General features: G+C 68.8%; 395 protein-coding genes, 2 tRNA genes, 2 pseudogenes and 1 riboswitch (2 of these 400 cut by a window edge). Of the genes and pseudogenes, 177 read left to right on the top strand and 222 right to left on the bottom strand.

What is annotated here, in order from left to right; translation table 11 throughout:
• A protein-coding gene (locus tag POL67_RS30285; protein WP_271923409.1) for a DUF262 domain-containing protein crosses the window boundary here: on the bottom strand, positions 1-570 show its 5' end (the start). It extends 708 nt beyond the left edge of the window; only the first 570 of its 1278 coding nucleotides appear in the window; it begins with the start codon at positions 568-570; its stop codon lies beyond the left edge, outside the window.
• 457 nt (positions 571-1027) lie between these two features.
• Between POL67_RS30285 and POL67_RS30280 the strand changes: the two genes are divergently transcribed.
• Both POL67_RS30280 and POL67_RS30275 read left to right on the top strand, forming a co-directional pair.
• Positions 1028-2440, top strand: a complete 1413-nt coding sequence (locus tag POL67_RS30280; protein ID WP_271923407.1) for a sigma 54-interacting transcriptional regulator — start codon at positions 1028-1030, stop codon at positions 2438-2440.
• 12 nt (positions 2441-2452) lie between these two features.
• Complete coding sequence (locus tag POL67_RS30275; RefSeq protein WP_271923405.1) at positions 2453-3130, top strand: hypothetical protein; 678 nt, start codon at positions 2453-2455, stop codon at positions 3128-3130.
• On the opposite strand, the gene POL67_RS30270 is transcribed toward POL67_RS30275, so the two are convergent.
• Positions 3108-4430: a tetratricopeptide repeat protein gene (locus tag POL67_RS30270; protein ID WP_271923403.1), complete on the bottom strand. Its 1323-nt coding sequence runs from the start codon at positions 4428-4430 to the stop codon at positions 3108-3110. The genes POL67_RS30275 and POL67_RS30270 overlap by 23 nt on opposite strands.
• Before the next feature lie 41 nt (positions 4431-4471).
• Positions 4472-7249: an nSTAND1 domain-containing NTPase gene (locus tag POL67_RS30265; protein WP_271923401.1), complete on the bottom strand. Its 2778-nt coding sequence runs from the start codon at positions 7247-7249 to the stop codon at positions 4472-4474.
• 154 nt (positions 7250-7403) lie between these two features.
• On the opposite strand from POL67_RS30265, the gene POL67_RS30260 reads away from it, so the two are divergent.
• On the top strand, positions 7404-8039 hold the full coding sequence (locus POL67_RS30260; protein ID WP_271923399.1) for a hypothetical protein: 636 nt from the start codon (positions 7404-7406) through the stop codon (positions 8037-8039).
• Here the strand turns inward: POL67_RS30260 and POL67_RS30255 are convergent.
• Positions 8036-8287, bottom strand: coding sequence for a hypothetical protein (locus POL67_RS30255; protein ID WP_271923397.1), 252 nt, complete (start codon positions 8285-8287; stop codon positions 8036-8038). The genes POL67_RS30260 and POL67_RS30255 overlap by 4 nt on opposite strands.
• A gap of 121 nt (positions 8288-8408) precedes the next feature.
• Complete coding sequence (locus POL67_RS30250) at positions 8409-10238, bottom strand: glycosyltransferase family 39 protein (RefSeq protein ID WP_271923394.1); 1830 nt, start codon at positions 10236-10238, stop codon at positions 8409-8411.
• Between the two features lie 124 nt (positions 10239-10362).
• Between POL67_RS30250 and POL67_RS30245 the strand changes: the two genes are divergently transcribed.
• The 6 genes from POL67_RS30245 (at position 10363) to mtnC (ending at position 16839) form a co-directional block, all read left to right on the top strand.
• Positions 10363-10977 carry a methylthioribulose 1-phosphate dehydratase gene (locus POL67_RS30245; RefSeq protein WP_271923392.1) on the top strand — a complete coding sequence of 205 codons (615 nt, stop codon included), beginning with the start codon at positions 10363-10365 and terminating at the stop codon, positions 10975-10977.
• A 33-nt stretch (positions 10978-11010) separates the two neighbouring features.
• Positions 11011-13458 carry a hypothetical protein gene (locus POL67_RS30240; RefSeq protein ID WP_271923390.1) on the top strand — a complete coding sequence of 816 codons (2448 nt, stop codon included), beginning with the start codon at positions 11011-11013 and terminating at the stop codon, positions 13456-13458.
• Complete coding sequence (locus POL67_RS30235) at positions 13455-14030, top strand: hypothetical protein (protein ID WP_271923388.1); 576 nt, start codon at positions 13455-13457, stop codon at positions 14028-14030. The genes POL67_RS30240 and POL67_RS30235 overlap by 4 nt, the downstream gene beginning before the upstream one ends.
• A 192-nt stretch (positions 14031-14222) precedes the next feature.
• Entirely contained in the window at positions 14223-15512 is a 1290-nt protein-coding gene (locus POL67_RS30230; RefSeq protein WP_271923386.1) for a porin, read from the top strand.
• Positions 15513-15562: 50 nt separating this feature from the next.
• Positions 15563-16147 (top strand): 1,2-dihydroxy-3-keto-5-methylthiopentene dioxygenase, encoded by a 585-nt coding sequence (locus tag POL67_RS30225; protein ID WP_271923384.1) that lies wholly within the window; start codon positions 15563-15565, stop codon positions 16145-16147.
• On the top strand, positions 16141-16839 hold the full coding sequence (gene mtnC / locus POL67_RS30220; RefSeq protein ID WP_271923382.1) for an acireductone synthase: 699 nt from the start codon (positions 16141-16143) through the stop codon (positions 16837-16839). The genes POL67_RS30225 and mtnC overlap by 7 nt, the downstream gene beginning before the upstream one ends.
• Here mtnC and POL67_RS30215 read toward each other — a convergent pair whose 3' ends face one another.
• On the bottom strand, positions 16840-17775 hold the full coding sequence (locus tag POL67_RS30215; protein ID WP_271923380.1) for an alpha/beta fold hydrolase: 936 nt from the start codon (positions 17773-17775) through the stop codon (positions 16840-16842).
• Between the two features lie 213 nt (positions 17776-17988).
• Here POL67_RS30215 and POL67_RS30210 point away from each other — a divergent pair, with 213 nt between their 5' ends.
• Entirely contained in the window at positions 17989-18528 is a 540-nt protein-coding gene (locus POL67_RS30210) for a hypothetical protein (protein ID WP_271923378.1), read from the top strand.
• 6 nt (positions 18529-18534) lie between these two features.
• On the opposite strand, the gene POL67_RS30205 is transcribed toward POL67_RS30210, so the two are convergent.
• The 4 genes from POL67_RS30205 to POL67_RS30190 form a co-directional block, all read right to left on the bottom strand.
• A complete protein-coding gene (locus tag POL67_RS30205; protein ID WP_271923376.1) occupies positions 18535-19956 on the bottom strand; it encodes a proteinase inhibitor in 1422 nt (473 codons plus the stop codon).
• A gap of 230 nt (positions 19957-20186) precedes the next feature.
• The gene (locus tag POL67_RS30200) at positions 20187-21626 is read right to left on the bottom strand and encodes a cytochrome P450 (RefSeq protein ID WP_271923374.1); all 1440 of its coding nucleotides are present in this window, start codon (positions 21624-21626) and stop codon (positions 20187-20189) included.
• A 58-nt stretch (positions 21627-21684) separates the two neighbouring features.
• The gene (locus POL67_RS30195) at positions 21685-22437 is read right to left on the bottom strand and encodes an SDR family oxidoreductase (protein WP_271923372.1); all 753 of its coding nucleotides are present in this window, start codon (positions 22435-22437) and stop codon (positions 21685-21687) included.
• Between the two features lie 9 nt (positions 22438-22446).
• Entirely contained in the window at positions 22447-22884 is a 438-nt protein-coding gene (locus tag POL67_RS30190) for a 6-pyruvoyl trahydropterin synthase family protein (protein WP_271923370.1), read from the bottom strand.
• 79 nt (positions 22885-22963) lie between these two features.
• Here POL67_RS30190 and POL67_RS30185 point away from each other — a divergent pair, with 79 nt between their 5' ends.
• The 3 genes from POL67_RS30185 to POL67_RS30175 all read left to right on the top strand — a co-directional run bounded on the left by POL67_RS30185 (position 22964) and on the right by POL67_RS30175 (position 27702).
• Complete coding sequence (locus POL67_RS30185) at positions 22964-23602, top strand: MarC family protein (protein WP_271923368.1); 639 nt, start codon at positions 22964-22966, stop codon at positions 23600-23602.
• 58 nt (positions 23603-23660) lie between these two features.
• Complete coding sequence (locus POL67_RS30180; RefSeq protein ID WP_271923366.1) at positions 23661-25628, top strand: hypothetical protein; 1968 nt, start codon at positions 23661-23663, stop codon at positions 25626-25628.
• A 127-nt stretch (positions 25629-25755) separates the two neighbouring features.
• Positions 25756-27702, top strand: coding sequence for a hypothetical protein (locus POL67_RS30175; protein ID WP_271923364.1), 1947 nt, complete (start codon positions 25756-25758; stop codon positions 27700-27702).
• A 52-nt stretch (positions 27703-27754) separates the two neighbouring features.
• Here POL67_RS30175 and POL67_RS30170 read toward each other — a convergent pair whose 3' ends face one another.
• The 7 genes from POL67_RS30170 to POL67_RS30140 all read right to left on the bottom strand — a co-directional run bounded on the left by POL67_RS30170 (position 27755) and on the right by POL67_RS30140 (position 35143).
• Entirely contained in the window at positions 27755-29104 is a 1350-nt protein-coding gene (locus tag POL67_RS30170; RefSeq protein ID WP_276076058.1) for a pyruvate dehydrogenase complex dihydrolipoamide acetyltransferase, read from the bottom strand.
• A gap of 45 nt (positions 29105-29149) precedes the next feature.
• Positions 29150-30136: a pyruvate dehydrogenase complex E1 component subunit beta gene (locus POL67_RS30165; RefSeq protein WP_136930007.1), complete on the bottom strand. Its 987-nt coding sequence runs from the start codon at positions 30134-30136 to the stop codon at positions 29150-29152.
• Complete coding sequence (pdhA, locus tag POL67_RS30160) at positions 30133-31113, bottom strand: pyruvate dehydrogenase (acetyl-transferring) E1 component subunit alpha (protein WP_271923359.1); 981 nt, start codon at positions 31111-31113, stop codon at positions 30133-30135. The genes POL67_RS30165 and pdhA overlap by 4 nt, the downstream gene beginning before the upstream one ends.
• A 79-nt stretch (positions 31114-31192) precedes the next feature.
• Positions 31193-31684, bottom strand: coding sequence for a hypothetical protein (locus POL67_RS30155; protein WP_271923357.1), 492 nt, complete (start codon positions 31682-31684; stop codon positions 31193-31195).
• Positions 31681-32967 carry a putative metal-binding motif-containing protein gene (locus tag POL67_RS30150; RefSeq protein WP_271923355.1) on the bottom strand — a complete coding sequence of 429 codons (1287 nt, stop codon included), beginning with the start codon at positions 32965-32967 and terminating at the stop codon, positions 31681-31683. Before POL67_RS30150 ends, POL67_RS30155 begins: the two co-directional genes overlap by 4 nt.
• A 12-nt stretch (positions 32968-32979) precedes the next feature.
• Positions 32980-34395, bottom strand: coding sequence for a serine/threonine-protein kinase (locus tag POL67_RS30145; protein WP_271923351.1), 1416 nt, complete (start codon positions 34393-34395; stop codon positions 32980-32982).
• Positions 34396-34408: 13 nt separating this feature from the next.
• Entirely contained in the window at positions 34409-35143 is a 735-nt protein-coding gene (locus POL67_RS30140) for a CPBP family intramembrane glutamic endopeptidase (protein ID WP_271923349.1), read from the bottom strand.
• 24 nt (positions 35144-35167) lie between these two features.
• Between POL67_RS30140 and POL67_RS30135 the strand changes: the two genes are divergently transcribed.
• Positions 35168-35950, top strand: coding sequence for a prolipoprotein diacylglyceryl transferase family protein (locus POL67_RS30135; RefSeq protein ID WP_271923347.1), 783 nt, complete (start codon positions 35168-35170; stop codon positions 35948-35950).
• Here POL67_RS30135 and POL67_RS30130 read toward each other — a convergent pair.
• Genes POL67_RS30130 through POL67_RS30120 form a run of 3 tightly spaced genes read right to left on the bottom strand, consistent with a single transcriptional unit; the run spans position 35856 to position 37558 of the window.
• Complete coding sequence (locus POL67_RS30130) at positions 35856-36251, bottom strand: hypothetical protein (RefSeq protein WP_271923345.1); 396 nt, start codon at positions 36249-36251, stop codon at positions 35856-35858. The genes POL67_RS30135 and POL67_RS30130 overlap by 95 nt on opposite strands.
• 5 nt (positions 36252-36256) lie before the next feature.
• Positions 36257-37339: a hypothetical protein gene (locus tag POL67_RS30125; protein ID WP_271923343.1), complete on the bottom strand. Its 1083-nt coding sequence runs from the start codon at positions 37337-37339 to the stop codon at positions 36257-36259.
• Between the two features lie 18 nt (positions 37340-37357).
• Positions 37358-37558, bottom strand: a complete 201-nt coding sequence (locus POL67_RS30120) for a hypothetical protein (protein ID WP_271923340.1) — start codon at positions 37556-37558, stop codon at positions 37358-37360.
• Between the two features lie 305 nt (positions 37559-37863).
• Between POL67_RS30120 and POL67_RS30115 the strand changes: the two genes are divergently transcribed.
• Complete coding sequence (locus POL67_RS30115) at positions 37864-39264, top strand: serine/threonine-protein kinase (RefSeq protein WP_271923338.1); 1401 nt, start codon at positions 37864-37866, stop codon at positions 39262-39264.
• Positions 39265-39672: 408 nt separating this feature from the next.
• On the opposite strand, the gene POL67_RS30110 is transcribed toward POL67_RS30115, so the two are convergent.
• Positions 39673-40242, bottom strand: a complete 570-nt coding sequence (locus POL67_RS30110) for a hypothetical protein (protein WP_271923336.1) — start codon at positions 40240-40242, stop codon at positions 39673-39675.
• Between the two features lie 88 nt (positions 40243-40330).
• Positions 40331-41071 carry a hypothetical protein gene (locus POL67_RS30105; RefSeq protein ID WP_271923334.1) on the bottom strand — a complete coding sequence of 247 codons (741 nt, stop codon included), beginning with the start codon at positions 41069-41071 and terminating at the stop codon, positions 40331-40333.
• A gap of 68 nt (positions 41072-41139) precedes the next feature.
• Here POL67_RS30105 and POL67_RS30100 point away from each other — a divergent pair, with 68 nt between their 5' ends.
• Positions 41140-42015 carry a hypothetical protein gene (locus tag POL67_RS30100; RefSeq protein WP_271923332.1) on the top strand — a complete coding sequence of 292 codons (876 nt, stop codon included), beginning with the start codon at positions 41140-41142 and terminating at the stop codon, positions 42013-42015.
• A 7-nt stretch (positions 42016-42022) separates the two neighbouring features.
• Here POL67_RS30100 and POL67_RS30095 read toward each other — a convergent pair whose 3' ends face one another.
• A complete protein-coding gene (locus POL67_RS30095; RefSeq protein WP_271923329.1) occupies positions 42023-42607 on the bottom strand; it encodes a nucleotidyl transferase AbiEii/AbiGii toxin family protein in 585 nt (194 codons plus the stop codon).
• An 11-nt stretch (positions 42608-42618) separates the two neighbouring features.
• On the opposite strand from POL67_RS30095, the gene POL67_RS30090 reads away from it, so the two are divergent.
• Positions 42619-44283 carry a hypothetical protein gene (locus tag POL67_RS30090; protein WP_271923327.1) on the top strand — a complete coding sequence of 555 codons (1665 nt, stop codon included), beginning with the start codon at positions 42619-42621 and terminating at the stop codon, positions 44281-44283.
• 429 nt (positions 44284-44712) lie between these two features.
• On the opposite strand, the gene POL67_RS30085 is transcribed toward POL67_RS30090, so the two are convergent.
• A complete protein-coding gene (locus POL67_RS30085) occupies positions 44713-46953 on the bottom strand; it encodes a prolyl oligopeptidase family serine peptidase (RefSeq protein WP_271923325.1) in 2241 nt (746 codons plus the stop codon).
• A gap of 74 nt (positions 46954-47027) precedes the next feature.
• On the opposite strand from POL67_RS30085, the gene POL67_RS30080 reads away from it, so the two are divergent.
• Complete coding sequence (locus POL67_RS30080) at positions 47028-47726, top strand: glutathione S-transferase N-terminal domain-containing protein (RefSeq protein ID WP_271923323.1); 699 nt, start codon at positions 47028-47030, stop codon at positions 47724-47726.
• A 166-nt stretch (positions 47727-47892) separates the two neighbouring features.
• On the top strand, positions 47893-49374 hold the full coding sequence (locus POL67_RS30075; RefSeq protein ID WP_271923321.1) for a hypothetical protein: 1482 nt from the start codon (positions 47893-47895) through the stop codon (positions 49372-49374).
• Between the two features lie 3 nt (positions 49375-49377).
• On the opposite strand, the gene POL67_RS30070 is transcribed toward POL67_RS30075, so the two are convergent.
• Complete coding sequence (locus POL67_RS30070; RefSeq protein WP_271923319.1) at positions 49378-50049, bottom strand: phosphoribosylanthranilate isomerase; 672 nt, start codon at positions 50047-50049, stop codon at positions 49378-49380.
• A gap of 237 nt (positions 50050-50286) precedes the next feature.
• On the opposite strand from POL67_RS30070, the gene POL67_RS30065 reads away from it, so the two are divergent.
• Positions 50287-51234 (top strand): M15 family metallopeptidase, encoded by a 948-nt coding sequence (locus POL67_RS30065; protein WP_271923317.1) that lies wholly within the window; start codon positions 50287-50289, stop codon positions 51232-51234.
• A gap of 69 nt (positions 51235-51303) precedes the next feature.
• On the opposite strand, the gene POL67_RS30060 is transcribed toward POL67_RS30065, so the two are convergent.
• The gene (locus POL67_RS30060) at positions 51304-52089 is read right to left on the bottom strand and encodes a hypothetical protein (protein WP_271923316.1); all 786 of its coding nucleotides are present in this window, start codon (positions 52087-52089) and stop codon (positions 51304-51306) included.
• A gap of 383 nt (positions 52090-52472) precedes the next feature.
• Between POL67_RS30060 and POL67_RS30055 the strand changes: the two genes are divergently transcribed.
• Positions 52473-53144 (top strand): hypothetical protein, encoded by a 672-nt coding sequence (locus tag POL67_RS30055; RefSeq protein ID WP_271923314.1) that lies wholly within the window; start codon positions 52473-52475, stop codon positions 53142-53144.
• A gap of 199 nt (positions 53145-53343) precedes the next feature.
• On the top strand, positions 53344-54582 hold the full coding sequence (locus POL67_RS30050; RefSeq protein ID WP_271923311.1) for a M48 family metalloprotease: 1239 nt from the start codon (positions 53344-53346) through the stop codon (positions 54580-54582).
• 6 nt (positions 54583-54588) lie between these two features.
• Here the strand turns inward: POL67_RS30050 and POL67_RS30045 are convergent, their stop codons facing one another.
• Both POL67_RS30045 and POL67_RS30040 read right to left on the bottom strand, forming a co-directional pair.
• Positions 54589-55731: a S8 family serine peptidase gene (locus tag POL67_RS30045; protein ID WP_271923309.1), complete on the bottom strand. Its 1143-nt coding sequence runs from the start codon at positions 55729-55731 to the stop codon at positions 54589-54591.
• A complete protein-coding gene (locus tag POL67_RS30040; RefSeq protein ID WP_271923306.1) occupies positions 55731-56885 on the bottom strand; it encodes a Stp1/IreP family PP2C-type Ser/Thr phosphatase in 1155 nt (384 codons plus the stop codon). Before POL67_RS30040 ends, POL67_RS30045 begins: the two co-directional genes overlap by 1 nt.
• A 184-nt stretch (positions 56886-57069) precedes the next feature.
• Here POL67_RS30040 and POL67_RS30035 point away from each other — a divergent pair, with 184 nt between their 5' ends.
• Together POL67_RS30035 and POL67_RS30030 are read left to right on the top strand one after the other, a co-directional pair.
• Positions 57070-57822, top strand: a complete 753-nt coding sequence (locus POL67_RS30035; RefSeq protein WP_271923304.1) for a hypothetical protein — start codon at positions 57070-57072, stop codon at positions 57820-57822.
• Between the two features lie 55 nt (positions 57823-57877).
• Complete coding sequence (locus POL67_RS30030; RefSeq protein WP_271923302.1) at positions 57878-59182, top strand: FHA and sigma-54 interaction domain-containing protein; 1305 nt, start codon at positions 57878-57880, stop codon at positions 59180-59182.
• On the opposite strand, the gene POL67_RS30025 is transcribed toward POL67_RS30030, so the two are convergent.
• The 3 genes from POL67_RS30025 to POL67_RS30015 all read right to left on the bottom strand — a co-directional run bounded on the left by POL67_RS30025 (position 59152) and on the right by POL67_RS30015 (position 62336).
• Positions 59152-60474, bottom strand: coding sequence for a PEGA domain-containing protein (locus POL67_RS30025; RefSeq protein ID WP_271923300.1), 1323 nt, complete (start codon positions 60472-60474; stop codon positions 59152-59154). The genes POL67_RS30030 and POL67_RS30025 overlap by 31 nt on opposite strands.
• A 95-nt stretch (positions 60475-60569) precedes the next feature.
• Positions 60570-61742, bottom strand: coding sequence for a hypothetical protein (locus tag POL67_RS30020; RefSeq protein WP_271923298.1), 1173 nt, complete (start codon positions 61740-61742; stop codon positions 60570-60572).
• Between the two features lie 78 nt (positions 61743-61820).
• Entirely contained in the window at positions 61821-62336 is a 516-nt protein-coding gene (locus tag POL67_RS30015) for a YbjN domain-containing protein (RefSeq protein ID WP_271923296.1), read from the bottom strand.
• On the opposite strand from POL67_RS30015, the gene POL67_RS30010 reads away from it, so the two are divergent.
• Complete coding sequence (locus tag POL67_RS30010) at positions 62323-64263, top strand: N-acetylmuramoyl-L-alanine amidase (protein WP_271923294.1); 1941 nt, start codon at positions 62323-62325, stop codon at positions 64261-64263. The two genes, POL67_RS30015 and POL67_RS30010, sit on opposite strands and share 14 nt — an antisense overlap.
• A gap of 10 nt (positions 64264-64273) precedes the next feature.
• Here the strand turns inward: POL67_RS30010 and POL67_RS30005 are convergent, their stop codons facing one another.
• Positions 64274-64885: a response regulator gene (locus POL67_RS30005; RefSeq protein ID WP_271923292.1), complete on the bottom strand. Its 612-nt coding sequence runs from the start codon at positions 64883-64885 to the stop codon at positions 64274-64276.
• Between the two features lie 58 nt (positions 64886-64943).
• A complete protein-coding gene (locus POL67_RS30000; RefSeq protein WP_271923289.1) occupies positions 64944-65897 on the bottom strand; it encodes an NUDIX hydrolase in 954 nt (317 codons plus the stop codon).
• Between the two features lie 226 nt (positions 65898-66123).
• Here POL67_RS30000 and POL67_RS29995 point away from each other — a divergent pair, with 226 nt between their 5' ends.
• Positions 66124-66486 carry a TraR/DksA family transcriptional regulator gene (locus POL67_RS29995; protein WP_136929978.1) on the top strand — a complete coding sequence of 121 codons (363 nt, stop codon included), beginning with the start codon at positions 66124-66126 and terminating at the stop codon, positions 66484-66486.
• 162 nt (positions 66487-66648) lie between these two features.
• Here the strand turns inward: POL67_RS29995 and uvrA are convergent, their stop codons facing one another.
• A complete protein-coding gene (gene uvrA, locus POL67_RS29990) occupies positions 66649-69537 on the bottom strand; it encodes an excinuclease ABC subunit UvrA (protein WP_271923286.1) in 2889 nt (962 codons plus the stop codon).
• A 248-nt stretch (positions 69538-69785) separates the two neighbouring features.
• Between uvrA and POL67_RS29985 the strand changes: the two genes are divergently transcribed.
• The 10 genes from POL67_RS29985 to POL67_RS29940 all read left to right on the top strand — a co-directional run bounded on the left by POL67_RS29985 (position 69786) and on the right by POL67_RS29940 (position 79523).
• Positions 69786-70760 carry a formylglycine-generating enzyme family protein gene (locus POL67_RS29985; RefSeq protein WP_271923284.1) on the top strand — a complete coding sequence of 325 codons (975 nt, stop codon included), beginning with the start codon at positions 69786-69788 and terminating at the stop codon, positions 70758-70760.
• Positions 70757-71767: a formylglycine-generating enzyme family protein gene (locus POL67_RS53765; RefSeq protein ID WP_271923282.1), complete on the top strand. Its 1011-nt coding sequence runs from the start codon at positions 70757-70759 to the stop codon at positions 71765-71767. The genes POL67_RS29985 and POL67_RS53765 overlap by 4 nt, the downstream gene beginning before the upstream one ends.
• Before the next feature lie 166 nt (positions 71768-71933).
• A tRNA-Ile gene (locus POL67_RS29975) sits at positions 71934-72007 on the top strand.
• Between the two features lie 29 nt (positions 72008-72036).
• The gene (locus POL67_RS29970) at positions 72037-72807 is read left to right on the top strand and encodes a zinc ribbon domain-containing protein (protein WP_271923280.1); all 771 of its coding nucleotides are present in this window, start codon (positions 72037-72039) and stop codon (positions 72805-72807) included.
• A 40-nt stretch (positions 72808-72847) separates the two neighbouring features.
• Positions 72848-74089 (top strand): serine/threonine-protein kinase, encoded by a 1242-nt coding sequence (locus POL67_RS29965; protein ID WP_271923278.1) that lies wholly within the window; start codon positions 72848-72850, stop codon positions 74087-74089.
• A gap of 116 nt (positions 74090-74205) precedes the next feature.
• Complete coding sequence (locus tag POL67_RS29960) at positions 74206-74718, top strand: hypothetical protein (RefSeq protein ID WP_271923276.1); 513 nt, start codon at positions 74206-74208, stop codon at positions 74716-74718.
• Positions 74719-74739: 21 nt separating this feature from the next.
• Positions 74740-77094 carry a PrkA family serine protein kinase gene (locus POL67_RS29955; RefSeq protein ID WP_271923274.1) on the top strand — a complete coding sequence of 785 codons (2355 nt, stop codon included), beginning with the start codon at positions 74740-74742 and terminating at the stop codon, positions 77092-77094.
• A gap of 25 nt (positions 77095-77119) precedes the next feature.
• Positions 77120-77893: a TatD family hydrolase gene (locus POL67_RS29950; protein WP_271923272.1), complete on the top strand. Its 774-nt coding sequence runs from the start codon at positions 77120-77122 to the stop codon at positions 77891-77893.
• A 39-nt stretch (positions 77894-77932) separates the two neighbouring features.
• A complete protein-coding gene (locus POL67_RS53760; RefSeq protein WP_271923270.1) occupies positions 77933-79255 on the top strand; it encodes an energy transducer TonB in 1323 nt (440 codons plus the stop codon).
• A 191-nt stretch (positions 79256-79446) separates the two neighbouring features.
• Positions 79447-79523: transfer RNA gene (locus POL67_RS29940), tRNA-Met, on the top strand.
• A gap of 3 nt (positions 79524-79526) precedes the next feature.
• On the opposite strand, the gene POL67_RS29935 is transcribed toward POL67_RS29940, so the two are convergent.
• The 5 genes from POL67_RS29935 to murJ form a co-directional block, all read right to left on the bottom strand.
• Positions 79527-79952: a hypothetical protein gene (locus POL67_RS29935; protein ID WP_271923268.1), complete on the bottom strand. Its 426-nt coding sequence runs from the start codon at positions 79950-79952 to the stop codon at positions 79527-79529.
• Positions 79953-80410: 458 nt separating this feature from the next.
• A complete protein-coding gene (locus tag POL67_RS29930; protein WP_271923266.1) occupies positions 80411-82000 on the bottom strand; it encodes a L,D-transpeptidase in 1590 nt (529 codons plus the stop codon).
• A 375-nt stretch (positions 82001-82375) separates the two neighbouring features.
• Positions 82376-82798, bottom strand: a complete 423-nt coding sequence (locus POL67_RS29925; RefSeq protein ID WP_271923264.1) for a DUF2231 domain-containing protein — start codon at positions 82796-82798, stop codon at positions 82376-82378.
• Between the two features lie 126 nt (positions 82799-82924).
• Positions 82925-83527, bottom strand: coding sequence for a protein-tyrosine phosphatase family protein (locus POL67_RS29920; protein WP_271923262.1), 603 nt, complete (start codon positions 83525-83527; stop codon positions 82925-82927).
• Between the two features lie 36 nt (positions 83528-83563).
• Positions 83564-85165 (bottom strand): murein biosynthesis integral membrane protein MurJ, encoded by a 1602-nt coding sequence (gene murJ, locus POL67_RS29915; protein WP_271923260.1) that lies wholly within the window; start codon positions 85163-85165, stop codon positions 83564-83566.
• 43 nt (positions 85166-85208) lie between these two features.
• On the opposite strand from murJ, the gene POL67_RS29910 reads away from it, so the two are divergent.
• From POL67_RS29910 to POL67_RS29895, 4 genes are all read left to right on the top strand, one after another.
• Positions 85209-86966 carry a zinc metalloprotease gene (locus POL67_RS29910; protein WP_271923258.1) on the top strand — a complete coding sequence of 586 codons (1758 nt, stop codon included), beginning with the start codon at positions 85209-85211 and terminating at the stop codon, positions 86964-86966.
• 126 nt (positions 86967-87092) lie between these two features.
• Positions 87093-88040: a type 1 glutamine amidotransferase family protein gene (locus tag POL67_RS29905; protein ID WP_271923256.1), complete on the top strand. Its 948-nt coding sequence runs from the start codon at positions 87093-87095 to the stop codon at positions 88038-88040.
• Positions 88041-88436: 396 nt separating this feature from the next.
• Positions 88437-90437 carry a transketolase gene (gene tkt / locus POL67_RS29900; protein WP_271923254.1) on the top strand — a complete coding sequence of 667 codons (2001 nt, stop codon included), beginning with the start codon at positions 88437-88439 and terminating at the stop codon, positions 90435-90437.
• Positions 90438-90875: 438 nt separating this feature from the next.
• Positions 90876-93050 carry a molybdopterin-dependent oxidoreductase gene (locus POL67_RS29895; protein ID WP_271923252.1) on the top strand — a complete coding sequence of 725 codons (2175 nt, stop codon included), beginning with the start codon at positions 90876-90878 and terminating at the stop codon, positions 93048-93050.
• A gap of 110 nt (positions 93051-93160) precedes the next feature.
• On the opposite strand, the gene POL67_RS29890 is transcribed toward POL67_RS29895, so the two are convergent.
• Together POL67_RS29890 and POL67_RS29885 are read right to left on the bottom strand one after the other, a co-directional pair.
• On the bottom strand, positions 93161-93952 hold the full coding sequence (locus POL67_RS29890; RefSeq protein ID WP_271923250.1) for a class I SAM-dependent methyltransferase: 792 nt from the start codon (positions 93950-93952) through the stop codon (positions 93161-93163).
• A gap of 92 nt (positions 93953-94044) precedes the next feature.
• Entirely contained in the window at positions 94045-94902 is an 858-nt protein-coding gene (locus POL67_RS29885; RefSeq protein ID WP_271923248.1) for a hypothetical protein, read from the bottom strand.
• Between the two features lie 149 nt (positions 94903-95051).
• Here POL67_RS29885 and POL67_RS29880 point away from each other — a divergent pair, with 149 nt between their 5' ends.
• Positions 95052-96506, top strand: a complete 1455-nt coding sequence (locus POL67_RS29880; RefSeq protein ID WP_271923246.1) for a serine/threonine-protein kinase — start codon at positions 95052-95054, stop codon at positions 96504-96506.
• A 48-nt stretch (positions 96507-96554) separates the two neighbouring features.
• Here POL67_RS29880 and POL67_RS29875 read toward each other — a convergent pair whose 3' ends face one another.
• Positions 96555-97349, bottom strand: coding sequence for a VOC family protein (locus POL67_RS29875; RefSeq protein WP_271923244.1), 795 nt, complete (start codon positions 97347-97349; stop codon positions 96555-96557).
• A gap of 221 nt (positions 97350-97570) precedes the next feature.
• On the opposite strand from POL67_RS29875, the gene POL67_RS29870 reads away from it, so the two are divergent.
• Complete coding sequence (locus POL67_RS29870; RefSeq protein ID WP_271923242.1) at positions 97571-98500, top strand: MBL fold metallo-hydrolase; 930 nt, start codon at positions 97571-97573, stop codon at positions 98498-98500.
• 3 nt (positions 98501-98503) lie between these two features.
• On the opposite strand, the gene POL67_RS29865 is transcribed toward POL67_RS29870, so the two are convergent.
• Genes POL67_RS29865 through POL67_RS29845 form a run of 5 tightly spaced genes read right to left on the bottom strand, consistent with a single transcriptional unit; the run spans position 98504 to position 101592 of the window.
• On the bottom strand, positions 98504-98947 hold the full coding sequence (locus POL67_RS29865) for an AtaL-like protein (protein ID WP_271923240.1): 444 nt from the start codon (positions 98945-98947) through the stop codon (positions 98504-98506).
• Between the two features lie 16 nt (positions 98948-98963).
• Positions 98964-99581 carry a thiamine phosphate synthase gene (locus POL67_RS29860; RefSeq protein ID WP_271923239.1) on the bottom strand — a complete coding sequence of 206 codons (618 nt, stop codon included), beginning with the start codon at positions 99579-99581 and terminating at the stop codon, positions 98964-98966.
• A 16-nt stretch (positions 99582-99597) separates the two neighbouring features.
• A complete protein-coding gene (locus POL67_RS29855; RefSeq protein ID WP_271923237.1) occupies positions 99598-100383 on the bottom strand; it encodes a thiazole synthase in 786 nt (261 codons plus the stop codon).
• 2 nt (positions 100384-100385) lie between these two features.
• A complete protein-coding gene (gene thiS / locus POL67_RS29850) occupies positions 100386-100583 on the bottom strand; it encodes a sulfur carrier protein ThiS (RefSeq protein WP_271923235.1) in 198 nt (65 codons plus the stop codon).
• On the bottom strand, positions 100561-101592 hold the full coding sequence (locus POL67_RS29845) for an FAD-dependent oxidoreductase (protein WP_271923233.1): 1032 nt from the start codon (positions 101590-101592) through the stop codon (positions 100561-100563). The genes thiS and POL67_RS29845 overlap by 23 nt, the downstream gene beginning before the upstream one ends.
• 105 nt (positions 101593-101697) lie before the next feature.
• Here POL67_RS29845 and POL67_RS29840 point away from each other — a divergent pair, with 105 nt between their 5' ends.
• Complete coding sequence (locus POL67_RS29840; protein WP_271923231.1) at positions 101698-102597, top strand: penicillin-binding transpeptidase domain-containing protein; 900 nt, start codon at positions 101698-101700, stop codon at positions 102595-102597.
• Between the two features lie 9 nt (positions 102598-102606).
• Here the strand turns inward: POL67_RS29840 and POL67_RS29835 are convergent, their stop codons facing one another.
• A complete protein-coding gene (locus POL67_RS29835) occupies positions 102607-103872 on the bottom strand; it encodes a cytochrome P450 (RefSeq protein WP_271923229.1) in 1266 nt (421 codons plus the stop codon).
• Positions 103873-104005: 133 nt separating this feature from the next.
• Here POL67_RS29835 and POL67_RS29830 point away from each other — a divergent pair, with 133 nt between their 5' ends.
• Positions 104006-105625 carry a right-handed parallel beta-helix repeat-containing protein gene (locus tag POL67_RS29830; RefSeq protein ID WP_271923227.1) on the top strand — a complete coding sequence of 540 codons (1620 nt, stop codon included), beginning with the start codon at positions 104006-104008 and terminating at the stop codon, positions 105623-105625.
• Here POL67_RS29830 and POL67_RS29825 read toward each other — a convergent pair whose 3' ends face one another.
• The 4 genes and pseudogenes from POL67_RS29825 to POL67_RS29810 form a co-directional block, all read right to left on the bottom strand.
• Complete coding sequence (locus tag POL67_RS29825) at positions 105626-106831, bottom strand: metallophosphoesterase family protein (protein ID WP_271923225.1); 1206 nt, start codon at positions 106829-106831, stop codon at positions 105626-105628.
• A 956-nt stretch (positions 106832-107787) separates the two neighbouring features.
• Positions 107788-110580 (bottom strand): annotated as a pseudogene (locus tag POL67_RS54325) (metallophosphoesterase); the annotation flags it as partial.
• A 689-nt stretch (positions 110581-111269) separates the two neighbouring features.
• Entirely contained in the window at positions 111270-111896 is a 627-nt protein-coding gene (locus POL67_RS29815; RefSeq protein ID WP_271923223.1) for a serine/threonine-protein kinase, read from the bottom strand.
• Positions 111887-112699, bottom strand: coding sequence for a serine/threonine-protein kinase (locus tag POL67_RS29810; RefSeq protein ID WP_271923221.1), 813 nt, complete (start codon positions 112697-112699; stop codon positions 111887-111889). Before POL67_RS29810 ends, POL67_RS29815 begins: the two co-directional genes overlap by 10 nt.
• 319 nt (positions 112700-113018) lie before the next feature.
• Here POL67_RS29810 and POL67_RS29805 point away from each other — a divergent pair, with 319 nt between their 5' ends.
• The 4 genes from POL67_RS29805 (at position 113019) to POL67_RS29790 (ending at position 120432) form a co-directional block, all read left to right on the top strand.
• Positions 113019-113861, top strand: a complete 843-nt coding sequence (locus tag POL67_RS29805; protein WP_271923218.1) for a hypothetical protein — start codon at positions 113019-113021, stop codon at positions 113859-113861.
• A gap of 89 nt (positions 113862-113950) precedes the next feature.
• Complete coding sequence (locus POL67_RS29800) at positions 113951-118024, top strand: serine/threonine-protein kinase (protein ID WP_271923216.1); 4074 nt, start codon at positions 113951-113953, stop codon at positions 118022-118024.
• Between the two features lie 115 nt (positions 118025-118139).
• Positions 118140-119417 carry a protein phosphatase 2C domain-containing protein gene (locus POL67_RS29795; protein ID WP_271923214.1) on the top strand — a complete coding sequence of 426 codons (1278 nt, stop codon included), beginning with the start codon at positions 118140-118142 and terminating at the stop codon, positions 119415-119417.
• Entirely contained in the window at positions 119386-120432 is a 1047-nt protein-coding gene (locus tag POL67_RS29790) for a hypothetical protein (protein WP_271923213.1), read from the top strand. The genes POL67_RS29795 and POL67_RS29790 overlap by 32 nt, the downstream gene beginning before the upstream one ends.
• On the opposite strand, the gene POL67_RS29785 is transcribed toward POL67_RS29790, so the two are convergent.
• Positions 120429-121937, bottom strand: a complete 1509-nt coding sequence (locus tag POL67_RS29785; protein ID WP_271923211.1) for a phytoene desaturase family protein — start codon at positions 121935-121937, stop codon at positions 120429-120431. The genes POL67_RS29790 and POL67_RS29785 overlap by 4 nt on opposite strands.
• A gap of 92 nt (positions 121938-122029) precedes the next feature.
• Between POL67_RS29785 and POL67_RS29780 the strand changes: the two genes are divergently transcribed.
• A complete protein-coding gene (locus POL67_RS29780; RefSeq protein ID WP_271923209.1) occupies positions 122030-123322 on the top strand; it encodes an MFS transporter in 1293 nt (430 codons plus the stop codon).
• Position 123323: 1 nt separating this feature from the next.
• On the opposite strand, the gene POL67_RS29775 is transcribed toward POL67_RS29780, so the two are convergent.
• On the bottom strand, positions 123324-123587 hold the full coding sequence (locus POL67_RS29775; protein ID WP_271923207.1) for a hypothetical protein: 264 nt from the start codon (positions 123585-123587) through the stop codon (positions 123324-123326).
• Positions 123584-125059: a vWA domain-containing protein gene (locus POL67_RS29770; protein ID WP_271923204.1), complete on the bottom strand. Its 1476-nt coding sequence runs from the start codon at positions 125057-125059 to the stop codon at positions 123584-123586. Before POL67_RS29770 ends, POL67_RS29775 begins: the two co-directional genes overlap by 4 nt.
• Before the next feature lie 162 nt (positions 125060-125221).
• Here POL67_RS29770 and POL67_RS29765 point away from each other — a divergent pair, with 162 nt between their 5' ends.
• Both POL67_RS29765 and POL67_RS29760 read left to right on the top strand, forming a co-directional pair.
• The gene (locus POL67_RS29765) at positions 125222-126526 is read left to right on the top strand and encodes a hypothetical protein (RefSeq protein WP_271923202.1); all 1305 of its coding nucleotides are present in this window, start codon (positions 125222-125224) and stop codon (positions 126524-126526) included.
• A 138-nt stretch (positions 126527-126664) separates the two neighbouring features.
• Positions 126665-127855 carry a ferritin-like domain-containing protein gene (locus tag POL67_RS29760; protein WP_271923200.1) on the top strand — a complete coding sequence of 397 codons (1191 nt, stop codon included), beginning with the start codon at positions 126665-126667 and terminating at the stop codon, positions 127853-127855.
• Between the two features lie 641 nt (positions 127856-128496).
• Here POL67_RS29760 and POL67_RS29755 read toward each other — a convergent pair.
• From POL67_RS29755 to POL67_RS29730, 6 genes are read right to left on the bottom strand one after another with little or no spacing between them, the layout of a single operon-like run.
• Positions 128497-128826: an isoaspartyl peptidase/L-asparaginase gene (locus tag POL67_RS29755; RefSeq protein WP_271923198.1), complete on the bottom strand. Its 330-nt coding sequence runs from the start codon at positions 128824-128826 to the stop codon at positions 128497-128499.
• Between the two features lie 29 nt (positions 128827-128855).
• Positions 128856-129434, bottom strand: coding sequence for a hypothetical protein (locus tag POL67_RS29750; RefSeq protein WP_271923196.1), 579 nt, complete (start codon positions 129432-129434; stop codon positions 128856-128858).
• Positions 129412-130557: an AAA family ATPase gene (locus POL67_RS29745; RefSeq protein ID WP_271923194.1), complete on the bottom strand. Its 1146-nt coding sequence runs from the start codon at positions 130555-130557 to the stop codon at positions 129412-129414. The genes POL67_RS29750 and POL67_RS29745 overlap by 23 nt, the downstream gene beginning before the upstream one ends.
• A 26-nt stretch (positions 130558-130583) precedes the next feature.
• Complete coding sequence (locus POL67_RS29740; RefSeq protein WP_271923192.1) at positions 130584-131474, bottom strand: isoaspartyl peptidase/L-asparaginase; 891 nt, start codon at positions 131472-131474, stop codon at positions 130584-130586.
• Between the two features lie 2 nt (positions 131475-131476).
• On the bottom strand, positions 131477-134146 hold the full coding sequence (gene cphA, locus POL67_RS29735) for a cyanophycin synthetase (protein WP_271923190.1): 2670 nt from the start codon (positions 134144-134146) through the stop codon (positions 131477-131479).
• Positions 134143-135018, bottom strand: coding sequence for a cyanophycinase (locus tag POL67_RS29730; RefSeq protein ID WP_271923188.1), 876 nt, complete (start codon positions 135016-135018; stop codon positions 134143-134145). The genes cphA and POL67_RS29730 overlap by 4 nt, the downstream gene beginning before the upstream one ends.
• Before the next feature lie 118 nt (positions 135019-135136).
• Between POL67_RS29730 and proS the strand changes: the two genes are divergently transcribed.
• Positions 135137-136699 carry a proline--tRNA ligase gene (gene proS / locus POL67_RS29725; protein ID WP_271923186.1) on the top strand — a complete coding sequence of 521 codons (1563 nt, stop codon included), beginning with the start codon at positions 135137-135139 and terminating at the stop codon, positions 136697-136699.
• A 45-nt stretch (positions 136700-136744) separates the two neighbouring features.
• Positions 136745-137392 carry a hypothetical protein gene (locus tag POL67_RS29720; protein WP_271923183.1) on the top strand — a complete coding sequence of 216 codons (648 nt, stop codon included), beginning with the start codon at positions 136745-136747 and terminating at the stop codon, positions 137390-137392.
• Positions 137393-137437: 45 nt separating this feature from the next.
• Here POL67_RS29720 and lnt read toward each other — a convergent pair whose 3' ends face one another.
• Entirely contained in the window at positions 137438-139141 is a 1704-nt protein-coding gene (gene lnt / locus POL67_RS29715; RefSeq protein WP_271923181.1) for an apolipoprotein N-acyltransferase, read from the bottom strand.
• Between the two features lie 2 nt (positions 139142-139143).
• Entirely contained in the window at positions 139144-139662 is a 519-nt protein-coding gene (locus POL67_RS29710; RefSeq protein WP_271923180.1) for a peptidylprolyl isomerase, read from the bottom strand.
• A gap of 90 nt (positions 139663-139752) precedes the next feature.
• Here POL67_RS29710 and POL67_RS29705 point away from each other — a divergent pair, with 90 nt between their 5' ends.
• Positions 139753-140994 (top strand): hybrid sensor histidine kinase/response regulator, encoded by a 1242-nt coding sequence (locus tag POL67_RS29705; RefSeq protein WP_136971971.1) that lies wholly within the window; start codon positions 139753-139755, stop codon positions 140992-140994.
• Positions 140991-142160: a cysteine desulfurase family protein gene (locus POL67_RS29700; protein WP_271923176.1), complete on the top strand. Its 1170-nt coding sequence runs from the start codon at positions 140991-140993 to the stop codon at positions 142158-142160. Before POL67_RS29705 ends, POL67_RS29700 begins: the two co-directional genes overlap by 4 nt.
• A 332-nt stretch (positions 142161-142492) precedes the next feature.
• Here the strand turns inward: POL67_RS29700 and POL67_RS29695 are convergent, their stop codons facing one another.
• The 4 genes from POL67_RS29695 to POL67_RS29680 form a co-directional block, all read right to left on the bottom strand.
• Positions 142493-143632 (bottom strand): hypothetical protein, encoded by a 1140-nt coding sequence (locus POL67_RS29695; RefSeq protein WP_271923174.1) that lies wholly within the window; start codon positions 143630-143632, stop codon positions 142493-142495.
• A gap of 41 nt (positions 143633-143673) precedes the next feature.
• A complete protein-coding gene (gene rlmB, locus POL67_RS29690) occupies positions 143674-144399 on the bottom strand; it encodes a 23S rRNA (guanosine(2251)-2'-O)-methyltransferase RlmB (RefSeq protein ID WP_271923172.1) in 726 nt (241 codons plus the stop codon).
• The gene (gene pyrF, locus POL67_RS29685; RefSeq protein WP_271923170.1) at positions 144396-145202 is read right to left on the bottom strand and encodes an orotidine-5'-phosphate decarboxylase; all 807 of its coding nucleotides are present in this window, start codon (positions 145200-145202) and stop codon (positions 144396-144398) included. The genes rlmB and pyrF overlap by 4 nt, the downstream gene beginning before the upstream one ends.
• 65 nt (positions 145203-145267) lie before the next feature.
• On the bottom strand, positions 145268-146020 hold the full coding sequence (locus POL67_RS29680) for a hypothetical protein (protein WP_271923168.1): 753 nt from the start codon (positions 146018-146020) through the stop codon (positions 145268-145270).
• A gap of 371 nt (positions 146021-146391) precedes the next feature.
• On the opposite strand from POL67_RS29680, the gene POL67_RS29675 reads away from it, so the two are divergent.
• Complete coding sequence (locus POL67_RS29675; protein WP_271923166.1) at positions 146392-146607, top strand: acyl-CoA carboxylase biotin carboxyl carrier protein subunit; 216 nt, start codon at positions 146392-146394, stop codon at positions 146605-146607.
• A gap of 26 nt (positions 146608-146633) precedes the next feature.
• Here POL67_RS29675 and POL67_RS29670 read toward each other — a convergent pair whose 3' ends face one another.
• The gene (locus tag POL67_RS29670; protein WP_271923164.1) at positions 146634-147659 is read right to left on the bottom strand and encodes an MlaD family protein; all 1026 of its coding nucleotides are present in this window, start codon (positions 147657-147659) and stop codon (positions 146634-146636) included.
• 71 nt (positions 147660-147730) lie between these two features.
• Here POL67_RS29670 and POL67_RS29665 point away from each other — a divergent pair, with 71 nt between their 5' ends.
• Entirely contained in the window at positions 147731-148471 is a 741-nt protein-coding gene (locus tag POL67_RS29665; protein WP_271923162.1) for an ABC transporter ATP-binding protein, read from the top strand.
• Here POL67_RS29665 and mutM read toward each other — a convergent pair.
• The 5 genes from mutM to POL67_RS29640 form a co-directional block, all read right to left on the bottom strand.
• Positions 148437-149285 carry a DNA-formamidopyrimidine glycosylase gene (mutM, locus tag POL67_RS29660; RefSeq protein ID WP_271923160.1) on the bottom strand — a complete coding sequence of 283 codons (849 nt, stop codon included), beginning with the start codon at positions 149283-149285 and terminating at the stop codon, positions 148437-148439. The genes POL67_RS29665 and mutM overlap by 35 nt on opposite strands.
• 25 nt (positions 149286-149310) lie before the next feature.
• Complete coding sequence (locus tag POL67_RS29655) at positions 149311-150162, bottom strand: MlaE family ABC transporter permease (RefSeq protein ID WP_271923157.1); 852 nt, start codon at positions 150160-150162, stop codon at positions 149311-149313.
• Between the two features lie 6 nt (positions 150163-150168).
• Positions 150169-150939, bottom strand: a complete 771-nt coding sequence (locus POL67_RS29650) for an MlaE family ABC transporter permease (protein ID WP_271923155.1) — start codon at positions 150937-150939, stop codon at positions 150169-150171.
• 87 nt (positions 150940-151026) lie between these two features.
• Entirely contained in the window at positions 151027-152916 is a 1890-nt protein-coding gene (locus tag POL67_RS29645; RefSeq protein ID WP_271923153.1) for a DUF4091 domain-containing protein, read from the bottom strand.
• Entirely contained in the window at positions 152913-154151 is a 1239-nt protein-coding gene (locus tag POL67_RS29640) for a glycosyltransferase family 4 protein (RefSeq protein WP_271923151.1), read from the bottom strand. The genes POL67_RS29645 and POL67_RS29640 overlap by 4 nt, the downstream gene beginning before the upstream one ends.
• A gap of 198 nt (positions 154152-154349) precedes the next feature.
• Here POL67_RS29640 and POL67_RS29635 point away from each other — a divergent pair, with 198 nt between their 5' ends.
• Together POL67_RS29635 and POL67_RS29630 are read left to right on the top strand one after the other, a co-directional pair.
• Positions 154350-155426 (top strand): glycosyltransferase family 2 protein, encoded by a 1077-nt coding sequence (locus POL67_RS29635; protein ID WP_271923149.1) that lies wholly within the window; start codon positions 154350-154352, stop codon positions 155424-155426.
• A gap of 32 nt (positions 155427-155458) precedes the next feature.
• Positions 155459-156856: a hypothetical protein gene (locus POL67_RS29630; RefSeq protein ID WP_271923147.1), complete on the top strand. Its 1398-nt coding sequence runs from the start codon at positions 155459-155461 to the stop codon at positions 156854-156856.
• A 447-nt stretch (positions 156857-157303) separates the two neighbouring features.
• Here POL67_RS29630 and POL67_RS29625 read toward each other — a convergent pair whose 3' ends face one another.
• The 3 genes from POL67_RS29625 to POL67_RS29615 form a co-directional block, all read right to left on the bottom strand.
• Positions 157304-158674, bottom strand: a complete 1371-nt coding sequence (locus POL67_RS29625; protein WP_271923146.1) for a TIGR03013 family XrtA/PEP-CTERM system glycosyltransferase — start codon at positions 158672-158674, stop codon at positions 157304-157306.
• Positions 158675-158998: 324 nt separating this feature from the next.
• A complete protein-coding gene (gene gyrA / locus POL67_RS29620; protein WP_271923144.1) occupies positions 158999-161608 on the bottom strand; it encodes a DNA gyrase subunit A in 2610 nt (869 codons plus the stop codon).
• 188 nt (positions 161609-161796) lie between these two features.
• Entirely contained in the window at positions 161797-162963 is a 1167-nt protein-coding gene (locus tag POL67_RS29615) for a hypothetical protein (protein ID WP_271923142.1), read from the bottom strand.
• Positions 162964-163215: 252 nt separating this feature from the next.
• Between POL67_RS29615 and POL67_RS29610 the strand changes: the two genes are divergently transcribed.
• Complete coding sequence (locus POL67_RS29610) at positions 163216-164262, top strand: hypothetical protein (protein WP_271923141.1); 1047 nt, start codon at positions 163216-163218, stop codon at positions 164260-164262.
• A 12-nt stretch (positions 164263-164274) separates the two neighbouring features.
• Here the strand turns inward: POL67_RS29610 and POL67_RS29605 are convergent, their stop codons facing one another.
• The 4 genes from POL67_RS29605 to POL67_RS29590 all read right to left on the bottom strand — a co-directional run bounded on the left by POL67_RS29605 (position 164275) and on the right by POL67_RS29590 (position 168964).
• Positions 164275-165483, bottom strand: coding sequence for an alanyl-tRNA editing protein (locus POL67_RS29605; protein WP_271923138.1), 1209 nt, complete (start codon positions 165481-165483; stop codon positions 164275-164277).
• Positions 165484-165496: 13 nt separating this feature from the next.
• The gene (locus POL67_RS29600) at positions 165497-166531 is read right to left on the bottom strand and encodes a hypothetical protein (protein ID WP_271923136.1); all 1035 of its coding nucleotides are present in this window, start codon (positions 166529-166531) and stop codon (positions 165497-165499) included.
• Positions 166498-168132 (bottom strand): serine/threonine-protein kinase, encoded by a 1635-nt coding sequence (locus POL67_RS29595; RefSeq protein ID WP_271923134.1) that lies wholly within the window; start codon positions 168130-168132, stop codon positions 166498-166500. Before POL67_RS29595 ends, POL67_RS29600 begins: the two co-directional genes overlap by 34 nt.
• A gap of 178 nt (positions 168133-168310) precedes the next feature.
• Entirely contained in the window at positions 168311-168964 is a 654-nt protein-coding gene (locus tag POL67_RS29590) for a hypothetical protein (RefSeq protein WP_271923131.1), read from the bottom strand.
• Positions 168965-169106: 142 nt separating this feature from the next.
• Between POL67_RS29590 and POL67_RS29585 the strand changes: the two genes are divergently transcribed.
• Positions 169107-170213 (top strand): hypothetical protein, encoded by a 1107-nt coding sequence (locus tag POL67_RS29585; RefSeq protein WP_271923129.1) that lies wholly within the window; start codon positions 169107-169109, stop codon positions 170211-170213.
• Positions 170214-170247: 34 nt separating this feature from the next.
• On the opposite strand, the gene POL67_RS29580 is transcribed toward POL67_RS29585, so the two are convergent.
• The 5 genes from POL67_RS29580 to POL67_RS29560 all read right to left on the bottom strand — a co-directional run bounded on the left by POL67_RS29580 (position 170248) and on the right by POL67_RS29560 (position 175496).
• The gene (locus POL67_RS29580) at positions 170248-172611 is read right to left on the bottom strand and encodes a hybrid sensor histidine kinase/response regulator (RefSeq protein ID WP_271923127.1); all 2364 of its coding nucleotides are present in this window, start codon (positions 172609-172611) and stop codon (positions 170248-170250) included.
• A gap of 228 nt (positions 172612-172839) precedes the next feature.
• Positions 172840-173010 carry a hypothetical protein gene (locus POL67_RS29575; RefSeq protein WP_271923125.1) on the bottom strand — a complete coding sequence of 57 codons (171 nt, stop codon included), beginning with the start codon at positions 173008-173010 and terminating at the stop codon, positions 172840-172842.
• Between the two features lie 75 nt (positions 173011-173085).
• Complete coding sequence (locus POL67_RS29570) at positions 173086-173403, bottom strand: PEGA domain-containing protein (RefSeq protein ID WP_271923123.1); 318 nt, start codon at positions 173401-173403, stop codon at positions 173086-173088.
• Complete coding sequence (guaA, locus tag POL67_RS29565) at positions 173400-174956, bottom strand: glutamine-hydrolyzing GMP synthase (protein WP_271923121.1); 1557 nt, start codon at positions 174954-174956, stop codon at positions 173400-173402. Before guaA ends, POL67_RS29570 begins: the two co-directional genes overlap by 4 nt.
• Positions 174957-175013: 57 nt before the next feature.
• Positions 175014-175496, bottom strand: a complete 483-nt coding sequence (locus POL67_RS29560; protein WP_271923119.1) for a hypothetical protein — start codon at positions 175494-175496, stop codon at positions 175014-175016.
• 844 nt (positions 175497-176340) lie between these two features.
• Between POL67_RS29560 and POL67_RS29555 the strand changes: the two genes are divergently transcribed.
• Positions 176341-177108 carry an SDR family NAD(P)-dependent oxidoreductase gene (locus POL67_RS29555; protein WP_271930910.1) on the top strand — a complete coding sequence of 256 codons (768 nt, stop codon included), beginning with the start codon at positions 176341-176343 and terminating at the stop codon, positions 177106-177108.
• A gap of 10 nt (positions 177109-177118) precedes the next feature.
• Here the strand turns inward: POL67_RS29555 and POL67_RS29550 are convergent, their stop codons facing one another.
• The gene (locus tag POL67_RS29550; RefSeq protein WP_271923118.1) at positions 177119-177511 is read right to left on the bottom strand and encodes a hypothetical protein; all 393 of its coding nucleotides are present in this window, start codon (positions 177509-177511) and stop codon (positions 177119-177121) included.
• A gap of 111 nt (positions 177512-177622) precedes the next feature.
• Here POL67_RS29550 and POL67_RS29545 point away from each other — a divergent pair, with 111 nt between their 5' ends.
• Positions 177623-178420: a class II glutamine amidotransferase gene (locus POL67_RS29545; RefSeq protein WP_271923116.1), complete on the top strand. Its 798-nt coding sequence runs from the start codon at positions 177623-177625 to the stop codon at positions 178418-178420.
• Between the two features lie 122 nt (positions 178421-178542).
• On the opposite strand, the gene POL67_RS29540 is transcribed toward POL67_RS29545, so the two are convergent.
• Entirely contained in the window at positions 178543-178740 is a 198-nt protein-coding gene (locus POL67_RS29540) for a hypothetical protein (RefSeq protein WP_271923114.1), read from the bottom strand.
• Complete coding sequence (locus POL67_RS29535) at positions 178737-179084, bottom strand: hypothetical protein (protein ID WP_271923112.1); 348 nt, start codon at positions 179082-179084, stop codon at positions 178737-178739. The genes POL67_RS29540 and POL67_RS29535 overlap by 4 nt, the downstream gene beginning before the upstream one ends.
• Before the next feature lie 58 nt (positions 179085-179142).
• On the opposite strand from POL67_RS29535, the gene POL67_RS29530 reads away from it, so the two are divergent.
• The 3 genes from POL67_RS29530 to POL67_RS29520 are packed head-to-tail and all read left to right on the top strand — an operon-like array spanning position 179143 to position 181764.
• Positions 179143-180414 carry a glutamate-5-semialdehyde dehydrogenase gene (locus tag POL67_RS29530; RefSeq protein WP_271923110.1) on the top strand — a complete coding sequence of 424 codons (1272 nt, stop codon included), beginning with the start codon at positions 179143-179145 and terminating at the stop codon, positions 180412-180414.
• A gap of 34 nt (positions 180415-180448) precedes the next feature.
• On the top strand, positions 180449-181315 hold the full coding sequence (gene rsfS, locus POL67_RS29525; RefSeq protein WP_271923108.1) for a ribosome silencing factor: 867 nt from the start codon (positions 180449-180451) through the stop codon (positions 181313-181315).
• Positions 181316-181326: 11 nt separating this feature from the next.
• Positions 181327-181764 carry a 23S rRNA (pseudouridine(1915)-N(3))-methyltransferase RlmH gene (locus tag POL67_RS29520; RefSeq protein ID WP_271923106.1) on the top strand — a complete coding sequence of 146 codons (438 nt, stop codon included), beginning with the start codon at positions 181327-181329 and terminating at the stop codon, positions 181762-181764.
• 14 nt (positions 181765-181778) lie between these two features.
• Here POL67_RS29520 and tatC read toward each other — a convergent pair whose 3' ends face one another.
• The 3 genes from tatC to rlmN are packed head-to-tail and all read right to left on the bottom strand — an operon-like array spanning position 181779 to position 184385.
• Complete coding sequence (tatC, locus tag POL67_RS29515; RefSeq protein WP_271923104.1) at positions 181779-182645, bottom strand: twin-arginine translocase subunit TatC; 867 nt, start codon at positions 182643-182645, stop codon at positions 181779-181781.
• Positions 182642-183190, bottom strand: a complete 549-nt coding sequence (tatB, locus tag POL67_RS29510; protein ID WP_271923102.1) for a Sec-independent protein translocase protein TatB — start codon at positions 183188-183190, stop codon at positions 182642-182644. The genes tatC and tatB overlap by 4 nt, the downstream gene beginning before the upstream one ends.
• Positions 183191-183248: 58 nt before the next feature.
• The gene (rlmN, locus tag POL67_RS29505; protein ID WP_271923099.1) at positions 183249-184385 is read right to left on the bottom strand and encodes a 23S rRNA (adenine(2503)-C(2))-methyltransferase RlmN; all 1137 of its coding nucleotides are present in this window, start codon (positions 184383-184385) and stop codon (positions 183249-183251) included.
• Positions 184386-184471: 86 nt separating this feature from the next.
• On the opposite strand from rlmN, the gene POL67_RS29500 reads away from it, so the two are divergent.
• The 5 genes from POL67_RS29500 (at position 184472) to POL67_RS29480 (ending at position 190577) form a co-directional block, all read left to right on the top strand.
• On the top strand, positions 184472-185377 hold the full coding sequence (locus POL67_RS29500; RefSeq protein WP_271923097.1) for a PDDEXK family nuclease: 906 nt from the start codon (positions 184472-184474) through the stop codon (positions 185375-185377).
• An 87-nt stretch (positions 185378-185464) separates the two neighbouring features.
• On the top strand, positions 185465-186766 hold the full coding sequence (locus tag POL67_RS29495; protein WP_271923095.1) for an OmpP1/FadL family transporter: 1302 nt from the start codon (positions 185465-185467) through the stop codon (positions 186764-186766).
• The gene (locus tag POL67_RS29490; RefSeq protein WP_271923093.1) at positions 186766-188145 is read left to right on the top strand and encodes an OmpP1/FadL family transporter; all 1380 of its coding nucleotides are present in this window, start codon (positions 186766-186768) and stop codon (positions 188143-188145) included. Before POL67_RS29495 ends, POL67_RS29490 begins: the two co-directional genes overlap by 1 nt.
• Before the next feature lie 10 nt (positions 188146-188155).
• Positions 188156-189247, top strand: a complete 1092-nt coding sequence (locus tag POL67_RS29485; RefSeq protein WP_271923091.1) for a glycoside hydrolase family protein — start codon at positions 188156-188158, stop codon at positions 189245-189247.
• 127 nt (positions 189248-189374) lie between these two features.
• Entirely contained in the window at positions 189375-190577 is a 1203-nt protein-coding gene (locus POL67_RS29480; protein ID WP_271923089.1) for a serine/threonine-protein kinase, read from the top strand.
• An 18-nt stretch (positions 190578-190595) separates the two neighbouring features.
• Here the strand turns inward: POL67_RS29480 and POL67_RS29475 are convergent, their stop codons facing one another.
• The 7 genes from POL67_RS29475 to POL67_RS29445 form a co-directional block, all read right to left on the bottom strand.
• The gene (locus POL67_RS29475; protein WP_271923087.1) at positions 190596-192077 is read right to left on the bottom strand and encodes a methyltransferase domain-containing protein; all 1482 of its coding nucleotides are present in this window, start codon (positions 192075-192077) and stop codon (positions 190596-190598) included.
• 7 nt (positions 192078-192084) lie between these two features.
• On the bottom strand, positions 192085-192735 hold the full coding sequence (locus POL67_RS29470) for a transaldolase family protein (protein ID WP_271923085.1): 651 nt from the start codon (positions 192733-192735) through the stop codon (positions 192085-192087).
• 51 nt (positions 192736-192786) lie between these two features.
• The gene (locus POL67_RS29465) at positions 192787-193425 is read right to left on the bottom strand and encodes a D-glycero-alpha-D-manno-heptose-1,7-bisphosphate 7-phosphatase (RefSeq protein ID WP_373372373.1); all 639 of its coding nucleotides are present in this window, start codon (positions 193423-193425) and stop codon (positions 192787-192789) included.
• Positions 193422-194039: a D-sedoheptulose-7-phosphate isomerase gene (locus tag POL67_RS29460; RefSeq protein WP_271923083.1), complete on the bottom strand. Its 618-nt coding sequence runs from the start codon at positions 194037-194039 to the stop codon at positions 193422-193424. The genes POL67_RS29465 and POL67_RS29460 overlap by 4 nt, the downstream gene beginning before the upstream one ends.
• A 170-nt stretch (positions 194040-194209) precedes the next feature.
• Positions 194210-196114 (bottom strand): potassium transporter Kup, encoded by a 1905-nt coding sequence (locus POL67_RS29455; RefSeq protein ID WP_271923081.1) that lies wholly within the window; start codon positions 196112-196114, stop codon positions 194210-194212.
• Positions 196115-197215: 1101 nt separating this feature from the next.
• On the bottom strand, positions 197216-198298 hold the full coding sequence (locus POL67_RS29450) for a glycoside hydrolase family 5 protein (protein WP_271923079.1): 1083 nt from the start codon (positions 198296-198298) through the stop codon (positions 197216-197218).
• Positions 198295-198735, bottom strand: coding sequence for a cellulose binding domain-containing protein (locus POL67_RS29445; protein ID WP_271923077.1), 441 nt, complete (start codon positions 198733-198735; stop codon positions 198295-198297). Before POL67_RS29445 ends, POL67_RS29450 begins: the two co-directional genes overlap by 4 nt.
• On the opposite strand from POL67_RS29445, the gene POL67_RS29440 reads away from it, so the two are divergent.
• The 7 genes from POL67_RS29440 to POL67_RS29410 all read left to right on the top strand — a co-directional run bounded on the left by POL67_RS29440 (position 198725) and on the right by POL67_RS29410 (position 206211).
• Complete coding sequence (locus POL67_RS29440; protein ID WP_271923075.1) at positions 198725-198994, top strand: hypothetical protein; 270 nt, start codon at positions 198725-198727, stop codon at positions 198992-198994. The two genes, POL67_RS29445 and POL67_RS29440, sit on opposite strands and share 11 nt — an antisense overlap.
• A gap of 264 nt (positions 198995-199258) precedes the next feature.
• A complete protein-coding gene (locus POL67_RS29435) occupies positions 199259-200938 on the top strand; it encodes an ABC transporter substrate-binding protein (protein WP_271923073.1) in 1680 nt (559 codons plus the stop codon).
• Positions 200939-200965: 27 nt separating this feature from the next.
• A complete protein-coding gene (locus tag POL67_RS29430) occupies positions 200966-201943 on the top strand; it encodes an ABC transporter permease (RefSeq protein ID WP_271923071.1) in 978 nt (325 codons plus the stop codon).
• A gap of 17 nt (positions 201944-201960) precedes the next feature.
• Positions 201961-202860, top strand: a complete 900-nt coding sequence (locus POL67_RS29425) for an ABC transporter permease (RefSeq protein WP_271923069.1) — start codon at positions 201961-201963, stop codon at positions 202858-202860.
• Positions 202853-203818 carry an ABC transporter ATP-binding protein gene (locus POL67_RS29420; RefSeq protein ID WP_271923040.1) on the top strand — a complete coding sequence of 322 codons (966 nt, stop codon included), beginning with the start codon at positions 202853-202855 and terminating at the stop codon, positions 203816-203818. Before POL67_RS29425 ends, POL67_RS29420 begins: the two co-directional genes overlap by 8 nt.
• Positions 203815-204822: an ABC transporter ATP-binding protein gene (locus POL67_RS29415; RefSeq protein ID WP_271923038.1), complete on the top strand. Its 1008-nt coding sequence runs from the start codon at positions 203815-203817 to the stop codon at positions 204820-204822. Before POL67_RS29420 ends, POL67_RS29415 begins: the two co-directional genes overlap by 4 nt.
• Before the next feature lie 15 nt (positions 204823-204837).
• A complete protein-coding gene (locus POL67_RS29410) occupies positions 204838-206211 on the top strand; it encodes a GH1 family beta-glucosidase (protein ID WP_271923036.1) in 1374 nt (457 codons plus the stop codon).
• Here the strand turns inward: POL67_RS29410 and POL67_RS29405 are convergent, their stop codons facing one another.
• Positions 206212-207012 carry a hypothetical protein gene (locus tag POL67_RS29405; protein WP_271923034.1) on the bottom strand — a complete coding sequence of 267 codons (801 nt, stop codon included), beginning with the start codon at positions 207010-207012 and terminating at the stop codon, positions 206212-206214.
• 190 nt (positions 207013-207202) lie between these two features.
• On the opposite strand from POL67_RS29405, the gene POL67_RS29400 reads away from it, so the two are divergent.
• Positions 207203-208012 (top strand): methyltransferase domain-containing protein, encoded by an 810-nt coding sequence (locus POL67_RS29400; RefSeq protein WP_271923033.1) that lies wholly within the window; start codon positions 207203-207205, stop codon positions 208010-208012.
• A 17-nt stretch (positions 208013-208029) separates the two neighbouring features.
• Here the strand turns inward: POL67_RS29400 and POL67_RS29395 are convergent, their stop codons facing one another.
• From POL67_RS29395 to POL67_RS29365, 7 genes are all read right to left on the bottom strand, one after another.
• The gene (locus POL67_RS29395; protein WP_271923030.1) at positions 208030-209220 is read right to left on the bottom strand and encodes a glycoside hydrolase family 5 protein; all 1191 of its coding nucleotides are present in this window, start codon (positions 209218-209220) and stop codon (positions 208030-208032) included.
• Positions 209221-209228: 8 nt separating this feature from the next.
• Positions 209229-210017 (bottom strand): CIA30 family protein, encoded by a 789-nt coding sequence (locus POL67_RS29390; protein WP_271923028.1) that lies wholly within the window; start codon positions 210015-210017, stop codon positions 209229-209231.
• 132 nt (positions 210018-210149) lie between these two features.
• Positions 210150-212513, bottom strand: a complete 2364-nt coding sequence (locus POL67_RS29385) for a glycoside hydrolase family 9 protein (RefSeq protein WP_271923026.1) — start codon at positions 212511-212513, stop codon at positions 210150-210152.
• A 26-nt stretch (positions 212514-212539) separates the two neighbouring features.
• Positions 212540-213313: a CIA30 family protein gene (locus POL67_RS29380; protein ID WP_271923024.1), complete on the bottom strand. Its 774-nt coding sequence runs from the start codon at positions 213311-213313 to the stop codon at positions 212540-212542.
• Positions 213307-215001 (bottom strand): hypothetical protein, encoded by a 1695-nt coding sequence (locus tag POL67_RS29375; protein ID WP_271923022.1) that lies wholly within the window; start codon positions 214999-215001, stop codon positions 213307-213309. Before POL67_RS29375 ends, POL67_RS29380 begins: the two co-directional genes overlap by 7 nt.
• 49 nt (positions 215002-215050) lie before the next feature.
• Complete coding sequence (locus tag POL67_RS29370; protein WP_271923020.1) at positions 215051-216628, bottom strand: hypothetical protein; 1578 nt, start codon at positions 216626-216628, stop codon at positions 215051-215053.
• Between the two features lie 173 nt (positions 216629-216801).
• The gene (locus POL67_RS29365; protein WP_271923018.1) at positions 216802-218742 is read right to left on the bottom strand and encodes a hypothetical protein; all 1941 of its coding nucleotides are present in this window, start codon (positions 218740-218742) and stop codon (positions 216802-216804) included.
• A gap of 224 nt (positions 218743-218966) precedes the next feature.
• Between POL67_RS29365 and POL67_RS29360 the strand changes: the two genes are divergently transcribed.
• The 4 genes from POL67_RS29360 (at position 218967) to POL67_RS29345 (ending at position 224018) form a co-directional block, all read left to right on the top strand.
• Complete coding sequence (locus tag POL67_RS29360; protein WP_271923016.1) at positions 218967-219974, top strand: glycoside hydrolase family 6 protein; 1008 nt, start codon at positions 218967-218969, stop codon at positions 219972-219974.
• A 49-nt stretch (positions 219975-220023) separates the two neighbouring features.
• On the top strand, positions 220024-221367 hold the full coding sequence (locus POL67_RS29355) for an MFS transporter (RefSeq protein ID WP_271923014.1): 1344 nt from the start codon (positions 220024-220026) through the stop codon (positions 221365-221367).
• A 46-nt stretch (positions 221368-221413) separates the two neighbouring features.
• On the top strand, positions 221414-223195 hold the full coding sequence (locus POL67_RS29350) for a GAF domain-containing hybrid sensor histidine kinase/response regulator (protein WP_271923010.1): 1782 nt from the start codon (positions 221414-221416) through the stop codon (positions 223193-223195).
• Positions 223196-223670: 475 nt separating this feature from the next.
• On the top strand, positions 223671-224018 hold the full coding sequence (locus POL67_RS29345; protein ID WP_271923008.1) for a hypothetical protein: 348 nt from the start codon (positions 223671-223673) through the stop codon (positions 224016-224018).
• A 93-nt stretch (positions 224019-224111) separates the two neighbouring features.
• On the opposite strand, the gene POL67_RS29340 is transcribed toward POL67_RS29345, so the two are convergent.
• The gene (locus POL67_RS29340) at positions 224112-224522 is read right to left on the bottom strand and encodes a hypothetical protein (protein WP_271923006.1); all 411 of its coding nucleotides are present in this window, start codon (positions 224520-224522) and stop codon (positions 224112-224114) included.
• A gap of 709 nt (positions 224523-225231) precedes the next feature.
• On the opposite strand from POL67_RS29340, the gene POL67_RS29335 reads away from it, so the two are divergent.
• Positions 225232-226347, top strand: coding sequence for a hypothetical protein (locus tag POL67_RS29335; protein WP_271923004.1), 1116 nt, complete (start codon positions 225232-225234; stop codon positions 226345-226347).
• A 19-nt stretch (positions 226348-226366) separates the two neighbouring features.
• On the opposite strand, the gene POL67_RS29330 is transcribed toward POL67_RS29335, so the two are convergent.
• From POL67_RS29330 to POL67_RS29310, 5 genes are all read right to left on the bottom strand, one after another.
• Positions 226367-226504, bottom strand: a complete 138-nt coding sequence (locus POL67_RS29330) for a hypothetical protein (RefSeq protein WP_271923002.1) — start codon at positions 226502-226504, stop codon at positions 226367-226369.
• A complete protein-coding gene (locus POL67_RS29325) occupies positions 226504-227604 on the bottom strand; it encodes a serine/threonine-protein kinase (protein ID WP_271923000.1) in 1101 nt (366 codons plus the stop codon). Before POL67_RS29325 ends, POL67_RS29330 begins: the two co-directional genes overlap by 1 nt.
• A 61-nt stretch (positions 227605-227665) precedes the next feature.
• A complete protein-coding gene (locus POL67_RS29320; RefSeq protein ID WP_271922998.1) occupies positions 227666-228094 on the bottom strand; it encodes a hypothetical protein in 429 nt (142 codons plus the stop codon).
• Between the two features lie 66 nt (positions 228095-228160).
• The gene (locus POL67_RS29315) at positions 228161-228517 is read right to left on the bottom strand and encodes a GlsB/YeaQ/YmgE family stress response membrane protein (protein WP_271922996.1); all 357 of its coding nucleotides are present in this window, start codon (positions 228515-228517) and stop codon (positions 228161-228163) included.
• A gap of 72 nt (positions 228518-228589) precedes the next feature.
• Complete coding sequence (locus POL67_RS29310) at positions 228590-229597, bottom strand: alpha/beta hydrolase (protein ID WP_271922994.1); 1008 nt, start codon at positions 229595-229597, stop codon at positions 228590-228592.
• 703 nt (positions 229598-230300) lie between these two features.
• Here POL67_RS29310 and POL67_RS29305 point away from each other — a divergent pair.
• Positions 230301-231149, top strand: a complete 849-nt coding sequence (locus POL67_RS29305; RefSeq protein WP_271922992.1) for a hypothetical protein — start codon at positions 230301-230303, stop codon at positions 231147-231149.
• Positions 231150-231180: 31 nt separating this feature from the next.
• On the opposite strand, the gene POL67_RS29300 is transcribed toward POL67_RS29305, so the two are convergent.
• Entirely contained in the window at positions 231181-232197 is a 1017-nt protein-coding gene (locus POL67_RS29300) for a hypothetical protein (RefSeq protein WP_271922991.1), read from the bottom strand.
• Between the two features lie 48 nt (positions 232198-232245).
• Here POL67_RS29300 and POL67_RS29295 point away from each other — a divergent pair, with 48 nt between their 5' ends.
• Positions 232246-232761 carry a DUF7691 family protein gene (locus tag POL67_RS29295; protein WP_271922989.1) on the top strand — a complete coding sequence of 172 codons (516 nt, stop codon included), beginning with the start codon at positions 232246-232248 and terminating at the stop codon, positions 232759-232761.
• On the opposite strand, the gene POL67_RS29290 is transcribed toward POL67_RS29295, so the two are convergent.
• Both POL67_RS29290 and POL67_RS29285 read right to left on the bottom strand, forming a co-directional pair.
• Positions 232755-234566 carry a response regulator gene (locus tag POL67_RS29290; RefSeq protein WP_271922987.1) on the bottom strand — a complete coding sequence of 604 codons (1812 nt, stop codon included), beginning with the start codon at positions 234564-234566 and terminating at the stop codon, positions 232755-232757. The two genes, POL67_RS29295 and POL67_RS29290, sit on opposite strands and share 7 nt — an antisense overlap.
• A gap of 51 nt (positions 234567-234617) precedes the next feature.
• Positions 234618-240530, bottom strand: a complete 5913-nt coding sequence (locus tag POL67_RS29285) for an AAA family ATPase (RefSeq protein ID WP_271922985.1) — start codon at positions 240528-240530, stop codon at positions 234618-234620.
• 298 nt (positions 240531-240828) lie between these two features.
• Between POL67_RS29285 and POL67_RS29280 the strand changes: the two genes are divergently transcribed.
• Together POL67_RS29280 and POL67_RS29275 are read left to right on the top strand one after the other, a co-directional pair.
• On the top strand, positions 240829-241455 hold the full coding sequence (locus tag POL67_RS29280; RefSeq protein ID WP_271922983.1) for a hypothetical protein: 627 nt from the start codon (positions 240829-240831) through the stop codon (positions 241453-241455).
• 126 nt (positions 241456-241581) lie between these two features.
• Positions 241582-242214 (top strand): suppressor of fused domain protein, encoded by a 633-nt coding sequence (locus POL67_RS29275; protein ID WP_271922981.1) that lies wholly within the window; start codon positions 241582-241584, stop codon positions 242212-242214.
• 281 nt (positions 242215-242495) lie between these two features.
• Here POL67_RS29275 and POL67_RS29270 read toward each other — a convergent pair whose 3' ends face one another.
• The 5 genes from POL67_RS29270 to POL67_RS29250 form a co-directional block, all read right to left on the bottom strand.
• The gene (locus tag POL67_RS29270; RefSeq protein WP_271922979.1) at positions 242496-242942 is read right to left on the bottom strand and encodes an arsenate reductase ArsC; all 447 of its coding nucleotides are present in this window, start codon (positions 242940-242942) and stop codon (positions 242496-242498) included.
• A gap of 5 nt (positions 242943-242947) precedes the next feature.
• On the bottom strand, positions 242948-244063 hold the full coding sequence (gene arsB, locus POL67_RS29265) for an ACR3 family arsenite efflux transporter (RefSeq protein ID WP_271922977.1): 1116 nt from the start codon (positions 244061-244063) through the stop codon (positions 242948-242950).
• Between the two features lie 107 nt (positions 244064-244170).
• Entirely contained in the window at positions 244171-244449 is a 279-nt protein-coding gene (locus tag POL67_RS29260) for an ArsR/SmtB family transcription factor (protein ID WP_271922975.1), read from the bottom strand.
• 124 nt (positions 244450-244573) lie between these two features.
• On the bottom strand, positions 244574-245065 hold the full coding sequence (locus POL67_RS29255) for an ArsI/CadI family heavy metal resistance metalloenzyme (protein WP_271922973.1): 492 nt from the start codon (positions 245063-245065) through the stop codon (positions 244574-244576).
• Positions 245066-245128: 63 nt separating this feature from the next.
• Complete coding sequence (locus POL67_RS29250; RefSeq protein ID WP_271922971.1) at positions 245129-245446, bottom strand: ArsR/SmtB family transcription factor; 318 nt, start codon at positions 245444-245446, stop codon at positions 245129-245131.
• Positions 245447-245616: 170 nt separating this feature from the next.
• Here POL67_RS29250 and POL67_RS29245 point away from each other — a divergent pair, with 170 nt between their 5' ends.
• From POL67_RS29245 to POL67_RS29235, 3 genes are read left to right on the top strand one after another with little or no spacing between them, the layout of a single operon-like run.
• Positions 245617-245760 carry a hypothetical protein gene (locus POL67_RS29245; protein ID WP_271922969.1) on the top strand — a complete coding sequence of 48 codons (144 nt, stop codon included), beginning with the start codon at positions 245617-245619 and terminating at the stop codon, positions 245758-245760.
• Between the two features lie 41 nt (positions 245761-245801).
• On the top strand, positions 245802-246344 hold the full coding sequence (locus POL67_RS29240; RefSeq protein ID WP_271922967.1) for an RNA polymerase sigma factor: 543 nt from the start codon (positions 245802-245804) through the stop codon (positions 246342-246344).
• Complete coding sequence (locus POL67_RS29235; RefSeq protein WP_271922965.1) at positions 246331-246885, top strand: hypothetical protein; 555 nt, start codon at positions 246331-246333, stop codon at positions 246883-246885. The genes POL67_RS29240 and POL67_RS29235 overlap by 14 nt, the downstream gene beginning before the upstream one ends.
• Here POL67_RS29235 and POL67_RS29230 read toward each other — a convergent pair.
• The 3 genes from POL67_RS29230 to POL67_RS29220 form a co-directional block, all read right to left on the bottom strand.
• Entirely contained in the window at positions 246850-248202 is a 1353-nt protein-coding gene (locus POL67_RS29230) for a chloride channel protein (protein WP_271922963.1), read from the bottom strand. The genes POL67_RS29235 and POL67_RS29230 overlap by 36 nt on opposite strands.
• Positions 248199-248450, bottom strand: a complete 252-nt coding sequence (locus POL67_RS29225) for a hypothetical protein (RefSeq protein WP_271922961.1) — start codon at positions 248448-248450, stop codon at positions 248199-248201. The genes POL67_RS29230 and POL67_RS29225 overlap by 4 nt, the downstream gene beginning before the upstream one ends.
• 70 nt (positions 248451-248520) lie before the next feature.
• A riboswitch (Fluoride riboswitch) is annotated at positions 248521-248587 on the bottom strand.
• Between the two features lie 213 nt (positions 248588-248800).
• Positions 248801-249133, bottom strand: a complete 333-nt coding sequence (locus tag POL67_RS29220) for a helix-turn-helix domain-containing protein (RefSeq protein ID WP_271922959.1) — start codon at positions 249131-249133, stop codon at positions 248801-248803.
• A gap of 662 nt (positions 249134-249795) precedes the next feature.
• On the opposite strand from POL67_RS29220, the gene POL67_RS29215 reads away from it, so the two are divergent.
• Positions 249796-249951 carry a hypothetical protein gene (locus POL67_RS29215; RefSeq protein WP_271922957.1) on the top strand — a complete coding sequence of 52 codons (156 nt, stop codon included), beginning with the start codon at positions 249796-249798 and terminating at the stop codon, positions 249949-249951.
• A gap of 282 nt (positions 249952-250233) precedes the next feature.
• Here the strand turns inward: POL67_RS29215 and POL67_RS29210 are convergent, their stop codons facing one another.
• Entirely contained in the window at positions 250234-252027 is a 1794-nt protein-coding gene (locus tag POL67_RS29210) for an NHL repeat-containing protein (protein WP_271922955.1), read from the bottom strand.
• A 360-nt stretch (positions 252028-252387) separates the two neighbouring features.
• Complete coding sequence (locus tag POL67_RS29205) at positions 252388-252906, bottom strand: GNAT family N-acetyltransferase (RefSeq protein ID WP_271922953.1); 519 nt, start codon at positions 252904-252906, stop codon at positions 252388-252390.
• Positions 252907-253100: 194 nt separating this feature from the next.
• Here POL67_RS29205 and POL67_RS29200 point away from each other — a divergent pair, with 194 nt between their 5' ends.
• From POL67_RS29200 to POL67_RS29180, 5 genes are all read left to right on the top strand, one after another.
• Positions 253101-253883 (top strand): SDR family NAD(P)-dependent oxidoreductase, encoded by a 783-nt coding sequence (locus POL67_RS29200; protein ID WP_271922951.1) that lies wholly within the window; start codon positions 253101-253103, stop codon positions 253881-253883.
• A 753-nt stretch (positions 253884-254636) separates the two neighbouring features.
• Positions 254637-255059, top strand: coding sequence for a protease inhibitor I42 family protein (locus POL67_RS29195; protein ID WP_271922949.1), 423 nt, complete (start codon positions 254637-254639; stop codon positions 255057-255059).
• A gap of 165 nt (positions 255060-255224) precedes the next feature.
• The gene (locus tag POL67_RS29190; RefSeq protein WP_271922947.1) at positions 255225-255578 is read left to right on the top strand and encodes a hypothetical protein; all 354 of its coding nucleotides are present in this window, start codon (positions 255225-255227) and stop codon (positions 255576-255578) included.
• Positions 255579-255614: 36 nt separating this feature from the next.
• Positions 255615-256154 (top strand): hypothetical protein, encoded by a 540-nt coding sequence (locus POL67_RS29185; protein ID WP_271922945.1) that lies wholly within the window; start codon positions 255615-255617, stop codon positions 256152-256154.
• Positions 256155-256161: 7 nt separating this feature from the next.
• Complete coding sequence (locus POL67_RS29180; RefSeq protein ID WP_271922943.1) at positions 256162-257232, top strand: RNA ligase family protein; 1071 nt, start codon at positions 256162-256164, stop codon at positions 257230-257232.
• Here POL67_RS29180 and POL67_RS29175 read toward each other — a convergent pair.
• Together POL67_RS29175 and POL67_RS29170 are read right to left on the bottom strand one after the other, a co-directional pair.
• Entirely contained in the window at positions 257208-257924 is a 717-nt protein-coding gene (locus POL67_RS29175) for an ankyrin repeat domain-containing protein (protein ID WP_271922941.1), read from the bottom strand. The genes POL67_RS29180 and POL67_RS29175 overlap by 25 nt on opposite strands.
• Positions 257921-259186, bottom strand: a complete 1266-nt coding sequence (locus POL67_RS29170; RefSeq protein WP_271922939.1) for a PAAR domain-containing protein — start codon at positions 259184-259186, stop codon at positions 257921-257923. The genes POL67_RS29175 and POL67_RS29170 overlap by 4 nt, the downstream gene beginning before the upstream one ends.
• Positions 259187-259324: 138 nt before the next feature.
• On the opposite strand from POL67_RS29170, the gene POL67_RS29165 reads away from it, so the two are divergent.
• Positions 259325-259861, top strand: a complete 537-nt coding sequence (locus POL67_RS29165; RefSeq protein WP_271922937.1) for a rhodanese-like domain-containing protein — start codon at positions 259325-259327, stop codon at positions 259859-259861.
• On the top strand, positions 259858-260298 hold the full coding sequence (locus POL67_RS29160) for a MauE/DoxX family redox-associated membrane protein (RefSeq protein ID WP_271922935.1): 441 nt from the start codon (positions 259858-259860) through the stop codon (positions 260296-260298). The genes POL67_RS29165 and POL67_RS29160 overlap by 4 nt, the downstream gene beginning before the upstream one ends.
• 389 nt (positions 260299-260687) lie before the next feature.
• Here POL67_RS29160 and POL67_RS29155 read toward each other — a convergent pair whose 3' ends face one another.
• The 5 genes from POL67_RS29155 to POL67_RS29135 all read right to left on the bottom strand — a co-directional run bounded on the left by POL67_RS29155 (position 260688) and on the right by POL67_RS29135 (position 266007).
• The gene (locus POL67_RS29155; RefSeq protein ID WP_271922933.1) at positions 260688-261407 is read right to left on the bottom strand and encodes a hypothetical protein; all 720 of its coding nucleotides are present in this window, start codon (positions 261405-261407) and stop codon (positions 260688-260690) included.
• A gap of 44 nt (positions 261408-261451) precedes the next feature.
• Positions 261452-262876 (bottom strand): M20 family metallopeptidase, encoded by a 1425-nt coding sequence (locus tag POL67_RS29150; protein WP_271922931.1) that lies wholly within the window; start codon positions 262874-262876, stop codon positions 261452-261454.
• A gap of 1502 nt (positions 262877-264378) precedes the next feature.
• The gene (locus POL67_RS29145) at positions 264379-264960 is read right to left on the bottom strand and encodes a DsbA family protein (RefSeq protein WP_271922928.1); all 582 of its coding nucleotides are present in this window, start codon (positions 264958-264960) and stop codon (positions 264379-264381) included.
• A gap of 17 nt (positions 264961-264977) precedes the next feature.
• Positions 264978-265550 (bottom strand): redoxin domain-containing protein, encoded by a 573-nt coding sequence (locus POL67_RS29140; protein WP_271922926.1) that lies wholly within the window; start codon positions 265548-265550, stop codon positions 264978-264980.
• A gap of 13 nt (positions 265551-265563) precedes the next feature.
• Complete coding sequence (locus POL67_RS29135; protein WP_271922924.1) at positions 265564-266007, bottom strand: SDR family NAD(P)-dependent oxidoreductase; 444 nt, start codon at positions 266005-266007, stop codon at positions 265564-265566.
• Between the two features lie 552 nt (positions 266008-266559).
• Between POL67_RS29135 and POL67_RS29130 the strand changes: the two genes are divergently transcribed.
• The 4 genes from POL67_RS29130 (at position 266560) to POL67_RS29115 (ending at position 269302) form a co-directional block, all read left to right on the top strand.
• Positions 266560-267702, top strand: a complete 1143-nt coding sequence (locus POL67_RS29130) for a zinc-dependent alcohol dehydrogenase (RefSeq protein ID WP_276076051.1) — start codon at positions 266560-266562, stop codon at positions 267700-267702.
• A 24-nt stretch (positions 267703-267726) separates the two neighbouring features.
• Positions 267727-268185, top strand: coding sequence for a hypothetical protein (locus tag POL67_RS29125; protein WP_271922920.1), 459 nt, complete (start codon positions 267727-267729; stop codon positions 268183-268185).
• Positions 268186-268472: 287 nt separating this feature from the next.
• Positions 268473-268847, top strand: coding sequence for a hypothetical protein (locus tag POL67_RS29120; protein ID WP_271922919.1), 375 nt, complete (start codon positions 268473-268475; stop codon positions 268845-268847).
• Between the two features lie 254 nt (positions 268848-269101).
• Positions 269102-269302 (top strand): four helix bundle protein, encoded by a 201-nt coding sequence (locus POL67_RS29115; RefSeq protein WP_271930905.1) that lies wholly within the window; start codon positions 269102-269104, stop codon positions 269300-269302.
• Between the two features lie 252 nt (positions 269303-269554).
• Here POL67_RS29115 and POL67_RS29110 read toward each other — a convergent pair whose 3' ends face one another.
• The 3 genes from POL67_RS29110 to POL67_RS29100 form a co-directional block, all read right to left on the bottom strand.
• On the bottom strand, positions 269555-270172 hold the full coding sequence (locus tag POL67_RS29110; protein ID WP_271922916.1) for a hypothetical protein: 618 nt from the start codon (positions 270170-270172) through the stop codon (positions 269555-269557).
• Positions 270173-270584: 412 nt separating this feature from the next.
• Complete coding sequence (locus POL67_RS29105; protein ID WP_271922914.1) at positions 270585-270986, bottom strand: response regulator; 402 nt, start codon at positions 270984-270986, stop codon at positions 270585-270587.
• A gap of 33 nt (positions 270987-271019) precedes the next feature.
• Complete coding sequence (locus POL67_RS29100) at positions 271020-272393, bottom strand: MEDS domain-containing protein (protein ID WP_271922912.1); 1374 nt, start codon at positions 272391-272393, stop codon at positions 271020-271022.
• Positions 272394-273156: 763 nt separating this feature from the next.
• Here POL67_RS29100 and POL67_RS29095 point away from each other — a divergent pair.
• The 5 genes from POL67_RS29095 to POL67_RS29075 all read left to right on the top strand — a co-directional run bounded on the left by POL67_RS29095 (position 273157) and on the right by POL67_RS29075 (position 277781).
• Positions 273157-274125 (top strand): YegS/Rv2252/BmrU family lipid kinase, encoded by a 969-nt coding sequence (locus POL67_RS29095; protein WP_271922910.1) that lies wholly within the window; start codon positions 273157-273159, stop codon positions 274123-274125.
• A 165-nt stretch (positions 274126-274290) separates the two neighbouring features.
• Positions 274291-274707: a hypothetical protein gene (locus tag POL67_RS29090; protein WP_271922908.1), complete on the top strand. Its 417-nt coding sequence runs from the start codon at positions 274291-274293 to the stop codon at positions 274705-274707.
• A gap of 95 nt (positions 274708-274802) precedes the next feature.
• Positions 274803-275108, top strand: a complete 306-nt coding sequence (locus tag POL67_RS29085) for a PadR family transcriptional regulator (RefSeq protein WP_271922906.1) — start codon at positions 274803-274805, stop codon at positions 275106-275108.
• On the top strand, positions 275105-276061 hold the full coding sequence (locus POL67_RS29080; protein ID WP_271922904.1) for a hypothetical protein: 957 nt from the start codon (positions 275105-275107) through the stop codon (positions 276059-276061). Before POL67_RS29085 ends, POL67_RS29080 begins: the two co-directional genes overlap by 4 nt.
• Before the next feature lie 157 nt (positions 276062-276218).
• Positions 276219-277781: a glycoside hydrolase family 30 protein gene (locus POL67_RS29075; RefSeq protein ID WP_271922901.1), complete on the top strand. Its 1563-nt coding sequence runs from the start codon at positions 276219-276221 to the stop codon at positions 277779-277781.
• A gap of 45 nt (positions 277782-277826) precedes the next feature.
• On the opposite strand, the gene POL67_RS29070 is transcribed toward POL67_RS29075, so the two are convergent.
• The 5 genes from POL67_RS29070 to POL67_RS29050 all read right to left on the bottom strand — a co-directional run bounded on the left by POL67_RS29070 (position 277827) and on the right by POL67_RS29050 (position 283321).
• Entirely contained in the window at positions 277827-279005 is a 1179-nt protein-coding gene (locus POL67_RS29070; protein WP_271922899.1) for a hypothetical protein, read from the bottom strand.
• A 123-nt stretch (positions 279006-279128) separates the two neighbouring features.
• Positions 279129-280355 carry a RelA/SpoT-related domain-containing protein gene (locus tag POL67_RS29065; protein ID WP_271922897.1) on the bottom strand — a complete coding sequence of 409 codons (1227 nt, stop codon included), beginning with the start codon at positions 280353-280355 and terminating at the stop codon, positions 279129-279131.
• Between the two features lie 37 nt (positions 280356-280392).
• A complete protein-coding gene (locus POL67_RS29060; protein WP_271922895.1) occupies positions 280393-281031 on the bottom strand; it encodes a peroxiredoxin in 639 nt (212 codons plus the stop codon).
• A gap of 331 nt (positions 281032-281362) precedes the next feature.
• The gene (locus tag POL67_RS29055) at positions 281363-281620 is read right to left on the bottom strand and encodes a hypothetical protein (RefSeq protein WP_271922893.1); all 258 of its coding nucleotides are present in this window, start codon (positions 281618-281620) and stop codon (positions 281363-281365) included.
• A 522-nt stretch (positions 281621-282142) separates the two neighbouring features.
• Entirely contained in the window at positions 282143-283321 is a 1179-nt protein-coding gene (locus POL67_RS29050) for a hypothetical protein (RefSeq protein WP_271922891.1), read from the bottom strand.
• A 221-nt stretch (positions 283322-283542) separates the two neighbouring features.
• Here POL67_RS29050 and POL67_RS29045 point away from each other — a divergent pair, with 221 nt between their 5' ends.
• Complete coding sequence (locus POL67_RS29045; protein WP_271922889.1) at positions 283543-284436, top strand: STAS domain-containing protein; 894 nt, start codon at positions 283543-283545, stop codon at positions 284434-284436.
• A gap of 12 nt (positions 284437-284448) precedes the next feature.
• On the opposite strand, the gene POL67_RS29040 is transcribed toward POL67_RS29045, so the two are convergent.
• From POL67_RS29040 to POL67_RS29025, 4 genes are all read right to left on the bottom strand, one after another.
• Positions 284449-285144 (bottom strand): hypothetical protein, encoded by a 696-nt coding sequence (locus POL67_RS29040; RefSeq protein ID WP_271922886.1) that lies wholly within the window; start codon positions 285142-285144, stop codon positions 284449-284451.
• Positions 285145-285166: 22 nt separating this feature from the next.
• The gene (locus POL67_RS29035) at positions 285167-286057 is read right to left on the bottom strand and encodes a hypothetical protein (protein ID WP_271922884.1); all 891 of its coding nucleotides are present in this window, start codon (positions 286055-286057) and stop codon (positions 285167-285169) included.
• 143 nt (positions 286058-286200) lie between these two features.
• The gene (locus POL67_RS29030) at positions 286201-286488 is read right to left on the bottom strand and encodes a hypothetical protein (RefSeq protein ID WP_271922882.1); all 288 of its coding nucleotides are present in this window, start codon (positions 286486-286488) and stop codon (positions 286201-286203) included.
• Between the two features lie 441 nt (positions 286489-286929).
• Positions 286930-287316 carry a DUF1801 domain-containing protein gene (locus POL67_RS29025; RefSeq protein WP_271922880.1) on the bottom strand — a complete coding sequence of 129 codons (387 nt, stop codon included), beginning with the start codon at positions 287314-287316 and terminating at the stop codon, positions 286930-286932.
• Positions 287317-287858: 542 nt separating this feature from the next.
• Here POL67_RS29025 and POL67_RS29020 point away from each other — a divergent pair.
• Entirely contained in the window at positions 287859-288806 is a 948-nt protein-coding gene (locus POL67_RS29020; RefSeq protein WP_271922878.1) for a reverse transcriptase family protein, read from the top strand.
• Positions 288807-288956: 150 nt separating this feature from the next.
• On the opposite strand, the gene POL67_RS29015 is transcribed toward POL67_RS29020, so the two are convergent.
• The 3 genes from POL67_RS29015 to POL67_RS29005 form a co-directional block, all read right to left on the bottom strand.
• On the bottom strand, positions 288957-290168 hold the full coding sequence (locus POL67_RS29015) for a glycerophosphodiester phosphodiesterase (RefSeq protein WP_271922875.1): 1212 nt from the start codon (positions 290166-290168) through the stop codon (positions 288957-288959).
• Positions 290169-290287: 119 nt separating this feature from the next.
• Positions 290288-290821, bottom strand: coding sequence for a hypothetical protein (locus POL67_RS29010; protein WP_271922873.1), 534 nt, complete (start codon positions 290819-290821; stop codon positions 290288-290290).
• Between the two features lie 42 nt (positions 290822-290863).
• Entirely contained in the window at positions 290864-291790 is a 927-nt protein-coding gene (locus POL67_RS29005) for a LysR family transcriptional regulator (RefSeq protein ID WP_271922871.1), read from the bottom strand.
• Between the two features lie 74 nt (positions 291791-291864).
• Between POL67_RS29005 and POL67_RS29000 the strand changes: the two genes are divergently transcribed.
• Both POL67_RS29000 and POL67_RS28995 read left to right on the top strand, forming a co-directional pair.
• Positions 291865-292863, top strand: coding sequence for an alpha/beta fold hydrolase (locus POL67_RS29000; RefSeq protein ID WP_271922869.1), 999 nt, complete (start codon positions 291865-291867; stop codon positions 292861-292863).
• Positions 292864-292940: 77 nt separating this feature from the next.
• A complete protein-coding gene (locus POL67_RS28995; protein ID WP_271922867.1) occupies positions 292941-294323 on the top strand; it encodes a hypothetical protein in 1383 nt (460 codons plus the stop codon).
• 31 nt (positions 294324-294354) lie between these two features.
• Here POL67_RS28995 and POL67_RS28990 read toward each other — a convergent pair whose 3' ends face one another.
• Positions 294355-295056, bottom strand: a complete 702-nt coding sequence (locus tag POL67_RS28990; RefSeq protein WP_271922865.1) for a TetR/AcrR family transcriptional regulator — start codon at positions 295054-295056, stop codon at positions 294355-294357.
• Positions 295057-295289: 233 nt separating this feature from the next.
• Between POL67_RS28990 and POL67_RS28985 the strand changes: the two genes are divergently transcribed.
• The 5 genes from POL67_RS28985 (at position 295290) to POL67_RS28965 (ending at position 301522) form a co-directional block, all read left to right on the top strand.
• Entirely contained in the window at positions 295290-297080 is a 1791-nt protein-coding gene (locus tag POL67_RS28985) for a PEP-utilizing enzyme (RefSeq protein WP_271922863.1), read from the top strand.
• Positions 297077-297883 (top strand): PEP/pyruvate-binding domain-containing protein, encoded by an 807-nt coding sequence (locus tag POL67_RS28980; protein ID WP_271922861.1) that lies wholly within the window; start codon positions 297077-297079, stop codon positions 297881-297883. Before POL67_RS28985 ends, POL67_RS28980 begins: the two co-directional genes overlap by 4 nt.
• Positions 297876-299255, top strand: a complete 1380-nt coding sequence (locus POL67_RS28975; protein ID WP_271922859.1) for an MFS transporter — start codon at positions 297876-297878, stop codon at positions 299253-299255. The genes POL67_RS28980 and POL67_RS28975 overlap by 8 nt, the downstream gene beginning before the upstream one ends.
• 180 nt (positions 299256-299435) lie before the next feature.
• Complete coding sequence (locus tag POL67_RS28970; protein ID WP_271922857.1) at positions 299436-300215, top strand: helix-turn-helix transcriptional regulator; 780 nt, start codon at positions 299436-299438, stop codon at positions 300213-300215.
• A gap of 125 nt (positions 300216-300340) precedes the next feature.
• Positions 300341-301522: an FAD-dependent monooxygenase gene (locus tag POL67_RS28965; protein ID WP_271922855.1), complete on the top strand. Its 1182-nt coding sequence runs from the start codon at positions 300341-300343 to the stop codon at positions 301520-301522.
• A gap of 2 nt (positions 301523-301524) precedes the next feature.
• Here POL67_RS28965 and POL67_RS28960 read toward each other — a convergent pair whose 3' ends face one another.
• The 3 genes from POL67_RS28960 to POL67_RS28950 form a co-directional block, all read right to left on the bottom strand.
• Positions 301525-305133 (bottom strand): ABC transporter permease/M1 family aminopeptidase, encoded by a 3609-nt coding sequence (locus POL67_RS28960; protein ID WP_271922853.1) that lies wholly within the window; start codon positions 305131-305133, stop codon positions 301525-301527.
• A 12-nt stretch (positions 305134-305145) separates the two neighbouring features.
• Positions 305146-306033 carry an ABC transporter ATP-binding protein gene (locus POL67_RS28955; protein WP_271922851.1) on the bottom strand — a complete coding sequence of 296 codons (888 nt, stop codon included), beginning with the start codon at positions 306031-306033 and terminating at the stop codon, positions 305146-305148.
• 163 nt (positions 306034-306196) lie between these two features.
• Positions 306197-307105: an adenylate/guanylate cyclase domain-containing protein gene (locus POL67_RS28950; protein WP_271922849.1), complete on the bottom strand. Its 909-nt coding sequence runs from the start codon at positions 307103-307105 to the stop codon at positions 306197-306199.
• 164 nt (positions 307106-307269) lie between these two features.
• On the opposite strand from POL67_RS28950, the gene POL67_RS28945 reads away from it, so the two are divergent.
• Positions 307270-310428: a metallophosphoesterase gene (locus POL67_RS28945; RefSeq protein ID WP_271922847.1), complete on the top strand. Its 3159-nt coding sequence runs from the start codon at positions 307270-307272 to the stop codon at positions 310426-310428.
• 421 nt (positions 310429-310849) lie between these two features.
• Positions 310850-311557 carry a hypothetical protein gene (locus tag POL67_RS28940; protein WP_271922845.1) on the top strand — a complete coding sequence of 236 codons (708 nt, stop codon included), beginning with the start codon at positions 310850-310852 and terminating at the stop codon, positions 311555-311557.
• 272 nt (positions 311558-311829) lie between these two features.
• Here POL67_RS28940 and POL67_RS28935 read toward each other — a convergent pair whose 3' ends face one another.
• Positions 311830-312663, bottom strand: coding sequence for an alpha/beta hydrolase (locus POL67_RS28935; RefSeq protein ID WP_271922843.1), 834 nt, complete (start codon positions 312661-312663; stop codon positions 311830-311832).
• A gap of 164 nt (positions 312664-312827) precedes the next feature.
• Here POL67_RS28935 and POL67_RS28930 point away from each other — a divergent pair, with 164 nt between their 5' ends.
• From POL67_RS28930 to POL67_RS28900, 7 genes are all read left to right on the top strand, one after another.
• Positions 312828-314846, top strand: a complete 2019-nt coding sequence (locus tag POL67_RS28930) for a PAS domain-containing protein (protein WP_271922840.1) — start codon at positions 312828-312830, stop codon at positions 314844-314846.
• Positions 314843-315487, top strand: coding sequence for a response regulator transcription factor (locus POL67_RS53755; protein ID WP_271922838.1), 645 nt, complete (start codon positions 314843-314845; stop codon positions 315485-315487). The genes POL67_RS28930 and POL67_RS53755 overlap by 4 nt, the downstream gene beginning before the upstream one ends.
• 213 nt (positions 315488-315700) lie before the next feature.
• Complete coding sequence (locus POL67_RS28920) at positions 315701-316294, top strand: protoglobin domain-containing protein (RefSeq protein WP_271922836.1); 594 nt, start codon at positions 315701-315703, stop codon at positions 316292-316294.
• Positions 316295-316403: 109 nt separating this feature from the next.
• Entirely contained in the window at positions 316404-317228 is an 825-nt protein-coding gene (locus POL67_RS28915) for an alpha/beta fold hydrolase (protein WP_271922834.1), read from the top strand.
• A gap of 23 nt (positions 317229-317251) precedes the next feature.
• Positions 317252-318109, top strand: coding sequence for an alpha/beta fold hydrolase (locus POL67_RS28910; RefSeq protein WP_271922832.1), 858 nt, complete (start codon positions 317252-317254; stop codon positions 318107-318109).
• A gap of 13 nt (positions 318110-318122) precedes the next feature.
• Positions 318123-318740, top strand: coding sequence for a cysteine hydrolase family protein (locus POL67_RS28905; RefSeq protein ID WP_271922830.1), 618 nt, complete (start codon positions 318123-318125; stop codon positions 318738-318740).
• Between the two features lie 153 nt (positions 318741-318893).
• Entirely contained in the window at positions 318894-319835 is a 942-nt protein-coding gene (locus POL67_RS28900; RefSeq protein ID WP_271922828.1) for a LysR family transcriptional regulator, read from the top strand.
• Here POL67_RS28900 and POL67_RS28895 read toward each other — a convergent pair.
• The 4 genes from POL67_RS28895 to POL67_RS28880 all read right to left on the bottom strand — a co-directional run bounded on the left by POL67_RS28895 (position 319814) and on the right by POL67_RS28880 (position 324811).
• Entirely contained in the window at positions 319814-320869 is a 1056-nt protein-coding gene (locus tag POL67_RS28895; protein WP_271922826.1) for an MBL fold metallo-hydrolase, read from the bottom strand. The two genes, POL67_RS28900 and POL67_RS28895, sit on opposite strands and share 22 nt — an antisense overlap.
• A gap of 157 nt (positions 320870-321026) precedes the next feature.
• Positions 321027-323660 (bottom strand): hypothetical protein, encoded by a 2634-nt coding sequence (locus POL67_RS28890; RefSeq protein WP_271922823.1) that lies wholly within the window; start codon positions 323658-323660, stop codon positions 321027-321029.
• Positions 323657-324148, bottom strand: coding sequence for a hypothetical protein (locus tag POL67_RS28885; RefSeq protein ID WP_271922821.1), 492 nt, complete (start codon positions 324146-324148; stop codon positions 323657-323659). The genes POL67_RS28890 and POL67_RS28885 overlap by 4 nt, the downstream gene beginning before the upstream one ends.
• Positions 324149-324169: 21 nt before the next feature.
• Positions 324170-324811, bottom strand: coding sequence for a peptidoglycan-binding protein (locus POL67_RS28880; RefSeq protein ID WP_271922818.1), 642 nt, complete (start codon positions 324809-324811; stop codon positions 324170-324172).
• Between the two features lie 210 nt (positions 324812-325021).
• Here POL67_RS28880 and POL67_RS28875 point away from each other — a divergent pair, with 210 nt between their 5' ends.
• The 8 genes from POL67_RS28875 to POL67_RS28840 all read left to right on the top strand — a co-directional run bounded on the left by POL67_RS28875 (position 325022) and on the right by POL67_RS28840 (position 336197).
• Positions 325022-326386 (top strand): serine/threonine-protein kinase, encoded by a 1365-nt coding sequence (locus POL67_RS28875; RefSeq protein WP_271922816.1) that lies wholly within the window; start codon positions 325022-325024, stop codon positions 326384-326386.
• An 8-nt stretch (positions 326387-326394) separates the two neighbouring features.
• Positions 326395-327417, top strand: coding sequence for a hypothetical protein (locus tag POL67_RS28870; RefSeq protein ID WP_271922814.1), 1023 nt, complete (start codon positions 326395-326397; stop codon positions 327415-327417).
• Positions 327417-329030 (top strand): hypothetical protein, encoded by a 1614-nt coding sequence (locus POL67_RS28865; protein WP_271922812.1) that lies wholly within the window; start codon positions 327417-327419, stop codon positions 329028-329030. The genes POL67_RS28870 and POL67_RS28865 overlap by 1 nt, the downstream gene beginning before the upstream one ends.
• Before the next feature lie 73 nt (positions 329031-329103).
• On the top strand, positions 329104-330690 hold the full coding sequence (locus POL67_RS28860) for a hypothetical protein (RefSeq protein WP_271922811.1): 1587 nt from the start codon (positions 329104-329106) through the stop codon (positions 330688-330690).
• A 117-nt stretch (positions 330691-330807) separates the two neighbouring features.
• On the top strand, positions 330808-331440 hold the full coding sequence (locus POL67_RS28855; protein WP_271922809.1) for a hypothetical protein: 633 nt from the start codon (positions 330808-330810) through the stop codon (positions 331438-331440).
• 115 nt (positions 331441-331555) lie between these two features.
• Entirely contained in the window at positions 331556-333115 is a 1560-nt protein-coding gene (locus tag POL67_RS28850) for a hypothetical protein (RefSeq protein ID WP_271922807.1), read from the top strand.
• 213 nt (positions 333116-333328) lie between these two features.
• Positions 333329-334354: a hypothetical protein gene (locus tag POL67_RS28845; RefSeq protein WP_271922805.1), complete on the top strand. Its 1026-nt coding sequence runs from the start codon at positions 333329-333331 to the stop codon at positions 334352-334354.
• Positions 334355-334547: 193 nt separating this feature from the next.
• Positions 334548-336197 (top strand): hypothetical protein, encoded by a 1650-nt coding sequence (locus tag POL67_RS28840; protein WP_271922803.1) that lies wholly within the window; start codon positions 334548-334550, stop codon positions 336195-336197.
• 82 nt (positions 336198-336279) lie between these two features.
• On the opposite strand, the gene POL67_RS28835 is transcribed toward POL67_RS28840, so the two are convergent.
• The 3 genes from POL67_RS28835 to POL67_RS28825 form a co-directional block, all read right to left on the bottom strand.
• Positions 336280-336834, bottom strand: coding sequence for an ExbD/TolR family protein (locus POL67_RS28835; RefSeq protein WP_271922801.1), 555 nt, complete (start codon positions 336832-336834; stop codon positions 336280-336282).
• 149 nt (positions 336835-336983) lie between these two features.
• A complete protein-coding gene (locus POL67_RS28830) occupies positions 336984-337979 on the bottom strand; it encodes a GHMP family kinase ATP-binding protein (RefSeq protein ID WP_136933446.1) in 996 nt (331 codons plus the stop codon).
• Complete coding sequence (locus POL67_RS28825; protein ID WP_271922797.1) at positions 337976-338740, bottom strand: sugar phosphate nucleotidyltransferase; 765 nt, start codon at positions 338738-338740, stop codon at positions 337976-337978. The genes POL67_RS28830 and POL67_RS28825 overlap by 4 nt, the downstream gene beginning before the upstream one ends.
• 245 nt (positions 338741-338985) lie before the next feature.
• Here POL67_RS28825 and POL67_RS28820 point away from each other — a divergent pair, with 245 nt between their 5' ends.
• The gene (locus POL67_RS28820; protein WP_271922795.1) at positions 338986-340458 is read left to right on the top strand and encodes a serine/threonine-protein kinase; all 1473 of its coding nucleotides are present in this window, start codon (positions 338986-338988) and stop codon (positions 340456-340458) included.
• A complete protein-coding gene (locus tag POL67_RS28815) occupies positions 340455-341411 on the top strand; it encodes a tetratricopeptide repeat protein (RefSeq protein WP_271922791.1) in 957 nt (318 codons plus the stop codon). Before POL67_RS28820 ends, POL67_RS28815 begins: the two co-directional genes overlap by 4 nt.
• A gap of 6 nt (positions 341412-341417) precedes the next feature.
• On the opposite strand, the gene POL67_RS28810 is transcribed toward POL67_RS28815, so the two are convergent.
• On the bottom strand, positions 341418-342770 hold the full coding sequence (locus POL67_RS28810) for a hypothetical protein (RefSeq protein ID WP_271922789.1): 1353 nt from the start codon (positions 342768-342770) through the stop codon (positions 341418-341420).
• A 74-nt stretch (positions 342771-342844) separates the two neighbouring features.
• A complete protein-coding gene (locus POL67_RS28805) occupies positions 342845-344218 on the bottom strand; it encodes an alpha/beta hydrolase family protein (RefSeq protein WP_271922787.1) in 1374 nt (457 codons plus the stop codon).
• A gap of 112 nt (positions 344219-344330) precedes the next feature.
• Between POL67_RS28805 and POL67_RS28800 the strand changes: the two genes are divergently transcribed.
• Complete coding sequence (locus POL67_RS28800) at positions 344331-344990, top strand: TetR/AcrR family transcriptional regulator (RefSeq protein ID WP_271922785.1); 660 nt, start codon at positions 344331-344333, stop codon at positions 344988-344990.
• Positions 344991-345035: 45 nt separating this feature from the next.
• Here POL67_RS28800 and POL67_RS28795 read toward each other — a convergent pair whose 3' ends face one another.
• From POL67_RS28795 to POL67_RS28780, 4 genes are all read right to left on the bottom strand, one after another.
• Complete coding sequence (locus POL67_RS28795; protein WP_271922783.1) at positions 345036-345449, bottom strand: VOC family protein; 414 nt, start codon at positions 345447-345449, stop codon at positions 345036-345038.
• A complete protein-coding gene (locus POL67_RS28790; RefSeq protein ID WP_271922781.1) occupies positions 345446-347794 on the bottom strand; it encodes an eCIS core domain-containing protein in 2349 nt (782 codons plus the stop codon). The genes POL67_RS28795 and POL67_RS28790 overlap by 4 nt, the downstream gene beginning before the upstream one ends.
• Before the next feature lie 267 nt (positions 347795-348061).
• Positions 348062-349012: a hypothetical protein gene (locus tag POL67_RS28785; protein ID WP_271922779.1), complete on the bottom strand. Its 951-nt coding sequence runs from the start codon at positions 349010-349012 to the stop codon at positions 348062-348064.
• Positions 349009-350097, bottom strand: a complete 1089-nt coding sequence (locus tag POL67_RS28780; protein ID WP_271922777.1) for an NHL repeat-containing protein — start codon at positions 350095-350097, stop codon at positions 349009-349011. Before POL67_RS28780 ends, POL67_RS28785 begins: the two co-directional genes overlap by 4 nt.
• A 287-nt stretch (positions 350098-350384) precedes the next feature.
• Here POL67_RS28780 and POL67_RS28775 point away from each other — a divergent pair, with 287 nt between their 5' ends.
• Positions 350385-351254, top strand: coding sequence for an SH3 domain-containing protein (locus POL67_RS28775; protein WP_271922775.1), 870 nt, complete (start codon positions 350385-350387; stop codon positions 351252-351254).
• Positions 351255-352068: 814 nt separating this feature from the next.
• Here POL67_RS28775 and POL67_RS28770 read toward each other — a convergent pair.
• The 3 genes from POL67_RS28770 to POL67_RS28760 form a co-directional block, all read right to left on the bottom strand.
• Entirely contained in the window at positions 352069-353397 is a 1329-nt protein-coding gene (locus POL67_RS28770) for a PAS domain-containing protein (protein ID WP_271922773.1), read from the bottom strand.
• A gap of 324 nt (positions 353398-353721) precedes the next feature.
• Complete coding sequence (locus tag POL67_RS28765) at positions 353722-354660, bottom strand: NAD-dependent epimerase/dehydratase family protein (RefSeq protein WP_271922771.1); 939 nt, start codon at positions 354658-354660, stop codon at positions 353722-353724.
• Positions 354657-355289 (bottom strand): methyltransferase domain-containing protein, encoded by a 633-nt coding sequence (locus tag POL67_RS28760; RefSeq protein WP_271922769.1) that lies wholly within the window; start codon positions 355287-355289, stop codon positions 354657-354659. Before POL67_RS28760 ends, POL67_RS28765 begins: the two co-directional genes overlap by 4 nt.
• Positions 355290-355347: 58 nt before the next feature.
• Here POL67_RS28760 and POL67_RS28755 point away from each other — a divergent pair, with 58 nt between their 5' ends.
• The 7 genes from POL67_RS28755 (at position 355348) to POL67_RS28725 (ending at position 361794) form a co-directional block, all read left to right on the top strand.
• The gene (locus POL67_RS28755) at positions 355348-357171 is read left to right on the top strand and encodes a putative glycosyltransferase family protein (protein ID WP_271922767.1); all 1824 of its coding nucleotides are present in this window, start codon (positions 355348-355350) and stop codon (positions 357169-357171) included.
• Between the two features lie 23 nt (positions 357172-357194).
• Complete coding sequence (locus POL67_RS28750) at positions 357195-358136, top strand: hypothetical protein (RefSeq protein WP_271922765.1); 942 nt, start codon at positions 357195-357197, stop codon at positions 358134-358136.
• Positions 358133-359818, top strand: a complete 1686-nt coding sequence (locus tag POL67_RS28745; protein ID WP_271922763.1) for a glycosyltransferase family 39 protein — start codon at positions 358133-358135, stop codon at positions 359816-359818. Before POL67_RS28750 ends, POL67_RS28745 begins: the two co-directional genes overlap by 4 nt.
• A gap of 467 nt (positions 359819-360285) precedes the next feature.
• Complete coding sequence (locus POL67_RS28740; RefSeq protein WP_271922761.1) at positions 360286-360618, top strand: transcriptional regulator; 333 nt, start codon at positions 360286-360288, stop codon at positions 360616-360618.
• Positions 360615-360938 carry a hypothetical protein gene (locus POL67_RS28735; RefSeq protein WP_271922758.1) on the top strand — a complete coding sequence of 108 codons (324 nt, stop codon included), beginning with the start codon at positions 360615-360617 and terminating at the stop codon, positions 360936-360938. Before POL67_RS28740 ends, POL67_RS28735 begins: the two co-directional genes overlap by 4 nt.
• Positions 360935-361204: a hypothetical protein gene (locus POL67_RS28730; RefSeq protein WP_271922755.1), complete on the top strand. Its 270-nt coding sequence runs from the start codon at positions 360935-360937 to the stop codon at positions 361202-361204. Before POL67_RS28735 ends, POL67_RS28730 begins: the two co-directional genes overlap by 4 nt.
• A complete protein-coding gene (locus tag POL67_RS28725) occupies positions 361201-361794 on the top strand; it encodes a sigma-70 family RNA polymerase sigma factor (protein WP_271922753.1) in 594 nt (197 codons plus the stop codon). Before POL67_RS28730 ends, POL67_RS28725 begins: the two co-directional genes overlap by 4 nt.
• Here POL67_RS28725 and POL67_RS28720 read toward each other — a convergent pair.
• The 6 genes from POL67_RS28720 to POL67_RS28695 form a co-directional block, all read right to left on the bottom strand.
• Positions 361791-362768: a hypothetical protein gene (locus tag POL67_RS28720; protein WP_271922751.1), complete on the bottom strand. Its 978-nt coding sequence runs from the start codon at positions 362766-362768 to the stop codon at positions 361791-361793. The genes POL67_RS28725 and POL67_RS28720 overlap by 4 nt on opposite strands.
• Positions 362737-363924, bottom strand: coding sequence for an IS1 family transposase (locus POL67_RS28715; RefSeq protein WP_308789554.1), 1188 nt, complete (start codon positions 363922-363924; stop codon positions 362737-362739). Before POL67_RS28715 ends, POL67_RS28720 begins: the two co-directional genes overlap by 32 nt.
• Positions 363925-364734: 810 nt before the next feature.
• A complete protein-coding gene (locus POL67_RS28710) occupies positions 364735-365301 on the bottom strand; it encodes a hypothetical protein (protein ID WP_271922749.1) in 567 nt (188 codons plus the stop codon).
• Positions 365302-365315: 14 nt separating this feature from the next.
• Positions 365316-366977: a carboxypeptidase-like regulatory domain-containing protein gene (locus tag POL67_RS28705; protein WP_271922747.1), complete on the bottom strand. Its 1662-nt coding sequence runs from the start codon at positions 366975-366977 to the stop codon at positions 365316-365318.
• 73 nt (positions 366978-367050) lie between these two features.
• A complete protein-coding gene (locus tag POL67_RS28700; protein ID WP_271922745.1) occupies positions 367051-369909 on the bottom strand; it encodes a hypothetical protein in 2859 nt (952 codons plus the stop codon).
• Positions 369910-370004: 95 nt separating this feature from the next.
• The gene (locus POL67_RS28695; protein ID WP_271922743.1) at positions 370005-371081 is read right to left on the bottom strand and encodes an AraC family transcriptional regulator; all 1077 of its coding nucleotides are present in this window, start codon (positions 371079-371081) and stop codon (positions 370005-370007) included.
• A 351-nt stretch (positions 371082-371432) separates the two neighbouring features.
• Here POL67_RS28695 and POL67_RS28690 point away from each other — a divergent pair, with 351 nt between their 5' ends.
• The gene (locus POL67_RS28690) at positions 371433-373283 is read left to right on the top strand and encodes a right-handed parallel beta-helix repeat-containing protein (protein WP_271922741.1); all 1851 of its coding nucleotides are present in this window, start codon (positions 371433-371435) and stop codon (positions 373281-373283) included.
• An 88-nt stretch (positions 373284-373371) separates the two neighbouring features.
• Here POL67_RS28690 and POL67_RS54550 read toward each other — a convergent pair whose 3' ends face one another.
• The 9 genes from POL67_RS54550 to POL67_RS28645 all read right to left on the bottom strand — a co-directional run bounded on the left by POL67_RS54550 (position 373372) and on the right by POL67_RS28645 (position 382928).
• Positions 373372-374856, bottom strand: a complete 1485-nt coding sequence (locus tag POL67_RS54550; protein WP_506333374.1) for a HAMP domain-containing methyl-accepting chemotaxis protein — start codon at positions 374854-374856, stop codon at positions 373372-373374.
• A 378-nt stretch (positions 374857-375234) separates the two neighbouring features.
• Positions 375235-376359 (bottom strand): M57 family metalloprotease, encoded by a 1125-nt coding sequence (locus tag POL67_RS28680; protein WP_271922737.1) that lies wholly within the window; start codon positions 376357-376359, stop codon positions 375235-375237.
• 381 nt (positions 376360-376740) lie between these two features.
• On the bottom strand, positions 376741-377154 hold the full coding sequence (locus POL67_RS28675) for a hypothetical protein (protein WP_271922735.1): 414 nt from the start codon (positions 377152-377154) through the stop codon (positions 376741-376743).
• A 1650-nt stretch (positions 377155-378804) separates the two neighbouring features.
• Positions 378805-379185, bottom strand: coding sequence for a hypothetical protein (locus POL67_RS28670; protein ID WP_271922733.1), 381 nt, complete (start codon positions 379183-379185; stop codon positions 378805-378807).
• Between the two features lie 785 nt (positions 379186-379970).
• Positions 379971-381248 carry a hypothetical protein gene (locus POL67_RS28665; protein WP_271922730.1) on the bottom strand — a complete coding sequence of 426 codons (1278 nt, stop codon included), beginning with the start codon at positions 381246-381248 and terminating at the stop codon, positions 379971-379973.
• Positions 381249-381696: 448 nt separating this feature from the next.
• Entirely contained in the window at positions 381697-381837 is a 141-nt protein-coding gene (locus POL67_RS28660) for a hypothetical protein (protein WP_271922728.1), read from the bottom strand.
• Between the two features lie 12 nt (positions 381838-381849).
• Positions 381850-382041 carry a hypothetical protein gene (locus POL67_RS28655; protein ID WP_271922725.1) on the bottom strand — a complete coding sequence of 64 codons (192 nt, stop codon included), beginning with the start codon at positions 382039-382041 and terminating at the stop codon, positions 381850-381852.
• Between the two features lie 222 nt (positions 382042-382263).
• The gene (locus POL67_RS28650; RefSeq protein ID WP_271922723.1) at positions 382264-382587 is read right to left on the bottom strand and encodes a hypothetical protein; all 324 of its coding nucleotides are present in this window, start codon (positions 382585-382587) and stop codon (positions 382264-382266) included.
• Positions 382581-382928, bottom strand: coding sequence for a hypothetical protein (locus POL67_RS28645; RefSeq protein WP_271922721.1), 348 nt, complete (start codon positions 382926-382928; stop codon positions 382581-382583). The genes POL67_RS28650 and POL67_RS28645 overlap by 7 nt, the downstream gene beginning before the upstream one ends.
• Positions 382929-384053: 1125 nt before the next feature.
• Between POL67_RS28645 and POL67_RS28640 the strand changes: the two genes are divergently transcribed.
• On the top strand, positions 384054-384821 hold the full coding sequence (locus POL67_RS28640) for an OB-fold protein (RefSeq protein ID WP_271922719.1): 768 nt from the start codon (positions 384054-384056) through the stop codon (positions 384819-384821).
• Between the two features lie 418 nt (positions 384822-385239).
• A complete protein-coding gene (locus POL67_RS28635) occupies positions 385240-386349 on the top strand; it encodes a HEPN domain-containing protein (RefSeq protein WP_271922717.1) in 1110 nt (369 codons plus the stop codon).
• Positions 386350-386576: 227 nt separating this feature from the next.
• On the opposite strand, the gene POL67_RS28630 is transcribed toward POL67_RS28635, so the two are convergent.
• Together POL67_RS28630 and POL67_RS28625 are read right to left on the bottom strand one after the other, a co-directional pair.
• A complete protein-coding gene (locus POL67_RS28630) occupies positions 386577-388430 on the bottom strand; it encodes a recombinase family protein (protein WP_271922715.1) in 1854 nt (617 codons plus the stop codon).
• 280 nt (positions 388431-388710) lie between these two features.
• Positions 388711-389718: a hypothetical protein gene (locus POL67_RS28625; RefSeq protein ID WP_271922713.1), complete on the bottom strand. Its 1008-nt coding sequence runs from the start codon at positions 389716-389718 to the stop codon at positions 388711-388713.
• 328 nt (positions 389719-390046) lie between these two features.
• Between POL67_RS28625 and POL67_RS28620 the strand changes: the two genes are divergently transcribed.
• A complete protein-coding gene (locus tag POL67_RS28620) occupies positions 390047-390436 on the top strand; it encodes a hypothetical protein (RefSeq protein WP_271922711.1) in 390 nt (129 codons plus the stop codon).
• A 198-nt stretch (positions 390437-390634) separates the two neighbouring features.
• Here the strand turns inward: POL67_RS28620 and POL67_RS28615 are convergent, their stop codons facing one another.
• From POL67_RS28615 to POL67_RS28590, 6 genes are all read right to left on the bottom strand, one after another.
• Positions 390635-391315 (bottom strand): hypothetical protein, encoded by a 681-nt coding sequence (locus tag POL67_RS28615; RefSeq protein ID WP_271922709.1) that lies wholly within the window; start codon positions 391313-391315, stop codon positions 390635-390637.
• 62 nt (positions 391316-391377) lie between these two features.
• Complete coding sequence (locus POL67_RS28610) at positions 391378-392880, bottom strand: hypothetical protein (protein ID WP_271922707.1); 1503 nt, start codon at positions 392878-392880, stop codon at positions 391378-391380.
• A 479-nt stretch (positions 392881-393359) separates the two neighbouring features.
• Positions 393360-395345, bottom strand: coding sequence for a PAN domain-containing protein (locus POL67_RS28605; protein ID WP_271922705.1), 1986 nt, complete (start codon positions 395343-395345; stop codon positions 393360-393362).
• A 146-nt stretch (positions 395346-395491) separates the two neighbouring features.
• Complete coding sequence (locus POL67_RS28600) at positions 395492-396493, bottom strand: tetratricopeptide repeat protein (RefSeq protein ID WP_271922703.1); 1002 nt, start codon at positions 396491-396493, stop codon at positions 395492-395494.
• Complete coding sequence (locus POL67_RS28595) at positions 396490-397110, bottom strand: RNA polymerase sigma factor (protein WP_271922701.1); 621 nt, start codon at positions 397108-397110, stop codon at positions 396490-396492. The genes POL67_RS28600 and POL67_RS28595 overlap by 4 nt, the downstream gene beginning before the upstream one ends.
• Positions 397111-397182: 72 nt before the next feature.
• The gene (locus POL67_RS28590; protein ID WP_271922699.1) at positions 397183-398478 is read right to left on the bottom strand and encodes a hypothetical protein; all 1296 of its coding nucleotides are present in this window, start codon (positions 398476-398478) and stop codon (positions 397183-397185) included.
• A 742-nt stretch (positions 398479-399220) separates the two neighbouring features.
• On the opposite strand from POL67_RS28590, the gene POL67_RS28585 reads away from it, so the two are divergent.
• Positions 399221-401539 (top strand): MYXO-CTERM sorting domain-containing protein, encoded by a 2319-nt coding sequence (locus POL67_RS28585; RefSeq protein WP_271922697.1) that lies wholly within the window; start codon positions 399221-399223, stop codon positions 401537-401539.
• Between the two features lie 137 nt (positions 401540-401676).
• On the opposite strand, the gene POL67_RS28580 is transcribed toward POL67_RS28585, so the two are convergent.
• The 5 genes from POL67_RS28580 to POL67_RS28560 form a co-directional block, all read right to left on the bottom strand.
• Entirely contained in the window at positions 401677-402075 is a 399-nt protein-coding gene (locus POL67_RS28580; RefSeq protein WP_271922695.1) for a hypothetical protein, read from the bottom strand.
• Positions 402076-402313: 238 nt separating this feature from the next.
• Positions 402314-402574, bottom strand: a complete 261-nt coding sequence (locus tag POL67_RS28575) for a hypothetical protein (protein WP_271922693.1) — start codon at positions 402572-402574, stop codon at positions 402314-402316.
• An 11-nt stretch (positions 402575-402585) separates the two neighbouring features.
• Positions 402586-403521: a hypothetical protein gene (locus POL67_RS28570; RefSeq protein ID WP_271922691.1), complete on the bottom strand. Its 936-nt coding sequence runs from the start codon at positions 403519-403521 to the stop codon at positions 402586-402588.
• A 7-nt stretch (positions 403522-403528) separates the two neighbouring features.
• Positions 403529-404140: a hypothetical protein gene (locus POL67_RS28565; RefSeq protein WP_271922689.1), complete on the bottom strand. Its 612-nt coding sequence runs from the start codon at positions 404138-404140 to the stop codon at positions 403529-403531.
• A 361-nt stretch (positions 404141-404501) separates the two neighbouring features.
• Positions 404502-404813 (bottom strand): PadR family transcriptional regulator, encoded by a 312-nt coding sequence (locus POL67_RS28560; RefSeq protein ID WP_271922687.1) that lies wholly within the window; start codon positions 404811-404813, stop codon positions 404502-404504.
• Positions 404814-405653: 840 nt separating this feature from the next.
• Here POL67_RS28560 and POL67_RS28555 point away from each other — a divergent pair.
• Positions 405654-405881, top strand: coding sequence for a hypothetical protein (locus POL67_RS28555; RefSeq protein WP_271922685.1), 228 nt, complete (start codon positions 405654-405656; stop codon positions 405879-405881).
• Between the two features lie 32 nt (positions 405882-405913).
• On the opposite strand, the gene POL67_RS28550 is transcribed toward POL67_RS28555, so the two are convergent.
• Together POL67_RS28550 and POL67_RS28545 are read right to left on the bottom strand one after the other, a co-directional pair.
• Positions 405914-407743 carry a DUF427 domain-containing protein gene (locus POL67_RS28550; protein ID WP_373372424.1) on the bottom strand — a complete coding sequence of 610 codons (1830 nt, stop codon included), beginning with the start codon at positions 407741-407743 and terminating at the stop codon, positions 405914-405916.
• Positions 407744-408540: 797 nt separating this feature from the next.
• Positions 408541-409710: a hypothetical protein gene (locus tag POL67_RS28545; protein ID WP_271922681.1), complete on the bottom strand. Its 1170-nt coding sequence runs from the start codon at positions 409708-409710 to the stop codon at positions 408541-408543.
• A 103-nt stretch (positions 409711-409813) separates the two neighbouring features.
• On the opposite strand from POL67_RS28545, the gene POL67_RS28540 reads away from it, so the two are divergent.
• Positions 409814-410686, top strand: coding sequence for a LysR family transcriptional regulator (locus POL67_RS28540; protein WP_271922679.1), 873 nt, complete (start codon positions 409814-409816; stop codon positions 410684-410686).
• 186 nt (positions 410687-410872) lie between these two features.
• Here POL67_RS28540 and POL67_RS28535 read toward each other — a convergent pair whose 3' ends face one another.
• The 5 genes from POL67_RS28535 to POL67_RS28515 form a co-directional block, all read right to left on the bottom strand.
• Positions 410873-411064 (bottom strand): hypothetical protein, encoded by a 192-nt coding sequence (locus tag POL67_RS28535; RefSeq protein WP_271922677.1) that lies wholly within the window; start codon positions 411062-411064, stop codon positions 410873-410875.
• Between the two features lie 270 nt (positions 411065-411334).
• Positions 411335-411802 (bottom strand): hypothetical protein, encoded by a 468-nt coding sequence (locus tag POL67_RS28530; protein ID WP_271922675.1) that lies wholly within the window; start codon positions 411800-411802, stop codon positions 411335-411337.
• A gap of 620 nt (positions 411803-412422) precedes the next feature.
• Complete coding sequence (locus POL67_RS28525; protein WP_271922673.1) at positions 412423-413724, bottom strand: hypothetical protein; 1302 nt, start codon at positions 413722-413724, stop codon at positions 412423-412425.
• Between the two features lie 126 nt (positions 413725-413850).
• A complete protein-coding gene (locus POL67_RS28520) occupies positions 413851-414063 on the bottom strand; it encodes a hypothetical protein (RefSeq protein ID WP_271922670.1) in 213 nt (70 codons plus the stop codon).
• A gap of 4 nt (positions 414064-414067) precedes the next feature.
• Positions 414068-415339: an FxLYD domain-containing protein gene (locus POL67_RS28515; RefSeq protein ID WP_271922668.1), complete on the bottom strand. Its 1272-nt coding sequence runs from the start codon at positions 415337-415339 to the stop codon at positions 414068-414070.
• Between the two features lie 152 nt (positions 415340-415491).
• On the opposite strand from POL67_RS28515, the gene POL67_RS28510 reads away from it, so the two are divergent.
• The gene (locus tag POL67_RS28510) at positions 415492-415851 is read left to right on the top strand and encodes a PEGA domain-containing protein (protein ID WP_271922666.1); all 360 of its coding nucleotides are present in this window, start codon (positions 415492-415494) and stop codon (positions 415849-415851) included.
• Between the two features lie 17 nt (positions 415852-415868).
• Here the strand turns inward: POL67_RS28510 and POL67_RS28505 are convergent, their stop codons facing one another.
• Together POL67_RS28505 and POL67_RS28500 are read right to left on the bottom strand one after the other, a co-directional pair.
• Positions 415869-416891: a tetratricopeptide repeat protein gene (locus POL67_RS28505; RefSeq protein WP_271922664.1), complete on the bottom strand. Its 1023-nt coding sequence runs from the start codon at positions 416889-416891 to the stop codon at positions 415869-415871.
• A gap of 36 nt (positions 416892-416927) precedes the next feature.
• On the bottom strand, positions 416928-417383 hold the full coding sequence (locus tag POL67_RS28500) for a hypothetical protein (RefSeq protein ID WP_271922661.1): 456 nt from the start codon (positions 417381-417383) through the stop codon (positions 416928-416930).
• A 172-nt stretch (positions 417384-417555) separates the two neighbouring features.
• Between POL67_RS28500 and POL67_RS28495 the strand changes: the two genes are divergently transcribed.
• A complete protein-coding gene (locus tag POL67_RS28495; RefSeq protein WP_271922660.1) occupies positions 417556-417879 on the top strand; it encodes a hypothetical protein in 324 nt (107 codons plus the stop codon).
• On the opposite strand, the gene moeB is transcribed toward POL67_RS28495, so the two are convergent.
• Together moeB and POL67_RS28485 are read right to left on the bottom strand one after the other, a co-directional pair.
• Positions 417880-419046 (bottom strand): molybdopterin-synthase adenylyltransferase MoeB, encoded by a 1167-nt coding sequence (moeB, locus tag POL67_RS28490; RefSeq protein WP_271922658.1) that lies wholly within the window; start codon positions 419044-419046, stop codon positions 417880-417882.
• 98 nt (positions 419047-419144) lie between these two features.
• A complete protein-coding gene (locus POL67_RS28485; protein WP_271922656.1) occupies positions 419145-420725 on the bottom strand; it encodes a hypothetical protein in 1581 nt (526 codons plus the stop codon).
• A 103-nt stretch (positions 420726-420828) separates the two neighbouring features.
• Between POL67_RS28485 and POL67_RS28480 the strand changes: the two genes are divergently transcribed.
• Positions 420829-421527, top strand: a complete 699-nt coding sequence (locus POL67_RS28480; RefSeq protein WP_271922653.1) for a cob(I)yrinic acid a,c-diamide adenosyltransferase — start codon at positions 420829-420831, stop codon at positions 421525-421527.
• Positions 421528-421571: 44 nt separating this feature from the next.
• Here the strand turns inward: POL67_RS28480 and POL67_RS28475 are convergent.
• From POL67_RS28475 to POL67_RS28465, 3 genes and pseudogenes are all read right to left on the bottom strand, one after another.
• Positions 421572-422261, bottom strand: a pseudogene (locus tag POL67_RS28475) (phosphatase PAP2 family protein); the annotation flags it as partial.
• A 167-nt stretch (positions 422262-422428) separates the two neighbouring features.
• Positions 422429-423319 (bottom strand): CDP-alcohol phosphatidyltransferase family protein, encoded by an 891-nt coding sequence (locus tag POL67_RS28470; RefSeq protein ID WP_271922651.1) that lies wholly within the window; start codon positions 423317-423319, stop codon positions 422429-422431.
• Positions 423320-423636: 317 nt separating this feature from the next.
• On the bottom strand, positions 423637-424800 hold the full coding sequence (locus tag POL67_RS28465) for a hypothetical protein (protein WP_271922649.1): 1164 nt from the start codon (positions 424798-424800) through the stop codon (positions 423637-423639).
• Between the two features lie 232 nt (positions 424801-425032).
• Here POL67_RS28465 and POL67_RS28460 point away from each other — a divergent pair, with 232 nt between their 5' ends.
• On the top strand, positions 425033-425647 hold the full coding sequence (locus tag POL67_RS28460; RefSeq protein ID WP_271922647.1) for an SRPBCC family protein: 615 nt from the start codon (positions 425033-425035) through the stop codon (positions 425645-425647).
• 15 nt (positions 425648-425662) lie between these two features.
• Here the strand turns inward: POL67_RS28460 and POL67_RS28455 are convergent, their stop codons facing one another.
• The gene (locus tag POL67_RS28455; RefSeq protein ID WP_271922645.1) at positions 425663-426049 is read right to left on the bottom strand and encodes a hypothetical protein; all 387 of its coding nucleotides are present in this window, start codon (positions 426047-426049) and stop codon (positions 425663-425665) included.
• Between the two features lie 5 nt (positions 426050-426054).
• On the bottom strand, positions 426055-426549 hold the full coding sequence (locus POL67_RS28450) for a MarR family winged helix-turn-helix transcriptional regulator (RefSeq protein ID WP_271922643.1): 495 nt from the start codon (positions 426547-426549) through the stop codon (positions 426055-426057).
• Between the two features lie 211 nt (positions 426550-426760).
• Here POL67_RS28450 and POL67_RS28445 point away from each other — a divergent pair, with 211 nt between their 5' ends.
• A complete protein-coding gene (locus tag POL67_RS28445) occupies positions 426761-428527 on the top strand; it encodes a glycoside hydrolase family 15 protein (RefSeq protein ID WP_271922640.1) in 1767 nt (588 codons plus the stop codon).
• Here the strand turns inward: POL67_RS28445 and POL67_RS28440 are convergent.
• A complete protein-coding gene (locus POL67_RS28440) occupies positions 428524-428796 on the bottom strand; it encodes a hypothetical protein (RefSeq protein WP_271922639.1) in 273 nt (90 codons plus the stop codon). The genes POL67_RS28445 and POL67_RS28440 overlap by 4 nt on opposite strands.
• Here POL67_RS28440 and POL67_RS28435 point away from each other — a divergent pair.
• From POL67_RS28435 to coaE, 5 genes are read left to right on the top strand one after another with little or no spacing between them, the layout of a single operon-like run.
• Positions 428780-429544 (top strand): cation:proton antiporter, encoded by a 765-nt coding sequence (locus POL67_RS28435; RefSeq protein ID WP_271922636.1) that lies wholly within the window; start codon positions 428780-428782, stop codon positions 429542-429544. The genes POL67_RS28440 and POL67_RS28435 overlap by 17 nt on opposite strands.
• Positions 429545-429576: 32 nt before the next feature.
• Positions 429577-430962 carry a nicotinate phosphoribosyltransferase gene (locus tag POL67_RS28430; protein ID WP_271922634.1) on the top strand — a complete coding sequence of 462 codons (1386 nt, stop codon included), beginning with the start codon at positions 429577-429579 and terminating at the stop codon, positions 430960-430962.
• A 10-nt stretch (positions 430963-430972) separates the two neighbouring features.
• Positions 430973-431623, top strand: a complete 651-nt coding sequence (locus POL67_RS28425) for a cysteine hydrolase family protein (protein ID WP_271922632.1) — start codon at positions 430973-430975, stop codon at positions 431621-431623.
• Positions 431620-432189 (top strand): NUDIX domain-containing protein, encoded by a 570-nt coding sequence (locus POL67_RS28420; RefSeq protein ID WP_271922630.1) that lies wholly within the window; start codon positions 431620-431622, stop codon positions 432187-432189. The genes POL67_RS28425 and POL67_RS28420 overlap by 4 nt, the downstream gene beginning before the upstream one ends.
• A 1-nt stretch (position 432190) precedes the next feature.
• Entirely contained in the window at positions 432191-432805 is a 615-nt protein-coding gene (gene coaE, locus POL67_RS28415) for a dephospho-CoA kinase (protein WP_271922628.1), read from the top strand.
• A gap of 376 nt (positions 432806-433181) precedes the next feature.
• Here the strand turns inward: coaE and POL67_RS28410 are convergent, their stop codons facing one another.
• Positions 433182-433688: a J domain-containing protein gene (locus POL67_RS28410; protein WP_271922626.1), complete on the bottom strand. Its 507-nt coding sequence runs from the start codon at positions 433686-433688 to the stop codon at positions 433182-433184.
• Between the two features lie 87 nt (positions 433689-433775).
• On the opposite strand from POL67_RS28410, the gene POL67_RS28405 reads away from it, so the two are divergent.
• From POL67_RS28405 to POL67_RS28375, 7 genes are all read left to right on the top strand, one after another.
• A complete protein-coding gene (locus tag POL67_RS28405; protein WP_271922624.1) occupies positions 433776-434618 on the top strand; it encodes a helix-turn-helix domain-containing protein in 843 nt (280 codons plus the stop codon).
• 19 nt (positions 434619-434637) lie between these two features.
• Positions 434638-435456 (top strand): SAM-dependent methyltransferase, encoded by an 819-nt coding sequence (locus tag POL67_RS28400; RefSeq protein ID WP_271922622.1) that lies wholly within the window; start codon positions 434638-434640, stop codon positions 435454-435456.
• A gap of 216 nt (positions 435457-435672) precedes the next feature.
• On the top strand, positions 435673-436440 hold the full coding sequence (locus POL67_RS28395; protein ID WP_271922620.1) for a hypothetical protein: 768 nt from the start codon (positions 435673-435675) through the stop codon (positions 436438-436440).
• A 403-nt stretch (positions 436441-436843) separates the two neighbouring features.
• Positions 436844-438145: a ribonuclease H-like domain-containing protein gene (locus POL67_RS28390; protein WP_271922618.1), complete on the top strand. Its 1302-nt coding sequence runs from the start codon at positions 436844-436846 to the stop codon at positions 438143-438145.
• Positions 438142-438657 carry a hypothetical protein gene (locus POL67_RS28385; RefSeq protein WP_271922616.1) on the top strand — a complete coding sequence of 172 codons (516 nt, stop codon included), beginning with the start codon at positions 438142-438144 and terminating at the stop codon, positions 438655-438657. The genes POL67_RS28390 and POL67_RS28385 overlap by 4 nt, the downstream gene beginning before the upstream one ends.
• Before the next feature lie 456 nt (positions 438658-439113).
• Entirely contained in the window at positions 439114-439767 is a 654-nt protein-coding gene (locus tag POL67_RS28380; RefSeq protein WP_136929637.1) for a DUF72 domain-containing protein, read from the top strand.
• An 82-nt stretch (positions 439768-439849) separates the two neighbouring features.
• Positions 439850-440962: a hypothetical protein gene (locus tag POL67_RS28375; RefSeq protein WP_271922613.1), complete on the top strand. Its 1113-nt coding sequence runs from the start codon at positions 439850-439852 to the stop codon at positions 440960-440962.
• Position 440963: 1 nt separating this feature from the next.
• Here POL67_RS28375 and POL67_RS28370 read toward each other — a convergent pair whose 3' ends face one another.
• Positions 440964-441470, bottom strand: coding sequence for a hypothetical protein (locus POL67_RS28370; protein WP_271922611.1), 507 nt, complete (start codon positions 441468-441470; stop codon positions 440964-440966).
• A 113-nt stretch (positions 441471-441583) separates the two neighbouring features.
• Between POL67_RS28370 and POL67_RS28365 the strand changes: the two genes are divergently transcribed.
• Positions 441584-442534 carry a nucleotidyltransferase family protein gene (locus POL67_RS28365; RefSeq protein WP_271922610.1) on the top strand — a complete coding sequence of 317 codons (951 nt, stop codon included), beginning with the start codon at positions 441584-441586 and terminating at the stop codon, positions 442532-442534.
• Here the strand turns inward: POL67_RS28365 and POL67_RS28360 are convergent.
• Positions 442496-443875: a hypothetical protein gene (locus POL67_RS28360; protein WP_271922607.1), complete on the bottom strand. Its 1380-nt coding sequence runs from the start codon at positions 443873-443875 to the stop codon at positions 442496-442498. The two genes, POL67_RS28365 and POL67_RS28360, sit on opposite strands and share 39 nt — an antisense overlap.
• Positions 443876-443956: 81 nt before the next feature.
• Here POL67_RS28360 and POL67_RS28355 point away from each other — a divergent pair, with 81 nt between their 5' ends.
• From POL67_RS28355 to POL67_RS28345, 3 genes are all read left to right on the top strand, one after another.
• The gene (locus tag POL67_RS28355) at positions 443957-445420 is read left to right on the top strand and encodes a chorismate-binding protein (RefSeq protein WP_271922605.1); all 1464 of its coding nucleotides are present in this window, start codon (positions 443957-443959) and stop codon (positions 445418-445420) included.
• 77 nt (positions 445421-445497) lie between these two features.
• Complete coding sequence (gene argS / locus POL67_RS28350) at positions 445498-447366, top strand: arginine--tRNA ligase (protein WP_271922603.1); 1869 nt, start codon at positions 445498-445500, stop codon at positions 447364-447366.
• Positions 447363-448193, top strand: a complete 831-nt coding sequence (locus tag POL67_RS28345) for an SPOR domain-containing protein (protein WP_271922601.1) — start codon at positions 447363-447365, stop codon at positions 448191-448193. The genes argS and POL67_RS28345 overlap by 4 nt, the downstream gene beginning before the upstream one ends.
• Before the next feature lie 4 nt (positions 448194-448197).
• Here POL67_RS28345 and POL67_RS28340 read toward each other — a convergent pair whose 3' ends face one another.
• Genes POL67_RS28340 through POL67_RS28330 form a run of 3 tightly spaced genes read right to left on the bottom strand, consistent with a single transcriptional unit; the run spans position 448198 to position 450529 of the window.
• Positions 448198-448917: an SDR family oxidoreductase gene (locus POL67_RS28340; RefSeq protein ID WP_271922599.1), complete on the bottom strand. Its 720-nt coding sequence runs from the start codon at positions 448915-448917 to the stop codon at positions 448198-448200.
• The gene (nikR, locus tag POL67_RS28335) at positions 448914-449390 is read right to left on the bottom strand and encodes a nickel-responsive transcriptional regulator NikR (RefSeq protein ID WP_271922596.1); all 477 of its coding nucleotides are present in this window, start codon (positions 449388-449390) and stop codon (positions 448914-448916) included. The genes POL67_RS28340 and nikR overlap by 4 nt, the downstream gene beginning before the upstream one ends.
• A gap of 20 nt (positions 449391-449410) precedes the next feature.
• Positions 449411-450529 (bottom strand): hypothetical protein, encoded by a 1119-nt coding sequence (locus POL67_RS28330; protein WP_271922594.1) that lies wholly within the window; start codon positions 450527-450529, stop codon positions 449411-449413.
• Between the two features lie 100 nt (positions 450530-450629).
• Here POL67_RS28330 and POL67_RS28325 point away from each other — a divergent pair, with 100 nt between their 5' ends.
• The 3 genes from POL67_RS28325 to POL67_RS28315 all read left to right on the top strand — a co-directional run bounded on the left by POL67_RS28325 (position 450630) and on the right by POL67_RS28315 (position 456428).
• Entirely contained in the window at positions 450630-451865 is a 1236-nt protein-coding gene (locus POL67_RS28325; protein ID WP_271922592.1) for an SPFH domain-containing protein, read from the top strand.
• 307 nt (positions 451866-452172) lie between these two features.
• Positions 452173-453738 (top strand): serine/threonine-protein kinase, encoded by a 1566-nt coding sequence (locus POL67_RS28320; protein WP_271922590.1) that lies wholly within the window; start codon positions 452173-452175, stop codon positions 453736-453738.
• A gap of 113 nt (positions 453739-453851) precedes the next feature.
• Entirely contained in the window at positions 453852-456428 is a 2577-nt protein-coding gene (locus POL67_RS28315; protein ID WP_271922588.1) for a response regulator, read from the top strand.
• Here POL67_RS28315 and POL67_RS28310 read toward each other — a convergent pair whose 3' ends face one another.
• The 3 genes from POL67_RS28310 to POL67_RS28300 are packed head-to-tail and all read right to left on the bottom strand — an operon-like array spanning position 456429 to position 460914.
• On the bottom strand, positions 456429-457457 hold the full coding sequence (locus tag POL67_RS28310; RefSeq protein WP_271930903.1) for an ABC transporter permease: 1029 nt from the start codon (positions 457455-457457) through the stop codon (positions 456429-456431).
• A complete protein-coding gene (locus tag POL67_RS53750; RefSeq protein WP_271922586.1) occupies positions 457454-460066 on the bottom strand; it encodes an ABC transporter substrate-binding protein in 2613 nt (870 codons plus the stop codon). Before POL67_RS53750 ends, POL67_RS28310 begins: the two co-directional genes overlap by 4 nt.
• A complete protein-coding gene (locus tag POL67_RS28300) occupies positions 460063-460914 on the bottom strand; it encodes an alpha/beta fold hydrolase (protein ID WP_136929649.1) in 852 nt (283 codons plus the stop codon). Before POL67_RS28300 ends, POL67_RS53750 begins: the two co-directional genes overlap by 4 nt.
• Positions 460915-461197: 283 nt before the next feature.
• Here POL67_RS28300 and POL67_RS28295 point away from each other — a divergent pair, with 283 nt between their 5' ends.
• A protein-coding gene (locus tag POL67_RS28295) for a MerR family transcriptional regulator (protein ID WP_271922583.1) crosses the window boundary here: on the top strand, positions 461198-461373 show its 5' portion. It continues 349 nt past the right edge of the window; only the first 176 of its 525 coding nucleotides appear in the window; the start codon lies at positions 461198-461200; the stop codon falls past the right edge of the window.

Below are 461373 nucleotides of genomic sequence, written 5' to 3'. Positions count from 1 at the left end.
GCCGCCCGTGTTGAGACGCTTGAAGATGTCGAATTTGACCTGGCTCGGGGTCTGCGGATCGATGACGTTGACGTTGATCTGTGTCTGCTGGATGCGGCGCTTCCAGTTGGCGTCCAGGTCGTCGAAACGAGCATCGACGACGCCCTCTTCGAGGTACTCGAGATCCTTGAGGGCAAACGCGCCCTTCTTATCCTCCCCACCCCGCACGAAATCGTAGACGGTGGAGAGCCGCTGAAGGCCGTCGACGACGCGCAAGCGACCATCCCCGTCCGCCGAGAAGTAAAAGGCGGGTAGAGGGATGCGCAAAAGAATTGATTCAATGAGACGGCTCTTCTCCCGGGCCTTCCAGACCTTATTTCGCTGGAAGTCCGGCGCGAGGTCGAGATCCCCATCGTCGATCATGTCGCAGATCTGGCGCAGCGAGAACGTCTTGGGATCGACCCGGATCTTGGTGGGATCGTAGGGTTTCGCGGAACCTGCGCCCTCGTCCTCCGCCTCGACGCCGGTCGCCTGGTTCTCCTCGTGCTCTTCAATGATCTTGTCTTCTTCGGGGGGATTCACGCGAGCCATGCAGCGCCTCGGTGCTGGGAGGAATCATCAACACGATCGAGGGATACCTCCATCGCGGGGTTGGTTTCCTACCATGCTTTCTTCGATGGAGGCCAGAGCCTTCACCCACGCCCGCGGCGCTTGCGTGGGGACCTCTTCAACCCGCCTCGTCGGTGCCATCCTGCGCAGGACCTCAGTCGGGAACGTCCAAACATGGACAAGACAGCGGAACGAGGGGAGCATCGAGGTGCCCGACGGGCTGCGGAGCGGGAGATTCGCCGCGCGCCGTCCGACCGAAACGGCACAACCCCATTGTCAAGCCCGGTGGCTTCGGATGAATCGCTTCTCCGAAGAGGACATGCGACACGCGAGGGCGCATGGTCTGGACTCGGGAGCGGGCCCGTCCGCACCCCCCCTGACGCATCGCTTCCTCCGGCCTTCGTTTTCCCGTACCCTCGACCTCGGAGATCACGACAGGATGGGTCAGGCGGATCGGGAGGAGCAACGAGGGGCACTCGAACTCGTGGTGTACGCCGCGGGAGACGAGGGTGCGGCCACCGTTCTGCCGGCTGCGGGCAGCGTCACCATCGGGCGCGGCGAGGGCAACGACGTGCGCATCGACGATGCGTCCGTCTCGCGCCGGCACGCCGTGCTCCACGTCGGGCCCGTGCTTCGCATCGAGGACAAGGGCAGCGCGAACGGGACGTTCGTGCGCACGAGCGAGGACAAAGGCAGCGCCGTCGAGACACGCCGGGTGCATCGCGCGCCGGGCGAGACGTTTGATGTCGAGCTCGGGGATTGTATCGTGCTCGGCTCGGTCATCGCCGTCGTCCGGCGCGCGCGGCACGAGGAAGGGCCGAAGGCGGCCGAGGAGGCGCGGAGGGGCGGCGCGGGGCGCATGATCGTGGAGGATCCCGGGATGCGCGCGCTGCACGAGGAGGCGCGCAGGGCCGCGGGATCCCCGTTCAACGTGCTTCTGCTCGGGGAGACGGGCGTGGGGAAGGAGATCCTCGCGCGGGCCATCCACGAGGCCTCGCCGCGGCGGGCCAAGCCGTTCGTGGCCGTGCACTGCGCCGCGCTCAGCGAGACGTTGCTGGAGAGCGAGCTGTTCGGGCACAAGAAGGGCTCGTTCACCGGCGCGACCGAGGACAAGAAGGGGCTTTTCGAAGCCGCCGATGGGGGGACCGTGCTGCTCGACGAGATCGGCGAGCTCTCGCCGTCGGTGCAGGTCAAGCTCCTGCGCGTGCTCGAAGATCGCGCGGTGCTGCGGATCGGCGCGGTCGCGCCCAAGCCCGTGGACGTGCGGTTCATCGCCGCCACGAACCGGGATCTGGAGGCCGAGGCCCTGCGCGGGGCGTTCCGGCAGGACCTCTTCTACCGGCTGAACGGGATCACGTTCGTCGTGCCGCCGCTGCGCGAGCGGAAGGCGGAGCTCGGGAAGCTCGCCGCGTTTTTTCTCGAAGACGCGTGGAAGAAGCTCGAGCGCAAGGGCACGCCGTCCATCGCGAAGGAGGCGCGGGAGCTGCTCGAACAGCACGCATTTCCGGGCAACGTGCGCGAGCTGAAGAACGCGATGGAGCGGGCCGCGGTGCTCTGCGCCGGGGATACCGTGCTGCCGGAGCATCTGCCGCCGCGGATCGCGCGCTCGTCGGGGCCGCCGCCCGCGCAGGCCGGGGCGCCGGCCACCGTGGTGTCGACGGCGACGCAGCCGATCTCGGAGGTCGACGTGCACGAGGCGCAGAAGCGGCTCGACGAGCGGCAGCGGATCCTCGACGCGCTGGAGAAGTGCGCCCACAACCAGACACGCGCGGCCGAGATGCTGGGGATCTCGCGGCGGACGCTCGTGTCCCGGCTCGAAGAGTACGATCTGCCGCGGCCCAGGAAGAGGTAGAGGGGGCGCGCGATGGCAGAACCGCGTCGTTTCTTCCATCGGGTGATCCTCGGGCTCTTCTGCATCGGCGCGCTGCTCGGCGCCTACGGGGATGGCACCGGCGGCCTCGACGAGCGGGCCTCCCTGCGGCCCGAGACGCCCCCGGCCGGCGGGGCGGGCGGCAGCGGCGGCCTCTGCGAGGGCGAGATCCGGCGCTGCACGAACAACCCGACGCAGCTCTGCGACTGCGGCTACATCTGCCCGGACAAGGAGTGCCTGCCGGCGCCGCCGCACTGCGAGAAGCACGCGGATTGCCCGAGCGCGGTGTGCCTGGGCGGCAAGTGCAAGTGCAGCCAGGTGCCCGGGGTCGACGAGTGCAACCCACGCCTGTCGGACGGGCATTCGTACGCATGCAGCGGCGAGGGCTTCTGCGTGCAGCTCCCCGATCAATGCCAGGGAGACGGGACGGCGTGCGGCATCGAAGGGGTTTGTCGCCGCTCGCAGTGCTACGAGCGGTGCACGTCGGACCGCGATTGCCCCGCGAGCCTCGTCTGCAAGAACGACCGCTTCTGCGGGGCGCCGCTCGTCGCGGACGGGCCGCCGCCGGAGTATTCGTGCAGGGCGCGCGGCGGGGAGGCGGAGGGCCGAGGGGCGTGGCTGTTCGTGCTCGTCGGGGTCGCCGCGGCGCTCAGGGCAAGAAGCCGAAGGTGAGCTGAGGGATCCAGAGCTGCATGAGGCCGTGCGCGGTCTGCAGGCCATACCCAGCCACGTCGGCCGTGGTCTCCGCCGCGCAGGCGACGGCGTCGTCGCCGGAGGGGGGGCACGGGGTCTGCGCGTCGAAGGCGCGGCCATTGAAGGCATTTCCCTGGGTCAGGAAAAGCACGTAGCCGAGGGACAAACCCACGCGGACGCCGCCGAGCTTCGCCTCGATGCCGAGCTCCGGCATGAGGAACGTCGGCGCCGAGCGGAGGACGGTGCTCGTGCCCGAGAACAGGAGCGGGGAGGTGTGGCCCCGATCGTCGCGGCCGATGCCGCTCACCGGATCGGACGATTGCGCGGCGACGAGGCCGAGCGAGCCGCGGAAGACGGCCGTCCACCGCGGCCCGAGGTCGAGCCGATACCCGACCGCCGGTCCCATGAAGGGGCCGCGCAGGGAGAGCCGATGCGAGAGGGTGTACGTGACGGTCGAGAGCCCGTCGCTGACCGGGACGTCCCGCGTGATGGTGCGCTCGAACGTCGATTCCACCGAAAAAAAGCCGGTGAAGAGCTCGACGGAGACGTTGTTCGCCGTGATGTAGCCGCCGCGCGCGCCCGTGAGGAAGCCACGCGCGAAGGGGCAATGGGCCGAGCAAGCGTTCTGCGCGTCGCGCTCGGCATTGCTATCCATGGAGCTGCCGAGCGCGGGGCCGCCGAAGGCCTGGGCAAACCAGCCCTCCGAGCGCGCAGGGATGGGGGGCGGCTGTTCGGTGCCGACGACGATGCGGAGGGATTCGCCGGCCGGCAGGTCGTGATCGAGGAGCACGGCCCGCCGGTTCACGCGCACGGTGTGGCGGCCGGCAGGCAAGTAGAGGGGGCAGGGGCGGGGCAGGGCGCCGATGTCTTTTCCGTCGACGAAGAGGGCGCCTTGCCCGTCGACGACGTGGAGCGTCGCGACGAGCTCGCGCAGCCGCCGGACGTCGTCGATGAGGGCCTTTTGCTCCTCGGGCGTGAGCTCGCTGCGGAATCGATCGAGCACCTCCTCGTAGAGGGGGATCGCCTCGGCGGCGCGGCCGAGCTTGTCGAGGCAAACGGCGGCGTTTTTCGTGTTCGATTTGCGGGGGAAGATGTCGCGGGAGGCGAGGTAGCGGGCGAGCGCGCGTTCGAGCTTGCCTTCGCCTTCGAGCGCGCGGCCCTCCTGGAAGAGCTTTTGCGCCTGGGCCTTGTCCGCGGGCGAGAGGACACGCGCCGGCGGGTAGGGGCCGCAGGCGGACGCCGGGCGCGCGAGGCCGATCGCAGCGGCAGAGGTGAGCACGGCGAGGCCAATTCCGAGGGCGTTTCGGGAGGCGCGTTTCACTAGAACTCGTCGTCCGGTTTCGTCACGGGGCCCTTCACGCCGGCCGGCGCCGTCGTCGAGGCCGCGGCGCCCGTCGGCGTCGGCGTGGCCGTCTCCGGCGGCTCGGGCGTGCTCGCCGGGACCGTGGTCGACGTAGGGGCCGCGGCCGCGTGGGATCCCGGCTTCGGGAACGGATGCGCGCCCGGCGCCACGATCGCGAGCACGGGTTGGGGCGCGCCGGGCGTCGGGGACACGGAGGCCGCGGCGGCAGGGTCGGGCTGCGTGGGGCCGGAGAGCGTTTTGCGGATGCGCTCTTCGAGGTCCTTGTTGAGCTCGGCCGTCGCGCGGACCTCCTCCAGGAGGTTTGCTTTCTCCTTGTCGTTTCGCTCGGCCTCGGCGCGTTCTTTCTGTTCGCGTTCGAGCTTCTCCTGGGCCGCGCGCTCCTCCGCGCGCACGGCCCGCACGTACCCGAGCCCGCCGACGACGACCGACGCCGCGACGATCGCCCCCGCGGTCGCCGCGAGCACCGTGCCGCGCCGGGAGACACGCGCGCTCGTCTGGATGAACCGCTCGGCCGCCGCCGACAAACGGACGGTGTTGGTCCGGAGGAGCTCCTTCGCGAACTCGAGGCGTCGTCCTCGCCAGAGCGTCACGCTTTCGGCGTCGCGGGCGAAGCGCGTGGCGTCGCGCTCGATTTCCTCGGCGAGCATGCGATCGCCCTTCGCCTCGGCGATCCACGACGCGAGCCGCCCCCAGCGCGAGAGCAGCGCCTCGTGGGCGAGCGTGACCGAAGCCCCGGGCCCTTCGGCCGGCACCACGAGCCGCGCCTTGCCGAGCACGGCGATCACGCGGCGCGTGTGCGGCCCCGCGATCGCCGCGAGCTCGTCCACGCTCATCACGCGGCGCGTCCCCTCGGCCGTCGTGAGCGCGAGGAGCACGGCGCGCGCGGCGTCGATCGAGCCTTCCTCGGCCTGCTCCATCGACGCGAGGACCGCCTCGGCGTGCCGTTCGAGCGCGCCCTCGACGCCGCCCACGGCCGTGAGCGCCGACCGCAAGAGCAGCTTCTTCGCCTTGTCGCGCGCGCCCCAGAGCTCGGTCAGCGCGAACTCGACGAGCGGCATCGCGCCCGCCGTGGCGTCGATCCCCGCGAAGAGCTCCTCGGCGAGCGCCGCGTCTTCGAGCGCGTAGCCGTACGACGCGAGTGCGCGCTCGACGCTCTCGCGCCAGTACGTTGGCGAGAGGGGCTCCACGCGGCAGAGGCCACGCGCCATCGTGTTGCCGAGATCCCCCATCGCCAGGAGCAGATGCAAGAGATCACTACGCGCCGCGACGATCACGCGCACGCCGGGCAAGGGCTGCGCGCCGATCCGCACGAGCAGGGCCGCTGCTTCCTCGCGGCTCTCGCCCGAGGAGGTGGTGACGAGCTCTTCGAGCTGATCGACGAAGAGCACGAGGCCCCGCTCTTCCTCGCTCGCGCGGCGGGCCATGGCCTCGCAGAGCGGGCCGGGCGCGAGCGTGGCGGCGTTGGGGATGAACGGCCCGAGCGCGGCGGCGATCGCAAAGCGTGGATCCCGGCCAGGCTCGGCGATGGCCGTGTCCCACACCTCGGGCCAGCCGACGATCCCGCCCTCGGCGAGCGCCGGCAGGAGGCCCGCGCGCGCGAGGCTGGATTTGCCGCTGCCCGAGGGGCCGACGAGCGCGACGAGGCCGCGGCCGCGGCAGAGCTCGATCGCCGCGGCGACCTCGGGCGTGCGGCCGAAGAAGACGTCGCGATCACGCGCTTCGAAGCGGCGCAGGCCCCGGAACGGGCCCTCGTCTTCGTCGGGCAGGACGCGCGCGCGGCCCGCGAGATCACGCCGGATCTGCTCGAAGTGGTGCGCGACCCACGAGGCCCGCGGTGGCCGATCCTCGGGGCGCGGCGCGAGCAGGTGATCGATGAGCGCAGCGAGCGCGCGGGGCACACCCTCGCTGCGCGCGGCGAGGGGCAGCGGCCGCGCGTACCCCGTGAGCACGCCGGGATCGAGCGCGCCGTCGCCGCCGAGGCGCTCGGCGGGAAGCGCGCCCGAGAGGCAGCGGTGGAGCGTGACCCCGAGCGCGTAGAGATCACTCGCGGCCGAGGGCAACGCGCCGGCGCCGAAGACCGCAGGATCGATGTAGCCGTACGTGCCCGTGATGCGGCCCGAGATCCGCGCGGTGGCGGCGAGCGCGCGGGGCGTGGCGCCGCCGTCGTCCGGCCCCGCGGGGATCACGTCTTCGACGGTCGATGGAGTCGAGGACGCCGACGCGATGCCGAAATCGATGAGCTTGTATGCGCCGCCGGCCTCCTCGACGATGTTGCTCGGCTTGACGTCGCGGTGCACGAGGCCTGCGCCGTGGACCGCGGCGAGCGCGGAGGCAATGGCCACGCCGACGCGCAGCGTCTCGTCGACGGAGAGTGTTCCTTCGGCGTCGAGCCGGTCCTCGAGCGATCGGCCGGCGACGTGCTCCATCGCGAGGCCCATGACGCCAGCGGCCTCGTCCACGGCGATCGCGTAGAAGCGCACCACGTTCGGGTGCTCGACGCGGCAAAGCGCGCGGGCTTCTTCGAGGATGCGGCTGCGGTCGTTCGCGTTGACGTCGAGCGAGAACAGCTTGACGGCCGCGGTGCGCAGCTCCGCCTTGCCGTAGGTCTCGCGCGCGAGCCAGACGGGCGCGTAGCCCCCCGCGCCGAGCTGCTCGACGAGGACGAACGGGCCGATGCGCCTCTGCTCCGGGGGGCGCGTGATCAGGCTCGAGAGGGCCGGGTCGAGGGTCTCCAAGGGGTGTTTCGAGGACGAGCTCCGGGGTGCATCCATGGAGCGCGGCGGCCCCGAGGATGCCCGACCCGCGTCGAGGCGTAAAGGGAAGGCCCGTGAGGGAGCCTGCACGAGGCCTTTCCTTGCATGCTCGGCGCGGGGTAGCATCGCGGAGCCCATGGCCTCGAAGCACCTCTCTGCGACTCTCCTTCGTCTCGTCGTGCCCTTCGCGGGGGCATTGTCGTTTGCCAGCGTCGGGTGTGTGGACAACACCGCGGGCGACATGGCGCTCGCCGAGGTGCAGAAGCTCCGGATGGAGGCGCGCGCGACGGAGGCGCGGCTCGCGGCGATCGAAGGGCGGCAGATGTACGCCGGGCAGCAGCTCTCCTACCTCGCCGGTGTCATCGGCGAGGTGGGGCGCGAGGCCGCGGCGCGGGCCGAATCGGTCTCGCGCAAGCAGGACGAAGTCGCGCAGAACATCGAGCGGATCGAGCGGGCGGCCGTCGTCGAGCGGGAGCGCGCGCGCGTGGTGGCCGAGTCGCCGCAGACGATCGCGGCGCGGGCGCAGGCGATGATCGACGCGGGGCAGATCAAGGCGACGGTGAAAAATGGGCGGACGAAGCTCGAAGCGGTGGAGGGGCCCGCTCCGGCTTCGCCGCCGGTCCCGTCACCTGTGTCCGCGTCGCCGCAGGCCCGGAGCGCGGATCTCGAAGACCCGTGGGCCGCGCAGCGCAAGCCGACGGCGCCGACAGCGCCCGCGTCGCCGCCGGTGAAGGCCACGGGGCGGCGGATGTCGGACGACCTTGGTTTTTAGGCACTCCCGCCAGACGACGTCCACATCGTCGGCGTGGCTTCGGGCGCCTCGGTGAGACCACGCAGCACACGCAGCGCGTGGGAGAGCGTGCCCCAGAGAGCCTCGTAGGCCGCGGGTTCGAGCCGGATCGACGTCGCGCCGAGGTGGATCGAGATCACGTTGCACTGTGGGCAGTGGTCGACGCGGGCGACGGGCCCACGCGAGAGCGTCACGGGGGCGCAGGGAGAAGCCTTCGCGGGACAGGACATGGTGCGTGCCTCCTGGGGGTTCGTGCTCGGGTGTCGCGATCGTTGATAATGAAAGTGATGTTCAATATCGATACAGGGTCGAGATGGACCTGTCAAGCGATCTCGTGCGGACGCTTGCGGATCAGTCCTCGTCGTCGGGGGAGGCGGCGCTCGGCGGGGGGATGAGGCGGATGCGGGGGCGGGGCGCGGGCGCGGTGGGGCGCTCGGGCGCGTCGAGGGCGTACACGAAGAGGCGTCCGTTCACGACGAGGAGCGGCGCCTTCGCGAAGAGCTCGGGGTGACAGTCGGGGCTGCGGGCGCGGGTGACGGCGTGGACGACGGCGACGCCGGGGCCGGGGCGCTCGCCGCAGCGAAAACGTTCGAATTCGATGCCGTTCGCTTCGAGCTCGCGCGCCATCATCCAGCCATACCGGTGGTAATACACGGGCCCGAGGTTTCGGGCTTTCAGGGCGGCGGCGACGTCGGCCATGTCCTGCCCCCAGTCCTCGCCGACGACGCTGACCGCGGGACCGAAGACAGGGCCGAGGGTCAGGGCATTAAAATACCCGACGGGGTGGCGAACCCAGGCGATCGCCGAGGCGAAGGTGCCAGCGCCGAGCAGGGCGAGGAGCGTCTGCGTCCGCCGTCGCCCTTCCTCCCATAGCCGCGCGGCGACGATCCCGGCCCCGACGACGAAGAAGGGCATCACGGGCAGGACGTGCCGGACGCCGATGTTGATCTTCGAGCCGATGGAGATCACGAGGAAGAGGCCACACGCGGCGAGGATCGTGCCGGCGACGCGATCCGGCGCGGCGCGGCGGCGGATCGATCGGGCGAGCCCGACGCCGAGCAAGACGAGCACGGCGAGCGGGGTCTTGATCGCGAGCATCACCGGGAAATATCCCGCCCAGCCGCCGCCCGCGCGCATGCCGAGGAAATACGTCGAATGCCCGTCGCGGCTCTGCACCGAGACCATCGACAGGCCAAAGACGTACGTATACGGCAGCGGTACCGGGAGCCAGCGCGGCAGGCGCGCGATCGGCGAGCGCTCCTCCAAAAGTCGCTGCGTCTCCCGCTTCGAGATGTAGCTCTGTGGCTCGGGCTCCGCGAGGATCCGCTCGACCGTCCAGCCGGTCCGCTGAAACCCGTACGCCGCATTGACGGCGAGGACCGTGGCGAGCGTGACGGCGCCGGCGTGCGCGGCGAAGCGCCCGAGCCTTCCGCGTCGGGTGGGCGCGTCTCCGTCGGCGCCGCCTCGCCAGGCGAAGAAAAACCCCAGCGACAGGAGCAGCGGGACCAGGAACGCCGCGCTGTATTTGATGCAGAATGCTGCCGCGATAGCGAGCGTCGTGGTGATCGCCGTGCGGAGGCGCGGCCGCTCGAAATGCTCGGCCGCCTCGCCCACGGCGATCGTCGTGGCCAGGGCGATCGGCAGATCCGTCGTGACGAGCCGGCCGTGCGCGAGCAAGGTCGGGTGCAGGCAATGGAGCCCGAGCGCGAAGAGGGCCGCGTGATCCCCGGCCCGCCGCCGCGCGAAGCGGAACACGTAAAGCCCGAGCAGGAACGAAAAAAACACGTTCACGTGCCGCGCGAGGACGAGCTCGGCCCGCGCCGCCGCCCAGTGCGCCGTGAAATACTGCTCGGCCAGCTTGCCCGTGTCGGCGTCGGCCCACGCTGGAAACGAGGTCAGATCCACGCGGGCGCCGAGCAGCGCGGCGGGCAGCGCGAGGAGCGCGTCCGCGAGCGGCGGATGCGCGTAGCCGAGCCGGGTATCCCCGAGCCACCAGTAGGACAGGCCCCGCACGAGGTGGACCGGCTCGTCCATCGTCGGCGAATCCAGGTGGACACCGACGAGGGAGGTCCCGAGGAGGATCCCGAGGAGCAGCGCGGCGAGCCACAGGATGCGACGTTTGGGGAGGGCTTCGAATGCGGACATCGGCAAAAGCGGCCGGCCGATCGGGGGCGGCCCCATTCCTGTGGAAATCTCCGTGTGGGGGCCGCGAGGCCAGCAAAGTCGGCCGGGATTGTCAAGCGAGGACCGCCCTGCCGGGCATGCCAGGGCTTGCTCGCGTTGCCCCGGCCGGGTAGGGTCGAGCGTGCAGGAACATCGCCTCCCCGAGACCGCCGCGGCCACCTTGCTCTCGCTCGCGAGCCGTTGCCACGCGCGAGGCTGGGCCCAGGCGACGAGCGGCAACTTCTCGGTTCGCCTCGACGCGCACCGCTTCGTCGTCACGAAGAGCGGCCTCGACAAAGGCGCGCTGCGGGCCGAGGACCTGCTTGTTGTCGACCTCGATGGAAACCCGCTGACCGAAGGCCGCCCCTCCGCGGAGACGCCGCTCCACGCACAGATTTACCGGCGTCGTCCGGGCATCACCGCCGTGGCGCACACCCACTCCGTCGCTGCCACGGTCCTGTCCCGCGCCCTCCTCGCCGAGGGGTACGTCGTGCTGTCCGGCTTCGAGATGCTCAAGGCCCTTGTCGGCATCAGCACGCACGAGACGTCGATCCGCCTGCCCATCTTCCCGAACGATCAGGACGTCCCGCGCCTCGCCGCGCAGGTCGACGCGGAGCTCGGCGGCGACGACTGCGTCTACGGCTACCTCCTCGCAGGGCACGGCCTCTATACGTGGGGCGAGAATGTGAACGAGGCGGCGCGGCACGTGGAGGCGATCGAGTTCCTCCTCGAGTGCGTGCTGCACGGCCGCCGTTGAACGAGGCGCCGGTTGCTGTAACGTGCCGGCCCTATGCGTTTTTTGTTTGCGTGGTCATTGACCTCATTCCTGTTGTTGGGCTGCTCGTCGGACAAGGACAGCGCTCGGACGGCCGAGCCTCCGCCGCCGGTGTTCCAGTGGAGCACGCCGGATACGTTCGTGGTCCAGAAGCTCGGCGAGCCCGTCACGTACACGTTGACCGTGACGACGCCCGATGGAAGCCCTTATCCGGCGGAGTATTCGAAGGACATCTCGTTTCCGCGCGGAAGCAACCCGCAGACGGTCATGAAAAAACCGTCGCCCGGCATTTATGAGATCACGGTGAGCCCGAGCCAAGTGGACGAGTACGTGCTCACCGTCCACGTCGGGATCTTCGCTCGTCCTGGCGAACCCGTGAGCGGTTTTGCGCGACTCGACGAATCGCCGCAGCTCTTCGTGGACGTGTGGGGCGGCGCGGCGCTGGATCTCTCGCCCGATGTGGGCAGCCTGGAGCTCGCTGTCGGCGAGCTGCGGCCCGTCGACGGCGTCGGCGTGGCGCCGCTCTCGGGCATTGATTTGTCCGAACAATCCGTCATCGCGGGCGACGACGTCGAGCTCGAGGTGGAGGACACCAGCATCGCCCGCCTCGGCGCGAAGAAGGTCCTCGAAGGGGTGGCGCCCGGGAGCACGGGGCTCTTGTTTCGCGCGGGCGAACGCGTGATTCGTGTGCCCGTCACCGTCACCTCGAAGGCGATGACGAGCGTGCCTCCCGAGAGCTTCGTGCGCTTCAACGACGAGCACACGAGCGAGCCGATGACCTCGATCGAGCCGGACAGCGGCGCCGCGGATGGCACGATCGGCCTGGACCCGAACGGAGCTCCCGTCTTCGCCGTGAAGCTGAAGTTGAGCGGCGTGCGCGCGCAACAAACGGTGTTCAAGGGCGGGCAGCGAGGCGCCGGCATCCGGACCTGGACAGGCACCGGCTACGGCATCGAGCGTATTTCCGCGCCCTGGGAGGACGTGACCAACACGCATGTCACCGTCGACGAGAAAGGCCACATCTACGCCGTGTTCGGCTCGACGACACGCGGCCGTTTCATCCTCGTCGATCGCCCCGGCGAGGGCCCCTTCCACGAATGGCGCCGCCGCGAGTTCGACTCCACGCTCGACGAAATGGCGGGTGTCGGCGACTCCAAGGCCTACCAGGAAGAGCTACGCCATACGCAGCCCGTCTTGATCCCGAAGCCCGGGGGCGGCGTGTACGTCAGTTATGCGGACACGTACGAGTTCCGCACGGCGCGTACCCTCCTCAGGGACGAGGCTGGCAACGGGATCGATTGCTCATGGCGGGTCAAGCTGGTCGAGGTCGACGGAGACGAGCTCAGGACCAAGCTCGTCGTTCGCGCCGATTATGATTATTCGCAGGCCAGTGATTGCGTCTTCGATTATCGGTTGCCGCTGATTCCGGACCCTGTGCGTCAGCTCGTCCTGCTGCCCGCCGCGTCGGGGGAGGAGGGCCCCACCGTCGTGGTCGCGGGGACGCCGCTGCACGCCGTGAACGGCGAATGGGTCGAGAACACAGCGCTCGACTTCCAGCCCAGCACGAACCCCGACGTGCCGCCGCCCGTTGCCTGGGCGCTCTCGGGCCCCGGGCCCGTGCCGAGCGCCACGGGTTGGTACAGCGCCGAGGTGCTCTTCGGACAGCAGGGGCTCACGTCGCCGAAGAACTACGCGAACTGCTTCATGGAGCTCACGCCCTTCGCGAACCCGATGTCGACGCGGGCGGGTGATTATTTGATCGGCGCCGGGCCGAAGCCCCGCGATTTCGACGTGGCGCGTGTAGGCTCCGAAGGCCGCTGCGTCTCGCTCATGTCGGTCTTCCGCCCCCAGGGGGGTTCGGTCGTGGACTTCCTCGACGCCGAATACCTGCGCGGCCTCCAGGGCTCGCCGAAGCGGCTGTACGGCCTCTTCGAGCACAGCGGCTCGCTCGCCATTGCGAGTATACCCGTGCCGCAGACGCCCGACGGGACCGGCGACCTGCCGAGCCGCATCGTGCGCCCCGAGCTGGGCCCGTGGGGAACCTCTCCGATCCACCGACGGACGCCGCCTTTTTGCTCGGTGGTGTCTTCTCGGCGTCGAGCCCCGCCGCTCCGTTCACGCATTCGGGGGAGCGACCGGGCTTCGAGAACAGCGAGGGGGCGCCGCTGCGCCTGCGCGTGCTGGGGAGCAACATCTACGCATTCGCGCACGACGTGGTGGGCTTGCGGGTTTCGAAGAGCTCCGACCTCGGCGCGAGCTGGTCCAGCGTGGCCCTGTTGCCTGCCGCGGGCGTTTTCAGCGGGCTCGAAGCCGAGGTGTTCGCCACCGGCGAAGCCTTCGCGGCGATCACCGTCGACGATGTCGCCAAGGTCTACTTGCAGCCGTCCGTCGCCGCGCCATCTGCCTTCACGGAGCTCTCCGCGGGAGCCGTGTCGTTTCAGGGCAAGCAGACCCGAGCGGTGAAGCTGATCCGGGACGGCGAGGAGCTGGTGCGCGTCGGCCTGGGCTCCGGGGTGACCGTCCATCGTTATTCCAAGACCGGAGAGCTCATCTCGGCGACGCAGCTCGTCCTGTCGGCGCCAGGCTTTTCCGTGTCGAGCGTGCTGCACGCCGTGCTGGACTCGCAAGGCCGCGTGGTGCTCCTCAATCGCAAGAATGAAGCCGAGACGGTGACGCTCCGCTTGTTGCGACCCGGCGCGTCGGACACGACGACGCTGGCCGTCTTCGAGGGCCTCGGCACGGACGGCTTCATGATGGAGAAGCTCGCCGACGGTCGCCTTGCGCTCGTGGCCCAACGAGCCGTCGACGCTGCGCACACGCGTGTCTTCGGCGCGATCTCGTCCGACGACGGCGCGACCTTCGGCGACGAGCTCCCCCTGCTCGTCGACCGCGGCCCCTACCAAGTCCCTCTCGGCGTCGCCCAGAACGGGACCGAGCTGTTGGTCCTGGCCAAAGACACCTGGCAAGCCGGCTTCCCCGCAGGGCTGTCGCACGGTGGGCGCTTCGATTTCCAGACGGTGCGCTGGTCGCCGTAGCATCCCGCGGGGAGCCCGGCGCCGGTCCTCCCGGCGCGCCGCCTCTTTCCGTCATGGAATCTTCGCGGTTTTGTAATAAAAGCAAACGAGTTGGTAACATCGCCGCGACGAAGTCGTAACGAATTCGTCACCGAAGTCGCCTAGCGTGGTGGGCCAGAAGAAGAAAGGCCGGGACGTCCCCGGAATCCTTCCATGTCGCTCGCACGTCTGGCCGCGCGCTCGGCCCTCGCCGCGGTTTTTGGTCTTCTTTTGTCTCCGCGTTCGGCCGCGGCGGATGTCCCCGCTGCGCCCCGATCGGAGATCGCGCTGGCCACGATTCCACCGGCGGAGCCCGCCGCGGTCAAACCTGCGCCGAAGCCCGCGACCAAGCCCCCCGCGCCGAAGCCCGGCGAGGGCGCGGGCAAGGCCTCGCAGCACTGGTACGACAAGATCAAGATCCGCGGCTACTCGCAGGTCCGTTACAACCAGCTCGGCGCGACGAACGAGCGGCTCGTCAACACCCAGGGCGACCGCTCGATCGGCAAGGACGGCGGCTTTTTGATCCGCCGCGCCCGCCTCATCGTCCAGGGCGACGTGCACGAGCGCGTCTTCGTGTACATCCAGCCCGATTTTGCGAGCGTCGTCTCCGATCAGTACCACGTCCCCACGCTGCGCGACTGGTATGCGGACATCGCCCTCGACAAGAAAAAAGAGTTCCGCTTCCGCGTCGGCCAGTCGAAGGTGCCGTACGGCTTCGAGAACATGCAATCGAGCCAGAACCGCGCGCCGCTCGATCGCTCGGATGCATTGAACAGCGCCGTCAAGGACGAGCGGGATCTCGGCATCTTTTTCTACTGGGCCCCGGAGCGCATTCGCAAGCGGTTCAAGGCGCTCGTCGACGACGGCCTCAAGGGCTCGGGGGATTACGGCGTCGTCGCGCTCGGCGTGTACAATGGCCAGACCGCGAACCAGAAGGAGCGGAACGACACGCCGCACGTCGTCGGTCGTATCACGTGGCCCTTCCAGATCGGACGTCAGATCGTGGAGATCGGCGGCGGCGGGTATGCCGGCAAGTTCGTCGTGAAGACCTCGGACGACATCACGGCCCCGGACGAGATCCGCGACGTCCGCGCCCACGCCTCGTTCGTCCTGTACCCGCAGCCGTTTGGCCTCCAGGCCGAATACAACATCGGCCGCGGGCCGGAGCTCGTGGGCGATCGTGTCGTCGAGCGGCCGCTCCACGGCGGGTACGTCATGGCCATGGCCAAGATCGGCAACTTCCTACCCTACGTACGCGGCGTGATGTACGACGGCGGGCGCAAATTCGAGACGAACGCGCCGCATTACAAGATCCGCGAGCTGGAGATGGGCGTCGAGTGGCAGCCCATCCCCGCCGTCGAGGCCACCGCGGCGTACGCGATCGCCGAGCGCACCTACCCGGAGCCGCCTTACCCGCAGGAGAGCGGGCGCCTCCTGCGCCTGCAGATTCAGGTCAATTACTGAGCGCGTGAACGTGCTTGCAGAAAGGATCGGTTTGGGTCGATCCTCCCTGCGTGAGCTCGATCCATGTCTTTCGGGAAAACGATCCCCGAGCGCCCGTTCGTGCCTCGCAAGACCACGCCGAGATCGCGGCGATCCTGCGTGAGGTCGGCGTTCGTTTCGAGGCCTGGGAGGCTTCCTTTTCGTTCACGCCTTCGGCCACCGCGGAGGAGATCCTCGCCGCATACCAGGAGCCGATTGAAAAGCTCTGCCGCGAGGGCGGGTATCCCTCGGTCGACGTCGCGCGCCTCTCGCCGGATCCGAGCGATCCCGCCTGGCCCGCGAAGGCCCAGGCCGCGCGCGAAAAATTCCTCGAAGAGCACACGCACGGCGAGGACGAGGTCCGCTTCTTCGTGCACGGCGCCGGCGTGTTTTACCTGCGCCTCGCCGGGCAGGTGCTCGCCGTGTGTTGCGCGCGAGGCGATCTCATCTCGGTTCCTGCCGGCACGCGGCACTGGTTCGACATGGGCACGCAGTCAGAGTTCTGCGCCATCCGATTCTTCGGCACGCCCGAGGGCTGGGTCGCCTCCTTCACGGGCGACGCCATCGCGCGGCGTTTCCCCGACGCCGACACCCTCACGCGAGGCGCGCCGTGGTGAAGCGCATCGTCACGGACATCGAGGGCACCACCACGTCCATCTCCTTCGTGACGGACACGCTCTTTGCCCATGCGCGGGCGTCGCTCGTGTCGTTCGTCCGGACGCACGCCGGCGAGGCGCGTGTGGTTTCGGCGCTCGACGCGGCGCGGACGGAGGCGGGCGATCCGAGCCTGTCCGATACGGCGGTGCTTACGCTCTGGCTCCGGTGGATCGACGAGGACCGCAAGGCGACGTCGCTCAAGGCGATCCAGGGCATGATCTGGGAGGAGGGTTATCACGCGGGGGCGTATCGATCCCACGTGTACGCGGACGTCCCCGGCGCGCTCGCGCGGTGGAAGGCGCGGGGGATCGGGCTCGCCGTGTTCTCGTCCGGATCGGTGCTCGCGCAACGGCTCCTCTTCGGGCACACGATCGAGGGGGATCTCGCGGGCCTCTTCGACGGGTGGTTCGACACGACGACCGGCAAGAAGGCCGATCCCGCGTCGTACGCGCGCATCGCGGCCGCGCTCGAGGTCGCGCCGCACGAGGTGCTTTTCCTGTCGGACGTGAAGGCCGAGCTCGACGCCGCGCGCGCGGCCGGGCTCCTGCGCGTCGGGCTCGCGCGGGACGGCGCTCCGCCCCTCGTGGATCACCCGACGGCGCGAAGCTTCGACGACATCGTGATCGAAGGGGATTCCGTGCTCGTGGGCTGATTAGCGCGCGAGCTTGCGGACGAGCCACTCCGAAGCTTCGCGGATCACCTCGTCCCGGTTCGTCTCGTTGAACAGCTCGTGGCGCGCGCCCGGGTAGACGCGGTACGTCACGTCGGAGAGGCCCGCCTTCGCGTACGCGTCGAGCAGCCCGCGCAGGTTCTTCGTCCGCTCGTGGACCGGGTCCTCGGAGCCGGCGACCACGCAGATCGGCAGGTCCTTCGGAAGACGAGCGAGCGCGTCCGGGCGCGCGAGCGTGCCCATCGCGCCGAGGAGCTGCACCCATAACGTCGTCGTGGCCGAGAAGCCGCATCGCGCGTCGGCGACGTACTTGTCGACCTCGGCCGCGTCGCGGGAAAGCCAGTCGTAGGGCGTGCGGTTCGGGCTGAAGGTCCGGTTCCACGCGTCGAACGACATCCCCTGGATCACCACGCTCTTGCCGCGCTCGCCGAGCCGCGCGCGCTCCGCCTTCGCCACGAGCACGCCCGCCCGCGCCATGAGGCTCGGCGGTCCGTTCGTCCCCGAAAGGAGCACGGCGCCGAGCTTGCCGCCCTCCGCGGGCAGCACGCCCTGCGCGATGAGCGAGCCCATCGAATGACCGAGGAGCGCCTGCTTGAGGCCCGGGTAGGCGGTGCGGGCGCGGGCGATCAGGCCGCGCAGGTCGGCGACGACGCGGCCGAAGCCGTCGCCGGGGCCGAAGTAGCCGAGCTCGTCGTCGGACTTCGCGGTGCTCCCGTGACCGCGGTGGTCGTGGGCCTCGACGACGAGGCCGCGCGTGGTGAGGGCCTCGGCGAGGCGCGTGTAGCGGGCGCCGTGCTCGCTCATGCCGTGCGACACGTGGACGACGCCGCGGACTTCCGTGCCTTCGTCGGGGGAGAAGACGTGCACGAAGATCGGCTTGCCGTCGTCGGCGATCCATTCGAACGAGGAGGTACGCATGCGGGCGGCGGCCGTTCTACACATGGTCTCGGGCGGATGGGAAGAACCTGTGTGTCCGAGGCGAGAACGTCACGTCCGCGAAAGAACACTTGCGGTGGTCAGGATTTCCCGGTAGAGGCACGCCCGCCCGATCTTCCGAGCTCGTCCCCGTGGGGTGCTTGCGCCCCGACCCCCGGGGGCTCGGATCGTGCAGAGGAGCAGGTAGACCCCGCGATGCGATCCAAAACAGCCGATCCGACCGATGGTCAACGCAGGCCCCGCCGTGGTCGTGAGAAGTGGGTACGGCGGTGGGGCCGGATCGAGCGGGACGACCTCGAGGCACTCGTGGCAGAGCTCGAAGGGGGCGACGAAGTGGACGAGATGGCGGCAGCCTCGGCAGCGTGGCTCGACGCGATCTCGAAGGTGTCGGGGGCGATTCTCTGTGGCGCGACGCTCGTCACGGAGACCTACCTCGTGGGGCCTCTGCCGACAGGCGAGGAGCTCGCGAAGTTCGGGTGCAAGAGCGTTCGTGACGGCCGGATGATCGAGGTGTTCCAGGCGTTCGACGAGGGCGGGCTCGATGAGCGTGGCCCCTACGCCGTGACGCATCGGGAGCGCGATTGGTCGGCGTTCGGCGCGGCGCGCGCCTTCGTGGATTCGGTCGGGCCGAAAAACGCGATGCTGGCGCTGCAAGCGCTGCACGAGGCGAAGACCGCGCAGCGCCCTGCGGCGCGGCCCCGGCCGCCGGTGGTCATCGAGGTTGTCCGGGCGTAACCCTGCTCAGAGCGGGGAATCGAACAGGCACCGCGTGATCGGGACGCCGACGTCCGCCCACACATACAGATAATATTTCGTGCCCGGGACGAGCTTCTCGGGGCTGCCGTCTGCGGGGTAGCTCTGCTTCGTATTCGGCAGAACCTCGCCGTAGGTGATACCGCTCTTCACAGGTGCGGCGTTCGAGGCCACGTCGAGGCGCCACATCGTCCCCTCGGGCAGGTCGAGGTTCGGCGGCACGCCCGGGTTCTTCGCGTCCGCCGATAAGACGTAAACGTAACGGGCGTCTCCGCCGGTCCAGGTGATCTTGCCGGCGGCGTCCACGCCCTGGCCGGCGTCGCAATCGCTCGGCACGTAAAGGCTCTGTTCATACAGCGGCCCGCCGAACGGGGTTTCGTTCGCAAAATCCTCCTTCTCGAATCCGCGGCGGAGAAGCTCGCCCTCGAAAAACGCGACCATCCTTGCCGGGTCCGTGGTCGGCAGGCCGGCGACGTCGCGGGAAAAACCGTTGTTCTGGTCCGGCGGATAGGCGCCGAGCGCGTCCGAGGAGACCCAGCCGGCCGCGAGCGCGAGGCCCGTCGGATAAAAGCTGTCGGTCCAGATCGGGCCGGCCTCGATGTACCAGTTCGACGGACCTTCGGCAGGCGCGGCCTTCTGCGAGTGGCAACAGACGCAGCCGCAGGCCTCGACTTGCTCGGTCACCCACGCGAGCTCGCCGAGCCATTGCGGGTCCGAAAGGCGCGGATCGCCCTCGGGCGTCTTGAAATCGGAGGGCGGGGCCGGCCAGTAAGGGCGTTGCGTGAGGACCTGCTCGCAGGACGCGTACTCCGCGAAGTTGCGGCCGGGCTCGGTGCAGCCCGAGATCGCGCCGAACGTGCAGACCTTGCCGCCGCTCTGGCCCGCGGGCTCGCCGGCTTTCGGGTCCACGCACACCTCGGTGGGCCATTGAAACACCGAACCCGCCGGATCGGGGTCGCCCGGGTCATCGACCACGCCCTCGCACGCGTCGGGCACGAACTTGCCGCCGCCGAAGAGCTCGCAGCCGCGCTGGGTCGAGGTGCATTGCGTCGTGTCTCCGCCGGGGAAGACGATGCTGGTTTCGTCGTCCGTCCCGCCGTCGAGCACGCACCGGCCGAGCGTCGTCGGATAGGTACAGCGCTCCGCTTTCGTGAAGGTCGACTTTCCCTGCGCCTTGCAATCGGCCTCCGCGGTCTCTGCGGACCAGCCTTTGCCGGTGTAATCGCGGCACTCTTCGGCCTGGGTGAAGGGGCTCGTGTAGACGCAACGACCCGGCGCCGCGGCGGCGGGCTCCGGGCCCGGCCCGGCCTTCTCCTCGGCCTTCTGACAGGCGCCGAGCCCTCCGAGGGACGAAACGAGCAGCGCTGCGCCCAGCATCACGTGCGGAGAACGGAGGAGCTCTTGTTTCACGGTCGGTACTCCTGAACCTGGCCTTCGAACGAAGGGTGGATGTGGTCTTGCTCGCTGTTTTGTGCAGCGAACGTTCTATGTAATATCGTTTGTTCATGGAGTGTGCAAACTTTGTCTAAACTTTTGTACACACGAAGTGATAAAGGACACGTTCGTGTCCAGGCGGCGGCACGGTGGAGGGGAGCTAGGAAGCTAGGGGGGCGGAGGCGAGGTGACGGGCGGGGAGGGCGTCAGGGCGCGCTGCGGCGGCGGACGCGGGCCCAGATTCCGCCTTTCGGGCGGAGCGTGGTGAACGTCTCGGGCTCGACGTCCTGAGGCTCGACCTCGAAGGACAAACCCCGCATCAGCGTGGCGAGCACGACGGGCCCTTCCATCAGGGCGAAATGGTTGCCGATGCACACGCGGGGCCCCACGCCGAACGGGATCCAGGCCGATTTGTGGCGCTTCGCCTCGTTCTCCGGGGAAAAACGGTCCGGATCGAACCGCTCGGGATCGGCGAAGAGGTCCTTACGGTGGTGCATGCCGTAGACGTTCACGAAAAGAATCGTCCGCTCGGGGAAGGTATGGCCGCCGAGCTCGACGCGCTCGAGCGAGCGCCGCGGCAGCACGATGACCGGCGGATAGAGGCGCAATGCCTCCTTGAAGACCCGCGTCGTGTAGGCGAGTTTTTCCGGGTCGTACGACGTGGGGCCCTCGGGGCCGAACGCATCGGCCTCGGCCTGCACCTTCGCCCGCGCGGCCGGGTCGCGCGAGAGCAGGTAAAACGACCAGGCGAGCGCGGTCGCCGTGGTCTCGTGCCCCGCGATGAAGAGCGTATTGGCCTCGTCGCGGACCTGCTTGTCGCTCATGCCCTCGCCGCCGAGATCGGCGTCGCGCGCATACAACAATCGCGTGAGCAGGTCTTTTCGGTCTGCGTGGCTCGCGCGCCGATCGTCGATCATCGCCTGAATACGTTTGTCGAGGACCTCGAGCGCCCGCACGACGGTGGGATCGCTCCGGCCGGGCATCAAGATCGGCGCGTCGAGCGCGGCGCGGGCGCGGGCGCGGACGTCCTCGAGCCACGGCGGGAGCTTTCCGTCGAGGAACTCGGTCATCTCCAGCGCCGAGACCTGCAGCGTCATGTACGGCGTCGCCATGCGGTCGTTCACCCAGCGGAGCGCGACTGTGAGCGCCTCGCCGAGCTCGTCGGCCTCGTCGAAGGTCCGCGCGTCGAAAAGGGCACGGCCGACGACGCTCATCGCGATCCGCGTCATCTCGGCGGCGAGGTCCGTGCGCTCTCCCTCCTTCAGCCGCTCGCGGGCGCGCAGGGCCTCGCCGTTCATCGCGCCCACGTAGGTCTGGAGCTGCGTCGGATGAAAGAGCGGCGAGAGCAAGCGACGCTGGCGCCGCCAGAGATCGCCCTCGCTCGTGAAGAGACCCTGGCCTGCGAGGTCGTGGAGCAGGATCCGGATCCCGGGAGATTTTTCGAAGCTCCGGGCCTTCTCCACGAGCATCTCGTGCGCGGCCTGGGGCCCGTTCACGAAATAGAAGCTGCGATGGAGCATCCGGGCCGCGACGATGTCACCCTGGTCGGTGACGCGCCGGAAGAAGGGCAATCGGTCGTCCTGGAAGAGATGGCCGTGCCCGAGCAGGTTGTCGCCGGGGGCCACGGGGATCGCCGTCGGGGTCATACCCCCCGATAACACATCCGCCGGCGCGACGGCAGCCGCAGCGCGGGGCCTCCGCCCCTCAATCGGGCATCGAATCCGGCGGCGTGGCCCAGCCGAGGTGCTGGCCGCCATCCACCGCGATCATCTGCCCCGTCACCGCGCGCGCCGAGAGCAGGTACCGCACGGCGTCACAAACGTCCTCGGGCGTCGCCCCGCGGCCGAGCGGTGTACCGGCGCATTGCGCGGCGAACTGCTCGGGCGTTTGCTGCGCGCTCGGCAGCGTCGGCCCCGGGCCCACCGCGTTCACCCGGATGCGCGGCGCGAGCGCGAGGGAGAGCGTCCGCGTGAGCGCCCAGAGCCCGGCCTTGCTCACGGTATACGTCGTGTAATGCGGGCTCAAATTCCACACGCGCTGATCGAGGACATTCACGACCGCGCCCTCCGCCCCTTCGGGCAGGCGCCGCGCGAATTGCTGCGTGAGCACGAAAGGCGCCCGGAGGTTCGCCTCCATGTGCAGGTCCCAGCTCTCGCGCGTGGCCGTCTCCGGCGTGTCGTACTCGAACGTCGAGGCGTTGTTCACGAGCGCCACGAGCGGACCCACGAGGCCCGCCGCGCGCTCCACGAGCGACGCCGTCTCCGCCTCGTCCGCGAGGTCCGCCGCGACCGCCGCCGCGCGCCCGCCCGCCGATTCGATCGCGGCGACGAGGCTCTCCGCTTCTTCCCGCGAACGGTGGTAATGAACCGCCACCGAAAAACCGTCCCGCGCGAGCATCATCGCAATCGCGCGGCCGATTCGCTTGCCGGCGCCGGTGACGAGGGCTGCCTTGCTCATCAAAACCTCTCAGCGCTCGTCGTACGTCGCGACGGCCGTATCCGTCTCATAGAACGACACGGCCGTGACGGGCACGCCGTGCGCGCGCAGGTGGTCGAAAATGAGCTTCGCGAAATTCTCGGCGCTCGGATTCACCGGCAGCGTGAGGAACGCCTCGCCCGCCTGCTTCAGGAAGGGAATGACGGGATCGTCCTCCCGCAGGATCAGGCGGTGGTCGAACTGCGCGAGGATCCACTCCTTGCCGGCCTTCTCGATGTCGAAGAAGTCCGCGACGAACCCTTTGCGGTCGAGCGTGGGCGCCGAGAGCTCGATCTCGACGCGGGCGTTGTGGCCGTGGATGCGGGCGCAAGGGCCCTCGTAGTCCAGCAGGCGGTGGCCATAACAAAACCGCACTTCTTCGGTCACGCGGAACATGCGGAAGGCGAGATACCGCGGCGTCCGCCCCACGTCAACCCACCTCGCCGGACCGATGTGCCTGGCTTCTCGCCCGTTCCGGGCTATAGCGAGCGCATCCGGGGATGCGCCCTTGACCGAGCTCGTGACGTTTTTCTTCGTCGCCCTTTCGGCGGTGTTTTTCGTGGTCGACCCGATCGGCGTCGTGCCGATTTTCCTCGCCATCACGTCGAACGATGCGCCCGATAAGATCCGGCAGATGGCGCGCCGCGCCTGCGTCACGGGGTACTTCATCCTGATGACGTTCGCGATCTTCGGTGGCGTCATTTTCAAGATCTTCGGCATCAGCCTCGGCGCCTTCCGCGTGGCGGGCGGGCTCCTGCTCATGCTCACCGCGCTGGACATGCTGCGCGCCAAGCGTGCGGGGACCCGCACCTCGCCCGAGGAGACCGAGGAGAGCGCCCGCAAGGAGGACGTGGCCCTCGTGCCCCTCGCCATGCCCCTGCTCGCTGGCCCGGGCTCCATCGCCAGCGTGATGGTGCTCATGTCCCAGGGCAACACGCGGAGCCTCCTCTTCGCCGTGCCCGTCCTGCTTGCCGTCACGATCACGTTTGTCGCGGCCTATTACATCCTGCGCGCGGCCTCGCTCGTGCAGCGTGTCCTCGGGCAGAGCGGCGTGGCGATCCTCGAGCGCGTGATGGGCCTCATCCTCGCCGCGATCGCCGTGCAATTCGTCGCCGACGGCGCGCGCGATTTGCTGCGCACCCCTTGACGATCGCCTCCCGGCCATGTCTCCTCGCGGAGTCCTTACCCTTACAAGGAGGCATGACATGATCGGTCGACGTGGGACGATGTTTGGATTCGGCCTGGTGGCGCTCTTCGCGCTCGCGGGGTGCCCCGACCAGGTGACTGGCGGCGGCAACGGTGGCACGGGCGGCACGGGCGGCACGGGCGGCACGGGCGGCGCGGGCGGCGGCACGGGCGGCAGCGGCAATGGGGGCAACGGCGGGAGCGGCGGCCAAGGCGGCGGCCCCGCGGCCTGCGTCGCGGCCGAGCGGCTCGACCTGCTCTTCGCGATCGACAATTCGCGCAGCATGGCCGACAAGCAGAACATCCTGGCCCGGGCGATCCCGGACATCGTGCAGGGCGTCGTGAATCCGCCGTGCATCGACGCGATGGGCGTGCCCGCGTCCATGCAGCCGAGCGGTCCGGAGGTGGCCTGTCCCAGCGGCACGCACCGCGCCTTCGAGCCGATGACGGACATCCACATCGGCGTCATCACCTCCAGCATCGGCGGCCACGGGTCCGATGCGTGTCCGGACGTGGATGCGAACAGCAAGGAGTGCTCGCCGAACCCGAACACGACGAACAACGACAAGGCCCACCTGCTCTCGCGCCTCGACCAATGTGGCGGCGTGAATGCGCCCACCTACCAGAACAAGAACTTCCTGGCCTGGGATCCCCAGCAGCAGCTCGAGCCGCCGGGCGAGGACCAGGTCGACGACGGGATGGGCGGCGGCCTCGTGCCGACGCTGCGCGACATGGTCATCGGCGTCGGGCAGATCGGCTGCGGCTACGAGTCGCAGCTCGAGAGCATCTACCGCTTCCTCGTCGATCCGGAGCCCCACGAGACCATCTCGGTCGTGGACAACAAGGCGACGCCGCAGGGCGTCGACACGGTGCTCTTGCAGCAACGCGCGGAGTTCCTGCGACCGGATTCGCTGCTCACCGTGCTCATGCTGACCGACGAGAACGATTGCTCGACGAAGGAGTACGGGCAGTTCTATTACGTGAACCAGCTCCGCGTCGGCGCGACGAACGTGCGCCTGCCGCGCGCGCGACAGGAATGCGCGGTCAATCCGAACGATCCTTGCTGCAAATCGTGCGGCCAGGATCCCGGGCAGTGCCCGGCCGATCCGACGTGTACCAATCCGCAGGGCGGGCCAGCGCTCTACACCGCCGACGAGGACAGCATCAACCTCCGCTGCTGGGAGCAGAAGCGCCGCTTCGGCATCGATTTCATGTACCCGATCGACCGGTACGCGCAGGCCTTCAGCCAGCCCGTGATCGCGAACCGGTTCGGCGAGCTCGTTCCGAACCCGCTCTTCTCCGACCTCGACCCGACCGACAACCTCACGGCCATTCGTGGGCCCGAGAAGGTCCTCATCACGGGCCTCGTGGGCGTGCCCTGGGAGGACATTGCGCGGGACAAGAACGACGCCTCGAAGGGCTTCAAGTCCGCGGCCGAGCTCGCGGCGCCCCTCGACGCGAGCGGCGCCACGACCTGGGACGTCATCCTCGGCGACCCCGCGGGCCAGGTGAAGCCGCTCGATCCGCTCATGATCGAGTCGATCCAGAAGCGCACCGGGACGAACCCGATCACGGGCGACGCCCTCGTGGACGCGTCGACGCCGAACGCGAACCCGATCAACGGGCACGAGTACACGATCAACAACGACGATCTCCAGTACGCGTGCATCCTGCCGCTCTTGCCGGGCGAGCAGCGCGACTGCACGAACACGAACCTCACGGCGTGCGATTGCTTCGAGCCGAACAACGACAACCCGCTCTGCGCGGCCGACCCCGCGAACGGCGGGCACACGCTCCAGGTCCGCGCGAAGGCGTACCCGGGCCTCCGGCCGCTCGCGTTGTTCCAGGCGCTCGGCGATCAGGCGGTCGTCGGCTCGGTTTGTCCGGCGAACCTGAGCGACATCGCGTCGCCGTCGTTCGGCTATCGGCCGATGGTGCGGTCCGTGGTCGAGTGGCTCACGCGCCGCAACTGCCCGAACAACCCGTGAGGGGATAGGTGCGAGGGTGCGCCCCGCGAACGGGGGCGCACCCTTTTTATTTGCTGCGCTCCCCTTGACGATCGCCTTGGGGGCCAGGTCTCCTCGCGAGGCCCTTATCCTTGCAGGGAGGCATGGCATGATCGGTCGACGTGGGACGAGCTTCGGATTCGGTCTGGTGGCGCTCCTCGCGCTCGTCGGGTGTCCTGATCAGGTGACGGGCGGCGGCACGGGCGGCGTGGGCGGCGCGGGCAGCGGCACGGGCGGCAGCGGCAACGGCGGCAGCGGCGGCACGGGCGGCGGCCCCGTGGGCTGCATCTCGGCCGAGCGGCTCGACCTGCTCTTCGCGATCGACAATTCGCGCAGCATGGCCGACAAGCAGAACATCCTGGCCCGGGCGATCCCGGACATCGTGCAGGGCGTCGTGAATCCGCCGTGCATCGACGAGATGGGCGTGCCCGCGCCCGTGGCCACGCAGCCGAGCGGTCCAGGCGTGGCCTGTCCCGCCGGCACGTTCCGCGCCTTCGAGCCGATGACGGACATCCACATCGGCGTCATCACCTCCAGCATCGGCGGCCACGGGTCCGATGCGTGTCCGGACGTGGATGCGAACAGCAAGGAGTGCTCGCCGAACCCGAACCCGACGAACAACGACAGGGGCCACCTGCTCTCGCGCCTCGACCCATGCGGCAGCGCGCAGGCGCCCACGTACCAGAACAAGAACTTCCTGGCCTGGGATCCCCAGCAGCAGCTCGAGCCGCCGGGCGAGGCCGAGGTCGACGACGGGATGGGCGGCGGCCTCGTGCCGACGCTGCGCGACATGGTCATCGGCGTCGGGCAGATCGGCTGCGGCTACGAGTCGCAGCTCGAGAGCATCTACCGCTTCCTCGTCGATCCGGAGCCCTACGAGACCATTTCGATCGTGAACAACAGGGCGACGCCGCAGGGCATCGATACGGTGCTCTTGCAGCAACGCGCGCAGTTCCTGCGGCCGGATTCGCTGCTCACCGTGCTCATGTTGACCGACGAAAACGATTGCTCGACGAAGGAGTACGGACAGTTCTATTACGTGAACCAGATCCGCGTCGGCGCAAGCAACGTACGGATGCCACGCGCGCGGCAGGAATGCGTGCTCTACTCGGACGATCCGTGCTGCAAATCGTGTGGCCAGGATCCGGGGGAGTGCGCGCCCGATCTGTCGTGCCAGAACCCGGACGGCCAGCCGGCGCTCTACGACGCCGAGGAGGACGACATCAACCTGCGCTGCTGGGATCAAAAGCGCCGCTTCGGCATCGATTTCCTCTATCCGATCGACCGGTACACGCAGGCCTTCACCAAGCACATGATCCCGAATCGCGCCGGTGATCTCGTGCCGAACCCGCTCTTCTCCGACCTCGACCCGACCGACGACCTCACGAACATCCGCGGGCCCGCGAAGGTCCTCGTCACCGGCCTCGTGGGCGTGCCCTGGCAGGACGTGGCGCGAGATAAGAACGACGCTTCGAAGGGCTTCAAGTCCGCGGCCGAGCTCGCAGCGCCGATCGGCGCGACCGACTTCTCGACCTGGGACGTCATCGTCGGCAGCAGCTTGACGAACTTCAAGTTCAAGCCGCTCGATCCGCTCATGATCGAGTCGGTCAAGAAGCGCGTCGGCACGAACCCGATCACCGGCGACCTCCTCGTGGACGCGGCGACGCCGAACGCGAACCCGATCAACGGGCACGAGTGGACCATCCCCAACAACGACCTCCAGTACGCGTGCATCCTGCCGCTCCCGCCGGGCGAGGCGCGCGACTGCACGGACCCGAACCTCACGGCCTGCGATTGCCGCACGCCGTCGAGCGACAACCCGCTCTGCGAGCCCGATCCCGCGAACAACCATGCGCGCACGCTCCAGGTCCGGGCGAAGGCGTACCCGGGCCTCCGGCCGCTCGCGTTGTTGCAGTCGCTCGGCGATCAGGCGGTCGTCGGCTCGGTTTGTCCGGCGAACCTGGACGACCTCGCGTCGCCGTCGTACGGCTATCGGCCGATGGTGCGGTCCGTGGTCGAGTGGCTCACGCGCCGCAACTGCCCGAACAACCCGTGAGGGGATAGGTGCGAGGGTGCGCCCCGCGAACGGGGGCGCACCCTTTTTCTCGTCAGGAGACGAGGATCTGCATCGGGCGCTCGAGCAGCGCCCGCAGCGCCTTCAGGAAGGCCGCGCCGACGGCGCCGTCGATGACGCGGTGATCGCAGGAGAGCGTCATCGCGAGGCGGCGACCGGGGACCACGGCGTCGCCCTTCACGACGGGCTCGCGCCGCACCTGGCCGACGGCCAGGATCGCGCCCTCGGGCGGGTTGATGACCGCGGAGAACTCGTCGATCCCGTACATGCCGAGGTTCGAGATGGAGAACGTGCCGTTCGCCATTTCCTCCGGCTTGAGCTTCTTCGCCTTCGCGCGGCCCGCGAGATCGCGGATCTCCGCGCCGATGGCGGTGATGCTCTTCTTGTCGGCGTCGCGCACGACGGGCGTGACGAGGCCCTCGGAGACGGCGACGGCGACCGAGATGTCGACGCGGCGGTGCACGAGAATGGCGTCGGGCGTATATTGCGCGTTGCACTCGGGGACGCGGCGCAAGGCAATGGCGCAGGCCTTGACGATCAGATCGTTGAGGGAGATCTTCGACGCGTCCTTGCCGGGCTCGGCCGCGGCGGCGAGCTCTGCGTTGATCTGCTCGCGCAGCGCATTCAACGGATCTGCGTCGACGTCGATCGTCAGATAGAAATGCGGGACCGTCTGCTTCGACTCGACGAGCCTCCGCGCGATGGCCTTGCGCATCATGCTGAGCGGGCGCACCTCGGGCGCGGCGAGCTCGCCCGGCGCGGCCGCGGGGGCCTGTGCCGGCGCGGGCGCGGCCGCGGGGGCCTCTGCCGGGGCGGGCGCGGCCTTCGGGAGCGCGTCGAGGTCCCGCGCGACGATACGGCCGCCCGGGCCCGAGCCCGTGACGCCCGCGAGGCTCAGGTCCCGCTCCCGGGCGAGCTTGCGGACGTACGGCGAGGCTTTGACCCGCCCAGGCTCGCCCGCGGGCGCGGGAGCGGGAGCGGGAGCGGCTGCGGGAGCGGGAGCAGGAGCGGCTGCGGGAGCGGGGGCAGCGGCCGCGGGAGCGGGGGCAGGCGCGGCTGCGGGGGCAGGCGCGGGCGCGGGCGCGGCTTCGGCCTTCGGGGCCGGCGCCGCGGTCGGCGCTTCGCCGCCGCCCACCTTCGCGACGAGGGCGGCGACGTCCTCGCCGGGCGCGCCGATGATCGCCACGGGTTGTCCGAGGCGCACGACGCTGCCTGCGGGCGTCAGGATCTTGAGGATCGTGCCCTTGTCGAAGGACCGATACTCCATCGTCGCCTTGTCGGTTTCCACCTCGGCGAGCAGATCGTCGACGCCGATCGTGTCCCCTTCCTTCTTGTGCCAGACGCTGATCTGTCCCTCCTCCATCGTGGGGGACAGCTTCGGCATATCGAGAACCTTGGCCATGTGACGTCTCCGATCGGCGTGTGACGTTCAGCCCTTCCGGTACAGCACCTCGCGGACCGCGTCGGCGATCCGATCGGGTTGCGGCAGGACGTACTGCTCGAGCTTCGCGTTGTACGGCATGGGTACGTCGCGGAACGTGACGCGCAGGATCGGCGCGTCGAGCTCGTCGAAGGCGAGGCGCTGGATGCGGTCGACGATCTCGCCGCCCACGCCGCCGTACGGCCAGCCCTCGTACGTGAGCACCGCGCGGTGCGTCTTCTGCACCGTCCGCACGAGCGCCTGCTCGTCGAGCGGCCGCAGCGACCGGAGGTCCACGACCTCCGCGTCGATGCCCTCCTTTTCGAGCTGCGCCGCCGCTTCGAGCGCGAGGTGCACGGGGCGACCGTACGCGATGATCGACACGTCCTTGCCCTCGCGCGCGATCCGCGCCTGGCCCATCGGCACGACGACATCCGGATCGTCCGGCACCTCGCCCTTCACGTTGTAGAGCGTCTCGCTCTCCATGAAGAGCACCGGATCGTCGTCACGGATCGCCGCCTTGAGCAGCCCCTTCGCGTCGGCGGGTGTCGCGGGCGCGAGCACCTTGAGCCCGGGCACGTGCGCGTAAAAATGCTCCATCGCGTGCGAGTGCTGCGAGCCCACCTGCCGCGCCGAGCCGTTCGGCGCGCGCAGCACGATGGGCACGTGGAGCTGGCCGCCCGACATCTGCCGGATCTTCGCCGCGTTGTTCAGGATCTGATCAAACGCGACGGCCGAGAAGTTCCACGTCATGTACTCGACGATCGGCCGGAGCCCGACCATCGCCGCGCCGATCGAGATGCCCGTGAAGCCGCTCTCCGTGATCGGGGCGTCGATCACGCGCTTCGGGCCGAAGCGCTCGAGCATGCCCTCGCTCACCTTGTACGCGCCCTGGTACGCGCCGACTTCCTCGCCGATGAGGTAGACGCGCTCGTCGCGCTCCATTTCCTCGATCATGGCGGCGCGAACCGCCTCCCTGTAGCGCATGACGCTCATCGCGCGAATGCTCCCTTGTAGGTGGTCGCCTCGAGCAGCTCGGGCCCCGGCTCGGGGCTCTCCTCGGCGAAACGAACGGCGTCCTCGATCTCGGCCTCGATCTCGGCCTCGATCTTCTGAAGCGCCTCTTGATGGCCTTTCCCTTCGAGCTCGCCGCGCGAGACCAGGAGCGGGTCCTTGCGCTTGCGCTCTTCGAGCTCGTCGGGCGTGCGGTACTTGCCCGGATCACTCATCGAGTGGCCGCGGAAGCGATACGTGCGCACCTCGACCAGCGTCGGCTCGCTCGTCGTCCGCGCGCGGTCGATCGCCTCGCCGATGCGGTCGTACACCTCGAGCACGTGGTGCGCGAAGAAGCGATCCCGCGCCATGCCGTAGCCCACCGCCTTCAGCGAGACGTCCTCGACCGAGAGCGTGCGCGCGAGCGACGTGCCCATCGCGTACTCGTTGTTCTCGACCACGATCACGATCGGCAGCTTCCAGAGCGCCGCGAGCGACATGCCCTCGTGGAAGTCGCCGATGCTCACCGCGCCCTCGCCGAGGAAGACGATCGCGACGCGCCCGTCCTCCCGGTACTTCGAGGCGAACGCGGTGCCGACGGCGAGCGGCACGTGGCCGCCCACGATGCCGTAGCCACCGAGCATGTTGTGCTCGGCGTCGAAGAAGTGCATCGAGCCGCCGAGGCCCTTCGAGCAACCCGTCACCTTGCCGAAGAGCTCGGCCATCGCCGCGCGCGAGGTCATCCCGCGGGCGAGGGCGAGGCCATGATCACGGTACGTGGTGATCGCGTAGTCCGTCGGCTGGAGCGCCGCCACGGCGCCGACGGCCACCGGCTCCTGGCCGATGTAGAGATGGAGAAATCCACCGATCTTGCCCTGCGCGTACGCGCGCGCCGCTTCTTCCTCGAAGCGGCGGATCTGGAACATCTTTCGATACAGAGCGAGGTGGAGCTCGTCGGAATGCTTTCGCGTCGTGGTCATGAGGTGATCGCAGCCTCCCGGCCCGTGTGCGTGTCCTCCGCGGGCGTGATTCTGTCAAGTCCCGGCTTTCCCGTCTGCATCATCCGCACGTCCCCCCGCAACTCGTGCGGATGCACCCGGCCAGGGATTCGAGGTCGGAGACGGCCTCGGCCGTCGCCTCCTTGGGACAGGCCTTGACGGCGCAGCCGTCGAAGTCCGCCTCCGTGGGGGAGAGACACCCGGCCGAACGCGCGCAGTCCCAGAGCGCGTCGCACGGCGTCCCGACGTCACACGTGACCGCCGCCGCGCAACACTGCCCGTAGACGCACGTGTCGCACGTGGTCGCGCCCATGCCCGGATCACACGCCGAGCCACCCCCCACGCCGCCCTGACCGCCTTCGCCGCCCTGGCCGCCTTCGCCGCCCGCTCCGCCGCTGCCCCCTGCGCCGCCCTCACCCCCGGTGCCGCTCGCGCTGGGGAAGAGCGGACCCTCTTCCTCGGAGCCGCAGCCGTAGGGCAGGGCGGCCGCGAGAGCCACGGAGAACAAGAGCCAGCTCGCCTTGCGCGTCACGCGCCTCGTCCCGTGTTTCATCGCGTCCTCTTCGCCCTTCGCGCGAGCAGCCCCGCGAGCGCGGCCGAGACCCCGAGGCCCGCGAGCGCGAAGCTTCCCTGGGTCGCCGGCGCGAGCGAGCAGCCGCCGCGGTACTCGACAGTCACGGGCGCCGCCGGCGCGTCGCCGCCGTCGGTCGTGCCCGCGTCGGGGTTCACCTCGGAGCCGCACTTGCCCGCCTTGCAGATCAGGCCCTGCGCGCAGTCCGTCTCGCCCTCGTCGATCTGGCCGTCGCAGTTGTCGTCCTTGTTGTTGCAGAGCTCGGGCAGGCCCGGCGCGACCTCTGCATCCGTGTCGTCGCAGTCGGTGTCGCCGCAGAGGACCGAGCGCGCGCCGTCGCCGTCGAGGTCGAAGCACTCGACGTTCTGATCGTCGAACTCGTTCGTCCCCTGATCCCCCGCGCCCGTGGAGCAGTCCATCGGCGACGGCCCGCCGCTCACGTCGATCACGCCCACCGGCGGCGCCGAGACGGTGCTCGCGTGGATGCGCACGATGCCGCCGCCGCCCGAGCCGCCGACGCCGATCGTGCCGATCCCGCCCGCGGCGCCCCTCGCCGTGATCTTCGCCTTCGGCCCCCAGTCGATGACGTACGCGTCGAGGATCACGTGGCCGCCCGCGCCGCCGCCCGCGCCGATGTTCGCGAGCACGTTGCCGTTCGCGCCGTTCGCCGCGATCGTCCCGTTGATCTCGATGCGCGCGGCTTGCAGCCAGACGCCGCCGCCGCCGTTGCCGCCGCTCGCGCCCATGCCGGGCGTCGCGCTGCCCGAGCCGCCCGCGCTGCCGAGGTCGAGCATCAAGGGGGTGCCGTACGACGAGCCGCCGAGGCCAAATGGCCCGCCGCACGCGGGCGCCTGGGTCGTCCCGTCGCCGCCGCCGCCGAAGTAGGCGCCGCCGCCGCCCGCGCTGTTGCCGTTCACCTGGCCGCCGCCCATGCCCTCGCCGGGCTGGCCCGCCTTGCCGGGATGACCCGATCCCGTGGCGTCGATCAGGGCGTCGGACTCGATGACGATGCGGTTGGCGCGGATGTGCAGCCGACCCGTCGAGGGCCCCGAGCCCTTGGCGAGCACGCGGAGCACGGCGCCGCTCTTGATGGTCAGGACGTTGAAGTCGTTCGTGACGTCGCCGGGCAACGTCGCCGGCTGGCCCGTGTTCCCCACGGTGAGCGACTGCGCCGCGTAGGCGGCGCTCGAGGTGCCGAGGAGCAGAGCCGCGGAGGCCGCGGCTCGGGCGAGAGAAGCAAGTGAACGGCGTGGGCGCATGATCATGGCGAAGGGCCTCTACGGTTTGGCCGGCGTGGGTGCGGCCTGGGAGGCGGCCGGCGGCGCCGGGGAAGAGGGAAGGGCGGACGGCGCGCTCGTGGGGCTCGCCGACGGGACGCTCATGGACGACGCCGAGGGCGCGGCCGACGCGGAAGGCGCAGGCGCGCTCGCGTCGAGGCCCGCGTCCATCTCGCTCGGCGGGCCCGCGTCGGCCTCCTCCGGAGGAGGATCGTCATCGTTCGCGGAGCTCGCCGGCTCGACGCGCGGGCGTGAAGTGCGCGGCTGCGGCGTGGACACGGTCGGGCGAGGTTTGTCCGCCGAGGCGGGCGGCGGGACGTCGGCCGACGTGCTCGCCGAGGGCAGGGCGCGACCGTCCGTGGACTCGCCTTCGTCGTGGAGCGCCAGGCGCACGAGCAAGAGGGCCGTGAGCGTGACGACGGCCATGCCGAGCAGCACTTGCCCGCGCTTGCGCTCGGACGGCAGCGCGTCGGCTGCGACGAGCGGCGCCTCGTGGTGGATGGACGCGGCCGTCGCGCGGCCGGGCCCGCTCGGCGCGGTCGCGCGCGGCGGCGGCAGCTCCACGGCGGGCGCGAGCGCCTCGGCGAGGGCCTCGCCGAACGCCGCGCAGCTCTCGAAGCGATCGTGCGGGGCCTTCGCCATCGCCACGGCGAACACGTCGTCCACGGCGGCGGGCAGGCCGCGGCGCGTGGCGAAGCGGTTCGGCGGATCCCGGGCGATTCGCCCCGCGACCTCGACGGCGTCATCGCCGGGGAAGGCGCGCTCGCCGCAGATCGCTTCGTACAGCGATGCCGCGAGCGAGAACTGATCACTCGCGGGGGAGAAATTTTTCCCGCCGAACGTCTCGGGCGCGCTGTAGGCGGGCGTCCCCATGAGGCCGCCTGCGTGCGTGAGCGTCGAGTCGGGGAGCTTGGCGATGCCGAAGTCGGCGATCTTTCCGCCGGTGCGCGAGAGGATGATGTTCTCGGGCTTGATGTCGCGGTGGAGGATGCCCTCGCCGTGGGCGAACGTCAGCGCGCTCCCGAGCTCGCGCGCGAGCCGCGACGCCTCGCCGGCTGGCATCGCGCCGGCCTTCAGGCGTTGCTTGAGCGTCGGCCCTTCGACGTACTCGAACACGAGGTAGAGCCCGAGCTGCCCGTCCTCGCCCATGTCGTGCAGCGTCACGAGGTTCGGGTGCGTGACGCGCGCGGCGGCGCGGGCCTCGTGCCGCATGCGGGCGAGCAGGCCCTCCCGCACGTCACGCGGGATCAGCAGATCGGAGCGCAGGAGCTTCACCGCGACGTCGCGGCCGAGCACCGGATCGTGGGCGCAGAGCACGCGGCCCATCGCGCCTTCGCCGACGAGGCGTAAGACCTCGTAACGCCCGATGATCCTGGGCAGCTCGAGATCGGGCTGGGAGGGTTGGGGCTCGGGCACGCGTTCGTCGGTTTTAGCCGCCAGAGGCGAGCGAGGGAAGGGCGGATACGCTTCGAGCGACGAACAGATCGAGGCTCGCGCCGAGCGCCCAGTGAAGCAGGAAGGGCCCGAGCATCGAGCGACCGCGGAAGGCGAGGGCGCCGAAGACGAGGCCCCCCGGAACGGTCAGGAGGACCTCCAGAGCGGGCTTGCCCACGTGGACGAGGGTGAAGGGCACGAGGTGCAGCACGACGGCGGCCGGCCCGCCGAGGTCTTGCGCGAGGCCCACGACGAGCAGGCCCCGGAAGAAGAACTCCCAGGCGAAAAACGCGGCGCCCCACAGGGCGATCCACCCGATCCACCCTCCGATCCCGGAGATCCCCGCGGTGTGGGCTCGGTAGTGCGCGGCGACCCCGGGCACGCGGGAGAGGATCGCGGCGCCGAGCACCACGAGGGGCAAAAGCCCGAGCGTGACCTTCCCCCAGCGCCGCGTGTCCCCGATCCCGAGCCCGAGGTGTTCAGGTTTCTGGGTGAGCCCGATCCGCGCGAGGACGAGCGGCACGGCGAAGAGCAGCACCACGTGGGAGAGGACCCAGCCGGCGTGCCTGTGCATCCGCGGATCGAGCAGCGGCGCGATCGGCCGGACGAGCACGCCGCCGATCGCCATGCCTTCGAACCGGAGGAGCGCGAGGAGCGCGCAGGCCACGGCGAAGACGAGGATCGCGCGCGGGATGGATGACACTCGCGAGCTCGTGCCATCGCCTTGCATGCCGTGGCATCGTAGCAGCCCCGCGTGATTCCCTGGTTCACGTTTCCCGCCTTGCCGTTCGGCCTCCACGCGTTCGGCCTCCTGCTCACGCTCTCGGTGATCGTGAACCACCTCGTCCTCGTGCGGCGCGCGCGTGCGCTCGCGCTTGGCTCGAAGGGGGCGATCGAGGCGCTGGCGATCGGCACGGTGGCGGCGGCGATCGGCGGCGCGTACGGCGTGGGGAGGCTCGTGGGCGGAGGCGGGACGCTCTCGTCGGCGGGCGGTTGCCTGGGCGCGATCGTGGGCCTCGTGGGCCTCGCGCGGGTGCTCCGGATGCCCGTGCTCGCCGCGGCGGACGCGACCACGTACGCCTTCCCGTTCGGGTGGATCTTTGCGCGCGCGGCCTGCGCCTTCGCGCACGATCATCCGGGCCGGCTCTCCTCGTCCGTCCTCGCCGTGCAGTACCCGGGCGGCGCGCGCTTCGACCTTGGCTTGCTCGAAGGGATGGCGACGCCGCTGCTCGTCGGGATCGTCGTGCTCGCTTCGCGCCGCGCGTCGCGGCCGGGGGTCGTGACGGGCGCGCTCGCGCTCGCTTACGGCGCCTTGCGTCTGGGCCTGGATTTCTTGCGCGCGGAGGACGGTCGCTTCTCGGATCCCCGGTGGCAAGGGCTCACCGCGGCGCAGGGGGTTTGCCTCGGGGTGCTGATCCCGGCCGGCATCACCTTGCTCCTGCTCAAGGCCACCCCGTCGCCGCCCGCAGCGCTTGCCCGAGGAGCGAGCTCACCGCATTCGCCGCGAGCGCCCACCCGAACGCCCTCCGCGCCCTGATCCCCGCCTTCCAGAAGTACGCCGCCTCCACGGCCACGGCGAACCCCTCCGCGAGCACGCCGTAGCCGAGGTAGTACCCGAGCTCCCCCAGCACGAACCGCCGATCGGCGTGGATCGCAGCCACGTACAGCGATCGCCACACGGCGGGCAGGACGAACCACACGACCGGATGCGTGATCGCGCTCGCGCCGAACGCGACGAGCGGGCGCACGCCGAGCGCGCGCCGGTAGATCGGCACCTCGATCGCCTGCGTCAGGACGAACGCCACCACGTACCGGGCGAGCGCCTCCCCGGTCGACATCCGCGTCAGGGGGTGGAGGCTTGGTTCGAGGACGCGGGGCGGAAGCCCTCGGCCCAGAGAAGCGCGCCCGCGGCGAGCTCCAGGTGGCCGTGGAAAAACGCGAACCGCAGGTAGCCATCCCGCGCGGCGCCCGGGCCGAAGAACGCCCACACGATGAGCGCGAGCGCGCCGATCGCCGAGAGCCACAGGATCCAGCCGCCGATGTCCCCCGCGAGCGCGCGGAAGCTCTGCCGGTAGGAGCGCGGCGTCTTGCTCGGACGATCGTCCTCGGGCATGAGCCGGAGCCAGACGATGTAGTGCGCCGCCTGCGCGAACGCGTAGAGCACCACGAACCGCACGGCGAGCGGGCTCGTCGGCTGGGGGCTCAACGTCCACGTGAGGTACCGCATCCCGAGCCCGGTCCAGGGCGCCTCCGCGCCCCCGCTCCACGCGAGCAAGGGCTGCGCCGCGCCAAGCAGCAGCGCCGCCGTGCCCGCCACGAAGAGCGCGATCGGCACGAGGTGCAGGCGCGTCGTTCGTGGCCGCCAGGCCCACCAGATCACGACGGCGACGAGGTTGTGCAGGTGCGCGAACGCGAGGTCGGCGAACCACCCCGCGCGCTGCGCGACCAGGAAGAGCGCGCCCACCACCGAGAGCCCGATGAGCCTGCGCGACCACGACGTCCGCGCCACGCAGAGCGCGAGCGCCGCGCCGGCGAGGCCCCCGCGCACCCCGAAGCCAAGGCCCGCGGCGAGGATGCCCACGCCGATCGCCGCGAGCACGAGCGGCCGCCGATGCAGGCCCGGCCGCGCCACGAGGTAACGCACGTCCGCGAGCACGTGCGGGATGCCCCAGACGAGCGGCCCGAGCACGAGCATCACCACAGGCCACGACGAGGCCAGGAGAAACGCAGCGACGAGGAGGACCGAGCCGAGGACGGCGACACGGCGCTCGCGATCGGTGAGGAGCGAGCGCGAGAGGAACGGGCCGAGCAGACGCAGGCCGAGGCGGCGCAGGTGATCGAGGCCCGCGAGCGGGGCGTCGAGCGGCGGCGCCGGGATCGCGCCGACCGAACCGAACAGCCTGTGAAGCCGTCCTTCCCCTTCCATGCGACGCCTCGGCGCGCCTCAGATGGCGCGCGCGCCCTCCTGCAGGGGGAGCGCCGGCCGCTTGCTCATGGCCCCATCCTCGCCAGCGTCGGCAGGCGCCGGAGGCGGAGGCGGCGGCGGACCGTCGTTGCCGAGGCACATGTCACGCGCGCCGAACCCGGCGCCCACGAACGCGAAGAAGCTCAGGCGCGAAGCCATCCGCAAGAAAGAAGCCTTCATCGACAACCCCTCATCGGGCCAAAGCCAAGCACGGGTGCGCGGGCCCAGGCTGCACCCTCTCTGCTTATAGACGATTTCAGCCCTCCGCCCCAACCTCTCTCCGTCACCGGAGACGGTAGAACACACGCAAATCACCCCTCTGTCGCGAGGAAGCGGGGCAGGGTCGTGAGGGAATCAAGCCAGGTGGTAAGGGAATCGAGCCAGGTGGTGAGGGAATTTGCCAGCGACGAACGGCTGCTCGGGGCGGGTTGTTCTAGGCTCGCGCGGGCGGTAAGCGTAACCTTTCCGACGCGAGCGAAACGTTGATGAAAGCCGGCACCAGGATTGGTGGAAAATACCGCCTCGTGCGCCCCCTCGGGGAGGGGGGGATGGGCGTCGTATGGGCTGCAATCAACGAGCTGACCGAGCGCGAGGTCGCGCTGAAGCTCCTCCGCGGCCTCGACGCCTCCGAAGACGCGCGCCTCAGGCTCCTCCGCGAGGCCCGCGCCTGCGGCCGCATCGTCCACCGCAACGTCGTCGAGATCTACGACGTCGGACAAACCGACGCAGGCGATCCGTTCCTGGTGATGGAGATGCTGAGCGGCGAGACCGTGGGCGAGAAGCTCCATCGCGAGCGCAAGATCGTCCCCGCCGTCGCGCTGCGCATCGCCGCCGAGACCGCACGAGGCCTCAAGGCCGCGCACGCAGCGCGCGTGATGCACCGCGACCTGAAGCCCTCGAACCTGTTCCTCCACGAGGAGCCCGGCGGCGAGGCCCCCGTGCTCAAGATCCTCGACTTCGGCGTCAGCAAGACGCTCCAGCAAGGCGCCGACTTCACGGCCACCGGCAAGACGATGGGGTCGCCCGCATACATGAGCCCCGAGCAGGTGCGCGGGCTCAAGACGGTCGATCACCGCACCGACCTCTGGTCCGTCGGCGTGGTGCTCGCCGAGCTGCTGAGCGGTCGCCGCGTGTTCCAGGGTCTCACCCCCTACGGCGCCGCAGCCGAGGTGCTCTCCGGCCGCATCCGCGGTTTGTCAGACCTGATGCCCGACGCCGACCCGCGCATCGCCGCCGTCGTCGACCGCTGTCTCCAGCGCGACGTCGACAAGCGATGGAGCACCGCCGACGAGCTGCTCGAAGCCCTGACGCCGCTGCTCGGCGACGACCGGCCAGGTCTGACCCCCGCAGCCGCAGTGAAGGTGCAGCGGTCATCGATCGCGCCCGCACCTCCGCCCCTGCCCGTCATCACCGGGGTGAACGCCGTCGCCGACGAGGTGACCTCGACCGAGTTCGCGCCGCCGCCGATGATCGACGACACGACCTCGGCCTACGCCGTGCCGCTCGACATGCGCGACACCGTGCGCCCAGCACCGATCAGCATGCCCCCATCCGGCGCACACGGTCTGCCCATCCTCGGGCGCGACTCCGCGCCCCCCGACGAGCAAGACGTGACGCACGCCGACTCGATCCCCGCCGGGCTCATCGCAGCAGCCGCAGAAGAAGCCGCCTCATCGTCAGGCGCAGTGCCCGTCGTGCTCTGGGACGACTACCTCCGCAAGAAGTCCGAGGAAGTCCCCGACGCGCCGTCCGCCACATCCGAGAGCGGTTCGCTCGTAGCTACACTCGCGGAAGCAGCACCAAAGCGTCGGCTCGGCGTCTACGCCGCCGCCGGGCTCGCGTTCGTGGCGCTCGTGGCGTTCGTGGCGTTCGTGGTGGCGCGGTAGGTTCGTGCCTGGGGCCGCTGTGCCGGGGCGCTGCCCCGGACCCCGCGGGGGCTGTTCGCCCCTCGACCCGAACCAGGCACGGCCTGGACCGAGGGTGGAAGAACTGCGCGGTGCGCAGTTCTTCCAACGGGCCGGTGGCAAGACCATGGAGGTGGGTTCCAAGCCGGCGACGCGCACGCTGCCGGCTGAGCCTGCAGCGCTGTGGCCTGGGTGGGCAGGCCCGTCGCTGGTCTTGACCCTGGCTGTTCGATGAACTGCGCGGAGCGCAGTTCATCGACCCCGCGTCCAGCGCTTGCGCTGGTCCGGGTCCAGGGGTGGACAACCCCTGGTCGGGGTCCGGGGTGAAACCCCGGCGCGGCGCCTTCGCCAAGAAGGGTCGTTGCGGCTCAAACTGTCACGGAGCTGCGCTCAACCTGCGCAGCCGGGGCACCGCTGGCGTACGAGGTCTTCGGCTCTGCGTACGCGATCCTTTGCGTTTGCGCAGCGCGTGTCGTCGTCGCCGGTGAGGTCGCAGAGGTGCGTGGCGGCGCGGCCCATCGATTCGAGGGCGCGGCATGCTGTCATGCATGGGTCTGACGAGACGGGTGCGGCTTCGTCCGAGGCGGGCGCCCCGGCCTCGGCGCGCTTTGCTTCGGCTTCGGCTTTCGCCTCGCCTGGGGCTGGTGCGGGCATGGTGGCTGTGGGCGTGGGGGGCGGCGTGGCGTAGGTCGGCTGCTGGGGGGACTGCGCCTGCGTTGCGCCGAAGGGCTGCTGCGCCATTGCTTGTGCGGGCCGGGCTGGGGAGAGACCGAGTGCGAGCTGCACCTCGCGCTCGGCCTGATCGAGTGCGGCCACCGGGTCGTCGGACCGTGCTTCGGCTGCGCCTCCGGCCTGGGGTGAGGCCATGCCGCCGCCGCAGCCTGAGACGAGCACGGGGGCGGCGATTGAGACCAGGGCGAGAGCGACAATCCGCGTGGCGCGGCGGGGCTTGCGTTTCATGCAGTCTCCACGGTGGACGTTCGGCGCGCTGGATACGGCTCACCAGCCTGGTTGGCCTCGGCCGGGGAACGCGCGAGCCCTTGGGACCTTACAGCCCCATGACGGCCCGGGCGCCGGTCTCGTGCATCTCGAGCAGCTCGGTCGTGTAGGTAGGGCCGCCGACCGCTGTGCCCTCGGCCCGGACGAACCCGGTGATGGGCACGGCGGGGTGACGGAAGAGGGTCGCCTTCTTCTTGACGTCGAGGGCGGCGAACTCGGCGTCGTAGACGAAGCAGCCCTGGAACACGCCGGCTGTCACCTTCGTGTCCTTGCGCTCTGTCTTCGTGAAGTCCGGCGGATTCAGGGGCGCGACGTACTCCTCCACCTGCTCGGCGGCGATGAGCACCTCACGTGGCTCGGACGTCTCCCGCACGGGGCCGTCCATCGGCTTCTGGCGCAGCTTGCGGACTGCGTTCTTGTCGAAGCCCTTCTCCGCGGCGCCCTCCACCAGGAACTGGACGAGCGACGTGTGGGAGGGCGTGTTTGCCTCCACCTCGTACCAGAATGCGTCGCCTTCCTTTCCCACGATCCGTACGAAGACCTGGGACGGCGGCGAGCCCTTCGGCTCGATGGCGATGCGGATCCACTGCCCCACGGCGAGCGGCTTCCGCGTGAAGGCCTCGGCGGCTGGGTACTCGCGCGGAGCGCGCGCGCTCTTCTTTTCGCTGGGGCTCGTCGTCGACGCGGCGGGCGGGGCTTGATCCTTGGCCTGGTTCTCTTGTGTCCCCTTGCAGCCGAGGGCGACGAGCGCGAGGAGCAGGGGGGACAGGCGCATCGGGATTCGCGTCATCGGGAGGAAGGAAGCACGACGCTGAAGGAAATGGCAAGCGCGACAGGCCTACGATAGGCTCGCCGGTCATGTCCTTGCCCGATGGTTATTCGTCGCTCCGCGCCGAGGAGAAACTCGACGCGTTATGGGCTCGCGTGAGCTCCGATCCGTACCCGGAAAACGCGCTCCCCACGAGCGTCCCGGGCCCCTGGGGGCGGCGCAAGCTCTTCAGCACGGCATTCAACCGCGGCTCGTTCGAGCTGCCGGGGGACGAGCTCCCGCCGGATCGCCCGAAGCTCGTGCACACGTACGGCACGTGCGCGCGCGTGACCCTGAAGGTCACGGCGCCCCACCCGTACACGGGCGTCTTTGCGAAGGGCGGCGCTGCGCTCCTCCGCTTCTCGGATGCGAAGGGCGGAGGCAGCTTCGCGCCCTCGATCGCGCTGAAGTTCTTCGTGAACGGCAAGCCCTCGCTGAACTTGCTCACGCTGCCGACCGACCATCGCGAGAAGGGCGACTTGCGCTGCTTCTCCAGCGTCTATTGCAACTCCACCGTGCCGGCGAAGGAGTTCGATTCGAAGCTCGTGCAGGGCGCGTTCCAGAAGGCCGCGAAGGCGCTCGGCGGCACGCGGCTCTACAGCGTCTATCTGCCGCTCCACCACCTTGCGGGCATGCACCTGGACGGCGCGTCTGCGGACAACCCCGTCGTCCCCGACCGCATCGAGTTCCACCCGACGGAAGAGGCGAAACGCGCCTGCCCGGACGCGTTGGACTTCCGGCTCTCGCTCGGCCGCGTGCCCGCGGGGATCAAGCTCTGCGACGTGCACGTCGCGCCGAAGATCGACCAGCCGACGCAGCCGATGGGCGAGCTCTGGCTCGACAGTACGTTCGTTGCGTCGAGGTATGGGGACGAGCGGCTGTTTTTTGCGCACGACGTCGGGCCGACGGAGCCGGTCCCGCATTGAGCGGTGTTCAGCGTGATCGCCAGGTCCACGCGACGGGATCCCAGGTCCCGTCGTGGCCGGCGAGGATCGGATCGAGGAAGGCGCGCGCTTGGGAGAACACGGCTTCGAGCGTCGGCCAGGGGAGCGCGTTTTCGCGGGCCATGTCGGCGTAGGGGACGCTCCAGCTCGGGGGCGGCGCGGGCAACACGGCAGGGATCGGATGCACGGCACGGAACGTGAAGGTTGCCGCGAGGGTGCGCCGGAGCGTCGCGCCGTCGAAGGGGCCTGTCGTGGCGAGCAGGGCCATGTCGGGGAGGTCCTTGACGCGTGAGTTTTCCCGCGGGCGAGGCAGCGTGTACGCGTGCACTTTCTCGGCGAGGTGCACCTCGCGGGCGTAGGCGCGGATCGTGGTCGGGGGCAAGCCGGCGAAGTGGAAGAAGTCGTCGCTCGTGCTCCCGTCGCCTTCGATGGTGGGATGGCGAGGGTGGGGGATCGCCTCGAACTGCAGGTGATCTCCGAGTACGGTTCCATCCCCCCTGACCCGGCAGAACGTAGAGGGGGTTTCACGGGCGCGCGAGCGGGTCGAGGCCAGGAAGGCCGCGGGAGCGTACATCGTACGCTGCCGTGGTCGACCGACGCATCGACCCGTTTCGCAGCCTGCGGAACACCCATCCCGTAACGAATGCAAGATTCAGGATGACCCAAATGCCAACGGTACGCGACTTCATCGGTTCACGAGGCCACCTTTCCGCACGGATAGAGGGGCTCTCGCTGGAGGACCCTGCCCGGCTTCTTCTAGGTGCAGCCCTCCTGTCCCTTGCAGCGTGCGGCGGCGAGGAACCCGTCTTCACGAAGCTCTTCACGACCGAGCACTTCGTGTACTATTCGGAAGAGGGACACACGCCCCCGTGCGACGGTACCGATCAGTGGCTCGAGCGCTACTACCGTGCGAACGCTAAATTTCTAGGAGCAGCGCTTCCACCTGGCGAAAGGATAGAATTCTATCGTCATAAAAGCAATGCCTCGCTGCCGTTGTTCGGATGCCCTCCGACGAGCAGTGGCTGCGCCGCGGGGACAACAATCCACTCCGTTGGTGCAGTGCACCCTCACGAGATCGTGCATGCAAATGCTTCTCTTTTGGGAGACCCGCCGTACCTTTTTCAAGAAGGCCTTGCCGAGATCATGGGCTGCCAAGAGATCGGGGATCTCGGCGGGCCCGCCGAGTTGCCTGAACCCCTCGAGACGTTGGTGGAATCAGCAGCCTTCACGGATTGGGTTGCTGCCAACGGCTATAGCGTTTACGGAGCGAGCGCAAGCTTCGTGCGATACCTCATCGATACGTTCGGCGCGTCGAGCTTCTTGTCGTTTTATGAACGTGCACAGCGAGGGGATTCCCGTGAAGAAATCGAAGCCATCTTCCAGGCTTCGATGGGGAGCAGCCTCGATGACGCGTTTTCGGATTGGCGGACGAAACCACTTCCGTATGGCAGTGAGCTCTGTCTCCGACTCATGGATTGCGATCCGAGCATGCCGCCGCTGATCGACGCCGAGGTGGCCATGGGCTGTGGACCGTCAGGCGGCTATGGGGAGACGCTTTTTCGGTTCGAGGTACCGACGGAACGCACGCTCCGTATCGCGACGGAGCCAGTCGCAACGGAGCCGCAGGCTCTGTCGTTCGTCAGCTTTTATCACTGCGCTGACGGAAATGCTATCGGCAAGCCTGAGAGAGCCGGTGGGTTTCTCGTGGACGCAGACCTCAACGTTCACCTCGATCCCGCGCAACCGGCGAGGGCTTTTGCGCTGGACGTGCCGCCGGGTGAATACGTAGCATGGTTCTCGACACCTGATGAAGCTCGGATTCAGGTCGACGTCGAGGAGCGGGGCAGCCCGATGAGGAATGCGACCTGCCAAGTGGCGGAAGAGCCGCTCGCTCTGGACGACAAGCATCAGACGATACTCACCAGCCGATGGAACGAACGGTCATGCAATGGACCGTGGTGCCCGGGGCAAAGCTGGGACGTGTCGATCGGAATGACGGGAGGAGCGCTGGAGGCGCAGGCTGTCGTCGTGAACAACGAGGCCAATACCTCCCCAGGCGAGCTTTACATTTGCTCGGAGCCGTGTCCGCTGGACACCAGCAATTGTGAAATCATCACATTGGACACCGTGAAGGGGAGTCGCGTCCGATCGAAACAGACGTTCGAACCCGGCACCGTATTGCACCTCGGTGCACCGGCAGCGCCGTTCGCAGAATACTTCAACGTGCGGCTGCGCGTCGCTCCGGAATAGAGGCTCGGGAGCGGGGGACCCTTCTCTTGCTGGGCTTCCTGGGCATGCCCCGGCCTCCTGAGCGAACATCCAAGGGGAACCCGGAACTGCACACACCTCGCCGTCGAGCCCCCCGCCCTGGTCCGACCCCGTCGCCTGCTTCGCGGCCGAGCCCCCCGCCCTGGTCGGACCCCGTCGCCTGCCTGGTCGGCGAGACCCCCGCCCTGGTCCGACCCCGTCGCCTGCCTGGTCGGCGAGACCCCCGCCCTCATCCGACCCCGTCGCCTGCCTCGTCGGCGAGACCCCGGCCCTAATCCGACCCCGTCCGGGCGTGGTCGACGAGACCCCCGCCCATATCGGACCCCGTCGGGGGTCTCGTCGACCACGCACTCGGGTGAACTTACGTTGTACCGAGATGTAGGTGCAGAACCCCCGTCCCGCAGGGAACCGTCAGCCCGGCGGCGTCATCCCGAGCTGCCAGAAGAGGAACGAATACACGTCCGTCGCCTCCTCGATCCGCTTGGAAATCGGCTTCCCCGCGCCGTGCCCGGCCTTCCCCTCGACGCGCAACAAAATCGGCTTGTCCCCGCCCGCCTCCGCCTGGAGCAATGCCGCCATCTTCCGCGCGTGCAGCGGATCCACGCGGCTGTCGCCCTCCGCCGTCGCGAAGAGCACGGCGGGGTAGGGCGTCCCCTGCTTCACGTTGTGATAAGGCGAATACGCTCGCAGCCACTCGAATTGCGCCGCGTCCTCGGCCGAGCCGTACTCGGGGATCCAGAGCTTGGCGATCAAGAACTTGTGGTAGCGAATCATGTCGAGCAACGGCACCGCGCACACCGCCGCGCGGAAGAGATCCGGCCGCTGCGTGATCGCCGCCCCGACGAGCAATCCCCCGTTCGAGCCGCCCATCACCGCGAGCCGATCCGACGAGGTCACCCGATCGGCCACCAGCTCCTCGGCGACCGCATACAGATCGTCGAACACGTTTTGCTTCGACCCGAGCATCCCCGCGCGGTGCCACGCCTCGCCGTATTCGCCGCCGCCGCGCAGGTTCGCCACCGCCACCACGCCGCCCTGCTCCAGCATCACGTAGCGCGAGCCCGCGAACGCCGGCATCTGCGCGATGTTGAACCCGCCATACCCCGTGAGCACCGCCGGCGCCTTGCCGTCCCGGGCCACGCCCTTCTTGTGCACGAGGAAGTACGGCACCATCGTCCCGTCCTTCGAACGCGCCTTCTCCTGCGTCACCACGAACTCGGACGCGTCCACGGGCGGCTTGATCTCGGCCCAGGTGCCGAGTTTTTCCGTCGTCAGATCAAAACGCAGCACCGCGCTCGGCACCGCGAACGAGGTGAAGCCGAGGAACGCCTCGTGCCCGTCCCACTCGCCACTCGCGCCGCCCGTCGTGCCGATCGTCGGGAGCGTGATCTCGCCCTTCGGCTCGCCCGCCGCCGAGAAGCGCTTCACCACCGAGTGCGCGTCGACGATGTACGTCGCGAAGATCTGCCCGCCGATCGAGGTCACGGCCTGCAGCACGTCCTTCGTCGCCGGCAGGATCTTCTGCCAGTGCTCGCGCGCAGGTTTCTTCGGGTCGACACGATAAAGCTCGTACGTCGGCGCGCCGTCGTTCGTCCGGACGAGGAGGAAGTCGTCGTACACGTCGACGTCGTAGATCGCGTTCTCCTTCGGCACCGCGATCGGCACGAACGGGGCTTTCGGCCCGGCCGTTCGATCGAGCAGGTACGCCTCGACCCGGCTCCAGCCCATGTGCACGCTCGCCACGAGCCAGCGGCCGTTCGGCGAGATCACGACGCTCGGCGAGTCCGTCATCGCGCGGCCCTCGCCGAAGACGAGCGGGTCCTTCTCCCACGAGCGCCCGATCTGGTGGAGGTAGACCTTGCGGTGGTAATGCTCTTCGCCCGCGGGCACGTCGCCCTTCTTCGGGTAACGCGTGTAATAAAACGACTTCCCGTCGGGCAGCCACGCGACGGAGGCGTACCGCGCGCGCGGGATCACCTCGGTCTCGGGCAGGTCCTTGCCGGTCTCCACGTCCATCACGTAGAGCGTGCTTTGCTCGTCGCCGCCCGAGGAAAGGCCGTACGCGAGCTTCTTGCCGTCCTGCGACGGCACCCAGAAATCGAGCGAGACGAGCCCGTCCGAGCCCCGCGTGTTCGGGTCGACGAGCTTGCGATCCGCGCCGTCCACGCCGTCGCGCACGTAGAGGACCGGCTGATCCTCGGACGGCGCCTGGCGCGTCGAGAAATAACGGCCTTTGCCTTTCTTCGAGCCATACACGGCGGGCGTGCCGACGGACCCGATCCGCAAGAGCGACTCGATGCGGCGCGTGAGCGCAGCGCGGCCCGGCAGCGAGGACAAGGCCTTCGCCGTGCGCTCGTTCTGCGCGGCTTGCCAGTCCTTCACCTCGTCGCTGTCGCCGTCTTCGAGCCAGCGGTAGGGGTCGTGGACCTCCTTGCCGTGCAGCGTCTCGACGACGTCCTCGCGCCGCGTGGGCACGTCCGGCGCGCGGGGCGCAGGCGCGGGCGCGGCGGTGGCGCTCGGGGCGGGCGCGAGCGCGCCTTCGGGCTGGTTCGGGTGGGGGGCGGCGGGCGGAGGGGGGTTTCCAGAACAGGCCATGGACACGAGCAGGGAGGGCAGGAGCAGAAGGGTCTTCGGTCGATTTCCGGAGCGCACGGCGCCCGCAGCTTGGACCGCGCATGCGCCCTCGGCACTTCAATTCTGCCCCGGAATCACGTAACCAGGAGTCCATGAATCGAACCCTCGACGTCGTGACCTCGCTCGCCGCCACGCTGGCGCGCCTCGGCGGGGGCTTGCGTTCCGGACACCTCGGCGAGCGTCCGGACAAATTGCTCGAGCTCTACGAGTTCGAAGGCTGTCCGTACTGCCGCAAGGTGCGCGAAGGCCTCAGCATCCTCGACCTCGAGGCGATGATCTACCCGTGCCCGCGCGGCGGAAGCCGTTTCCGCCCGATCGTCAAGGAGCGCGGCGGCAAGCACCAGTTCCCGTTCCTCGTCGACCCGAACACGGGCGTCGCGATGTACGAGTCGAACGACATCCTCGCGTATCTCTTCCGCGTCTACGGCGACGGCGAGGTGCCGATCTCCCTGCGCCTCGGCCCGCTCACGGACGCGACGGCGATGCTGGCGTCAGCCTGGCGCCCGGGGTTCGGCGGTTTCGCGCGCCCCTCGCGCGCGCCCGAAAAGCCGCTCGAGCTCTGGAGCTTCGAGGCCTCGCCGTTCTGCCGCATCACGCGGGAAGTGCTCTCCACGCTGGAGATCCCGTACCGGCTGCACAACGTGGCGAAGGGCAGCCCGAGCCGTCAGGCCTTCCTCGCGCGGTCGGGCAAGATGCAGGTGCCCTTCCTCCACGACCCGAACACGGGCGTGGACATGTTCGAGTCGGCCGACATCGTGGACTACCTGCGGAGGACGTACGAAATCCAGTGACGACGCCGAGGTTCCGGCCCGCGCGACGGCCCCCTCCATCGCGCCCGAGCCGGGCCCGAGGCCTTCGAAGGAGCCCAAAGAGCGGAAGGAGCCGAGGGAGTCCAAGGCGCCCGCGGAGCCGCAGGCGAAGGAGGCCCCGATCGGGCCGAAGTCGACGCTCTACCTCGTGGTCTCGTACCGCCACCCGGACGGGCTCGACGGCACGTTCGACCTGGAGGCCTACGAGAAGAAGCTCCTCGCGCGGGGCGACTTCAAGCCGAGGAAGATCGACGATCCGGCGCTCTTGCCGCACCTCAACATCCACGTGCGCGACGGGCGGCTTTTGCGCGCCTACGAGCCCACGGGCAAGCTCGCGAACCTCTTCGATCCACGCGCGACGTGGATCTTCGAGCGCGCGCCGAAGAAGGCAAAACCCGAGGCCGAGGCGGGCAAGCAGGACGCGGACAAACCCGACGCCGCCGCGCCCGCGTCGAAGGAGGCACGCAAGGACAAGAACGGCGGGATGCCGTGCAAGATCACCACGCCGCCACGGCTCTTCGTGATCGAGACGGGCTACGTGTTCGTCGTGGTCGGCATCAAGCCGACGTCGCCCACGTTGACGGCGTTCCAGGACCTCTACGCGGCCGTGGTGCGCCGCGGCATGACGCACCTCCTGCCGGAGAGCATGCCGCGCAAGAAGGCAGGCAAAGAGGGCGAGATGAAGCCGCATCCGCTCGTCGCGATGGGCGAGGAGGCCGCGCTCGAGGACACGACGATCCGGCACTGGCTGAAGCTCTTCATCCCCGATGTGATGCTCGACGCGCCGATCGGGAGCTGGCCGAACCCGATGAGCGTGAACGTGATCTACACGGAGGGCCTGCCCGACGCGCCGTCCCGGCATCGGCTGCGGCTCGCGCACGGCAGCGATCAGCCGATCGACCCGTCCGCGGCCGACTGCCGCATCGAGGGGCACCCGGCGATGTGGGAGCCCTCGGCGCGCGAGCTCTGCGTGTTCTCGCCCGTCGGCGTGACGTGGATGATCTGGCCGATCGACGCGAAGGGCCTGCTCTCGCAGTTCGAGTCCACGATGCTCGATCGGTACATCTACAAATGGGTGCTCATCGAGCACGAGCGGCTCTTCTTGCTGGAGCTCTCGTCGGCCTGCGCGAGCATGTCGAACCGCCCCGACGGCCGCATCTTCGGGCGCTTGCGGCTCGCGCTCCTGCAGTACACGGCGAAGTTCAGCTTCGGCCACATCAGCTCGGAGGAGCGGCACGACCGGTTCTACTGCGGGCTGCGGAGCGCGCTCGACGTGGGCGGTCTCTTCGAGGAGGTGAAGGGCGAGATCACCGAGATCGACGAGTACCTCTCGGACAAACGCGCCGATCTCTTGAACCAGGTGCTCGCGTTCTTGACCCTCGTCCTCACGCCGGTCGGGCTCGTGATCGGGATCTTCGAGCGGGAGACGCTCCCCTCGTTCGATTTCGCGTGGCGGGATCTCGTCGGAAACGAGGCGTGGGCGACGTGGAGCAAGCTCCTGTTCCACGTGCCCTTGTGGCTGACCGTGCTCTCGGCCGTCGTCGGCTTCGTCCTGTTCACGCGCCTGCTCGGCATGAACACGGTGCGCGGGCTCGTGCGGCGGATCAAGAATCCGGGCGCCGACGACTGACGCTCAGCCGGCGCGCAGGGCCGCGAAGAAGCCTTCGAGCTTGGCCGGGTCGAGCTTGCCGTCGGTGCGCACGCCGTTGCAGAGGTCCACGCCGAAGGGCCGCACGGTGCGGATCGCGGTCGCGAGGTTGTCCGATCGGAGGCCGCCCGCGAGGTAGACCGGCAGCCGCACGCGCTCGCAGAGCCGCGCGCTGATCTGCCAATCGTGCGTGCGCCCCGTGCCGCCGAGCTCCTTGACGGGCAGGTTCGGGTTGCCCGAGTCGAGCAGGACCGCGTCGACCTTGCCTTCGAGGCCGATCGCCTCGTCGATGGCCTCGTCGCCCATCACGTGCACGGCCTGCACGATGCCGATGCCGGGCATCGCCGCGCGAAGCTCCTCGTACGTGCCCGAGACCAGCCGATCGAGGATCTGCACGACGCTCGTGCGGCAGCGCTTCTGCTGCTCGATGATGGCGCCGGCGTCCTGGTGGCTCGTGAGGAGGAAGGTGGCGACGCCGGGCGGGACGCGGGTCGCGATGGCCGTGATCTGCTCCTCGGTGATGGCGCCCGGCCCGCTCGGGACGGGACCGACGAGGCCGAGGGCGGAGGCGCCCGCGCGAATGGCCATCCACGCCTCTTCCTCGGAGGCGATGCAGCAAATCTTTACGCGCGGGAACGGCAAGGGGAGGGGGAGCATCGCGAGATGGCGAGCCTTTCAGGCCCGCCGGCCCACCTCTACGCGGAAGCTCCGCCGGTGTGAAGTTTTTTTCGAACGCCGCCAAGGTGCGCGCGATTGCGTCGGCGCGGGCGGGAATGTGGATCCTTTTTCCACCTGGTACATCGTCGATCCACCTCATTGCCGCGTCCATTCGAGGCGATGGGACGAGAAAAGGCCTCGCGTGCGTCCGGCACGCCTCATGCTGGAGAGGCTGGCATGAACGCTCGCCCGACCCAATTCCGTGTTCTTGCCCTCGCCGCTGCCCTTGTCGCCACGCCCGTGTTTGCGGGCTGCATTGCCGAAGCTCCTCCCGAGGAGCTCGGCGCGGAGGCCGATGGGGCGGAATCCCCCGAGCCGACCGATACCGCGGACGAGGCCGTGGCCGGCAGCACCGTCGCGCAGGCGGCGGCGTCGAGCTGCTCGACCTCGAGCGTGAAGGGGCTCTCGCTCCAGATCATCGCCGAGGCGCGGTGCCTGAACCCCGACGCGTACGTGCCGATCACGAAGACGTCGAACGTGACGTTCGGCAGCGCGACGTTCGCGTATCTGGAGAAGCCCGCGGCCGATAAGCTCGTGGCGGCGCTCAATGCGAACCCGAGCAAGTCGATGACGATCAACTCGGCGCTCCGGACCGTGGCGCAGCAATACATGCTGTACAACTGGTACCAGACGGGCCGCTGCAGCATCAGCCTCGCCGCGAAGCCCGGCGCGAGCAATCACGAGACGGGCCTCGCGCTCGACGTGAGCGAATACAGCGCGTGGAAGACCATTCTGACGAACAAGGGCTTCAAGTGGCTCGGGTCGAGCGACGCGGTGCATTTCGATTACGCGGGCGCGGGCGCGGTGAGCTACAAGGGCCTCGACGTGAAGGCCTTCCAGCGATTGTGGAACCGCAACAACCCGGCCGATACGATCTCGGTCGACGGCGCGTGGGGCCCGCAGACGGAGGCGCGCATGAAGAAGTCGCCCGCGGCCGGCTTCGCGAAGGGCGCGACGTGCGGCTCGGCCATCATGTACGACGGGAAGGACGGCGAGATCGAGGGCGCGGCCGAGGCCTTCTCGCGTGACCCGAACGATCCGGAGTTCTTCGTGCCGCTGCCGATCGACGCGGTCGAGGCGCAGCCGGAGCTCGAGCACGAGGCCTGCTCGGACCACGCGCACTGATTCACGGGGAAGGCGAGAACGAAAAGGGCGCGGGGACGAATCCCTCGCGCCCTTTTTCATTTCAATGCATCAGCGCGGGATCTGGAGATCCGAGCCGCTCGCCGGAGGCGGAGGCGGAGGCGCAGGCGGCAGTTGGCTCTGCTGCCCGGTGCCATTGCCACCGGTGCCGGTCTTGGGCGGCTTGTCGTTGGGGCAATCATCCTTCGGCGGCGGAGGCGGCGGAGGCGCCTGCACCGGAGGCTCCTGCACGGGCGGCGCCTGCACGGGAGGCTCTTGCACCGGAGGCTCTTGCACCGGGGGCTCCTGCACCGGGGGCTCCACCACGACCGGCGGCGGCTCGACCGGCGGCGGCGGAGGCTCCACCACCACCACCGGCGGGGGCTCGACCGGCGGCGGAGGCGGCGGGGGCTCGATCGGCGGCGGCGGCGGCAGCGGCACGATCGGCTCGCAGACCTCGACGCAAGCCGCGCTGTACGGCGAGACCGCACAATCGAGGCAGCGCTGGCCGCCCGCGCAGGACAGGTCGCTGATGCATTGGTCGCCCGCGAGGCAATATCCGAGGCACTCGTCGAGCCCCGCATCGCAGCCGTCCGCGGGAAACACGCACGCGAACGGGCAGTCCCTGTCGTAGATGCAGCGGCCCGGCGGAAGCTCGGAGGCGCAATGGAACCCCCGACACCCCCCCCGGGGCGGACCAGGCACGTCGCCAATGGGCGTCCCCCCCCAGGCCTCGCCCACCTCATCACTCGTGCTGCGCACCGTGCCCTCGTCGGCCGGATCGTTTGCATCGCAGCCAACGCCCATCGCCGCCAAGCTGCCAAAGATCACCCAAATCACGTTCCATCGCTTCGTCATGATGGACCTCCCCCAATTCCCTGCTCACAGCGGACGGCGCCGTCCGACGAGCGCACACCTCGCCCCTCGGCGCCGGCACCGTCCGCCGCTCACGGTTTCGTTCCACCCTCAGACCGTGCGCGCCTGCGGGCGACGCCTCGGTGAGGAATGATGAGGACCAGTGTAGCTGGAGGTGGGATATGGGCAAGGCGAGGAGAGGGTAGGCGCATGCGAACGAGGTGATTCGCGGGAGACATCCTTTTCGGAAGCGGAGCATTGCGCGAGGAACGGCGCACGACCGTCCCTGGACGTTGCGGTTCGACCCTCACATTGCAAGTCCGCCCATACCGACTGGAAAGCAAGGGCGGTGTGGACATTACCCCAGCGGTTGATATTCATCAGAAATGCGCATCACCGCATGCACCGTAGGTCTCTTCTTCCTCCTCCTCACCTGCGCCGCTCCGGCCTGCACCGAGAGCGCAGGAGATTCCCCCTCATCCACCTCGACCGGGGCCTCCAGCGGGGGCGGCGGCGAGGGGGGCGCCGCCGGCGGGGGCGCGGGCGGCGGCAGTGCGTCGTCGTCCTCCTCGGGCGGGCAAGGGGGAGCCGGGGGCCCGAAGTCCTGCGACGGCACGTACGCGACGTGGTGCGGCAACAACGTGTATTGTGATGCCCCGGAGGGCACCTGTCCGGGCGGCGGCGTGCTCGGAACCTGCACGCCGAGGCCCAAGGATTGCGCCGGTGCGTCGATGGCGATCACGTGCGGCTGCAACGGCCAGGTCTACATCAACGCGTGTGAGGTGTACCGGTCGGGCGTCGACGTGGGCTCGCAGGACGGCTGTCAGGCGCCCGCGGATCCCTTCGCATGCGGTCCGGTCCTCTGCGAGAACGGAACCGAGTATTGCGAGCGCATCAATTTTTCTCACCGGTGCAAGCCGCTCCCTGCGGCCTGCCAGTCGCCGGACGCGATGTGCGGATGCCTGGACGATGTGCTCTGCGGGGCCGCGCCAGGGCTGCCGGAATGCATGAAGGACGCGAACGGCCACTTCTTCGTCACGTGCATCGTCACAGAGTGAACGAGGCGCTTCCGCGCTCCCTCGTGAGGCTCGCCCGGGGCCGTCGCGCGGCCCACGCCTTGCGCCGGTTGCGGGGGCTCTCGACCCCGGACGCGTTCGCCTCCCCGATCGGACCCCCCGAGCCCCCTTCGATCGGTTGCAAACGTGCCTCCTTTGGCTCGTTTGGCTCGATGTCCGTCCATGGGTTATGCTCGTCCGTATGCCTTCGTTCGCGTCGCGACCCCGCGGCCCCCTTCCGATCCTGACGCTCTGCGCCTCGGCGCTTGCCCTGTCCTCGGCGCTCGTCGCAGGTTGCCAGCGCGAATCCCGGCAGCCGACCTACGGCCAGGCGCAGCCCCCGGCAGGGCAGTACCCGCCGCAGCAAGGCTACCCGCAGCAAGGCTACCCGCAGCAAGGCTACCCGCAGCAAGGTTACCCGCAGCAGGGCTACCCGCAGCAGGGCTATCCCCAGCAAGGGTATCCCCAGCAGCCGCCGCAGACGACGCCGCAGCAACCCGCGCCCCAGCCCACCACGAGCCCATTCCCCGGTTTTCCCTGGCCGTTCCCCACGACCGGGACGCCGACGACGGGCACGCCGACGACGGGCACGCCGACGACCGGCGGGATCCCGACCACGCCGCTGAACGATCCGATCAACCTCGGCGACATCAACTGGCTGCGCAGCCAGGCCGGCGTCGTGATGGGCGAGCTCATCGCCGCGTTGCCCGCGAACAAGCAGTCCATCGTCCGCGACATCCCCTTCGTCGCCGATCCCACGCCCGGCGAGGTGAACGCGTTCGCCGCGTGTGACGATCAGGGGCTGCCGCTCATGGCCATCACCGACGGCCTGCTCGAGATCGAGGCGTACATCGCGCAGTACAAGGCGAACGACGAGATCTTCGGCACGCGCAAGCTCGACGAGTACCTCCGATTGCTCGCACAGAAGGGCGCCATGGTGAAGCCGCCCGTGGGCTTCGTGGATCCCGTGCAGCAGATCGACGCGCGCAAGGTGCAGCGCCAGCACCAGCTCTTCGACGAGCAGGTCGGCTTCGTGCTCGGCCACGAGCTCGGTCACCATCACCTCGGGCACCTCGGCTGCACAGCGAACCAGGGCGGCAGCCGCGGCGTGAACCCCGCCGATCTCGGCAGGCTGCTCTCGCGCACGCTCCCCGCGTTCAACCAGCCGAACGAGATCGCCGCCGACGTCGCCGGGACGAACAACCTCCTCTCCGCGGGCGCGCGTCGCCAGAACGGCTACCGCATGACCGAGGGCGGCGCGGTGCTCACGCTGCAGTTCTTCGCGAACCTCGATCAGCTCACGCCCGCGACGATCGTCTTCAACTTCGAGCGCACGCACCCGCACCCGATGGTGCGCCTGCCGATCGTGCAGCAGACGGCGAACTCGTGGCGCATGACGGGCGGCGCGCCGAACCCGTTTGGGGGTCTCTTCGGTCAGTAACGAGCGCTAGCCCGCGCGCATGCCGCGCGCCGCTTCCACCGCGGCGCGCGGCTGCACCACACCCCAGCCCTGCCGTTCGAGCGCGATCCCCGGCGTGCCGCGCGCCGTCGTCATGAGGATACGCCGCACCTGGTGCGGGCGCAGCGCGGGGTTCGCTTCGAGCATCTGCGCGACCACGCTCGCCACGATCGGCGCCGCGAAGCTCGTGCCGTCGACGTGTTTGTAGTGGCCCGAGAGGACCTTCCGATCGCGGAGCTTCGCCGCGACGATCTGGCGCACGAGGTACGGCTCGCGGCGGCCCGCGATCGCGTCGAGATCGGCGTCCGCGCCCGCGTGCGCGGCGAGCCGATCGAAGAGCTTGTCGTCCGAGGCTTCGTCGAGCCGCTTGAGGAGCCGCGCCTCGGCCGCCGTGGTCGTGCCGGGGAGGATCGGCGCCGCGACCCACATCGCCGGCGCGATGAGCTCGGGCTTCTGCAAGCCGTCGATGGTGAGCCCGTACGACGAGTGATAGTGCTGGGATCGCTGCCCCGCGCCGCCGTCGTCGAGCCCGCCGACCGCGATCACGCTCGGCGCGCTGGCCGGCGGCAGGACCTGGTGATCGGCGAGGTGCCCCGCGTTGCCGGCCGCCGCGACGACGACGATGCCTTGTCGTGAGGCTTCGTCGGCCGCGCGCGAGAGCGGATCGGTGAGGAACGATTCTTCGTAGTCGCCGCCGCACGAGATGTTGAGGACGCGGATGCCGTAACGCTCGCGGTTCGCGAGGACCCAGTCGAGGCCACGCCGGATGTCGTCGTGCACGATGCGGTGCGCGGAGCCGACCTTCACGAGCACGACGTTCGCTTCCCAGGCGAGGCCGCGGAACTGCCCCGCCGAGAGCGCGCCGTTCCCCGCGGCGACGACGCTCGTCATCATGCCGTGCCACGACGAGACGTCCGAGCGCTCGAGCGCTTCGAGCCCCGCGCGCGGCGCGAAGAGGTCGTGGTAGGCGGCGATGCGATTGTACGGCGTCGTAAGATCGGGGTGCGCGTAAAAGCCCGAGTCGAGGAACGCGATCGTGACGCCGCGCCCCGCGTACTGCGTGTCTGCGTCGAGGCGCTCGGCGATCGGCAGGACGCGCGTGCGTGTGCTCGAGGGGCCGCTCTCGGGCATCACTCGCTTTCGATCTTCGTGCCGCACTCGGTGCAGAAGGTGTTGCCGACGTAGAGCTCGTGATCGCAGCGCCTGCAGCGCGCCACGCGGATCTCGTCGATCGAGCGGGGGCCGTCCGTCTCGACGTCGCCGCCGGCCGCGAGCATGGCGAGATCGTCCGGGGTCATCACCTCGCGCAGCCCATGGAGGTCGGTCCCGACGACCACCTCGTCGATGGGATCGCCGGGCGGCGGGCGGTACGAGCGCATGTCCTGGATGTCGCGGTACCGCTGCGAGAACGGGATCGACGCGGCGACCTCCTCGACGGCGAGCTCCGGCGCGTCGACCTCCGTCGCGGAGATATGCGCCTCCGAGGGCGGCAGCGTGTCGTCGGCGCGGACGAGCAGCGCCGAGATGTTGTCGACGCCGCCCGCCTCGTTCGCCATCGCGATGAGCAGCTCGCAGGCCTCCGACAGATCCCCCGTCAGGTCAAAGACCTCGAGGATCTGATCGTTGGAGATCATACCACTTAGACCATCCGAGCAGAGCAGGAACATGTCGCCCGGCTCGATCTTCACGGTCTGCACGTCGACCTTCACCACGTCCTTCATGCCGAGCGCGCGGGTGATCACGTTCTTCGGCAAGCGCGCGAGCTCCTCCTCGGTGAGATCGGGCTTGAGCGCGAGCGCGTCGTTGATGAGCGAGTGGTCGCGCGTGAGCTGCTCGATCCCGCCGTCGCGCATGCGGTAGCAGCGGCTGTCGCCGACGTGCGCGATGTGCAGGCTCTCGCCGCCGTCGAAGTGGATCGCGACGATCGTCGAGCCCATGCCGCGGTGCTCTTTGTGCGTCGACGAGATCTCGTAGACGTCGCGGTTGGCCTTGCGTACGGCCTGCACGAGTCGCTCGGCGTGGCGCGGCAGATCGACCTCGTCGTTCGGCGTGGCCAAGGGGAGATCCCCTTGCAACGTCGCCTCGAAGAAGTTCTGCATCGACGTCGCGGTGAGGGCGCTCGCGACGTGCCCCGTGGAATGTCCGCCCATGCCGTCGGCCACCACGAAGAGGTCGAGGCTCTGCGCCACGAGCACGTTGTCTTCGTTGTGCCTGCGCTGGCGGCCTACGTCGGTCATGCCCGCGGCCACGAGGCGAAGGGCGTGGCGCGGCTGAGTCTTGGACATGCGACACGCGATTATAGCGGCCGATCCCTGGTCCTCGGCTAGTTCCTCGTGTCGTCTCCCGCGGGGGGGCCCTCCGTCCCCCCCTCCGTCGTGGGCGCGCTCATACGCGGCGGTCGAACAAGGTTCCCGAGGGCCGTGCGCTTTGCGCTTTGCGCGCGGGCCGTGGTCGTTCTAGAGCCCTGCCGTGACGTTCCCCCGCTCCTTTCGCGCGTTCGTCGCCGCCGCGCTCGTCGTGGCCCCCTTGCCCGCCCTCGCGCAGACGCCCGATCCGGCCCGGGAAGAGCCCGCCGAGGTCGAAGAGCCGCCGGAGCCGGGGGCCGGGACGCCGAGGGCCTACGCGCCCGACTGGCGCAAAGGGGCCTTCCTCCTGTCCGTGGGGGGCAGCTACGTCGTGCCCCTCGGCAGCATCGCCTCGGGCGTCACGGCGAGCGACCTCGTGTCCGGCGGGCCCGGGGTCTCGGTCGGGCTCGGCTTCGGCCTGAGCCGGCACGTGTCCTTCGAGCTCGATGGGAACTACGGCATGCTCGGCGGCGGCGAGGCCTGCACGGGGTGCTCGGGCAGCACCCTCGGCGTGGGGATGCGCCTCGTCTACCACCTCGCGCAGGGCATCGCCTTTGATCCCTGGGCGAGTTACGGCGTGGGCTTCCGTACCTCGCTCGTCGAAGCGCCCGAGACCGGCGCGGCCCCGGAATTCGGCATCGGCCGCTCGCAGGGCATCGATTTCGCGCGCATCACGCTCGGCGGCACGTTCTACCCGCATCCGGTCTTCGGCTTCGGGCCGTTTCTGGAAGGGACGGTCGGCTCGTACCGGCTGCGCCCGGATCCGGGGACGTCGCCGAGCGTCTACGGGTTTTTCCAGGTGGGCCTGCGCGTGACGTTCGACCCGCTCCGCGGCGGAAAGGTGCGCACGCCGGCGACGGTCGCCGCGGCCTTCTGAGCCGAGCGCGACGTTTTTACGCAACCACGGCCCGTGTCGTGTCGATGAAGCGTTCGTGAGGAACGAACGTGCGCGGGATACGACGGTGGAGATCGGCGGCGGCGAGGTGGCGCTCGGCGCTGCATGGATCTGCGTGGACGACGGCGGGAACGAGCGCATGGCGCGGCTCGGTCCCGGCGAGGAGATCGTCCTCGGCTCGGGCGAGGGCGTGGACGTGCAGCTCGTCGAGCGCACGGTGAGCGCGCGTCACGTGGCGCTCGTGCATCGAGGCAGCGTGATCGAGGCGGTCGATCTCGGATCACGCAACGGGATGCGGGTCGCGGGGACGCGCGTGGCGCGGGCGTTTCTCTCGACGGGGAGCGCGGTGGAGCTCGGCCGCGCCGTGGTGCGCGTCGAGGGCAGCACACGCGCGGTCGAGGCGCATCGGGGCGCGCCGCTCCCGCACCTCGTGGGGCGGAGCGCCCCGATGCGAAGGCTCGGCGGCGCGGTGCGCAGGCTCGCGCCGCTCAAGCTGCCGGTGATGATCCGTGGCGAGTCGGGGACGGGCAAGGACCTCGTGGCGCGCGCGCTGCACGACGAGAGCGCGCGCAAGGACAAACCGTTCGTCGTGCTGAACGCAGCGACGATCTCGCGCGAGCTCGCAGAGTCGGAGCTCTTCGGCCACCAGCGCGGCGCGTTCACGGGCGCGCTTCGCGATCGACGCGGCGCGTTTCGGGAGGCGCATCAAGGCACGCTGTTCCTCGACGAGATCGCGGCGCTGCCGCTCGACGTGCAAGCGAAGCTCCTGCGCGTCGTCGAAGAGGGGCTCGTGCGGCCGCTCGGGGCGGAGACGGCCATGCCCGTCGACGTGCGGCTCGTGGTGGCGACGTGCGAGCCGCTCGAGCAGATGGTGGCAGCGCGGCGCTTCCGGGCGGATCTGTACGAGCGGCTCGCGGTGTGCCTCGTGCGCGTGCCGGCGCTGCGCGAGCGCACGGAGGACATCGCGGCGATTTGCATGCACCTCCTCGCGACCTCGGAGATCGGCCCGCGCGAGCTCTCGCCCGGCGCGCTCGCAGCGCTGCGCGCAGAGAAGTGGCCGGGCAACGTGCGCGAGCTCCGGAACGTGATCGTGCAGGCGGCGGTACGCACGCCAGGTGTGATCCAGGCCGAGCACGTCACGTCGGTGCTCGCGGAGCGAGGCGGACGGCACGTCAAGCTTCGTCCCGACGACGCGCGACGGATTTTCGAGGAGGCAGGGAGGAATACGAGTGAAGCGGCGCGGCGCGCGGCGGTCCCGCGATCGACGATGCGGGATCTGCTGCGCGCCGCGGGAGCCGCGACGAGGTCGTCTCAGAACGTGCCGACGACGCCGAGCCCTTGATACGTGGACGAGACGCTGGGCGAGACCGCGAGGACACGCGGGCCGTCGTTCGACGCGGTCGTCGAGGTCGAGCCCTTCTTGGGCAGGTACCAGTCGAGCAGCGCGTAGACGCCCGTGCCGATCGCGCCGACGCCGAAGAGCACCCAGCCCGTCGTGGCCACGGCGACGTTCGTGTCGTAGTCGGAGAGATCCTTGCGCAGCACGCCGCAGGCCTGCTCGTAGTTCGGCAGATCGCTGCCGGACGTCTCGGTCGATCCGCAGGGCGGGTTCTTGCCGAAGTTCGTGCTCGGATCGGTCGACGCGAACGTGCGGATCTCGGCGGCATGCTGGTCGGCCTTGCCGCTCGCGACGCTCGCGCCGATCGAGAAGCCGATGCCGAGGCCGAGGCCGATGACCGCGACGCCCGAGCCGACCCACGCGAGCGGCTTGTGCGTGTACCACTTCAGGAACGGCTCCCGCGTGCCCGTCGTCGTGTCGCCGCTGCCGTCCGGGCCCTGCGGCGTGAGCACGGGCGCGTCGACCGGCGGGAGGCCGGAGCTCGCGTTCGCGCTGGTCGCGGGCGGCGCGCTCGACGGCGTGCCGTACGGGTTCGCAGCGGGCGTCGGCGACTGCGCGGGCGCCGGCGTGGGCGATGCGGCCGGCGGGGGCGGCGGAGGCGGCGGGGGCGGCGGCGGAGGCGGCGGCGAAGCAGCACCGCCGACGCCGAGCACGAGGTTCGCCGCGGTGGCCGAGCCTTGTTTCGCGTCGACCTTCGTGGTGGCGGTCTTGCCGCCGTACGTCGCCGTGACCGTGTGCGCGCCCGGCTTGACGAAGATCACGTTGAGCAGCGGCGACTTGCCGTAGCTCGTGCCGTCGACGGACACGTCGGCGCCGTTCGCGTCGACGATCACCACGATGTGCCCGGTCTTCTTCTTCGCCTCGTTGATGCCCTTCTCGGCGGCGGTCTTCTGATCGGGCGAGGCCGAGGGCATGTCGCGGAGGAACTGCTGCAGGTGCATGCCGGCGTCCTCGGGGTGGTTCGAGCGCAGCTCGCTCTGGCCGAGGTTGAGCAGCACGGCGGGGTGACGCTTCAGCGCGTAGGCCTGCAGGAACGCGGAGCGCGCGTCCTCGAAGCGACCGGCGTCGAACGCCTTCACGCCCTCTTCGTAGCGTTGTCGAGCGACCTCGGTCACGGCGTCCGCCTGCGCGAAGGCACGTGCTTCCATGAGGTCGGGTGCGATCCCGGCCTCGCCGAGGAGGGCAGGGACCGTGAGCGAAAGGAACAAGGCGGTGGCGCAAGCGCGTGTCTTCATCGAACCCTCGGTGCATCGCGGTGCGCAGCGATGCGGTCTTCGTGTCGGCATTCTTCGCACCCCGAGGAGGGCACGGGCAAGCGATTAGCGCGCGCTCAGAACGGCGTCTCGCGGATGATGCCGCCGCCGGGCTTCGGGGGGGTTGTCGCGGGGGGCTTGGGCGCCGCAGTTTTTGCCGTCGTTGGTGCAGACGCAGCGGGTTTTTTCGCGGTGGCGGTAGCCGTCTCGACAGGCTTCGGAGGTTCGACCTTCGGAGGTTCGACCTTCGGAGGTTCGACCTTCGGCGCCGTTGCGGCAGCAGCGGGCTCGCTCGTGGGCGTCGTCGTCGCGGCCTGCGTGGGCGTCGGGGCAGGGGGCTCCGGCGTGGGAGGCGCGGCGGCGGTCTCCACGGGACGCGCTTCCACGGTCTCCGTCGGCGCGGGCGCTGCGTTTTGCGTCGGGCTCGGCGCAGGCTTCGGCGCCTCGGCCGCGTTTGTCGTGACCGGCGGCGGCGTGGGTTTGTCCGCGTCACCGAGCAAGCCCTTCGCGGCGAACGCGAGCCCGCCGAGCCCGATGAGCGCGACCGCGACCTTCACGAAGATCCCCTTGGGCGGGCCGCTCACGGGGATCTCGGGCGGCTCGTCGGCCATCGCGGCGTCCATGCGCGCGAGGCTCGCGTCGTCCACGGGAGGCGCTGCCGCGGGAGGTGCTGCCGCGATCGCGGGCACGTCGTCGTCGGCCTGCTCCGCGGCCGGCTGCGCGTCGTCAGCCTTCGTTTCGTCGGCCTTCGCTTCGTCGGCCTTCGCTTCGTCGGCCTTCGCTTCGTCGGCCTTCGCTTCTTCGAGCTTCGGCTCGTTTGCGTCTTCGGCCTTCGGCGCGTCGACCTTCGCTTCGTCGACGTTCGGCGCGTCGGCGTTTGCTTCGTCCGCTTTGACCGCATCGGCCTTCGGCGCGTCAACTTTCGCTTCGTCGACCTTCGCTTCGTCGACCTTCGGCGGGTCGACCTTCGCTTCGTCGGCCTTCGCTGCCTCGATCTTCGCGGCTCCGTTCACGAGCGGCGCGGATGCGCCATTCGTCTTCGCGGCGCCGTTCACCACCGGCGGTGCAGGCGGTTCGGCCGCGCGTGTCGGCTCGGGCGGCGGGGCCACGACCGGACGCGCCGCGATCTCGGGCACGAGGGCCACGGGCGGATCGTCTTGCTCCCAGGACGGCTTGTACTGCAAGGCGAGCCGATCCAGCTCGTCCGGCGTGGGGACGGGCGGCTTCGCTTGGGGTTCTTGGACAGTCATGACCAGACGAGAACGTATCACCCGTCGCGTGCGAGCGGCAACGCAGCGACGTCGATCGTGGAGGCAGGGCGCAGAGCGTCAGTCGCCGAACGCGGAGGCAGCCTTTTCGTTCCCCCCGAACTCCTCGACGAGCTTGTTCTGCCATTCGTCCGCCACGTCCCCCACGGTCGTCACGATGTCCTCGAACTCCTCGTAGTCGAGCGCGGACAGGCGCCGCAGGCACCGCACCACCACGTCGTCGCGCGCCGCGTCGATCGCGAACGCCGCGTCGCTCGTGCGCACGAACGAGAGCTCGAGCAGCTTCCGGTAGAAGCCCTCCCGCCCCCGCGGCGGCACTGCCATGATGGGCGCGAAGATCATCAGGACGCCCTGCCGTTCGAGCACGTTGATCCCGATCGTGACCGCGCCGCGTTGCACGTGGGCGTATCCGCCGTCGTCGAGCACGTGCCCCTCGTGACCCGCGTCGCTCGCCGGGAGGTATTTCGCGACGTAGCGTCGGAGATACGCGTTGACCATCGCAGTCGCGTCGGCAAAGTTCTCGCCGGAGAGCCGGTCGGCGTAGATAGGGATCGAGGTGGGCGTGGAGTCGGACACGGGGATCCTCCGGAAGATGTGCTCGGGCCCCGCGACGAGGGGGGTCGCCGCGGTCGCTGCCCCGTCGTTCGCGGTCCACCGGCGTACCGCGGTGCAGCGCTGCCATCGTATCTCCGCCCTCCGCGCCGCGGCGATCCTTTTTGCGTTTGGGGCGCCGCTCCTTGGCTGCGGCACGGGTGCGTCGAGCCCACCCGCGCCGCCCCCGAGCGACGAACAGCGCGCCCTGGCCCTCCTCGACCCCGCTGCGGCGCTCCCTCCCCGCGCGGAGGTCGTGGCCCTCGCCGACGCCGTCGCCATCGCCTCTTCCCGTGCCGGCCGCACCGAGCGCGGCGCCGCCCTCGCCATGCTCGCGGGCGACCTGCGCACCCGCTCCTTCCGCCTCGACCAGGCCGAGGCCGACGCCCGCGAGGCCCTCGAGCTCTACGCCGCCTCCGCGAGCGCCGCCGCCAGCACCCTTCAGGGCTGCGAGGCCGATCGCCGCCGCGCCCTGCTCGCCGGCGAGCTCGCCCGCGACGCCGCCGTCTCCTACCGCGAGACCTACCTCGCCTCGCGCCGCCAGGCCGTCCTCGCCCCGCGCACGCCTTGCCACGTCGCGCTCGAACGCACCCTCGTGATGTCGTCCGCCTATCGGCCGCGCGGAGGCGCGCTCCGCGCCCTCGAACGGGAAGGTGACCTCGCCTCGGAAGCGGCCTCGCGCGGCGCGCCGTCCCCGTCGGCCTTCGCCGCCTCTCCGCCGCCCTCCGGCGCCGTCTCCCCCGAGTCCGCGCCTCCCTCCACCACTTCCTCGGCGCAGGTCGCGCCCGAGGGGCAGGTCGTCGTGACTCCGCGCGACGCGACCGCGGCGAAGGAGCCGGTGAAGATCGTCTCGCTCGAGCCCTTCGGCTCCGAGAAGGGCGGCCGCGTGGTCATCCACCTGAGTGGCCCGACCACCTTTCAGGTCGGCACCCTCGGCGCCGACGCGGCCGCGGGCAAGGACGCGCGTGTGTTCGTCGACATCGCCCGCGCGAGCGCCAAGGGCGTCCGGCGCGAGACCGAGGTCGGCGGCGTCGTGCGTCGCGTCCGCCTCGGCGCCCAGGAGGGCGGCGGCACCCGCGTCGTCCTCGACCTCGCCGCCTCGTTGTATCGCCGCGTCTTCTACCTGCCTGACCCGTTCCGCATCGTCGTCGACGTGAGCACGCGCCCGCCGGTTCGGAAGGACGAACAGGACGCCTCGGGCAAACGCGAGGTGCGCCGCATCGTCATCGATCCCGGCCACGGCGGCAACGACACCGGCGCCGTCGGGCCCACGGGCCTCAAGGAGAAGGACGTCACGCTGGACATCGCGCACCGCGCCGCGACCATCGTCTCACGCGAGCTCGGCATCGAGACCCTGCTCACGCGCGACGACGACACGTACGTCCCCCTCGACCTCCGTACCGCGCGGGCCAATGCGTTCCACGCGGACCTCTTCGTCTCCGTCCACTGCAACGCGTCCGAGAACGGCCAGGCGCGTGGGCCCATGACGTTCTCGCTCGATCGCGTGCGGGATCCCGAGGGCCTCGCCATGCGCGTCGCTGCCCGGGAAAATGCCTCCCGCCCGCGCAAGACCGGCGAAGAGGGCGACGCGCGCTCCATCGACGAGGAGATGGCGCTCATCGCGTCGAACCTCGACGTCGGCGACCTCATGGCCCGGTCGCGCCATGTCGCCGATCTGGTCCAGCGCTCCGCGCTCGCGTCGCTCGGCGTGCGCTGGCCCGACACGAAGGATCAGGGCACGAAGACCGCGGGCTTCTTCGTGCTCGTCGGCGCGGACATGCCCGCGGTCCTGTTCGAGACGTCGTTCATCTCGAACCCGGACGACGAGGCCCGCCTCGCCACGGCCGACTATCGGCAGAAGCTCGCCGATGCCGTGGCGAACGCGATCCGCGCCTACCGCGAAGGCAAATGAACCGCCCGCCTCACTCCCTTTCGAGGCCCATCAGCCGCTCCAGGGAGTCGCGCAGCTCCGCGGCCTCGCCCTTCTTGATGAAGTCGTAGGCCCCGGCCTCCGTCGCGTTTTTCTTCATCTCCTCGGCGTCCGAGTAGACGATGCAGCGGATGTGGGAGGTCGTGTCGATCGACCGCAGCCGTTCGAGGCACTTCACGCCGTCGAGCCCGGGCATCCGCACGTCGAAGACCATGGCGTCGGGCTGGATGCTGCCGACGGCCACGAGCGCGTCGAAGGGATCCTGGAACGTGGTCAGCTCGAAGCGCTTGCTCAGCGCCTTGCGGAGCGAGGCGAGCACCTGCGGATCGTCGTCGACGGCCACGACCTTGGGCTTGCCGAGGCGGAGCACCTCGGGGATCGGGTAGCCGTACTTCCGCAGGAAATCGAGGACGTCGAGCCTCCGGAAGCGCAGGTGCCTGCCCGGCGTCCGGAAATGCCGGATTTCCCCCTTGTCCGCCCAGTTGTGGATGGTCTTCAGGTCCACCTGGCAAAACCGCGCCACGTCGCTCGCGGTGAACAGCTCCGGCTGATTCGTCGTCGTCGTCGTGGTCGTGGTCGGCGTCGTGTTTTCTTTGGCTTCCATGACTTCCGGCCTCCTCGGCCCAGTCCACTCTCGGGGGCTTCGCTCCCACAAAAGGGAGCTAAGTCCCCGAACCCCCATCGTCCACCGAAGTCGCAACGTCCCGCTCGTCGAGGCTCGTCTTGACCCCCGGCACATCGGGAGAAGCGAATCCTTTGCCGAACTCGGGCGCGTCCTCGGCAGCAAAACGGCCGTCACGCAGGACGTAGCGGCTGGGCCCGTCCATCCGCCGCTCCTGCACAGAGTGTGCAGGATCACCGGGCAAAGCAATGAAAGGCGGAGCATCGCCGTCGCCCGGGACGAACTCCGGGCAGATCGGCAGGAGCGTCTGCCGCCTGGCGAGCGCGAGCGCACCGTGCACGTCTCGCTCGCCCGCGAGCATTTCCAGGGTGCGCGACGTCGGCGGCGCGAGAAAGAAACGCCCTTCCGCCGCGGCGTCGAGGACATCCGACGGACGCGCCCACAGGCTCATCGTGGTCTCGTGGTCGTCGTGCCGTCCCTCCTGTCCCTCGGGCAAAGGGAGCAGGAAAAAACGAGCATCAAACCGACGGGACTCGGCCACAGGCGTCACCCATCGCGCGAACGGGACGAGTGTATCCAGCACGAGGCGCTTGCCGCGGCGGACGAGCGCGTCGAGCAGCCGCGTCCCGGCGACGAGCTCGGCCGCGAGGGCGTCGAGCTCCGCGCCCGCCACGCCAGGCGTCACCGGCAGGATCCGCCCCTCTTCGAGCGTCTCCCGGCAAGCCGCGACGCAAAGCCCGAGGGCGTGTGGCCGCTCCGTGGCCATCGACAGGACCCGCGCGTCCACGGCGGTCGCCGTGGTTTCCCAGCCCGGATCGAGGTCTGACGGATCGACCTTTCCACCGGGAAAGACGAGCGCCCCGCCCATGAACGCGGACTTCGCGTGACGGCGCACACAGAAGACCTCGAGCCCCTGCGATCCGTCGCGCACGACGATGACCGTGGCGGCATCACGAGGTTCACTCGTTTTTCGGTTGATGTCGAATTCCAGCAAGGTGGAAGGTTTTGTCCCACGTCGAGAGGAAGTCGTCAAACCTGCATCTCGGCCGGTCTCGACCGTGGTTGACGTCAGGGAAACCGTCGCCTAGCCTTCCGCCCCCTCCTCACGGGAGGGCCGGAAATGGACGGCATTCGTCCGTCGGTGGCCGTACTTCGTCGAGGTGCCCGGATTGCATGAAGCGGGGGGCACCGAGAGGGCGACACGTCGAGGGAATTGCACAATGAACAAGGCCCAGCTCAAGAAGTTCAAGGCTTTGCTCGAGGCGAAGCGGGACGAGATCGTCAAGAAAGCAAAGCAGACGCTGAGTGAGGACATGGCCCTCGATGCGAGTGATCTCCCCGATGAGATGGACCTCGCTTCGAGCGAGTATCTGCAATCCTTCACATTCCGGCTCCGCGGCCGGGAGAAGTCGTTCCTCGACAAGATCGAGAAGGCTCTGATCAAGATCGAGGACGGGACCTTCGGTCAGTGCGAGGAGTGCGAGGAAGAGATCGCGCAGAAGCGCCTCGAAGCCCGCCCCGAGACGAGCCTCTGCATCCGCTGCAAAGAGGATCAAGAGCGCGCCGAAAAGGATTTCGGTTGATTGGGGCGGGGGTTGGCTGAGCCAACCCTCTTGCGCCGGGGGTTGGGTCAAGCCCAACCCTCGTGTTCCAGGGGTTGGGCCAAGCCCAACCCCTGAGCGCCCCGCTCGGGCGGGGCACGACCCCGGGTTCGTCGCTGCTGTCTCTCGTCGGGACGTCCTCGGTTATTTGGCGCGTTTTCCCGGCCGCTTGCGCCCGACCTCGAGGACCTCGCGCAGGTACCGCCCGGTATGCGATTCCGGGACGCCGGCCACGTGCTCCGGCGGCCCGCACGCCACGACGAACCCGCCGCGCTCGCCTCCCTCCGGCCCCATGTCGATCACCCAGTCGCTGCACGCGACCACGTCGAGGTTGTGCTCGATCACCACGACCGTGTTCCCCGCATCCCGCAAGCTCGACAGCGCCCCGATGAGCACCTCGATGTCCGAGAAATGCAGGCCCGTCGTGGGTTCGTCGAGGACATACAGCGTGCGCCCCGTGGCCTTGCGCGCGAGCTCGCGGGCGAGCTTGACGCGCTGCGCCTCGCCGCCGGAGATCGTCGTCGCCGGTTGTCCGAGCCGGATGTAGCCGAGCCCCACGCGCGCGAGGGCGAGGAGCCGCTCCCGCACGCGCGGGATCGCCTCGAACTGCTCGATCGCCTGATCCACCGTGAGCTCGAGCGCGTCGGCGATCGACATGCCGCGGTAGAGCACCTCCAGCGTCTCGCGGTTGTATCGTTTGCCGCCGCAGGTCTCGCACGTGACGAACACGTCCGGCAGGAAGTGCATCTCGACGCGGAGAACGCCATCGCCTTGACACGACTCGCAGCGCCCGCCCTTCACGTTGAACGAGAAGCGTCCCGCCTTGTAGCCGCGCGCGCGTGACTCGGGCAAACCCGCGTAGATCTCGCGCAGCAAGCTGAAGACGCCGGTGTACGTGGCCGGGTTCGACCGAGGCGTCCGCCCGATGGGCGCCTGATCGATGGAGATGACCTTGTCGATGTGCGAGAGGCCCTCGATGCCGTCGCACTCGCCGATCGGCGCGCTCGTGCGGTAGAGCGCGGCGCGCGCCGCAGGCAGGAGCGTGTCCACGATGAGGCTCGACTTGCCCGAGCCGGAGACGCCCGTGACCGCGCAGAGCACGCCGACCGGGATCTCCACGTTGACGCCCGTGAGGTTGTGCGCGCGCGCGCCGACGAGCTTGATCACGCGCCCGTCGCCCTTGCGTCGTTTCGTCGGGATCGGCAGGTGTTTGTCGCCCGAGAGCCAGGGCCCGGTGACCGACGCCGGGTTCTTCGCGATCTCCGCCGGCGTCCCCTCGGCCACGACCTTGCCGCCGTGCAAGCCAGCCCCCGGCCCCATGTCGACCACGTGATCGGCTGCGAGGATCGCGTCCCTGTCGTGCTCGACCACGACCACGCTGTTGCCAAGATCCACGAGCCGGCGCAGCGCTTCGAGCAGCCGCGCGTTGTCCCTCGCGTGCAGGCCCACGCTCGGCTCGTCGAGCACGTACAGCACGCCCACGAGCGCCGCGCCGATCTGCGTCGCCAGCCGGATGCGTTGTCCCTCGCCGCCGGAGAGCGTCTGCGCGGATCGATCGAGCGTGAGGTAGTCGATGCCCACGTCGATGAGGAAGCCGAGCCGCGCGATCACCGCGCGCAAGAGCGGCTCGGCGATCGCCCGCTCTCGCGGCTGCAGCGGCCCGTCCTTGTGCGCGATCGTCTCCAGGAACGAGCGCACCGTGCGCAGGGCCATCGTGCCGATGTCCGCGATGTTCTTGTCGGCGATCTTCACCGCGAGCGCCTCGGCCCGCAGGCGCTTGCCCTTGCAGACGTCGCACACGCGCGTGACCGCGTACCGACCGATGTCCTCGGAGCCCGCGATGTCGTCGTCGAGATCGTCGTCGTCCTCGCCGGAGATGACGCCCTCGCCCTGTTCGAGCTGCCGCTCGAGCCGCGGTACGATCCCCTCGTAGCCCTCCTTCGCCTTCTTCCGCCCCTTCGCCGCGGTCGCCTCCGCCCCGAAGAGGAGCGCCTTGCGATCGGCCTCCGAGAGATCGCGGAACGGCACGTCCGGGTTCACGCCGAGCGAGCTCACCGCCCGCTCGGTCTCCGTCGAGAGCGCGAGCGAGCCGCGCCGCCCCCACGCGACGATCGCCCCCTCGCGCAGCGTGCGCTTCGGATCCGGCACAACGCGCTCCGGATCGATCCGCGTGCGGAAGCCGATGCCGTCGCATGCAGGGCAGGCGCCGTGCGGCCCGTTGAACGAGAACATCCGCGGCTCGATCGGCGGCAGCGAGATGCCGCAGGCGATGCAGGCAAAGCGCTCGCTCATCCAGATCGGCTCGGCGCGGGATCGCTCGGTCGACGGATCCGCGAGCAGCCGCCCTTCGCCGAGCTTCAACGCGAGCTCGACCGAGTCTGTGACCCGGCCCTTCACGCCCTCCTTCACCACGATGCGGTCGATCACCACGTCGAGGTCGTGCGCCTTCGTCCGATCGAGGACGATTTCGTCGCCGAGATCGACGACCTCTCCATCGATCCGCGCGCGAACGAAGCCTTCGCGGCGGAGGCGATCGAGCTCCAGCTTGAGCTCGCCGCGGCGGGCGCGGGCGATCGGGGCGAGCACGGTGACGCGCGCGCCTTCGCCGAGGCCGAGGATGCGGTCGACGATCTGCTGCACCGTCTGCGCCTCGATCCGCGCGCCACAGCTCGGGCAGTGCGGCGTGCCCACGCGCGCGAAGAGCAGGCGCAGGTAGTCCGAGATTTCCGTGACGGTCCCGACCGTGGAGCGTGGGCTCTTCGCGAGCGCGCGTTGCTCGATGGCGATCGCGGGCGAGAGCCCCTCGATCGACTCGACGTCTGGCTTGGCGAGCTGTTCGAGGAACTGGCGCGCGTACGCCGAGAGGGACTCGACGTACCGCCTTTGTCCCTCGGCGTAGATCGTGTCGAACGCGAGCGACGACTTCCCCGAGCCGCTCGGGCCGGTGATGACGACCAAGCGATCTCGCGGGAGGGAGAGGCTGACGTCCTTGAGGTTGTGCTGGCGAGCGCCGCGTATGACCAGGCGATCCATGGACCCGCGACACCTAGCACGCTCATCGTGCTCGGGCTCCCGTGTTGTCCACGGCTTCCCGGCTCTCCGACCGACGCACGAGGACCAACCCCTTCCGTGGGCACCCCCTCGTTTCAACGGCACGCGATGGATGCGCCGCGCCTGCTCGCTCGAAAATTTTCCCCCTCGCGGTTCCTCGGTTCTACTTGCATGACGGGCGACGATCGAGAAGCCCTGCGGAGCTCGTGGGTACGACGACGAGGAGCGTGATGATCTCGGTGGGCGTCGGCCTCGTGGTCGGCGGACTCGCTTTGTTCGCACGTACCTCGGCCGTGTCCTTCCGCGCGGCCGCGCGCGTCGCGCCCGCGCCCGCGCTGCCTTCCCCCGAAGCGCGGCTCCCCCGCGAACCCGACGAACCCGCGACTTCTGCGGCGCCCTTGTTCACGCCGGCCGATCGTTTCTCCGAAGACCCTGCCGTACGCGCCGCTTGCCCGCCCGACATGGCGCTCGTCGAGGGCGACTTCTGCCCCAAGCTCGCGTACCGCTGCGGCCGTCGATCGAGCGAGCTCGGCCACGGCTGCGCCGAGTACGTCCGCGGGGTGCCGTGCCGCGGCGAGCCCGATCCACGCAGGTACTGCATCGATCGTCACGAGTGGCCGAACCGCGTCGGTGAGAGCCCGCGCGTCTATGTGAACTGGTTTGAGGCCAAAGAACTTTGTCAGTCGGTGGGCAAACGGCTGTGCCGCCGCTCCGAGTGGATCCTCGCGTGCGAGGGGCCGAAGCGGCTGCCGTATCCATGGGGCTTCGTGCGCCAGCCGAGCCCGTGCAACGTCGATCGTGCGGCCATCCCCTTCGACGTGAACGCGATGGTCGACGAGCGCACCCGCGAGGCCGAGATCGCGCGGCTCTGGCAGGCCGATCCGATCGGCTCGCATCCCGCGTGCATCAGCGCGTTCGGCGCGTACGACCTATCCGGCAATGTCGACGAGTGGACGGACAACCTCGCCGACGATCCCGAGACGAACCAGCCCTCGACGCTGAACGGCGGCTACTGGGGCCCGGTGCGCAACACCTGTCGGCTCACGACGAAGACGCACGGCCCGAAGTTCGCGTTTTACCAGGTAGGCTTCCGCTGCTGCGGGGACACGATCGACGGCGTCGAGACCCCGCCGCCGAAGCCGTTCCTCGACCGCGAGCGTGAGCCTGCCTCGCCCGGTGATCGCGCGGCCCACGAGGACGGGTGAGATCACGCGAGGCCGTCGTCTTTCCGCTCGTGCTCGCGGGTTCGCTCGCGCTCGCGGCGCTCCTCCTCTCGCCCCGCGCGGCCGAGCGACGCGAGGCGCAGCCGTCGGCTTCCGCCGCCGCCTCGATCGAAGCGCCGCCGCCTCCTCCGCCGCTGCTCGCGCCCGCGCCGAAGGAAAAACCGCCTCCTCCTTCGTACGTGCAGGTGAGCCCGGAGAGCGCGACCGCGTGTGGGCCGGGCATGGTCCTCGTCGACGGCATCTACTGCCCGTTCGTCGGGCATCGATGCCTCAAGTATCGCGAAGACGTGAAGGACGTGTGCGAGCGCTTCGGCCCCGAGGTCCTTTGCGAGGGCCGGCTCGAACGCCGGCGCTTTTGCATCGACGTTTACGAGTACCCCAACATGGAAGGCGTCAAGCCAGCGGTCATGGCCGACTGGAACGAGGCGCGGCGCGCGTGCGAGGTCGAGGACAAGCGCCTCTGCACGGTCGAGGAGTGGGAGTTCGCCTGCGAGGGCCCGGGGATGTGGCCCTATCCGTACGGCGCCGAGCGTGACGCCGAGGCCTGCAACATCGACAAGCCCGTCGAGCCGCCAGACTTCGACGCCTTCTCGGATCCGCGCCGCGTCTCGGCTGAGGTCGACAGGCTCGATCGCCGCGTCGCGTCAGGCGAGCTGCACCGATGCGTCAGCCCCTTTGGCGTGCACGACATGACGGGCAACGTCGACGAGTGGGTCGACAACCCCCAGGGCAAGCGCCTCGAAGCGCCGTACCGCTCGTCCTTGAAGGGCGGCTACTGGGGGCCGATCCGCGCGCGTTGCCGACCGATCACCTCGACGCACAACGAGTGGTTCAGCTTCTACCAGGTCGGCTTCCGGTGCTGCGGCGACCCGAAGGACGGGGGGCGGGCAGGTCCGGCGCCCGCTGGCAAGCGGCCGCGGCTCGGCCGGATGAACCTTCCGCCACGGAACGTCCCCGAGCGTTCGAAGCCTGCGCCGGAAAGTCCTTGAAAGTTCGATGCTTCGAGGTCGGGCGCGCCGGCGCTCGCGCGGGGCCCGCACGGCTCTTTCCGGGGAGCAAGCCCAAAGTGAACGATGACGCGGCGCTCCCCTTCCAACGGCCTCGATGTTGGACTAGCTTGTCCCCCGGGTCGCCTCCGGGCGATTCGGCGAACACGGGCCCATAGCTCAATCGGTCAGAGCCCCCGGCTCATAACCGGGCTGTTCCTGGTTCGAGTCCAGGTGGGCCTATCCCTTTTCGCAAGGAGCAGAGCATCCACGTGAGTATCCGCGACCAGATCGCACCCCTCGAAGAGCTCGCGACCATCGACGACGATCTGCGGAGGCTGGAGGAGCAGATCGGCAAGCAGCGGGGAAGCCTGGAGGGGATGCGGGCGGAGGCGAAGGTTCTCGAGGAACGCCTCCGTTCGGACCGAGAGATGCTCTCGCAGATGGAGAAGACGCGGAGCGAGCTCAGCGTCGAGCTGCGCCAGATGACGCAGCAGATCGAGCGGTCGCGCGAGAAGCTCGCGCGGTCGAGGAACGAGCGCGAGAGCAACGCGGCGCAACGCGAGATCGAGGAGCTGCGCAAGCTGCACCGCGATCGCGAGGAAGAGATCGAGCGCCTGAACACCGCGACCGAAGCGGCGAAGAAGTCGATCGACGCGACCGACGCCAAGCACCGCAACATCGTGCAGCAGATCGAAGGCACGGTGGAGGGCACGACGCGGCAGCTCGACGACGCCGAGTCGCAGCGCGCGACGCGGGTGAAGGAGCGCGAGCTCGCCGTGAAGAAGCTGCCGACGATGCTCTACCGTCGTTACGAGTCGGTCCGCACGCGGCGCCCGCATCCGATCGCAGCCACGCACGACGGCACCTGCCTCGGCTGCCATCTGACCATCCCGCCGATGATGTTTCAGAAGATGCTGCGCCAGGCCGAGTTCGAGCAGTGCCCGCACTGCCGCCGCATCCTCTACTACACGCCCGCGCCGGTGAGGGCCCCGGAGGGCGACGCCGCCGCCGAGGGCAGCTCGACTTCGTCACGCGCCTGATCCTCCGATTCGTCGGTCTCGTCCGATCCCCTCGCGGCGCGTGAAAGCCTGCACCACCTGCCATCGCCTCTACGAAGATGACGCGGACTTCTGCCCGCTCGAAGGGCAGAAGCTCGCGGGGACCGACGAGGTCTCGCCGAAGCCGGATCCGAGCGATCCGCGCGTCGGCGGCGCGGTGTGCGGCGGGCGCTACCAGATCTGGCGCGTCATCGCCGAGGGCGGCATGGGCCGCGTCTACCAGGCGCTCGACCGCGAGGAGAAGAGCTCGGTCGCGCTGAAGATCCTGCACGAGGAGGTCGCGCAGGATCCGGTGGCGATCGAGCGGTTCAAGCGCGAGTTCGAGGTCAGCGCGGTCCTGCCGCACGAGCATGTCGTGCGTGTCCACGCGTTCGAGCACGACGCCGAGAACAACTACGTGATCGTGATGGAGTACCTCGAAGGCGAGGAGCTCCGCGTGCTCATGCGCCGCGAAAAGGTGCTGTCGCCCGAGCGTGTCGTGCGGTTCGTCTCGCAGGTCGCGCTTGGCCTCGCAGCCGCGCACGAGCGCAAGACCGTCCACCGCGACCTCAAGCCCGACAACGTCTTTCTCTGCGGCGGCGACGAGGTCAAACTCCTCGACTTCGGCAGCGTCCGCGACAACTCCGTGGGCGCGAAGAAGATCACCGCGGTCGGCACGACGATCGGCTCGCCCTTCTACATGTCGCCCGAGCAAGCGCAGGGGCTCGTCTCGCTCGATCATCGCGCCGACGTCTGGTCGCTCGCGGCGATCACCTACGAATGCCTCACGGGCAAGGTCCCGTACGAGGGCAAATCAGGCCCGCAGATCCTGCTCAGCATCATGACGCGGCCGCACCGCCCGCCGAGCGAGGTGGGCCGCGCGCACGGCGTCCCGCGCACGCTCGACGCGGTGATGGATCATGCGTTCGCGAAGGAGCCCGATGACCGCATCCCCACGGTCGGCGCGCTGGCGGATCGGATCGGCCATGCGTACGGGCTCGAAGGCAGCCACGCGGCGTGGGCACGGACGACACAGGCCGAGCTCGGCGAGCGCATCCGCGTGGGCCTCCCCGGGCTGCTCGCGCGGCTCGAAGAGGAGCAGGGCGCGGCTGGGGATCTGAGCGCGATGGATGCGGCCTTTGCGGGCGCTGCCGCGGCGACGGGGCAAGGTGCGTTCCCGGAGGACACCGTCTCGGTCCCGACCACACGACCACGCTGGTTTTTTCCTGTCATCGTGTTCGTCGTCCTCGTCGCCTTGCTGATTGTGGTGCTCGGCGCGCGCTGAACACCGGGCTCGTGCATGGCTTGGGCGGCCCTTCCGTCGAACCCGTGCCGTTCGGGTGTTTCCGTCGACCCTCCGCCCGTGGTCAGGAGCAAACCGCCGTGGTATTCCGAGCCCTCATGAACAAGCCCTCGATGCGCCGTCCTCTCTCCACCCTCGCGTGCCTCGTGGCCCTCTCGGGCCTCTCGTTCGTGCTCGCCTCCGGATGTGGCCGGAGTGAAGCCGCCACGCAGCGCGGCGAAGAGACGAACGTTGCGGCCGTCGCCAAGGGCCCCAAGGCCGAGAGCGATACCTACGCGGTCGAGATGAAGGCGACGGGCCCGTACGCAGCGGGCAAGGAAGGGACGCTCGAGATCACGATCGTGCCGAAGGGCGCGTATCACATGAACGATCAGTACCCGTACAAGTTCAAGCTCGTCGATCCCGCGCCCGAGGGCGTCACGTATCCGAAGCCCTTGCTCAAGCGCGAGGACGGGACGTTCGACGAGAAGAAGGGATCGTTCAAGGTGCCGTTCGTGGCGTCCCGGGCGGGCAAGGCGAAGATCGCCGGCACGCTCTCGATGAGCGTTTGCAGCGCGGCGAACTGCGTGATGGAGAAGGTGGAGCTCGAGGTCGACGTCGACGTGAAGTAAGCCGGGGGCTAAACTCCCGGGGTGAAAGAGTCCGACGCCCGGGCAAGCCGCAGGTCCGAGCTCGCGCTGGCCGAGCTTTCCAACCTGGTCATTTCGATGCAGCGCCGCTTCCAAACGGGACGGCGCTTGCTTTCTTTCCAGGAGTACCTGGAGCTCTTCGCATCGGATCCCGCGCGCCACGGGCGTGATTCAGCCCGGTACGTGCGCGACATGTTCGACCACTTCGGGACGTACCCGGTCAAGCGTCCCTGGGGCGAGTGCACGCGCTACCGCCTCTTTGATCTGCCCTGGGAGCCCGAGCCGCTCCGGTCGCCGGCGACGAGCGCGCGCCGGGCGCCGTACCACGGGCGCGACGCGGCGCTCATCGGGCACGAGGAGCTGCAGGGCGAGATTTACCGCGCGCTCTCGAACTTCGTGCAGGAGGGGAGGGCGAATCGGCTCGTCCTGATGCACGGCCCGAATGGATCGGCCAAGAGCACGATCGCCGGCTGCATCCTGCGCGCGCTCGAGCATTACTCGACGCTCGACGAGGGCGCGGTCTACCGGTTTCACTGGGTGTTCCCGAGCCGCAAGACGACACGCGGGGCGATCGGCTTCGGCGGCGAGGGGGCCGCTGCTCCGATCGGCGGCAGCTTCGCGCACCTCGAAGACACGCAGATCGACGCGCGCCTCGTGAGCGAGCTGCGGGATCATCCGCTCTTCTTGATCCCCGTGCCGGAGCGTCGCGAGCTCTTGAAGAAGCTCTACGAGGAAGCCGGGATTGCAGACGCGCCGCCCGACTGGCTCATGAGCGGCAAACTCTCGCACAAGAACCAGCAGATCATCGAGGCGCTGCTCGTCTCCTACGAGGGCTCGCTCGCCGATGTGCTGCGGCACGTTCAAGTCGAGCGTTGGTTCATCTCGCGGCGGTACCGCACGGGCGCGGTCACCATCGGCCCCGAGCTCAGCGTCGACGCGGGCGAACGGCAGATCACGGCCGATCGCTCGCTCGCCGCGCTGCCCACGGCGCTCCAGGCGCGGACCCTCTTCGAGGCGCACGGGGATCTCGTCGAGGCCTCGGGCGGCGTGCTCGAGTTCAGCGATTTGCTGAAGAGGCCGCTCGACGCGTTCCGTTACCTGCAGCTCACGCTGGAGACGGGCGAGGTGAGCCTGCCGCAGCAGACGATCCAGACGAACGTGGTCATGATCGGCAGCGCGAACGACATTCACCTGAACGCCTTCCGCGAGCACCCCGAGTTCCCGAGCTTCCGCGGTCGTTTCGAGCTGCTCCGCGCGCCCTACCTGCGGAGCTACCTCGACGAGCAACACATCTACGACGCGCAGATCGCGCCGTTCGTCACGCGGCACGTCGCGCCGCACGCGACGCGCGTGGCGGCTCAGTTCGCCGTGCTCACGCGCATGCGGCAGCCGGAGGCGAAACGGTATCCCGAGGCGCTCGCGCCGATCGTCTCGTCGCTGACGGCGGCCGAGAAGATGGAGGCGTACGCGACGGGGACACCGCCGGAGCGGCTTGACGGCGACTCGCAGAAGCTGCTCCGCGCGAACATCCGCGCGCTCTACCAGGAGACCGATGCCACCGTCGACTTCGAGGGGCGCTCGGGTGTCTCGCCGCGCGAGATCCGCTCGCTCCTCCTCGACGCCGCGCAAAACCGGGATCACGGCTGCCTGTCGCCGTTCGCCGTCCTCACCGAGCTCGACGAGCTTTGCAAGCGGACCTCGGAGTACGACTGGCTCAAGGAGCGCGCGCTCGCGGGCGGCTACCACGACCACAAACTCTTCCGCGACGTCGTGCGCGCACGGCTGTTCGACACACTCGAGGAGGAGATGCGCTCGGCGAGCGGGCTCGTCGACGAGACGCGCTACGGCGAGCTCTTCGATCGGTACGTGCAGCACGTCGGCGCGTGGGTGAAGGGCGAGAAGATTCGAAACCCGCACACGGGGGACTTCGAGGGCGCCGACGAGCGCATGATGCGCGAGATCGAGGGCTTGCTCGGCGTGCGCGGCAAGCACGACGATCACCGCCGCGGGCTCATCGCGATGATCGCGGCCTGGGCCATCGATCACCCTGGCGAGCGGGTCGTCAACGCCGTGGTCTTCCCGCAGCAGATCCGCAAGCTGCGCGAGGCCGTGTTCACGGAGCGGCGCAAGGCCGTGGCGCTGCTCTGCCGGGACCTCGTGGCCATCCTGCGCGATCGCGCGAACCACGCCGCGCAGGGCGTACGCGACGAGCCCCTCTTCGGCGGCCTGCGCGACGAGCAACGCAAGAACGCGCTCGCCGCGCTCGATCGGCTCATCGCGATGGGGTATTGCGAGAGCTGCGCCCTCGACGCGGGCAGCGCGCTCCTCCGCGCGCGGTTCTCCGAGCTCGTCACCTGACGGGCGCGTCGTGGGTCCGAATGCGATGTTGATCGACACCCACTGCCACCTCGATCCCAGCTACTTTCCCGAAGGCGAAGACGCCGTCCTCGAGCGAGCGCGCGCGGCCGGCGTCGAGGCGTTCGTCGTGATCGGCGTCGGCGAGGACCTCGGTCCGGCGCGCTTCGCCGCGGCCCTCGCCGCGCGGCGCCCCGACGTGTGGGCCTCCGTCGGCCTGCACCCGCACGACGCGCGTGTCCTCGACGGCGCGATGGAAGACGAGCTCGAGCGCCTCGCCCGGGCGCCACGTGTCCAGGCCGTGGGCGAGGTCGGGCTCGACTACCACTACATGCACTCGCCGCGCGAGACGCAGCAGGAGGTCTTCCGGCGCATGATCGCGCTCGCGCGGCGCGTCCAGAAGCCCATCGTCGTGCACACGCGCGAGGCGGCCGAGGACACGATCCGGGTGCTCGAAGAAGAAGGCGCGCGTGAGGTCGGCGGCATCATCCACTGCTTCTCCGAGGATCGGCCCTTCGCCGAGCGGGCGCTCGCGCTCGGCTTCGACCTCTCGTTCTCGGGGATCGTGACGTTCAAGAATGCGCGCGCCATCCACGAGGTCGCCGCGTGGGCGCCGCCCGATCGGATCCTCGTCGAGACGGACAGCCCGTACCTCGCGCCCATCCCGCTGCGCGGCAAGCGCTGCGAGCCCGCGTATGTGGTGCACACGGCGCGGCGCGTCGCGGAGCTCCGCGGCGAGAGCTTCGACACCCTGGCGACGCGCACGACGGAGAACGCGCGCCGCCGCTTCGGCCTCGCCTGAAGCGCCCGCAAGCGCGCGGAGACGAGGCATACTGGAGGCGTGCGGGGCATCGACGGACGCAGGCTCGTCTCCGCGAGTTTTTTCTCGCTCGCGGTGCACCTTGCCCTGCTCGCGACCGGCGGCGCCCTGCTCGTTCGCGCTTCCCGCGCGGAACCAGGCCTCGCGCTTCGAGGTCTGCGCGCGCCGCTTCGTGACGAGGTCGTCGAGATCGAGCTGCCGACGCTGAGCGAAGGATCGATCGCCGGCGAGCTCCTCGAGCTGCCGGCGGTCGCCGTTCCGCGCGGGGGAGGGGAGGCCGAGCCGCGTCCGGATACGGGCGAGCGGGGTCGCGGTGGCACGGACACGGCTTCTGCGCGCGCGACGAACCTCGCCGATCGGCAGGACGATCGCGCGCTCGTCACGGAGGTCCCGTCGCGGATCGATCGCACGCAGGTGCAGCGCATCGACGCGGGCGAGGAGCGCGCGTCCCGCGAGGATCGGCGCGCGAGCCGTGAGCCGATGGAGCTCACCTTCCTCGCGAGTGGTCGCTCCGGCAGTCGACCCGAGCGACGCACGTACGCCGTGCACGATCCGTCCTCGGGCGGACTCCGCGCCGGACGCGCCACGCGGCGTGGAGGAGCGCTCGGCGCTGCGGCGCTCCCGCCCGACGGCATCGAGGTGGCGCGGCCCGTCGGCGGCGCGGAGGAGGGCGTCGACGCGCCTTCCGAGGGGATCGGCGCGCGGGATGGGGCGCCTGGCAAGGACGCGCGCGCGAGCGCCGAGGTGCCACTTGCGCGGCCCTGGGTGACGGCGGGAACGCCGTCCGTGCCTGCGGATCACGAGGGACGACCCACGGACCGCGTCGACAGCGAACAAGAGGCTGCGCTCGCGCTCCAGTCGATCGTGCACGCGAGCACCGCCGGCGGCGCGCCGGGCGACGGGACCGGTGGGCAAAACGGACCCACGTCGCCGGGATCGGGCGGCAGCGCGGGCCGCGGCTCCGTCGCCGATCCGCTCGGCACGGGCCAGGGACCTGGCCTCGACGCGAGCGCGCTCGACAAGCGCCGCATGGACTACGTGCGTCGTGTCCTCGCGCGGATTCATCCCCTCTGGAAAGACGCGTTCCCGCGCTGGGCGATCGCGGAGGGGCGCGGCGGCACGGTCGTCGTGGCGTTCGTCATCCGCGCTGATGGCAGCGTCGCGAGCGCGCGTGTGGCGCGGCCGAGCGGCATCCCCGAGTTCGACGAGAATTGCCGGCAGGCGGTCCTGCGCGGCGCTCCCTTCGAGCCGCTCCCGCGCGAGCTCGGGCCTACCTTCGCCTGGTCGATGCCCTTCGTCGCGAAGAATCCCGCGGTGCGCCCCCCGGATCCTGCGCGCCCCTGACGCGCGGACAAACATGAGAGCTTTCAGAACGCTTCCCGGGGCGGACCGGCGGGCCGAAGGACATGCGCCTTCGGCCTCCCCCTCACCGGCCTTTCGCGTGGGTTTGCCCACGCTCTTCGCGAGAAAGCCCCCCTCGACGGATTGCCTGCTTGACAGGCCCGTCGGCCGTCGACATAGTGCGCGCCGCTTCCGCCGAAGTAGCTCAGTTGGCTAGAGCAGGCGTTTCATACGCGCCGGGTCGGGGGTTCGATTCCCTCCTTCGGCACCAGCTTCAACCGCTCGACGACACAGGCGCCGCAGCGCTGCCGCGTCGAGCTTGGCTCGCACCCGAGCGAGCGCCCGTCCTGCGGGTGCTGCTCGGGCGGGCCTGGCTTCCCGCCGCCGACTTGCGCGACGTCGAGGCGCTCTTCCGGGGCGCCCGCGCCGGGGCCGCCTTGGACGCCGTCGTGCGTTGTCCGGCGGCGCTGCGCGTCGTCTTCTTCGCAGCCGTGCGCTTCGCGGGGGCGGCCTTGCGCGCCGTCGCGCGTCCGGCCGTTTCCGTTCGCGTAGTCGCCTTCGTCGCCGCGGCGCGCTTGCTGGCGCTCTTCGTCGTCCTCTTCGCCGCGCCCTTGGCCGCGTTGGAGGCTTTGCGCGCCGTGGTTGTCGCTCCGCGCTTGGCTGCGCTCTTCGTGCGCGTCGTCGTCGTCTTGGAAGCCATGGTTCGTCCCTCTGCCGCCGCGGGATTGAACGCGATCCGGTCGTCGGACCACGCGTTTCCTCCGCCGTCGCCTCTTGCGAGCGAAGGGCGCGGTGACGTGCGTGCTCGTCGGCAAGGGTCGTGCCGTGCCCTTCGCGACCCCCGTGCGCGCGCTCAATCGCCTCGTGACGCGCGCGCTTTGACGCGTGGGAAGGCTCGTTTTGCGCGTGTTGTTCGGGAGAATCGAGCCTTCGGGGTGGCTTCGTCGGGAGCGTCATCCTTGCCGCGCGGGCGACGCGAGATGCGGCGCGGCGCGTGGGCCCTGGTGTCACGGCCGGGGGCAATCGCGATCCGCGCGGACGACGTGCGAGCAGGGAACGCACAGCCTGCTTGGTGGCCTGTCACGCTGCGGGACAGTCGTGCTTCCGCTGCAAAGGGTTGGGGCGTAGCTCGGGTTGTCCGCGCGGAGCCCCCGAGCGCTACGGCCGAACGACGACCATCGTCCCTTCGCCCATCGCGTCGGTCACGCCGTGCCAGCCCTCTGGCAGCTCCGGCCCGGACCAGTGAAAGAGCCTGCGCGCGTCGACGGGCGAGAGCGCGACAGCATGGAAAGTTTGCGCTTCCCCCAGCCCATCACCCCAGTACGTGCCCGTGAGCGCGTATCCCGGTTCGAACTCCATCACCCAGGGCGCGTCGGCGACCTCGAAGTCGCCGTGCACCTCGCGGCTGTCGAGCGCCGCGCTCACCTGTTTTTTACGAATCCGGAACGTCCCGCGCGCCGTCGACGCGCTCTCGGCCGCTTCCTTCAGCACGTCGCGTCCCGACGAGATCAACGTCGCGTAGACCGGCTTCTGCCCCTCGTAGGCCGTGAGCGTCTGGTTGGCCAGGCTCACGTCCAGCCACTTTTGATCGCCCTTCGCGAAATCCGGGAACTTCGTCCGGCGGACGATCACCACGAGGTCCTGCGCGCGCAGCCAGTAGCCCTCGCGTGACTGCTCGAAGCGCACGCCGTTCACCGTCCGGAACTTCCCGCTGAGCGGCACGGCCGTGCGCCTCTCGAGCTCCTCGTCCTCGTCCGGCTCGGCCTCGCCCTTGCGTAGGTTCCAGGCCGTCACGCCGGACTTGTGCACGAAGGCCACGGGCAGCCCCACCTTCTCCACGTCGAGCCCGTGCCACGTCGTCCCGAGGGCCGGCTTCAGCCTGTCGATCGGGACCACCTGCCCCGAGGGCGTCACGCCGAAGCGCCGCCCCTCGCCCCCGTTCGACGCGACCGACGCCACGAACGACCCCGCCAGCGCCACGCCGCTGCCCTTGCGCAAGACGCCGCTTTTCAGGTCCGCCACGCGGGACGCGAGCGGCGCGAGCGGCGCCACCGCGGGCGCCGGGAATGCGAAGAACGAGCCCACCGTGCGCTTGCCGGCCGCGTCCGCGCCGTCGACGCCGGGCATCAGCACGGGCGGGCCTGCGGGCACGCCGCGTGGATCGACGGGCACGTCGTTCGCGGCCGCGCCGAGCACCTCGGCGTCGAGCGCGCCGCGCTTGTTGAGGTAGCGCTTCAGATCGGGCTCCTCGGTCGTCTGCTCGGCCGGCATCGGCAGGCGCGTGTAGATCGGCACGCCTTCGGTCCGGGCGCGGCCGTAGCGGTAGGGCAGGGCGCGCGAGAGATCCGGGCCGGGCGGCAGCGCGACGGCGAGGGACGGATCCGTCGTCGCAGCCTCGCCTGCGCACACGAAGCCACGCGGGCGCACGACGTACCAGCCGCCTGGGCATTCCTTTCGCGTGAACGGCTCCGAGGAGCGCGCGATCGCCGCCCCTGCGCTGAGCTCCCCGAGCGGACGGCCCTTCGTCGAGGGCCGGTCGTACACCACGGTGCCGCTCTGCAGGACGACGAGCTTCGGCCCATCGGCCGGCGGCGACGGCGCCTCGGGCGGCGGCTCCTCCGTCGGCTCGCCCTTCGCGAGCGCGGGGGCGTTACCGCCCTTGCAGCCAAGGGGCGCGAGCGCGAGCGCGCAAAGGAGCGGGAGCCCGAGGCGCGTGGGCCGGGTCGAGCCAGGGCGATCGTCTTGCATCGAGGCGACGCATGCCAGAGCTCGCGTCGATGGGCCAACTCTCGTGCTTTTCGGCTCAGGGCGCTGCGCTGGGGCGTTGCCCCAGGCCCCACCAGGGGCTGTCCGCCCCTGGACCCGGACCAGCGAGGCGCTGGACCCAGGACGATGAACTGCGCGATGCGCAGTTCATCGCACAGGCCGGGTCAAGACCGGCAACGTGCCTGCCCAGCGAGACAGCAGCGCTGACGTTGCGGTGGGCATCTCCCCTGGCCGTTGGAAGAACTGCGCGGAGCGCAGTTCTTCCACCAAGGTCCAGCGCTGGCGCTGGTCCGGGTCCAGGGGTGGACAACCCCTGGTCGGGCCCGGGGTGAAACCCCGGCGAGACGCCGTGGAGATCTACGCCTGCTCCCGGGTTGCTTCGTCGCCGAGCCAACCTGCCAGCGTCGCGACGCCGAGCGCCATGATCGAGAGCGCCACGCTTGCTGACGGCGTCACGCCATCGGGGTGCACGGCGCGCAGGACGAGGCTTACCGCGAACGGCAGGAGCGCGCAGATCGAGAGCCACAGGAACAAAAAGCTCAGGTCGCGCGCCCGGGATCCCGGCCGATACCGGTCGTGCTCCCGCGCGAAATACACGGACGACAGGGATCCGCTCACGAGCCCTGCCGCGAGGTTCACGGCGGCTGCGACGCCCCAGACGTGCGCGCCCGAGAGCATCGCGACGACGTCGAAGGCGAGGGAGATCGCGAAGAAGACGAGCGGGAGCACGATGAGCAGCGTGTGCACGTCCCCGCGGCCAGCGTGCGCGATCGTTCGCATGAGGTCTCCAGGCGGGGGCGCTCGCGCCTCCCCCGGGCCTCGATTGGAAGGGCCGTGCCAGCGCGGGGTGGTTCGCGCGCGCCGTGCCCGTGATCTCCGTGTTCCTTGGTCTACGCGTTCCTCGGACTACACGTTCTCCGCGCTCCTCCGGCCACCGCGCGTCGACACGTAGTCGTTCACGAACCGAAGCTGCCCCTCGCGCATCGCCACGCGCCTCCGCGCGCGGATCCAGGCGATCGCCTCCTCCACGTTCATGCCCCGGTAGAGCGCCAGGTAACACACGACGAGCGCCACGCTCCGGCCCACGCCGCTCGCGCAGTGCACGTAGACCCGGTGCCCCGCTTGGATGTGCTCGGCGAGGAACGTGAGCGCGCGGTCGGCGTCCTCGGGGCTCGGCGTGTTCATGTCCCAGCAGGGGATCTGCAGGTAGTCCATGCCCGCGGCGCGCAGCGTGCCGAGCGGCTCCACGAGCTCGCTCGTCGCGTTCACCACGGCGCGCACGCCCAGCCGCTCGAGCTCGGCGACGTCGCTCGGCACGAGGAAACCGCCGAGCAGGATCTGAGGCGTGATCCACGTCCGCCAGCCACGATCGGGCGACAGCTCCACCAGCGTGCGGCGCGCGGCGAGGAAGACGTAAAACGCGGCGCGGTAGGGGTGGAAGAGCGCGGGGTGCAACATCTTGCCAGGCGTCACGCTGCGTTCTTGCAGCGCCCGGCGCCGCTCCGCCACCGGCTTCTCACGCGCAGCAGCCTGGGGAACACCCTCTCAGCGACGGGCGCGTCGCAGGAGCGAGCGCACGTCGAAGAGCCCGAGCAGCGGGCAGAGCACCACGAACGCTGCACCGAACGCCCCGAGCGAGAGCATCGCGCCGATCGTCGTCCCCGCGAGCGCCGCGGGCAAAAGGGAGCGCACGAGGACACCCGCGCCCACGGAGATCACGCCGAGCAGCGCGATCCGCCCGCCGCGAATCGCCCCGAGCCCGAGCCCTCCGATCGCCCGAGACAGCCGGATCCCCATCGCGCACGTCTCCACCCAGCCCGCGATCACCGCGCCGAGCACCACGCCGAGCACGCCGAGCGGCCGCATCAAGACGAGCGCGAGCGCCGTGCTCACGACGACCCGCAGCACCGCGAACCGCGCCGGCGTCCGTGTATCGCCGAGCGCATACGCCGTCGTCGTCAGCACACGCCCCGCCGCGTTCCCGAGCAGCGCAAACCCATACGCCGCGAGAAGCGGCTTTACCCGCGCGGTTGCTTCTTGATCGAAGGTCCCCGTCTGGAGGAGCAGCGCCACGAGGTCCCCGCCGAGCAGAACGAACACGAGCGTCGCCGGCACCGTCAGCACGGCGATGCGCGCGAGGGACGCGCCGAGCCGCGCGCGCACGGCCGCGTTCCGCTTCGCCACGTCCGCCTCCGCCGTGTCGCGGGAGAGCTCGGGCAGCGCCGCCGCGGCCTCGCCCGTCCCGAGCACGCTCATCGGCAGGAGGTAGATCGTCTGCGCGTAGCCGAACGTCGCGTTCGCGCCCGTGCCCAGAAAGCTCACGAGCAGCGTGTCCACGAGGCCCGAGATCTGGATGATCCCCCGACCCACGAGCGCGCCGGGCAGCCGCGCCGCCGCCTCGCGCACGTGCGGATCCTTCGCGTCGAAGCGCGGGGCGATCCTCCCGAGTAGCCTCCGCGCCGCCGGCAAGAGCACCACGACCTGCAAGAACGCCCCCGCGAACGCGCCCCACGCGAGCGCCGTCGCGAGCGCGCCGCCCCGCTGCCCGAGGAACGTCCCCGCGATGACGAGCGCCGCGATCTGCGCGAGGCTCCACACCACGGGCGCCGCGTACGGCAAGAAGAAGCGCCTGTGCGCGTTCAGCACGCCGAGCCCCCACGCCGACAGCACGAGCAGGCCCGTCATCGGGAAGACGATGCGCACGATGGTCGCCGTCCCCGCGAGCTTCTCCTCGTCGAACCCCGCCGCCACGAGCCACGACAGCCACGGCGCGAACAAGACGCCGAGCGCCGACGCCACCACCACCACCACGAGCAAGAGGCCAAGCGCCGACCGCGCGAACCGCGCCGCCTCCTCGCCCTTGCCCTCGCCACGCAGCCGCGCGTAGAGCGGGATGAACGTCGCGGACAACGTCCCTTCGCCCATCAGGTTCTGCGTGATGTTGCCGACGCGGAACGCGGCCGCGATCATGTCCGCCCAGGCCGATGTCCCGAAGTAGTGGGCCATGACGCGCTGCCGCACGAGCCCCACGAGCCGTGACAACACGATGCCCGCCGTGACGAGCGCCGCCGATCGCGCGCCTCCTGCCCTGGGAGGTGCTTCTTCGCGGCCTTTGGTCCCCGCCGCCGCCGTATCGACGCTCTGCACGCGCCAGCTTCTACCCCAACCCGGCGCGAGCTAGAATCTCGAGATGCTTGCACCTACCGCCTTCCGTGGGCTCTCGGCTTCCCTTCGCGCCTCGTCCGCCGGAGTTCTCCGGTCCTCCTTCTTCTCCGCGATCGCGCTCCTCACGCTCGCCGCGTGCGGCGCGACGACCCGCACCGAGACTCCCGGTACCGGCGGGGAAGGCGGCGAGACCTGGACCGCGGGCCCCGGCGTGGGCGGCGCGGGCGCGGGCGGCGCAGGCGGGAACGGCGCGGGCGGCTCAGGCGTGGGTGCGGGGCCGAGCGGGCCCTATTCGCTCGAGCACATCGACCTCGGCGACATCCCGCTGAACACGCTCCAGCCCTTCGAGGTCCCCGACCGCGCCCTCGGCCTCACGGTCACGGTCGGCGCGGCGGACCTGAACGACGTCGTGGGCATCAGCCGGCTCCGTCCTCCCACGGGCGACCCGGTCATCTTCAACTACGCGATGGCCGGCAAGAACAACCTCGCCTTCGCGAACTACGGCTGGGTCGGCGGCGCGAACCCGCAGTCCGACGGGCCGGACGCCTGGCCCATGCAGCAAGGCCAGTGGCGCATCGCCCTCGGCGACGACGACGGCACGGTCAAGAGCGCGCACGTCGACGTGTGGATCCGCCGCACGAAGGACGGTCTCTTCCACGGCGGCGTCGTCGACGTGAACGTCTTCCTCGCGCCGAACTCGACCACGCAGAACTACGTGAACCAGGTCCTCAGCGAGATGTTCGTCGACTACGCCGGCCTCGGTCTCGGCAAGGTCACCTTCCTCCCGCTCGACGCGAGCTTCACGAACGTCGGCACGTACAACGAGTACCGAACCCTCCTCGCCTCCTCGTCGGGCGCCGGCAGCGCGCCGGCCTTGAACCTCTTCGTCATCGGCAGCTTCGGCTCCGAGTTCGGCCAGGCCATCGGCGTCGCGGGCGGCATCCCCGGCAGCCCCGTCCTCCACGGCACCACCATGAGCGGCGTCGCGTACATGCCCTCGGGCAACCCGCAGTACGACGCCAGCGTCCTCCGCCACGAGGTCGGCCACCTCGCGGGCCTCTTCCACACGACCGAGTTCTCCGTCGAGGAGACCGATCCCCTCAGCGACACCGTCGAGTGCCCGACGTCCGTCATGCAGTCGAACCCCGACAACTGCCCGGACGTCACGAACACGATGTTCCCGATCGCCTACGGCGCGCTCGACCTCACCGAGGCGCAAAAGCGCGTCCTCCACGGCAGCGCCCTCTACCGCGGCATCCTCGAAGAAGGCGGCCAGCCCACGCCCCCAGAGCAGCCGCCCACCGGTGGCAAGTTCGCTCCGCCGCTCCCGCCCCTCGCCCCCGAGCCGCCCTTCGCCGTCGCCGCCACGCGCCGCCCGAACAAGCCGCTCCCGGCGAAGCCCACGACCCTCGAGCGTGTCCTCGGTGGTGTCTGGTGCGCGCACGGCAAAGGCGACTACGAGGCCCTCGCGCTCCGCATCGCCGGCGCATCCGCGCCCCTCACGCTCCGCACGCTCGTCCTCGACGACAAGGCCTCCGAGCTGATCCGCGCCCGCGCGCTCGGCGCCTACGTCCGCGTCTCCCAAGGCGACGAGCGCACCCGCGCCGTCACGCTCGCGGAGACCCTGGCGACGCAGGAAACCACGAGCACCGATCTACGCGTCTCCGCGCTCCGCTCGCTCGCTCGGTTTGCCCCGTCCCGCGTGCGCCAATCCGCTGCAACTGCAGCGCAATCCGAAGATCCGGTCGTGCGGGCGGTCGCTTGGACTCTGCGTGGAAAGTGACAGAAATGCTGTCTTTTCGGCGCTCGGGCTTCGTGCTACGACCATCGCGGCGCCGGGGGAAGATGTAGAGGTCACGCGCGTGATGGGTCGTTTTGCAATTCCCTCGGCTGGATGGAGGTTGGTGACGTGAGCGGAGAGCCGCGACAGCTCCCCTTGCGGATCTGCCTGGTCGACATGAACAACGGGCATGTCAACCAGGCGATGCGATGCCTGCGCGGCATCGTGTCGACGTTCTTCGACCGCGTCCGCCGCCACAACCCCAACGTCGAGTGCGTGCTCGGCGAGGTGTCGCCGCGCGACACCCAAAACCCCGTCCCGCGCGACTACGACCTCTACATCTCGACCGGCGGCCCCGGATCGCCCTACGACGGCGACGGCATGCCCTGGGTCACGGACTACTCGGGCTTCCTCGACCACGTGGCCGACTCCGCCATCCGCGGCGGCGAGGAGCAGAGCGCGCTCTTCGCCATCTGTTACTCCTTCGAGATGGTCGTGCGGCACTTCCGCCTGGCCGCCGTCGTGCCCCGCACCGAGCGCAAGTTCGGCGTGATGCCCATCTACACGACCCCCGAAGGCCAAGCCCACCCACTCCTCCGCCCCTTCGGCGACCGTCTCTTCGCCTTCGAGCACCGAAGCTGGGAAGCCGTCGACCTCGACGAGCCGCTGCTCGAATCCCTCGGCGGCTCCCTCCTCGCCCGCGAGAGCCGCGACGGCATGTCCAAAGGCCGCGCCATCCTCGGTCTCGACGTGACCGCCGGCATCGAGTCGGTCCAGTTCCACCCGGAAGCCGATCGTCCCGGCGTCATGAACTGGGTCTCCCGCCCCGAACAAGCCGCCGCCTTCAAAGCCGCCTACGGCGAACTCACCTACCAGGCGATGCTGCGCACCCTCGACGACCCGCGCCGTCTCGCCCGCACCTACGCCCTCGTGATCCCCGGCTGGATGGCCCGCCGCTTCAACATGCTCGCCCAATTCCGCGGCTACGTGGAGCTGCCCCCGCCCAGCGAGAGCCAAGCCGACATCTTCGCCTCCCCGCCCATCCAGGACCGTCCGGCGCAAGCTGCTTCAGCCTGAGGTTGGGGCGTTGCCCCAAACCCCAGCGGGGGCTGTCCGCCCCCTGCACCCCGGACCAGCCAGGGGCTGGACCCAGGGTTGAAAACCTGCGCGATGCGCAGGTTTTCAAGCAGGCCCGGGTCAAGACCGGCGACGATCCTGCCAACCGAGACCGCCGCGCTGCGGGTTCTGCTGGCGCCCCGGCTTCTTCGTCGGCCCGTTTGAAAACCTGCGCACCGCGCAGGTTTTCAATCACCGGTCCAGGCCGTGCCTGGTCCGGGTCCAGGGGTGGACAACCCCTGGTCGGGGTCCGGGGTGAAACCCCGGCGTTCCGTTGTGGTCGACCCATGGCGTGGCACCTGCTCGTCCGCTTTCCTTCCGGCCTGATCTCGCCTAGAGACGCGCCCGGAGGAACCGATGTACATCGACGAGTCGACAGTAAAGAAGGCCGTCCACACGATCCAGATGCTCGCGGTCGACGCCGTCGAGAAGGCGAACTCGGGCCACCCCGGCGCGCCGATGGGCCTCGCCTCGATCGCGTTCGAGGTCTTCACGCGGCACCTGCGTTACGACCCCAAGGACCCGAGCTGGCCCGATCGTGACCGCTTCGTCCTCTCCGCCGGCCACGCGTCGATGCTCCTTTACGGCCTGCTCCACCTCGCGGGCTACGACCTCTCCCTCGACGAGCTCAAGCACTTCCGCCAGCTCGGCTCGCGCACGCCTGGCCATCCCGAGGTGCACCTGACGCCCGGCGTCGAGGTCACCACCGGCCCCCTCGGCCAGGGCATCTCCACTGCGGTCGGCATGGCCGCCGCGCTCAAGATGATGGAGGCCCGCTTCAGCGCGAAGGGCAACGTCGCCACCGCGCGTGTCTTCGGGATCGCCTCCGACGGCGACCTCATGGAGGGCGTCTCCGCCGAGGCTTCGAGCCTCGCCGGCCACCTCGGCCTCTCGAACCTCGTCTTCTTCTACGACGACAACCACATCACCATCGACGGCAAGACCGACCTCGCCTTCAGCGAAGACGTCGGCAAGCGCTACGAGGCCTACGGCTGGTTCGTGCAGAAGATCGACGGCCACGACCACGCGCAGATCCGCGCCGCCCTCGACGCCGCCGTCGCCGAGCCCGCGCGCCCCTCGCTCATCGTCGCGCGCACGGTCATCGCGTACGGCTCGCCCGGCAAGGCGGGCAGCTCCAAGGCCCACGGCGAGCCGCTCGGCGCCAAGGAGGTCGAGGCCACCAAGAAGGCGATCGGCTGGCCCACCGAGCCCACCTTCCTCATCCCGGACGACGTCCGCGCGATCTTCGCGGCCCGCGCCGACGAAGGCCGCAAGGCGCACGAGGCCTGGAACGAGGCCATGCGCGCCCTCGAGCAGAAGGACCCCGAAGCCGCGTCCCTCTACCGCCGCCTCATCGCCCGCGAGGTCCCCGAAAACCTCTTCGACGAGCTCGTCAAGGCCGCGCCCCGCAAAGACGCCGCCACGCGCCAGAGCGCCGGCCTCATCGAGCAACGCGCCGCCGCCCTCGTGCCCTCGCTCATCGGCGGCTCGGCCGACCTGAACCCCTCCACGAAGACCTACATCGAGGGCTCGCCCGCCATCCAGAAGGGCGACTTCTCCGGCCGCAACATCCACTTCGGCATCCGCGAACACGCGATGGGCGCCTTCGTCAACGGCTGCGCGCTCGCCGGTGGCTTCATCCCCTTCGGCTCGACGTTCCTCGTCTTCGCCGACTACATGCGCCCGGCGATCCGCATGGCGGCCCTCTCCGAGCTGCACAGCGTCTTCGTCTTCACGCACGACAGCGTCTTCCTCGGCGAAGACGGCCCCACGCACCAGCCGATCGAGACCCTCTGGTCGCTCCGCCTCATCCCGAACGTCGACGTCCTCCGGCCCGCCGACAGCCTCGAATGCGCGGCCGCCTGGGCCCACGCGCTCCTGCGCCGCTCTGGCCCGACGGCGCTCGCGCTCTCCCGGCAGAAGCTCCCCGAGCTCCCGCGGCCCGAGGGTTTTGATCCGAAGCTCATGTTGAGGGGTGGGTACGTGCTCGCCGATTCCGCCACGAACCCGCCGGCCGTCGTGGTCATCGCCACGGGCTCGGAGGTCTCGCTCGCGATGGACGCGAAGAAGATCCTCGAAGCCGAAGGCGACCGCGTGCGTGTCGTCTCGATGCCCTGCCTGGAGCAATTCCTGCGGCAGGATCAGGCGTATCGCGAGGAGGTCCTGCCTCCCGGCACGCCGCGCGTGGTCATCGAGGCGGGCTCGACGATGCCCTGGCGCGCGCTCGTCGGCGAGCGTGGCCTCGTGATCGGCCGCGACGACTTCGGCGCCTCCGCGCCGGACAAGGACCTCGCCAAGGCGTTCGGCTTCGTGCCCGACGTCGTCGCCGGGAAGATTCGTGCGATGCGGCGTTCCTGAGCGTTCCCCTCGCGCCGACACCCCTTCGCACCCGCGCCAAAGCCTCTCCGGACGCCCGGACCCTCGCTTGCACCTGCGCCAAGCGCCCTTCCGGACGTCCGGACCCTCGCTTGCACCTGCGCCAGGCGCCCTTCCGGACGCCCGGACCCTCGCTTGCACCTGCGCCAGGCGCCCTTCCGGACGCCCGGACCCTCGCTTGCACCTGCGCCAAGCGCCCCTCCGGACGTCCGGACCCTCGCTTGCACCTGCGCCAAGCGCCCTTCCGGACGCCCGGACCCCTGTTTGCACCTGCGCCAGGCGTCTCCCCGGACGTCCGGACCCCTGTTTGCACCTGCGCCAGGCGTCTCCCCGGACGCGCCGACCTCCCGTTTCCGCTTCTGCGCCCTTTTTTGGTAGGATGCCCTCCACCCGGACGGACCCGGACCGAAGGAGCGCACCATGGGAGGCACGGTTCATTTCCGCACGTGCAACGTCTGCGAGGCCATGTGCGGCATGCGCGTCGCCGTGGAGGACAACCGCGTCGTCGAGATCCGCGGCGATCGGGACGACGTCTTCTCCCGCGGCCACATCTGCCCCAAAGGCCCGGCTATGCGGGAGCTCCAGGAGGACCCCGACCGCCTCCGCTTCCCCCTGCGCCGCACCGCCGCGGGCTTCGTCCGCGTGAGCTGGGACGAGGCCCTCGCCGAGGCAGGCGAGCGCCTCGCCGCCCTCCAGCGCGCGCACGGCCCCGACGCCGTCGCCATGTACCTCGGCAATCCCACGGCCCACGGCCACGGCGCGATCCTCGGCGCGAACCTCCTCGGAATGGCCCTCGGCACGAAGAACCGCTTCGATTCGAACTCCCAGGACGCCAATCCCCGCATTTACGCCGCCCTCCAGATGTTCGGCGACGCCACCAGCCTGACCATCCCCGACATCGACCGGACGGACTATTTCCTCGTCTTCGGCGCGAACCCCGCGGCCTCCGGCGGCAGCATCATGACCCTCGGCGACGTCCGGAGCCGGCTCGCCGGCGTCCGCGAACGGGGCGGCAAATTCATCCTCTTCGACCCGCGCAAGACCGAGACCGCCGCCTACGCCGACGAGCACCATTTCATCCGCCCCGGCTCCGACGCGGCCCTCCTCCTCGGAATGCTCCACGTCATCTTCGCGGAGAACCTCTACGACAACGGCGCCCTCACCGACCTCGCCGACGGCGTCGCCGAGCTCCGTGCAATCGCCGCGCGTTTCCCCCCCGAGCGTATCGAAGGCCCCACGGGCATTCCGGCCCACGACGTGCGCCGCATCGCCCGCGAATTCGCCCGGACCCCGCGCGCCGTCGCCTATGGCCGCATGGGCCTCTCCACGAGCGCCTTCGGCCCGTTGTCGAGTTTCCTCGTCGACGCCCTGAACATCGTCACCGGCCATTTCGATCGTCCCGGCGGCGCCATGTTCACGACCCCCGCGGCCGACGTCGTGCGCATCGCGCGTATCCTCGGCATGGGCGGCCACGGCCGCTTCCGCTCACGCGTCCGCGGCTTGCCCGAGGTCGGCGGGAACCTCCCCGCCACCACCATGGCCGAGGAAATGGAGACCCCCGGCGCGGGCCAGATCCGAGGTCTGGTCGTCGTCGCGGGCAACCCCGTCCTCTCGGTCCCCAATGGCGAGCGGATCGGAAGAGCCCTGTCGAACCTCGATTTCATGGTCGCGGTCGACATCTACCAGAACGAGACGACGCGCCACGCGCACCTGATCCTGCCGCCGCGGTACGCGCTCGAGCGGAGCCATTACGATCTGCTCTTCCACACGCTCGCGGTCCGCAACACGGCAAAATGGTCGGCGCCCGTGATCGAGGCCCCGCCGGACACGAAGGACGACGCGGAGATCCTCGTGGGCCTCGCGGCGAGCCTGCTCGGAAAACGCCTCTCGCCGTCGCCCCTCGGCGCCGCCGCCGAGCGCCTTCTTGGCCTCCTGAACAGGCTCGGCGCCGACGGCCTGCTCGACGTCCTGCTCCGCGCGGGCCCTTATGGCGATCGCTTCCTCCCCTTCTCGAAGGGGCTCACCCTCGAAAAACTGAAGAAGGCCGAACATGGCATCGATCTCGGCGCGCTCCGGCCCATGTTCCGGGAGCGCGTGCGCACGAAGACCGGAAAAGCGCGCCTCGCGCCGCCCGAGATCCTCGCCGACGTCCCGCGCCTCGAGCGATTCCTGGACGAGGCGACTGCCGCAGGCCTCGTGCTCATCGGGCGGCGGCACATGCGGAACAACAACTCCTGGATGCACAATGTGCCCTCGCTCGTGAAGGGCCCCGACCGCTCGATGCTGCTCGTGCATCCGACGGACGCCGCGCGGCTCGGGCTCACGTCGGGGGCGCGCGTGCGCGTGCGCAGCCGCGTGGGCGAGGTCGTCGTGGCCATGGCCGTGACGGAGGACATGATGCCGGGCGTCGTGAGCCTGCCGCACGGGCACGGGCACGCAGCGGCAGCCGATACGATGCGCGTCGCGGCAGGCGTGCCGGGTGCGAACGCGAATGCAATCACCGACGATCTTTACGTCGAGCCGCTCACCGGGACGGCCATTCTGAATGGGGTGCCGGTAACGGTGGAGGCAGCGGACGCGGCGCCTCCTCCCTGATCTCTTGCATCGACCGCATCGCGGTTGATGCACCCTCGGTCCAGGGCTGTGCCCTGGTTCGGGTCCAGGGGCGAAGAGCCCCTGGTCGGGCCTGGGGCGAAGCCCCAGCGCTACGCCTCCGAGCGCAACGGCTTCCGTGCCCAGGCGCTGAAGAGCATATCGCCGATGAATGTGCTGTTGGTCTGGTGGAGCTCCTCGGCGAGGCGTGCGTCTAGCGTTTCGATGTCGATTTCTGCTTCCGATGCGACGCCGCGCTCGAGGATGCGGGGCATCATGGCTCGCACGATCCAGGCTGTGATGTGACGATGGTGCTTGGTTTGGAGGATGGCTTCGGCGCGTTGTCCTTCGACGTTCAGCCCGGCGGCTTCGAGTGCGATGGGGAGCTCGAATCCCATGGTGGTCGTGGCTCCCTCTCGCTCGACGGTTTGCCAGAGCCAGCGCGTGACTTGCTCGTGGAGGGGGTGTGGTTTCGGCGATGCGGGCACCATGGTTGCGTCGACTTCTTGGAATGCGACGAGGCCTCCGGGCCGGAGTGCGTCGACGAGGGGACGAAGGGCGGCGATGCGATTGGGCTGGTACATCAGGACGCGCCGCCCGATGACTGCGTCGTAGGGCGCGCCGACGATGGGGGGGGCGTGCAGGTCTCCTGGGAGGAATTGCACGTTTTTGATCCCGAGGTCTTTTGCGCGCTCGGTGGCGGTCGACGTGGCTCGTTCGTCGTGGTCGAGGCCGATGACGAGGCCGGTTTCGCCCACCAGGCGTGCCGCCATCAGGGATACGTCGCCTCGTCCGCAGCCGACGTCGAGGACGCGCATGCCCGTGGAGATGCCTGCGTCGCGGAGGAGACGCTCGGTCGTGTGGGCCCCGCGATCTTCGCCGGCTTGGTTGGATTCGTTTGCCATGGGCTGACCGTAGCTCGGGTCGAGTGCCGCTGGCAGGGCGTGTTTTTCGATCCGATCGGCGGGATTTTCGGTTCAGGGGACGGGGGGCGGGATCAGGGCGCGGCGCTCCCCTTGCATTGCTCGCCTTCGAAGAAAGGCGTGATCGGGCCGCAGGCCATCAGATCGCACTTCAACGACTGGCATTCGAGCGGGCTCTGGCAGGCCGAGCCCTCGACCTTCGCCTCGGTGCAGACCTTCGTGGTCGCGTCGCAATAGGCATTGAGGCCACACGAGAGCTGGATCGGGCTCGGCGTGCATGTCGCGCCGAGCTTCTTCGCCGGCTGGCACAGGCCCTCCATCGCCAGGAAGTCGAAATCGCAGTAGAGCCCCTGATCACAGAGCTCCTTCGTGTCAGCGCTGACCTCGCAGGCCGCGTCCTGCGGCAAGAACCGCGTCGCCGAGCATTTCTTCGTGTCGTCGTCGCACGCGACGATCTCGCGCTTTTCGATCGAGGACGCGCATTGCGCGTCACGCTCGCAATTCGATCCCTCCGTCAGCTTGCCCGCGAAGACCTTCGAACACGGCGCGAGGTCCTCGGGCGCATTGTAGTAGTCGGGGATCGTCAGGTAACACTTGTCTGCGTAGGGCTTGAGCGCCGCCACGCAGGCGTCGACGCTGTTCGCGTCGAAGGTCATGAGGCCCGCCTCGACGTCGGCGATGTTCTTCGTGCAAACCTCGGTCTCGTACGTGATACACGCGGCCTCGTCGTAGCCCTCGCCTTTTTCACAGCACGACTTGCGCACCTCGCAGAGCTGAGGCGCGACTTGCGCGCAGACGTTGTCGAGCGTGTACTTCGGCGGGGGCGGCGTCTCGCCGGTATCGTCACCACACGCAGCGAGGCCGAGGACGAACGTCGCGGCGAGGGTGGGGAGCGTGAAGAGAAGTCGAGAGAGGGGCCTTTGGAAGCTCATGGAAGCGAGGATCGCATGGGCCCTCGGCGTGGCACAAGCCCCGAGGCGTGGCACGCGCCGCGCGAAGGCACTTGGCTCCGGGGCCTGTCGCATGGAAGAATGCCCGCGATGATCGCGACCGTTCGCCCATATCGCTCGTCCGAGGCCCGATGAGCACGCCGAGCCCCGGTGATGTCCTTTCGGGAAAGTTCCGGATCGAGCGGGTGCTCGGGGAAGGCGGCATGGGCGTCGTGCTCGCCGCCTACCACCTGCACCTCGGCCGCACCGTGGCCATCAAGCTGCTGCAACCCGAGGCCCTGAAGCACAAGGAGCTCGTCGCCCGCTTCGCCAACGAGGCCCGGAGCGCGAGCCGCATCCAGAGCGAGCACGTGGCCCGCGTGCTCGACGTCGGCACGCTCGACACAGGCGAGCCGTACATGGTGATGGAGTATCTCGAGGGGTCGGACCTCTCGAAGCTCGTCAAGCGCCAGGGGTCGCTGGAGATCGAAGACGCCGTCGAGTATCTCCTGCAAGCGTGCGAGGCGCTCGCCGAGGCGCACGTCGCAGGGATCGTGCACCGGGATCTGAAGCCCGCGAACCTGTATTTGACGCGGCGTGCGGACGGCTCGGCCTGCGTGAAGGTGCTCGATTTCGGCATCTCCAAGGCAGCGCTCGTCGGTTCGTCCCCCGAGGCGCAGCAGATGACGCAGACGCAGAGCGTCCTCGGCACGCCCGGGTACATGGCGCCGGAGCAGCTCCGTTCGTCGAAGCACGTCGATGCCCGGACCGACATCTGGGCGCTCGGGGTGATCCTGCAAGAGCTCGTGACCGGCCGTCTCGCATTCCAGGGCTCGACGGTGCCGGAGGTCTATGCCGCGATTCTCTCGGCCCCGCCGGAGCCCTTGCGGAAGGTGCGCCCGGACGCGCCGCCTGCGCTCGAAGCGGTGATCCTGCGTTGCCTCGAAAAGGACGCGGCGCGAAGGTTCGCGAGCGTCGGCGAGCTCGCGGCGGCGCTCGTCCCATTCGCTCCGGCGCGGGCGCGTCTGTCGGCCGAGCGGATTGGCCGGATCACGGGCGTCGCGCTGCCACCGGCCGGGCCGGCGGCGCAAGCGGGCAGCCCGACCGCGCCGCCGGGCTCGGCGGCCGCCATGCAGGGCGGCGTGGCCCCGACGATCGCAGGGACGGGGTATACGACGGGCCCAACGCTGGGGCCCGCGCATTCGAGCTACGGCGTGCAAGGGGCGACGCCGCCGGGGTATGGCCCGCAAGGGGCGACGCCGCCGGGCTATGGCCCGCAGCCGCAGCAAGGGTATGGCCCGCAAGGCCCGACGCGTCCAGGATATCATTCGCAGCCGCATGGGTATGGCCCGCAAGGGGGGCCGCCGCCGGGATATGGCGCGCAGGCGCAGTCGCCGTACGGGACGGCCTATGGCGCGCAGCCAATGCAGCCCATGGCGCCGGTGGATCCGAACAAGGGCAAGATGCACCCCTCGACGATCGCGCTTATCGCCGTCCTGGGGCTGATCGTCGTGACGTTCGGCGGGTGCCTGACGTGTGTTTGCGCCGCCGGCGCAGGCGCGGACGCGCAGGAGCCCTCGAATCAGAAATGGGTGCAGGCGCGGTAGCCTCACCCCCAACCCCTCTCCCTTGCGGGAGAGGGGCGAGGGGAGGAATCAGGCCGCCATGGCGGCTTCGGAGAGCTTGATGATGGAGAAGGTCGCGCCGTAGGGGTCGGTGACCACGGCGATGCGGCCGTAGGGCGAATCGAAGGGGCCGTGCATCACCTTCCCGCCGAGCGACTTGATCTTCTCACACGCGGCCTCGGCGTCGTCGACGGCGAAGTACGGCATCCAATGCGGCGGGATCGCGTCCGGCCACTGCGCGTTCATTTGCATGACGCCGGCGACGGCCTTTTCGCCCTTGTGAAGCGTGTAGTACACGAAGTCCGGGTCCTCCGCCATCGGCCACTTGCGCGGCTCGACGTCGAGGACCTTCGCGTAGAAGTCGGACGCCTTCAGGCCGTCCCGCGTGTTCACCTCGCACCAGGTCATCGCGCCATGCTCGTCGATGATCTGCGCGCCGTTGTGCCTGCGGCCCTGCCAGTAGCCGAAGACCGCGCCCGTCGGGTCGACGCAGACGAGCATCCGGCCCTGGTCCATCACGTCCATCGGCTCCATCATCAACTGGCCGCCCGCCTCGCGGACGCGAGCCGCCGTGGCGTCGACGTCCTTGCTGTCGAAATAGACGCTCCACGCCGTCGGGTAAGGCGCATCCTCGGGGCGCTTGCCCATGCCCGCGGCATTCCGGCCATTCTTCTGGCACATCGTGTAGTACATCGTTTCGGCGGTACCCTGGAGAAAGGTCCAGCCAAAAAGCTCCCCATAAAACCTCTGCGCCCCCGCGAGGTCCGGCGTCATGAGGTCGAACCACGTGGGCGTCCCGGCGTCGTGTCCGTCGACGTTGCTCATCGGTCTCTTTCCTCCCTATCGCGTGTCTCTGTTCGAGGAAGGAAGACCCCCCCTCGCGCGCTGGAATTGCAGTACACGAGGGTCTCGCGAGGCGTCAACGGGAAAAGCGGCGCGAGTTTGCCCGCGGGTTTGTCGGAGTCATTTCGTTGGCACTGTGCCAGTTGGCCAGCCTCCATGACGGACAGGAAGCCGGGACCCCGGCGGTCTGCTAAGGTCGGGGCATGAGCTCCTCGCGCCTTGTCACGATCGACTGCGATTACCTCGGGCCCGGCTTCGCCGCCGCGTATCTCCGTGTGGAGGGCGACGAGGCGGCATTCGTGGAGACGAACACCACGCACGCGGTCCCGCGGCTGCTCGCGGCGCTCGATCGGGAGGGGATCGCGCGGGAGGCTGTGCGCTGGGTCATCGTCACGCACGTCCACCTCGATCACGCGGGCGGCGCCTCGGCCCTGCTCGCGGCGCTGCCGAACGCCACCGTGCTCGCGCATCCGCGCGCGGCGCGTCACCTCGTCGATCCGTCGAAGCTCGTCAAGAGCGCCGAGGCCGTCTACGGCGCGGCGCGATTCGCCGAGCTCTACGGGACGATCCTGCCGATCGACGCGGCGCGCGTGCGGTCGCTCGACGATCGGGAGAGCGTCTTGCTCGGCGGCGCGACGCTCTCGTTCGTGCATACACGCGGGCACGCGAACCACCATTTCATCGTGCTCGACCCCGCCCGGGAGGCCGTGTTCACCGGCGATACGTTTGGCCTCGTGTATCCGCACCTCCAGCGCGGGCGGCGCTTTGCGTTCCCCTCCACGAGCCCGACCGATTTCGACGCGGAGGCGGCGCATGCGAGCATCGAGGTGGTGCGCACGTCGGGGGCGCGGCGCGCGGCGCTCACGCATTTCGGCGAGATCGAGGATCTCGACGTCGTGGCCGCGCAGCTTCATCGATGGATCGAGCTTTCGGCGTCGCTCGTCGAGGCGGCCGTGCCGCTCGCGCCGGCCGAGGCTGAGGCCATGATCCGGAAGGCGCTCGACGAGGAGATGGAGCGCGCGGCCGAGGAGGCGGGGATCGCGCTCGATGCCCGCGATCACGAGATGCTCGAGCTCGATCTCGCGCTCAATGCGCAGGGGCTCGCGTACGTCGCCTCGAAGCGGCGCGGGTGAATCTCAACGCCGCGGAATCGTCCCGTCCTTCACCATGCGCCGCACCGTCGCGAGCGTCGCGGCCAGCGCATTCCGATAGACGGGTTCGCGATCTCGCGCCTTCGCCTCGTCCTCGTCCGGCACGCCGAACACGAAGCGGAGCACGAGGGAGCCGTCGGGCCGCTCGTCGATCACGTTGTCGACCCACCCCGGCGCGCCCGCGACCCGCTCGAAATGCACGCGCGTCTCGGGCTCGAACGTGACCCGCTCCCGGATGGGCTGGCCTTCGAGATCGATCTCGCGCAAGAGCCAGCCGTCGCCTCTCTCCAGGACCTCACATCGCTGGATCCCCGGGATGAACGGCAGCGCGTTCTCCGCCTTGATTTCGAGCCCCCGCCAGACCTCGGCCCGCGAAAGCGGAGTCTCGCCCGGCTCGTTGACCGCGACCTCGTAGCTCAGCTCCTTCATGATCCGACATCCTCCCTCATTCCGAGGCGCGGGGCCACGTCGCCCGCGCGTCGAGCCAGGCCTTGCAGCGGGCCTCGGGATCCGGGTGCGAGAGGACGTCCGAGATGACCGCGATCGAATCCGCGCCCGCCCGCGCCACGCCCTCCGCGCGCTCCAGCGTGATGCCGCCGATCGCGACGAGCGGCCGCCGCGCGATGCGCTTCCATTCGCCGATCCGATCGAGCCCCTGCGGCGCCCACGGCATCACCTTGAGCGTCGTCGGATACACCGGGCCGAGGGCCACGTAATCGGGATCGACCGAAAGCGCCGTGTCGATCTCCTCGTGGCTGTGCGTCGAGAGGCCGAGCTTCAGGCCGGCCCGGCGGATCGCCGCGACGTCGGCCCCCGCGAGATCCTCCTGCCCGAGGTGCACCCATTCCGCGCCGAGGTCGATCGCGTCCTGCCAGAAATCGTTCACCACGAGTGTCGCCCCGTGCGACCGGCATTTCGCAAGGGACGCCGCGATCTCCGCCCGCCGCGCCGCCGCGTCGAGCCCTTTTACGCGCAGCTGGACGAAGCGTAAACCCAGCGGTAGGAGGCGGTCGAGCCACCGGGTGCTGTCGACGATGAGATAAAAACGATCCAGCACGAGCATCGTCCCCTCCTCGGAATCAGCCTGCGAAGGGCGAGAAAGGCGCGCCGAACGTCGGCGTCGACGCCGTCGCGAGGTCGGTCGGCTCCATGAGCCCCGCCTCGTGCGCCCGCCGCCCGGCCCGAATGGCCTCGGCGAATGCCTCCGCCATGGCCGGCGGATCCCCCGCGGTCGCCACCGCCGTGTTGATCAAAAGGGCGTCGTAGCCCATTTCCATCGCCGCCGCCGCGTGGCTCGGCGCGCCGATCCCGGCGTCCACGACCAGCGTGATCCCGGGGAAATGTCTTCGCAGGAGGCGGAGCGCGTACGGATTGTTGAGCCCGCGGCCCGTACCGATCGGCGCGCCCCACGGCATGAGCACGCGGCAGCCAGCCTCGACGAGCTTTTCGGCGAGCACGAGATCCTCCGTCATGTACGGAAACACCTCGAATCCCTCCGCGACGAGCGCGCGCGTCGCGTCCACGAGCGCGAACGGATCGGGCTGGAGCGTCACGTCGTCGCCAATGACCTCGAGCTTGATCCACGGCGTCCCGAAGACCTCGCGCGCCATGCGCGCCGTCGTCACGGCCTCCCGCACGGAATGGCAGCCGGCCGTATTCGGCAGGATCGTCACGCCGAGCGCTTTGACGAGCTCCCAGAAGGCCTGCCCCGCCTTCGCGCCGGCCGCGGATTCACGCCGGAGCGAGACGGTCACGATCTGCGCGCCCGAGCGCGCCACGGCCTGGCCGAGCGCCTCGGGCGAGGGGTACCGCGCCGTCCCGAGGAGGAGCCTGCTTTCGAACGTGCGCCCATAAAAATCGACCATGCTCATCCTCCCTGCATGGGCCGGAGCACCTCGACGGCGTCGCCCTCGGCGAGTGTCGTCTCGGCCCGGAGGCCCCGCGGCACGAACTCGCCATTGAGCGCGGTCGCGACCCCCGCGACGTCGAACCCTCGGTCCTCGATCAGCGCGGCGAGATCCTTCGCCGTCGTATCGATCTCTTCACCATTGAGCCGGATCCGCATGCATGACCTCGTTCGGGGGGATCTTTCCGCGAAGAACGTCGACGATCCGCGCGGCGAGCGCGGGCGCGACGAGCCAGCCGTGGCGATACAATCCATTCACGGCGATCGTGCGTCCGAAGACCTCGATCCGCGGGTTGTTGTCGGGGAAGGCGGGCCGGAGCCCCGCGTTGAGCTCCAGGATCTCCGCCTCGGCGAACGCGGGGTGGAGCGCATACGCCTGCGTGAGCAGCTCGCCGGCCGAGCGCAACGTGACGCGTGTCTCCTCGCTCGGGTCGGGCGACGCCGATTCGATCGTCGTCGCGCCGATCATGAAGACGCCTTCCTCGCGCGGCACCACGTAAAGCGGGTGGCGATGGTGGAGCAGGCGCACGGGCCGCGCGAGCGTCACGTCCCGGCTCCGGACGAGGGCCATTTCGCCTTTGACGCCGCGCAAGGTCGGGAATCGATCCCGCGCGCCGAGCCCGCGCGCGTCGACGATACGATCGGCGCGGAGCGCCTCGGGATCCCCGGCAAAACCGAATGCGAGGGGTACGCCGGCTTCGCGCAGCCACGTTTGCAGCGCTTGCAGCGTACGCCGCGGGTCGAGGTGCCCTTCGTTCGGGAAGAAGAGGCCACGCCGGTAGCGGCCGGCGAGGGCGGGCTCGAGCGCGCCGAGGGCTTCTTCGTCGAGGGTTTGGTGATGGGGGGTCAGGCGCTCGAATCGCGTGAGCACGCCCGGCTCGCGCGGCGGGGCGATGACGAGGGTCCCGTTCGTCTCGACGCCCGGGATGAGGGAGGGCCAGAGCGCGAGCGAGCGCCGGCCGAGGGCGACCACGAGCGGCTCGGCGATCTCGGCCTCGCAGTCGGGCGCGAGCATGCCGCCGGAGCGCCACGCGGCGCTCGCCGTGATATCGGCGGCGCGCTCGTGGACCGCGACCCGGAGCCCTGCACGCACGAGCGTGACGGCGGCGACGAGCCCCATCACGCCGGCGCCCAGCACGGCGACGTCGAGCCGTCCGGAATCGACCATCGGGCTTCTCCTAGCCGCGACGGTCGCTCCATGTCAACCATCGAAACGCCCGCGAAAAAATGCCCCCACCGGAAATGCGCCGGTTGGCGCGGGCGTACGAGCGTCATGACCGCACGTTCGTGTTCTCTCGCCCGGTCCGCGTGGCGCCTCGCCGCGCCGCTCTTCCTCCTCGTCGCGGGCTGCACGCACGGCGCAGCGACGGTCCCGGACCCCGGCGTCCCCCGGACGCCCCCGGGGGCCGCGTCCCGTTTCGCTGGGCTCGTCGGCTGCTTCACCATGGTCGAGCTCGGCACCGGGCAGACGGTCGAGTACGGCGGCGACGAGTGCGACGTACGCACCTCGCCGGCCTCGACGTTCAAGATCCCGAACGCGCTCATCGCGGTCGACACGGGCGTGGTGCAGGACGAGAACACCGTGTTTCGCTGGGACGGCAAGGAGCGATGGCGCGCCACGTGGAACCGGGATCATTCCCTCGCCACCGCGATGTGGCATTCGACGGTCTGGTACTTCCAGCGCATCGCCGAGCAGGTCGGCGAGCCGCGGTATCGCGCGTATCTCTCGGCCTTCCAGTACGGCAATGCGGATCCCTCGGGCGACGTGACGATGTTCTGGCTGAACGACGTGCTCCAAATCTCGCCGCGCGAGGAGCGTCGTTTCCTCGCGGCCCTGTACGAGAACAAGCTGCCCGTCTCGCCGCGCGCCACGACCGTGGTGAAAAAGACCCTCGAATTGCGCGGCGAAGCCGTGGAGAACGTGCGCGACCGGCTCCCGTTCATCGATCAGATCCCGGCGGGCGTCTTGCTCAGCGGCAAGACGGGGAGTTACCTCCCGGACGATGGCCCGCCGGGGCCGCTCGGCGCGATCGGCTGGTTCGTCGGCGCGCTGGAGAAACAAGGCCGCACGTGGGTCTTCGCGTGCCGCATTCGATCGAGCGACGAGAAGAAGATCGGCCCGGAGGCCGCGCGCATCAGCTACGAGATCCTGAAGGGCGAAGGGATGCTCTGACGAACCGGCTCATCCCGGCGGATCCCAGGCGAGCTCCAGCGATTCGAGGCGGCGGGCGGTGGCGCTCGGGAAATAGGAGAACGTCTGATCCGGGACGAGGCGCAGGCCTGGGAGGCGCTGGGTCAGGACCTCCAGCGCGATGCGGCCTTCGAGGCGCGCGAGCGGCGCGCCGATGCAATAATGAATGCCGTGCCCGAACGCGAGATGCGGCGTCGTCCGGCGAAGGTCGAACCGGAGCGGATCCTCGAAGCGGCGCTCGTCGTGGTTCGCCGAGATGTAGGCGATCTGCAAGCGCTCGCCCTTTTTGATGGGCACGCCGCCGACCTCGACGTCTTCGAGCGCCGTGCGGTACATCGCGTGAATGGGCGAGGCGACCCGCAAGACCTCCTCGACGATCGACGGGAGGATAGCGGGATCTTTCCGTGTGGCAGCAAAGAGCTCGGGATCCCGGGCGAGCTCGAGCGCCGCGGCCGCGATGAGGCCGGCCGTGGTCTCGTAGCCCGCGAAGAGGATCTGGAGGAGCATGTTGACGAGCTCGGCCACGCCGAACGGCGGATCGAGGGCCGCCGCGCCGGTGACGATATCGGAGAGGGCGTCGTCGCGGGGGGTCGTCCGGCGGTCCTCGATCGCGTCGGCGAGGTAATGCTGGAAGGCGACGAAGCCCCGGGCGTGTTCGAGGAGCACGGGGAGGGGCTCGTGCCCTGCGAAGATCGCGGTGCTGTTCGTGGTCCAGCGGTCGACCTGATCGAGGTGCTCGCGGGGGAGCCCGAGGAGGTCGACGATGAAACGTCCGGGCAATGCGATGGCGAATGCGTGCACGAGCTCGACGTGGCCCTTCGCGACGAATCCGTCCACGAGCCGCGTGGCGATGTCGCGGAGGATCGGCTCGAACGCGGCGAGGCGGCGGAGCGAGAGGGCCTTCGTGACGAGGGCGCGGCCGCGCGTGTGGACGGGGGGATCGCTGTCCACGAGGCTCGGAAGGAGCGGAAACCCCTTCATGAGCTCGGCGAGGAGCTCCGGCGGGGGAGGCGTGGTCGCGGCTTTGGGCGTGATCGAATCGAGCGACGAGAAGCGCGCCGCGTCTTTCGCGACGGCGCAGACGTCCTCGTAACGCGTCACGACCCAGAGGCCGAGCGAATCACTGAAGAACACGGGCTCGTCGCGGCGAGCGCGCGCATAAAAGGGGCGAGGATCGTCGAGCATGGGCGAGGCGAGGGGGAAATGCTCCTTGCCGCAGGGGGACCCTCCTCGGCCCGTTGAACGGGATTCGGACATGAATGCCTCCGTGGCGCGTGGCGTATCGCCGCGCGCGGCTTGCTGTATGCGTAGGCACTGAACCACGAGGGAGCGACGCCGGTCCAGAAAATAGGTATGCTGCGGCCCGCGTAATGCGGAAAGGTAGGGCGGCATGATGCATCGATGGTTCGTGGTGGCGCTTCTCGGCGGGATCGGGCTCCTCGCGTGCTCGTCGAATGGTACGGGCGCGAGCGGAAGCGGAGGCGGTGGCGCGGGCGGAAGCGGAGGCGGAAGCGGCGGCGAAGGCGGGGGCGGAAGCGGCGGCGGAGGCGGTGGTGGCGGCGGCGGTGGTAGCGGAGGCGGTGGTAGCGGAGGCGGCGGCGGCAGCAGCGCATGTGATCCGGCGGCGGGGACCTATTTCGTCTCGAATACGGGCAACGACGGGAATTCTGGCACGTCGGACAAACCATTTCAGCACATCTCTCACGCCGTGGATGTCGCCCAGCCCGGCGATACCGTGGTCGTCCGCCAGGGCACGTACAACGAGCTCGTCGAGTTTCCACGCTCGGGCGCGCCCGGGGCTCCGATCACGGTCCGCGCGGCCTGCGGCGAGCGGCCGATCCTCGACGGAACGGGCCTCGTCGGCACGGGGGAGCCGGCGCTCTTTTCGGTCGTGGATCAGGGGCACATCGTGGTCGAGGGGTTCGAGATCCGGAACCTCACGGGCATGGGCGGCTTCCCCGCGGGCATATGGGTGCGCGGCGCCTCGCACGACGTCGTGATCCGCGACAACGTGATCCACGACATCCAGGCCGAGAATGGCGGCGACGGCGCGGGCGCGCACGGCATCGGCGTGTACGGGACCAAGACCACGCCGGCCGAGCGAATCTCGATCGTCGGCAACGAGCTTCACGACCTCGTCCTCGGCTGGAGCGAGGCGCTCGTGGTCAACGGGAACGTGCGTGATTTCGAGGTGCGCGACAACCACGTCCACCACGTGAACAACATCGCGTTCGATTTCATCGGCTTCGAGAGCGACGTCTGCGGCGCCTGCTCCCAGAACGACGTGATCGACACGGACAACGTGAACCGCGTCCGCCAAGGCCTCATCGTCGGCAACCTCGCGCACGACGTCACGAGCTACGGCAATCCTGCTTATGGCAACGAGAAGGCCGCGGGCTGCTTTTACGTGGACGGAGGGGCGGATCTCGTCCTCGAGCGGAACACCGCGCACGGTTGTGATCTCGGCGTGGAGCTCGCGAGCGAGTGGTTCGGCAAGTCGACGCAGGGCATCGTGGTGCGAAACAATTTCCTCTACGCAAACGACGTCACATGCATCGCGACCGGTGGATACAGCAGCGGCAACGGCGGCGGGGGCGGAGCGGCGAAGAACAACGTGGTCGTGAACAACACGCTCTTCGATTGCTCGCGAGATGGCTGGGCGGACGCGGCGATCCTGCTGCAGAACCGCAACCAGGGCAATATGTACCAGAACAACGTCGTGGTCGCGACGATGGGCACGAGCGTGGTCGCCGTCGGGGGCAGCGGCAACACGGGGAACGTGTTCGATTTCAACGTCTACTTCGGGGGCGGCCTCGACGGCGCCACGGGCGGCGCGAATTCGCTCACCGTGGACCCGAAGCTCGTGGATCCGGCGAACGGCGATCTGCACCTTTCGCCGGGATCTCCCGCGAAAGACAAGGGGAGCGGGGCGCTCGACGTGGGCGAGGTGGACTTCGACGGGGACAATCGAAAGAACGGCCCGGTCGACATCGGCGCGGACGAGCTCTGATCAGCCCCACCGCACTTCGTAATGGGCGCGCCTCTCGCCAGGCTTTTCGCCCGGCCACGTAGACCAGGGCTCCCAGATGCCCTCGTCCTTGCGCAGCGAGCGCGTGTCCACGCGCATTCGCCCGAGATCCCGCGGGATCGTGATCAGGTTGTAGAGCCGCGGTACGGACGCGGGGCGGTGGTCCGCCGGCGCGCCGAAGCTGCCCGCGCCGACGACGTGGAGCTTTCGCGTGGGGTGCAGGTAGCCCACGAGATCGGCGCGATCCTCGTGGACGTGCCCATGCAGGACGGCCCGGACGTCGGCGCGGCGCAATCGTTCGAGGAAGGCGTCGTCGGCCATCTTTTCATTGCCCGTGACCGGGTGGTGGAAGACGGCGAGCCGCAGGACGGAGGCGTTCGGGTCGAGATCCCCGCGCTTTCGCGCCTCCTCGACCTGCCGCTCCGCCTCGGCGAGGGCGCGGGAGAGCGCGCCAGGGTGAATGGCCGAGCGGTCGCGGTGGTATTCGTCGATCTCGAAGGCCGAGTTCAGGGCGAGGAACTGGAGCCGCTCGGCCGGGAAGAGCAGGGCGAGCCCTTGCTCCTCGGGGCTCATCGGGTACTCGCGCAGGCAAAGCGGGTGGTAGAGGTGGCGGGAGAAATGACGGAATCGATCGGGGTACCGCGCGTCGTCGCGCACGAGGTAGCCGTTCTCCTGCTCGACGAAGCTGCCGGGCGCGAGGCGCTTCGGATCGACGGCACGCCGCTTCTTGAAATCGTAGACCTCGGTGTCCCAGTCGAGATCGTGGTTGCCAGGCACGACGATGCAGCGCTCGGCGGTGAGGCCCGTGGCCTCGGCGAGGCGCGAGAGGAAATGGCGCGCGGCGGCGAGTTCGCCGGGGCTCGCGCGGTTCGAGAGGTCGCCGGAGACGACCACGAAATCGAGTTTTTCGAGGGCGAGCCCCTCGACGCGGTCGCGCAGATCCGTGAGCAAGGGCTGGAGCAGGACCTCGGGATCGTCGCCCTCGTGGAGGTGCAGGTCGCTGAGGTGCAGGATCCGAAGGGCGTGGGGGGTTTGTCCGAGGTGACGCGCGCGACGGCCATGGCCATGCGCGCCGCCTCGACGCTCTCCTCGCGCCGGCGCTCGGCCTCGCGTCGCAGCGCGAAGATGGGCGCGGCGAGCGCGTCGTTTCCTTCGGTTCGCGGGACGAGCGGGGTGCGGGCGTCGCATTCGGGGCAGCCGATGTCGGAATGGCCGCCGACGAGGCGGCTCTTGACGGTGTCCTCGGGCAAGACATACCCGCACGGGCAGCGGACGGAGACGCGCTCGACGAAATGGACGCCGCGCTGCTTCATGTGATCTTCCAGAAACCCCGCGAAGAGGCGCCGCACCTCGTCGGGCGTGTCCGAGGAGAAGGCGACTTCGAGCCCGCCGCGCGCCTTTCCGCCCGGGGCAAGGGCCATGGAGAGCCGCGACAGACCCTCCCCAGGGAGGCCAAAATCGGCGCGGCCAGGGCCGAGGCGCGCGGGGCCAAAGCGGCGGCCGAGGGCGAGGGCCGTGACGGCGGAGGCATAGACCTCCGAGGCGGGGCGGCTCATTTCGTAACGAATGGCGGCCGGGAGGGGTGCAGCGGCGGGATCGGCCGGATCGGCAGCGGGTGTGGGGGCCGGGAAGAGGGCAGGGAAGACGAGCAAGCCTTCGTGGAGGAAACACATGCCCTGTTCGAGGAGGAGCGCAATGACGCCGTCGAGGACGCCGAGCTCCTGATCTTTGCGCAGGCGCTCGCCGGGCGGAATGCGCGGGAATCGCGCGGCAGGGCCGAAGAGCGTGGCGATGGCGAGCGCGGGAACGCCGTGCGGATTGTCGCGCGCGAGCAGGATCAAGGAGCCGGCATACCGGGAGATCTGTTCGACTTCGAGGACGAGCGCGCGGGTTCCATCGGACAAACGAATGTCGGCGACGAGGCCCTGGCGGGCGAGCTGGGAGGCGACGGCGGGGATCGCGACATCGAGCTCGGTGTCGGTCTCGTCCTGGGCCACGCTGGCCTGGAGCTCGAGGAGCGTGAGCACGGCACGGCCGGCCTTGCGGGCGCGCTCGACGTGCGCGCGAATGCGCTCGAAGAGGACGGGGCGGCTCGTCGGGCCGAGCGAGGACCAATCGATGGCGCCGAGGATCGCGCTCTTCAATTCGGAGATGCCGCGTCCCGTGCGGGCGCTCGTGGGCACGTACGCGAGGGCGCCGGTGCGGGTACGGAGGCGCTCGCTTCCGGCGCGATCCTCGGGGGCGTGCTCGGAATCGTCGAGCTTGGTGCCGACGAGCAAGCGGCGGGGAGCGCCGTCGTGCTCGTCGGTATCGCCGAGGTGATCATTCCAGGAGACAATCTCGTTTTCGGCAGCCTTGCCGCGGCCGGGCTCGAAGACGAGCACGGCGAGGGAGGTGTCCCGTAAAAAGAGGGGGTGGACGAGGCGATATTCGTCCTGGCCGCCGAGATCCCATACGACGAGCTCGCGGCGGTGGTTTTTCGGGACAGGCGTGTCGCGGGGGAGGCGCGCGCCCGCAATCGGCCAGAAGCGCATGCCGTGGGTGGAAGGTTGCTCCTCGTAACGATCCTCGGCGAGGCGGAGGGCGAGGCAGCTTTTTCCAGCGCGGCCCTCGCCGAGGAGGACGACCTTGGCGGTGGTGGTGTGGAGCGTGGTGGAGGAGGGGGCGCGGCCGCGGAGGGCGTCGATATCGATGGAGAAGAGGGCGAGGTTGCCGGTCGGTGAGGGAATGGCGAGCAGGGGCTCGGTGGGGGAGAAGACGGCGCCTGCGAGGTAATTCGTGGAGGATCGCAAACGAGCGACGGGCTCCCAGGTATCGGTGCGCCAGAGGAGGACGAGGCCGTCGCGGGAGCGGGAGGCGAGGAGGCGGCCGTCGTGCGAGAAGGAGAGGCTCGTGACGGCGGCGGGATGGCCTTCGAGCTTGGCGAGGAAGGCGCCGTCGACGAGGCTCCAGACCGCAATGGTGCCGTCGTCGGCGGAGGAGGCGACGTGGGGGGTGCGGGGCCGGAATGCGAAATCGAGGACGGCGCCGCGGTGGAAATGGGCGGCGCGGGTGAAGCCGTTTTGCGGCAAGCTGCCGGCCGGGATCGTGGAAATGGCAACGAACCCGTCACCCTTGCCACCGGAGACGAGGAATTCACTGTCGGGCGAGAAGGCGAGGGCGAAGATGCCTTCGGGGCAGAAGCCGTGATCGAGGTGGCCGAGGGGGGAGAGCTCGTCCGCGTCGAGGAAGAGGATCTTGCCGTCGGGCTGGCCGACGGCGAGGATGTTTTCCGGGGACCAGGCGAGGCTCGTGCCGGAGACCTCGTGCAGGGCGCGGAGGCATTCGCCGTTCGACGCATCCCACACGGAGAGGTTTGTCCCGGCGCGTGTGGCCAGGCGGCGCCCGTCGGGGGAGAAGCAGAGGTCCATCGCGTCGGAGCCGGCGCGCGCGACCCAGCGGTTCGCTTGCGTGTCCGCGTCCCATACATGGATTTTGCCCCAAAACGAAATGGCGGCGAAGGCGCCTCCGGCGGGCGAGAAGCGGACGCGGGCGAGCGGGCCGCGGTCGATGGGCAAGGAGCGGAGGAGCGTGAATTCGGAGGGGAGGTTGGCGGAAGCGGGGGCGGCCGCGGGAGCGGGGGCGGACGCGGGAACGAAACCGGAAGCGGAAGCGGGGCCGAGGCCGCGGGTGGCGCCGGGGGCGCGGCCGGGGACGGGGGAGGGGACGGGGGAGGGGGCAAATGCGGCGACGTACGCGGTGATGGGCGGCGGGCGAGGGGGCGGCGGGGGGCCGGCTTCCTTTTTTGATTCGAGCGGCTCGGGCGCGGGTTTGGTAGCGGGCATGGCCGCGGGCTTGGCTTCGAGTTCGGGAGCGCATTCCGCGGGGAACGGCAATTCGAGGGCCTCGTCCTCCGCCACATCGTACGATTTCGCCAATTCGGCGGGACGCTGCCGGACGAACACACGGAGGGGCTCGTCCGGGCGTGTGGAGGCGGGGCCCTGGAAATGCGGCTCCATGCTCGGGGAGAAGCCGAGGAGGCGGGGCCAGAATGCAATCGTGCCGGTGTCGAGGTCGAGGCGACCGGCGGCATACCCGTGGCGTCGGTCGGCGCTGACGCCGCTGGAGAAGGGAAACGTGGAAAAGAGAGGCGCGTGAGGGGCGTCGCCCACCAGGGGCGCGCCGCCGTTGAGGCTGCCCGCGAGGTGGAGCGCGAACCGGCCGAGCGGCGCGAGGTCGGTCGAGAATCGCGCGAGCGCGCGCGGGGAGAGCCCGGAGGGCGGATGGTGCGTGAGCAGGAGGCAGGCGTCGTGCGAGCGGGCCCACGCGTCGAGGTCCCCCGCGGCCGCTTCGATCTGCCGCGGATCCAGGTCGAGCGCGCCAAAGGCGCCCCCGGCGAGCTCCAGAAAGGCCGTATTGATGCCTGCGACGCCGAAGCGGTGGCCGCCTTTCGTCACGGTCGCCGCGAAGTCGCCCGGCAGGAGGCCCTCCTTTGCGGCGACGTCGACGGAGGCGGGTCGTTGATGCCACCCAGCCATCCACCGACGGAAGGGGGCGAACGCGGCCGTGACCACTTGTCGGCTTCGATGCGTCGCGTCCTCGAAGAAGGCCTCGCGTGTCTTGGGGTCTGCCTCCCAGGTGGCCGGGTCGGGGGCCGCGCTCGCTGTGGTGCGAACGAGGTCCTTGTTGCCGGGCACCGCGAGCAGGGCGGGGCGTGAGCCGAGGCCGGCCAGGAAATCCTGGAGCGAGGCGAGCCCCTCCGTGACGATCTCGTATTCGGTCTCGGTGCCGGTCGAGGCGAGGTCGCCGGTCACGAGGAGGAGGTCGAACGAGCCGCCTCGTTCGTGGAGCCAGCCGAGGTCCCGCTCCATCTCCTCGCGGTAGCGGGGCCGCTGCCAGAGGGTTCGGGCGGCTCCGACGTGAAGATCGCTGAGGTGCAGCCAGCCGAGTCCGGCCATGTAGGGGCTCCCGGGGGGTGTCGACCGGCGCCCATCGTATCCCCCGCCCCTCGCGTCCGGCAACGGCGGCGGGGGTGCGATGGTGAGTTTGTCTCGATAAACTGATGGTTTGGATACGTGCTGGTTGTTATGGATTTTATCTAACCAATGTGTAGCTGTGTTGGTACTATAACGTCGTGCTGCCAGTCCAGTGAGCCTGGTTTGTCAAGATATACTGATAGGCTAATCACCATTTTGTACCGATCGGTTACGTCGGAGACGGAATTTGCGAATTGTGTTCACCCAAACGTCTTGCTACCAGTACTTTGGGGCCGTTTTTTCCTTATCGGCAGCGGCCTCCGCGGGGTCCTCGTGGGTCTCCTGGGGCCTTTTCCGGTCCTCCGGGTGTTTAAGGCCCGTTTTTTTGCCGATTTTGCGTCATGGAGCGCCGCGAATTTTGACGCGTCGCATTGTAGAGCATTGTGGTTTATATTTAAAAATAGATTGTCCAGTAAAACGTGTTTCCTGTAAAACCGTATTAATGATGGTTGGATATGTTTGTCATGGTAATTGTTGTTTGTGTGGTATGAGAATGGAATGTTATGCGCGACCCTTGCGCCGGACGGGCGTCGCAAGGGTCGCGATGGATAGGATTGAAATGTGCGGGGAATCGAATTTCCGAGGGACAGAGCGCCCCTCGGTTTTCTTTTTCAGGCCGCGCTGCGGCTGACGAGGACGAGCGGATCGGGGCCGGGCGCCGCTTCGAAGCCGCCGAGGCCGTCGAGCAGCTCCCACGTCGCGCACAGGTTCGCCGTCTCCTCCGACGAGGCCCAGTCGCCCGTGCGCGCGAGCGGTCCGCCGACGATCTCCGGATCCGCGTCGATTCGCTCGCGCACCACGACCTCGCCCGCATGCGCAGAGACATTCACGTGCACGCGTGGATCCGATCCCGAACGCGACGCGAGCGCCGTATGCAGGTCGAGCGCGAAATCAAGCGTGGCCTGCCGCTCGTCCTGCCAGCGCGCAGGATCCCGCGGGAGCAGCCGCAAGCCGAGCACCTCCGCGCTCGTGCTCGTGCACAGCGCGAAGCCCGCGCTGCGCATCCGATCCTCGGCGCTCGCCAGGATCCGCTCGATCTCGGCCGCAAAAAGATCCGGCGCGTCCTCGGCGTCCGCGCGGAGCCTTATCTCGATGAAGAGGCCCACCGCGAAGCGCGGGAGCTGGTGCGAAGACGAGCGCAGCGTGCCCGCCGAGGTCGCGTGGCGCAGCGCCCGCACGAGCGCGTGCACCGATTCGTACCGGCGCTCAGGCCGTTTTTCCAGGCACTTCAGCACCACCGCGTCGATCTCGCGCGAGACGGGGACACGCTCGCTCGGGCGCGGCGCGGCTCTTCCAGGTGCTTGCGCACGAGCTCGCCGGGGAACGAGGACTCGAACGGCAAACGGCCCGTGAGCAGGCGATAGACGAGCGCGCCGAGCGCGTAGACATCCGTGCGCGCGTCGACCGGCGCGCAGAGGAGCTGCTCGGGCGCCATGATCGTGAGCGTGCCGATCTGCCGGTTCACCGAGGTCAGGCCCGCGCTCGACGTGCCCGGATCGACGAGCTTCGCGATGCCGAAATCGAGGAGCTTCACGCCGCCGAGCCCGCCCGTCGCCATCACGTTGCTCGCCTTGACGTCGCGATGAACGATGCCCGCCGCGTGAGCGGCGCCGAGCGCGGCGCAGACGGGCTCGAGGATCTCGAGCGCCTCTTCTGGGCCGAGGCGGCCGCGCATCGAGAGCAAGACGTCGAGCGTGACGCCAGGCAGATACTCCATCACGAAGAACGGCGTGCCGCAGGCGAGCGCGCCGACTTCCTTGATCTCGACGATGTTCGGATGGCGGATGCGCCGGAGCAGCTCGACCTCCCGGACGAACCGCTCGATCATCTTGGGCAGCGGCGCGAGCGTCGGATGCAGGACCTTGATCGCCACAGGCTCGGCCCGGCCCGCTGGATGCGCGCGGTACACCGAGCCACACCCACCTCGCGCGACGAGCCGGTCGATGACGTAACCACCCACGGACGTCCCGACGGCAAGGGGGACATCGTGATCCCCGCCGCCGCTCACCACGCTTCCCCCGAGAAGCCCTGATCGACCCATCTTGCCCTCCCCCGGTACGATCGCGATCCCACGCCACGGGTATGACCCGAAATGCGCCGTATCGGCAACCGATTTCCGCGCTATCCTCGCTCTCCGGAAGGCCGCAGGATCGCTGCGTTGCGTGATCGAATCAGGGTACGCACGGGCCTGATGGGGCCGCTCCCGATCCCCCGACCCTAGACGGCCATCAGGGTGATTCCCGACGCCCTCGTCGAGGGTTTCCCGTTCGCAGGACGCCCGTACTCCAAGTTCGTCGTGTCCTGTGCCGGCTCCGTGTTTCGCGCTATCGTGAGGGGAATCTCTGAGACGGGGGGGGTACATGTCTCGGAAATCAATGGTCGCGTTTTTTCCGTTCATGCTCGTGGCGGTCGTGCCGGTCATCGGTTGCGTGGGGGCGCCGGGAGACGAAGAGGTGGAGAGCACCGAGGTCGTGGGGGAGGCGACCTTCGGGATAAACATTCTAAACGCGCTCGTTCCCGAGGCGCTGACGGCGGGTGGGGACTTCGCCAAGGCGCGGCTTTCGGTCGACGCGATGGTGCCGGGGGCGCGCGCGGCTATCACGTCGCCCTCGGAGCGGGGGCGGCTCGCGCGGATGTTCCTCCGATATGCCGTGGGCTGCGCCCTGGGGCCGGGGCAGGTGTTCTCGTTCTCCTGGACGGACCTGCACGGCGTCGGCCACAACGAGTCGTACCGGGGCATCGCGGGGCTCGCCCCGTCGTGGGAGCAAGCGCCGCTCGACGAGGTGGGTCAGCAGTGGGTGTCGGCGTGCCTCGGCGCGCGCACGAATCGGTACGGCCGGGCCGTGGAGATCTCGATGCAGGGATCCGCGGACGCGCTTGCGGAGCCGGCGGACGAGGAGATCCATGAATTCACGTACGAGGAGGGGGCGTTCTGGGGAAACCTCTTCGTTCCGGAGCCCTATCTGCGCACCTGTTACAACCCGGCGAACGTGGGCCGGGCCCGGAGGACGTCGCGTGATTGCGCGGCAGGCCTCCCCGGAAAGGGCGACGAGGACTGCGGTATCATGGAAATCATGGGACCCTGCGCGGAGCAATGCGAGCCACTCGGCGAAGGCCTGTACCATCCAGGCTGCGCCGCACCCGAATCTGGGGTTCCTTCCGCGGTGAAAACCGAGTATGTGATCACGGTTTTCCTACCGTAGAGATGACCACTCCACCGACGCCGCCGGAGCATGACGCGACCGTCCGCCAAGGACGGAAAGGCTCGCGTTGTGCTTCGTGCGGGAGGCGGGTGGGGGCCTCCGGGTGCCCGGAGCATGGTCGCTCGCTGGAAGGGGACACGGCGCCCGAGCTCGCGTCCGAGCCCGAGGCGCCGCTGCCCGAGTTTCGCGGATACCGCACCGAGCGTATGCTCGGCCGCGGCGGGTTTGGCATGGTCTATGCAGCCGTGTCGACAGCGCCGCCGAATGTCGGGCGCCGCGTAGCGATCAAGCTGGCCCGCGACGATCGGGCCGGCGCCGCGCAACGGCTGGCCCACGAGCTCGTGGCGCTGCGCCTCGTGGGACAACCGCACGTGCCCGAGGTGCTCGACGCAGGCGTGCTCGCCTCGGGTTCACCCTACATCGTGATGGAGCTCGTCGAGGCGAGGACGCTCGCGGAGATCCTCGTGGCCCGCGGAGGGGCGCTGCCCCCGGCCGAGGCCTGCGCGATCACGCGCGTCCTGCTCGCGTCGCTGCGCGCCGTGCACGACGAGGGCCTGGTCCACCGCGACATCAAGCCCGAAAACATCCTCGTCGCGGAGCCGCCCGGCCGCGCGACCGTGCTCGACCTGGGGCTCGCCCGGCGCGAGGGCGTGATGCCGGCGCGCACGACCCCGCCCGAGGAGGGCACCATGGTCGGCACGATCGAGTACATGGCGCCCGAGCAATGCGAGGGCCGTGCCGAGCTCGACGCGCGCGCCGACGTGTATGCGGTGGGCGTGATCCTGTACGAGATGCTCGCCGGCCCGCCGCCGTTCTGGGGGCCACCCGCGGCGGTGCGGGAGGGACACCTATCCCGCAGGCCCGCGCGGCTCGAACGTGCGGCCGGCGCGCCCATCCCGGCGGCGCTGGAGGACATCGTGCTCCGGTGCCTGGAGAAGGATCCGGCGGCGCGATACACGAACGCGAGGGCGCTCGACGAGGCGCTCGCGGCGATCCCCCTCGGGACGGAGCCCGAGGTGCGGAAGGCCCCGAGGAGCCCCGGGGACCCCGCGACGAACGGGATTGGAAAACCCCAGCCCGTGGATCGGGCGTCGTCGGCTGACGCGCGACCGAGGTCGTCCGATGCATCGGCGAGCGAGCGGCGGACGGTGGCCTTGCTGCACTTCACGTCGCAGCTCGATCCGATCGCGCTGCAGGGGCGCATCGAGCCGATCGGCGGGCACGTGATGCGCGCGTCGAGCGGCCGGTACGCGGTGGCGTTCGGGCACGAGGCGGACGAAAACCCGGTGCGTCTGGCGATCCGCGCGGCGCAGGATCTCGTCGCGCGCGGGATCTGCGAGCGGGTGTGGATCGATCTCGCGAACGTGTCCGTGACGTCGCGGCCCGACGGATCGAAGCGGCTGCTCTCGCCGCACCTCGCCCGGATCGGGCAAGCGCCGCTGCCCGCGTCGACGGCGCCGATCCTGCTCTCGCCGGCGGCGCGCGGCGTGCTGACGGAGGCCGATCTCTCGGAGCTGCTCTCGCTCTTCGGGGCGAAGACCGTCGAGGAGAGCGAGCTCTCCGGCGCGGAGGATCCGACGACGCGGCTCGGGCACGTGGGGCCGCCGCTCGTCGGTCGGGACGATCTGCTGGAGACGCTCGCGCTCTCGGCGCTGCGCTCGGTCCGCGAGGGCGTGCCGTCGGTCGCGGTGATCGTCGGGGATCCGGGGCACGGAAAGAGCCACCTGCGCAGGCTTTTGGTCGAGCGCATGCGCACGCTCGTGCCGCTTGGGGCGGTGGTGGATCTCCGCGCGCCCGAGCCCATCGTCGGCGGCGGCGACAGCGTGCGCGACCTGCTCTCCGCGGCGCTCGGCCTGCCCGCGTCCATGCCCGCGGAGGGGCGCAAGGCCGCGCTGCGCGAGCGCCTCGGCCCGGCGTCGAGCCCCGAGGCGGAGGCCGCGCTCGCCCTCGCCCTCGGCTGGGTGGGGCCGCCGCGCGGCGACGAGACCACGGACTTTCCGGGCCTGCGCGCCCTCGAAGCCGCGCCCTTCGCGCTCGGGGCGACCCTGCGCGTGGCCGGCGGCGAGGCGCTCCGGCGGCGCGCGGAGCGGACGCCGCTTTGCGTGGTGCTCGACGACGCGCAGTTCGCGGACGAAGCGACGCTCGGCATCCTGGAGCACGCGACGCTCGCGGAGGCGCGGGCGCCGATCTTCGTGTGCGCCCTCGGCCGGCCAGTGTTCAAGGAAAACCACCCGTCCTGGGCCGAGCGCGCCGCGCACCGGGACGTCTTTGATCTCGGGCCGCTCGATCCGCAGAGCGCCGCCTCGCTGGTGCGCGCGCTGCTGGCGCCGGCGGAAAACGTGCCGGAGCTCGCGGTGCGAAGGCTCGTGGAGCGGACGCAGGGGATCCCGCTCCTGCTCGTCGAGCTCGTGCGTGGGCTCAAGGGCGCCGGGATCGTGCGCCGGCACGAGGGCGGCCGTGGGTTTTACGTCGCGACGGACGAGCTCGATCGGGTGCCGGATCTGCCGCTCATCGAGTGGCTCGCGCACCGCGAGATCGACGCGCTCTCGCCGGCGGAGCGGGCGCACGCCAGGCTCGTGGCGACGGTCGGGGCCGAGGTCACGCCGGAGGAGATTTCAGGCATTCTCCGCGGGATCCTGCGCCGCCTCGATCAGAGCGGCGAGTCGAGCGAGTTCCCGCTCGACGCGCGGATCGGCATCGAGCGGCTGCTCAACACGGGGGTCCTCCGCCGGCAGCGCCACGGCCGCGTCGGCTTCCGGCACGCGCTCGTCCGCGAGGCGATCGCCCGCGGCGTCCCCGAGGCGCTGCGCCGCAAGATCCACCTGACGTGCGCCGAGTACTACCGCGACGCGCCGGGGCCGCCCGAGGGCCCGCCCGAGGAGCAACGGCTGCCGCAGCTCGCCTACCACGCGGCCTGCGCGGGGCTCTGCGACGTGGCCGAGGCGGCCTACATGGCCCTCGCCGAGGCGGCGCGGGCGAGGCATGCGTACGTCGACGCCGAGCGCTTTTACACGCTGGCGCTGGAGCAACAGGCGAGCACGGGGACGCGGCGCGGCGGGGCGTACCGGGGTCGCGGGCTCATGCGCTACCGCGTGGGCCGTTACCACGACGCGCTCGCGGACTTCGCCGAGGCGCGCGCGGCGGCGAGCGCGGCGAGCGACGAGATGGAGATCGTCGAGATCCTGCTCGACGAGGCGACGGCGCTCGACTGGATGGGCGAGCACGCGGCCTCGCGCGACAAGGTCCACGAGGCGCAGGTGCTCGTCGCGGGCCGGGCGACGCCGCTGCTCTCGGCGCGGATCCGGCTCGGGATCGGGCGCTCGCATTATCGATTCTCGCTCAAGGAAGAGGCGCTCGACGCGCTCACGCGCGCGGCGACCGAGGCGGCGGCGCTCGGCGAGGCGGGGTACGAGACGCAGGTGATCGCCCTGCTCATGCTGGGCTACCTGGAGCAGGGCATCGGCCGGCACGCGGAGGCCGAGCGTGCGCTCGATCGGGCCGTCACCTTGTGCGACGCGCACGGCGACGCGCTTCACCTCGCGGCGTCGATCAACACGCGCGGCGTTCTGCGCGGGTTCCAGGGCGAGCGGCAGCGGATGATCTCGGACCTCGAGAGGGTCATCTCGCTCGGCCGCGAGCTCGGGCAGGACTACATCGAGTGGACCGGCCACTTCAACCTGGGTGAATGCCTGTATCTGATGGCCGAGCTCGAAGCGGCCGAGCCCCACGTGGCCCAGGCGCGCGCCATCGACGAGCGGCCCGTGGGCGGCGAGCCCCGCACGGCCAGCATCCTACTCCAGGCGCGGATGCTGCTCTACCGGGGCGACATCGAGAATGCGCGCGCGCTCGCCGCGCGGGCCCGCGGCGGGACGTCTGCGCCGCTCACGGTCCCCTCCGACGACGTGCTTTGCTCGATGATCGAGCTCGCGGCCGAGGACGCGAGCGAGGAGGCGTGGGAGGCGCTGGAGGCCCGCTCGGAGCGGTACTCGATTGGCCAGGAGCGCATCGAGGTGGTCGAGGCGCGAGGCCTGTCGGCGTTGCGACGGGGGAGGCGGCGTGAGGCAGCGCGTCATCTCGACCGCGCGCTCGCCCTGTCGCGGCAGATCCCGAACGTGATTGGCAAGCGGCTGGCGCGGCACCTCGCCGAGGCGATGCGCGACTAGCGCCGCGCGCGGCCGCTTCGCCGGGGCCGGTTTTTCCACACAACCTGCGGGTGGTCGTAGTAGAAAAACCGAGGGGGCGTCCGGTACGTCGCGCGCCGCCCGGGGATCTCCGCCCATGCAGCTTTGGACCGCGATCGCACTCGCCCTCGGTGTCGTTCTCGTCGGAGCCGCCGGTTTTCTGCTCACGCGGCCCAAAACCTTGCCCTCGGGCAGCAAAGGCGAGGGCAAAGGGGAAGGGGACAAGCCGGGCGACGCGCCCGAAGCGACGGCCGTCGCCCGCACGAGCAAGCCCGCGCCGGAGCGCACGAGCAAGCCCGCGCCGGAGCGTTTGAGCAAGCCCACGCCCGAGCGCACGAGCAAGCCCGCGCCCGAGCGTTCGAGCAAGCCCGCGCCCGAGCGAACGTCCTCGGACAAACTGCTGCCCAAGATCGCGGAGCCGAACGAGGACGAGGATGACAGCGAGTTGACGGTCATCACGTTGAGCCCGAAAATGCCGCGGCTCTCGGACCTCTCGAACGACGACGAGCGCGAGGAAGAGGAGCACCCGGATGCGCCCGCAAAGCCCATCGTCGTGGACGACGACGCGGCCGCGGACGAGCCGACGCGCGCCTCGCCGTTCATCCTCGTGAGCGCCGCGGGGCAAACGGACAAGGGGCAGAAGCGCAAGAACAACGAGGACAGCTACGTCGTCGTCGACGAGCACGGCCTCTTCGTGGTGGCCGACGGCATGGGCGGGTATGCGGGCGGCGAGATCGCCAGCGCGCTCACGGTCGAGGTGATCGAGAAGGCGTTCAAGGCGCAGACATTCGAGGGCCCGGCCTACGAGAATGTGCCGCGGCGAGGCCGGGAGCTCGCGCGCACCATCCAGATGGCAAACAAGGCCGTCTTCGAGAAAGCCGCCGGGGACCCGATGCTGAAGGGCATGGGCACGACGGTGGTGGCCGCGCGCTTCTCCCTGAACAAGCAGCGCCTCTACCTCGGGCACGTGGGTGACAGCCGCTGTTATCGGCTGCGCGAGGGGAAGCTCGAGCAGATCACCACGGATCACACGATGGCCGCGCTCGGCTTCACCGGCCCTGCGTTTGCCCACCGTTTGAACCGCGCGGTGGGCACGCAGCCATCCGTGGAGATCGATCTCATCATCGGTCGCCCGCGCCCCGACGACGCCTACCTGCTTTGCTCCGACGGGCTTTCGAAGATGGTGCCCGACGAGGAACTGCGGCAGATCCTGGTCGAGACCAAGCACCCGCAACAGGCCATCGACCAGCTGATCGCCCGCGCCAACGAGAAGGGCGGGCACGACAACATTACGGCGATCCTGGTCTGCGTGAAGAAGCCGGCGGAGTACATTCGATCGCTGCGTGAAGCCCCTCCGGCGGAGCAAGCGAACTGAGACGATCGTCGGCCGGCTTTCGCTCGCCGCGGTAGGCGCGCTCTTCATCGGCGCGGTGTCGTTCGTGGCCATGCGCGATTTCAGCGCGCCCGCGATCTCCGCCGCGGTGCACCTCCCCGCGTTGCCCTCGGCCCCGCCCCCGCCGCCGCCCAAGGCCGCGCCGGAGGCGGTCGTGGAGCCACGAGCGCGCGCCGATCACCAGCTCTCGCGCGAGGGCTACACGCTCGTCTCCGCAGGCGCGCTGTTCGTCCCGTCGTCGTTCGCATCGGCCGATGGCACGTTCGACCTCTTGATTCATTTCCACGGCAACGCCGAGCTCGTCGCGGAGAGCGTGGCCGCAGCGGGGCTCTCGGCACTCGTGCTCGTGGTGAACGTCGGCGTGGGCTCAGGCGCGTACGACACGCGGTATGGGCCGCCGGGGATGCTCGATTTCGACCTGGCGCGGGTCGTCGAGACGGCCTCCGCACGCGGGCTCCGCGGTGCGCGGCTCGGGCGGCTCGCGCTCGCCGCATGGAGCGCCGGATACGGTGCGATCGGGCGGATCCTCGCGCGAGACGAGGCGTTCTCCCGTGTGTCGGCGGTGCTGCTCTGCGACGCGCTCCACTCGAACCTCGTGGACAAGGGCAGCCGCGAGGTCGACATGGTTCGGATCGCGCCCTTCGTGCGTTTCGCGGACAAGGCAGCAGCCGGCGAAAAGCTCTTCGTCATGACGCACTCGGAGATCGGCGAGTTCCGGTACGCAACCACGACCGAGACCTCGGACGCGCTCCTCCGCGCCCTCGGCATCGAACGCTCCCGCACGATCGGCTGGCCCGATCGCCCAAGTTTCCCCCTGGCACGCGCCGTCATGTCGACCGAGCGCTGGCTCGAACAACGCAGCGAGGCGCAGCGAGGAGATCTGCGCATCGCGGGCTATCGGGGGGTCAAGGAAGACGACCACATCGCGCACCTCGCGCAGATGTCGTCGACCGTGCTTCCTGCACTCGTCGAGTACTGGAAGCGACGCCGGGATTAACCTTCGTCCCGGAGCGCTGCCTCTGCCGCATTCTTGCCGCAGGCGCCGTGCACGCCGGCGCCTGGGTGCGTGTACGAGGAGCCGAGGTAGAGCGCGCGGATCGGCGTTCGATACCGGAAGTACGGGAAGACGGGGCGGAAGAAGAGCTGGTGCTGGATCTGCGCCGAGCCGCCGCCGAGATCTCCGCCGACGAGGTTCTCGTCCATGGCTTCGAGGTCTGGCGGCGTGACGAGGACCCGCGCGAGGATGCGCTGCTTGAAGCCTGGGGCGAGCTCCTCGATGCGCGCCTCGATGCGATCGGCGAACGAGGGCGCTGCTGCCTTCCAGCCGCCCGGCAACGTCGAAGGGACACGCGAGTAAGCCCACAGCGTGTGCTTGCCTGCGGGCGCGCGCGTGGGATCGGCGAGCGTCTGCTGGCCGATGACGAGGTAGGGATCACGCGGCAGCTCGCCGCGACGCACCTCGGCTGTGAAGCGCGCGAGATCGTCGAGGCTGTCGCCTGTGTGCACCACGGCTGCGCGCGCGGCGTCCTCGCACGACCATGGCACCGGGCCCGAGAGCGCCCAGTCCATCTTGAACGTGCCGAAGCCGTACTTGAAGTTGCGCATCGACTCGGTGAGGGGCGTGGGCACGAGGTCCGGATCGAGCAGACGCAGGTAAAGCGCGGGCGCCGAGGTGTCGGCGATGATCGCGCGATCGGCCTCGATCTCCTCGCCTTGCTCGGTGATGACGGCGGCGGCGCGGCCCTCGCGCACCACGATGCGCTTCACGCGTGTGCCCGTCCGCACCACGCCGCCGAGGTCCGAGAGCCGCTTCAGCAAGGCCCGCGTGATCGAGGCTGCGCCGCCTTCGGGGATGGCGAAGCCCCCGCTCGACGCGAGCATGGCCAGCATGAAGCCCACGATCGCGCCGAAGGGATCGTCCGGGCCGACGTCGGTGTGCAGCGCGAGCGCCGGGAGGATGCGGCGCGCGGGTTCGGTCTTGAACGTCCATTCCGCGTACCCGCGACCACTCGACGCGGCCACGGCCGCGAGCCGCAGCAGGTTGGCCGGCCCGAAGCGGAACATCGGCCCCAGGGCTGGCAGGGTGGACAGCAGCGCGTCGAGCAGCTCGTCTCGGGTCCGCGCGTGCCAGCGCGCGAGCTTTTCCCAGGCGGCTCCGTCCTCGCCGAGGCTCCGCTTGCTCGCTTCGAGGTCGCGCCCGATGGCTGCGCACGTGCCGTCCTTGGCGGGGTGGGCGCTGTCGAGGGGCGCGTGGCGCCAGACGAGCCCGGCTTCGGGCAGGTCGAGCGGGAGCAGGGCGGGGCTCGTCGTGCCGAACGGGAAGAACGCGGCGCCCACGTCGTGCAGGAAGCCGGGCAGGGTGCTCTCCTCCGTCCAGACGGCGCCGCCGGGCCGGTTTTGGGCTTCCAGCACGAGCACGGACCACCCGGCCTGGGCGAGGTAGTTGGCGGCCACGAGCCCGTTTGGACCTGCGCCGATCACGATCGCGTCGGGGGTGATCATGGAGTTTTGTGTAGCACGGTGAGAAAGGACCAGGTTGTCCGGTCGTGATCTGGTAGCGGCCGAGGCGCCGCCGCGCGTACCCTCGGCAAACGATGAGCCAAGGCCCTCTCGAGCCCTATGCGCCGCCCGTCGCGACCGAGCGAGTCCCGCCGTCCGGCGAGCGTGCCGAGGACGCAGCGACGCGTCGAGGACGGTGGACTGCGTGGGTCCTCACGTGGGTCTCCTACGCGACGTATTACTTGGGGCGCAAAGGGATCAGCGTTGCGAAGGCGCCCATCATGGAGAGCCTCGGCAAGGACGCGCTGCGCAACGTTGAGACGGCGTACCTCGCGGCGTACATGGTCGGCCAGTACGTGAACGGCATGCTCGGCGATCGTGTGGGGGCGCGCCGGCTCGTGGGCGTGGGCATGCTCGTCTCGGCGGGCGCGTGCTTCGCGTTCAGCGCGTCGAGCGTGGGGATCGCGTTTCTCGTCGCGTTCCTGGTGAACGGCTTCGCGCAATCGTCGGGCTGGCCGGGCAATGTGAAGGCGATGGCCGAGTGGACGACGTCCGAGAACCGCGGCCGCGTGATGGGCGTGTGGGCGACGTGTTATCAGGCCGGCGGCATCATCGCGACCTGGTTCGCCACGTTCATGCTGAGCCTCTATGGCTGGCGCGCGAGCTTTTGGGCCCCGGCCGTCGTCGTCGCGCTCGTTGGCGTGCTCGTGCTCCTGTTCCTGAAGCCGGGGCCGGGGGCGGTCGTGGTCCCGGTCGCGGGCGCAGGCTCCGCCGCGGTGGCGGAGACGCAGCGGGCGGAGCGGAACCGCGTGCTCAGAAACCCCACGGTCTGGTTTTATGGCGCCTCGTACTTCGGGATGAAGCTCATCCGGTACAGCATCCTGTTCTGGCTGCCGTTTTACCTCACGACGGCGCTCCATTATTCGAAGACGGGCGCCGGGTACATGTCCATTTCGTTCGAGGTCGGCGGCGTGCTCGGCACGATCGGGATGGGGGCGCTCTCCGATCGATATCGCCACCTCCCGCGCTCCTGGTTTGCCGCGGCGTGGCTCGTGCTCCTCGCTGGCGCGCTCTTCTTGTATGCGCAGCTCGGCTCCACGGGCACCGTCACCAATTTCGTCGTGATGGCGTTCGTCGGCGCGATGCTCTTCGGGCCGGACTCGCTCATCAGCGGCGCCGCGGCCCAGGACGCGGGCGGAAAGTACGCGGCCGCCACCGCGCTCGGCGTCGTGAATGGAGTCGGCTCGATCGGGGCGATTCTTCAGGAGTACGTCACGCGTGGCGTGAGCGAGCGCTACGGGTGGGACAAACTGTTTTACGTCTTCGTCGCGCTTGCGGTGTTCTCGGCGGTGTGCCTGGTCCCGACGTTCCGCCCGCGGAAGGCTTGAGTCAGTCGCATTCCTCGTACGACTCGCCGAGCGAGCACCACGCGGCCTCGCAGGCGCCTCGATCGCCTGCCTGCTCGAGCTTCTTCGCCGCCGCGCAGCTCTGCGAGCTCCCGCAAGCGCCGTCCTCGCCACACGTGTTCGTCACGAGATCCGCGCACGTAAAATCGCTCGGGCAGGACCTTTGCCCCTCGTCGGAGCAGCCGGCCATGGTGAGACACGCGAGCACGAGCGCGCCGAAGAGCCCCTTTCCCACGCGCGTGCTCATGGCGTCCCCGCGGCGAGGCCGAGGTTTTGCCCGAGCTTCTGGAGCAGGGTGATCTCCCGCTTCAGGTTCTCGTCAGAGAGGGCCGCGTCGGCGCTCGTGAGCCGCGCGATCGCCTGTTCGAGCCGCGCGGCCCCGTCCACGGGGTCGAGGCTGCCGGCGTGAAAATCCCCGCAGAGCCGCTTCATCACGAGGTATTCGTTCGTCACGGCGAGCGTCCGCGCGATGTGCGGGGTCGGCAAGAGCGCGTCCGTCGGCCCCGGCAGCGTCTGGAAGGGCAAGCGGATCGGCAGCGTGTCCGTCTCGACGGCGCCCTCCGGCGTCGCGTATTCGATCGTCACCGAGCCCGCCTCGATCGCCTCGCCCGAGACGAGCGGCTCGAGGTTCGTCCCGTCGAGCCGGAGCACGATGCCCCCTTTGCGTTTGCTCAGGAACACCGTGGTCACGTCGAAGAGCTCGCCGCTCCCATGCTCGCCGAGCTGCGGCACGCCGTACACCGTGGAGACCGCGGTCCCCTCGGCCGCCGCCGTGGAGACGCGGAGATCGTACGCAATGGGCGTCACCAGGAAATCGAGCTCCTCTTCGAAGATCGGCTTCACGTCCTCGGCGCCCACGAATCGATAGTTTCCGCCGCGCAGGTGGCCGATCTGGTCGACGAACGAGGCGTCGAAGTTCGCGCCGAAGCCGAAGAACGTGAAGCCGATGTCGAGCGCCGAGGCCGCCTTGACCATCGACTGAAAGCTCGCGGCGTCGGTCGCGCCGACGTTCGGCATCGCGTCGGTGAACACCATCAGCCGCGAGAGCGTGCCGCTCTGCACGTGCTCGTCGATCACGGCATACCCGAGCTTCATGCCCTCCTCCAGCGAGGTCGAGCCGCCGGTCGTGATCTCGTCGATCGCCTCGTGCAGCGATTCCTTGTCGGAGACGGGCGTCGAGCTGAGGATCGTGTTCGCGCTCGCAGCGAACTCCACGAGGGCCACGCGATCGTCTGGCCGGAGGTTGTCGACGAGCGTGTGCAGCGCCTCGCGCACGTGCGAGAGGTTTCCATCCATCGAGCCGCTCGTGTCGATCACGATGCCGAGGTTCAGCGGCTTGCGGACGAATTCATCCTCGCTGATGTTCGATTGCATGCCGAGCTGAACGAAGAGGTCGCGCTCGTCGTCGTCGAGGCCGACATCGAGGCCCGCGGCCGTGTTGATGCAGAGCGGTTTTGCGCAGGGCACGGGGGCCGCGAGGGCGAGGTCGTGCTCGGAGTAGAGGCCCTCGGGGGTGAAATCGTCGAGGGTCGGCACGCCGCCGGACGCGATGATGCTGCGCGCGAGCCCCATGTCCTGGGCGCCGCCGGGCGTGGCCCCGAGGAATTCACTCCCGGCCGAATAATCGCCGCACCCGACGGGCGCGAGCGCAAGCACGAGGGCCAGGGGACGAAGCGAGCGAAGGATCGTTTCCGTGGGAGACGTTCGTCGTCGTTGCATGGTGATTCCAATCCAAGGCAAGGGTTTTTCGGCGCAGGGGGGATTCCCCGGCGTCGAGGCCTTCCATGGAATCGCGCGTCCCCGCCTGCGTCAAGGGCGCAAACGTCCAGCCAACTGGGAAAGGTGAGCGACCTCCGTTACCATGAGCCCTCGGAGGTCCTCATGGGTTCCTTATCTTCTCGTCTTGGTCCTACGCTTTGCGCGCTCGGCGCCGCCGCCATCCTCTTGGCCCCCGGCGAGGCGCGCGCGGACGACGACATCCACTGGTTCTCGCCCGGGCTCATGTTGTCCCTGAGCTTCGGCGACAAGCTCAACTTCGGCCTCGGCCTCGACGCCCGCTACTCGCTCCTCTTCGTCGGCAACACCGGCTGCTTCTCCGGGCCCCGCGGCGGCATCGGCGCGTTCGCGCAAGCCTCGTGGCTCAACTTCTCGTCCGCGGGCCGGTTCGCCGCAGGCCTTCACGGCGGAATCGACCTGCGGAATCCCGGCTTCGGCGCGAACGCCGAGGTGGGCTGGACGTATCGCACCGCGCTCTCCGACCTGCACCCGGGCGGCCACGGGATCCACGTGGGCCTCGGCGGCATCGGCGGCGAGATCATCGACCTGGCATTTCGCGGCACGATTCCCCTGCCGGGCGACGTGAGAAAACCAGAATACACGATCACCGTGGGGGCCCATTTCCCGCCGATGTACGGCGAGCCCGGCGTATGCGTCATCGGGCGGCCGCTTCGTGTGGACGGCCGTTACGTCTTGCCGGGCGTCGCCGGAACCCCGCGCCGTGGGAGCGGGCGCAGCGGGCGGATCGACGAGACGACGCGGGCCGCCCTCGTTTCGGCCTGGCAGGACGACGCGCGGGGCGAATGCGCGTCCATCCCTGCGTTCCTCGCCTTGGCGCGGGATCTCGCGGCCGTGGGCGCGCCGCGCGACCTCGTGGACCGGGCGCTCGCCGCGGCGGCCGACGAGGTCCGGCATACGGAGCTTTGTGCTTCGATCGCAGGGGATCTCGCGTCGAGGACGCTCACGCCCGCGTTGCTCCCGTCGCCGCGGCGGTCGGGGCTCGATCGGACGCGGGAGCTCCAGCGTCTGTGCGTCGAGTCCTGGGAAGACGGCTGCCTCGGCGAGGGCGCCGCGGCCGAGCGGGCGCGGAGGCAGGCGAGGGGAGCGAAGGCGCCGGGCATCGGCGCGGCGCTCGGCGTGATTGCGGCGGACGAGGCGCGGCACGCAGAGCTCGGGTGGCGGGTCGTGCAATGGTGCCTGTCCGAGGGAGGAAGGCCGGTGCGCGAGGCGCTGGGCGAGGCCGTGGCAGCGTCGCCGGAGGGGCCGGCGAGGGAGGTTTTGCCGGAGGCGGAGCCGGCGGCGTGGCGGGGATATGGAAGGATCGGGCCGCAGGACATCGACGCCTCGTGGGAGCAGAACCTGGGTTTGGCACGGAAGACGGCGCAAGCTTTCCTTTCGGCCCGCGGATGACGGGCGGCTGGGCCACGCCGTGACGTGATTGTCAGGGGGCGGCGGGCGGCGGCGCCTCGAATTTGGGCGCGCATGCGGAGGGCACGTGCCGTGCATTCGGGGGCCGGCACGATTGGGAACCCCCCCACGGAGGCCTCGATGAATCCTGCGCATGTTTTCCGCCGCTCGCTCGCCCATCGTCTTTTCGCCCTGCTCGCGCTCCCGGCCGCGGGCGCCGCCGTCTCCGGATGCTTCTTCAGCACGAGTTGCCCTGACAATTCCGAGCCCGTGGTCGCCGAGCGATGCCTCGACTGGCCGCCGGAGGACGCCGGCGCAGGCGGCGGCGGTGGTGGTGGCGGCGGGAGCGTCGATCCGCTCGTGTGCCCGTCGCGGGACGAGGCGAAGACGCGGCTCGATACAGCGTTCTTCGCGAACCACACGGTGAAAAGCGACGGGACGCTGAAGAACGGCCAATGCTGCTACGCCACCGAATTCATCCCCTATTGCGAGGGGCGGCCGTACCTCGTCGACGAAGTGGCCCGCACGGCGTTCGCGCTTCGCGGCCGTGGGGACAGCGGGTGGGGCGCGGAGACATCGGCCGGACCGGACGTTTCGGGCATCGCGCCCGACCTCCGCGCGGCGCTCGCGGCGGAATGGACGCGCGACGCGCTTTTCGAGCACGCGTCCGTGGCGTCATTCGGGCGCTTCGCGCTGGAGCTGCTCGCCGTGGGCGCGCCGGCGGAGCTTTTGGAAGAGGCGCACCGGGCAGCGCTCGACGAGGTGCGGCACGCGCGTCTCTGCTTTGCATTGGCAAGCGCATACGCAGGCGAGCCCGTCGCGCCGGGGGCATTCCCCTTCGGAGGCGCAGCGGAGGTCGTGGCGGATCTCGCGTCGATCGCGGCGCGCACGGCAAAAGAGGGATGCATCGGCGAGACGATCGCAGCCGTGATCGCGGCGGAGCAATGCATGAAGGCCGAGGATCCCGCCGTCGCCGAGGTGCTCGCCGGGATCGCGGCCGACGAGGCGCGGCACGCAGAGCTGGCGTGGCGCACGGTGGCGTGGGCGATCCGCGTCGGGGGCGAGCGGGTGCGGGCGGCCGTGGAGGAGGTCTTTGCAGGGCTCGGGCACGGCGTGGTGCTGGATGCAGATGGCGCGGGGGATCCGCGGTTCGCGCGGCATGGGCGGCTCGCAGGCGCAGCGCTCGCGGAGGCGACGGCGCGGGCGATGGAGGAGGTGGTGGGGCCCGCGGCGGGGATGCTGCTTGAAAGCGTCGCGCCGGGGTTTCACCCCGGACCCGACGAGGGGTTGTCCACCCCTCGACCCGGACCAGCGCAAGCGCTGGACTCGTAGCGATGAACTGCGCGATGCGCAGTTCATCGAACAGGCCAGGTCAAGACCCGCGACGACCCTGCCCACCAAGACCGCAGCGCTGACGTTTCCACCGGCGATGGGTACGTCACCCGTCGAACCTGCCGCGCCGCGTGTTGGGGCAGGTGCGTCGCCGGTCTCGACCCGGGCGCCGAAGGCCCTGCCTCCCCGCAAGATCGCGATCGATCCCCGTGGATTGCCTCCTGCCGCGCCGCAACCCGGTCCCCGTCCGCGCGCCCGCCGACCTCGGGCGTCGTGAACTGCCGCTCCCCGGGCGCGTCCTCGGCCCTGCGGCACCACAAGCAGTTCTCCGTGCTCACCCGCACCCGGGAGGCGGCGCCGCAGCTCGAAAACTCCGCTCTGGAGACACCGATCTGCGGCGCTGCAAGTCTCCCTCCGCGAGGCCGTCTCCCGTTCGACGGCGCCGCAGGTCCCCAAGCGCGCTCTGCGCCCCCCATCCTGCGGCGCCCGAGGGCGCACGTCGCCCGTGGAACCTGCAGCGCCGTGGCCTTGGCTGGCAGCTTCGCCGCCGGTCTTGCCATCGGCCGTTCATCGACCCCGCATCCAGCGCTCGCGCAGGCCCCGGGTCCAGGGGCAGAGGAGACACATCCCCCGCTGCCGCTCTACCCCACCAGAAGCGCGCTCGCCATGTTCCGATTGGAAGCAATCGCCTGCCCATCACGCGACGCCACGAGCAGGCCCACGTCCACGATCTCGGTGCACAGCGACTTCCAGTCGATGGAATGCCACGGCGCCGCGTCGGCCGCGTAATCGCCGTCGCCCTGGCCCCGGAGCTCCGCCCTGGCCCGCGCGTGCTTGCCCTGCGCCTTCTCCGTGAGCGGATCGTAATCCGGGAATCGATGCGCGCGCGCGAATTGCGTGGCCCCGTCCCCCACGATCAGCAAATGCGGCGTCTCCATCACCTTCGCCGCCACGAGGATCGGATTCTTCACCCGCTGGATGCAGGCGACCGCGCCGAACCTCAGACGCCGAGGCGGCGCGTAAGCTCGTCCCGCGCGTCGGTCAGGGAGGGGACGTGGGTGGCCTCGTCGGGGGCGGGGTGCGTCCAGGCGGCGACGGCAAGCTTGGGCGTGTACTCGCCCGCCTTGATCTTGTTAGCAACCTCCCGACCGAGGGGTTCGTCGTTCTTGTACCGTTGAAGCTCGCTGACGGGGCGATGCCCGCAGAGCCAAGCGATCCAGGTCTCGATGTGCCAGGTGGGCACGATGATCGCGACGGGGTCGGAGGCAGCGATGCGCGTGGCTCCTGCTTCCCTGAGCGTCTGCTCAAGTTCGTTTCGTCGCCGGGCCACGCCCTTGTTGTCTCCATCAACAACGACGAGTAACACGACGTTCTCATCGCTTTGCGCCCGCCAGCGAGCAACAGCTTTGGCGAAATGCTCACGCACGTATTGCTCGCCAGAGCCCCGTGCTTTGGGAGACGTGTCAATACTGCGTTGCCGCGGTCCCATTCCCCAGCGATCGGCGAGACGCTCGACAAAGTCGACGGTAAGGCGATCCTCACAGAGGACGTGGAGCCTACGGCGCTGGCTCTTCTTCACGCTGGTCCCCCTCTTCTTCGTCCTCGTAAGCCCAGGGCCGAGACAGCCACTCGGAGACAGGGCGGCCGCCCGTGGTTTCGAGCGTCACCTCGTTGGTCATGGCTGGCCCGCCATGAGGCCGCCGGAACTGGATCGTGTGCGCGGAGGCGACGTAATCGATGACCTCGGGGTGGTGGGAGATCACGAGGACTTGGCCTCCGTGGTCCTCGATCGCCATCCGCATCGCGGAGAGCCAAGGCTGCATCTCATGAGGAGCGAGGTTCGTCTCGGGTTCGTCGATGAAGACCGTCGCGGGCCGGTCGAGCGCGCCGTACAGGAAGCCGTAGAGCAAGAGCAGCGAACGTTGGCCGTCAGAGAGTTCACTCGCGGAGAGCTTGTAGTCGGAGCCTCGGATACGGAAGTTCAACATCAACTCGCGAACTTCGCTGCTCATCCGTTCGAACGTGATGCCTTGTAAGCCGGGCATAGCGGGGCGAAGTGCCTCTAGCAACCGTGCGCTCACCTCCGTGCGCTCAACCAAGATGCCACGCCACCACGAAGCGAAGTTGGCGCCGTCGCGATCGAGCCAATTGGCTTCCGCTTGCGTCGTCGGCTCGATCCGCCGCGGTGACGGGGCAAGCAACCACAGGTTCGCAACGGATTCGCGAAAGGCAATCAAGAACTCGTTCGCGTCGCTCGCTTCCATAGCAGACAGATAGGAAAGCTTGCGGCTGAATGCCAAGCGCTTCCTCAGCGAGTGTCCGTGTTGGACGGTGATTGCCCCGTCGATGGTCTTGTGGAGCGTTCGGTTTCCGGAACGAAGCTCCTCACGTCGAATGGTAGGGATGCGGCGCTTTTCGTCATGGCCGACTTCGAGGTCGTATTGGTACGTTCCTTCGTCGTTCTCCAACGTCAGTCCGAACCGCTGAACCGGCTCGTCCTTCCGCCACCGCGTGAGCGTTCTCGTGGGAAATGCGGTCGAGATGTCGGCTCCCCGCACGATAACGTCCTGAAGCCCAGCCAGGACCTCCCAGAGGCTAGTCTTGCCGGATCCATTGCTACCGACGACCAAGCTAATTCGTGGTAAATCGAGATCGAAGTCGACGAAGCACTTGAAATTGTGGATGCTGATCCGCTTCAACATGGTCGGCCGGCCCCCCTCGCTTCGCTCTACCCCACGAGCAGCGCGCTCGCCATGTTCCGATTCGACGCGATCGCCTGCCCATCACGCGACGCCACGAGCAGGCCCACGTCCACGATCTCCGGGAACTTCGCAATGCCCCGCTGCGCCGCCCGCGCCGCCGGGATGCCTTCCTCCAGCCAATCGTAGACCGTCTTCGACAGGAAGCGCCGCACGATCTCCTCGCCCACGCCGGTCGCGGCCACCGCGCCTGCCGGGCCCGCGTACACGCCGCAGCCCATGAGCGGCGAATCGCCCACGCGGCCCTTCAGCATGTACACCGTCCCGCCCGTCGACGCGGTCGCCGCGAACCTTCCCTGGCTGTCCCGCACGACTGCGCCCACCGTGTCCTGGAAGGGCGCCTCGCCGAAGTTCCACAGCGATTTCCAGTCGATCGAATGCCACGGCGCCGCGTCCGCCGCATAATCGCCGTCGCCTTGGCCCCGGAGCTCCGCCATGGCCCGCGCGTGCTTGCCCTGCGCCTTCTCCGTGAGCGGATCGTAATCGGAGAACCGATGCGCGCGGGCGAACTGCGTGGCGCCGTCCCCCACGATCAGCAAATGCGGCGTCTCCATCACCTTCGCCGCCACCAGGATCGGATTCTTCACCCGCTGGATGCAGGCGACCGCGCCAAACCTCGCGTCGCTCGTCATCACGGACGCGTCCATTTCAATGGTCTTCCCATCGAAACGTAGGTTCGAGCCCGTCCCCGCATTGAAGCGCGGATCGTCCTCCAGGATCACCGTCGCCGCGAGCGCGGCTTCGAGCGCGTCGCCGCCGCGCTCCAGCACCGAGCGTGCCGACTCCGCGGCCTTCACGCAGCCGTCCGAATGGACGTGCGGCGAGGCCGCGCCCCCGTGCGTCAGAATGGCGTATTTCACGTTCAGGCCTCGTCCGGCAAGGAAGGCAGGTGCGACGTGCGCTCCTTCCCCCAGTAGATGACCTGCTTCCAGCAGGCCGTGACGTCGTCCGCGAACAGCACCACGAGGTCGCCGGGCCGCGCCATTGCGAGTGCCGTGTCCACGGCCTCCTTCTCGTCGAGCTTCTTCAGGATCTGCTCCTCGGCCTTGCCCGCCTCCCGCGCGCCCTCCGCGAGCAGCGAGGCGATCTCGCCGGGCTTCCTGCCCCTGCGCGACGCGTCCTCCTTCGCGATGACCACGTCGAACGCGCGTGCTGCCTCGCGGCCGATCGCGCGGATGTCGTCGTCGCGCCGATCCCCCGCGGCCATGAGCACGCCGATCGAGCGCTCGCGGCGGAGGCCGAGGACGAGCTCGGCCATCTTCGACATCGCCGCTGCGTTGTGGCCGTAGTCGACGATCACGCGGAACGGGTGCTCGTCGAAGACGTTGCAGCGCCCGGGCGCCTGGAAGAACGAGGTCGTGAAGGTGCGCAGGCCCTGGCGGATGTGTTCGAGCGAGATGCCCATCGAGAAGGCGATCGCCGCCGCCGCGAGCGCGTTCTCGACGTTGAACTTCGCCTTGCCCTCGAACGTGGCGGGGACGAGGTGCGTCCACGTGACCGGGACGTGCCGGTCGCCGTCGTAGATCGTGATCATGTCGCCGTTGACGCCCTGCTCGAGCACGACCGCGCGGCCGCCCGCGCGCACGTGCTTGCGGACGGTCTCGTTCGAAGGCGAGCGCGAGAACCACATGACGCGGCCGCCTGCCTTGTCCGCCATCTCGCGCACGAGCTCGTCGTCGGCGTTGAGCACGCTCGTGCCGCCGTCCCGCACGACCTCCACGACGAGCCGCTTCACGAACGCGAGATCCTCGACGGTGTCGATGCCCGCGAGGCCGAGGTGATCGGCCGAGACGTTGAGCACCGCGCCGACGTCGCACCGATCCCAGCCGAGCCCTTCGCGAAGAACGCCGCCGCGCGCCGTCTCCAGCACCGCGGCCTCCACGGTCGGATCCGTGAGCACGACGCGCGCGCTCCACGGTCCTGTCATGTCGCCCTTCAGGATGCGCTCGCCGTCGATGTAGATGCCGTCCGTCGTGGTGAGGCCCGTGCGCTTGCCGCTCATCTTGAGGATGTGCGCGACCATGCGGCTCGTCGTGGTCTTGCCGTTCGTGCCGGTGATCGCGGCGAGTGGGATGCGCGCAGGCGCGCCGTTCGGGAAGAGCATCTCGAGCACGGGCGACGCGACGTTGCGCGGCGTGCCCACGGTCGGCGAGACGTGCATGCGGAAGCCGGGCGCCGCGTTGATCTCGACGATGACGCCGCCGTGCTCGCGCACGCTCTTCGAGATGTCGGGGCAGATGAGATCGATGCCCGCGACGTCGAGGCCGACGACCTTCGCGGCGCGCACGCTGATGTCGATGTTGTCCGGGTGGATCACGTCGGTGCGATCGATCGCGGTGCCACCCGTGGAGAGGTTGCCCGTCGAGCGCAGCGCGAAGACCTGGCCCGCGGGGAGCACGGTCTCCAGCGTGACGCCGGCCTGCCCCATGAGGCGGCTCGCCTGGTCGTCGATCTCGATCCGCGTGAGGACTTTTTCGTGACCCACGCCGCGGCGCGGGTCGGTGTTCACGACGTCGACGAGCTCCTTGATCGTGCTCTTGCCGTCGCCGACGACATGGCCCGGCACGCGCTCGGAGACGGCGACGACCTCGCCGTTCACCACGAGCACGCGGTGATCCTTGCCGGGCTGGAAGGTCTCGACGAGGACGTAGCTCGAGAGGTCGTACGCCTTCGTGTACGCGTCGCGCACGGCCTCGGGCGTCGTGAGGTTCAACGCGACGCCGCGGCCGTGCGAGAGATCCATGGGCTTGACGACGACGGGGTAACCGATGCGCTCGGCCGCCTCGACGGCTTCGTCCGCGGAGTAGACGCGCTCCTGCTGCGGCGCGGGCAGGCCCGCGCGCTCGAGCAGCGAGTTCGTGAGCTCCTTGTCCTGCGCGATCTCCACGGCGATGTGCCGCGTCTCGCTCGTGACCGTGGCCTGGATGCGCTTCTGGTGCGTGCCCCAGCCGAACTGCACGAGGCTGTGCTTGTTGAGGCGCATCGTCGGGATGCCGCGGCGCTTCGCCTCGTCGACGAGGCTGCGCGTCGACGGGCCGAGCGCCATGCGCTCCGCGAGCCGCGCGAGATTCTCGATCTCGGCGTTCAGGTCGGCGAGGGGCGGCAGGTGATCGGGGAAGTGCGCGGGCAGGAGGCCTTGCAAGTAACGCAGCGCGAGCTCACCGGCGCGCCTGCCGACCGACTCTTCTTCAAAACTGTAGACGACGTGGTAGACGCCCTCGCGGTGCGCCGTGCGCGTCTTGCCGTACGTGACGGGCGTGCCCGCGAGGCACTGGAGCTCGAGCGCGATGTGCTCGGTGATGTGCCCGAACCACGTGCCGTCCTGCAGCCTGCGGATGAAGCCGCCGGGCTCGCCGTAGGAGCAGCCGTGCTCGTGCAGCGTGGGCACGTCGGCGAGCAGCCGATCCACGAAGCCGGGGATCTTGTTGCTCGGGTACTGCTCGAGCTCCTCGAGGTCGAGGGTCAGGCGAATGACGGGGCGGTATCCGTAGAGGTTGGGGCCGCGGTAGACGCGCGTTTCGAGCAGTTTCACGTTGCCTCCTTGCTGCGGGATGGCCACGAGGGCTGACGGCCATCGATGTCGTAGCCGCAACCCTGCGTCAGGACGTGGACGGACAACCCGAGCAGCGCCGCGGACGAGTTTCGCGGGACCTCGTGGATGTCGGTGTGCTGGATCTTCGAGCCGTCGATGATCGTGACCGTGCCCCGGCCGATGACGTCCATCTTCTTGTCGGAGCGCAGGACGATCGCGGTGTCCTCGTCGATGCCGACGCCGATCAAGAAGGGGTTCATCGCGACGGCGGAGAAGAGCCGGCCGATCCGGTGGCGCTGCGCGAAGTGCTGGTCGATGACGAGCTTGCGCGTGAGGCCGAGGCCGGGCGCGAGCATGACGAGCTCGCGGCGCGGCGCGTAGCCCTTCTTGCCCTGCGCGATCATGTGGTCGCAGAGGACGCTCGCGCCCGCGGAGGTGCCGGCGACGACGCAGCCACTCCGGTGCGCGCGGCGGATCGTACGCGCGAGTTCGGTGCCGCCGAGCATCGTCACGATGCGGCCTTGATCGCCGCCCGTGAAGAAGACCGCGGTCATCTCTTTGACGAGGGCGAGGATCCGCGGATCCTCGCCGTCGGCGCGCGACTCGATCCGCACGACGTGTACGTCGGCGCCGAGCTCGCGGAAGATCGCCTCGTACGTCCCCGCGAGCTCGGTGGGGATGCTGGAGGCCGTGGGGAAGACGGCGATCCGGGCTTGTTTCGGGCCGCCGGCGTGACGGACGACTTCACGCAGGACATTCCGCGCGCCGACTTTGTCCTCCGCACCGCCGATGGCGATGAGGGGTCCGCGCTGGAGATGGCCGTCTTTTCCGTGCGCGTCAGGCGCGCTCGCTTCGGGCTTGTCGTGGGCCAAGGCGCGCCACGGTTATCACGGTTCCCGTTTTTCGGAGAGGGGGTTCGGAGGCGGCTCGTGTTCGCTTGTTCGCCCTCTCGCCGGAAAAGTGATAGAGGCGGCCGCGGAGGAACGCGCTGTGGCCAAGAATGACGCCCCGAAGACTGCCATCACCCCGACCCGCGCCGAGGACTACGCCGAGTGGTACCAGCAGGTCGTGCGTGCCGCCGATCTCGCCGAGAGCTCGCCGGTGCGCGGCTGCATGGTGATCAAGCCGTGGGGCTACGCGCTCTGGGAGAACATCCAGCGCGAGCTCGACCGGATGTTCAAGGCCACGGGCCACAAGAACGCGTACTTCCCGCTCTTCATCCCGAAGTCGTTCCTCGAAAAAGAGGCCGAGCACGTCGAGGGGTTCGCCAAGGAGTGCGCGATCGTGACGCACCACCGGCTCGTCGCGGGGCCCGAGGGCGGGCTCGTGCCGGATCCCGAGGCGAAGCTCGAGGAGCCGCTCATCGTGCGGCCGACGTCGGAGACGATCATCGGAGCCGCGTTCGCGAGCTGGGTGCAGAGCTACCGGGATCTGCCGCTGCTCATCAACCAGTGGGCGAACGTGGTGCGCTGGGAGCTGCGCACGCGGCTCTTTTTGCGGACGACGGAGTTCCTCTGGCAAGAGGGGCACACGGCGCACGCGACCGAGGAGGAGGCGCGCGCGGAGACGATGCAGATGCTCGACGTGTACACGACGTTCGCCGAGGAGTTCATGGCGATGCCCGTGATCAAGGGGCCGAAGACGGCGAGCGAGCGGTTCCCCGGCGCGGTCGACACCTTCGCGATCGAGGCGATGATGCAGGACCGCAAGGCGCTGCAGGCCGGGACGTCGCACTTCCTCGGGCAGAATTTTGCCAAGGCGAGCGGGATCAAGTTCCAGACGGCGAAGGAGACCGAGGAGTACGCGTGGACGACGTCGTGGGGCGTGTCGACGCGGCTCATCGGCGGCCTGCTCATGACGCACGCGGATGACGACGGCCTCATCCTGCCGCCGCGGCTCGCGCCTGCGCACGTGGTCATCCTGCCCGTGCTGCGCGGCGACGACACGAAGGCGAAGGTGATGGAGTACGTCGACGCGGTCGCTGCGGAGCTGCGCAGCACGAGCTACGGCGGGCGGCCGATCGAGGTCGAGGTCGACAAGCGCGACATCCGCGGCGGCGACAAGCAGTGGGAGTGGATCAAGAAGGGCGCGCCGATCCGCATCGAGATCGGCCCGCGCGACGTCGACGGCAACGTGGTGATGGTGGCGCGTCGGGATCGCGGGACGAAGGACAAGGCGACGCTCGGGCGCGCCGAGCTCGTCACGAAGATCCCCGAGATCCTCGCCGACATCCAGAACGGTCTGCTCGCGAAGGCAAAGCAGCACCGCGCCGCGAACACGAAGCGCATCGACGACATGAAGGACTTCGAGAAGTTCTTCACGGCGAAGAACGAGGACAAACCCGAGATCCACGGCGGGTTCGCGCTCGCGCACTGGTCGGGCGAGCCCGAGGTCGAGGCGCATCTCAAGGACAAGTTCAAGGTGACGATCCGCTGCATCCCGCTCTCGGGCATCGACGGCGTGGCCGACGCGAAGGACCTCCAAGAAGAGGGGCGCTGCATCGTCTCCGGCAAGCCGAGCCGGCAGCGGGTGGTGTTCGCGAAGTCGTACTGACGTTGTCCGACGCGGGCGTGCTGGCCCCTGGTAGACTCGGGGGCCATGTCCCAACTCGATGACGTCGTGGAGCGTGTCCGGATCGACGCAGACGCGCTCTATGCGTTCGTGCTCTCCCGTCGTGGCGATCTCGTCACGAAGGGAGGGCCGCGGGAGATCCCCGAGGGCGCGCGGAAAACGCTCTCCGCAGCCGCAGACGTCGTCGCAGGGACGGATCGGGTCGTGCTGGTCCAGCTCGCACACGGCGAGCTGGTGTCGCGCGCCGGGACGCTCTCCCTCGACTGTCACGTCGGCGTCGCAGCAAACCGGGCCGTGCTTTGTCTGGTCGTCCGCGGCGGCACAGAGGCGCGGCGGGTGACAAACGCGCTGCGGATCGGCCTCCGCGCGATCGAGCCGATGATCAACCGCGCAGCCGAAAAGGTCGCGCGGAGCGGGGAGATGGTGCCGGTCGCATCGAGCCGCAAGTCACGGCGCGGCCGAGACACATCACCGGACATCAGCGTCGAGCCCGCACGCAGGCTCGGATCCGAGACGCTGAACGCAATCGAGAAGGAGATCCAATCCGGCCCGCACGTGCCAACACCACACATCCCGCGCGACGTGCTGCGGACGACGCTGCCCTACAGGAGCAGCTCGCCGCCGTCGGAGCCTGCGTCTGCGCCTGAGAAGCCGCAGCGCAAGCCGAAGGCCTAAAACCCCTCTCCCGCGCGGGAGAGGGGCAGGGGTGAGGGCGTCGTTCTAAGCAGCCTTCGCGGCCGCCGCGCGTTTCGGGCGGCTCCAGATGCCCATCGCCACGATCGCTGCCGTGGCGAGGTACCAGGGCACATCGCCGATCGCGCCGTAGAGCGTCCAGGCCCGCATGAAGCGGCCCTCGCCGATGATCGTCTCCTCGCGGAACGTGCCGCCGTGCGCGACCACCCGGCCTGTTGCGTCGACGATCGCGCTCACGCCGCTGTTCGTCGCGCGCACGAGGAAGCGCCGGTGCTCCACGGCGCGTAGCTTCGCCAGCGCGAGGTGGATCCACGGCTCCGTCGAGTCGCCGAACCACGCGTCGTTCGTGAGGTTCACGAGCAGGTCCGGATCGCTGTGCTTCACGAGCTTCTGCACGAACGACGGCAGGATGTCCTCGTAGCAGATGAGCGCGCCGATCTTGTGCTCGCCCCAGGGCAACGCGTCGAGCGACGTGCCCGGCGTGAACTGACCTGAGTTCGGCGACCATTTGTACAGGATCGGGAACATGTCGCCGAACGGCAGGTACTCGCCGAAGGCGAGCAGGTACTGCTTGTCGTAGCGGCCGAGGATCTTGCCCTCGTCGCCGGCCATGAGCGCCGTGTTGAAGTAGGTCATGCGCCCGCCCGGCGTGCTCGGCGGCGTGCGCAGCACCGAGCCCACGATCGTCGGGACGCCGAGCTGCTTCGTGAGGCTCTTCTGGACCTCGTCCTTGTAGCTCGCCTCGCTGACGACGCGCGGGGCGGGGACGGCGCCCTCGCTCCACACCACGAGGTCGACCTCCTTCGACTTCGCGAGCTCCTTCGTGCGGTTCACGTAGACCTGGTAGGCGTTCTTCCGATCGAAGAGGCCCATGTTCCCCTGCACGATGCCGATCCGCACCTTCTTCGCCTCGGCCATCGTCTGGCCGATCGTACGGACCCGGAGGAATCCGTAGCCGGCCGCGAGCAGCGGGACGGCGATGCCGATCGCGACGATGCGGTGATTGGCCTTCTCGCGCTTGCGCCAGGCAACGATGATCTCGGCGAGGCCGAGGTTCGCGCAGACGAGCACGAGGCCGACGAGGATCGGGCCGCCGAGATCGGCGACCTGCATCAGCACGGGCGCGTTGTGCACCGAGGCGCCGTAGTACCAGGGGAAGAGCAGCGGGAAGACGAGCTCGCTCGCGGCGAAGGCGAGCGCGAAGACGAGCGGCGCGGGCCATCCGCGTGTCTCGGCGCGTCCGTAGAGCCAGCCGGCGAGCGCGATGCGGCCGCCCTGGTAGGCGCAGAGGATTGCCATGAAGAGCATGCACAGCGGCACAGGGAAGCCGCTGAAGACCTTCAGCATCTCCATCAGCCAGTAGAAGCCGGTCATCGTCATCGTGAAGCCGGCCGTCCACCCGAGGCCTGCGGCGCGGCGCACCGGCTGACCACGCATCGCCACGATGAGCGGCACGAGCGCGACGAGCGAGAGCGGCCAGATGTCGATGCCCGGGAAGCCGAGGAAGTAGAGCAAGCCGCTCACCACCGCGAGCGCGTACGCCTGCCGCGCTGGTAGCGCGCCGGTGGGGTTCCACGCCTTGGCCGCGTCTTTCGACGCCGCCTTGGCCTTGCCCTTCGCCTTCTTGGCCGCGCCTTTGGCTTCGCCTTCCAGCGCCTTCGCCTCGTCGGCCTCGGCGCCCTTTGCGACGTCCTCGGCGCTCGGGTCCTGCGTCGCCTCCCCTTCAGACATGGTCACCTGGTCCGCTTGATGATGTGGTAGCCCTGGGCCGTCTCGACGACGTCCGAGATCGTGCCGACCTCCATGGCGAAGGTCGCGTCCGCGAACGCCGGCGGCATCGCGTTGCGTTCGAAGTTGCCGATGGCGCCGTTCGCGGCCTTCGAGACCTCGTCGTCGGTGTACTTCGCGACGAGCTCCTCGAAGGTCTGCTTGCTGTCCTTCACCTGCGCGAGGACGTCCCCTGCGCGTTTCTTCGCCTCGTCCTTGGTGCGCGTCACCGTCTTCGGCGCGCGCTCGGCGCCCTTCCAGGCGACGAGGATGTGCGCGGCGCCCGCGATCTGCCGCTCCGCTGTGGGTGCGGGCGCAGGCGCTTCGGCGGCGGAGGCGGAGGGCGCGCTCGGCGCTACAGCCGAGGGCGAGGGGAGCACGGCGCTGTCGGAGGGCGCTGCGTTCTGGCTCGAATCCGAGCCCGCGTTGCAGCAACCAGTGGCCACGAAGAGGAGCACGATGTTCGGGAGGAGACGCAGGCGCATGGCCGGCACGTATTGCCGACGTGCGGCCGGCCGTCAACCTGCGCGTTTGCAGCAAAAGGTGGCCGAGGTCGGGGTACGATGGCCCCGAGAATGCCCCGAATCCTTCACATCGAGGACGATCCCGCGAACCGCCTGCTCGTGCGCAAGCTGCTTCAGAAAGCAGGCCACGAGGTGATCGACGCTGCCGACGGGCTCGAGGGCGTCCGGCTGGCAGTCAGCGGCATGGCGCCCGACCTCATCCTGGTCGATCTCAACATCCCCGGGCTCGACGGGTTCGAGGTGACGTTGCGCCTGCGCGGCGAGCAGCAGCTCGCGGGCGTGCCCATCGTGGCCATCACGGCCGAGGGCGATCGCGAGACGAGCCTCGCCGTCGGCTGCGACGGCTTCCTGCAGAAGCCCATCGACGCACGCTCGTTCGCGACCGTGATCGAGCGCTACATCCAGCAAGGCACGCGCGAGAACATGCCCGTCTCGGCCGGCGCGGTGCGCCTGCGCCAGCAGAGCCAGCGCATCGTGCAGCACCTCGAAGAGAAGGTCGCCGAGCTCAGCCGGGCGAACGCGCGGCTGCGTGAGGCGGACGCCGCGCGCACCGAATTCTACCGGAACATCTCGCACGAGCTGGCGACGCCGATGACCCCGATCGTCGGCTACGTGAAACTGCTGCTCGACGAGGAGCTCGGGCCGCTCACGCGGGCGCAGGGCAAGGCGCTGCGCGCGATGGACGACTGCGTCCGGCGGCTGCGATCGCTCATGGACAACCTGCTCGACGTGACGGGGCTCGAGACGGGGCGCATGCGCTTCATCCACGTCGACTACGACTTCCTCGACACGACACGCAGGGCCGTCGCGCAGGTCGCCGACAACCTCGCCGAGGCGCGGATCCACCTCGTCGAGAATCTTCCGCGCGGCCCGCTCCCCGGCTGGGGCGACGCGGGCAGGCTCCAGCGCGCGATGGTGCACTTGCTCGAGAACGCCGCGAAGTTCACGCCGTCCGGCGGCACTGTGGGCGTGCGTGTGGCGCGCCTCGCCTCGGGGCACTACGAGCTCTGCGTGGGCGACACCGGGCCGGGCATCCCGCCCGATCAGCAGCAGCGCATCTTCGATCCGTTCTACCAGGTGGATGGATCGGTCACGCGAGAGCACGGGGGTGTGGGCGTGGGACTTGCGATCGCGCGGCGCACGGCGCGCGGGCTCGGCGGCGAGCTCAAGCTCGCTTCGCCCTGCAACGAGATCATCGAGGGCGTGCGGCTCGGCGGCGCGGCGTTTTTCCTGACGGTCGCGCAACGCGCGCCGGGCGAGCTGCCGTCGCCGGACGCGGAGAAGGAGCGGTGAGGGTCGTCTACCTCGACTGGAACGCGACGACGCCGCCGCATCCGGACGTCGTCGCCGCGATGGTCGAGGCGGCGACCTCGGCGTGGGGCAACCCGGCCAGCGTGCACGGGCCGGGGCGGCGGGCGCGCTCGCGTGTCGAGGACGCACGCGAGGCGGTCGCCGCGCTCGTGGGGTTTGATCCGCGCGACGTCGTGCTGACCTCGGGCGGGACCGAGGCGAACAACCTCGCGCTCCACCATGCGTTCGCATCGACGGGCGGCGCGTCTTCGCAACCTGCGCTCGTCGTAGGCCGCATCGAGCACCCGAGCGTCGTTCGGTTCGCCGAACACCTCGCCGCGCGTGGGGTCCTCGTTGCGTGGGTGGATCCCGAGCCCTCGGGGCGGATCTCGCCCGAGGCCGTCGCCGACGCCATGGATCGTGCGGTTGCGTCGGGAGCCTCCGTGCGGCTCGTCGCGCTCCAGGCCGTGAACCACGAGACGGGCGTGATCCAGCCGGTCGCAGCCGTCGCGGCGCTCTGCCGGTCGCGGGGGGCGCTCCTCCACGTCGACGCGGTGCAGGCCGTGGGCAAGCTGCCGCGCTCGACCCTCGAAGGCGCGGATCTCGTCAGCGTGGCCGCGCACAAGATCCGGGGGCCCAAGGGCATCGGCGCGCTGCTCACGGCGCCGTCGGTGCGGCTGTCGCGCCTCCTGTACGGCGGCTCGCAAGAGCGCGGGCTCCGGCCGGGGACGCAGGATCCGGTCGCTGCCGCGGGGTTCGCCGTGGCGGCCGAGCGGGCGCGACACACCCCCACCCGGTACGCCGAGCTCGCGCCGCTCCGGGATCGGCTCCAGGCCGACCTCGTTCGGCTGGGCCGCGAGGCCGGGGCCGAGGCTCTGCCCAACGGCGCGGCCGAGCGCGCGCCTCATGTGACGAACCTCTCCTTTCCGGGCTGGCGTGGCGAGGAGCTCTGCGCGGCGCTCGACCTCGAGCGCGTGGCGGTCTCCAGCGGGTCGGCTTGCAGCGCGGGCACGGCCGAGCCTTCGCCGGTGCTCGCGGCGATGGTGGGCGAGGCGCGCGCGCTCGCGGCGGTGCGGGTCTCGCTCGGCGAAGAGACCACCGCGGACGACGTCGACGAGGCCCTCGCGCGGTTCGCCCGCGTCCTCGGACGCACCCGCCCCGCATCCTGAACGTTCGTCCTGCCGATCGGCTCACATGCACGCGTGTCGTGCGGGTTCGTCCTCCCAAACCCGATGTGCGCGACCTCTCTTCGAGCTGGTTCCCGGAAGAACCGGATCGATATCGCGCGCTTGGCGACCGGCCGGCCTCCCTTCGTGTATCGCCTGAACTATCTGGGCGAAATGCGAGAAGTTTCTCCGGGCGGCATGTCCAAGTACGCGAATTTGATCAACAATTCGGCGATCTTTCGGCGCGCGAGGGTCATTCGCTTGAAACGAACGACGAGGCCCTTTCCCTGGCCGCTCGTTCAGGCAAATTCGGTGATGAAGTGGAACCTTGAAGGTTACTCAGCAAGTGCTTGGAAGTAGTCGTTTATTTTTGAGCACGTGAACTGATACACACATTGCTCCGCGGCGGCGCCATAAGGGCCCACGCCCGGCGCGTCGACAGGCCCGTCCCCGCTCCGCCAGCCGTGGAGGCGGGCGGTGGGGTCGGCTCGGAGCGGCAGCGGCAAAAAAGGCCGGATCGTGTGCGCGGCCGCGATCGCCGTGGGCACGAGGACGGCGAGCAGCATGGCAAGTCGCGCGCGCGGGGCCAAATCCTTACCGGTTCGAGCGCACGCGACCGCGAGGATCAAAGCCGAAGGCGCATACCAGTTCGGCTCGGGGGGCACGGCCCGCGCGAGGGCCGAGGCGGCGACGAGGGCCGTCAGGAGCAGGACGACGGCGCGGTCGGCAGGCGGGGAGGTGCGGAGGGCGCGGGCGCCGTGGAAGAGGGTCCAGGGGGTCCAGAGCAGCGCCTGGGCGAGCGCGGCCGCGGCGAGGGCCCCGAGGGCGCCGAGGAGCGTGAACGTGGGCGCCTGCTGGGCGTAGGCGTGCCGGAGCTGGAAGGCGAGGCTCGGGGCGAGCAGCGGGCCGGCGAGGGCGAGGGGGGCGAGGGCGAGGAGGCGCTCGCCGAGGCGGCGGCGCGCGGCCAGGACGACGATGAGCGGGAAGAGGGGCAGGACGACCACCTTGGCGAGGGCGCCCGCGGCCCCCACGAGCCCGAGGCCGAACGCGGCGGCGAGCCGTCGTGGGAGGGACGCGGCGGCGGCCTCGGGCGCGGGCTCGGCCCACAACAAGGCGAGCACGAGGGCGAGGAGGGCCGGGCCGTCCGGGGTGGCGACGAAGCCGCCCGCGACCGGGAGGAGCGCGAAGCTCGACAGGAAGGCCGCGAGGTTCTGCCCGGAGGCGTCCGCGCCGCGGCGGCGCGCGAGGGCGACCGTGGCGATCGAGAGGCCAAGCGAACACACGAGCGGGACGAGCCGGACGCGGAGCTCGACGGGCAAGGCCGTGAGCCGATCGACGAGCCGAAGCAGGAGCGGGACGAGCGGCGGGTGGTCGACGAGCGGAGGCAGGACGCCCGGCGCGCGGGCCGCGGCGAGGTAGTACGCCTCGTCCGGGGAGAGATCCGTTCCTAGCGCGAGCGCGAGCCGGAGCGGCACGGCAGCAAGGACGAGGGTCGCCCAGGCCGCGCGCGGGGCTCTCAGGTGGGCACCTGCCGCTGGCGGAGCACCTCGTAGAGCGCGAGCGCGCCCGCGACCGAGGCGTTGAGCGATCCGATCGGCCCCGCCATCGGCAAGCGCGCGACGTGCTGGCAGGCGCGGAGCACGGCCTTGCGCGCGCCCTTGTCCTCGGCGCCGATCACGATCGCCACCGGGCCGCGCAGATCGACCGCGCCGAGCGTCGTCGGCCCCTGCGCGTCGAGGGCGATCACGGTGACGCCGCGATCCGCGAGGGAGCGCAGCGCTTCCGGCAAGGACGAGACACGGCAGAGTGTGGCGTGCTCGATGGCGCCCGCGGATGCGCGGAACATGGCCGGCGAGAGCGGCGCGGAGCTGTGCTCGGGCCAGACGATCCCCGTGGCCCCGAGCGCGACGGCGCTGCGCACGATCGCCCCGAAGTTCTGCGGATCCATGATCCCGTCGAGCGCGACGACGATGGACGTCGGCTCGATCGCTAGCTGATCCACGCCGCGGATCCTGAGGTCCGGCGCGACCGCGAGCACACCCTGGTGCCTGCCGCCGCCGGTGCGACGATCGAGCTCGATGCGGGGCGCGGTCTCGACGCGGACGCCGCGGCCCTCGGCGAAACGTCCGACAGCCTGGATCTTGGGGCTCCCGCCTTGCTCGACGACGACACGTTCGAGAGCGTCGCCGTGCACGCGCACGGCTTCGCGGACGGGCTGGAGGCCATACACAAGTCGAGTCATGTGCTCCTTGCGGCGAGCGCGCCTTCGATTTCGGCCACGACGGCGCGCGCAGCGTCGAGCGGGCTCGCCGCGTCGCGGATCGGCCGCCCGACGACGAGCAGATCCGCCCCGCTCGAGATCGCCTGCGCCGGCGTCGTGATTCGCTTCTGATCCCCGGCCGCGCTGCCCGCCGGCCGGATGCCCGGCGTGACGAGCAGCGCCTCCGGCCCGAGCGCGCGCCGGAGGTTCGCCGCCTCCGACGCAGACGCGACGAACCCTCGCACCCCCGCGTCCCACGCGAGCCGCGCGACCCGCTCCGCTTGTTCTGCCGGGGACGCGGACAAACCGAGCGCCGTGAGATCCTGCGCATCGAGCGAGGTCAACACGGTGACCGCGAGGATCGTGAGCGGCGCGCTCGCACGCGCGGCCTCCTCGGCTGCACGTTCGAGCATCGCGCGACCGCCGTGCGCGTGGACCGTCAGGTACCGGACCCCGAGCGATGCCGCGCTTTGCACCGCGCGGCCCACGGTCTCGGGGATGTCGTGGAGCTTCAGGTCGAGAAAAACGTCCCGGCCGAGATCGTGACACGCCGCGATCGCGGCGGGCCCTTCCCGCACGAAGAGCTCGAGCCCCACCTTGAGCACGCCGACCGACGGAGCGACGACACGCGCGCCGGCCCGGGCTTCATCGAGCGAGCCGTAATCCAGCGGGAAGACGAGCCGCCTCGTCGCGTCGTTCATCGGGGATGTATCGGGGTCATGAGGGGAGGGGGCCTCGGCGCCGGACGAGGTGTCCAGGGCCTTCTCGGGAGCCGTGCGCTTCATGCGTTTGCACCTTTGCGATGCAAACGGCGGCCCGCACCTGCGTTCGCGCGGGCCGCTCGCCTGGATCAGAGGCAGCTGCAGAGCGGATCGCCGGGCGCGCAGTTGCAGGGCTTGGCCGCGCCGCCGCCGCCCGCGGGACGCGGACCACCGCCGCCGCCCTTCTTGGCTGCGTCCTGCTTCGCCTTCTCTTCGTCGAGCTGCTTCTGCAGGGCGAGGCGCGTCGCCTCGTCCTTCGCGCTCGTCAGCTGGCCGAGCAGGCTGTCGATCTTCTGCTGCTGCTCCTTCGCCTGCTGCTCGGCCTTCTTGCGATCTTCCTCGGCCTGTCGCGCCTGATCGGCGAGCGCCTGGCGCTCCTGCTCGGCCTTCTGGCTCTGGTTGATGATGATGCCGGTCGTGACGCCGCCGATGACGACGACCGCCGCGACCACGCCGTAGAGCGTCTTGCGCAGCTTCTTCTTCGACTCGTCGTGCTGCAGCTCGGCGAGCTTGCGCTCGTGCTGCTGCTGCGCGTTCATCGCCTCGAGCCGCGCCCTCTGCTCGGCCTCGACGCGGGCCTTCTCGACCTCGGCCTGACGGATCGCCTCGAGGCGCGCGGCCTCTTCGCGGGCCTTGCGCTCTTCCAGGGCCCTGCGCTCGTCCTCGGCCCGGATGCGCGCTTCTTCTTCCTCGCGCTTCCGGCGCTCGTCGTCGAGCCGGGCTCGTTCTGCGGCGGCCGCTGCGGCGGCCTTCGCATCCTCCTCCTGCTTGATACGGTCCTCCTCGAGGTTCATGAGCTCCTTGAGGGAGAACAGGACCGAGCTTTCCTTCTGTTCGGACATGCGTCGTGGCTCCTTCGAAAGCAGCGCGCTCGCCGTTCGCCCCGGGGGAGGACCGCCGTGCTTCTGCAGCACGGCTGCGCCTTTCCGAGGACACCCGCCAAAGTGAGAGTACCGCGGCGCCTGTCGGTATCAACTCCCCAAGATGCCTGTCAATTGGGTGGAGTCGATTCTTTTCCGCAGGGCCCGCCCTGCCTCGGGATTTCGTCCCGGAAGACAGGTGAACTCCGTGCCAGAGGTCCCCAATCTGCGTTTTCCCGCTTGACGGCCGCGTCGTTTTTGGGATCAGCCGCGGCCCCGGGGCTGGGCGCACGCGAGGACCGGTTCGTCACGCGCTTCCCATCGCGACGGACCTCCGCTAGCGTCGCCGCCCCATGGCAAAGGTCATCAAGGCGCACATCACGGGCAACGTCTGGAAGATCGAAGTGAAGGTCGGCGACAAGATCGAGGAAGGGACCGTCGTCGCGATCCTCGAGTCCATGAAGATGGAGATGCCCGTCGAGGCCGAGGACGAGGGCACGATCACGAAGATCCTCGTGAAGGAGGAGCAGGCCGTGAAGGAAGGCGAGCCCCTCGTCGAGTTCGAGTGATTCGCGTGCGCTGAGGGAACGCGGGGTTACTCGCGCCAGAAGAACTTCCAGGGGTTGTGCTTGAGGTCGCGCACGAGCTCCTGGAGATCGTCGTAGAGCTGCTCGTCCATCACGAGCGCGCCCACCGTGCCTTTGCCACGCCGCACGCTCGAGGCGATCGCCTGCGCGTCCTGGGTGATGCCTTTCGTGTTCCGGGCGATCTCGGCGAGGTCGCCGATCGCCTGGCGGATCTTCGCCTGCTCGCCCTCGCCGCCGACGGTTTCGCTCACGCGCTTGACGTTGGCGAGCGTGACCTTCGCGTCCGCGAGCAAGGGCGGCGCGTCCTTCGCGAGCGCGCCCGTCGTGCGATCGACGTTGTCGAGGATGCGATCGATCTGCGGGTTCTCGACGTACTTCTGCTTGGCCTCGCGCACGGTGTCCTGCGTGTCCACCGTGATTTGCTCGACGTTCGCCGCGATGCGATCGAGCCGTTCGCCGTTCTTGTCGAAGAAGTCCCCGGTGCCCTTCAGCGTGCGCGAGAGGCCGTTCAGCGCGGTGCCGATCTCGTCCTTGTTGCCCGAGAGCGCGTTCACCGTGGTGTCGAGCAGGTCGTAGGCCTTGGCGATCAGCATGTCGAGGCGCGGCGGATCGAGGCCTCGCACGATCGCGTTCTCCGCGAGCACGGGCCGATCACCCGAGCCCGGATCGAGCGCGAGGAACTGCTCGCCGAGCACGCTCGACGACGTCACGTAAAAGACCGCGTTGTCACGAACGCTCGGCTGATACCGCTTCTCGACTTCGACCTTCACCCGCACGAGCGGATCACGTTTGCCCGCGCCGCCCGGCACTTCTCCACCCCGGAACTGTATTTCGGTGATTTTACCTACTTTGACTCCGGCGATCTTGATAGGGGCGCCGGTTTGCAGGCCGCCGGGGTTGTCGAAGTCGACGAAGAGGGCATACGTGGGCTGGAAGTTGATGCCGCCCATGACGAGGATGAACACCGCGAGGAGAACGGTGGCCGTCAGGATCAGGATGCCGACCTTGACCTCGATCGATCGCGGGCTCGCCATGCGTCCACTATGCACGATGTTCGTCGGCGAAGGCAGACCCACGTAACATCGAGCGCGCGGCCCACTGCGTCATGATTTCCTTCCGCCACCTCGCCAAATCCTTCGGGACGAAGAAGGTCATCGAGGACGTCAGCTTCGACGTTCAAGACGGGGAGGTTTTTTTCATCATCGGTCAATCGGGCGTCGGCAAGAGCGTGCTCATCAAGCACCTCGTTGGCCTGCTCTATCCGGACGCGGGCGAGATCTGGCTCGACGGCGAGGAGATCAGCCGCTTCGACGAGGAGCAGATGTACCCGGTGCGCATGAAGTGCGCGATGGTCTTCCAGCACTCGACGCTCTTCGACTCGATGACCTGCGCGGAGAACGTGGCGCTGCCGCTGCGCAAACACAAAGGCCTGAAGCCGAAGGAGGCGCTCGCCGAGGCGCGCAAGCGGCTCGATCAGGTGCACATGCGCGAGTTCGCCGACAGGTTCCCGCCCGAGCTCGGCGACGGCATGCGCAAGCGCGTGGCCATCGCGCGCGCGCTCACGCTCGACCCACGTTACGTGCTCTTCGACGAACCCACGACGAGCCTCGATCCCGTGAGCGCGCGGCGCGTGGACAAACTCATCCGCGAGCTGAGCGACACGCTCGGCGTGACGAGCATCGTCGTGAGCCACGACCTCGCGAGCATCTTCTCGATCGCCGATCGGATCGTGATGCTCTACAAAGGGTTCGTTCGGCTGATCGGGACGCCCGACGACTTCAAGGCCTCGAACGACGAGATCATCCAGCAGTTCATCCACGGCCGCGCCGAGGGCCCAATCGAGTAGGGCGCTGGCAGCGCGGGCAGAAGGGGCTCGTGCGGCCGGCGATCGTGAGGGTGCGGATCGGGGCGCCGCAGCGCGGGCATGGTTCGCCCACGCGGCCGTAGACGAGGAACGGGTTCGGCGCGTCGGTCCGATCGGAGAGGTAGACGATCTCGTCGTCGCGCTCGTGCACCGCGAGCGTGTGCATGAGCGTCGCGAGGATCCCGTCGGCGAGTGCTTCGATCTCCGCAGGCGTGAGCGCATCGGCCGCGCGGGAAGGGTGCACGCGTGCGCGAAAGAGTGCCTCCGTCACCTGGATGTTGCCGAGGCCCGCGAGGACGGTCTGATCGAGCAGCACGTTCTTGATGGGCCGTGAAGTGCCGGCGATCTGCGCGGCGAGGCGAGGCGCGTCGAGGCCGTCGCGCAGCGGGTCGGGGCCGAGGGACGAGGCGAGCGTCGCGAACGCGTCACGCGGCACAATCTCCAGTCGACCGAGCATCCGCACGTCGACGTAGTCGAGCACGCGGCCGTCCTGCAAAAAGAGGCGCGCGCGGCCGTGCCGGGGAGGCGCGTCGCCGGCCACGCGGGCCCGCCACCTGCCCGTCATGCCGAGGTGGCAGGCGAGGCCCGTGCCCGCGTCGAACGAGAGCAAGAGCAGCTTGCCCACACGCTCGATCCCGCAGAACGAGCGCCCCGCGAGGGCCGCCGTGAACGTGGCCGGCGTGGTTTTTCCTTTCAGAACAGGCGTCGCGTCGGCCTCGGCGCGCTCGATGCGCGCGCCTTCGAGGAGCCGGCGGAGCGCGCGCGCCTGGTGCTCGACCTCAGGCAGCTCGGGCATGGTGGTTCGTCAGAACGCTCCGCACCTAGGGACCCAGGAGCACGTAGCCAAGCGCGGAGAGGATCAGATCGAGCACGATCACCGCGAGCGAGGCGTTCACGACGGCCCGCGTGGTCGCCCAGCCGACGCCCTCGCTGCCGCCGTGTGTGGTGAGCCCCGAGTGGCCCGCGACGACCGGGATCGCGGCGCCGTAGGCCAGGCACTTCGCCAGGCCCACGACGAGGTCGCCCGTGTCGACGAGGTGCAGGTTGAAGAACGTCCGCGGGTTGACATCGAACATGATGTACGCGGTGAGCATGCCCGTCAGCATCGCGACGCCCGCCGCCCAGATGACCAGGCAAATGGTCATGACGAGGCTCGCGAGGAAACGTGGCTTGATGAGGTAGTCGATCGGATCGGCCGCGCACATGCGCAGCGCGTCGACCTGCTCGGTGACGACCATCGATCCGATCTCGGCCGCGATGCCCGCGCCGACGCGCGTGGCGAGCATCAGCGCGCTGATCGTGGCCGCGAGATCCCGGACGAGCAGCTCCAGGTACGAGGCGCCGACCATGCTGAACTCGGGCAGGATGCGCTTCACCTGGAGCCCGCCCTGGAGGACCAGGATCATCCCGATGAAGCCCATCACCACGGTCAAGAAGACGACCGAGCGGTTGCCGATCTCGAACATCTGCCGCACGACGGCGCCGAAGTCCGGCCGGCCGCGGAGGCAGTAGTAGAGCGTCCGGACGAACACCGAGGCGATCCCGAGGCCCATGCCCACGAGCTCCATCGCCTGTGCGCCCACCACCGCGGCGATCGACGCGTCCGGGGCCTCGGCGGCCTGGTCGATGCCGCTCTCGGGCGCGGGCTCGTCGTGGGTGTTCGCCGCGCTCACGTGTCCTCAGTCCAGCGTGAAGGAGACGAAGTAGTCGAGGATGAAGATGCCCGCGGCCGAGGCCACCACGGTCGCGTTCACGGCCCGCCCGACGCCCGGCGCGCCGCCCTTCACGCCGAGCCCGTACTGGCAGCTCGAGAGCGCCATCACGACGCCGAAGACGATGCTCTTCACGAGGCCACTCGTGACGTCGCTCAGGCCGAGCAGGCCGCTCGTCAGGCCGTTGTAAAACGTCTTCGGCTCGACGCCGAGCAGGCCGAAGCCGCCGTACGCGGCGCCGAGCAGCGCGAGCGTGTCGGCGAAGATCGTGGACAGGAAGAGCGTGGTCACGATCGCGACGAAGCGCGGCGCGATCAGGAACGCGATGGGATCGATCGCGAGCACGCGCAGCGCGTCGATCTGCTCGGTGACGACCATGGTGCCGAGCTCGGCCGTGTTGTTCGCGCCGACGCGGCCGTTGATCATGAGCGCCGTCAAGAGCGGCGCGATCTCACGCAGGATGCCGAAGCCCGCGCCCCAGCCGAGCAAGCCCTGCGCGCCGAGGCGCACGACGAGCGGCGCGGCCTGGATGACCATGATCGCGCCCGTGAAGAGGGCCGTTACGATCACGATGGGGATCGATTTCACGCCCATCCGGTAGAGGTTCCGGAGGGTCTCGGCGCGATCGATGCGGAAGGTGACGAGCCTTCGGAGGATCTGGTAGCCGAGCAGGCCCATGCCGCCGACGGTGGCCGCCGCGCCGAGGAAGCCGCCGCCGATCTCCTCGAGGAGCCCCACGTCGGGAGGCAGAGGCGAGGCCGCAGACGATGGTTTCTTCGGGGGCATTCGCGAGGGCGAGCTTACCCTAGGCCGCCCGCCCGCGGATCACGAAGCACGGCGCCTGCCGCGTCGAACGAGCCACCCGGCGAGGGACGCGGCGACGAGCGCGAGGGTGGCGAAGGCCACGACGAGGCGTTTTGGGCCACGAAACATGGGCCTTTGCTGCGTTTGACGCGCTGCGCGACCCGCGTCGAGGACGTCCGCGGTTTGGCGAGGATCGAGGCGCCCGCCTTCGGGGACGAGCGCGCGAAGGGTGCTCCGCGCGCTCGTGTACGCGGCCGCGTCCGTGGGGAAGGGCGTGGCTTCGTCGAGGTCGACTTCGTCGAGCGCGCGAGGAAGCAGGCGCGTGGAGATCACGTCGGCCTCGGCGGGATGCGCGCTCCGCGCGAGCGCGAGGTAACCCGCGTCCTGGATGCCGCGGCGCAAGAGCTTCAGCCGGATCGAAGGGAAGACGCCGTCGAAGCCGGCCGAGTGGTGCGCGAAGCGGCCCGTCTGTTTGCCCGGATAGACGAGCACGCCATCGCCGAGCGCGCTGTCGCCGTCGTTGTTGTGGAAGGTCTCGGCGACGACGAAGGGGTCGATCGGGCCGCGGCCGCCGCGGTTGCCGTCGTTCCAGAAGGTCGTCTCCCACAGGAACCATCGTCCCGTGGGGCGCGTGGCCGCGATCCAGGCGTCCGCGAGCAAGCTCGTGGCCGGCACGTCGAGCAGGAGCGGGCCCGAGTGCGGGAGCCTTCCGTTGTAGACCCACACGTCGCGGCCTTGATCACGCGTGCCGAGCGCCGCGTCTTGCTGGAAGGTCTGCGAGGGCAAAAGGACGAGATCGACCTTCTGGTGGCGTGGATCCTCGGCGCAGGCGTGCGCCACGCGCACGCGCTTTTGCACGGGTGATCGCGCGAGGAGCGAGCGCCACGTGGGTCCGCGCGGGCTCTCGCACTGCTCGTCGATCGCGTAGAGGAAGACGTCCTCGACCGCCGCCGGGATCTTCGGGACGAGCGCCTCGATCACACGGAGCTTGTCGGGGTGCGGATCGCCGAGCGTGCCGTAGGCGCCGAGCGTGACCGCGGTCAACGGGACACCTTCCCCCGGGCCCTCGTAGCCGTGTTCCTTGGTGTACCAAGCTCCCGTGAGCGCGGGCCCGAGGCGATCGAGGTCAGCCTCGTTGCGGATCGAGCCGAGCGCGTCGACGTGGTGCCGGTGGAGGAGCTGGAAGAGCTGCTTCTCGGCGGGTTCGAGGGCGCCGATGCGCTCGATGAGGTTCTTCGGGTCGTAGAAGGCGAGGAAGCTCGTGGCGCGGTAAGGGAGCTCGGCGCTCGCGACGTCGACGACCACGGGCAAACGCGAGAGAACGCCGCCTGCGTGTTTCACGACGATCTCGGTCGCGACGCGGCCGGGGGGCGTGCTCGTGGGGACCTCGACGTCGATCCAGATCGCGCCGCGGGATCGTGGTTGGATCCGCAAAGGGTAGGGGAGCCACGCGGGCGCGAGCTCCACGGGGACGAGCGCGTCGGGCACGGCGCCGAGCACGTCCTCGTCCGGGGGACGTGATGACGGGGTCCAGCCGAGCGACTCGCCTGCGTGCCTTTCGTTGCGGGATCGCGCGGTGATCTCGACGTAGGACTCGATGAAACGATCGACGCGGATCGGCGTGCGGGGCGGCGCGACGTCCACGGTGACGGCGTCGAGCGGCGTGTCGCCGGCTTCGAGGATCACCTGGATCGCGAGCACCTCGCCGCGGAGCGCCGCGAGCTCGATCGCGTGATCCTCTCCGCCGAGCGCATGTCCTCGTGTGATGGCTCGATCGAGATCGGGCCCCTCCCGCCGCACGCGCACGCCGTCGTCCACCACGACGACGCGGGGCCCACCGGCCGCCGTTACCGTCGCGAGGAGCAGGAGCGCGAGGGCCGACGCGGCGCCCAGCGTGCTCCCGCGCTTCATGCGTGCACCGACCGCGCGCGAAGGAGCGCCGCGAGCAACGCCTCCGCGCTTCGATCCCAGCCGGGCGGCGCGGCACGCGTGAGCTCGTCCTCGTCCCACGCGCGGCTCGTCGCTTGTTCGATCGCCGCGGCGAGCGCGGGCGCGTCGCGCGGCGGCACGAGCAGGCCCGTGCGCTCGTGCGCGACGACGTCCGGGATGCCGCCCACGCGCGTCGCGACGACGGGTCGACCCGCGGCGAGCGCTTCGAGCACGACGTTGGGCGTGCCCTCGTGAAAGCTCGGGAGCACGAGCGCGTCGGACGCGGCGAGGAAACGCGCGACCTCCTCGGCGGGACGCGCGCCGGCGACGAGGAGCGGCAAGCCCGCGTCGCGCTTCTCTTCCAGCGTCTTGCGGAGCGAACCATCGCCGACGAGCGCGATCGTGAACCGACCCGGCGCGCGTGCTTCGAGCGATACGAGCGCGTCGCAGAGCTCGTGCAGACCCTTCGCCTCTTCGAGCCTGCCGACGTAGACGAGCACCTTCGAACGTGGATCCATCCCGAGGGCCCCACGCGCCTCGTCGCGGCTCCGCGGCTGAAAGAGCGCGCGATCGACCCCATTCGGGACGAGCGTCACGCGATCCCGCGGCGCGCCGAGCTCTTCGAGGGCGCCCAGCATCGGACGGCTCACGCCGATCACCACGCCCGCGCGGCGCAACGTTCCCTGCACGAGGGCGCGCACCGAAGGCCAGCGCGCGATCACGTTCACGTCGGTGCCATGCGCCTTCACGGCGTACGGCAGGCCGAGGGCGCGGGCGAGGTGCTGCGCGGCCCACGCGTCGGGGAAGAGGAACGCGCCGAGCACGACGTCGAAGCGGCGGCGCAACGCGGCGAGGTGCGGGACGAGGCCCGCGAGGTAGAGCGGGCCGTTCACGCCGGAGAGCCATGGACCTGCGAGCGGCAGGTACGGCGCGCGCGGGTGCACCACGGGGAGGCCGTCGATCGTGTCCTCCGCCGGCACGCGGCAGAGCTTTCCGACCCGGGCGCGATCCCCGATCAGCGACGCGCCCGGCACCCACGGCACGACGCCGAGCACCTCGACCTCGGCGAGGCGCGCGAGCGCGGCGAGCTGCCTGCGCTGGAAGGGGCATGACAGCGGCTCCACCCGATTCGGGAAGATCCGCGTCACGGCGAGGACACGCAGCCGCTCGCCAGCACCAGGGGAAGAATGGGTTGTCCCGAGCAACGCGCCTAGCATTGCATGCGCATTCTCATTCGCAATGCGCATGTTCGTGAACACGGATTCGCTGGATCCGCCCGCCCGGGGCACCCTGCAATCGGACTCGGATTTCGCCCGATTGAAAAAGAGCCACGGCGTGGGATGCTGGCCGTCGGGGTCGGGGGGCCGGGCTTGGCGGGGGCCGAGCTCTGTTCGTGGCTTTTTGGGGGGCTTGGGATGGATGATTGGGGACCCGAGTCGGGGCGCGGCGGCGTGATTCTTCGGACGCTCGCAGAACGTCCCTTCTGTTCGATCGTGATTCCTTGTTACAATGAAGAGGACCACATCGAGCGGGTCGTGCGGGCGGCGGCGGGGCAACGATATCCGTCCGAACGCCTGGAGATCTTCGTCGTCGACGGTCGCTCCCTCGACCGGACGCAGGACATCGTGCGCGCGCTCGCCGCCGAGGATCCACGCATCGTTTTGCTCGACAATCCCCAGCGCCTCCAGGCCGCGGCCCTGAACCTGGGGATCAAGCGCTCCCGCGGGGACGTGATCATCCGCATGGACGCCCATGCCGATTACGACCCCGGATACGTGGCCGCGTCCGTCGCGGTGCTCCGGCGAACAGGCGCGCTCAATGTGGGGGGCGCCATGCGGCCGCGGGGGAAAACCAGGTTTCAGAAAGCGCTCTGCGCGGCGCTCCGGAGCCCGCTCGGCGTGGGCGGATCGGCGTCCCGGGACCCCGATCGCGAGGGATACGTGGAGAGCGTGTGGTGCGGTGCTTTCCGCCGCGAGGCCTTCGAGCTCGCGGGCCTCTTCGACCCGGACGCGCGGACGAACGAGGACGCGGAGCTGAACCAGCGGATCCTGGCGCGCGGCGGGCGCATCTATCAATCGCGCGACATCGTGGGGCATTATTATCCGCGGTCGACGTTCGGCGGCTTGTTCCGGCAGTATTTCAACTATGGATCGGGCCGCGCGCGGACGATCCTCCTGCGAGGGTTGCCGCCTTCGCCCAGGCCCCTGATCCCGTTCGCGACCGTTCTCACCTTCACCGTGCTCGTGATCCTCGCGCTTTTCTATTCGCCGGCGCAGCCCGTTCTCGGCGCGGCGGCGGCCGTGTATACGCTGGCCATCGTCGCCGGGGCGGCGTGGGCGGCGCGTCGCGCGGACGGGTGCCTGGTTTTCCTCGTGGCGGCGATGTTTCCCGTGATGCACGTCGCGCACGGGCTCGGCTTTGCGGTCGGGCTCGCGCGGTACGCGCAGGCGCCCTTGCGGGACGCAGAGCCGGAGCGGCTGACGGCCCGCTGAAGCACCGGGCGGCCCGAGAACCATGGAGGCGCATGCTGGGCTTTTTCCCCGCGGGAGGGCTCGCCGTCACCGACGCGACGGCGGCAGTCACGGTCGAGCAAAGCGCGGTCACGGGCATCACGCCGGGCGGCGGGTACGGGATTGCGCTCACGAGCGTGGACGGCGCTGCGAGGATCGTGTCCCGCGCGTCCCGCGCGGCGTTTTTGCTGGATATCTCCGGGCGGTACGGGCGGGCGCTCGCGTCGACGCAGGGGGCCACGTCCCCGCAGGACATCGCGGGCACGGCGGTGACGCGGCTCGATGTCGTGACCTCGCCCCGCACGGCCTTTTCGATCTCCGCGGACGCGCTCCTCGCGTCGCGGCTCGGGCTCCGCGCCACGAATGATTTGACGGCGCGCGACCCGTTTCTCCAGGGAAGGGTCATTTACACGCTCGGGAGCCGCGTCGGGTTTTCCGCGAGCACGTCGCCGCGGTCGTATGTACGTTTCGAGGCCGGATACACGCAAGCGGGCGCCGTCGCCGCGGATCATCCCGAGGCGGTGGGGCTCGATAGCCACGCGGTCCTCGGGAGCGCGTCGTTTTCGTGGCTCGCCGGCCGTCGCTTTCGCATAGGGCCGATCGTGCGGGCAGGCTTCACCCATTTCGAGCACGCGCTGCTCGACGTGGACCTCACGCGCGGGCCCGCGGACATCACCACGGTCTCGGCCCTCGGATCCGCGACGTTCGAGATTTCGCGGCGCATCCGCGGCGGCGCGGCGCTCGGGCTGACGGTGGCGAGCCCGCCGTCGTTCCTGCAGGATGAGTCGTCTGGCGTGATCGCGCCCGACGCGCGGATCGACGCGCGGTATGCCGGGCGTGGATACGGGGTTGTCGGGACGTACAGCTTTTCGTACTCGTCGCTCGGCCCGCGGATCGGGTTTGGGGCGCAACATGCGGCGGGGCTGGAGCTGTGGAGCCGGCCGCGGGGGGGGCGGGAGTTTCGGAGCGTGATCGCGCGCGGGATCCTGCGCTTCCGCCATGGCGAAGCGCCACTCGCGACGCAGCCGCGGCTCGGGTTGCCGCCGGGGACGCCGCAGCCCGAGGGAAAGTTCGTGACGACGGCGGTGGCCGCGGGCGGTTCGCTCGGAATGCCGCTGACGATGGGAATTCTCGTGACGGGCGGGGTCGACCTGGAGCTGATTTCGACGCGCTTCGAGCCGGACCCGACGGGCGCGTCGGCGCCGACGTTCCGGACGATGGTGACGGTGGCGATTTCGGCGATCGCCTCGACGGATCCGATGCGGCGGGTGCCAAGGGATCCGGATCTGCAGGACCAGGACGCCCGGCCCGGGGTGCTCGAGGAGGAGGAGGCGCGCGCGGCGGGGGGGCGTCCGAGGGGCCAGGAAACAAAGACGGCGGACGAGGACGAGGACGCGTTCTACGACGAGTGATGGATGTGTGGGGCAGCTTGCGCAACTGGGTGGATCGAGGCCTCGATCGAACCGGTTGTGTGAGGTGCCGGGGGCGATCCAGGCGTCGAGGGACCCTCGCACGTGAGGCGCCGGGGGCGATCGAGGTCTTGAGCGACCCAGTTGCGTGAGGCGCCGGGGGCGATCGAGGTCGGCATCGACCCGGTTGCGTGAGGCGCAAGGGGCGATCCAGACGTCGAGGGACGCCGTTGCGCGAGGCGCTGGGTGCGATCCAGGTGGGGATCGCACCCGTTGCGCGTGTGGAGAGCCGTAGCGAGGCCAGAGGGTGTTCCACAATGCGCCTGTGCATCGACCGCGTCGCGGTCGATGCACCAAAGGTCCAGGGCTGGCCCTGGTCCGGGTCGAGGGGCGGACAGCCCCTCGTCGGGTCCGGGGTGAAACCCCGGCGCTACGCTGTGGAACACCCTCTCAGCGCGATCCAATCCGGAGCAGCACCACCTTGATCGTATCGAGCAGAATCGACAGGTCGAACCAGACCGACAGCGTCTTGATGTAGAACAGGTCGTGCTGCAGCTTTTCGAGCTGGTCCTCGGTCGTGGCGCCGTAATGGTAGCGGACCTGCGCGTAGCCCGTGAGGCCGGGCTTGACGAAGAGGCGCTGCCGGAAGAACGGAATGGCCTTTTCGAGCTCCTCGGTGAAGCTCGGGCGCTCGGGACGCGGGCCGACGAGGCTCATGTCGCCGGCGAGCACGTTCCAGAGCTGCGGGAGCTCGTCGAGCCGCGTCTTGCGAATGACGCGGCCCACCCGCGTCACGCGCGGATCGTCCTCCGACGCCCAGCGCGCCTTGCCATCGGCCTCCGCATCCGTGCGCATCGAGCGGAACTTGTAAATGGTGAAGGGCTGGCCGAACACGCCGCTCCGCACCTGCGAATAAAGGATCGGGCCCGCCGAATCGAGCCGGATCGCGAGCGCCGTGAGCAGCATCAGCGGCGCCGACAGCACGAGGCCGATCGAGGCGCAGACGACGTCGAGCAGGCGCTTTCCGAGGAGCGTGCGCTTCGCGACGTGAAAGCCGTGCGCAAAGACGAGCTGGCTCGGGCGAAGCTCACGGACGAAGATTTTGCCCGTGATGCGCTCGTAAAACTCCACGCCTTCCTCGACCTCGACGCCCCGGAATTTGAGCTCCAGGAGGACATTGATGGGCAATTTGCCCCGGCGATCCGCAGCGCAGACGATGATGTGCCGGATGCCGTGCGCGGACGCGATGTGCGGCAATTCGTCGTAGCTGCCGAGCACGTCGGGGGCGGCGCGGCCCGGGTCGCCCTCCTGTACGAGGCGGCCGACGAATCGCATGCCGCCGGTGTCATGGGTCCGCGCGCCGGTGATCACGGCGTCGGCGAGCGGCCCCGAGCCGAGGACCAGGGTGCGCTTGCAGAGGCGATCACTCGCCGCCGCCCGCGCGAGCCCGGTGCGAAAGAGCGGCAAGACGAGCGCGCCGGCCATGAGCCCGAGCGCCACGGCCGCGAAGCGCTCTTCCGCGTCGACCGAAAAACCCTGGAAGAGGGCCCAGAGCAGGAGAGCCGAGACAGCGAGCGCACGCGCGACTTTCCAGGCCAGGGTACGGAGGTCGCGAATGGGCGAGGGTCCGTAAAGGCCATGGTAATAGAGCGACGCCTGCGCCACGAGCGTGATCGCCGCAGCGTCGAGCACGCGGGCGAGCGTGACGACGCCGCGATGCCCCTCGATCGCCGCCGCACCCGCGCAGACGAGCGATACGAGCAGGCCAGCCTCGACGAACCATACAATGGCACGGCGACGCGACCGAAATAGCTCGAGCATGTTGCCCCCCAGCAATGGAGGGCCCACACGCATCCGATCCTGCGCGGCGCACCCCCCCAAGCCCCTCCGTTGACGCTTGGGAGCGTCGCGCGGACACGCCGCGTTACGCCCCCAAACCTCTCCGTTGACGCTTGGGGGCGTCGCGCGGACACGCCGCGCTACGCCCCCAAACCCCGTCGACGCTCGGGAACCTCATTCGGACACGCCGAACGACGCCCCCAAACCCCCGGATCCCCCCCGGGGGACCGGGTGAGCCCCGGCGATGCTGTGTGACAGTGCTTACGTTAGCTCCCGGTCACGCGAGGTGCCAGGGGAGGGGGGATGTCACTCGGCGACGCCGTTCGTCCCGTCGTGACTCGTGCCGTTCGTGCCATCCGTGCCGTTCGTCTCGAGCGGCGGGGGCGGGACCGTGCCTTCCTCGGCCTCGGCAAAGGCCTCGATCGCCACGACGCGCTCGTCGCCGTCGACGTTCATGAGGCGCACGCCCTGGGCGTTGCGGCCGGTCTCGCGGATCTCGCTGGCTTTGGTGCGCAGCGTTTGGCCGCGGTCCGTCACGAGCATGATCTGATCCGCCGGCGACACCATGGCGACGCCAATGACCGGACCGTTGCGCTCGCTCGCGTCGATGAGGATGACGCCCTTGCCGCCGCGGCTCTGGAGGCGGAACTCGTCGAGCGGGGTGCGCTTGCCATAGCCGCGCTCGCAGACCGCAAGGACCCGATCCCGTCCGCCGTCCGTGACGCAGAGGCCGACCACGAAGTCGCCTTCGTTGAGGTCGACGCCCTTCACGCCCATGGTGGCGCGGCCCGTGGGACGGACCTCCTCCTCGGCGAAGCGGATCGACATGCCCTTGTGCGTGGCGATGAGGAACTCGCGCGAGCCGTCGGTGATGGCCGCGGAGAGGAGCTGATCGTCCTCCTCGATGCGCACGCCGATGATGCCCTTGTCGCGGAAGTTCTCGTACTCCTCGAGCGCGGTCTTCTTGATCTGGCCGCGCCGCGTGAGCGTGACGACGAACCAGCCGGTCTCGATGCGCGGGACCGGGGTGATGGCGGCGATCTTCTCGCCCTGCTCCATCCCGACGAAGTTCACGATCGCCCGGCCCTTGGCGTTTCGCGCCGCGCTCGGGATCTCGTAGACCTTCTTGACGTAGACCTTGCCCTTGTCGCTGAAGAAGAAGACGTAGCTGTGCGTGGAGGCGACGAAGAGCTGGCTGACCCAGTCCTCGTCCCGCGCCTCCATGCCGACCATGCCCTTGCCGCCGCGGCGCTGGGCCCGGTACGTCGTGACCGGCGTGCGCTTGAGGTACCCCAGGTGGGAGATGGTGACGACCATGTCCTCCTCCTGGATGAGGTCCTCGACCTGGATCTCGGCCTCGGTCGGGACGATCTCGGTGCGGCGCACGTCGTTGTAGCGGCTCTTGATGTCCTCGAGCTCGCCGACGATGACGTCCATCAGCTTGCTCTCGTCGGCGAGGATGCCGGTGAGGCGGAGGATCTCCTCGGCGAGCTCGCCGTACTCGCGCGCGAGTTTCTCGCGCTCGAGGCCCGTGAGGCGCGAGAGGCGCATCTCGAGGATGGCCTTGGCCTGGCGCTCGGAGAGGAAGTAGTCGCCGCGGCCGTCGCCCTCGACGCACTCGGGCTCGGGGCGGCCGGCGCGGCGCAGGAAGTCGCCGAAGCCACGCAAGGGGAGCTTCTGCAGGCGATCACGCGCCTCCTCGGGATCCTGCGAGGTGCGGATCGTGGAGACGATGATGTCGACGTCGGTCGTCGCCATGCCGAGGCCCTCGACGAGCTCGCGTTGCGCTTCCGCCTGGCGCAGCTCGTACCGGGTGCGCCGCGTGACGACCTCGCGGCGATGCTCGACGAAGTGCGCGAGCGTGTCCTTGAGGCCGAGGACGGCGGGGCGGCCGTTGGCGATCGAGAGGTTGATGACGCCGAACGTCGATTGCAGGTCCGTGAGGCGGTAGAGCTGGTTCTGGACGACCTGGGGGAAGACGTCCTTCTTGAGCTCGATGACGATGCGCATGCCTTCGCGGTCGCTCTCGTCGCGGACCTCGGCGATGCCCTCGATGCGCTTTTCCTTGATGCACTCGGCGATCTTGGCGACGAGCTTGGCCTTGTTGACCTGGTAGGGGATCTCGGTGATCACGACCTGCTCGCGATCGCCCTTCAAGGTCTTCTCGACGATGCAGCGGCCGCGCATGACGATGGTGCCGCGGCCCGTGCGGTAGGCCTGGTCGATGCCGCTCTTGCCGTAGATGAGGCCAGCCGTGGGGAAATCGGGGCCCTTTACGTGCTGCATCAGGTCGTCGACCGTCGCGTCGGGGTTCCGGATGAGCAGGACCGTGGCGTCGATGATCTCGCCGAGGTTGTGCGGCGGGATGTTCGTCGCCATGCCGACGGCGATGCCGCCCGAGCCATTGACGAGGAGCTGGGGGAACTTGGCCGGGAGGACCGTGGGCTCGAGCTCGGAGTCGTCGTAGTTCGGGGCGAAATCGACGGTCTCTTTTTCGATGTCGGTGAGGAGCTCGGTCGCGACGCGGGCGAGGCGCGACTCCGTGTACCGCATGGCCGCGGCCGAATCGCCGTCGACGGAGCCGAAGTTTCCCTGCCCATCGATGAGCGGGTAGCGGAGGCTGAACGGCTGCGCCATGCGGACGAGCGCGTCGTACACGGCCGTATCCCCGTGCGGGTGATACTTGCCGAGCACGTCGCCGACGACGCGCGCGCATTTCTTGTGCGATCCGCTCGGGCCGATCTTCTGCTCGTGCATCGAGTAGAGGATCCGGCGGTGCACCGGCTTGAGCCCGTCACGCACGTCGGGGATGGCGCGACCGATGATCACGCTCATCGCGTAATCGAGGTAGCTGTTCCTGAGCTCGTCCTGGATGCTGACGGGGATCTTCTGCTGGATGTTCGAGGAATCTTCCATACCGCCGCTCGGGCCTGGGCCTGACGCGCGAGGAGGCTTGAAAAAAGCCTCGTCCACGCCGGCCGGAGGACGCTCTCAGGTAGTATACGACCCGTGAACCTGCAATCAGGTTCGAGGGTTTTGTACGCAGGTTTGGGTGCGTCGCGGCGCTGGCTCGGTCGGTCCGTCTGGGCCGTTGTCGGGGAGGCTCAAGGCCCGAGCGTGCAAGTGGCCGTGCTGACCGCGCCGGGGGTGATTTCGGCGAGGCAGGAGGCGGTCACGACCGCCGCGCCCGCAGCGTCGCGGCCGACGAGCTTGATCTTCGGGTAGGCACCGGGTTCGATCGGCGTGAAGCGGAGGGGCTTGCCGCAAGCGACGCCGTCGGCCTCGAGGGAGCTGGGCGCGCCGAGCAGGGCGTCGTACGTCGCGACGTTCTCCTTCGCGCACGAGGTGCCCGCGGCCGCGAGGACGTCCGCGAGGGAGAGGTCGAGCGCGCCGTCCTTGCTCAGCGGATCGCAGAGCGCATGAACGACGAGGCCTTCCACGGCGATCGCCGTGCAGGAAGCGCCCCACGTGACGGGTCCGCCCGTCTCGGCGCGTGCCTCGATGCGGAACGTGTAGGTCGCGCCGGGCTTGATGTTCTGCGTGTACGGCGCAGGCGCGGGGTTCTTGCAGGGGAGGTTCACGAGCGGGGGCAAGGCCGGATCGGCCGGGCGCACGTCGAAGCTCGCGACCTCCCCGGTGATCACGGGGTTGCCCTGCGGATCGATCGAGCTCGTCTTGCAGGCGAGATCGAGGCCGGGGATGGAGCTCGTGCCAGCGAGCGTGGCGCGCGGATTGATGAGCACGCCGGTCTCGGTCGAGAGCGGCGCGAGCTCTTCGCACGTCTCCGGCACGGAGCGGACGTTCTTCTGACCGGTGATGTCCTTGCAGTAGGTCGACCAGAGCGGCGTGACGGTGCCCGCGGCAGGTGCAGCGCGGCGGACCATGCTGCGGCTGCCGGAGGAGGTGCCCCCGACGGGCGTGAGCTCGGCGGCGGGGACGTCGTAGCCGTCGATCTGGACGCGGTAGACGTGGCCGACGAGGATCTGCCGGAAGATGACGCTCGCCGTGCAGGTGACGGGCGGCGACGAGGGGAGCGGGAAGGGCGCGGCCGCGTCGGTGACGTCGAGGACGGTGGCCACGTAACTCTGCATGGCGCCGGTCGCGGCGGAGCAAGGCACGTCGCCGAGGAAGAGGCTCGGCTCGACGAGGATGCTGGTCGGCACGGTCGTCGTGGTGTCGGTGTCGGTGTCGGTGTCGGACGTCTCGTCGCACGCCGTGCTCGCGAGGGCGAGGGCGACGAGCGGCACGAGCGCGAGGGTCCGGCGGCGCATGGGGCCGGCGTAGCCGATGGCCCGGCTCGATGCCAGGCAAAACACACGCGCTCTCTCGCGCGCCCCGGACGTGCGCGGCGGCCTTCGGGGTGCGGTGGACGGCCCGCCCCAATCGTGATCTTCTCGATCGCGGGCCTGCGCGGGGATTTTTACGCGCGAGCGTCCTGTCCTTCAGGAGGAGCGATGGCGGTTCGGAGGCGCGCGACGAGAGGGGGCTTCGTCGTACTTTCGTGGGCAGCCGGTTGCCAGCTCGTGTCCGGGATCCCGGACGAGCTCTCGCTCGGGGCAGGTCACGGAGGCGCGGGCGGCGCGACGCCGATGATGTGCGTGCGCGACGAGGTCCCCGATCCGCCCGCCGTGGACGACGCGGGCGGCGCCGAGGGGTTCGTCGTGGCGCTACGCACGATCGACATGGGAAAAGGCGTGAACGACGCGCTCCCCGGGCTGAACCTCGACGGGCTGTGCTCGTGCACCGAGGACAAGCGGGGCTGCGAGTCGATCGATCCGTCGGACGACAAAGGGTACTGCGACGACGACAGGGGTCACGACGGGGCGAGTTACGCGCTCTTCGGCGCCCTCGCGTACATCCTCAACATCGATGACATGTCGAGCTTCCTGCGCGACCTGGCCGAGTCCGGCCAGTGGAGCGTGCTGCTCCGCGTACAAGGGTACAACGGCGCGAGCGACGACGATCAGGTGGAGGTCGGCTGGTACGGGAGCCTGGGTCTCGCGGCGTCACCGGAATGGCAAGGCGCGGATGCGTGGTCGATCCGGCAGGAGTTCGTCGCACCGGTGCAGGCAGACCCCTACGCGCCGAGGTTCATCGACGGCACGGCCTACGTGACGGGCAACAAGCTCGTGGCCCGGCTCCCCGAGGCGCCGCTGCCGATCTCGGACGGCGCGTTCACATCCATGTACGCCGCGCTGTCGAACCTGGTGCTCGTGGCGCGCATCGATCGGACTGTGACCGGTCTGTACCAGCTACGCGAGGGCAAGATCGGCGCGAAGCTCCCGGTATCGGAGCTGTTCCCCATGCTCGCGAGCTTCCGCGACACGAAGGGAAACCCGATCTGCAAGGACGCGCTGTTCTACCCGGCGACGCGGCAGATCACTTGCCGCGCGGCCGACGTGCTGCTGGCTGACGCGACGGACAAGAACAAGGTCTGCGAGGCGCTCTCGTTCGCCATGGATTTCGAGGCGGATCCCGCCATGCTCGGGGCGGTGAAGCCTTCCCCGCTGCCGTCCGCCGGATGCCCGGCCGAGACCGATCCCGCGCTCGACAGCTGCAGCGGCCTGTAAACGAGCGCGCGCTCAGCGTCCGGGCGTGGCGAGCGTCGCGGCCGCGATCGTCGTCCAGTCGATCCCCGCGGGCAAGCGGCCCTCGGCGCGCTCGGGTCTGCCGCCGCCGCGACCGCCCGCCGCGGTCGCCGCGCGCTTCAAGAAGGCGCCGCAGTCGAAGTCGCTCGACGATCCGCGCGCCGCGAGCACGATCGTGCCGCCGTCGGCTTCCCCCGCGAGCAACGCGACGAGATCCGCCTCGGCCGTGATGCGCCCGGCCACCGCGCGCACGAGATCGAGGGATGCATCTTCGACGACGCCGATTACCACGCGTTCGCCCCGCGCCCGCGCGTCCTTCACGAGCGCGTCGGCGATCGCCGCGGCCACGCGGCCCCGCACGCGCCCGAGCGCCTGACGCGCCTCGTCGAGCTCGCGGCGCAGTTTTTCGATGCCCGCGGGGACGTCCTCGGGGCCGCACGTGAGCTCGCGGGCGAGCGCGCGCACGACGTCGGCTTCGCGCGAGAGCTTCGTCCGCGCCCGCACGCCCGCGGAGAACGTGACGCGCATCTTGCCCTTGGTTCGCTCGAGCGCGTCGATGCGGACGAAGCCGACCTGCGCGGTGTTCGTGCAGTGCGTGCCCCCGCAAGGCGAGACGTCGAAGTCGCCGATCACGACGACGCGCACGTTGTCGTGCACCTTGGGCTGCCTGCGCAGCGGGAGCGCGCGGAGCTCGTCCTCCGAGGGGAAAAACGCGCGGATCGGGGCGTCGTCATCGATGACGGCGTTGACGAGGGCCTCGGCCTCGGCCGCGGCGCGCTCGTCGAGGGTGGTGACGTCGAGGTCGATCGTGCACGCGCTCTCGCCGAGGCGCGAGGAGACGGTTTCGGCGCGGGCGACGTCGGCGAGCGCGCGCGAGAGCATGTGCTGGCCCGTGTGCTGGGCCATGTGGACGAGGCGGCGCGGCTTGTCGATCGTGCCATGCACATCGGCGCCGATCGCGGGCAGGGGCCCTTCGAGCACGTGGTGGATGCGGCCCTCGTCGTCGACCTGCACGTCGATGACGGCGGCCTCGTCGAGGCGTCCACGATCGGCCATCTGCCCGCCGGACTCGGGGTAAAACGCGGTGCGATCGAGCCGCACGCTGGGGCGGCCGGCGTGGGACTCGTGGGCGACGACGACGCCGCGGAACGAGAAGAGCTTCGGGTCGTCGTGGTAGAGCGGCGAAGAGCGAGGTGTGGCCAAGGCCGATGGGCTCCTACGGGCGTGACGCGGGCAAGACGTGATCACGCAGGATGTCGGGCAGGAGCCGGAGCTGGCCGCAATGCGCGTCGCCGTCCGAGCCCGCGTACCCGCGGAGGAAGAAGTGGTTCTGATCGTGGGCGCGCGAGACGCCGAACGGATCCTGCGCAGGCGGCGTGGCCGGGACGTCGGCGCCGATCTCGCGCAGGAGGAACGTCCCGGTCTCCAGCGTGGAGGCGTAGTCCGGCGTGGGGACGGCCGTGTGCGTGACGAAGAGCAGAGGACCGCCGTTCGCCGCGGCACGCGCGAAGGACGAGAAGGGCAAAAGCTCCGTGGGATCGGGCATCTTCCCGCCGGACGCGTAACTCGCGTAGAGCGAGTCGAGCAGGATGACGGCGTCGACGTCGTCGCGGCCTCCCCCGAGGATCCGCGCGATCGCGCCGTAGCCCGCGCTCCACGACGACAGGACGATGCTGCGCGGGCGAGCCGCGGGGTTTTTCGTGGCGAGCGCGACCTCGCGGCTGATGGCCGAGAGCATCGCGTCGAAGGTGCCTTCGGACTCGAACGTGCTCTTGTAGCCGCTCGACAGCGTGCCCGTGTCGAGGCCTGCGATCACGAGGCCGAGGCCGAGGGGCGCGAGCTGCTTGCGCACGGGCTCGGTGCCGTGGAAGTGCACGAGCAGATCAAAGCCGCCGTCGGGCGGGACGGTGAGGCTCGAAGGGACGAGGATGCGGCCGAGCGGGAGCGGTCGCCAGCCGAGGTAGTCGCCGAAGCCGCTGTCCGGGAAGTCGCAGCCGCTGCGAGGCGCGGCCTCGGAGACCAGGGCCGCGGGCTTGCCGGGCGCGCCGTTCGGCAGCGGGGACATCGTGAGCGTGGGCGCGGAGGCCTCGGACGTCTCCGCGTTGTTCGCGGCCGCGCCTTCGTCCTCGCGGTGTGCGGCGGATCCGAGCACCACGATGGCGGCGCAGAGGCCGACCACCGCGAGATCGCGGAGGGACGCGGGGGGCGTGCCCTTGCTCAGAAGCCGGGATCCGTGACTCTGGGTACCCACGTCGTGCTCGTCGGCGCCCCGGTGGGCTTTGCGGTCGCGGTCGTCGGGGCCGCAGGCTTCGTCGCGCCCGTGCCTTTCGTCGTGCCCGCGGGTTTGTCGTCACGCTTGGTCGTGGCTTCGGGTTTCGTGTCGGCGGACGGGAGATCGTTGATGTCGAGCACCGTGCCGCCGCCCGTCTCGACTGGCTGCGGAGCCACGGCGGTCTGCACGGCCACGGGCGTCGCGGCCTGCGTGGGCGCGGGCGGGCTCGGCGGCGTGGGCGCCACGTTTCCGGCGGCGTTTCCAGCGGCCGCGCGTGGCGCCATCGTCGCGCGTAGGAACATGAACGTGCCGGCGAGCGAGAGCGCGGTCACCGCGCCGATGGCGACGAAGCGGCCCGCGCGGTTGTATGGACGGGGCGGCGTCGACGGCAAGAGCGAGCCGGACATGGCTCCGTCCGCGTACGATTCGGACGTCGGCGGGAGGATCGAGGTCGAGGAGCTCCGCGGCATGCTCGTCGGGAAGCTCGTGAGCGCCGAGTTCATCCGCGTGATCGCGATGTCCGAGACTGCCTCGTGCACGTGCGGATGCGCGGCGCCCGGCGACATCGCGATGCCCGCGGCGCGCTCGTCGGCGGCGCGCACGGCGTCACGCAGCGCGGCGCGGCGCTTCTGGCCCCGATCGCCCATCACGGAGCGCGTGAACGCGCCGATGTCATCGTCGACGACCGAGGCCCCGGACAAGGCGAGGACACGCTCCAGGGCCGCGTCGAGCTCCAGCATCGTCTGGTAGCGCTCGTTCGCATCCTTCTTCAGGCACGTGAGCAGCACGCGCTCGAGCTCGGCGGGGAAACTCGGGTTTTTCATGCGCGGCGGCAGGAGCGGCCGCGAGATGATGTTCTTCATCGTGGCCATGTCGTTCTCGCCGAGGAACGGGTGCAGGCCCGTCGTGAGCCGGTAGAGCACGATGCCCATCGCGAAGACGTCGGTGCGCCGATCGACCTTCTGCCCGAGGGCCTGCTCGGGCGACATGTACGGGACTTTGCCCTTGAGCTGCCCCGCCGTCGTCTCGCCGCCCGCGCGGCCGAGCGCCTTCGCCACGCCGAAATCGACGAGCTTCACGATGCCGTCGTACGAGACGAGGATGTTTTGCGGCGAAACGTCGCGGTGCACCAAGTCGAGGAGCTGGTCGTGATCGTCGCGCAGCTCGTGGGCCGAGTGCAGGCCCGCGCAGGCCTGGCGGACGATACGGAGCGCGATGCGCTGCGGCACGGGGACGTTGCTGCGCTTGGCGGTCTTCGTGAGGACGCTGAGCGCCTCGCCGTCGACCCACTCCATGACGATGTAGATCGTGTCGTCCTGCTCGCCGACGTCGAGGATCTCCGCGACGTTCGGGTGATGGATGCGCGCGGCGAGCGAGGCCTCGTCGAGGAACATCTGCTCGAACTGCGGGTCGTCCAAGAGCGACGGCAGCATCGTCTTGATGGCGACCGTCTTCTGAAACCCGCGTGATCCCTTTTGCCGCGCCGCCCAGACCGTGGCCATGCCTCCCTGTGCGATCGGCAGGAGCAGCTCGTAGCGCCCGAGCACCATCCCTGGGGAGAGCTTTTCATGTTGGGTCATCGGAAGGCCCGGCGAGCGCCGCAGAGACGGCGTCGATGCGCCATCCTAGCATCCAGGCCGCTTTCTCCGCCACGAAGGCGTGAAATGGCCGTTCGAGGCGGTCCCGAAGATCCGGGCTTGCCGAGGCGGGAGCGTGCACGGGGCCTCGCAGGATCGAGGCCCTCGGAGGCGCGAGAGATCAGGAGCCGGGCGGAACGGCCATGCCGAAGAGAGCCTGGTAGATCTGGCTCAGCTTCTGGTGCGACTCACCCGTGAGCATGTCCTTGCCGTAGGGGAGCGTGAAGGGCGTGACGCCGGCGGCCTTGGAGCACGTGAACCAAACCACGAGATCGGTGTTCGGCTGGCCCGGACGAACGAACGAGATGCCCATGCCGGGCGCCGTCGTGCAATTGTTCGCGCCGGCCTGGAAGCTGTCCTCGTCGCCGAAGAGGTCGAGGAGGTCGTTCTTCATGTCCTCGTTCGTGACGGGCGTCTGGGCCACGATCGCGAGGCCGTTCCACAGCGGCACCTGTTGCTGCTGGACGGGCGCCGGCTGCGTCTGGCCGCCAGGGAGGAGGCCCGGCGGGATGAGCCCCGGCGCGGCCTGGTTCAGGCCCTGGAGGAGCTGCTGCCCCGCAGCCTGCATCTCGGGCGGGATGGGCAGGCCCGGGATGCCCGGGAGCGCGCCGGGTGTCGCGACCGCCGCAGCGGGGGGCGGCGGCGCAGTCAGGCGCAGCACAGTGATTTGCGCCTGGTCCATCTGATCGAAGGGCGCCGTGCGAGAGGCACAGCCCGCCGAGAGGGGGGCGACGAGGAGGGCAAGACCGAGAAAGGTGCGGAGACTCGAGTTCATCGTTTCTACCTCGCTTAGTACCACGGTTTGACGGACGGGGGGCAAGCCCAGTCGTCGGCAACGTGCTGAAACGTCGCGCGGCGCTCTCGACCTCGGACCGCGGCCGGCGTATGGTCTGCCGAGCGCTCACGGGCGCCCCGACGTGATGGAACCGGAAATCGAGCTCGAACGATTCGCCGCCCTGTGCGCGGAGGTCGAGGCAGGGACGCCCCTCGAGGAGGTTTTGCGTGTCGAGGCGCTCTCGGCCGAGGCCTGGGGCGTGAGCCGCAACGCCTGGATGGAGCGTATGTCACGCGAGCCGGAGGCGACGCGGAACGCGCTGGAGGCGCGGTACAAAGCAGCCTTCGAGGCGCGCTCGCGGGCCATCGAGACCCGCAAGGCGCGCGCCGGAGGCAACGAGGACGAGCCGACGCCGCCGCGCGCGCAATCGGTGCCGCTCGGGCTCATGGACACCGTGCCGATGTTGCCCACGGCCGATCCGGAGCAGCTCCTCGCGAGGCTCCGCGCGCGCAGGGCCGCCGCCGCAGCAGCAGCGGCCGAAGGCACGACGCCGCCGGTGACGGCGAGTGGCGCGCCGGCCGTGAAGGGGCCGCCGCCGCCGCCGCGCGAGAGCGGGCCGGGCGCGATGTTGCCTCCGGACGAGCACGCGGCGCCGATGCGGCCGCGCGTCGCCACGATCCCGGATCCGTTGCCGGCACGGCAGACGTTGCCCGCGCAACCTGCGCCCTCGAGGCCCACGCTCCCGTTCCAGGCTGCGCCGCTCCCGCCGCCGCCCCCGTCGCCCTCGTCGCCGGCCATGAAGGCCGCGGTGCTCCCGCCGCCCGCGCCGCCGCCGAAGCCGTCGCAGCCCGGGGGATACGGATACCCGCCGGCGCCAGGATCGCCGGGCGCGGCCGCGCCCGCGAGCACAGGGGCGCCGGTGTCGAGCGCGTCGTACGCGTCGCAGCGCCCGACGCCCGTCCCGATGCCACCGACGGTGCCGCAGCCGATGACGCTCGCGGGGTTCCCGGCGGTCGCGTCGGGCCCGCAGCTCAGCCTCGAACGGTATGCAGCGTTCGCCGCGGAGATCGCGGTGAACCCCGCTGCGCTCGCCGAGATCCGCACGAAGTACGGGCTCACGGACACGGCACACACGACCGAGACCGAGGCCTGGCAGCGGCGGTTCGCGGCGGATCGCGAGACGTACGTGCGCTACGCGACGCTGTACCAGCACTACCGCGACTGGTTCGCGGCACGCGGCCCCCGCTGACCCCGGCAGGGCGCTGAGAAGCGCAGCGAGCTTCTCAGCGCGCCGAGACGAGTTGGCGCAGCAGCGCGCGGAGCTTCGGGAGGTCGAAGGGCTTTTCGAGCTGGGGGTTGCGGACCTCTTCGAGGAACGCCCGCATGCGCGGCGTGAACGCGCCGCCCGTCACGAAGACGAGACGCGCGGCGACGTCGGGCGCGCGCTCGCGCAGCGCCTCGTGGACGTCCACGCCCGTCACGTCGGGCATCATCAGATCGCAGAGGATCGCGTCGAACGTCGGATCCTTTTCGAGCAGCGCGAGCGCGTCGCGGCCGCTCGTCGAGACCACGACGTCGTGCTCGTCGGCGAGGAACATCTTGAGGGCGTTCGCGAGCGGCGCCTCGTCGTCGATCACGAGCACGCGGCCGCGGCGTGGCTTCACGTCGGGGGGCTTCGGCTTCATGGCTGGCTTCTGCGCGAGGTTCGGCTCGTCGGCGCGGAGAGCCCGCGCGCCGTCGAGAGGTTTGCCGGCGGATGCGCCGGGCGGGAGCACGACTCGAAAGATCGTCTCGCCGGGCCTCGAGGCAAGATCGATCGTTCCGCCGAGGCGCGTGACGATCCCCTGGCAGATCCAGAGCCCGAGGCCCGTGCCCACGCCCGCGGGCTTCGTCGTGAAAAAGGGGTCGAAGATCTTCGCTTTGACGTCGTCGGGGATGCCAGGGCCCGAGTCCATCACCTCCACGATCACGCGCCCCGCGTCGCCGACGTAGGTGCGCAGCCGGATCAGATTCGCCGCTGCATTTCCTTCGGGCAACGCCTGCGCCGCGTTGACGAGCAGGTTCACGAAGACCTGGCCGAGCCGCGCTTCGTTGGCGTCGACGAGCGGCACGTCGTCGTACTGCTTCTCGAGCCGCGCGCGGTGGCGGATCTCGCCGAAGACCATGTTGAGCGAGGCGTCGAGCACGCGGCGCACGTCGGTCGGCGCGATCTCGCCGTCGTCCGCGCGGGAGAACGTCCGCAGATCCCGCACGATGCTGCGCATGCGCTCGGCCGCCTCGCGCGCGCCGTCGAGCGCCGCTTCGAGCTCCAGGACGCGCTGCGTGAGCTCGCCCGGCGTGAGATCCGCGGCGTGCTCGAGGACCTCGACGCGTTGCTTCAACCCGGGCAGCGCCTCGCCGGTCGCCACCGTGAGCTGCGTGAGCACGTAGGCGAGGGGGCTGTTGATCTCATGCGCCACCCCGGCCGCGAGCGTGCCGACCGCGGCCATGCGCTCGGCTTGCACGAGGCGCGCTTGCATCTGCTTGCGCTCGGTCAGATCACGCGCGATGCCGAGGATCGCCGGCGCGCCGTCGTAGTCGACGAGCAGGCTCACGACCTCGGCGTGGACGATGGATCCGTCGCGACGGAGCAGCCGGTACTCGTGCGGTGAGACCGACGTGCCGCGCTCGAGATCGGCATGATGTTGCTCCTGCACGACGCGGTCGTCGGGATGAACGGAGTCCCGCGCGAGGCGCCCGATGAGCTCGCCGGGGCGCTCGTAGCCGAGGTACGTGACGAGCGCGGGGTTCGCGTAGATCCACCGGCCTTGACGCACCACGCCGATGGCGTCGGGCGCGCGTTCGATGAGCGCGCGGAACCGCGCCTCCGAGCGCTTCAACGCCTCCTCGGCGGCTTGCCGCTCGGTCACGTCCTCGACGAGGGCCGCGACGCCGATCACGTCGTCCTGCGCGTCGACGAGCGCTGTGGCGGACCACTCGCAGCAGATGGTCCGTCCGTCCTTCCGCACGTTCTCGTTGCGGCTCCGCTCGACGCCCGTCTGTTGGAGCAGACCTTCCCAGAGCGCGCGGACGAAGGGCCAAGCGTTCTCCGACACGATGAAGCCCGGCTCGCGTTTGCCGAGGGCTTCCTCCTCGGTGTAGCCGAAGATCCGCGTCGCCGACGGGTTCCACTCGAGCACTTCGAAGCGCGTGTTCCACACGATCACGCCGAGGGGGCTGCGCTTGACATAGAGCGCGTGGCGCTGCTCGCTCTCGCGGAGCGCGGAGAGCGCGCGGTTTCGCTCCGTGAGATCCTCGACCACGCCCATGCCGCCGATGACCTCGCCGCTGGCGTTCCGGAGCGGGCAAAGGCGCATCGAGACCCACACGACGGCGTCGCTCGTGGTCGCCTGGTAGCGGCCCTCGTACGTGCTCGACGCGCCGGCAAGGGCGCCCTTGATCGAGGGCAGCACGGCGCGGTCGCGCAGCCCGTGCATGTCGAAGCCCGAGAGCCGCTCGTTCGTCGTCTGGAGGAGCTGCGTGAAGCGCGCGTTCCACGTGGTGAGCCGGAGGCTTCGGTCGTACAGGAACACGCCGACGGGCGCCTGTTCGAAGAGCGTGCGGTAACGCTCCTCGGACTGTCGCAGGGCCTCGCTGGTATCGCTCATCCGTAGAACCACGACGCGCGCGCCGTTCTCCCGCCTCCGAGCCGTCGTCCACGTGCGTGTTCGTGAACGCGCCGACGGCGGTCTGCGCCAGCATGCCAAAATGCGAGGCCCTACGGACGGAAAAAGGCGTCCACCCCTGCGTTGTGGGCGAGGGGCGACGCCTCTTCGTCTCGGATCAGCGTGCGCGCAGGTGTCTCGCGCGTGCCGCCAAGAAGTCCGAACGTCCGGTCAGGACGCCTGTTCGGCCTTTGGGGCCTTGTCGGCCTTGGTCTTCTTCCGCGCCTCGGCGTCCAGCAGGCCAATACGCGCCTTCTGGCCGCGCTTGATCCGCTTCTTCTTCAGCGGCGTGGAGAGCCACTCGTGCCGCAACCGGATGTTCCACTTCGGGGTATTCGCCATGTCTGTCCTCGGGGAGCGCGGGACGGTAGCGAAACATCCCGCAGAGTCAAGTCCTTCTTGCCCGAACGGGCGCGATCAATCCGGGATTTTCACGAGGTCCACCGCGAGGTGGATCGGCGGATCCCCCTCGCGGGCCTCGACGAGCTTGTCCCAGGGAAAAAAGCCGGGCTTCTCGATGGTAATCCGGTGTTTGCCCGGCGGCAGGGCGACGCCGCGCTTCGCCACGAACGCGAGCGCCCCGATGTACATGTCGTCGATCGTCACCGACGCGTCCGGGGCGTTGCCCTTCACCCGCAGCGAGACCGTGGCCGGCACGCTCGGCGCGCAGGCCCCGATGAATAGGCTGCACAGAAGGGCCGCCAAGCTCCCGCGTTTCGCGCTCGTTTCCATCATTCCCACTCGATCGTGGCCGGAGGCTTCGACGAGACATCGTACACGACGCGGTTCACGCCGCGGACCTCGTTGATGATCCGCGCGCTCGTTCGTCCGAGCACCTCGTGCGGGATGCGCGACCAGTCGGCCGTCATGCCGTCCTTCGACTCCACGGCCCGCAGCGCGATCACCTCGTCGTACGTGCGCTCGTCGCCCATCACGCCGACGGTGCGGACGGGCAAGAGCACGCAGAAGCTTTGCCAGATCTTGTCGTAGAGCCCCGCCTCGCGGATCTCCTCCTCGAAGATCGCGTCGGCCTCGCGCAAGACCTGGAGCCGCTCCTCGGTGAGCGGGCCGAGGCAACGCACGGCAAGTCCAGGGCCGGGGAAGGGGTGGCGCCAGAGCAGGTGGTGCGGGATGCCCATCGTCGCGCCGACCGCGCGCACCTCGTCCTTGAAGAGCTCACGCAGCGGCTCGACGAGGCCGAGCTTCATGCGCTCCGGCAAGCCGCCGACGTTGTGGTGGCTCTTGATCACCGCGCTCGGGCCCTTCGCCGAGACGCTCTCGATCACGTCCGGGTAGAGCGTACCTTGCACGAGGAAGCGGCAATCCTCGATCTTCTTCGCCTCCTCCTCGAAGACCTCGATGAAGACGCGGCCGATCGTCTTGCGCTTCTGCTCGGGATCCGTGACGCCGGAGAGCGCGTCGAGGAAGCGCTTGCGGGCATCCACGTGCACGAGCCGGAGGTGGTAGTGGTCGCCGAACATCTTCACGACTTGCTCAGCCTCGCCTTTTCGCAAGAGGCCGTTGTCGACGAAGATGCAGACGAGCCGGTCGCCGAGCGCGCGGTGGCAGAGGATCGCGGCGACCGAGGAGTCGACGCCGCCCGAGAGGCCACACACGGCGCTCGCGTCGGGGCCGACCTTCTGGCGGATCACCGCGACCGATTCCTCGACGAACGAGGCCGGGGTCCACGTGGGCTCGAGGCCGCAGACGTCGAAGAGGAATGCTTCGAGCAGGTCCTTGCCGCGGCGCGTGTGCGCGACCTCAGGGTGGAATTGCAGGCCGTAGATGCGGCGCTCGTCGTCGGCGATGGCGGCGAACGGGGTGGTGTCGGTGGTGCCGAGCGTGGAGAAGCCGGGCGGGAGCTCGACGACCTTGTCGCCGTGGCTCATCCAGACGTCGAGGACGTCGCCGTCGTTGAAGCGCGCGAAGACGCCGGCGGCGCGGGTCGTGCGGACCAGCGCGGGCCCGTATTCGCCCTCGGCGCCGCGCTCGACCTTGCCGCCGAGCAGGTGCGAGAGGAGCTGCATGCCGTAGCAGATGCCGAGGATCGGGATGCCAACGGAGAAGAGCTCGGCGGAGATGTGCGGGGCGCCCTCGCCGTACACGCTCGACGGTCCGCCCGAGAGGATGATGCCGCGGGGGGCGAGCTCGCGGATGCGCTCGATCGGCAGGTCATAGCGGTAGACCTCGCAGTACACGGAGGCCTCGCGGATCCGGCGGGCGATGAGCTGGGTGTACTGCGAACCGAAATCCAGGATCAGGACGAGGTCCCGTCGGCCAGTGAGCATGGTCGCCGCGCTAGCACTTTTCGCGAGAGGGGGCGAGCACCGGAGGGCGCGAAGGGGCTAGATGGGAATGGGCGTCGGGACGAACGAGGTCATCCCCGGCGGAACGGGTACGTCGGGGTGTTTCTCCAGGATGGCCGCGAGGGCCTTGGCGAGGCGCTCGCCGTCCGCCGGATCGCTGCCACGCGCCGAGTAAAAGATCGCGTATTTGCCGGCGACAGCAGGCGGCGCGGGGCCGTCGTCCGCGACGAGCGCGACGGAGAGGCGCACGAGGGCCCGATCCTTTGCGCAAACGAGCGTGAGGACGCCGTTCTGCACCGCGCGGATGTCGCGCACGGCAAAACCGTCGAGCGTGCTGCCGGGCGCGAGGGGCGCGACGAGGGCGAGTTCGGCGGGGCCAGCCGGGCGGGGCGCAGGCGCGGGCCGGGAGGACACGACGGGGGGCGGCGAGGGGTCGGCCGGGGCGTCGCCGCGGGAGCACGCGGGGAGGGCGAGGAGCAGGGCAGGGAGGACGAGCGAGCCGAGCCGAATCACGGGGAGCAAGGGTATCATCCCAGTTCACGTGGCGCCGCCGCCGGGGCGCTGCCCCGGACCCCGCGGGGGGCTGTCCGCCCCCTCGACCCCGGACCAGCCAGGGGCTGGACCCAGGGTTGAAAAACTGCGCGGTGCGCAGTTTTTCAAACAGGCCGACGAAGAAGCCGGGTTGCCAGCCGAACCCGCCACGCGGCTGTCTCGGTTGGCAGGGTCGTTGCCGGTCTTGACCCTGGCTGTTCGATGAACTGCGCATCGCGCAGTTCATCGAGCTTGGGTCCAGCCCCTGGCTGCAAAGGGGGGCGGACAGTTACAAGCAATTTCCCCGCATCGACTGCGCTTCGCGCAGTCGATGCCCAGGGGTCCAGGGCTGGCCCTGGTCCGGGTCCAGGGGCGGACAGCCCCTGGTGGGGCCTGGGGCAAGGCCCCAGCGCAGCGGCTTCCCGATGAAACCCATGCCCAGAGCCGTGATCCACCCCCGCTCCGCGACCCAACGCGGCCAGGTGACCCCGTCCCTCTCCCGCTCCGCGTCCATCCCACGCGAAGGACGCTCCGATCCTCCCCCGCGCTGCCACCGTACACACCAAGCCGAGCCGTGATCCTCCGGTAGTCACGCCATGTTCCCTGGCGGGACGCCCCGTCCCTCCCGTGGTCACGACGCGCGCGGGGGCAGGCGAGCCGTGATCCGAGTCCTTCGACGAAGCGCGCGGGGGTAGGTGAGCCCCCGCCGCGCCGGGGCGCTGCCCCGGACCCCGCGGGGGGCTGTCCGCCCCCTCCTGGGGCCTGGGGCGACGCCCCAGCTCCGGGCCTCGCTGCGCTGGCAAAAGGCGGGAAGAATCGGTAGCGTGCCGTGCCTATGGGGAAGCTGACGGACAAGGTCGTCATCATCACGGGAGCTTCGGGGGGCATTGGGACGGCGACGGCCGCGCTCTTTTCACGCGAGGGGGCCAAGCTCGTGCTGGTCGGTCGCGACGAAGAGCGGCTGCGGCAGGCCGCGGAGGGGTGTGATTCCGCGCGGACGCGCACCGTGGTGGCGGACGTCCGAACGATCGAAGACTCCACGCGGTACGTCGACGCGGCGGTTCGGGCCTTCGGCGGGGTCGACGTGCTTTTTGCGAATGCGGGAAACGAGGGGACGGTCACGCCCATCGCGGACCTCGACGTGGCGGTGCTCGACGACCTTCACGCGATTCACGTCCGCGGGGCGTTCCTGGGCATCCAGAAGGTCATTCCGCGCATGCGGGAGCGGGGCGGAGGGAGCATCGTGGTCACGTCGTCGACGGCCGCGATCACCTCGTTCCCGGGGTGCGCCGCGTATGCGACGAGCAAGGCCGCGGTGCTCGCGCTCGTGCGCACGGCGGCGGCCGAGCTCGCGCCCGTGAACATCCGGGTCAATGCGATGGTCCCGGGCGGCGTCGACAACCGCATGATGTACGCGTTCACCGAACAAATGGCCCCGGGGCACGCCGAGGCGCTGCGGGCTGGCTACCAGCAAATGATTCCCGCCCGTCGCGTGGCCACCAACGAGGAAATGGCGAAGCTCGCGCTCTTCCTCGCGTCGGACGATTCGAGTTATTGCCACGGAGCGAGCTTCGTGGCGGACGGCGGGTTGACGATCGTCTGAAGCGGGCGGGTCAAGCCCCTTCGCTGCTCGGCGGGCGCGGCAGGAAGATACGGGGCATCGGCAATTCGACGGCCTCGAAGGGCGGAATCTGCGCCGTCGCGTGCTCGTCGTACGACGCGATGTTCACCCACAAACCGTCGCGCAATTCAAAATCCTCCAAAATGCGCGGCAGGCCCAGCGCGACGTCCACGTCGAGGAAGATCCACCAGCCGCCGGGGCCGCCGAAGCCGTCGTCGTCGTGGAACGGTCCACCGACGAACCTTCCCAGCGCTCGCTGCACGTTCGAGTGCCTCGGGCGCGACGACGGCAGCATCAGCAGGCTGCCCCCGATGATCTCGGCCCTCTCCGACGCGGGCAAGGCCAGCAGATCCTCGTACGTCGCGAACTTCCGAGGAGCGTCCATGGTGCCGTCGTCGATCCTAGCAGATCCCGCCCCCGCCGCGCGCGCCCGTCCGTACCCGTTTCTCCCGTACAATCTGGCCCATCCTCGCACCCTCGGCTATCATCTGCTCCGATGTGTCGCCTGTTTGGCGTCGTTTCGAGGCACGTCGAACCTCACCCCGAGCCGCTCGCCACGGCTCCCAAAAGCCTCGCCGCCCTGTCGTCCGAGCACCCGCACGGCTGGGGGATCGCCGCCCATGACGGGAAAACCTGGGCGATCCACAAGAGCCCGACGTGCGCGCACGCGGACCCGACGTTCCGCACGATCGCCTCGAATACCCGCGGGCGCGTCGTCCTCGCACACGTCCGCAAAGCCACGGTCGGAAGGACCGACCTCACGAATACCCACCCGTTTCGCCGGGATGCGTGGGTTTTCGCGCACAATGGCACCATCTCGGACGTCGCGTGGCTCGAAAGACGCACCTCGCAATCGCGCAGGCGGGAAATCGCGGGGGACACGGATAGCGAGCGGTTTTTCGCGTTCCTGATGACCGCGCTCGACGAGGTCGGCGCCACGTACGGGAGCCGGCGCGCGCCCGGCGGTGCGGCCCAGCGCGCGATCGCCCGGGTCATCGAGGCCGCGACGGACAGGCCTCGCTTCGGCGCGATCAATTTTCTATTGAGTGATGGGGACGTGCTTTATGCCCATCGCTTCGGCCGGAGCTTGTACGTCTCGTCCGAGGCGGGCGTCGTTCGCATTGCGTCGGAGGCGCCGCACGAGGGCGCTTGGCAGGAGGTCCCCGAGCGATCGCTCCTCTGCATCGAGGGCGGCGTCGCGCCGAGGGTTTCGCCCGTCGAAGCCAAACGAAGGGCCTTTGTGGTAAGTCGTCGTCCTGGAGGACGTGGACCCGAGATCCGGCGCGCCTTCTAACAGCCTGTGGACTTATCTGCTGCGCGCCCCGAATCGTCGGTCGACATCGCTCGAAATCCTTCAGGATTCCTCGCTCCGTCGCCCTAGCTTCGGGGCGCTCGCGACGATCATTCCACAGGTTGTTAAGGCGGCGGGGGCGGATCGGTCGGCGCGGGCGCTTCGGCCGGGGGCGCCTGGTTTCCGGGCAGATCGAAGCTCCGCGGCGCCTCGTACTCGGGCGGCGGGCCGCCCGGCAGCGGCTTCGGCTTCGGCGGGCTGCTGCAGGCGCCTGCGGCGAGCACGACGAGCGACACGAGCGCGGGGACGAACCGGTTGCTCATATTTGGGTCCCCTTCTTCTTCAGGTTCGGCGGCGGAGGAGGTGTCGGCGTCGCCGGGCCCTCGTGCTGGTTCTCGGGCGGCAGGCCGAACGGGCTCGGAGGCGCGAGCGGTTCGGGGGTACCGTCGATCTTCTGGCGCATTTCGGAGGGTTTGGGGGGAGGCGTCTCCGGGGTCGGGTCGAATTTCGCGCCCTCGGCGCCGGGCGCGCCCATCGGGATCATCGTCGCTGCGGGCGCGGCGCTCGCCGGCCCCTCGTCGTCGTGAGAGCCACAGCCGAGCCACGTAGGCAGCCCGAGGGGCAGGAGAAGGAACCAGGCGGGGACACCGCGCGGGCGAGCCGACACGAGGCCACGCTAGCACGCCCTTGGCCTTGTGCGGGCAGCCGCGTTAGGTTTCGACGCCGTGGAGAGCACCGCAATCCTGACCGAGGAGCTCGTCGAGCTCGCAAAGCGCGCCCGAAAGGCCGCGCGTACGCTGTCGACCGCGTCGCGTGAAGCCAAGGATCGCGCGCTCGTCGCGATCGCAGAGGCGCTGCGCGCCCAAGCTGCCGAGGGCTCGCCGCTCCGCGCTGCGAACGCCGAAGACGTCGAGGCCGCGCGCGCGTCCGGGCTCGCCCCTGCGCTCGTCGACCGGTTGATCCTCGACGAACCGCGCATCCTCGGCATCGCGGCGGCCGTCACGCAGATCGCGTCGTTCGAGGATCCGGTGGGCGAGGTGCTCGGCATGAAGCAGCGCCCGAACGGCCTCAGCGTGGGCCAGGTGCGCATCCCGCTCGGCGTGATCGCGATGATCTACGAGGCGCGTCCGAACGTGACCGTGGACTCGGCCGCGCTCTGCTTGAAGAGCGGCAACGCCGTGCTCCTGCGCGGCGGCAAGGAGGCGGCGCGATCGAACGCAGCGCTCGGAGAGCTCGTCCGCGCCGCGGTCGCGTCCGCCGGGTTGCCTGCGGACGCCGTGCAGATCGTGCCGCCCAGCGATCGCGAGGGGATCCGGCTGCTCGTCGGGCTCGCGGGGAGGATCGATCTCGTCATCCCGCGCGGCGGCGAGGGGCTCATCCGCTTCGTGACCGAGCACGCCCGCGTGCCGGTGATCCAGCACTACAAGGGGGTTTGTCACCTCTACGTCGACGAGGGCGCCGATCTCAACATGGCGCTCCGGCTCGTGGAGAACGGCAAGCTCAGCCGGCCGGGCGTCTGCAACGCGCTCGAGTGCTTGCTCGTGCACGAGAGCGTGGCGCTCGCGTTCTTGCCGCGGGTCGGAAAACTCGCGGCGCAGGGGCTCGAGATCCGCGGCGATCAGGCGACTCGCGCGGTGATCCCCTCGGCCAAACCCGCGTCGACCGAGGATTACGGGCAGGAGTTTCTCGCGCCGATCCTCGCCATCCGGATCGTCGGCTCGTTCGACGAGGCGCTCGATCACATCGCGCAGTACGGCTCGAACCACACCGAGGCGATCTGCACGCGCAGCTACGAGCGGGCGCAGCGCTTCTCGCGGGCCGTCGACGCGAGCTGCGTGCTCGTCAACGCGTCCACGCGTTTCAACGACGGCGGCGAGCTCGGGCTCGGCGCGGAGATCGGCATCTCGACGACGAAGCTCCATGCGTACGGACCGATGGGGCTCGAGAGCCTCACCGCGAAGAAGTGGATCGTCTTCGGTGAGGGGCAAATTCGGTAATCGGCCCGGGTCAGAGGCCGAAGTGAGGTAGACGTTGGCAACGAAGAAGCGATCGGACGGCGGGGGCGAGTCGCCCAAGCCGGCTCGCAGCAAGACGACTGCGACGAAGACGACGACGAAGACGAAGACGAGCAAGACGGGCGCGGCGCGCTCGCCTCGCGACGTGGACCCGGGCGAAGCGTCGGGCGAGCGGGACACACACGTGGCGCCGGCCGTGGTGAAGGCGGCGGTGAAGGCGGCGAAGAAGTCGGCCCGACCGAAGCTCCGCGCCTCGCACGCGAGCGGGCAGGCGGTGCGCGCATCCGGGGCCGCCAAGACCACGAAGCGCCCGGGGTTGCCGCGGCGCAAGGCCGAGGGCGAGCTCCGCAGCAAGGCCGCGCCCGGCGTGAAGAAGACGCCGCTCGCGGCCCCGAAGCGAGCGGCGGGACGCAAGGCGCCCGTGCCCGAGACGGCCTCGCCGGCGCGCGAGCTCGCGGTCGCGATGGCGGTCGCCGGCCTCGACAAGAAGGCGCTCGGCGTGGAGATCCTCGACGTGCGCGGGCGCGTCGACTACGCGGATTTCCTGGTGCTCATGACGGGCCGGAGTGATCGGCACGTTGGCTCGATCGCGCAGGGGATCGAGGAGGAGCTCGGCAAGAAGAAGATCGCGCCGATCTCGGTCGAGGGCATGTCCGCGGCCACGTGGGTGCTGCTCGACTACGGCGACGTGGTCGTGCACGTCTTCCAGGAGGACGCGCGGCAGCTCTACGACATCGAGGGCCTCTGGATGGACGCGAGCCGCGTCGCCGTGCCCGAAGGCGAGCCGGGAGCGCGACCCGCCCTGCAGGGCAACCGCGCGCAAGCGGACGCGGGCGAAGGGTTCGGGGACGACGAAGTCGAGGATCGGACCGAGGAAGAGTAGAGCCGGATCGTATGCGTATCGTCGTCGTCGCCGTGGGCCGCGTGAAGGACAAACCGCTCCGCGCGGCCCTCGACGACTACTTCGGCCGCGTGCGCCGGTACATGCCTTGTGACGAGATCGAGCTCGAGGACGCGCCGCCCGCGCGGCTCATCGAGCTCTTCGCGAAGAAGACGGACGGCTCGACGACGATCGCGCTCGAGGTCATGGGGCGCGCGCTCGACAGCCCCTCGTTCGCCCGGACGATCGAGCGCGCCGGATCCCGCGGCAAGGGCGTGGTCTCGTTCCTGATCGGCGGCGCCGACGGCATCCCCCCGGAGACGTCGCGCGCCGCGCACGACAGGATCAGCCTGTCGACGCTCACGTTCCCGCACAGGCTCGCGCGGCTCGTGCTCGTGGAGCAGATCTACCGCGCGATGACGATCCTGCGCGGCGAGCCGTACGCCCACTGATCGGGACGTTTTTTCTAGGCCGTCTTCGTCTTCTCTTTGCTCTTCCGGTACGCCTCGCGCTGGGCCTCCGTCGGCTTCTTGCCGAAGACGAACGCGAGTCCGATCGAGAGCACGTAGAGGATGAGCATCGGCACGGCCATCACGATCTGGCTCGTGATGTCGGGCGGTGTGACGACCGCGGCGACGATGAAAGCGATCAGGACGAACCAGCGTCCGAATCGGATGAGCTGCAAGTAATTAACGATGCCCGCGAGCGACAGGAACAGGATGAGCAGCGGGATCTCGAAGACGATCCCGAACGCGAGGAGCATCCGGGTCACGAAGTCGATGTACTCGCCCATCATCACGGTGGGCGTGATCGTCACGCCCTGGCCGCCGCCGACGGTGCCGGCGAGGCCGAGGAAGTAGTTGAACGTGATGGGGAAGGCGACACGCCAGCCGAAGTAACAGCCGCCCGCGAAGAGCCCCGACGCGGAGAGCACGAAGGGGATCACGAAGCGTTTTTCGCGCGCGTAGAGCCCGGGCGCGATGAAGGCCCAGAGCTGGTAGAAGATGACCGGCGCGCTGAGCACGATCGAGCCGAGCAGCGAGAGCTGGAAGTACCCGATGAACGCGGCCTGGGGCGACTCGAAGTGCAAGGTCGCCTGGTTCGCCAAGCCCTGCGCCGTCCACGCGCCCTTGAACGGCCGCGAGATGATGTCGAGCAGGGGATCGCGGTACTCCCAGGTGAGCACGCAGCAGATCAGGAAGGCGACGAAGCAGTAGACGAGGCGCTTGCGCAACTCGTCGAGGTGCTCCCAGAACGTCATGGGAGCGCCCTCCTCCTCCTCGATCGGAGCGGACGCCGCGTCCTTGACCGCCTTCGCCTTGGAATCACTCATGACGCCGCGCTCGGCTCCTTCGTGACGACCCGGCTCGTCGGATCGTCGGTCGCCACGGCACCCAGCGGGTGGTGGGCGAGGGGCTCGGGCGCGCCGAGGTCTCCCTCTCCGTACGGGGCCGCGTCGTCGGGCAACGCGTCGTAGGCGTCGCAGCCGACCTGCGGATACTCACGCTCGCGCAAGATGACGACCGGCTCTTCGTGGGGCGCAGGCGCGCTCGCCGCGGCGGCCGCCACGGTCGCGGCTGCGGCCACGGTGGAGGTCGTGGCGGCCTTGGCGGCGGGGGACGGAACGGCGAGCTTCTCCAGGCCGTCGAGCACGTTCACGTTCGAGAGCGCGCGGATCTCCTGGATGCTCCGGTCGATGCCTTCTTCGCGGAGGAGCTGGTCGATGCCGCTCTGCGCCCGGAGGTCGGTGCTCATGCGGCGGATGCGCGTCACCCACTGCCCGGCCGTCCGCATCATGCTCGGCAGGTGCCGCGGGCCCACCACCACGATGGCCACGAGCACGACCACGACCATCTCACCGAAGCTCAATCCGAACACGCGAGCAAGCTAGCGCGCCGTGGGTTCGGAATCCACCGCGAGACGTCGTCCCTCTTGGTCAACGCTCGGGGGCTTCGCTCGGTCGAGCCGAGCTACGCCCCCGAACCCCCCTCTGCAGCGGCCGCGCGAGCTGACCACACGCCGCCCCCACGTCGCCGCCGCCCGAATACCGCACGATCGTGCCCACCCCGCGCCCGAGCAACACCGCGCGGAAGGTTTCGAGCCGCGTCGATGGCTGGAACGGATCGGGCGTGGTGCCGTCGGCGATCGCGTTGTAAGGGATCAAGCTGAGCCGGGGCCTCTGCCCGTGCGCCTCGGCGAAGGAGAGGCAGAGATCCGCGAGCGCCGCGGCATCCTCGTCCGTGTCGTTTTGCCCGGCGAGCAGCGTGTACGCGAACATCGGCGATCGCCCCGTCGCCCGCGCGTGCTCGCCCGCAGCCGCGAGCACCTCTTCGAGCGGGTGCGCGCCCTCGATGGGCATGAGCGCGCGCCTGCGCCCCGGTCGCGCCGAGCCAAGCGAGACCCCGAGCCGCACCGCAGGGACCTCCCGGAGGAGCGTGCGGATCCCGGTCGGCAAGCCCGACGTGCACACCGTGATGTTGCGCATGTCGATGGCGAGCGCGCTCGGCTCGCTCATCACGCGGATCGCGTGGATCACGCGCTCGATGTTCGCCATGGGCTCGCCCATGCCCTGGAAGAGCACGCCGTGCACGCGAGGACGGATCCCGGCGGCGACGAGGTTTGTCGGGGGGTCCTGCGCGAGCTCCTCGCGCACGCGTCGCACCTGCTCGACGATCTCCCACGGCTCGAGGTTGCGTCCGAGGCCCATGCGGCCCGTCGCGCAGAACGCGCATGCAAGCGCGCAGCCGACCTGCGAGGACACGCAGACCGAGAAGCGACCCGGGTGCTCGAGGGGGATGCGCACGGTCTCGATGACGGCCCCGTCGGGCAGGCGGAAGGCGTACTTGACGAACGGATCGATCGCGCTCGCGGCGCGGCTCTCGATGTGGATCGTGGGGACGTGTCCGGCGGCGCGGGCGGCGTCGAGCGCGACGCGTCGGATCGTCGCGGGCGAGCGCTCGGGCAAACCACCCGTCCGGTGCACGAGCGAGACGATCCGCCGCGCGTCCGTCACGTCGATGTTGCAAACGCGGGCGAGCTCGTGGGGGAGAAGGGCCTGAAGGGCGAGGGGCACGGCGGCATCGTTCTAGTCGAGCGCGACCCCGGACGCACTCGTCTCGTTCTCCCCATCCTCCGCGGATCCTGCTACCCTGCGTGTTGATGATGGATCCGAAGCGCGATGGTCCCTCGATGATGCTCGCGCCGTCCGCCCGGGGGGGCTCCGCGCTCTCGTTCCCTCCGGCCGATCCGCCCCGCAGGTTCCCCCCGGTCGATCAGCACGTCGTCGTCCCGGAGACGACGCGCGACGAGATGATACGCGGCCGGACGATCATCGCCCAGCCCGCGCTCGAGCCCCACGGCGACGCGCACGCGAACCTCGGCGCCGTGATCCGCTTGCACGTCCGCGAAGGCTATCGCGCCTCGATCGACCTGCTCACGCGTGTCTCGGAGCGCTCGAATTTCGCCACGGATTTGTCGATCCGGCGGGACGGCACGGATCCCGCGACGGGGAGGCGGCACCTCGAAGAGGTCTCGTTCGAGATCGTGAACGAGCAGGCGCCAGGCGTGGTGCGCGAGAAGGCCGAGGACCTCATCGAGCGCGGTGTTCGCCGCGTGTTCGCGATCCGGGTGAAGCGCGGCGAGATCTGCGAGTGGTCGCGCGAGAAGGCCACGTTCGTGCCGCTCGACCTCGACGGGAGGATCGAGGATCCCTGCTTCATACGGCCGATCCTGGTGCGCGCGCTGCTCGACGGCGCGGTGGCGGAGCGCGAGGCCGCGCGGGCCCTCGAGCGCAAGGGCAACCCCGAGATCCTGGCGATCAAGCAAGACGCGGAAGAGAAGGGCCGCGAAGAGGGCCGTGAAGAAGGCCGTGAAGAAGGCCGCCGCGAGATGCTCCTCGAAGTCCTGCGCGAGCGCTTCGGCGAGCTCCCGGAGGCCATGCAGGCGCACGTCGCGACCGCGAGCGGCGCGACCTTGTCCCGGTGGGCGAAGCGCTCCTACGCGGCGAACTCGCTCGACGAGGTGTTCGTCGAGGCCCAGGAAGACAGCGGACCCGTTCGTCGCTGAGCCTCGATCCGTCCCGCACGTCGCCGCGCGTCGCGGCCTCCGCTCCCTCTTCCTTCCGGCCCTGCATGCGTCTACCGTCGCGCGCGCATGGCCCGCCGCCGCGCCTTCTTGCTCGCCGTCGCCTCGGCCGCCCTCACGGCGCTGCCGGCCGGCGACGCGTGGAGCTCCCCCGAGGACGTGTACGGCTTTGGCCCGCGCTCCATGGCGATGGGCGGCACCGGCGCCGCGCTCGGCCGCGGCTTCGAGTCGGTCTGGAGCAACCCCGCGCTCCTCAGCCTCGAACATCGACGCGAGCTCACGATCGGCCTGCTCGGCTCGGTCTTCGACCTCCGCGCGCCCGAGCGCCTGAACTACGACAACCTCGCGGGCGGCTTCATCGGCGCCGTCCTGCCCGTGCCGTTCGCCGGTGTCCTGAAGGACCGCATCACCATCGGCCTCGGCTTCTTCACGCCCTTCGACCTCATCGTCCGCGGTCGCATCCTCTTTCCCGAAACCAAGCAGTTCCCCCTCGCGGATCGCACGGCCTCCGTCGCGGTCCAGGTCGGCCTCGGCGTCGACGTCGGGTATGGCGTGCGGATCGGAGGCGGCTTCGCGGCGCTCGCGGCGCTCACCGGCTCCGTCCTCGTCGCCACCGACGCCTCCGGCCGCATCGGCACCGTCGTCGAAGACACGCTCGTCGCGAGTTACGGCCCCATCCTCGGCGCGAGCTACGAGCGCGGCGCTTACCGCGTCGGCCTCACCTACCGCGGCGAGCTCGTCGGGCGCTTCAACGTCGTCATCGAGGTGAAGGACCTCGGCCAGATCGTCGTGCCTCCGCTCAACATCTCTGGCCTCGCGCAGTACGATCCCGCGCAGATCGCGCTCGAGGTCGCGCGCGTCGGTGGCCCGTGGCGCGTCACCGCGGGCGCGACGTACAAGCGCTGGTCGGCGTACCCCGGGCCCGCCGAGGCCACCGTCCGTTGCCCGGAGATCGACCCGTCCACGGGTGCACCGCCCGAGGAGCCTTGTGGCGCCCTCACGCCCACGCCGCTCGGGTACGCGGACACGATCGTCCCGCGCCTCGGCATCGAGCGGGTCCTCTCGCCGAAGACGTCCGTCTCGATGATGCTCCGCGCCGGCTACTTCCTCGAGCTTTCGCCCTCGCCGCCGCAGACGGCCGCCGCGAACATCTACGACAACACGCGCAGCGTCTTTGGCCTCGGCTACGGGCTCGAACTCGCCGCGCCCTTCCCGAACCTGCGCTTCGATCTCGCCGGGCAGGTGCAGGTCCTCCATCCTCGCGCGAACGACAAGGCCGCGGACGTGCCCGCGAGCAACCCCGGCGCTCCTTCCGTGCGCACGAGCGGCGTCGTCGTCGCCGGCGCCGCCACCGTGGGGGTCGGGTTCTGATGTCGAACCACGCACGCTCGCTTCTGCCCGCGCTCGCCGCGGCGTGGCTCCTCGCCGCGCCGGAAGCTCAGGCCAGCGCTCCCGGGACGTACGGCATGGGCTCCCGCACCGGCGCGCTCGCCGGGGCCGTCACCGCCGACGCCGCGGACTTCTCGGGCTGCTTCTACAACCCTGCCGGCCTCGTCTCCGCGCCCGGCCTCGAGCTCTCGGTCGGCTACCTCTACGCGGACAACCGCCTCCGCATCAACGGCAAGGACAACGACGTCGCCGACGTCCACGGCCTCATGGCGGGCATCGTCGCGCCGGGCAAGATCCTCTCGCTCCCGTTCGCGTTCGGCATCGCCACGTACATCCCCGACAACGGCCTCTCCCGCATCCGCGCCCTCCGCCAGGAGACGCCGCGCTGGGAGCTCTACAACGACCGGCCCACCATCCTGTTCCTCTCGGTCCACCTCGCCGTCCGCCCGCTTCCGTGGCTCGAAATCGGCGGCGGCCTTGCCTTCCTCGCCGCCACGCGCGGCCGCTTCGGCATCCGCGGCGAGGCCAACGTCCTGAAGCCTTACGACTCGCAGCTCTCCCACGAGGTCGACGCCGATCTCACCTCCATCCGGTACCCCATCGCCGGCGCCCGCGTCAAACTCGGCCGCCTCGGCTACCTCGGCGTCGCCTACCGCGGACAAACCAAGCTCGACCTCGCGCTCCAGGCGAACCTCGAGGGCATCGTCGACTTCGCCGGCGTCGACGTCCCGCTCCGCTACACCCTCGAAACACGCACGCTCGACGCCTTCCAGCCGCAGCAGGTCGTCCTCGGTTTGTCCTTCCAGGCCGTGCCCCGCCTCCGCGCGAACTTCGATCTCGGCTGGGTGAACTGGTCGGCCTACGAGAGCCCGACCCCCCGGACCTCCGCCCACCTCGAAGCCGAGCCCCCGCCCGGCGTCGGCGTCGAGTTGCCCGAGGATCCCAAGCCTGTCGTGATCGTCCCGCCCGCGTTCCAGGACCGCTTCGTCCCACGCCTCGGCGTCGAGTACGTCCTCGCGTTCGGTGCCGAGCGGCGCGTCTCGGGGCGCCCTGCGCCCGCCAAGGCCGTCGAGATCCCCTTGCGCGCCGGGTACGCCTACGAGCGTTCGCCCGTGCCGCCGCAGGAGGGCCCGACGAACTTCGTCGACGCCGATCGGCACACGATCTCCCTCGGCGTGGGCGTCGTCCTCAACGCGCCGTTCTCCGTCCTCCGCGGCGCGCTCCGCCTCGACACGCACGTGGCCCTCTCCGTGCTGCCCGAGCGCGTCACGCAGAAGGCGAACCCGGCCGACTTCGTGGGGGACTACCGGGCCGACGGCACCATGATCGCGGGCGGCGCCACGCTCACCGCCTCGTTCTGAGGGCAAGACGATGCGCACGGGACACGCTGGTTCGTTCCTCCTCGCCCTCGCGCTCCTGTCCGGCTGCGCCACGCTCGCCGACACCGAGACCGGCGGGGAGAACCTGCCGAACGCCGCCGCCGGCCCGTTCCGCGCCCTCCGCGCGGGCGAGCTCGGCAACCTCCGCTCCGCCCCGAATGCCCTCGAAGACGACGAGACGTTTCCGCGGGATCCCACGGTCCTCGACGTCGACGGTGATCCCGCGACGCCCGCGGTCTTGGGTTACTTCGCCATGACCCCCGAGGTGCCGGGGCAGGACCCCGATCCTGCGGCCCCGCCCGGCGCCATCGTGCGTCATGGCGCCGACGATGGCCGCTCCTTCGACCGCATGCCCCTCGTTGTGCTCACGCCCGAGGAGCCCTGGGAAGGCGGCACCGTCGGCGCACCGTCGGTCGTCCGCGTGGGCGGCGAGGTCTTCCTGTATTACGCCGCGGCCGGCGGCATCGGGCTGGCGCGGAGCCCGGACGGCGCCGTCTTCACGCGGGTCGAAGGGCCCGTCCTTGGCCCCGACGCGGCTGGCTGGGAGACCGGCGCGGTGCCGCGGAGCCCGGGCGTCGTCGTGCTCGACGACGGCTCGCTCCGGATGTTTTACGAGGTCCCGGGGCCCGGCGACGCCGCGCGCATCGGCGAGGCGCGCTCCGACGACGGCATCACCTGGACCCGCGTCGGCGACGGCCCCGCGCTCGCGCCCGCGCCGGCCGGGGAGGGGGCCGAGCCGCCCTACGACGGCGCTTGGGTCGGCGCGCCCGCGCCCGTGCTCGTCCGGTCGGCCGAGGGCCGCTCCATATTGCGCGTCTACCACGCCGCCCGGGACACCCTCGGCCAGGCCGTCGTGGGCCTCGCCGCGCGCTTTGATCCGGCCAGCGCCGCGCCCCTCCAGCGCGCCGTGAGCCCTGTCTTCGGCAGCGGCAGCTCGCTCGGACCCCACGAGCCCTGCGCCCTCGTGCGGCCTGGCTACACATTGCTGTTCACCACGCAGCGCGCGGGCCGCACGAAAAGCGCCAATTATCCGGCGGTGGCTGCCGGCGTGGCGCCCGCCGATGTGACCTTGCCCGCTCCTTGAAACCGACCTTCCCGGGCGCGCTTCTTTACTTTGGGCCCGCTGCGTGATGTAACGTCGAGTCGAGTGAGAAAGCCCTCTCCGCGCGCCGGCACGCCCGGCGTCTCGGGGACCGCGCCACGGAAGCGAGATGTTGGAAGGAGACCAGATCACTCCCAAGATGCGGCTCTCGAGGCACCTCGGGCAGGAGGGCAAATCCCAGGTGTGGGTCGCCGAGCACGTAGGCTTCGGCAAGGACGTCGCCGTCAAGCTCATGGGGCGCGCCTTGTCGCGCAACTCCTCGCCCCTCCACCGCTTTCAGCGCGAGGCGGACGTCGCCACGCGGCAGATCAAGAGCCCGCACGTCGCGCAGATCCTCGAGCACGGCCTGACGCGCACCGGCATGCCTTACCTCGTGATGGAGCTGCTCGAAGGGGAAGACCTCGGCAGCCGCATCGCGAGGACCGGCCCGCTGGCGCCGAAGGACGCCGCGCGCCTCGTCTCGCAGCTCGCCAAGGGCCTCGTCAAGGCGCATCTCCTCGGCCTCGTCCACCGGAACCTGAAGCCCGGCAACGTCTTCCTCACCGAACCCGAGGGCGGCGATTTCGAGGCGAAGGTCCTGGACCTCGGCCTCTCGGTCCGCGCGGGCATCTCCTCGATGGGCCGGACCACGAGCGACGCGACGCACATGATCTCGCCCGAGTTCATGAGCCCGGAGCAGATTTTCGGCCAGAAGGACGTTGATTTCCGCGCCGATCTCTGGACCCTCGCGGTCCTCGCGTATTACGCGCTCAGCGGACGCGCCCCCTTCAGCGGGCAGAACCTCGAGAGCTTCGGCAACGCCATCGAAGAGGGCCGATTCGAGCCGATCACCACGCTCGTGCCCGGCCTCCCCCCCTCGATCGACTCCTTCTTCGCCAAGGCCCTCCAGCGGGACCCCACGGCGCGTTACTCGGCGGCCAAGGAGCTCGCCGACGAGTTCGAGCGCGCCCTCGGCGTCGAGATCGAGGAGCGCACGAGCCGCACTTCGTTCCCGCTCGTCACGCAGCGCAGCTCGTCGCCGGGATCGCGGCCGTTCGGCGCGACCACGACCACGGGTTCGATGCGCCGGCCGAAGCTCTCCTCGCTCAAGGAGATCTCCGATCGCATCCCGGCCGACGTTCGCGACGCGGCCCTGCGCCCGCCGGAGGTCCTGCCCGTCACGGTCACGCCGGAAGAACCGCGCAAGAGCTCGGCGCTCGTGATCGTCGTGCTCGCGCTTCTCGGCATCGGGACGATCGTGGCCGGTCTGTCGCTCCTCTCGGGCGACAGCACGCCCCCCCCGAAGACGGCGCCGACGGCGCCCCGCCGCTGACCGGCGGAGCGGCCCGGCCTACCGGAGCTCGTACCGCGACGAACCGCGCTGCCCCACGGGCAGCGCGTTCACGAGCCGGATCATCGTCCAGACCGTGCCGGCGATCTTCCGCAGCTTCGATTGCCCCACGCGCTCCTGGTAGTCGATGGGCATCTCCACCACGCGGTAGCCGCATTTCGCCGGGAAGAGCAGCGTGTCGATGGGGAGGGCGTCGCCCTCGCCGTCGAAATCGAACGCGCGCATCATGCTCGACCGGTACGCCCGCATGCCGCTGTGCACGTCGCACGTCGGGATGCCGTGCATCACGTGCGCGAGGGCCGCGAACGACCGGTTCGCCAGGTAGTTCGGCAGCGGCATCGCCGCCGGCCGCGTGCGCGTGCGGGCGCAGTTCACCACATCCACGCCTTCTTCCTCGACGATCCGCCGCAGCACCGGGATGTAATCGGCCGGGTAGGTGAAGTCGCAGTCGAGGTAGATCAAGAGGTCGCTCTCGGCCGCGGCGCTGTACATGAGCAGCTCCATCGCCGGCCCATGCCCGCGCGGCGGGAGCTGCCGCAGCACGCGCGCGCCGAGCCGCGCCGCGATCTCGGGCGTCCGATCCGTCGAGCTGTCGACGCACAGGATCTTGGCGTCGGGCGCGACCCTCCGGATCTCGCCCATCATCGCCTCGATGCTGTCCTCCTCGTTCATCGTCAACATGCCGACGGTCAGGCTGAGCTTTCGCGCCTTCGGCGGCTTGCGGGCGACGTACACGTTCTGGAAGGACAAAAGCTCCGGCGCGCGTGCCGCGACCACGTCCTCCACCGGGCGCACGAGCCCCTGGTAGAGCTTGTACGGGAGCGACTTGCGCAGGCTCTCCGGATCGGGCGTCCCGCCGGGCGCCACGGCCCGTTGCGCGGACAGCACCACGTCCTTCGCGGCGCGTACGAGCATCGGGTTCTGCTCCAGCCGCAGCACCTCGAGCCCCGCGCGCTCCAGCATCTGCCGGCCCGTCTCGCGCGTGAAGAAGCGCAGGTGCGAGTCGTCGAGGATCCCGCTCTGCGTGTACACGAACTTCCCCGCGAGCAGCCCCAGGCGCACCGTCCACGCCGCCACGTTCGGCAGCGACACGATCACGTGCCCCCCGTCCTCCAGGTACGGGAGCAGCCGCCGGATCACCGCGATCGGATCGGCTACGTGCTCCAGCATGTCGGCGAAGAGCAGGAGATCAAAACTCCGGCCGGCGAGGCCCTTCGTCACGGCCTCGTCGCTCGTCACGTCGATCGCGAGCACCTCGTCGAGCCGCTCCTTGGCCCGGTCGATCGAGGCCGGGACGATCTCGATCCCGGTCACGTGCGCGCCGCGCTTTTTCGCCGCCTCGCCGTTCAGACCCACCCCGCAGCCCACGTCGAGCACCCGCCGCGGCCGCCCGATGGCGCCCACGAGCGCCATGTTTTGCTCCTCGACGACGTACTTCGTGTTCGTCGCGCCCTCGGCCGTGGAAGTGCCGTCTGCCGTCACGGCGGGGCTACTTAGCACGGCTCGCCCAGGCCGCGTTGAACTCGCGGATCGTCTCGTCGGTCTTCGGGTTGTGCAGCATCTTCCGCAGGATGGCCGGCGGCACCGTCACCACGTGCGCCCCGTGTGAAAGCGCCTCGTTCACGTCGAGGATGTGCCGGATCGACCCCACGATGATCTTCGCCCCGAGCTTCTCCCGATCGAGCTGCGCCCGCGTCTCGGCGATGACGGGCCGCACGTCGTAGCCCATGTCCCGCACCCGCCCGCTGAAGATCGACACGTACGTCCCGCCCGCGAGCGCCGCCAGGTAGGCCTGGTTGAAGCTCATGAGGCACGTCACGTTCGTCTCGATCCCCTGCGTCGTGAGCGCGTGCGTCACGCGCAGCCCTGCCTCGCCGAACGGCACCTTGATCACGATCCGGGACGGCGCCCACGCGTGGTAGCGGAGGGCTTCTTCCAGCATCGCGCCCTCGGTCTCGCTCACGAGCTCCACGGAGACCGGGCCCTTCGAGGCGGCGACGACCGCGCGGATGCGCTCTTCGAGATCCGCCGCGCCTGCCTCGCGCGCCAGGATGAGCGGGTTCGTCGTGACCCCGGCGATCACCCCCCAGGCGAAGACGTCCTTGATCTCCTTGGGATCCGAGCTGTCGAGAAAGAGCATGTCCACTCCGCGCTACGCGCCCGGCGGGGGCCGGGGGCGGCGGAGCATAGATCAGCCCGGCGCCGTGGCGAGCGAATCTCGGAGGCGCCGGGCGAGCTCGTCGAACCGGCTCGCCGAGGCATCCGGTCGGATCATCGGGATCTCGTCGAACCCCCCTCGCACCGGGCACATCTCGCAGCGCCCCCATTCGAAGAGGAGCCCCGCGCGAAGCCCCGCCCCGCGCGCCGCCAGCACGTCCACCGCCGCGTCGCCGACCATCCACGAGCGCGCCGGATCGAGCCCGAGCTCCTGCACGAGCGACAGCAACATCCCCGGCTTCGGCTTGCGGCACCCGCAGTCCGTGGCGAGCGTGGGATCGCCGCCCGGCCCGCCTTCCGGGTGATGCAAGCAGGCGCGCACCGCCTCGATGTGGATTCCTTCCCGGGCGAGCGCGTCGACGAGCGCCTGGTTCGTCCGGGTGATGGCGCTCTCGGGGATCTGCCCCTTCGCCGCGCCCGGCTGGTTCGTGGCGATGGCCAAGACAAACCCCGCGTCTTGCAGGAGCGCGAGCCCTTGCACGACGCCGGGCAACAGGCGGATGTGATCGGGGTGGAAGGCGCTCACCACGGCGCCGAGCTCGGCGTCGCGGACGAAGTCGATGAGCGTCCCGTCGCGGTCGAGGATCACGCCGGGGCGCGCGGGCCCGTTCATGCTTCGGCCACCATCTGCCGCAGCCGCTCGCAGATCAGGTGATGGTAGACCTCGTGGAAGCCCTCCACGTGCGGCGTCGACGTATGCCCGCCCGAGGTCCTCGGGACGATGATGGACGCGTCGGCCATCTGCCGGAGCGCGCCGCCGTCGTAGCCCACGAGCGCGACCACCTTGCCGCCGTGCTTCTTCACGAAATCGGCTGCGGAAACCAGATTTTGCGACCAGGGCCCGGCCTTGTCCGCGCCCGACCCGCCGTGCACGCTCAGGCACACGAGCACGTCGCCCGGGCCCATCGAGCCGTCGAGCTGCTCCAGGAAGATTCGGTTGAAGCCCACGTCGTTCGTGAGCGCGCTGAGGAGCGCCGCGTTGTCGCAGAGCGAGCGGCACTTGAAGCGCTTTTTGCCTTCCACCCAGGTGAACTTCGCGATGTCGCAGGCGAGGTGGCTCGCGTTCGCCGCGCTGCCGCCGTTGCCGCAGGTGTAGATGGTCCGGTCGTTTTTCCAGGCATCGAAGAGGATGTCGATGACGGCCGTCAGGTCTTGCCGGCTCGTACCGAGGGCGATCTCGGCCGTCTCGCGCAGGTAGGTGTCGACGAAATCGTGGGTGGACGACATGGGGCCGTCGTTCTAGAGCATCGACCGGTTCGATGCTCGGAAGATCGCGAAGCGATCTTCCCTCGGGGGGTGAATCGTCCGGGCTTTGCCCGGGCGAGAGGGGGACGCGAGGCGTCCCCCTCGGGACAACAGAGCTCGGACCCTGGGGAGGGGGGCGCGCTGTCCTGGCTTCACAGGTTGATCTGCATCCCGAACTCGACCACGCGGCCCGGCGGCAGCCCGAAGTAGGCCGTCGCGGGGCGCGCGTTTCGGGAAATGAAGGCGAACAGGCCTTTTCGCCAGCGCATCATCTTCGACCGCCCCGTGGGCAAGAGCGTCTCGCGGCCGAGGTAATAACTCGTGCGCTTGAGCTCGATGCCGAGCCCGTGCGCCTTGCAGGCGAGCAGCACGCTCGGCACGTGCGGCGTCTGCATGAAGCCGTACCGCGCCCGCACCCGATAAAAACCGTTCCCCTTGTCGATGACGCTGATGCGCTCCTCGGGCGGGATCTCGGGGACCCGCTCGCTCGTGACCGACAGCAGCACGACCTGCTCGTGGAGGACCTGGTTGTGCTTGAAATGGTGCAAGAGGACGGGCGGCGTCCCGTGCGGGTTCGAGGCCATGAAAACCGCCGTCCCGTGCACGCGGAAGGGATTTCGTCGGGTGACGTCCTCCAGGAATTGTTCGAGCGGCAAAAGATCGGCCTTGAAGGCCTCGCCGAGGATACGCCGCCCCGTCTTCCAGGTCGTCATCACCGTGAAAATGCCGGCCGCCATGACGACCGGGAACCAGCCGCCGTGGAGAAACTTCGCCGCGTTTGCCGTGAAAAACGAGATGTCGATGACCAGGAAAACCAGAACGGGCGGCACGGCTTTCCAGAGCGGCCAGCCCCAGCGCTGCCGCACCACGACGAAATACACGATCGTCGTGATGGCCATCGTCCCCGTGACCGCGATTCCGTAGGCCGCCGCGAGCGCGCTCGACGTGCGGAACGTGAGCACCAGGGCCACGCAGAGGACGAGCAGCGCGCGGTTGATCTCCGGGACGTAGATCTGCCCCTCGGCGTGCTTCGAGGTGTGGACGATGCTGACGCGCGGAAAATACCCGAGCTGCACGGCCTGCTGGGTGAGCGAGAACGCCCCGGAGATGAGCGCCTGCGAGGCGACGATCGTGGCTGCCGTTGCGATGGCCACGGTCGGGTAGAGGGCCCAGGAGGGGACGAGGGCATAAAAAGGGTTCGTCGCGGCGCCCGGGTTTCCGAGGAGCATCGCGCCCTGGCCGAAATAATTGAGCAGCAACGCCGGCCAGACCACGGTGTACCAGGCGGCGCGGATCGGACCGCGGCCGAAATGGCCCATGTCCGCATAAAGCGCCTCCGCGCCCGTGATGCACAGGACCACGGCGCCGAGCACCATGAACCCGTGCGTGCCGTGTTCCAGGAAAAACCGTAGGGCGTGGCGGGGATCCACGGCCGCGAGCACGGCCGGGTTCGCCACGACGAACCGCCCGCCGAGCACGGCGATGGTCACGAACCAGACGAGCGTGACGGGCCCGAAGACATTGCCGATCCCCCCGGTTCCGCGCTTTTGCGCCAGAAACAACGCGACCAGAATGGCGACCGTGAGCGGCACGACGGCCGGGCGCAGCTTGTGGGTCGCGACCTCGAGGCCCTCCATGGCCGAGAGGACCGAGATCGCGGGCGTGATGACGCCGTCCCCGTACAGCAGGGACGCGCCGAAGAGCACGAGCAGGACGAGCGGACCCGTCGGATTGTTTTTTCGCGGCGGGACCAGGGCGAGCAGCGCCATGATGCCGCCGGATCCCTGGTTATCGGCCTTCATGATGAACGTGAGATACTTGATCGTCACGACCATCAGGAGCGTCCAGAAGACCAGCGACAGGATCCCGAGGATGTTCTCCGGCGTGGGCTCGACCCGGTGCGAGGCGGCCGGGCTGAAGCATTCCTTGACCGCATAAAGCGGGCTCGTGCCGATGTCCCCGAAGACGACACCAAGCGCGCCGAGGAGCAGAGCCGCGCGGGGGCCATGGGCCACGGGCGCGCCAGGCTGAGCCGCCCTCGAGGGTTCGTCCGTCATCGTACGCAGAGCCCTAAGGCCATGGGAGCGGTGAAGCGAGCGAGCGGTGGCCCGAAGCGCCGCGCCCGGGGCTCCGCCCCGGACCCCGCGGGGGGCTGTCCGCCCCCTCGACCCCGGACCAGCGAGGCGCTGGACCCAGGGTTGAAAAACTGCGCGGTGCGCAGTTTTTCAAACAGGCCGACGAAGGAGCCGGGGGGCCAGCAGAACCCGGAGCGCGGCTGTCTCGAGCGGCAACGGTGCTGACCGGTCCGCGGGGCCCGCTGCGAGCGGCCGCGCGGTGGGTCGCGTCGTCAGGACGCGCCCGACGAAATGTACCCGAGGAGGCGCCCGGTCCGTGCAACGGGGGCGCGGGACGTGGGGACGTGCTTTGCGGGAGGGACAATGCCCGCGAAAACGGCGAAACGCTCGTTCCCCTTTGTCGGAACGCGCCCCACCCCGCGGCGGGACGTGTTCCCAGAATTGGGAACGTCCCCGGAAGCGGATCCTGGCGCGTTGTACGATGTGGGAAGAGCCTCGGGGGCGGCGTCGCGCGGCGTTCCGAAAAAGGGGAAGCCTCCCGGAAACGAGGCGGGGGGCCTTCCGAAAAAGGGGAACGACCTGGGAGACGGCTCCGCGCGTGGTCCAGAAACGCGGAAACGACCTCGGTGCAGAGGCGAGGGAGGTTCCGACAAAGGGGAATCGGGCGGGCAGCGGTTCCGGGCGCATTGCGAGGAGGTGGAGGCGGGTTCGAGGCGGCGCGGGCCTGCGTGAACGAGGGCGGAGGCGGCGGAGGGCCGCGCCCTTGGAGACCCGTGCTCAGGACCAGGGGTTGTCCACCCCTGGACCCGGACCAGCCAGGGGCTGGACCCAAGCTCGATGAACTGCGCTCCGCGCAGCTCATCGAACAGGCCCGGTCAAGACCGGCAGCGGCGTTGCCGCTCAAGACAGCCGCGTGGCTGGTCCTGTTGGCCCCCCGGCTTCTTCCTCGACCTGTTTGAAAAACTGCGCATCGCGCAGTTTTTCAACCCTGGGTCCAGCGCCTCGCTGGTCCGGGGTCGAGGGGGCGGACAGCCCCCCGCGGGGTCCGGGGCAGCGCCCCGGCGCTGGTCGGGGAAGAGAACGTCAATTGCCTTGCATGCGTGCCCGGACAAACACGCCGTGCCCTTTCAGGTACGTGCTCGTCCACCCGCCGGTGACGGGGGCATGAGGCGCGAGAATGCAGCTCGAATCCTGGCCGCAATTGTCGAGCTTCCAGGCGGTCCAGCCGATGCCGTGCGTGTTCATCCACTGGTGCCAGAGGCGCGCGGCGTCCAGGCATACTTGCCCGTCCGTCCCCCCGTCGGCGTGCGTGGCTCCCCACTCCGTCACGAAAAGGGGCAAACCTTTGGCGCGGGCGCCTTCGGCCTTGCCGCGCAAGAAGTCCGTATGGGTACACGCATAAAAATGCAACGTGTAAAGGAGGTTCGTCCCTTCCACCGGCGATTCCGCGGCGCGGTCCACGTCCTGCGACCAGTTCGGCGTGCCGAGCACGATCACGTTGTCCGGATCCTTCGCGCGGATCGCCGCGATCACGGCCTCGTGGTACGGCTTCAGGGTGCTCTGCCAGTCGAGATCCAGCGGCTCGTTGAACGGCTCGTAGATCACGTTGGGTTTGTCGCCGTATTTCGCGGCCATCTCGCTGAAGAACTGGACGGCCTGGTCCTTGTGCTGGTGCGCATTGTGATCGTGCCAGTCGATGATCACGTACACGCCCGCGGCGATCGCATGGTCGACGATCTGCTCCACCTGGCTCCGCGCCTTGTCGGGGTTCGTCAGGTACGCCCCGTCCGGCTCGACGCCCATGGCGGCGCGGGTCACGGTCGCTCGCCAGTTGTTCCGCATCCAGCGCAAGGCTTCAAGGTTTTGCGCGAAGCCTTCGTTTTCCCAGTTCAGCCACATGCTGCTCGGGCCCTTGAGCTGCACGCGCTCTCCGTTTTTATCCTGGAGCTCCGTGCCGACCACCTCGAGTTGCCCATGGATTTCGACCGGCGTCGGGCCCAGGTCCCCCGCGCCGACATCCTCGTCCGAGCCCATGTCCTCAGGATCGATGGTGGCCGGCGGCGGGCTTGAGGCGCCCCCGGGATCACACCCCGGAGCGCCCATCAAGAGGAGCGCACACGCGCCGAGGAGGCCCGCGCGTCGCACGAGGACGTCGGCCCGAATCACGGCTCCACCCCCCAGACGAGCGTGCCATTGTGGTAGAGCGTGACCCGGTCCCACTCGGTGAACGAGGTCTTCGTCGGATCGAACGAATAGTCGTTCGCCTCGTCGTAGCTGGCGTAATCCGACTTGTTGTATCGAGCCTGGACCTCGCCACTCTGCTGGCCGGGCGCGAGCACGTCGGCGCCGCTGAACGACACCTGGAGGTAATGGTCGGCGTTCGCGCCCGACGTCGTCATGAACGTGCCCGACACCTTCCCACAGCCGACGAACGCATAGTCGCAGTGAAATACCTCGGTCTGCGAACCGTTCGGCTCCAGCGTGTAGTAATAACGAATCGTCAGCTCGGAGAGCGACACGGACGCGTCGCTGCCGTTCACGACGTTGAAATGCGGCTTGATCTCGGCGTTCGTCGCGTTCGTATCCGACGCCTTGTACCGCACGTACAGGCCCGTCGGGGGCGCGCCGCCCGCGCCGGAGCTGCTCGCGCTGCTGGAGCTGGAGGAGCTCGCACTGCTGGAGCTTGAGGAGCTGGAGCTGCTCGCGCTGGAGCTCGAAGCACTGGAGCTGCTCGCGCTGGAACTCGAAGCACTGGAGCTTGCGGAGCTGCTCGCGCCGCCCGGACCCCCGCCGCCCGCTCCACCCGGACCGGTGCCGCCGGCTCCGGGTTCGAGGCCGCTCCGGTCCGGATCGACCCCATAAGCGCAGGCCGCGAGCAGCGCGGCGACGGAGACGAGGATCCCCATCCTCGCGGACGACACATCGAAGCCTCTGGTTCGCATGATGAACTCCCTCTCCTCGTCCCGAGAGAAGACACGCTGGTGGGACCGAGGCACCGGCAATGCCATATCATGGTCGCCTGCAAAGATCGACGCCGCCCGCCGCGTCAGAGTGACCTTGACGCTCGGCGAAAAATGCGGGTAGCGTCGCGGTGAAACGAATTCGATGGCCCTGAAAGATTCCTCGATGACACGATTGCGATGGCCCCGCCGGCGGTTTTTGGCGGCGACGCTCCTCGCCCCGCTCGCGAGCGCGTGCTCCGGGCGGCGCGGCGGCGCGCGGCGTGATCCCGGCGGTGTCCTCACGGTGTCGACCGAGCAGCAGGCCTCCTGGGTGCGCAACTTCAATCCCCTGCTCGCGCCCGGGAACATCCGCTGGCCCACGCGGGCTGGAATCTACGAGCCGCTTTTCATCTACGACACGATGGGCGGCAAGGTCGTCCCGTGGCTGTCGAGCGGCTTCACCTGGGGCCCCGACAAACGGACGCTCCATTGTACCCTCCGTCCCGGCGTCACCTGGTCCGACGGCCAGCCCTTCACGGCCGACGACGTCGTCTTCACGTTCGAGATCCTCCAGCGCCACAAAGCGCTTGATCTCTTCGGCGTCTGGTCCTTCCTCGACGACGTCCGGGCGACGGGCCCGGACATCGTGGTGTTTTCCCTGAACAAACAATACGTGCCGGGCCTCGTTTACCTCGGCCACCAGCCCATCGTGCCGCGGCACGTGTGGAGGGACGTACCCGACCCCGTCACGTTCACGAACGAGCGCCCCGTGGCCACCGGGCCCTTCACCGAAATCACCGTCTTTCAGAATCAGGTCTACGAGCTCGGCCGAAACCCGCGCTACTGGCAGCCGGGCAAGCCCGCCCTCCGGGGCCTCCGCTTCCCCGCATATCCCGGTAACGATCAGGCGACGCTCGCGCTCCTCCACGGCGAGGTGGACTGGGCCGGCAACTTCGTGCCCGACGTCGAGCGCATCTTCGTCGCGCGGGATCCGGCCCACCACCATTATTGGTTCCCGCTCGTGGGCGGGACCGTCATGTTGTATCCGAACGCCGCGCGGGCCCCGCTCTCGGACGAACGCGTGCGCAAGGCGATCAGCATGTCGATCGATCGCGCCCTGCTCGTGAAGGTCGCGATGTACGGGTATACCCGCGCCGCGGACGCGACCGGGCTTCACGACGGATACGCGCGTTTTCGCAGCCCCGAGGCCGCGGCCGCCGGCGACTGGATCACGCACGACATGGACCGCGCAGGGAAGCTGCTCGACGAGGCGGGGTATCCGCGCCGCGCGGACGGCCTGCGCGCCTCGGCCGAAGGCACGCCGCTCACGCTCGACGTCCACGTGGTCACGGGCTGGTCCGACTGGATCCGCGCCGCACAGATCATCGCCCAGGGCTTGCGCACGCTCGGCGTCACCTCGGCGGCGCGCGCCTACGACTTCAGCGCCTTCTTCGAGAAGCTGCAAAAAGGAGCGTTCGACCTCTCGCTCGGCTGGTCCTCGGACGAGCCCACGCCGTATCATTTTTATCGAGATCTGATGGGCACGGCGACCCTCCGGCCCCTCGGCGAGCCCGCCGCGCGCAACTGGCACCGGTTCGGCAGCGAGGAGGCTGACGTCCTTCTCGCGGCATTCGAAGGGGCGGCCGACGAGCGTGAGGAGATGCGCCTCTCGCACGCGCTCGAGCGCCTCTTCGCCACGCGCGCGCCGGTGATCCCACTCTTCCCGAACCCATCGTGGGCCGCGTTCAACACACGCCATTTCGAGGGGTTTCCGAGCGCGCAGGATCCCTACGCCAAACCCTCGCCCTACAGCGCGCCAGAGTGCTTGCTTGTCCTCACGCGGCTCACACCGCGGGGCGCGTGAGGGGAAAGGTTCACGAGGAGACGGCACGTGCGATACCTCCTGCGACAGCTCGGCCTGTACATCCTCGCGGCCTGGGCCTCGCTCACCCTGAATTTCATCGTCCCGCGCCTCGCGCCCGGCGATCCCGCCTCCGCGATGTTCGCGCGGTACAAGGGGCAACTCCAGCCCGAGGCGCTCGCGGCGCTGCGCGAGGCGTTTGGCTTCACGGGCGGGCCGCTGCACGAGCAATATGCCGCGTACCTCGCGCACCTCTTCCGCGGCGACCTCGGTGTTTCGGTCGCGTACTTTCCGGCCAAGGTCACGGATGTCCTCGCGATGGGGCTCGGCTGGACGGCGCTGCTCACGGGCTCGTCCGTGGTCGTCGCGTTCGCCCTGGGATCACTGCTCGGTGTGATCGCGGCGTGGCGAAGGGGCGGCGCCTTCGACGCGACGCTTCCGCCGCTGCTCGTGTTCCTCGGCGCGTTTCCTTATTTCTGGCTCGCGATGATGCTGCTTTATGGATTCGGCTTCACGCTCGACGTGCTGCCGCTGCGTCACGCGTACGCCGACACGCTCGCGCCCTCGATGAGCTTCTCGTTCGTCGCGAGCGTCGTCGAGCACCTGCTCCTGCCGGCGACCTCGATCGTCCTCGCGAGCGTGGGCGGCTGGATGCTCTCCATGCGCAGCTCGATGATCGGCGTCCTCGCGGAGGATTACGTCACGATGGCGCACGCGAAGGGCCTGTCGCCGCTCCGGATCATGTTCCATTATGCGGCGCGCAACGCGCTCTTGCCGAACGTCACCGGCTTCGGCATGGCGCTCGGGTTCGTCCTCGGCGGGTCGCTCCTCACCGAGATCGTCTTTTCGTACCCGGGCCAGGGCTATCTCCTCGTGCAGGCGGTTCGCAGCCAGGACTATCCGTTGATGCAGGGCATCTTCCTGACGATCACCATGGCCGTGCTCGCCGCGAACTTCCTCGTGGACGTGCTTTACGTATGGCTCGACCCGCGGACGCGCGGACGCTGAGGGCAGGGGAGCGCGTGATGCAGACACCGAAGATCCCTCGAAAAGCCGCCCTGGGCCTCGTGATTCTCGGGGTGTTTTTCCTGATGGCGCTCCTCGGGCCCCTCGTCGCGCCCCACGATCCCACGGCGTTCGTCGACATCCCGCTCCAGCCGCCCTCGCGCGCGCACCTGCTCGGCACCACGGGGCAGGGGCAGGATGTTTGGTCTCAAACGATTGCGGGCGCCAGATCGTCGCTCCTCGTCGGCTTCGTCGCCGGGCTCCTGATGACCACGATCGGCGCGATCGTCGGCGCTGTCGCGGGCACGTTCGGCGGGCTCGTCGACGACGTGCTCTCGCTCCTCACGAACGTCTCCCTCGTCATCCCTGCCTTGCCCCTGGCCGTGGTGCTCGCGGCGTACTTGCCCGCGGGTACGAAGGCCCTGCTCGTCGTGCTCGTCACGACGGGCTGGGCCTGGAATGCGCGGGTGATCCGCGCGCAGGTACTCTCGCTCCGCAACAAGGATTTCGTCGCCGCGGCGATCGTCACGGGCGAGAGCAGGCTCCACATCGTCTTTCGCGAGATATTGCCGAACATGACGTCGGTCCTCGCGTCGTGCTTCATCAGCGCGACGGTGTACGCGATCGGCGCGCAGGTCGGCCTCGAGTTCCTCGGGCTCGGCGACATGAGCCTCGTGACGTGGGGGACGAACCTTTATTGGGCCAGCAACGATGCCGCGCTCCTGACGGGCGCGTGGTGGACGCTCGTGCCGACGGGCCTCTCCGTCGCGCTCGTCGGCACCGCGCTCGTCCTCGTGAGCTTCTCCCTCGACGAGATCACGAATCCGCGCCTGCGCGCCGTGTCGGCCTCGGCCCGCGCCCTCGCCGCCCGCGGGATCCGCATGGGCGCGTCGACCCCGGTCGTGAGGGATCATGGCTGACGCGCCCCTCCTTTCGGTCGAGGATCTCGTCGTCGAATACATGACGCCGTCGGGCCCGGTGCGCGCCGTCGACGCCGTATCGTTCGTGCTCGAGCGCGGCGAGGTGCTCGGCCTCGTGGGCGAGTCGGGCAGCGGCAAATCGACGGTCGCGCAGGCCCTCGCGAGGATCCTCGGCCCGCCCGCGATGATCACGGCCGGCCGCGTGCTCTTCGAGGGCCACGACGTCCTCGCCATGCCCGAGGACGACCTGCGCCGCTTTCGTTGGCGCAAGATGTCCTTCGTCCTCCAGAGCGCGATGAACGCGCTTTGCCCCGTCCTGACGATCGGCGAGCAGATCATCGACATCCTCGTCACGCACGAGCGGACGAGCGCGCGTGCTGCGCGTGAGCGTGCAGCCCACCTGCTCGAGCTCGTCGGCATCGATCCTGCGCGGCTCGCGAGCCATCCCCACGAGCTCTCGGGCGGCATGCGTCAACGTGTTGGCATCGCCATGGCGCTCGCCCTCGATCCGCCGCTCGTCGTCATGGACGAGCCGACGACGGCGCTCGACGTGGTCGTCCAGCACGAGGTGCTTTCGAAGATCGCCGAGCTCAAGGAGAAGCTCGGCTTGTCCGTCCTCTTCATCACGCACGACATGTCGATCGTGTCGCAGTTCGCCACGCGCATCGGCGTGCTTTACGCGGGGCGCCTCGTGGAGATGGCGCCCACGCGTGAGCTCTTCCGCGCGCCGCGACATCCCTACACGAAGGGCCTGCTCGGCTCGTTCGTCTCCCTGCACGGCCCGCGCCGCAGGCTCGCGGGCATCCCGGGCTCCCCCCCTGATCTGCGTCGGTTGCCCGCAGGCTGCGCCTTCCGCGCGCGTTGCGCCGAGGCCACGGCGAGGTGCGCGATGGAAGCGCCCGCGCTGCGCGGGATCGGCGAGGACCACTCCACCGCTTGCCACCTCGTGTCTCCATGAGCGAGCCCGATCAAACGCCCCCGCTCCTCGACGTGCAGCAGCTCGGCAAGCTCTACCGCGTCGGAGGATGGTTGCGCCCGAAGCACCTGCGGGCGCTCCACGACGCCTCCTTCACGCTCGGTCATCGCGAGATCCTCGCGCTCGTCGGCGAATCGGGCAGCGGCAAGAGCACGATCGCGCGGCTCTGCGTGCGCCTCGAAGCGCCGACGAGCGGGCGTATCCTTCTCGACGGCCGCGACGTCCTTCACGAAGAGCGAGGCCGCGCGACGCTCGCGTATCGCCGCCGCGTGCAGATGATCTTCCAGGACCCGTTCGGCTCCCTGAACCCCGCGCGCACCATCGGCCAGCACCTCGAACGCCCGCTGCTCCTGCATGACAAGGCGAAGACGCGCGCCGATCTCTCCACTCGCGTCCATGCCTTGCTCGACACCGTGGGCCTCGTCCCTGCGCCCGAGGTCGCCGCGAAATACCCGCAGGAGCTCTCCGGCGGGCAGCGGCAACGTGTCGCGATTGCGCGTGCCCTCGCCGTGGAGCCGGATCTCATCCTCGCGGACGAGCCGGTGAGCATGCTCGACGTCTCGATCCGCGCCGACGTCCTCAACCTGATGCTCGACCTCAAGGAGAAGCGCGGCATCTCGTTCCTGTACATCACCCACGATCTCGCGAGTGCGCGGTACGTCGCGGATCGGATGATGGTGATGTACGCGGGCCACATCGTGGAAGCAGGGCCGAGCGACGCGCTGCTGGAAAAACCCCTGCACCCGTATACAAAGCTCCTGCTCTCGGCGGTCCCTGATCTCGAAGGCTCGTTTGCCCGCGGGCTGCCCGCGCGATCCGGCGCGCCCGCGCTCGTCGATCCGCCGCCGGGATGTCCTTTCGCCGCGCGTTGCCCGGACGTCACCGACGTTTGCCGGCGCGAAACTCCGCGCCCCATCTCGCTCGACGAGAGGCGCGTCGTCCGTTGTCACCTGTACCCCGAGCCTTCTCGGACCCGAAGCGAGTAAACCCAACGAGGCACCATGTCCAAGTACGTTTTTCCTGAGAATTTCGTGTGGGGTACGGCCACGAGCTCGTACCAGATCGAAGGCGCGGCGAACGAAGACGGCCGCGGCGAGTCCATCTGGGACCGGTTCTCGAAGACACCGGGCAAGGTGAACGACGGATCGAACGGCGATGTCGCTTGCGACCATTACCATCGCTATCGCGACGACGTCGCGCTCATGAAGGATCTCGGCGTGCGCGCGTATCGCTTCTCGGTGGCGTGGCCGCGCGTCTTGCCGAAGGGCCGCGGCGCGACGAACGCGGCGGGCCTCGATTTTTACGATCGCCTCGTCGATACGCTCCTCGCAGCGGGCATCGAGCCCTACCTCACGCTCTACCACTGGGATCTCCCGCAAGCGCTGCAGGACGAGGGCGGATGGGCGAACCGCGCCACCGCCGAGGCGTTCGCCGCGTACGCCGACGTCGTGAGCCGGCGCCTCGGCGATCGCGTCAAGAAGTGGATCACGCACAACGAGCCCTGGTGCGCGGCCCTGCTCAGCAACCAGATCGGCCTCCACGCGCCGGGGCTCCGCGACTATCGCGCGGCCCTCTCCGTGAGCCACCACCTGCTCCTCTCGCACGGCCTCGCCGTGCCCGTCCTGCGCCAGAACAGCCCCGGCGCCGAGGTCGGCATCACGCTGAACTTCGCGCCCACGTTCCCCGCGTCCCGGAGCGCCGCCGATCTCGACGCGGCAAGGCACCACGACGGTTACTTCAATCGCTGGTTCCTCGATCCGCTTTTCGGCCGCCACTATCCGGCCGACATGATCGCCGACTACATCGAGGCCGGGCACCTGCCGCCCGAGGGGTTCACGGACGTGCGCCCGGGCGACCTCAAGATCATCGCCACCCCCTGCGATTTCCTCGGCGTCAACTACTACAACCGCACCGTCACGCGCAGCGACAAGGTGCCCGAGGAGGAGAACCTCCCGCGCACCGTGCACGTCGCGCCGCGCTCGGAGTGGACCGACATGGAATGGGAGGTCTACCCCGATGGCCTGCGCCAGCTCTTGACGCGCCTGCACCTCGAATACGGGCCGGCGAAGCTCTACGTCACGGAGAACGGGGCGAGTTATTCGGACGGGCCCGACGCGGAGGGGCGCGTGCGGGACGAGCGGCGGACCCGCTTCTTGCGCGACCACTTCGTCGCGGCGCGCCGCGCGATCGACGCGGGCGTGCCGCTCGCGGGCTACTTCGTCTGGTCCTTGCTCGACAACTTCGAGTGGGAGCGCGGCTACACGCAGCGCTTCGGCATCGTGTGGGTGGACTACACGACGCAGAAGCGCATCCCGAAGGACAGCGCGCTGTGGTACCGCGGCGTCATCGCGGCGAACGCCGTCGAAGAGGGGTGATCACGCACCGCGGACACGCACGAACAGCTCGTCGGCGCAGTTGTCCCAACCATCCGCGCATTGGCTCAGCCATTCGTCCTCCGGCGAGCGTTCGTAGCGACGACCCCACGCGGCGCGATGCACGATGCGCCCCGCGTGCAGCAGATCCAAGCGCGTGATCGTCCTGTCGCCGCGTTGCACCCACGCCCCGAGCTCCCCGGGCTCCACCGCGCGGACCGGCGTGCTGCCTCCGTGGCACGGCGTCGTCGGGGTGGGCAATCCTCCCGCCGTTCGCTCCACGTCGGTGCCGAACCGCGCACCGGGACCCACCGCCATATCGATACGCTCGTTCAGGGCCAGGTGAGTCCCCGCGCAGGCGACCCTGTATCCCTCGGCCGTCTCTTCCCACGGCAGGCCTTCGGGCAGACGTCGCAGGAGCGTTTGATCCCGGGAAACGATGCGCACCTCGTCGAAGGCATACCGACAAGGACGCCGTCGCCGGTATCCATCGAACGCTGATTCCCCGAGGACGGGTGCCCATTCGTAGATGACGTCGGCGTCCGTGCCTTCGTCGGCGAAGCGCACCCAGATCTCCTCGAACTGCACGAGCTCTTCCACTTCGAGGTGGTACAAGCCGGCGCCTTTCCCCGAACCAACCTGCACGTCGAGGTAGCCGGGCGTCGCGAGGTCGTACCAAACGGGGACCCAGTAGGAGCCACGTTCGCCGAGGATCCGTTCGAGCAGTGATTCGGCTTGGGGGGCCGTCAGGACCTCGCCGGGGCCCAAGTACAAGCGAGCGAACTCGGTGAAGATGTTGGACATCGTGAGGAGAACCTCATTCCGTGGGAAACCCCCGCCTCCTCGGGCCTCCCGATGCGACCGTCTCGATATGTGAGCGAAAACGCATGTGTGAGTCCGCAGAGCAAGAAAATTCGACCAACACGCCACGTTTTGACAAAGCGAAGGCGCAGGGTGCGTCTCGACGCTCTACGAGGGAGTGAAGGTCGGAACCATGGGTGAGGAAGTTTATCTGCTCGGCCACAGCGCTTCGGAGGAGCAGCGGCTCGTGGGGCAGGCGGAAGAGCTGGCGGTGGAGGCGGATTGGCTCTTCGACCAGCTCGATGTCCGACCGGGCGCCCGCGTGATCGACCTGGGTTGTGGCCCGCGTGGCGCGCTCGAACAGCTCTCCGCGCGCGTGGGCTCCGCCGGCACGGTGGTGGGCCTCGAGCGCAGCCGAGGAACGGTCGAGATGGCGCGCGCGTTCGTCGCCGCGCGTGGCCTGAGCAATGTCGAATTGATGGAAGCCGACGCCCGCGCGACGGGCCTTCCGCCTGGCACCTTTGATCTCGTCCACGCGCGCCTCTTGCTCGTCAACGTCCCGCGACCCGAAGAAGTCGTCCGGGAGATGATGGCGCTGGCGCGGCCGGGCGGCAGGGTCGCGAGCCACGAGGCCGACTATACGTCGCATCGTTGTGACCCGCCCTGCGAAGCGTGGGACCGCCTTTTCCAGCTCTACGAAGCGCACGCGCGTGATTGTGGCGTCGACTTGTTCGTGGGTCGCCGGACCCATCGCTTGTTTCGCGAGGCAGGACTGACGGACATCCAGGTCCGACCGCTCGCGCACGTCTATCCGTGCGGCCATCCGCGTCGCGATATTTTTGCACGCTTCGTCAAGAACGTGCGCACCGCGTTGATCGAAGCGAGCAGGATCGAGCCGAGGGAGCTCGACGAGCTGATGGACGCCCTCGCGACGCACCTGGCGCGCGAGGACGTCCTCGTGATCTCACATCTGTTTTTTCAGGTGTGGGGACGAAAGCCCTGACCCTGGGGAACACCCCCTCAGGGGTTCTGCAGCGCGGCCTTGACGACCTGCCCGGACGCGCTCGGATCGCCGTTCCAGTTCGTGATGAGCGACGGAAAGTCGCAGCCTTTCGGGTACCAAGCCCAGCCAGTCCAGGACAGGCCGCGCTGCTTCGCGTACTCGAGGAGCTGGGTCGTGTAGTTCGTCGAGCAATCGAAGCTCCCGAACTCCGTGATGAAGATCGGATCGGTCGCTGCGAGGAAGCCGAACTTCTGCTCCCACGTCCCGGGCTGCTTGCTCTCGAAATCGTAGGGGTGCGTGACGTACACGATGTTGTTCCCCTGGACGCGGTTCTGCGACACGCCCGAGAGATCAAAGGCCCAGTCGAGGCCCCCGACGAGGACGAGGTTCTGCGCGCCCGTGGCCCGGACCGTGTCGTAGAGCTGCTGCATGCCCACGGCCTGGTAGCCCTCGCCGCTGTCGCCGCCGTTCCGCCACACGCCCCAGGAGACGTCCCGCGGCTCGTTGTAAAGCTCGAACAACACCCGGCCGTTGTTCTTGTATTTCTCGGCCACGGATTGCCAGAACTTCACCGAGTTCTGATCGGCCATCCGCTGCTGCTTCGTGTCCCAGTTGTTCATGTCTCCGCGATCCGACCAGTGCAGATCGAGGATGACATCGAGCCCGGCCTGCTGTGCCCACTGGATCGCCTGATCGATGTTCTGCTGGTATTGCCCGTCGTAACGGACGTGCCCCGGCAGCCAGAAGCCCTGGTTCAGCGAGAGGCGCGTGACGTTCGCGCCCCAGCCCTTGATCTTCTGGAAATCGGAGAGCGAGACGTTCTCGCCCTGGGGCGTCCATTCGTGCGACGGCCGCGCGAGCCCGCGGAACACGTGCACGTTGCCATTCTCATCGTAAATCTTGTTCCCCTGGACGTAATACCCGCCCGGGGGAACGGGCGGCGCGCCGCCGCTGCCGCCCGTGCCCGAGCTCGACGAGCTGCTGGAGCTCGACGAGCCGGGCCCGCTCGATGCACCCGACGCGCCCGCGCCGCCCGTGCCGCCCGCGCCGGGCGAGGAGCCGCCCATGCCCATGGTGGACTGGGCGCCGCCGTCGCCGCCCTGACCGCCCGTTTGGCTGGACGTCTCGCCGACGTCGCACCCGAGCACCCCGAGCGAGATCCCGAGGAGCGACCAACCGAGGAACACGAAGCCGCGTCGTGATTGCATGGGTTTCCTCACTCGTAGAAGGCGATGTCGTCGATCCAGATATCGAACGTCGCGCTCGCCCCCGCCTGGAAGTGGACGTAATAGAGCGCGTCCTTCTTGATCGCCGTCAGGTTCTGCTTCGACCAGTTCACGGTCGCGAGCTCGGCGAAGCTGTACTTGAATTCCTTCCAGTCCGTCGTGAGCGTGATGTTCGCGCCGAAGTCGTCGCTGCACGTCGCGCCGCAGTTGCCGGCCTCGGGCGTGGTCTGCGAGTCGCCGACGTTGAAGCGCACGGCGCCGGTTCCGCCGCCGATCTTGGCCCAGAACTGAATCCCCGCGAACTGCGACGCATTGAACGCCTTTTTCGCCACGCCGTCGTTGTTGAGGTCGAACCCGAAGCCGGCGCCCCACGTCGTGAACCCGCTGCCCTTCGTGTTCGCCCCGTACGCGCTCGAACCCCGGGGGGGCGAAAGCGCGGTCATCTCGAAGGGATCCCCCACGACGGGCGTCTGCGTCGCGCCGGCCGTCTCGTCGTTGTACGTGTACCAGGCGCCCAGCATGCCCGCGTTCGGGATGATCGAGCCGTTCTGGTCCTCCATGTCGTCGATGACGGTCACCTTGCCCGAGCTGCCGCCGCCGGGGCCGCCACCGCCCGGACCGCCGCCGCCCGGGCCGCCGCCGCCCGGGCCGCCGCCGCCGCTCGCGCCCGAGCCGCCATCGCCGTTGCTGGTCGAGCCCTCGTCGCACGCGGCGGCGGAGACCACGAGCAAGCCCATCACGACGGCGAAGAGAGCACGATTCTGGTTCACGAATTTCATGGCTATACCGAACCTTTCGGGGGGAGCGGAGGGGGCGCCGCTCGGTAAGGAATGGGGACATCGTAGCGGAGCCGCCGCGCGACCACAATGAGCCGCGCGTGATTCCGTTTTCGCTTCATTCGTTCGAGGAGATCAGAGTCGACCTTTTTCGTCGAGGAACGCAGCGATCCAGGCGAGGGGCGCATTCCAGTTGATGGTGATCTCGTTCAAACCCCAGGCCTCGATGTGATCGACGAAGCACTTCTGCGGCGCGCAGCCGGCGAGCCCCGCGGCCTGGCCGTAGGGATCGTCGAGCCCGGAGTTCGGGCCGCCCGAGACCGCGCCGGGCGGCGCCGTCGGGAACTTCGCGTCGACCTGGTTTGCCCAGAATCGATGGTGCGGGTTCTTGAGAGGATTCGACCCGTAGCCGGTCACGTACGACTGCACCATCGGGTTCTTGCCGAGGAGGTAATCCATCCCCTCGATCGCGCCGCCGAGGTACTTCGGCTTGCCCGTGAAATCGTGCGAGAGCGCGAGGATCACGAGGTTGTTCAGCAGGAACGAGTTCGAGCCCCAGGGGTACTTTTTCGACCCGCCCGCCTTGAAGGGCAAACGATACCCCTCGGCGTCGAGGATGCCGAGGTACGCGTCCGCGGCCGCGACGACGCTCGATCGCATGGCCGCGACGAGGTCCTTGTCGAGCTTGTTCGGGACGACGGCGAGCGAAATCGTGCCGAGCGCCTGCGTCATCTGCCAGGTCATGGACGTCGACGAGCCGCTGCCCGTGAACGCGCCCGTCTGGGGGACGGCCATGTAATGCTTCGACTTCGTGAAGGCCGTCTGGTACTCCTCCTTGCCCGTCGTGATGAAGAGCTCGGCTGCGGCCCAATAAAACTCATCGCTCACGTCGATGTCGTCGTACGGCCCGCCGCCCTGGTTGTCGCTCGGTGGCGCGTAGACCGCCGGGTTCGCCTTCGCCGCGGCCCAGGCCTTCTCCGCGGCGGCCAAGGTTTTCTCCGAGAACGCCGGATCGAGCGTCTTCCAGATGCGCGCCGCCTGCGCCGCGTTCGCCGCCAGGTTCAAGGTCGCCGCGGTGCTCGGCGGGCGCAAGAACCGCTTCATGTTGGCCTCGTGCGGCGCGAGCCCGAGCCCGGTCCATTTCTCGTCGTGGACCTTGTGGTGCACCATGCCCGCGCGCGGCTGGCCGTCCGGCACCTGCATCTTGAGCATCCACTCGAGCTCGTACCGCGCCTCGTCGAGGATGTCCGGGACCCCGTTCTTGTTCTCGGGGATCGCGAGCTTGCCGTCCCCGAAATCGGCCGCGCTCGTGCCGAGGTGCTTCACCCGCTCGTACTGCGCGAGCATCGTCCAGACCGAGATGCCCCCGTTGACCACGTATTTGCCGTGATCGCCGGCGTCGTACCAGCCGCCCGACACGTCGAGCGAATACGAGCAGCCCGTCCCCGGCGCGCACGGCACGCTCTTGTCGCTCGTATGACCGGCGGGGCGGGCCCATTTCTCCTCACCCGCGTGCGGCATGGTGATCGGCATACCGCTGCGGTTGTGATAGAAATACGCGAGCGCGTCGTACTTGAGCTTTCCGTAGAGATCCTTCCGGACGTTGAAAGGAAAGCTCGTCTCGCCCTCGACGCGCAGCTCGTACTTGTCGCCGACCTTCGCGAACGAGGTGAAATCCACGACGTGGACGTGCTCGCCGGACGCGGGATCGTCGCCGAAAACCGCGGTCGTCCCCTTGGCCACCGACTCCTTGCCCTCCCGGACGATCTCCCAAGCGAGGGGCTTGTTCGGCGCGGCCTTCACGATCGCCTTCTTCACGAGCCCGGGGAAATACCCGACCTGGTTGACCCGCACCTTGGGCAATTTCACCTGCGGCGGCGGCGGCGGCGCCTTGAAGTCGGGATCGTCCAGACGAATATCGTCCAGGCAAATCGTCACGCCCCCCTCGGCGGCGAGGCCCCCGCCCATGTGAAAGGCGAGCTCCGCCGTCGGATCGTCGCCCCTGCCCATGACGAACGCGCCCTCGAAGCGCTGCGGCTTCGTTTTCAGCTCGATCGTGCTCGACCAGTATTCGGCGTACGGCGGCCCGGCCATGCCCACCTTCGGACGGACGCGCGTGGCTTTGCTCGCCCAGGCCTTGAAACGCACGGTGTACGTGTGGCCGCGCTTGACGACCATCTCGCGATGGCGGACCTGCGCGTCCCAGGGGTTTGCGCCCTTCTCGTCGATCTTCAGGCAAAACGCGCCGTTCTCGACGGCCGCCTTGCCCGCCGCGGGCGCGGTGAACGACGTCGTCCACGGCAGGCTCGTGCCGTCCTCGAAATCGCTGTTCTTGAGCAGGTTGTTGCCGGTCTGCGGCGCCACCTGCGGCCCATTCGCCACCGGCGCAGGGCCCGGATCGCTGCTGGGCGCGTTCGGGTCTTGCGAAGCGGCGCCGGGCGTGCAGCCCGAGAGCAGGAGGGCCAGGCAGAGCGTGCTCGATGAGGTCGCGTTGCGCATGACAAACCTCGCGGAACGTCCCCGCATCACGGGCACCCGGTGAACTGGATGTCGTCGATGTAAATGTCGTAGTCGGCCCCGGGCGTGTTCACCTGCCACTGCACGCCGTACATCTTCGTGCTGTCGGACGCGCCGGGGCGGGGCTGGCCCCACCCGGCCTGCTGCTGCGCCGCGCTGAACAAGACGAAGTACTGGGTCCACGTCGTCGTGAGCTGGATGTCCATGCCGAAGTCGTTGAAGCACTCCGTGCAGACCTTGCCCTCCGGATCCGTGTTCACGTCCGGCAATTTCACGCGCACGGCGCCCGCCGAGTTTTCTCCGCGCTTCGCCCAGAACGAGATGCCCTTGTATTGCGAGACGTCGAAGGGCGCCTTCGGATCGACGAAGTTGAAGCCCATGCCCGCGAAGACCGTGCCCGATCCGCCGACCTTGCCGTTCATGCGCGCCGCGCTCTGCGAGCCGTTCGCGCCGCCGGGGCTCATCGAAAACGTGCCGCCCAGCGCGCCCGCCTGCGGCGTGATCGTCGAGCCGGCCTTGTCGGCGAACGTGTACCAGTAGCCGCCCCGGCCCTTGCTCATCGCAAGCTGGTTGTTGTTGTCCTCGCCGTCGTCGAGCACGCCATCGGCCGGACAAGCCTTGGCGTCCGGTGAGTTCTCGACGCCCGTGCCGGCGCCCGCACCCGCGCCTCCGCCGCCCGGCGCGCGGGGGATGCATCCGGAGATCGCCGGCGCGAACGCGCAAAGCGCGACGAAGGCCCCCACCGTGTATGTCATCGCCTTGTTCATGTTCGTCTTCACCACCAGATCGAGGCCTGCAGCCGGATGACATTGAGATCGGGGCGGGTCGCCGGCGCGCCGCGGGTCCCGGGATCCTGGTTCGTCGTCGTCGCGCCGAAGCCGTCGGGCAGCGTGGGCGCCGCCGGCGCCTGCGTGCAGAGCAGCGGCTCGGCCGTATTGCCGCACTCCCGCTGGTTGAAGAAATAACGCGAATACTGGAGCGCGATCTCCTCGTGCGCGAGCCAGTCCGACCGGAAGACGATTCGCGGCGAGAGGATCGCGAACGACTGCTCGGGGATCCTGGAGTTCGGCTGCAAGCGGTCGAAGCGCATGCCGAGCCCGAGCCACGATTTGATGCGGCCGTTGAGGTCGAAGCCGTACTTGAGCTTCCGGACGCCATCCATGTCGGCATCGTCGCTCGAGATGAAGTTCACCATGGTGAAGGCCGCGATCTTGAGGTCGGGTCCCTCGCCCCAGTACCGCTGTCCCGGCGTCTTCATGTTCGTGAGGATGTTGGCGATGCTGAGCTCGTATTGCGCGAGCAGCGTGTTCACCGCGCCGTTGCCGTTGCTCTGGCGCGTCGGTCCGTCGAGGTAGTTGCTCGTGATGCCGAGCGCGAACTCGCCGCCGCCGTTCGCGTGGATCACCTCGACCGCGGGCCCGACCACGCGCGCGTTCTCCGCGGAGACGTGGGAAAACCCTGCGTAGAGATAACCGTACATGTTCGCGTCGACGCGCACGTCCGCGCCGATCACGCTCATGTTGCCGTTCGGCACGTTCGTCAGGGCCGAGCCGGGCCGATCCTCCTCCTGCGCCCAGGTGTAAAAATGATGCAAGGAGAGGTCGACCGTCTTTTTCCAGCTCACGCCGGCATGGAGGTGATTGACGAGCGTGAAGCGGGCGTCGTTGTAGATGCTCGGGTTCGGGCGGCGCACGCCGAAGCCCTGCTCGCCCCACAGGGTCCAGTCGGCGACGTCGATCTCCATGCGGAGCGTCTCGCCCAGGGTATGCGTGCGGCCGAAGAGGAACGTGTCGTAGTACCCGGCGTCGTAACGGCCCGCCATGCCATAGCGGCCCCAGAAGCTGCCGACCTTGGCCTCCAGCCGGACGTTCTGCCACGGCAGCTCCGGCGTCAGCGTGATCCAGCCCTGGGCAATGCCGAACTGCGCGAGGTTCTCCTTCCACGCGGCGTCCGTGAAGTTGAAGGCGAGGATGCCCGCCGTGGCCTTGGCCCACCCCTTCGAGTAGCTGAAGTAGAGCTCGGCCCAGTCGCGCGCCTGGTGGCCGGTGTATTGCCAGTTCAGGTATTGATCGTCCGGCACGACGGGCGCGTGCAGGGTCGTCCGGCTCTGATCGGGCAGGGGGTTGTCGCGGGCGCCGATGCCGATGCGCATCGGGGCGCGGAAGTAGCCGTGGAAATCGAATCCCTCGGCCTTGTTCCCGGCATTGCCTCCGGAGCCCGTCACCACGGGGCTCGAGTTGCCGAAGCTCGGCGGCGGGCCCTGGGGCGTCTGGACATCGGGAGCGGCCGGCTTTTGCGCCGTTTGCGCGGGCGCGGGCTTTGCGGGCGCGGCCGCCGCCGAGCCTCCCGCGCTGGTGTTTTGCATCTGCACCGGGGCGTCCTCATCGGCAGCCTTCGGATCGCCCTGCGCCAGCGCCGGCATGGGCGCGAGCACACCACAGAGCAGCATGGTCAACGAGGACAAACGCATCGGAGCTCCTCTCACCACCTCTGGAAATACATCTTTGAACACCGGCCGATCAGAAGCCGTGTGAATACCCGAACGTGGCGCTGAGCGCGGTGCCCGAGGCGCCGAAGAGCTGGATCAGCCGGACCTCCGCGAGGGGCCCCGTATTCGGCCGAATCGCGTACATCGCGCCGCCGCCCGCCGCGATGAAGACGAGCCCGGACTTTTTCCATGCGTCGAGGACGAGCCTCTTGTCCGCGAGGAAGTCCTGCTCCGTATTGTACACCGTGACCTTGACCGAGGCGTCGACCTGCGCGAGCCCGCCGCCGAGCGTCAAGAAGGGCCGGAAACCCGCGCTGGCGAACGGATCGGCGCCGAACCAGTAGGCCGCGCGCGCCTCGGCGTGAATGGGGACGAATGCCGCGCCGCCCGGCGCCTGCGGCCCGCCGCGGAACACGAACCCGGCGCGCAGCCCGGCCGTGATGTTTCTCCCGAAGACCCGCTCGTAACCCACGAAGATCCGCGTCGTCGCGGCCGCGAGGCCCCCGGCGAGCTCGCCGCCGGATTTGTCGTAGGGGATGGCCTCGTAATAATCGTCGCCCGAGAAACAAGTATACTCGTTGCCGCCGGAGCACGTGCCGGTGGTGCCCGACAGCCCCAGGAAATCCTGCTGGAGACCGAGGGTCACCCAGTTTTTTCGGGCGAGGGACGGCGCCGGAGGTTTGTCGCAGACCTCCCCCTCCGGGCAGGTCTTCTCCTCGCCTGGCTTGGGACACCCGAGGAGCCCCGGCGGGCAATCTGCCGCCTCGGAACAGCGCGTGGGCGGCGGTTTTCCCGGCAAGCTCGGCGACGCGCCTTCGATCTGGAGCTTGATCTCCACGCTCAGCGGCTCTTTCCGGGTCCCGGCGAAAGCGACGACGTTGTTGTCCTTGTCGAAGGCCTGGATGAAATACTTGAGCTGCCCGGTCACGCTCCCGACGTCGAGACAGGGGACCTCGGCTCCATACCCCTTCTCGACCTTCTGCATCTCCAGCGTCTTCCAGGCCGAGGCACCAAAAGGCCGAACCTGCAGCACGACCTTGGTGGCCTCCACGCCGTCCGGCATCTCCGTATAAAGCGGCACGGGCGTCATCACCGTCTGCTCGGGTGGGGGCGCGTGCACGAGATCGCCCTGCGCCGGTGTGGGCGCGACGGGCCCTGGGACCGGCGTCGGGTTCGGGGCAGGCTCGGGCGCGCCGCCCATGCCTGCCGCCGCCTTTGCGTCCTTGAAGACGGTCTCGATCTCCTCGGAGGTGAGATCCGGATCGAGCGTGATGTCGGGATCGGCCTTGAGCGCCGCGACGAACTCGGTTTTGCCGTCCTCGACCTTGTTCATGCCGCCGGCATACACGACGCCGAGATCCCGGTGCAGCCGCGCCACGACCTTGTTCGAACAGGACTTCGGGCCGCAGAGCGTGAGCGCTTGCTTGAGCTTTTTTTCGGCTTCGGTGAACTTGGTGCCGAGGTAATCCGCCTCGATTGCTTTTTTCGCCAGATCGAGCGCGGCGGCGTCATTCGGCTCTGCGTTCGCCACCCGCGCGGCGGCGATGAGCAAATGGAAAAATGCAACGGACGCGGCGCGCGGGAGCGCTCCGGAGAAGCGGCGGTCCATGAATTGGGTACCTTACACCAGATCCATAAACGCTGACAACCACCGCATGCACGTCACGAACAAAAAATTGACGCGGAGAGGCGACGGGGCGGGATGCAGCGGAGGGTTTTACCCGCACCCGAAAGTTTTACCTCGGATGCGGGCAAACCCGTCGATGCCGTCTCCTTATACTATTACTTGGGGGGAGGGGGCGGCGGGATGTCGAAGATGTCCCAGGCCGGCGTCAGGTTGCTGGTCTTCGGATCCTGGTTCCAGATGTAGACGGCCGGGTACGTCTCGTAGTTGCCCTGCGCGTCGCGCACGATGGCCGTCATGTAGAGCTGCGAGGAGCGCGTGTCCGGCGGGCTGTACTGGTTCGGCGGCACGATGAACGCGCCCGGGTAATCCCGCGCCGAGGAGAAGATGAGCCAGTAGTAGGTCTTGCCGTTCGGCACGCCCCCGAGCACCGTGGGCGACCATTTGGCCCAGCTATTGATGACGCCCGGGCTCGTCTGGCCCGTGCAGGCCGGCGGATCGTTCGCCGCGAGGCGGATCGGCGTCCCGCCGCCCGACGGGATGACGTACACCTCGCCGTCGGGACGATAGTAGATCTTTCCACTCGTATTACCCGCGCGGTTGTACGCGATGAGCTTGTCGTCCGCGGAGAACGACGGGTAATACTCGGACACACCCGACGTCGCCGCGCCCTGGACCGGCGTGACGGTGCCGCCCTTGCGGTCGTTGTACGGGACCGTCTTGATATCGGTCTCGACATTGTCGGCGATGCGGCCGTCCTGGGATTTTCCTGCCGACGTGTACACGATCGTCTTGCCGTCGTGGCTCCAGTTCGGGGCGACGATGCCCTGCGACTCGCCACTCGTCTGGAGGAAGCCCCACGCCGTGCCCTGCGCGCCCTTGATGGCGTCGTTCGTCGGCCCGCTTTGCCCCTCGGTCCAGGGAATGTTCGCGTTCGTCTCGAGGTCGAACCACGCGAGCCGGTCGGAGCCGTAGCCGGTGCTGTCGGTGAAGCCGATGTCCACGTTCCGGTTCGCGTACGGCGTGAGCGCGATACGATTGCCGGCGCCCCATACCGCCTTGGAGAACGTCATCATTCCGAGCCACGGCTGGCTCAAGAGCCGCTGCGCGCCCGGGGTGAAATAGGCCGGCACCTGGCCCGCCTTGTCCTCCTCGATGCTGCTGACGACGTTGTTCCAGGGCCAGTGATCGGTGTATCCGACGTCCTTGCCCTCGGGCGTCGAGACGTGGCAGCCGATGCACTGCACGCGCCCCTGGGGGACGCCCTTGGGATCGGTGTACTTGCCGCGCAGCTCGCGCCCGCCCTCGGAGAGGATGTTGCCCTGCTGGACCTGCGGGACCGTCAGCGCGTCGATCGTGGTCTCGTCGCCGACATAAAAACCAACGAGCTTGCTCGTCGTCGGCGTGACCTCGGACGACGTCGCGGCCCAGTACACCATCGAGCCGCCCGCCGTGACGGGCGCGATCGTGAACGTGCCTGTCGCGCCCGTGGGTGTGCCGGGGTTCTGCGAGTTCACGCCGCGGATGGTCACCTGGATCTGTTGATCGATGGCGCCGCCCTTGACACCGATGGCCTCCCAGATCTCCTTGGGCATGGCCCAGACCGGGCTCGCCGAGTAGGCGACGAGCTCGTTCTTCTGGTTTCCCGCCTTGAGGCGGATCTCGAAGAGGTTCTCGTTGTTCGCGGGTTTGACGCGGAACCGGACGCGCAGCCAGTTTGCCGGGAACAACGCGCCGGGTTTGCCCGCGTCTCCGAGGTGCGGCTCGACGATGCAGAGCCCCGGCGTGTAATTGTCGGGCGCGCCGAAGAGCTCGGGGGCGTTCGAGGGGGCCACGCCGTCGAAGATCGGATCGGCGGGGAAATCGTCGCAGTTCCCCGTGCAGTTCGGGTTCACGATCACGTCGCCGCCGACCGGCGTGCCGCCCGCCGCGCCCATCCCGCCCGAGGGGTTGAAGATGTCGCCGCCGGTTCCGCCCTGGCCTCCCGATGCGCCCGCGCCGCCCGTGCCTCCCGAGGGCGTCTTGTCGCCCCCGCCGCCTGCCGAACACCCGACGGCCATGACGATGCCCAAGATGAAGGATGCCCCTATGAATCGCATCGCTCGCCTCCTGATAAAAAAGATCGTGGTCGGGAAGGAGATTCTCATGGAGCGCCCCTCGGCTCCACGAGTTTTTTTGCGGAGCCGCGCGCCGCGCGCCGCATTCCCAGGGGCGGAGAAAAATCCATCCGAGCGACAATCGATGCGCAGGGGAGCGCCGAGGCGTGCCCAGGGGCGCGACACGGCCGTTGCTTTCGAAGCTCGAACGGCACTACACGATAAGGATGGAGCGGCGTCGTCGTGTCTTCCCCTGGGTCGTCGCCTCGGCGGCGCTCCACTGTGCGTGCATCCCGAGGCCCGAGGCGGGAACGCCGGACGCGCGCGGAAGCGCGGTGTTGCCCGCGCCCGGGGAAAACCCGTTCACCGGAGGTCGCCTTTTCGTCGACCCGGGCTCCTCCGCGCGCAAGCAGGTCGAGACGTGGCGCGACACCCGCCCCGCGGACGCGGCGATGATCGAAAAAATCGCCCGTGAGCCGCAGTCGTTCTGGTTCGGTGACTGGAACCAGGACGTCACGGCGGACGTGGACTGGCGCGTCTCGCAGATCGCCCGCACGGGCGCGCTCGCGCTCCTCGTCGCGTACGACATCCCCCACCGGGACTGCGGCAATCACTCGGCGGGCGGGGCCTCGGCCGCGGAAGCATACAAGGCCTGGGTCCGGGCGTTCGCCCGAGGAATCGGCACGCGTCGCGCCGCCGTGATTCTGGAGCCGGACGCGCTCGGGCTCTTGAAAGACTGCCTCACGCCCGCGCAGCAGGAGGAGCGGCTCGCGCTCCTCACGGACGCGGTGACCGTCCTCGGGCAGAGCGGCACGGTCTCCGTGTACATCGACGCGGGCAACGCGAAATGGCAACCCCCGCCCGTGATGGCCGAGCGCCTGCGCGCCGCGGGGATCGCCGGCGCGCGCGGGTTCGCGCTGAACGTCTCCAATTTCGTGACCACCGAGGAGAGCGTCGCGTACGGCAAGGAAATTTCGGCGCTGCTCTCCAGCAAGCCCTTCGTCGTCGACACGAGCCGGAACGGGAACGGGCCGACAAAGGAGCTGCAATGGTGCAACCCCGATGGACGCGCGCTCGGCCGGCCGCCCTCGGCCGAGACGGGGGAGCCGCTCGTGGATGCCTATCTGTGGATCAAGCTCCCCGGCGAATCGGACGGGGCCTGCAACGGCGGGCCTCGCGCCGGGGAGTGGTGGCCCGAGTATGCCCTTGGGCTCGCGCAGCGCGCCAAACCCTGAGCGTCGTTTTTCCAGAGACAGGGGCCGGTCCTTTTCGTAGCATCGCGCCATGACCGACTTCTCCGCGGCGCCGGCGAGCGCCGAGGCCACGCCTTCGAATGCAAAGAGGCGGCACCCGATGTTGTGGGTGCCTTCGCTCTACGTCGCGATGGGCACGCCGATGATCACGGTCTCCGTGGTCGCGGCCATCATGTACAAGAACCTCGGCCTCTCGAATACGGACATCACGCTCTACACGAGCTCGATGTACCTGCCGTGGGTCATCAAGCCGCTCTGGTCCCCTGTGGTGGAGATGTTCAGGACCAAGCGGTTTTTTGTGCTCTGTATGGAATTCCTCATGATGGTCACGCTCGGCTGCGTGGCGCTCTCGCTCTCGCTCCCGAATTATCTCGGCCCGACGCTTGCTTTTTTCTGGATCACGGGTTTCGCCTCGGCGACGCAGGACATTGCCGCGGACGGCGTCTACATCAGCTCGATGTCGGAGACCGAGCAGGCGCAATACGTCGGGGTGCAGGGGATCGCCTGGAACATCGGCCGTATCATCGCCTCCGGGCTGCTCGTGACGTTCACGGGCTGGCTCCACAACGGGCTCGGGTTCGACTGGGCGAAATCCTGGATGGTGGTGATGGGCTTGCTCGCCGCGCTCATGGGCCTCTCCGGCGTGTGGCACATCAATGTGCTGCCCACCGGCGGCAAGGCGCAGGACGCGCCGTCGGGCGTCGGGGACGGGGTGAAGACGTTTGGCGACGCATTCGCGAGCTTCTTCAAGAAGAAGCACATCGTGATGATGCTGCTCGTCGTCTTCTTTTATCGGTTCGGCGAGGGGCTCATCGAGAAGGTCGGGCCCCTGTTCATGCTCGACAAACGCGAGGTGGGCGGCCTCGGGCTCGACAACCAGGCGCTCGGCAACATCAACGGGACGTTCGGCACGATCGGCTTCATCGTGGGGGCGCTGCTCGGCGGGCTCTTCTGCGCGCGGCTCGGGCTCAAGCGCTCGTTCGTGCTCCTCGCGCTCGCCCTCAACGTCCCGCACCTGACGTACTTCTACCTGAGCCACGCCCGCCCCGAGGATCTCTGGCTCATCACGGCCGTCGTGACGATCGAGAAGTTCGGTTATGGCTTCGGATCGGTCGGGCACATGCTCTACATGATGCAGCAGCTCGCGCCCGGGCCGTACAAGACCGCCCACTACGCGTTCGCGACCGGCATCATGGGCCTCAGCATGATGTTCACCGGGATGATCAGCGGCCCCATTCAGGAAGCCGTGGGACACACGCATTTCTTCACGATCGTACTTTTCGCGTCCATCCCGCCCGTGCTCTTCGCGTTCCTCGCGCCCTTCGGGGTGGCCACCGAGGAGGCCAAGGGCGGCGGTCTGCCCGCGGGGCATTGACGCCAGAGGCCTTCCGCGCATCGCATAGGAGGGGGGAGAGGGGGACATGCAGCACGACGACCACGACCACCCGGCTCGCGAGAGCGCGCGCATCGACCGGATGCGCATGCTGGCCGAGCTCGCCCGCATCTTCGCCGCGACGACGAACGACTACCAGCGCCTCATGCACACGGTCGTCGAGGAGACCGGGCGGCTCATGGACGCGTACTGCGTGCTCGGGCTCGTGTCGGAGGACGGCGCGTGGTGGGACGTGGCCGCGGAGTTCGCGCCCAATCCCGAGACCCTGACGACGATCGTGGCGCTCATGGGCTCGCGGCGCATGTCGCGGGACGAGGGCGGGTTTGCCCCCACCGTGATCCGGACGCGGCAGCCCCTCATCATGCACCATCCGCTCCCCGCGTCGTGGACGGCGGACCTCCGGCCGGAGCTCGCCCATCTCCTCGAGCACATCGGGTTTCGTAGCGTCGTGTGTGTCCCGCTCCAGGTTCGAGGCGCGATCCTCGGGACGCTCACCCTCCTGCGCCAGGGCGCGGCGATGGTTCCCTTCGCGCAGGGCGACGTCGACCTCCTGCTCGTGCTGGCCGATCTCGTCGCGATGACGATCGCGAACGCTCGTTTGCTCTCGGCAGTCCAATCCGAGCTCGCCGAGCACAAGCGCACGCGCGAGGTGCTCGAGCGCACCGAGGAAAAACTGCGGCAATCGCAGAAGATGGAGGCCGTCGGTCGCCTCGCCGGCGGCGTCGCGCACGACTTCAACAACATCCTGTCGGTGGTGCTCAGCTACAGCGATTTCCTCCTCGACGAGCTCCGCCCCGGCGAGCCGATGCGCGAGGAGGTGGAGCAGATTCGCCTCGCAGGCAAGCGCGCCGCCGACCTGACGCGGCAATTGCTCGCGTTCAGCCGCCAGCAGATCCTCTCGCCCCGCGTGCTGAACCTCAATACCATCGTTTCGGGCATCGATCGGATGCTCCGCCGGCTCCTGCGCGAGGACATCGAGATGCGCACGGTGCTCTCGCCGGACCTCCACCCCTGTTTCGTGGATCCGGGGCAGATGGAGCAGATCCTCCTCAATCTCGTGGTCAATGCCCGCGACGCGATGCCGGAAGGCGGGCAGTTGACGATCGAGACGGCAAACACAGACCTCGACGAGCAATACGTCTGCGAACACCCCGAGGCGAACGCCGGACCGCACGTGGTGCTGTCGGTGAGCGACAACGGCGTAGGGATGGATCGGGCCACGCAGGCGCGCATGTTCGAGCCATTTTTCACGACCAAACCCAAAGGCGTGGGCACGGGGCTCGGTTTGTCGATGGTGTACGGCATCGTCAAGCAGAGCGGAGGCTGCGTGTGGGTCTACAGCGAGCCGGGGAAGGGGACGACCATCAAGGTGTATCTCCCGTGCGCCGGAGACGGCGCAGTCGAGGCGCCCGTGGCCGAGGCCCAGGAGAGCCGTGTGCGAGGGTCGGAGACGGTCCTCGTCGTCGAGGACGACCCGCAGGTCCGCATGCTGGTGCGCGGGATCCTGTCGCGGGTCGGTTATCACGTCATCGAGGCGGCGAACGGAGGCGAAGCGCTGCTCGTATGCGAGCAACACGGCGCGACGATCCACCTGCTCCTGACGGACGTCGTGATGCCCAAGATGAGCGGCCGGCAGCTCGCCGAACGGCTACGGAACGTGCGGCCCGCCATGAAGGTGCTCTTCATGTCGGGATACACCGAGAACGCGATCGTGCATCACGGCGTGCTCGACTCGGGCATCAACTTCATTCCCAAGCCAATCACCCCCGAAGCGCTCCTCCGCAAGGTCCGCGAGGTGCTCGGGGGGTAGTTGGGGCGCCGCGCCGGGGCGCTGCCCCGGACCCCGCGGGGGCTGTTCGCCCCTCGACCTGAACCAGGCACGGCCTGGACCGAAGGTGGAAGAGCTGCGCGGTGCGCAGTTCTTCCAACGGGCCGGTGGCAAGACCATGGACGTTGTCGCACGCAGCGGCACGTTGCCGGTGGAACCGTCAGCGGCTGTTCGATGAACTGCGCATCGCGCAGTTCATCGACCCCGCGTCCAGCGCTTGCGCTGGTCCGGGTCCCGGGGCGGACAGCCCCGGGTGGGGCCTGGGGCAAAGCCCCAGCTCAGCGGCTCCCATAGGAAACCGCGTCGCGCTCCCGAACCTTGCCGTGCCCCGCCTGCCTCCGTTACCATCGGCCTCAAAATGCCCGCTGTTCGTGACGAGTCCTTCGCGGTCCTCGAGGAGCCCGACGTGGCCATTGCGCACTAAATTGGACACGTCACCGGCGATGACGTCCGGCGCTTGACTGCCATCCGGCGGCGCTTCGTCGACGGCAAAGCGTACGTTTTTTTGATCATCGACCTTCATCGGATGGTGCACCTCTCGGCGGAGGCGCGCCGCGTGGCGTCGGAGACGTCCGGTACGCCGGACGATGACGTGACGATCCATGGGATTGCCGTCGTCGGCGCGAGTTTTCAATTTCGTGTCCTTGGCGCCATGTTGTTCCGCGCGATCCGGCTGCTCCACCGCACGGCTGGCTTCCCCGTCCGGTTTCTGGACACGCAGACGGAGGCCCGCGCCTGGTTCGATGAACGACGGCGCGAGCTCGGCCTCCCGCGCCCCGGGGCGGTCGCCTCGCTTGATGCCTGAAGGAGGGCGAACCGCCCGCGAATGCAGAAATGGGGGCACGAGGCGCGAACACCGCCCAGATGCCCCCACGACCGTCTTCTTTCTTGTGTTGCGTCAGTCTCGGGGCGGCGGCATTGCGAAGGTCGCCTTGCGGTCGATATCGTCCCCGGCGCCGACCTTGAACTTGCCGAGATCGATCTTGTTGCCGACGGGGTCGCCGTTCTCCTTCACGAGCACGATCGTCGCTTGGTAATTGTCCACGGGCAGCTCGATGCTCGATTCGAACTGGCTGCACGGCACCCGGATCTGCGCGACGAACTCCTCCTTGTCGTTGCGAATGTCGATCAGCGCGCCCGCCGCTTCGTACGCCACGCAGTAGTTCGCGGCCCGCTGGTTGCTGATCGTCCAGTTCACGGTCAGATGACCCGTGTCGCGCGCGGCCGAGCCCGGTTCTTCACCCGCGCAGCCGAAGAACAGGACGGAGGCAGCGCACACCGCGGCGTGAACCAGGTAGCGTTGGATCATAGGTCGATCTCCTTTCTCGCTCGCAGAAACCTCAGCAACACGAGTGCCAGGGGAACAGAAACCGCGCTGCACGCTCGCCGTTCGTCCGGAGCAAACGACACACTGCCGGACGAGCAAGCGCACCGCGCTGTAGAGCGAGCGGCCTCGGGGGCATGCATGCGTGCTCACCCGCCGCGGAGGGGACGGCGGGCGAGCGGACGGGATTCGTGGACGGCTTGCCTCGCGCTGCGGGATCGAGCGACAATCCTTCGTTATGGATGAGGCTCCTGGGGACACGCGATGAGGGGGGTCTTCGAGGAGCCGCAGCCGCTCGACGAGGTGCCTTCGTCGTCGACTTCGGAGGCTCAATCTCGGTTTTTTTGCCCCACCTTCTCGCGGCGTGAGACGTTCGGGCAGCAAGGAGCTTTGCGTGTCGACACGCCCGTTGGATCCGAGGAGACCGCCGCACGCTGCCACGGTAGCGCAGCCGGCGCGGACGCCGCATCCTGCGACCGTTGCGCAACCGAAGCGCTCTCCATGGGCGACGCGGCCGCACACTGCCACGGTGGCGCATTCGGCGCGGGCGCCGCATCCTGCGACCGTCGCGCAGCCGAAGCCCTCGGCGGCCGGCCCGGCGGGATGGCCGCAGCCTCCGGCGGGCCAGCCGCAGCCGCATTCCCCCGGCCGCGGCTCGGTTCGATCGTTTCCGCGGGCCTCCGACGGGCGGACCGTGCAGCGCTACACGGGGTCGCCCTACGTGATGGACGGCTTCAACGAGCGCACCTCCGATCGCGGGGGCATCGTCCTGTGGGACAAAAAGACCCTCTACGCCAGGGCAGAGCTCATCGTGTCCGCGAACAGGGCGCTCGACGCCGTGAATGGTGGCAGGGGCTCGTACGTGCAGCTCGTGACGACCGGCGCCGTGTACGGGGACGACCCGGATCTCCTCCAGGTGACGGTACGCATGCGACCCGGTCGGCACCAGTTGACCAACGTATCGTCCTACCATCGCGACCTGGCGATATTGAACGGACAGGACACGTCGAAGCACGTGAGCCACGCCGATTGTCACCTCACCAGCCAGACCGTCATGGGCTCCGATGACAATCCCATCGGCAGCGACGACAGCGAGCAAGTGGTGATCGTGGCGCCGGACAACGGCTTGCGGCTGCTCCCGCCGCTCAATAAATCCCTGTACAAACTGAACTCCGATGCGGGCGCCAACCGCGCGATGTATTCGACTCTCCTCTATGCGATACCCGAGTTCGGCGCGCTCCTCGAGGACCTCGCGAAGAACGAATCGGAAACGAAGAAGCGCGAGCGCTACCTCGCTTTGAAGGGCAGCATCGACGAGCTTCGTGGGGAATCGATCGGCAAAGAGATGATGGCAAAGTGCGCGAGGATCTACCGAGCGATCTACGATCATTGGTTTCTCTCGCGCCTGTTCGCGGAGACGTTTCAGCTCAATGAATACGCCGCTCCCCTCGTCGGCGAGGCGCTCACGCAGGTGAACGACGAAGGGGAGAAGATCGCGGCCGACAGGGGCGGGGAGGTGGACCTCTGGAACTTCCACTGGGCGGGCGTGATCTTGCGCGACGGCCCGGATTACGTGACGCTCGAGAACCTGTCCACCGAGCTCTTGAGCGCCAAGAACGACAAATGGTACTTCGCCATGTATGGGGCCGGCGGCCAATCCTTTCACGCCCAGGCGAGCCGGGACTCGCACGTCGGAGCGCACCCCATCACCATGCGCATTCGCATGGTCCCGGTCGTACGCTCCACGAAGGCCGCGAAATCGGGCCGCAGCAAGCTCCAGGAGATGATGGAGAAGAACAAGAATCTCTGAATGCTCGAACGCCGAGCGCTCAGAAGGCGTCGTGGCCGGTGAGGGCGCTGCCGAGAATCCGCGTGTGCACCTCGTCCGTGCCTTCGTACGTGTAGGCGCTCTCGAGGTTCAGCGCGTGCCGGAGGACGGGATCGTCATCTCCGCAGGCGCCAGCCATCACCTGCGAAGCAGCACCCAGCAGAGCCCCACGACCACGGCCATGATCAGGACGGCGACGGCGACCCCGCGTCCCGGGGACCTTCGCCGCTCCTCGGGCGTGTGGAGCCCCGCGGCGGCACCACCGCCCCCCGCGTCCAGCGCCTGCCCCTGTCGCGCGAGCGCCTCTCCCTTCGTGGCCTCGTCCACCGGGACGAGCATCTCCTCCGTCAGATCCGCGCCCTCGGGCAGGAGCGGCTCCAGTGCTTCGAGCAGCGCGCCGGCGTCACGATACCGGGCCTCCTTGCTCGCGGCCATCGCCCGCTCGACGACGGTCCGGATCGCAGGAGGCACCCAGGGCGCCGCGTCCACGAGCGGGGGCGGGGGCCCGCTGACCAGCCGGTTCAGGAGCTCGAGCAGCGATTTGGCGTCCGCGTGCGGCGGTTTCCCCGCGAGCAAGGCATACAGCGTCACGCCCATCGAATACACGTCGCTCCGCGCGTCGACGTGCTTGGCGCCTTCGAGCTGCTCGGGCGCCATGTAGAGCGGCGTCCCCACGACCTGGCCGCTGTCCGTCATCGACGAGGACGGCGCGGTGAGCCCCTTCGGCGCGCCCGCGGGGGCGCGGCGGATCTTGGCGACGCCGAAATCGAGCACCTTGACCAGAAGGCCCCCTTCTTCCTTGCGGGCGAGAAAGAGGTTCTGCGGCTTGACGTCGCGATGCACGACGCCCGCGGCGTGGGCCACGGCGAGCCCCTTGCACGCCTGCGCGGCGATGCGAAGCGCCACGTCCGGCCGGAGCGCGCCCACCCGATCGAGCAGCGCGCCGAGATCCTCGCCCGCGAGCAGCTCCATCACCTGGTAAGGCACCTGCACGTCCGGGTCCTGCGCGAGCTCGATCAGGCGAGGCACGTGCGGCGATTCGAGCGCGCCCACGATACGCGCCTCCTGCACGAAGCGCAGCAGATCGGGATCCCCCGCGGCGAAGGGACGCGCGTGCATCCACTTGATCGCGACCCGCTCCTGCCCGGAGAGCGAGCGCGCCTCGTAGACGGTCCCCATGCCGCCATGGCCGATGGAGCGGACGATCTCGAACCTTTCCTGAAGCTTACGGCCGATCAACCCGGACAGAATAGGCGCACGCCCGGGGCAGGGGCAACCGGCTCCCGTGCCCCGCCTTCGTTCATCTCTGCGCGCGGAGGCGGGGGACCTGCGCGGCGAGGTAGCGGCGGCACTCGACCTCGCTCGCGTGGAAGGTGACCTCGATGGTCCGGCGCGACAGGGCCCGGACGCTGCGGCTGATCAGCTCCAGCGTGATGCGGAGGGAAAACGACGCGCCGTACACGGCCGCGGCGATCTCCTCGGTGTGCGCCTTGACGAAATCGGTGACGTACTTGCGAGCGGGCGTGTTGAGGCCCCCCGCGTCCGTCATGTCGAGCAGGATCAGGAGGTAGCCGGACTCGTCGAGGGCCGCCTCGTAGACACGGACGATCGCTTGCATCTCCGCGAGCGAGGTGTGGCCACGTATCGCGACATGGACGAGGGGCCCCTCACGTTGCACCGCGTGGAGGCCCATCTCGACCGGCGGGTACCCGTCGCGCTCGACCGTCATGCGAGCGCAACCATAGGCAAGGACCAGAGAAAAGTCGCGCCCGTTGCACGGCCGGTTGTGTGCGGGTCAGGCGCGCGTCTCCGGGCCGCGCGGGCGGGGGCCGATGCCGCGCTTCATGAGGAACTGCACCACGAGCGCCACGAGCACCGCGCCCAGGATCCCTGGGATGATGGGGATCCGCGCGACCGTGGGGCCCACGTGGCCGAAGAGCAGGGAGCCGACCCAGCTCCCGAGCAGGCCCGCCACCATCGCGCCCGCCCAGCCGTACGGCAGGCGGCCGGGCACGATTTGATCGGCGATCCAGCCGACGACCGCGGCAATGGCCAGGGTGACGAGCACGCCGAACACGCTGAACGTCGCCCAGATGCCCACGACGAGCGCCGCGACGATCAGCAACATGACGAGGAGGAATCCGAATGGCATGGCGACACGTCGGAGCAAGACGTGCGCCGTGGTTCCTGAGGGACGAGCGGGCGGGGCGGGGAGCTGCGCGTGTCAGATTCGCGCGGCCTTGCCGAAGAAATATTGGAACGGGACGTGGCTGCGCGCGGCCCACGAGTCTTCGTTGTGGAGGGCGCCGGGGAAGGCGAAGTAGAGCAGGTCCTTGCCGAACTCGAAGCCCTTCGCGAGGAGCTGATCCCGCATGGCCGTGGTGCGCTCGTAGTTGTCGCGTGGCCAGCCGCTGTCGATGTAGAAACGCACGTTCCGCTTGGGCTCGGACGCCACGCGCTCCATGAGGTCGTCCTGGTAGCCAAACGTGCTCGACAGGCAGGCGGCCTTGCCGAAGACGTGCGGGTAATGCCACCCGAGGAAAAACGAGACCACGCCGCCGAGCGAAGAGCCCATGACGGCCGTGTTTTGCGGATCGGTCAGGGTGCGGAGGCGCGCGTCGATGAAGGGCTTCAGCTGGTTCACCATGAAATCGCCGTACCGCTCGTAGCCCGGCTTCGTGTACTCGTACATCCGGTCCTTCGCGTAGATGCCGACGACGATGACCTTGTCGATGAGGTTCATCGAATGGAGCAGCTCGACGTTCTCGTCGACGCGCCACTCGTTGCCGCCGAAGGCCTCGTCGCCGAAGAAGAGGTTCGTCCCGTCGTGCATGTAAAGCACGGGATACCGCTTCACCGTGTTCTCGTCGTACCCCGGGGGGATGTAGACCCGGATGAGGTGGTTCGCCTCGGTGTCGCCCTCCGGCACGCGAACGACCGGGGAGAACGTGCCCTGCGCGGAGCAGAAGAAGTGCGGATAACACCGGCGAATCGAGGTGTCGGCCGTGGTGGCGAGGTAGTTGTCCCCCTGCGACCAGGTGAGCCCGCCGTCGCCTTCGAGGCATGGCTTGAAGTAGAAGTACTTCTGGTCGGATTCGATCTCGAACTCGGTGATCGTGTGATCGTCGCTGACGTACTTCGGCTCGACGGACCGATTCCAGTCGAATTCCGTCCTGAGCACGACGCGCCCCCGCGTGATCGGGTAAAAGACCTGGATTTTGGCTTGACCCATTGGGCGATTATCCGCGAATGGCGAGGGCGTGTAAACATGTTCTTGGCGGTCCCGTGGGATCGGCGGGATGTCCGGCGCGGAGCCGTCCGTGGACGCTCGATCTCGTGGGAGGCGGCCATGCCGCGCGAAAGGAGCCCTCGTGGGAACGGGCCCCAAGAGCGCGCAACGTCTTCCGGTGGGGGCGCGCGACGCGCCTTGCGTGCGCGCAAAGCGTCCGGTGGCGGTGGCTCGGTGGGTGTTGCACGCGTGCAAGGCGCTCCGAGCGATCTGCGCGGCGTGCCTTGCACGGGTTCAAGGGACGTCACGCCCGCGGCGCGAGAGCGCTTGCGTGCGCGCAAGCGTCGCCGTGACGTGTTCCTGTCGGCGCTTGCATCGACGCAAGCGCGGCGAGGACGGCGTCCCAGCCCCCTTTGCGCCGGTGCATCCCACGCTGTGCCCATGGCACGGACGCCTTCGCGCCGATGCAAGGACGACCGTGCAGGTGCTCGCGACCGATTTGCGTGAACGCAGCCGCGGCCGAGGCACGTGGTGCGAACCCCTCGTGGCTGCGCATGGCCGGATGCATCGTGGCCGCGACCTCAGGCGCGCGCACAATGCAGCGCAGCAAAGAACACGCGAGGACGTATCGCGGGTTGTCGTGTGCCGCGTCCTTGCTGTATTCATGGTCTCTCTTGTCGGTGTGCGCACATCCAGGGGAGCGACCATGATCTATATCGCGATCATCAACGAAGACGCGCTCGTCAAGTTCAGGGCCACGATGTCGAGCTGGCTGAAGACCGTCGAGCAGCAAGGCAGCAAGGACGGGATGACGGCCGCGTGGTTAAGCAACTGGAAGGGGCTCAACACCGCGATCGAGAAGAGGACGAAGCAGGACCTCCTCGTGAGCGTCTTCCACACTTCGGGCACCGTGTACATGCTCGGGAAGGTCCGCTTCAACGGGAGCACCATGGACGTCTCCGAGGTCGTGGGGAACCCGACGAAGGTGAGCGACGCCAAGATTCTGGACGAAAGAGACGACCTCGAGTTCTTCGAATGGCTCCGAACGAACGAGAAAGAGAGCCTCCGGCAGATGTACAGGAGGCGCGTGAACATGCGTCCGCTCGGCAGCCTGTTCTCCTGGGCCGCTGAAAATGCGCAGCGGGTGACGCTGACCGCCAACACCGTGGGTCTCATCGGGTACTACAGCGCGTTCGGGTTCGAGCTGGATCCCGAGGCCCCCAGCCAGGCGGCCCTCCGTGCTCTGGCGACGATCGAAAAGTACGCCGCCCTCATCGCGTACCTCGACGGCATCGAGAAGGGCACCGGCGTCGTGGACGAGGCGAAGGCCGGGCGTCTCGGCGAAATGTTCGAATCGAAGCAGGAGCCGGCCGAGACGATCGCCGAGGCCAGCAAGGGCAGGGTCGGCGCGGGGAAGCTGCGCCAGAAGCTCGAAGGTATGATCAAGGATCAGAAGTTCGGCCAGGTGGACGCGGCCATGGTGCTGGGGATCGGGCGATTTCTGCTGGTGACGACCTACATCAAGGGCGTGCAATGGAAGACCGTCGACGTCTGAACCTGCGACGCTGCGGAGCGTCACGTCAAGCTCAGCTATAGGGCGATCCTTCCCTGGTCTCGGACCAGAGGATCTCGTGCTCGTAGCTCCACGTGTCCCCCTCCGCGGAGAGCAAGAGCCGTCCGATGGCCAGATCGGCGTGGGAACCGCTGCTCTCGTCGAAGTCCACGTGCCGATCGAGGAGCGCCGCGAAGACCCGATTCCCGTCGGCAGGCTGCGCCCCGGGCGCGCCCGGGGACAGCTCGCGGCAAACGTCCTCGCGCGCCCCGGGCCCGAGCCGCTCCACGAGCAGCGCCTCCGCCTCGGCGCCCGCGAAGACGCGGGGGAGATCCGCCGACGCGCTGCCGATGCCCCCGAACCTGGCGAGCACATCGAGGAGCGCGAAGGCCTCGGCCATGCGCCCCGTGTCCGCGGCCCTGACGAGGTCGTCGCGCAGGAGCGGCGCGAAATCAACACAATCGGCCACGCTCGTTTCCCCCCGCGCGCCGCGCACCACGTCGCTCCAGGCATGCTCCCCGGGCTCGCCTCGCAGCGCGCAGCCGAGGAGGCGATTTCGTCCCAGCGTCGTCGTCGCCGTCGCCGGGGCGCTCTGCGTGCGCAGCCAGGTCATCTCGTCTCTCAGGGTGGCGAGATCCACGGGCAACCTCTCGACCCAATCCGCGGGGACGTAGACATACCGCTCGGGGCCTCGATGGAAGAAGAGCACGCTGAACCACTGATACTGCCAGAAATACTCGTGCACGCTCGTGATGCTCCATCCCTCCAGCAATCCCGGCGGGTCGACGCGCGCAATCCGTGTCCCGCGCCTCGGCTGCCCGCCGGACGCGTGGAACGCGCGGAGGACCGCGCTGAAGCGCCGCGCCGTCGACGGTGTTTCGTCCCTGGGCCAGGGCGAAGGCTCGTCGGGGGAACGCGCGGAGGTTCGATAGCCGCCCACGGGCGCGGGCGGTGCCGGCGGCGCAGGCGGTGCCGGCGGTGCAGGCGGCGCGGGAGGCGGGAGGAGCACGACGCGGAGGTACTGGAGGAGCGCGCGGAAGAGCGAGAGCACGACGGCGAGGATGGCACATCCGCCCCCCCGTCGTGTTATGTGCCGTGCATGGGAAGCAACACCACGGCGGTCGCCGTCGACATCGATCGGGTGAAGGCGGCATGGGGCTCGAACGACGCGAGCCTCCGCGCGCGCGTCCTCGCGGCGCAATACAGCAAGTATCTCGCGACGATCGACGATCCGAGCGCGGGCGCGCTCGACGAGGTCCTCGCCGGCGCCCTCGGCGATCGCCCTCCGTCGCGGTACGGCTACGCGGTGGTGGCGCTGATGCACACGCTGGGGACCCGGCTTCCGGGCGAGGTCCGCAGCATGAAGACGATCTATGGCATCGACGACGTCGACAGCCCGGACCTCAACTACCCCGACGAAACCTGGTTTGTTCCCATCCCCAACACCCCGGAGTACCCGCTTTTGACCCTCATCCCCCGGGACCGGCTCGCGGCGCTCGCCGCCAAGATCCCCGACGCCTACGACGGCGAGGGCGCCGATTTCATCGAGGCGCTGACGGGCTGGGTGGCGAAGACCCGCGAGCTCGGCGTGGATCTCGTCCTCTTCGATTATTGATACCCGGAGGCGCGGCCGTCGGGGGAACGGACAACGAGCCTGGCGACCGTTTCCTTGAACGAGGTGGGGTGGACGGGCTTGGCGATGTGCACCTGGTATCCCGCCGATAACGTCTGTTCGCGCGTGTCCGGGTCGGCGTAGGCGGTCAGCGCGGCCGCGGGCGTTCGACCGCCCTGATCGACGGGCAGCGCCCGGATCTTTCGAATCAGCGCATACCCATCTTCATCCGGCAGCCCGATGTCGCTCACGAGCACGTCCGGGCGCCACCGCTCGAAGATTTCAAAACCTTCCCGCGCGACCGTCGCCACGCGTACCTCCGCCCCGGCCTCCCCCAGGATGCACTGCATCAGCTCCCGCATGTCGGATTCATCGTCCACCACGAGCACGCGCAGCCCGGCCAGGATCGAAGGGAACGACCCGGCGCCGCGTTCCAAAGCGCCGGCCTTTGGCAACCCAGCGGCCTCCTCGCCCCCCAGCATCAGAGGCAGGTCCACGGTGAACACCGCGCCATGACCCTCCCCGGCGCTCTCCCCCCGAACCGTGCCGCCGTGCATTCTCACCAGATCCCGCACGATGGCGAGCCCCAGGCCGAGCCCGCCGTGCCGACGCGTGGACGAGCTGTCGGCCTGGCGAAACTGGTCGAAGACAAAGGGAAGAACGTTGGCGCCGATTCCCTCGCCCGTGTCGCTGATGCGGAGCTGCACCATCGCCCCCACCTCACGAAGCGAGACGGCCACGCACCCGCCGGCAGGCGTGAATTTGATGGCGTTGGTCAGCAGATTCCGGACGATCTGCTCGAGCCTGCCGTGATCGCCCCACACCCTGCTGCTCGTCGGGCCGAGCGACTGCGAGAGGCGTATGCACTTCGCTTCCGCGCTCGGGATGGCAGCGTCGACGACCGCCTGGATCAACGGGGCGATGAGGACCGGCTGTAGCTTCAGGTCCACCTTGCCGCGGAGGATGGCGGAGACGTCGAGGAGCGCCTCGACGAGCCGCAGCTCGGCCATGCCATTGCGTTCGATGACCTCGAGGCCGCGCTGCACCTTGGCCGCGTCCAAAGGGGCCGAGCGGAGGAGCATCTGCGCCCAGCCGAGGATGGCGGTCAAGGGGGTGCGTAGCTCGTGGCTGAGCGTGGAGAGGAACTCGTCCTTCAATCGGTCGGCGGCCTCGGCCTTGGCGCGCGCCGCCTGCTCGCTCGCGAGGAGCCTCTCCCGCTCTTCCTCGGCGCGCTTGCGATCGGTGATTTCCTGTTTCAGGACGTCATTGGCCGCGGCGAGTTCGACCGTGCGCGCCTGGACTCGTTTCTCCAGCTTGTCGTGGGCACGCCGTAGCTCGGCCGCGAGCTCCTCGCGCATGGCGACCTCCCGCCGGAGCTCTGCGTTCTGCGCTTCGAGCTGCGCGCGCATCGCATGCAAGGCCACGTGGGTCTCGATGCGCGCGATGACCTCGGTGATCTCGAGCGGCTTGACGACGTAATCGACGCCGCCCGCTTCGAACCCGGCGACCTTGTGGGACGTCTCTCCAAGCGCGGTCATGAAAATGACCGGGATCCCTCTGGTTTTTTCGGACGCCTTCAAACATCGGCACGTCGCGAGGCCATCCATTCCCGGCATCAAGACATCGAGCAGGATCAGATCGGGCGAAAGGCGCTCGGCCAGATCGAGCGCGTCTTCACCGTCCTGCGCGATCGCCACCAGATAGCCGCGCTCTTCCAGATGCGCGATCGCCATGGCCAGGCTGGCGGGCAGATCATCGACAATCAGGATGGTGTACGACGACACCGCATCAGGCGCTGTTCGGCTCATCGGTTCTCCCCGCCCTCACCTCGGTGGCGAATCCGTGTTCGGAGGATCCTATCATGCACGCACGCGCTGTGACGTCGCATCGAGCTGAGTCCGGAGCAGGGAGCGGAGCCGCTTGGTCTGGAAGTTTTTCGCCACCGCGCGCACCTCGCCGATCCACGGACCGAGCCGGGCGTCGCTCGCTTCGAGCCGGTCGAGCTCGCCGAGGACCCGGCTGACGAGCCCTCTCTCTGCCAGGTCGAGGAGCCGCCCGAGCTCCTCGGCCGGCGGCGGCGTGAGCGCGTGGATCTCCGCATCGTTTCTGGGGGCTCGGGGCGCGGCCACGCCCTGCTCCGCGCGGCGCACCCATTCGAGCTGAAGCGTCGCGCGGAGCAGCTCCAAGAGCGCGCCGGCCTGTACGGGTTTGGGCAAAAAGTCGTCGCATCCCGCGCGGAGGCTCGTGCGCCGCTCCGCCTCCGACGTACTGGCGGACGAAGCGATGATCGCGGTCCGGGCGAGCTCGGGCCTTTGCCGCAAGCGCCGGGTCGCCTCGTACCCATCCATGCCGGGCATCGCCAGGTCCATGAGGATGACGTCCGGCGTCCGCTCGCGGGTGAGCACGAGCGCGCGCTCGCCGCTCTCGGCCTCCAGCCATTCGAAGCCAATCGGCTGGAGCAGGTCGCGCAGGAGCGCGCGGTTGTCGGCGTTGTCGTCGACCACGAGGATCGAGCGGCGTTTGCCCTCGTACCCGAGGATGGTCTCCCACGACAACCCCGCGCTCCCTTGGACGGAGGTCGCCTCGAGCAGGCGGAGCGTCACCGTGAACACGGAGCCTTGGCCGAGCTGGCTGTGGACCTCGATGTGGCCTCCCATTCGCTCGACGAGCTCCTTGGTAATGGCAAGCCCGAGCCCCGAGCCTTCGGTATGCTGTCTCGGATCACCGACCTGCTCGAAGGCCTCGAAGATCCGCGACAGGTGCTCGGGGGCGATGCCGGGGCCCGTGTCCTCGATCTGGAAGCGCACGGCGCGCCGATGATCCTCGGGCGGCTCCTGCACCTCGACGCGCAAGGTCACCCCGCCGTGCATGGTGAACTTGAGGGCATTGCCCAGCAGGTTGAGCAGCACCTGCAGGAGGCGTTTCTCGTCGGCGCATACCCCCAGTTGCTTGGGGCCGACATACGTGTACACGAAGGAGAGGCCCTTCTGTTCGGCGCGCACCGAGCAGAGGTTGGCGACGGTCCGGAGGAGCGTGTCGAGGTCGACGGCGCTCAGGTGGAAGGGAAGCTTGCCGGCCTCGATCTTGGCCAGATCGAGCACGTCATTGATGAGGTTCAAGAGGTGCGTGCCGGCGGTGTGAATGATACGCGCCGAATCGGCGGCCTTCGGGGGCAACGCGGGCAACTTGCCGAGGACCTGGGCATACCCGAGGATGCTGTTCAGCGGCGTGCGCAGCTCGTGGCTCATGCTGGAGAGGAAGTCGCTCTTCGCGCGGTTCGCGTTGTCGGCCGCCTCCTTGGCGGCCACGAGCTCGGCGGTGCGCTGGGCGACCTCGCGCGCGAGCCGCTCGCTGTAGGCAGACAGCTCGGTGTAGAACGTGGCGTTCTCCACCGCCGTCGCCGCCAGCGCGCCGAGGAGCGTGACCAGCTCGACGCGCGCTTCAGGGAAGGCGTCCTGCACGTGCGGGTGCTCCAGGTACATCACCCCGGAGAGGCGGCCCTGGTGCACGAGCGGCACGGCCAGCACCGAGCCGGGCCGGTGGGCGAGCAGGTAGGGGTCCTCGTCGAAGCGGCTGTCGGACGCCGCCCGCCCGCACACGACCGGCTCCTTGCCGCGCGCGATGTACTGCACCAGCGTCGCCGGCAGCCGCGTCGAGCCGGCGACGGGCTCGTTCAGCGAGAGCTCCAGGTGCTCGGGGTTGACCGAGAGCTCGGCGGCGAGGACGAGCTCGCCGCCTTGCACGAGGGCGAGCACCGCGCGCTCGGCGCCGGAGTACTCGGCGAGCAGGCGGAGCATACGGCCGACGAGGGATTCGAGGTTGCGGTCGCCGGAGAGCGCCTGCGTGGCGCGCAGCACGGAGGCGATGTCCAGGGACGCGTTGAGCGTGCGGGCGGTGATGGTCGTGCTTTTCGGCAAGGATGCCGCGTCCGGCGGCTCGCCGGCGCCAAGCGCCGGGCGGCCCGACGTCGTGATGCTGTCCGGGTAACGCTGGGCGAGCCACGCAGCGGCCGCGCGCGCGCCCCAGCGCAGGTAGGCGTCGTGCGCGGCCGTGAGATAGGCGCGGCCGAGGGCGCGGTGCCCGCGGGCGAGGCGGTGCTCGCCGGCGAGGCGCAGGCCGAGCGCCTCGGCGTTGATCAGATCGTGGCGTTGGGCCTGCTCGATGGCCTGGTCGTAGAGCCGTCCGGCCTCGTCGTGCTCGTCCCGGGCGCGGGCGCGGCCCGCCTCCATGAGCAGGCGCGCGGCCTCGAAGGTCTCGGGGCAGCTCTCGGCCCAGAGGGTGAGGCGCGCGCCGTGGAAGGCGAGCCGGTCCTCCCGTCGCGCGCGCTGTTCGGCGGGGGCGGCGGGCAGGGCCTCCGCGCCGGCGATGCAGAGCGTGAGCGTGAGCGCGACGAGCATGGGCGTGCCCCACGACACTTGCCAGTCCGGCTCGATGGCGAGGACCGTATCGAGCGCCCACGCGTCGGCGCCGAGGTGGAGCCCGGTGAAGCCCGCCATGGCCATCGTCGTGGCCCTGAACACCGTCGATTGCGTGTCCTTCGCGACCTGCGTGATGTCCTCGAGCGCCTGCGCGGCGGTCTGCGCGGCCGGGGCCTGGGCGAGCGCGGCGACCGAGCGGGAAAGGACGTTCCGAAACCCCGTGGCCATCTGGTCGCGGTAGACCATGCGCTCGAGGTCGTGTGCGGTGCGATCGAGGTCGGCGCCGGCGAGGAGCTGGAACATCTCGCCTTGGATCTCCGAGTAAGCCTCGAACACGAGATCACGCTCTTCGAGGGCGGTGCGCGTCGCGCGCGCGTAAAACGCCCGCACCTCCGAAGGCGGCATCCAGTACATGGAGGCCACGGCGCTGTTGAAGCGCGCGGTGACGCGCGAGACGTCGTAGAGCTCGAGGAGCGCCAGCATCGCCTCGTGCAGCCGGCGCCCGAGCGACACCTTCGCCAGGATGTACGTCAGGAGCAGGGCCGTGCTCACGCACCCGGCGAACGAGCTCTTCGTCAGCCCGTGCTGCAGCGTCTCCCGCACGATCATCGGCCAGCAGCAGCGGCTCAGCGAGGACATCCAGAAGGCGGAGCAAGGCCCCAGCACCTCCAGGATCCTGCACCGCAGCGCGTGGGCGCGGTCGGTGCCCATCGGCAGCGCCTTCCAGTCCTCGACGGTCATGCGCTGCAGGGCGGGCTCGATCTCGGCGATGAGCGCGCCGAACAGCGCCTGCTGCTCCTCCGGGGTCCGCGGCAGCGGGCGCCCGAGCCAAGCCATCCCCTCGAAGCCGAGCTCGATGCCCTGCGCGAAGCGGCCGTCGACCTGGAGATACACGATGAAGATGCTGGCCACGCGCGCGCGGTCGAGCGGGTCGGTCGTTCGTTCGAGGCAGCGCCAAAAGAGCCGCTCTCCCTCGTGGACCTGCCCCGCGAGCCAGAGCGCCTCGGCCATGACCAGGTGCACCTCGAAGGTCGTCTCCGGGGCCTCGGTCCACCCCGCCTCGCCGAGCAGCGACGCGGCCGTCCCGAGGAACGCCGCCGCCTGCGCGTCGGCCGCGCTGGCCTTGGCGCGTTGCCCGGCGCGCAGGTTCTGTTCGGCGAGATCGCGCTTTTCCTGGGCCTCGGTCAGCCGCTCCGCGGCCCGGTTGCGGTGGTAGAGCGTCTCGAAGAGCTCCCCGTCGGCGCAGGCGACGCCGTACCTCGCCCGCAGCGTTCGGCCGATCCAGAGGTGCAGCGAGAGCCGCTCCTCGGCCGTGAGCGCTTCATACGCGGCCTGCTGCACCCGGTCGTGCACGAAGGCGTAGGCCTCGTGCGCCCGATCGCCCTCGTGCACCACCAGCCCCTCGCGTGACGCCTCCGCCAAGAGGGCGCTGACCATCACCGCTTCTTGCCCGAGCAGGTGCGCGAGCAGCCCCGCGTCGAACCGGTCGCCGACGCACGCCGCGGTCTGGAGCGCGCGTCGCAGCTCCGGCGAGAGCCGCTGCAGACGGCGGGTGAGCAGCGAGACGACGTTGTCCGTGATGCCCGCCCGCTCGATCGCGTCCCGTTGCCATTGCCACCGCCCCGTCTCCGCATCCCGCACGAGCAGCTTCCGCTCGTGCAGGAGCTGCAAAAACTGCCCCACGAAAAACGGGCTGCCGTCGGTTTTGTCCTTGATCAGCCGCGCGAGCTCCTCGACCTCGGGCACGGGCCGATCGAGCATGTCCGCCACCATCGCCGCGACCGCCTCCTCGTCAAGCGGCGAGAGCACGATCCGCGCTGTCGCGGCGCCCGGGGCCGCGGGGGCCAAGAGCAGCGCGTGGAGCGGGTGCTCGGGGCCCACCGCCTCGTCCCGGTAGGCCCCGACCACGAGCAGGTGCTGGCCTTCGGGCTCCTTCAAGAGCTCGCCCAGGAGCGAAAGCGACGCGGCATCCGCCCATTGCAGGTCGTCGATGAAGAGCACCAGCGGGTGCTCGACGGTGGCCAGCGTCCGCACGAAGCGCAGCACCGTCGCTTGGAAGCGGAGCTTTTCCTCCATCGGCCCGAGCTCGACGAGGGGCTTCGGCTCGCCGAGGATGTGCAAAAGCTCGGGCATCAGCTCGACGAGGATCTGCCCATTCGGCCCCGCGGCTTCCTGAAAGGCGAGCCTCCAGCGCTCCAGCACCTCGGCCGGATCCGAGAGCCGCCGCCGCACCACCGAGCGCAGCGCCTGCGCCACCGCGGCGTACGGCGTGCTGCGCTGAAGCTGGTCGAACTTGCCGGCGGCGAAGAGGCCCCGGCGCGCGCGCACCTCGCCCTGGAGCGTCTGCACCAGCGCCGATTTGCCCACGCCCGAAGGCCCCGCCACGAGCGAGAGCACCGTCGCGCCGGCGCACGCCTGGTCGAAGAGCGCTGCGAGCGCGGCGGTCTCGTGCTCCCGACCGAAGAGGCGCGAGGGCGCGCGGACCCGATCGTCCCAATCGCGTTTCGCCAGCGGGAACGGCGCCACCGTCCCCGTCTCGACCCAGGCCCGCGCCGCCCGCTCCAGATCCCAGGCCGCGCCGCTGGCGGTCTGGTAGCGGTCCTCGGGGCTCTTGGCCATCAGCTTGAGCACGATCGCGCTCACGGCCTCGGGGATGCCCCGCTCGGGCGCGCGCTCGTGGGGAGGCACGGGCGAGCGGGCGATGTGCGCGTGGATCAGCGAAAGCGGGTCGGTGGCGTCGAAGGGCAGGGCGCCCGTCAGCATCTGGTAGAGCGTGGCGCCGAGCGCGTACAGGTCGGCCCGTGCGTCCGGCGCGCGGTTCATCCGGCCCGTTTGCTCGGGCGCCATGTACGCGAGCGTCCCTGAAACGGCCTCCGTCGACATCGGCTCGGCGAGCGTGGGCGTCCACCAGGTCGCGAGCTCGAAATCGATCAAGCACGTCTGCGTGCGTTCGGCGTCGACGAGGATGTTGTGCGGCTTGATGTCGCGGTGGAGGATGCCGCGCCGGTGCACCTCGCCCAGGCTCCGCGCGAGCGTGGCGGCGAGGCGCATCGCGACCCCGACGGGCAGGGGGCCCTCATCGAGCACGCGGGCGAGCGAGGTGTCGCCCCAGGACGAAAGCACGAGGACCGGCTTGCGGTCGTGCTCTTCGAGGCCGAGCGCCCGGATGACGCCGGGTACTTCAAGGGCGCGCAGGACGGCGTATTCGTGCCGGAGCTCTTCGAGAGCGCGCTGGCTCGGCAGATCGCCATACGGAAGCTTGAGGACCACCTGCGCGCCGCTCTTGGCCTCGGCGGCTCGCGCGATGCGCATGTCCGTCCCGGTGTAGAGGATCTCGCCGACGACGTATGCCATGCGCGATTGATTCTCGACCATGCGGCGGCGCGTGTCATGCGTTGTCGTCCATGAGCTCGATCGCGTGAGGGTTGACACGGCGGCGCGGGCAAGCCTTCAGGCGGCCCGCCAGGATCCATCCCCTCGGTCGAGGGCTCGAACGCTTGGCGCCCGCAGGCTGCGACAGCTCGATGGGGCAGGGCTGTTGGGATGAGAGGAATGGTCAGGCATGCGGGGGGGCGGAATTCATGGATCTGGCACGGGCGTTTTGCCATATCCTGCGCATGCAGCGCGCCTGTTCACGCGTCCAGGAGGCACCATGTTCGAGATTATTCAAAAGAATGACCAGAGAGCCCCGCTCGCCCTCATGGAGGACCACATCAAGAACAACGCGGACGATCCGTGGACGACGTGCCCGTGGGTGAAGGTGGGAAACCTTTACATGTCCGTGACCCAAACGTCCGATTCCTCCTGGCCGACACTGGTCAAGCACCTGAAGAGCCAGGGACAAGCGACGTTCACCGTGTTCTCGGGACGGCACGGCACACAGGCTGGACAGGCGGTCTCCGAGAGCAAGGGGCTTTTGAGTTCCAAACTCGTCCTCGACAAGGCATTCTATCAAAACGATGTGAGGGCGGCGGCGCAATTCGGCAATGCGGTGAAGGTGGTCGACGTCGGGCAGAACCCCCAGACGGCGACCACGGCGATTTTGCAGGCCAACACGAGGCAAGCGCTCGCCGGCGGTGTCGTCATCTACGCGTGGTGCCACTCGCTGTTTTCGATGATGGACCACAGCGCAGAGCTTTACAGCAGCGTTTACAACAAAAAAGTCGTGAACAAGAATGGAATTTTCATGAGGAACTACGCTGTCGAATCGAGAGCGTTGTGGCTCAGCAGCCTCTCCGTCGCGCAGCTCGTGACCGATTGGTACAGTTGGGTCGCTTGAGGCGTCGATGACACTCGCCCGCCCGCGCGACGAGGCCCGGGACGCGATGCGATGGCGAAATGTCGCGCTCCTACCGGATGCAATTTTTTTCCGTTACCTCTTGCCTCACCGCACATTGTTTTGGTCATGGGACCTTCTTCCAAGCCGCCTCCCCTCCGTTGGCTCGCCGAGCTCCTTGGCCTGCGGCTCGAGATCAAGCGCATCGTCGAGAGCGACGAGACGTACACGCGCGAGTCCGCGGACGACAAGGTGCAGCGGGTGTACACAAACGCCGTCCGCAAGCTCCCTGATCCTCCCCCGGATCCGTGGACAAACCCCAAGGCGCGAGATGCGCTAGGAAAGTTCCATGGCGAGGCGGAAGCGGAGGTCGTTCTGCAAGGGCCCAAGGGAGAGGATCGGCGCTTTGAATTCGTGATGTCACTGCCCGTTGACTGGAACCCAAGCGAGAGATGGCCCGCCTACATGTTCCAGCGGGCATCGAGTGCGATCCTGGCCGCGGGCTTGGCGCCGGATGAGGGAGGTGTGGTCTTCAACTCGGCGGAGGCCGTTCATGGTTCGCCACATGTGTTCGCGCTTCTCGTTGCGCCGTCGCGGCAGTTCGGAGAGCATGCGGCCTTTCGCACCCCGTCGGGCGGGCTGGTCGAGATCGATGCGATGTATCCACTCACGTCCGACGAGTGGCAGCTTCATCAAACGCGTCAGCTTGTCGCCGTGGCGCTCCCTGAAGTCATCGAGCACTGGCGAGACATGCTTAGGTGAGCAAGGGGGAGGCCGCGCTCCGCCGGCCGGTCGGATGAGCTGTTTGCGGCCTCCACTGCGGCGATCTGGCGTTCCTGACCTGGTTCCGAAAGGACGTCACCACGAAGTCCCCCAAACGGACGGGAATGCGACGATTGCAAGAGCGGCACGTTCGATCCCGGAACGCGATCCTTTCCGTCCTTGGCCCTGGCGCGCAGGTTCGCGGACGTGAGAAGGGGGCCCCCTCATGGTTGGTTATCCGTTCGCGCCCTCCGCCAGAAACTTGATGCTTGGGCTTGGACTCACGCCGTGCTCTTCGCAAGAGGGATGTCGAAAAGCGCCGCGAGCCCCTCCAAACGAGCCTGGAGCTGCCCGCGGGCCGTGCGGAAACGGTCGAGCATCTGCTCGCGCGACAGCGAAGGGTCGTTGCTCGCGGGATCGGGGACCGGCCAGTGGAGCCGCCGAACCTTGCCGAGGAAAACAGGGCACACCTCCTCGGCGCAGAGCGTGATCACCATGTCGACCGATGCAGGGTCGATCGAGTCGACCGACTTCGACGCATGCGTGGTCAAGTCGATACCGACCTCCCGCATCACTTCGGTGGCGAAGGGATTGACGCGGGACGGGCTGCTGCCGGCGCTCTGAACCCGCACGCGATCACCGAAGATCTCCCGTGCGAGACCTTCCGCCATCTGGCTGCGGGCCGAGTTCGCGACGCAGAGAAAAAGAATGCTCTTGGGGGTCGACATGGCATTCATCCTTGGGCCTCCGATTCCGTGGCGGGCACCGCGCAGGGCGGCGGTACGACCTCGACGCCACCGGGGAAGAACCGCTTCCCCAGCCAGAGCGCGACGTTGACGAGCCCAATCAGGACCGGCACCTCGACGAGCGGTCCGATGACCGCCGCGAACGCCGCCCCGCTATGGATCCCGAACGTCGCGATGGCGACGGCGATGGCGAGCTCGAAGTTGTTCGACGACGCCGTGAACGAGAGCGTGGCGGCCTGTTTGTAGTCCGAGCCGACGCGCTTGCTCAGGAAGAACGAGACGAAGAACATCACGACGAAGTAGACCAGGAGCGGCACCGCGATGCGGAGCACGTCGAGCGGGAGTTGCACGATGGTCTCGCCCTTCAGAGAGAACATCACCACAATGGTGAAGAGCAGCGCGACGAGCGTGATCGGCCCGATACGCGGGACGAAACGCTTCTGATACCAGCCCGCTCCCTTGGAAGACACGAGCACCCGGCGTGTGAGGAACCCGGCTGCGAAGGGGATTCCCAGGTAGATGGCGACGCTCTTCGCGATCTCGATGATGGTGATGTTCACGACCGCGCCTTCGAGCCCAAGCCAGGAGGGCAGGAGCGTCGCGAAAAAATATGCGTACACCGAGAAAAACAGCACCTGAAAGATCGAGTTGAACGCGACCAATCCAGCGCAGTATTCCGTGTCCCCCTTCGCGAGATCGTTCCAGACGATGACCATCGCGATACACCGCGCGAGCCCGATGAGGACGAGCCCCAGCATGTACTCGGGCTTGTCGCGCAGGAAGAGCACGGCGAGGCCGAACATCAATGCCGGGCCGATGATCCAGTTCTGCACGAGCGATAGCGTCAGCACGCGCTTGTTGCGAAAGACCCTCCCAAGCTCCTCGTAGCGCACCTTCGCGAGCGGGGGGTACATCATGACGACAAGCCCGATGGCGATCGGGATCGACGTTGTGCCCACGCTCAGGCGATTCAGGAGCGCCGTGAAACCGGGCGCCGTGTAGCCGAGGGCAACACCGAGCCCCATGGCGAGGAAGATCCACAGCGTCAGGTAACGATCGAGGAAAGAGAGCTTGCCGACGATCCCGGCCTTCTCGGATCGCATGTTGTCAAGTCCTTGCTGGCGTTATGGCTTCTGCCGCGAAGGGGTGGCCGACCCGGGGGCGACCGCTCTTCGTTCATCGTCGATGATCGATGAATGGAGCAAAAAACTTACAGCCCACCCACCAGCGCCTTGAGGCGCCGGAGGGCGGCGGGTTCGATGCAGTAACAGACGCGTGGCCCGTCGACCTCGCCGCGGATGAGCCCGGCTTCCTTCAGGATCTTCAAGTGCTGCGAGACGGTCGACTGCGCGAGCGGCAGTTCGTCCACGATGTCCCCGCAGATACAAGCGGTCTTCCGGACGAGGAGACGGAGGATCTGCACCCGGGCGGGATGTGCGATGGCCTTGGCCAGCGCCGCCAACTCTTCATCGGCCTCCCGCCCTTCCACGGGGCGCAGGTCCTGCGCAACGCTAGGCGCAGGGCAACAGGGGGGGCCGGGGGGTGCGTCACCTTTCATCGTGGAAGGACGATAGAACTACGGGGCCTAGTTCCTGTCAAGCGCCGATGCTCCCTCACGTCTTCGGGCCGCAGCAGGACGATGCCGAAGGCTTGACCTCGGGTTTTTCCGAGAGGGAGACAGGCGTGCAGCACGCGCTCGCGTCCTTTCGCAGCGCCGGGGAATCACCCATGACGGCGGCGTCGGCCTTCACGACGAACACCTCCCACGAGTTGCCGTCCGGATCCTCGATCCACACCTTGTCCTGCACGGCAAAACAGCACGACGTGTCTTCCTCCGTCATCGTCTTCAGCCCCGCGGTTTCGAAGCGGGTCTTCGCCTCCATGACGTCGTCGGTGGCCGCAACCTGGACGCCGAAGTGGCTGGCGTTGACGCCCGTGCGGGGAGCCTCCTGCATCGTCAGGTTGAGGGAGGGAGTCTCCAGGTCGAATTTCGCATATCCGGGACGCCGCTTCGTCGCCGCGACGCCGAACGCCTTCTCGTAGAAGGCAACGGATTGCTCGATGTTGGTGACGTTCAGAGACACGTGGGGCTTGAGGACGTTCATATGGAGTCTCCGTTCTGCTTTGTTCCAAAAAACTCGAACCAACGCGCAGAAAAAAGCAGCCGCTCAGCAGCAGCCGCCCTTTCCGCCTTTGCCACGCTTGCAGCAGTCCTCCCAGACGTACGCCGTGAGGGCCATCAGCGCCGCGTAATCGGCGGCGTAATAGTGGAACGTGCCTTCGAGGCGGGTCGTGAACAGGCCAGCCTCGACGAGCCGCTTCAGGTGATGGCTCAGGGTCGACGGGGGTAGATCGACATGCGCCTGGATCTCCCCAGCGGACGTCCCCCCGTCGCCCCCCTGCACGACGAAGCGCAGGATCTGAAGGCGAACAGGATGGCCGAGCGCGCTGAGCTGCTGGGCGTGACGATCTAGCGTCGAGGTCACGGGCCTATTTCTAACATCCTCGAAGTAGAGCGCAAGGGGCTTGTTCAAGAAAAGTGGAAGTAGGCGAGGGCCGTGCGTGGCTGACAAAAAGAGCCCCGCACGGTCACGCTTCGACCGCCTCGCGCCTATCCGAATCGCCGCGCTCTTGAGCGGCCGGAGGAAAAGAAGAGATGAAGACCTTCAAGAACACCCTCGTACGCGCCGTCACTGCCCTCTCGCTGCTGGCCATGCCGGTTGGCGCGCTCGCGGATGCGGCGCCCTGCCCCTGTGGTACGTCGTGCCCGTGCGGCTCGGGCTGCCCCTGCGGGCACTGACGGACTTACGCATCGCCGGAGGACGGAAATAACGCCAGGTGATGGACCGGGACGAACGCGAGCAACTGCACAGGGCGATGGTTCGCCTCGCCGATGGGGATCGGAGTGCGTTCGATCCGGTTTATGCAGCGGTCTGGCCTGTCCTCCGGCGATTCGCCGCGCGGGCGATGCGGAGCGAGGCGGACGCCGAGGACGCCGCGCAAGCGGCGTTGATCAAGGTGTTCTCGCGCGCGTCCGAGTTCGACGCGACGCGCGACGCGCGCTCCTGGATCCTGGGAATCGTGGCGTACGAGTGCCGGACGCTGCGACAGAAGGCGCGTCGGCGTCGGGAGGAGCTGGGTGGAATCGAGGAGCTCGGTCCGCTCGCCCGCACTGATGAGGGGACACCCGAGGAGCGTGTGATCGCGCAGGACTTGCAGGAGGCTGCCCTCGAAGCGCTGGGGACGCTGGGCGCCGAGGACGTCGATACGCTGCGGCGGGTCCTTGCCGATGAGCGGCCCGAGGGCGCGACGTTCCGGAAACGGGTGGAGCGCGCGATGCGGCGGCTGCGCGAGGCGTGGAGGGTGAAACATGGGACCGAGTGAGCGAGAGCTCGCGGCGCGTGCGAGGCGCGCATACGAGCTCGGGAGGCTGCGATCGACGGCGAAAATCCTCGTCTATCTCGCGCCTGCCGTGGCGCTCGCGCTCCTGGGCGGCAGCGCGGGGATCGCGTGGACGGTGGGGGTGGGCGCGGCGCTCGGGATGTCCGCGGTCGGGCTCCTCTGGCGCGGTGGCGCGCTCGGGCGTGCTGTGCGGCCTGGGCTCATGGCCGGAGCTATCCCGCTTCTGGCGCCCCTCGTTCTGCGCGCGACGGGGCATTGCTGCATGGCGGGTGCGTGCTCGCCGCTATGCCTGCCGGTATGCACGAGCGCAGGATTGGCTGCCGGGATCGTGGTTGGTCTGCGTGCGGTAGGCGAGAGCGAAGGACGGCGCGGCTTCACGCTGTCCGCATCCGTGATCGCCGCGTTGATGGGCGCGCTTGGATGCATGGGGATGGGGCTCGGAGCTGTGGGCGGCATGGCCGTGGCGCTCGCGCTCGGGTCCGCGCCGCTAGCGGTCGTGGGCATGCGGCTGGGCCGCGGATGAGAGGCCGTCAGCCTGTTGTCCCACGGTGGGATGCATGTCGTGAAAACCAGACTTGCGTTCCTGTTCGACTTCGTCCAGGTCCCGTAACGGGATGGGGCGGAACAGCCGGCTCCCATCCTTACGTTGCCAGAGCCGCTGCGCTGGGTAAATGCTGCGATGGCCTGCCAGCAGATACGAAAGCACGCAGACCACGGCCACGTGCGGGAAGACATTGGCCCCGAGCAGCTCCATCGCCATCATCGACAAAGCCAGCGGCGTGTTCGACGCGCTCGCGAACATGGCGGCGAGGCCGACGCCCGCGCAGAGCGGGAGCGGTAGCCCGAGTGGCCCCGAGAGCGCGTTCCCGAGCGCCGCGCCAACGAAGAAGAGCGGCGTCACCTCGCCGCCTAGAAAACCCGCCCCGAGCGTTACGGCCGTGAACAAGAGCTTGGCCGCGAACGCATACACGGGGAGCTCGGGATCCTCGAACGAACGCACGATCATCGGCACCCCGAGGCCGAGGTAGTCGCTCATCCCGATGAGCTGCCACATCGCGACCACGACGACGCCGCCGAGCATCATCCGGAAGGGTAGCCGAGGAATCCGCTTCTCCATTTGCCTCTTGATGAAATGGGTGAGCTCGATGAAAATCGTCGTAGAAGCCGCAATGGCAACGGCGAACAGGAGCCACTTCAACAGGAGCAGCGAGGAGAGCGGGACGTGCGGCGGAGCAGGGTAGTGGGTATGCCCGATGCCAAGCCAGCGCGTCGTCATGTCGCCGACCACGGACGCGACCAGCGCCGGTACGAGGGCGTTGTACTCGATGCGGCCGAGCGTGATGAACTCGAGCCCGAACACCGTGCCGGCGATCGGTGTGCCGAAAACCGAGCCGAAGCCGCCCGCGACGCCGGCCGCGAGGAGCTGTTTGCGCACCTCTTGGGTCAAACCGAGGCGGTAAGCCAAGGCATCGGCGAGGCTCGCCCCCATCTGCACAGCCGTTCCTTCTCGTCCGGCGCTGCCGCCGAAGAGGTGGGGCAATACCGTGCCGATCAACACCATGGGAGCCATGCGCAGCGGGATCTCGGGGCCCCCGTCGTGAATGGTATCGATGATGAGGTTACTCCCGGCCTTGATCGGCTTTCCGAAGCGCTCGTAGACCCAGCCAATGATGAGGCCCGCGAGGGGCAGGGTATATACGACGATCTCGTGACCCGTGCGGACCTCCGAGGCCTTTTCGAGGAGATGCAGGAAGAGCGCGGACGCGCCCCCGCATAACACGCCGACGCACGCGCCGAGGACAATCCACTGCACGAACGTCGAGAATCGCCGCCACGTCATGATGGCCCCCCGGACATGGCAACTCCATCGAGACGGACGATGACCGTGCCTCGATGGTCCTCGTGGTGCGTCGTGACGAACGCATCGAGGATGTCATGCGTTCCGATGAGCTTGACGCAGCTCGGAAGCGTGTTTGGTGGTGTATCGGAGAGGTCGGCGACCCCCCAGAAGCCTCGACCGCGCTTGACGGTGCGGCGGGGAAGGTAGATGCGGAGCACCGACAGGGCTCCCGAAGCGTTGATCGTCACGTCGTTCTTTCTCCTGGTTCTTGCGGCACCGGAGGAGAAAGACGAACGACTCCTACGGTGCCCGGGGGCATACATCGTAGGAGTCATTGGCGGTCCAAGGACCGCGGTTATCGGCGGACTCCACCGCCATCGACTTGGATCTTGTCCGAGCACCGCCTGCGCCGTCAAGGCGGATTCGCAGCGTAGCCCGCAGCACGCGAGTTGTAAGCTTGATTGTCTACGACGCACGTCGTAGATGTCAACGGACCCTTGGCGCGCAGGTTCGCGGACGCGAGAAGGGAGCCCCCTCGGGTGGAGGGGGCCCCGTGGGGGAGCTCCTGCGACGTCCGACGACCAGGTCGGGCACGCTGTCACGACTGCGCCATGCACTCCTCGATATCTTTCCGCACCTTGTGGTGCTCATGCTCCGGAAGCTTGCAAATCAGGTCCGCGATGAGATCCCGCTCGTCGTCTTCCGGGAACACGATGATGCGCATGGGTGGGACGTCGAGGGCGCGTGCGATGCGATCGAGCGTCTCGACGGTAAGCGTCGCGAAGCCGTCTTCGACGCTCGCCAGGTAGTTTGCCGACAATGCGCCAGCCTCGGCGAGTTCTTGCAGCGTCATGCCACGCTCGGTCTGCAATTCGCGGATACGAGCGCCAACTTTCGAGGAGACTGCACTGCGATCGATTCGTCGGGACATAAGTTCACCTACTCGCGCGAGAGCGCCAAACATCGTTCCCACGAATTTCGCACCGGGACAAACCATTGGGACAAACCTTTCGGAAACACACGCACGGAAAGCCGCGCGGCGCGTCAGTGGCCGACGAGCTGCAAGGTCCCGTACGGATCGCCGCGCGACCGGCGGCACCCGACACCCGGCCGTACAACCCCGCGGCGCGGCGGCGCTCCCCGCGATGCGTACGTAGGCGTCCACGGCGTCTCGACGCGCCCGTACGTCCCGCAGCGTCGGTGAGCCGCTGCGCGACCGTTTCGTACGCTGGTCCAGGCGTTTGCGGGAGAAAAAGACGGCGGCGAGCAAAGACAAGGGAAGAAGAGGCCGCTTCCGCTGCCGCTGCCGCTGCCGCGCCCGCTGCCGCTGCCGCGCCCGCTTCCGCTGCCGCGCCCGCTTCCGCTTCGCGTAGTGCCGCAGCACGTACACCGACCATCCGCCGAGACCGACGCGGTCACGTACTCGCTCGAAGGCATGCACGAGGCCGTACTGACCTCACGGCCGGCCTCGCTGGTTCAGGGTGAGGTGACCGTCGCGTGAGTCGACTTCGATCGGGCACGAGCAGGCGCGCGATTTCGCCGAATCGAGGAAGCAAAGTGTGATCGAGGACGGAGTCGTATCCGCGGCGCGTCGTGACTTTGAGCTCCGTGAGCATGTACGTGGCGCGGAACTCGGTCACGACGTCGGCAAAGGTTTTTCCGGGGCTCGAAGGGGAATCGGTGGAATCCGTGGACGCGGGGCCGCATGCGTTTGCCGCGTCCTGGTCGGGTTCGTCCGACGGCGCGTAGGGGGAGCCGTACTTCGCGATGTTCATGAGGAAGCGCTTTTCCTCGGCACGAGCGCCGGGGAGAGTCTGGGAGAGCGCGTCCTTCCTGAAGCGGCCTCGACGGCCGTCGGGGAGGCGATAGCGGATGGGCGGCGCGCGCGGCGTCGCGCCCCTCGCGGTTCGTCTGGCCGGGACCTCAGGGCCGGTCTTGGGCGAGGGAAGAGCGCACCGGGAACGTAGATCATAGAACCGTCGCGGCCGTCAACGGCGTGTGCACCGGCTCGCCGCGCGGAGGTCCTCAGGGCTATAGGCGCCCGACAAAGACATCAAGGCCGCCCGCGCTGGTCAGGGGTCCTGTGCCGAGGTCGATGCCGCCGACGAAGCTCCCGGTCATGAAGATATGGTCCGCGGCATCCCTCGCGAGGGGAGCCCCATATTGACCGCTTGCATCGCCGAACCGCGCGCTGGAGAGGTGTGCTCCCGCAGAGCTCAGTGTGGCGACAAAGATGTCGTTTCCCCCTGCGCTGTTCAGCACGCCGCCGCCAAAATCGATGGATCCCTGGAACGTCCCTGAAACGACGGTGTTGCCTGCGCTGTCGACCATGACCCTGTTGCCGTAGCCGCTTTGATTCCCAAAGCCCTTGCTCGAAATGTGCGCGAAGCTCGGATCGAGCTTCGTGACGAAGATCCTGGGCAAGGCCCCGCCGACCAAGGCGCCGCCGCCGAAATCGACCATGTTGCGGTAGAATCCTGTCGTCACGACATTGCCGGCAGCGTCGGTCGCGAGATCGAAGAGCCCGTCGTTGGCGGAGCCGCCGAACCGCTTGCTCGCGATATGTGCTCCATCCGGGCTGAGCCTCGCCACGAAGATGTCGTCCCCTCCGGCGCTCGCCAGGGCGCCTCCACCAAAATTCGGAGCGCCTTTCATGTGCCCCCCAACGATGACGTCACCGTTGGGAGAGAACGCGACAGCAAAACCCATTTGATCGTCCCCGTCACCGAAGCGTGAGCTGAAGACGTGCTGGCCCGTGGAGCTCAGCTTGGCGACGAAGACGTCCCAGCCGCTTCCCTGCGACGAAAGAGGTCCTCCTCCAAAATCAATTTGGCCCGTAAAATACCCCGTAACGACGACGTTGCCCGCGCCGTCCACGGCAATATCCGAGCTCTGGCTGTATTGGCCAGCCGCGCTCCCAAAGAGCTTGCCGAAGAGAGGCGCTCCGCCTGGATCAAACTTGGCCACGAACACGTTCAGCGTGCCTCCGCAGCTCATGGCCCCGGCGCCGAGATCGATCGTGCCGTTACACGAGCCGGTAAGCCAAATGTTGCCAGCAGCGTCTACGGCGATGTCGCCGACACCTTGATTCTGCGCTCCGCCAATGCGCTTGCTCCAGATGTGCTCCCCGTCAGGGCTGAATTTGGCGACGAAAATGTCGTCGCCGCCGGCGCTGGAGAGCAGCCCTCCACCCAAATCGAGGGCGCCTGCAAATGTCCCTGCCAAAAGGACGTGCCCTGTCCCGTCGATTGCAATTCCTTGACCCGATTGATCGGCCCCATCGCCGAAACGTTTGCTCCACGGCCCCATTCCTATGGGGCACATCGAGCTACCATTGCAGTCTTCGTCTTCGGGCGTCTGGCAGTTTTCAATCGCGGGCTGGACCTCGCCGACGCAAACGCCGTATCCCATGCCATCTGCGTTGCACGTCTGCGTGCCCGCCTTACAGACTCCCACGCCGTTCGTCGGCGGGGGTCCGCCATAACACGTCTGCGTAGATCCGGGCACACACACGCCGCCTGCGCCGCCGATGCCGCCCGCGCCGCCGACGCCGCCGATGCCGCCTGCGCCGCCGATGCCGCCCGCGCCGCCGACGCCGCCGATGCCGCCGATGCCGCCTGCGCCGCCGATGCCGCCCGCGCCGCCTGCGCCGCCGATGCCGCCCGCGCCGCCACCCCCGGTCGCGCCTGTCCCCGCGCTCGAGGTGCTTCCGCCGCTGCCCTGCGAGGAGGAGGCGCCTTGGGGCGTTGGGTCGCCCCCGCCACAAGCCGCAAAGCCGCCGCAAATCGCCGCGGCGAAGAACGCTTGGATGAATACGGATTGCATGAAAAGCGCTTGACGGCGCTGGAGCGGAAGCATCTATCTACCTCGTCAGACGCCGCGGGAGCCGCGTGACGCGGCGACAAAGCGTCCTCGCGACGATACAGGATCCGACCGCCGCGCGCACGCCTGAAAGACCCCCCGGATGCCATTCCCGACAGCTCGCCGGCGAGGGCAGCCCTGATGCGCCGCCTTCGGTGAACGTCTCGCCCCCGCTGATTGCCGGCGCGGACAACCGGCGGGTTATGGCGCGACCCCCCGACGTAGATCGAGTTGATTGGATGGTCCTGCTGCGAGAATCATCTGCACGTCGTCGTGGCGGATCGGGTAGCCTGAGGAGGGGAGCGACGCTCCGAGGTCGACGCGCTACGGACCGACCCACAGCGCCATGTAGATGTCGTCGATGTACACGTTCGGGCCGATCTTCAACCGCCGCGTCTTGCGACCCTCTTCGACGAACCCGAGCGATCGATACAGCGCGATCGCGCGATCGTTCGACGAGCGCACCTGGAGCTCGACTTTTTCGACGCGCGGGTTCGACCGCGCCCAGCGCAAGAGCTCGTTCATGAGGGCCCTTCCGACACCCTGGCGTTGATGCCCTTCGTGAACGGCGATCGTCAGCCGGACGACGTGCGATGTCACCGCGAGCGAGAGCGACTCCAAGAGCGCATGCCCGACGAGCGTGCCCGCGCGTTCGGCGACGAGAAAAATGCCGCGGCCGCGCTCTTCGAGGTCGACGATCATCCTTCGAACGGCGTCATCGTCGATCTCGTCGGGCCTCGACGCGAGCATCCCCGGCACGCGCGCGATCGCGCGCTCGGCCGCCGCGAGCCGCGGAGCGTCCTCAGGTCGTGCGTTTCGAATCGAAGGCGCGTCCGAGCCCATGACGGTCTCTTACCACGCGCCGGCTCATTTCGCGTAGCCGTTCGGTCGACCCTTCCACGCATCTCCGAGGATGACGAGAGGACGGCAGCGGTGGGGTCCTGGGAGCCGGCTGCTGGTTGCTCATCGGCCGGGCGAATCGACCGTCGGCGCGAAATCGGATGCGCAGGCGCGCTGCCCCGCGGTAGATCTCGGTTATGGAGCTGCGCGGAGCGCTGGTGGTCGTCGGTGGAGGGAGCCAGGGGATTGGCTCGGGAATCGCGCGCGAAGCCGCCCGCCGCGGCGCCCGCGAGGTCGTGCTCCTGGCCCGAGGCCCGGAGGCGCTTGCCGCGACGGCGGCCCAGATTGGCGCGCAGGCGACCACATACTCCGTCGATCTCACCGACGCCGGCAGGGTGGCCGAGGTCTGCGCGCAGATCCGGGCCCGCAGTGGCGTCCCCGACGTCGTGGTCGCGAGCTCGGCCTCGGGCCGCTTCCTCGGCCTGGCCGAGAGCCAGCCGGCCGACGTCGTCGAGGCCATGGCGTCGACCTACTTCGCCGCGTTCAACCTGTTCCGCGGCTTCGTCGCCGACATGCGCGCGCGCGGCAGCGGCCGCTTCGTCGTCGTCGGCTCGCCGGTACGCGCGTTGCCGTTCCCGGCGGTCGCCTACAAGGCCTCGCGCCACGCCCTGCACGGCTTCGCCGAGGGCCTGCGCGAGGACCTGCACGGCACCGGTGTCGGCGTCACCTACGTCGAGCCCTCGCGCATCAAGGAGGGCAGCTACTTCGTGCGTAACCCCGGCGTGCTCGAGCGGCTGCCCACCATATTCCGCGATCCGCGCTTCGCCTTGCTCTGGCAGTCGGAGGCCGAAGCCGGGCGCATGACCGCGGACGCCATCGAGGCCGACGACGACCTCGCCTCGCCCGCCTGGCTGCACCTGGTGACGACGCTGGGTGCCGTCGCCGGCGACACGATGGCGCGGCTGGTGCTCCGGTGGTGACCCGGTGGTGACCCGGCATCGCGGCGCCTGACGAGCTCGGCGGTGCTTGAACCCGTCGTCGCCGCCGGCCTTCGCGCGTCGGTGGACACATGTCGGCGAGCGTCCCATGTCATCCGTGGGTGCGATCGACAGAGCGGGGGCCGGCTCGTACGAGCTTGGCCTCGAAGCTCGTAGGGCCGATCGTGCAAGGAGGACGCGATGCTGAAAAGAACACGGTTCGTTGCGCTGGGGTTCGTTGCTTTCCTCGCGGTTTCAAAAGATGCCTCGGCCCAGTGCGTCCAGACGGTGGAAATCCACAATGCAACGGAGGACAGCCGGAACTTCTCCCTCGCGTGCGGGACGCGCTCCTCTTCCAACTTCTCGCTCGAGCCCGACGAGACCCACGCGTACATTTGCAAGTGGAGCCATTCGTGCGGCGGTGACACGGGCATCTACATCTCGTTCGCACCCTCGTCCCGCGCGGGTGTCCAAAGAAAGCACTACCAATTGTACGACCAAATGTCCTACAATTTCGGGATGATTGGGAACGACGTCGACTTGTTTCCGATGGTGTCGATCCGGTAAAGGCGGCGATTTCAACTGCTTCCGTCACCGCCTTGGCTCCGATCGCGCGGCCCGAGGGGGATGCGCGTCGAGGGGCTTGGATTTCGTCGGCAGAGCCCTTCCGGTGGCCGCTCTCTGCCCCAGATGGAGAGGGGGACGGCGGGCGCGGCTCGATGCGCGCTCGAAGACGACGGCTCCGAGGAGGAGAACATGAGGAAGCTCTGCTCGTATTCGGCGATCCTCGCGCTGGGCTCGGTGATGGTCGGCATTCTGCCGGCGAGCGCGCAGGCACGCGAAATCGTCTTGCGCGACGCCGACAATGGCAAAACGGTGACCCTTCAGCAGGGGGACGAGCTGATCTTGCGCCTGGAATCGAACCCCTCCACGGGGTACTCGTGGTACATGGTCCTCTCGCCGACCTCCATCTTGAAGCTCTCCAAGCACCGGTACATCGCGGGTCGTTGTCCGGGGGGCGCCGTGGGTTGTCCGGGCATCGAGGAATTCCACTTCGTTCCCGCGGGCTCTGCGAGCTTCGAGATGGGCGAGTGGATGCGGATGCTCTATCTGAGGCCCTTCGACCCCGGGATCGAGGGAGCCACGCTCTGGCAGGTCGATGTCACCATGAGGCGCTGACATCCTCCCCGCTCGTCACAGGCGCCCATGGGTCCGCTGTACAGATGCCGGCGAGCGTCCCATGTCATCCATGGGTGCGATCGGGAGAGCGCGGGCCGGGTCGTACGAGCTCGACCTCGAAGCTCGTAGGGCCGATCGTGCACCGTTGAAAGCAAGGAGGACGCGATGCTGAAAAGAACACGGTTCGTCGCGCTGGGGTTCGTGGCTTTCCTCGCGGTGTCAAAAGACGCCTCGGCCGAGTGCGTCCAGAAGGCGACCATCGAAAATTCAACGTCGGGCACCCGGGACTTCTCCCTCGCGTGCGGGACGGGCGCCCCTTCCAACTTCTCGCTCGAGCCCAACGAGAGTCACGATTACACCTGCAAGTGGAGCCGTGCGTGCGGCGATGACACGGGCATCTACATCTCGTTCGTTTCCTCGCCTCGCGTGCGTGTCCAAAGAAGGGAACTGTACAACGGGATGAGCTACCATTTCGGAATGATTGGGAACGACATCGCCTTGTTCATGGCGGTGTTCTAGCCGGTCAAGGTCGGCGTCCGCGTACACGCCCGTCACATGAGCCTCGCGCGCACGCCGGGATCCGTCTTCCGCCTCCGCACCATTGACGCCTCGTCCCACGAGTGGTCTCCTCTCCCGCCCGTCATGACCCTTCCGCCGCGCCCGCTCCTCCTCGTCCTCACCACGTCCCTCTTCGCCTGCGCCGGCCAGACGCCCCCGCCGAGTCCGCCCGGCGCGCCTCTCGCCGCGGCCGCGCCTGCCAAGGGGTACGACGCCCGCGGGCAGGCCAAGCCGTGCGAGCCTCCGCCGGCCGATTGCCCCGCCGTCTCGCGTGATCGTGACCTCGCCGATCGTTGCTCGCTCGGCGGCTTCCGCATGATCCAATGCGGCTGCGAGATGCTCTGCGGCGGCAATCCGGGCAGCGGCGAGAAACAAGCCTACGATGCCGAGGGCCACGGCAAGGCCTGCGCCCCCGCGAAGGACGATTGCACGCCCGAGCCCGCCCGCGCCGCCTTCCAGGACGCGTGCTCCGAGAAGGGGCACAAGCTCCAGGTCTGCGGCTGTGAATGGCTTTGCTCGGGAAAGCCCGCCCCATGAGTCGCCCATGACGCCCCCGCCCATCCCCCCGTTTTCCCCGTACGAAAAGATCGCCGAGAGTCTTGCGGCTGCCCTGGGCGATGACGAGGCGGCCCACCGCGCGTCGAGCCGGGCCGAGTGGATCGTCACCGAGAAGATCCACGGCGCGAACTTCTGCTTCGTCACGGAGGGCGAGGAGGTGCGGTGCGCCAAACGAAAGGGGCTCCTGGCGGACGACGAGGACTTTTTTGGCCATCGCGGCGTCCTGCGCCGATTCGCGGGCGGCGTGCGGGACGTGCTCGCCCGGGTGAAAGCCCGCGCGCCGAAGGCCACGATCGTCTTCGTGTATGGAGAGCTCTTCGGCGGTGGATATCCGCACCCCGACGTCCCGCCCGCCTTCGGGGTGCAGCCCGTGCAAACGGGGTGCTGGTATGCCCCGGGGATCGAGTTCTGCGCGTTCGACGTGGGGTTCGTGCAGGAAGGGAGTTCGGAGCGCGTGTACCTCGATCAAGACGAGGCCCGCGAGGCGTGCGAGGAGGCCGGCATTCCCTTCGCGCGGCCGCTCTTCCGCGGCCGGTACGAGGACGCGTTTGCCTATCCGCTGGGCTTCGAAACCACGATCCCCGCGCGGCTCGGCCTGCCTTCGCTCGGGCCCTCGAACAAGGCCGAGGGCGTGGTCCTGAAGCCCGCGCGCGCGCTCGTCGTGCCCAGGCGCGCGGGCGTGGTGCGGCCCGTCGTGAAACGCAAGATTGCCGAGTTCGCGGAGGACGAGCGTTTTCACGAGGCGGAAAAATGGTCCGGCCCGCGCGCGCCTGCGGCCTCGGCGCTCGATTGGCTCGTGCACGAGGCCTCGTCCCTGGTGAACGAGAATCGCCTGAACGCCGCCGTCTCCAAGGTCGGGCCGACGCGGCCCGGGGACACGGCGCGGCTCGGCGAGGTGTTCGCGCTCGTCCGCGAGGACCTCGACTTCGAACTACGCGCGCGCCACGCCGACGCCCTGCGCGCCCTCTCGCCGGCCGAAACCCGCGCGCTCGCGGCCCATCTCGACAGCGAAGCCCGCGCGCTGGTGGAACTCTACCTCGGCGGCGCGCCGCCCTGATCGACCGGAATCCCGAGCCGCTCCGCGACCTTGCGCCGCCACGCTTCGAGCGACGAATCGGCCGCCGGGATCGGCTTCTCCGCGAGCTTGCGCACGGACATCCCGACCTGGTCTTTCGCGTCCGGATCCGCGCCGCGATCGAGCAGTTTGTACACCTCGTCGTAGCGATTGAGGTACGCGAGGCGCAGCGCGGGCGTCTGCTCCATCTTGTTTTTCACGTCCACGGGGACGCCACGATCGAACAGGGGCCCCAGGTGTTGCCATTGCCCGAAGTTGAGGGCCTGGTGGGCGAGGGGAACGCCCTTGTCGTTTTCGAGGTTCGGATTCCCGCCATGGTCGAGCAGGAGGCCGAGGAAGCGCGGATCGGGGCTCGTCGCGGCCACGAGCATCGGCGAGGTGCCGATCGGCGTGAGCACGTTCGGATTCGCGCCGGCCGCGAGCAAGGCGCGCACGGCGAGCTCGTTCTTCGCGACGAGCTCGTACATGAGCAGGTTCACGCCCGAAGGCGCGACCTCGTCGAGATCCGCGCCGCGATCGACGAGCGCGCGCAGCGTCGCCACGTCGCCGCGCTCGGCGGCCGCAGCGGCCTCGCGCAGCCGCTCCGTCGGAAACACCACGCCCGCGGACGGGACAGGCGGCCTCGGGCCCAGGTTCCCTTCGAGACCCGCGGCGAATCGCTCGACGTTTTTCACATCATCCCCTGAATGGTCGCGATGTCCTGGCTCTTCTGCTGCTCGATGCCCGCCTCGTGCGTGCTGTGCCGCTCGGTCCTCTCGCCGAAGATGGCGAGCTCCTGCTCCGCCTCCGCCCGCGCCCACTCGCCGGTGCGCTTGCCCATGCCGAACGGATTGAGCCACCCCGTCCAGTGATCCGGCTGCTGGAACGTCGGCTCGGGCGGCCACCCGCGCGCCGTGAAGCTGCCGTCCGGATTCTGGTTCACCGCGTTCAGATCGTACTTCTGGCCGATCGCGTCCGGCATCATCCCGGCGATGGGCGACTGCTCCTGCGCCCAGGTCAGGATCTCGCCGTCGACGCGATACGCGTCGATGAGGTCGTTCGCCTGCGAGGGATCGAGGCCGTAGCGATCGTACGTGTTCTCGTGGATGCCCGAGGCGTTGAAGGTGTTCGCGGGCAGGCCCGAGGCGAGGGAGCCAGCCGAGGCGAGGCCGCCGCCGAGGGAGTGGCCGGCGATGCTCGCGTTGTTGCCGTAGACCGAGGCGACCTGCCGCGAGAGCTCGACGGCCTGCGTGTACTGCGCCCCTTCGAGGCCCGCGCCCTGCGAGAGGTTGCCCCAGAGCCAGTCGTTGCCGTTCCACTGCTTCCAGGTCTCGAACTCCGTGCCGCGCATGACCAGCCGGTAGCTGCCGTCGATGTCGGAGCGGTAGAGGTCGGAGTAAAACCCGGTGCTGTCGTCGTGGAAGACGGCGTTGCGCAGCTCCGGCGGGAGGTCGTTCGGGCCGAGGCGCGTCCAGCCCTCGGGCGCGCCGTTCGTCCGGTAGACGTCGTTCACGAGGCGCGCATCCTCGACCGAGCGGTTGTTCCGCGCGAGGCGCTCGGCCGCGTTCGAGAGGCGGTCCTTCTCGGGGCCGTTCGGCATGGAGGCCGCGCGCTGGCGAGCCGCGTCGATGAGGCGCAAGCGCTCCATGAGGCGCATGCGTTTGTCCGCCGCGGTCATCTTGCCGATGATCACGGTGGGGCACCCCTCGTCGATGAGCCCGCCATGGAGCGTGCCGTCGCCGAAGCGCGCGGCCATCTTGCCTTCGAGGAGCACAGTGGGCTCGCCGATGCCGATGACGTCGGGCGGCGAGCCCGTGCACTCGAGCAGGTCCGTCACGCGGGCAGCAGGCTCGCCACCGACGAGGATGGTCGGCGCGCAAGCAGGCAAGATGTCCTTGCCGACATGCTGCATACAGAGGTGATGATCGCCTTTGCGTGCTGCGATGGGGTCGCTCATCCGGGGCCTCGGGGTCGATCGGGCGCGGGCATGATCACCCGGGAGTCGAGGCGATGGGAAGCGCGAAATGGAAAGGAGCGCATCTTCGCCGCGGCATACCTCGCCTCCTCGCCGCATCCGCGCTAGCTTCGCGAGAAGATGTCGTCCGGGCTCGATCGACCCCTCATCTTGCGGTCGTTGGCGCTGCTCCTCGGAGGCGCAACGCTCGGCCTCGGGATCAACGCCGCGCGGCCCGAGGGTGTCGTCCTCACCGGCTTCGAGCCGCCCACGGCATGCACCGTGGCCGCAGCCGAGGAGGCACCCGTGATCGAGATGACCCCACGCGAGGCATCAAGCCTGTGCGGCCAGCCGGGCACGCTCTTCGCCGACACCCGCACAGCCGAGCACTTCGAGGCAGGGCACGTGGCCGATGCGATCCACCTGCCTTGCGACATGACCGCGAGCGGCGCCGAGCTAGCGATGAAGGAGCTCGGGCACGCACAGACCATCGTGGTCTACGGCGACTCGACCGAGGAGGCCTCCGAGGTGGCCGAGACGCTACGTCGTCGCGGGCTCAAGATGGACGTGCGCGTGCTACGCGGCGGCTTTTCCGCGTGGGAGCAGGAGGGCCTGGCGTGCGCCTCGGGCCCATGCCCCGGCTGCGCAATCACCCACAAACAGGAGCCGAGCCCGTGAAAAAAACCGCGCTTCTTTGGCTCTTGCGTCTCGGCCTCGGCGGGATGTTCGTCGCGGCCGGCGCGCTCAAATTCAGCGACCCAACCTCGTTCGCGCTGGAGATCCACAACTACCAGCTCCTCCCGGATCTCGCCCCGCTGCTCGCGGCGACGCTGCCGGCCGTGGAGATCGTCCTCGGCCTCGCCCTCCTCGCAGGCCCACGGCCCTGGGTCCGCGCCAGCGCGCTCGCCTCCACGCTCGTGCTCGGCGTGTTCACGCTGGCCGTGGCGTCCGTGGTCGCGCGCGGCGTGAACATTACATGCGGCTGCTTCGGCGAGGGCTCAGGCCCCGTGACCATGTGGACCGTTCTGCGCGACGTGGTGCTCGTCGCGGCGGGAGTGCTGCTGTTTCGCCTTGCCTCACCGCCGCCCCCGGCACCTGTCGTCCCTGCGGGCTGAGCCGGGGGGCGTCGCGCCGGGGCGCTGCCCCGGACCCCGCGGGGGCTATCCGCCCCTCGACCCGGACCAGGCACGGCCTGGACCGAAGGTGGAAGAACTGCGCGGTGCGCAGTTCTTCCAACGGGCCGGTGGCAAGACCATGGAGGTGCGTCTCGAGCGTGCGACGCACACGCTGCCGGTGGAACCTGCAGCGCTGCCGTGTTGGTTGGCAGGCTCGTCGCCGGTCTTGCCAGCGGCTGTTCGATGAACTGCGCACCGCGCAGTTCATCGACCCCGCGTCCAGCGCTTGCGCTGGTCCGGGTCCAGGGGCGGACAGCCCCGGTGGGGCCTGGGGCAAAGCCCCAGCGCGACGCCCCCCGAGGCTCCGTCAGAGCTTCAGCAGCTTGAACTCAAGCGCCATCGCTGGAGGAGACGGCGGGCAAAAAGCCAATCGTGTTCCGCCCGGCTTCGTCTTTTCCGATGGCCTCGACGTAGCGCTTCCAGTCGGCTTCGCCGGGGCGGATGATCTGGCTGCCGTCTTCGCGTGGATAGGGATCGAAGACGAAGAGCCCGCGTGTGTCGCGGCCAACGAGGATCCAGTGGTCGCCCTCGTCGCCGAATATCGAGATCTTGGCGGGCCAGCATTCGCCTTTGCGGTCGAGCGTCCGCGCGAGGTCGTCGTCGTTTTGCAGGCGCGGCGGTGAGAAGCCTGCGCGTTGCATCAGGTGGAGCAGCTTGCGGTACTCCATTCCGCCGTCCATGCCGCGGTAGCGCCGGTAGAGGAGGATCGCGTAATCTGCGAGCGCGCCGTAGGTCGCGTCTGAGCCGCCGCCTGCGATGACCTTGGCGAGCCGCGTGAGCTCGGTGCGCTTCTCGTCGTCGAGCTCGTCGGCGATCTGCTCGGCGAGCGTGACGAGCCCTCTGTACCCTGCGGTTGCGAGCATGGCGCCCACGAGCGAGACGGCGCCGCAGGCGTGCGCGCTTGCCGAGGGGCTCGAACCGTTCAGTTGCGTCAGCTTGTCGAGCGCCTCCATCGCATCCCGCGGGAGCCGCTCCTCGTCCGCGACGACGGGCCAGTCGACGTGGTGGATGCCGGAGGAAAACTCGTTCGAGCCGGAGGACGGGGGCATGACACGAGGATACTACGACCTGCCCGTGCCGTGCCCCGATCTCTTCACGCGCCGCGGGTGAAATGATCCGCGATGACGCTGGCGACGCACGCCGTGAGCTTCTTGCCACAACGGATGTGCAAGAACTCGTTCGGGCCGTGCGCGTTTGACTGCGGACCGAGGACGCCCGTGATGAGGTACTGGGCCTCGGGGAACTTCTCGCCGAGCATGGCCATGAACGGGATGGTCCCGCCCTCGCCAAACGCCATCGCGGGCTGGCCGAAAAACGCCTCGCTTGCGCGCTGCATCGCCTCGTCCAGCCATGGCGCGAGCGGAGGTGCGTCCCAGCCTTCCGAGGGCTCGGAGAGCGAGAACGTCACGTCGGCCCCGTACGGCGGATCCGCTTCGAGGGCGCGCTTGAGCGCGTCGGCCGCGCGCCGCGGGTTCACGCGGGGCGGGATCCGCATCGAGAGTTTTACCTTCGTGAAGGGCCGGAGGACGTTGCCTGCGCTCGCGATCGGCGGGATCCCGTCCACGCCCGTGACGCTGAGCGCGGGGCGCCACGTCCGGTTCAGCAGGAGCTCCTTGTTGTCGTCGGCCATCGGCCGCGCGCCCGCGGCCCACGGCATCTCCCTGTAGACGGCGTCGCCGAGCACTGCGGCTGCGGACGCGGCCTGGGCGATGCGCTGCTCGGGGACGACTGCGAAGAGCTCGTCGAGGAGGATCCGCCCGGTGCGCTCGTCCTCGATGCGCGAGAGCAGCTGGCGGAGGATGCGGAAGCTCGACGCTGCGACGCCGCTCGCCGATCCCGAGTGCACGCCCTCGCGCAGGATGCGGACTTCGAGCGTGCCTTGCACGAGGCCCCGCAGGGAGGTGGTGGTCCAGAGCTGATCATAGTTGCCGCAGCCGGAGTCGAGGCAAACGACGAGGCTCGGCTTGCCGATGCGGGGCGCGAGCGCGTCGATGTACGCGGGCAGGTCGAAGCTGCCGCTCTCCTCGCACGCCTCGATCAGCACGACGCAACGCGCATGCGGGAGGCCCTGCTCGGCGAGCAAGCGGAGGGCCGCGACGGAGGCGAAGGCCGAGTACCCATCGTCCGCACCACCGCGGCCGTAGAGCTTGTCGCCCTCGCGCACGGGCTCCCAGGGGCCTTTGCCCTCGGCCCAGCCGGTCATCTCGGGCTGCTTGTCGAGGTGGCCATAGAGGAGGACGGTGTCGTCGCCCTTGCCAGGGATCTCCATGAAGATGACGGGCGTGCGGCCTTCGAGGCGCACGACCTCGACCTTCAGGCCGGGGACGGGTTGCGCGCGGCACCACTGCTCGATGAGGGAGACGGCGCGCTCCATGTGGCCGTTCTCGCGCCAGGCACGGTCGAACGAGGGGGACTTGTTGGGGATGCGGATGTACTCCGTGAGGGCGGGGAGGATTTCCTGCTCCCAGATGCGCTCGGAGAAGGCTTCGGCGTGCGACTTGTCGAGCTTGGTGGTCATGCGGGTTCCTTCGGGCGGGACCTTAGCGCCGAAGGGGGGGCCAGGTGAAGCGGGGAGCGGAGGCGGGAGCGGAGGCGGGAGCGGAAACGGGGGTCAGGAGGTTCCGCTCGGGGACGGCGAGCTTACCGTCGTGCTCGGCCTCTTCAAGGCCAAGCCGTGCTCGCCGTGCTCGCAGCACTGCGTGCTGCTCCGCGCGGCTCCGCGCGGTGCTGCGCAGCCTTCAAGAGGTCTGCGCGCGACGGTGCGGGACCGGGGTCCCGGCGATCGGGTCGTCGGGCGGAGGATTCGTTATGCTGAGGATTTACGAAGTGGTCTTGACCATGGCCGGGGACGCGGCAGGGATTGCCGAGCAGATTGAACGACGGGACTCTGATCTCGGTCGGCAATTACGCAGGGCCATGCATAGCGTCGCGCTGAATGTGGCGGAAGCGGTGGGAAGCTTTCGCCTAAAGAACGCTAACGCCATGAGACGGCTCGTGTTTTCGTCTGCGTCGACGTGACGAATGGCCTGCATCGTTGACCTTTCGCCAAACGCACCGGCATCCCTCCGGAGCCACGCCGCAGCTCTTCAGGAGCGCGTCCGTCACCTGACCTCGCGCGCTGTAGTAACAGGCGGGGCGGCGCCGACAGGCGCCCGATGCTCGGCGGTGAAGCCGCCGCTGGCACCGTCTATGGGACGCCCTGTCCCCTGAATCGTTCCCGCAGCCGCGCGAGCCCTGCCCGCACCAGCGCGCGTGCCCTCTCCCCGTTCTCCAGCCCGAGCTGCATCGCGATCGCGTCGAATGGCTCGTCTTCCACATCCGGACTGCTCTCCGCATCGGGTCTGGAAAGGTGTCCATGAATGCCGACACCTCGGTCATCAGCCGGTGGAGCGTCACGGCGTCGGTGAGCGGCGGCCGCGCGCCCGCTTCGGTGATGGCGTCAAGCCGCTCCGCCCCCGTGACCAGATCACGCTTGCTCCGCCGCAGATCCGGCTTGGTCGTGATTTCGTACCCCGCTCGTTCGATTGCGGCGTGGATTTGCGTGGGCCGAGCCGTGCCCGGCAGGTATTCCACGCCGAGCACCAGCGTCCGTTCGTCGAGCTCCGCCGTCAGCACGCCCGGAAGGCCGCGCACGGCCCCCTCGAGCGCCTCGCGCGGGACGCTGGCGCCGCGACCCCGCTCCAGGCCATATGTCACGCGCACGCTGGTCGACCAGCCCAAGCGCTGCTTCACGTGGTCCTTCACGGCGAAACGCGTGAGTGACAGCAACCACCCCCGAAAGGGGCGTCTCTTCACGAAGATCCCGACGAAGCGGCGGCGCGGAAGTGTCGTCCTCCAGCTCGCCACCATGGACGAGGCGCACGGCTCCCTCGACGAGCGCCGCGTCGGCCTCCTCCTCCGGCGCCGGCCGGCGGGAGAGATAAGCGTGGAGGTTGCATGTACCGCTGGTCCGCGCGCTTGACGCTCGCGCTCGCCCCCGAGGACTCTCGTCGCGATGCCGTCACGGGGCCCCTGCGACCCCTACATGCGCGACTGGGGCCGGCCCATGCGCGGCACGCGGTCGCCTTCCCAGGGAAGCCCCGTCATCGGCTCGATGTCGGGCCCCGCCCGCTGCTCGATGGCGGCGAGCAGCGCCTCGGCCGTGTAGGCGCCGTTGTGGCGCTCCCCGTTGATGAAGAAGGTCGGGGTGCCGTTCACGCCACTGCGCACGCCCTCGATGAAGTCGCGCTGGACCTGCGGCAGGGAGCGGTGCTCCTGGAGGTTGCGCGTGAAGCGGCCCATGTCGAGCCCCAGGTCGGCCGCGTACGTCAGCAGCGCGGGAGCCTCCAGGTTCTGCTGGTTCTGGAAGAGCATGTCGTGCATCTCCCAGAACTTTCCCTGCGCGCCGGCGGCCTCGGCGGCCTCCGCGGCCAGCAGCGCGTGCGGGTGAAGCTGGGTGAGGGGGAAGTGGCGGAAGACGAAGCGGACCCGGTCTCCGACAGCGCTCTCGAGCCGCTTCAGCTCCCAGGCGGCGCGCCCACAGAAGGGACACTCGAAGTCGCCGTACTCCAGGAGGGTGACGGGGGCATCGGCCGGCCCCTTCGCCCAGTCATTGGCGTCCACGTCTCTACGAAGTCTGCTCATGTCCGTGCCTCCGGCTGAGGTGGCTGCTGTTGTGGCTGGAAGGTGAGGAACTCCATCTGCTTGCCGGTCAGCCGCTCGAGCGCGTCGATGACGCCGTCCGCGCCGGGGTTGAGCTCGATGGGCGAGACGTAGCTCCAGTAGATCACGCCCTTGCCGTCGATGACGTAGAGCGACCGCTCGCAGATGCCGACGTCCTCCCGGTAGACGTTGTAGCTGCGCGAGACCTCTCCCTTCGGATGGAAGTCGGAGAGGAGCGGAATCTGGATGTGGAGCTCCTTGGCGAAGGCGATGTGGCTCCAGAGGGAGTCGCACGAGATGCCGAACACCTTCGCGCCGAACTGGCCCAACACGGGCATCAGCTCGTTGAAGAGCCCCAGCTCGTTGGTGCAAACGGGGGTGAAGTCCCCCGGGTAGAAGATGAGGACGACCGGCGAGCCGTTGACGTCCGCGAGCGTGATGCGACGCCCGTCGGGGGTGGCTGGCTGGCCGAGATCGGGTGCACGCGTGCCGGGTGGCAGGCCGTGCGCGCGGATGCCTGAGGCAGGCGGGGGAGGAGCAAGAGTGACCATGTGCTGACCTCGTTCAATCGCAACGTGACCAGGTGCTGACCGCGTTCAATCGCAACATGGAGACCGTCCCGCGGCGACGACACCCCACAGCGGTGGAATGTGCGGTCCCCTGCACGTCGATGCGGCCAAACCAATCGACCGCGGCGGCGATGGACCGCTGCGCCTGCGCTTCGCTCGTGACGTCGAGCGGCAAGAAGGCGAGCCTGTCGTTCGCCGGCCGGCCAATCGCGGACCGCAGCTCCTCCAGGTTGCGCGCCGTGGCGACGACGCGGTCGCCCGCCTCCAGGGCAGCCAGGACGACTCCTGCGTCGATGCCGCTGCTGGTCCCCGTGACGAACGCAGCGCCGTGTGCATCGAGAAACGCCTTCCCGGCAGAGTGAAGGCGCGCGAACAGGACACGGAGGGTGCGCTGCCCGGGCGCTTCGATCGTAAAGCAGGCGCAAAACAGCCCATTCACTGTGTGCGCGTCGTTTTTCGCGGGGCTCCCGGGTACGGCGGATCGGGTCACGCGTCGCGCGCGGCATGTCGCTGCTGGGGCCAGGGGATCCGGCGCTCTCGACGACCCTCCCCGCCTGGCATGCGGACAAGAAAAACAGCGGTAACAGAGCCCCGAGCAAGCGGCGGCTCGCGCCTCGTATGAGCATCGTCTTCCCCCTTCCACGTTACGCCCCTCGTTATGGCGAGGCATCGTCGGGCGCCTTCAGATAAGCTGCTAAGGGGCTTGACGAGTCGTGGTGATCGGGCCCAAGGCAGGCCGCCCAAGAGGCTCCCGATCCAGGCTGGTAGGCATACCGATGTCCCGGGGCGGCAAGGCGGGCCGAATGACGGCCACGGGTGATGGGCCCGGCAAGCGCTGCGCATTCTGCTGATATCGAACGGGTTCAGTCGCGATCGTCGCCATCGCCTCGAACGGCCGCCGCGCCTGGGCTCGCCCGCTTTGCGCTGGGCGGGGTGGGCGCGGCCCGCGCCTTGCTAAACCGGCGCCCCGGAGGCGATATCGATGCAAGCCATGACGTACCATGGCCCCAAGAGGGTCCGGGTCGAAAACAAGCCCGAGCCGCGGATCGAGCACCCGAACGACGTGATCCTTCGCGTCACGCGGGCCGCGATCTGCGGATCCGACATCCACCTGTATGAAGGGCTCATCCCCGATACCCGCGTGGGGCACACCTTCGGTCACGAGTTCACCGGCGTGGTCGAAGAGCTCGGGCCCTCGGTCCAGACGCTGAAGCGCGGCGACCGCGTGGTCGTCCCGTTCAACATCTCCTGCGGCACCTGCTACTTCTGCAAGCGCGGCCTCACCGCCAACTGCGAGAACACGAACCCGAACGCAGACCTGGCTTGCGGCGTCTACGGCTACTCGCACACGACCGGCGGCTACGACGGCGGCCAAGCCGAATACGTGCGCGTCCCGTTCGCGGACGTCGGGCCGATGAAGATCCCCGACGACATGGACGACGAGGACGTCCTCTTCCTGAGCGACATCCTCCCGACCGCCTACCAGGGCGCGGAGATGGGCGAGATCGTCGACGGCGACACGGTGGTCGTCTATGGCGCCGGCCCGGTCGGCATCCTGACCGCGCGATGCGCTTGGCTCATGGGCGCGGGGCGCGTGATCATGGTCGATCACGTCGACTACCGCCTGGCGTTCGCGCGCCGCTACGCGCAGGTCGAGACCATCAACTACCGGCAGGTGGACGATATCGTCCTGCACATCAAGAAAATGACCGACGGGCGCGGCGCGGACGTATGTATCGACGCGGTCGGCTGCGACGCCTCCGGCTCGCACATGCACACCGTGCTGGGGAAGATCCTCAAGCTCGAGGGCGGCGCGCCGACGGCGATCGAGTGGTGTATCAACACTGCCCGCAAGGGGGGGAAAATTTCCCTCATCGGCGTGTATGGCCCGCCGTGGAACATGATCCCGATCGGCACTGCGATGAACAAGGGGCTCACGCTCCGGATGAACCAATGCAACGTCAAGCGGTACATGCCGCACCTGCTCGAACACATCCGCGCCGGGCGTATCGACGCGAAGGGTATCATCTCGCATCGCCTGTCGATTGAAGAGATCCCCTATGGTTACGAGATTTTCACCAAGAAGCAGGACGAGTGCATCAAGTGCGTCATCGTCCCGCCGCGCGCGGCGTAACGCCACCCGAGGGAGACACGAGCCATGGCAACGATGCAGACCACGCAGACCCCATTCAGCTCCACGACGGCGCTCGGCGTCCCGGATCGCGGCGTCGATCGCCCCGAGGATCGGCCCGGCGTGCCGATGGAGACGGCGCCCCGCCCGGTCGGGGGCGCGCATTGGACCACGCCCGAGAGGCAAGTGCCGACGGTGCCGGTGCTCAAGCGAATGGAGATCGATGCGCTCACGCCGGCCTTCGGCACCGCGCAGCCCCCCAAGGGCCTGAGCGGCGCGATCCGCCGCCTCGCGTACACCGTCCCGCAACACAAGGCGCGGCGGTGGATGATGCTGCTCATGGCCGATCGCGTCGACGTGATCGAAAACCGGATCGCGAGCGCGCCGAAATGGCTGGCGGTCGCGCTACCGCTCGTCGCGATTGGCGTGGGCATCGGGCTCGCCCGGGGGCGAAAGCGCACCTTCTGGCAACGCGTATTCGCCTGATCGGCGGCGCGGAAGTCCGGCGCCTTGCCGGGTAGAAGCGCCCGATTGCCTCCGAGTTGCCGGCAATGCCGTAATACCCGTAGTGACCGCGCAGCTTCAGCGAAAGACTGCGTTGCTGTTCGCGCATCGGGGCCCTGCGAAAGCGATCCCTGGCGGTTCGCCGTCGCACGACACTTCCCGCTGCGCGCGCGTCCCCCAGATGCTCGCGCTTCCGACGAAGAAGTACCTGCTCGAAATGGCCGACCTGTTGTGGCGCCGCTTCCCCCGCGTGCCTTTGGCGGTTCGGGGTGACGACCGCCCAGCTCTTGCCGCCCTCGCTGCCCGAGCACGATCTCATGGAGATTTCTCTCTTCCCGATGACGGTGACGGAGCGCGACGAGCGTGTGGCGGCGTTGATCGGTCGGCTCATCGTCAACACGTGCCTCGCGATGAGTGATCCCGCACGGGTACGCGCGCCGGCACCGGCGGGCGCACGGGGAGCGAGGAGGCAGGCCGACGCGCGGCGCGGAGGGGCCCCGCCCAAGCTCCGCGTGAGCGGCGGTGGGTCACCACTCGCCCGCAGCCCCGCGAGCGAGGCGAGCGCCACCGGTTCCCGATATCAGGGCCAGGTAGAACAGTCCCTCACCCACCCCTGTACTGAAGGGGTCGGGGTGGACCGTTGACGCTGGGTCAACCCTTTCAGCGACGACGCCGGTCGTAGTGCCCCCGCAGATACCGCGGTATCCCTACGCCAGGCCGATGATGCCGCGGGAGCACCCGGATCGGCTTGGCGCACCCGCAAGCGCACACGCGCCGCCCCTTCGCGTTTTCGGCTGCCGCCCACGCCTCCGCCGCGCCTGCAGGCGTTGGTCGCGTAGGCAGCTTCACCGTTCCCTCCAGCACCAGGGGCGGTGTCGCCGTTTGGTGAAAGGTTAATATTGCCGAAGGCGCGGGGAACACCGCGGGGCACAAGAGACAACGCTATCAAACCGCATTGGGATCGGCACGTGAGGTGCTGGCGTGCGTCCAGGTCGCCCAGGCCATGAGGTACATCGGCGCCGTCGATGCGCGGGCGCTCGATCGAATGGCCCACGTCATCGCCACCCTCGGCCGCCTCGTCTATCGCCGCGCTTCGTGAAACGAAGCGCGGGCCACCCTCCCTTCAGGTCGGCCCGCCTTTTCTGCCAGGATCGCGGCCCCCATTCCAAGGGCCCTCGCCCCATTCCCTTGGGATCGCGGCTTCCCTCTTCCTGGAATGCCGACCTCGCGCGTGAGGGTACACTCCTCGCCGGTTCCGGCACAACGGGACCGGCGAGGCTCCGTGCTTTGTCGTGCCTCCTGAGATTGGTTCGCCGGCCGCATCCCGGTGGCTGCAAGCGCTGGACGCTCGTCACTTCTCGAACCAGACGAACCAGGACGCGCGTTTCCTCACCGGATGAAACGTTCGCCATACCTCCTCGGGCAGGAAGATATCGGTGTCGCAAAAGCCGCACGTCACGATGCGTCGATCGCCGTGGTCGACCTTGAGCTTGGCGCCGCACTCGGGGCAGCCCAGCGCGATCGGTCGCAGAACCCGGGGCGATTCGACGACCAGGGGGACGAAGACCTGCGCCGCGTGCCGCCCAAGAGAGCGAAGCCACGCCGGCGCTGGATAGGTGGCCATCATGGCCCCGCATCCCCTGCAGGGCGCCTGCCCGGTGGTGCCCAAAGGTAGCTGCGAAAGATCGGTAGGCGTCGCGCACACGTTGCAGGTGGGCGGGCGGAGGCTCAGGTTGCCGAAGAACTGGCTGACGGCGCCGAACGCGAGAAGCGGCCTCTCCTCGCCGGGAGCCAGCGGCAGCACCTGCTTCAGCGTGAGCCCGAAGATGTGTTCACGGAGATACTCGACGGGCAGGGGCTGATCACTCCCGCAAGCCGCACAGCGCACGGCAAGCGCAGGCTGGTCGACGGGGCAGTTGGAGCCGCATTCCTCACAGATGACGCGCATCCGATAGCAGCGGAAGTGCATGCCGAGAGCTTGGAACACGCCCGGACAGGGGGGCAACTACAAAAGAGCCGATCCACCGTGGCATCCGGCGCAGGCCTCCTTCCTGCGCACCACTTTCAAAGAAGGGAGGAGCGATGCTGAGCCGACGTCATGAAAGCCTGCCTCATCTACAACGCCGCCGCCGGCAGCGCCGCCGATGACGTCTTCGACCGCGTGCACGCGATCCTCAGCGCCCCGTTTCGAACCGAACGTCCTCAGGACGGGCCCCGACCGAGACCCGTCTGCCGGCATTCTCGTCGCGTCGTTCGAACGCATCAACGGGCAGGTCAGCGCCACGATTGACCGGCGCAACGCAAGATGCGTCGACACGGCCGGGAGCGCTGCCTTGAACGGGCGACAGGCGCAGCGGAGGCGGCCCGTCCCACGAGCCGAGTCAACAACACTCCTCGAGGAATGCGAGCAGCGCGTCGACGTCGACCGGCTTGCTCAAGAACCGGGTCGGGCAGAGCGCGCGGACGCGATTGCTGTTCGCTCCGGCCGTCAGGACGACGACGGGAATCCTCGAAAGCGCCGGATGCTGGCGTTGCTCCGCGAGGAACCCGTAGCCATCCATGATGGGCATCATCATGTCGAGCAAAATCACGCAGGGCGCCTCGTTCTCCGCGAGATACGAGAGCGCCGCGCGCCCATTACAAGCCGTCACCACGTGATACCCCTCGTCCACGAGGAGCGTCTTCAGGGCCTCGATCACCCCCGGATCGTCATCGACGACGAGGATCGTGCCGAGACGACGCCCGTCGGCCTCCGACATGGCATTCTGTTGAGCGTCGATCACGCAATCCTCCTCGACGGCGGGCTGCCCTTCGGGTCATTCCGATTCCACCGGAACGCGCGGCAGCGTCACGCGGAAGGTCGACCCTGCCCCAGGCTCGCTCTCGAGGTCGAGCGAGCCACGGAACGCGTCCACGATCTTGCGCACGATCCAGAGCCCGAGGCCGAACCCGCCGCGGTGGTGCTCCGGCGGGGAGAGCTGGACGAATCGATCGAAGATCCGGCCCTGATCCTGCGGCGGGATCCCGGGGCCATGGTCGCGCACCGACACGACGGCGTGCCCGTCTTTCTCGGTCACGGTGACTTCGATCGGCGCTCCAGGCGCATACTTGATTGCATTCGAGAGGATGTTCACCAGCACCTGCTCGACCCGCAGCCGGTCCCAGCGGCCCGTGATCGGCGCGTCGGCGCGCAGCGAGAGCTTGCAGCCTGCCTTGTCCAGGTTCTCGGAGAAACGCTCGGCGGTCATTCGTGCGACATCGGAGAGGTCTACCTCCTCGGGCGTGAGCGCGAGCTGACCGGACAAGGCGCGAGAGAAGTCGAGGAGATAATTCACGAGTTTCTCCAGCCTGCCGCACTCCGCCTTGGCCTTCGTCAGCCGCTCGGCGAGCTGCCCTGCCGAGCATGTCCCTTTCGCGCCGGCCCGCAGCAAGCTCTCGATGTAGAGCTGCAGCGAGGTGAGCGGCGTCTTCAGCTCGTGGGAGGCGACCGAGATGAAATCTTCTCGCATGCGCAGCGCCTCCTCGAGCTGCGCCGTTCGCTGGCGGACGCGCTCCTCGAGCTCCTCGTTGAGCTGGCGAAGCTCCTCCTTGGCGATCTTGAGCGACGAGCTCTCGATGAGCTCCCATTGGTCGGCGCGTCGGGTGAGCGCGAACTGATGGCTCCGCACGACGTCGATGACGCTGTCGGAGTTGCATCGGCCGAGGGAGTAGGCGCAGAGGCCGACGATCCGGTGCCCCCGAAACGCCCCGGTCAGCCTCGCCTCGTAGTCGGCGAAGCTCTTCCAGTCGCATACCTCGAGAAAGGACGTGTTTCCGCTCGCCCGCAGCCCTGAATAGCCATTCTGGAGCGCGATGGCCTGCCGCTCGATCCACATCTGATGGAGGGTCTCGGTTTTGAGCCCCCCGGTCTTCAGGTACCAGTCCTGATAATCGATGATCTCGAGCTGACCGCTGCGCTCGAGCGCGTCGATGTTGGGCACGGCTGCCCTGAACAGGTCGCGCGCCTGGTGGGCGCGGAGCGGATCGGCCGTGACCCAGACACATTGCGCGTTCCCGCGGATCCCCGCGAGGAAATACGGAACGAGCGCGTCGGCGAGATCCCGCTGTGAATCATAGAACTGGCAAAAATGCGAGCCCCAAGGGAGAATACCAACTGCCGGGATACCGCTGTCAACGCCCGCTGCTACCATGATCCATTCGTACTCCCCATGCGTTCTGGCGATGCGAGGAGGAGGAGGCAAGCGATGGCCGCGCAATTTTCATTTCCGATGCTGGCGATCGTGCTCGGCGTCAACCCCGAGCCAAGAGGTCGGGCGGCAGGGACACGCGTCCACGGCTCCGCCCTTCGCGGTCGATCGTCGTCAGCGTCTCCCCCTCGACGAGCAGGGAGCCGCCGCCCGGCCGAGCGGCAAGCACCACGTGTTCCTCGCAGCCGAGCTCGGTAACCAGGACGCGGCGCGCGTGGGTCCGCGATTTCCGAATTGCGCGGCGCCGACCGATACGAGCGGCATCGACCGGAGGACACGGTCGTCTACCCGCCTCTTCGGGCGACCCGAAGGACGCCTCGTGGTGCCTACACGCAACCACAACGTAAGTTCACCCGGATCCCTCGTCGACGAGACCCCAGAGGAGGTCGGACCTCGTCGGGTGCCTGGTCGACGAGGCCCCGGAGGAGGTCGGACCTCGTCGGGTGCCTGGTCGACGAGGCCCCGGCGAAGTCCGATCACGGCGGGGGGCTCGCGGACGAGGCAGGCGGCGAGGTCCGATCACGGCGGGGGGCTCGCGGACGAGGCAGGTAGCGGAGTCGGAGTCGGGAGCGGAAGCGGAAGCGGGAGCGGGAGCGGGAGCGGGAGCGGGAGCGGGAGCGCGAGCGGGAGCGCGAGCGGGAGCGGGAAACCAGCTCCATTTGTGCTCCGCTTTCAGAGAAGGGAGGAGAGATGGTAAGCCGATGGCATGAAAGCCTGCCTCATCTACAACGCCGCCGCCGGCAGCGCCGCCGATGACGTCTTCGACCGCGTGCACGCGATCCTCGCGCCCCGCTTCGAACTGAACGTCCTGCGCACGGGCCCCGACCAGGACCCGTCTGCGTGCGCGCGGGAGGCGCTCGACGCAGGCGCGGAGATGTTGATCGCGGCGGGGGGCGACGGGACGGTCTCGTCCGTGGCGGCTGTGCTCGCGCAGAGCGAGGTGCCGCTCGGGATCCTGCCGTGTGGCACGTCGAATTCGCTGGCCGCGGCCCTCGGCATTCCGGGGGACCCGATCGCCGCGTGCGACACGCTGCTTGCAGGCCATCGCCGGGTCATCGATACGGCCCTCGTCGGCAATCGCTGCATGGTGCTCCACGCCTCGGTCGGCCTCCACGCCGACACGGTGGCCGACACGGCGAGGGAGGACAAACATCGCTGGGGCGTGCTCGCTTATGTCGCGACGGCGCTGCGCAAGCTCAGCACGCTCGCGCCGTTCGAGGTCGAGCTCGAGACCGACGAGCAAATCGTCCGGTGCCGCGCCGTGGCCGTCACCGTGGCGAACATGGCGCCGCTCCGCACGGTGCTCGCGCAGGGCCCTTCAGCGCTCGTCGGCGACGACGGACTGCTCGACGTGACGGTCGTCGCGGCCACCACGCTCAATGCGGCCGTGGCCACGGGCATTCACCTCTTTCTCACGGCCGCGCGCGGCGAGCCCGCGACGCGCGACGAGGTCGGCTATTTCTCGTGTCGCCGCCTGCGCATCCTCGCCGACCCAGCGCAGCACGTGCTCATCGACGGCGAGGCGGCGGGCACGACCCCCGTCGCCATCGAATGCAGGCCGGCAAGCCTCGTGGTCCTCGCGCCGCCTTCCGCCGAGCCCGAAAAGGTCGGACCCGAGATCAAGCTCCCGACGAGCCCGGAGGCGCAGGTCGAAATCGAAGCGTCGGAGGCGTGAGCTTGACGCTCGGCATGCTCGACGCGCTCTCGCAAAGCCCGGCCGCCTCGTCGGTTGGGCTGCGACGACCCTGATCCTCTCCCCGTTTTTGGCTGAGCATTTTTGAGAATTGGGTTCGCATCCGGCGCCATGTGGGCCCGCGTAGGGGCGTGGTAGTCGCACCCGGTGTCCATTCCCCCCTCCAAGCTCTTGCCCGCGCTGCTGCCGTTCGCGGACGCGCTCGATGCGGTTCCCGCGCGTCCGCGTGATGAGGAGGTTGGCTGGACCCCGCACCGTTACGACCAGGCGCCTCCGCACCCGGTCATCCCGAATGCACCACCCTACGACGGCGTGTACCGAGGGAGCTGGGTCTCACCGGGCATGTGCGTGCGGCTCGACCTCATGCACCCCTCGCTGAGCGCACGATTGCGTGCATGGCTCCGCGCGCGCTTCCCGGAGCAAGTGGGCGGAGACGACGGGTTCTACGAGTATGGAATCGAGAGTCGCTCGCAGCGCACGAACCTGGAGCAAGCCCTGGCGCGACTTGCGGCCAAGCTAGAGGAGGGCGAGCTCGAGGAGGGCGAGCCTCCTCCGTCCACGTAGACGCGCGCGACGCCGCGTCCGGAGGAGCGCCACGAGACGTTCCTGGATACATATATCGTTGACCGATACATCCTGCGGCGGTATGTGGAGAGCCGATGCAGGACCCCACGTACCTGATACTCCTCGCGCTCTCGGATCGGCCTCGCCACGGCTATGGCATCCTTCTGGAGGCCAGCGAGTTGAGCCGCGGAACGATCCGGCTCGGCCCCGGGACTTTGTACGGAGCCCTCGAGCGACTGGAAGAAGCCGGCCACGTCGAGCTCGATCGCGAGGAAATCGAGGAGGGGCGGCCGCGACGTTATTACCGCCTGACGCGGCGCGGGCGGCGCATCCTCGTCGAAGAAACCGAACGGCGGGAGGCCCTCGTGGGGCTCGCCAAGCAAAGGCTCGCGCACCGATGAGTCCCCTCGAACGTCGCATCCGCACGCTCATTTCCCTCTTTCCGGCGTCCTTTCGAGCGCGGTGGGAGGAAGATCTCGTCCGTACCACGCTCGAGACTTGCACGGCCGAGCAGTCCTGGCCCCACCCGCGAGACGCGTTGGACCTCGTCGTATCGGCGATTCGGGCCCACGCGGCGACGCCCGCAAACCAACCCTTCCGCGTCGTGCTCGCCCAGGGCATCGTGCTGGGCGCGATCCTCCTCGCCAGCGTTCGCGTCGGCGCCCTCCTGCTTCGTTTCGGGTGGTTCCTGCGCTGGCTTCCAGGAAACAGCGCCGCCGGTGTGCCGTCCGATGAGCTCGCGCTCTACGCCGGGCCGCTTGCGCTCGAGCTCGCGGCGTACGTGCTCCTCGCGGTCGCAATGCTGCAGCGGCGGCGCGTGCTCACCTGGGCAGTGGCCATCACCCTCGGCGGCATCGGCCTCCTCGCAACACTCCGCTACCCTGGACCCATCGGCCTCCGGTGGGCTCTCGGCATGGCGGTTCCGGGCGCCATCCCCTTCCTTGTTGCTGCGTTTACCATAGCCGCGAGGAAGACCGATCGCGTGCTCGCCGTTCGGCCGGCTCTCGTCGGGCTTGCGCTGGTGTCGTTCGCGACGACGGCCTGGCGCTTCGCGGCTTGGTTCGCGACGACGACGTTTCACCTCGTGCCCGGCACCGTCGACCGGATCACGACCGCCGTCGCGGCTCTTCTGCTCGTCGCTTGCACCGTCTCCGGGTTCGCGGATCCCCGCTGGTTCATCGCGCTCGGGGTTGCGGTGATCGGCTGGAACGCACGCGAATTTATTCAGACCGGCGACCCGCTCGTATTCCTTGGAACCACGTTCGTCGTGATGGTTTCGTGGGTGCACTGGCGTGTCCTACGTCGGCAGGCCGCCCGCTCGGGCCCGGGTCGAAGCGACCACGAGATTGCTTGACCGAAATGTCCACGTCGATGACGTCCGGTCCCCGCCGGGGCGGCGGCGACGGGCCACGTTCGAGGCTTTCTTCGCGACCTTGAACGGCGAAAAGTTCTCCTGAGGCTTTTCGGCGGATGATAGAGTGGCGCATCCTTTTACGACGGAGGCATGTGTCATGCGTTCGATGTACCGTATTTTTGCAACGTCACTTCTTGTTCTCGCCGCTGCGTGCTCGGGGGGCGGCGGAGACAGCGGCTCTGCTTCCGGGGAGGCCGGCGGCGGAGGCGGAAGTGCGGGCAGCGGCGGCGGCGGCCCGGGGAGCGGCGGATCCGGCGCCGGCGGTGGTGGCGCGCTCGGCGGGCCCTTCCGGCATGGGGTCAATGCCGGCCACCGCCACCCGACCTGGAGCGACCCGGAGCTCGCGAAGCTCGCGCGCGAGGCCGGCGCCGACAGCCAGCGGATCTCGCTCCCCGAGCAGCATCTGGAGACGTGGGGGTACGAGATCGAGGTCGAGGACATCAAGCAATACGCGGCGCTCGGCATGTCGAACCACGTCGCCTTCTTGACGACCCCCACGGCCGAACATTCGACGGCGCCCGCAGGCACGCCGAACTGGCAGGTCGCCGAGTACATGCCGAAAAACCTGTATGAGCCCGTGTTCCTCGCGGACGGCAAGATCAACCCCGACAACTACTGGGGCGCGTATGTGCACAAGACGGTGAGCACCTACAAGGACTGGGTGAAGGTGTGGGAGGTGTGGAACGAGCCCGATTGGGTCGCCGACTGGCAGGTGACGGTGGACTGGGATAAGAACCCGCCCACGAAAGAGCAGCTCCCGCGTTTTCATGGCTCGATCTTCGATTACGTCCGCATGTTGCGCGTGACGCGCGAGGCGGCGCTCAAGGCCGATCCGGACGCGAAGATCGCGCTCGGCGGGATCGGATACCCGAATTTCCTCTCGGCCGTGCTCCGTTACACCGACAACCCCGAGGGCGGCGCCGTGAGCGCCGCGTACCCCGAGAAGGGCGCGACGTACTTCGACGTCCTCAGCTTTCATTATTATCCGGTCTTCAGCCCGGGCAGCTCGGACGTCGGCGCGCGCGGCCTCGTCGATTCCAAGAACGCTTTGGCGAAGGTCCTCGACGCCGCGGGCGTCAGCGGCAAGACGTGGGTGGTGACCGAGAGCGGGGCGCCACACGAGCTCATCGGCGCAGGTCCGGGCGGGGTGGAATACGCGAGAAACTACATCCTCAAGGTGATGACCACCGCGCAGGCCGTGGGGATCGGCGGCGTCGATTGGTATCTCCTGACCGACAGCGCAGATCTCGGCGCGAGCACCAGCTCCTTCGACTACATGGGCCTGTATTACGATGTCCTGAAGCTCGGCGCGCCGACCGAGGCAAAGATGACGGATACGGGCGTCGCGTATCGAACGCACGGGCAGCTCCTCGCCGGCGCCTCGTTCGACGCAGGCGCCACGGAGGCGCTCGCGCTGCCGGAAGCGGTCGGCGGCGCGGCGTTCAAGCTCGCGAATGGGAAAGCGGCCTTCGTCCTGTGGGCGAAGACGAGCGGCACCTCCGAGGACGCGAGCGCGATGTATTCACTCGCCGCGAGCGGGCCGCTCAAGGCGTATGCGTGGGACCATGGCAAGACCGGCGCGGCCACGGATCTCACGCCGGCGGGGGGGAGCGTTTCGCTCGCGCTCACGGGCTCGCCGCAGATCTTCATCGCGCAATAGGCCCCGCCACGTCCGTCGCCTCGGGCGCCGTGGCCGCTCGCATCCTCACCGACAAGCCTTTTCCGCCGCCTCTTTCCCGCGCTCCCCCTCGATCATCTCGCGCGCCCCTTTCTCCGTCGCCAGGCACTCCCGCAGGGTCTCGGGCGCCGCCGCGTCATAGCCGTACGGCAACGCGCTCACGCACCGGCTCGCACGCGCGCACGCCTCCTCCAGCGCGGGCAATGCCGCCGTCTCCGCGAGCGCCGCCTCCGCCTCCGGCCCCGCGAGCCGCTGCAGCCACGCCGAGAACCCTCCGCGCTGGAGAACGACCTCGGGCGTCTCCGGGCGGAGCTCCATCAGCTCGCGCGCCGCATCGTTCCTGAATACGCTCCTCTCGGACGTCGACGACCACCGCGCCGGCCATGCGTCCCAGGGCTCGCCGACCGGCTTCATGAAGGCTCGGCCGTCCGTGAAGCAATACAACGTGCCGAGCCCAAAACCCTTCGGCTCGCGTGGCCCTCCCGGTGCCGTCACCCGGAAGCAGCCCGCGAGCGCTGCCGGAAGCGGCGTCTGCGACCATTGCGGAGGCGGCGGATCGGGCGGCCGGAGGCGGTGGGCTTCCCGCAGTCGCCCGCAGAACCCACCGCGCGTCGGATCACGTTCGCAAATGTCCACGAGGATCGCGAGCTCGTCGCACGCCGTCAGCGCCCCGCGCGCGCACGCCTCGCCGAGCGTCTCGACGCCCCGCGCCTCCGTGCGCGGATCGAACGAAAGCCCCGATCCATACATCCAGCAGCCGCACATCGGGTCTCGCCCGCACGCTGCTGCGAGCCTGGTCTCGATCCTCGCTCGATCGTCGGCCGTCGCCTCCTTTTGCCAGGCGAGCGTGAGGCAACCCCGGGCAAACCCCTTCTCACACGTCATGCGCAGGAGCTCCATGCCCCGCGCCGGCTTGCCCCCCTCGTTCGGGTGCTTCGTGTGCCACTCCGCGAGCGCCACGCAGGACGCCATGGCCCCGTCGCCGCAGGCCTCCTCGCACGCCTCGGGGCCCGTGCTCGCACAATCGTTGCTCTGCATCGGGCAATCCACGGGCTCGATGCCGGGCCGGGGGCGAAAGGGAATGCTCTTCTCGGCGGCGGTTGCTTTCGCGACGGGAGGTCGTGGGCCCCCGCCGCACGCCGCCGCGAGGCCACCGAGCGCGAGGGCGAGCTGCACGGCTCCACGGAGCGGCGAGATGGGCTTCACGAGATCCCTTGTATCGTTTCAGCCATGCGACGCGCAAGGCGCGGGAGCTCCCGCACCTCGGCGCGGTGTGTTCAGGGAATCCCGCGCGGGGACGGCGCGTGTACCCCCTTCGATCGGGGGACCTCACACGCGCGAGCGGGGAGGCCGCGAACCCTCGGGGAGCGCTGCACGAATGCGGTTTCGAGCGCGCGGGGTCTGCACGCGCCCGAGCTGGCCGACGGTGGGACGCGCCCGGGCGGAATGCATGACCTCCACGACGTCCCCCGTGTGCAGCCGTGTCGTGAGGGGCACGAGCCTGCCGTTGACCTTCGCGCCCGTGGAGCCCCACCCGATCTCGGTGTGGATCGCATACGCAAAATCGAGGGGCGTGGCCCCGCGGGGCAGGCGACGGACCTCTCCGCGGGGCGTGCGGGTGTAGACGAACCGCGCCTCCGCCGCGCGGCTCTCCTCGTGATCGGGGTACTTGTAGCGGAAATGGGCGGCTCCCCCGTGCTCGGCAAGCTCGTGCATGGCGCGTGTGCGGATCTGGATCTCGATCCACGCCTCTCGAATCGCCGGGACGCAGACGACCGTATGGAGCGAGCGGTACCCGTTGGCCTTCGGGTTCGCGATGTAGTCCTTGAACCGCTCGGGGATCGCCGTATAGGCCGCGTGGATGGCGCCGAGCGCCTCGTAGCATCGCGCCTCGTCCGCGACGATCACCCGCAATCCGAAGAGATCGTAAATGCGAGGCTGCCGCCCGCTCTGCGCGGCGAGCTTCTGGTGAAGGGACCAGAGGTGCTTGGCTCTCCCGGTGACCTCGGCCTCGACGTCGAGCGCCGCGAGCGCCCCTTCGAGGTCGGCCTTCGCAGCCTCGACGGCCTGGTCCCTGTCCGCGCGCCGCGCCGCGACGAAGCGCGCCACCGCGTCGTAGCCCGGGCGATCGACGATCTTGAACGCGAGATCCTCGAGCTCGCGCTGCAAGGGCTTCAGGTGGAAGCGTGACGCGACGGGGGCCCACACGGAGAGCGCTTCGTGACCCCGCTGCAATCCGTCGGGTTCATGCCGGCCTCCGTGGAGCCTCGCGAGCGCAGCGGCCACCGCGACGAGCAGCCCCTCTGCGTCTCCGGCGAGCGCGATGACCGCCTCGACGGCGTGCGAAGCCGGCGTGCGGCCGCCCGGCACCCAGCGAATGGATAACGCGCGCGCGGCCGCGCTCGCGATCTGCGACGCGCGGTCCTTCGGCGGGGTGGACGAGGAAAACCGATGACGGGAATCGAACAAGCGCGCGGCCGCGATGCAGGCCTCGTGCGCACCGAGCCTCTCGAGAATGGCATCGGTCGTCTCGGCGGAAAGCAACGGCTCGGCCACGTCTCCTCCCGTCAGCGCGCAACGTCGGCGCCCGAATTCACCGATTGGGCTGGGGCGTGAAACGGAGATAGGGACGCACGGCGTTGTACCCCTTGGGGAATTTCTTCGCGATGACCTCGGGGTCCTGGAGCGAGGGCACGATGACCACGTCGTCGCCGTCCTTCCAGTTCGCCGGCGTGGCGACGGAGTGGCTGTCCGTGAGCTGCAAGGAGTCGATCAGGCGGAGGATTTCGTCGAAATTGCGACCCGTGCTCGCCGGATACGTGATCGTGGCGCGGATCTTCTTGTTCGGGTCGATGACGAAGACCGAGCGGACCGTGAGCGTGTCGTTCGCCTGCGGATGAATCATGTCGTACAGGTTCGAGACCTTCCGATCGCCGTCGGCGAGGATCGGAAAGTTCAGCTTGGTGCCCTGCGTCTCCTCGATGTCGACCGTCCAGCGCAGGTGCGACGCGACGTCGTCGACGCTGAGCGCGAGCGCCTTCACGCCGCGGCGGTCGAACTCGCCCTTCAGCTTCGCGACCGTGCCGAGCTCGGTGGTGCAGACGGGGGTGAAGTCTTTGGGATGGGAGAACAGGATCACCCAGGATTCGCCAGCCCACGCGTGGAACCGGAGAGGTCCCTCCGTAGATTCCTGCTCGAAATCGGGGGCGATGCTTCCAAGCTGCAGTCCCATGACGCTGAACCTCCTGAGGCAGGTGGACGACCGTCTATCATGACGGATGATGGTCCGCTATAGCGCCACGTTGTCGCCCATGTCAAGCCAGTGGCACGCTCTTCGCTTGCTCCCTTCATCGGACGAGCGCACGCACACGCCCGTCGAAGCGTGCCGATCCGCTCACGGATCCTGCGAGCGGAGCCTGCGAGCGAGCGCGCTCTCGGGATGCACCCCTTCGAGCGCCCGCGCCCTGGCAGCAAGCGCCTCAGCCCGTGAGGAGACTCTTACGCGTCCGTTGCCCGGTGAAGGCCGAGGCGCTTCCCCCGCGTGGCATCGCAGAATCCGCAGCTCAAAAGTCGATACAGGTGCCGCCGGAGCAGCGCCGGATCAACTGCCAGGTGCCGTACTGGCACTCATAGGTGCTGGTGACCGTCTTGCTGCCTTGGTTCGTGGTGAGGATGTGCGTGGCGCCCTCATTGGCCGCAGTGCAGGGCGGCAGCGTCCCGGCCTGTTCCGTGAGGGTGGAGTCCTCGACGTCGAGCTCCGGGTCTACCTCGGCATAACAAGCAGCAAGGGCCAGCGCGGCGATCGCGAGAAGTCGCTTCATGGGTGCACCTTCATCCCTGTCCGGGACCGTTGAATGGAATGCGAGAGCTCTCGCTCGGTCTGCTCTGCTCGCTCTACCAGACCTCAACCGGCCCGAAGGTCGCCCGTTCGCCAACGCGATTCTCGAAATTGCGAGGCGTCGCGCCGGGGCGCTGCCCCGGACCCCGCGGGGGCTGTTCGCCCCTCGACCCGAACCAGGCACGGCCTGGACCGAAGGTGGAAGAACTGCGCGGCGCGCAGTTCTTCCAACGGGCCGGTGGCAAGACCGTGGAGGTGCGTCTCAAGCTGGCGACGGGCACGTTGCCGGTTGAAACGTCAGCGCGGCTGTCTTGGTGGGCAGGGTCGTGGCAGGTCTTGCCAGCGGCTGTTCGATGAACTGCGCATCGCGCAGTTCATCGACCCCGAGTCCAGCGCTTGCGCTGGTCCGGGTCCAGGGGTGGACAGCCCCTGGTGGGGCCTGGGGCAACGCCCCAGCTCCGCGCCTTCGACATGAGACCCATGCACGGGGGGGATTCGTGGGCGTTTACGGGCAGGCTGTCGCGTACATCAGGCGTTTCGAGGCCAGGTCGTCATAGGCGATGTGCACGCGGCCCGTGCTATCCACGGCGAGCGATCCGTTGCCTGTGATGCTCGTCGCGTCCACCTCGGTGGTCTGGAAGCTCCCTGTTGCATTGCTCGAATAGCTCAGCTTCTGGCCTCCCGTATCGAGGTGCGCGACGTGCAGGGCTCCCTTCGCGTCGAGCACGGCCGAGGTTGCGAAGGCGCTCGTCGTGAGGGTCTCCTTGGTCCAGCTTCCTGGTTCGCCCTGCAAATGCAGGAGCCCGTCCAGCGTGGCGGAGAAGATGTGCCGCCCGCCTGTCGCGTCCACGACGAAGGGGTTCCACAGGTTGAACATGTAGGTCGACGTGACCTCGTATTTGTTCCAGGTCGTCGCGTCTACGCGGCTGGCGTGGTAGACGCGGTAGAAGAGGTTGTTTTCTCGCTGGGTGTAAACGATCTCCGGGGTACCATTGCGGAGCGCGATGGTGGTACGGGTTCCGGGCTGGAATGCGGTATTGACGACCTCGAACGCCCACGTGCCTGAGGCGTTCGTCGCGTACCGGACGTCGTCTTGCAGGTAGAAGCTCGCGTGGAGCTTTCCGTTTGCGTCGGCGACGAGGGAGAGCCCGTTGGCCGCTGCCGGCTCGATGACCTCTTTTTTCCACGCCCCGTCCTCGTACGTGGCGTACTTCACGCCCCCGTTGGCGTAATCCTTGTAAAGGATATGCGGCACCTCGCCGGTGAAGACGATCTGGCTCGCCCCGCCCACGTCGCCGGTGTCGACGGTCTCGACCTCGAAGCCATCCGGCGCGCTGCGTACGACCTGGAGCGTGTCCGAATCCGGCTCGTAATAGGAGATCCAGAGCTGATTGCCCTTTCCGAGTGCGAGATTCGGCTGATTCCCTTTCTTCGCGACGTCGATCGACTTGATCGTCCAGGGAGAGGGCGAGCAAACGCCGCTCCCCCCCGCGCCGCCTGCGCCGCCGCTGCCGCCTGCGCCGCCGCTGCCGCCTGCGCCGCCGGTGCCGGTCGTCGAGCTGCTCGATCCCGAGGGCTCTTCGCCCCCGGTCCCGTTCTGCTTTTCGGGCTCGGAGCACGCGGCGAGGACGGGGAGGAAGGACGCGAACACACAGAGAAAACCACGTAAGTCAATTCCACGCATGGCTCCAGTCCTTAGGCGAGGGGAGAGGAATGCGTCAAGAGCCCGCTGCGCCCACAATGTGCCCCGCGCCCGCGCCCGCGCCCTTCCCATCCTTGCATGAGGAGAGGCGGTCACCGCGGAGGGCCGGCGGGCTCCCCGGACACATTTTTGATCATCGAAGCCTTGTGTATCGCCTCACCGCCGATCTATGCTGCGTTCGTTGCCCAGGGGGGGGCACGTGCATGTATAGGCACGCGATCGCGGTCTCGGATGCCGAGAACCATCTTTTGTTCGATCCCACGCGCGCTGCGCTGGAGCAGCGTATCTCCGAGCTCGAAGACAAGCTCGATGCGGCCGAGCATGGGCAGCGCCTCGAAGCGGAGCGCTTTCGGCTGACGGTCGACGGCGCTCCCATCGGGATGGCCCTCGTCGGGCTCGATGGCACCTTCATTCGCGCCAACCACGCGCTCGGCGAGCTCTTTGGCTTCGCGCCCGATGAGCTCGTGAAGGTGCGCTTCCAGGACCTCACGCATCCGCAGGACCTGCAGAGCGACCTCGATCTCGTCAGCAGCGTGCTCCGCGGCGAGATCGCGCGCTACGAGCTGCGCAAACGATACTTCCGCAGGGACGGCGCCGTCATCCACGCCGATCTCCACGTCTCCATGGTGCGCGACGGGCGCGGCGAGCCGCTCCATTTCATCTCGCAGATCCTCGACGTCACCGAGAAGCTGCGCGCCGAGGAGGCCCTGCGCGCGCGGCTGGCCGAGCTCTCCACGCCCTTCATTCCCATCCGCGATGACGTCATGGTGATGCCGCTCATCGGCGCCATCGATTCCGAGCGCGCCGAGCGCGTGCTCACGACCCTGCTCGCAGGCGTCAGCAAGACCGGCGCGCGCGTCGCGATCGTCGACGTCACGGGCGTGGCCGCGGTGAATGAGCAGGTGGCCAGCGCCCTCTTGCGCGCAGCGCAGGCCGTGCGGCTGCTCGGCACGCGCATGATCCTGAGCGGCATCGGACCCGAGGTGGCGCGCACGCTGATCTCCATCGGCGCCGACCTGTCCGGCATCGTCACCTGTGGGAACCTGCAAGCGGCCGTCGCGCAAGCCGTCAAGCTGACGCGCAATACCAGCAGCTAGCCCCCGGAACGCTCAGTCGCGCGGCCGCTCGCACTCGAAGATGTGCCCCCAGCGTGGATCGAGCGAAAACCAGATCGGGGATGTGTCGGGGTGGAAGTTCTGTCCGCCCAGCGGGAGCGCGCCTTCCCAGACGCGCTCCGTGATGCATCCGTCGAGGCCCAGGTCCGCGGGGGTCGTGCGGAAGGTCGAGCCGTCGGCGCAGGTGAGCGTGGAGGGCGCGCCCGACACGAACGAAATCGCGGCGCCGGTCGGCCCTTCGAGGACGTGGCGCCGGGGGACGTCCGCCGCCGCCCCCGTTTCCGGGCCCGTGTCGCGATAACGGAAGCAGGTCTTGTTCGCGACGCGCACCTCGACGTCGAGGACCCAGGGGCTCCCTTTCGGCGCCTCGGGTCGAAACAAGACCTCCGCGTTCGAGGCCGTGCAGGTTTTGCCGTCGCGCGCGAGCGTGCCCTCGATCGGGACCGGGCCGAGGCAGGCGCGGATCTCGCGCTTCATCGTCTGCCAGCAGTTGTCCTTTTCGCGGAGCCATGCGCAATCGAGCGGCTTCGAGGCGTCGGTCGGCGCCTCGGGCGCGGGCGCTTCGTCGGTCGTGGGGATCGACGCGGGCGGCGGGCCCTGCGGAACGGCGTCTCTCGTGCAGCCGGGCAGGGAAGGGGTGAGCCCGAGGAAGAGGAAAGCGACGAGGAAGGCTGTCGAACGCGGATGCATGGGGGGTCGTCTCAGGACGTTCTCAGCCCGAGAGCGCCGGCGGCGTCAGATCGCCGAATTTCGCTTTTCGGTCTCCGCGCATCATCCAGGCCTCCACATCGCCGATGATCGCGCGGTAGGTCTCGCCCCGACCCAGGCGCTGACGGATCAGCGGGACGAGGCATTGCTCCAGCACCTCGGGGTGCCATTTGACGACGGGCGCGAAGAACGCAGGCTCGCCGGGGGGAGCGCCGTCGATACGCGTGTAGATGTTCGGGATGAAGAGCTGCCGATTGTCGTCCGACATGTGCTCGTACGTCACCGCGTGGGGGCTGCCGTCGGAGCCCTCGAGCTGGATGATCTCCTTGGATCTTTGCGAGGCGCCCATTCCACGGAACGCCATGACGGCGCCCCGGAGCTGCGTCGCATAAAGATACTTCATCTGGCTCCCCCACTCGCTGAGGACCTCGCTGTACTTGCGGGCATAATCGCGGATGCCGAGCTCCGAGCCCCCGCGCACGCCGGGCATTCCCTGCTGCGCGGGCTCCACGCGCAAGAGGATCCGGAAGAGGCTCTCCCGGCTGCTCCACCAGCCCCCTTTGTGCCCGCCCGCGTCGCCGAACCGATAGAGCGTCTCGCCGATGTTGAGCCGCACCGCCTGAAGCCCGGACGCCTGCATGCCCCCCGTCGCCGCCCGCGGGATGTTGCCGAAGCCCCCGCTCGGGATCGGCTTGTCGACGAGGGTCAGCTCGTCCCGAGGGCTCTCGCCGCGCGTGCGGGCCGCGAGCGACTCGGCGGTGGGGAAGAGCCCCCCGAGCGCGTGCTGCCTGCTCAGGCCGTAGTTCAAGATGCCCTGATGCGCCGTCGGATAGACGTCGAACATGACGTTCCGCGCGTCCTTCCACTTCTTCGGCCACGGTCCGACCAGCGTCATCGCGCTCCCCTTTCGCAGGTACCAGCGCCCACCATGATAGGCCCGAAAAGACCGGGAAAGGCAAGTCTCGCGCAGACCCTCCGGGGCGGGCCGACCTCGAAGCCGCCTCCACGACGGGCGGGCAGGGGCCGCGGCGCACGGGGTCACGGCGTCCATTCGCTGTGCACGATGCCGACCACGTACCACGCGCCCTCGTACACTTCGCATACGACACGGAGCACGGCCCAGTCGTGCGCCGCGTCGTCCGTGGTGCTCGGAGGGCAGCGGCGCTGGATCACGCGGCCTTGCGGGTAGGTCTTGGCGAGGTCGGACGCGAGCGCCTCGACGTCGAAGGCGGCCGCCTCGTGGCTCGCGGCGCCGCTCCCCGCGGCCGGCTCCCATCCCGATGCCGGATGGAGCACGAATCGTTCGAAGTAGGCCGCCGGCTTCATCCGAATGCGCGCCTCGTCCTCGGCCAGGGCGCCCCCAGTCGCGCGCGGCGTCGTCGACGAACGCCCCGCGGAGCGCGTTCGGGTCGAGCACCACGTCTTCTGCCGGGTCCACGAAGCCGAAGGGCGTGAAGCGTATTCCGCGCACCGGATGGGCGGCGGCGGCGAGGGCGTCGCCCGACCGCGCTTCGAAGGCGGCGATCACGCGCTCCGCGCACGCGTCGACCGTGGCAACGCGTGCTTCGGCTTGGGAAGCGGAGCTCGGCGGTTTCGAATCCGCGCTCGTGTTGCAAGCAGAGAGCGCGCCGAAGGCGAGAAGGACAAGGCACAGCGCTCGGGAGCCGACCGTCGTGGAGATCATGCCACGCACCCTGGCAAGCGGGATGCCATCGGGCTTCGCTTGCTGCTTTCACGCTCGGGTCGTCAGGGAGAGTTCCGATCGCTCTACTTGCTCACCTTCGTCGGATCCCCGAGGGAGGCATTGAGCGCCACGGCCGCTTTGGTCAAGCGACGCACCTTCGTCGTGCTCACGGACGTGTCCTCGCGGAGCTCGAGCGTGGCCATTTCGTATTTGCCCCCCGGCTTCAAGCGCGGCTCGATGTCGAGCAAGCGCTTTCCTCGCCAGAAGCCGAACAGGACGCGCGCGGGTTCGGCGCGAAGGAGCAGGACGGGCCCCTTCGAGAAATACACGAGGTGCCCCCACTTGATGACCTCTTCGAGCTCGGCGCTTGCGCGCACCGCGGCGCGAAGACCCTCGACGCAGGTGCGCTGCCAGCCTTCGAGAGACGCGACGTAGGCATCCGGCTTGGCGGCCGGCACTGATTTTTTCATGTCTCCCCCTGTCGACATTTCATGGGAGGGACGAACCTACCCGAAAAGGACCCCTCCGTTCAACGCGCCGCCAGGAACGGGCGGCGGCGGTCCCGCGGAGCGCCCGACGGAAGCAACCATGCAGGACGAGCAGGTTTCGGGCGCTCGCGGGTGTTGGAACGTTCGAGGGGTCGCGGGAAACGGTGACGCGTGGGTGTTCGAACGTTCGAACGGGCACGCGTCACCGTGACGCGGGGGTGTTCGAACGTTTGGAGACGCAGGGGAGACGGTGACGCGGGGGTGTTCGAACGTTCGAACGGGCACGCGTCACGATGGCGCGCGGGTGTTCGGGCGTTTGGAGACGCAGAGGAGAACGTGACGCGAGGGTGTTCGAACGTTCGAACGGGCACGCGTCACGGCGACGCGCGGGGGTCGGGACGTTTGGAGACGCAGGGGCAGCCGTGAGAGGGGGTTCCAGTGCGTGATGAAGCCGGGTAACGGGTGGCGCCGGAGCCGGCCGAGCAAAGGGGGCCCGTGTCAGTGGTGATCTTCAGGAGGGAAACATGACCGCTACGAAGATGGCGGAGCCCATGTCACCGGGACTTTTGAAGGTAGCGGAGAGAGCGAAGCGCGACCCGGAAGGGCAGCTCCTCTCGCTGGCGCACCTCATCGACGAGGCTGCGCTCGAGCGAGCTTTCGGCCGGATCCGCAAGGATGCGGCCGTGGGCGTGGATGGCATCACGAAAGAGCAGTACGGGCAGGAGCTTGCGAGCAACCTGCGCGTGCTGCACGGGCGGCTGAAGGAAATGACCTACCGTCATCAGCCGATCCGAAGGGTGCACACTGCTCTGGGGAGCCCGTTGCGGGAAAACCGCACGGCGGGTTCTGCGAGGGGGGACGAGCCCAAGGGAAACCAAGGGCCCGTCCCTACCCACCACAGCATCGACCGCACGATGCTGATGGAGATGCTCCAGGCGCGGGTAGCCGATGGGAAGCTCTTGCGACTCGTCGGCAAATGCTTGCACGTGGGTGTCCTCGAAGGCGCGGAGATATCCGAGCCAGATACGGGGACGGTGCAGGGTTCGGTGCTGTCGCCGCTGCTCGGCAACGTGTATCTCCATCACGTGCTCGACGTATGGTTCGAGCGGGAGGTCAAACCGCGGATGCGCGGCAAGACCACGCTCGCGCGCTACGCGGACGACTTCGTGATCGGCTTCGAGCTGTACTGGCCCTGGTCCGGGCCTTTGGGCGGACAGCCCCTCGTCGGGTCCGGGGTGAAACCCCGGCGCTACGCAGTGAAACACCCCCCGCGGCGCGACGTCCACCTTGGCTGTCCAGCGCGTGGACACCTCCCTCCATGCGCTGGACAGCCTGGTCCGTGCTCGCTCGCGGATCCTCGGAAGAAACGTGATGGCACTGCCTTTGCGATGCCCCGCCGCGCAGAAACGAACCTTGGAGGGATCGTGGGACGCATGCGCTTTTCATCGGCAGCGTTCGCGTCGCCAGGTTGAGACGTACCTCCATGGTCTTGCCACCGGCCCGCTGGAAGAACTGCGCACCGCGCAGTTCTTCCAGCCTCGGTCCAGGCCGTGCCTGGTTCGGGCCTTTGGGCGAACAGCCCCCGCGGGGCCCGGGGCAGCGCCCCGGCGCGACGCTCCAAGTCACGGGCTCAGACGGGCGCGTGCCTTGACGGCTTCGTCGGGGAAATCGCTGAAGACGCCGTCGATGCCGAGGCGGTAGAAGACATCGTATTCGCTTGCTGGGGTGGCTTCGTAGTCTCCGGCGAGGAACATGCCTTCGCTGCGGAACGTCCACGTGTGCACGAAGAGGCCTTTGGCGTGCGCGCGTGCGACGAGATCCGTCGGTGCCAGTGATTTTCGATCGGCGTCGTCCACGTTGCCATCGCCGTTGACGTCGTCGGCGTCGCCGTCGTTGTTGGCGTCTACGCCTTGCACCGACACGATGTACCGCTTCCATGGCGACACGCCGTCGGCATACCCCGCGAGGAATGCGAGACCTTCGTCGGTGAGCAGGTCTGCGAAGGTGCGCGGGTCGTTCTTCTTGGCGAAATCGTACGGCTTGTCGTAGGGCGGTGCGAGCGTGATGGATCCGTCCAGCGCGACGCCGTCCGCGTCGATGAGCTGCACCAGGGGCAACGAGGTCTTTTGCCGCAGGTATTGCAGGTTTGCGACCTCGAAGGACTGGATGATCACCTTCGCGTCGGGGCCTGTGAGCTTGGCTTGTTCGAGGGTGGCGAGGAGTTTGTCTTCGAGCGGGAGGCCGAGGTCTTCGTGGTAGGTGGGGTGCTTCGTCTCCGGGTAGATGCCGATCACGCGCCCGGTCTCCTCGGACTTCGCCTTGGCGAGCGCGATGACTTCTTCGAGCGTCGGGATCTCGTACTTGCCGTTGTGCTCTTGCGGCCGGTAGCTGCGCGGCTGCACGGCGCGGAGTTGCTTGATCTCCGCCAGCGTGAAATCGCTCGCGAAATAACCTTCCACGGGGACGCCGTCGACGGTCTTTGTCGTCTTCCGGTCTGCGAATTCGGGCTTGGAGGCGACGTCGGTCGTCGATCCGATCTCGGGCTCGTGGCGCGCGACGAGGTGGCCGTCTTTCGTGGCGACGAGGTCGGGCTCGATGAAATCGGCGCCTTGCTCGATGGCCAGCGTGTAGCTCTCGAGCGTGTGCTCGGGCAGGTACCCGGAGGCTCCCCGATGGCCTGTCACGAGGGGCGCCTCGCCGTGCAACGTTTTCCAGGGCGCGGGCGTGGTCGTCGCGGGAGGACGAGGGCTCCCGCCATCGCCGCAGCCCGCCAACAAGGCCGAGAGGAAGAGTCCGAGGAGGGCCGTACGCGTTTCGATGCTCGATGTTTTCATGGTTTTCCTCGTCATGGATCGCATTCGTGCTGCCTTCGTGGACACGCCGATCACGTCGGGGCGCGAGGATGCGCGGTCAAGTTGACGATCCTGCGACGGTCACGAAACGTGGCCGAGGCTCACGTCCCGCCGCAGGCCTCGTACTCCGCCTTGCACGCGCCCATCGCCGCCTGCTGCGCGCATGGCGTGCAATCCCCCGTGATTCCCTCGCCGGCGCACTCCACCTTGCACGCGTCGGCGCACACGCCTGCCGCGCAGGCGCAGGTGATGAACGCGTCCGTCGTGGGGTCGTCCTTGGCCAGATCGCAGCCTTGTACGCACGGACAGCAGATGCCGCCCCCCAGGCAACACCCGTCGCTGCGCCCCGCGGGACACGTGCACTCGGCGCCCCCGAGCTCCGCCTTGCAAGGACCAAAGCCACTGCCGTCGTCGAGGCACCACGCGATGCCCGGCGGGTTCACCGCGTGGCAGGTGCACGAGGTGGTCGAGCCGGGAACACAGACCGTCCCGCCGCCGCCGCCGCCCGTGCCCGTCGCGCTCGTCGAGCTCGCCGCCGAACCGCCGCTGCCCGACGGATTCGGGTCCTCCACCGTGGGGCCGCAGGCGACGGCGAACGTGGCCGTGATCAGAGCAAAAGCAAAAAACGTTCGCATGGGCTCCCATACCACCGATCGCGCTGCCTGCGGAACACCCTCTCAGAGCTCGCGTGCGATTCGGAGAATCTCCTCGCGCAACCATCGATGCGCCGGGTCGGGGTCGAAGGATGCGTGCCACAGCATCGAGATCCCGGATTTGGGGAGCGTGATCGGGACGTCCGCCGTCGACAGGCCCAGCGTCTCGGCCGCGGCCAGCGCCACGCTCCGGCGCAACGTCGCCACGGCGCGGAGCCGGCGCAGCAGGTAGGGGACGCCCACTGCGTGGGGCGTGCTCACGGCGATACGCCGCTTCCATCGATGCTTTGCGAGCGCCGCGTCGATGCTGTCCTCCAGCGCCGCGCGGGACGAGATTCGCACGTGCGGGATCGCCGCGTAACGCTCGGCCGTCATGGGCAAGGACGGGTCGTGCTCGCGGGGGTCGAAGAGGCAGAGGTACGTATCGCCCGTGCAGATGACGCGGCGCTTGTGGTGTGTGCGGCCTTCGCTGAAGACGCCGATCGCGAGGTCGAGCTCGGCCGCGTCGAGCATGTCGGGGACCTCGGCCGGCGCGAAGGGGCGGATGTCGATCCGGACCTTCGAGCCCAAGCCCTCGAGGTGCACGAGCAGCGGCGGCAGGAGCGCGATCTCCATGTCGTCGTGGACGGCGATGCGGAAGTGCCGCTCGTCCCGCGCGGGATCAAAGGGCGCCCTCGAAAGCAGGGTCGCCTGGATTCCGGCGAGCGCGGCGTGGACCTCGGCCGAAAGCTCCTGCGCGCGCGGCGTGGGTTGCATGCCGCCCTCGGCGCGCACGAAGAGCTCGTCGCCAAAGAGGTCCCGCAGGCGCGCGAGGTTGTGGCTCATGGCCGACTGGCTGAGCCCGAGCCGCGCGGCCGCCCGCGTCACGTGGCGCTCCGTCAAGAGCGCATCAAAGGCCACGAGCAGGTTGAGGTCGAGCCGCGCCAGATGCGTGTGATCGATGATCGTCATGCGCCCTATCGGTTGGATTCATCCGAGCGGAGCGCCTACGTCAAGCCCCTCGACACACGTCGGAGGTGCTCTCGATGAAGAATGCAGCGGAGATGCGGCGCCCGCGGGCCGGGGCGCTCACGTTTGGGGTGCTCGTGATGGTCGCAGGTTGCGGGGCGGCGCGGCCTCCGGAGCCGAGCGCGACGGGGCAGGACGCAGGGGCCGAGCACGCCGCCCCCGAGGCGGGGCGCCTGCCGCCGGCCCGACAGATCCACGTGAAGACGCCGGACGGGCTTTCCATCGCCGTGCAGGAATGGGGCCACCCCGAAGGCCCCGAGGTCCTCTTCATTCACGGCCTCTCGCAGAGCCACCTCGCGTGGGCGCCGCAAATTCAGAGCCGCCTCGCGAACGATTTCCGGATCGTCACCTACGATCTGCGCGGCCACGGCGTCTCGGACAAGCCCGTCGAGGCGAAGTATTATGAGGAGGACCGACGCTGGGGGGACGAGCTCCGGGCCGTGATCGAGGGCGCGGGCTTGAAACGCCCCGTCGTCGTCGGATGGTCGCTCGGGGGTGTGGTGATCCTCGATTATTTGCGGGCGCATGGAGACGATGCGCTCGGCGGCGTCGTGTTCGTGGACGCGGTGACGCGCCTCGATCGCGCGTTGCTCGGCGAGATGCCACCGCTCACGTCCGAGGACCTGTCCACGAGGCTCGGGGCCATGCGGCAATTCCTCCGCGATTGCTTCGTCGTCCCGCCGCCGCCCGCGGCGTTCGAGACGATGCTCGCGTACAATGCCATGGTGCCCGCCTCTGTGCAGGTCGCCGTCGGGCACATTCCGCTCGACGGCGCCGACGAGGCGTTGCGGGCGCTTTCGGTCCCCGCGCTCGTGATTCATGGCGCGGAGGACCGGCACGCGAAGGTTGCGATGGCGACACGCACGGCGTCGCTCGTCCGCGGCGCGCGGCTCTCGCTCTATGAAGGCGTGGGGCATGCTCCGTTCTACGAGGCCCGGGAGCGGTTCAACGCCGAGCTTGCAAACTTCTTGCGGGAGGTGAATGGAGCGGCGCCGGGCCCAAAGTCGCGTCCCTAGATTCCCCTTGTCATACGACCTGTGAATCGATATTCCCACTTCTCCACGGGAAACGCTTGCCTGGAGAATGAGAATCGATGAAACACTCGATGGGAATCGGGATGGTGTTTGCCGCCGCGCTGCTCGCCGCGTGCGGCGAAGGAGGGGACGCCGGCACGGGCGGGGGCGGCGCGGCGTCGTCCTCGGCGACGGGGGGCGGGGGCGGCGGCGGCTCGTCCTCGTCCTCGGCGAGCGGCGGCAGCGGCGGCGTGCCCGCGCCCGGCTGGGCCACGGAGCTGCCCGCGGACGGCGGCTGGACCGAGCTCGCGGGCTCCGAGCCCTTCGAGGCGTGGGCCGCCGAAAACCTCGCGCCGAAGACGGGGTACGTCGGCTCGGGGCCCATCGGGGCCGTGCGCGACGCGTACTGCAATCCGGTGTTCGATCACGCGGGCAAGGCGTTTTACCTCTTCGGTGGAGGTCATAGCGACGGCAGCGTCAACGCCGTCTTCAAGCTCGACGCGGCGACGCTGAAGTACAGCATCGTCGTGCCGCCGACGCCGCCCTCCGCGTATCCACCGGCCTACACCGCGCCGAACTCCCCCATCGTGTATCCCTCCGGCGCGACGAACGGGTTTTTCCAGACCGCAGCGACGCTGACGGATGCCGCCGACCTGCCTTACGCGGCGCCCTTCGCCGCGCCCCAGTCGAGCCACACCTATTCCGCGATGAGCTTCGCCAACGGCAAGGTGATCTTGCACTACGGCCCCGTGCGCGACGCCGACGTGGGGAGCGGAACGTGGAGCTACCTCGACAAGGACACGTACGGGCCGCAGCTCGTCAAGTTCAACCCCAACTACGGCGAGGTCGTGCTCCAAGCGGGCACGCGGACGGCCAACGATCCGGCGACCGGCAAGGCGTGGACGACGCTCGTCCCCGGGGATGCCGGATTGAATTGGCGCAACTGCGTGCTGGAGATGGATCCCGCCACGCACACGGTCGAGAACGTGGTGAGCGCCAAGTGGGAGGTGCTCGGCGACTCCTCGATCGTGATCGGCGGGCCGTACGTCTATGTCTTCACCCCGACGAAATCCGGCGGCACCGCGACCACCACGCGTGGCTGGCGCATTGACAAGGCGACGCGCGCGGTCGAGCAGTTGAAGCTCACCGGCGATCTGCCGAGCTGGCCCGAATTCTCCCCGAAGCAGGAGGGCATTCCGGTCTTTTATGACGGGTCGAAGCTGAATTTCTGGAACTACGGCGTCGACGCGGATCGTGATGCGTTCTTCCGCGTCGATCTCGAGCCCAAGAGCGGCGCCGGCACCGAGGAGGACCCCTATGTGCTGTCGTCCACGCGAGAGACGCGCCCGCCCTCGGGGATGCCCTCGCCCGCGCTGACGTACGAGCTGACCTACATCGCGGAATGGGGCGTCGTGTTGTTCCTGCCGAAGGCCAGCGCCAAGCTCTGGGCCATCAAGCTTTGAGCAGGGATTCGTGGGAGATGCCCTGCGAAACCTAGGATGGTTTGCCGAGGAGCTGCGTGCGCATGTCGTCGAGCATCGTGCCGAGTCGCAACGCCGCGGCTTCGACGGCTGCGCGCTCCGGCGGCTCGGGCCTCTCGAATGCGTCGCGCACCGTGACGGCCAGGATGTCCGCCTGCTGTTCCAGCGTGGGCCCTGCGTGCGACGGCAGCTTCGATAGCAGAAAAGAACCCGACAGGATGGCCTCGATGGCATGGGCCTGATCGGGGAGCGGGCGATCCACGCGTATCAGCCCGTGATCCCGAAAGATCTGCAAAATCCGGGTGAGGTGGTCCGCGAGCCCGAGGACGCGGGCCAAGGACGGCGCCGATCGGTCCGGCGCCAGCGCGCCCAGGATATCGGCTTCCTCTCCGAAAATGGCCCTCGCAAGCGGGCGCCCCGTGTGGAGCAGGAACATCGAGCGAAACATCCGGTGCGGCAGCACCATCCTCGGCTCCACTTGAATCTCGTGGATCTGCGCGTCGAGCATGGCGGCGACCTCACGGCGCAAGAGCTCCATGAAGAGCGCCTCCTTTGACTTCCAGTGGAGGTAGATGGTGCCTTTCCCTACACGAGCACGACGTGCGATGTCGTCGATCGTGACCCGCTTGTAGCCCCACCCGAGGAGGAGCTCCTGGGCCACCGCGAGGATCCGCTCGCCGCGCCCTCGGTGTTGCTCGTCGTCCTGCGCCACCATCGCGCGGCACTCTACAGCGACCTTCGACCGAGGACCAACACCGACCGGTACTGGATGACCAACTTTCCAAACTGGTCATGGAGTACTGGACAGCACGTCGAGGATCCCCTAGCCTCGCGATCGTCACGCTTCCGTAACGAGAACGTCACCGAGGACCGAGGGCGCTCCCTCGAACGAGAGCGAGCGGGTCCGGCTCCCCAGGCAATCGCTTCCATCAGGACGAGGTGAAGGCAATGAAGGTCCATCCGATGTTCGCCGACGTCAGGTTCGAACCACCCGGCCCCGGTCCGTGGGAGCTCGAAAAGTCGCATTTCTCGCGCCCTGCGACGCGGTTTGGTGCGGACGCCCTGAAGGAGGGCATGCCGATCGGGTTCGCCAAGGGAATGGAGCGATACGGGCTTCCCATGAAAGGGATCAGCCTCGTCATGGTGAATGGCTTCGCCTACGGCCAGATGCAGCCTCTCGGCGTCCCGGCGGGCGTCGCGAGCCTGGGCAGCGGGCCGCCGCCGAAGCCCTTGTTGTGGCTTCTCTTCCGCGTGCATCCCGAAATTCGCGCGCGGTTCAAGCGATGCGAGCGGGCGTTCGAATCGAAGCTCTGGCGCACGGATCTCGGGCACTGGGACAGGGTCGACAAACCACGCGCCATCGAGAAGCACCTGGCCCTCCAGGCGATCGATCCGGCCTCGCTCGACCTCGGCGCGCTCCGGGAACACCTGAAGCGCACGCGGACGCACATGGCGGAGATGATCACGCTCCACCACCACTACAACTTCACGGTCATGCTGCCGACGGGCGATTACATCGCGCACGTCCGCGAATGGACGGGCGTGAGCTCGGGCGAGGCGCTCGCGCTCTTGCGAGGCACGTCGCCGCTCGCCCGCGGCATCGCCATCGACGAGCTCGAAGCGCTGGCGAAGGCGCTCCGCGCGAGCGAGGAGGGGCGCGGGGTGCTCACCCGGCAGGGCGATGCGCAGGCCGCGCTCGATGCGCTCGTGGCGCTGCCGGGGGAGGTCGGGACGGCGGCGCGTGCGTACCTGGATCTCGTGCGGTGCCGGTCGATCGGGTACGACATCTCGGACAAGACCGCGGGCGAGCTGCCGGACATGCTCGTCCGGGCGATTCGAGCGACGGTCGAGGAGAATCGTGCGGACGATGCGCTCGCCACGCGCGACGCAAAGGAGCGGGAGATCCGCGCGCGCGTGCCGGCTGCGCACCGGGCGCATTTCGACGAGCTGCTCGGCGAGGCGCGGCGCGTGAACCGGCTGCGCGACGAGCGAGGCATTTACGCCGATAGCTGGGGGACCGGGCTCGCGCGCAGGGCCGTGCTCGAGGTGGGGCGCCGGCTCGTCTCCGCCGGGAAGATCGAGGATCCCGAGCACGCTGTGGACCTCACGATCGAGGAAATGGTCGCGCTCCTCGAAGGCCGCTCGGGCCCCTCTGCGGCGGAGCTTTCCAAGCGCGCGCTCTATCGAGCGACGATGACCCTCGAACACGCGCCGCCGTGGCTGAATGCGCCGCCCGGCGAGCCGCCGCCCCTCGACGTCTTCCCGGCCGCGGCGCGCCGCGCGATGAAGGCCATGAACATGCTCATGGAAGACATGACCGCGGACCACGCGAACGCGGGCAAGCCGCCCGAACCCGAAAGCAAGAACGCCGCCGCGCGCGTCCAGGGGCTCACCATCAATGCGGGCGTGTACGAGGGGACGGCGCGCGTCGTCCTCGACCCTGCGGATTTCGGGCGAATCCAGAAAGGCGACGTGCTCGTGACGCGGTCGACGTCGGCCTATTTCAACGTCGTGCTCCCGCTGCTCGGCGCGATCGTGACCGATCGGGGAGGGCAGCTCTCCCACGCGGCGATCGTGGCGCGCGAATATGGCATTCCCGGCATCGTCGGCACGAAGGCGGCGACGGTGACGATCCCCGACGGCGCGCGCGTGCGCGTGGACGGTGAAACCGGCGAAGTGACGATCCTCGCCGCGGCGCCCTCACCCTCGCCCGCGCTCGCGCCGGAGGTGGCGTTGTGATCGCGGCGCTCGACGCGCACCTTCCGGAGGCCGAGTTCGGCGGAAAAGCCGCGCAGCTCGGGCAAGCGCATCGAAGCGGCCTGCCCGTGCCGCCGGCGTTCGCGCTCTCGTCCGAATTCGTGGATCGCGTCGTCGCGGGAGACGACGCGCAGCTCGGCCGGCTCTTGGATGCCTTCGCGACGCTCGCCGGGCCCGTGGCGGTCCGGTCCTCCGGGATCGGCGAGGACGGCGCCGCGGCGAGTTTTGCCGGGCAACATGCCACGGTCTTGAACGTGCGTAATCCTCGCCAACTGCAAGACGCGCTCGCGACCGTACACGGCTCGGCGCGGACGGCGTCGGCGCTCGCTTATCGACGAAAGCTCGGGCTCCCGCCGGAGCCTCGGATGGGCGTCGTCGTGCAGCGGCTCATCCTCGCCGATTGTGCGGGCGTGCTCTTCACCCGCCACCCGACGACGGGCGCCGACGAGCGCGTCATCGAGGCGACGTGGGGCCTCGGCGAGGCGGTCGTCGCGGGGATCGTCACGCCCGACCACTATCGCGTGTCCCGCGGCGGGCGTGTCCTCGAAAAGAGGCCGGGCGAGAAGGACTGCGCGATTGTTTGGAGCGAGGAAGGCGGCACGACCGAGGTCCCCGTGCCGGCGCATCGGGTCGACGTGTTGTGCCTCGACGACGCGCGCCTCGCGGCGCTCGACGCGCTGGCCTCGGCGTGTGAAGCGGCCTTCGGCGGGACGCAGGACCTGGAATGGGCGTTCGCCGCCGATCGCCTGTATCTGCTCCAGAGGAGAGCGATCACCCGTGGCTGAACAAGGGCCCCGTGTGCCCATGCGCCTGCTCGTCGCGATCGCCTTATCGGCCTCGCTCGCGCCGCTCAACTCCACGATGGTCGCTGTCGCGCTGCCCGCGATGTCGCGCGACCTCGGCGCCGAATCGAGCGTGCTCCGGCAAGGGCTCGTGACGAGTTATCTGCTCACGAACATCGTCCTGCAAAGCCCGGGCGGCAAGCTCGGCGACCGGCTCGGGTACCGGCGGGCGCTCGCGATGGGCCAGATCCTCTTCGCGCTCGGCGCCACGCTCGCCTACGTCTGGCCCCTGCTCCCGGGGCTCACGGCGGCGCGTATTCTCATGGCCTCGGGCGGCGCGATTCTCGCGCCCAGCGCGTTTGCCATGCTGCGCACCGAGCTGCCGCCAGAGGTGCGAGGCCGCGCGTTCGGCGCGATGGGCGCCATGATGGGGCTCTCGGCGGGCCTCGGCCCGAAGGTCGGGGCGTTGCTCGTGACGCATTTCGGCTGGACGTCCATCTTCCTCGCGAACGTCCCGGTCCTCCTCGCCTCCGCCGCGCTCGTGCATCTCGGCGCACCTGCGGCCTCGCCCCCGAAAGAGGCTGCGGCGCGACCTCGCTTCGACGTGCTCGGCTCCGTGCTCCTCGGGGCCTCGCTCCTCGGGCTCGTGATCGGCCTCGAAAACAAGGAGCTCCGCTGGGCGGCCGCGCTCGGCGTTTTGGGGCTCGTTCCCTTCGCGTGGTGGGAGCAACGCGCCGCGGATCCCATCATCGATTTCTCGTTGTTCAAGCGCCGGAGCTTCGTCGCGGGCAGCTTGCTCATCGCCATCCAGAACTTCGCCATGTACTCGATGTTGTTCGAGCTGCCGCAGGTGGCGGGGCGGCTCTTCGGCGCGGGGCCGCGCGACGTCGGCAATACGCTGGTGACGATGATGGCCATGATGATCGTCGCGTCTCCCTTCGCGGGGCGCGCGTCCGAGCGCTTCGGGGCGCGCGCGGTGGCGCTCACCGGCTCTGCGCTTGCCCTCGTGGGAATGACGCTGCTCGTGTTCCTCCCCTTCCATGCTGTGACGGACGCGGTGCCTGCGCTCGGCTTGCTCGGCTTGGGCCTCGGCCTGACGTCGGCGCCCTCGCAAGCCTCCTCGATCAGCGACGTGCCCCGGGAAAAAAGCGGAATGGCGGCGGGCCTCACCTCCACCATGCGTTACCTCGGCGGCATTGCCGGCTTGACCGTGCTCGGCTTGGTCCTCACGGAGAGCCCGGTCCCCGAGATCGCCCGGCGCGAGCACGCGACGTCGATCGTGATTTTCTGCGCATCGCTGGTCGTGACCCTCGGCTGCGCGGCGCTCCTCCCGGGCCGCCTCCCGCCGCCCGTGCCCGCCGCCGCGCCGCGCTGAGCCCGCCTCGCACGCAGAATCCCCCCATGCATCCCGGTGTATGCGATGCTCGAGGACATGCGTCGCGCGCCTCCGCACCGTCCTCCTGACGTTCTCACGCTGGACGAATTCGGCGCCGGGGGCTTGCCCTTGCGTGTCGTTCGCCTCTCGGGGCCCAAGCCCACGCCGCTTCCCGGGCCGATGATCTCGACCTTCTTCATGGTGTTCGTGCTGACGGCGGGCAAGGGGCGAGGCCGTCATCTGGAAGAGGTCGATCTCCATGCCGGGGATATCCACATCATCCCCGCGGGCGTGGAGAACCAGCCCCTCGATGTCACCGACCTGGAGGGATGGATCGTGGGCTTTGATCCGACGCTGCTGAGCTCTCCGAAGCGGCTGCCCGGACAACCACGCATGGGGGGAATTGCGAAGGACGCGCCGGTGCGCAGCATCTTTCTCCGGGGATTGCTCCGGCTGCGACCCGGGCCACCTCGGCGGCAACGAATCGAGCGCGTGGTGGCCGAGATGGAGGCCGAGCTGCGAGAGGTCCAGTGGGGCGCGGAAAACGCCGCGCTCGCATGGTTTACGCTTCTGATCACGGAGTTCATGCGCGAATTGCAGGAGCACGCGCCGCTGGCGCCGCCCATGCTCAGCGGGCTCGTGCAACATGCGCTCACCTTCATCGAGGCACACTGCCTGGAGCCCCTCTCGCTGCAGGACGTCGCGGCGGCGGTCGGGCGCACGCCTTCACACCTGGCCAACATCATCCGCCGGGAGACCGGGCTGACCGTGGGGGACTGGCTGCGCGAGCATCGCATGGCCGAGGCCCGGCGGAGGCTCCTGGAAACGGACGCGAGCATCGAGCGCATTGCAGACCAGGTGGGTTACGCCGACGTCACCCATTTCATCCGCACCTTCCGGCGCGCCCAGGGAATGACCCCCCGCGCCTTTCGCGAGCGGCGCCGCCGCCCCGGGGCCTGAAGGGCCTTTCCCTTCGACCCCAATCCAGGCCGATTCCCGCCCCAACCCGCGCTCTGCCGGCGGGCGCCGTCGATCGCTATCGTCAGCGCATCATGACGACATCAGCGACACCTGGGCGCCGCGTTTTGATCGTTGGACTTGGCATCGCTGGCATCGCCACAGCCCTCCGGCTGCACAGGGCCGGCTGGGAGCCCGTGATCCTCGAGCGGGCACCCGAACGCCGCAAAGGCGGCTATTTCATTGGCCTCTTCGGCACGGGCCAGGCGTCCGCCAAGCGGCTCGGCGTGCTCGAGGCCATGGGCAACCGCAGGCACCCGCAAACATTGACGTACGAGGTGGACCGGTCCAATCGTCGTCGCAAGGGCATGAACTTCGCCGACGTGCCCGGCGAGCCGCGCATGCTGCTGCGCGGCGACGTCGAGAATGGGTTGTTCTCCGCGCTGCCGGAGGGGGTGGAGATCCGCTTCTCGACGGTCCCCACCAGAATCGAGCAGGTCGATCGCGGCGTCGACGTCACGACGACCCACACGAAGACCGGCGCGACCGTGACCGAGCGCTTCGACCTCGTGGTGGGCGCCGACGGAATGCGCTCGACCGTGCGAAAGCTCGTCTTCGGCCCGCCCGAAGACTTCCTTTACCCGCTGAAGTACATGATCGGTGCGGCCATCCTGAGCAAACCCGTCAGCGGCTACAATCTGCACGACGGGCTGGTCATGGCCGAGGCCGGGCGATCGGTATGGGTCTTCCCCTTCGCGGACCACAACCCCGGCGTGCTGTTCTCCTACCGCGTGGACGACGTCGATGCGCAGTTCCGAAGGCCCCGCATCGAGTCGATTCGCAAGGCGTACGGTCCGGAGCCGGCAGGGCCCTTGCTGAACGAGCTCTTCGACGACTTCGCGGCCGCGGACGAGTATCTGTTCGACGCGGTCAACCAGGTTCGCATGAATCGCTGGCACAAGGGCCGGGTCGTGCTGGTCGGCGACGCGGCGTGGTGCTTGACGCTGTATTCAGGGATGGGCGCTTCGACCGGCCTGGCCGGAAGTGAGCTCCTGGGCAACATGCTGGAGACATACCCCGACGACGTGGGACGCGCGCTCGTCGCCTGGGAGGAGAAGCTCCGCCCGTTCATCACGAGCCTGCAGGCCCACGGGCTGAAAATGAGGGCGTTCTTCACCCCGTCCGGGGAAGCGCAACGGATCCTGCGCGCGGCGTTCCTCCGCCTCGCCGGCTCGCCCGTCACGCGCCCGATCTTCCAGAGACTGACCATCAATGATCAGCTGACGATGCGCGACATCGTCGTGCAGTAAGTCTAGAGATCCACCCGCTTGCGATTGTCCGAGGACACGCGGTCGATCAGCTTGTTGTTCGGATCGAAGCCGGCTTCATGGGGCTCCGCGTCGACCACGACGGTCACCTGCTCGTGCTGCTTGGTCACGTGGTGCCGTTCCAGGTACAGCACCTCCTCGTCCGCCTCCTTGCCTGACTTGCCGCGCGCGAAGACGCCGACCTCGATCCAATCATCGAGCTCGCCCGGCGTCTCCTTGCCCTTGCCGTCCGCATAACGCTTGTCCGCGAACAGATCGAGGGTCACCTCGTACTTGCCGTCGCTGCGCTTGGTGGCGGTCGCCGCCTCGACCCGGTTGTCGTAGAAGCATATCTTCTCGAACAGGTCGGTGATCAGCGCCTCGTGCGCCGGACCGGCCTCGGCGCGGATGTACGCCAGAAGCTCGGCCGACGTCGTGTACGGCGGCTGCTGGTACCCTTTGTCCTGCAGGAACTTCTTCAGCGCGCGATTGAGTGTGGCCTCGCCGATCTCCTCGCGCAGGCGGTAGAACACCAGCGATCCTTTCTGGTAGTGGATGTACTGCTGGTTCTCCACCCGGTAGAGCGGCAGCTCCTCGACCCGCTCGCCGCCGCGGCCGGCGAGGTACTTGTCGAGCTCCTCCTTGAGGAAACGCCGCATCTTGGGGCGGCCGTATTCCTGCTCCATCACCATCAACGCCGAGTACTGGGAGAGCGACTCCGACAGCACGGTCGCCCCCTGCACGTTGGCGCCGATCACCTGGTGCGCCCACCACTGGTGCGCGATCTCGTGCGCGGTCACGTAATACACGTAATCGACGGCGCTCTCGTCGCGCAGGTCGGCGATGAAGCCGATCGACTCCGAATAGGGGATGGTGTTGGCGAAGCTCTGGGCGAAGCTCGCGTACCCCGGAAACTCGATGATCCGCACCTGGCGGTGCTGGTACGGCGTGAAGTTCGCCTCGTAATACGAAAGCGACTTCTGCACCGCTTCGATCATGCGATCGACGTTGTACGGATGTTTGGGGTCGTAATAGATCTCGATCGGGATCTGCGCGGGCGTGCCTTCCTTGTAAAACCCCTTCTTCACCTGCCAGCGCGCCGACAGGAAGGCGTAGAAGTTCAGCATCGGCCGGTCCATGGCGTAGCTGAAGCAGCGACGGCCATCACGCTGGAACTCCTCCTTCAGGTAGCCCGGCGCGAGCGCGGTCTGATCCGGCGCGGTGCAGATGGTGGTCTTGAAGTCGAGCCAATCGGCATCGTCGTCGACATAGGTGCTCGCGCGCGCCGCCTCGTCTTCCAGCTTCGGCATGCGGGTGGGCTCCCCGAGCCCGCGCTTGCGGCGGTCGTTCCGATCGTCGAGCTGCACGCGCTCGTCGTAGCCGAGCTGCGGGAACATGCGGTTGTTGAAGAAGCTCCCGTTCTCGACGATCTGCGTCTGTTGCAGCTCGTTCGTGATGCCATTCGCGTGGTAGTCGAGGCGGAAGCGCACCTCGCGCTCCTCGCCCGGCTGCATCGGGCGCGCGAGACGATAGATGCGGTAGCCCAGCGGGGCATCGTGTTTCACGAGCTCGGCGCCGCCGAAGTCGATCGAGACGAGCGCCTTGTCGTTGGTGAGGTTGATGTGCACCTCCTCGATCGTCGAGGCGTGGGGGTTGTGCACGCGGTAAACCCCGTCGATGCGCAGGACCTGCGTCTCCGGACGCAGGTCGATCTCCGTGGACGAAGCCCGGATCTTCGGCTGCGGCAGATTCTTGTAGCGGCCGTATTCGTTCTCGTAACGCGCCGCCAGGTCGAGGTTCTGCTCCGGCGAGCGGTAGTCGTTGCGGATGTTCGTGTTCCAGAACAAGAAGCCGCCCACGGACGCGAACGAAAGCAGGCCGAGCCCGAAGGCCACGCCCAGCCGACCGCGCAGCCGCTGCCGCGCCACCACGAAGCGCTCGCGCCGGCTGTTGACGCTGCCGCGCACCCAGAATGCCACCGACAAGAGCAGCAGCGAAACCAGGAGCAGGCCCCAGTACCCCTGGAACCAAAGCTGCGCCGACAAGAAGTGGCCATAGCCGTTCATGTCCGAATACGGCGCGATCGGCCAGCTCCCGAAGTTGTAGAGATGATGGGTGAAGTCCATCAGCCCGAGCGCGGTCTGCAGGGCGAGCACCAGGATCAGCAGCGCATAGCCGACGAACTTGTTGTTGCTGAACACCTGCAGGGTCAATGCCAGGCCGCCCATCAGCACATACACGCTGGAGTCCAGCGTCAGCGTCTTCAGGTACAAGAGCGGTTCGAGCCGGGTATACCCCTTGGCGAGCTGGATGAGCATCGCCGTGATCGCGCCGATCCCCTGGAACGTGGCGATCACCGCCAAGAGCGCCCCGAACTTCGCGAGGAGCGGCACCCAGTTCGGCACCGGCATCGCGTCGGTGACCTCGTGCATCTTCGCGCCGCGCTCCTTCCACACGAGCTCGCCGGCGTAGAACAGCACGATGATCACCAGCAGGAAGCTGTAGCTGCCCTGCAGGGCGGACAGCATCTGCGAGGTCACCGGATAGATGCGCGTGTCATACAAGGTTTGGCGCAAGAGCGCGGTCGGGATGAAGTTGGCGATGCCGAACGAGAGCATCACCAGGAAGGGCACGCCGCGGAACACGCCCACGGTGTCGAAGCGCAGTTGACGCAGGAACTGCCGCCACACCGTGTGGGTCGTGAAGAGGGGCTCGGGCCTTTGCACCGCCGTCCCGGCCGCTTTTCGGGCCGCGTGCGCCGCCGGGGCGAGCGCCTCCGCCTTCGCCGTCCGGCCCCAGCGCCGGCGGCCGGTGCCGCTGCGTTCGGTCTTGAACAGCGCGAAGGTCGCCGCGAACAGCGCCGTGGCAATGGAGGTCCAGAGCACGCGGTTGCCGAGGAGGTACCCGCTGATCGCCGGCAGGCCGGTGTTGCGCTCCTCGGCCGACCAGTAGCGGATGGTGCGCTCGAGGGCACGCAGGCCGAGCGGATCCATCAGCGTCGCGATCCAGACATTGTCGATGTCGCGCAGCAGCGCCGCGCTCACGCCGTACAGGACGAAGAACGCGATCACGCCGATGTAGACCCACAGAATGCTGCGTGTCACGACCGCCATCAGCGAAAGCAGCGCGCCTGTGAAGAGCACGTTCGGGATCACGAACACCACGAACGACCACAGGTAGGGCTCGAGCGAGACCGGCCCGAGGCGCGCCGGATCGATCCACGGCATGAACTGGGCGACGAACAGGCCCAGGCCAATCACGAGGTACACGAACAGGCTCGCCGTGAGCGCCGCGCCGAGCCGGCCGAGCAGATAATCACGTTTGCGGATCGGGCTCGCGAAAAACAGCTCCGCGGTGCCCTGCTCGAAGTCGCGCAAAAGAGCGCTGGAGATGAAGATCGTGATGACCAGCATCCCGAACAGCGTGAAGAGCGTGAGCCACCTGGCGAGGACCGTCGGCGCATTCCGGAAAACGTTGCCGATGCTCCCGCCCATCTGAACCGCCTCGCTGGCAGCCGCCCCGAAGGCCAGCAATCCGAACAAGGAGGCGATCAGCCAGAGCAGTGGAGAGCGAAGCTGCTCGCGCAGCTCGAATCGAAAGAGTTCACGAATCATGGCGGCGCTACGTCAGGCGGCCTGCACGCGCAGGAGCTGGAAGTACACGTCTTCGAGGTTCGGCGCGACCTGCTCGAAGCCGTCGCCCGGGTCCTCGCTGCTGAACACGTGGATCACCGGACGGCCGGCGACGAGCCGCGTCGACAGCACGGTATGGCGCGCCTCGTATTCGGAGAGCGCAGCTTTCGTGACCTGCTTGCGCCAGACCTGGTTTTCGAGCGCGGCGATTGCATCGCTGGGCTTTCCGGTCCGCAGCACCTGGCCTTTGTTCATGATGGCCATGGTCGGGCACAGGTCGGTGACGTCCTCGACGATGTGCGTGGACAGGATCACGGCGACGTTTTCGCCGATCTCGGCGAGCAGGTTGAGGAAACGATTGCGCTCCTCGGGATCGAGGCCGGCTGTCGGCTCATCGACGATCACGAGGCGCGGATTGCCCAGGAGCGCCTGCGCGACGCCGAAGCGCTGCCGCATGCCGCCCGAATACGTGCCGAGCTTGCGCTTGCGCACGTCCCACAGGTTCACTTGCTGCAGCAGGCCCTCCACGACCTCGCGGCGTTGCTTGCGCTCGGTCAGCCCCTTGAGCACGGCGAAATGCTCCAGCAGGTCCTCCGCGCTCACCTTGGGATACACCCCGAAATCCTGCGGCAAGTAGCCGAGCTGGCGCCGCACGGCGTCCTTGTCGCGCAGCACGTCGATGGTCTTGCCGTCGACACCTTCCAGGGTGGCCGTGCCGCTGTCGGCCTCCTGCAAGGTCGCGAGCGTGCGCATCAGCGACGATTTGCCGGCGCCGTTCGGGCCGAGCAGACCGAACATGCCGCGCGGGATGTCGAGGGTGACGTCGTTCAGCGCGTGAACGCCGTTTTCGTAGGTCTTGCTGAGGTTGCGGATGGCGAGCATGGGTCCCTGCACGAGAAAGCCCATGGACAGCGCGCCGTCCTGGGGCGATTGAACCGGGATTTACGCATGTTCGCGTACCACGCTCCTCGCGCGGCGGTCAACGGTGCTCCGGGCGCCGAGCAAAGGGGCGTCGAGCACGGAGAGGGCGGGTGATTCCGTCTTCTCAGCGGAGGGCGGTGATCTCGTGGAGCTCGTGTTCCGCCGGGCCGCGTTTGGCCGCGATGCGCGCCGTCCGTCCCACCGAGACCTTGTCTGCCACGGCGCGGTAGACGGGCTCCGAGACGAGGAGCCGGCTGCCGACCTCCACGTTCGCGGCCTCGACGCGGCAGGCGAAGTCGACGGCGCCGCCCATTGCGGCGACGAGCTTCGTGTCACTCGCGCCCGCGGGCCCCACCACGACCTCGTCGAGATGAATGCCAATGCCGATGTCGAAGGCCCGGCCATGGCTCGTCACGAGGTAAGGTTCGAGCTGCTTCACCGCCTCGAACATGCCGAGGGCGGCCCGCACCGCGCGCAAGGGCGCCTCCGGCTGCCCGTCCGCGCCGAAGAGCGCGGTCAGGCCATCGCCCATGTAATTGTTGATGAAGCCTCCCTCGGCCGCGACGACGCGCCCCATGGACTCAAAATAACGATTCAGCACGTAGATCACGTCGTAGGGCTGGAGCGTTTCGGAGAACGACGTGAAGCCGCGGATGTCGGCGACGAGGATCGCGACGGGGAGCCTGGCGCCGAGCGCGGCGGCTTTTCCCGCGCGTAGACGGCTGATGATCTGCACGTCTTCCTGATCGAGCGCGAGCCTGCGGACGCGGACGGGGCCGCGCACGGTCGTCTGGCAAGCCATGCGGACGCTCGGCGGCAGGCCGAACCATTCGGCGAGCGGCTGCTCGCGCTCATTCCGAGGGTCGACGTTGTCGAGGCCTTCGAGCACGACTACGCGGCACGTCGAGCAGCGCGAATTGCCGCCGCAGGCGCGAATGTGCGGGACGCCGGCGGAGAGCGCGGCGGCGAGGAGCGTCTGTCCTTCCGGGGCGTCGATGGAGATCCCATCGGGCGCGTAGTGGATCGTGGGCATTGCCGGCTGACTCTACACCGCTGGCCGCGGTTTGACGCGAGGATTTGCGTGGAGCAGGGGTCCGGCGGGGGAGGGGAGGTCCTGACGCGATGTGGACGGCGTCGCGGCCCTCGACAGCCGTCGCGCCCTGCGTTCTCATGGGTTCGTCGCGAGGGTGACGGCCGATGAAGGAACACAAGCTCCGGATCCTGCATCTGTCCGACCTTCACGCGCGCGGAAGCCGCGAGAAGGATGCTTGGCGCAGGCGGCGTGTGCTCGGGGAGGCGTGGGCGAAGAACCTCGACGAGCTTGTCGCGGACGGTGTTGCGGTGGACCTCGTTTGCTTCACGGGCGACGTCGCGGATTGGGGCAAGGCCGAGGAGTACGAGCAGGCGGGTGAGTTATTCGAGGCGATGCTCGAGAGGCTCCACGTCCCCAAGGAGCGGTTTTTCGTGGTGCCGGGGAACCACGACGTGAATCGGAAGGTGAACGCGCAGGGGTGGAAGAAACTCCGCCCGTTGCTGCTGGATGTCCCTCCCATCGAGCGCTCGCGGTGGTTGCTCGGCCAGTACACGCCCCGCGGGCTCAAGGATGCGCAGCGGGAGAAGGTCCTCGAACGCACGGCGGCGTATCGGACGTGGCTTGCGTCGTTCGGCCGGAGCGCGCTCTTGCCGGGGTCTTCGCCGCATGGCCGCCTCGGCTACCGAGGGACGGTTCGGGTCCGTGACCTGCCCTTCGACGTCCACGTGATCGGGCTCGACTCGGCGTGGCTCTGCGGCGACGACGCCGACAGCAGCAGGCTCCTGCTCACGGAGGACCAGGTCGCGCGGCTCGGGACGACAGAAACAGGCTCGTCGCTGCCCGGCTTTCGCCTCGCGCTCGTGCATCATCCGCTTTCGGATCTGCGGGATGGGGACGCGTGCCGCTCGCTGCTCGCCGAGCACGTGGATCTCCTGCTGCGCGGTCATCTGCACCGCGAGGAGCTCGCGGCGTGGATCGGTCCGGGCGAGGCTTTGCGGCAGGTTGCGGCGGGATGCCTGTACGAAGGGGAGCTCGGCAATACGTGGCAGAATGCTTGCCACCTCTTCGACATCACGCTCGACGACGAAGGGCGGCCGCGGGGGTACGACGTGCGCCTGCGAGGGTTTTCCGATGCGCAGAGCGGGTTCTGGTTCGACAACGGGGGCCTGTATCGCGAGGCTCCCAGCGGCCGGCTGAGGTGGCGGGTTTCTGGCGCGTCTCGGTCGTCCTCGGTGCCTCCGCCTCCTCCGCGGATCTTCGTTGGTCGCGACGATGAATTGAGGAAGCTCGCGGAGACGCTTCTGCCCGCATCGGGGGAGCCCAAGGTCGCAGCCGTCTGCGCCGTGCAAGGGATGCCCGGCGTGGGCAAGTCGTACCTGGCGGACAAGTTCGCGAGTGATTACGCGGCAGACTTTCCGGGCGGCACGTACAGGCTCGCGCTCGCGCCGGACGAGCAAAAGACGGGGAGGGATCTCGCGGGTTCGTGGATCCGCGACCTTGCCGAGCGTCTGCGTCTCATGGGCGCACCGAACGACCTCGCAGTGCGCGTGCGTCAAGCGCTGCGCGCCTCGCGGGCGCTCGTGCATCTGGAGAACGTCGATGGGCAAGATGCAGCGAACGCGGCCGTGTTCTTCGCGCGCGAGCTGCGCGGATGCGCCTTGATCGTGACTGGGCGGTATCAAGGGCTCGGCGTCACGCCCGGCTGGGTGGCGATTCCCATCGATACGTTCGACGAGAAGACGGCGATCACGCTGCTCGAAGCGGAACTCGGGCTGGCGCGGACGCAGGCCGAACGTGAAGCACGTCGGCGCCTGGTCCGGGAACTCGGGGGGTTGCCGCTCGCCTTGCATCTCGCGGCCGGGTACTTGCGCGTCGGCGGGTACGACGCGGATACGTTCCTTGCAGAGCTGCGGCGGCGTGGGCTCGATATGAACCCGGGTGATCCGGGGTATGCGTTTTTCCAAGGGGATTCACGCCGGGCGAACTTGCATCACACGTTCGGGATCTCGATGGACTTGCTCGGCCGGCAGCTTGGCGCGGGGGCGGAGCCGCTCCTCGCAGGGCTGCGCGCGCTCGGGTATGCGCCGTCGGTGGGGGTGGGGCGGAGCCTGGGGGCGGCGATGGCCGGGCTCGAAGCGGTGGATTTCAGCCGGCTCGTGGATGCGGCCGTGAGGCTTTCGCTTCTCGTTCGGGCGCCCGCGGAGGAGCGCGCGGATGGTGCGTGGAGGATGCATGCGCTCCTGGCGGAGTGGATGCGGCGCCGGGTGGATGAGGAGGTGGTGACGGCGCGGATGACGGAGTGGTTCTTGGAGCGGTTGCCCGAAGAGAAGCAGGGCGAGGCGTGGGTGGAGGTCGGGCGGGAGATGGGGGCGCTTGCGGTTTGGTTGCCGCGGGTGCACGGGGAGGAGTTTGGTCGCGTCGTCGGGCGGGCGATGTCGTTTGCGATCCAGAACGGCCCGTTCCACGTGTGGATGGAGTTCTGCGAGCGGGGGCTGCAGCAGCAGGATGCTCGGGAGCGCTCCAACCTACTCTGGACGCTAGCGAACGTAGCGCGAAGCGCTGGGGATCTGGATCGGGCTTTGACGACTGCGCAGCAGAAGGAGGCGCACGACAAAGCTCACGGTGCGGATAGGGAGGCCGCCCTCGCCGCAGGCTGCCGCGCCGACATCCTGGAGGCGCGGGGGGAGCTCGACGAGGCCCTGCGCATCCGCCGACAAGAAGTGCTCCCCGTCTTCGAGCGGCTCGACGATGTGCGCGAGCGCGCGGTTACCCTCGGCCGAATCGCCGACGTCCTAGAGGTGCGGGGGGAGCTCGACGAGGCCCTGCGCATTCGCCAACAAGAACAGCTCCCCGTCTTCGAGCGGCTCGACGATGCAAGCTCGTGCGCGGTCACGCTCGGTCAAATCGCCGACATCCTCAAGGCACGGGGGGAGTTCGACGAGGCCTTGCGCATCCGCCAACAAGAAGTGCTCCCCGTCTTTGAGCGGCTCGGCGAGGTGCGCGAGCGTGCGGTCGCCCTCGGCAGAATCGCCGCCATCCTGCAGGCGCGGGGGGAGCTCGACGAGGCCCTGCGCATCCGCCAACAAGAAGAACTTCCTGTCTACGAGCGGCTCGGCGAGGTGCGCGAACGGCTCGTCTGCCGCGCGAACATCGCCCACAACCTCCTCGCCCGCAACGCTCCCGGCGACCGCGACGAAGCCGCCCGGCTCCTCCGGCTCGCGCATGCGGACGCCGAGAGGCTCCGGCTGCCGGAAGCGCAGCAAATCCGCAGGATCCAGCAGCGACACCGCCTCCCCACAGAGGACCCGCCCCCCTCCCCATAGTCGCCTTCGCGTCTCCAAACGCCCCAACCCCCGCACGTCACCGTGACGCGCGCCCGTTCGAGCCTTCGAACACCCACGCGTCACCGTCTCCCCTGCGTCTCCAAACGCCCGATCCCCCACACGTCACGGTGACGCGTGCCCGTTCGAGCCTTCGAACACCCACGCGTCACCATCTCCTCCGCGTCTCCAAACGCCCCAACCCCCACACGTCACGGTGACGCGCGCCCGTTCGACCGTTCGAACACCCTCGCGTCACGTTCTCCCGCCCCGGTCCCACCATTCCGAGACCCTCGAGCGCCCAAAACCTGCTCCCCCTGAATGGCCGTTTCCCACAAACGTTCAACGACAACCCCGACGTCGCATCGCTCGCGTCGAGGTTGATCACTCACCACCACCGGGCCATCGGCCCAGGGAGCCCCTCATGCGCAAGTATCGTGGCAATGCCTCGTCCGACGTCCGTGTCGAGTATGGCGTCGAGCTCGAAACCGGCCTCGCTCAATTCCCGGAGACCACCGCCACCGCCCTCGACATCCGGACCATCAACGACGCGCTCGACGATCAGCACGAGAAGCGCCGTGCCCTTCGCATCTCGATCGTCAAGACACGTGCTACCGCGCGCTTCGCCGAATACAGCGCGGAACGCGTCATCCGCTCCGCCCTCCGCGCCGCCGAAATCGAAGACGGCGGGCGCCGCGGGAGGATCCGCGCCGCCGTGTTCCCGAAGGGCTCGACCCCGATCGTCACGCCCAAGGGCAGGGCGCAGGTCAAGCCGATGCAAGACCTGCTCGACCGGATCGAGCACGCCAAGGTCGCCGGCATCGAGGGATATCGCAATACATGGCTGCCCAAGCTCGGCGCCGCGCTCGCGGGCCTGGAGGCCGCCCTTGCCGCGCACGAGGAGGCCCTCGCCGCGTACGGCGACGCCTTCAAGACGGAGCTTGCGCTGCGCGACGCCCACCACGACGCGGTGGACCGCGCGATGGGCATGGTGCGAGCGGCCTTCCCGCGGGATCGCGAGCGGCAGGATGTGATCTTCCCGGTGCTGGAGACTGCGGCCAAGAAGGGCGGGGATGTGCCCGGCGAGGATGCGGACGAAGCCGTGATGTCTGCCCCTTCGGCACAGGGCTGAGAGGACTTCACCCCAAGCCGCCGCGCCGGGGCGCCGCCCCGGACGCCGGTGGCAAGACCGTGGAGGTCGTCGCACGCAGCGACACGTTGCCGGTTGAACCGTCAGCGCTACTGCCTTGGTTGGCAGGGTCGTCGCCGGTCTTGCCTCGGCCTGTTCGATGAACTGCGCATCGCGCAGTTCATCGACCCCGGGTCCAGCCCCTGGCTGGTCCGGGTGCAGGGGCGGACAGCCCCTGCTGGGGCCTGGGGCAACGCCCCAGCGAGGCGCCTCCCTCAGCTGCGCGCCGGAATCCGCGCCGTGATCCACTCCACGATATCGCCGAACACGCCTTCCTTGCCGACATCGTTCAAGAGGTCGTGGAAGTGCCCTTCATACAGCTTGAGCGTCTTGTCTGTCGACCCGGCCTTCTCGTGGAAGAGCTGGCTGCCGTGCGGCAACGTCACCTTGTCCAGCGTGCCGTGCAGGATCAGCAGCGGCCGCGTGATCTGCGGGAATTCTCGCTTCAGCCGCTCGTCTGCGCGCACCATTTCGGCCACGGTCTGCGTCGGGTAGCCCTCGCGCGGAATGAGGGGGTCCGTCTTCATCTGCTCGACGAAGGCCGCGTCGCGTGAGAAGTCGTCGTCGTTCAGCTTGAGCACGTGCGCGTGCGGCACGATGTGGCTGAGGCCCTTCAGGATCGCCAGCGCGAAGTCCGGCGCGGGCACCTCGTGCGCGAAGCTCTCGCAGATGAAGCCCGCGATCTCCTCGCCGTGTTCGAGCGTGTAGATGGACGAGATCACGCCGCCCGCGCTGTGCCCGAGCAGGAACACGGAAAGCCCGGGCTCCCGCGCCTTCGCCAGGGTCACGAACGTGTGCAGGTCGTCCACGTAGTCGCTGAACTTCTCGGTGTAGAGCCGCTCGCCCTCCGAGCGCCCATGCCCGCGGTGGTCGAGCGCGTACACGGCGAACCCTTGTGCGACGAGCTGCTCCGCCGTCCACAGGTACAGGCCGCTGTGGGCCTTGAAGCCGTGGACCAGCAACACCACGGCGCGCGGCGTCGTCTCCGGACGCCACGAGCGCATGAAAATCTTCAGCCCACCTTTGCCCTCGAACGTCTCTTCCTTCATCTCGACCAACCCTTTCGTGGCCCCGCGCACGCGGAGGCGCCGTCGGCGCGTGTATGGCCGGGATCTTCGGCGGACGGAACCCGACCAAAGGTGGGTGTTGGGGCGTCCGTTCCACCAACTCCCGTACAGCTTGGCAGGAAAACGAGGTAGGGTGCGAGGCGGAGATGAGCCTTGTTCCGCGTGCCTCAGACGTCCGCCCGCAGGCTGAAGGCGAGCTGCGCGGCATCCTCGACATGCTGCCCGGCCTCGTCTGGAGCGCCAGCGCCGACGGCTCGATTGAGCTCCTGAGCCGAAGGTGGCGCGACTACACCGGCAAGGACGAGGCGGAGCTCCTCGGCTGGGCCTGGCCGGCGACGGACCTGATCCACCCCGACGACCTCGCGACGGTCGTCGAGACCTGGGCCGCGCTGCGCGCCGCTGGCAAGGAGGGGCGCATGGAGGCGCGTCTGCGGCGCGCCGACGGGGCCTATCGGTGGTTCCAGATCCAGGCCGGGCCCGTGCGCGACGACCACGGCGAGGTCGTGCGGTGGTGGGGCCTGAACAGCGACATCGACGACGAGAAGCAGGCCCAGGTGCGGGCGGTCGACGAACAGCGCCTCCTCGAGATGATCGCCCGCGGCGAGGCGATCTCCGCCATCCTCGAAGGCGTCGTCCGCCTCGTGGAGAGCGCTTCGAGCGGCCAGCGCGCCTCGATCCTCTTGCTCGACGAGAACACGCAGACGTTGCGGCATGTCGCCGCGTTGACGCTGCCGCGGAGCTACACCGAGGTCATCGACGGCTCTGCGATCGGGCCCGAGGCGTTTTCGTGTGGCACGGCGGCGTTTCGGCGGGAGCTCGTGGTCATCGCCGACATCGAGGCGGATCCGCTCGGCGCCATGTTTCGCGCGAGCGCGCTCGCCCATGGGCTCCGCGCTTGCTGGTCGATGCCCATGCTCTCGTCCGACGGCAGGGTGCTCGGCGCGTTCGGCATCTACGCCACGGAGCCACGAACGCCGGCGAAGGCCGACCTCGAGCTGCTCGAACGATGCTCCCACATCACGAGCATCGCCATCGAGCGCAGCCAATCGGAAGAGGCGCTGCGGCGCAGCGAGGCCTACCGCGCCGAGGCCGAGCGCCTCAGCGGCACCGGCAGCTTCGGCTGCGACCTCCTGCGCCGCGATTTCAGCATGTCCGACGGCATCGGCGAGATCCTCGGGGTGCCGATCCGTCCCCGGCCCACGATCGAGCAAATCCTGAGCCGCATCCACGAAGGCGACCGCGAGTGGGTCGCGGACCTCGTGCGGCAGGCGCTCTCCGACGGCAAGACCTTCGACTACGAGCACCGCTTCGTGATGGAAGACGGATCGGTGAAGCTCGTCCGCGTCGTCGGCCGATTCCGCGTCAACGCCGCGGGTCACCCCGAGATCGTCGGCGCCGCGACGGACATCACCGCGACGCGGCGCGCCGCCGACGAGCTGCAACGCGCGCAGGCGGCCCTCACGCACGTCGCGCGCGTCACGACCCTCGGCGAGCTCGTGGCGTCCATCGCCCACGAGGTCAACCAGCCGCTCGCGGCGATCGTCGCCGACGCGAACGCCGCGCTGAACTGGCTCGCCGCCGATCCGCCCGACCTCGGCCGGGTGCGCGAGTCGCTCACCGCGATCCTCGGCGACGGCGAGCGCGCCGGCCAGGTGCTCTACAGGATCCGCTCGCTCCTCTCCCGAGCGCCGCCGCGCCATCAGCCGTGTTGCCTCAACGGCGTCGTCCGCGACGTCGTCCCGCTCGTCTCGCCCGAGCTCACGCGGCAGGGCATCGCCGTGCAGCAGGCGTTGCTCCCCGATCTGCCGCCGGTGCTGGGGGATCCGGTGCAACTGCAGCAGGTGGTCCTGAACCTGATGCTCAACGCCGCCGAGGCCTCGAAGGACGTGCCGCCGGAGCGGCGCCGTGTCCGGATCAGCACCTTTGTCACGCGGCGATCGAGCGGGGCCTTCGTGCACCTCGCGGTCGAGGACGCCGGCGTCGGGCTCGACGCCATCGACAGCGCGCGCCTGTTCGACGCGTTTTACACGACCAAGGAGAACGGGCTCGGCATGGGCCTGCCCATCAGCCGCTCCATCCTCGAGCGGCACGGCGGCAAGCTGTGGGCCCGACCGAACGAGGCGTTCGGCGCGACCTTCGAGCTTTCGATCGAGGTGCCCGCGTGAGCCCGACGGCGCCCGTGGTCTTCATCGTCGACGACGACGAGTCCGTGCGCGACGGGCTCGGGCGCCTGCTCGGATCGATCGGGCTCGCGGTCGAGGCCTTTCCGACGGCGCGGGCGTTCCTCGACGCCCAGCGGGACGACATCCCCGGTTGCCTCGTGCTCGACGTCCGGCTGCCCGATCTGAATGGGCTGGAGCTCCAGCAGCGGCTGCTCGAAGCCGACGTCCCGCGGCCCATCGTGTTCCTCACGGGGCACGGCGACATCCCCATGTCCGTTCGCGCCATGAAGGCCGGCGCGATCGAGTTCCTGACCAAACCGTTCCGCGCCGAGGAGCTGGTCCGCGCCATTCGCGAGGCGCTCGCGCAGGATCAGGTCGCGCGCGAAGAGGCCGAGCGGTTCGCGGAGCTGCGGCGCCGGTACGAGAGCCTCTCGGCGCGCGAGCGCGAGGTGATGGCGGGGGTCGTCGCGGGACGATTGAACAAGCAGATCGCCGCGGAGTTCGGGACACGCGAGGCGACGGTGAAGGAGCAGCGGGCGCAGGTCATGCAGAAGATGCAGGCCTCTTCGGTCGCCGAGCTCGTGCGATTCGCCGAAAAGCTCGCGGAGGATCCGCGAAGGTCGACGACGCCGCGGCGCCTGTAGCCTTTTCCCGACACCCGACCTTGGTCGGGTTCACGGGTCTGGTCTGGCTGCGATACACGAGCGGCGCTGTCCGACACGGAGCGAGCGCACGCGGCATGGCCATGCGCTCCGTCGAGGATGGGACCCATGGACGACGAGGAGGGGCGCCGGCGGGCCGGCCTTTGGACGCATGTTCCCGCGCGCACCCCACCTGAACCCTTCAAGGAGCCCTCGATGAACACCCCCGCGATCCCCGGCTACACCCTCGGCACCTCGAACGTCGCGCGCTCGCCGCTCAGCGACGAGGAGTTCGCCCTGCTCAAGCAGACCGTGCTGCTCGGCGAGGACGACGTGCGTTCTCTGCGTTTGGCGGGCGAGGTGCTCGACGACCAGATCGAGGCCGTGCTCGACGTCTGGTACGGCTTCGTCGGCTCGCACCCGCACCTCGTGTATTATTTCAGTGGCGCCGACGGCAAGCCGAACATGGACTACCTGGGCGGCGTGCGGCGCCGCTTCGGGCAGTGGATCCGCGACACCTGCGCCGCGAACTACGACCGCGCCTGGCTCGACTACCAGTACGAGATCGGCCTGCGCCACACGAGCGCGAAGAAGGGCAAGACCGACGGCATCGCCTCCGCCGCGCAATCGATCAACCTGCGCTACCTGATCGCCTTCATCGTGCCGATCACGGCGACGATCAAGCCCTTCCTCGCGAAGAAAGGGCACAGCGCCGCCGAGGTGGAGGCCATGCACACGGCGTGGTTCAAGTCGATCACGCTGCAGATCACGCTCTGGAGCGAGCCCTACGTCGCACCCTCGACGTTCTGAGGAGCCTCCAGGGTCTTCGGCGACACCCGACCTTGGTCGGGTTCCTGGTCGGGTCTGGCTGCGATACACGAGCGGCTCCGCTGTTCGATACGGAGGGAGTGCAAGCACCATGGCCACGATCACGGTCCAGGATGGGACGCAGATTTACTACAAGGACTGGGGCGCCGGCCGGCCGGTGGTCTTCAGCCACGGCTGGCCGCTGAGCGCCGATGCGTGGGAGGACCAGATGGTCTTCCTCGCGGCGCGCGGATACCGATGCATCGCCCACGATCGCCGCGGACACGGCCGCTCGAGCCAGCCTTATGGCGGCAACGAGATGGACACGTACGCCGATGATCTCGCGGAGCTCTTGAATCACCTCGACCTGCGCGAGGCCACGCTCGTCGGCCATTCGACGGGCGGCGGCGAGGTCACGCGGTACCTCGGCCGGCACGGCAGCGCGCGGGTCGCGAAGCTCGTCCTCGTCGGCGCCGTGCCGCCGCTGATGCTGAAGACCGAGGCGAACCCGGGCGGCCTGCCGATCGAGGTCTTCAATGGCATCCGCGCGGCCGTGACGGCGGATCGCTCGCAGTTCTTCAAGGACCTGCCGACGCCGTTTTACGGCGCGAACCGCCCGGGCGGCCGGCTCTCGGAGGGCCTGCGCGACAGCTTCTGGCGGCAGGGGATGCAGGCGGGGCTCAAGAACGCGCTCGATTGCATCAAGGCGTTCTCCGAGACCGACTTCACCGAGGATCTGAAGAAGATCGACGTGCCGACGTTGTTCCTCCACGGCGACGACGACCAGATCGTGCCGTTCGGCGCGAGCGCGCAGGCGGCGGCGAAGCTGGTCAAGGGATCGGAGCTTCGGGTGTACGCGGGCGGCGACCACGGCCTGCCGTCGACGCACAAGGATCGCATCAACGCTGACCTCCTCGCCTTCATCGGCGGGAAATGAACGTACCGGGAAGGAGCCACCTCATGAGCACGAATGAGCACACAGCCATCACCGCGCCGAACCAGTTCGTCGAATCGAAGGGCCGGCGCCTCGCGTACCGATCCATCGGGACCGGCAAGCCGATCGTGCTCTGCACGCGGTTCCGCGGGAACATGGACGTCTGGGACCCGGCGTTCCTCGATGCCCTCGCGGCGCGTGGTTTCCAGGTCATCACGTTCGATTACAGCGGCCTCGGGCTCTCGACCGGCGAAAAGGATTATTCGCCCTTCGCGCTCGCCAAGGACGCGAACGATCTGATCGAGGCGCTCGACCTCAGGGGCGTGGTGATCAGCGGCTGGTCGCTCGGCGGGCTCGCCGCGCAGGTGGTGGTGGCCATGTTCCCCGAGCGCCTGAGCCACGCCGTCCTGATCGGCACCGCGCCGCCTGGCCCGAACGTCAAGCCCGCCGAGCAGCTTTTTTACGATACGGCGGGGAAACCCGTGAACAGCTTCGAAGACGAAGTCATCCTGTTCTTCGAGCCGCGGTCGCAGGCGAGCCGGGAAGCCGCGCGCCGCTCGGCGGATCGTATCGCGCAGCGAACCGAGAATCGCAGCGTCCCCGTCCCCGCCGACTGGGCCGCGGCCGTCCTCGGCGACAAGCCGAAGAGCTCGCTGTTCCCGGCCGATCCCATCCTGCAGGCCTTGAAGGCGACCAAGTTGCCGATCCTGCATGTCGGCGGGGATCACGACATCATCTTCCCGGTCGAGAACTGGTACGCGCTGAACCAGGAGCTGCCGACGGTGCAGCTTTTGACCTACCCGCGCGCCGGCCACGGGCCGCAGCACGAGCATCCGGAAGCCACGGCCGAGCACATCGCGACGTTCGTGCGCAGCACGTCGTGAAAAGGAGCCCACCGTGACCACGAAGCTTTACGCGCCGGAATCGACGGGGCTCCTGTTCATCGATCCTTACAACGACTTCCTGAGCGAAGGCGGGAAGCTCTTTCCGCGCTTGAAGGGCTCGATCGAGGCGAACAACGTCCTCGAACACCTTCGCCAGATCGTCGCCGCCGCGCGGGGCGCCGGCATTCGCCTGTTCGTGGTCCCCCACCACAAGTCCGAGCCGAACGACTTCGCGACCTGGAAGCATCCGACCCCGTATCAGCTCGGGGCGGCCAAGCTGCAGGTCTTCCAGAAGGGGTCCTGGGGCGCGGAGTGGCACCCGGATTTCGCGCCCAAGGAAGGCGACGTCCTCATCAAGGAGCACTGGGCGCAGAACGGGTTCGCCAACACCGACCTCGACCATCAGCTCAAGCAGCACGGGATTGGGCGGGTCATCCTCATCGGCATGGTGGCGAATACGTGCGTCGAATCCACGGGGCGGTACGCGATGGAGCTTGGTTATCACGTCACGCTGGTGACGGATGCCACGGCCGCCTTCGAGCCCGAAATGCTGCACGCGGCCCACGTGTTCAATGCGCCGACGTTCGCCCACGCGATCGTGACCACGGCGGAGCTCCTCGCCGCGCTTTAGGCCGCGCAGGGGCGAAGACGTCCATGGCGATGCGCCGCCATGGACGCGCGCGCGCCTCCCGCCGATACTGCCCGTGATGCGACACGGCGCACGAAGCAAATCTGACAGGCGAATCACGGACGCGGACGTCGCGTGGCGAAGCGGGAGGCGCTCGTGAGCCGCTTTTTCGAGGCCGAGGCGTTCGTCGTCGTCGTCGACGAGGGCAGCTTCACGGGCGCGGCGAAGCGGCTCGGCGTGACCAAGTCGTATGCGAGCAAGCTCGTTTCACGGCTCGAAGATCGGCTCGGCGTGCGCCTCCTGCATCGGAGCACGCGCGCGCTTTCGCTCACGGAGCCGGGCCGGACGTACTTCGAGCGCTGCACCGAGGTGATGCGCGCGCTCGAAGAGGCGGAGAACGTGGCCACGGAGCTCCAGACGAAGCTCGTCGGGAAGATCCGGATCACGCTGCCGACGACGCTGGGGGCCTACCATTTCATGCAGCCCCTCGCCGAGCTCAAGGCGCGGCATCCGGGGCTCCTGCTGGATGCGGTCTTCCTGGATCGGCACGTGGACCTCCTGGCCGAGGGGTTCGACCTCGCGATTCGCGTCGGCGACCTGTCGGAGACGAGCCTCGTCGCGCAGCGGCTCGCGACCGCCGAGATGGTCCTTTGCGCGGCCCCCGCGTACCTCGAACGACGGGGCGCCCCGCGCGCGCCGGAGGATCTCGCCGCGCACGAATGTCTGAGTTATGCGTACCATGCGCTCCCGACCTCGTGGGAGCTCGCGAGCGGGGAGCGGCAGGTGCAGATCAAGGTCTCCGGCTCGCTCACCACGAACAGCGGGCAAATGCTCGTGGAGGCTGCTTGTCGGGGCCTCGGCATCATTTTCGTGCCCGTGTTCCATTCAGCGAGCCACTTGCGCGACGGCCGGCTCGTCCGGGTCCTGCCGGGGTGGCGGCGCCCTTCGCCCGTCCCGATCCACGCGGTGGTTCCCGCGGCGCGGCACGTGCCGGCCAAAGCGCGCGTGGTCGTGCAGTTCTTCAAGGATCTCCTGCGCACGCCGCCGTGGGCGGGCTGGGAGACGCCCGCGGCGAATCAGGGCGACAGGTCGTCGTAGGTGTTGGGGACGTTCACGGTCGTATGGATCCAGTCCCAGATCGCGTATCCCTTGAACGAATCCATCGTGACGGACATGACGGCCTCGTCCTTGGTTTTGCCGCTGGAGACAGCGGAGTCGATCTCGCTGACGAGGGTCCCGAGGTAATCGATCGCGAAATCGAAGCCGTCGACGGACACCGGCCTTCCATGCCCCGGCACGACGATGGCGTCGGCGGGGAGCGAGGCCTTCACGTCGGCGAGCGTCATCCCCGTCTCGGCCGCGTGGCCGGCGAGCAGCCAGGGGACCGCGGGCTTTTCGGCGACGAGCGCGTTGCCCGTCCAGAGGACCTTCGCGCTCGGGACACGCACGAAGAGATCCCCGCCGGTCTGCGCGAACCCGTGGTAACGGGCCTCCACGGTCATGCCGCCGCCCAGATCGACCGACCACGGCTCGCCGTCCTTCACGAGGATGTCGGCGGGCACCGCCTCGAGCTCGTCGAGGCCTTGATCCGCGCCGAAGTTCGCCTCCATGAAGGCGATGTCCTCCTCGAAGTGCTCCGCGATCTCCTGGGCCGTGCGCTCGTGCTGCACGACGTGCACGCCGCTCGGGAGGAACGTGTTGCCGAAGCTGTGATCGCCGTGGCTGCTCGTGTTGACCACGTATCGAATGGGCTTCTCGGTCTCCTTCCGGACGAGGTCCACGACCTGGCAAAAGAGCTGCCGGTTGATCATGCTCTCGACGAGGAGCACCGAATCCTCGCCGATGACGAACCCGCCGCTCGTCGCGAGGGGGATGCCCTTCGGGGCATGGGCGTCCACGTTTTCGTCGTAGATCGCGAAGACGCCCGGCGCGAGCTTCTGCGAGACGAGGCGAATGGCCTTCGGCGTCCAGACGTACATCGGGTTGGGCGCCGTGAGGGTGAATTCTTGCCCCTCACAAGCCGCGAAGGCCTGGGGCACCTCGGCGGGCGGCGCGCCCTCCGGAGGCGTGTCGCTGCAGCCGGCAGCGGCGAGACCCACGACGAACCATGCCATCATCGAACGCTTCTTCATGACGCTTTCCCTCCACGCGAGAACGACCGGGGACAGCACCATGAATGGATCACCCGGCGCGGCGCGAGAAGGTCGCCCCGAGGACAAGGACCGTTGCCTGACGATGCACAATCGGGGGGCGCCGCGGGCAGCAGGCGAGACCGAGACGGGCCGCGCTTCAGTAGGCCTTCTCGGAGAGCTCCGACTCCGGATAGCCCACGCCGGCCCGGTGGTACAGCGCCGGCCCCGTGTTCTCCAGCAGGCATTCCCGCGTCCAGCCGACCTCGATCAGGAAGCTGCCCCAGAGCTTCCGGCTCTTGTCGTCCGCGAGCAGATCCGATCGCTGGAAATGCCACCATTCCATTCCGATCGGCTGCCCCGGCGCCGGCACCGTGACCGCGTCGCCCGGCAGGATCAACACGCTCGCCGCCACGCTCGCCGTGTCCGCGGGCGCGGCATACCCGATCTCGAAGATCGGGTGGAGCGTCACCGTCCAGCTCGACGTCTTCGGCTTGGCCGAGGGCACCGTCGCCCCCGTGGATTGCTTGACGTTCTGGTTCGTCGGCGCCTGTTGTTCCAGCGCTTGGGGGCGCTCCTCGATGTACTTCGCCCACGCCTCGCCCGATTGCACCGGCGGCTGTGATTCGTCGGAGACGATCCCGTAAAACAGCTTGTCTCCGTGGTCGCGGAGCTTCGCCGCCACCTTCTTCGCGTCTTCGATCTTCGCGGCCGACCAGGAGAGCGTCACCGTGACCTGCGGCGTGTTCGTCTTGACGCTCTTGGCGATCTCCTTTTTCGCGTCCTTCAGCGTGCCCGCCCATCGGCGCATGAAATCGGCGTCCAGCGCGGGCACCGTTGTCTTCAGCTTCGTCGATTTTCCGCGCGCGATCGTCACGACGTCGTCGTCCGTCTTGCTCGTCTTCGCCTTGTCGAGCGCGTCGGCGAGCGTGACGAGCTCGGTCGCCTTCACCGTCTTCGTCGTTTGGCCCCAGCCCGATTTGAACGAGCTGATGCGGCCGAGGTGCAAGAGCTCGCCGACGGCGGAGATGTCGAGGTAGGTCCCGTATTCGCCCGCAGACGCCGCGCTGCCCGGCTCGTGCTCGGCGAAGAACTCGGACGCCGTCATCGTGGCGCCCTTGATCCCGCCTTCCGGGTGCCAAGCGTCGTACATCCACCGCTCGATCGAGGCCCGGTAATACTTCGTGAAGAAGCCTGTGGGATTCGCCTGGAGGTCGGCGATGAGTTGGTCGATCGCCGGCAGGAGCATCGCGGCCGTGATGGGCGTCTTCGATTGCGCGTCCCGCAGCGCGGCGAGCCGCTCCAGAATCGGCGCCGCGTGCGCCGCCGCGTCGGCCGCGCCGGGGAGGGATTGCTTGGCCGCGCCGTGGAGCCGCCATTTGACGCGGCCGTCCACGACCTCGCGCACGAAGGCCACGGGCCAGCCGGAGACCGTGTCCACGAAGCCACTCGCGATGCCGAGATCCATGGCGAGGCCCGTCTTGTGGATGGAGCGCGCGCTCCGGCCATACCCGGCCTTGCCGATGTCGACCTGCGCGCTGCGGAACGTGTGGTTCACGCAGATCCCGTGCTCGAAGCCGAGCGCTTTCACGAGCTCGCTCCAGCCGTGCAGCGATTGCGCCGCCTCGGGCCGCATCCAGTTGAGCCAGCCCCGTGGATCGATCATCGAGACCAAAATCGCCCCCGGCTTGCGGAGGCCTTGCGTGAGCCACGTCTGGAGCGCCTTGCCCGTCGCCGCCGTGACCACGCCGTCGGCCGCGTCCGGTTTCTCCGCGGGCGCCGCGATTTCGCTGCCGTCGAGGTAGGCCCACGCATTCGCGATGTTCGTGGCCGTCTTGACGTCGGCCTGCTCGGCCTTGATCTTGCCGTCGAGCGTGATCTTTTGCTTCTTCTGGTCCTCGGTCAGCGCCTTCTGCTTCTTCAGCGCCTTGACCTCCGCCTGCATCGCCGAGAGCGCGCCGCGATCGACCTTCGGCGCGAAGTTCGCCCCGTAATCGACGTACGCCGCGTGCGGGCCGGAGGCGCCGCCGCCATTCACCTTGAAGGCGCGTGACGGGGCGTCCTGCTGATAACGGTAGACCGCGTTCATCGTGCGGACGTCGAAGATCCCGTCGTTCACGCCGCCGGATTTGTCGGCGTCCGTGCCCGCGTCGGGCAAGTAGGGGAAGTTCGACGTGCCCACCATGTACCGGAGCGCGCCGAGGTGCGCTTGCAATCGCTGCACCTGTTTTTTCACGGGCTCGCACGCCGCAAAAGGCATGTCGCGGAAGAGGACCCACCCCTCGTAGAGATCCGCGCCGGCGGGCAGGAGGCCTTTTGATTCCTCGGGCACTTCCAGCGTCGGCGCGTCCGCGCGCACCGTGAGCGCCTTGGGCTCTCCGAACGCCGTCGACCCCGCGTTGATCTCGGCCTCGATCCGCTGCGCGAGCGCGAGGCTCGGGTGCTGGATCAGATACACGTCGTACGATTGCCCCTGCTGAAGCTTGTACGCGTCGGCCACCTGATCAAAACACGCGGGCGTCGCGTGATCGATCGGCGGGCCGAGGTACCCGGTCGCGTCCGTCATGCCGAGCACGTAGGGCGGCACGGGGCCGGCCGGCGTGTCCTCGCTCCGGAACATCGCGGAGAGCTTGGCCCCGATCGTGGGATCCGCGGGTTTTGGCGGCGTTTTGCGAAAGAGGACGAAGAGGTTCGGCAGGACGTGCCCGGCGGTGCAGGCGACCTTCGTGATTTTCAGCGTCGGGACGCAATACGTCGTGACGCCGCCGCCCGAGGTTCCGCCGTCGCCGCTCATCGCTCACCCTCTTCGAAAAAGCCGTCGTTGACGTCCACGAACTCGCCGAGCTCTTCCTCCTCCGGCGCCTCCTCGGGCGGATCCTCCGCGGGCTCCTCGGCCTTGTCCTCGGCCACGCTCTCGGGTTCGGTGCCGAGCTTCTTGTCGCCGAGGAACGCGCCCTCCTTCGAGACCACGAGCCCCGTCACGACGTCGAGCCATTTCTCGGCCCCGATCCGCACCGAAATGCGATACGCGCCCGGCGGCACCAGGCGGAACGTGTAAAGGACGATCCGCTTGTCGGGATCGGGCTTCGCGTCCGCGTCGCTCGCCAGGAGGATCTTTTCGAAATGGCCGTCCTCGCTCTGCAGGCGGACTTCATCGTCCTGGAGCGGATCACAATCGAGGTCCATCTCCAGGGGGACCGTCAGATCCACGCCGGACAGGACGATCGTATTGAAATCCTTGCCCCGGGGGTTGCCGAACGCGACGTCGTGGGTTCGCTCCATCGTGCGTGCCTTTGGCCTCCGTCAGGAGCCGTGTTTCTCCTCGAGCTTCTTTTTCGTCGTGTCGTCGAGCTTGCCCGTGACGTCGAGCTTCTCGTCGTGCTGGAAGAGCGCGAGCGCCGTGCGCGTGCGCCTGCCGAGCACGCCGTCCGCCGGGCCGGGATTGTATCCGAGGTTCGAAAGCCGCCCCTGCGCCCCGGAGATGCCCCCGTCCGCCGCGTCGAGCGGGTTCAGGTGCCCGAGCCGGAGGTGGATCACGCGCCCCGCGATCGTGAGCTTTCCCGTGGTCTCGGAGACGGGGACCTTCTGTTCGAGCTTGCCATCGCCGTCGGTCTTGCCCTCGTGCGTCTCGCCGCCGACCTCGAGCACGTACGCCGCGCCCGCGAGCGGCTTGCCGTCGTGGCCTTCGAGCTTGAGGCGCAGCTCTTTTTTCGGCCTGCGCAGGCGGAATCGATGGAGCTTGCCCGTCGCGAGGCCCTCCTCGACCTTGAGGTCCTTGTCCGGGATCACGATGCGATCGCCGGGCTCGAGCACGTTCGGGTTCGCGCGCTTCTTTTTCAGCTCGGCGTTGTCGGGGTGATCGTAGAGGACCCGATAATCACCAAAGCCATACCGCGCGGCAATCTTCGAAAAGCACTCGCCTTGCTGGACGACGTGGATCGGCATGGTTTTTCAAGCTCGCAAGCGGGCGGGCGAGGGCTCCACGGTATCACGCCCCCGTCTGCGTCGTAAACGGTTGGGGGATGTAATCCGCCCCGCGTGGACGAACTCTCTCGTCAGGCGGGTCGGAAGGCGTGTGTCAGGAAACCACTGGTGCGAACGGTCCGTCGCACCGCTTGTACAGGACGGGGGAAACATTGTAAGGGATGTTGAGGCATGCAGACCTTGCCGGTGATGCACGATGCGGACACCGAGCCGCTCGACGACGCGGTGACGCGCCGCGCGCAGGCGCGCATCGGCACGGTGCTGCGAGCCAAGTGGCGCATCGATCGCGTGCTCGGGATCGGCGGCATGGCCGCGGTCTACGAGGGCACCCACCGCAACGGCAAGCGCGGCGCCATCAAGATGCTCCACCTCGAGCTCTCGGTGGATCCCGAGGCGCGCGCGCGCTTCCTCCGGGAAGGCTACGTCGCGAACAACGTGGGCCATTCGGGCGCCGTGAGCGTGCTCGACGACGACGTGGCCGAAGACGGCTCGGTCTTCGTCGTGATGGAGCTGCTCGAAGGCAAGACCGTCGACGCGCTCGCGGAGCAGAGGCCCACGGGGCGCCTCGGGATCACCGAGTCGCTTCGCCTCGCCGATCAGCTCCTCGACACGCTCGCCGCCGCGCACGACAAGGGGATCGTGCACCGCGATCTGAAGCCCGAGAACCTGTTTTTGACGAAGGACGGCGCGCTGAAGGTGCTCGACTTCGGGCTCGCGCGGATGCGCGAGATGCAGTCCAACGCGAAGATGACGAAGACGGGCAACGCCATGGGCACGCCCGCGTTCATGCCGCCGGAGCAAGCCCTCGGCGAGTGGAACCGCGTCGACGCGCGCTCGGATCTGTGGGCCGTGGGCGCGTCGTTGTTCACGCTGATGACGGGCCGCCTCGTGCACGACGCGCCCACGCTGAACCAGCTCCTGCTCAAGGCGATGACGCAGGCGCCCGCGCCGATCCGCACGGTCCTGCCGGGGTTGCCCGCGGACGTGGCGGAGGTCGTCGACAAGTCGCTCTCCTTCGACATGAACGCGCGCTTTCAGGACGCGCGCAGCATGCAGGTCGGCGTGCGCAAGGCGCTCGCGTGGCTCGACAAGCACGGCGAGCCGCAGAACCTCGTGCCCGTCGCGTCGCGCGGCACGACGAACCCCGGCGCGGTCGACAGCCAGATGATCACGCTGAAGCGGGATCCCACGGCGCCGACCCCCGCGCCCGCGCGTACCTCGCGCCTGGCCATGATCGCGCTCGCGCTCGGCACGCTCGCGCTCGGCGGCGTGGCCGCATTCTTCGTGTTCGGAGGTTCGTCCGAGGAGACGCCGGGGCCTGTGTCGGCAGCGTCGTCGAGCGCAGGCAGCGCGCGCGTGGAGGCGCCGGCGCCGAGCGCGCCGCCGTCGGTGGCGCCGATCGCGCCGATCGAGCCGGCGCGCATGGTGACCGAGGACGCGGGCGCGCCGCCGCCCGTCCCGTCGGTCACGGCGAGCGCCGTCAAGAAGGGGCCGAGCGTCAAGAGCGGGGCGGATTTCGGCGAGTGGGGGAAATGATCATATCCGTGCGGAGCGTCCTTCGGGGCGCGTGTCTCGTCGCCGCGCCGCTTGGGCTGGCGCTCGTGATCGGCGGCGTCGCGTACGCGGACGAGACGGACGACAAGGCCCGCGCGCAGAAGCTCTTCGTCGACGGGCGCAAGGCGATCGAGGCCGGGGACAAGGCCACGGGTTGCGCGAAGATGCGGGAGAGCATGGGGCTCTTCGCGGTCGCGAACACGCTCTTCAATGTGGCGCAGTGTGACGAGGGCGAGGGCAAGATCGCCGCGGCGCTGGAGCACTGGGAGCGCGGGCTCGCGCTCGTCGACGCCAAGGATGCGCGCGCCAAGGTGGCGAAGGAGCGCATCAACACGCTCTCGCCGCGCGTGCCGCGGCTGCGCATCGTGGTGCCGCCGGGGCAGCCCGTGTCGGCCGTCGTCCTCGACGGGACGGAGCTCGCGCCGTCGGCGCTCTCGGCGCCGCTCTACGTGGAGCCCGGGAGCCACGCGATCGTGGTGCGCGCGCAAGGCCGGCCGGATCGCAAGCACGAGCTCACGCTGGCCGAGAAGGAGCGCACGGAGTTCGTCGCGACGCCGGCGGCGCCTGCGCCGGTGGGCTCGCCGTCGGCGACCGTGGTGCCGACGGCGACGGCGACGGCGACGGGGGGCGGGCCGCCGCCGCCTCCCACGAGCTTTCGGCGTACGGCGGGGTTCATCGTGGGTGGCGTGGGCGTGGCAGGGCTCGTCGCGGCGGGGGTGACGGGCGGCATCATCATGGCGAAGGCGTCGAGTTTTGATGCCTGCCGCAAACAGCGCGAGGAGACGCCGTCTGTGCCGTGTGAGATCAAGGACGCGGACGTCGACACGTACAAGGCGCTGCTCGTGCCGAACGCGGTCGCGTGGGGCGTGGGGCTCGCCGGGGTGGGCGTGGGGCTCGTGCTCGTCTTGACGGCGCCTTCGGCGAAGGACGGGGAGGCAGGGAAGGCGTCGTTCGTGCCTGTGCCGATCGTGCTTCCGGGCGGGGGAGGAATGGGGTTGTCCGGGAGGTTTTGATGCGAAATGGTCTTTTTCTTGCGGCCACTGCGAGCCTCGTGACGCTGGGTGGTTGTCTTTTTTCTTATAGCAGTGGTGATTACGACAAAGACATAGGCTGGGGCGGGGGTGGGGGCGACGCGTCGACCAGCAGCAGCGGGATGGGGGCCATGACAGGGTCGGGCGGCGCGGGCGGCCCGGACGCCTGCCATCCGGCGTTTTGTGACGCGGACGCATCGACGACGACCTGTACTCCCAACCTGGCTTGCCCGTCGGTCGCGTGGTCGGCGCGGTGGGGGGCGCTCGGTCAGCAACGCGTGTTCGCGGTCGCCAGCGATGGGGCGAGGGTCGCGCTGGCCGGGGAGTACGACGGGCAGAGCTTCGAGATTGGCGAGAAGTCGCCGAGGACGTTGCCGCTCGCATCTCCGAACTTCGGGCCCGAGGCATTTGTCACGCTGCTCGATGACAAGGGGAGCGCGACGTGGGCGTCGCCGGTTGCGCTTGGCATCGGGTATCAACCGCGAAGTGCGTATGCCGTGGCGTTTGCCGGGAAGGACATCGTGGTCGCCGGGTCGCGCGCATCGACCGAAGGTGGGACCCCGAATGTCGACGTGTTCATTCGGAAGTTCACGCCCGGCGACAACAACGCCGTCACCGACGTGGGACCGCCCCTCCAGTTCGGGGGCGATGGTCCGGACAAGGCCGTCGCGGTGGCCGCCGCCGCGACGGGCGAGTTCTACGTCGCGGGCACGATAAGCGCGCCCGGCTCGAAGGCCGTCTCCTGCAACATGGCCGAGTATCCGCTCAAGAACGGCATGTTCGTGGTGGGCTACGATTCGGCGGGCACCTGCAAATGGTTCGCTCAGGCAGAGGGCGAGGTCGAGCCGACGGCCCTGGTTTACGACGGGAAGAACCTGGTCAGTGTCGTTGGACATTTCAAGGGCACGCTGAAGCTCCCGAGCGGAAACCTGTTCACGACGAAGACGAACGCGACGGATTCGTTCGTCCTCGGGCTCGAGCCGTCCTCCGGCGTCGTCGGGTCGTCGACGCAGATCCAGGCGGACGTGGGGGGGGCCGTGCGGGCCCTGGCGGCGACCACGAGCATCGACGGGAAGGTGTACATTGCCGGGCAGCTCAAAGGAAAAACCTCGGTCGAGCCCGATCGTATGACCGATGAGGAAACGGCGGTATTCGTCATGCCCGTTGTGTTGGAGAACCCCTGGAAGCAGGTGTTTCCTGGCGGGAACGTGCCGGGGTTGGAAGCCGCCGCCGGCACGAGCATCACGTTCGCGGCGGACGGTTCGCTGTATGTCGGCGGTACGTTCAGGGACGTCATCGATATCGATCCGACGTCGCCGTCGGGCACGTTCGAACGTGCCGGGGTGAACCCGTTCCTCGCGAGGATCGACCCCGTTGCCGGCGCGCTTTCGTGGTTCGACGTCTACAATGGGCGGGGGCAGCAGCAGTTCACGACGTCGTTTTTCGTGACGACGCTCCAGAGTGATGTCCTGCTGGCCGGGAAGTGGATCACCGATTTCAGCTTCACCAAGGACGGGAGCAAGCCGCTGACCGCCAAGGGCGACGGCATGACCGACGATGACATCATCGCCGCGAAGGTCACTCCCAATCCCTGACGCACGTCACGTGCGCGTAGGCGGCCGCGTCGGGGGCTGACGGCAACCGGAGCGGGGCAAGAGGGAGGTTCCGATGCAAAAGGTTCTCGCGGTCCTGGCGGGTTGTGGCCTCGTGGCCTTGGGTGGCTGCATCCTCGTCTACAATCCCGGCAAATACGATGATGCCGTCAGGACCCCCGACGGAGGCGGTCTTGGGGGGGCCGGCGGGGTGGGGGGGATCGGCGGCGAGGGCGGCGAGGGCGGCGTCGCACCGTGCCTGGTCGAGTGGTGTCACACGGTCGAGGTGGTGGAGACGACGTGCAGCGAGGTCACCTGTCCGACCTTTTCGAGCCGCCGGATCCCGCTCGCCAACAACCAGGACACGCGGGCGATAGGGGTCGGCTCGGTCGCGGAGGCCGAGCAGATCTTCGTTGCCGGACAATATCTGGGCAACATGACCCTCGGTGATACGACGATTCCCGGGGAGCTGGGGAAAGGCGACGCCTTCGTGGCGGCGTTCGGGCCCGCGCCCAGCTTCATGGCCACGAGGGTGCAGGCGGTCGGCTCCGCGCTCGGGGGCTCGCAGGCGATCGGATACACGCCGCGTATCGCCCATGCGGTCGCGTTTGGCGCGGCGAACTCCGTCATCGTCGGGGGACGCTACCGGGAGGACGACCCGTTCATGATGGTCGAAGAGAACCACAATGCGTTCCTTCGTTCGGTCGCCCCGGATCTGAAGGCGGTTTTATGGACGGCCACGTTCGGCAGCGGAGGTGTCGACGAGGTCGTGGCCGTGGCGGCCTCACCCCAATGGGCGTATGCCCTCGCATCCATCGCGCCGGCGCTCGGGGCCAACCCGTCCGAGGTGGTGCTGCCGTGCGGGAGCTCCCAGCTCATTCAGCCCAAACAGCATCACATGGCGCTGTTCCAGTACAGTCCCACCGGCGAATGCCAGTGGATCGTTCGTCCGACGGGTGGATTGCACACGCCGACAGCCCTCGTGGCGAGCTCGAGCAATGACATCTACGTCGCGGGTACGTATTCAGGGAAGTTCGAGGGGCTCGGAAAGGACGTCCCCGAGATCACCGAAGGCACGGCCATGTTCGTCATGAAGGTGGGCGTCGACGGGGAGGTCGCGTGGGTCAATACCTATTACACGCTGATGAGCAGCGCGACGCCCACGGCCCTGGCCGTCTCGGGCAGCGAGCTCTTCGTGACGGGATCGTTCCGGGGCATGCTCGATTTCGGGGACGACGTCCGCATTGCCGACCAAGAATCGCCTTTCCTCCTCGTGCTCGATTCCGCTGGCGCCAAGCCCCGGAGCGTCGTCATGCCAGGGGCCCTCGCTCGTGGGGTCGGCCTGGCGGCGACCTCGACAGGCGAAGTGATCATGACCGGAACCTTTTTCCCCACCCTGGACTTTGATCCCCATCGAGACGGGGTGGAGATGAACGAACAGAACCTGATGAGCGCGTTCCTCGCGAAGTTCGACGCGCAAGCCAAGCTCCAGACGTTCGACTTGATCGGGACCCAAGAAGCGCCCACGCGGCGCTGGCTCCCGCTCGCCTCGGGCGACGCGGGCGTTTACCTCGCCGGGGGCTGGTCGACGCATCTGCGGTTCGAGGATACGAGCGTGACGCCTCTGGAACTCGACGTCGTCGTGGCGCACGTTCCGCCCTGACCGACCCTGTCCGGCGCGCCGCGCGTGATTCATTCATGGTAGCCTGCCTCTTCCATCGAGGAGGTGGCAGATGCGCGTGGATGCGACGGAAGCACCTTCACCGCAACGACGCTGGACATGTTCATGTTCAAGCTCAACGAGAATGGCACGGTCACCGCGACGCTGGCGCCGCTCGGAGGGGAGCCCGGGGACGATCTCGCGAGGGTGCGCCCGAGGGCGATGGCCTTCGACAAGACCGGTCTCATGTTCGCAGGCGGCGACGTCCTGGGGAAGACGAAGATCGCGCCGGAGCTCGACGCCGGCCAGAGGGCAGCGTTCGTGCTGGCTTTTGAGGACAATGGGGGCATGGCGTGGAAGCAGGTGTATGCCGGGGACAGCGCGTCCGGTGGGCCGGCGGCTACAGGCCTCGCGACTGCGAATGGCAAGCTCTATCTGACCGGCTTCTTCTCCGAATCGCTCGACATCGACCCCTTGGGGCCGGCCGGCCTCGTGCAGCGAGCGGGGTACAACCCGTTCCTCGCCCGGCTCGACATCGCAGGCGCGAGGGCGGACTGGCTTCATGCGTTCGACGGGACGGGCCAGCCGGGTGCGGCGAGCCCATTTTACGCAGGAATGCTCGGCGCGGAGGTCGTCGTGGCCGGGAGCTGGATCAGGCAGCTCGATATTTCCAAAGAGTCGGCAGGCGGCATCCTGCCCCCGAAAGGGGATGGCGTGACCGACACGGACATCGTCGCCGCGAAATTCAAGTGATGGCGCCGGAGCTCGAGATCCTCCTGGCGCACGTGGAGCCCTGACCGACCTTCCGTCCGGGGCGCCGCTTCTGATGCATCCATGGTAGGCTGCCTCTCCATCGAGGAGGTGAAAGATGCGAGTGGATGCGACGCGTGTGGCGTTTGGCCTGGCGTTTGGGGTTTGGGTGCTCGGCGGGTGCCTCGGGGAACTGCAAACCACGGGTGGTCAAGGCGGGACCGGCGGACAGGGGGGCGGCGAGCCCGGGCTCGGGGGCGGCGGAGAGTGCCATCCGGCGTTTTGTGACGCGGCGTCGACCTGTTCCATCACCGCAGTGTGCCCGCAGATCGGGTGGTCGGCGCGGTGGGGGGCGCTCGGTCAGCAACGGGTGTTCGCGATCGCGAGCGACGGGGAGAAGGTCGCGCTGGCCGGGGAGTACGACGGGCAGAGCTTCGACATTGGCGAGAAGTCGCCGAGGACGTTGCCGCTCGCATCTCCGAACTTCGGCCCCGAGGCCCACGTGACGCTGCTCGATGGCAATGGGGTCGCGACGTGGGCGGCGCCGGTCGGGCTCGGCATCGGGGAGCAACCGCGAACCGCGTATGCCGTGGCGTTCGCCGGGAAGGACATCGTGGTCGCCGGGTCGCGCGCATCGACCGAAGGCGGGCAACCGGATGTCGACGTGTTCATTCGGAAGTTCACGCCCGTCGAGAACAACGCCGTCCTCGACGTGGGACCGCACCTCCAGTTCGGGGGTGATGGTCCGGACAAGGCCGTCGCCGTTGCCGCCTCCGTGACGGGTGAGTTCTACGTCGCGGGCACGATCAGCGCGTCCGCCTCGAAGACCGTCACCTGCAACATGGCGGATCATATCCTCAAAAACGGTATGTTCGTGGTGGGCTACGATTCGAGCGGCACGTGCAAATGGTTCGTCCAGGCGGAGGGCGAGGTCGAGCCGACGGCGCTGATCTACAACCAGGCCGTCGGGCTTCGTGTCGTTGGTCATTTCAAGGGCACGCTGGCGCTCCCGAACGGAAACACGTTCACGACGCAGCCGAACGCGACGGATTCGTTCCTCCTCGGGCTCGTGCCAGCCTCTGGCGCCGTTGCATGGTCGTCGCAGATCCCGGCACATGCGGGGGGGGCCGTGCGGGCCATGGCGGCGACCATGGGCGTCGACGGGGTGGTGTACCTCGCCGGGCAGCTCGAAGGAAAAACCTCGGTCGAGCCCGATCTCATGGCCGATGGGGAAAGGGCGGCGTTCGTCATGCCCGTCGGGGTGGAGAACTTCTGGAAGCATGTGTTTCCCGCAGGGAAGGTGCCGGGTCTGGAAGCCGCCGCCGGTACGAGCCTCGCGCTCGCGGCGAACGGTTCGCTGTATGTCGGCGGCACGTTCAAGGACGTCATCGATATCGATCCGACGTCGCCGTCGGGCACGTTCGAACGTGCCGAGGTGAGCCCGTTCCTCGCGAGGATCGATACCGCCAACGGCGTGCTTTCGTGGTTCGACGCCTACGACGGGAAGGGGCAGTCGGCGTTCACGAAGGCCTTCTACGTGACGGCGCTCGGGAGCGACGTCCTGGTGGCCGGGAACTGGATCGCCGATTTCAGCTTCGCCGAGAAGAAGCTGGCCGCCAAGGGTGACGGCATGAGCGACGATGACATCATCGCTGCGAAGATCACCCCCTCGCCCTGACGCACGCCATCCTCATCAGGTGCGATTCAGCCTACGTGGTCTTGTGGTGCTTGGCGGTTGCATCTTACGAACCTGGAAAGTACGATGCCCACCGTCGCGATCACCGGCGCGGGCGTTTCCCGGCGGTGCCGGCGGCGCAGGCAGGGCAGAGTCGTGTTGGGGACGAGCATCGAGGGCGGGGCCCGTGGGCGAATGGGAACAAGGACCACACCCGTGCGGGGCCTCTTGCAAACCACGACCTTCGTCGCCGCCCCGCTCCTCGCGGCGCTCGTGTTCGGCGGCGTCGCGCACGCGGACGAGAAGGACGACAAGGCGCGTGCGCAAAAGCTCTTCATCGACGGGCGCAAGGCGATCGAGGTCGGCGACAAGGCGAATGGCTGCGCGAAGATGCGCGAAAGCATGGGCCTGTTCGCGGTCGCGAACACGCTCTTCAACGTGGCGCAGTGTGACGAGGGCGAAGGCAAGATCGCCGCGGCGCTGGAGCATTGGGAGCGCGGGCTCGCGCTGATCGAGGCCCAGGATCCGCGCGCCAAGGTGGCGAAGGAGCGCATCAACGCGCTCGCGCCGCGCGTGCCGCGCCTGCGCATCGTCGTGCCGCTCGGGCAGCCGGTGTCGGCCGTCGTCGTCGACGGGACGGAGTTCGCGCCGTCGGCGCTCTCGGCGCCGCTCCACGTGGAGCCCGGGGCGCACGTGATCGTGGTCCGCGCGGAGGGCCGGCCGGATCGCAAGCACGAGCTCACGCTGGCCGAAAAGGAGCGTACGGAGTTCGTGGCGACGCCGGCGGCGCCGGGCGCGCCGCCTCCGGCCGTGGTGCCGACGGCGACGGCGTCGGCGACGACGTCAGAGGTCGTTCCGCCTCCGCCCCCTCCTTCTTCGTCGAACTTCCGGCGCACGGCGGGGTTCATTGTCGGCGGGGTGGGCGTGGCGGGGCTCATTGCGGCGGGCGTGACGGGCGGGGTGCTCGCGTCTCGTGACGCGACGATCGACGGGCAGTGCAAGGACGCGGGCAACGACAAGAAGACCTGCTCCCAGGGCGCGATGGACTTGATCAACGGCAGTGGCCCCCTCTTCGTGGCGAACGGGATCGCGTGGGGCGTCGGCGTCGTGGGCGTGGGCGTGGGGCTCGCGCTCGTGTTCACGGCCCCTTCGGGCAAGGCGAAGGACGAGGCGCAAAGCACGGCGATCGTGCCGTTCTTCGTTCCCGGGGGCGGCGGCGCCAGCATCTCCGGGCGATTCTGAGGCGAGGCGCGCCCTCGTGCGCGCCGGCTGGGCCCCGCGCCCAACCAAAGGCATTCGGCCCCTTCTGGAATCGCGCAGCGGGAATGGGGATCGGCTCGACCGGTTCGCATCGATATCGTAGATACTTTGACGCGCTCGTTCGATAGCGCGTGCGTTACCTACGTGGTGTCTTTCCCCCGTTCGGGAGGTCTCGATGCGTAACCTTACGATCCTTATTTCGGTCACGGGTCTCGTTGCGTTGAGCAGCTGTGCGCTGGTGTACGATTACGAAGGATATGGCGGCGCAGGCGGCGCGGGCGCGTCGGGGAGCATGAGCAGCAGCGTCTCGGCCGGAGGGGACGGTGGCGTCGGAGGGCAGGGTGGAATCGGCGGGGAAGGGGGTGTCGGAGGGCAGGGCGGTACGGGCGGTACGGGCGGCGTGCCGTGTGGCGTCGAGATCTGCGACACGGAAGGCTCGGAGTCCTGCGACGCCGTTTCGTGCTCGTCGGTCGCGTGGGCGGCGCGGTGGGGAGCTATCGATCATCAACAGGTGAACGCGCTCGCCACGAATGACACGAACATCGTGCTAGCTGGCCATTACGCCGGGGAGGCGTTCGACCTCGGGGGGACTACGCTGCCGGCTCCCGGGGGCACGGGGAGCAGCGCCTTCGTCGCGGTCCTGAGCAAGGAAGGGCAGGGCCTTGCAGCCTTCCCGGTCATGGGCGCCATCGGGTACCCGCCGCGCTCCGCGCTCGGACTCGCGGTCTCGACATCGACCGAGATCCTCGTCACGGGATACGTCAGCGTGCTCGCCGGCGGTTTGGATCCCGATGTATTCATCAACAAGATGAGCTTTGCGGCCGGTTCCCCGCAACTGGCGTTCTCCGCCCACTTCGGGGGCGACGGCGAAGACAAGGGCGTCGCAGCGGCTCTCGACGCGAGCGGGGGGCTCGTCGTCCTCGGCAAGGTGAGCGCGAAGGCTGCCATGAGCGTGAAGCCCGATCTGGATTGTAATGGTACGAAAACAGTGTTGAAGGATGGCATGTTCGTCGTCAGCTACGACGCGAGCGGCAATTGCAAGTGGTATACTCAAATTGAAGGAACGGGCATCGAACCGACGGCCCTGGCGATTGCGCCGTCCAACAAGATTCACGTGACCGGACATTTCAAAGGAAGCATGCGGCCCCCTTTCGGGCCCGACCTCACCGCAGCCGCCGCGGCGGAGATGTTCCTGTTCCAGCTCGACGACAAAGGCGCGGTCGTGATGCTGAAACCGAATGGCGCGGCGCCTCTGCTCGATACCGCGGAGGTGCGCCCGAGGGCCCTTTCCTTCGACCAGTCCGGTCGCATGTTCGTGGCCGGCGACGTCCAGGGGAATACGGAGGTCGCGCCGGGGCTCGGCGCCATGCAGACGGCAGCGTTCGTGATGGCCTTCCAGGACAACGGGTCCCCGGCGTGGAAGCAGGTGTACGCGGGGGACAGCCAGAGCCTGTCCGGTGGACCGACGGCCACGGGCCTCGCTGCCACGAACGGCAAGCTCTATCTGACCGGCGTTTTCTCCGAGTCGATCGATATCGACCCCTCGAAGCCGGACGGCGGCCTCGTGCAGCGAGCGGGGTACAACCCGTTCCTCGCCCGGCTCGACATCGCAGGCGCGAGGGCGGATTGGCTGCATGTGTTTAGTGGGATGGACCAGAAGGATTCGGCGAGCCCGTTTTACGCACGAATGCTCGGCGCGGAGGTCGTCGTGGCCGGGAGCTGGATCAAGCCGCTCCGTGTTTCCCTGGATTCGGCCAACGGCATCCTGGCTCCGAAAGGGGATGGCACGTCCGATACGGACATCGTCGCCGCGAAGTTCAAGTGATCACGCCCGGCGCGGCCCACGCGCCGTCACGTAAAACGCGGCGCGCGCCGCTTTGACGGCGCGCATCCGCGAATCCCACCGATCAGCGCGCGGCGAACGTCATGTTGAAGACGGGCAAATCCTTGTCGCCGCCCTCCAGCTTCACCGTGCGCTTCGTCGCGTAAAGCGCGTCGAGCACCGCGACGACCTCCTTGAACGGCGTGCGGTTGTCCGTGTGCAAAATCGCCTGATCGAGCTTCTTGTCGCTCGGATCACGGTGATTCGCGTTCGCCTGCCACTCCGCCTCGAGCTTCTTCGCGAGGTCGGGGTATTTCACGAACTCGCCGGCTTCCTGCGAGGCCTTCGGGATGCGGACCTCGCTCACCACGGTCGCGCCCTGCTTCCACACGAGCGCGAAATCGCTCTCGCCGATGTGCACGTTCAGCACCTTTTCCGGCGCGACGACGGTGATCGGATCCGGGCTCGCGGGCCCGGGGACCTGCGCGTCCGCATTGATGCGCGAGTTCGTCACCCAGACGGCCGTGATGAGCAGGAACGCGATCGTGCACATCAACAGGTCGATGAACGGGACCATGTTGATCTCTGCGTTTGTCGCCTTCTTCTTGCCGCCCTCGCTGCCAACGTCGACGCCGCCCATGGGAATCTCCTTCTCCTCCGTCGTGCGCGAAACTCGGGGTCGCGCTCGGGGAATGGCGAGAAGACACCGACCTCGCCGCCAGGTTCCGCGTTTTTTCGACATCGGCAGGCGGGGCGATGTTTCCGGTACGGCTACGATTTTCCGCTCGGTCAAGATCGATGCATGTTGGCCATGATCCGGGCGCCATCCATGTCGAAGCGGAACCGGAGCGGGCGGAGGCCCCGGGCGATCATGGCTTCGAGCATGCGGCGTCGGTCCTGGGGGCGGACGTAGAACATGAAGAAGCCGCCGCCGCCCGCGCCCATCAGCTTGCCGCCGATCGCGCCGGCCTTCCGCGCCGCCTCGTAATGCTCGTCGATGACCGAGTCCGTCATCTTCGAGGCGAGCTTGCGCTTGTGGGACCAGTGCACGTGGAGCAGCTCGCCGTATTGATCGATGTCGCCGCTCGTGAGGATCCGGTAGGTCTCGTGGCCCATCTCCTTGATCCGGTGCATCGACTCGACCACGGGCGCCTCGAGCTCGCGGAGCCTTTGCCCCTGCTCGCTGAGGACGATGCGCGCCGGCCGCTCGATGCCGGACCAGATGATGACGAGGTTCGATTCGAGCTCGTCGAGCACCTCGTCCCGGACAGGCACGGGCTCGACGTGCACGGAGCCGTCGGGCTCGAAGCGGAAGGCCGTGACGTTGCCGAAGGCCGAGATGTACTGGTCCTGCTTGCCGATGGGCTCGCCAAGCCGCTCGATCTCCAGGGTGCACGCCTCCTCGGCGAGTTTTTTCGAGGAGACGAACTCGCGCTTGTACGTGTGGAGCGCGTTCAGGAGCGCGACCGTGAAGGCGCTCGACGAGCCGAGGCCCGAGTTCGCCGGGAGATCGGCCACACTCGTGAGCTCGATCGAATGGTCGATGCCCGTCATCCGCAAGGCCTCGCGGAAAATCGGGTGCTCGACGCGATCGACGCTGGAGACGATCTCGGTCTTCGAATACGCCAGGCGAATGTCGCGGTGGAACCGCTTGTTCGCCGTGACGTAGATGTATTTGTCGATGGCGGCGGAGACCAGGTATCCCCCGAAGCGCGTCGAATACGCCGGGAGATCGGTGCCTCCGCCGCCGAGCGAGAAGCGCACGGGCGCGCGGGAAATGATCACGTGGAGACCTCCGCCCGGGCGCCGAGATGCGCTTCGAGCTCGTGAAACCCGGCTTCAGAGCCGATTTCGTAAAACCTCTGCGTCACGACGAGCGCCCGGAGCGCGCCCTCCGCGGCGAGCGCGGTGAGCACGGGGGCGAGATCGTTCGGGCCCTCGGGGAGCGCCGCGATGACCTCGCGCCGGAGCGCGATCGCGCCGTAGTCGATGTGATCCAATGCGGGATCGCGCGCCTCGCCGGGCTTTCGTTTCTGGTAGCGGAGCACGCGGCTCGCCCCGATCTCGCAGTTCGAGTCGTCCCAGAGGTCCTCGTTGCGGTAGACGCTCATCGTGCCACGCGCCTCGGGGTGCGTTTCGAGATCGGCGAGCGGCGCGGCGTAGTCGAAGGGCAGGTACGAGTCGCCGTACGTGAGGAGGAACGTCTCGCCGAGCCGCGGGAGCGCCCGCCGGAGCGCGCCCGCCGTGCCGAGCCGGGTTTCGCCCTCGTCGGCGTACACGACACGGAGCCCGAAGGCCACGCCGTCCCCGATGGCCTCGCGGATCGCGTCGCCGAGGTGGCCGATGCAGAGCACGACCTCCTCGTAGCTTGCCTCGGCGAGCCGCGCGAGCAGGTGATGGCCGAACGGACGGCCCGCGATGGGCAGGAGGAACTTCGGTACGTCCCGCGTGCGCGGGTACATGCGCGTGGCGAGGCCTCCGCAGAGGACCACGGCTTGCCGGCGCAACGGCGGCGCGAGGGGGTCGTTCGAAGGGACGTTCGGCACGGCTCGGGGGGAGCTTAGTCGGGTTTGGCCGCCGAGGAAAAAACACGCGGGCACGCCCGGAGCGGCAGCCCCCGTCCGGGCCACATTCCAGGAGATTTTTCGCATCGGAGGTCCTCTGCGCGGTGCGGCAAACCGGGAGGGTCGGGCATCGAACGAGAGCACAGAGGGGGAGAGCCCCGGGGGGACGGGAGCGCAGTTCGGCTCTCCGAGCATACCGCCGAGGGACGAGAGGGGGGACGGGTGCGATGAACGAGCCGTCGTTCGCGCGTGTATCGGTGGGAGACGTGCTCTTTGGAAAGTACCGTGTCGAGCGTGTTCTCGGCGTCGGCGGCATGGGGATCGTGGTCGCGGCGAGGCACACGCAGCTCGACGCGCTCTACGCCGTGAAGCTGATGCACCCCGCCGAGATCGGGAACAGGCAAGCGCTCGCGCGTTTCTTCCGGGAAGCGCGGGCAGCCGCGAAGTTACGTAGCGAGCACGTGGCGCGTGTCTTCGACGCAGGAAGGACGCCGCGGGGCATCCCGTACATCCTGCTGGAATACCTCGAAGGTTGCGATCTGCAGCAGCTCGGCAAGAAGCGCGAGTGTCTGCCCGTGGCCGAGGCCGTGCTCTACGTGCTGCACGCCTGCACCGCGCTCGTCGAGGCCCACGCGGCCGGCATCATTCACCGCGATCTGAAGCCGGCGAACCTCTTCCTCACCCACAGACCCGACGGATCGCCCTGCGTCAAGGTGCTCGATTTCGGCATCTCGAAGCGCTGCGACGCCCGCGCGCCCTCGGGGATGACCCGGACGACCGACATCCTCGGCTCGCCGCTCTACATGTCGCCGGAGCAGATGCGCTCGACGCGCGACGTCGACGCGCGGACGGACCTGTGGGCGCTCGGCGCCATCCTGTACAGGCTGCTCGCGGGGGAGGCGCCGTTCGCGGCGCGGAGCCTGTCGGACGTGTACGAGGGGATCCTGGAGCGTGAGCCGCGGCCGCTTTCGGTGCGTCGGCCCGACGTGCCCCCGGCCCTCGACGCGGTGGTGCGCCGCTGCTTGCGGAAAAAACCGGACGATCGGTTTCCCTCGGCGCTCATGCTCGCCGCCGCGCTCGCGCCGTTCGTGCCCGAGGACGAGGCGCCGCGCAGCCTGCGCAAGCCGAGCCGCGCGTCGTTGCCCTCGACGCCCGCCGTGAGCGTGCTGCCCGTGGTTGCCCCGATGGATCCGGCGCCGGACGACGTGCCGACGTCCCCCGACTGCCGGGCCGCGATGAACAGCGCGCCGACGCTCCGCTCCGTGCAGGAGCCGACGCTGCCGATCTCGACGTCCGAGCCGACGGGGGCCGCGTGGGGCGGGACGTGGTCGGTCTCCGCGCGGGCGCGGGAGCATGGCTCGCGCGTGGTGGCCGCGGCGCTGCTCGTCGCGGCCGTGGTGGGCGGCGGGGCGGGCCTCTGGGTGTCGCGGGAGGAACAGAGCTTCGCCACGCGCGCCCGCCCCGCGAGCGCCGCGACCGACGCGGCGGAGGTGGCCCCGACGAACGTCGCGCCCGTCGCCGAGGCGCTCGCCGGGCCCGCCGTCCCGGCCGAATCCCCGAAGGTGCCTGCGCCGCCGGTGATCACCGGCCTCGCGGGATGTGCGGACGAGGCGGAGGCGCCCCCGGGCGACGACGCGAAGGCCCGCAAGAAAGAGCCGCTGAAACGAGCGGCGGATCCTTTTGGTCGTTCACGCAAATGAAACTTCATCTTCCGAAGAGCCCGATCCTCCTTGTCTCCGTCGTCGTGGTGATCTCGTCGTTCGCGCGGCCCGCGGCCGCCGAGGGGACGCGGGAGCCGTTCGCCGAGCAGCGGGCAGAGACCTTGTTCCGCCGCGCGCTCGAGCTCATGGACGAGGGCAGGCACGCGCGGGCCTGCCCGATGCTGGAGGAGAGCCGGCGGCTCGATCCGGCGATGGGGACGATGTTCCGCCTGGCCGAGTGTTACGAGCACACCGAGCGGCTCGGCGAGGCGTTCATGATGTACCAGGATGTGGCCACCCAGGCGCGGCAGCGGCACGCCGAGGATCGGGCCGAGGTCGCCCGCGCCCGCCTCGCCGCGCTGGGCCCGCGGGTCGCGGTGGTGAACCTGATCGTCCCCGACGAGGCCCTGAAAGAGCCCGATCTCTCCATCACCTGGGATGGGCGCGAGATCGAGCGAACCCTCTGGAACGCGGGGATCGTCGTCACGACGGGGGCGCACGTGCTCGAAGCGGCCGCGCCGGGAAAGCGGGCGTTCCGGCGTGAGGTCGTGGTGGGCGAGGTGGGGACCTTGGTCGACGTCGAGGTGCCTCCGCTCGCGGACGAGCTCACGCGGCAGCTCATCGTGCTCCACCCCGAGCCGCTCCCGCGGCCCATGACACTCGAGGATCGGCGCTGGCTCGCGCTCGGGGCGCTCGTGATCGGCCTCGGCGGCTTGACCATGGCCTCGATCGCGGGGCTCTCGACGTCGCTCGAGACGAGCGGGACGGCCGGCGATCCGGAGCCGGGGGGCGTGTCCATGACGAGCGCGACGGCGATCGTGGGGATGAGCCTCGCGGGGGTGGGGCTGTTCGCGGCGGGATCCCTGTGGGCCCCGGCGCCGGCGGGGGACGTGCGGTTTGCGATCGCGCCCGGGCCGGGCGGCGGGGCAGGGGTGGTTCAGGTGTCGTTCTGAGGGCCCTCAGGGCGCGGCGAACCTCGCGAGGAAGATGTCGCAGTCGCCCGCGCTTTCGAGCGGACCCTGGCCGAGGTCGATCGTCCCGTAAAACGATCCCGTGATCGCCGCGGCCCCGACCCGGTCCACGGCGACGCCGCCCGCGAGGTCATAACCGGAATGCCCGATCGCGCGGCTCTGGACGTGTTTGCCCGTGGCGTCGTAGCGCGCGAAGTAGACGTCGGTCTGCCCGGCGCCTTCGAGCGCCACGCCGCCGAGGTTCAAGGCCTCGTTGAACGTCCCCGTCACGACGAGCCCGCCCCTGGGATCGACCGCGATCCGCGGGGCCGAGTCGTCCCATTCCGCCGAGGTGAGCCGGAACGTCCGGGTCCACACCTCGGCGCCTTTCGAATCGAGTTTTCCGAGGAAAAGATCACGGCCCTGGCTGGCGAGCTCGCCGCTGCCGAAATCGAGCCGACCCTCGAAGAGCCCGCCGAAGAGGATGCTCCCGTCGGCGTCGGCGGCCACGGCCTGGATCACCTGGTCCGCGACGTCGCCGAAGGTCTTCGTGAAGACGTGGTTGCCGTCTGCGTCGAGCTTCACGAGCACGGCGTCCACGCCGCCCGTGATCGTGGCCGGCCCGCCGCCGAAATCGACCGGCGCGAGGATCCCGCCGCCGAGGAGGACATTTCCGCTCCCGTCCACGGCGACATCCATGCCGGATTCGAGGCCCGCGCTGCCGAACGAGCGGGCCCAGATCGGCGCCCCGCTCCCGTCGAGCTTGGCGACGAACACGTCCGTCGCGCCCGCGCTCGTCAGCGTCGCGCCGCCGAGGACGAGCGTGCCGCTGTAGCTGCCCGTGACGACCAGCGTGTCGTCCCCGCCGGCGGCCATCCCGGACACGGTCGCGCCGAGCATGGTGCTGAAGACGGGCTTGCCGTCCGCGTCGAGCTTTCCGATCGCGGCACCGGCCGCGCCGGGAGGCGTGAGCGGGCCGCCGCCGAAATCCAGCTCCGATTGCGTGTTCACCGCGATCACCCACGCGCCCCCGCCGGCCGCGACGATCCGCGGGGCACCCTCCGAGGAGGCTGTTCCGAAGCGCACGCTTTTGCCGGGTTTGCCCTCGGCGTCCCACGTGGCGAATGCGATGTCGGTGCCGCCGGCCGAGACGAGGGGGCCGCCGCCGAAATCGACCGTCCCCTCGAACGTGCCGACGAGGGCGATGTCGCCGGCTTCGCTCGTGGCCACCTCGAGGCCGCGGTCGCAGCTCGATCCGCCGGCGCGTACGCTGAAGGCGTTTCCTGCGGGCGGCGGCGCCTCGGTCGTGGTGCAGGCGGCGGCGAGCGCCGCGCACGCGAGAAGCAAGGTCTTCGTGTTCATCACGCGTATCCTTTCGGAAGAAGGGGGCCTCGCTGGGCCCCGCGACCGGAAGGATACGCGTTTCTCGATGCCCCTCAGGGCGCGGGGAAGCCCTGGGCCAGGTCCGCCGGCGTGACCGGCGTTCCCCAGATGTCGCTCACGAGGGCGCTCGCGAGCTCCGGCCCGGGGGTCGCCTTCGTCGTCCCGAGATCGTAGGCGGCGACGCGTGGATCGAGCAGGTCGGCGAGCGCGGGCGCGGCGTACGTGATGTCCTTGCCGTCGACCTGGGCATCGTGGACCGTCTGGAAGAAGATACGCAGCGCGGCATCCTCGTAGTAGGCGAGCACCGCGTCGGATTCGTTCGCAAGCGAGCGGTGCAGGTGCAAAAACCCGAGGGTCCGCGACGACGGGAATCCGGGCTCTTGCTCCAGCGCGCCGTGGGCCAGGTGAATCGCCGCGTACTCCACGGGCGTGCGGCGGCGCCAGAAGAGCCCCCGCGCTTTTTCGCTGCACGCGGCCAGGAACGACTCCGTCTGCGTGACCGGCACCAGCGTGTCCCAGTCGTCCTGGGGGATCACCACGTCGCCGTCGAGCCCGGCGCAGAGGGCGTCACGCCGCCATGCCGCAAAAGCCGCCTCGTCTTCCGCCGGCGGGCCGCCCGTGGCCGCCTCGATGCGCCGCCGGTATCCCTCGAAGAAGCCGAGCTCGTCCTTGTACGGATACACGGCGGGGAGCGTGGTCATCCAGTAATCGTAGAGGTCGACGAAATCGGTCGGCGGATTCGCGGCGGTCACGGCGCGGATCGACTGCCCCGCCGGGCGCCTGCCGACGCCCGCGAGCGCCATGAACCCGCCCCACGAGTTCCCGTGGACGCCGATGCGCGATGGTTCGAAATCGGCCGCATGCGCCTCGATGTAATGGAACGGCGCGGCGGCGTCGGCGGCGTCGTCCGCGAGGGAGCCGCCTGCATAAAATCGGCCGAACGCGACGATCACGGCGTGGCCATTCAGGAGGTGAAAGGCCTCGCCCTGGATCTGCGTCTCTACGGACACGAAGCCATATGCGCACGTCTCGGTCGACGGCGGGTCGAGCGGCGCGTCCGTGTCCGGATAGAGCCCAAACGGCCCGGGGTTTTCGGTCGCGTGGCGGGTGTCGACCTCCTCGCCAGTCCAATCGATCCCCGTGTACGGCGCCATGTCGACGACGACCGAGGCCGGCGATTTCGCGGCGGGAATCACCATCAGATAACTCGTCCCGCCGTCGGAGCGATGCGCGGCGACGAGCGTGGCCTCGTAGGTCGTGGTGTCGATCGCCGCGCTCCGCGTGCCGATCGTTTCGAACGTGTACGTGAATCCGCCCGCGCCGCCGCCCCCGCCCGATCCCGCCGTGCCGCCGGCGCCGGAGGAGGGATCGTTGCCCCCGCACGCCACGAGGAGCCCGAAACACACGGCCCAGGAAAGGAAACGCATGGAGGGAACCTACCGCGAGCAGGGCGAAGGTGGAACGATGCCGACACCCCTCGACGTCACGACGGGATGATTTCGTTGACACAAACGAACGCTCGTTCAAAAACGGAAGCCCATGAGCTCCCTCAGGGCTTCACGTCTGCGCGCAGCAACGGCGACCCTCCCGCCGTCCTCCGTGCCCGAGGGCCCGCGACGGCGGATCCTGGAGGTGGCCTTGCAGCTCTTCGCGAGCGAGGGCTTCCACGGCACGTCGGTCCGCGACATCGCGAAGCCGCTGGAGCTGCAGCCGAGCGCGCTGTACGCGCACTTCCCCTCGAAGGAGCACGTGCTCGCGGAGCTCGTCCGCGTGGGCCACGAGGTGCACGCCGTCACCTTGCAGGCGGCGCTGCGCGACGCGGGCGACGATCCGCTCGAGCAGATCTGCGCGCTCGTCCGGGCCCACACCCTCCTGCACGCGACCTATCCGCACCTTTCGGTGGTGGTCAACGAAGAGATCTACGCCCTGACGGCCGATCTCGCTGCCCCGGCGCTCGCCATTCGCGCGCAATCGCTGGCGCTCGTCCGGGAAGTCCTCGTGCGCGGGGTGGCGATGGGACGGTTTTCCGTGCCCGACGAGGTGGCGACCGCCGCGGCGCTCTCCGCGATCGGCGTGCGCCTCCCGTACTGGTACGCGCCGTCCGAGGCGCTCTCCCTCGACGAGCTCGCCGACGTGCACGTCGAGCTCTCCCTTCGAATGCTGCGCGCCTACAGGAGCCCGGGCGGCCGGCGTGCCTGATTGCATCGCCCGCGTTGCGGTCGATGCAAAAAGGCCCGGGAGCCGTCACCTATCGGCTGCCGACAGGGCCCAGAGGTGGCCGAAGGGATCCCGCCATTGACCATAGGTCACACGCCCTCGATCGTCGACCACGCGCGCCTTGACCGTCCCCCCAGCATCCCCAGCACGCTCGAGCCACGCCTCCACGTCGTCTACGACGAGCTCGCATCGTGGGGTGGCGGCGTCCTCGTCCTCCACGTCGCCGGCGGTGGGCTGGGGGCCCTCGTCGGGGCCCAGGATGCGGAAGACGAGCGCACGGTTGCCCTCAGGGTAGAGCGCGTGGGGATCCGCGTCGTCAGCGTCGGCTTCGAAGACGCGGCGATAGAAGGAGAGGGCAGCCTCGATGTCATCGACCCGCAGCCGGATCACCGGCAATCCGGAGGGCTCAGCGGGGGGAGGGCTCGACGGGTTCATGCTCATCGTCCGCGTTTCGATAGGTTGATGGACCAGTGGGGACCGCGCCAAGTGTAGCTCGTATCCCCTTTGGCGTCGCAACATTGGCAGCCGAAGACGCTGACCGTGAGGTCCCGCCGCCCGTCGGGAATGCAGTGATAGGTCATCCCGGGAGCCCCGTTGCACGCCATGATGTCGTCGCGCTCCGTGAAGGTGCTGTTCTGGGAGCATGACAGCCGGGAGATGTTCGCGTGCCCTGCGCTGGCGAGGAAGCGTCGGACGGAGCTCTCGGCATTGGAGGCGCCGGTTTCGCAGTTGATCGCATAGGGGTTCCATGAGCGGCACTCTTCCCGCGGGTCGCGCCGGAGCTCGGGCTGGGGCTCGGCCTCGGCCTCGGCCTCGGGAAAAGGGGTGAGGCCTGGCTCTGGGGCGGTCTGCCGCTGACGCTGCCGGCGGGATGCCTCGATGAGGGGGTCGAGGACGGACGTGACGGTGCCCATCGGGAGCGTGCTCCCACTTGCCCAACCCGGCGGCGCGATGGGGTTTCCTGGAACCTGGTAGAAGCGCGTCGGAGTAAGCGGTACGTCCAGCGCCACGGCCTGGGGCATGGGAGCCGGCCGCGAGAAAGAAAACGGAGTCACGTCTTGCAGGGGAGCACCGAACGCATTCTGCTGGGCAAACAGGTCGAGCGCGAGAGTCCCCGAGACCTGCGGCGGCGAGCTTCGGACGAGCGGCACGACGTTCGGCGGGACCTCCGGTCCGCTCACCGGGGCGAACGTCATATCGTTCGCCGCGCTCGCGCTGCTGCCTGCAGGATCGTAGAGATTGCCACGCAGACCCGGTATCCGCACCATGCCTGGCGACCCTCGCGCGATCCAGGGGCTGCCTAGCGGATTTTTGAGCGCCGTCGCGGCAGAGACCACGAACATCGATGCATCTGCAGATATCTGTGTGATGCGAAGCAGGTCCTCCCCCCACATCCGCTCGATGATCCGCTTCACCCTCTGCTGGTTCGGTTTGTCCTCGGGAATGGCGTCGAGATGGACCTCCATCTTGCTCCCGTCAGGATAGGTGAAGATGACCCACTTGGACCACCCGCGGCGGTTGTCTTGCTTGTAGGTCGGCTGATATTCGTAATCGATGAATCCATCGGATTCCATGACGAATCCGTCCGGGTCCGGCCCCTTCGCCATCTCTGCAAAAAAGAGCTCGTAGTCCTTTGCGGTTGGGGACCCCCACAGTTTGCGCTTGTCAGCGCCGGGCACGGGCACCTCGGGGACGCCCAGCTTGCGCTTGAGCTGGTTGGTTGCCACCGTCAAGCCCTTATCCGAGAGCTTCGCTCGGGCGAACTTCGACAGCTCATCGCCCGGGGCTGTCAGGCGGCAATGCAGGTAGGCGGCGTCCTCCTTCGATGCTTGCGAGAGCAACTTGCGTGCATCCTCCATCCTCCCCTCCTGCGCCGCCACGCGATAGTTATAGGCGATCGCGCGAATCGGCCCGCAGTGGTCTTTGTCGGGCTGCCGCTGTACCAAAGATGGTCCGGCGCCTGATGCCTGTTGTCGCACGTGCACGAGTTCGTGCGCGAGCAGCCTTCTTCCATCCGTGGTTTCCGGGGAGTACTGCCCCCTGGCAAACACGATGTCCCGCCCGAAGGTGTAAGCGCGGGCATGGATGGCTTGTGCGGATTCTGCGGCTGCACTGTCGTGGTGGATCCGTACGGAGCCGAAGTCGTAGCCGAAGCGCGGCTCGAAAAAATCGCGTACATCTCTCGGCATGGGCGCTCCGCCCTGCTGGGTGGCGCGTGTGACATCCACGGCATCCAGGCTCGCCGCGGGATTCGTAGAAGGCACGCGCTTGGCGTAAATTTTCTCCTTGTCCTCCTCTTCGCATGCCGTGCATTTTCGTTGGATGGCGACGGGCGCTGAGCCCACGGGCGCCGAGCCCACGGGCGCCGGCTCAGCCATCCGCATCACCTTGTCCGCCACCTCGTCTGCCTCGCGCTCGTACGGATCACCCGAGGAACTGACGGTCGCTTTGCGCTGGACCGGCGGCGGCATGAGCACCGGCGCGAGCTTTGCGTTCTCGCCCGCGAGTCCTTGCTTGGCATCGGCACCGTTCGTGCTGTCAGAGCTACGCGGCGCGCTAGGCGGAAAGACAGGTATATCGAGGAACGGCCGTTGCCATGGTGCGAGAGGTAGCGGATCAAGGGATTGGCTATGATTCGAGCCTTCGGGCTGGGGCCGCGACTGCCATAGCTCGGTGCGAGTCCACCTGGTCATCCCGCGGCGGCTCAAAACGGACCACTCTTGCGTGGGCTTCGAGGTCGGACGAAGCGGCTCGGGAGCGCGGTGGTTGCGGTCGAGCATGGTCATGAAGAAAGCCTCGCTCTGGTTGTTGATCCATAGGTTCCGCCGCTTGAATCGCCCAACAACACAGGGAAGTCGGCGTCCCACGGTGATCTTAATATGGGAGAGAGTACCAGACGGATCTGGCGCACCGCAAGGTGTCCTGCACTGGGAACGCACGACATAGCTCAATCGTTCCCCCTTGCAGGGCGCAGCCCTGGACCTCTTCGTGCATCGACCGCGATGCGGTCGATGCAAAAAAGCTCGGAAAGCCTGCGGAACACCCTCTGAGCGCTAACCCCCGTCCTCGCCCTGCGCGAATCGCTCGATCGCCCGCACCTCGTCCTCCGGCAGAAACGGGAGCACCTCGTCCACCGCGCCCGGCTGCATCGGCGCCGCGCCGAGCCGGAGCGCCGCGGCCTTGCCGACGGCCGCCACGAGCGGGCTCGGGCTCATGCAAAGCGTCAGCACCTCCCGGAGAAGCTCCCGCGTCCCCAGCATGGCCGCGAGCATTGCCGCGAGTGGCCCCTCGTCCACGGCGCGCCGATGCCCCACGAGCGCTCCGCGCAGGATCGACGCCGTCTCGTGCCCCGGCGTCCGCGACGCCACCCCTCGATACCCCGCCGCCGGCATTCCGAGCTGCGTCGTGCCGTCGGGCGACTCCAGCATGCGCCGCGCCCGGCCCAAAAGCTCCGCGAACGTCGCCTGGGTCCCTTCGATCGACATCGCGCCATCGAGATCGAGCGCCACGGGCCGCTTCGCTGCCGCGACATACCCCGGGAACGCCACGGGCAGCACCGCGAGCGGCGGCGAAGCCGGACAAACGGCGCGATGGGTTTCGCCGTCGACCTCCACGAAAAACATGTCCACGGTGCTCTGCTCGCTCAGGATGACCGTGTGGTGCCGGAGGCTCGAAATCCGCGGCCAGGGCAGGACCTCCTCCAGGCCCTCGGGATCGAGCACGAATCCCCAGGGCTCGATCCGCATGGCCACGCGGTGACCGAGCGGGCTCTGCTGCCTGGCGCGCAGGAAGCCCCGCAGGCCCGCCAGGATCGGCGCTCCGAACAGGTACCAGAGCGCGCCCTGGGTGCCCAAGACGAGCGCCGTGCTCGCGCCCGTGAGGGCCAGCGTGCCCACGGCGGCCCGGATCCACGGCCCCGCCCCGGGGCCCGGTTCGAGATCCACGTGGCGCAGCACGTCGACGACGACCACGCGGGCCTCGGGACGGGCCAGCAGCTTGCTCATTGGCAATCGTATTTCTGGTAGCTCACGCCCTGCTCGGTCCGCACCGAATACACGACGCCGCCCTCGTCGAGCACCGCCATGTCGCGGAACGTCTCCTCCGGCATCGTATTCACGGGCAGGACGGCCGTGCCCGTCGGAATGCCCTTGAGCGGCTCGTGGCACGAAAGGATCACCGTCTCCTGGCCATTTTGCATGAGCAACGTGGCCAGATAAATGGTCCCGGTCTTGTCCGTGTCGAGGAGCAAGATCCCGCGGATCTCGCTCCCTTGCCGGTACTCGCGCGTGAATCGATGTTGCATCGTCTTCCGATCCACCGACGAGATGTACATTCGCCCGAGCTCGGGTTCGATGATGCCGGCTTTGATGTAGCTCAGCCCATCACGCGTCGGGCGGCCCGGGACCTCGATGCGATCCCCCGGCTGCCCGTCGGTCGTCCCAATCCGCAAAAGCGGGCCGTGCTCCTTTTCGACATACACGTCCTTGCCGTCGACGAACACCCCCGTGACGAACCCGAGCTCGTCGAGACCCTCGCCTTCGAGCGGCATCTCGCCGAGCACGCCGCCCTTTTCGTCGTACATGACGATCGATTTGCTGTTGTATCGATCCAGCACCGCGACCTGGCCCTCGTCGGTCACGGCCATGTCCTGCGCCGCCTCCTGCTCCTTCAGCGGGATCACGGCCTCGGGCTTGCCGTCCGGCCCGATACGCACGACCCGGCCATTGACCTGATCGAGCACGAACATGTTGCCTTTCGGGTCCATGGCGAGGCTCATCGGCGCCTCGGGGTTCGCCTCGTCGGGGCGCGACCGGCCGAGCTCATTCATCCGCGTCCCGCCCCACGTCGCCGAAAACACGACCTCCGGCCCTTTTTCCGGCCGCGCCGACGTATCCGCCACGATGGCCACGGCCGAGCCCGTAGGCCGCGCCGCGTCGTCCCGCGGAGGCCCCGACGCGGCCTTTTCGTGGCCCGGCTTGACCGGCCTCGTCTCCTTCGACGTCCCGTCGCCGGAGCATCCACGCGCCACCACCACGCCCGCGGCAAGCGCACCGAGAACGGCCACGAGCGCCACCACCTTCTTGCGCATGCGCCCGTTCTACCAGAGCCGCACACGCAAGGAAAAGCCCGCGCCAAACACCCATCCTGGATAAGAAAAGATCCACCCTGTGGGGGACGATCGATCCATCTCCAGGACACGCCATTCGCCCGGCGGGACCCCAAGTCGCCTCACGACGCCGCGCGCCGTTCCATCAACGCCGCAGTTTTCTCTCGTGCGTGTGGAGAGGAGGCGCGTCGAAACCCTGCGCGTGGCCATGGACGCGTCTGGCACGCGGCTTGTAGTATGGGTTTTTCACGTCCAGGAGCCAAAGCCCCATGAAGACCCACGCTCGCCGCCTGTCGCTGTCGATTGCAGCCGCCGCCATCGCCCTCGGAATGGGCATGCTCCCCGCATGCTCCGGAGACGACTCGTCCGAGGAGCTCATCGGCGCCAACGAAGATCTCGGCTCGACCAGCGAAGGCGTGGCCGGCACGATCGCTGTCGGCACGACCCTCAAATCGACGACGGACGTGAACCTCCGCAACGGCCCCGGGACGACCTACTCCGTTCTGCACGTGGTGCCCACAGGCGCAAAGGTGACGGTCGAGGCCGCCGACCCGAAGAACGGGTTTTACAAGATCAAGCACGACGGCACAGTCGGCTGGAGCTCCGGGAAGTATTACACGACGGTCTCCTCGGGCGGCAGCGGCGGCACGAGCGATCTCAGCACCGCGCAGCAGGGCGCCATCAATCGCGGCAAGTCCGTGAAGGGCTTTTCGTATTGGTGGGGCCACGGCCGCTGGAAGGCGGATGGGCCGACCTCGTCGACGAAGGGCTCCTGCTCCGGGAGCTGCCCGAGCTGCTCCCACAGCGGTTCGTACGGCGCAGACTGCTCAGGCTTCGTCGCCAAGGCCTGGAAGGTCCCCTCGTCGAACGACGACATCTCCGTGGACTCGCACCCCTACGGCACAATCCACTTCGTGAAGGACTCATCGAACTGGAAGACGGTCTCACGCTCGAACGTGAAGCCCGCCGACGCCCTGGTCTACAACTCCGGCGGCGCCGGTCACATCATCCTCTTCGAGAAGGGCGACGGCTGGGGCTCCATGTACGCCTACGAGTGCAAAGGCTGCTCCGCCGGCTGCGTCTACGGTCTGCGCACAGCCTCCTCGTCCTACAAAGCCATCCGCCGCGCCGGCTGGTAGTCTCCCTCGGGGCGTCGCGCCGGGGCGCTGCCCCGGACCCCGCGGGGGCTGTTCGCCCCTCGACCCGAACCAGGCACGGCCTGGACCGAAGGTGGAAGAACTGCGCGGTGCGCAGTTCTTCCAACGGGCCCGTGGCAAGACCATCGAGGTGGGTCTCGAGCTGGCGACGGGCACGCTGCCGGTTGTGCCTGCAGCGCCGAGCGGTCCAGGTGATTCCGCCAAAGATCCAGGCGCGCCACGTCCCGGGTCCACGCGCAGCTCCGTCGACTTCAGGCGCGCCGTCCTCGGCTCCGTGCGGCCGCCTTGGGAAGTCCACGCGTTCGGCGGACGGCCGCACGCGCTCCCGGCCGAACCCCACGCATGGCTTCGCCGAACCCCAACCGCTTGCCCCTCGGGTCCAGGCGCCGCGCGCACACCCCGCGCACGGTTCCGGGCCAGGTCCACGCGCTCCCCGGCCAGGTCCACGCGCTCCCCGGCCAGGTCCACGCGCTCCACGGTCAGGTCCACGCGGTCGGCGGTCAGCTCCACAACGTTCTGCATCAACCACACGTGGTCCCCGGTCAGCTCCACGCGCCCCTGGCTTGGGGCCATGTGCCTCTCCCATGGGGGTGCCCAATGGCGACGGGCACGTTGCCAGTTGAGCCTGCAGCGCCCCGGTCTCTGTTGGCAGGGTTGCTCCTGGTCTTACCAGCGGCTGTTCGATGAACTGCGCGGAGCGCAGTTCATCGACCCCGAGTCCAGCGCTTGCGCTGGTCCGGGTCCAGGGGCGGACAGCCCCGGTGGGGTCTGGGGCAAAGCCCCAGCGCAACGGCCCTCAGCGAGCCCTCGTTTTCCCCGCGGTACCATTGCGGGCTCGCATCGCGTGGGCGATCCCGGCCTTGAGCGTTCCTTTCGTCACGATCGAGCCGAGCTCGGCGCCGAGCTCGACCAGGGTCCGCGCCACTTCTGGCCGGATCCCGGTCAGCACGACCTCTGCTCCGAGCAGCCCCACGGCCTTTGCGGCCTTCACCAGCAGATCGGCCGTCTGCGCTTCGACCTGTGGCACGCCCGTCACGTCGAGGATGACGGCGCGCGCGCCTGTTTGCGTCACGCCTTCGAGCAGCGTCGTCAGCACTCGATCGGCGCGCCGCTCGTCGAGCCCGCCTACGAGCGTCATCGCGAGCAGGTCGTCGTCGATCGGCACGAGTGGGGTCGAGAGTGCGAGCAGGCTGTCTTCCTGCGCCTTGAGCAGCCGCTCCCGGAACTCGGCATCTGCGCGATCCATCTCGGCGTGCTTCAGGTCTGTGATGTCCATCGTCACGCCGCGCAGGCCGATCGGCGCCCCGGACTCGTCCCAGATGGCCGTCATCCGGCAGTTCACCCAGAGCGTCCGACCATCCTTGGTGATCCAACGATAGGCCGACGAACCGCTCCCTTCTACTGCGGTGCGCTCTGCGTCGGCTTTGGCCAGCTCCTGATCCTCGGGGTGAACGAGGTCGCGCCAGAAATTCGGATTTCCCCACTCCTCGGCCGTGTACCCCGTGATCGGCAGGACTGCGTCGCTCACGTAGTTCATCCGGTGCCGGCCGGGATCATCGACGAAATAACTCTCCCACACGACGCCGGGGACGTTCGCGACGAACCCGTCGAGCCGCTGATGGAGTGCGCGTTCTTTGAGCAGGGCTTCTCGCGCGTTTTGCTCGGCGTGGGCGCGACGGTCCACGTCGAACATCACGCTGTGGAGCTTGGCTGGGCGCCCTTCCTCGGCCGGCTCGTACAGGAAGTGCGTATCGACCCAGATATGACCGCCACCCTTGCGCATCATTCGATGCGGCGCGAGGTGGGACTCTCCGTCCTGGAGAAATCGCATCGCTTCTGCGTTTGCCTGGGCTCGATCGTCCGGGTGGATGATCGATGTGAAGAAGTCGGGCGTGCTCATGCAGTCCTCGACCGAATAACCGAGCAAGGTTTGCAGCCCGATCCCGCCGATGAACGTGGGTCGAAACGCGCCTGAGGGCCCTTGTTCGAACTCCAGTACGATGCCGGGCACGAGCGCGATGAGGTCCTCGAGCGCTGCGGCGCGCTCCTCTGCGAGCCGCGCCCGCTCTTCTGCTGCCGCGAGCTCGGCGCGCAAGGACTCGATCGTATCGTTCGTCTGCCCCATGGTCTGGCTGCTCCTCCGGTAGCGTGCGACCCTACCAGAAATCACGCAAACGCTCGGGTTTTTTCGGCTGTCCGTGGGGTCGCAGACGGGGGCCGCGGCGCGCGTGACGGATCGCGGACGAGCGTGCGCCGCTCGCAGCGTGGCTCGCCTGCTTGGTGCACATGGGGCGGGCGGCATCGCGTGTGCATTGACGGCAAGCCGAGCACAAGGTCCTCCGGACCCGCGCCCGAGGGGGCGTCCCCGCGCGCCGGATCTCGCGTCGAAAGTCGCGTCCTCCGATGGGGACGCCCCCCTTTTTTTTCGCGTGAAGGACGCCTCGACGTCCTAGCCGAAGACCTCGCGTGCCAGCGCCTCGACGGCCATGCGGACGGCATCGTCACTGGAGTGACGCACCCGGAAGCCGAGCGCTGCGAGCTTGTCCGGGCTCATCGACGAGCGCGGCACGTCGCCGGGCCAGCCGCGATCGCCGCCGGTGAAGCGGATTGTCGCGTCGGGGTAGGGGGAGGCCTTCACGCAGAGCTCGGCGATGCGGGCGACGGAGGTCTGGTCGGGCGGGGCGAGGTTGTAGAGGCCGAGCTGCTCCTTTCCGTGATCGAGCCCGAAGAGCATGCCGTCCGTGCAATCCGAGACGTGGAGATAAGGCTTGGATTGCCGGCCGTCGCCGAGCACTTCGAGCTCGGTCTTCCGGTCGCGTAGTTTCTTCAGGAAATCGAGCGCGGCGCCATGCGTCCCGCGGGGGCCCACGACGTTGCCGAAGCGGAAGATCGTCGCGTGCAGGCCGAAGCACTCGACGAACGCGCTGATCAGCGCCTCGCCCGCGAGCTTGCTCGCCCCGTAGAGCGAGATCGGCAAGTGCCCGATGTGGTCTTCTTTGCACGTCTCCGGCGTGTCTCCGTAGACCGTGCCCGACGACGAGAAGACGAGCCGCCCCACGCGCGCGCGGCGCATCGCTTCGAGGACGTTGTACGTGACGATCGTGCCCTGCTCCAGGTCGAGCCGCGTCCGCTCCAGGCCCCAGCGCGCCTCGGGGTTCGCCGACAGGTGGAAGACGACGTCGTGGCCCGCGGCGGCCGCGGTGAGCCGTTCGAGGTCGAGCGCGTCCGCCTCGACGAGCGTCACGCGCCCCTCGGCGAGGTGTTCCTGGAGGAACGCGCGTTTCCCGACGGAAAGATTGTCGTACACGGTCACGGGCCCCCGCGTGGCGAGCCGATCCACGAGGTGACTGCCGATGAACCCGGCGCCGCCGACGACGAGCGTCTTCATGCGTTCTCCATTCCTTGGACGTGCTCGATCCGTGCCGCGAACTGAAGCTCGTCCCGTGTGACGAGGCGCATCGGCGCGTCGTGGATCCGCAGCGGCCAGCGGAGCTCGGTGATGCGCCCGCGTGCCGCCTGCACCAGGTCGATCCATTCGGCCGGCGAGAAATAGGTCCCTCGCACGAGCACGCCTGCCTCCGCGTTGCCCACGACGTCCATGGCCAGGAGCAGGGCCTGCGAGACGGGGCCGAAGCGGAAATGATCCTTCACGACCACGGCGCGGGCGGCCACGCGCAAGCACTCGGCGAGCACCTCGCCCGGCGCCTCGCAATGGTGCAGGACGTCGGAGATCGTGACGATCTCGAACGCGCCGTCCGGGAACGGCAGGCGCCGCCCGTCGTAGGGGACGACCTCGATCACCGTGTGGGGACGAACCAGCACGTCCACGCCCGCGACGCGGCTCGCGCCCACGCGTTTGCCGACGGCGGCGGCGATGGCCCCGTCGCCGGCGCCCACGTCGAGCAGCGACCGCGCGGGGCCTGCGAGTGTGGCGAGCGCGTCCGTGATGCGCTCGGCCCGTGGGAGCGTCACGGCGCGCCGGTGCAGCGCGAACAGGGCCTTCGGGATCCCCAGCACGGACGGCGGCTTAGCCGAGGCAGCCCGGCGGGGCAACGTGCTAACGTCCGCGCCGCCCGTGGACAAGCCCGCTCTTTCCCTCCCGCGTCGCCTCCTCGCTGCCGCGCGGCGTGATCCGCCCCGCGCCGCTGCTGCGCTCCTCGCGGGCCTCTCGATGCTCGTGGCCGTCGTGGTGGTCGTGCTGCCGTGGCTCCTCAAGGCACACACGTTCGGCTTCCACGACTGGGACGTGCAGACCTCGCACCGCTACCTCGTCAAGACGAGCCTGCTCGATCACCACGAGATGCCCTTCTGGAATCCGTACGCATGCGGAGGATTTCCGGCCTGGGGGTACGTCGAGGCGGACACGATCCTCGTCTCGCCGTGGCTGCTCGCCTATCTGGTCTTGCCGATGAACCTCGCGATCCGGGTCGAGGTCGTGGGCATGGCCTTGATCGGCGCGGCGGGGGCGTATGCGGCCGGATCGCGGTTCACGAAGAGCCACGGGGCGCGGGCGCTCGTGGCGGCGCTCTGGGCGGTGAACGGGCGCTGGGCGCTGCAAACGGCCTCGGGCCACACCTGGCACCTCGCCTACGCGTTCCTGCCGTGGGCGCTCTTCTTCTTCGAGCGCGCGCGAAAGACACCAAACCGCGCCCTCGACGTCGTCTTGCTCGGCGCCACGTTCGCCGCGCTCGTCTACGCGGGCGGCATCTATCCGCTCCCGCACACGGTGCTCGCGCTGGGGATTTACGCGATCGTGGTCGGCGTGCTGGAGAAGAGCGCGCGGCCGCTCGTGGTGCTCGGCGCTTCGGGCCTGCTCGGCGTCTCGCTCGCAGCACCAAAACTCTTCCCGATGCTCGACGTCTTCGGCAAGGCGCCGCGGCTCGTGCCCTCGACCGAGGCGATCGACATGGGCGCGCTCTTCACGATGCTGACGGCGCCGGATCAGGGCTTTGGGTCGCGGCCCGTGCGCGTGCCGGCGTATGGGTGGCACGAGTGGGGGATGTACATCGGGCTGCCCGGCGTGCTGATCCTCGCGCTCGCGCTCTTGCTCGTGCAGGGCAAACGGGAGGCGGCGCTCAAGGTGGTCGGCGCGCTTTTTGGGCTGCTCGGGCTCGGGGCGTTCCACCCGAACGCGCCGTGGACGCTCTTGCACGAGCACGTGCCGGTCTTCCGATCCCAGCACGTGCCGTCGCGGTTTTTGTATCCGGCGGTGCTCGTCCTCGCGATCGTGGCGGCGAGCGGGATCGGGCGGCTCGTGGAGCGGGCGGGCCGGCGGCGGCCTTGGCTCGACGCGGCGCTCGCGGCGCTCGTGTTCTTGATCGGGATCGACGTGGCGCGCGGGGCGCAGAAGCCCATGGCGCAGTCGATGTGGATGGTCCCACCCGATCACATCCCTGCGGACAGGCCCTTTCATTTCGAGAAAAACCCGCCGTTCCAGTACAAGCAGCGCGACTGGGCGGGGCCGATGTACCTCGCGATGCTCGGCAACACGGGCGTGCTCGATTGTTACGGCGCGCCGCCGTTCGAGCGGAAAGGCGCGCTCGCGTCGGACGATCCGCGCCACCAGGGCGAGGTGTTCGTCGCGGAGGGGCCGGGCACGGCGAAGCTCACGCATTGGAGCCCGAACGGCGCGACGATCGAGCTTGCGGGCGCGGAGGCGGGATCGCTCGTCGTGTACAACATGAACTACGACGAGGGCTGGCGGGTGTCGGCGGGCAAGGTGGAGAACGTGGACAACCGCGTCGCCGTGCGCCTGCCACAGGGCGTGACGACGCTCTCCTTGGTGTATCGGCCGCCGGGGTTCCTTGCGGGGTTTTTGGTTGGGCTCGCGGCGCTCGTAGGCGCCATTGCGATGGTGCGCGCCGAAAAACGCGAGGACGAGGGGAAGGTGCAGGGATGAGGTGGTGGCCACGTGGTCTACGCTTGGGGCTCCGGGTCGCCTCCGGCGCCCTACGCCCCAAACCCCTGCTCGGGGCCTTCGTGGCCCTCGGGATCGCCGAGCTTGCCGGGTTTTTCGTCTCCTCGCGGCGGGGGCCCGACTTCGCGGACTGGGCGGCCCTCGTGGGGCCCATGGCCGAGGAGCGAAAGCAAGGCGAGCTCGTGGTGGTCGCGCCGTCCTGGGCCGAGCCGCTCGCGCGGCAGGCGCTCGGCGACGAAGTCTTTCCGCTCCGCGACGTGGCGCGGCCGGACGTGTCGCGGTATCGCGCGGCGCTGGAGATCTCGGCCCTCGGGGAGAGCGCGCCCGAGCTCTTGGGCTTTCGTGAGACCGGCCGGCGTGAGGTCGGGCCTTTCGTGATCCGGCGCCTCGAAAACCCGAGCCCCGCCGAGGTGGTCTTCGATTTCGTCGACGCCCTCGGCCCCACGCAGGCGGACGTCCGCGTGACGAGCCCCGAGGCCGCCTGCATGTGGAACCCGAACGCGCGTGTCCTCGCCGGCGGCCTCGGCGGCCACCCCACGTTCCCCGCGGCGCGCTTCGAATGCCCCGGCGGCACGTTTTTCAGCATCGGCCCGACCGTCATCGCGGACCAGGATTTCCGCCCGCGCCGCTGCCTCTTCTCGCACCCGCCGGCGCGGGGCGAGGTCGTCACGCGATTCTCGGGCGTCCCGCTCGGGACCGTGATCCGCGGGCATGGCGGGATGTACTGGATCATCGAGCGCGAGCGGAAGGGGGCGCCGGTCGCGCTCGCCGTGCGCGTCGACGGCGAGGAGATCGGCCGCTGGGAGCACCGGGACGGCGAGGGGTGGGCGGCGTTCGAGATGCCGCTCGGCGCCCACGCGGGCAAGAAGAGCGCGACCGTGGAGTTTTTCGTGTCGAGCAAGAACCACGCGCACCGGCACTTTTGCTTCGAGGCGGACACGCGATGAGCGGGGTCAAGCTCACCTGGAAAGACGATCTTATCGCTGCGCTGCTCGCGGGCGTCGTGATGGCCTTGCTCGTCGCGACCGTGGGCGACCTCGGGTATGCGCGGGACGAGGGGTTTTACTTTCACGCGGCCGACAGCTACCGCCGCTGGTTCGAGCTCCTCTTCGCGAACCCGCGGGCGGCGTTCGAGCCGAAGGCGATCGACAACGCGTGGCGGGTGAACAGCGAGCACCCGGGGCTCATCAAATCGCTGTTCGCGCTCTCGAACCTCTTCCTGCAGAAGAAGCTGCACCTCTTCGCGATGGAGGGGACGAGTTATCGATTCCCGGGCATCTTCCTCGCGGGTGCGGGCGTCGGGCTCGTCTATCGCTGGGGCGCCGAGGCGCGCGGGCGGATCGCGGGGCTCTTCGCGGCGATCGCGCTCTTCTGCATGCCGCGTTTCTTCTACAACGCGCACCTCGCCTGCTTCGACGTCCCCGTCGTGACCATGTTCCTGCTCGCCACGTATTGCTTCTGGAAGGCGATGCGGGAGGGCGGATCCCGCTGGCCGATCGCGGCGGGGCTCGCGTTCGGCCTCGCGCTCGATACCAAGCACAATGCGTGGTTCTTGCCGATCCTCGCCGTCACGTTCGTCGCGCTTTGCCTCGTGCGGGACCGGTTGACGGGCGGGGACATGAAGCAGACGGCGCGCCGGGCCCTCGCTGCACTCGGCGCGATGGCCGTGCTCGGCCCGCTCGTGATGTACGCGCTCTGGCCGTGGATCTGGCGGGATACGTTCGCGCGGCTCGGCGCGTATGCGTCGTTCCACCTGAACCACGAGTATTACAACATGGAATTCCTCGGGCGGACGTACTGGACGCCGCCCATGCCGCGGCTTTATGCGCCGGTGATGACGGCGGCGACGGTGCCGGCGGTGACGCTCGCGCTCTCCGCCCTCGGGCTCTGCGTGCGGGCGCGGGCGCGGATCCAGGCGCTCCTCCGGGCGCGGGCCGGGAAGGTTGCGCGGCGTGAGGGCGGTGAGACGGATCTGCTCTGGCTCATGGCGATCGGCATTTCCTACGGCGCGTGGGTCCTGCCGAAGACGCCCATCTTCGGCGGCACGAAGCACTGGATGCAGGCGTATCCGTTCCTCGCGCTCTTCGCCGGGGCAGGGGTGTCCTGGCTCGTCTCCGTGCTCCGCGTGGAGCTGCGCCGGCTGAAAGCGACGAACCTCCGGCGTTTCGCGCGCGGCCCTGCGGCGGCGATGGGGCTTTTTGCGGTGCTGCTCGCGGCGCCGATCGCGGAGACGGCGGCGTCCCATCCGTGGGGGCTCTCGAACTACACGCCGCTCGTGGGCGGGGCGAAGGGCGCGGCGACGCTCGGGCTCAATCGGACGTTTTGGGGCTACACGACGGGCGCGGTGGTGGAGTACCTCAACCACGAGGTGCCGAAGGGCGGGACCGTCTACGTGCACGATACGGCCTGGCCCTCGTGGGAGATGCTGCAAAAGGACGGCCGGCTGCGGAAGGACATCCGCGGGGTCGGCGCGGTTCACGAGGCGGACTTTGCGCTCTACCACCACGAACCGCACATGCTGGGGCAGGAGTACCAGGCGTGGGTGGCTTATGGGACGGTGCAGCCGGCCCACGTGGCGGGGCTGCATGGGACGCCGGTCATCTGGATTTATCGGCGGAAGGGGCGGTAGCGGAGCCCCGCTTCCGCTTCCGCTTCCGCTGCCGCTTCCGCTTCCGCTTCCGCTTCCGCTTCCGCTGCCGCTGCCGCTACGGGTTCCGGCACCCCTGACTCGGCGTAACCTGCTAGCTTCACGTACCGCTGACGACGGATCGGCCCTCCCCGGTTCACGCCACCCAAGGGGAGGTCGACATCGCCAGCCGCGAGGAAGTGTTACCCGAGTTCCCGGTCTGAAGTGCCACCCAAGATTCCGGTTGCACACGTGTGGGCATGAGGAGAAGGCGCGCCCGCGCGCCTTGGAGACGCGCCCGCGGGTGCCGATCAAGATAGGCCGTAGCTGATCAAGATTGGCGATCGGCTGTAGCGGGCCGCGATTTCGGCGCGTAGGTTCGGCGGGCCTGAAAAGGCGCCGCCCCGTGGGACCTGTGAACCCCACGAGGCGACTTGGCCGCAACCCCGTTCAAGCCGGAGTCGCAACCCATGCTTCGTCTAGTACACCCCGCCCCGCGGGGCCAAGGGACTCGTCCGCCCAAGGGCCGGAAGAGCCCGTCCCTCCTCCCCACGTCCGAAGAACGCAAGCGGATCCGCGCCACGATCCGCAACGTCGCCCGCGCCTACGGCGGGCTCGACGTTCTCGCCGCGGTCGTGGGCGTCCACCGGACCACGCTCATCCGCGCCGCGGAGTCGACGTCCTACGCCGTCGCCGTGCTCCTCGCTCGCGCCGCGGGCATCCCCGTCGAGCAAGTCCTCGCTGGTCGCCCGCATGTCGTTGGGGCGTGCGCGCTCTGCGGGCGGAAGGGAGGCGCGTCGTGATGGCCTCCGACCACCGCGATCGGCCCCTCCGTGGGTCCGACTTGATCGAGATCCAGCGGGCGAACCTCCGCGCCTTGCTGCGCCACCTCCACCGCGAGTTGGGCTCGTGGATCCTTGTGGCGCACAAGGTCGGCTTCCGTCGCTCCGTCGTGCTCGCGTTCTGCGACGGGACGGAGCCGGGCAACATGGCGCTCGCGCGGAGCATCGCCCGCGCCGTGGGGCTCTCGCTCGACGATGCCCTCGCGGGCAAGGCACCGCCCCGCAAGGCGCCCGCGCTCTCGCTCGTGACGCCCCCGAAGCGGAAGGGAGGGGCCTCGTGAGCGACCACGACCAGGATCAAGACAAGGCCCCGGAGAGCTTGCCTGCGGTGCTCTCCGCGGAGCAGGCCGAACGCGTACGGAAAGCCCTCGCGCCCGTCGTCGCCGCGCGGACCTTGTGGAAGGTCGCCGATACGATCGGCTACGCGCCGATGTATGTGCAGGCGTTCCTTCGCGGGCAAATCGCCTGCACGCTGCACTTCGCCACGCACGTGGCGCACGCGCTCGACGTCGAGGTGGAAGCCCTCGTGCGAGGCGACGCGCCGTGATCCGGTACCGCGCCTCCCCCGGTGGGGGCGCGCCGATTGTTGAGGCGGACGCGGGGGACATCGAGGCCATGCGCCCGATGCTCCTCCGCCATGCCCGCGCGATCGGCGTGGAACGGCGGCACGTGCCCGATCTCGTGCAGGACACGGTGATCACAACGTGGGAAGCCCTGAACGATGGGCGTGTCCGTGGCGCGGAGGGCACGCCGCCCGATGCGGCCCTCCGCGGGTTCGCCAGGCAGACGGCGTTCTACCACGCGCAGAACCTCTCGCGCCGGGCCTTCTGGCGCGAGATCCCCATGTCCTCGCTCCGGTCGGCTCCCGTCCTCGCGACGCCGGATCCGATGCCGGCGATCGAGGCGCGGGATCTGCTCGCGCGAGCCATGGCGTCGAGCCCGATCGTCGCCCATGTCGTAGACCTCGGCGCCCGCGGGCTGATCGGCGCGGACGCGGCGCGAGCTGCTGGCCTGCCTCGGGCGACGTTCTACGTCCACGAGAAGAAGGCTCGCGCCGTCCTCCGGAAGCTTGGGGCGGCTCCCGCCCCGAAGCAGGCTCCACGCCCCACGTGGAAGAACCGTAAGCGGAAGCGTTAGGTCTTCGGCCCCGACTTCAGCTCCTTCTTCACCTTGGTCGCGAGCTTGTCGATCTTGGTGGGTGACACGGGCAGCCTTTCCGGAGGCGTGTTGCCTGCACGGAGGATCACGCCCCGAACGCTTTCCCCAACGCGACGATGGGTTTCCGTCGCAATATCCTCACTCCTCGTGGTCTGTCGTCGAAGGGCGGCCGCCGTCTGCGTGATGCGGAAGAGGTTCGCCGCCAGCTCCTCGCTTCCAGCGTGATCGAGAAGCTGCGCCGAAGGCGGCAGGCCCTTCATGGACTTGACCTTCTGCTGATTCCGCCCCCCGTAGAGGGCGTAAAGGCCCACGCCGTTAAACTTCGCGAAGTCCTGGACGCCCTTGTCGGCGGCGACGCCCTGAAGCTTGTTGTTCTCGTTCGTGACGTCGAACCGCGTGCGCAGCCGCTTCTCGTCTTCCAACCGCTGCTTATCAGCCTGAAGCGCGAAGTAGGACTGGGCAACCGCCACCTTCTCCTTCGACGGATCCGCGTTGATCGTCACAAGGAGGGCGGCGTACTTCGTCAGGAAGATCTCGCCCGGCGCGTCGAAGATGTCCCCGGCGACGAAATGTTCCTTGATCGACAGCCCAGCGGTCTGCGCGCTGATTTTGGCCCGATTGACGGCCGGGTCGATCTTCTCGCTCGCGGTGTACCCGAGGCATTCTTTGAGGCGCGAGAGCGGCCACACGGGTTCGTCGCCGTTCGGCTTTGCCGCCTCTTTCAGTGGCTGGAACTCCTCATCCCTCTCGACCATCATCGCCACCACCTCCGCGAGCTTGTCCGAGTTCGCCAACGAGCCACCTCCGTCAGGGAAGGTGACGACCCTACATGGTTCGGCCGATGGGGGAAAGTGTTGGTGCTCGCCGGCCTCACCATCCGCCTCGGCAAAATCCTGAACATTCGCACCGACAAACGGCGAGTCACGGGTCGAACAACCCGAGTTGCTCACCATCCCGTGCCCTATATCGCCACGAGAACAGGTCTAGTTGCGTCCCCGGTGGCGGAAGCGCGTCGCTCGACGCCTCCCCCGTCCCGGCCCTCGCCGGGGGCGTGGCGGGCGGCGTAGGCCCGCGCGGGACCTCGCCGGGCTTGCCCTTCCCGCCGGGCAGGGCGCGGAGCCAGCCCTTGCCGTTCGGCAACTCCCGCGCCGCGCCCTGCTTCTCCCCAGGGGCCGGGGCGGGTGGCGCGAGCTTCTTCGGCTCCGGAGGCGCACACGACTCCGCGGCAAGGGCACGCTCGACAAGCTCCTGCACGGACCAGACGTGATCCGTGATGCCCGCCTCCATGGCCGGCGTGACGCGCAAGGACTCGTGGACGCGGCAGAAGTTGTACCAGGCGACGTGCAGGCTCACGGCGGCGCGGTGGTTCTCGATCTTCTTCGAGAAGCCGTTGCAAAGGCGCGTGAAGCGCCGGACGTGCATCCGGACCGTGAGGTTCGCGCGCTCGACATGAGACGTGCTCGCGCGATCGAGGTTCGGCGCGCCGTGCGCCGCCTTCTTCGTGATGAACGGGTCGCGCGGGGGCTCGTAGCGGTGGTCGTGCTTCTGGCCGTCCGCGCGGCGCTTCTTCGTGTAGTCCTTGTGGATCACGGCGTGGTCGACCGCGCCACCGAAGCTCTGCCCGACCGCGACGGGGTAGCTCTGCCAGCCGTCCGTGGAGATCTCCGGGATCGTCACGAGCCGGGCGCGGAGGTCCGCGACGAACGCGCGCGTGTTCGCCTCGTCCCGCTTCCCCACGCGGTAGGACACGATGAGCTTCTTCGTGCGCGCCATGGCGAGATAGGCGTACGCGTCGCCGAACTCGGCGGGATCCACCGCGGTCACGCGGGCCTGCTTCTTCGCGACGTAGGACCAGATCTCGTCCAGCTCGATCTCGCGGATGTCCAGATCCCTCACGAGCAGGTTGTGGAGGTGGTCGCATCCCGTCCCGACGCGGACGAGCGTGGAGAGGACCGTCGGAAGCGAAACGTCCGTGAGCCGCGACGTCGCGCGCACGCTGGCACCCTCCACGAGGTGCCGAACGACGTTCACGCGCTTGTCCAGCGGCAGGACGTTGGCCACGACGAAAGCCCCAGCAAGGGCCACCACGGGCGCCGCGTCGCGCCCCATGCGCGTCGTCGGCTCGACCGTTTCAGCGGCTCACTCGATGGGACGAATCTACCACGATTCGTCGGGTTTTCGTGGTTATTCAGCAATGGCCTAGGACATGAATTGTCCGAGGTAGGACCCTTCAACGGAGGCCGCGATCGGACTGAGCGTGAGGTGAATGGCGTCAACGTTGCGAGACAGGCGATGCAGTCCAGGGCACGGCATGTGTGCAAAATCGCACACTGTCCTCTGGCTCGGTGGACGGCGTTGTGAATATTGCTAAGCCAGCGACTACCTGGATCTCAACTGCCTCCAGGCATCGAGGTAAATCATGACCGTTCGATCATTGCATTCACCGCTCCTCTCGCTTCGCGGCCTCGTCGGGCTGCACCTCCTCGCCATCTGTGCTCGGGGCGCGAAAGCTCCACCTGACGTGAGGGCGATTCTCTTCGCTGAGAGCGAGAGGGCGCGAAAGGCGAAAGCGTCGATCGCAAATCGAGACCCTAGGCGCGTCGCGTTAGATATTGAACGCGTCAAGTCGCCGCCTCGTTTGGATGAGGTGAGGTCTCCGCGCCACCTGATCGAGACGATGCGCCAAGGTAGGCGCGGGTAGGACATCAGAGAGCCCGATCGGGGGGATCGGGCGATGTTCCCCGGACGAACCGGCTGATCAAGTTTGAACAGGACCCGCCCGCGCGCCTTGGAGACGCGTGCGCGCGACCTGGCGATGGCCCGTTCCACCGCGGACGCGGGCTCAGGGAGCTCAAGGGCGAGTTGATGCGAAGGCGTCCCCTCCCTGTGCGGGAACAGGGAGAGTGGCTGGGGCAGGAATTATTGCGACTTCATCACCTTGACCGGCCGACCGTCTTTATCGACCTTGCTCTCCCCGGCCAGCGCGCCTTTGGGCTGGCTGCCCACGTTGATCGTGAATGACTGCACCTTGGCCTGCTCTCGGCCGTGGAAGGTGCCGCTGACGCGGATCGCGAGGTTGCTCTCGGTCGCCCCCGCGTCGTAGAGAACGGACACCTTGACGGATTGCCCGTTTCTCACGGACGGCTCCGAGACCGGGCTCGCTCCTCCCTTGAGCTTCAGCCCGTCCACCCCCCAGACCTCGATGGTGATGTTCGAGCCGTCTGCGCCGAAGACGACATCCAGATCGGCCGCGCCAGGCTTGAGCGTCGCGGTCACGTTCACGGGGGCGGAGGGCTTCGCGGTGGGCTCGGACGGGCCAGCCTTCTCGGCCGCGGCCGTGCTTGATTCCGCGGCGCGGGGCTCGCCCGAGGCCGCCTCGAAAGAGCCGCCCGCGCTCACGGGAGGCGCCGGAGGCCGCGCTCCGTCGGTCCCGCACGCCGCTGCCGCGAGAAGAACGACCATCCCCACGATGCTGATGTATTTCATTGTCGATTCCTTTTTCAGTGCGAGATGGTGATGTCGGCCCCGTACGATACGGGCATGGTGTTGAACCCACGCACGGTGAGCACGTAGATCGTCCCTGCCTCCGAATCAAAGGTGACGCTCTCTTCCCCGCTCGCGTTCCCGTCGGACGCGACGAGGACGCCGGCCTTGAACACCGAAAGGTCGACGTCGCTCGGGCTGGTCGAGGTGACGGTGATGGCCATCCCGTCGCCTTCCAGTCGGAAGTAGACGTTCTGGGAGAGTCGATTGGATTCTGCGTCGCCGGTCAGGTCCACGGTATAGCTATTGCCGACGACGCCCTCCTTGTAGACCGGCAGGCTCCCGGGGAAGCCGCCGGAATGTGTCTCGTTTGTCCCCCACTCGTCCTCGATGGGGTCGATGCCGAAATCGGCGCTTACGTTGTAGAACGACGTGACCGCGTCGATGGCCGGCGCGGATTGCGGGTTGTTCTCCTTGAGCGAGGCCACGTACGAGAAGATCGTCGTGAACGAGGGCTTGTCCTTTTGGGTCCGGAGCGCCTCGTAGATGCCGCTGATGCCCACGCTGACCTGGTCGAAGGGCTCGTTCGGCCCGTCATAGAGATCATACACGAACCCCTCGACCGTCGTCTCCGAGAACCAACCCGGGTTATACTCGACGTTGTCGTTGTTCATTTCGACGTCATTCGAGAATCCGCTCGCCTGCTGGGGCCCGGAGCTGTCGGTGTAGGTGGTGTCCGGGTCGAGGACGATCGCGCTCAAGGCGGTGCAGAACCCTTCGCTGAAGGCGACCCGCGGGTCCTCGATATCGCTGCTGCTGTGGGTGCCTCCGATGGTATCCGCACGGCCGAGCGTCTTGTTGAACCAGTGGCCCCACTCGTGGACGATGATGTGCGAATCGAACTCGTCGGTGTCCACGTCCGCCTTGCCGAGGATGTAGAGCTCCTCGCCGTCAAAATGGGAGGTGCCGACCTGGCCCAGGGCTTTGTCCCCGTCCTCGGGGCGATTGTCGATGCTCCAGTTGAATTTGAGCGGGGGGAACGCGGGAGGAGGCGACACCTCGTCGAGGAAGCGCCTCGCCGAGGTGTAGGCCGTATCGAGCACGGCGAACGGGGCGGCGGCGCGGATCTTGGTGTACGCGGTCCCGTCCCAGCCCGTGGCGGCGAGGACGTCGAGCTTCGCGTCCGCGGCGCTTTCGGCCGTGTTACTCTCCATCACGTAGACCTCGTCGCCTGACGTATTGTCCTCGACCGTCAAAGAGGGGACTTCCGTCTGGGCGTAGACCCAAAGCTTCACTTTGGCGGCGCCCATGTAATCGAAGCTGTAGGCGCCCTCGTCATCGGAGGTCGTCTTCGCGATCTCGGCGTCGGTGTCGGCGTCGAGGAGGCGGACCGAGGCCCCGCGGATCGGGCGCTTCTCGATCTTGCCATAATCGAGCTTTTCGAGGTCGACGTCGAACGGCACGTACTCATACGACAGCGAACCCGAGAGGCGGAACCCGGCGTCCTGACCGCCGGCGCCGCCGCTTCCCGAGGAAGAGCTGCTGCTGGTACTGCTGCTGGTGCTGCTGCTGGTGCTGCTGCTGCCATTGTCGTCGCAGCCGGCGACGAGGCCGAGGGCGAGCGCCGACAGGAGGAAAGGGAGGGTCCTGCGGAGAACGAGAGAGCGAGCGGAGATCATGAAGCATCCTTCTACCGGACTGTCTGGACGCGCCGGCAATACGTCAACGATGGGTAAGCGCCCTGGAGGGTATTCACCACCACCTGAGACAACAGATCTGGATCGTCGTGCGCGGGGCGGCGGGTCTGCTCCGGCGGCGGCGCCGCGTGAAGACCATTCCGAGCAACCCGAGCGCAGCCCACGTGGCCGCTCCCTCGCGTTCGGTCGTGCCGGCCGCGACGCAGCCGCACCCGCCGCCCACGATGAGGGACCCGTCCGCGCTGTTGCCGCCGGTGCCACCACCGCCGGCCCCACCGCCGCCGCCCGTGCCACCGCCGCCGGCCCCACCGCCGCCGCCGGTGCCACCGCCGCCGGTGCCACCGCCGCCGCCGGTGCCACCGCCGCCGGTGCCACCGCCGCCGCTTCCTCCCGCTCCCGTGTCCATGCATGCGCCCGCGAGGCACGTGCCGCCGGTGCAGGCCGTGCCGTCGGGCTTGTTCGGGTTCGTCGGGCAGCTCGGCGAGGCACCATCGCAGCTCGCGGCGAGATCACATTCGCCCGTGGCTGGCTGGCACTCGGTCCCCGGGGCCGCCATGGCGTCGTCGGGGCAGGCGTCGCCCACGCCGTCGCAAGCCTCCGCCACGTCGCACGCGCCCGCCGAGGCGCGGCATTCGGCCCCTTGCGCAGCCTTCGCGTCCGCGGGGCAGTCGTTCGCCACGCCGTCGCATACCTCCGCGGCGTCGCATGCGCCTGCCGATGCGCGGCATTCGGTCCCTTGTGCCGCCGGCATGTCACCGGGACAAGCGGCGCTCATGCCGTCGCATACCTCGGCCGCATCGCAGTCACCCGCCTGGGCTCGGCACACCGTATCGGCCGCGAGGAGACCGCAAGTCCCGTTCACCGCGGCTCCGGCCGCCATGCTGCACGCTTGACAATCGGCGACGCCGTCGCCGCAAGCGCTGTCGCAGCAGACGCCGTCCACGCAGAACCCGCTGCCGCACTCGGATGCAAGCGAGCACGGTTCGCCGTTGCTCAGCAGGAGTGCGAACACATAGGCCCAGCCGGGGATGAACTCCACAGTATCGCCATCCGCCCCGATGAGCGCCGTGTCTCCGGACAGCGCGACCGAAATGCCGAACCGGTCGAAGTCGAAGCCGCCGTCGCTTGCCAAGAGCTTCGTATCCTGGGTCCAGGCGCCGCCATTACGCACGAACACGTACGCCGCGCCGGAGAGCAGTAGGCCCGGGGCGTTGTAGCCGGGGGCCCCGACGAGCGCTGTGTCTCCCGACAGCGCGACCGAACTGCCAAAAAAGTCACCCGGGTCGCCGTCATTCGCCGCGAGCTTCGCCTGCTGGGACCATGAGGAGCCATCGCGCACGAACACGTACGCTGCGCCTGACTGCAGCCCGTTATGAAAAGCTCGGCTTGCCCCGACGAGCGCCGTGTCTCCGGACAGCGCGACCGAGCTCCCGAAGTAGGCGCTTGCTGCACCGTCGCTCGCCAGGAGCTTCGTATTCTGGATCCACAAGGAGCCATTGCGCAGGAACACGTAGGTCGAGCCAGCATTCAAACCGGAGTCGCCATCCCGGTCCGCCCCGATGAGCGCCGTGATTCCGGACAGCGCGACCGAAGCGCCGAAGTTGTCGCCTGCCTCCCCGTCGCTCGCCAGGATCTTCGTATGGGTCGCGGTGGCGAGATCGAACGCGTAGGCCGAACCCGAGTCGATCCCTTGGTCGTCATCGTATTGCGCCCCGACGAGCGCCGTGTCCCCCTCCAGCGCGACGGAGCTGCCGAAATTATCCCCCACCGCGAGGTCGCCCGGCGCGAGCTTCATCACCTCGGTCCATACGCCGCCGCTGCGCTCGAACAGGTACGCCGCACCCCGGTGACTTGCGTGCCGGGGCGCACCGATGAGCACCGCGTCCCCGGACAGCGAGACCGAATGGCCGAAACCGTCGCCAAACGCGCCGTCGCTTGCCACGAGCTTCGCCTGCTGGGTCCAGGCGCCGCCGCTGCGCACGAACACGTACGCCGAGCCGGAGTCGCCCCCCTTGTCATCGTCATAGTACGCGCTCACGATCGCCGTGTCCCCCGACAGCGCAACGGAGTAGCCAAAGCGGTCGCCCTCGATCCCGTCGCTCGCCAGGAGCTTCGCTCGCTGGATGGCGACGAGCGGATCGATCTCCACGGGATACGCTGCCCCCGCGTCATCCACGTGAACGGCGATCTGCCCTGCCGACACCGAGAGCCACGCAGGCAGCTCCTTCCCTTTGGCATCCTTGACGAACAGATCCGCATACGTGAGCGCGACCCGGCCCTCGGCATCGACGAGCCGAACCACCTCTCCGCGCCCGTCGCCGTCCGCGTCCTCGAGCTCCGCGCGAAGCTCGCCGCCGACCTCGAGCGTCACCACCTTCGTCCCCGCGCACCCGGGCGCCTCGTCGACGACGAACCCTTGCTCGAGCCCCAGCGGCCCGTTCAGGTACCACGCCGAGAGTCCTTCGTGCCGGTACGAAACCCGGTTCCCCTCCGCCACGGGCTCCGCGTCCGACACCGGCGCCACCGCCCCCTCGCAGCCGAGCCCCGCGGTCCGCACCGAGACCGACCACGGCTCGACCTCCGACGTGAGGACCGCCCCGGCGTGGTCCATCGTCGTTACGAACCGCGCGGCCTCGTTTGCGGCAACGATGCTCCCCGGACGAACCGTCCTCGCGGCATACGCCGCAGGCGCCTTCGCCTGCACCGCGGCGATGTACGCCGCGCGCAGGTCCCTCGGCATCGCGGCGCTCGACGACGGCGGCGAAGCTTGCGTCGGGGAAGGCTCGGCCGGCGCAGGCTGGCCTTCGGGGAGGGCGGCGGGGCCGCAAGACGCGGCAAGCAAGAGCAACACGGCGGCGGCGGAGGCGCGGCGGAGCCACGACCTCCGTCCCGGCAAGGAGGACGCGTGTGTCATGGACGGCAATCTACACCCAGGCGTCATTTCCGCGATAGCCGTCCCGGAGCCAGGGCGAGATCGTTGCGTTTGTTGACCAGCCTTGCGTTTTTTGATCAGCGCGCGACGGAGGCGCGGCCGCGCGCGAGCGTCTCGGAGGGGCTCTCGCGGAAGTGCTTCCTGTACTCGACGCTGAACCGCCCCGCGCTGCGGAAGCCCATCGCGGCGGCGACGCCCGCCGCGGTCGTCCCGGGCTGCGGGGCGAGGAGCATCTGGCGCGCCTGCTCGAGCCGCCGAATCTTCAGGAACTCCATCGGCGTCATGCCTCGCGACGCGCGGAACGCCGCCTGGAGCGAGCGGGCCGGCGCGCCCGTCGCGGCGACGATGTCCGAGAGCCGGATCGCCTCGCCGGCGTGCGCCGCGATGTACTCCTCGGCCCGGCGCACGACCGCGGGGGCGACGCGCGGGGGCGGGAGCTCGAGCAGGCGCAGGCCGTCGTGGCGAGGAATGGTCACGAGCGCGGTGAGGAGCACGTCGAAGAGGTGCGGCCGGACGAACGGCGAGACCGCGGGGCGCTCGATCTCCTCCCGGAGCAGCCGCACGATCCCGTGGAGCGTCGCGCCGCCGCCCGTGGTGAGATCCAGATCGGGGTCGAACGGGATCGCGCCGCGGCTCGCGTGGCCCGTGAGCATGGCGAAGTGCGCCTCGAGGGCGGCTTGCTCGATGGTGAGGGTCCGGCCCTTCGAACCCACGGGCAGCCTGATGTTCCCCGGCCGCCCGGGAACGAGGAGCAGGGCCCGCGTTCCAGGCGTGATCGAGAGGCGCCGGCTCCGGATCTCCACCTCCGCGTCGCCGCTGCTGCCTTCCCCTCCGAACACCAGCGCGTACCGATCGCCGAGGGCGGCCGCCTCGACGCGGCCGCCGAGGTCCCAGTTCCCCGCCACGAACGACACGGGCCCGGCCGTGGTGGCCCCGAAATCACACCGGAAGGCGGTCCCTGACAGGGGCCGGAGCGTCGCGCCCGGGTAGAGGCGGGCGTAGGTGGGGAGCAACTCGTCGGGGTCGGTGGTGCTGAGGTGGGTCTTCACGACCAAGAGGGGCGCCGCTCCTCGATGGGCCTCAAGCGGGTGCTTCAACGCGGAGGGGATCGGCTGGCGGTGCACGAGCGCCGTGCCCGACTTGGAGGGAATCATGCTCGACCATGATCGCTCGTACCGGCCGTCGAAGGCAACGCGATGGTGCGGCCGCCTGGACATCGCGGAGCGAGCGCCTGGCCAAGGCCACAAGCAGATTCCGCTTCCGCTTCCGCTTCCGCTGCCGCTTCCGCTTCCGCTTCCGCTACGACCTTCTCATGGTTGGCGTAGACCGCGACGTTACTCGAAAATTCCGTGAATCCGTCGCGGGGCACCACGCTTGCTCGACGATACGGTTTATAAAATCCATTTACGCAATCCTGCCGACGCCTCGTGCCAGGTCCCATCGTGCGACGTCTTGGCGTACGCTCGTGTCCGCGGCGGGAGACGAGTGAAAAGATGAGGATTCGAATGCGTATACACCTTTTGTGGAGCATCGGTTTGGCACTGCTCATCGGGGTCGGGTGCGACGGCGCTCCGAACCCTGATGCAACGAGCGGAGGTGGAGACGGAGGTTCCGGAAACGGCGGCGGAGGAAACGGCAGCGGAGGAAACGGCAGCGGAGGAAACGGAGGAACATCGGACGATCACGAGGCGCCAACCGCGATCTTCGCTTCGGCCCCGCCGGCGTACTGGTATGTCGACGCGGTGCCGCTCTCGGCCGGCGTCGCCGGCGACGACGTCACCCACTACCGTTACGCCATCGACGACGGCGCCTTCAGCGACGAGCAGCCGGTGGCGGCGCCGATCTCGATCCCATCCGTCGCGGCCGGCAAGCGCACGCTGAAGATCATCGGGCGCGACGCTGCCGGCAACTGGCAGGTCACGCCGACCCAGGCGAGCTTCCACATGGCCACGACGGGCCCGGAGCCGACGGCGTGCAAGCTCGTGGCCGACGGCGGCACGTGCGACTTCATCCTCACGACCTCGAGCGGCTTCTACGCGACCCCCAAGCACTTTTACGACGCGAACGGCGACGGCACCCCCGACTACGAGAAGCTCCTCGACATCAAGCCAGGCTCGAAGGTCTGCCTCCAGGCCGGCGCCTACGACACGCTGAACATCCGCGGCTTCGAGGGCAGCCCGGAGGCGCCCGTCACCCTCGTGAATTGCGGCGGTCGGGTCGACTTCGCGCACAGCCACGCCAATGCGGCCCTGGGCGTGCTCGAGTCACGCTACGTGCGCATCGTGGGCGTCGGAGCCGCGGCGGAGCCGTATGGGATCACCATTGCCACCTCGGGCAACCAGGGCGCGAACGGCCTCGAGATCACCGACGGGTCGTCCGACATCGAGGTCGCCTTCGTCGAGGTCAAGAGCGCCGCGTACGCGGGAATCGCGGCCCGCACCAACGTGAGCTGCAAGTGGCACCGCGCGTCCTTCGTGCAAGAGAACACCTTCCTCCACCATAACAACGTGCACGATACCGGAGGCGAAGGGTTCTACATCGGCGGCTCGCATTGGGGCGCTCTGGAGCTGGTCGAGAACGGCAATGCCCAGTGCGGCGTCAACGCCGGCAATGGCACCATCGTGTGCGAGAACGACTGCAAGTTCGAGCCCGAGCTGCACGGGGTTCGGGTGTACGCGAACCGGGTGGAGAGCACCGGCGCCGACGGCATCCAGGTCGGCAGCGCGTGGTCGGACAACGACGGCACGGTCGATTACGACACCGAGGTCTACGACAACGTCGTGATTGCCGGGGCCACCGGCGACAGCCCCTACAACTCGGGCGCCCTCGACATCAACCCCGGGACGTCGGGCCGGGTGTACCGCAACTTCGTCCGCGGCACCGACGCTTATGCTGGCCTGTTCATCGCGGGCCCGGGCAACATCGACGTCTCCAACAACGTCATCATCACCGCGACGGACGTGGGCCTGGTGATCCAGGACAATGACGCGGGCGCGAAGAACGGGCCGTTCCGCATTCTCAACAACACGATCGTCAACGACGGCCCGCACGGCATCTACATGTACCACTCGCACAGCCAGGGGAACCTCTGCCACAACAACCTGCTCCTGCGCGCGTCCGAGGCCATCCACCTGCTCAACGCCAGCGTCGATTGGAAGGCGTCGAGCAACGTCACCACGGGCAGCCTCGAGAGCCACTTCGTGAACGCGGGCAAGGATGACTATCACCTCCTCTCGACGTCGAGCGCGGTCGACGCCGGGACCGACGTGTCCAGCCTGGGCCTCACCACCGACTTCGACAGGCTGCCCCGCAAGGTCGGCCCGTACGACGTCGGAGCCTTCGAATACAGGCCGTAAGCGCATCGACCCAAGCGCCGGGACCCCCGCTTCCGCCTCCGCTTCCGCTGCCGCTCCCGCTTCCGCTTCCGCCGCGCCTACCGCCCGTTCAAGGCTGCGCTGCCGGCCGAGCAGGCGCATCTTGCGTTGCGCCGGTCAATTCAGCGAGGCGGCGCGCGACTTCGCGCAGCTCTGCGCAGGTCTGCGACATCTCCTGTGAGCTCTTTTCGGTATCCTTTGCGGCCCGCGCGAGCTCCGTCATGGAGGCATTGACCTGCGCCACGGCTGTTGTCTGGTGCTTCGTGCTTGTCTCGATTTCGCGCGTCGCTGTCGTCGTGGCGCGGACCTGCCCGTGGATGCGCTCGAACGACGCGAGGACATTGCCGAATTCGTGGACGATTGCGGCGACGGCCCTTGTGCCATCGTCGGTTGCTTTCGTCGTATGGGCGGCCGCGTCGCGAACAGCGTCCGTCAATTCTCGAATGCCGCGAACCGAGCTGCTCACGCGGCTTGCCAGCCCGCGGATCTCTTGGGCGACCGTACCGAAGCGCAGCCCCACCTCGCCTGCGTTGACGGCCTCGATGGCGGCGTTGATCGAGAGGATATTGGTTTGTTCGCTCAGCTCGTTGATGATATCGACGATCCCGCCGATTTGCTCCGAGCTCTGGCCGAGATTGCCCATGCGCTTGACGATTTCGTCGACCCTCGCGCGCATGATCTCGAGGTCCTCCTGGGCGCGCTTGACCACCTCGTCGCCGCTGCGTGCACTCGCGCCGGTCTCCGTCGCGATAGCGGCGACGCCCCGCGTCGATTCGGCGATTTGCTTGGACGCCGTGAGCAGCGTTTGGAGTGTGGTGCTGACCTCGGTGGCTGCGGAGGAAAGCTCGCTCGCGCCCTTCAAAAGCGTCGCGGCGGTCGCCTCCAGATCGATCGACGAGCGTTGCAGGCTGCGCAGCAAAGCGGCGATTTCCCGCGTGAGTGCGCGGCTCAGGAGGAAGCCCGTGCCGAGCGCGATGAGGACAAGGGCGAGCATGCCCCAAATCGCCGTGGTTGCGGCTGTACGGGCGCGCGCTTCCCGCTCCTGGGCCAGCGCTTGCTGGGCCTCGATGAGCTTTGAGAGCGTGAGGACCGCTTGCGCCGCCGGTGGGTTCGTCTCTCGTGCACGGTAGGCCTTGGCCTCATCGATCTTGCCCGCGTCGACGAGCTCGAAATAGTGCGGTCGCGCGCGGACATAAGCGGAGAATGCACGATCCCATGCGTCGAGGAGGTTTCGTTCCTCGTCGGAGAGCTCGAGCGCTGCGTAGGCCGCGAGGTGCTCCTCGGTCTGCCTGATCCGCTTGGCGCTCGCCGCGGCGATCTCTTCGCGCGTGGCGATGTCCCCGAGCACGTAATTGGGGAGCGCGAAGCGCAGCTCCCACAAGCTACGCTCGGCGCCGGAGAGATGGACGGATGCCTGTAGATTCTGGGAGGCGAGCGCCGAAAGCTCATTGGATACACTGCGGACGTACCGAGATCCGACGCCGCCGACGATTGCGGTGAGGAGAAGGAGGATACCGAGCAGGCGGCCGATCCTACCTCTGAGGAAGCCTTGCATCATGGTCACCCAAGGTACCAGTACCGCAAGGACACCCTGAGATCCAGGGGTGTATCGAAACGATCCCGTCCGCCCCCCGCCTCCGCCGCTTCCGCTTCCGATTCTGCCGCGGGGTTATTTCCACGACGCGGAAAGCACGAACCATCCCCCCCCGAAGCTCCACAAGCTTGGGGCGGAGGCCTGCCGCCCGGCTGGGGCTGCACACGGTCCATCTGGCGCACGACCTGCCGCCCTTCCTCAAAAGCGGCACACTGCCTCATCGTCGCTTGCCGCTGCCGCTCCCGCTCCCGGCAGCGCTGCACGACCCGCCTGGTGCGAGGCACGGCGGGGCTCTCGCCCCGCTCGGCAAGGCGGTGCCACTGCGACGGACCTACACGTTCAGGGGCAAGACGCTTGCTCCATCCAGTAGCCGACGGGGCCTTGATCCTCGATGGTGCCACTCGGCCCCATGTAGTAGATGTGCTTGTCGATGGAGTTTCCGCTGGACCACGCGGCGCCCAGATGGCTCTGGGTCCCCGGATAGGGGCGATAGGTGTACGGGGCCGAGAAGAGCAGGACACCCGGAGCGGGCGGAGAAAAGAGGGTTGGATACTGGATTTCCGCCCAATCGAATACGCAAGAGATCTGCGCGTCCGTGGGCGCCGGCTTGCTCCCGTACAGCGCCGCCGCCCCGCTCTTGTCTCGATCGGTGAGGACGAGGTCTCCGCTGTTCTGGCCGTTGCACTGAGGATAATGCATGACCGAAGTGGGGTCGTACGTCGTGAGCGCGCGCCAGGCATTGTCCTCCAAGCACTTGCCCGCCTCCGGCCGGGTGTGCTCGTGGCGGAAGCCGAGGGTGTGTCCGAGCTCGTGGCGGAGGATGCCGGCGAGGGTATACGGGCTGGTGTTTCCGAATGAACTCGCGTCGATGAGGATGTTGCGGTTCGCTCGGGTGGTGCTCGGAAAGAAGGCGCGGGCGAGGTAGAGCTGGCCGCTGGTGGGGCGCACGTCGAACACCACGTTGGTATTCGACGCGCTGCAGGCGCCGTCCTGATCGCTGCGGTGGATGAGGCGCACGTTGGCGACGGCCTGCCATGCCCAGGCTGCCTGGCGCATGGCCTGCGTCACAGTGTTGTAATTGCTGCCGAATGTCGTGCTCACACAGTAGGTGAGGCTGCTCTTCTGGGCGTCGCTCCACCGGTCGTCGGATGCGCCGACGCGGTTCACGACAAGCGCTCCAGCTTGCACGTGCTGCTCGTAGAACACCTGGAGACGCGCGCGATCCTCGATCGGCGTATCGCCGTCTACGATGTAGATGCCCGTGTCGGGCTCGCGGTAGACCGTGGCTTCGAACTCCTCGAAGGAGACGAAGGTGTCGTCCACCTGTTCCTCGGGCGAAGAGGCGACGCCGCAGCCCGTCGCCAGGACGGCGACGCTCGCTGCGAGGACGGTCGCGGCCGCGAGCACCGCAGGGGGGGTCGTGCGCGAGGAGACGCTGACAGCCTTGGTATCGTTCGAATGCATGATGATCGTTATCTCCAAAGGATTGTGCTCACCCCGCCGCCGCGGGGAGAGAGCGTGGGTTCGCAGCGCGAGCACAGGCCCTCCTGCTTCGCGACCCGACGTCACGAGCAAGGCGGAGCTCCGTGGGCTCGTCCTTCGTGAGCATTTCTCATGCCGACACGCGCATTCCTTCCCTCAGCGTCAGCATGGCGGCGTGAATCGTACGGAAGTGCAGCCGAGAGACGCGAAGAACGGTCCGGCGAAGAAGGGGCTCATGCCGGTTCCTGACGCAGACGCCCGACGGCTGGGCCGTTCGCTGACGCGTCAACAACGCGTCAGCGAACCGTTTGGGAGAAAGGTGGTTCAGGGCTTGTGCAGGCCGCTGCGCCCGAGGCCTTTCTCTCAGACCGCCGCGCCCACCACCTCTGATTCGGATCTGACATCGACCTCGTGCCACAGCGCCACCTGCCCGGCCTCGTCGAAGCGCAGCAGCAGCATGGCGTCGAAGAGGTCGGTGGCGCCATGGACGCGCCGCACCGTGGCGCGCATGGCCAGCACCACGCCGGCATCGTCGGCCCCGGTCTCGTGGATCCGGTAATCGATGCTGGCGATCGTGGCCTTGAAGCCTTCGAGAAAGCGCTGGTCATTGCCATGGTCGGCCGCATAGGAGCGCCCGTTGGCGAACACCGTGAACCGCGGCGCAAAGCGCTCGGCGATCAGCGCCGGGGTCAGCGCCACGTCATGGCGCAGGTTGCGGCGGTTCCAGTCCAGGAGCTGCTGGGCGAGCTGGAGATTGCGTTGGGCATTGGCAGTCATTGAATGGCCTTTCTTGGTGTTGCTGCAGGCAACCCCGGCCGGCCCGGGCTCCGTCCGAGCGCGTGCTGACGCCGGCTTCGGCTCGCCATTTCGGCCAGCATGGCACAGGCCGAGACCAGCAGCGGCCAGGCCAGCTCCTGCTGCCGCTTCCGCTGCCGCTGCCGCGCACGCAGACTTCACGTTGCGCCCCTTCCAAGCGGACCTCCGCGCACGCAGACTTCACGTTGCGCCCCTTCCAAGCGGACCTCCGCGCGCGCCGACCTCGCGTTGCGCCCCTTCCAAGCGGACCTCCGCGCGCGCCGACCTCGCGTTGCGCCCCTTCCAAGCGGACCTCCGCGCGCGCCGACCTCGCGTTGCGCCCCTTCCAAGCGGACCTCCGCGCGTGCCGACCTCGCGTTGCGCCCCTTCCAAGCCGCTCCCGGTGCACGCCGCCCCGTCTCCGCGCCCCTTCCAAGCCGACCTCCGCGCGCGCGGACCCTCTTCGCGCCCCTTCCAAGCCGACCTCCGCGCGCGCGGAATCGGAAGCGGCAGCGGCAGCGGAAGCGGAAGCGGAAGCGGCAAGCGAAATCTGTTTGTGTACCGTTTCTGATGCTAGGGCGAGGACTAACGGCGCGATCTTAAACAAGATTTGCATGGTCCCTCCGGTCACGGGCGGAAGCCTTGCGGGGCGCTCGGCGCAGCCCTCGGGGTGCTCTCGACGCTCGGCGCGCGCTCGGCGCGGTCGTGCTCGACGGGCGCAGCCCTCGGGGCGCTCGGCGCGGTCGTGCTCGACGGCGCAGCCCTCGGGGCGCTCTCGACGCTCGGGGCGATTGCGAGGCACACGGCGCAGCCCTCGGGGCGCTCGGCGCGGTCGTGCTCGACGGGCGCAGCCCTCGGGGCGCTCGGCGCGGTCGTGCTCGACGGGCGCAGCCCTCGGGGCGCTCGGCGCGGTCGTGCTCGACGGGCGCAGCCTCGGGGTGCTCGGCGCGGTCGTGCTCGGCGGGCGCAGCCCTCGGGGCGCTCTCGACGCTCGGCGCGATTGCGAGGCGCACGGCGCAACCCTCGGGGCGCTCTCGACGCTCGGCGCGCTCGCGCTCATGGGAAGCCTATTCGGTGCCCTTGCAGGACTCGAACGAATAGGGCTGTTGCGTATTGCAGAGAACGTCCTGATCGCCACAGCACGCGCTGCATGCGGGGCTTGCCTTCCGATCATAGCAATCGCGGTCACACTTGTCCCCTGGCACGATGCACTCCTCTCGGAGCGTGGGTACACCGCCATCCCAAGGACCGAGGTTCCTCTCGCGGCGACGACAGCTTGCGGAGGTCAACGCGAGAACCGTTATGATTACCAGGCGAGCCGTGTGCATTGTGGGGTTCATGCGCACCAATGGCCTCTCACTATTCGCCCGACTTGTCGGGGCAACCTTGGAAATTGTAGTTTCCACCGACCTTGCACGACAAGTAACTGGTCCTGCAACAAGTCGTGCAGCCCAAGCCCATATCCGCCTCATAGCACTTATTCACGCAAGCCTCGCGCTTGAGGTTACATAAATCGTCGGCAGAGTCACCCTGGTTAGGGTCGGCGCCCGTGCAGCCCCCAAGGGCAACGGACATGGTAAGCGCGCCGGTGGTCATCACGGCGTATATGCTTCTCATCGTCGTAACTCCTTATTACTCGTTCTGAGGTGGGGGAGGTGTCTGGCAGCAGAACACGCGCGGGTCCGTGCCTTTCACTTCGCCGATCAATTCGCCGCCGCTTGGCTCGCACGTCCCAGGTTCATTGCTAATCCAATCCGCCTCCATCGCGCCGAGCGTGAGGGGTGATGCAGAGAAATCGATGCAGATAGCGGCCGCTGGCACGTTTTCAAACAACGACGGCGGCACGCTTCCGCAGGCTGGATCCTGAAACGCGGAAAGCTTCGCGTTGCACTTCGCACCAACAGGTTCGCCGCACGTGCAAGGCGAACACTCGACCTGACCTTCGGTTCCACGGTAGAACACGAATCGATCGGGGAACACGCTGGGGCATTGCGGCAGATTGTTCTCGTTCACGGGTAGTGTGTACTGCACACAATGACGAAAGCCCGGAGGCGGGGGCTCGTCGCTAGGCAAGCAAGTTTCGCTAGAGTTCTCGCATTCGCCATCGACCGTGCCCTGACACGCCTTTGCGAACGTGCCCCAATAAATTCCGTTTGCGAATGAAACAGGTTGCGGCGCGAAGGACGGCGCCCCTGGCATCGGGTCCCCAATGGGCTCGCATGGCGAGACGAAAGGCTCTGTCAGCATGATTGACGCGAAGGAGCCGGCGGGAAGCACAGCCGGGGAAGCGCAAGTGCCATCCCACTGCATGGGAGCCTGGTAGCTCGTCACGTTGCCACCTTGGCAGAAGCTAGCGGAATCCACGTTGATTGCATTTGGCAGACTGCATGCCGCAGGCCCACACGCGCAGGGCTGGCATTGAAAGTCTACGGATAGATCGCCATAGCCAGTGTAGAAATCACCGTCGGCTCGCTCGGGGCAATCGGGCGCCTCATCCTCGGCCCCCATCCATACCAGGACCGCCTTTTCGCGAAAGTCGGAGGTTCCCATGGGTATGCATTGGCCCCCGCGCGATTCACACGAAAGCGGCTCGATGCCACTGCCGCCGTCGGGGGAGCAATAGGCCGCATCAGGGCTTGCGTCGGGCAAGCAATATACGGTCGCATGCCATGGTTCAGTCGTGCAGCCGTTCGCGCCGAGCGTTGCGCCGATGCCTAATCCAGTTGCGACGATTGCCATCAAAATGTCGGCTCTGAGTTTCCATGCAATCATGACTGTCGCCTTTGATGGGATGACTTCTAGCGTCCGAATACGAGCGATGCGGAGAGCGAGAAAAGAAACCGTTGCGTCTGCCACACGGTAACCATGGCCCCAGTGTCGGATGCAACGTCGATCACCATATCGCGTGTCAATGCAGTTGCGTCAGCGAAAATACGTGCAGAAAGAGCGGTGTTGATGGCGTACGTCGCTCCCATGCCCAGACCGAACGCCGGGATCGCTTGGCGAACCGTATCGGCACGATAATCCAGATTGGGATCGACTCGACGCTCAAAAAGGGTTGCTCCAGCGAGAGCGCAGCCGTCCAGCCATCGCCATTGCACACACGGTCCGGCGAACGCCGATGCGGAGAATACATCGACCGGAAGATTCTCTACGCCACCAAGGGACCACGCACCCCTCGCCATTCCTAATACAGAGTATCCGCTCCGCCGATATTGGGCCATAGCGGAGACTCCTAGCGATGGAGATGGCGCGGCACCAAGAACCATTACAGGACCGATGCCGAACGCAAGGCGACTGCCAGAAGGTTGGGCCGGCTCCTGCACGCTCGGCGCAGCCCTCGCAGGAGCAGGAGGAGCCGACTCCCGAACGATGACCGTTTTTGTCGTTTCTTTAGAAGTTGGAGGCGGGGGCGGGGGCGGGGGCAATGGGACGAAGTCGAATCGCACAAACACGTCTTCCGAACCCAGACATTCGACAGTCTTTTCTATGTCAGCATGGCCGCCCAATGTGGCGTGCCATTTGTGAATGCCTTGGTTTACGAATGTCCAGAAGAAGCTGCCCCGCGTCGCTCGCCGGTTGTCGCCCTTGTAGATCAGGGCATCGATATTGTTCGCTGTCACGTCTACCCTGCACACCCGGCGCCTTAGCCGCTTGTAGGTGTCCCAGAATAGGGCGCGCTCGGCGTCATTGACGCCCGCGGCATTGCTCACGGCCCTGTAGAGTTCATGGGCGGCGCGAAAATCGAGTTCCGGCGCATTCGCCATTGCGATGCACATGCCCAGGCGGCCCGACACGAGAGGATCCTCGCGAATTCTGAGTGCATCAGCATAGGCGATTACCGCGTCCGCTACTCGAAAGGACAGCCTCGCCCGGTCGCCCTCTGCCACAAGTGCCTTGAAACGAGCCTCATCCTGGGGGCTCGGTTTCTTTTGCACGGTCATGTCGTGAATATCGGCAGTGTCATGCATTTCAATGGGCGTCGTGCCCGGTGCGCCCGGTTTGGTGGGCGCTTGCGGCTCCGCGGGCGTAGGTGTCGGCGGGTCCGCCGCTGCGACGGGCGCGGCGATCGACAAGAGAGCGACGAGAGCGAATGCGGACGGGCGAGCCACGGCGGGCGACGGTACACGAACGGACAAACGGCGGGAAGGGTGGATCTTCGCATCGGACGAACCCAAGCGCCGCGAGGGCTGCGCCCGTCGAGCACGACCGCGCCGAGCACCCCGAGGGCCGCGCCGCGCGTCGAGAGCGCCCCGAGGGCTGCGCCGTCGAGCACGCGCCGCGCCGAGCGCGCGCCAAGCGGCGCGAGGGCTGCGCCGAGCGTCGAGCGGCGGGAGTTCGTGCCAGGTTCGATTTCGTGCCATGGCACGAACTGTCGCGAGGGCTGCGCCGAACGCCACGCGCCCCGGGGGCTGCGCCGTCGGGCACGCGCCACGCCGAGCGCCGCGAGGGCTGCGCCGCGCGCCGAAGCGTCGCGCCGAGCGTCCCGAGGACTGCGCCGGGCCGCGTGATGCGCACGGGTTCTTACTTGTAATAACTCGCTCCGGTGGGGCTGTAATAACTCGCGCCGAGCGTTGCGCCGTCCCCCGTTTTCCGCGCCGTCGAGCGACGCGCCGAGCTTTCCAGGGCCGCACCGATCGCCGCGAGGGCCGCGCCGTCGAGCACGACGGGCCGAGCTTACCAGGGCCGCGCCGAGCGCCGCGAGGGCTGCGCCGTCGAGCACGACGGGCCGAGCTTACCAGGGCCGCGCCGAGCGCCGCGAAGGGCCGCGCCGTCGAGCACGACCGCGCCGAGCGCAAGGGGCGATCCGACGCGCCGAGCGTCGCGCCGCGTGTGTTGTGTGATCGTGTAGTCGTGTGATCGGATCACACGGACCACGGATCACACAACACACGTAAGCGCCCACCTTCCGCGCCTTGACTGCCGCCCTCCCGTTGACAAGCGCCCTGCGATCTGTACGCGCGGACGACCGCGCCGAGCTTTGCGGAGCGCTGCGCCGTCGAGCACGTCGGAACGCTCGGTTTAACCGAAGGATCGACGTGCGGGACCGAAATCCTAGCGCCTGCCGTTGTGTCTGCGCCCCGAACGCGATCAAACGAGCGGAATCGTTCGCCAATCGTGAGGCAGAGCGTGCAGGTAATCCACGTGGATTACCGCGCTACGTAAGATAGGTAAAATGCGCTGCGCCGAGCGCCGCGAGGGCTGCGCCGTCGAGCACGACGCACCGATCGCCGCGAGGGCTGCGCCGAGCGTCGAGAGCGTCACGAGGACCGCGCCGTCGAGCACGACCGCGCCGAGCTTCCCAGCGTCGCGCCGAGCGCCGCGAGGGCTGCGCCGTCGAGCACGACGCACCGATCGCCGTGAGGGCTGCGCGCCGAGCGTCGAGAGCGCCGCGAAGGCTGCGTCGTCTAGCACGACCGCGCCGAGCTTCCCAGCGTCGCGCCGATCGCCGCGAGGGCTGCGCCGTCGAGCACGACGCACCGCTCGCCGTGAGGGCTGCGCCGAGCGTCGAGAGCGCCGCGAAGGCTGCGTCGTCGAGCACGACCGCGCCGAGCTTCCCAGCGTCGCGCCGAGCGCCGCGAGGGCTGCGCCGTCGAGCACGACGCACCGATCGCCGTGAGGGCTGCGCCGAGCGTCGAGAGCGCCGCGAGGGCCGCGCCGTCGAGCACGACCGCGCCGAGCGTCGAGAGCGCCGTGAGGGCCGCGCCGTCGAGCATGATCGCGCCGAGCGCCGCGAGGGCTGCGCCGTCGAGCACGACCGCGCCGAGCGCGAGAGCGCGCGAGGGCCGCGCCGTCGAGCATGACCGCGCCGAGCGCCGCGAGGGCTGCGAGGGCTGCGCCGTCGAGCATGATCGCGCCTAGCATCGAGAGCGCCGCGGGGGCTGCGCCGTCGAGCACGATCGCGCCGAGCGCGAGAGCGCGCGAGAGCTGCGCCATCGAGCACGACCGCGCCGAGCGTCGAAAGCGCCGCGGGGGCTGCGCCGCCGAGCACGATCGCGCCGAGCGCGAGAGCGCGCGAGGGCTGCGCCATCGAGCACGACCGCGCCGAGCATCCCAGGGCCGCGCCGTCGAGCACGACCGCACCTACCGCCGCGAGGGCTGCCCCTTTGTGTTGTCACGCATGTCTCGGGTCCGTGTGTCTCGCGAGACAAGCCCCCCCGAGACAACGTGACAAGAAACGCGAGCCCTCCACGCACGTCCCCCTTGACAAGCGCCCCGAGGGCTACGCCGTCGAACACGACCGCGCCGAGCGCCCCGAGGGCTGCGCCGTCAAGGGGCATGTAATTAGTGCGCCGTCGAGCACGACCGCGCCGAGCGCCCCGAGGGCTGCCCCGAGCGGCGCGAGGGGGCGCCCGTCAAGGGGAAGCGTTCCGCGTGGCTCACGAGGGGCTTGTGGGCTTGTGGCCACAAGAGGCTTGTGGCCACAAGAGGCTTGTGGCCCAAGCCTCACGGTTACAAGCCAGAAGCGACCGCGGGGAGCTTGCGTGCGCCGAGCGGCGCGCGAGGGCTGCGCCGTCGAGCACGACCGCGCCGAGCGCCGCTTACGGTAAGTCTCGGCGCGCCGCGGTGTGCTGGGTGTGCTGAACGGTCCACTGTGCCACGACACACTGACGGAGCGGGACACAGTGCGCGCCAAGCGGACCACCTAGTCCAAGCATCCCCGGCGGCCCCTCACGCGCGCAGATGTTCGACGCTCTCACGCGTGAGGCTGTCACGCGTGAGGCCAAAGATGGCAGCGCGACTCGCATGCGAGCCGGGGCACCGTCCTAGCTGCGAGTCGGCCGATGGGCGCGCGCGCCGAGCGGGGGACCCTACGTCGCGAAGCAGCCGTCCAGCCGGAAGGTGGACGCGCCTTACATTCGTCCCGTATGCTAGCCACCATGAGACAGACCTCGCTCCTGATGCTCACCCTCTCCCTTGCCGCGTGCTGCAACCTCGGGAACAAGTCGTCGCCTTCGTCGGAGAGTGGCGCGGCAACCAACTCCACATCGGCCGCGACAGCCCCAACGGCGGCTGCTCGGGACTTCAAGGAACGTCCATCGGTAATGGTCTCGGCCAAAGACATCCTCGATGAGTACAAGAATAACGAGGTGCGTGCTGATGGGAAATTCAAGGACAAGATCGTCCAGATCCGGGGCAAGGTCGGGGACGTGAAGAAGGACATTACCGACAGCATCTACGTCACCGTCGGAACGGGCGCGATGCTGGAGATTCCCGAGGTTCAGTGCTTCGTGAAGGACAGCGAAGCAAAGGCCGCTGCCGCATTGAATAAGGGGGAGGAGGTTACGGTAGCCGGGCACGTTGACGGACTTTTGATGAACGTCCTTGTCAAGGACTGCGTTATCAACCCGGACATGAAGATTTGCGACCGTATGCGGGTGGCCCTGGGCGGCTCCGGGGAATGTAAGGCGGGCGCTTCGGTGCCAACATTCCAAATGCCCGACAAGAGCAAAGTGGGAGTGATTTGCTTCCCGACCAAGGAAATGTTCGACAAGACCACAACGAGCGACGGGGTTAAGCCCAAAGATAATACGGCGTCCCTTATTGCGTCATCACAGTCCATGTGTATGGCGATTTTGGGCTCGGAAAAGGGTCCTGTACCGCAGTCATTGGTGGACCAAGCCCAAAAGGCCCTCGACGCCCTGTAGAGATTCCCTTCGTCTCTGCCCGAGGGCCGCGCCAAGCGTCGCGAAAGCTGCGCCGACAAGGACGACCACGCTGAGCGCCCTGTGGACCATGCCAGCGTCGAGGGCTGGGCCGTCGAGCACGACCGCGCCGAACGCCGCGAGGGCTGCGCCGAGCGGAGCGAGGGGGCGCGCGTCAAGGGGAAGCGCTCCGCGTGGCTCACGAGGGGCTTGTGGTCTTGTGCTCACAAGACGCTTGTGGCCCAAGCCCCACGGCTACAAGCCAGAAGCGCCCGCGGGGGCTTGCGTGCGCCGAGCGGCGCGAGGGCTGCGCCGTCGAGCACGACCGCGCGCGACGCTGCCGAGGAGGCGCAGCTGCGGTGCGAATGAATTCCCCTTGCTGCACGAATGCGCAACATGTATCTTCGCCATGAGACCCATCATGACGAATCCTGTGGTTGCAAAGCTCTCTGCTTCGCTCCCCCGTGACATTCACAAGGGAATGATCTGTACTCCTGCAAGATTTCTTGGCCAGTACGAGGACGAGCAATTCTTGATAGCGCACGCGTGGCCAACAGACTATGTGGGCATGAACATTCGATTCGGCCAAAAGAGCGCGGCGAGCAAGCACTACTATATTGTGGCATTCAAGGCCCCGGCGGAGGAGAGTTTTGCCGGCGGGAGGAGGACAGCGATACCGGATTATACGCCTCTGCTTGGCGAAATCGTGGATCTTCTGGCCGTGTTTTTTGGAAAGCAGTTCAATAGCTGCGGAATGATTGAAAGCAGTGGTCTTTATCATATACCGCATCTGTCGATGTCGCTGACTGGGTATTATGACCATTACCCGTACAATGATTTGCCAAGACCAGATCTCGAAATTGATTTAAATTTGTCGCGGTGCGGTGGGATTCTTGGCTTGCTTACTGACGCCGCGCCATCGTCAAGATTGAGCACGCTCGCCGGTACTGCCGCCAAGTTCTATGCCAGGGCTTTGCGCACATACGAACATGACCATGGCGCTGCCTTTGTAGATTTAATGATGGCCGGCGAGATTATATCGAAATATCAGGAGTTGCCCCAGGACGAGATCTACGACGATCAGCTAAAGAAGCTATTCGCTCGGTTGCATCAAGCTGGAATTGGGGAATCAGATGTGCGCGCGATAAAGGGCCGGCTATACCAGGTGAAGCGCCATTTTGTACGGAACCTTTTGGGTCTACTGAGCCCTAAGTTTTTTGACAAGACCGAATGCAGCGGACTTACGCCGATCGAACACGTTAGGCTCCGCGCCGACGATATAGAGAAGCGGCTCAGATCTGCTTACGATCTCCGAAGCAGGTACGTTCACGAAGGTATCCCGCTAGATTATTGGATGCGCCCCGAGGGGCGTGATGAGTTGCGCTGGGGATCTCCGATCACGGGTAATAAAGAATTGGACAAGATCGTTGGGAATGCTCCTACGTTCTACGGGATGGAGCGCATTATTAGGTTCTGCCTGCTTCGCCTTTTGCATAAGCATGTGATGCCACTTCATCCTGACTTGGACTGAACAGGTGGTCGACGTCGAGCCCGAGGAGGCGTAGCTGCGGGGCGAGCGCGAGCCCTTGCAAGTCGTTCGTGGGGGAGAGGCTGCGCCGAGTAGCGCGAGGTCTGCGCGGTCGAGCACGACCGCGCCGAGCGTGGCAAGACGGCGCGGGAAGGGGACGCCATGCGTTCCGGCGCGTGAGATGGCCCCCGAGCCCTCGCGCGCGCCGAGCGCCTGCTAGAGGAAGCCTGCTAGGCGTCCCCGGGCGGAAGCGCCGGCACGTGCTCCGCGCCTCCGGTGAGCATCGGGCGAGCAGGGCGGCGCGGATCGTCGCTCGCCTGATCGAGCGTCGCGGGATCGGGCAGGCGTCCCTCCGCGTACCGGACGGCCATCGTCGCGGCGTCGCTCCATTCGATAGCGATCCCCTCCGGACCGATCTTGATCCCGTCGAGCATCGCGCCGAGCGCCGCGCGCCGAGCAGGGACGGCCATGGTCCCCCATTGCGCCACGAACGAGCGCAACCACGAAAGCGCGCCCTTTCGATTCTCGACCGTATCGGCCGAAGCTTCCGCGGAGAGCGCCCGTTCCTCCGCATCGATCGCGGCAAGCTCGCGCTCGATCCGCGCCGCTTCCGCCCGGATGACGTCCATCCCCCACTGGCCCGAGGAGACCATGGAAACGAGATTGCTCCGCGCCGTTACGAGCTTGGCCCGCTGCGTCCTGAAATTCGGCGCGTGGGGGGAAGGCGGAGGAGCTTTCGACAGATGGCCGTCTAGCGCCCTGAAGTGCCGCGCCGCGAGCCGTTCGATCTTCGGATCGATCTCATCCTGGCGATTCCAGGGAGCCCCCATGCACCGCTCGCGCGTGGCATTTTTCAATTCGGGCGCGTAGCGCTTCCGGCACACGTAATATCCCGCGTGCTTATTCTTCTCGCTTGCAGGCTTGGCCGTGATCATCGATCCGCAAACGGAGCAACGGGCGAGCCCTCGGATCAACCATTCCGAGGTGATCGTGTCCGTGCGAGGCTTGCGCCCGTAGGAGCGCCGTCCCGCTAGCGCGTGCTGGGCCGCGTGCCACATTTGCAGGGAAACGATCGGTTCGTGCGCGTCGACCCATTCGGCAGGCTTCTGCGTCAACTGCCGGTTTTTGTCGGGCCGGACGGGCGTGGTCGCGATCTGGCCGGCGTACATGCGGTTTTTGAGCAATTGCAGGATCCAGACGGTCCGGAACGTCGCGAGCCCTGTATAGGTCGTCTGGCAATGGAGCGCGATGTCTCGCGCGCTCTTGCCTGCAAGGCACATGTCGAACATTTCGCGGACGATGGGCGCCTTGATCGGATCGATGTCCAATCGGCGCGGCTTATCGTGGGCGTCCGCGCCCTTGGCCCGCACGTAGCCGAACGGGGGCTGTCCCTCTACGAATTTCCCGAGGGCCCGGAGCCGCTTTCGATTGCCTTCCGTGCGCTCCCGAATGCGGGCCCGCTCCATCTGTGCGATCGACGCCCACAGGGCCATTTGCGTCTCCCCCTCGGGGGTAGAGGCGTCGAAGCGTTCGGCGAGAGACAGAAAGCGCGCCCCCCGCTTAATGATGTCGCGCACGGCGGAGATCGTGAAAACGATATCGCGAGAGAACCGATCGAGCTTCGCCACGACCACGAGATCCCCCGGGCGGACGGCCTTTAGCAGGGCTGCGATGTTCTCCCGTTTCTCTTGTGACTCGACGCCGCCCGATTCCGTTTCTTCAAAGTCAATCGGATCCGGGAGGCGGGCGTACTGACAGTAACGCCGGATCTCCTCGTCCTGCGCGTCGAGCGACGTGCCCGATCGCATTTGCTCCATGGTCGAGACGCGCCGATAGGCGAGCACTCGCGACGTCCCGGCATGAGGACCGTTGACCGTGAGGACTCGCCGAACCGAGGAAGGATCCGCGATCGTGGGCCCTGCGTTCACGACCGCGGGCGCATGGGGCGCCGCTTCGAGGATGGAGACCTCGCGCGGGGGGCTGACGTGCGCGCGATCCTGCGCCGTTCCGCGCGCCTTGCTACCCTTGCCGCCCTTGCTGCTCTTGCCGCCCATGCTCGGGATGATGCCGGTCCTGGCTTCCATGGTCGAGACCTCTCGGTCGGATTGTGCCACTACTGAACGCGCGATCAGCCTATTTGGCCGGGCAGCGAGTCGCTCTCAGTGTGTCACAAGTGTTCGGAATCATTAAGTTTGCTGCCTAGGTAGTAGGTAGCAAATAGATTCCGGATCGGAAGCGGAAGCGGAAGCGGAAGCGGAAGCGGCAGCGGCAACCGGGATCTGATGTCGTCGAGTGCCGGATGGGCCATGGGCCTTGCCAGGTGTGGCGGGCGCCATGGCGGAGGGGGGCGGCCTTCACGCGCGCTTACTGCGCGTCGCGGGTGAACGGTGCCGGGAGCGCGGGCGCGTTGCCTTGGGCTTGTCGCACGCGGCAACTCGCTGCGGTGAGGTAGAACTCGCGCTGGTCGGCGACCATGAGCTGGTCGCCGAAGGAGAGCGTCACGGGCGGAGACGGAATCGTCCTCCCGCTCCAGCCCGAGCTCCGGCTGCCGTCGGGAAACGTCACCGAGCCGAAGTCGGTAGAGCGCGCCGCTTGCCGCGCGGACGGCATCACCGACTCGAACTCGGTCTCGCGCTCCACGCGCCGCCCGTCTCGCATGGTGTAACGCTGCGAGAACTTCACGCCGTTGCCCTTGCGCGGCGTCGCCGTGAGCGTGCGGCACTGCGCTTCGTTGGTCACGTACTCCCACAGCGTCCCGCCGTGCGCGATCAGCGCGTCTGCGCGCGTGAGCGTGCGCGCGAGCGCCGCGTCCGGAACGTTGATCACCCGCGCGCGCATGCGCTCCGCCTCGGCCATCTCCTGCTCGCACGCGGGGAGCAGAAACGGCCGCTCGGTGGGCGCAAGCTCCTCGCACGCGTCTCCCACGCAGCGCAGCAGGAAGCGCGTGCTGTGCGCGCACGCTTCGCGTTCACGGAACAGCGCGCCCACCGTTGTGAGCACCACCTCGTCGCTGCTCTCATCGAGCCGATCGATCTCCTGGGATGTGTTCCCGCGAAACGAGAACGCGGGCGACGCGTGCGTGAGCGTGGGCGACCCCAGCGTCCAGTGCTCGCCCATCTCGTGCAACGGAAACGAAAACGGACCCAGCGTGAACGTGATCTCGTTCGCCTTGCGATCGATCGTCGCGGGCACGCACGCGACCTCGCCCGAGTACGCGCGCTCTTGGCCCACGCCCGACGCGATGTTGATCCCGCGGGTGAGCCGCCGCACCCAGTACGTTCCGCGGGGAGGTGCGGGCTGCGTGGCCTGCGCGGGCTGTGGGGCAGGGGGCTCGGCGGTGACGTCGAGCTCGGGCGTTACGGTCGGCAGCACGACCACGGGCGGTGCGGTGTGTGTGACAACGGGCCGCGCGCAGGCAGAAAATGTGACCGCTGTGCAGCACAAGAGGGAGAGAGAACGCAGCAAGGGGACCATCGCGCGGCGGACGACACCGCGTACAGCGCGTCGGTTCCCGCGCAGAGACCTCTCCCCGTGCAGCACGCCTTCGAACCAGGTTCGAGGTCGTGGTGGTAGGTGCACGACGTGCTCGAAACTGGTTCGCGGCGACCGTTCCCTGGGAGGCTCTCCCTGGGGGGCGGGATGTTGTACGCTGAACCCCTGCGGAGCGCCCTGAGGCGCGCGGATCGTATTGAGGTCTCGAATGAAGAAGAGCTCGCTCTCCCCTTGCCGACGTTCGCCCATGTACGCCGTCTTCGCGTTTTTCGCCGTGTCGACGGCCGGCGCTTGCAGCGGTCAGGCGCCAGCGGCAAGCGACCAGGCGCCCGCCACGCCCCAAGCGCTCGGGGCGTCAACGACGTCTGTCAGCGCGCCGCCATCGCCTGCGCCGCAGCCCACCGCGACGGTCGGGGATCCGCAGACCGCGCCCACGAATCCAGCAGGCACGCAGGTCCCTGCGGCCAGCGGGTGCGACCCTGCCAAAGAGCCGCACCGCAGATACCTCGGCGACAGGGAAAAGTGCATGCTCATCAAGTATCGCTGCGAGCCGCCGCAGTCGTTCTTCTCCAATGCCTGCGGCTGCGGCTGCGAATAACGTCGCGAGGAGCACGTCCTTGCGGCGACGCGCAGGCGCAGGCCGGGTCCGGCGCCTTCTCCGGCCCTCGGCGTGCACCTGGCAACGTGGGTTGCCTCCCTGCCTCTCGGCCAGGCCGTCATGACGACGTGACGGGGGCTGTCATGGCGTCGTGACGGTTGTTGCGCGCCCGTCACGGCTTGCGTGGGTCGCCTGCGCTCAATTCGAGTGCGCGCAGTTGAGGTAGAAGCAGTCCCCCGTGGGAAACCCCACGCGGAACGCTCCCTCACCCCTGTTGCAGGACCCGGACGAGTTCCCGACCTTCCCCGTGGCCCCAACGGCCTCGGCGCCGGTGCACGCCCACCCGTCGTTCGAATTCATGTCGATGACGGAGGTACAGGTGTACCCCGTGCCGCTCGCCGCGTCGTTCAGCGTCGTCGTTCCGGTTGCATCGACCGATGCGATCGTGAGTGCGACGTCCGCCTCCGGACAGCCCCGCTCGCAGACGCCTGCCTTGCAGGGGCCCTTGCAGTCGAACACATCCTCGACGACCACGCCCGTGAAGATCGGCTCGCAGTTTACGCCGTCGCAAATCGTGAACTCGCAGTTGTATTGGACGAGGTTGCCGTTCTCGTCGCAATGGTCGACGAACGTGCCATTGTCTCCCGTCACGGCCTCCACGACGTACGGGTTGGTCGAGATACCGGTCGAGATCATGCCGTGATCGCACTTGTGCGTCTCCGCGGGGTCAACTCCGTCTCCGCCGGCCGCACCTCCGCCTCCGCCGGCCGCGCCCCCGCCTCCTCCGGCCTCGCTTCCGCCGCAGCCGGCCATCCCCACCACCCAGGTCGCCGCCACGAGCCCGAGAACCCGCATCCAGTGGCCCTTCCTCTCCGTCATGTTCACCTCCGTGCGTCGCGCTCTTGCAGCCGTCGTGCCGAGCCCTCGACGCGGTCCGCGTCTCACTCGGCGACGAGAATCCCCCGCACCGTCGACGCCGGACCGACGCCGCTCGTCGCGAGGAGGATCGGATATCCATTGTCCGCGGGCATGAGGAAGCTCTTGCTCTCGCCGTCCCCCAGGCTGCCGGTCTCGAGGATCGTCTTGTACATGCCGTCCTTGAACTGCATGTTGAGCTTCGCCCCGCCGCTCGCGACCACGGTGAGCCGATAACTCGCCCCGGCCGTCCACGGAGCCCAGCTCACCCGATAGTCCCAGGTGGCATTCGTATGCTCCAGCTTGATGGCCGTGTCCGTGCTCGCGAACACGAGCGCCTGCTGCCAGGAGTCGAAGGCCCCGCCGCTGCCGTTCCAGGGGCCGCGCATCGACATGCGATTGAGGTTCGTGTTCGGCACGAATTCCTTGCCGTCGCCGTCGATGAACCCGTCGGAGCTTTCCATCCTGCGCAGCGCGTGGGCCACGTCGAACAACTGATTGGCCACCACGCTGTCCCACTCGCCGGGCGGCTTCGTCGAGACCGTGAATTGGCTGCCGTTCTCCACGTAGATGGCGAAGGGCGTATCGGTGTTTCGGTCGACGAGGCGGGCCCCGTAGACCTGGAGCGTCTTGATGACCTTCAAGAGGCCAGGCGACGTGACCTTCGACGTGTCGTAGTCCGGCGGCAGCATCAGGAGCGAGCCCATGGGGATCTGCCCCTTGTAGGCCGAGGCGCTGTCGCCGTCCTCGAGGGTGGCGGGAAAGACGAAACCGGCTTTCATCGCGGTGCCATCCAGCGACAAGGCCAGCGCGTGGTGGAACAGCTCTTCCCCGTCGTCGGCTTCGTTCACGCGAATGAGGCCGGCGGCGGTGCACACGCCGGAAGCGCGCGCCCCCTGGGAGAAATGCGCGGGGTCGCCCCAGCCCGAGCCGGCGAGGGGGGACCATGAATACATCGTTGCAGTCCAGGCGCCGGCCGCGTCTTTCTTGAGCTGCCAGAACGAATGAATGATGCCCGTCTTCTCGTCGACGATGTCGGCATGACCATCACTGCCCGACGCGCCCTCGACCGAGGCAGGCCAGTGCGGGATGACGACGGCGCACGATCCGCCGACGTCGGGGCAGCTCGGGCCCGCGGCGCCGCCTTTGCCAAGCACCTGCATCGGCGGGTCGCTCTCCGACGCGCGGAAGATGGTCGTCGAGTAAGCGCCTCCGGCCACGACGGGATAAAAGGCCGGATTGGGCGTCGGCGGGATCTGGTAGTCGCCGAGGACGGGGTTTTTGGGGTGGCTGTTCCACAACGAGTCCACCGCGAAGGGTTTTTCAAAGGTCCCCCACACGCTGCCCATGCCGGCGTCGCCGCCCGCGCCGCCCGCGCCCCCTTCGCCCGCGGAGCCGCCGCCGCCGCCCGTGCCGCCATTCGCCCCGCTTCCCTCCGTGGAGGAAGGAGGATCGGCGTTCGTGTCGCCGCAGCCAGGGAGCAAGGCATAAAGGAGGATCGAAATGGCAAACGAGCCGAGGGTGCGCATGGAGGTCTGCATACCCAGCGACGAGAGGCAGGTCAACCGCGACGCGCGCTGTGAAGTGGCTCGGGCGGGAGAACCAACGGGGGGCCGTTGCGCTGGGGCTTTGCCCCAGGCCCCACCGGGGCTATCCGCCCCTGGACCTGGACCAGCGCAAGCGCTGGACCCGGGGTCGATGAACTGCGCGATGCGCAGTTCATCGAACAGGCCGAGGAACGACCCCTGCCAACCAAGACAGACGCGCTGCCATTTCAACAGGCAACGCTGTCGCTGGTCTTGTTACCGGCCGTTGGAAGAACTGCGCACCGCGCAGTTCTTCCACCTTCGGTCCAGGCCGTGCCTGGTTCGGGCCTTTGGGCGAACAGCCCCCGCGGGGTCCGGGGCAGCGCCCCGGCGCGACGGTTGCCCGAGGAGGTCTATGCCGAGGGCCGTGCCTGGTTCGGGTCGAGGGGCGATTTCGCCCCTACGAACCGTGGGCGCGGCGCTCAGTTCGGCTTGATGAGGCCTCGGTCGGTGACGCCGATGGTCCAGGCTTTGGTGTACGAGTCCCAACCGCTGGTCCAGCAGGTCTCCAACGCCTCCGTGTCCCCGTACTCGCAATCGGTGTGCTCCCAGGTCTCCAGACCGGTCTTCCACGAGGCCGCGGGCATGTTGCAGCTCGGCCAGGCCTGGGTCGGGTGGGTGCTCACGCCGTCGTCACCCCAGTACTCGAAGTCGCCCTTCCGGTCATGGCTCATCCAGGGCTCGGCGTTCGCGGCGAGGCTGACGAGGTTGTTCCACGTGTCGATGTGAGCGCCGTTGGAGTTGTTGCGCCATTCGCCCCAGGCAGGCCAGCAGACCTCACCAACCCCACCCTGGTTGTAGAAACTCGCGTGCGAGTTCTTTCCCGCGAAGACGACGGGGTGGGTGCTGTCTTCGATGGGGACATGGCCGCGCTCCACGAGCCGCGTGTAGTAGTAGCCGTGCGTCCAGTAGGTGACGGCCGCGATTTGGCTCCGATCCTCGCGCAAGGTCACCATGATCCTCTCCCAGTCGCCGCTGTGGGCGCCGGAAACCCCGTCGCAGCTCGGCTGGTGGCCGTAGAAGAACCAGTATTGGATCCGCACCTGCGCGCCGCAGACGGTGGCCTGGGTATACGTCGGGATGGTACCCGCGGACAGGGAGGCGATGTCGGTGTTGTCGACCCGACCCGTCTGCGGCTTGGCGACGGCCGCGTCGTAGAACACCTGCGCGGACATGGGGTAGTTGGGGGCTGATCCATCAAAACGCAGCCGCGGCGCGAACTTGGTCACCAACGCTTGCAACGCCTCGTCGCGCCTGCCGGCGCTGATCACGAATGCGCTGTCCGACACAAGCCCGGCGCCGACGTCCGCGTTCCCCGTGCGGAGCCAGCATTGCTGCTTGTGCGGGTTGAAGGTGCCGCCCGTGCAGGACCCGTTATGGATACAGGCCTGATAACATGCCGCCGCGCTCGTCGTGGTGAACTCGTGGAGCGGCCCCGTCCCCCAGAAGGTCCGGCCCGCGTGCATCAGCGACTGGGCGTACGCGTCGCCCAGGCTCGACGACACCGTGAACGCATAGTCCGACGGGATCCCGCCGCCGATGGCCGCGCTCCCCGTGCGGAGCCAGCATTGCTGCTTGTGCGGGTTGAAGGTGCCGCCCGTGCACGACGCGTCTTCGAGGCAGGGGGTGTAACACTCCGTCGCCGTCTGCGCGACGAACTCCGTGAACGCGCCCGTCCCCCAGAACGTCTGGCCGGGCAACATCGTGGGCGCGGGCCCGGAGCTCTGACAGCACAGGAGCGAATGCGGGGCGCCCGTCGCTGGCGACACGCTGACGCCGGCCACGTGCTCGTTGATTGCGCACTCGCCCTTGTACGCGTATTGGTCCCAATCCACGATCGTCGAGTCTCCGCGATCGTCGCCAAGATCGAAGATCCGCACGGTGCAGGTCGTGTCCTCGGTGAACCCCGCCCCCTGCGCGCACTGGACCCCGTGGAACTTGTTGTCGCCCTGGAACTGCGTGGCGTTCTCGCTGACGCCGCTCACGTACTCGCCGGAACCGCACTCGAGCTTGTAGAACCCGGGCGCCCAGTCGCCGAGGCGCGACGCCCGGCGCTGGTCCGCGGCGTTGTCGAGCAGCAGCGTCGCCGCCACGGTCCCCGTGAATTTCGCGGCATCGCCCTGCTTGCAGAGCGCGTTCCGGCCCTGGTGATCCCCGGAGTATACGCTGATGCCGCTCACCACCTCGCCGGGGGCGCACGAGGCCTTGCCGTGGTTGTGATCCCAGTCCGTGGGGCTGCCGCGCATCGTCGACCCGTCCCGGAACGGCGCGATGAAGGACTGGAGCTCTTGGGCATCCTGTCCGACGTTCTCGGTGTCCTCCAGGCCCGGCTCCTCGGCGCCACACGCGGCGAGCGACGAACCCAGCGCCAATGCGAAGATCCCCGGCATCGTGAATTTGTTGAACATGGCCATGTTTCCTCAGGTCCTTTGGAACGTGACGCGCTACAGGCGTATTCGGACATGCCCCCGCCGCTCTGTGCCGCCCTCGTGCCCGGGGAGCGCGAGAGCGGGTCAAAAAAAGAACCGAAGGTGATCGAATCTCGTCGGGCGCTCTAATGCCCTTTGCGCTGCTCGCGCAGCCGGGTCGCGAAGACGCTGTCGCCGTGGCGGGCGAGGAAGTCGTCGATCGCGGCCTGCGCCTCGCCGGCGCGCCCGAGCTGCTGGAGCGCCTGGATGCGGCCGTAGCGGGCCTCGATCGCGAGCGCGCCGCCCCCGCTCGCCAGGTAGCGATCGAAAAAGCCGAGCGCGGAGCCCGCGTTGCCGCCCGCGAGCGAGAGGCGTCCGAGGGACACCAGCGCGGCGCGCGCCTCGGTACTCTCCGGGTAACGCGCGAGCAGCGTTTGGTAGGTCGTGATCGCGTCTCGGGTCCGGCCCGCGGCGAGCGCGGCCTGCGCTTCGCCCAGGAGCTCGTCAGCGCTCGAGCCCGCGCTCACCTTGCCGCGCCTGCCGTCCTGATCCGCCGCCCGAGGCGGGGCCGCCGGGACGGGCGCCTCGACGACGCTCGCGGCGGGCGCTTCGGCGACGCTCGCGGCGGGCGCCTCGACCGAGGAAGGCATCGGCGCGACGACCTCGACGGGCTTCGGCGGCGCGGTCGTTTGCGCAGGCGGAGGTGGCCCGGCGTCGATGCCCTCGATCGGGCGCTCCGGCCCCCCGAAGTGCGTGTTCATCCACGTCGCCGCGAAGGCGCCCAGCGCCGCCGCGAAGGCGAGCGTGGCGGCAAGCCCCGCGACCCCGCGCCTCGTCATGGGTCGCGTGAGGGGTCGCGGGCGCGGCTCCGGAAAGGGCTCTGCGGACGACGGGGCGCGCTCCTCCTGGAGCTTCGCGAGGACCCGTGAGGCCATCACGCCGTCGTCGAGCTCGGCGCCTTCCCCGCGCGGCGACCCGAGTCGGCCGATCTCGGCCCACAGCGCCGCTTCGTCGGCGAGCTCCGGCTCGGCCTCTTCCTGATGACGGAGGAACTCGGCCTCCTCGGGCGTGAGCGACTGCCCACGGCCCCGGGCCGCGACGAGGGAGATCCAGCGCTCCTCGTCCGAGGCATGCTTCATCGGCTTCATGCGGACCTCCTGCGGCCGACGGCGATATCCTGCCGGACCTGCTTTCGCAGCGCCTCGATCCCGAGGCGCAGCCGGCTCTTCACGGTGTCGCGGCTCGCCTCCGTCATCTCGGCGACCTCGTCCACCGTGTGCTCCAGCGCGACGTGGAGGATGATCACCTCGCGCTGCGCCTCGGGCAGCTCGTCCAGGTACGCGCGCACATGGCGAGGGAGGGCCTCGGCGTGACGGCCGGGCGATGAAGCGGGCACGTCGTCGGCGGCCGACTCGTCCCCCGCGATCAAGGCCTCGTGCTGCCGCCGCGCGCGGACGTACTTGAGCGCGGTCCTCACGGCGATGCGCCGCCCCCACGTCGCGAGGCTGGCCTCGCCGCGGTAGGTCGCGGCGCTCCTCAGGATCGCGAGCAGCGCGAGCTGGGCGACGTCGTCCGCGTCGGCGGGGCTCTGCAGGAAAGCCCGCGCGATCCGCCGGACGCTCGGGAGCAGCTCCATGGCGAGCCACGCCTGGGCGGCGGGCTCGCCCGCGCCGGCACGGCGAGCCCGATCGAGATCCAGGGGCGAGGCCACGACCGCGGCCTCGTCAGGGCCGGGGCGTGACCGCCCGAGGACGCTCGCGCTCATGAGGCTCGACTTTCCACCCACACGCACGGGCGCATGGTTCCGCGCGCCCCCGGGAGCGGGTCATTTTTTTCTTCACCGCCCCGCCCGGACAGGGCGCGGGACCGTGGGCTCGATCAGCTCCACCTGGAACTCGAGGCCGCCGAGGAACCTCACCGGGGCGATCTGGAGGTCGATCCGGCGCTGGTTCGTCGTGGAGAGCCGGTTCAGCGGCACGTCCACGCCTGCCCAGGCGCCGAGGCGGAGCCGGTCGACGATCCGGAAGCCGAGGCCCACCGTGGGGGCGACGCTCACGAGCGTGTCGACCGCATGCCGCAGCGGCGGTGGCGTCGACGGCGTGGGCGAAGGAGCCGCAGAAGGAGGAACGGGGTGCGGGTCGCGGACGACGATGTCGACCGTGCTACGCGCGCCCAGATCGACGTCCCAGCGGCCGCCGAAGAGGAAGCGATATCCGCCGCTCAAGACGATGGGATGACGGGACAGGTCGACGTCGAGCGGGGAGCTCGATCCCTTGATGTACTCTTCGAAGAGCATCTCGTAGCCGAGGCCGACGCGCGCGTTCGGCGCGGGCGCCCACCACGCAGAGAGCGCGAGGGCGCTCTGCCAGGAGGCCTCGCTCGCGAAGGTGCCGCCCGTATATCCCGCGGAGAGGAGCAGCCGCCGAAAGCTCGGCTGCGCGGGAGCCTCCGGAGGAGGCGTCACCCGAGGCGCAGGCACGGGCGCAGGCGCCCTCGTTTCAGGGGGCGGCGGAGCCGGAGGGGGCGCGGAAACCGGGACCGCCTCGGCGGCGGGCGCAGGAGAGGACCCGGCGTCGGCGCTCTCCAGGGAGGTCATCGTGACGATGTGCCCCTCGATGACCAGCTCCGCCGCGGCCGAGCCGGCGATGTTCGCGAGCGCCTCCAGCGCCGCGGAGGTCTGGCCGGCGGGCGCGGGGACGCCGCGGCGAAACACGCGCCCCCCTTCCTTCTCGAGGAGATGGAGGACGAGCTCGTCCTGTGGCCCGATCTCCACCCAGAGCACCCCCTTCGTGCCCTCGTCGTTCGCGACCGCACGCGCGTCGGCGATGCGGTCGCCCGTAGCGGAGGAGCTCGCAGGGCGCTCGACCTGCTTCAACGTCACGCCCGCAGAGCGGACGTGCGCGGCGACGAGCGTCACGGCGCGCTCCTCGAGCGGCGAGCGCACGCCCTTCGCGACGAGCAGCACGAGCACGGGCTGCGCTGCCGCGTCGTCGACCGCGGGGCCGGCGCTCTTCGGCTCCTCACCGAGGGCGAGGCCCGTCCTCAGCGCGAGCGCCACCCCGAGCAGCGCGGACCCGACAGGGCGGCGACCGCTGCGCCAGGGCACGATCCGGAGAGGACGGATGGCTCGCATGGGCCCCCGTATCGGACTCTCGAGGCCGTGTCCAGCAGAGAGCAAGCGAGCCGCGTCCGCACGATGCGCTCGGGCAATCGCGTATCGACGGTTTCCCATGAATATCCCCCACGCGCGCGGTCGCTTTTCTTACCAGGCTGTGTGTCGCTGCATGTGGGGCGATTGTCCCCCGGTAAATCAATGCACCATCTCGATCCCGACTGCGGCTTCTGATAGCTTGACGTTACACCTGAAACAGGAGCACTTGAGGATGACGCGTACAGCATGGTTTGTCATACTCGCAACCCTCGTTTTCGGTTGCGGCAACGATGGCGAGCGCCCGATCGCTGACTTCAACGGCGTTCCGTTCGGTGCGACGTGCAACAACGATAATGATTGTGGCGGAGCGCAAAACGCATGCTGCACAGGGGGAAAGTGCTCTCCCGAGGGATGGTGCAGCCCAACGTGCGCGAGCGATCAGGATTGCCCGAGCGGTTTCTTTTGCATCGACCGAGACGGGAAACGCTGCTTCAATGAATGTGCGGACGACCGCGATTGTCCCACGGACTTCATCTGCGAAGACAAAAGCGGGCACAAGACGTGCCGGTACAAGTGAGAATTGCCTTCGCGGGACGAGGTCGTTCGTGAGCAGAGGGGCGCCGCGCGGCCTCGAACGCACAGGCCCATGCTGGAGGAGGCACGCATGAAGCTCAGCAAAGTACCCTTGGGTCCCGGGATCTCGCACCCTCGAAAGGAGCCTTCCATGTACCGATGGATTGCACTCTTCCCCGCGCTGGCGCTCACCACCGTCTCCGCGCGCGAAGCTCGCGCGGAGGACCGGACCTTCCCCGCCGGGAGCCTGATCATCCCCATGGATCAGGCCTACCAAGCCGAGGGGATGTACCAGTCCTACGGGCTGCTCTTTCACCTCCTCCGCGAGGGCGTGCCCGTTCATTGGGTGATCGAGCCCGACAAGGTCTGGCACGGCGCGGCTTGCAACACCGCCGGCGACCTGTGCGCGTGGGACTGCGCGGAGGAGGGCTCGGGGGTGAAATGCCCGTACCCCACGGCGAGCCCCGACTTCTTCGCAGGCGCCCAGGTGGTATGGGGCAGCCCCGCGAAAGGCGCGATGATCAAGAACCACGGCTACCGCGGCGGGCCGTTCGTCGTCGACGCGCCCCACCGCGACAAGGCGCTCGCGATCGTCAACGCCTGGAACGATCAAAGCCTGTGGGCGCAAAACCCGTGGGCGGACCGCTCCACGTTCAAGGTCGTGACGGTCCACGAGGCGACCGCGCCCTTCACCGCCGACTCCAAGAAGGAGCTCCTCGCCGCGCCGACCATCGCCGTCTTCGCCGACGGCAACGAGGACATCGCGACGGCGTATCTGCGGGCCGCCGGGATCAAGCAATCGAATGGGGCGGAGTTCCCGGCGGCCAAGTGCGGCGCGGGCACCTGCGGCCCCGGCACAGCGAATCCGGACTTGCTCACCGTGCCCAGCGTCATGGGGAACATGGGCACCTGCGATGCGCCGAACCAGAACCACAAGAATGGCGCCCTCTTCACGCCCGAGGGCCTGCCGGCCTACTGCCAGATCATGAGCATGCACTGGAACGTGGCCGACCGGGAGCTCGTGGAATGCGGCGGCGGAAATTGCCCCGCGACGCCGGAGGAATGCGCCGGCGAGCCCATCACCTACCACGGCCACGAGGTCGTCGCCGAGGTCCGCTCGTTCCTCCAGTACCCGACCCATTTCTTCGCCGAGTGCCAGGCGGTCAACGCGTACGAGAATGCGGTGCCGAACCCGGCGTGGCCCTATTTCGACGATCCCGGGCGCATGGGCCATTTCCTCACGACGACCGGAAACCCGCCCCCCTGCCCATGCAACCCCGGCCCCGACGAGGGCGACTTCCAATGCGTGGTCGACGGCTGTGGCCCCGGCAAGGACTGCTGCCTGCCGAACGACGTCAAGGAGAGGGGCGCCGGCTTCCTCATCGCGCCCTCGCCGAGCCCCTTCAAGGTGCTGCGCCCCGACGTGCCGTACATGCAATTCGATGGCTTCTTCTCGCCAGAGGGCGGAAGCGAGCCGGCCTATAACCTGAGCACGTACCTCGGAACCACGTACAAGAATGATCGCGACGTGACGTTCATCACGTCCACGGACGGGCCCGGCAAGGAGGACGTCTGGATGTCCGGGTACATGGACGGGACGTGTGACGTCGATCCGCCGCCGCCGCCTCCCAAGTTCACGGGCGACGAGGCGCCGCCGAAGAGCTTCAACCCGGAAGAGTCGTGCGGCGGCAAGGTGAGCTACCTGGGCGGCCATTCCTATACCGGGAAGGCGGGGCAGCGCCTCTTCTTGAACGCCCTCTTCGAGGCGGATTGCACGAGCGCCAGCGGGCAACCACGCATGGGCCTTTCGCTCACCGGCGAGCTCGTCGTGGCGGCGAAGAGCCTGCCCATCGAGCGCGGCTACGTGGTCGGTTACAAAAACGAGGGGAGCGGGCCGGCGCTCGACGCGGTCCTCCGCGCGCTCAATGCCGCGAGCGGCCTCGAGGTCGTCGACGCCAAGATGGGCACCGTCTCGGCCGAGGGCGGGAGCTGGGAGCTCGGCGCCGTCAGCGGCACGATCTCGCAGCCGAGTGATCCCGCGGCGTCGGGCTCACGCGATGCGACCCTGAAGTTCACCCAGTTCGGCGAACACGTGCTCAACCTGGACATCCGCTACAGGGTCGGCGTGTCGACCCTTTCGAGCACGATGAACGTCGCGATCCGCGTGCTCCTCGACACCGACGCCGACGGAGTGCCCGACGAAACGGATCCTTCGCCGAACGACCCCGCGTCGTGCGGCGATTCCGATATGGATGAATGCGACGATTGCAAGGGCGGCATGTTCGATCCCGGAAACGACGGGTGTGGACCTTCCGGCAACGGCGGGAGCGCTTCGTCGGGCGGCGCCTCGTCGGATCCGGCCGGCTGCGGCTGCCGTATCGGCCCGGTCAGCACGAGCCCGGCCTTGCTGCTCGCGTTTTCACTCCTGGGCCTGGGCCTCGGCCGAAGGGCCCGGCGCCGCCCCCGCTGAAGCGCCCGCCTCCGCCCCCTCAACCATGGCGATGGAGGGACCGACGCGGACACGGGTCCACCCGGTCCTTGTCCTTCGGCGCGCCTCCGGTGGGATGCTTGCCTCGCCCGTGGTGCCTCCCTCTCGCGCAGCTCACCTCACGCCGGCCGCACACCCGACCTCTGCGCCGCGTCGCCGGGTGGCGTGGCGTCCGATCGCATGCACGGGTGCCGGGGCGCCTGCGGGAGCACCCCCGCGACGTACAGCCACAGGACAACCGCCGAGACGAGGCCGGGCAAGAGGCTCCTCCGCACGCCGTGGCGCGCGAGCCCGACGAGGAGCAGGAGCGGCACCACGACCGCGCCCAGCAACGTCAGGAGGCGCAGCAGGAAGAATGCGAGCACCGTCGACGAGGCGAGCGAGGTCCGGCAAAACCCGACGACGTCGGCCCCGGCGGTCGCGCCGACGATCCATGCGCCGACGGTGACGACCCCCACGGCCCCCACGCTGGCGGCGCCGAGCACGAAGGACGCGCGGACCTCGAAGGGTGCATCCATCCTACGCGCACCTCCGCGCTGTGCTCGGAGAACCTGCAGGACGCTCATCGAGACAACACAATCTCGGGGAGGAGGGTGCTCTGTCCATCGAACAAGCCCGCGCTGGGCGCCGGGCAGGGTCGCGAGGCCTGACAGGGCCAACGCGGCGAAGGAGAGCAGAGCGCGGAGCTGCATGAGGTTCGATGGCCATAGGCTTCGAGGGTCGGCGGAGGCAAAGAATCAGCGCCACCCGGAGGCATCATTGCTTCTGCACGACGCGGAAGAGGGGGGCGCCGTCCGCCGGCGCGAAGAGCTCGAAGTACGCTTGCGACGATTCCTGGCCTCGAATCGCGAGGTCGCCGTGATCGAAGTCGAGCTCGACGTGGTTGTGGTAGCGGCTGTGCTCGATGTCCTGCGCGAGCTTTAGATCCCCACGCCAGCGCACGGCGCCCGTTTTCCCGTCGAACGCGACGAGCGAGGCGCCGGTCGACATCCGGGCGTACGAGGCCACGAAGATCATCCCATCCTTGCTCAAAGCGCTCGCGGCTTCTCCCAGGGGCTCGGGCGAGGTCCATTGCACGCGGCCGCTGCGATCGAGGAGCTGCGTGGACGGCCTCGTGACGAGGAGCCTATCGAGCTCGCCGGCTTCGTTGCGCACCGTCGCAACCACCTCGGCGTCGATCCGCGCGGCGACCTTGCCGGCGGCGAGATCGAGCACGAGGCTGCGCGGGCTCCCCTGGCTCGTCGCGGCGACGACCCAGCGAGCGCGTCGCGCTCGACGAACGACGCGCCGAGCTCGAAAGGCCCTGGAACGAAGGGGAGCTTCACCGTTCCGCGAACCGCGAGGCTCTCGCCGTCCAGCGCGTCGAGCACACCATTTTCGTGCAACGCGACGAACCCCGTGCCGAACGGGTGCACGGCGACGACGGCCGGCCCCGGGGCCACCTCGCGAGGCGTGCCTTTGGCGCCATCGTAAAAGGTCGCGCCCTGCGCTCCGCCGCTGTACCGGCCGAGGAGCACGCCCGCCGCGCCTGCGGCGATGCTGCGGCAATACGCCACCGGCTTCGAACAGCGCAGCTTGCCCGTCGCGAGGTTGTACGCGCGCAGCTCTTGAAGCCTCTCGTCCCTCGACGGCCCCGACCAGCGACCGACGCAGAGATACGCCGTGGATCCGTACGTCGCGCCGGCGCCGAAGGCGTCCTCCGTCAACGTGCGGACGACGGAGCGCCCGGCCACGTCGACGACCGCGCGGCCGACGAGAATGGCGGGCGGCGCTGCGACCGAGCTTTTGCTTGGAGCCACTTCGACCTCACTTGCAGCGCCGGACGACGCCGGAATCGTGACCGACACGGCCGGCATCGTGGCCGGCACAGGCGCCGGCTCTCGCCCGCACGCGGCGAGCACGAGCATCGCCAGGCAAAACACGCCGCGCCGGGGGATTGCGTGTTCGACGCCCGTTCTCGTCATCAGGTCATCAGGTCATAGGTTCGGGTCGGCATGTTGCAGGGCCGCTACGCGTCCGCTGTCGGTGAAGGGGGGGGAGGACGTTGTCGAAGCCGCCAATGCGCCCACGCGCACCCGACGAAGAAGGCCACCGGGACCAAGACACGATCAGCCTCACAAGCCACCACGGTGTGAGGCGCTCATGGGCGAGCGTACGGATGATCCCATAGAGGCAGACCTCGCCGAGATAGACCGCGGGCACGATGAGCCAGCGGGCATCGAGCACGCGAAGCAGCGCCGCCGCGACCAGCGACGTGCCGAGCCCGAGGAGGATCAAAAGCGCCGAAGACCTGATGTCGCCGCCGTGCAAGTCTTGGTGCAGCCACTCCATCGGGTACGCGCCCAGCACGATGAGCGGCGGGAGCATGACCACGAGCGCTGGCCGTGGGAGCGCCGGCGGTGAGCGTACGAGGCCTGCGGCGAGGACGAGCGGCAGCACGCTGTTGAGCGCCCGGGCCACGTTGACGTACAGCCCGTCCGGAGCTGCATAGCTGAGCGCGAGGAGCAGCGCGGCCGTGATGGCGAGCGCCCGCCGCGCGGAGAAGAGCGCGACCACGAACATCGCCAGGAACAGAGACTCCACGCAGCAAAGTCCAGCGCGATAGAGGTGCCAATCGGTGCGAAAAGAGTCGAGGTAAACGATGCGTCCCACGCAGCCGCGCGTCCAGCGAAGCGAAGCGAAGCGCCGAGGCGCAGCGCCGCGAGCAGAAACGCGCCGAGCAGCACGCCTCCACGCAGCACCTCCGCGAACGGGCGCCGCGCGGGCTCCTGCGCGTGCGCCCGCGCGGCGGCCAGGGTGAGGTCGAGCGCCTCGCGCGGCGTGGGAAAGGAGCGCCCTTCAGGGGCCGCGTCGAGGAGCGTCGCGACGAGGTCTTCACCCCAGCGCGCGCGGTGCGCCCGTGGGAAGAGCGAGACGAGCACGCGGTACCTGCGCTCGAGCGGGCTCACGTCGTCCTCGCGCGGAGGCGCTTCTGCGCGACCTTGATCAGCGCGGCGCGGCGCGCCGTCTCCTCCTCCAGCACCTTGCGGCCCTTGTGGGTGAGCCGGTAATAACGCCGCGGGCGGCCCCGCTCGATGGTCTCTCGCTCGATTTCGATGAGCTCGTCGTCGCTGAAGCGCTCGAGCGCGCCGTAGAGCGTGCCAGCCCCGAGGGCGTTTGGCTCGCCGCACAGCTCCGCGACGTCCTGGAGGATGCCGTAGCCGTGTCGCGGCCCGGCGGCGAGCGAGATGAGGATGTAGTAGCTCGCGTCTTGCAAGGGATGGCTGCCTCTCGCTTCGTACGTCCGACGATATATCGTCCGACGATGTATGTGTCAACGTACGGGGCCGTCGACCCATCCAACCCCACCGCCGTTGCGTACCTTCGCTGCGCGTCCACTGGAGCGGACCGGAGTCCGTGACGGAGTCCGCTCGTGGAGACGCGGGCAGGCAGGGGCCCCGCAAGATCGCCGCTGTGGTGATGAAGTACGCGTCGTCGCCGCTGCGTACAGCGGTGCTCGCGGCGGTGGCACGTCCGTTGCTGATACCCGAAGCCGTGAGACGAAGCGACGCCGAACCCCGCGGCAGGCGTCGCGTCAACATCCAACCATCGTTGAAATGAAGCGTGGTTTTCAGCAAACGATGAACATGGTCATGGCCTTGGCGCTCTCGGTTGCCGGGGTCGGCTGCGGCTCACAGGGGCTCGATCCCGTCGGCGGCGACGGGATCGAGAGCGACGTGGAGTTCGCCGGCGATGGCGGCGAGGCCCCGACATGGAAACCATCTGCGTGGCGACGCCCAGCGGCAACGAGTTTTGCTGCTACTGGAGCAGCCTCAGCGGCAAGTTTCTCGGATGTTACCAGTGAGCGAGTCGGACGCGCCCCATCCCGCCTGAGGCCAAAAGCGCGGGCGTCGGGCCCGGCGCCGCCGCAATCATCGTGTCGAGCAGCGCCAGCGGCTCGACCATTCCGGCGGCGGCGCCTTCTTTCCGAGCACCACCCGAGCGAACCGCAACATCCTCCTCGACGCGAGTTCGTTCGGAAACACCAGCCCGTATACCCTCGCCGGCATCCTCCGCCCTCGTCCTCACCGATCGCGCAGATCTCCTGCGTATTCGATTGGCGGAAATCCAGTATCCAACCCTCTTTTCTCCGCCCGCTCCGGGTGTCCTGCTCTTCTCGGCCCCGTACACCTATCGCCCCGATCCGGGGACCCATAGCCATCTGGGCGCCGCGTGGTCCAGCGGAAACTCCATCGACAAGCACATCTACGACATGGGGCCGAGTGGCACCATCGAGGATCAAGGCCCCGTCGGCGACTGGATGGAGCAAGCGTCTTGCCCCTGAACGTGTAGGTCCGTCGCGGTGGCACCACCTTGTCAACCTCCTCCGATCTCAAACGAGGCCATCTTCTCCGGGAAAAATGCCACGTGATCACGGACGGGTTTGTACCCAGGATAGGCTGAGGCTCCCTCTCGAACCGTCGTGCGCCCGACGGTGACGTCGATGTAATGCAACCTCCCCTTGAGGATGCATGCTTGACCTTCCCGGCTGTCTTTCAGCTCGGCCTGCACGTCCTTCCGCGGGACATAGTACCGAGGCGGGCCGCCCGCCTCTTGCAACACGAGCGCACGAGTGGTGTTCACGATCTCGATTCGCCCCACGGAGATTCGTAGCGGCTGCTTCAAGGGCTCGACACGCACGTGACGAGATACGAGAGACGCGTAATGAAGGCGCACGGGTAAGATATCGTGATCATAGTACCCGCCACTGAATTGGGGACCGAGCCATTCGGAAAGGACCTGGTGACGAATGCTCATGTCCGGGTAGGCGCGTTCGAGCACCTCCATGAGCGGGGCCAGATCGACGTGGCGATCATCGATTGCGTTCCGGTACTGGGCCAGGCATCCGGGAGTCGCATTCCGCCAATGAATCATTCTTGCCTCCCACTGTTCTTCCAGACGACGACACAACGCCTCGCTTGTGGGCGGCAGCCACACCTTCACCTCGGGTCCTTCGAGCGGCCCGTGGTTCGTCGACAGCATGGGTCGGAGCCTCCAGAAACGAATGCTATGAAGGGGAAGGTCCACGCTCAGTCGAATGCCAAATCGATCGACGTCTCGTGGACCGACGAGCTGAGCGACATTACACGAAATGACGTCTCCTGCCTTCTCGAGGGAGGTGATGTCCAGATCGTACTCTCTCGAGAACTCCAGGTAGCCCTTGCTGCCGGGGCGCTCGCGACATTCGAGAACTCGCAACGTGACCCGATTGATGAGAACCTTCTCGTTTCCGCTGTTGTATACGCGAAAATCGAGCGTGCTCGTCTCTTGGGCCGGGTTCGGGATCACCTGCAGATCCGACACCTGGAGAGGATGGGCCGTCGCCGTGGACACCTGTGGGTCGACGAGCCGCACGGTATCTGGATCCACGCGTCCGCGTAACTGCGGCACGTCCGCGCCCGGGAGGCCACACGTCGATATCAAGCTGCATCCGAGGTCGAAGGCAGCCTTGACCGTCTGGCCACGCGCGATGGCCTGGTAGAATCCGACCGCGAACACGAGTGCCGATTCGTCGTCGATGGCTCGTCGCATTCCGATCAGACAGTCGACGTGCGCGGCAAGCGCGGAGGCCTCGGCGGAGCTGAAACACGCGTTGAGCACGACGCATCGCTGGGTCCTCAGGAGCCCGAAGAGCCGCGCCAAGGCCTCGGTCGACACGGGCGCCGACAGACCTCCCCGCGTCTCGAGAAGGAGCGCGCTCTGCATCGTGCTCCCCTCGTCGGGCGGCTCGAACTCCCTTGCGCCGCCCGACCGCAAAGGTCTTCCGACGCGGACGAGCGTGCCATGGCCGCTGAAGTGCACGACATCCGGTTCGTAGTCGAGCAAGAGCCGGTTCAGATCCACGGGCGTGACGGCGAGCTCGACGTGCACCTCGATCTCGCGGCTCGCCCGCGCGCGCTCGATCTCCACCTGCACGTCCCGGAACTCCGCGCCGATCTGCAGTCGTGACGTGTCGATCCCATTGGCGCCGAGGAACAATATTCTCACGACACGACGACCGTCAGGACTGGCGACGCTCCTCCGACGAGGCGCGCCCGGCGCTCCCGCCGCTTCCTTCCTGTGTTGACGGAGGGCGCGTTTTTTGGAGTACGACGTGGTGAATGTTGCAAACTCGAGTCGCAAGCGTCGTATTTGGCTTGCCAACATGCTCATCAGTTTGAGTGCTCTCTTCAGCATGTTCTCGCCCCCTCGTGATGGGGGTGCAGCTGGCCTTGGTCCCGCGCACGGGGCAATACCTCACGCGGATGCTACCGTCCCCAGCCGCCCGGGGAAGACCCTGCCGCGAGGTGGGGGGCAGGGGGGGCGACTCCTACGCAGGACCGTTCGCCGGGTGGGGTGAGACCGTCTCCGGGAGGGGTGAGACGGTCTCCAGAGACAGAGGCGAGTGTCTTCCGGGAGGGTGAGACCCCCCTGCAAGAGGGTTGGGAGCGTCCTCGAGGGGGATGAGAGCCGCCTCCGGATGGAGCGCGGGTGTCTCGGGGAGGAAGGACAGGACCTCCGGGGAAGGCCGAGACCGTCATGCAAGAGGGTCGAGAGGGTCCTCGCGGTAAGGAGAACCCTGTCCCGGATGGTGACGAGGGGTCCCGAGCGGCGGTCGGGAGGGTCTCGGAGAGGATGGATAACATTCAAGTGGAGGGACGAGAGCATCCTCCGAGAGAGTCGAGAGCCTCTTGGAGAGGGATGGCGCTGTCATCGAAAAGGGACGAGAGCGTTGTTCGGGAGGATGGGACTGTCGTTGGGGAGGGTCGAGGGTGTCCTCCGAGAGGGTTGAGAGTGTCCCTCCGGGGATGCGCTGCTGGCTCCGGGAGAGCCCGGAAGCGGGAGCGGGGGCGGCCCGCCTTGTGTCCCTGGGCCCAACGACGACGCCGACGGGGATGGCTATACCCTCGCGAACGGCGACTGCAACGATTGCAACCCCGTATCGAGATCGAGCGTCCGCGCGCTCACGGCGTGATGCTGAATCGCGTCGTCCAGCGCTGCGCCGTGCCCGGGATCGTCACCGAAAGCCGGCACTCGCCGGCGTCCCCGATTGCGGCCACCGGGAGGATGCTGGAAGCGAAGGGCTCGACGGCGCCCACGCTCGCCTCGCATTGCGCGGGCGTCGACGACGCCGAGGCGAACCATGCCTGGGGCATGTTCGCGCAGAGCTTTCCGAGGGTCGTCATCGCCGCATCGACGTGGAGGTCGACACCGTTGCTCTCCTCGGGGAGGAAGAGCGAATACGACGTGCCTTCCTCGATGGGCTCGGAGACATTGCCCTTGAGGGCGGCCTTGCGCAGGTAGAACGAGGCCTCGACGGACGTGAGCGCGTCGGGGCCCACCACCTCGAAGGCCTGCATCCCCTGCACCGGCAGCGTCGTGTCGACCGACACCGTGACCGTGCCTGGGCCGGCGGTCAGGTCCGTGGAGCCAGGCCCAGGCGTCAGGTCTCCGTTCGACCGGAGCGTGAGGGCCACGGGCGCGGGCGCGTTGACCGGCGAAAAGGGTTTTCCAGTTGCATCGAGCGGGCGTGCCGTCGGCGCCCACAGCGGCGCGTCCGACGGCAGCACCATGGTGTTCCAGCAGTCGGCCAGTTGCTGGTGAAGCTGCTCGACCACGAAGCCGGCGACGCGCTCGACGTGCAGCACGAGCCGGTGCTGGAGCGGCACCACGGTCGCCGTCGAGCCATCCTCGGAGGGGCAATGCTGCCCGGTGATCTCGCCTTCGAGGAGCACGGTCACGGTGCCCTCCTCCCGCAGCTCGATGGCGAGCGCGCCGCCCACGAGGTCGACCCCTGCGGCCGTCCCCTGCACGTCGGTGATCGACTGCCAGACCACCTGGCCAGGGGAAATCGAGCACTCGGACGACAGGACGAAGCCGCCCTTCGCCACGAGCGTCACGTCGCGCGGGTAGCCTTCGGCCAGCGCGTAGGTCAATTCGGTCTCTTCCTTCGCTTGTCCCTTCGCGAGATCGGCGTAAGCGACCACGTCGGACGACGACGCGTAGCTCGCTGGCAATGTCAGCGTGTGGACGGGCGCTCCGGGGCCAGGCGACGGCGCGGCAGCATCAGGGGCGGGGCTGTCGGCGCAAGCGGCGAGGGCGAGGCCGAGCACGAGCAAAGCGAGGGAGCGCATGAAAACCTCGAGGGGGGGTGAGGGGACTCGACAGGCGTAGCGCCCGAGCGGCCGGGGGAGAATGCACGTCGGCACCCGACGGCCGTGCAAGAATCCACAACCTATGAACTGGGACGATCTGCGCTTCGTCGCCGCGCTCTCGCGCGCCGGATCGCTCGCCAAGACGGCCGCGGCGCTCGGCGTCGACCACACCACGGTCGGCCGTCGCATCGAGGCCGCCGAGCGCGCGCTGGGCCTGCGGCTGTTCACGCGCACGGCCGCAGGCTACGTGCTGACGCGCGACGGCGAGCGGATGCTTTCCCCCCTGCGCCAGGTCGAGGACGCGGTGCTCGCGCTGGAGCGCGGGGTCCACGCGCAGCGCGGCGCGCTGGAGGGCACGGTGCGGGTGACCTCGCCCGAGACCTTCGGCATCGCCTACCTGGCCCCGCGCCTCGCGCGCTTCGGCCGCCAGTACCCGGCGCTGTGCGTCGAGCTTTTGCCGGCAGGTGCGGTGCTCGACCTCAGCCGCAGCGAGGCCGAGCTGGCGGTGCGATTCGTACGTACGTCGCACGAATCGCTGCGGGTTCGCCGCGTCGGCGAGGTGAGGCACGGTCTCTATGCGTCCGCCGCGTACCTGGCCCGGCACCCGGTTCGGACGCCGGGTGATCTGCACGCGCACCCGCTGCTCTTGCCTTCGAGTGGCGTCGAGGTGGCCTGGCTTGCGCATCTCTCGCCGGGCGTGCGGCCCGCCTTCGTGAGCGACGTGTCGCTGGCCCTCGCCGAGGCCGCCCAGGCCGACGCCGGAGTGGCGGTGCTGCCGAGGTTTTTGGGGGACCGGACGCCGGGCCTGACGCACGTGCCCATGCCGCGCGAGCCGGGGCAGCCATTGTGGCTCACGGTGCATCGCGACCTCCGACAAACCCCACGGGTGCGCGTGCTGGTCGATTTTCTGGTGGCCGCCCTGCGGGCCGATCGCGACCTTTTGCTTGGCGCCTGAGCCTTTCGCCGTCGCGGGTCGTGGCCGGCCTCGATGTTGCAGCGTGCGCCTCGCATGCACCCCGGCCGCGTCCTCCTTGTGCCGGGCTGTGCCTGGAAGGGGAGCTCAGGACCATGGACCCGAGCCGATGTGCGAAGGGAACGGCAATGTCGCGATGTGCAAGGGCGGGACGTGGGTCCTCAGTTATCACGGCTGCCTGAAGCCGTGCCCGGACACGCTGCCGGCCGAAGGCACGCCCTGCAATGCATGCTGCTCATCGAGCACCTGTGCATACCTCGACACGAGCGGCTGCCCGGCCGAGATCACATGCGAGAACGGCGTATGGGTCCAAAGCGCCGCCTCGTGCACGCCGAGCTCGGCGTGCGCCACCCTGGACATGAGCCAATGCAGCAATGCACAGGGCTGTCGATGGATGCAATGGATGCCCGTCGGCACGTGCGACACCTTGCCGAGGGTGGTTTCCCGCAGGGCTGTTATCCGGTGGACGACTGCGCCTCGGACGCGGACTGCAATGGCGGGACGTGCATGGCTGTCGCGGTCGACCCTTGCCCTGGCGGCGAGTGCAATGTCTGCGCGGACCTCGGGGGGCCTCACCAGGAAGGCCCATGGGCCGAGCCTCCGCCGGGAGCCTCGGCCCATGGGGCGCGATCAGTTCGTCGTCTTGCAGATCGATGTGGTGAAGCGGCCGTTGATCGTGTTGTTGTCCGCTTCGGCGAGCAGACCGATCGTGACCTTGTCTGCCGAGACGGACTCGACGTTCAAGATACCCTCGGAGGCAATCACGTTTTGTCCGGGCCCGGTGACGAAGGTAATCGTCTGGCTGCCGTTGAGGTCGGTGAGCTCGAGCTTGAGAGGATATTCGCCCGCCGTCTTCGGCGCGCTGAACAGGATCTGCGTGTCGGACGAGGCGAAGCTGTCGCACGCGGGGACCTCGATCGGATACAGGCTGACCGAGAATCGGTCGCCGTCGTCCGTCACGACAGCCGATTTCATCGTCCAGCTCGCCCCGGCGACCGTTCCTTGCGGTGCTTGGTCTTCGATATCGTCGATGCTGGTTCCCCCGCATGCGGCCAGGAGGGTGGTTCCCAAAGCAAGGATGCCAAGGCGGATCTTCATGTTCACGTGGTATGCCCTTTCTCAGCTTGTTAAGCTGCGACGGGCCCCTTAGCAGCAGGCATGCCAGCTCATTTCGGCGCCATTTCGGGCTCTTGAACGATGGGGCCGTGAATGCTGTGTAACCGTTGGTTGACGGCGCATGTGGACCACACTTTGGCGCCGTCGGATTCGTGCTCCCGGTGAATAACGACGACGGCCCCCGAGCTTTTCTCACGCCTTCGATTGGATCGACGTGCGGTGTTTGGCATGAACACTCGGCAAGCGACCCGCATGGGCCCGTGCCATAGAGAAACCCACTTCCGCATGGATGCGGACCCGCTGTGTTTCCCAACGACTTCAATATCAGGACGACGTAAGTCACTGCGCGCGTGTGGTGGAGGGACCACGCGTACAAGGTCGACGACCTCCCCGTCGCCCGCTTGAACCCCACCTTCATGGTCTTGCCACCGGCCCGCTGGAAGAACTGCGCATTGCGCAGTTCTTCCACCCTCGGTCCAGGCCGCGCCTGGTTCGGGTCGAGGGGCGAACAGCCCCCGCGGGGCCCGGGGCAGCGCCCCGGCGCGACGGCCCCAAGCACACACCCTGCTCAGCCGCCCCGTGGCAAGAGGGCAGGGGGAAGCTCAGCGCTTCTTCGTCGCCCGCGGCTTCGTCGTGCGTGCCTTCGTCGTCGTCGCCGGCAGCGCGCGTTTCTTCGTCGTGGCCTTCGTCGCCTTCTTGCGCGTGCCTTCTTCCGTCGTGGCGGATTTCGTCGCGCGTTTTGCCGGCGCGCGCTTCTTCGTCGCCGTCCGCGTTGCCGATGCGCGCGTGGTCGCAGGTGTGCGCGAGCTCGCGCGAGGCGAGCGCTTCGTCGTGGTCCGCGCGCGTCCAGGCGTCGGCGCCGGCTCCGAGGGCGCGGCCTCCTCCTCGGTTGCCTCCTCGAGGGGCAGCACCGCGCCGTTGCCGTTGGCGTGACGCGGAGGCTCGGGCGCCCCGGGCCTCACCGCGGGTTTGCCGCGCGGCTGCGCGCGGGCAGGCTCGACCGGCGCAGGTGGGGGCGCGGGCAGGGACGTGATGAGCGGCGCGCCCGCGTCCGCGAGCAAGGCGTCCACCTCGGCGGCGAAGGCCGCGACGTGCATGTCGACGTCGCGCGCGTCCAGCTCCGAGAGCGGCGTGTAGACGACACGCACGCTGCGGCCGTCGGGAATCTCCCACGACGCTGTGTTGCCCGTGCGGCGGAGCGTGCGCGTGGCCGCGCGATCGATGAGGCGCGTGAGCCGCGCGCGCTCCGAGGGGCTGACCTCACGCGTGAGCGGCGCCTTGCGTTCGAGCGTCGGCAGCTCCACCGCGCCTTGCTCGACGAGCGCGCAGAGCTCGTCCGCGACCGCTTCCTCCAGCTCGAGGTGCAGGTCCGGATCTGCCGGCGGCTCGGGCACGAACACGGCCTCGCGCGTGGCGGGGTCGTAGGTGTCGAGCCGCGCGCCCGCGACGAGCCCCGCGCGCTCGAGCGCCACCACGAGCGACTGCGCACGCGCGCGTTTGCCCGCGGTGGCGGCGACGTACCCGAGCAGATCGAGCTCGACACGCACGACCGCTTCGTCCTGCGAGGCGCTCGCCTCGTTCAGCGCGAGGCGCGCCGCGTCGAGCACCTCGCGCTCGACGACGCTGCGATCTGCAAAGACGTCTTCGAGGTGCTCGGAGGCGAGCAGCGCTTGCGCGACGCGGCCCGTGAGCCGCGAGAGCGCTTCACGTGTGGCAGGATCGTCGGCGATCGTCGGCACGCGGAGCGCACGCTCGGCGAGCGGCTCGACGTAGCCGGACATGGCATCGTCCACGGCGCGGACGAGCGCGGCCGTCCCGCCTTTGACGACGAGGATCCGGCCTCGACCCTTGAGACCCTCGACGATGCGGGAAGCGAGCCTCCGGGAGAGGTTGAGCGCGTTCACGAAGCGTGAAGCTTACACGCTTTGGCGCGCGTGGGCCGCCGTTTCGGGGACGAAACGTGCGCGGAGCAAGAGGAGAAGGGATCGAGAGGAGGGACGAGACGAACGTCCGCGCAGAGCGGGGACGTCCTAGTCGGCCTCGACGAGCTTGACGACCACGTCGCCGATTCGAGCAGGCACGCGGGCCTTTGCCTCGGCGAGCGTTCCGGGGCGAACGTTCACGCGCACGACGAACCCGATGCCGTCTTCGCGCTCGACGCCGACGCCGGCGCAGAAGGGCTCTGCGCCGATGTCGTTCTTCAGTTGTTCCTTCGCGCGGCGCGCGGAGCCGACGTCGCTCATGGGCTCACTCGCTGTAGCCGACGGCGAGGACGCGGAAGGTGTCGGGCGGAGCCGCGACGTTGTAGATCTTCGCCGTAAAGATGCCGCCCGAGTTGGAGTCGAGATCGTTGCCGGCGACGAGGGCCTGATCTGCGCCGCAGATCTTGCCTTCCTTGTCGTAGAGCGAGACGAGCGCCCACACGCTCTTCGCCTTGAACGCGCTCTCGTTCGTGATCTTGCCCTCGACCTGGTGGGGGTTGAAGCCCTTCTTGGCCGTGAACTTGGTGTCCGAGATCTTGAGCTTCGCCGCCTTGCCCGTGAAGAGCGGGCGCATCGGGTTCGCCTCGGTCTTGTACGACGCCCACTTCGTCGTCTTGTAGAGCGAGAACGTGCAGGGGACCTTCTCGCCCGGCGCGAGCTCGCGGATGAGGCTCGAGCAGGTGCCGCTGTCGATCGCGGTGTTCCCGTCGTCGAAGAACGTCACCTTGATGTTCGGGAAGCCGAGCGGATCCTTGCCCGTGTTGTGGATCTCGCCCACGAAGTGGATCGTGCTGCCGTACTCGGCCTTGTAATGGCGAAGATCCTTGAGCTCGGCCTTGAGATCACCCGCCTTCGGGGGCTTCGCGAGGTCGCCGAGATCGCCGAGCTTCGGGCCGTCCGGGTTCGCCGAGTCGAGCGGGATCGCTGCGATCGCCTCGGACGTTTTCTTGGCCGCGTACCAGAAGAAGCCGACGACGCCGATGATGGTGACCAGGAGGAGGCCGCCGCAGCCGAGGCCGATGATGAGGCCCATGTTCGGGCCCTTCTTCTGCTGCGGGAGAATCGGCCCGCCCATCGGAGGGCCGCCCATCGGAGGGCCGCCCATCGGAGGGCCGCCGAAGTTGCCGCCGGGAGGAGGGCCGTAGCCGCCGCCGGGGGGAGGACCGTAGCCGCCGCCGGGAGGCGCGCCGCCGGGAGGGCCGCCGGGGCCGCCGGGGGGCCCGCCGAAGCCGCCGCCGCCGGGAGGCGCGCCACCGGGAGGCCCGCCGAAGCCGCCACCGCCGGGAGGCCCGCCGTAACCGCCACCGCCGGGAGGTCCGCCGCCGGGAGGCCCGCCGTAGCCGCCACCGCCGGGCGGGGGACCGTAGCCGCCGGGCGGGCCACCACCACCGAAGCCACCAGGCGGACCGCCGCCGCCGAAGTTGTCACCTCCCGAAGGCGGTGCCCCGCCCGGGGGTGGTGCGGGCGGCGGCAATCCGCCCCCACCGGGTCCAAATCCATTTGCCATGCGCGGCTCGCCCGTCGTGTGCTCGATCATGGCGACGGAGTATGCCGCAAAATGGGGAAGGACGGGCAAACGGATCCAGACGAGACGAACAGGATCCGTCGGCCGGGGCTGCGCGGCTGCTACGATGAGCCTTCATGATGACCGAGGCGCGTTCGACCACCCGCACTATCCTTGCGATTTCCATGATCTTCGTGTTCGCCGGGGGAGGCGCGCTCGGCTGCGGGGGGGCCGCCGAGGGCGGGGCCGGCCCCGAGACGGCAGGCCAAACGGCCCCGAAGGCGGAGGAGCCGGAGCAGGCCGAGGAGGTCGTGGAGGACTCGGGGACCCTGGACATCCTCTCGGATCCCCCGCAGGACGTGCTGCTCGACGGCAAGCCCATCGGCAAAACGCCGCTTACGAACTACCGCGTGAAGATGGGCCCCCACGACGTGACGTTCCTCGATCCAGCCGAGGGCGATCGCACGATGAGCGTCAACGTTTCGCCAGGCGATCACCAGACGGTGAAGCTCGATCACCCGCCGAAGATCCGCGAGCAGAAGTAGCTGTCGCTCGCTCGTGGCTAGAGGTGGCGGCGCGCGATCTCGGCCCACGTGCCCGTGGGTTCGATCTCGAGGTACTTGCGCCAGCACGGCCGCGCCTTCGCGCTCTCGCCGACCTGTTCGTACGCCATCGCGAGGTTGAAGTACGCGTCGGCGAAGCGCGGATCGCTCTCGATCGCGCCGCGGAAAAACTCGACCGCCGCGCCCGCGTGCCCACGCTCCAGCATCACGTAGCCGAGGTTGTACTGCGCCTCGGGTTGCTTGCGATCGATCTCGAGCGCGCGTCGATAGAGCGACTCGGCCTGCACTTCGTCGCCGCGGCGGAAGCAGATGTTGCCGAGGTTCGTGTACGCGATCGCGAGCCACGGATCGATTTCGAGCGCTTGACGGTAAAGCTCCTCGGCCTCGGACATCGTCTGCGGGTTCTCGTCGAGCTGGCTGGCGCGCACGTAAATCTCGTACGCGGTCTTCGCCCGATCACGGCCGACCATCGGGCGCAGGACACGCACGACGTCGTCGCGCAGCGACTTCACGTCGAAGTCGAGCACCATCTGCCCGGTGAGCGGTTCGAACGTGCCCGTCGCGCTCTTCACGACGACGCGCTGTCCATCGGAGACGATGCGCAGCTCGGCGAGCGGACGCGTGACCTTGGGGAGCGCGCCGCGGATGTTCTCGACCGCGCGCGCGACGTCGCGCAGGCGCACCTTGCGCGCGAGCAGATCCCGCGCGGCGCGGAGCGCGATCACGTCGGAGAACGTGTACGCGCGGCGGCCCTTGCGACGGCCGCTCGGCGAGACGATCCCCGCGCGATCGAGCGATCGCAGGCGGCCCGCGGAGATGCCGAGGAGGCGACACACCTCGGCGCCGGTGAACATGTCGCTCACGGGCTCGCGCGTTTGAGGTACGGGCAGCTCCGTGGGCAAACGCGCCGGGTCGGGATCGGGCAGGCGCTTCGGAGGCTCGGCCACGCGTCCACCGCCCGGCCCGAAGATCACGTGGATGACCTTGTTTGCGTCAGGGTCGCGGCGTTCTTTGTTGTTCATGGCGTAGGGCAGGAGCGAGGGGCGAGGGGCGCGAGTTTAGCGCGACGCGCCGCTCGCGGCGGAGGCATGTACGACGGCGACGACGTCCACCAGCACGACGACACCCGCAGCGGACGCGCGTACGTCGATCTCGGCGCGCACGGGTCCGAGCTCCCCCTGCACACGTGTACACGCCTCCCTGCGCGCGATGCGGAGCACGCGGAGCTTGAGGTGCGGATCACACGCGAGGAGCGCGGCCATGGACGCGAGGTCGGGATCGGGCAGCGTGCCACCCCGGGAGCGCGCGAGCAAAAGCACGCTCGTCGAGCCGTAGTAGACGATGCCGTCTCCTTCGGTCTGGGGCATGCCCTCGCTCACGATGTCCGCGCCTTCGACCATGGCACGGACAGGGCCGTCCTCCGCGGCGACGAGATCGAGCTGTCGACGCCGGACGAGAGGCCCCGGGCCTGCCTTGACGAGGCCGGGACGCGTGCGAGGTGGGCTCTTTGCCATCGGCGACGGATCGTAGAGATCACGCGCGCCGAGATCGAAAAACCGGCGCGATCGCGAGGGAACTTGCGCTCGTGGTTGCTTCCGTGCATCGGCGGTTTCGTGGTGCCGCCCGCACGAACTTGGCCCGCGGCCGCGGCGTCTGCGAGGGTCGCGTGGGAGGAGCGAAACCGAGATGGGACACCCTGGCGTCGAGCGTCGGAAGAACTGCGTCTACGTCACCCGCAACACGGAGTACCACATGCGCGACGGGGTCTGCGTCGCGGTGCGGGACCGGCGGACGGGGAAGTTCGTCCCCGCGCACATCGCGGTGTCGTTGAAGCTCGAAGGGGGCGTGCGGTTGTTCCCGAACGGCGCGGTGATTCCGCGCATCGACAAACCCGGCGTGGGGGATGCGATCTGGTTCGCGACGGCCGTCGACGCGAGCCGGCAGCTCGTGACGAGCCGGATCGAGGCGATCGAGCGTCCGTCGAAGGACATCGTCGCCTCGTATGCGTGATCAGCCGATGTTGCAGAAGTGTTCGTAGTCGATGTAGCTCGTGATCGTCGGCTCGGTGCCGCAGACGGGGCAGGTCTTGTCCTTGCGGAGCTTGAGCTCGCCGAACTTCATGCGCAGCGAGTCGTAGGTGAGCAGGCGGCCGATGAGGGGGTTGCCCTGGCCGAGCACGAGCTTGATCGCCTCGGTCGCCTGGACCGTGCCCACGAGGCCCGGCAGGACGCCTAGAACGCCGGCCTCCTGGCAGCTCGGCGCGAGGTGCGGCGGCGGCGGCTCGGGGTAGAGGCAGCGGTAACAAGGGCCGCCGGCCGCGGGGTGGAAGGTCGTGACTTGACCCTCGAAGCGGAAGATCGAGCCGTGCACGACGGGCTTCTTCATCCACACGGAGGCGTCGTTCACGAGGTACCGCGTGGGGAAGTTGTCGCAGCCGTCCACGATGATGTCGAAGTCGCGGAAGATGCGCTCGACGTTGTGGCTCGTGAGCCGCTCCTCGAACTTCACGACCTTCACGTCGGGGTTCAGATCGCGGATCGTCTGCTCGCCGCTGTCGACCTTGGGCATGCCGACGCGCGAGGTGGCGTGCATGATCTGGCGCTGGAGGTTCGAGGCGTCGACGACGTCGGCGTCGACGAGGCCGATCGTGCCGACGCCGGCCGCGGCGAGGTAGAGCGCAGCGGGGCTGCCGAGGCCACCCGCGCCGAGGAGCAGGATCTTCGAGGCGAGGAGCTTGGCCTGCCCCACCTCGCCGACCTCGGGCAGGAGCAGGTGGCGCGAGTACCGATCGCGCTGCGCGTCCGAGAGCTGGGGCGGGGTCTCCATCGGATACCCGAGATCCTTCCAGCGCACGAAGCCGGGGTTCGCGCTCTCGACGCGCGTGTAGCCGAGATCGATCAGCGTCTTGGCGGCGAGCGCCGAGCGCGTGCCGCCCGCGCAGTAGAGGACCACGGGCGCGTTCTTGTCCGGGACCTTCTGCTCGATCTGCATTTCGAGGAAGCCACGCGGGACGCTGAGCGCGCCCGGGATGTAGCCGGCGCGGTTCTCGTCTTTCTCGCGCACGTCGACGAGCACCATCGGCTCGCGGGCTTCGAGGCGGCGCTTGATCTCCTCCAGAGTCACGGTCGAGATGGTCTTGCGGACCTCGGCGATCAGATCGGTGTAGGTCGTCGGCATGCGGGTCCTCGCTGGGCGGGGATGGGTTCGTCGTTCGGAGACAACGTGCCGTCAAGGGTGGCCCGTGGAGCCGCCCTCGGCACGTGGCGGGTCCTTGCTCACTTGGGCGCGGGCAGGTCCTCGGGGCGCGCGCGCAGGCCGGGCAGGACCTCGTCCTTGCGCAGGCCGCCCTCGCACACGAGCTTCACCGTGCGCTGATCGGGCAGGACCTCCTCCAGCGTGACGATCTGCGTCTTCGCCTGGCAGAACGCGACGAGCTTCGCGCCCGGCAGGAGGCGGCCGAGGCGCAGCGTGCCGCGCTTGACCTGGAGCTCCTTGTCGTCGGCGAGGCGCTTGACCGTGACATCTTGCCCCTTCACGGCCGAGACCGTGCCGAGCTCGAGGTTCGCCTCGCCCGGGCGGAGCGGCGCCCACACGCGCGTGCCGACGAGCTGATCGTCCGGCGGGATCCAGTCGGTCGTGTTTTTCGGGGCGAGCCGCGCGAGCGGCGTCCAGCCGATGGCGCGCTCGAGCTGCACGTCGAGCGAGGCGCCCGCCGGATCGACGTCCGTGACGAGCGCGAGGTCCTTGGTTTGTCCGAGGATCCACACCTCGGTCGCGGGCGCGAGGTCGCGCTTCGAGGGGGCGTCGCTCTTCGCCGCGGGCAGGACCGCGATCTTGCCGTGCGCCCAGCGCTTCTCGGCCTTCTTGCCGGGCTTCATCTTCACGCGCTGGGCCTCGACCCAGACCGCGAGCGCCTGGCGCTTCTTCGCCACGACCTCGGGCGCCGCCTTGTCCTTGGCGACGGGCGCCATGTCCGGGCCCGCGATGTCCCAGCGCACGAGCTTGATGAGCCGATCGACCTCCTCGAGTGATTTCGGCGCCTCACGGCCCTGGCCCACGGCCCGCGCCGCCAGACCCGCGATCTCGGGCGTGATCGCCGCGCGCACCACGCCGAGCAGGCCCTTCGCGCCCTCGTCGCTGATGTCGCCGCCCTTCTGGGCCTCGTCGATCTTCGCGAGCGCGTCCGCCCAGTGCTTGGCCTTGAGCGGCTCTTCGAGCGCGGCCTTCTTCGCCTCGAAGATCGTGGTGTCGACCTCGGTCACGAGCTTCTTCTGCGCGGCGCCGCCGAGCACCGTCTTCGTGTCCTCCGAGCCGACGAGCGCGCGCGCCGCGGCGAACTTGTTCGCCGTCGTGGCCTCGTCGACGCGCGACTGCACGCACGCGAGGGCCTGCGCGCCGATGAGCCGGCGCAATTCGCGGACGAAGACCTCGCTCTCCAGATCCCGCATCGGGCCCGCGAGCTCGCCGAACGCGCCCTTGCAGTCGCCGTCCTTGAGCGACGCCTCGACCTCGTTCGCCCAGAGCTTGGCGTGGCGCTTGTCGACCTTCTCGAGCTGCTCGGCGATCTGGAAGTTCAGCGACTCGACGTTGAGGTCCTTCGCCTGGCCGAGCAGCTTGCGCGCCTCGTCGAAGTCCTTTGCGTTGTAGGCCTCGTCGGCCTTCTCCATGAGCTTCTTGGCGCTTTCGATCTTGGTCTTCTCGGCGCGCTCTTCCGCGCTCTCCGGCGGCATCGCGGGCGCCGGCGGCGGGCCGCACGCGGCGAAGGTCGCGGCGAGGGAGGCCGCGGTCGCGAGGCGCGCGAGGATCGTCGCGACGCGCTGCGTGGTGCTCGGGAGGGAACGGACGCTCTTTCGCATGGCGCGGGACTCTCCCATCCCACATCCTCGATCGTCAACTCGCCCGAGCGCCGAAACCTCTCGGCTTGACCGGCCTCCCCCGGCGTCCTACGACGCCGAGGCCATGGCGGATGAGTCGAAACAGGAGGGGCAGGCCCCCACGGAGGGCGCCCGCACGTTCAACAAGCCGCGGGTCACCATCAACCGGGTCTACACGAAGAAGGGTGACACCGGCGATACGGGCCTCGTGGGCGGGCAGCGTGTGCCCAAGGACGACGCGCGGATCGAGGCCTACGGGACGGTCGACGAGCTGAACGCGTTCGTCGGCGCGGCCCGGCAATCGATCCTGGAGGGGCTCGCCGCGGACAAGGCGCGCCCCGAGAGCGCGGCGCCGCTCGGGGAGCTTGCCGATTCGCTCTGCCGGGTCCAGCACGAGCTCTTCAACCTGGGCTCGCTGCTCGCCACGTTGCCCGAGGACGTGCACCCGCGTCAGCCCCGGGTGACGGCCGCGGACGTGGAGCGGCTCGAAGCCGAGATGGATCGTTGCCAGGAGGAGCTGCCGATCCTGCGCTCGTTCGTGCTGCCGGGCGGATCCCGCGCGAACACGGACCTGCACGTCTGCCGGACGGTGTGCCGGCGCGCCGAGCGGCTCTGCGTCTCGCTCGCCCGGGAGACGGAGGTCGATCCGCTCGCCGTGACCTACCTGAACCGCCTGAGCGACGCGCTCTTCGTCTGGAGCCGCTTCGTGGCGCTCCACCTCGGCACGGGCGAGGTGCTCTGGGAGCCGGACAAGTCGGCGACGGGCCAGTCGAAGGCGCTCTGACGAAATGAGGCCTCGCCCACCACGAGGGAGAGGCCGTACACGATCGCCACGTACGCGAGCCCGAGCACGACGTCGATCACGTAGTGGTGCCCGAGGTAGACCGCGGCGAACGGCATCACGAGCGCGTAGGCGATCTGCAAGGCACGTGAGGGCGCGCTCGCCGTGCGGAACGTCGCGATCAAGCCGTAGAGCGGATACGTGACGTGCAGCGAGGGGAGGGCGCCGAAGACCACGGCGCCGTGCCCGTAGAGCGAGGCGAAATAGCCGTGCCCGAGCCACGCGTCGACACGCGTGAGCGCGGCCGGCGAGCCACGCGCGGCGAGATCGATCGCGCAGCCGTGCGTGGCCACGTACCAGGGCGGCGCCGCCGGCAGGAGCAGGTACGTGGCGAACCCGACGACGTGCGTGCCGAGCGCGAGCCGGGCGAAACGCCGCGCCGCGTCAGGCTTTTTCACGCAGAGGTGGGTGTACTGCGCGGCCATGATGCCGAGGTACGCACCGTAGGGCAGGGCGCAGAGCAGATCGAGCGCGGGACTCGCGAGGCCCGCGAGCCACTCGTTCGGCGTGACGATCTCACCGCGCACGCCCACGCCGAAGAACGCGAGCTCGACGTCGCGTAACTCGCAGCCGAGGACACGCGAGGCCGAGACGCTGACGGGCCACAGGTACCGGAGCGCGTCGTACAGGACGAAGAGCGTGAGTGCCGGGATCGCGGCGAGGTAGAAGCGACGCATGCGCGCGCCGCCGTAGGCCGCGGTGGTGGCGAGGGCCGCGACGAGGAGGATGTCCCAGCGCGGCCGGTCGACGACCGCGACGAGCGCCGCGTATCCGATCCAGGGGAGCGCCGGTAGGAAGGACCTGCGACCCCAGCGCGCGCGGGCTCGCGCCACCATGGCTCGCCTCAGTGCTCGACGGGCAGCGGCCCTCGCGCGTCTGCGCCCTTCCGCGCGAACGACTTGCCCGCGCGCTTCGAGGTCGCGGGTTGCGGATCCCGCAGCGCCGCGCGGGTCCGCGCGACGAGCATGATCGACGCGAGCGTGCCTACGACCGCCACGAGGCCCACGCCCACGAGCGTGAGCGGGCGAGGCAGGCCGCCGAGCACGTTCGTGTACGGGACGAGCGGCCCGAGGAGGAGCGACGCCGACAGGTACACGACACGCTCGTGCCGGCGCATGAGGCCGTTCGGGAGCACGAGCTTGTGCTGATCGGCCTTCGCCCGCGCGTAACTCACGAGCGAAGAGGCGACCATCGCCGCGAGCGGGATGACGAGCGAGACGACGTTGTGCCGGTAGTAGATCGCGAGGCCGATGAAGGGCGCCGCGTCCGCGATGCGATCGACGAACGAGTCGAGCACCGCGCCCGACGGCGACGCGACGCCACGCGCGCGCGCCACCATGCCGTCCAGAGCGTCGAGCACGGAGCCCACGATCACCACGGCCGCGGCCTCGGCGAAGCGTCCCGTCGCCGCGAGCGGCAGGCTCGCGCAGCAGAACACGAGCGAGGCGTAGGTGCATGCGTCCGGCGAGACGTGCAGCGCGATGAGCGCCCGTCCCGGCGCGTGCATCGCCCAGTAAAAGGCCTCGACGAGCCAGCCGGGCAGGAGCGCGCTGCCGGGCGAGGGCCCGAGGCGCGGGTGCGCCGCCCGTCCAGAGCGGGCCACGCGCGTTGCGTAAGCCGCGACCACCATCGTGCACAGAAGAAGCGCCACGAGCGTGATGACCATGGTCACGACGTCCGCTGGTGCATGAGGCGCGCCCGCCCCCGTTGCGCGGTTTTCGGGCGGGCGCTGCATGGTTTGCTCGCTCGATCGCTGGTCCTCAAAGGGACGCCTCGCGTCCCCCTCTCGGCCAGGCAGAGCCCGGCCGATTCACCTCTGGTCCTCAGAGGGACGCCTCGCGTCCCCCTCTCGGCCAGGCAGAGCCCGGCCGATTCACCTCTGGTCCTCAGGGGGACGCCTCGCGTCCCCCTCTCGGCCAGGCAGAGCCCGGCCGATTCACCTCTGGTCCTCAGGGGGACGCCTCGCGTCCCCCTCTCGGCCAGGCAGAGCCCGGCCGATTCACCCCCTTGAGGGAGATGAGGGAGATCGCTTTGCGATCTCCGGTCGCCGCCTTACCCGTCGCAGCTGACCCGACGCATCCGGATGCCCGCGTCCTTCTCCGCCCACGCCACGCCGAGCTCGCTGCCCGTGAACGTGACGGCCGGGAAGCGAGCGTTTTTGCCCGAGACGCGGAGCGTCGCGCCGTCACGCGTGAGACCCGGCCCGAAGACCGCCAGGAAGATCGAGGACGGACCACCCTGGAACTGGTAGTAGGCGACGGCCGCGCGCTCGCCCATGACGGCCAAGGCGGGCCAGTTCGCGCTGCCCTCGGCGTCCTCGACGCGGACCTCGTCTTGCTTCGCGCCGCTCGCGGAGACACGCGCGAGATAGATGCGCTCCTCACCCTCGCGCGTGTCCTCCCAGGCGACGAGCGTGGCTCCGCTCGTGTCGATCGCCACGCTCGGCACCCGCGCCTCGCCGGCGCCCGTTCGCACCACCGTCCCCGTCACCGAGCCGCCGGGCATGCCCGTCGTCTGCGCGATCGAGAGATCGCCGCCCATGCTCCACGCCAAGGCGAGCTCGTTGCCTCGGCTCGCGAGCGCCGGAAAACGCGCCCCGGGCAGCGCCGTCGTCGAGCCCATGCCCGCGCCGTTCACGAGCCCGAGCCGCGCGCCCGGCGTCTCCATCCACGCCACCGCGAGCCCGCCCGACATCGGCGCCGTCGCGGGCCGCGCCTCCGACGCGTCGCTCGTGCCGAGCTGGATCGGCTGCCCCGTCGGCGTCCCGTCCGCGCCCAGCGTGTGCGCCTGGATCACGAGCCCGGACGGACCCGTGTCCTCCCACGTCACCATCGGCCCGCTGCTCGTCGCCTGCAGCGTGGGAAGCGCGTGTGTGCCCGCGAGCGTCGCCACGACGTGCGCAGGCGACACACTGCCGTCCGTGCCGATCCGCGCGACCCGCACCTCCTCCGTCCCGCCCGTGCGTGTCTGCCACGCGAGGAGGTAGCTCCCGTTCGTCCAGAGGATCGAGGGCGTGATTCCGTCCTCCTGGCTCACCACCACGGTCCCGCCGAGCGGCGCGCACGCCGCCGCTTCGCCGCCCGGCCCGGCGTCGGTCGTCACCGGCGGCTCGGGCGGCTTCGTCCCGGGCGGCTCCGGCGTCTCGTCGCTGCCGCAGCCGAGACCCCCGAGCGCCGCTCCGAGCCCGCACAAAAACATCAAGGACATTCGAATCATAGGTATCCCCCTTCCGACGCGCCGGTGATCCGGGGGCGGCGGCGCGCACGTCGCGCCACGCGGTCTGCGCGTGGATCCACGCACCCCATCCCTCCGTCTGGACCTCCGGATCATGATTCGTTTCAGTATGCGGTGTTACTCGTTTCAAGCCACGCCGCACGCTGGCAACGGATTCATCCGTTCACACACCATGAATGTGCGTGGGTGTGTTTATTGAACCACAATCGATCGCATGCAGCATCGAATGCGCGGCGGGGGGCGCTTCCGGTGGCTCGGGGCGCTGGGGCTCGTAGGGGTCCTCGGGGGCGGGGAGGCACGCGCGGAGCCTGCGCGGGCGGCGGCTTCGACGGCGGCGAACGCGATGGCGGTCGCGGTCCCGATCCCGGGATCCAATCTCGTGCGCGGGCGCGCGAAGGTGATCGTGGCCGCGCCGATCGACGCCGTGCGCGCGCAGGTGCTCGCGTTCGGGGACTACGCGCGCTTCATGCCGCACTACAGCCAGTCGAAGATCCTCGGCCGCACGAAGAGCGGGGATCGCGAGATCTACATGGAGGTCACCGCGCTGCACGGAGCCGCGCGCTTCTGGGCGCGGATGGCCGTGCGCAAGCTCGTGGGCGCGGCGGGGGGCGTCGAGACCTACGAGGTCTCGATGTTGGAGGGCAACGTGAAGGACTTCCACGCGGTGTGGCGCCTGCGTCCGATCGACGCCGCGCGCACCGAACTCGAGCTCGAGGTCTTCCTGCTGCCGCGCCTGCCACTGCCCGCGAGCTTGCTCAACACGGAGAACCTCCAGGGCGCGAGCAAAGGCGTCCGCGCGATGCGATCGTTCGTGGAAGGAAAACGCTGACGTTCTGCTGACGTTCTACGGACAGCCGGCCGGCGTCGTGCCCGTGTAGGCCGTGATTACGCAGCCCTCGAGCGCCACCTTGAGATCATCACACGTCGTCTTCGACGCGAAGAACTCGAGGCAGCCGTCGACGCTGCCCTTGTCGTACTGCAGGCACTCGGCGCCGAACTCCGCGCGCAAAAAGCCCGGGCACGTGCGCGACGTGCCGAAGCAGCCGAGCGAGAGCATCCGCTTGCTGTGCGCGTCGACGAGCGTGTCGCACGCGAGCGCCTCGGTCGTGCGCTCGCCGCTCGCCGGCGGGCGGAACCTCCCGTCGTCGGGCAAGGGCGTGAGATCCGGATCCTCCGCGCCGCACGCGGCGAGGAACACGGAGAGGACGATCGCGACGCGGAGCTCTCGCATGCGGACTACTCTTTCTCTTCGAGGAGGGCCAACGCGAGCAAGCCGAGCACGTCGCGCGCCGAGGAGACTTTCCGTGGCGGGATCTTCGAAAGCGATCGTCGCACGATCGACTCCACGGTCCCGACCTTCAGGCCGTCGAGCTCGCGCCCGCGCGCCGTCAATTCGAAGAGCGCGCGACGCGCGTCGTCCGGATCGGGCTTGCGTCCGATGATGCCGCGGCTCTCGAGGCGCTTCAGGATCCCCGTGAGCGTGCTCGGGTGGATGTGCAGCACGCTCGCGAGCTCGCCTGCCGAGATGCTCGGGAAGCGCCCCACGATCCGGATCACGAGGCGCTGCGGGCCCGTGACGCCGAGCGACGCCTCCATGCGCTTCGACATCGACTGCAGGGCGTGATCCACGGCCCAGAGCAGGCGCATGAAATCCAGGACCTCGCCGAGCTTCTCGGCCTTGTCCGCCTTCTGCTTCTTCTTTTCGCTCTTTTCGCTTGGTGCTGCGCTCATGACCGAGCCGATTCCCTTTCCGCCGAGCGAGCCACGCTAGCCCACCTCGCCCCGTCGATCGAGATCGTCGAAGGGTGCACCGCGCAGTGATCGCGCGGCGGCGCCAGACGACCCGTCGGAACGAAACGCAGGAAGGTTCCCCCGGACGATCGTTTTTTGCTCCGACGGTTTTCCTTTTGAGCGGCAACGACGGGCAGGCCATCCTTGACCGGTGCGACTCGAAGATCTTGCCGTCATTGGAAACTGCCAATATTCCGCGCTGATAGACCGCTCGGGGTCGATCGTGTGGTGTTGCCTCCCGCGCTTCGACGCCGAGCCGGTCTTCTCCTCTTTGCTCGACGAGCAGGGTGGGGGGGTCTTCACGGTGGGGCCGGCGGGTGGTGAGCCGGGCGTGCAGCGATACCTTCCGAACACAAACATCCTCGAGACGACCTTCCGCTCCCCCTCGGGCGCCTTCCGGGTCCTCGACTTCGCGCCGCGCTACTTCCAGAAGGACCGGTTCTTTCGGCCGACGATGATCGTGCGGATCGTCGAGCCGCTCGAGGGCACGCCCCGCGTGCGCGTCCGTTGCGAGCCGCGCCTCGGCTGGAGCAAGGGGACGCCTGGCAAGCTCGTCGGCTCGAACCACATCCGGTACGAGGGCTTCGCCGCCCCGCTCCGCTTGACGACGGACATCCCGCTCTCGTACGTGACCGACATCCCGTTTGCGCTCACGGGCAAGAAGCACCTCGTGCTCGCCTGGGGCCCGCCGCTCGAGGACTCGCTCCCGACCGTCTGCGAGCACTTCCTCGGGCAAACACGGCGCTACTGGGAGCGCTGGGTCATGCACTGCGACATCCCGCCGCTCTTCCAGCAGGAGGTCATCCGCTCGGCGCTCGCGCTCAAGCTGCACTGCTTCGAGGACACGGGCGCGATCGTCGCGGCCATGACGACGAGCATCCCCGAGGCGCCGGGCAGCGGGCGCAACTGGGACTATCGTTACTGCTGGCTGCGCGACGCGTACTACGCGCTCGCGGCGTTCCGGCTCCTCGGCCACTTCGAGGAGCGCGAGCAGTTCATCCAGTACCTCTTCAACATCGCCGCCTCGGCCGCGCCCTCGCTCTCGCTCGGCCCGCTCTATCGTGTCGACGGCACGCCCGATCTCGAAGAGTCCATCCTCGACGCGTGGCCGGGCTACGAGGGGCACGGGCCGGTGCGCGTCGGCAACGCGGCGGCCACGCAGCTCCAGCACGACGTCTTCGGGGAGATGGTCCTCGCGCTCGCGCCCGTCTTCCTCGACGATCGTTTCGTGGCCGAACGATCGACGCACGGGCTCGATCTCCTGGAGCGGCTCACGCAGAAGGCGATCGAGGTGGCGGGCACGCCGGACGCGGGGATCTGGGAGTTCCGCTCGGACGCGCAGCCGCAGACCTTCTCGAGCCTCATGTGCTTCTGCGCCGCCGACCGCATGGCGCGCGTCGCCGAGCGCCACCGGCCCGCGCGGGCGAACCATTACCGCGCCGCGGCCGAGCGCATCCGCGCCGAGATCGTGGAGAAGGCGTGGCGCTCGGACCTGAACTCGTTCGTGTCGAGTTACGGCGGCCAGGAGCTCGACGCGGCGCTCCTGCAAATGGCGCCGCTCCGCTTCTTGCCGCCGAACGATCCACGCCTGAACGGGACGATCGACGCGATCCGTGATCGCCTGTCGCAGGGCGGCTGGCTCATGCGGTATCGCGGCGACGAGTTCGGCGAGACGAGCGCGGCGTTCATCATCTGCACGTTCTGGCTCGTCGAGGCGCTCGCGACCGTGGGTCGCAAGGCCGAGGCGCGCGAGGTGCTCGATCGCGCGCGCTCCGCGCTCTCGCCGGTGGGCCTGCTCTCCGAAGACTACGAGACCCGCACCCTGCGGATGTGGGGTAATTTCCCCCAGGCCTACTCCCACGTGGGCCTCATCCACGCAGCGTTCGCGTCGTCTCCTCCGTGGTCCGACATCCTCTAAGAAACGGCCTCCTCCTCGCCTTCCTCTTCGGCGCGCTCCTGCCCTCGATCGCATTCGGCTCCGAGGGGAGCGCGCATGCCGATCCGATCGGCGCCGTCCTCCTCTACCTCGCGGTGATCCTCGCCGCGGCCAAGCTCGGCGGGGATCTCGCGGTTCGCGTCGGACAGCCCGCGGTGCTCGGCGAGCTCGTCGCCGGCGTGCTCCTCGGCAACCTCGGCGCGCATCATCCTCGGCGCGGCCGTCATCGACGACGTGCTCGGGCTCGTCATCCTCGCGGTCGTCACGGGCATCCTCGGCGCGGCCGATCGCGGCGGGGTGATGGGCTACGGCGAGATCGGGCTCGTGTTCGGCAAGGCCCTCGTGTTCCTCGTCGGCTCGCTCGTGATCGGCGCCAAGGTCTCCCGGCGCCTCTTCTCCGTGGCCTCGCGCCTCCGCGCCCGTGGTGTCTTGCTCGCGCTCGGCCTCGCGTTTTGCTTCCTCTTCGCGTGGCTCGCGGGCCTCATCGGCCTCGCCCCGATCGTCGGCGCGTTCGCCGCGGGTCTCGTGCTCGAAGACATGCACTTCCGCGATTTCACGGCACGCGGCGAGTCGACCCTCGAACACCTCGTTCAGCCGATCTCGTCGTTCCTCGTGCCAATCTTCTTCGTGCTCATGGGCATCCGGACGGACCTCGGCGCCTTCGCGCAGCCGGGCGTGCCGCTGCTCGCGGTGGCGCTCACGGTCGCGGCGATCCTCGGCAAGCAGGCGTGCTCGCTCGGCGTGGGCAAGGGGATCGATCGGCTGACCATCGGCGTCGGCATGGTCCCGCGCGGCGAGGTCGGGCTCATCTTCGCCAACATCGGCCAGTCGCTCACGGTGGGCGGCAAGCCCGTGGTCTCCGGCGCGGTCTTCTCGGCCCTCGTGGCCATGGTCATCGTCACCACGATGGTCACGCCGCCCGCGCTCAAGTGGAGCCTGTCCCGGCGCGCGTCAAAACCGCCCGAGCCTCCGATCCCCGACGCGCGCGACGCGCATTGACCTGACGAGGCGGTGCTCGTAACACCGATCTCGTGGACGCCCTGCACACCGACCTCTACCAGCTCACGATGGCCGCGGGGTACTTCCACCGCGGCATGCAAGACAGGCGCGCGACATGCGAGATGTTCGTGCGCCGCTTGCCGCGGCATCGGCGCTACCTCCTCGCGATGGGGATCGAGCGGCTGCTCGGCTACCTCGAGAACCTCTCCTTCACCGAGGACGAGATCCGCTACCTGCGGGATCTCCCGGCGCTGCGCGACGCGATGACCGAGCCCTTCGTCGAGTACCTGCGGGGCTTCCGGTTCCGGGGCGACGTCGCGGCCGTCCGCGAGGGCACGGTGGTGTTCGCGAACGAGCCACTCGTGCGGATCTCGGCGCCGATCATCGAGGCGCAGATCGTCGAAACGTTCCTGCTCTCGGCGCTGAACCACGCGACGATGATCGCGTCGAAGGCGGCGCGCGTGGTGCGCGCGGCAGCCGGCGCGGGCGTGATCGAGTTCGGCACGCGGCGCACGCACCCGGAAGCGGCCATCGACGCGGCGCGTAGCGCGTATGCCGCGGGGTTCGTGGGCACGTCGAACGTGGAGGCAGGCAAGCGCTTCGGCATCCCCGTGATGGGCACGGCCGCGCACATCTGGACCATGGCGCACGCCACGGAGGAGGCAGCGTTCGAGAACTACGTCGCCACGTTCCCGAGCGCGTCGATCCTGCTCATCGATACGTACGACACGCTTCGTGGTGCCGAGCGCGCCGCGCGGATCGCCAAGGACAAGCTCAAGGGTGTGCGCCTCGACTCGGGGGACCTGCTCGCGCTCTCGCGCGCGGTGCGGCCCCTCCTCGACGCGGCGGGCTGCACGTCGGCGAAGATCGTCGCGTCGGGGGATCTCAACGAATACAAGATCGAGGCGCTCGTCCGCGCAGGCGCGCCGATCGATCTGTACGGCGTGGGCACGGATGTCGTGGCGAGCATCGACTCGCCCGCGCTCGGCGGCGTCTACAAACTCGTCGAGATCGAGCAGGACGGGACGGTCGTCCCGATCTGCAAGTTCTCCGAGGGCAAGGCCACGTTCCCGGGGCCGCACCAGGTCTACCGCTTCGTGGACGGCGCGGGCGTGCTCGCGCGCGACGTGATCGCGCTCGCGGACGAGGCGCCGCGCGGGCTCGGCGAAGGAGAGCCCGAGGCGCTCCTCGTGCCGCGCATGAAGGAAGGGGCGCGCACGGAGCCGTCCGAGGGGCTCGACGTGGTGCGGGCGCGGGTCACGCGGGAGCTAGCGCGTTTGCCGGAGGCGCTCCACGTGCTCGACGAAGCACCGCCGCCTCCGGAGCGCACGGACGAGCCGTTCCGGGCCGTGCCTTCCGCGCGGCTGCTCGAGCTCGTGGAAGATGTACGCGCCCGGGTTGTCGGGGCTGCGACGTAGGAGGAGGGGCATGCGAACGATCTTCGTCGACGTGGACGTGCAGCGGGATTTCTGCGAGCCGAGCGGCTCGCTTTACGTGAAGGGATCACCAACCGACGCGATGCGGAGGCTCGTCGCCTACGCGGTCGCGCACCACATCCCGATCCTCGGCTCGGTCGACTCGCACGCCTGGGACGCGTGGGAGTTCGCCTCCACCAGCTCCACGGGTCCGAACGGGGAGAAGCCCAACTTTCCGGAGCACTGCGTGAAGGGCACGCCGGGCTGGCTGAAGGTCGACGGCACGCTGCCGCCGCGCTTCCGGTTCGTGCCGAACGTGGCGTCCGCGCCGATCGCGTCGATCGTGGACGAGGTCGTCCGCGGCGAGACGCAGGGCGTGTACTTCGAGAAGGAGGTCTACAGCCTCTTCGTGAATCCACTCGCCGATCCATTCGTGAAGGCGCTCGCCGAGCGGTACGGCGAGCCGCTCTCGTTCGTCGTCTTCGGCGTGGCCACGGACTACTGCGTGCGCGCCGCAGCACTCGGGCTCGCAGAGCGTGGATACGCGACGACGCTCGTGACCGATGCGAGCGCGGGCATCACGGAAGAAGGCGTCGCAAAGGCGCTGCAGGAGATGCGCGCCGCAGGTGTCAACCTCGCGACCTCGTCCCAGGTGACCCCGTGAGCGACAAGGAGTACCCGAAGCCGAGCCTGACCGCAGACGTGGTCACGTTCTCGCTCGACGACACAGGCCGCGTCTGCGTGCTGCTCATCCAGCGCGGCAAAGATCCATTCGCAGGGCGATGGGCAGTTCCCGGCGGGTTCTGCGAGCCCTCGGAGACGGTGCGCGAGAGCGCAGCGCGCGAGCTCGTGGAGGAGACAGGCATCCGAGATTTGCCGATGGTCGAGCTCGGCGTGTTCTCGCGGCCAGGTCGTGATCCCCGCGGATGGGTCGTGAGCGTCGCGCACGTCGCGATTCTCCCCGCCAACCGGCGCGGCGAGGCAAAAGGCGGCGACGACGCGCGAGCCGCAAAATTCTTTTCGATCGGCCTGGACGAGCGGGGTCGCGTGACGCTCGAGGCCGACGGCGAGAAGGCAGGTCCGCTCGCCTTCGATCACGACGAGATCCTCGCGCGAGCCATCGCGCGGCTCGAAGCGAGCTCGGACATGCTAGGCCCGGTGCTCTTTGGTCGACCGATGTCGGGAGAAGAGGCGCAACGAGCGGTCGAGACGGCGCTCTCGCGAGAATAAAATGGCGTTCGTATTCTTCGGCCTGACGGGCGGGATCGCGTGCGGCAAGAGCACGGTCGCAGCGCGCTTCCGCGAGCAAGGCGTGCAGGTGATCGACGCAGACGTGGTGGCACGTCAGGCCGTCGCGCCGGGGACGAGCGGGCTCACGGAAATCGTAAAGCTGTTCGGAGACGGCGTGCTTCGGCACGACGGCACCCTCGATCGCAGCAAGCTCGGAGCCATCGTGTTCGGCGACGAGGAGAAGCGCCGCGCACTCAACCGCATCCTGCACCCCCGTATCGGCGCGCGGACCATGATGCTCGCGCAGGAGCTCGCACAACGCGGCGAGCCCCTCGCGTGTTACGAGGCCGCACTGCTCGTAGAGAACGGACTCTCAGACGCATTTCGCCCACTCGTCGTGGTGAGCGCCCCCGAGGCCATCCAAGTCGAGCGCACGATGGCGCGCGACGGAGTCGACGAGAAAGCCGCACTCGCACGGATCCGCGCGCAAATGCCCGTCGCCGAGAAGGTAAAGGTCGCCGACTACGTGATCGACACGAGCGGCACGATGGACCAAACGCTCCAACGCGCCGACGAGGTACTCGCCGCCATCCGCGCGAAGGCGGCAGAGAGCTAGCTCGTCTCGGTGGGAGCCGTTGCGCTGGGGCTTTGCCCCAGGCCCCACCGGGGCTGTCCGCCCCTGGACCCGGACCAGCGCAAGCGCTGGACTCGGGTTCGATGAACTGCGCTCCGCGCAGTTCATCGAACAGCCGCTGGCAAGACCGGCGACGACCCTGCCAACCAAGACAGCAGCGCTGACGTTTCCACCGGCGACGTGCCCGTCGCCAGCTCGAGACACACCTTCAAGGTCTTGCCACCGGCCCGTTGGAAGAACTGCGCGGAGCGCAGTTCTTCCACCTTCGGTCCAGGCCGTGCCTGGTTCGGGTCGAGGGGCGAACAGCCCCCGCGGGGTCCGGGGCAGCGCCCCGGCGCGACGCCCCCGACGCCCCCGACTAGATACGCCTCGCGCGGAGCGTGGCCTCGTCGCGGGCCCAGGTGACGCGGATGAAGGCGGCTGCGTCGCCGCCTCGATCGGGGTGTGTTTCCAGGGCGCGGCGGCGGAATGCGCGGCGGATGTCGTCGGGGGAGGCGGTTTTGGGGAGGCCGAGGACTTCGAAGGGGCAGATGTTGGGGTCGGGGATGGAGGGGATGAATCTGCGACGTTTTTGTCGTGAATCTTGGGGCGGGGGTTCTTCGTGGGGGGTGCGGGTTTTTGTCTCGACCCAGGGCGGTTGACCGGCTTGCACGCGGACCCAGGCGCGTGCCCAGATGGCCTCGATTTCGCGGAGGGGCTGGCCTGCGGTGCGCTCGGCTTGCTTGCGTGCTTCTTCCAGCGTCTTCGCGCCGCCGGAGAATGCGTCGGGTTTGCGGAAGGGGGCGCGCGTGGGCTCGCCTGTCCACCAGGCGCACCAGAGGTAGCGGCGGCGCTTGGTGGTGGTGATGGAGACGACGCCGGGCATGGGGGGACTTCGGCGCCAAGGATGGCTGCGAAGCGGGGGCCTGTCACGTGTTCGACGCTGCGTCCCTTCGGGGCCACGCTCTTGTGCGTGCCGTCTTCGATGTACTGCCCTGGGCCTCCGCTTGGTGCGTTCGTGGACTGCTTCTGGCACTTCGACGGCGATCCTCCGCCTGCGGCTCGTGAACGCGCGCTTCCCTCGGGCAGCCTTGATCTGATCATCAACCTCGATGCGGATTGCCTCGATTTCTTCGCGCCTGATGCCGTGACTCCGCTCGGGCCTTTTCCTGGCACTGTGCTCAATGGCGCTGCGGCTGGCTTCGTCACCATCGGCGCGCGGCCACGAACGACCGTCATGGGCGTGCACTTCAGGCCTGGCGGCGCGTTTCCTTTTCTTGGCGTTCCGGCCGGTGATCTCGAAGGCACGCGGGCTCCGCTCGATGCGCTTTGGGGCCCGAGTGCGCGAGAGCTCCGCGAACGGCTCGCCGAGGCTGCCACGCTCCGACAACGCTTCGTGACGCTCGAGGCTTGCTTGCGCGAGCGCGTGCGGAGCCCGCTCGCGCGCCATCCTGCTGTCGTTGAAGCGCTGCGTGCCTTCGAGGACCCTTGGCTCGAGAGCGTCGCCCAGGTCAACGCGCGCACGGGGCTCTCGCCGCGTCAGCTCATCGCGCGCTTTCGTGATCAAGTTGGCCTCGCGCCCAAGGCTTATTGGCGCGTGCGACGTTTCCAGGCGGCGCTGCGGCATCTGGAGCGCGCACGCGATGTGGGCGGCGCCGAGATTGCTGCCGAGCATGGTTATTTCGACCAGGCGCACTGGAACCGCGAGTTCCGCACGTTCTGCGGCATGAGCCCGCGCGCGTACCTCGCGCATGAATGCGCACGTCCGAACCACGTGCCCCTGCGCGGCAAAAATATCCAATCTTTCACGGCCTGAGCGCGGCACGGTCCGCGCCATGGACCATCCCGTCGAGACCACCGCTCTGATCGTCGCCGCCATGCGTGCCGAGGAATCCACGCGCAGCGATTGCCTCTTCGAAGATCCCTTCGCGTACGACCTCGCCGGGGATGCCGGACGTGCCGCGCTGCGCGACTACCGCGCTGCCAGCGGTGCTGGCATCCCGATCATCGAGGTGCGCACGCGTTCCTACGACGAGGCACTCTTGCGCGCGCAGGACGCGGGCATCGCGCAGTTCGTGATCCTCGCCGCCGGCATGGACGCGCGCGCGTATCGGCTGCCCTTGCGCCCTCAGGCGCGGCTCTTCGAGCTCGATCAACATGCGATGATCGAGGCCAAGACGCGCGGGCTGCAATCCGCCGTGCCTTGCTGCGAACGGCACGCGCTTGCCGTGAACCTCGCCGACGACTGGCCTGCCGTGCTCGTCGCGGCCGGCTTTGATCCCGACGCGCCCACGGCTTGGCTCGCCGAAGGGCTCTTGCAATATCTCGAGGCGAGCGTCGTGGTTCGCCTCTTCGAGCGGATCGGCCGCCTCTCGGCCCAGGGCTCGGTCCTGCTCTACGACATCGTCGGCCAGGCGCTCCTCGCGTCGGCTGTGCTCGAGCCCGTGCTCCGCTACATGCGTGAGCTTGGCGCGCCGTGGATCTTCGCGAGCGACGACCCCGCTTCCCTTGCTGCTGTGCACGGCTTCCAGGCCGAGGTCACGGACGCGAGCGTGATCGGCAATGCGTGGGGGCGCTGGCCTTTTCCCGCCGCGCCGCCGCATGTGCCCGGCGTCCCGCGCGGCTACCTCGTCGAAGCGCACAAACGGCTTTGACGACGTGTTTCCAGGTGCTGTCATGCGGGCGTACCACCTCGCTGTCACGCCCGCGTGACAGATGTTCTGGCGCCGTTACGCGCGGACGAGGGGCGGCTCGCCTCGCGCCGAGGTGATTCGTTTCGGGCGAACTTGGCATGCGGCGTGCTGACCTTGAAGTGCTCTCGTGAACACCACCCCAATCGAGGCGTGAGTCACCGCCGACGTGGAGTCTCCATGAAACGCAACATCCTTCCCGCATCGCTGCTCCCCCTCTTCGCGGTACTCGCGCTTGCGTGCTCCGGGAAGGACCCCGAGCCCCCGCCGCCTCCTCCCGAGTACCTCTTCGACGTCGAGGCGCAGCCCTTCGGCAAGACGTACGAGCAATGGGCCGAGGCGTGGTTCCAGTGGGCCTTCTCGATCCCCAAGGCCGAAAACCCGATCCTGGAGGGGCCTTGCGACCAGGACCAGATGGGCGACGTGTTTTTCCTGGTGGGCAATACGGGCGGCCAGACCACGCGCGCTTGCACCGTTCCCTCGGGAAAGGCCATCTTCTTCCCGATCGTCAATTCCATCGCGCGGACCTGCCCGGAGTACGTCGCCATCGACCCCAACCAGACGTGCGAAGCGTTGACGTCGGAGCCTGAGATCCACGACATCGCGACGTCGTTCTTCGAGGACTACGAGGTCACGGCGACGCTCGAAATCGATGGCAATTCCATCACGGGCCTCGAGGACCGACGCGCCCACACGGCCACCTTCGACGACCCCACGTCGAGCCAGGCCGAGGATATCTTCGGGACCCCTTGCAGCGGGCCCATCCGGGAGAATTCTTGCGGCGTGCCGGTGGACTCGACGCGGATTGCCGCCGCCGACGGCTACTGGGTCATGCTGAAGCCCCTCTCCGCCGGCGACCACGAGGTCCGGTTCACCGCGAAGATCGTGACGGCGCCGGATCAGGCGTTCGAGCTGGACGTCACGTACAACCTCACCATCGCGCCTTGAGCGTGCGCTCCCGCCGTAGCGGGACACGAGCCCGCCGTAGCGGAACACGAGCCCGCCGTAGCGGAACACGAGCCCGCCGTAGCGGGACACGAGCCCGCCGTAGCGGGACATGAGCCCGCCGTAGCGGGACACGAGCCCGCCGTAGCGGAACACGCTCCCGCCGTAGCGGAACACGCTCCCGCCGTAGCGGAACACGCTCCCGCCGTAGCGGAACACGCTCCCGCCGTAGCGGAACACGCTCCCGCCGTAGCGGAACACGCTCCCGCCGTTGCGGGACACGAGCCCGCCCTTGCGGAACACGACCCCGCCGCGGGAAGCAACCGTGCCGCCACGGCCCTCCGCTGCCTGGCACGCCTGTCTTGATGTTCAGTGTTCGTCGTGCCAGCCTGCGCCCTGGGAGCGTATGGCCTCGTTTGCATCCAAGCTCGCCCGCTTGCCGCCGATGCCCGGGGCGGCGCCCGCCGCATCCCCCGCGCCGGCCGCCGCCCCCGCTCCCGAGCCCGTTCCCGTTCCCGAGAACGCCGCGGCCGCGCTGAAGTCCAAGCCGTCCCTCGACGAGCTACGCGACCGGATCGCCCGCATCCTCGGCAAGGCCGCCCCCACCGCGCCGCGGCCCGATCCCACGCGCACCGAGCTGCCATTTTTCGTCGAGCACACCGATCGGGGGCCCCTCTACGTGCGGCGTGATCGCACGCCGCACGCCGCGCGTGTCGGTCGCGCGCCGCTCGTGGCCGCGCGTGATGCCGAGCCAGGCTTGCTCTCGCTGCTCGCGCTCGATCCCGCACTCGCGACCTGCGACGCGCGGCGCGCGCTCTTCATCGACACCGAGACGACAGGGCTCCAGGGCGGCACCGGCACGGTCGCATTTCTGCTCGGGATGTCGTTCTACGACGAGGCCCAAGGCGCGTTCATCCTGGAGCAAGCCTTGCTCCGGCGGCTCGGCGAGGAGGCGCCGATGCTGGAGCTGCTCGCGCGCAGGCTCAACGAGGCCTCGATGATCGTCACCTACAACGGCAAGTCCTTCGACATGCCGCTGCTCCGCGCGCGCTGCGTGATGAACCGCATGCCAGCGCCGCGAGAGTTGCCGCACCTCGATCTCGTTCACGTCGCGCGTCGTATCCACGGGCATCGGCTCAAGAGCCGTACGCTCGCCGCAATCGAGAGCGAGGTGCTCGGGCGCGAGCGCGTGGGCGACGTCGGCGGCGCGGACGTGGTCGCGTGTTACATGCACTATCTGCGCACGTCAGACGAAGGCGCGCTCTCCGGCGTGGTCACGCACAACGAGCACGACGTGCTCTCGATGGTGGCCCTCGTGGGGCTCTACGGCGAGCCCATGCACGGCGGGTTGCCCGGCGCAGATCTCGCCGGCGTGGCGAAGACGCTCCGTCGCGCAGGCGAGCTCGATCGTGCAGCAGAGACCGCAGAGGCAGCCGTCGTGCGAGGCGGCGGCGCGCTCGCGAAGCGGACGCGCGGCGACATCGCAAAGGCGCGCGGAGACAAAGCACGCGCGCTGCTCGACTACCAGGCGCTCGCCGAGGAGGTCGACGATCCTTCCGTGCGGCTCGAGCTCGCAAAGCTCTACGAGCACCACGTAAAATCGTTCGCAGCAGCGCTCGCGCTCGTCGAGCGCGGGACAGGCGAAGCAGACGCGGCCACCGAGAAGCGGCGCACGCGGCTCCGGCGCAAGATCGAGAAGCGGCCGTGAAGAGGTTGTTCGTTGCACTCGTGGGGCTCTGCATCGTGCCGGGGTGCGGCTATCGCCTCGTGGGCGCCGCAGCGGAGAGCGCAGAGCCGCTCGCCGTCGTGCCCGCACCCGGCGTGGTGGCGTCCGCCGCCGCCGAGGAGGGGGTCGTCGCCGGCGCACGCGCCGAGCTCGCAGCCGGAGGGCTGCTCGCGTCATGTGACCCTGGCACCGACGCACAATGCCCAGCCCTCGTCGTCGAGCTCGTGCGTGTCGAGGAAGGCGGCGCCGCACCGGGCCTCGCGACCCGAGACGGCCCGCCACTCGCGCGGTCCGTGACGTTCACACTCCGCGGCCGCGCATTCGTGCGTCGCACAAAGGACGCGCCCCCCGAGCGGCTCGGCCCCGACGTCACGGTGCGCGAGTTCGCCGCACGAGAGGACGACCCCAGCACGTTTCACGCGACCCGCGAGGAAGCCCTCCGCCGCGCGGCACTCCGCCTGGGCGCGCAGCTCGTGCGCCGGGCTTTGGAGTGAGAGGGCAGCGTCGCGCCGGGGTTTCACCCCGGACCCGACCAGGGGTTGTCCACCCCTGGACCCGGACCAGGCACGGCCTGGACCGGTGATGCCAAAACCGCGCATCGCGCGGTTTTGGCAACGGGCCGAGTCAAGACCAGCGACGGGCTGGCCAGCCCAAACGGGGGGGCAGCGCCGTCTTGGTTGGCAACGTGTTTGCTGGTCTTGCCACCGGCCCGTTGGAAGAACTGCGCGGAGCGCAGTTCTTCCACCCTCGGTCCAGGCCGTGCCTGGTCCGGGGTGAAGGGGGCGGACAGCCCCCTTCCGGGGTGCGGGGCAGAGCCCCGCGCCGCGCATGCTCGTGGAGCACCTTCCTTGGAGGTTTGCCCACTGGCCTTCCCCCGTGTGCGTGCTCCTCGGGGCGGGTCCTTTCTCCAGCAATGACAAACAGCGCCGCGTAGGCTACCGTGGGGACCGATGATTACCGTCGGCTGCGCCGGCTTTCCCGTCCCAGCGACGAGGTACTTCCGCGAATTCATGTTCGTGGAAGTCCAGGAAACCCACATGTCCATGCCTGGCCCTGGCACCATCCGGCGGTGGCGGCGCGAGGCCCCGGAGGGGTTTCGGTTTGCGTTGCTCGGACCGCGTGAGGTGGGGCAGGAGGGGTTCCGGGATGGCAAGGTCATCGAGACGGCGCTGAAGGGTCTCGAGGGCGTGGCGGAGGAGCTCGAGGCCAAGACTGCGGTCTTTGTGGCCCCGCCCGAGTTCGCGCCTAGCAAGACGAACAAGGGCATGCTCCGGGAGTTCCTCCATGCCGTGCGCTCGCGCTTTGACCGCGTCGTCTACGAGCCTGCGCCTGGCTGGGACCCGGATGAGTGTGACGAGCTCACGCAGGAGGTTGGGGCCCTCGCGGCGCGGGATCCGCTCGTCTCGGGCCTCTCGAAGCTGCCGACGGGTTATTACCGCCTGCATGGCCCTGCGGGGCACAAGTCGCGTTACGAGGATCCGGCGATCGAGAAACTTGCCGACATCGCCCGCGGCGGCAGGCACCACAAGGACGCGACGTACGTGTTCACGAACGTCGACATGTTCGCGGACGCGAAGCGCTTCAAGAAAGCCTTGAAGCTGTAACGTTCGCGCCTCGCTGCGGACGCGGGAGGCTCCCTCGCGCGCGCCGCTTCTCGCGGGCGGGGGCTTGCGTTAGGCTGTCATCGTGCGCGCCTGGCTGGCTTGCTTGTTCCTGCTCGCGCCGACCGTGGGGCTGGCGTCGAGTTGTGCCCTCGAAGGCTTTGAGAAGTTCACGCCTCCGCCCGAACCCGAGCAGGGGCCTTGTGGCCACGCCTCGGTGCCGGGACCTCCGGCGCCGACGCCCCCGAACGAAGCGGGGCCCGAAGAGGAGTTCGTCGTGGCGCTGCGTGTCCTCCGGCTGAAGACGGACAAGGACGGCGGCGATCTCGGGCTCGATCTCGACAGGTTCTGCACTTGCCAGGGCGAGGAGCGGTCGTGCATCCCGCCGGTCGATCAAAAGGAGAGTTTGAGCTGCGACAAGGCGATGGGGCGGGACAACCAGATGCCCGCGCTCTTCGGCCTCGTCGAGGTCGCCTTGCAGCTGAAGGACCTTTCGGAGCTGTACAGCCAGTTCGCCGAGCTCGGGAGCTGGGGCATCATTTTTCACGTCAGCGGCTACAACGGCCAGCCGAACGACTCGAAGGTGCGCGTCGCCTGGTACGGGAGCGAAGGGACGGAGGTGACGCCCGCGTGGGACGGGAGCGACGCCTGGCCGATCGCGACGAGCACGCTCGAAAACCCCGCCGATGTGAACACGCCGAAGTACTTCGACAACGACGCGTACGTGACCGATGGGATGCTCGTCCTCTCGGCGCCGACGGGCGGGATCGCGGTCGCCGGCGGCAACACGCGGCTGCACATCAACCTGTCCGCAGGCACGATCCAGGCGAAGATCCAGAAGGACGCTCTCGACCGCTGGATCCTGCGCGACGGCCTCATCGCAGGGCGTATTCCGCAGGTCGAGCTCTTCCGGATGGTGCAGAGCTTCCGCGACGACACGGGCAAGCCGTTCTGCACCGACAACATTTTCTGGGGCACGACGCAGGATGCGTTCTGTCGCGGGCTCGACATGCAGACCGGCCCGCCCGAGCCGAACAAGCCCTGCAACGCGGTCTCGTTCGCCGCTGGCTTCGACGCCGATCCCGCGGTGATCGGCGTGCCGAAAGCGCCGAACCCCGACTCGCCGGGTTGCCCGCCCGAGACCGATCCGATCGCGTCGTTCCAGATGTTCGGCTGCCCGGCGCCGATGAACCCCTGACTCACTCCATCGCGGCGTCGCCCGTGTCGCTCGCGTCGCCGGCGTCGTTCATGGAAAGCGTCGTCGTGCCGGTGTCCGCGGCCTTCGCGACGAACGCGCAGTCGGCGAGCTGCTCGGGCTTGCGCGTGAGGACCACGCACGGCGTGATCGCGGCGGGATCCGCGGCCGCGACGAGCGGCTCGGCGGCGCAGTCGGCCATGCTCGCGGCGCCCGCGCGCGCGCAGGCGGCCACGGCGCGGACGGCCTCGACACAGCGGGCCGTCGCATCGGCGCCGGGCTCCTTGCCGCTCTGGAAGCCGTGCAGGCATTGATCGCGGTAGAGGTCGATGCAGTAGGTCGCCTCGGCCTCGGTGGCGCCGCAGGCCTGCGTGGCCTCGCACCGCGCCGATTCGATCTCCCGGCAGGCGTCGATCCCGACGGCGTCCGTGCCGCAGGCGCTGGCGAAGCTACCGACGAGAAGGCCGAAGGCCGCGGCGAGGAGGTGGCGGAGTTCGGGGCGCACGCGCACGGCGGTCGGGTAGCACGGCTCTTGGCCATGCGTCGAGCTTTCGGCAAAGCTACGCGCCCCGACGCCGCCCCGAGGGGACGTCTCCCGTCCAGGGCACGCGGGTTCCGGAAGGCATGACCACCGCGATGATCCTCTGCGCCGGCCTCGGCACGCGTTTGCGGCCGATCACCGACGAGATGCCCAAGCCGCTCGTTTGGTTCGGCAACAAGCCGCTGCTCTTTCACATCCTCGATCACCTCGCCGCCGCTGGCGTCGAGCAGGTCGTGCTGAACACGCACCACCTCGCGGAGCGCTTCGAGCCGCGGCTGTTTCTGGAGGTCCCGATCGAGGTGACCCTCGTGCACGAGCCGAAGATCCTCGGCACCGCGGGGGGCGTCGCGGCGGCGGCGCCCGCGCTCGGGCCGGGGGACGTGCTCGTCTGGAATGGCGACATCCTCGCGACGTTCTCCGTCACTGCGCTCGAAGGGGCCCACGCGCGCGCGAAGGCCAAGGGCGCGATCGCCACGCTCGCGGTCGCGTTCCGGGATCCCGAGAAGATGCGGGTCGGGGAGGGGACCGTGGGCCTCGGGGAGGATGGCTCGATCGTGCGGCTGCGCGGCGAGACGTTTGGTCGCGAGGTGCGGGGGGCGGATTTCGTCGGCGTGCAGATCCTCGGCGAGGTGGCGCGCGCACGCTTGCCCAGCGAGGGCTGCCTCGTCGGGGACGTGTACTTGCCGGCGCTCCGCGCGGGCGAGCGGGTCGCGGCAAGCGCGATCGTGTCGAGCTTCTGCGATCTCGGCACGCCCCAGGCTTATTTCGAGGAGAGCATGCACTGGCTCGCGGAGTTCGGATCGTGGCGCGGCGAGGACGTGCACGTGGATCCCGACGTCTCCCTCGCGAGCGTCATCCTCGGCGACGGCGTGACCGTGCGAGGGCAGGGCGAGCTTCGCGAGGTCGTGGCCTGTCCCGGCGCCGCCGTGGAAGCACCCCTCGAGCGCGCGATCGTTCTCGGGAGCGGTACGATCGTACGGATCCGAACGAATCGATCAGTCGGGGAAAAACGTCTCCACGTGCAGCGCGGGTGAGCCGTCTTCGAGCACGCCGCCCAGGATTGCCAGCGTCCCGTTCGGCGCGGCCACCACCGCCGCGCCCGCGCGTGGCTCCCGCAGCGGTCGCTCTTCCACGCTCGGGCCGCTCCGATCGATCACGAACACCCGCACGAGCTTCGCCGCCGTCGCCTCGTGCCCGACCACGAGCATCCGCGAGCCGCCCAGCGAAAACCCCTGCGCCCGCGTGATCCCGACGGGCAGCGCCGCGCCCGCCACCTCCTCGGCCGCGCATCCCGACGTGCAGCTCGGGCTCCACGTCCGGACCTTCGCGTCGGCGCCCATCGCATCGAGCCCGCCGACGAGCGCCATCTTCCCATCCCCCGCCACGACCGCTGCTGCGCCTTCCGTCGCGTCTGCGGGCATGTCCCTCGGCGCGAACGCCGTCCCGCCCTCCGGCAGCACCTCGAACCCCGCCGCAGTCGCGCTTCCCCCGGCCACCACGAGCCCCACGCCCGGCGCCCACGCCGCCGCCGCGCCCTTGCGCGCCGCCGACAGCCGCAGCACCGAGAGCGCGCCCGTCGAGCTCACCACCAGCACCTCGTCCGTCGCCGTCCCCGCCTGCGTCGCCCCGACCACGTAACTCGTGCCGGACGGCGACTCCACCACGAGCCCCCCGGCCACGTCGGCGAACGATCCCGCGCTCTCCGGCCACGCCACCGCGTACGCCGAGCCGCCCGCGTCCACCGCGCTCGCGCCCGTCGCCCCGACGAGCATCATCCCGCTCGGCCGTCCCACGATCGTCCGCGCTTCCAGCGGCATCGCTGGCGTCACGGACGGCCCCCAGCCGAGCAAATCGTAAAAATCCCCGAGCCGCACGTCCGCCGCCCCGTCCGCGCTCGCCGCCGCGCTCCCGCCCGTCGTCACCAGGAACTGCTCGCCGAGCACCGCGGCCGGCGCGTCCACGTGCGCCCGCACGAGCCCGCCCGGCGGCCGCGCCCACGTCCCGACGCGTTGCACGAACACCGGGATGTCCGCGCTCGCGAACGCGCCGGGCACGATTCCCGTGAGCGACCGGCCTCGCACGACCGTCGCTCCTTCCGCCGTGGTCCCCGTCACCTCGACGCCGAGCGGCTCGTCTTCGGGCACCTCGCCGAGGTCGAACGTCCCGCCGGGCGTCGTCTCCGCGGCGAACGTCGTTCCGGTCGCCGTTTTTGCTTCGATGCGGATCTTCGTCACGGCGGGCGTGGCCGAGAACGTGTCCGACTCGTGTCCCGTCACGATCTGCAGCGTCCGCTCGATCGGCTCCTCGCTGCATCCGCCCCCGAGGAGCGCCGCCGCCACGAGCCACCCAGCGCGCCGGTCCATTCGAGCGTTCACGCGGCGCGAGCGTAGCCCGAGCCCGGCGGCTTTTCATCTCGCCGCCGCGCCGCGCGCCCCCCGTGCTAGCAGGATCTCGCCGTGCTCGTCGGTCGACAGCTCCCCCTCGCGCCCGATCCGATCGCCCTCGCCGATCGCCTCCGCGAAACCGCCGCGGACCGCCTCGCTCTGCTCCACGCGGCCGATCGCACCCCTGGCCCCTACGCGCGCTTCTCCTACGTCGCGTGTGATCCCGACCGCCAGTCGAGCGCCCTCGATCCACTCGCCGACGACCCCGACTTTCCGTTCGGCGGTGCGACGGGCACGTTTCGGTCCGTGCCCCGCTGGATCGGCGTGCTGCCGTACGAGGGGCACCGGCAGCTCGAACGCCCCGGCTGGACACCGCGCGAGGGAGATCGGCGGCCGCGGGCGATGCTCGAACGGCCGCTCTGGCTCCGGTACCCGGCCGTCGTCGTGGTGGACCATGCCGAGGGCCGCGTGTTTGCGGTGGGCGTCACACAGGGCCACGTCGAGGCGCTCGCGCGTCGCCTGCTCGTGGCGCGTGCGCCTGCGGGGCGGGGGGCGTTCGCCGTCGAGGTCGCGGATGCGGAGCCGACGCGGCTTCACCTGGAGCGGATCCTCGCCGCCAAGGAGCTCATCGCCCGGGGGGAGCTTTACCAGGTCAACCTGGCGCGACGGCTCCTCGTCTCGCTCGTGCGGGGCGAGCCGCTCGATTTGCACCGCCGCTTGAGCGCCGCCGCGCCGTCCCCGTTCGCCGCGTGCCTGCACCTCGGTCGTGATCTGGCCGTCGTGTCCACGTCACCAGAGCTGCTCCTCGAAGCCCGAACGAGGCAATTGCCCGAAGGCATGGAGTTTCCGCAGGATAGAATGCGAACCTTCACGTCGAGCGTGCGAGAGGATCAAAAACGGTCGGATCGGGGAGGGGATTCACGACAAAGGCACGTTCTGAATTCGGTGCCTTTCGGGCGATTGTTCACGTGTCCCATCAAGGGCACACGACCTCGCGGAAAGGACGCCCGCGAGGACGCGGCGCTTGTCCAGGAGCTCGATCAAGATCCCAAGGAAAACGCGGAGCTCACGATGATCGTGGATGTGGAGCGTAACGATCTCGGTCGCGTCGCGGCCGTGGGCTCGGTTCAGGTTCTCCACGGGCCCGGTGTGGTGACGCACAGAACCATCCACCACCGCGAGGCCTTGCTCGGGGCGTGGACCCGGCCCGGCGCGACCCGGCACGACGTCCTCGCCGCCATGGTCCCGAGCGGCAGCGTCACCGGCGCGCCCAAGGTCCGCGCCATGGAGGTCATCGCCCGTCTCGAAAGCGCCCGCCGCGGCCTTTACACCGGCGGCTTCGGCCACGTCGCCCACGACGGCAGCGTCACCCTCGCCATGGCCATTCGTACCGTCGTGCTCCAGGGCCGCGAGGGCGAATACTTCACCGGCGGCGGCATCGTCGCCGACTCCGACCCCGCCCGCGAGCTCGAAGAGACCCGCTGGAAGGCTCTCCAACTCGAAAAAGCGGCAAATCGGGCCTTCGTGGGAGCGTGATGTACGCGAATGTAAGACTATGTGTTGACAGAAAGTTGGTGGTTCGAGCGGCCTCGGGGTACTAATCCGCCCGTACGATGGGCGTCGAAGAGCAAGTTCGGAATCTGGTGGTGGGTGCACTCACCGATCTGGCGGGGAGTGGGGTCCTGCCGTCGGAAGTCACGTCTGCAACGTTCTCCGTGGAGCGCCCGAAGCGCCCCGAGCACGGAGACCTGGCGACGAACGCGGCGCTCGCGATCCAGAAGGCAGCCAAGAAGCCGCCTCGGGAGATCGCGACGCTGCTGGCCGAGCGTCTCGGCAAAGAGGCCGACATCCGCGCCGTGGAGATCGCCGGGCCGGGTTTTTTGAATCTGCGCCTCGCGCCAGCGATTTATCAGCGCGTGCTCGGCGACGTGATGGCCGCAGGGCCGGCCTTCGGGCGAGGGCCCGCGGGGCTCGGCGAGCGGGTGCTCGTCGAGTTCGTCAGCGCCAACCCGACGGGACCGCTGCTCATCTCGCACGGCCGAGGCGCGATCCTCGGCGACGCGGTGGCGACGCTCCTGGAGGCCACGGGGCACCGCGTCACGCGCGAGTACTACATCAACGACTTCGGCAACCAGATCCGGCTGCTCGCGGCGAGCGTGCTCGCCGTGGCGCTCGGCCGCGAGCCGCCCGAGGGCGGCTACGGCAAAAACGACTACCTCGAGGATCTCGTCGCCTGGCTGCAGAAGACGAGCCCCGAGCTGATCGCCGACGACAAGGTCGAAGAGCTCGCGCGCGTGTGCGTGACGCGCATGCTCGACGGCGTGCCGGGCTCGAAGGCGCTGCCGGGCATCAAGAAGACGCTCGCGTCGCTGCGCATCCAGTTCGACGGCTGGTACTCCGAGGAGAGCTTGCACCGGTGGGGCCGCGTGAACGCGGCGCTCGCGGAGCTCAACACGCGCGGCTACCTCGAAGAACGCGAAGGGGCGCTCTTCTTCAAGAGCACCGACGAGGGCGACGACAAGGACCGGGTCGTCAAGAAGCGCGACGGCTACTTCACGTACTTCGCGAGCGACATCGCGTACCACGCCGACAAGATCGGCCGCGGCTACGACCGGCTCGTGAACGTGCTCGGCGCCGATCACCACGGCTACACGGCGCGGGTGCGCGGCGCGCTCGCGGCGCTCGGCTTGCCGAAGGAGCGCTTCGAGGTGGTGCTCTACCAGCTCGTGAACCTGCTGCGCGACGGCAAGCCCTACAAGATGGGCAAGCGGCTCGGCAACCTCGTCACGATCGAGGAGGTCGTCGACGAGATCGACGAGGCCGCGCGGAGGAAGGGCGCCGGCGCCGACGCGCTGCGCTACTTCTACCTCGCGCGACGGAGCGACACGACGATCGATCTCGACATCGAGCTCGCCAAGAAGGCCTCGATGGACAACCCCGTCTTTTATCTGCAGTACGGCTACGCGCGCCTCTGCTCGATCCTGCGCCGCGCCCAGGAAAAGTTTGGGCTCCAAGTTCCGAGGCACGCCCCCGCGCTCGCCGCGCGCCTCGAGCACCCGGACGAGCTCGCGATCCTCGGGCGCCTCGGGCGCTTCCCGGCCGTCGTGGCGGAGGCCTCGACGCTGCGCGAGCCGCACCGGATCCTGTTCTACCTGCAGGAGCTCTCGCAGGACTTCCAGAGCTACTTCACGCGGCTGAAGAAGGACGGCGACACGATCCTGCCGCTCGACGCGCAGGTGGCGGAGGCGGGCTGGCAGGAGAAGTGGGATCGCCCGAAGAGCGAGGCGCGGCTGCTCTGGATCGAGGCGATCCGCACGGTGTACGGCGCGGGGCTGAAGCTCGCGGGCATCACCGCGCTCGAGCGCATGCACAAGCTCGAAGGCGAGGCCGCCGCAGCAGAGACGGAGCTGGGGTTTGGGGCGGAGGACGCCGACGGCGATCCCCAGCCCCAGGCGTCGAACAAGGAGGCCGAAGCGTCATGACCGTACGTTCGGACATCGGGGACGGCGGGGCCATCAAGAACCTGGAGGACATCCAGGAGGCCGATCCCGCGTCGCGGCCGTCGCGCGCCTCGGCGCTCGTGCTCGCCTCGCTCGGCGGCGCGTGCATCATGTTCGCGGCCGTCGCGTTGCTCCGCGCGCCCGTGAAGGAGAAGCCGACGAACGTGGATCCGCTCGGCGATCTCGTGGCGAAGGCGCACCCCGCGGGCGTGAAGGTGGACAAGAAGCCGGATCTCGCCGGCCACGAGATCACCTTCCCGGGGATGCTCTCCGACACGAAGAACACGACGGCGCTCGAAGCCGTGCGCTCGCCGCAGGCCGGAAAGCCGCCGCCGGAGGGCGCGGCCGCGGAGGCGTTGCCGCTGCCGCCGGAGACGGTGGCCGACCGGTTGCCGCCGTCGCCGCTGCCGGCGCAGCACATCCTGCAAGCGCCGCCGGACTCGGCCGCGGGCCGCGACACGCTCACGCAGATGGCGAAGCACGTCGCGCGGGAAGACGGCGCCGAGGCCGCGGAGGCTGGTGGCCCGGGGCAGTACCAGCTCCAGGTGAGCTCGTTCAAGACGCAGCAGGAGGGCGACAAGTTCGCGGCCGCGCTGCGCCGACGGGGCCACCGCGCTTACGTCGAGCCCGCGATGGTGAAGGGCCGCGGACTCTGGTACCGCGTGCGCATCGGCCCCTTCAAGTACAAGCACTCGGCCACGATCTACCGGCAGGATTTTGAAGCGAAGGAGCGGCTCGTCACGTTCATCGTCGAGCCGCCGAAGAAGGACGCCCTCGCCAAGCTCGCGGACGAGAGCGCCGCGCAGTAATCGCTTACCGCCCGATCCCCCAGATCTCGCCCGTCGCCCACGTCGCGTCGAGCAGCGACAGCGCCCCGTGCACGACCTCCGCGGGCGTGCCGAAGCGGCCGAGCGGGGAGCGGGCGGCGAGGCGGTGCAGGCGCTTCGGATCGGCGTCGGCCTCGGGGTCGGCGACGATGCCGATCGCGAGCAGGTTGACGCGCACCTGCGGCGCGAGTTCGACGGCGAGCGCGCGCAGGCCCGTCTGCAGCGCGCCCTTCGCGGTCAGGTACGCGACGTGGTTCGGGAAGGGCCGCGTGACGCCCGCGTCGACGAGCGCGACGACCGCGCCCTCGGTGCGCGTGAGCTCCTCGGAGAGCGCGTTCACGAGCAGGAGCGGCGCGACCGCGTGCACGGCGAGCGTGTTCTCGAGGTCCTCGCGCGAGAGCTTTTCGAGCGGCGTGTGCGGGAAGGGGCCGCAGGCGAGGATGATGCCGTCGAGGCGGCCGCTCTCGAGCACGCGGCTCGCGATGCGCTCGGGCGCTGCGGGATCCCGCAGGTCGGCGCAGATGGTGGTGGGGCGGCCCGTGGGGTCGTGCGTGAGCTCGTCGGCGAGGGCGCCGAGGCGCGGCTCGCTGCGGGCCGTGATGGCGACGTGATCGCCGCGCTGGACGAGGGCCTTCGCGATGGCGACGCCGAGCCTGCCGGTGGCGCCGACGACGAGGATACGCTTCGGATCGTGGGGGATCGTCATCCCTGCTCCTGGTCTCTGTCTCTGTCTCTCGGGGGGGAAGGCTGGGCCTCGTTTGCGCGCGTGTCGTCTGCCACGGAGGCGGCGACGTGCAGCTCGCAGGAGAGCACGCCCTTCGTGCCGGCGATCTTGCCGGCGAGCGTGGAGAGGCTCTCCGCGGGGCCGCGCAGGACCATCGTGTCGAGGCAGCGCTCGCGATCGATCCGCACGTGCTGGCTCGCGACGACGAGGTCGGCGCTCCCGGGCTCGGGCTCGGCGATGCGCAGGACCTCGGCGCGCACGTGGGGCTTGTAGACGACGGAGAGCGTGGCGACGACGGCGGCGCCGCGGTCCCAGGCGGCGCGCGTGAGATCTGCGCGGACGAGATCGCGGATGGCCTCGGAGCGGTTCTCGTAGCCGAGCGCCGCGATGCGCCGATCGAACTCGGTGAGCAGCGCGCGGTCCATGGCCACGCCGAAGCGGACGAGGTCGCTCATCGTTCGTACACCGTATCAGCTCACTGCTTCTTCCGGTCGAGGTGCCTGCGCGCGGCCTCCTGGATGGCCGCGGTCACGTTCTTGCTCTTGGCGAGCTGGCGGACGTCCGCGTCGCGGAGGAGCGGGATCAGGCGCGTCGACAGGGAGAGGGGCGTCTTCGGGTTCTCCACGAGGTTGCGCTTGATGATGTAACTCTTCAGCCACTCGGCATTCGAGCCGAGGATGCGCAGCACCTCCTCGGAGACGTTCCTGTTCTTCGTGATGAGGTTGACGTCGTCCTCCTGGAGCATGGGGCTCCGGGCGACGGCGCTCGCCACGAGGCGGTTGCGATCGCGCACGAGCAGGAGCCGCTCCTCCTTCGAACCGAGCTGCGCGCGCCGCACCTTCTGGCTGATGCTCATGTCCGCGATGAGCTTGTAGAGCGGCTTGAACTTCGGCTTGACGGCCTCGGCGCCCTCGTCGCTCGCCTCGTGCGTGTCCTCGGGCGCGGGCGAGGCGAGTGCATCGGCGAGCGCGGCGGTCTCGGTGAAGAGGACGTCGTCGGGCGTGGGCTCCTCCGAGGCCTCGGGGATGAGCTCGCCTTCGAGCGCCGCCGCGGCCTCGCGGAAGGCGGGGATCCCGGAGAGCTCGAGGCCGTTCCGCCGCGCGAGGTCGACGATCCGATCGGCCGTGGACATGCGCGTCGCCCGGTTCATGTAGAGCAGCTCGATGAGCCGGGGGTGGGCGAGCAGGCGCGCCTCGTTCGTGGCCACGAGCTCGGTGATGGCCTCGGTCCCCGTGCGCGCGAGGTGCTCGATCGTCTCCAGATCGACGCGCGGCATCGTGACGAGCTTGTCGAGCACGTCGAGCTTGCCTTCCGAGGCCCTCGCGAGGGCGTCGATCACGGCCGGGTGGAGGTCGCTCGCGAGGGCGCCGGCGAGCAGGGGCGGGGGCAGGGCGGCGAGCGTCGCGCGCGCGGTGGCTGCGACGTCGGCGCGCTCGCTCTTCGCGAGGAGCACGACCACGGCGAGCATGGCAGGCGGCTTCAGGCCCGGCGCGACGCCGCGCGCGGCGAGCTCTTGCAGCTTCGGCGGCGCGCTCGGGTCGACGAGCTTTTGGGCTGGGCCTGGCAGGGAGCTGATGTCGATGGGGGGAGCCATGGGGGACCTGTGCTCTTCCGGCCGGCTTGCCATTGCTGGAGACCGTGCTCGGCACTATTCTCACCGACGTCGCGGTCCGTCGCGGCGAAAAGTTCGGGCCATGGGAAGCGAGCCTGCCGAAAGCGGGTTTCTCGTGACGTGGCAAGGCGTCCGTCCCGCCGGCGCGCGGGCGGAGAGCAGGGAGCTCGACATGGGGATCATGGATTTCGTCAAGGGTGGCGTGCGCGAGATGATGATTGCGCGCCCCGATAGGTTCAAAAACCTCATCGTCTACAAGCACCCGGATCAGAACATCCCGTTCTGGTCGCAGCTCACCGTCGACAGCGACGAGTGCGCGCTCTTCTTCAAGGACGGCAAGTACATGGGTTACTTGCCGCCGGGGCGTCACACGCTGCAGACGCAGAACATCCCGTTCCTGAACAACCTCATCAACAGCTTCACGGGCGGCGACGTCTTCATCGCGGAGATCTACTTCGTGAAGATGCAGCCGATCCGGAGCGTCCCGTTCGGCGGCCCGCTCGAGTCGATGGAGGATCCGATCCTCTACGAGTTCGTCACGCCGCGCATCTTCGGCGAGTTCTCGCTCGTCGTGACGGACCCGGTGCGGTTCGTCATCGGCTACCACGGCCAGGCGGCCGGCGCGCAGGACAACGACGTGATCCTGAACTGGATCAAGGGCCTGTTCTTCATGAGCGTGAAGACGGTCATCGGCACGATGTGTGCGCAGCAGGGCAAGAGCCTGCTCAACCTCGGCGGCATGAGCATGGAGATCGCGGGGCGCATCCAGCAGAGCGCGCCGAACCTCGACGAGATCGGGGTCAAGATCCTGCAGATCGGCAACTTCAACATCAACTTCGCGGCCGACGATCAGAAGCGCCTCACGGAGGCGAACAAGGCGCGGGCCGAGGCGCGGCGCGGCGTCGGGATCGCGGCGGACACGGCGCGGGCGCAGCAGTTCCAGCTCGATCAGAAGTTCCAGCAGGACGCGCGGTACGTGCAGCACCTCGCAGGTTCGCCGGCGTGGAACAACTACGCGTCGGGGCAGGCGATGATGGGCGCGGGCGAGGGCATGGCCAAGGGCGGCGGGAGCACGGGCGTCGCGCAGCTCGGCGCGCAGGCCGCGATCGGCATGGGCATGGCGCAGATGATGCAGCCGCAGAACTTCCAGCAGCCGCAGTACGCTCAGCAGCAGCAGCCCCCGCAGCCGCAGCAGGCGGCGGGCGGGACGCAGAGCGTGGAGGTGCGGCTCCAGAAGCTCGCTTCGCTCAAGCAGCAGGGCCTCATCAGCGATGAGGACTTCAACGCGCGCAAGGCGAAGATCCTCGAAGAGATCTGAGCGGCCGAGCGGCCTCGGCGATGAGCGCGGGCGCCTCGCGGGATCCGCGGGCGCCCGTGCTTCGTCCTTCGTTTTCGAGGCGTGAAGGCGTTTCGAGAAGGTTGCCCGACGCTCGGGCGGATTGATACCTTGGAGCTCGGGGGCTGGTCGGCGGGGGCCGTCGGTTTGTCCCCGCGTGGAAGACCATTTTGAGGACGCGGCCTGCCGGTTCCTCGGTTAGAGTTGTTCAGTGGCGCGAACCATCCGTATAGGGAATGACGCTCCGGCGCCTTCGCCCGCCCCTCCTCGCGAGTCGAACGGAGCCGCCGTGGACGCATCGCTCGTGGCCGACGGGAAGCAAAAGCGGGCGCGCGCCCGGCGCTGCCCCGCGTGCGACAAGTGCTTCTCCGGCGAGGTGCGCTTCTGCCCGTTCGACGGCGACGCGCTCATCGACGCGCCGGACTGGAACCCGAACGCCGATCCGCTGATCGGCCAGATCATCGACGCGCGGTACGAGGTCGTGTCGGTGCTCGGCGAGGGCGGCACGGGCTCGGTGTACGAGGTCCGGCACACGACCCTCGGGCGCAGGTTCGCGCTCAAGGTGCTGCGCGCCGACATCGCGCGGGACGCGCAGATCGTCACGCGCTTCATCCAGGAAGCGAAGGCGGCCGCGGCGATCGGGCATCCGAACATCGTCGCCGTGAGCGACTTCGGCGAGGTGCAGCCGGACAAGAGCGCGCCGCTCACCTCGAAGGTCCCGTACTTCGTGATGGAGCTGCTCACGGGCAGCTCGCTCGCGAGCGTGCTGCGCAGCGAGCGGATCCTGCCGGCGGATCGCACGGCGGCGATCGGGCTCCAGTGCGCGCTCGGCCTCGCGTCCGCGCACGAGGCGGGCGTCATCCACCGCGATCTCAAGCCGGACAACGTCTTTCTCGTGCGCAGCGGCGATCGCGAATTCGTCAAGCTGCTCGATTTTGGCCTCGCGAAGATCGCGGGCACGAGCCGCGTCACGCGCCAGGGCATCATCTTCGGCACGCCGCACTACATGAGCCCCGAGCAAGCGATGGGGCAGCCGGTGGATCACCGCACCGACATCTACGCGCTCGGCGTGATCATGTACGAGTGCCTGACCGGCCGCGTGCCCTTCGAGGCCGACAGCTTCAAGGGCGTGCTCGATCAGCACATCCACGGCGCGGCCGTGCCCGTCGAGCAACGTGTCCCCGATCCCACGCAGATCGGGCCGCTCGGCGACATCATCAATCGGTGCCTCGCGAAAAACCCGGCCGAGCGGTTCGCCACGATGGCGGAGCTCGCGGCGGCGCTCGAAGAGGCGATGGGTCTCATCCCGCAGAGCGGCGATCTCATGTTCGGCGAGGAAGGCCAGGCCATCGGACCGCCGCGCGTGGAAAAACGCGAGGCGCCCGCCGCGTCGGCCGCGCGTGGGCCGCTCGTCGTGGTGCTCGCCGCGGCCACGGTGATCGCGCTCGGCGTGGTCGCGTATCTCGCGATCCAGCCGCCGCTCAACCCGCCGACGACAGGAGCGACGGCGACCGCCCCCACGGCGCCGACCGCGCCGACGGCCACGGTCCCGGCGACGCCGACCACGCCGGCCGCGGTTGCGACGCCTGCGCCGACGCCGACCGTGACGACACCGCCCGCGATCGCGACGGAGGATCCGACGGCGCCGACGCAGACCACGCAGGTCGCGCCGCCTCCGACCGGCACGCAGACGGCCGTGGTGCGTCCGTTTGGCACGACCACCGGCGGGACGTTGAAGAGCACAGGGGCGCCGCCCACCGCGACCGCGCCTGCGACCACGCCGACGGCGCCGCCCGCCACGACGACGAAAAAGAAGTCGGGCGGCGGTGGAGACGTCGTCGATCCGTGGGGCTAGCGGAGAACGCCGGCGTTCTCGATCACGTGCGAACGACGGGCCCTTGCTGGCGGGATCGCCCGACTTGACACCCGACGCGCGCCCTCGCCATCCTTCCTGGGCGGAAAACCCTCGTGGCAAAACAACAGCTCCTCCTGGTCGACGCTGACGCCCGCAGCCTGCGGGTGCTCGAAGTAAGCCTCAAAAAGGCCGGTTTCAGCGTCACGACGGCGCAAGACGGAGCAGATGCCCTTTCGAAGATCGAGCTCTCTCCGCCGGACCTGATCCTCACCGACACGCGTTTGCCGAACATGGACGGCTACGCGCTCGTGCGGCGGCTCAAGGAGAACCGCGACTGGGCGTCGATCCCCGTCGTCTTCCTCACGAGCCAGAAGTCGATCGAGGACAAGATCCGGGGCCTCGAGCTCGGCGTCGAGGACTACCTCACGAAGCCCATCTTCGTCCGCGAGCTCATCGCGCGCGTGAATCTGCTCATCGCGCGGCGTACGCGCGAGGGCATCGCCACGAAGCAACAGAACCAGACCGGCGGTCGTACGCGCTTCGCTGGGCTGGTCTCGGACATGGGCGTGGTCGACTTGCTGCAGACCTTCGAGGTCAGTCGCAAGAGCGGCATCGTGCACATCCGCTACGAGCGGCACGACGCGCACATCTACTTCCGCGAAGGCAAGGTCGTCGACGCGACGCTCGGGCGGCTCATGGGAGAGGAGGCCGTTTACCGCGCGCTCCTCTGGAACGAGGGATCGTTCGAGGTCGAGTTCTGCAAGGTCGACAATGTCGACGTGATCGGCGCCTCGACGCAGGGCCTCCTGATGGAAGGCATGCGGCGCGTCGACGAGTGGGGGCGCCTGCTCGAAGCGCTACCGTCGCTCACCACGGTGTTCGAAGTGAACGCCGAGGAGCTCGTCGATCGGTTGAACGAGATCCCCGACGAGCTGAACGGGATTCTTCGGCTGTTCGACGGTCGTCGTGATCTGATGGCCGTCGTCGATGCGTCGCCGTTCGAGGATCTCTCGACGCTGTCGACCATTTCAAAGCTCTACTTCGAGGGGCTGCTCGTTCCGCGCGTGGAACCCTCGGAGCCGCCGGCGCCGCTGGAAGACGCGGTCGTGGGCGAGCACGGGCACGACGAGGCGGCGCCGCAGACCGCGATGGCGCGTTCGCTGCTCGGCGCGACGTCGTCGCAACGCGCCGTCGTTCCAGGTGAGCCGATCGCGCCGATGCCGGGGGAACTGCTCTTCGAGGATCCGGTCGTGCCGGCCGCGTCGTCGATGTTGCTCTCGTCGGCAGCGCCGGTGAGCTCGCGGGGGCGAGGTGCGGGCGCGTGGGGCGGCGTGACGAGTCCGATTCGATCGATCGGGATCGCGCCTGCGCCCGAGAGTCGGCTGAATCCGCCGCGCGGGCCGGAGACGATCCGGCAAGGAACGCCCGGCGCGAGCGTGGTGGCAGGCACGCGGTCCGCCGAAGAGGAGCGGCCGCCGCAGACGCGTCGTGCAGGTGGGAAGGGAGCGCTCGGCGTGCCGGACCGGCTCGCCGCGGACGAGGGTGAGGAGACCGCGCCGCCGACGACGGCGTCGGGTCGAGTGCCCGGCGCACCGCCGCCCGCCGCGTCGTCGCCGGAGCCGGCAGCAGCCGATGCAGCCGCGGACCCCACGCCGGAAGAAGCGCCGGAGCCGCTGAAGGCAGCCGAGACGACGCAACGCACCGAGCGTGAAGCCGTGGCTCTGCCGGAGCCCGAGGCCGCGCCGGAGGAGACGGCGTCGGAGGCGGCCGAGGCACCGGCCGAAGCGGAAGCGGCGCAGCAGGAAGAGGCGCCGGCCGAGGCTGCGGAGGCGGCGCAGGAAGAGGCGCCGGCCGCGGAGGAAGCAGCGGCCGCGGAGGAAGCGACGGACGCGGCGGAAGAAGCTCCGGCGGAGGCGAACGCGAGCGACGAGGGCGCGGCGTTCCCCGCGGAGGAGCCGGACGCGGAAGGAGCGGGCGAGCCGCTGGAGGAAGCGGCCAGCGCGGAGATGGCGCGCATCAGCGAGCCGCCTCCGTCGAGCGACGTGCTCCCGATCGGGCCGTCGCCCGAGCAACGCGCGCGTCAGGCGCGCATGATGAAGATCGTCGGCGGGGTGCTCGCCGTGCTCGCCGCGCTCGTGTTGATCGGCGTGGTGAAGCAGCAGTTGTCCGGACGAACCGAGACGAAGGGCACGACCCCGGCGCCGCTGCCGACGCAGGTCGCGCCTGCGCCGACGCCGACGACCACGCAAAACGCGGTCGCGCCTGCGGCCACGACCCAAGCGCCTCCGCCTGCGCCGACGCCGACGACCACGCCGACGACGGAGCCCACGGCCGCGCCGACGGCCGAGCCCACGGCGGCCCCGTCGTCCGCGCCGAGCTCGCAGTCGACGTCCACGGGCAAACCCGCGGGTGGCGGCGATGCGCCCGCGTCGGAGCCTGCGCCCGCGCCCACGCCGGCGGACGACTCGGGCCCGCTGCCGGTGCGGATCCAGAAAGCGATGGAGTCCGGCAACATGGGCAAAGCGCGGCAGCTCGCGAAGCAGTACACGCAGCAATCTCCGGGCAGCGCGGAAGCTTGGTACCTGCTCGGCGCGGCGGGCGGCGGCGCGTCCGCGTTCCGCAAGTGTGCCGAGATCGCCGGCCCCGAGTCGGCGCGCGGCGCGGAGTGCCGCGCGCTCGCCGGCATGTGATCACGCGCCGTTGTTCGGAGCGCGGTCGATCCGCGGATCGAGGAGCGGCGCGAGCAGATCGACGAGCAAGGTCGAGAGCACGACGGCCGTCGACGCCACGAGCACCGTCGCGACGATGACGGGCCCGTCGCGGTTCAAGAGCGATTCGACGGCCATCTGCCCCATGCCCGGCCATCGGAAGAGCCGCTCGGTCACGACGGCGCCGCCCACGAGCGCGCCGAGATCGAGCGCGGCGAGCGTTGTGATCGGGACGAGCGTCGTGCGCAGGCCGTGCACGACGAGGGCACGCGCGCGCGAGGCGCCCTTGGCGATCGCGGTGCGCACGTGGTCTTCGGCGAGCGCCGTGCCGAGCTCGACGCGGACGAGCCGCGCGTAGAGGGCGCTCCCGTAGATGCCGAGCGTGAGGGCCGGCAGCACGAGTGAAAGGAGATGTTCGCCGGGGGTTTTTCCGGGGCCGTCGTAGGGGAGGACGCCAAGGCGATGCGCGAGCACGTACTGGAGCGCGAGCCCGGTGAGGAACGTGGGGGCGCTGATGCCGAGGAGCGAGAGGCCCGCGCCGAGCTCGTCCCAGCGGGTGCCGCGGCGCGCGGCCGTGCTGATGCCGAGGCCGAGGCCGAGGGTGAGCTGCACGAGGAGCGCGGCGAGCGCGAGCTCCAGGGAGCGCGGGAGTTTTGCTGCCACGAGGTCCACGACGGGCCGCCGGTAATGAAAGCTGTGCCCGAGGTCGACGTGCACCGGCCCGATCGCCGCGCAGCTCCGGTGCTCGGGCTCCTTGCGCGCTTCGGCGGTGGGGCCACTGCCGGTGTGCACGAGCCTTCGCATGAAGCGCAGGTACTGCACGCGGAGCGAGCCTCCATGTCCGTAGAGCTCGCGCGCGCGCGCGACGTCGGCGGCCGAGGCCTGCGGGCCGACGAGCATCCGCACCGGATCGCCCGGGAGCACGTGCACCAGGACGAACGACACCATCGTCACGCCGTAGACGACCACGAGCGCCCAGCCGACGCGTCGCGCCATGCGCGCGAGGATCATCGCCACGGAGCACCTCGTCGCGCGCCGAACGGGAGCAAGAGCGACGCGGGGCCGAGCGACGCGCGCGTTTGCGTCGAGGCGAGGGCGATTGTGTCGATCCACGTGTCGCGGAAGCGCTGCGGGACGACCGGGTGCGGCGTGTAGCCGCGGACGTAGGGCTGCCAGATCTCGAAGACGCGAGGCGAGTACGTCGGCGCCCACGGGGCCTCGTCACGGACGATCTCTTCGGCGCGCAAGAAGAGGCGGCCACGCGCCTCGGGATCACGCTCGCTCGACGCGGCGCCGAGCACACGGTCGAGCTCCTCGTGCGCGAAGAAGGCGTAGTTCTGCGAGTGCTCGTCGCTGATCGCGCGCGATGAGAGCGTGGGCTCGAAGAAGTTTCCGGGGTCGGGGAAGTCGGCCTTCCAGCCGGCCCAGCCCATCGGCGTCGTGCGCCTGCGCGAGGCTTCCGCGAGGTACGTCGCGTAACTCGTGAGCCGCAGCCGGATGCGTAGACCAATTCGCGCGAGCTGCTGCGCGAAGATCTCGGCCGCTTGTTGTTCGAAGGTGTCTGCGGGCGCGAGGTAGTCGATGGGATGCGGGTAGCCGCCGCGGCCCGTCGCCGGATCAAAGGCGTAGCCAGCGCGCCGCATTTCTTCGAGCGCCGCGGCGAGGTCGTGGCGGCGCATGTGCGGGATGCCGTCGGCGCCCGGGATGCCTTCGGGCAGCACGCGTGAGGTCTCGCGTGCTTCGACGCGGACCTTTTCGAGCACGCTCGGATCGATCGCGAGCGCCACCGCGCGGCGCACGGCGCGCACGTCGAAGGGCGGGAGCTCGGTGTTCATGAAGATCGCGTTCGTCGCGCGGGAAGGCGAGAACGCGTGCTGCCCCGACCACGCGGGGCTCGCGCGGTAGAGGGCGGCGTCCTGGCTGCCGAGGTCACGCGTGTAGTCGAGCGCGCCGCGTTCGAACTTGTAACGTTGCGAGGTGGGGCGCTCGCTCGTGTGCCACTCGATCGCGTCGAGGTAGGGTTTGCCAGGTACGAAGTAGGCCGCGTGTCGCGCGAGCCGGATCGGCCCCTCGGGCTCCCACGACGCGACGCGAAAAGGGCCTGCGCCGCAAGGCGTCGGCGGACGAGCGGCATCCACGGTCGCGCCGGACGACGGGCAGACGGGCGCGGCGAAGCCGAGCGTGAGGAGCGGGAGGAACGTCGGGTCGGGGCGCTCGAGCGTGATCTCCACGGTGAGGTCCCCCGTGGCGCGCACGCCTTCGAGGTGCGGCGTTTTTCCCGCATGGAAGGCGGAAAAACCCTGGATGGACGCGTAGTGGCTCGCGGCCGGGCAGGGCGTGCGCGGGTGGAGCGTGCGTTCGAGGGAGCGCGCGACGTCGGCTGCGCGGAGAGGCGCGCCGTCGTGGAAGACGACGTTGTCGCGCAGGAAAAACGTGTACGTGCGGCTGTCGGCCGAGACCTCGAGGTCCCGCGCGAGCTCGGGGACGATGCGGCCGTCTTCGGCAAAGGTCACGAGGCGCGCGAAGACGAGGTCGGAGAGCGCCGTCGCGGCCTCGTCATACGCGAGCGCGGGATCGAGCGTGCGCACGTTGACGAGGGTCGCGACGCGGAGCGTGCCCCCGCGCATGGGCGAGCGGTCGGGCGGGGGCGCGGCGATGGGCGGCGCGACGGGCGCGGGGCGGACGACGGCGACGAGGAGGAGCGCGGCCACGACGAGCAGGAGATCGGCTTGCAAGCGCGCCTTCGGGGGGGTTTGTCCCGCCGGAGCATCTAACGCGTCGCGCAGTCCCTCGCCGACACGACCGAAGGCGAGCACCGAGAGGAGGATGGCGATCGCGGGGGCGGCGACCAGGCCGAGGCGCGTGCCGACGAAGGGCTCGGCCTCATGCAGCATGCGGCCCCACGTGGCTTCGGGCGGCGGTACGCCGAGCGAGAGGTACCCGAGCACGGCCTCGGCGAGCATCATTTGCCCGACGCTCGTGGTGGCGAGCACGGCGATGGAGTTCGCGGCGTTCGGCAGGACGTGGCGTAAGACGATACGCACATGCCCGGCGCCGAGCGCGCGCGCGGCCGTGACGAACGAGAGCGAGCGGATCTGCATCGTCTTCGCGCGGAGGACACGCGCGAAGCCGCCCCAGCCCGAGAGGCCGAGCACGCAGAGCACGGTGAGCGTATCGGATCGACCGACGAACGCACCGATCGCCGTGACGGTGAGCAGGAAGGGGAGCGCGAGCAGGATGTCGACGATCCGCATGAACGCGACGTCGATCGCCCCGGCGCGCGTCCCAGCGGCATACCCCGCCGTCACGCCGACGACGGTGCCGACGAGCGTGGCGATCAACGTGGCGAGGGCCGCGATGCCGAGCGAGAGCCGCCCGCCGTGGGCGAGGCGCGCGAGCACGTCGCGGTAGAGGGCGTCGGTGCCGAGGAGGTGCGCGCGCGAGGGGCCGGGGGGCGCGCCGAGCGCGTCGCGCACGAGGGAGAAGTCGCTCGTGTTGGGATCGTGCGGGAGGAGGAGGGGGCCGAGGAGCGAAAAACCGACGAGGCCGAGCACGAGGAAAAACCCCGTACGTTGCGCGGGGTTTTTGACGAAGGTCCGCGCGGCCTCGCGGACGTTCACCGTTTGCCCTCCAAGAACTGCGCGGCGAGGTCGGCGAACTCGCGCGGGCGCTCCTCGTGCGGGGCGTGTGCGGCGTCGAGGATCGCGAGCTTGGCCTGGGGCAGCTCGCGGGCGAGGCGCTGCGCGGAGGCGGCGGGGAAGATGCGATCGTCGCGGCCCCACACGACGAGCGTGGGCGTCGTGATGCGCGTGATGCGCGCGATGATCGGCCGCGTGTCGAGGATGCTGCGCAGCACCGCGTACGCGCTTTCGCGTGCGGAGGGGCCGTTGAAGAAGTCGTAGTGCTGATCGATGCGCTCGTGCGGCAGCGCCGCGCCGGGGCGGAAGAACTCGTCGCGGAAGTAGGCGCGGAACGTCCTGCGCCCGTAGAGCTGCTTGAAGATCGCGCCGCCGATCACGGGCAGGAGCGGCAAGCGGCCGCGGAGGCTCAGCGGGAACGGGTAACAGAGCGCGTCCTCTACGACGAGGCGCGTCACGAGCTCGGGGTGCTCGGCTGCGAGCGTGAGCGCGACGGCCGCGCCCATCGCGTGGCCGATGACGGAGGCGCGGCCGACACCGAAGGCCGCGATGAGATCGGCCATCGACTCGGCGAAGGCCTCGATCCCGTACGGATACCGCGTCGGGCTCGGCTTCTCGCTCTCGCCGAAGCCGGGCAGATCGGGCGCGATGACGTGAAAGCGCGGGGCGAGCGCGTCGATGATCTCGTCGAACGAGCGGTGGCTCGTGAGGAAGCCGTGCACGAGCAAGAGCGCGGGCCCCGAGCCCGCTTCGAGGACACGCATGCGGACGCCGCGGGCGTTGACGTCCCGCAAGACCCGCGCGGGGGGGTCGGGGTTCTTGTCGGCCATGGGAGGAGGCAAGCCTATCAGTCGTGCGGAAAGGGGCAGGCTGTGTAGGGAAATGCACCAATTGACGGCCGAGGGGGGGATCCTCAGATGCACAAAACCGTCAAGAAAAAATGATCTCGGGGCGGACCGGAAATGTCCTAGCGCGTTTCGGAAAATGCGGGATGCGCCGAGTCTTCGTGCATCCGGAAATAATCACGATCCGTTAGATTGACTGTATTCTACTCAGTGGAATACATTCACTCGCGTCGTTGGGAGCTGCCCCGAACGGGGCGGAGGGGAAACCTTGCAGCGGATCTCGGACGACGCGCTCGATCGTCTCGAACGCGAACACGAACAAGGCATCACGTCGGCCGAGATCCTCGACATCTTCGCCGCCCACGAAATCAAATTCAGTGAGGCCACGCTTCGAAAATACGTACAGCTCGGCCTCCTGCCCCGGAGCGTCCGGGTGGGCAAAAA

Origin of the sequence: Polyangium mundeleinium (assembly GCF_028369105.1) — a bacterium.
Taxonomy (GTDB): Bacteria; Myxococcota_A; Polyangia; order Polyangiales; family Polyangiaceae; genus Polyangium; species Polyangium mundeleinium.
Note: the sequence above shows the minus strand (reverse complement) of the source record. Positions and strands in the feature narration are given on the sequence as shown.

Excerpts from the sequence above, each read along its gene's own strand:
- POL67_RS29395 (WP_271923030.1), bottom strand. The coding sequence starts at position 209,220 with ATGCAATCACGACGCGGCTTCGTGTTCCTCGGTTGGTCGCTCCTCGGG.
- POL67_RS30020 (WP_271923298.1), bottom strand. The coding sequence starts at position 61,742 with ATGACTGTCCAAGAACCCCAAGCGAAGCCGCCCGTCCCCACGCCGGAC.
- POL67_RS29385 (WP_271923026.1), bottom strand. The coding sequence starts at position 212,513 with ATGCGCAACGCGACCTCATCGAGCACGCTCTGCCTGGCCCTCCTGCTC.
- POL67_RS30125 (WP_271923343.1), bottom strand. The coding sequence starts at position 37,339 with ATGGAAGGGGAAGGACGGCTTCACAGGCTGTTCGGTTCGGTCGGCGCG.
- POL67_RS29200 (WP_271922951.1), top strand. The coding sequence starts at position 253,101 with ATGGAGCTGCGCGGAGCGCTGGTGGTCGTCGGTGGAGGGAGCCAGGGG.
- POL67_RS29185 (WP_271922945.1), top strand. The coding sequence starts at position 255,615 with ATGAGCCTCGCGCGCACGCCGGGATCCGTCTTCCGCCTCCGCACCATT.
- POL67_RS28775 (WP_271922775.1), top strand. The coding sequence starts at position 350,385 with ATGAAGACCCACGCTCGCCGCCTGTCGCTGTCGATTGCAGCCGCCGCC.
- POL67_RS30065 (WP_271923317.1), top strand. The coding sequence starts at position 50,287 with ATGAACGCTCGCCCGACCCAATTCCGTGTTCTTGCCCTCGCCGCTGCC.
- POL67_RS29000 (WP_271922869.1), top strand. The coding sequence starts at position 291,865 with ATGAAGAATGCAGCGGAGATGCGGCGCCCGCGGGCCGGGGCGCTCACG.
- POL67_RS30115 (WP_271923338.1), top strand. The coding sequence starts at position 37,864 with ATGAAAGCCGGCACCAGGATTGGTGGAAAATACCGCCTCGTGCGCCCC.
- POL67_RS28515 (WP_271922668.1), bottom strand. The coding sequence starts at position 415,339 with ATGATCGAGCACACGACGGGCGAGCCGCGCATGGCAAATGGATTTGGA.
- POL67_RS28620 (WP_271922711.1), top strand. The coding sequence starts at position 390,047 with ATGAAGAAGAGCTCGCTCTCCCCTTGCCGACGTTCGCCCATGTACGCC.
- POL67_RS28585 (WP_271922697.1), top strand. The coding sequence starts at position 399,221 with ATGTACCGATGGATTGCACTCTTCCCCGCGCTGGCGCTCACCACCGTC.
- POL67_RS29170 (WP_271922939.1), bottom strand. The coding sequence starts at position 259,186 with ATGAGCGACCCCATCGCAGCACGCAAAGGCGATCATCACCTCTGTATG.
- pdhA (WP_271923359.1), bottom strand. The coding sequence starts at position 31,113 with ATGACCACGACGCGAAAGCATTCCGACGAGCTCCACCTCGCTCTGTAT.
- POL67_RS30140 (WP_271923349.1), bottom strand. The coding sequence starts at position 35,143 with ATGCAAGGCGATGGCACGAGCTCGCGAGTGTCATCCATCCCGCGCGCG.
- POL67_RS29060 (WP_271922895.1), bottom strand. The coding sequence starts at position 281,031 with ATGGGACTGCAGCTTGGAAGCATCGCCCCCGATTTCGAGCAGGAATCT.
- POL67_RS29275 (WP_271922981.1), top strand. The coding sequence starts at position 241,582 with ATGGGACCTTCTTCCAAGCCGCCTCCCCTCCGTTGGCTCGCCGAGCTC.
- POL67_RS28920 (WP_271922836.1), top strand. The coding sequence starts at position 315,701 with ATGAACACCCCCGCGATCCCCGGCTACACCCTCGGCACCTCGAACGTC.
- POL67_RS28325 (WP_271922592.1), top strand. The coding sequence starts at position 450,630 with ATGGGAAGCGAGCCTGCCGAAAGCGGGTTTCTCGTGACGTGGCAAGGC.
- uvrA (WP_271923286.1), bottom strand. The coding sequence starts at position 69,537 with ATGGATCGCCTGGTCATACGCGGCGCTCGCCAGCACAACCTCAAGGAC.
- POL67_RS28300 (WP_136929649.1), bottom strand. The coding sequence starts at position 460,914 with ATGGCCGACAAGAACCCCGACCCCCCCGCGCGGGTCTTGCGGGACGTC.
- POL67_RS29310 (WP_271922994.1), bottom strand. The coding sequence starts at position 229,597 with ATGGGTCAAGCCAAAATCCAGGTCTTTTACCCGATCACGCGGGGGCGC.
- POL67_RS29780 (WP_271923209.1), top strand. The coding sequence starts at position 122,030 with ATGAGCCAAGGCCCTCTCGAGCCCTATGCGCCGCCCGTCGCGACCGAG.
- POL67_RS30280 (WP_271923407.1), top strand. The coding sequence starts at position 1,028 with ATGGGTCAGGCGGATCGGGAGGAGCAACGAGGGGCACTCGAACTCGTG.
- POL67_RS29280 (WP_271922983.1), top strand. The coding sequence starts at position 240,829 with ATGTTCGAGATTATTCAAAAGAATGACCAGAGAGCCCCGCTCGCCCTC.
- POL67_RS29845 (WP_271923233.1), bottom strand. The coding sequence starts at position 101,592 with ATGGTCGATTCCGGACGGCTCGACGTCGCCGTGCTGGGCGCCGGCGTG.
- POL67_RS28640 (WP_271922719.1), top strand. The coding sequence starts at position 384,054 with ATGAGACAGACCTCGCTCCTGATGCTCACCCTCTCCCTTGCCGCGTGC.
- POL67_RS29220 (WP_271922959.1), bottom strand. The coding sequence starts at position 249,133 with ATGTCCCGACGAATCGATCGCAGTGCAGTCTCCTCGAAAGTTGGCGCT.
- POL67_RS28410 (WP_271922626.1), bottom strand. The coding sequence starts at position 433,688 with ATGCCCGGCGTCGTCTCCATCACCACCACCAAGCGCCGCCGCTACCTC.
- POL67_RS29880 (WP_271923246.1), top strand. The coding sequence starts at position 95,052 with ATGAGCACGCCGAGCCCCGGTGATGTCCTTTCGGGAAAGTTCCGGATC.
- POL67_RS29665 (WP_271923162.1), top strand. The coding sequence starts at position 147,731 with ATGATTTCCTTCCGCCACCTCGCCAAATCCTTCGGGACGAAGAAGGTC.
- POL67_RS28745 (WP_271922763.1), top strand. The coding sequence starts at position 358,133 with ATGAGCGGGGTCAAGCTCACCTGGAAAGACGATCTTATCGCTGCGCTG.
- POL67_RS28605 (WP_271922705.1), bottom strand. The coding sequence starts at position 395,345 with ATGTTCAACAAATTCACGATGCCGGGGATCTTCGCATTGGCGCTGGGT.
- POL67_RS28945 (WP_271922847.1), top strand. The coding sequence starts at position 307,270 with ATGAAGGAACACAAGCTCCGGATCCTGCATCTGTCCGACCTTCACGCG.
- POL67_RS28615 (WP_271922709.1), bottom strand. The coding sequence starts at position 391,315 with ATGACGGAGAGGAAGGGCCACTGGATGCGGGTTCTCGGGCTCGTGGCG.
- POL67_RS28915 (WP_271922834.1), top strand. The coding sequence starts at position 316,404 with ATGGCCACGATCACGGTCCAGGATGGGACGCAGATTTACTACAAGGAC.
- POL67_RS29230 (WP_271922963.1), bottom strand. The coding sequence starts at position 248,202 with ATGACGTGGCGGCGATTCTCGACGTTCGTGCAGTGGATTGTCCTCGGC.
- POL67_RS29460 (WP_271923083.1), bottom strand. The coding sequence starts at position 194,039 with ATGTCGTCCACCCACGATTTCGTCGACACCTACCTGCGCGAGACGGCC.
- POL67_RS29570 (WP_271923123.1), bottom strand. The coding sequence starts at position 173,403 with ATGATGGAAACGAGCGCGAAACGCGGGAGCTTGGCGGCCCTTCTGTGC.
- POL67_RS29055 (WP_271922893.1), bottom strand. The coding sequence starts at position 281,620 with ATGAAGCGACTTCTCGCGATCGCCGCGCTGGCCCTTGCTGCTTGTTAT.
- POL67_RS29040 (WP_271922886.1), bottom strand. The coding sequence starts at position 285,144 with ATGCATCCGCGTTCGACAGCCTTCCTCGTCGCTTTCCTCTTCCTCGGG.
- POL67_RS28770 (WP_271922773.1), bottom strand. The coding sequence starts at position 353,397 with ATGGGGCAGACGAACGATACGATCGAGTCCTTGCGCGCCGAGCTCGCG.
- POL67_RS30040 (WP_271923306.1), bottom strand. The coding sequence starts at position 56,885 with ATGTCCAAGACTCAGCCGCGCCACGCCCTTCGCCTCGTGGCCGCGGGC.
- POL67_RS29720 (WP_271923183.1), top strand. The coding sequence starts at position 136,745 with ATGTCCCAACTCGATGACGTCGTGGAGCGTGTCCGGATCGACGCAGAC.
- POL67_RS29465 (WP_373372373.1), bottom strand. The coding sequence starts at position 193,425 with ATGAACGGGCCCGCGCGCCCCGGCGTGATCCTCGACCGCGACGGGACG.
- POL67_RS30165 (WP_136930007.1), bottom strand. The coding sequence starts at position 30,136 with ATGAGCGTCATGCGCTACAGGGAGGCGGTTCGCGCCGCCATGATCGAG.
- POL67_RS29075 (WP_271922901.1), top strand. The coding sequence starts at position 276,219 with ATGCGTTCGATGTACCGTATTTTTGCAACGTCACTTCTTGTTCTCGCC.
- POL67_RS29020 (WP_271922878.1), top strand. The coding sequence starts at position 287,859 with ATGACCGCTACGAAGATGGCGGAGCCCATGTCACCGGGACTTTTGAAG.
- POL67_RS30180 (WP_271923366.1), top strand. The coding sequence starts at position 23,661 with ATGATCGGTCGACGTGGGACGATGTTTGGATTCGGCCTGGTGGCGCTC.
- POL67_RS29885 (WP_271923248.1), bottom strand. The coding sequence starts at position 94,902 with ATGAGCTTCCAAAGGCCCCTCTCTCGACTTCTCTTCACGCTCCCCACC.
- POL67_RS29370 (WP_271923020.1), bottom strand. The coding sequence starts at position 216,628 with ATGGACCGCCGCTTCTCCGGAGCGCTCCCGCGCGCCGCGTCCGTTGCA.
- POL67_RS30210 (WP_271923378.1), top strand. The coding sequence starts at position 17,989 with ATGCGATCCAAAACAGCCGATCCGACCGATGGTCAACGCAGGCCCCGC.
- POL67_RS28485 (WP_271922656.1), bottom strand. The coding sequence starts at position 420,725 with ATGCGAAAGAGCGTCCGTTCCCTCCCGAGCACCACGCAGCGCGTCGCG.
- POL67_RS29555 (WP_271930910.1), top strand. The coding sequence starts at position 176,341 with ATGGGGAAGCTGACGGACAAGGTCGTCATCATCACGGGAGCTTCGGGG.
- POL67_RS28935 (WP_271922843.1), bottom strand. The coding sequence starts at position 312,663 with ATGAAGGAAGAGACGTTCGAGGGCAAAGGTGGGCTGAAGATTTTCATG.
- POL67_RS29110 (WP_271922916.1), bottom strand. The coding sequence starts at position 270,172 with ATGCACTTCCGCTGCTATCGGATGCGCGTCATCTGTGAGGAATGCGGC.
- POL67_RS29810 (WP_271923221.1), bottom strand. The coding sequence starts at position 112,699 with ATGGGTCGATCAGGGCTTCTCGGGGGAAGCGTGGTGAGCGGCGGCGGG.
- POL67_RS28495 (WP_271922660.1), top strand. The coding sequence starts at position 417,556 with ATGGGACACCCTGGCGTCGAGCGTCGGAAGAACTGCGTCTACGTCACC.
- POL67_RS29415 (WP_271923038.1), top strand. The coding sequence starts at position 203,815 with ATGAGCGAGCCCGATCAAACGCCCCCGCTCCTCGACGTGCAGCAGCTC.
- POL67_RS28440 (WP_271922639.1), bottom strand. The coding sequence starts at position 428,796 with ATGACGAGCCCGAGCACGTCGTCGATGACGGCCGCGCCGAGGATGATG.
- POL67_RS29320 (WP_271922998.1), bottom strand. The coding sequence starts at position 228,094 with ATGACGGTCGAGCGCGACGGGTACCCGCCGGTCGAGATGGGCCTCCAC.
- POL67_RS28330 (WP_271922594.1), bottom strand. The coding sequence starts at position 450,529 with ATGGCTCCCCCCATCGACATCAGCTCCCTGCCAGGCCCAGCCCAAAAG.
- POL67_RS28695 (WP_271922743.1), bottom strand. The coding sequence starts at position 371,081 with ATGATTCCCTCCAAGTCGGGCACGGCGCTCGTGCACCGCCAGCCGATC.
- POL67_RS28550 (WP_373372424.1), bottom strand. The coding sequence starts at position 407,743 with ATGTTGGCAAGCCAAATACGACGCTTGCGACTCGAGTTTGCAACATTC.
- POL67_RS28800 (WP_271922785.1), top strand. The coding sequence starts at position 344,331 with ATGAGCTCCCTCAGGGCTTCACGTCTGCGCGCAGCAACGGCGACCCTC.
- POL67_RS29195 (WP_271922949.1), top strand. The coding sequence starts at position 254,637 with ATGAGGAAGCTCTGCTCGTATTCGGCGATCCTCGCGCTGGGCTCGGTG.
- POL67_RS29935 (WP_271923268.1), bottom strand. The coding sequence starts at position 79,952 with ATGGCTTCCAAGACGACGACGACGCGCACGAAGAGCGCAGCCAAGCGC.
- POL67_RS29080 (WP_271922904.1), top strand. The coding sequence starts at position 275,105 with ATGAGTCCCCTCGAACGTCGCATCCGCACGCTCATTTCCCTCTTTCCG.
- POL67_RS28895 (WP_271922826.1), bottom strand. The coding sequence starts at position 320,869 with ATGAAGAAGCGTTCGATGATGGCATGGTTCGTCGTGGGTCTCGCCGCT.
- POL67_RS29675 (WP_271923166.1), top strand. The coding sequence starts at position 146,392 with ATGGCAAAGGTCATCAAGGCGCACATCACGGGCAACGTCTGGAAGATC.
- POL67_RS30005 (WP_271923292.1), bottom strand. The coding sequence starts at position 64,885 with ATGGAAGCCAAAGAAAACACGACGCCGACCACGACCACGACGACGACG.
- POL67_RS29765 (WP_271923202.1), top strand. The coding sequence starts at position 125,222 with ATGGGTTCCTTATCTTCTCGTCTTGGTCCTACGCTTTGCGCGCTCGGC.
- POL67_RS28465 (WP_271922649.1), bottom strand. The coding sequence starts at position 424,800 with ATGATTCGAATGTCCTTGATGTTTTTGTGCGGGCTCGGAGCGGCGCTC.
- POL67_RS29865 (WP_271923240.1), bottom strand. The coding sequence starts at position 98,947 with ATGAAGGAGCTGAGCTACGAGGTCGCGGTCAACGAGCCGGGCGAGACT.
- POL67_RS29785 (WP_271923211.1), bottom strand. The coding sequence starts at position 121,937 with ATGATCACCCCCGACGCGATCGTGATCGGCGCAGGTCCAAACGGGCTC.
- POL67_RS29860 (WP_271923239.1), bottom strand. The coding sequence starts at position 99,581 with ATGCTCGTGCTGGATCGTTTTTATCTCATCGTCGACAGCACCCGGTGG.
- POL67_RS28425 (WP_271922632.1), top strand. The coding sequence starts at position 430,973 with ATGCGAACGATCTTCGTCGACGTGGACGTGCAGCGGGATTTCTGCGAG.
- POL67_RS29855 (WP_271923237.1), bottom strand. The coding sequence starts at position 100,383 with ATGGTCGATTTTTATGGGCGCACGTTCGAAAGCAGGCTCCTCCTCGGG.
- POL67_RS29210 (WP_271922955.1), bottom strand. The coding sequence starts at position 252,027 with ATGCAATCCGTATTCATCCAAGCGTTCTTCGCCGCGGCGATTTGCGGC.
- POL67_RS29130 (WP_276076051.1), top strand. The coding sequence starts at position 266,560 with ATGACGTACCATGGCCCCAAGAGGGTCCGGGTCGAAAACAAGCCCGAG.
- POL67_RS29125 (WP_271922920.1), top strand. The coding sequence starts at position 267,727 with ATGGCAACGATGCAGACCACGCAGACCCCATTCAGCTCCACGACGGCG.
- POL67_RS29235 (WP_271922965.1), top strand. The coding sequence starts at position 246,331 with ATGGGACCGAGTGAGCGAGAGCTCGCGGCGCGTGCGAGGCGCGCATAC.
- POL67_RS29155 (WP_271922933.1), bottom strand. The coding sequence starts at position 261,407 with ATGCCCCCGTCCTCCGGCTCGAACGAGTTTTCCTCCGGCATCCACCAC.
- POL67_RS54550 (WP_506333374.1), bottom strand. The coding sequence starts at position 374,856 with ATGCAAGGCTTCCTCAGAGGTAGGATCGGCCGCCTGCTCGGTATCCTC.
- thiS (WP_271923235.1), bottom strand. The coding sequence starts at position 100,583 with ATGCGGATCCGGCTCAATGGTGAAGAGATCGATACGACGGCGAAGGAT.
- POL67_RS30215 (WP_271923380.1), bottom strand. The coding sequence starts at position 17,775 with ATGCGTACCTCCTCGTTCGAATGGATCGCCGACGACGGCAAGCCGATC.
- POL67_RS30240 (WP_271923390.1), top strand. The coding sequence starts at position 11,011 with ATGCGTTTTTTGTTTGCGTGGTCATTGACCTCATTCCTGTTGTTGGGC.
- POL67_RS29580 (WP_271923127.1), bottom strand. The coding sequence starts at position 172,611 with ATGAGCGATACCAGCGAGGCCCTGCGACAGTCCGAGGAGCGTTACCGC.
- POL67_RS28455 (WP_271922645.1), bottom strand. The coding sequence starts at position 426,049 with ATGCGAGAGCTCCGCGTCGCGATCGTCCTCTCCGTGTTCCTCGCCGCG.
- POL67_RS29590 (WP_271923131.1), bottom strand. The coding sequence starts at position 168,964 with ATGAACTCGAGTCTCCGCACCTTTCTCGGTCTTGCCCTCCTCGTCGCC.
- POL67_RS28715 (WP_308789554.1), bottom strand. The coding sequence starts at position 363,924 with ATGGGGCGCGACGCGGCGCCCGTGGTGGCCCTTGCTGGGGCTTTCGTC.
- moeB (WP_271922658.1), bottom strand. The coding sequence starts at position 419,046 with ATGCCGACGACCTACACCGATCTGATCGCCGAGGTCCGCAAGACCATC.
- POL67_RS29420 (WP_271923040.1), top strand. The coding sequence starts at position 202,853 with ATGGCTGACGCGCCCCTCCTTTCGGTCGAGGATCTCGTCGTCGAATAC.
- POL67_RS30275 (WP_271923405.1), top strand. The coding sequence starts at position 2,453 with ATGGCAGAACCGCGTCGTTTCTTCCATCGGGTGATCCTCGGGCTCTTC.
- POL67_RS28595 (WP_271922701.1), bottom strand. The coding sequence starts at position 397,110 with ATGAGCGCGAGCGTCCTCGGGCGGTCACGCCCCGGCCCTGACGAGGCC.
- POL67_RS29315 (WP_271922996.1), bottom strand. The coding sequence starts at position 228,517 with ATGCCATTCGGATTCCTCCTCGTCATGTTGCTGATCGTCGCGGCGCTC.
- POL67_RS28790 (WP_271922781.1), bottom strand. The coding sequence starts at position 347,794 with ATGACCATGCTCGACCGCAACCACCGCGCTCCCGAGCCGCTTCGTCCG.
- POL67_RS28575 (WP_271922693.1), bottom strand. The coding sequence starts at position 402,574 with ATGATCTTCGTGGCCTCGTACGCCCGGATGTCGACCGGCGCCTCGCTC.
- POL67_RS28610 (WP_271922707.1), bottom strand. The coding sequence starts at position 392,880 with ATGCGCACCCTCGGCTCGTTTGCCATTTCGATCCTCCTTTATGCCTTG.
- POL67_RS28990 (WP_271922865.1), bottom strand. The coding sequence starts at position 295,056 with ATGGTGGCGCAGGACGACGAGCAACACCGAGGGCGCGGCGAGCGGATC.
- POL67_RS29340 (WP_271923006.1), bottom strand. The coding sequence starts at position 224,522 with ATGATCCAACGCTACCTGGTTCACGCCGCGGTGTGCGCTGCCTCCGTC.
- POL67_RS29770 (WP_271923204.1), bottom strand. The coding sequence starts at position 125,059 with ATGCAACGACGACGAACGTCTCCCACGGAAACGATCCTTCGCTCGCTT.
- guaA (WP_271923121.1), bottom strand. The coding sequence starts at position 174,956 with ATGCTCACTGGCCGACGGGACCTCGTCCTGATCCTGGATTTCGGTTCG.
- POL67_RS29435 (WP_271923073.1), top strand. The coding sequence starts at position 199,259 with ATGACACGATTGCGATGGCCCCGCCGGCGGTTTTTGGCGGCGACGCTC.
- POL67_RS28995 (WP_271922867.1), top strand. The coding sequence starts at position 292,941 with ATGAAACACTCGATGGGAATCGGGATGGTGTTTGCCGCCGCGCTGCTC.
- POL67_RS29630 (WP_271923147.1), top strand. The coding sequence starts at position 155,459 with ATGCTGGGCTTTTTCCCCGCGGGAGGGCTCGCCGTCACCGACGCGACG.
- POL67_RS29760 (WP_271923200.1), top strand. The coding sequence starts at position 126,665 with ATGAATCCTGCGCATGTTTTCCGCCGCTCGCTCGCCCATCGTCTTTTC.
- POL67_RS29545 (WP_271923116.1), top strand. The coding sequence starts at position 177,623 with ATGTGTCGCCTGTTTGGCGTCGTTTCGAGGCACGTCGAACCTCACCCC.
- POL67_RS28815 (WP_271922791.1), top strand. The coding sequence starts at position 340,455 with ATGAAACTTCATCTTCCGAAGAGCCCGATCCTCCTTGTCTCCGTCGTC.
- POL67_RS28545 (WP_271922681.1), bottom strand. The coding sequence starts at position 409,710 with ATGCGCTCCCTCGCTTTGCTCGTGCTCGGCCTCGCCCTCGCCGCTTGC.
- POL67_RS29350 (WP_271923010.1), top strand. The coding sequence starts at position 221,414 with ATGCAGCACGACGACCACGACCACCCGGCTCGCGAGAGCGCGCGCATC.
- POL67_RS28380 (WP_136929637.1), top strand. The coding sequence starts at position 439,114 with ATGATTACCGTCGGCTGCGCCGGCTTTCCCGTCCCAGCGACGAGGTAC.
- POL67_RS28400 (WP_271922622.1), top strand. The coding sequence starts at position 434,638 with ATGGACCATCCCGTCGAGACCACCGCTCTGATCGTCGCCGCCATGCGT.
- POL67_RS28805 (WP_271922787.1), bottom strand. The coding sequence starts at position 344,218 with ATGCGTTTCCTTTCCTGGGCCGTGTGTTTCGGGCTCCTCGTGGCGTGC.
- POL67_RS29910 (WP_271923258.1), top strand. The coding sequence starts at position 85,209 with ATGCTTGCACCTACCGCCTTCCGTGGGCTCTCGGCTTCCCTTCGCGCC.
- POL67_RS28940 (WP_271922845.1), top strand. The coding sequence starts at position 310,850 with ATGCGCAAGTATCGTGGCAATGCCTCGTCCGACGTCCGTGTCGAGTAT.
- POL67_RS29995 (WP_136929978.1), top strand. The coding sequence starts at position 66,124 with ATGAACAAGGCCCAGCTCAAGAAGTTCAAGGCTTTGCTCGAGGCGAAG.
- POL67_RS28570 (WP_271922691.1), bottom strand. The coding sequence starts at position 403,521 with ATGACGAGAACGGGCGTCGAACACGCAATCCCCCGGCGCGGCGTGTTT.
- mutM (WP_271923160.1), bottom strand. The coding sequence starts at position 149,285 with ATGCCCGAGCTGCCTGAGGTCGAGCACCAGGCGCGCGCGCTCCGCCGG.
- POL67_RS29830 (WP_271923227.1), top strand. The coding sequence starts at position 104,006 with ATGATGCATCGATGGTTCGTGGTGGCGCTTCTCGGCGGGATCGGGCTC.
- POL67_RS30050 (WP_271923311.1), top strand. The coding sequence starts at position 53,344 with ATGCCTTCGTTCGCGTCGCGACCCCGCGGCCCCCTTCCGATCCTGACG.
- POL67_RS29520 (WP_271923106.1), top strand. The coding sequence starts at position 181,327 with ATGCGTATCGTCGTCGTCGCCGTGGGCCGCGTGAAGGACAAACCGCTC.
- POL67_RS29095 (WP_271922910.1), top strand. The coding sequence starts at position 273,157 with ATGAAAGCCTGCCTCATCTACAACGCCGCCGCCGGCAGCGCCGCCGAT.
- POL67_RS30095 (WP_271923329.1), bottom strand. The coding sequence starts at position 42,607 with ATGTACGCTCCCGCGGCCTTCCTGGCCTCGACCCGCTCGCGCGCCCGT.
- POL67_RS28510 (WP_271922666.1), top strand. The coding sequence starts at position 415,492 with ATGATCTTCGTGTTCGCCGGGGGAGGCGCGCTCGGCTGCGGGGGGGCC.
- POL67_RS28705 (WP_271922747.1), bottom strand. The coding sequence starts at position 366,977 with ATGATCTCCGCTCGCTCTCTCGTTCTCCGCAGGACCCTCCCTTTCCTC.
- lnt (WP_271923181.1), bottom strand. The coding sequence starts at position 139,141 with ATGTCTGAAGGGGAGGCGACGCAGGACCCGAGCGCCGAGGACGTCGCA.
- POL67_RS28855 (WP_271922809.1), top strand. The coding sequence starts at position 330,808 with ATGTTCATGTTCAAGCTCAACGAGAATGGCACGGTCACCGCGACGCTG.
- POL67_RS29470 (WP_271923085.1), bottom strand. The coding sequence starts at position 192,735 with ATGCTCTTTCTCGACAGCTCGGATCCCAAGGAGATCAAGGACGTCTTC.
- POL67_RS28720 (WP_271922751.1), bottom strand. The coding sequence starts at position 362,768 with ATGGTGAGCAACTCGGGTTGTTCGACCCGTGACTCGCCGTTTGTCGGT.
- POL67_RS29290 (WP_271922987.1), bottom strand. The coding sequence starts at position 234,566 with ATGAGCCGAACAGCGCCTGATGCGGTGTCGTCGTACACCATCCTGATT.
- POL67_RS29410 (WP_271923036.1), top strand. The coding sequence starts at position 204,838 with ATGTCCAAGTACGTTTTTCCTGAGAATTTCGTGTGGGGTACGGCCACG.
- POL67_RS28395 (WP_271922620.1), top strand. The coding sequence starts at position 435,673 with ATGAAACGCAACATCCTTCCCGCATCGCTGCTCCCCCTCTTCGCGGTA.
- POL67_RS28535 (WP_271922677.1), bottom strand. The coding sequence starts at position 411,064 with ATGTCCAGGGTGGCGCACGCCGAGCTCGGCGTGCACGAGGCGGCGCTT.
- POL67_RS29960 (WP_271923276.1), top strand. The coding sequence starts at position 74,206 with ATGAACAAGCCCTCGATGCGCCGTCCTCTCTCCACCCTCGCGTGCCTC.
- POL67_RS29205 (WP_271922953.1), bottom strand. The coding sequence starts at position 252,906 with ATGGGCTCGGACGCGCCTTCGATTCGAAACGCACGACCTGAGGACGCT.
- POL67_RS29245 (WP_271922969.1), top strand. The coding sequence starts at position 245,617 with ATGAAGACCTTCAAGAACACCCTCGTACGCGCCGTCACTGCCCTCTCG.
- POL67_RS29360 (WP_271923016.1), top strand. The coding sequence starts at position 218,967 with ATGGAGCGGCGTCGTCGTGTCTTCCCCTGGGTCGTCGCCTCGGCGGCG.
- POL67_RS28780 (WP_271922777.1), bottom strand. The coding sequence starts at position 350,097 with ATGCGCAAGAAGGTGGTGGCGCTCGTGGCCGTTCTCGGTGCGCTTGCC.
- POL67_RS29745 (WP_271923194.1), bottom strand. The coding sequence starts at position 130,557 with ATGTTGAAGCGGATCAGCATCCACAATTTCAAGTGCTTCGTCGACTTC.
- POL67_RS29085 (WP_271922906.1), top strand. The coding sequence starts at position 274,803 with ATGCAGGACCCCACGTACCTGATACTCCTCGCGCTCTCGGATCGGCCT.
- POL67_RS28960 (WP_271922853.1), bottom strand. The coding sequence starts at position 305,133 with ATGATTCGTGAACTCTTTCGATTCGAGCTGCGCGAGCAGCTTCGCTCT.
- POL67_RS29775 (WP_271923207.1), bottom strand. The coding sequence starts at position 123,587 with ATGAGCACGCGCGTGGGAAAGGGGCTCTTCGGCGCGCTCGTGCTCGCG.
- POL67_RS29390 (WP_271923028.1), bottom strand. The coding sequence starts at position 210,017 with ATGAAATTCGTGAACCAGAATCGTGCTCTCTTCGCCGTCGTGATGGGC.
- POL67_RS28580 (WP_271922695.1), bottom strand. The coding sequence starts at position 402,075 with ATGGATGCACCCTTCGAGGTCCGCGCGTCCTTCGTGCTCGGCGCCGCC.
- POL67_RS29025 (WP_271922880.1), bottom strand. The coding sequence starts at position 287,316 with ATGAAAAAATCAGTGCCGGCCGCCAAGCCGGATGCCTACGTCGCGTCT.
- POL67_RS29010 (WP_271922873.1), bottom strand. The coding sequence starts at position 290,821 with ATGCGAACGTTTTTTGCTTTTGCTCTGATCACGGCCACGTTCGCCGTC.
- POL67_RS29640 (WP_271923151.1), bottom strand. The coding sequence starts at position 154,151 with ATGCTAGGCGCGTTGCTCGGGACAACCCATTCTTCCCCTGGTGCTGGC.
- POL67_RS28840 (WP_271922803.1), top strand. The coding sequence starts at position 334,548 with ATGCGTAACCTTACGATCCTTATTTCGGTCACGGGTCTCGTTGCGTTG.
- POL67_RS29295 (WP_271922989.1), top strand. The coding sequence starts at position 232,246 with ATGGGAAGCAACACCACGGCGGTCGCCGTCGACATCGATCGGGTGAAG.
- POL67_RS28530 (WP_271922675.1), bottom strand. The coding sequence starts at position 411,802 with ATGAAGATCCGCCTTGGCATCCTTGCTTTGGGAACCACCCTCCTGGCC.
- POL67_RS30120 (WP_271923340.1), bottom strand. The coding sequence starts at position 37,558 with ATGAAGGCTTCTTTCTTGCGGATGGCTTCGCGCCTGAGCTTCTTCGCG.
- POL67_RS30175 (WP_271923364.1), top strand. The coding sequence starts at position 25,756 with ATGATCGGTCGACGTGGGACGAGCTTCGGATTCGGTCTGGTGGCGCTC.
- POL67_RS30230 (WP_271923386.1), top strand. The coding sequence starts at position 14,223 with ATGTCGCTCGCACGTCTGGCCGCGCGCTCGGCCCTCGCCGCGGTTTTT.
- POL67_RS29895 (WP_271923252.1), top strand. The coding sequence starts at position 90,876 with ATGGGAGGCACGGTTCATTTCCGCACGTGCAACGTCTGCGAGGCCATG.
- POL67_RS28865 (WP_271922812.1), top strand. The coding sequence starts at position 327,417 with ATGCGAAATGGTCTTTTTCTTGCGGCCACTGCGAGCCTCGTGACGCTG.
- POL67_RS29795 (WP_271923214.1), top strand. The coding sequence starts at position 118,140 with ATGCAGCTTTGGACCGCGATCGCACTCGCCCTCGGTGTCGTTCTCGTC.
- POL67_RS29615 (WP_271923142.1), bottom strand. The coding sequence starts at position 162,963 with ATGCGCCGCCGGACCCTCGCGCTCGTGCCGCTCGTCGCCCTCGCCCTC.
- POL67_RS28875 (WP_271922816.1), top strand. The coding sequence starts at position 325,022 with ATGCAGACCTTGCCGGTGATGCACGATGCGGACACCGAGCCGCTCGAC.
- POL67_RS28600 (WP_271922703.1), bottom strand. The coding sequence starts at position 396,493 with ATGAAGCCGATGAAGCATGCCTCGGACGAGGAGCGCTGGATCTCCCTC.
- POL67_RS29480 (WP_271923089.1), top strand. The coding sequence starts at position 189,375 with ATGTTGGAAGGAGACCAGATCACTCCCAAGATGCGGCTCTCGAGGCAC.
- POL67_RS28630 (WP_271922715.1), bottom strand. The coding sequence starts at position 388,430 with ATGGAAGCCAGGACCGGCATCATCCCGAGCATGGGCGGCAAGAGCAGC.
- POL67_RS28985 (WP_271922863.1), top strand. The coding sequence starts at position 295,290 with ATGAAGGTCCATCCGATGTTCGCCGACGTCAGGTTCGAACCACCCGGC.
- POL67_RS28450 (WP_271922643.1), bottom strand. The coding sequence starts at position 426,549 with ATGAGCGCAGCACCAAGCGAAAAGAGCGAAAAGAAGAAGCAGAAGGCG.
- POL67_RS30150 (WP_271923355.1), bottom strand. The coding sequence starts at position 32,967 with ATGATCATGCGCCCACGCCGTTCACTTGCTTCTCTCGCCCGAGCCGCG.
- POL67_RS30055 (WP_271923314.1), top strand. The coding sequence starts at position 52,473 with ATGCGCATCACCGCATGCACCGTAGGTCTCTTCTTCCTCCTCCTCACC.
- POL67_RS29890 (WP_271923250.1), bottom strand. The coding sequence starts at position 93,952 with ATGGCAAACGAATCCAACCAAGCCGGCGAAGATCGCGGGGCCCACACG.
- POL67_RS29645 (WP_271923153.1), bottom strand. The coding sequence starts at position 152,916 with ATGAAGCGCGGGAGCACGCTGGGCGCCGCGTCGGCCCTCGCGCTCCTG.
- POL67_RS29540 (WP_271923114.1), bottom strand. The coding sequence starts at position 178,740 with ATGAGCAACCGGTTCGTCCCCGCGCTCGTGTCGCTCGTCGTGCTCGCC.
- POL67_RS29425 (WP_271923069.1), top strand. The coding sequence starts at position 201,961 with ATGCAGACACCGAAGATCCCTCGAAAAGCCGCCCTGGGCCTCGTGATT.
- POL67_RS29870 (WP_271923242.1), top strand. The coding sequence starts at position 97,571 with ATGAGCTCCTCGCGCCTTGTCACGATCGACTGCGATTACCTCGGGCCC.
- POL67_RS29500 (WP_271923097.1), top strand. The coding sequence starts at position 184,472 with ATGATGGATCCGAAGCGCGATGGTCCCTCGATGATGCTCGCGCCGTCC.
- POL67_RS29485 (WP_271923091.1), top strand. The coding sequence starts at position 188,156 with ATGCGCACGGGACACGCTGGTTCGTTCCTCCTCGCCCTCGCGCTCCTG.
- POL67_RS28680 (WP_271922737.1), bottom strand. The coding sequence starts at position 376,359 with ATGCATTCGAACGATACCAAGGCTGTCAGCGTCTCCTCGCGCACGACC.
- argS (WP_271922603.1), top strand. The coding sequence starts at position 445,498 with ATGGGCGTCGAAGAGCAAGTTCGGAATCTGGTGGTGGGTGCACTCACC.
- POL67_RS29840 (WP_271923231.1), top strand. The coding sequence starts at position 101,698 with ATGACCGCACGTTCGTGTTCTCTCGCCCGGTCCGCGTGGCGCCTCGCC.
- POL67_RS28310 (WP_271930903.1), bottom strand. The coding sequence starts at position 457,457 with ATGATCCTCGCGCGCATGGCGCGACGCGTCGGCTGGGCGCTCGTGGTC.
- POL67_RS30255 (WP_271923397.1), bottom strand. The coding sequence starts at position 8,287 with ATGTCCTGTCCCGCGAAGGCTTCTCCCTGCGCCCCCGTGACGCTCTCG.
- POL67_RS29835 (WP_271923229.1), bottom strand. The coding sequence starts at position 103,872 with ATGTCCGAATCCCGTTCAACGGGCCGAGGAGGGTCCCCCTGCGGCAAG.
- POL67_RS28860 (WP_271922811.1), top strand. The coding sequence starts at position 329,104 with ATGCAAAAGGTTCTCGCGGTCCTGGCGGGTTGTGGCCTCGTGGCCTTG.
- POL67_RS28850 (WP_271922807.1), top strand. The coding sequence starts at position 331,556 with ATGCGAGTGGATGCGACGCGTGTGGCGTTTGGCCTGGCGTTTGGGGTT.
- POL67_RS29285 (WP_271922985.1), bottom strand. The coding sequence starts at position 240,530 with ATGGCATACGTCGTCGGCGAGATCCTCTACACCGGGACGGACATGCGC.
- POL67_RS30155 (WP_271923357.1), bottom strand. The coding sequence starts at position 31,684 with ATGAAACACGGGACGAGGCGCGTGACGCGCAAGGCGAGCTGGCTCTTG.
- POL67_RS28970 (WP_271922857.1), top strand. The coding sequence starts at position 299,436 with ATGATCTCGACCTTCTTCATGGTGTTCGTGCTGACGGCGGGCAAGGGG.
- POL67_RS29255 (WP_271922973.1), bottom strand. The coding sequence starts at position 245,065 with ATGAACGTCCTCAAGCCCCACGTGTCTCTGAACGTCACCAACATCGAG.
- POL67_RS29670 (WP_271923164.1), bottom strand. The coding sequence starts at position 147,659 with ATGGCGAGCCCGCGATCGATCGAGGTCAAGGTCGGCATCCTGATCCTG.
- POL67_RS28470 (WP_271922651.1), bottom strand. The coding sequence starts at position 423,319 with ATGCAGCGCCCGCCCGAAAACCGCGCAACGGGGGCGGGCGCGCCTCAT.
- POL67_RS28390 (WP_271922618.1), top strand. The coding sequence starts at position 436,844 with ATGGCCTCGTTTGCATCCAAGCTCGCCCGCTTGCCGCCGATGCCCGGG.
- POL67_RS29180 (WP_271922943.1), top strand. The coding sequence starts at position 256,162 with ATGACGCCCCCGCCCATCCCCCCGTTTTCCCCGTACGAAAAGATCGCC.
- POL67_RS28690 (WP_271922741.1), top strand. The coding sequence starts at position 371,433 with ATGCGTATACACCTTTTGTGGAGCATCGGTTTGGCACTGCTCATCGGG.
- rlmB (WP_271923172.1), bottom strand. The coding sequence starts at position 144,399 with ATGACTCGACTTGTGTATGGCCTCCAGCCCGTCCGCGAAGCCGTGCGC.
- POL67_RS29140 (WP_271922926.1), bottom strand. The coding sequence starts at position 265,550 with ATGGTCACTCTTGCTCCTCCCCCGCCTGCCTCAGGCATCCGCGCGCAC.
- POL67_RS28955 (WP_271922851.1), bottom strand. The coding sequence starts at position 306,033 with ATGCTCGCCATCCGCAACCTCAGCAAGACCTACGAAAACGGCGTTCAC.
- POL67_RS28930 (WP_271922840.1), top strand. The coding sequence starts at position 312,828 with ATGAGCCTTGTTCCGCGTGCCTCAGACGTCCGCCCGCAGGCTGAAGGC.
- POL67_RS28520 (WP_271922670.1), bottom strand. The coding sequence starts at position 414,063 with ATGAGCGACGTCGGCTCCGCGCGCCGCGCGAAGGAACAACTGAAGAAC.
- POL67_RS28505 (WP_271922664.1), bottom strand. The coding sequence starts at position 416,891 with ATGAACAACAAAGAACGCCGCGACCCTGACGCAAACAAGGTCATCCAC.
- tkt (WP_271923254.1), top strand. The coding sequence starts at position 88,437 with ATGTACATCGACGAGTCGACAGTAAAGAAGGCCGTCCACACGATCCAG.
- POL67_RS28795 (WP_271922783.1), bottom strand. The coding sequence starts at position 345,449 with ATGAGCATGAACCCGTCGAGCCCTCCCCCCGCTGAGCCCTCCGGATTG.
- POL67_RS29355 (WP_271923014.1), top strand. The coding sequence starts at position 220,024 with ATGACCGACTTCTCCGCGGCGCCGGCGAGCGCCGAGGCCACGCCTTCG.
- POL67_RS28480 (WP_271922653.1), top strand. The coding sequence starts at position 420,829 with ATGGCGGATGAGTCGAAACAGGAGGGGCAGGCCCCCACGGAGGGCGCC.
- POL67_RS29490 (WP_271923093.1), top strand. The coding sequence starts at position 186,766 with ATGTCGAACCACGCACGCTCGCTTCTGCCCGCGCTCGCCGCGGCGTGG.
- POL67_RS28590 (WP_271922699.1), bottom strand. The coding sequence starts at position 398,478 with ATGCGAGCCATCCGTCCTCTCCGGATCGTGCCCTGGCGCAGCGGTCGC.
- POL67_RS28950 (WP_271922849.1), bottom strand. The coding sequence starts at position 307,105 with ATGCCCACGATCCACTACGCGCCCGATGGGATCTCCATCGACGCCCCG.
- POL67_RS29680 (WP_271923168.1), bottom strand. The coding sequence starts at position 146,020 with ATGTCCGAACAGAAGGAAAGCTCGGTCCTGTTCTCCCTCAAGGAGCTC.
- POL67_RS30195 (WP_271923372.1), bottom strand. The coding sequence starts at position 22,437 with ATGAGCAAGGCAGCCCTCGTCACCGGCGCCGGCAAGCGAATCGGCCGC.
- POL67_RS28910 (WP_271922832.1), top strand. The coding sequence starts at position 317,252 with ATGAGCACGAATGAGCACACAGCCATCACCGCGCCGAACCAGTTCGTC.
- POL67_RS29015 (WP_271922875.1), bottom strand. The coding sequence starts at position 290,168 with ATGAAAACATCGAGCATCGAAACGCGTACGGCCCTCCTCGGACTCTTC.
- POL67_RS29805 (WP_271923218.1), top strand. The coding sequence starts at position 113,019 with ATGTCTCGGAAATCAATGGTCGCGTTTTTTCCGTTCATGCTCGTGGCG.
- POL67_RS30100 (WP_271923332.1), top strand. The coding sequence starts at position 41,140 with ATGTCCTTGCCCGATGGTTATTCGTCGCTCCGCGCCGAGGAGAAACTC.
- POL67_RS29925 (WP_271923264.1), bottom strand. The coding sequence starts at position 82,798 with ATGCGAACGATCGCGCACGCTGGCCGCGGGGACGTGCACACGCTGCTC.
- POL67_RS29705 (WP_136971971.1), top strand. The coding sequence starts at position 139,753 with ATGCCCCGAATCCTTCACATCGAGGACGATCCCGCGAACCGCCTGCTC.
- POL67_RS28810 (WP_271922789.1), bottom strand. The coding sequence starts at position 342,770 with ATGAACACGAAGACCTTGCTTCTCGCGTGCGCGGCGCTCGCCGCCGCC.
- POL67_RS29375 (WP_271923022.1), bottom strand. The coding sequence starts at position 215,001 with ATGCGTTTGTCCTCGTTGACCATGCTGCTCTGTGGTGTGCTCGCGCCC.
- POL67_RS29455 (WP_271923081.1), bottom strand. The coding sequence starts at position 196,114 with ATGACGGACGAACCCTCGAGGGCGGCTCAGCCTGGCGCGCCCGTGGCC.
- POL67_RS29825 (WP_271923225.1), bottom strand. The coding sequence starts at position 106,831 with ATGCGACGCCCGCACCCCGCTCGTCCCGCGAACCGAAGGAAACGACGC.
- POL67_RS28885 (WP_271922821.1), bottom strand. The coding sequence starts at position 324,148 with ATGGAGCGAACCCACGACGTCGCGTTCGGCAACCCCCGGGGCAAGGAT.
- POL67_RS30045 (WP_271923309.1), bottom strand. The coding sequence starts at position 55,731 with ATGCCCGAGAGCGGCCCCTCGAGCACACGCACGCGCGTCCTGCCGATC.
- arsB (WP_271922977.1), bottom strand. The coding sequence starts at position 244,063 with ATGCGATCCGAGAAGGCCGGGATCGTCGGCAAGCTCTCTTTCCTCGAT.
- POL67_RS29625 (WP_271923146.1), bottom strand. The coding sequence starts at position 158,674 with ATGCTCGAGCTATTTCGGTCGCGTCGCCGTGCCATTGTATGGTTCGTC.
- POL67_RS29165 (WP_271922937.1), top strand. The coding sequence starts at position 259,325 with ATGTCGTCCGGGCTCGATCGACCCCTCATCTTGCGGTCGTTGGCGCTG.
- POL67_RS29595 (WP_271923134.1), bottom strand. The coding sequence starts at position 168,132 with ATGACCCAACATGAAAAGCTCTCCCCAGGGATGGTGCTCGGGCGCTAC.
- POL67_RS29950 (WP_271923272.1), top strand. The coding sequence starts at position 77,120 with ATGTTGATCGACACCCACTGCCACCTCGATCCCAGCTACTTTCCCGAA.
- POL67_RS29710 (WP_271923180.1), bottom strand. The coding sequence starts at position 139,662 with ATGCGCCTGCGTCTCCTCCCGAACATCGTGCTCCTCTTCGTGGCCACT.
- POL67_RS30110 (WP_271923336.1), bottom strand. The coding sequence starts at position 40,242 with ATGAAACGCAAGCCCCGCCGCGCCACGCGGATTGTCGCTCTCGCCCTG.
- POL67_RS28890 (WP_271922823.1), bottom strand. The coding sequence starts at position 323,660 with ATGAGCGGCGACGGCGGAACCTCGGGCGGCGGCGTCACGACGTATTGC.
- POL67_RS30260 (WP_271923399.1), top strand. The coding sequence starts at position 7,404 with ATGGCCTCGAAGCACCTCTCTGCGACTCTCCTTCGTCTCGTCGTGCCC.
- POL67_RS29005 (WP_271922871.1), bottom strand. The coding sequence starts at position 291,790 with ATGACGATCATCGATCACACGCATCTGGCGCGGCTCGACCTCAACCTG.
- POL67_RS28765 (WP_271922771.1), bottom strand. The coding sequence starts at position 354,660 with ATGAAGACGCTCGTCGTCGGCGGCGCCGGGTTCATCGGCAGTCACCTC.
- POL67_RS28820 (WP_271922795.1), top strand. The coding sequence starts at position 338,986 with ATGAACGAGCCGTCGTTCGCGCGTGTATCGGTGGGAGACGTGCTCTTT.
- POL67_RS30060 (WP_271923316.1), bottom strand. The coding sequence starts at position 52,089 with ATGACGAAGCGATGGAACGTGATTTGGGTGATCTTTGGCAGCTTGGCG.
- POL67_RS29045 (WP_271922889.1), top strand. The coding sequence starts at position 283,543 with ATGTATAGGCACGCGATCGCGGTCTCGGATGCCGAGAACCATCTTTTG.
- POL67_RS29405 (WP_271923034.1), bottom strand. The coding sequence starts at position 207,012 with ATGTCCAACATCTTCACCGAGTTCGCTCGCTTGTACTTGGGCCCCGGC.
- POL67_RS29100 (WP_271922912.1), bottom strand. The coding sequence starts at position 272,393 with ATGGTAGCAGCGGGCGTTGACAGCGGTATCCCGGCAGTTGGTATTCTC.
- POL67_RS30200 (WP_271923374.1), bottom strand. The coding sequence starts at position 21,626 with ATGACCCCGACGGCGATCCCCGTGGCCCCCGGCGACAACCTGCTCGGG.
- POL67_RS28710 (WP_271922749.1), bottom strand. The coding sequence starts at position 365,301 with ATGAAATACATCAGCATCGTGGGGATGGTCGTTCTTCTCGCGGCAGCG.
- POL67_RS29400 (WP_271923033.1), top strand. The coding sequence starts at position 207,203 with ATGGGTGAGGAAGTTTATCTGCTCGGCCACAGCGCTTCGGAGGAGCAG.
- POL67_RS29550 (WP_271923118.1), bottom strand. The coding sequence starts at position 177,511 with ATGGACGCTCCTCGGAAGTTCGCGACGTACGAGGATCTGCTGGCCTTG.
- POL67_RS29190 (WP_271922947.1), top strand. The coding sequence starts at position 255,225 with ATGCTGAAAAGAACACGGTTCGTCGCGCTGGGGTTCGTGGCTTTCCTC.
- POL67_RS28540 (WP_271922679.1), top strand. The coding sequence starts at position 409,814 with ATGAACTGGGACGATCTGCGCTTCGTCGCCGCGCTCTCGCGCGCCGGA.
- pyrF (WP_271923170.1), bottom strand. The coding sequence starts at position 145,202 with ATGAAGCGCACGGCTCCCGAGAAGGCCCTGGACACCTCGTCCGGCGCC.
- POL67_RS28880 (WP_271922818.1), bottom strand. The coding sequence starts at position 324,811 with ATGCCGATCCACGTCGTCCAGCAAGGCGAGTGCTTTTCGAAGATTGCC.
- nikR (WP_271922596.1), bottom strand. The coding sequence starts at position 449,390 with ATGAGCGACCTCGTCCGCTTCGGCGTGGCCATGGACCGCGCGCTGCTC.
- POL67_RS29365 (WP_271923018.1), bottom strand. The coding sequence starts at position 218,742 with ATGCGATTCATAGGGGCATCCTTCATCTTGGGCATCGTCATGGCCGTC.
- POL67_RS28635 (WP_271922717.1), top strand. The coding sequence starts at position 385,240 with ATGACGAATCCTGTGGTTGCAAAGCTCTCTGCTTCGCTCCCCCGTGAC.
- POL67_RS28835 (WP_271922801.1), bottom strand. The coding sequence starts at position 336,834 with ATGGGCGGCGTCGACGTTGGCAGCGAGGGCGGCAAGAAGAAGGCGACA.
- POL67_RS30105 (WP_271923334.1), bottom strand. The coding sequence starts at position 41,071 with ATGACGCGAATCCCGATGCGCCTGTCCCCCCTGCTCCTCGCGCTCGTC.
- POL67_RS29030 (WP_271922882.1), bottom strand. The coding sequence starts at position 286,488 with ATGAAGCCGGCGGCCTACTTCGAACGATTCGTGCTCCATCCGGCATCG.
- POL67_RS29150 (WP_271922931.1), bottom strand. The coding sequence starts at position 262,876 with ATGACCACCAAGCTCGACAAGTCGCACGCCGAAGCCTTCTCCGAGCGC.
- POL67_RS28500 (WP_271922661.1), bottom strand. The coding sequence starts at position 417,383 with ATGGCAAAGAGCCCACCTCGCACGCGTCCCGGCCTCGTCAAGGCAGGC.
- POL67_RS28785 (WP_271922779.1), bottom strand. The coding sequence starts at position 349,012 with ATGAGCAAGCTGCTGGCCCGTCCCGAGGCCCGCGTGGTCGTCGTCGAC.
- POL67_RS29305 (WP_271922992.1), top strand. The coding sequence starts at position 230,301 with ATGATCTATATCGCGATCATCAACGAAGACGCGCTCGTCAAGTTCAGG.
- POL67_RS30130 (WP_271923345.1), bottom strand. The coding sequence starts at position 36,251 with ATGTCGACCGGGGAGGCGCTCGCCCGGTACGTGGTGGCGTTCGTCCTG.
- POL67_RS29575 (WP_271923125.1), bottom strand. The coding sequence starts at position 173,010 with ATGGCGAATACCCCGAAGTGGAACATCCGGTTGCGGCACGAGTGGCTC.
- POL67_RS28675 (WP_271922735.1), bottom strand. The coding sequence starts at position 377,154 with ATGACTGCCAATGCCCAACGCAATCTCCAGCTCGCCCAGCAGCTCCTG.
- POL67_RS30070 (WP_271923319.1), bottom strand. The coding sequence starts at position 50,049 with ATGCTCCCCCTCCCCTTGCCGTTCCCGCGCGTAAAGATTTGCTGCATC.
- POL67_RS30025 (WP_271923300.1), bottom strand. The coding sequence starts at position 60,474 with ATGAAGACACGCGCTTGCGCCACCGCCTTGTTCCTTTCGCTCACGGTC.
- POL67_RS28460 (WP_271922647.1), top strand. The coding sequence starts at position 425,033 with ATGCAGCATCGAATGCGCGGCGGGGGGCGCTTCCGGTGGCTCGGGGCG.
- POL67_RS28365 (WP_271922610.1), top strand. The coding sequence starts at position 441,584 with ATGACCACCGCGATGATCCTCTGCGCCGGCCTCGGCACGCGTTTGCGG.
- POL67_RS28345 (WP_271922601.1), top strand. The coding sequence starts at position 447,363 with ATGACCGTACGTTCGGACATCGGGGACGGCGGGGCCATCAAGAACCTG.
- POL67_RS29050 (WP_271922891.1), bottom strand. The coding sequence starts at position 283,321 with ATGCGTGGAATTGACTTACGTGGTTTTCTCTGTGTGTTCGCGTCCTTC.
- POL67_RS30170 (WP_276076058.1), bottom strand. The coding sequence starts at position 29,104 with ATGCCGAAGCTGTCCCCCACGATGGAGGAGGGACAGATCAGCGTCTGG.
- POL67_RS29330 (WP_271923002.1), bottom strand. The coding sequence starts at position 226,504 with ATGGCTGGCGCCTGCGGAGATGACGATCCCGTCCTCCGGCACGCGCTG.
- POL67_RS29035 (WP_271922884.1), bottom strand. The coding sequence starts at position 286,057 with ATGACGCTGGTCGGACCGTGGCCGAAGAAGTGGAAGGACGCGCGGAAC.
- gyrA (WP_271923144.1), bottom strand. The coding sequence starts at position 161,608 with ATGGAAGATTCCTCGAACATCCAGCAGAAGATCCCCGTCAGCATCCAG.
- POL67_RS29985 (WP_271923284.1), top strand. The coding sequence starts at position 69,786 with ATGATCTCGGTGGGCGTCGGCCTCGTGGTCGGCGGACTCGCTTTGTTC.
- POL67_RS29495 (WP_271923095.1), top strand. The coding sequence starts at position 185,465 with ATGGCCCGCCGCCGCGCCTTCTTGCTCGCCGTCGCCTCGGCCGCCCTC.
- POL67_RS28740 (WP_271922761.1), top strand. The coding sequence starts at position 360,286 with ATGCTTCGTCTAGTACACCCCGCCCCGCGGGGCCAAGGGACTCGTCCG.
- coaE (WP_271922628.1), top strand. The coding sequence starts at position 432,191 with ATGGCGTTCGTATTCTTCGGCCTGACGGGCGGGATCGCGTGCGGCAAG.
- POL67_RS28700 (WP_271922745.1), bottom strand. The coding sequence starts at position 369,909 with ATGACACACGCGTCCTCCTTGCCGGGACGGAGGTCGTGGCTCCGCCGC.
- POL67_RS29270 (WP_271922979.1), bottom strand. The coding sequence starts at position 242,942 with ATGTCGACCCCCAAGAGCATTCTTTTTCTCTGCGTCGCGAACTCGGCC.
- POL67_RS29875 (WP_271923244.1), bottom strand. The coding sequence starts at position 97,349 with ATGAGCAACGTCGACGGACACGACGCCGGGACGCCCACGTGGTTCGAC.
- tatC (WP_271923104.1), bottom strand. The coding sequence starts at position 182,645 with ATGAGTGATTCCAAGGCGAAGGCGGTCAAGGACGCGGCGTCCGCTCCG.
- POL67_RS30080 (WP_271923323.1), top strand. The coding sequence starts at position 47,028 with ATGAATCGAACCCTCGACGTCGTGACCTCGCTCGCCGCCACGCTGGCG.
- POL67_RS29930 (WP_271923266.1), bottom strand. The coding sequence starts at position 82,000 with ATGCAAGACGATCGCCCTGGCTCGACCCGGCCCACGCGCCTCGGGCTC.
- POL67_RS30250 (WP_271923394.1), bottom strand. The coding sequence starts at position 10,238 with ATGGGGCCGCCCCCGATCGGCCGGCCGCTTTTGCCGATGTCCGCATTC.
- POL67_RS28340 (WP_271922599.1), bottom strand. The coding sequence starts at position 448,917 with ATGACGATCCCCCACGATCCGAAGCGTATCCTCGTCGTCGGCGCCACC.
- POL67_RS29240 (WP_271922967.1), top strand. The coding sequence starts at position 245,802 with ATGGACCGGGACGAACGCGAGCAACTGCACAGGGCGATGGTTCGCCTC.
- POL67_RS29635 (WP_271923149.1), top strand. The coding sequence starts at position 154,350 with ATGGATGATTGGGGACCCGAGTCGGGGCGCGGCGGCGTGATTCTTCGG.